Below are 461373 nucleotides of genomic sequence, written 5' to 3'. Positions count from 1 at the left end.
TCTGTTCGGTCAGGATGCGGTCGCGGAGGTTAACGCGTTTATGGGCAGCGAGGACTTTGCCTTCATGCTCGAGAAAAATCCAAACGGATGCTATTTCACCCTTGGCGCCGGGGATGAGCCTGACCGCTGCATGGTACATAACCCGGGCTACGACTTTAACGACACGATTCTCCTTACCGGCGCGGCGCTTTGGGCCGCACTGACCGAACGCTATCTGCGCTGATTCGCACCTTCCCGGGAGGGCTGCATTATGAGTACCGTTTCCCTGACAGGCACACCCGCCTACGCCGGTAACGATCGGCTGCTGGCGGGTATCGTCATGAGCGTTCTGACATTCTGGCTGTTTGCCCAGTCGGTTATCAACGTTGTTCCGGCCATGCAGAATAGCCTCGATATTGCCCTCGAAACCCTTACGCTGGCCGTCAGCCTGAGCGCGCTGTTCAGCGGCTGTTTTGTCGTGGCCTGCGGTGGGTTTGCCGATAAGTTTGGCCGCATGCGCCTGACCGTGATTGGCCTGATCCTGAGCATTATTGGGAGCGGCCTGCTGTTCATTTCCTGGGAGCCCGTCCTGTTTCTGCTGGGAAGGGCGATTCAGGGCCTGTCAGCGGCCTGCATCATGCCCGCCACGCTGGCGCTAATTAAGACCTGGTATGAAGGTAAAGCACGCCAGCGCGCCATCAGCTTCTGGGTTATCGGTTCATGGGGCGGGAGCGGCCTGAGCTCGTTTGTCGGAGGCGCCATCGCCACCACGCTGGGCTGGCGCTGGATTTTTATTTTATCGATGGCGGTAGCCCTGGCCGCGCTATTGCTTATCCGCGCCACCCCGGAAAGCCGCAGCCCTGATGCAGGTCAACACAAGCTGGATATCAGCGGCCTGGCGAGTTTTGTCCTTATGCTGGTGCTATTCAATCTGTTTATAAGCAAAGGACACGCCTGGGGCTGGAGCAGTAGCTTATCGCTTCTCGTGCTGTGTGGAGCCGTGACTGCGTTGATGTGCTTTGTCATTACCGGACGACGCAAAGGCGATGCGGCGCTGATCGACTTTGCCCTGTTTAAAAACCGGGCCTACAGCGCCTCGGTATTCTCAAATTTCCTGCTCAACGGCTGCATTGGCACCATGATGATCGCCAGCATCTGGCTGCAGCACGGCCATCATCTGTCACCGCTACAGACCGGCATGATGACGCTGGGTTATCTGGTAACCGTGCTGGCGATGATCCGGGTGGGTGAAAAACTGCTTCAGCGCTATGGCGCCAGGCTGCCGATGATGACCGGACCGCTGCTGACCGCAACGGGTATTACGCTGATTTCATGTACCTTCTTAAGCAAGGAGGTCTACATTGTCACCGTTTTTCTGAGCAATATTTTATTCGGGCTGGGGCTCGGGTGTTACGCCACGCCCTCAACGGACACGGCAGTGATGAATGCCCCTGAAAACAAGGTAGGTGTGGCTTCTGGGATCTATAAGATGGGCAGTTCCCTGGGCGGAGCGATGGGGATCGCGGTCACCGCATCACTGTACGCGCTATGGCTGCCGGTGGGAACGGCCAGCGCCGCGCAGTATGCCTTACTGTTCAACAGTGCGATTTGCCTTGTGTCGGCCGTAGTGACCTGGGCCTTACTGCCACCATCAAAAGCCCCGCGATAGGCGGGGCCAGGCAGTATCAGGCAATGTTCAGATATTTGTGCGTCTGCATCGACAGCCGCCAGTTGCGGGCGATGCAGGTTTCAATGCACAGGCGGGTTGCATCGTCTTTCTGGCTGATCGGCTGTAAAGCGATAACCCGCTGCTTTTCGTCCTTCAGCGTCGCCAGCAGTTCATCCAGCGCTTCGATATCGCGCACGCGCCCCACGGGATGCTTAATCTCATCAGCACGCTCCAGCGCCTGAGACAGCACGTCATAGCCGCCGCGCATGTTCACCTTTGGCGAGACCGTTACCCAGGTTGAGTGGGAGCAGCGCACTTCATGGGTGCCGCTGGTTTCGATCTGGCAGCTATAGCCGTTTTTTTCGAGCAGGTCGGTAAGCGGCATCAGATCGTGAATGCACGGTTCACCACCGGTGATCACCACGTGACGCGCCGTCCAGCCCTGGCGACCAATAATGGCAAGCAGATCTTCTGCACTGCCCGCGCCCCACTTATCGCTCTCTTTGGTTTTCGCCAGGATACTAAACAGCGACACTTCCCGATCGGCGAGTTTATCCCACGTATGTTTGGTGTCACACCAGGCACAGCCAACCGGGCATCCCTGCAGGCGAATGAAAATAGCGGGAACGCCGGTAAAGTAACCCTCGCCTTGCAGGGTCTGGAACATCTCGTTAATCGGGTACTGCATAGTCATCTCAGTTAAGGGGATAAACGATAAGTATCGCAGATCCCTGCCGGATGGTCATGCTCCATCGGTGCTTTGCGCGCCTATCGCCGCCATAAAACGCCCGGTGATTTGCTGTGGCCGGGTGATCGCGCCCCCGACAACGACCGTATGCGCCCCAAGCGCCAGGCATCTTGCCGCACGCTCGGGGGTGTCCACGTTGCCTTCGGCAATCACCGGAACCGAAACGGCTGCCAGCACCGCTTTCAGGAACGCGCAGTCATTCTCAGGAAGCGAATGGCCCGCCGTTTCCGCCGTATAGCCGTAAAGCGTGGTCCCGATGCAGTCAAACCCAAGCGCCTGCGCGGTCACGGCCTCCTGCACGGAGGAAATATCTGCCATCAGCAGCAGCGAAGGGTAACGGGCGCGAACCTGCGCAATCAGCGCTTCCAGAGACTCCCCGCCGGGACGCCTGCGGGCGGTGGCATCCAGCGCGATGAGCTCCGGCGCGACCGCCATCAGCTCATCCACCTCCTTCATCGTCGCGGTGATAAACACCTCGCTCCCCGGGTAGTCCCGCTTGATAATGCCGATGACCGGCAGCGAGACCAGCCCTTTGATGGCCTCGATGTCCACCACGCTGTTGGCGCGGATCCCGGCGGCACCGCCCTGCGCCGCCGCCAGCGCCATTCGGGACATAATAAACGGGCTGTGTAAGGGTTCGTTTTCCAGCGCCTGACAGGAGACGACCAGCTTTCCCTTCAGGGTATCCAGTACGGTTTTCATTACGATAAAATCTCTTCCACTTCGTTTTTGATAATTGTGACGTGCGGGCCATAAATGACCTGAACCCCGTTACCGCGCACGATGACGCCGCGCGCGCCGGTCGCCTTCAGTGCCGCTTCACTGACTTTGCTACCATCCCTTACCGTGACGCGAAGGCGCGTGGCGCAGCAATCAACGTCATCCAGGTTTTCTCTGCCGCCAAGCCCGGCGATCACCGCCGCGGCGCGCTCGCTTTGCGGCAAGGTATTCGCGTCAGCCACCGCCTCCTTTTCACGGCCCGGCGTGGCGAAATCAAAGCGGTTAATCAGATAGCGGAAGGTGAAGTAGTAAAGGAAGAACCACGGCACGCCCACCAGCGGGACGAACATCCAGTTGGTTTTAGCCTCCCCCTGAAGAATGCCGAACAGCACGAAGTCAATGAAGCCGCCGGAGAACGTCTGTCCGATGGTGATGTGCAGCACGTGCGCGAGCATAAATGCCAGCCCGTCAAACAGCGCATGAATGACGTAAAGCCCCGGCGCGATAAACAGGAATGAGAACTCGATGGGTTCGGTAATGCCCGTCAGGAAAGAGGTTAACGCCGCTGAAAGCAGCAGCCCCGCTACGCGCTTTTTATTCTCTGGTTTTGCCGTGTGGTACATCGCAAGGCAGGCGCCGAGCAGGCCAAACATCATCGTAATAAAGCGCCCGGACATGAAGCGCGACGTGCCCTCATAGAAGTGCTGCGTGCTCGGGTCGGCGAGCTGGGCGAAGAAGATCCGCTGCGTGCCCTCTACCAGATGACCGTTGACGATTTCACTGCCGCCGAGCGCGGTGGTCCAGAACGGCAAATAAAAGATGTGGTGCAGGCCAAACGGGCCAAGCATGCGCAGGATGAAGCCGTACAGCAGGGTGCCCAGATAGCCCGTGGCATCTACCAGCCCGCCGAGGCCAAAGATCAGCTTCTGGAAATGCGGCCAGACGACGGTCATGAGGGCCCCGACGAGTATCGCCGCCAGCGAGCTGATAATCGGCACAAAGCGCGAGCCGCCAAAGAAGCCCAAAAATTGCGGAAGCGCGATTTTGTTAAACCGATGGTGCAGCGCGCAGGTCACAAGGCCAATCACCACGCCGCCAAACACGCCGGTTTCCAGCGTCTGAATGCCCAGCGTCATCCCCTGCCCCACGGCTCCCGGATTTTCCGAGGCCAGCTTTCCGGTCAGGATCAGCAGGGCGTTGATGGTGGCGTTCATTACCAGAAACGCGAGCAGAGCCGCCAGACCCGCCGTGCCTTTATCATTTTTAGCTAACCCGACGGCAACCCCAACGGCGAACAGCACGGAAAGGTTCGCAAACACAATCGACCCCGCACTGCTCATGATGGTGAAGATGGCCTGAAGCCAGCCAACGTTTAAGAAGGGATAGGCCGTAAGGGTATTGGGATTTGACAACGCTCCGCCAATTCCCAGTAAAAGCCCCGCCGCCGGCAAAACGGCGATGGGCAACATAAAGGATTTGCCGAAGCGCTGCGCTTTTTCAAACCATCCGCCGGAAGAAGCTCCGCTGAACATTTGCATCATTTTTTTCATCCCCTGGTGTAATGATGAAAATTTTTACCATATAAATAATAGAAAGTGAAAATTATCATCAAAAAACAGGGGGAGGATCATACTTTTTCGAAATCACTGGCATCCCTCCCCTGCTTTCCGCCACACTAGTCGGCAGAGAAACGCATTAAGGATCTAGCATGTCAGACCATGAAAACCTGCTGCTGAAGTTACGCCAGGAGGCTTCCGGGTATAGCCCTACGCAACAGAAACTGGGGGAGTTTGTTCTCAGCGATCCTGCCCGTGTGCTGTACCTGACGATCACCGAGCTGGCGCGCGAAAGTCAGACCAGCGAGGCCAGCGTGACGCGCCTGTGCCGGACGCTCGGCTGTAAGGGATATAACGAATTTAAAATGGCGCTGGCGCTGGATATTCAGCAGGGCCAGCCCGCTCGTCAGGCCGGGGATGAAATTGATAACGTAGTGGATGAGTCGGTGCAGGCCCTGCAGGATACGGCCCGGCTGCTCGACAGAGCGCTGCTGGAAAAGGCCGCGCAGGCGCTGCATCAGGCGCGGTCGGTACAGATTTACGGGGTGGCCGCCAGCGCGATCCTTGGTGAGTATCTGCATTACAAGCTGTTGCGGCTGGGCAAACCCGCGCAGCTGTTCAGCGATATGCATCGCGCGGCCATGAATGCGGCAACGCTCTCAGACGAGACGCTGGTGGTCGCTATCTCAAGTTCGGGCTCAACCCGCGATTTACTCCACGTCGTGAAGCTTGCCCGCAAGCGCGGCGTGCAGGTGCTGGCGCTCAGCAATACGCCGCGCAGCCCGCTGGCTTCCCTGAGCGATATGCAGCTGGTTGCGGCAAAACCAGAGGGGCCGCTGAGCGCGGGCGCGCTCAATGCCAAAGTTGGGGTCATGCTGCTGATCGAGCTGCTTACCACCTCCCTTATTGCCATTGACGGCCGTTACGGCGAGGTGAGTCAGCAAACGGCCAGCGCGACGCTGCCGCTTCTGTTATAGAAAACAAAAAACCCGCCGAAGCGGGTTTTTTTATTGAAACGAAAGCTCAGGCTTATGCCTGACCTTTGATCTCTTTACGACCGTTGTATGGTGCTTTTTCGCCCAGCGCTTCTTCGATACGAATCAGCTGGTTGTATTTAGCAACGCGGTCAGAACGGCTCATAGAACCAGTTTTGATCTGGCCTGCTGCGGTACCTACAGCCAGGTCAGCGATGGTTGCATCTTCAGTTTCGCCAGAACGGTGAGAGATAACAGCGGTGTAGCCAGCGTCTTTCGCCATTTTGATCGCAGCCAGGGTTTCGGTCAGAGAACCGATCTGGTTGAATTTGATCAGGATGGAGTTAACGATGCCTTTCTCGATGCCTTCTTTCAGGATCTTGGTGTTGGTTACGAACAGATCGTCACCAACCAGCTGGATTTTGTCGCCCAGTACTTTGGTCTGGTATGCGAAACCATCCCAGTCAGACTCGTCCAGACCGTCTTCGATAGAAACGATTGGGTACTGTTTGGTCAGGTCTTCCAGGAAGTGAGTGAACTCTTCGGAGGTGAACGCTTTGTTGCCTTCGCCAGCCAGAACGTATTTACCGTCTTTGTAGAATTCAGATGCTGCGCAGTCCATCGCCAGAGTGATGTCTTTGCCCAGCTCGTAGCCTGCTGCTTTAACCGCTTCAGCGATAACAGCCAGTGCTTCTGCGTTAGAACCCAGGTTTGGCGCGTAGCCACCTTCGTCACCAACGGCAGTGTTCATGCCTTTAGCTTTCAGAACTTTAGCCAGGTTGTGGAACACTTCAGAACCCATACGTACTGCTTCTTTCAGGGTTTTCGCGCCAACTGGCTGAATCATGAATTCCTGAATATCAACGTTGTTGTCTGCGTGCTCACCACCGTTGATGATGTTCATCATTGGTACAGGCATGGAGTATTTGCCTGGGGTGCCGTTCAGTTCAGCGATGTGCTCGAACAGTGGCATACCTTTAGCAGCCGCTGCTGCTTTGGCGTTCGCCAGGGAAACCGCCAGGATTGCGTTCGCACCGAAGTTAGATTTGTTTTCAGTACCGTCCAGATCGATCATGATCTTGTCGATGCCAGCCTGATCTTTGGCATCTTTGCCAACGATAGCCTGAGCAATAGGACCGTTAACAGCGCCAACCGCTTTCAGTACGCCTTTGCCCATGAAACGGGATTTGTCGCCGTCACGCAGTTCCAGCGCTTCGCGGGAACCAGTAGAAGCACCTGATGGAGCAGCTGCCATACCGACGAAACCACCTTCCAGATGAACTTCGGCTTCAACGGTCGGGTTACCACGGGAGTCGATGATTTCACGACCGATGACTTTAACGATTTTGGACATTAGATTTTCCTCAGTACAAGTTAAACTAAAACTCCAGACAAACAACGCGTACCAGGGGTACGCGTTGCCGTTCTAACTTTTTTTACTTCGCCTGGCGCTTCTGGTACTCGCTGGCGGCTTTCACGAAGCCTGCAAACAGCGGATGTCCGTCACGCGGCGTTGAAGTAAATTCCGGGTGGAATTGGCAGGCAACGAACCACGGATGGTTAGGCACCTCGATGATCTCGACTAACTGATCGTCCCCGGAGCGGCCAGCAACACGCAGACCCGCCGCTTCAATTTGTTTCAACAACATGTTGTTGACTTCATAGCGGTGACGATGGCGCTCGGTGATGACCGGCTCGCCGTAAAGCTTGCGAACCACGCTATCGTCGGACAGCTGGCAGGCCTGTGCGCCAAGACGCATGGTGCCACCCAGATCGCTCTTCTCGGTACGGACTTCGACGTTACCGTCTTCGTCGCGCCATTCCGTAATCAGCGCCACTACAGGGTACTTACAGTCTGGCACAAATTCCGTAGAGTTCGCGTTTTCCATTCCCGCTACGTTGCGCGCAAATTCAATCAGCGCAACCTGCATACCCAGGCAGATGCCGAGGTATGGAATATTGTTTTCACGCGCATAGCGTGCAGTGGCGATCTTGCCTTCAACACCACGGTAGCCGAAGCCGCCAGGGATGAGAATAGCGTCCAGATCTTTCAGAATTTCGACGCCGCGCGTTTCAACATCCTGCGAATCAATCAGCTTGATGTTAACGGAGACGCGATTCTTCAGACCACCGTGCTTCAGCGCTTCGATAACTGACTTATAGGCGTCCGGCAGTTCAATGTACTTACCGACCATACCGATAGTCACTTCACCGCCCGGATTGGCTTCTTCGTAAATCACCTGTTCCCATTCAGACAGGTTAGCTTCCGGACAGTTCAAGCTGAATCGTTTACAAATATAATCGTCCAGACCCTGTGATTTCAACAGGCCCGGGATTTTATAAATGGAATCGACATCTTTCATTGAAATAACGGCTTTTTCAGGCACGTTACAGAACAATGCAATTTTCGCACGTTCGTTCGCTGGAATCGCGCGATCGGAACGGCAAACCAGAATGTCAGGCTGAATACCGATGGAAAGCAGCTCTTTAACAGAGTGCTGGGTCGGTTTGGTTTTCACTTCACCCGCTGCCGCCATGTAAGGCACCAGCGTCAGGTGCATGAACAGCGCGTGCTCACGACCAATATCTACCGCCAGCTGACGAATCGCTTCGAGGAACGGCAGGGATTCGATATCCCCAACGGTACCGCCGATTTCAACCAGCACAACGTCATGCCCTTCGCCACCGGCAAGAACACGTTCTTTAATGGCGTTGGTGATGTGGGGGATAACCTGCACGGTTGCGCCCAGGTAGTCACCACGGCGCTCTTTACGCAGAACGTCAGAGTAGATACGGCCAGTCGTAAAGTTGTTACGACGGGTCATTTTGGTACGGATGAAACGCTCGTAGTGGCCAAGATCCAGATCGGTTTCAGCGCCGTCTTCAGTAACGAACACTTCCCCGTGTTGGGTTGGGCTCATGGTGCCAGGATCGACGTTAATATACGGATCCAGTTTCATCATGGTCACATTGAGGCCACGGGCTTCAAGAATGGCTGCGAGGGAGGCTGCGGCAATGCCTTTACCCAGAGAGGATACGACCCCGCCGGTCACAAAAATATAGTTCGTTGTCATGCTGAACCTGAGAAGTTAGGGTGAAACGATGGAATAACCAGGACGGGAAAGTAGTATACCCGAACACGGCGAGCGCCACAAACTTTCATTCTCCGTCTCCTTCCCAGGCCATGACAAACATAAGGAGTGAGAAAATAGCCCCTTTTGGGTAAATGTTTTTGACGCAAATCAAGCGCTTGTCATTTAAAAAATCACACAAATTGCGCTTGATCGCAAAATTCCGTTAGAGATCATGTTCCTGGCGTTTTACTTCCTGCCACACCTCTTCCATTGCATCGAGGTCAATCCCGCTCATTTCGAGGCCGCGCGAGGCCACAATCCGCTCCACTTCACGGAAGCGTCGTTCGAATTTCACGTTCGCTTTTTGCAGCGCGGTTTCCGCTTTTACACCGAGGTGGCGCGAAAGGTTGACGGTCGCAAACAGCAGATCGCCCATCTCCTCTTCCAGTTTTGCTTCATCCACCACGGCCTGCTGCGCTTCGTGCATCACTTCGTCGATCTCTTCATGCACTTTTTCCAGCACCGGGCCGAGGGAGGTCCAGTCAAACCCTACCGCCGAACAGCGCTTTTGAATTTTATGCGCGCGCATCAGCGCGGGCAGGTTCAGGGGAATATCGTCCAGCGCCGAGTGCTGGGATTTTTCCGCGCGCTCGGCGCTTTTGATCTGCTCCCAGCGCGCCAGCACTTCGGTACTGTTGCCAGCGGTGGCATCGCCAAAGATATGCGGGTGACGTCGTTCCAGCTTGTCGCTGATGGCGGCGCAGATATCGTCAAAGTTAAAGCGGCCCTCTTCCTGCGCCATCTGCGCGTAGAACACTACCTGGAACAGCAGATCGCCCAGCTCCCCGCGCAGGTCGTCGAAATCTTCGCGGGAAATCGCGTCCAGCACCTCATAGGTCTCTTCAAGGGTATACGGGGCGATGGTGGCAAAAGTTTGCTCTTTGTCCCACGGGCAGCCGTTTTCCGGATCCCGAAGACGTTTCATGATGCCAAGCAGGCGGTCGATTTGGGTCATAGTTCTGTCCTGATAAAAAAAATGCCGGGCGGCGGCCTCGCCTTACCCGGCCTACAGAAACGAAGGATTAACCGCCGTGCAGACGGCGCGCGTCAATCACATCCGGCACCTGGTTCAGCTTGCCGAGCACGCGGCCCAGCACCTGCAGGTTATAGATTTCGATGGTCATATCGATGGTGGCAAGCTGCTCGCGGGTATCGCTGCGGCTGGCTACGCCCAGCACGTTGACCTTCTCGTTGGCGAGAATGGTCGTGATGTCGCGCAGCAGACCGCTGCGGTCGTTGGCAGTAACGCGGACCACCAGCGAGTAGCCGGCAGAGTAGCTCTCCCCCCAGACCGCTTCCACGATGCGTTCCGGCGCGTGCGACTGCAGTTCGGCAAGCTGATCGCAGTCGGAGCGGTGTATTGAGATCCCGCGCCCCTGAGTGATAAAGCCGACAATATCGTCACCCGGAATCGGCTGGCAGCAGCGGGCGATATGGTGCATCAGGTTCCCGACCCCTTCGACCACCACGCGGCCATTGTCCTTGCTGCGCTGCTGTGGGGCGTAGGTTTTTTGCTGCAGCTGCTTCAGCGCGGCCGCGTCCTGCTCTGCCGCGCTTGGCTTGTTGAACTGCGCCTGCAGGAAGTTCACCATCTGATTCAGCCGGATATCACCACCGCCAATCGCCGCCAACAGCTCGTCCAGCTCGTTGAAGTTGTAGCGCGGCAGCAGGAATTTCTCCGCCTCTTTCAGGCTGATCCCGATATGCTCCAGCTCGTCGTCCAGGATCTGGCGACCGGCGAGGATATTTTTGTCACGATCCTGCTTACGGAACCAGGCGTGAATTTTGGAGCGCCCGCGGCTGGTGGTGACATAGCCCAGGTTCGGGTTAAGCCAGTCGCGGCTTGGGTTCGGCTGCTTCTGGGTGATGATTTCAATCTGGTCGCCCATCTGCAGCTGGTAAGTGAACGGGACGATGCGCCCGCCAATTTTCGCGCCGATGCAGCGGTGCCCCACGTCGCTGTGGATGTGGTAAGCAAAATCAAGCGGCGTGGAGCCAGCCGGCAGGTCAACCACGTCCCCTTTCGGAGTAAAGACGTAGACGCGATCGTCGAAGACCTGGCTGCGCACTTCGTCAAGCATTTCGCCGGAGTCGGCCATCTCTTCCTGCCACGCAATCAGCTTACGCAGCCAGGCGATACGATCCTCGTGACCAGAGCGAGCGCCGCCGGAGGTGCCCTCTTTATACTTCCAGTGCGCGGCCACGCCCAGCTCGGCGTCTTCGTGCATCTGCCTGGTACGGATCTGAATTTCCACCGTTTTGCCGCCAGGGCCGAGCACCACGGTATGAATAGACTGGTAGCCGTTCGGTTTCGGGTTGGCGACATAGTCATCAAACTCGTCCGGCAAATGGCGGAAATGGGTGTGTACGATCCCCAGCGCGGCGTAGCAGTCCTGCAAACGTTCCGCCACGATACGCACGGCGCGCACGTCGAACAGCTCGTCAAAGGCGAGATGTTTCTTCTGCATTTTGCGCCAGATGCTGTAGATGTGCTTAGGACGACCGTAAACCTCGGCGCGCACATTCTCCTCCTTCATCGCCTGGCGCAGCCCGCCGACAAACTCGTCAATATAGTGCTCGCGGTCGATGCGGCGTTCGTGCAGCAGTTTTGCAATGCGCTTGTATTCCGCCGGATGCAGGTAGCGGAAGCAGTAATCTTCCAGCTCCCACTTCAGCTGGCCGATACCCAGGCGGTTCGCCAGCGGCGCATAGATGTTGGTACACTCTTTGGCGGCCAGAACGCGCTCGTCTTCCGGCGCATCCTTCACTTCGCGCAGGTGGGCAATACGTTCCGCCAGCTTGATAACCACGCAGCGGAAATCATCCACCATCGCCAGCAGCATGCGGCGAACGTTATCGACCTGCTCGGAAGAGACGGAATCCGTTTGTGCGGCCTTCAGCTGGCGGATGGCGGCCATGTCACGTACGCCGTGGATAAGCGCCACGACGGGCTGGCCGACGCTCTCACGCAGCACGTCTTCGGTTACCACGTCGGCGTCCGCAAGCGGGAACAGCAGCGCGGCCTGCAGCGTTTCGATATCCATGTTCAGCATGGATAAAATTTCTACCATCTCCACGCCGCGCCACAGCAGCAGTTCAGCGTCCGGATGTCCCTGCGTAGTCCGTAAACAATAGGCCCAGGTTTCGGTTAAGCGTTCACACGACTGCTGGCTGGAAATCCCCAGACTTGCGATCCATTTTTGAGGGTCAAACTCACCAGCTTTATTTAAATGTGCACTTCTTACCGCAACCATCGTCCTCTCCTTTAGGGACAAGGGCCTGTCGAAGTCGACAAGCCATACTCATTAGATGTGCTCAAACAACACCATCGATTCCAGATGTCCAGTGTGCGGGAACATGTCCAGCATTGCCAGACGCCGAATCTGGTAACCCCCGCTCAATAATGCTTCACTGTCCCGGGCAAGCGTCGCCGGATTACAGGAAACATAGACCACGCGTTCAGGCGCGAGTTTAATTATATGTTGCATCACGCCCGGCGCACCCGCGCGCGCCGGATCGAGCAGGATCTTATCGAAGCCCTGCTTAGCCCACGGTTGCTGCGTGACATCTTCCTCCAGATTTTGATGAAAGAATGTCACATTTTGCAACCCGTTCTGTTGGGCGTTCTCCTGGCCTTTCGCCACCAGCGCCTCAACGCCCTCCACCCCGACCACGCTCTCTGCTCTGCGGGCCAGCGGCAGGGTGAAGTTCCCCATACCGCAGAACAGATCGAGCACCCGATCGGTTGGCTGTACGTCAAGCCACGCCAGCGCGTTTGCTACCATCTGCTGGTTTACGCCGTCGTTAACCTGGATAAAATCCCGCGGGCTGAACGTTAAGCGTAGCCCGTCTGACGCATACCAGGGGGCTTCTCCCGTTACCTGCTCAAGTATCTCGCTCTGCGGCGCGAGGAAAAGCGCAAGCTCGTGAGAATGCGAAAAGCGTTCCAGTTTTTCGCGATCTTTCTTCGACAGCGGCGCGGTATGGCGCAGCACCATCAGCGGACCGTTGTTTGCCAGCACCAGTTCGACATGGCCCAGCGAACGCACGCCATCCAGCGATGCAAGACAGTGGTGCACGTCCGGAAGCAATGCCTCAAGATGGGGCACCAAAACAGGGCAGCGCGCGATATTGACGATATCGCTGGAGCCGGCTTTACGAAAACCCATCTCCAGCCGCCCGGTTTTTGGATGATAGCTGAGGCTCAGGCGAGCGCGGCGGCGGTAGCCCCACGGCTGGTCAGCAACAACGTCACTGACGTCGTGTTTTAGCAGGCGAGCCAGCGCGCTGCTTTTACTTTTTTGCTGTAATTCTGTGCTGGCATGCTGTTGCTGACAGCCGCCGCAGACGCCAAAATGGGGGCAGCGAGGCGTTACGCGATCCGGGCTATCACCAAGACGGCGCTTGACCTGGCCGCGCGCGTACTGGCGTTTGTCTTCCGTCAGCGTAATTTCTGCTCGTTCACCCGGCAGCAAACCTGTGATAAACAGGGTCTTACCATTGTGACGCGCCACCCCGTGTCCGAAAGGATCGAGGTCCGTGGCTTCAACAGTTATGATCTGACGCGTCGTCACGCGTCGTTTTGCAGAGTAGAATTGCGCCATCGCCGAGATTTTTCTCAAATAAACATAATTAGCCTGATTGTCCCATAACGGAACTCCATGACCAACTACAGCCTGCGCGCGCGCATGATGATTTTGATCCTCGCTCCTACCGTTCTCATCGGTTTGCTGCTGAGCATCTTCTTTGTGGTGCACCGCTATAACGATCTGCAGAGGCAGCTTGAAGATGCCGGTGCCAGCATTATCGAACCGCTGGCCGTCTCCAGCGAGTACGGCATGAACCTGCAAAACCGCGAATCCATTGGTCAGTTAATCAGCGTGCTGCACCGCCGGCATTCAGAGATTGTCCGCGCCATTTCCGTTTACGATGAGCATAACCGGCTGTTCGTGACCTCGAATTTTCATCTCGATCCCACGTCGCTGAAAATCCCGGAAGGTACCCCCTTCCCGCGCCATCTCACAGTCCTGCGGCGCGGCGATATCATGATCCTGCGTACGCCGATCGTCTCGGAAAGCTATTCACCTGATGAATCCGCCCAGTCCGATGCCAAGTCCAGCAACAATATGCTGGGATATGTGGCGCTGGAGCTGGATCTCAAGTCGGTGCGCCTCCAGCAGTACAAAGAAATATTCATTTCCGGCGTGATGATGCTCTTTTGTATCGGTATCGCGCTGATCTTCGGCTGGCGACTGATGCGCGACGTCACGGGGCCTATCCGCAACATGGTGAATACCGTTGACCGGATCCGCCGCGGCCAGCTCGACAGCCGCGTAGAAGGCTTTATGCTCGGCGAACTGGATATGCTGAAAAACGGCATCAACTCAATGGCAATGTCGCTGGCGGCCTATCACGAAGAGATGCAGCACAACGTTGACCAGGCCACGTCGGACCTGCGTGAAACGCTGGAGCAGATGGAGATCCAGAACGTGGAGCTGGATCTGGCGAAAAAACGCGCGCAGGAGGCGGCGCGCATTAAGTCTGAGTTCCTGGCGAACATGTCGCACGAGCTGCGTACGCCGCTTAACGGGGTGATTGGCTTTACCCGCCTGACGCTCAAAAGCGAGCTGAATCCGACCCAGCGTGACCACCTGCATACTATTGAACGCTCGGCCAATAACCTGCTGACCATTATTAACGACGTGCTGGACTTCTCGAAGCTGGAAGCGGGCAAGCTGATTCTGGAAAGCATCCCGTTCCCGCTGCGCAGCACGCTGGATGACGTGGTCACGCTGCTTGCCCACTCCTCGCACGATAAAGGGCTGGAGCTGACGCTCAATATCAAAAACGACGTGCCGGATAACGTCATTGGCGACCCGCTGCGCCTGCAGCAGGTTATTACCAATCTGGTGGGCAACGCGATTAAGTTCACCGAGAGCGGCAATATTGACATCCTGGTCGAAAAACGGGCGCTCAGTAATAATAAGGTTCAGATAGAAGTGCAGATCCGCGATACCGGTATTGGCATACCGGAGCGCGATCAGTCGCGTCTGTTCCAGGCTTTCCGACAGGCCGATGCGAGCATTTCCCGTCGCCACGGCGGAACGGGCCTGGGGCTGGTGATCACCCAAAAACTGGTGAAAGAGATGGGGGGCGATATCTCCTTCCACAGCCAGCCTAACCGGGGCTCGACCTTCTGGTTCCATATCAATCTCGATCTTAACCCGAACGTGCAGACCGACGGACCGGTCACCGACTGCCTGAAAGGGATGCGTCTGGCCTATGTGGAACCTAACGCCGCCGCGGCGCAGTGCACGCTGGACGTGTTGAGCACTACGCCGCTGGAGGTGGTCTACAGCCCGACCTTCTCCGCGCTGGCGAGCGATCATTACGATATCCTGCTGATGGGTATTCCGGTGACGTTTACCGGCGAGCTGACCATGCAGCAGGAGCGCCTGGCGAAGGCGGCTTCCATGACGGACTACCTGTTGCTGGCCCTGCCGTGTCACGCGCAAATCAACGCCGAAGAGCTGAAAAACGACGGGGCGGCGGCGTGTCTGCTGAAACCGCTCACCGCAACCCGGCTGCTGCCTGCGTTGACCGAGTATTGTCGCCTGACGCACCAGCCCCTTCTGCCGGCGAACGATGAGCACAAGCTCCCGATGACGGTGATGGCAGTAGACGACAACCCGGCAAACCTGAAGCTGATTGGCGTGCTGCTTGAGGATCAGGTTCAGCACGTGGAGCTGTGTACCAACGGTGCCGAAGCCGTTGAACAGGCCAAACAGATGCAGTTCGACCTGATCCTGATGGATATTCAGATGCCGGGAATGGACGGCATCCGCGCCTGTGAGCTGATCCGCCAGCTTCCGCACCAGCAGCAGACGCCGGTGATTGCCGTGACGGCGCACGCGATGGCCGGGCAGAAGGAGAAGCTGCTGGGTGCGGGCATGAACGATTATCTGGCGAAACCGATCGACGAAGAGAAGCTGCACAGCCTGCTGCTGCGCTACAAGCCGGGACATATTGGCGGGACATACACCGTTTCAGCTGAATCGCCGGAGATCGGCGTGAACCAGAATGCCACGTTCGACTGGCAGCTGGCGCTGCGCCAGGCGGCGGGCAAAGCCGATCTGGCAAGGGATATGCTGCAAATGCTGGTGGACTTCCTGCCGGAAATACGGAACAAGGTTGAAGAGCAGCTGGTGGGAGAAAACCCTGACGGGCTGCTGGAAGCCATTCATAAGCTGCACGGTAGCTGCGGCTACAGCGGCGTACCGCGGCTGAAAAATCTCTGCCAGCTGCTTGAGCAGCAGCTACGCGCGGGAACGCCAGAGTCAGAGCTTGAACCGGAGTTCCTGGAGCTGCTGGACGAGATGGACAATGTGACGCGGGAAGCGATGAAGGTGTTAGGGAACTAGCGCTGGTGAGGCCTCAGGGCAAAGGATAAAGGCCGCACCAACACTCCCCTCGCCCCGTTGGGGAGAGGGTCAGGGTGAGGGGAAACTACATCCCCTGCCCCATTTTCAGCACCGCCGCAATATTTCGTGCGGCCATCTGCACGTTCCGTTGCGCATTTTCCAGCGCATCTTCCAGGGAACAGATGGTGTATATCACACTGAATACGGCATCCAGCCCGTGCTCATGCACCACGCCAACGTCCGCCGTCAGGCTGCCAGCAATGCCGATAACCGGTTTGTTATAGCGTTTCGCGACTCGCGCCACGCCAACGGGCACCTTGCCGTGGATCGTCTGGCTGTCGATGCGGCCTTCACCGGTGATCACCAGATCGGCGTTCGCCACCTGTTCATCAAGATGCAGCGCATCAGTGACAATCTCAATGCCCTGACGCAGCTGCGCGCCGCAAAATGCATACAGCGCGGCGCCCATTCCGCCCGCCGCGCCGCCGCCCGCGAGGTTTAAGACGTCAATATCCAGATCCCGGGCGATGATCTGTGCGTAATGGGCAAGGGCGTTATCCAGCGTCCCGATCATTTCCGGCGTCGCCCCTTTCTGCGGGCCAAATACCGCTGAGGCGCCGGCTTCACCGATCAGGGGATTGGTCACATCACAGGCCACTTCAATTCGACACGCGGCCAGCCGCTTATCCAGCCCGCCCACGTCAATATGCGTAAGGCTTGCCAGTTCGCCGCCGCCCGGCCCTACCGGCTGCCCGCTGGCATCCAGCAGTTTTACGCCAAGCGCCTGCACCATGCCCGCGCCGCCGTCGTTGGTCGCGCTGCCGCCAATGCCAATAATGATATGCTTAACGCCTGCGTCAAGCGCATGGCGGATGAGCTCGCCGGTCCCCCACGAGGTGGTGACCAGCGGGTTACGCCTGGCGGGAGGCACCAGCTCCAGACCGCTCGCCGCCGCCATCTCGATAAACGCGCTTTTACCGTCTCCGGATAAGCCGAAGAACCCCTCGACACGTTCACCCAGGGGGCCGGTGACGGGAACATGGACAATGCGCCCATGAGTGGCTGCCACCATGGCGTCTACCGTCCCTTCGCCACCGTCGGCAACCGGCAATTTGACATAGTCAACTGACGGGAAAATTTCGCGAAAACCGTCCTCTATCGCTGTCGCCACCTCAAGCGCGCTCAAGCTTTCCTTATACGAGTCCGGAGCGATTACAATTTTCATAAGCCATCCTTACGCATGTTAGTTACGTTAAGCATACACCACGTAAGGGACCGCTTGTGGGAGCGGTCCCAATGCGCTTATCGTACCATGCACGGACGTTTATTGTCGAATGTCCACTCAGGGATCAGGTACTGCATTGCCAGCGCATCGTCACGCGCGCCCAGCCCGTGTTTCTGATACAGCTCATGTGCTTTCATCACCTGATCCATATCCAGCTCAACGCCCAGACCCGGCGTGGAAGGAACCTGCACCATGCCGCCTTTGATTTCAAACGGCCGTTTGGTCAGGCGCTGGTTGCCCTCCTGCCAGATCCAGTGGGTATCAATTGCGGTGATCTTGCCCGGCGCAGCGGCCGCCACGTGGGTGAACATCGCCAGCGAGATGTCGAAGTGGTTGTTGGAGTGCGAACCCCAGGTCAGGCCAAACTCGTGGCACATCTGCGCCACCCGAACCGAGCCCTGCATCGTCCAGAAGTGCGGATCTGCCAGCGGGATATCCACCGACTGCAGGGAGAGCGTATGCCCCATCTGACGCCAGTCGGTCGCGATCATGTTGGTAGCGGTTGGCAGTCCGGTGGCGCGACGGAACTCCGCCATAACCTCACGCCCGGAGTAACCCTGCTCTGCGCCGCACGGATCTTCCGCGTAGGCCAGCACGCCTTTTAGCTGCTTACCTATTTTGATGGCTTCATCAAGGGACCAGGCACCGTTCGGATCCAGCGTCACGCGCGCCTGCGGGAAGCGCTTCGCCAGCGCGGCGATTGCCTCCGCTTCTTCCTCACCGGCCAGCACGCCGCCTTTCAGCTTGAAGTCATTAAAACCGTATTTTTCATACGCGGCTTCTGCCAGGCGCACCACCGCGTCCGGGGTCATCGCTTCATCGTGGCGTACACGGTACCAGTCGCATTTTTCGTCCGGCTGGCTCTGGTACGGCAGCGGGGTCAGCTTGCGGTTGCCGATAAAGAACAGGTAACCGAGCATCTCCACTTCATTGCGCTGCTGGCCGTCACCCAGCAGGGATGCGACGTTGACGCCCAGATGCTGGCCTAACAGATCCAGCATTGCGGCTTCGATGCCCGTCACCACGTGAATGGTGGTACGCAGGTCAAACGTTTGCAGACCACGACCGCCCGCATCGCGATCGGCAAAGGTGTTACGCACGCTGTTCAGAACGTTTTTGTATTCCCCCAGCGTTTTGCCCACCACCAGCGGAACGGCGTCTTCCAGCGTTTTACGGATCTTCTCCCCGCCCGGGATTTCACCCACACCGGTGTGCCCGGATTTGTCCTTGATCACCACAATATTGCGGGTGAAGAACGGCGCGTGAGCGCCGCTCAGGTTCATCAACATGCTGTCATGTCCCGCGACGGGGATAATCTGCATGGAGGTGACTACAGGGGTAGAAAAAGTGCTCATCGTTCGATCCTTTTATCAGTGACGTCCAAAAACAGGGCGCTTACGGTCAAATGTCCAGCCGGGGATAAGGTACTGCATCGGGCCCGCGTCGTTGCGCGCGCCGCCCGGCAGTTTTTTATACGCTTCATGCGCCTGGTGGATCCGATCCCAGTCAGGCTCCACGCCCAGCCCCGGCGCATCCGGTACGGCGATGCTGCCGTTTTTGATTTCAAGCGGATTCCTGGTCAGGCGCGCTTCGCCTTCCTGCCAGATCCAGTGCGTATCAATGGCGGTCGGGTTGCCCGGTGCCGCCGCGCCAACGTGGGTAAACATCGCCAGCGAAATGTCGAAATGGTTATTGGAGTGGCAGCCCCAGGTGAGCCCCCAGTCATCGCACAGCTGCGCCACGCGCACCGCGCCGGAAAGGGTCCAGAAGTGCGGGTCCGCCAGCGGAATGTCCACCGCATTCAGCATCACCGCATGGCCCATTTCGCGCCAGTTGGTGGCGATCATATTGGTCGCGACCGGCAGCCCGGTGGCGCGTCGGAACTCCGCCATCACTTCGCGGCCGGAGAAGCCCTGCTCCGCGCCGCACGGGTCTTCCGCGTAGGTCAGCACGTCGCCCAGCCCTTTACACAGCGCGATGGCTTCATCCAGCAGCCATGCGCCGTTCGGATCGACGGTGATGCGCGCCTCCGGAAAACGCTTTTTCAACGCGCGCACGCTGTCAATCTCCTGCTCGCCCGGCAGCACGCCGCCTTTCAGCTTGAAGTCCTTAAAGCCGTAGCGATCCTGCGCCGCTTCCGCCAGGCGCACTACCGCGTCGGCGGAAAGCGCCTCCTGATGACGCAGGTGATACCACTCGTGGCTGCCCGGCGAGCGCTCCAGATACGGCAGATCGGTTTTCGTCCGGTCGCCAACATAGAACAGATAGCCCAGCACCGTTACCGCATCACGCTGTTTGCCAGGCCCCAGCAGCTCGCAGACCGGCACGTTCAGCGCCTTGCCGAGTAAATCGAGGAGAGCCGCCTCCAGGGCCGCCACCGCGTTAACGCGCAGCTCAAACGTCCAGGCGCCTTTTCCGAAGGTGTCAAAATCCGCCGACTGGTTACCCTTGTGCACTCGCTGAACCACCTTATTCAGGCGGGCGACCTCCTGCCCAACCACCTGCGGGACGGCATCGACCAGCGTCTGGTAAATCACCTCTCCGCCCGGCGCTTCACCCACGCCGGTATTGCCTGCGCTGTCGGTCAGCACCACGATATTACGGGTAAACCAGGCGTTATGCGCGCCCCCAATGTTGAGCAGCATGCTGTCCTGCCCCGCCACCGGGATAACCTTCATCCCGGTGACGACCGGACTTGATTGCGTTGTCATCATCCGCGCTCCACGACAGGTTTGAGTTCGATACGCTTGATGTCGCCCACCAGTACCAGGTAGCTGAGCACCGCTACCAGCGCATGGACACCAACGTAAATCAGCGCGCCATTGAAGGAGCCGGTTGTGCCGACGATGTAGCCGATCGCGATTGGGGTGACAATGCCGGAAATGTTGCCAAACATGTTGAACAGGCCGCCGCTCAGGCCGCTGATCTCTTTCGGCGCGGTATCTGCCATCACCGCCCAGCCCAGCGCGCCAATGCCTTTACCGAAGAAGGCCATCGCCATAAAGCCGATGATCATCCACTCCGCGCTGACGTAGTTGCAGAACACCATGGTCATGGAGAGCAGCATGCCGAGCACGATTGGCGTTTTACGCGCAATATTCAGCGAACCGGTACGGCGCATCAGCCAGTCGGAAATGACCCCGCCGAGCACTCCGCCCACGAAGCCGCAGATGGCCGGAACGGAGGCGACGAAGCCCGCCTTCAGAATCGACATGCCGCGCGCCTGCACCAGGTAAACCGGGAACCAGGTGATGAAGAAGTAGGTCAAGGCGTTGATGCAGTACTGGCCGAGATAGATACCGATCATCATGCGTGTGCCGACGAGCTGTTTGATCTGCGCCCATTTCTGGCTGAACGGAACTTTGGCTTTTTGGGTTTTCTGATCCATGTTGATCAGCGCCCCACCTTCAGCAATGTAGTCCAGCTCCTTCTTGTTTACGCCCGGGTGCTGGTTCGGTTCGTGGATCACTTTCAGCCAGACAAAGCTGATAACGATCCCCAGTCCACCCATGAAGAAGAAGACGTGTGACCAGCCCACCTCGTGCGTCAGCCAGCCCATGATTGGCGCGAAAATAACCGTCGCGAAGTATTGCGCAGAGTTGAAGATGGCTACCGCCGTTCCCCTCTCCTGCGCCGGGAACCAGGCTGCCACAATACGGCTGTTACCGGGGAAGGATGGCGCTTCCGCTAAGCCCACCAGGAAGCGGAGGGTAAACAGCGCAATGATAATGCCGAAGCCGCTAAAGATATCGACGAAGCCCTGCAGCAGGGTAAACATCGACCAGATAAAGATGGACCAGAAGTAGACCCGCTTGGAGCCGAAGCGGTCCAGCAGCCAGCCGCCAGGAATTTGGCCGATAACATAGGCCCATGAAAACGCGGAGAAAACATAACCCATACCAACCGGATCGAGCCCGATATCTTTTGCCATTTCAGAACCGGCAATCGACAGCGTCGCGCGGTCGCCGTAGTTAAAGGATGTGACGATAAACAGCATCACCACTATCCAGTAGCGAGCATTGGTGCGCTTTTCAGCGCTGCTCGCCGCCTGGCTTAATGTACTCATAGTTGCACTCCTGAATCATAGCTTTCGCCTGGTTCATTCTGTACGGCACCTGTAGGGTAATCAGAATGAGAGAGTTGTATTGGATCGTTTTGGTACGGCCTTGAGCCGTTTTATAGTGACGGGAAAAGTATATGAAGGAGTGACGCGTTCTCTCACCGTGCAAAAACACAGTATTAAAGGGTGTGTGAGAGGTTGTTTATGGCATAAGCCCAAGGAAGTGGAAGGTGGTTCACGGAATTGGGGTTTGGGGCGGGCGGTATGGCCGGGTGGCGGCTACGCCTTACCCGGCCTGCGTGTCGTATCGTCAGGGTTATTTCAGCAGGGTTGCCCAGCGTTCAACCCACGGATTTGACTCGCTTTCTGGTTCAGGATGCTCACCGGCATCAATCAGCAACATTTCGCCGACGCGCTGAGCGCTCTGTTCCTGCAACAGCGCGTCGAACTGCTTGCCGCCGCCGCAGAAGTTAGCATAGGAGCTGTCACCCAGCGCGATGATGCCGTAACGCACGTCTGGCTGGTAGCCAAGCCGATCTTTTATCCCCTGGAAAAGCGGCATGATGCTGTCCGGCAGATCGCCCTGCCCCGTGGTAGACGTCACGATGAGGATGTAGTTGTCTTTGTATTTTTCCCAGTCCTCCAGCTGCGGATCTTCATAGACCGTCGCCTTATGGCCCTGATTTGCGAGGATCGCTTCCGCTTCCTCCGCCACCAGCAGCGAGTTGCCGTACATCGTGCCGACAAAAATGCCTACTTCAGCCATGCTTTGCTCCCGTAATTATTGCGCCTGCCGTTCATCCTGAACGTTGCCTGCGGCAAACTCAACCCTTTCATTTTCGGGGAGTTGTCCCAGCCAGCCAAACTGTGACAGCGCCTGCATCCAGACATCGTCCAGCCCCGCGCGGAGAGTCAGCGGTTCGCCGGTGAACGGGTGCGTCAGGCACAGCTCGCTGGCGTGCAGCATCAGCCGGTTACAGCCGAAGTGCTCTGCCGCGCTGCGGTTCTGGCGCAGATCGCCGTGCTTGCTGTCGCCGATGATTGGATGGCGCAGGTGCGCAAGGTGACGACGAAGCTGGTGCTTGCGCCCGGTTTTGGGCAAAAGCTCAACCAGGCTGTAGCGCGTGGTGGGAAATTTACCGGTCGCCACCGGCAGCTCGACGGTCGCCATTCCGCGATAATCGGTCACCGCTGGCTGCGGGCCTTTATCATCACGGGCAAACTTATCGGCGATTTTATCCAGTTCCTCCACCAGCGGATAATCAAGCGTGGCGGCGTCCGTCAGCCAGCCGCGCGCAATGGCGTGGTAGCGTTTCTGGATCTGGTGCTGTTCGAACTGCTGCGCCAGCAGGCGCCCGGCCTCACTGGACAGCCCCATCAGCAGCACGCCGGAGGTTGGCCGGTCCAGACGATGGGCGGTAAAGACGTGCTGACCGATCTGATCGCGCACGGTCTGCATGACCACGACCTTCTCATCGCGATCGAGCCAGCTTCTGTGCACCAGCCAGCCGGACGGCTTATTCACCGCCACGAGCCACTCATCCTGAAACAGGATCTCAAGCGTCATGCATCGTCACCGGCGAAAAGCGCATCCAGCTTTTCCAGCTCCGCCAGCATCACTGCGCGCGCCGGGTGGGTCGCTTCCAGCGCCATTTCGTAATAAGGGGAGACGGCAAACGACTGTGGCAACGCGTGGCCACCTTCCAGCAGCGCGTGCATGCGCGGAAGTAATACCCACTGGAGCCACTCGAACGGGGCCAGGGTATCCAGACAAAACGGCTGGGTGCTGGCGAACGCTTCCGGCTGCGGCGCGTTATCCTGCCACAGCTGATGCTGGCGCATAAGGGCTTCGATGGCGTGCAGCTGTGCACGAACGCTATCGTGATGCGTCATAGTAACCTCAACTGAAAAACGGAATGGCGCGAAGCATAGCATTGCGGAAGTCAGAAATAAAAAAAGGGAGCACTGTAAAAACAGTGCTCCCGGTTCGTTTCGCAGCAATCCAGCTACAATACGTGCTCCCTGCTCATCCGTGACAACTTTTCCTGATGCCCGAAGGCCTGGTCATCCGTTTACCTTTTGCATCCTGCACACATCATCCTGACGTGTATGTTTCATCCTGAAACGTCCTGGCCATCCTGACCCACCGATCATCCTGACCGGCTCTCGTTCTCCTTCCTGGAGGTGTCCCTTACGCATCCTGCGTGCTCCACTTCGCTTCATCCTGAAGCCTTCCTGCGGCGTCATCCTGACGTGTTCCTGTTAAGAAACGCCATCATCCTGATGTTCGTTTCTCGTGTCGGCGTCCTGTCGACAGAGATAGAATCCGCTATTCTGCTTCGTCTTACAACCCACCCTGTAAGCAATGTAAGCCAGACGAAACGGGGGATATCGGTTAAGAAAAGCGCTAACCTGTTGAAACCGAAGTTAATATTATTCTGAAATCCCTAAGACAATACTAATTGTTTCGGCGATGTCTCACAGAGCGTGTAAGAGATCTCTCACACACACAGTAGCATCATGGATTACAGAAGCGGCTCAAGTCGGTTAAGGAAATCCGCAAGGGAAGGCGCGAGAACATCGCGATTGCGGGTGCCGAGCGTCTCTTTAATGACCTCGCCAGACAGATTGCAGACGGAAATAACGTCCAGTTCACTGTCGAGCGTCGCAATAAAAAGAGTCGGAGAGAGCTTAAGGCGTTTTTGCGTGACCAGGTGACCGATGAGGTTTTCCTGAACGCGCTGGAGATCGTCCTCGCTCCAGGTTTGCAGCAGCGTCAGCGGCTGCTCAGCAAAGCATGCGCTCATATCCCCGGCAAGCTGCGTGGTATAAAACGCATGAAGCGCAGGTTGTATCACAATGTCCATGGCGCGTTCAACCGCCTTTACGTTCTGCTCGCCGGTAAACGGTTTCGGCTGCCAGATAACATAATCATCCTGTGAAGAGATAATGCACGGTGACGGCACGCCATGCAGTTCGTTACTTTGCGGCCACGTCCCCTGCTTTTCATGCCAGGCATCGCAATAGCGGGTCGTGAAGGTTGTCAGGGCATTTGCAGTTTCGATATCCACCGATTTCTCTCTTCTTGTAAGACAGGATAAACTCAGCCCTTAAGTGTACCTGTAAAGTGGCTATGAAACATGTCTTACGAAAATCATCAGGCGTTAACGGGCTTAACGCTGGGTAAATCGACCGATTACCGCGACACCTACGACGCAAGCCTGCTTCAGGGCGTGCCGCGCAGCCTGAACCGCGATCCGCTCGGACTGCACGCGGACGCGCTGCCGTTTGTCGGCGGCGACATCTGGACGCTGTATGAACTCTCCTGGCTGAACGCGCGCGGTCTGCCGCAGGTCGCCGTGGGCCACGTTGAGCTGGACTACGCCAGCGTGAACCTGGTCGAGTCGAAAAGCTTTAAGCTCTATCTCAACAGCTTCAACCAGACCCGATTCAACAGCTGGGACGACGTTCAGCAGACCCTTGAGCGGGATTTACGCGCCTGCGCGCAGGGGGACGTGTCCGTCTCGTTATACCGTCTGCATGAACTGGAGGGGCAGCCCATCGCCCATTTCCACGGTACCTGCATCGACGACCAGGATATTGAGATTGAGAGCTACGAATTCAGCGCCGACTACCTCGAAAACGCGGCGAGCGGAAAGATCGTGGAAGAGACGCTGGTCAGCCATCTGCTGAAGTCCAACTGCCTTATCACCCACCAGCCGGACTGGGGCTCCGTTCAGATTCAGTATCGCGGCCCGAAAATTGACCGGGAAAAGCTGCTGCGTTACCTGGTGTCGTTCCGCCATCACAACGAGTTTCACGAGCAGTGCGTGGAGCGTATCTTTAACGATATTCAGCGTTTCTGCCGGCCAGAAAAGCTCAGCGTGTACGCCCGCTATACCCGCCGCGGCGGTCTGGATATTAACCCGTGGCGCACCAATACCGATTTTGTGCCTGCTACCGGACGGCTGGTGCGTCAGTAAGATAAATATTTTCACAATATGCGGGCGGTATTCCGCCCGAAGTGTTGTGAAACGTCATAAGCCAGGGCTATTGTAATCAACAGGGAAAGACGATAATCGTCCCATAAGGAGCTCACTTGATTACACATATTAGCCCGCTTGGCTCTATGGATATGTTGTCGCAGCTGGAAGTGGACATGCTTAAACGCACCGCCAGTAGCGACCTTTATCAACTGTTTCGCAACTGTTCACTTGCCGTACTGAACTCCGGAAGCCTGACCGACAACAGTAAAGAGCTGCTGTCCCGCTTCGAAAGTTTTGATATCAACGTGCTGCGCCGCGAGCGCGGCGTGAAGCTTGAGGTCATTAACCCGCCGGAAGAGGCGTTTGTTGACGGGCGTATTATTCGCTCCCTTCAGGCCAACCTGTTTGCCGTGCTGCGCGACATCCTGTTTGTTAACGGGCAGATCAGCAACGCCGGTCGTTTCCAGCATCTCGACCTGGAAAGCTCCGTTCATATCACCAACCTGGTCTTCTCCATTCTGCGTAACGCCCGCGCCCTGCACGTTGGCGAAGCGCCGAACATGGTCGTCTGCTGGGGTGGTCACTCCATTAACGAAACCGAATACCTGTACGCCCGCCGCGTGGGTAATCAGCTCGGCCTGCGCGAGCTGAACATCTGTACCGGCTGCGGTCCGGGAGCGATGGAAGCCCCCATGAAAGGTGCCGCGGTAGGCCATGCTCAGCAGCGCTATAAAGAGGGGCGTTTTATCGGCATGACCGAACCGTCCATCATCGCAGCGGAGCCACCTAACCCGCTGGTTAACGAACTGATTATCATGCCGGATATCGAAAAACGCCTTGAGGCGTTTGTCCGTATCGCTCACGGCATCATCATCTTCCCGGGCGGCGTCGGTACGGCGGAAGAGCTGCTTTACCTGCTGGGGATCCTGATGAACCCGGCCAATAAGGATCAGGTTCTGCCGCTGATCCTGACCGGGCCGAAAGAGAGCGCCGACTACTTCCGCGTGCTGGACGAGTTTATCGTTCATACGCTGGGGGAAGACGCGCGCCGTCACTATCGCATTATCATCGACGATGCCGCAGAAGTGGCGCGCCAGATGAAAAAAGCGATGCCGCTGGTGAAAGAAAACCGTCGTGATACCGGGGATGCCTACAGCTTTAACTGGTCCATCCGTATCGCACCGGACCTGCAAATCCCCTTCGAGCCGTCGCATGAGAACATGGCGAACCTGAAGCTCTACCCGGATCAGCCGGTAGAAGTACTGGCTGCCGACCTGCGTCGCGCCTTCTCGGGCATCGTGGCGGGCAACGTTAAAGAGGTTGGGATCCGCGCGATTGAGGAGTTCGGGCCGTATAAGATCCACGGTGACCCGGAGATGATGCGCCGCATGGATGACATGCTGCAGGGCTTTGTGGCTCAGCACCGCATGAAGCTTCCGGGCTCTGCCTATATTCCGTGTTACGAAATCATCAAGTAACCCGTTTGCACCTTCCCCTCAGGCCGGATTGTTATCCGGCTTTTTTATTAGTGATGCAATTCATATACATCTTTAATGCTATTAACAAATCTACCGCCAACGCAAACGATTACGTGGTTTTTGAAACCATAAATAATTAGCCTTAATCAAAATTACCTGCCAGAAAATCCTAAAAACCCATTTCTTTTCAGCGAAAGACACCTATCTCGCGGGACAGCCTTTTCGAAAACATGTCGTTAATGGTAGCCTTCGCGCCCGTAAATCCTCTTTGACGTTTTTTTAACAGATAAATGGACTAAATATGCCCACTTCATAAGTGGATTATTGCATTTGGGATCGCGATCACTGATAGATTCATAACTAGAATGTATCTTTCCGCCCGCCAATAGTTACGGGCAAAAATTATTAAAAAACCGTCACTGAACGAATTTCATATTACCGTCAGGCACTTTTTCATCGGATTTGACTAAAAACCTGACAATTTGCTTCCTCCAGGAGATACAGATGGAAACCACTCAAACCAGCACCGTTGCTTCGATTGAATCCCGAAGCGGTTGGCGCAAAACGGATACCATGTGGATGCTTGGCCTTTACGGCACGGCAATCGGCGCTGGTGTACTGTTCCTTCCTATCAACGCGGGTGTCGGCGGTCTGATTCCGCTGATCATCATGGCCATCATCGCCTTCCCGATGACCTTCTTTGCACACCGCGGTCTGACCCGCTTCGTGCTGTCCGGTAAAAACCCGGGCGAAGACATCACTGAAGTCGTTGAAGAACACTTCGGCGTTGGCGCAGGTAAGCTGATTACCCTGCTCTACTTCTTCGCGATTTACCCCATTCTGCTGGTTTATAGCGTGGCTATTACCAACACCGTTGAAAGCTTCATGATGCACCAGCTGCAGATGACCCCGCCGCCGCGCGCGATCCTGTCCCTGATCCTGATTGTCGGTATGATGACCATCGTCCGCTTCGGCGAGCAGATGATCGTGAAAGCGATGAGCGTGCTGGTGTTCCCGTTTGTTGCTGCCCTGATGCTGCTGGCGCTGTACCTGATCCCACAGTGGAACGGCGCGGCGCTGGAAACGCTGTCCCTGAGCAGCGCATCCGCGACCGGTAACGGCCTGCTGCTGACCCTGTGGCTGGCAATCCCGGTAATGGTGTTCTCCTTCAACCACTCGCCAATCATCTCCTCCTTCGCGGTTGCGAAGCGTGAAGAGTACGGCAATGGCGCAGAGAAGAAGTGCTCCAGCATCCTGGCTCGCGCCCACATTATGATGGTACTGACCGTGATGTTCTTCGTGTTCAGCTGCGTGCTGAGCCTCTCCCCGGCAGACCTGGCGGCGGCGAAAGAGCAGAACATCTCTATTCTGTCTTACCTGGCAAACCACTTTAACGCACCGCTGATTGCGTGGATGGCGCCTATTATCGCGATTATCGCTATCACCAAATCCTTCCTGGGCCACTATCTGGGCGCACGTGAAGGCTTCAACGGTATGGTGATTAAATCTCTGCGCGGTAAAGGCAAGAGCATTGAAATCAACCGACTGAACAAAATCACTGCGCTGTTCATGCTGGTGACCACCTGGGCAGTAGCCACCCTGAACCCAAGCATTCTGGGTATGATTGAAACCTTGGGCGGCCCGATTATCGCGATGATTCTGTTCCTGATGCCGATGTACGCGATTCAGAAAGTGCCTGCGATGCGTAAATATAGCGGCCATATCAGCAACGTGTTCGTTGTTGTGATGGGTCTGATTGCCATCTCCGCCATTTTCTACTCGCTGTTCAGCTAAGACCTCCTGCGCCGTCCTCGGGCGGCGCACTCCTCCCCTCTGACTGAAGCAATGGACGCATCATGATTAGCGTATTCGATATCTTCAAAATCGGTATTGGTCCTTCCAGCTCTCACACCGTCGGGCCAATGAAAGCCGGTAAACAATTCACGGATGACTTGATTGCACGCGGCATTTTGCACGACATTACCCGCGTGGTTGTCGATGTATACGGTTCCCTTTCCCTGACCGGTAAAGGCCACCATACCGATATTGCCATTATCATGGGGCTGGCGGGAAACCTGCCGGATACCGTTGATATAGATGCAATACCTGGCTTTATCCAGGACGTGAACACCCACGGTCGTTTGCTGCTGGCGAACGGCGAACACGAGGTTGAATTCCCGGTTGACCACTGCATGAATTTCCATGCGGACAACCTGTCGCTGCACGAAAACGGTATGCGTATTACCGCGCTGGTCGGCGATAAAGCGGTTTACAGCCAGACGTATTACTCCATCGGCGGCGGCTTTATCGTTGACGAAGACCATTTTGGTCAAACCAACAGTTCCGCCGTCGACGTGCCGTACCCGTACAAAAACGCGGCCGATTTACAGCGTCACTGCCGGGAGACGGGCCTTTCCCTCTCCGGCCTGATGATGAAAAACGAGCTGGCCCTGCACAGCAAAGAGGAGCTGGAACAGCACTTCGCTAACGTCTGGGAGGTGATGCGCAGCGGTATCGAACGCGGGATCACCACCGAAGGCGTGCTGCCGGGCAAGCTGCGCGTACCGCGTCGAGCGGCCGCGCTGCGCCGCATGCTGGTCAGCACCGACAAAACCACCACCGACCCGATGGCCGTCGTTGACTGGATCAACATGTTTGCGCTGGCGGTGAACGAAGAGAACGCCGCGGGTGGCCGCGTGGTCACCGCGCCAACCAACGGCGCGTGCGGTATCGTTCCGGCGGTGCTGGCGTATTACGACAAGTTCATTCGTGAAGTAAACGCAAACTCACTGGCGCGCTATATGCTGGTGGCCAGTGCGATTGGCTCACTGTACAAGATGAACGCCTCCATTTCCGGCGCGGAAGTGGGCTGTCAGGGTGAAGTGGGCGTAGCCTGCTCTATGGCGGCGGCGGGGCTGGCAGAACTGCTGGGCGCAAGCCCTGCGCAGGTGTGCATTGCGGCGGAAATCGGCATGGAACATAACCTGGGGCTGACCTGTGACCCGGTCGGCGGACAGGTACAGGTGCCGTGCATCGAGCGTAACGCTATCGCCTCTGTGAAAGCGGTCAACGCGGCCCGTATGGCGCTGCGCCGCACCAGCGAGCCGCGCGTCTGCCTCGACAAGGTTATCGAAACCATGTACGAAACCGGTAAGGACATGAACGCCAAATACCGCGAAACCTCCCGCGGCGGCCTGGCGATGAAGATCGTTACCTGCGACTAAGCCGCTCTGGAAGCCTCGTTTTGCGAGGCTTCTTCCTCTTTTCCCCGCTGCGAATAGTTTCCCTCTCCTGACAATGTTACCCTTCACCCATTAGACAGAAGGGAGATTATCTGTGGCCGTTCATTTGCTTATCGTCGATGCACTTAACCTGATTCGCCGCATCCATGCGGTCCAGGGCACCCCCTGCAAGGACACCTGTTTACACGCGCTGGAACAGCTTATCCGCCATAGCGAACCCACCCATGCCGTTGCCGTATTCGACGACGAGGCCCGCAATACCGGCTGGCGGCACCAGCGCCTGCCGGACTACAAGGCCGGACGCGCCCCCATGCCGGGCGATCTCCACGCTGAAATGCCCGTTATTCGCGCGGCCTTTGAGCAGCGCGGCGTGCCGTGCTGGGGCGCGCACGGCAACGAAGCTGACGATTTAGCCGCAACGCTGGCGGTCAAAATCGCGAGCGCCGGGCATCAGGCCACTATCGTTTCAACCGATAAAGGCTACTGCCAGCTGCTCTCTCCGACAATCCGCATCCGCGACTACTTTCAGAAGCGCTGGCTGGACGCGCCGTTTATTGCCGGTGAGTTTGGCGTCTCGCCTGAGCAGCTGCCGGATTACTGGGGGCTAGCAGGCATCAGCAGCTCTAAGGTTCCGGGTGTTGCCGGTATTGGGCCAAAGAGCGCCGCGCAGCTGCTGACGGATTTTCAGAGTCTGGAAGGGATTTACGCCAGGCTGGATGAGGTGCCGGAAAAATGGCGCAAGAAGCTGGAGGCGCATAAAGAGATGGCGTTTACCTGCCGGGATGTGGCGACGCTGCAGACGGATTTACGGCTGGACGGGAATTTGCAGCAGTTAAGGTTAGAGCGGTAATGTACTACCTCTCCCCAAAGGGGTGAGGAGGAAGAGACTGCACCAAGGAATCCCCTCTCCCCTTTGGGGAGAGGGTTAGGGTGAGGGGTGAGCTGAAGCTATCGCTCGTCGCGACGCCCACCCACAGCGGCCCACCAGCGACGAATGTGTACCGTCACCTCTTCGCGGTCGTGATAAAGCTGACGCGCCTGGATCTCGACGTTAATGCCGTGCTCATCCATCTGCTCCTGGATGTAGGCCAGGTTCTGGGAAACCTCTTCGTAGCGCTTTTTCATTGGCAGCTTGAGGTTGAAAATCGTCTCACGACACCAGCCGTTTACCAGCCAGGAGGCCATCAGCGCCGCCACTTTCGCCGGTTTCTCTACCATGTCGCACACCATCCAGGAGATGTTGTTGCGGTTCGGGCGATAGCGGAAACCGTCCTCACGCAGCCAGGTCACCTGTCCGGTATCCATCAGGCTTTGCGCCATCGGGCCGTTGTCCACGGACGACACCCACATGTTGCGTTTTACCAGCTGATAGGTCCAGCCGCCGGGGCACGCTCCCAGATCGACCGCGTACATGCCGTTTGCCAGGCGCTCGTCCCACTCATCCGCCGGGATAAAGACGTGGAACGCCTCTTCCAGCTTCAGGGTTGAACGGCTCGGCGCATCCGCCGGGAAGCGCAAACGCGGGATCCCCATAAAGAACGGCGAGTTATTGGTGGTATAGGAGTAACCGGCATAGCAGCAGCCTGGTGCAATAAAGAATATATGCACAACCGGACGCTTTGGCGTTTCGTAGTTCGTCAGCACGCCCGCATCACGCAGCGCTGCGCGCAGCGGCACGGTGAACTTACGGCAGAACTTCATCAGCTCTTTGCTTTCGTTGGTGTCGGCCACCTCAACGCGCAAATCGCCGCCCTTCTCCACCACGCCCTGTAACATGCCCACAATCGGCGTGATGCGGTCTTCCGGCGGAAGATCCTTCAGCAGCTCGCCGGCAACGAACATCTGGCGGGCGAAGATCAGCGAGCTGAACGGCAGCTCACGCGCCAGCCTGTCGGCATCATCAGGCTGATAGCATTCAAATACCACGTAGCCCGCGTTCTCTTTGACGCGAGCAAATCCGAAGACTTCACGCTTCGCCGCTTTATCGGTGATTTCCGCGGCGCACTCTTTCTCAAACCCCGGGCGACAATATAAAACAACCTTATTCATGAACAACGCCCTTGCGTTTCAGACGGATGGCTCCGATAAACATTAATACCCAACCCGCCAGGAAGCTAAAGCCGCCGACGGGTGTAACAAACGCCCACAGGCGTAAATGCGACAGCGCCAGACAGTAGAGGCTGCCGCTGAACAGTACGGTACCCAGCGCCAGGAAGACGCTGCTCCAGTAAAACCAGATGCTGATGCGGCGCTGCATCGCCACCGCCAGCCCAAAAATCGCCAGCGTGTGGAACGCCTGATACTCAAGGCCGGTCTGGATCCAGCCCATCTCCACAACGCCCAAAGACTTGCTTAACACATGCGCGCCAAACGCGCCCAGAGCTACAAAAATAAAGCCACTCACCGCGGCGAAAATCAGCATGAATCGGCTGGTCATGTTTATGTCCTGAAGTGATGCGTGCCCGGCACACAAAAGTTATTGTTCATACCTGAAGCGGAATTTTTCTTGCTCGCTTGCCGCTTTCGCCAGTATCCACTGCCGGAAAGCGGCTATTTTACCCAGTTCTGCCTGACTGTCATGACAAACCAGATAAAACGCATTCTTGCTGACCAGAACATCATTAAATGGGCAAACCAGTCGGCCTGCCTCAATTTCGGACTGCGCCATGACGTTATTGGCCAGCGCCACGCCCTGCCCGTGAATGGCAGCCTGTAACACCATCGCACTGTGGCTAAAGATGGGCCCCTGCTGCACGTTTATATGGTTAAGACCTAATTGGCGGGTATAAGTTTGCCAGTCACGGCGCGAAGCATCGTGCAAAAGCGTATGTTGCGCCAGATCGGCGGGCGTTTTAAGCGCTTTATCGCCCGTCAGCAGCAGCGGCGAGCAGACCGGCAGCAGATATTCTGCGTATAATTTCTCCACGCGCAAGCCCGGCCAGTTACCGCGACCGTAAAAAATTGCCACGTCTACATCATCCGCCAGCTTGTCTTCCTGACGGTCGACAGCCTGGATCCTTACGTCGATTCCCGGATAAGTTGAGTTAAAGCTTGAGAGCCTCGGCACCAGCCACTGAATGGCAAAACTGGGCAATAAACTGACGGTCAGCGCCCCTTTTGCACTTCGGGCCTGCAGTTTGCGAGTGGCTTCCGTAAGCTGGGAAAAAATCTCTTTAATATCCTGAAAATAGCTCTGTCCCTCTTCGGTCAACAGCAACGATCGGTTGCGGCGACGGAACAGCTTCAGGCCCAGAAAATCCTCCAGAGACTTGATTTGATGACTTACTGCGGCCTGCGTCACAAAAAGCTCATCGGCTGCGCGGGTGAAGCTAAGGTGACGTGCTGCTGCATCAAAAACACGTAATGCATTAAGGGGTGGCAATCGCTTGGACATGGTTATCTGGCTTAGATGTTAACGAGATTTAACATATAGGAAACAACGTTTAACCTATTAGTTTTTTTTATCTGAGCCATTATAATTTGTCCGTTGAGGAACTACCAGCAAATACCTATAGTGGCGGCACTTCCTGAGCCGGAACGAAAAGTTTTTTTGGAATGCGTGTTCTGAAGGGCTTTTGGCTTACGGTTGTGATGTTGTGTTGTTGTGTTTGCAATTGGTCTGCGATTCAGACCACGGTAGCAACGCTACCAATTTTTCACTTCCTGTACATTTACCCTGTCTGTCCATAGTGATTAATGTAGCACCGCCAACTTGCGGTGCTTTTTTTTGCCTGAGATCTGTTAATGCTCGATCTCTTTCATCTCTTTCACGTCCGTGCGGTTAATCTGCTGCTTGTTCCCGTTAGCATCTTTGTATGAAATCATACCGGTATCATTATCGGTTGTCGGTTTCCCTTCAGAGACGATAGATCGACCATCGTTGGTATGCATTACGTAGTTATTACCAGAACAGGCGCTCAGGGCAAAGGTCAACGCACAGGCAGAAATGATTGCAGCTGTCTTTTTCATGATTATTCTCCTTTAGCAATTAATGCTATTCAAACCTCGATTTATAACAGGCTAAAACATCCGCCTAACACTATTTAGCATAACCTGCTTTTTCAGACTCGCCAGGATAAGCAGACAAATCTGATAGATATCAACTTCCTTGCCCTGCCGCTGAAATTGCGCGACGATCGCAGGATCGATATGAGGAATGCCATGAACGCTTTCAGTCCCGCGCAGTTTCGCGCACAGTTTCCCGCGCTGGCCGATGCCGGCATTTACCTTGATAGCGCCGCCACGGCCCTTAAACCGCAGGCGGTGATTGAGGCAACCCGCCAGTTTTACAGCCTGAGCGCCGGGAGCGTGCACCGCAGCCAGTATGCCGAAGCCCGCCGCTTAACGGCGCAATACGAAGCCGCACGCGACCAGGTCGCGCGCCTGATCAATGCCGACAGCGGTAAGAACATCGTCTGGACGCGGGGCACTACCGAAGCCATTAACATGGTGGCGCAATGCTACGCGCGTCCGCTGCTGCAGGCTGGAGATGAAATTATCGTCAGCGAGGCGGAACATCACGCCAACCTGGTGCCGTGGCTTATGGTGGCTGAACAAACGGGAGCGCGGGTGGTAAAGCTCCCGCTGGGTGCAGACCTTGTGCCGGACGTAGCGCGTCTGCCTGAGCTGATCACCCCGCGCAGCCGTATTCTGGCGCTGGGGCAGATGTCCAACGTCACCGGCGGCTGCCCCGATCTGGCTCGCGCCATCGAGATTGCCCACGCCAGCGGCGTGGTGGTGATGGTCGACGGCGCGCAGGGGATAGTGCATTTCCCGGCTGACGTGCAGGCGCTGGATATCGACTTCTACGCCTTCTCGGGGCACAAACTGTACGGCCCAACCGGGATCGGCGCGCTGTACGGCAAACCCGAGCTGCTGGCCCGGATGACGCCGTGGCTCGGTGGCGGCAAGATGATAACCGAAGTATCCTTCGACGGGTTTAAAACCCAGGAGGTGCCTTACCGCCTGGAAGCCGGTACGCCGAACGTGGCCGGAGTCATCGGCCTGAGCGCCGCGCTCGAATGGCTGGCGGAAACCGACGTGGTTCAGGCAGAAAGCTGGAGCCGTGGCCTGGCGACGCTGGCAGAGGAGGAGCTTAAAAAACGGCCCGGCTTTCGTTCGTTCCGCGTGCAGGATTCCAGCCTGCTCGCCTTCGATTTCGCGGGGGTGCACCATAGCGATATGGTGACGCTGCTTGCCGGATACGGCATAGCCCTGCGTGCCGGACAGCACTGCGCACAGCCGCTGCTGGCGGCTCTGGGCGTGAGCGGTACGCTGCGCGCCTCTTTTGCCCCCTACAACACTAAAAGTGACGTCGACGCGCTGGTTGCCGCCGTTGACCGCGCCCTTGAATTACTGGTGGATTAATGACGAGTTCAGCTTTAGCCGGACACCCATTCGGCTCCGTTATTACCGAAGAGACGCTAAAACAGACCTTCGCCCCGCTCACGCAGTGGGAAGATAAATACCGTCAGCTGATCCTGCTGGGTAAACAGTTGCCCGCGCTTTCAGACGATCTGAAATCGCAGGCGAAAGAGATCGCAGGCTGCGAGAACCGCGTCTGGCTTGGGTTTAGCGTATCCGGTGAGAAACTGCATTTCTTTGGCGACAGCGAAGGACGCATCGTTCGCGGCCTGCTGGCGGTACTGTTGACGGCGGTCGAAGGAAAAAGCGCCGCGGAGCTGCTGGCGCAGTCACCGCTGGCGCTATTTGATGAGCTGGGACTGCGCGCGCAGCTTAGCGCCTCGCGCGGACAGGGGTTAATCGCGCTCAGCGACGCGGTGCAGGACGCCGCGCGTCAGGTTCAGGCCTGACGCTCCGCCTTCGCCATCATCTTCTTCAGGGCGTGAGAGACCGCCACAAACCCGAAGGTGGCAGTCACCATCGTGGCTGCCCCAAAACCTGAGGCGCAATCCATCCGCTTCGGTCCTTCCGCCGTGCTTTTCATCGCACAGACCGAGCCGTCCGCCTGCGGATACACCAGCGCTTCGGTGGAGAATACGCAGTCCACGCCCAGCTTGCCCTTGCTGTTTTTCACGACGTTGAAGTCGCTTTTTAGGCGTTCACGCAGCTTAGCGGCCAGCGGATCCTGAATGGTTTTCGCCAGATCCGCCACCTGGATCTGCGTCGGATCGATTTGTCCGCCCGCCCCGCCGGTGGTCACCAGCGGCACCTTATAGCGACGGCAGTAAGCGATCAGCGCCGCTTTCGGGCGCACGCTGTCGATGGCGTCAATAACGTAGCTGTAGCCTTTGCTCATGTACTCCGCGACGTTATCCGCCGTCACGAAGTCGTCAATCACCGTCACGCGGCACTCCGGGTTGATCAGACGAATACGCTCCGCCATCACCTCAGACTTCGCCAGGCCGACGCTATCACGCAGGGCGTGAATCTGACGGTTAGTGTTAGTGACGCAAACATCATCCATATCAATCAACGTGATTGCGCCAATGCCGGTTCTCGCCAGCGCTTCTGCCGCCCAGGAGCCGACGCCGCCAATGCCCACCACGCACACGTGCGCATCCGCGAACAGCTGCAGGGCTTTTTCACCGTATAACCGTGCCGTGCCGCCGAATCGCTGGCGCCAGGCATCGCTGATTACCACAGACATAAAACCTCAGATGTAAAAAGGGTGAGGTTTTCCTCACCCTGAACCCTAATCCGTATTGCGCTCAGAATACCACAATCAGCCGCTGAATACGTTTCCGGTGCCCGGCGCGGTCTTCAGCACCCATACGCGTCCGTAGTGGTTATACCAGCCTGCGCGATGGCCGGCATCCGGGCCAATGCCCTGATAGATATCAAAGTGCTGCCCTTTGATCGCCCCGCCAACGTCCAGCGCCACCATCAGACGCAGCTCGTACTTGCCGTTGAACTTGCCGTTGTTATCGAGCAGAGGAACTTCCGCCAGCAGCGTGGTGCCCGCAGGAATGATAGAACGATCCGACGCTACCGACGCACGGCCAATCAGCGGTACGGCGCTCGCCCCCTTCACCGGCGCAAAGTTCTGCGGTTTGAAGAAAACAAACGATGGGTTCTGCTCAAGCAGTTCACGCACTTCGGCTTCGCTGTGCTTTTCGCCCCACTCGCGGATCGCCTGCATCGACATATCTTCTCTCTTCACTTCGCCACGGTCGATGAGCACCTTACCGATGCTGCGGTAGGCGTGGCCGTTCTTGCCGGCATAGCTAAAGAAGTTAAGCGGCGAACCGTCGCCAAAATCGATATAGCCGCTGCCCTGCACGTCCATGATGAAGTTATCCATCAGGGAGTTGCTGTAGGCCAGGACATAGTTTTCACTTAGCGCACCGGCGTAGATCTCGGCGCGTGACGGCAGACGACCGCGTTTTGGCGGCATGCGGTAAATCGGATACTGGAATTCACCCTGACGCGTGTGTCGCGCCTGGACAACCGGGGTGTAGTAACCGGTAAACTGAACGTTACCGTAGTTATCCGCCCCCTCCATCTGCCACGCGTCAATACCAAACTGGCGCATATTGCGGGTATCTCCGCCCGCGCGCAGCCAGTCCTGGACGGCGCTATAAACGTTGCTTTGCGAACTGTATAAACGCGGAGACGCTTTGCGGATCTGGTAGACCTGCTCGGAGAAATCCCCGGCATTGATCGGTGCACCCACGGCATCTGGCTGGTTAACTAACGAGAAAGGCTGGGATAACTTCCCGTCTTTATACTGTTGACCGCGATCGGTCGGTTTGGAGGAGCAGGCCGCAAGAATAGCTACCATTGCGCCTGTCATCAGATACTTCGCCCAACGTCCTTTCATTATATCTCGTCTTTTAGTTGCCCAATTCCGCGTGATGAAGATAACAAACCCACCGTGCTAATGAAATGCAATCGCCTTCCCTTTGGCAAATTCTGGACAAAAAATAGTCCAAAGTGGCTATTACCGTTCATTTTGCATACAAAATAATGAATTATGTGAAAAAGGGGTTGCATCACAAACCTATCCGAGTATAGTGCGCTTCCACGGACGCGGGGTGGAGCAGCCTGGTAGCTCGTCGGGCTCATAACCCGAAGGTCGTCGGTTCAAATCCGGCCCCCGCAACCAATTAAAATTTGATGAAGTATCTTCTACGACTGTAGAAAGACGGACGCGGGGTGGAGCAGCCTGGTAGCTCGTCGGGCTCATAACCCGAAGGTCGTCGGTTCAAATCCGGCCCCCGCAACCAATCAAAATTTGAGAAGTATCTTCTACGACTGTAGAAAGACGGACGCGGGGTGGAGCAGCCTGGTAGCTCGTCGGGCTCATAACCCGAAGGTCGTCGGTTCAAATCCGGCCCCCGCAACCAATACTTCTAAAACATTAAACACCCTTCCGGGTGTTTTTTTGTATCTGTAGCTTATAAAAATGCCGGGCAACATACCCGGCCTGATGATTTATCCTCGCCGCGCCAGCGTTTCTCCGTCGGAGAAATAGGCCCTGATCCCCGCCAGAATTGACTCCGCCACTTCCTGCTGGAATTTAGCCGTCTTGAGTTTACGTTCCTCTTCCACGTTACTGATAAACGCGGTTTCGACCAGAATGGACGGGATATCCGGCGCCTTCAGTACCGCAAATCCGGCCTGCTCGACGCTGTTCTTGTGCAGCTTATTGACGCGGCCCAGCTTACCCAGCACCGCTTTACCGAACTTCAGGCTGTCGGTAATGGTCAGCGACTGCACCATATCGAACATCGTATGGTCGACATAGCGGTCACCGCTTTTGCTTACGCCGCCGATTAAATCCGAGGCGTTCTGCGTGTCCGCCAGGTACCTTGCGGCGGTACTGGTCGCCCCTTTCGTTGACAGGGCAAATACGGAAGATCCGCTCGGCTGACGGCTGGTAAAGGCATCCGCGTGGATAGAGACAAACAGATCCGCGCGCTGCTTCTGCGCTTTCGCCACGCGGACCTTCAGCGGGATGAACACGTCTTCGTTGCGCGTCATATAGGCGCGCATGTTGCCTTCTTTGTCGATTAACGCCTTCAGACGACGGGCAATTTGCAACACCACATCCTTTTCGCGGGTGTGGTATTTCCCCACCGCGCCGGAGTCTTCGCCCCCGTGGCCGGGATCGAGCATGATCACAATCGGGCGATCGCGTCCCGCCTTGCCCGGCTGCGGCCCGCTTTGCGCAGGCGGTACCTGCCGCTGGAGATCGCCTTTGTTGTAATCCTCCAGCAGGGCGAGGAGCGGATCCTGAATATCCGTCGCATTCGAGGGATAGAGATCCATCACCAGTCGCTCCTTGAACGTCGCAACCGGTGCGAGTGCAAAGAGCTGCGGTTTTACGTTCTGCTTCAGCTCAAACACCATGCGCACGGTTTGCGGATCGAACTGCCCGACGCGCGCCGATTTAATAAACGGATCGTCGCCGCGGATCTGCGCCGCCATGCCCTTAAGCACGGAGTTGAGATTTACACCTTCGAGATCAACCACCACACGTTCAGGATTGCTGAGGGCAAATTGCTTGTATTTCAGCACGCGGTTGGACTCGACCGTCACGCGCGTATAGGTCGACGACGGCCAGACGCGCACCGCGACTACCTGGCTTGTGGCGGCAAGACCCACCTGGCTGACGCTAAGCAACCACATCGCCCCGGCCCCTTTTAACAGGCGGCGGCGGCTTATTGCTGAATTGGATCCCGACATGCTTCTCCCGAGCAAGAAATCTGATTAATGAACAAAACGCCCAAATTGACCGAAAACTTTAACGAATGACGCATAAGCTGTCATCTATAAAAGGGTAAACATTCAAACGTTAACGCACGGATTACTTATTATTTTCTGTGGGTCGCAGAAAATTTAGGCTTGCACACGCGGCCACAATCGAATAAAAATACAGAAATTACGAATAAACATTCATTAAGGGTTGTGTCATGGTGAAGGAACGTAGAACCGAACTGGTCCAGGGATTCCGCCATTCTGTTCCCTATATCAACACCCATCGCGGAAAAACGTTTGTCATTATGCTGGGTGGCGAAGCCATTGAGCACGAAAACTTTTCCAGCATCGTCAATGACATCGGCCTGTTGCATAGCCTGGGCATCCGGCTGGTCGTGGTGTATGGCGCACGCCCGCAGATCGAAGCTAACCTCGCGGCCCATCACCATGAGCCGATTTACCATAAACATACCCGCGTAACGGATGCGAAAACCCTCGAGCTGGTCAAACAGGCGGCCGGTTTGCTGCAGCTGGATATCACCGCCCGCCTGTCGATGAGCCTGAATAATACGCCGTTGCAGGGCGCGCATATCAACGTGGTGAGCGGCAACTTTATCATTGCCCAGCCGCTCGGCGTGGACGATGGCGTGGATTACTGCCACAGCGGCCGCATTCGTCGTATCGATGAAGAGGCCATTCACCGCCAGTTAGACAACGGCGCGATCGTTCTGATGGGGCCGGTTGCCGTCTCCGTCACGGGAGAAAGCTTTAATCTGACGTCAGAAGAGATTGCCACCCAGCTGGCCATCAAGCTGAAAGCGGAAAAGATGATCGGCTTTTGCTCCTCGCAGGGTGTTGTGAATGATGAAGGCGTTATCGTCCCCGAGCTCTTCCCGAATGAAGCCCAGGCGCGCGTCGAAGCGCTGGAAGCACAGGGCGATTACTACTCCGGAACCGTGCGTTTTCTGCGCGGTGCCGTTAAAGCGTGCCGCAGCGGCGTGCGTCGTAGCCACCTGATCAGCTATCAGGAAGACGGCGCGCTGCTGCAGGAACTGTTCTCCCGGGACGGTATCGGTACGCAGATCGTAATGGAGAGCGCCGAGCAGATCCGCCGCGCGACGATCAACGATATCGGCGGCATTCTGGAGCTGATCCGTCCGCTGGAGCAACAGGGCATTCTGGTTCGCCGCTCCCGCGAGCAGCTGGAGATGGAGATCGACAAGTTCACCATTATTCAGCGCGATAACCTGACCATTGCCTGTGCGGCGCTTTACCCGTTCCCGGAGGAGCAGATTGGGGAAATGGCGTGCGTCGCCGTGCACCCCGATTACCGCAGCTCCTCGCGGGGCGAGCTGCTGCTCGAACGCGTGGCGGCGCAGGCGCGCCAGATGGGGCTGAGCAAGCTGTTTGTGCTCACCACGCGCAGCATTCACTGGTTCCAGGAGCGCGGCTTTACGCCGGTAGACATTGATTCGCTGCCGGAAAGCAAGAAAGAGATGTACAACTATCAGCGCCGCTCGAAGGTGCTGATGGCCGACCTGGGATGACGGACTACCCTCTCCTCCCGGAGAGGGCGCTCGCTCAGACAGATTCAAATATCGCGCTCAGTCCGCTTCTGCGCTCGGTACGGGTGGCAATCGCCTGTACCAGCACGCGTTCATCCGCGTACAGCGAGAGGCGCTGGCGCGCGCGGGTAATGGCGGTATAGACCAGCTCACGGGTCACCACCGGCGAAAGCTGTGTCGGCAGGATCAGCGCCGCGTGGTTGAACTCGGAGCCCTGCGATTTGTGTACCGTCATTGCCCACGCCGTTTCATGTTCTGGCAGGCGGCTCGGCTGTACTGACTTCACGCTGCCATCCGGCAGCTGAAACCAGACGCGCAGCCCGTTACCGCGATCGAGCGCAATCCCGATATCCCCGTTGAACAGGCCCAGCGCGCTGTCGTTGCGCGAAATCATCACTGGCCGGCCTTCATACCACCGCGAATGCTGCTGTCGGTGAATTTTTCGTTTCTGCACAAGCAGCTGCTCCAGCCTGTCGTTCAGGCCCGCAACGCCAAACGGCCCTTCCCGCAAGGCGCACAGAAGCTGGTACTCACCAAATGCGGCAATGACCTGCTCAGGATCGCTGCGCTGCTGCACGCGGCTCAGGAAATGCTGATATCCCTGAAGAGCGTCCTCAAGCATGGCCTGATACTCTTCCCCGCTTTGCAGCGATTTCTTTTCAATATCGGTGAAGGTGCCGTCAAACACCGTGCGCGTGGTATGCCGATCCCCACGGTTGACTGCCGCTGCCAGCTGGCCAATGCCGGAGTCGCTACCGAAACGGTAGCTTTTTTGCAGCAGGCACAGGCTGTCGCGCAGCGCACCCGCAACCGGCGTAGTGTCCGGCTCAAGGGAACAACCTGTCAGACGAGCCAGCTCCTGCGCCCGCGCGGGGGTATAACCGTAGCTGGCGTAGGTGCAGATATCCCCCAGCACCGCCCCGGCCTCAACGGAGGCGAGCTGGTCACGGTCGCCCAGGAAAATCACGCGCGCATGCGGCGGCAGGGCGTCGATCAGGCGCGACATCATGGTCAGGTCAATCATGGAGGCTTCATCCACCACCAGCACGTCCAGATGCAGGGGGTTCCCGGCATGGTAGCGCAGCCGCTGGCTACCCGGCTGTGCGCCGAGCAGCCGGTGTAAGGTGCTTGCTTCACCCGGGAACAGCGCGAGCTGCTCCTGCGTCAGCGGCAGCCGCTGCAGCGCACCGCCCAGCGATTCGGTCAGACGCGCCGCCGCCTTCCCGGTGGGCGCAGCGAGACGAATACGGCACCGCTGCTCGCCAGAGAGCTGGATCAGCGCTGCCAGCAGCTTTGCCACGGTCGTGGTTTTGCCGGTCCCCGGCCCGCCGGAAATCACCGAGATCCGCCGCGTCAGGGCAACGGCCGCCGCCACTTTCTGCCAGTCTGTTGCTTCGCCAGAGTTGAACAGCACGTCCAGCGTCTGGCGAAGCTGCGCTTCGTCACAGGGGAGCGGCGCATTGGTCTCGCTAAAGAAGCGGGCAACGGTCAGCTCGTTTCGCCACAGGCGGTTCAGATACAAGCGCTCTCCCGTCAGGATCAGCGGCGCCTGGTTTTCTCCCGGCCCGACGGCCGACGATTCGCGCAAAATATTTTGCCAGTCCACCGCCTCTCCCAGCAGCGCAAAGCAGGACTGGAGGACAGGCGGCATTTTCTCGTCACTCTTCAGGCGCGAGAGCGGCAGGCAGACGTGGCCCTCCCCGGCGTCTTTACTCAACAGCGCAGCGGCAAGCATCACGGCGGGCTGGTCAGCGGCAATCATCATGGCAAACTGCACATCCAGCTGACGCAGCACGCGTTGCTCTACCGCCTCCAGCAATAGTTCCTGCATCGTCATGCCATCTCCTCCGCGTTTGCTGCAAACAGGCTGTCCATTTTATCGATCAGGTTGGCATCCGGGCGGGTGCTGAAGATGCCCGAATGCGGATCGGCTGCGTCCACCCCGCGCAGGAACAGGTAGATAACGCCACCAAAATGGTCGTCATAGCGGTAATCAGCAATGCGGTGGCGCAGGTAGCGGTGGAGAGCCAGGGTATAGAGTTGATACTGGAGATCGTAGCGATGCATTTGCATGGCCGCCGCCATCGCCTGTTGGGTATAGGCCTCACTGTTTTCGCCCAGCCAGTTTGATTTGTAATCCAGCAGGTAATAGCGCCCTTCGTGACGGAAGACCAGGTCGATAAACCCTTTCAGCATGCCCTGCACCTGACGGAAGTTCAGCGGCGGACAGCCGGCTGACAGCGGATCGTACTGGCGGATCAACGCGTCAAGCGCGTCGGCCCTAAGCGGCCCCGCGACGGGCAGATAAAACTCCATCTCAACCTGCTTATTTCTGGCCGTTAACTGGCTAAGAGAGATGCCCTGCTCTGTCAGCGGCACCTGCAAAATGGCGTTGATCCACTCAGTCAGGACGGGCTGCCAGTGCGCGTCATAGCCTCCGCTCTGCAACATCTTTAACACCCACTCCTCGCTGACGGGCTGGGTGAAATCAAGCTCTTCAAACAGGCTGTGCAAAAAGGTTCCCGGCGACGCGCCGCGCGGAAACTGATGCGGGGTTAACGTCGGCTCAGCCGGAACATCACCCACCCCTGCGGCATCCACGTCGAGCTTCGGCATCAGATCCTGCGCGATGCTTTGCCCGTGCTGCTGAAGGCCGGAATAGCTGGTAACTCGCCAGTCGTCGGCAAGCACCCGCGTGATCTGGCGCGCGTTAAGATCGGACTCTGGCTCTTCCGCCATCTGCCAGCGGCTATTGTCTGGCAACGCGGGAATATGCAGCGCGATATCGTCGCCGCAAAGGGATTCAATACACAGACGCAGTCCCGGCGCGTCTTTCGGCTCGCCACGCTGGATAAGCCGCCCTAACGCGCTTAAGTGGAAATCACTCTCCCCTGCTTTCTCACCGCGACGGCGGAAAACCGGCGCCACGCCGAGGCTGCAATGCCAGACGGAACGGGTCAGCGCTACGTAAAGCAGACGCAAATCCTCCGCCAGACGCTCCGCTTCCGCCAGCTCAACGCTGCTTTCCGCTTTGCTGAGGTCGAGCACCGCGTCGAAAGATTCGCGATCGTGGTAAAAGGCCTGGTCCTGTACGCGGTAGTTAGCGATAAAGGGCAGCCAGACCAGCGGGTACTCCAGCCCTTTCGATTTGTGAATGGTCACGATTTGCACCAGGTGCTTATCGCTTTCAAGGCGCATCTGCTGGCTTGAGGAATTGCTGTTGGGATCGGCTATTTGCTGCGCCAGCCAGCGCACGAGCGCATGCTCACTTTCAAGCTGGGTACCGGCTTCCTGCAGCAGTTCGCTGATGTGTAAAATATCGGTAAGACGACGCTCGCCGCCGGATGTCGCAAGCATATTCTCGGCAATCTGACGGCGAGTCATCAGCTCGCGCAGCATCGCCATGACGCCGCGCTTTTGCCAGCGCTCGCGGTAATGGACAAACTCTTCCACCACCGTATCCCATGCATTCTCATCATGGTTGAGCACATCGATATCCCGCGCGTTCAGCCCCAGCATGGAGCTGGCCAGCGCGCTTCGAAGCGTACTTTCACGCTCCGGTGCCAGCACAGCCTGAAGCAGCCAGAGCATTTCCTGAGCTTCCAGCGTATCAAACACGCTGTCGCGGTTAGAGAGATAAACGGACGGAATATCGAGCAGCGTGAGCGCATCGCGGATCAATGCCGCTTCCTGACGACTACGCACCAGCACGGTGATATCGGAGGCCTTAACAGGGTTTGCCTGCTCCCCCTTCCATAACAGCGCCTCGCCGCGCGCGCCCGCGCTCAGCCAGTCCCGGATTTGGGCGGCGCAGTGCTGGGCCATCGCCGCCTGATACTCTGCCACGCCAAAGCCTTCCCCCTCCAGCAGCCAGAAGTTCATGGCGGGCTGCGTCGCGCCCCCCACTTCAAAGCGTAAGGTCGCGTTTTTCGCGGCGGATTTCACCGGCAGGAAAGGGATTTCACTGAACATAAACGCCGTCTCCATGCGGCTGAACAGCGTATTAACGCTCTCAACCATGCCCGGGGCAGAGCGCCAGTTAGTGTCTAGCGTGTAGTGCGCGACAACCTCGCTGCGGGCTTTCATGTAGGTAAAGATGTCTGCCCCACGGAAGGCATAAATCGCCTGCTTGGGGTCGCCAATCAGCAGCAGGGCCGTGTCTGGCTGCTGTCGCCAGATGCGGCGAAAAATGCGGTACTGCTGGGGGTCGGTGTCCTGAAATTCGTCGATCATCGCCACCGGGAATCGGGTACGAATTGCGCTGGCAAGCGCGTCGCCGTTCTCGCTGGACAGAGCCTCGTCCAGGCGGCTCAGCATGTCATCAAACCCCAGCTCGCCCCGGCGACGTTTTTCACGCGCTACGGCGTCGCGGATCTCCTTCATGGCGCGGGCGATCATCAGGTCGTTGAGCGTTAAGGGCTCGGCAAGCAGCGCTTCAATTGCAACAAACAGGGGATGCTCCGGCACGATGCCGTCGGCTTTGGTCCGCTCGGTCAAAAACCGCTGGGAAAATTTCTCCAGCGCGTCCGGAAGCTGGTAACCTCGCGTCTCCTCCTGGGCCCAGGCGCTGATCTTTTCGATCCACTTCCCCTGGTTTCCGCGGTTGAACTTGCGCCTGTCGATACCGGAATTTTCGATAATCCCTTCAATTTCACCGACCGCCTCATTCCACTTCTGCTTAAGCGCGGCAATTTTGCTGACGATCTTTTCATGACGCGAGGCCAGCGTTTCATCTGCAGGCGGCGGGGATTTAATGACCGGCGCTTCGCCCTGCAGATAGCGGTCGATGGCGCGCAGGAGCTCTTCGGGGCCTTTCCACAGGGCGTGAACCGCTTCGGCAATATCGCGCGGCAGCGGGTAGCAGTGGCGACGCCAGAAGTCCGCGCAGGCCTGATACCGAAGCTCGGATTCATCTTCGATAAGCTGCTGCTCAAACAGCATGCCGGATTCAAACGCGTTCAGGCTCAGCATGCGCTGACAAAAGCCGTGAATGGTGAAGACCGAGGCTTCGTCCATTTGCCGTTCGGCCAGCAGCAGCCATTGCGCAGCCTGCTGCTTATCCGCGATTTCGTCCAGCAGGCTTGCGTAGAGGGGGTTATCCGTGGTCTGGCGCAGACAGGCGATGCGCAGTTCATGAATATTGCTGCGGATACGGCCGCGCAGCTCGGCAGTAGCCGCTTCGGTGAACGTCACCACCAGCAGCTCTTCCACGCTTAGCGGGCGTGAAAAAGCCGCGTTACCGCCCAGCCCTAACAGCAGGCGCAGGTATAGCGCGGCGATAGTGTAGGTTTTTCCCGTTCCCGCTGAGGCTTCAATCAGTCGCTCACCCTGTAGTGGTAATCTGAGGGGATCAAGCGGCTCAGCGGTATGGGTCATTCTTTCTTACTCCAGGGCATAGTTTGTTGCAGTGCGCTAACGCTCTTCCAGAGGGTCCACTCCTTCGACTTCACGTAGTCCGCTTTCCCGCTCTGGCTACCAGAGACCTGGGAAAGGATGGCCATACCCTGCGGTTTTACCACCGCCTGATGGAAGAAATCGGCAACCTTTTGTGGCGTTAGCTGTTTTATTTCGGCCACGATTTTATCACGCGAATCGAATTTCATATTACCGCGATCAAAATCTTTGCTCAGCTGCGACGCCTCTTCACCCAGCGTCTGCGGTGGCTGCATTACCTGGGCAATGACCGCCTGCTGGATCTGGGCAAACTCTTCCGGCTTCATGGCGCGAAGCTTTGCTTCCGCCTGCGGGAAGAAGGCCTGATAGCGCTGCCACAGATAAGCCGGTTGCCTGTCGCTGCTTTGCAGAAGGAAGCCCAGCCCCCACTGACGGCCCACGTTCATGGAGAAGGCGAACACGGCGTAGCCCAGCTGTTCTTCGGTGCGCAGCTGGTTGTAGAACCACGGCTGAATAATTTGTCCGAGCACGGCGCTCTGCGCCGAGCTGGTATATTCATCATAACCGGTAGGGACAAACACGGCGGCCAGCGCGGAGTCGGTGCTGCTCCCCGCCTTCTCGAAGAGAACGTTCTGCTTTTTCTCCACCAGCACGTCCTGATTTCGGCACCACTCATCGCCCTTCGAGCCCAGCTGCTTACGCACGTTTTGCGCCAGCGTTTTTGCCTGCTCTTCGCTCATGTTCCCCACCACCAGGAACTCTGGACGGGTATTGCTTTTCAGCGCATCGCGGTAAGCCAGCACCTCTTTTAAGGTGATTGAGGGCAGTAACGCGCGGCGATCTTCGCGCTGGAAGTAAGGAATTTGCGACAGCATCTGGGCGGGCATAATAGCCTGATCGAAGGCTTTGCCCTTCTCCGCAGAGTCCATCATCTGCGCATACCAGGATTTGGCCTGCTCCAGCTGCTCTTCCGTTGGGGTGTAGCTGAAATAGCCGTCCAGCAGCGCCTCGAACAGCTGCGGCAAACGCTGGGTGTAGCCGTTGGCGTTAACCATCAGGCCGTTATTGGCGTTGGTCGAGAAGCTGATACCGCCAACGGCGGCCTGGTTGCTGAGCTGATCGAGGGCAATACCGGCCAGATAATCGTTGAGCGCAAACATCACCTGATTTCTGGCGCTGTCCATCGCCTTTGGATTACGCAGCACCACGCTGACGTCGGCTTTGGGCTCGTCGGCAAAATAGCGGCTTGGGGTGTAAACCACGCGCAGCGTCGGCTCATCAACAATCAGCGTCGGGTGCGGATAAGCTTTGGCGGTTTTGATTAGCGAGAAGTCATCCGGGATGTAGGGGTTAAGCTCCGGCAGCTTCAGCGCAATCTCACCGGCCTTTTTCTGCCAGCCAGCGAAGGTTTGTTCGCTAATTTTTTCTACCTGATACGGGGCATCGACGAAATAGGCCGTTTTGTTATGCGGTTCGTTCGGGCTGATATACCAGACCCTGGCGTTCTGCGGCGTCATCATCGCCAGACGTGCGTTAAGCGCTGCGGCGTCATACTGGTCGGCAATATTTACCGCATCCAGCGTATGCTCCACCGGCACGCGGATCATGGTATCTGCCAGCCACTCAACGTAATCCATGTCACGCGTAATTGACGGGTAGCGGAAGTCGAGATCCAGCACGTGGGCCAGCTCGTCAAAATAGCGTTTATCGACGCCTTTCTCCCGCAGCAGAGCGAGATAGCTGAAAATGGCCGCAACGACCTCGTCACGGTGCGCCAGCCCTTTATCCGTCAGCGTGGCGGAGATGGCCAGCACGCCGCTGTTACCGTTCACCACCGGATCGGAGTCAGCGCGAATGCCTTCCACCAGCCCCTGCTGTTGCAGCCAGTCGGAGAGCGTGCCCGGGCTGCGGTTGCCGATAAGATAGGTCACCAGCTCGTCGGTTTTGCTGCGGAACTGCGCCGTGTTGTTATCAATACGAAACTCAACGCGTAACACCTTGCGCGGCAGTGCCGGCACGTAGTGGATAAGGATGCCTTTTTGCGCGTCGGTGACAACCGGCACGTTAATCTTCGGCAGATCGATATTTTTATTTGGCACCCGACCATAGGTCTTCGCCGCCATGGCCGCCAGCTCCGGCAACGGTTTGTTGCTGTAGATGACCGCCTTCATCAGGTTGGCGGAATAGTATTTATCGCGAAACGCATGCAGCGCGTCGAGCACCGGGCTGCCCGGTTTATCGCTCAGCGTTTCAAGGTTGCCGCCGGAGAAGCGCGAGCCCGGGTGAGCAGGGTTGATGGTTTCAGCGCTAACCTGCGCCATGCGCATACCGTCTCGGGTACGCGCCATCGTCAGCTCAGCGTTCACGGCGTTGCGTTCACGGTCGGCGTATTTTTTATCCAGCAGCGGTGCGGCAATGGCATCCGCCAGTCGGTCCACCGCTCCGTCAAGCGCATCATTTTCCACTTCAAGGTAAAACGCGGTGCGATACGGTGCGGTGCTGGCGTTATGGCTGCCGCCGTGCATCTTCAGAAATTCGGACAGGCTATCCGGCTGCGGGTATTTTTTAGAGCCCATCAGCGTCATATGTTCGAGATAGTGCGCCAGCCCAGGATGGGCGTCAGGATCTTCCAGCGATCCAACCGGCACAACCAGTGCGGAGAGCGACTTTACCGCCTGCGCATCGGAAACCAGCAGCACGGTCATCCCGTTATCAAGACGAATAGCCTGATACTGGCGGGTATCCTTCTCGCTCTTACGGATTGTTTCCTGAACGGGTTGCCAACCGGAAGCTGCCTGAGTGACGGGAGCCCAAAGGGCGATAAACAAAACAAACGCTTTGAACAAGGTGCTGCCTGGCATTACGACCTCTTTATCACGGCTACATCATTAACAACGTGCGTGCTGGACGTGCCAGCATCTCTTTCTTTAGGTACATCAGTCCGTGATAAGAGGTGCATCATAAATGAACACCTCATACTGCGCAATTTTTATACAGCACTCAGGACTGATTAAATTTAAACAACGGTAACAGGTAGCGTTGTGCCTCTTCCGTGATAATGTCGAAGTATTCTGGCTCAAGCGTGCGCCATAAGCGCTGATACCAGACATCTTCACCTTCGCCACGCACCATCATATTCCCTTCGTAGGCCTGCAAAAACTTGCTGCGCGCTTTTTGCAGCGAAGCATCATCCGTTAACATGGCATCATTCTGCGCGTCGTAACAGGCTTTTATCCACGCCCCCCCACTTTCAGGCAGCAAAAGCAGAGGTTTGTTCATTCCCTGCCGGTAACCTTCAATATAAAGCGACAGATACGACAGCGCCTGCTCAGGCTTCATCGGTGGGAAGCGCCACTCGCCGTCCTTACGCACAAACAGCCGGCTTTCGCCTTCGTTACCACCCGTACTGTAGACAAGATGTTCGAGCCAGAGTTGCAGGCCATGTGAAACGCTGAGCAGGGACGGACGCCAGCGCAGCAGCCCGTCAGACTGCACGTGGGTGAGCCAGCCGCTGAGGTGCACACCGTTACAATCGAGATCGATTTCAATGCTGCTTCCAGGCTGCCGACATGCGATAACGCGGTCAGCAAGGGCTCGCATCTCCTCGCACTGGGCATCCCAGACGATTTCTCCAAAAGCCCCGTACGGTAATAGCCCGGATGCCCGGTAACGACGGAACAACTTGCTGGCATCTTCCTCATCGACCAGCGCATTCAGAAGCTGGGAATTGAGCTTAAAGCGCTCCAGCCCATCCAGAATAAACGGTTCGGCATCCGGGATTTCGCTCTCTTCGGAGCGGAAGTTCACCTGCAGGCGTTGCTGGAAAAAGGCCCGAACCGGGTGCGCCCAAAAGCGCTGCAGCTGCTCAAAGGTCAAAGCGTCAATGACGCGCGGCTCAAGCTCCTGAATAAAATCGGTTTGCGGCGTCCCCGCTTTCTTCGCGGCGGGAAGCCACTCCCGGGCGTAGCTCTGCTGTTCATCAGGAACATAGTTGACAGGATCAAACGGCATACGTGAATGGTGACAGGTGATATGCGCTTTCACCCGACGCTCGCTTTCGTCGCAGTTAAGGGCTTCATCCCCAGGCAGGTAGTGACTTTGCCCGATGTAGTCCACCAGCTCCTGCACCAGCACGGACGGGAAACGCTCGCTGTTGTCCTGAATTGACCGCCCGATATAGCTGATATACAGCCTGCTCTGCGCAGAAATCAGCGCTTCCAGGAACAGATAACGGTCATCATCGCGGCGGCTGCGGTCGCCCCGCTTCGGCTGCGAGCTCATGAGATCGAAGCCCAACGGCGGCAGCGCGCGCGGATAAATGCCGTCGTTCATGCCGAGCAGACACACCACCCTGAACGGAATGGAACGCATGGGCATCAGGGTACAGATATTCACCGGCCCCGCAAGGAAGCGCTGGCTGATACGCTCCTGATCGAGACGCTGCGTCAGCTCATCGCGCAGAAGCGAAAGGGGAACCGCCTCGTGATAGTGTGAATTTACGCCCTCATCAACGATGGCCTGCCACTGCTTCTCGATAAGCGCCATGGCGGCTTCCGTTTCGCTGTCAGGCAGGAAGAAATCGTTCAGCATTTCGCGGCAAATTGGCAGCCACTCTTCAAGCGGACGAGGCTGCATCAGCGAACGACGCCAGCGATTGAGCTGCATCAGCAGCGAGGCTAAATGGCCGACCAGCTCCGCGATTAACCCACTGGATTCGTCATAGGGCAGCACGTCATTCCATTCGCCCTGGCTGCTCTCCATCGCATACCCCAGCAGCATGCGCGTCAGGCCAAACTGCCAGGTGTGCTGGCCTGTCGGAGGAAGCTCGAACTCCTGGACGTTATCATCGTCAATTCCCCAGCGGACGCCGGATTCGTTGACCCACTGGCGCAGGTAGCGCAGCCCTTCTTCATTGATATCGAAACGTGCCGCCAGCACCGGCACATCCAGCAAGGCCAGTACGTCCTCAGAAATAAACCGGCTATCAGGCAGCGAAAGCAGGCTGATAAAGGCCTGCAGCGCCGGATGAGACTGGCGGGCGCGGCGGTCTGAGATCGCGTACGGCAGGTAGCGATCGCCCGTTGCGCTGCCAAATACCGCCTGGATAAACGGGCTGTAGCTGTCGATATCCGCCACCATCACCACGATATCGCGCGGCGTCAGGGTTGGGTCGTCGTGCAACATAGCCAGCAGGCGATCGTGCAGAATTTCAACTTCACGCTGGGGGCTGTGGCATACGTGGATCGCGATACTGCGATCGTCGGGATTGAGCCTGCGCTTCTTATCGCTACGGGCAAATTCCTCGGCGGTGATCCCGGCAACGGCACGGTTTTCTAAATCCAGGATATCGAGCTGAATGTTGTGCAGCAGGCTGTCCGGCGTTATGTCCGCAAACGCATCCACATCGCCTTCACCGGAGGAGGTGATTTCCGAAAGCAGATAGATATAGTCGCGCCCAAGCTTGCCCCACGAGGCCAGCAGCGGGTTCGGCAGGTTCTGGATCCCCTCTTCATCAAACAGCTGCGCCGCGTTTTCGCTGTCTTTAAACAGGGGCACGGCGCGTTCTTCAAAGAGGCGCTTTCTCTGGCGGGTGACCAGTCGTGAAAGCCAGCGCGGATCCTGAATATCCCCCCAATAGTGACGACACGGGTTGGTAAAGAGAATATGGATATCAGTATGGTTACCCAGCGCTTTTAGCGCGTTCAGGTAGACCGGCGGCAGCGCGGAGATACCGCAAATGAACACGCGTGACGGCAGGCGAGCGGGCCGTTCCGGGGTGTTCTCAAGAATTGAGATAAACCGATCGTATAAATTAGCGCGGTGCCACTTAGGCTGACCAAGTTTTTCGGTATGCTCAACCAGCGCTTTCCAGAGCGGAGCCTGCCAGATTTGCGCTTCCGGCAAGCCATCCACCAGTTCACCGGCTTCCCAGCGAATCAGCCACTCCGCGCGGTAAACCAGATACTGGTCATAGAGGTCGGCGGTGCGTGAGGCCAGCTGGAAAAGCTTGCGCTTGTCGGTGTCGTCATTCAGATAGTGGCGCAGCATGGCAAACTCATCCTGCTCCAGCATGTCCGGGAGCAGCGTCATCAGCTTCCAGGCCATGCTCTGTTTGTTGAAAGCGCTCTGCTCAGGGATATCCGGCAGCACGCGTACAAACATCTCCCAGATAAAGCTCGCGGGCAACGGAAAGTCGATATTCGCCGCAATGCCAAATTTCTGCGAAAGGGACATTTGCAGCCACTGCGCCATACCGGTGCTCTGCACCAGCACCATTTCTGGCTCAAACGGATCGTCAAGACGCTCTTGCTCGACGATATACTCCATCAGTGCTTCCAGCACATCCAGACGATTTGAGTGGTAAACCCTTAGCATAAACGCTCCCGACTACCGGCTAACCGGGCAATGCAGACGCGTTAACGCGCCCTGCCGCCCCAGAGGAGAAATAAGTGTGACCGTGATGCTGACACATCCGGACTGCGTTGTCTGCCCCCGACTGACCTGCCAGCCGGGCGGAAGCGGCAACGTTGAGAGCTGCGACTGATTCCAGGCATGCTGCCATAGTTCGCGATACTGGCTCAGCGCCGTAAACCGCGTTGCCAGCGCGCGATAATACCCGGTCAATGCCGTGACAACCACAACCAGCAGCATCATTGCCAGCAAAGCCTCCACGATGCTAAATCCTTGTTGCTTACTCAGGGTAACTGACATAGCGCACTCTCCTTAAGCGGGCAGAAATCGCTCCAGCCGTGGGTAGAAAACCGTATCTGCCCTTCCGCCACCTCTCCTCCTCGCCACAGCAGCAGGTCGTCATTGCCGGCGATGAGCAAAACGCGCTCGTCAAACCGCCGTAAGCAAACCCGCACACGCTGCACCTGCCTGCACTGCACCTCCGGCTGCAAAGCCCAGCGCTGAACCCGTCCCCACTCCAGGGCAGATTGCACGGCAGCCTGCTGGCGGACAAAATGGCTCTCGCCACTTACCAGCATGCTGTAGGTTTGCAGCTGCTGGTTTAATCCGGTGAGGATCAGCGTGCCGAGCATCAGCATAAGCAGAACCAGCGCCAGCGCCAGCGACGCCATTCCCCTCTGGCGACTCACAGGTTAAACCCCGTAACGCTATAGCGGACCGAAAAGGGCGCGGTCAGTGCACCTTTGCTGCGGCCGCTCAACTCAAGCGTCATTACCGGTGCAAAGCCAGGATGGTCGGATTTGCTGACCCAGAACTGCTCGATGAAGATCTGCTCAGGGTCGGTGAGTTTATCCCAGCCCTTACCCTCACAGGATGTCGCGCCCCGCAGCGTTTCAAGCGAACCGGCCTCAAGCCGATACCCCGTGCTGTCATTTTCTGACGCGGTGGCATCCCACTGGCCGTTGCTGTTGGCATCCCATCGCACAATAAGACACTGCCCTTGCCTGCCGAGAGCCATTCCCTGCCCCTGGCAATGCCCGGCACAGTAGCCTGCTCTCTGGAGCTGTTTACCGATCGCGAGCAGACGCTGCCAGACCTCACCTTCCAGCTCAAGCTGCCCGGATTGCAGCAAAACGCTCCGCTGAAGCCCCGGCAGCAAACGCGACGTGCTGAGTAACAGAATGCTGCCTATTGCCATTGCAATCAGCACCTCCGTGAGCGAGAACCCTTTTTGATTTACTGACATCCAGCTTCTCCTGCGGCATTGCACAGCCGGATACGTCCGCCGTTTGAGACAATCACCCACCACGTACCGGCACGGCTCTCCACCCGTATATGTCCGGCCCACGCGGTGTCCCTTAAGCCGTAAAATCCCAGCGATGGCGTGATGTCGCCCATCGCGATCCCGGGCCACAGCGGCTTCATCGCAAAGGGGCTGGCGCTATCACACCCCGAAGCCGCAGAGCTGACCAGGCAGGCGTTTTCCCCGTCACTCTGAAGCGCGATCGTATGTTCGCGGTTGTGACGGTTAGCGTCATTACGCAGGAACACCAGGAAATCCCGCACCTGACAGGCGGTTTGCCAGAGCCGCTGCCGCTGCTGCCAGCGGTCCCAGCCGGAAAGCCCTGTGGCGCTGAGGATCACCACCAGCGAGATGGCAATAAGGGTTTCTGTCAGCGTAAAGCCATGTTCTTTTTTCATGGCGGGAGTGTGGCGGAATGCCCGTTTAGGCGCGAGCGGCAAACCATAGCGTTACGAGGCGCATTCCGGAGAATTTAGCCTGTTGCAGCGCGTTGCATATTCTCTGGAAACAGGCTCGAAGAACGCAACGGACGCAAAAAAAAACCGGCGCCAGGGAGCGCCGGTTGTGTCAGAATTTGCCGTATCAGATGGCGACAGGTGCCTTGATGCCGGGATGCGGGTCGTAGCCCTCAATCTCGAAATCATCAAAACGATAGTCAAAGATCGAGTCCGGTTTACGTTTGATCACCAGCTTCGGCAGCGCGCGCGGTTCGCGCGTCAGCTGGAGATGCGTCTGTTCCATATGATTGCTGTAGAGGTGAGTATCCCCGCCCGTCCAGACAAAATCGCCCACTTCAAGATCGCACTGCTGGGCCATCATGTGCACTAACAGCGCGTAGCTGGCGATGTTAAACGGCAGGCCGAGGAACACGTCGCAGGAACGCTGATAAAGCTGGCAGGAGAGCTTGCCGTCCGCCACGTAGAACTGGAAGAAGGCGTGGCACGGGGCCAGCGCCATTTTATCCAGCTCACCGACGTTCCAGGCCGAAACGATGATACGGCGCGAGTCCGGGTCATTTTTCAGCTGGTTCATTACCGTGGTGATCTGGTCGATATGGCGACCGTCTGGCGTAGGCCACGCGCGCCATTGCTTGCCGTAAACCGGCCCCAGGTCGCCGTTCTCATCTGCCCATTCGTCCCAGATTGAGACATTATTTTCATGCAGATAAGCAACGTTGGTATCGCCTTGCAGGAACCAGAGCAGTTCATGAATGATCGAGCGCAGGTGGCAGCGCTTCGTCGTCACCAGAGGAAAGCCTTCCTGCAGATTGAAGCGCATCTGGTGGCCAAAAATGGAGAGCGTCCCGGTGCCGGTGCGGTCGTTTTTCGGCGTGCCCTCGTCGAGCACTTTTTTCATCAATTCAAGATACTGTTTCATGATTCCTCAGGAAAGTTGTTGCTGTGGACGACGGCGATACGCCCAAATCATCATAATGGCACCCGCGACAATCATCGGAATGGAGAGGATTTGCCCCATGCTGATGTACTGTACCCATTCGCCGGTAAACTGTGCATCCGGCTGGCGGAAGAACTCGACGATGATACGAAACGCGCCGTAGCCAATCAGGAACAGACCGGAGACGGCCCCCATTGGGCGCGGTTTGCGGATATACAGATTCAGGATGATAAACAGCACCACGCCTTCCAGCGCCAGCTCGTAAAGCTGGGACATGTGGCGCGGCAGAACGCCGTAGGTATCGAAAATGGACTGCCACTCAGGATGCGAAGGCAGCAGCGCGATATCCTCTGCGCGGGAGCCCGGGAACAGCATGGTAAACGGCACGCTCGGATCGACGCGACCCCACAGTTCCCCGTTGATGAAGTTGCCCAGACGCCCTGCGCCCAGGCCAAACGGGATTAACGGCGCAATAAAATCAGCCACCTGGAAGAAGTTACGTTTGGTGCGTTTGGCGAAGATCACCATCACCAGGATCACACCAATCAGCCCGCCGTGGAAGGACATGCCGCCGTCCCAGACGCGGAACAGATAGAGCGGATCGTTCAGGAATACCGGGAAGTTATAGAACAGGACATAGCCGATGCGCCCGCCCAGGAACACGCCGAGGAAGCCAGCATAAAGCAGGTTTTCCACTTCGTTCTTCGTCCAGCCGCTGCCCGGACGACTGGCGCGACGGCCAGCAAGCCACATGGCAAAGACAAAGCCCACCAGGTACATCAGACCGTACCAGTGAAGCGCTACGGGACCAATTGAGAAAATAACCGGATCGAATTCCGGAAAATGCAGATAACCACTGTTCATCTGTCACCACAAGATGTTGTTATTCCGCTGAAAGTGGACAGCGGCTGAATTGCATTCCCGCCACTGGCAGGTGCTCCAAAGTTGCGAATAATAGCATAAGGCAGGCGCGGAGGATGCGCCTGAGATGTAAAAGATGTGTATATGGAATGGTGCATACTGATGCCCTCCCCCGTCTCTCTTATTCAACAGGAGGGATAAAGAGGGTTTAGCGGCCGCCGCGGATCAACCCGCCCATGCCGCGTCGTTCCATAAACGCAGCCACCTGATGGCGCACCTCGGCGGCAAGCTGTGCTTCCAGGCTACGCGCGGCCAGCTCGCGCGCATCGTCATGTGCGATATGACGCAGCAGGTATTTCACGCGCGCAACGGAACGCCCGTTCATGGACAGGTGACGGAAGCCAAGGCCAATCAGGATCGCCACGCACATCGGATCGCCGGCCATTTCACCGCACAGGCGCAAATCGATATTATGCTGCTCGGCTTCACGGGCTATCATCGCAAGGGCACGAAGCATCGCCGGATGCAGGCTGTCGTAAATGCTGGCGACGCGGGTGTTGTTGCGATCTACCGCCAGAATGTATTGCGTTAAGTCGTTGGTGCCGACGGAGATAAAATCAACGCGGGTCGCCAGCTGCGGCAGCATAAAGACCATCGAGGGCACTTCAAGCATCACGCCGATACGTGGTTTGGGGATCGCATAGCCGATCATCTCTTCCACTTCGCGTCCTGCTCGTTCAATCAGCCGCCGCGCCTCGTCGATTTCGTCAATGCTGGTGACCATCGGCAGCAAAATGCTGAGGTTCCCGGTGGCCGCATTGGCGCGCATCATTGCCCGGACCTGAATCAGGAAGATTTCCGGCTGGTCGAGCGTAATGCGGATCCCGCGCCAGCCAAGGCAGGGGTTCTCTTCGCTGATGGGCATGTAGGGCAGCTGTTTATCCGCGCCGACGTCCAGGGTACGCAGCGTAACGGGCTTATCGTTAAACATCTGCAGCATGCCCTGATACTGCGCGACCTGCTCCTCTTCCGACGGGAAGCCGCTTTGCAGCATGAAGGGTATTTCGGTACGGTACAGACCAATGCCATCGATGCGGCTGCCGAGCTTCTCTTCGTGCTCGGGGCTTAAGCCCGCATTGAGCATCACCTTTACCCGCTCACCGCTTTTCAGCTGCGCGGGCAGGTTGACGTCATCTTCCGCCAGCTTGCTTAATTCATTCTCTTCGCTAATGAGACGCTGGTACTCCTGGAGGAGAACCGGCTCAGGATCCACCAGCAATTCACCGCGATATCCGTCCACCACCAGCGTGCGCCGGTGCAGCACGGAGGGCTGAATGTCCGCGCCCATCACGGTCGGGATACCGAGCGCGCGCACCATAATGGCGGCATGGGAGTTAGCGGCACCATCGCGCACCACTACGCCCGCCAGCCTGTCCTGCGGTAATTCTGCCAGCGTCGTCGCCGAGAGCTCGTCCGCCACCAGCACAAACCGGTTCGGCCAGGCGTTTGCACCCTGAATGGTATCATCGAGGTGGAACAACAGACGCTGCCCAAGCGCGCGCAGATCGCCGGCGCGCTCTTTCAGGTAACCATCCGTCAGGACCGCAAACTGCTCGGCAAATTTTTCAATGACCTTTTTAACCGCCCACTCAGCCACCGCGCCTTTATCGACCTCGGCGAACAGCTCCCGTCGTAAGCGCGCATCGGACAGCAGGTGCGAATAAAGATCGAAAATGGCCGCCGTCTCTTTTTGCGCGCCTGCGGCAAAGCGTTTGCTGTAGCGACGAAACTCATTCGCCGCCTCTTCCAGCGCGGCGGTAAGCCGTTCGCGCTCGAGCGCTTCATCAAGCGTCGAGGCTTCGTATACCTGCTCCATCAGCGGCAGCGTGGCGTCCATCCAGCCTTCGGCAATGGCGACGCCCGGCGAGGCCGGAAGCGCGCGGATACGCGTATGACGATACTGGCCAAATAGCGCGGCGAGCTGAGACTGAGAGAGGATTGCGGCCATCTGCGTTGCCAGCGTGACGAGGAAGGATTCTTCGCTTTCATCATACTGACGCAGCTCGCGCTGCTGGACAACGAGCACGCCAAGCAGCTGGCGGCGCTGAATAATCGGCACCCCGAGGAAAGCGCGGAAGCGCTCTTCTTTTACGGAGGGGATATATTTAAAGCTGGGGTGTTTTTGCGCGTCAGCAAGGTTGATTGGCTCGGCCAGTCGCCCGACCAGCCCAACAATACCTTCATCAAACGCAAGCGTGACGGTGCGGCCCCGCGGTTTTTTTAATCCCCGGGTCGCCATCAGGTAGTAGCACCGTCGGTCATGGTCGGCCAGATAGACCGAACAGACCTCGGTTTCCATCGCAAGACAGATGTCCGTTACCAGAATGTTTAGCGCCTCGTTGAGGCGAGGCGCGCTGGCAACCTTTTCAACTATTTCTCGCAAGCGGGTGAGCATGATTTGCGTAGCTTAACCTCTTTTACGTCGCCAGGCAGGTGCGCTCTGCGGCTTAGGAGGCGTCTCCTGAAGCTGCATAACAGCACTTGCGAACTCTTTCATCACCCTACGGTAAACATCGCGCTTAAATGACACGACCTGACGAACAGGATACCAGTAGCTTACCCAGCGCCAGCCATCGAACTCCGGCGTGCTGCTGGTTTGCATATTGATATCTGAATCGTTGCCCACCAACTGCAAAAGAAACCACTTCTGTTTCTGGCCGATACAAACCGGCTTTGTGTCCCAACGCACCAAACGTTTCGGTAACTTGTAACGCAACCAGTTGCGGGTCGACGCCAGGATGCGAACATCTTTCCGGCTTAAACCAACCTCTTCAAACAGCTCCCGGTACATCGCTTGTTCTGGGGACTCTCCTGGGTTGATCCCGCCTTGCGGGAACTGCCAGGAGTGCTGACCATATCGCCGGGCCCACATCACCTGGCCCTGACGATTACAAATTACTATTCCTACGTTTGGGCGGTAGCCATCGTCATCAATCACCGGACTACCCCAAACTAAATCTGATATATGAATGATTGTTTCACACTACAGGGAGGCGGTAAACCACTCTCTTACAGGCCTGCAGCCTAATAACAATTGAATAACTCACAATTTTGTGGGGAGTTATAAACAGATAGAGGCGATCGAGACCATTTTTATTCACCTTTTCTGTGGATATAGTTGTGAAGAAGTACGGAATTACCGATGAACAACCTTTCAGACCACCTTATCCCCTCCGCCAGCCATTTTTAAAAATCCGTTTAATTTCATAATATTGATAGCATACAAAAGGGAGAAAAGGTGATTAACGTGACGATCGTCACATCAAAGATCCCCGTACTGATGAAAGATCGAACAGCGTCGGTTTTATCCACAGATTGTGCCAATAAGTTAGGCACAATTTGTGTGAAAATTCGATTTTCATCGCACGTCAAGGCTGTAAATTGAAACAGTAGTGAGGGTTATTCCCAGTTATCCCATTTTTCTGTGGATAACATGGTGTAAGATCCTGTTTATTGTCAGTGACCAGAATTGAACAACCCATTTTTTAGCCGTATCCTGACGCTTTCAGCGCTGAAAATTATTATTAAAATCATCCACATGGAATATTTACTCAGAAAAAGGTAAACTCTATCCACAAGGGATAAAATATCAGCTCATTTTTTAATCAAAAAGGTTGTTAACATGCATTCGCTCGCCCCATTGCCCAGTGCCCCCGTCAGTGAAGCCCAGCTGCTCCAGCAGGCGCAGCGTCTGGCTGGCTATACGCTGGGCGAGCTGGCGGTGATGGCGGGGCTGACGATACCTAACGACCTGAAGCGCGATAAGGGCTGGATCGGCGTGCTGCTGGAACGCTGGCTGGGCGCAAGCGCGGGCAGTAAGCCCGAGCAAGATTTTGCGGCGCTGGGCGTTGAACTGAAAACTATCCCCATCGACGCCCAGGGCAGGCCGCTGGAAACCACCTTCGTCTGCGTTGCGCCGCTAACGGGTAACAGCGGGGTGACATGGGAAACCAGCCACGTCAGGCATAAGCTGAAGCGGGTTCTGTGGGTACCCGTTGAGGGCGACAGGCAGATCCCGCTGGCAGAGCGTCGCGTTGGCGCTCCGCTGCTCTGGAGCCCTGACGAAGAAGAAGAGAGGCAGCTTTCCCAGGACTGGGAGGAGCTGATGGACATGATCGTGCTGGGACAGGTGGAGCGGATCACCGCCCGGCATGGTGAGGTGCTGCAACTGCGCCCGAAGGCCGCCAACAGCAAAGCGCTCACTGAAGCGGTTGGCGCACGTGGCGAGCCGATCCTGACGCTGCCGCGCGGCTTCTATCTTAAAAAGAACTTCACCGGAGCACTGCTGGCACGCCATTTCCTGTTGAAAACATAGTTTTTTACCAATTATGCGCTCCGGCTAACATAATCTCCCGCTTTTTAAGATTTCCCCCCTTTCACCTGTCGTAATATCAGGTTATTACTACACTATGATTTGATACGAGCCAGGTGAGGACGAGAACGATGAAAAAATGGGCAGTAATTATCTCAGCAGTCGGTTTAGCGTTTGCGGTATCGGGTTGTAGCAGCGACTATGTCATGTCAACCAAGGATGGCCGCATGATCCTGACCGATGGCAAACCCGAAGTCGACGACGATACCGGCCTTGTGAGTTACCGCGATCGGGAAGGCAATCAAATGCAAATCAATCGCGACGAAGTATCCCAGATTATCGAACGATAAACCGTTAAAGGTCAGTACCTTGCTGGCCTTTTTGATTTTTTCCTTCCCCTTTTGCCTTCCCTCTGCCATGTTTATATTCCTTTGTCGGGAGGTTCCTGACGCGGTCTGTATATCTTTAAAGGAAACCGGCTATGCATTATCACCGTATCCCCCACAGCGCTCTGGAGATCAGCCAACTGGGGCTGGGCACGATGACATTTGGTGAACAAAACAGCGAAGCCGATGCCCATGCACAACTTGATTACGCGGTCAGCCAGGGCATTAACCTGATTGACGTGGCGGAGATGTACCCTGTTCCTCCTCGCCCGGAAACGCAGGGCCTTACCGAAACGTACGTTGGCAACTGGCTGGCGAAACGCGGCAATCGCGAAAAGCTGGTTATCGCCTCCAAGGTCAGCGGCCCTTCCCGCAATAACGATGCCGGGATCCGCCCTAACCAGATCCTCGATCGCAAGAATATCCGTGACGCGCTGGATGCCAGCCTTAAGCGCCTGCAAACCGACTATCTCGATCTGTATCAGGTGCACTGGCCGCAGCGTCCGACGAACTGCTTCGGCAAGCTCGGCTACGCGTGGAACGAAAGTGCTCCGGCCGTGACCCTGCTGGAAACGCTGGAGGCGCTCGCGGAGTGCCAGCGCGCGGGTAAGATCCGCTACATCGGGGTTTCCAACGAAACGGCGTTTGGCGTGATGCGCTACCTGCATCTGGCCGATAAGCACGACCTGCCGCGTATCGTCACCATTCAGAATCCTTATAGCCTGCTGAACCGCAGCTATGAAGTGGGCCTGGCGGAAGTGACGCAGTACGAAGAGGTGGAACTGCTGGCCTATTCCTGCCTGGGCTTCGGTACCCTGACGGGGAAATACCTGAACGGCGCGAAGCCCGCCGGCGCGCGAAACACGCTTTTCAGCCGCTTCACCCGTTACAGCGGCGAGCAGACGCAAAAAGCCGTTGCGGCCTATGTGGATATCGCGAAGCGCCACGGGCTCGATCCGGCGCAGATGGCGCTGGCCTTCGTGCGTCGTCAGCCGTTTGTCGCCAGCACCCTGCTGGGCGCGACGACCATGGAGCAGCTGAAAACCAATATTGAGAGTTTCCACCTGACCCTCAGCGAGGAGGTGTTGGCGGAGATTGAAGCGGTGCATCAGGTTTATACCTACCCGGCACCGTAATAAAAGCATCGGCAACGCGCGTTGCCGTTTGTTGTGTTTTCACCCTCTCCCGGCGGGAGAGGGTCTGGTCGAGGGCATCAGACCGCACAGATCAGCGGCGGCGCTGCCAGACCCACAGCCCCGCGATCGCCAGCGCAAACAGCGCGCCAAACCCCACGCCAATGGCCACTACCGGTGCGCCCGCTTTTACCGCCAGCGAGTAAACGCCGAGCATCAGCAGCATCGCCATGTTTTCCCCGAGGTTTTGCACCGCAATGGCGTTGCCCGCCCCAACGGTCTGCTTGCCGCGCTCCTGCAAGAGCGCATTCAGCGGCACCACAAAGAAGCCGCCCAGGATGCCGATCAGTAACAGCAGGGCATAGCCAGGCAACAGGGCATGTTGCAGGGAGAAGAAGAGAACGCCAGCGCCGATGAGGATCCCCGCAGGCATGCAGCGCGCGACGGTTTCAAGGGTGACCAGCTTCGCCGCTGCCCCTGCCCCGACAACAATCCCGACGGCGACCATGGCATTCAGGTAAGTTGGCGTGGCGTTATCGGTAATGCCCAGCGCAACCGGGACCCACAGCACCAGCAGGAAACGCAGCGTGACGCCGGCCCCCCAGAACATGCTGGTGCCCATCAGCGAGAAGCGCGTTTCACCGTTACGCCACAGCACGCGGCAGGCAGTGAAGAAGCTGCCGGTCATAGGCCCGAAGCGCCAGGATTGCCCGGGACGCGCCACCGCCAGCCTGGGGATAAACAGGTTGGCGATCACCGCGCCACCGTACATCAGGGCACAGATGCCCAGCGCGGCAAGTACATGCCAGTCTGCCAGCACGCCTCCCGCCACCGATCCCAGCAGAATCGCCGCAATGGTGGAGGACTCCATCAGGCCGTTGGCCTTCACCAGCTTATCGCCGGTGGTCAGCTCACCCAGAATGCCGTATTTCGCCGGCGAGTAGGCCGCCGCGCCAATGCCCACCAGCGTGTAGCCGACAAACGGGTTGATACCGAAGCAGATACTTGCCGCCCCCAGCAGCTTTAGGCTGTTGGCAAACATCATTACCCGGCCTTTCGGGAAGCTATCCGCCACCTGACCGACAAACGGCGCAAATACGATGTAAGCACCCACAAACACCATCTGCAGGATCGGCTGGCTCCAGTCGGGATAAAACTCAGCCTTCAGCAGCGCCAGCGTGGCAAACAGCAGCGCGTTGTCGCCGAACGCGGACAGGAACTGGGCGGCAATAACCGCCATCATGCCTTTCGACCAGATAGAAGTGTTAGTGTGTACTGACTCACGCATTTTGCTGTTCCGCCTCTTCAACCATGCCCTTAAGGGTCACGAAATCGGGTTTACCGCTGCCCAGCACCGGAAGCTGTTTGAGGTAACGAATATCGCGCGGTACCGCCAGTTCGGGAATACCGTGTTCGCGGGCGTACTTAAGCAGTGCGTCACGCTTCAGCTCGCCGTCGGTGGTAAAGAGCACCAGCGCCTCGCCCTTGCTGGCATCGCTCTTCACCACGGTCGCGTGCATTTTTTCGGCAGAGACCGCGGTCGCCAGCGTTTCCACCATTTCAAGAGAGACCATTTCACCGGCAATCTTGGCGAAGCGTTTTGCGCGCCCCTGGATCTGTACAAAGCCCTGTTCGTCGAAGCGAACAATATCACCCGTGTCGTACCAGCCCGTTTCAGTCTCGCCATTGACGTTCTCAGCCGTCGGCGCTTCGAGCACGCCCGGGTTTTCCACACGCAGATAGCCGTTCATGACGTTCGGCCCTTTAAGCTGCAGGCGACCGCCGTCCTCAATGCCCGGCACCGCCAGCAGGCGCGCGTCCAGCCCCGGCAGAATGCGGCCTACCGTACCCGGTTTTGCCGCCATCGGTACGTTGATCGATACCACCGGCGCACATTCGGTTACGCCATAGCCTTCCAGAATGCGCAGGCCAAACTTGTCCTGCCAGATCTGACGGGTGCTGTCCTGCAATTTTTCCGCCCCAGCTACCACGTAGCGCACCCGGAAGAAATCATACGGGTTGGCGAAGCGCGCGTAGTTACCGAGGAAGGTGGACGTACCGAACAGCACGGTACAGTTACGGTCATAGACCAGCTCCGGCACGATGCGGTAGTGCAGCGGGCTTGGGTAGAGAAACACTTCGGCACCGGTCAGCAGCGGCGTGAAGAGACCGACGGTCAGACCAAACGAGTGGAACAGCGGCAGCGCCGACATAAAGCGATCGCTGGCGGTAAAGTCGGCAATGGTTTTAATCTGTTCGACGTTAGCCAGAATGCTTTTGTGGCTGTGAACCACGCCTTTCGGGTTACCTTCCGAGCCTGAGGTAAAGAGGATGATGGCATCATCTTCCGGCTGCTGTTTCACCTGCGCCAGACGCGGCATCAGCAGGTGCGCAAAAATCCACAGCTTATCGGCGGTGGTAACGTCTGCTTTAAGATCTTCCAGGAACACCCAGCGCACCTGCGTAAGCTGCTCCGGCAGGTGCCACAGTTTGCCCTTATCCAGGAACTGGCGGGAGGTAAAGACGGTGTTGATCTGTGCTGCGGTAATCGCGCTGGAGAGCCCTTTCACGCCCGCCGTGTAGTTCATCATCGCCGGAATACGGCCCCGGGAGACGGCGCCGAAAATCACCGCCGCGCTGATGGCGGCATTCGGCAGCATCAGGCCAATCTTTTCACCCTGCTGGCTGTACTTCTCAAGAATACGCCCGACGAACAGCGTTTTGGTCAGCAGCTTGCGGTAGGTATCCGGCGTGAAGTTGATATCTTCAATGCAGTTTTTCTTTGCGCCATAGCGGTACTGGGCCGACAACAACGATTCATACAGCGTTTCGCGCGGGCGAACGGCCATGCGCGCTTCCATCATAATCTGGTGCAGCATTTCACCGGCGATTTTACGACGGTCGCGCGCGCGCGGTGCCTCGGGCATCGGCAGTGAGGTTGGCGGCAAAATATGCAGCGTAATTTTTGGGAACAGGCGCTGCTTCACCAGCCCTTTCAGACGGCTGAACCTGGTCAACTCGGCACCATCAATGCGCATCGGCACGACGGTGGCCCGGGACTTCGCCGCGACAAAACCGGCTCCGTCGTAAATTTTCATCAGCGAGCCCGTCACTGAAATCCGTCCCTCAGGAAAAATGACCACTGGACGCCCCTGCTCAACCAGACGCACCAGATGTTTAATCATCATCGGTTTGGTGGGATCCAGCGGCACAAAGTCAATGAGCGGCTTCAGCCAACGCATGTACCATTTTTCACTGATGGAGCTGTATACCGCGAAAACGGGCCGTACGGGCAAAAACAGCGCCAGCAGTACGCCATCAAGAAACGAAACGTGATTCGGCGTGATGAGAACACGCTCGCCATAGAGTGCCTGCGCGTCGCCCGTTACGCGGATGCGAAACAGGACACGAAACAGCGTACGGAAGAACCCAAAAAGCATTTCAACTCCCTTTGCCAGCCAGTGTGAAAGGTATAAATGGTGGCAGATTACACGAGAAGTAGTAAGGGAGCGATAGCAAAAGCAGAGACGAAAAAAAACCTGCGCATCCGCGCAGGTTGGTGCAAGAGAAGAGTACGAAAACGTACTAAGAATTCTCACCAATCAATACCTCTGGGATCTTGATTGTGGCTCCAGGCGGCGGGCTTCGCCAGCGGGAAAACGCAAGGGAATGAGCCGAAGTGCAACCAGGTGTGAATATTCTCTTTTGCTGTTACAGGTTGAACTTACAGGCAAAAAAAAACCTGCGTAGAACGCAGGCTGGTGTAAATCGTGTTAATCAACCGAAGCTGATTCCACCTATCAATACCTCTGGGATCTCGACTCTATCAATTCGCGGTGCTTCGGCGCTAACGGACAATCGCAACAGCCTGAGGCAAAGTGTAACTAAAGGTTCAGACTGTCATTATTCAGACATGACTGGCCGTGTAACGATTACACGGTGAGGGATGTTCTGCATCACGTTTGTGGACTGCGCTAGACCGCTCCCCTTGAATGCGCGCCGCTTTTCCGCAACACTAGGTAGTGTGTAAACGCTTACCCCAATAAGAAGGTGTTAAATGGCGACAATTAAGGATGTGGCTCGTCTGGCCGGCGTGTCCGTCGCGACCGTCTCCCGCGTGATCAACAACTCTCCTAAAGCCAGTGACGCATCGCGCCAGGCCGTTCAGGACGCCATGGAAAACCTGAATTATCACCCTAACGCCAACGCGCGCGCCCTCGCCCAGCAGTCAACGGAAACCATCGGGCTGGTGGTGGGCGACGTGTCCGACCCTTTTTTTGGCGCGATGGTCAAAGCCGTGGAGCAAGTCTCGTATCACACCGGTAATTTTCTGCTGATTGGCAATGGCTACCACAACGAACAAAAAGAGCGCCAGGCCATCGAGCAGCTGATCCGCCACCGCTGCGCAGCGCTGGTGGTTCATGCCAAAATGATCCCCGATGCCGAGCTGATTCACCTGATGAAACAAATGCCGGGAATGGTGATTATCAACCGTATTATTCCCGGTTTTGAAACGCGCTGCGTGGCGCTCGACGACCGTTACGGCGCATGGCTCGCCACCCGCCATCTTATCCAGCAGGGCCATACCCGAATCGGCTATCTGTGCTCGAACCACCCGATCTCCGATGCGGAAGATCGCCTTCAGGGCTATTACGACGCGCTGCGCGAGGCCGGTTTGCCGTGCAACGATCGTCTTGTGGCCTACGGTGAACCCGATGAGAGCGGCGGCGAGCAGGCGATGACGGAGCTGCTGGGCCGCGGGCGAAATTTCACCGCCGTTGCCAGCTATAACGATTCCATGGCCGCAGGCGCGATGGGCGTGCTAAATGATAACGGGATAGACGTTCCGGCAGAAATTTCGCTGATTGGCTTTGATGATGTGCTGGTGTCCCGCTACGTTCGCCCTCGCCTGACCACCGTTCGCTATCCGATTGTGACCATGGCAACGCAGGCGGCGGAGCTGGCGTTAGCGCTGGCCGAGCATCGCCCGCCACCGGACATTACGCATCTGTTCAGCCCGACCCTGGTGCGCCGTCACTCGGTGGTGCCGCCCGCGGACGCATCGAGCGAATAGCGATAGAGATAGACGGTTTTATCCGGGTATTCCAGCGCATCGCCGACGTAGCGCCAGCCGTAACGTTCGTAGAAGTCGCGGCAGGCGGACCAGAGATGAAGCTCCTGATACCCGGCGCATCGGGCATAGCCAATGACGTGTTCCTGAAGCTTTCCCGCCAGCCCTTTTCCCCGGGCGGCCTCATCGACATACAGCGCGGCCAGCCACGGGTAAAGATCCTGCCGGGAGATCAAATCGCAACGCCACAGCCCAACGGTGCCAAGCAGGCGGTTGTTTTCAACCGCAATAAAGGTGAGAGGTAGCGCGCCCGGCGTCCTGCTGTGTTCAACAATGCTCCGGAAAAACCCTCGCGGCAGCCCCTCGCCAAAGGCGGCCCATATCCAGTCGATAACCTGCTCCGTGAACTGCGGCGCAGCGTAAAGCGGCAGAATAGTCACACCAGCTTCCCCTGGAAAATGGGTACCGATTCGAAGAGAAAGCCGTCAAAATCCGGCGCGTCTTCGTCCGACAGCTCAAGCAGGCTCTTTTTGACGTTTTCAAGATGCTGGAACATCGCCTGCCAGGCGCCCATCACGTCGCGACGGCGGAGCGCGGCAAGGATGGTTTGCCTGTCGCCGAGCCACTTCAGGCGCCAGGCGCGGCTGGCGATGTGTCCGTTAAACTGCTGCCACAGCGGGCTGCTGTCCATGTGGTGCCAGACGCTCTCCACGGTCGCCAGCAGCATCTGGTTTTGCGTGGCTCCCGCCAGCACCAGGTGAAACATCTTGTTGTTGTCCTGGCTGCGGTCGTCGGTGGCAATCGCCCGCTGCTCCTGCTCGATGATGCGGCGCAGGTTATCAATGTCGGCGCGCGTCGCCATTTTTGCGGCAAAGGCAGCAATGTTGCTTTCGAGCAGCTGGCGTGCCTGGAGAATTTCAAACGGACCGACGTCGCTGTTCAGAAAACGCTCTTCCTCGTTTTCGTGCTCCTCCGGGATGCGCATCACGTAAACGCCAGACCCCTGGCGAATATCTACCGTCCCCTGAAGCTCTAGCATCAGCAGCGCCTCTCGCACGATGGTGCGGCTGACGCCATAGGTTTCGGCAATATTGCGCTCCGGCGGCAGGCGCGATCCAACGGGATAGTGCCCCTGGATAATTTGCGCCCGCAGATCCTCGCCAATTTCCTGGTACTGTTTTTTTTCCGGCAGGATGACAGCCTTATCCACGTTTTCACCTGTGTTTTTCAGTTAATGCGCGGGCCGGGCGTCCTCCCGGCCAGTTTGTGCGCTATTTTACCAGAAGGCTTACTTCCATTCATCGTCAACCCTGAGCGTAAGCACGCGCTCATCGCGCAGCTGACGGAACCAGGACGCCGATTTTTTTGCCCGCCGGGCGCGATGGTTATCAAGGTCTATCTCAATCAGCCCGTAGCGGTTTTTAAACGCGTTCATCGGCGAGACGTTATCCGTGAAGGCCCAGAGCATATAGCCGCGACAGTTCGCCCCCTCCTCCCGCGCCAGCAGCGCGTAGTAGAGATGTTCGCCGATAAACGCGATGCGGTAGCCGTCATCAATAACGCCGTCGCGATTGCGGAACTGCGCTTCGTTCTCCACGCCCATTCCGCTTTCCGCCACAAACCAGTCGATGTTGCGATAGTCGTTTTTGATCCGCATCGCCATGTCGTAAATGATGCGCGGATAGATCTCCCAGCCGCGGGAGGCGTTCATCCGCCGTCCGGGCAGCTCGAACGGCTCGTAGTAGTACGCCGGGTGGAACGGCGTCTCCGGATGCCAGGCGCGGGACGGCGCTTTAACGCGGTGCGGGTAATAAAGGTTGATGCCCAGCTCGTCGACGGTGTTGTTGGCAATCAGCGCCAGCTCGTCGGCGGTATAGTCCCACGGCACCTGGTGCTGCTCCAGCAGGGTAAAAAGCTCTGCGGGATAGCGCCCGTGCACCAGCGGATCGAGAAAGACCCGGTTGTAGAACAGATCGTACCTTTCCGCCGCCCGAACGTCATGCGGCGCGCGGGAGCGCGGATAGGTCACCTCGGGGTTGAGGATACAGCCCACCGAGCCGCCATACCCCTTCTCGCGAAACAGCTTCACGACTTTGGCCGTCGCCAGCACCTTATGGTGATTCCACTGCATCCAGGTACTCGTATTCTGCTCGTACGGCCAGCGCAGCGCGTCGAGGTAGACCCGCGTCTGGACGACAATCGGCTCGTTGAAGGTAAACCAGCGGGTGACTTTCCGGTGATAGCGCTCCAGCACCTTTTCCGCATAGCGGACAAACAGGTCGACGACGTGCTTTGACGCCCAGCCGCCGTAGCTCTCCAGCAGCACGCCAGGCAGTTCGTAGTGCTCCAGGCAGATCATTGGCTCAATGCCCTGGCGGTGCATTTCATCGAACAGCGCGTCGTAATACGCGGCGTACTCTTCGTCTACCGTCGCGTTCTCGTAGTCGGTCAAAAAGCGCGACCAGTTAATTGAGGTCCGGTAGTGCGTCAGCCCCGCCTGCTTCATCAGCGCCACGTCTTCGCGAAAGCGGTTGATAAAATCGGTTGCCACCGCCGGACCGTAGCCGTTGTGCCAGACGTGACGATCGTTTTTGTACCAGAGATCGATCCACGAATCCTGCCCCGGCTTTTTGCCGCTCCAGCCCTCGGTCTGCCAGGCCGATGCCGCCGCGCCCAGCATAAAATCCTGCGGTATAGCTATCTGTTTTGTACTCATCACATCCTCATGCGTTATCGGTAGCTTGTTGCAGCGCGGCCTGCTCTGCCCGGCGTGAGGCGATCTTCACAAACGGCAGATAGATAAGGACCGCGGTCACGATGCAGATAAGCTGGGTGACTACCGCGCCCATGGAGCCCGCGGTGGACAGCCAGGCGTTGATCAGCGGCGGCGTGGTCCAGGGCACCATCACCACGGCTTTCCCGGCGAATCCGGTCACGGTGGCAAAGTAACCGATAGACCCCGTCACCAGCGGCGTGATGATGAACGGAATGGCGAGGATCGGGTTGAGCATGATTGGCATACCGAAGATCACCGGCTCGTTGATGTTAAAAATCCCTGGGCCGATGGACAGCTTGGCGATCTCCTTCATCTCCTTACGTTTGGTGGCAATCATGACCGCAATCAGCAGGCCGATGGTGAGGCCGGAGCCGCCGATGCTCATATAGACGTCCCAGAACGGCATGGTGATGATGTTCGGCACCTCTTTGCCCTGCTCGAACGCGCTCATGTTAACGGTAATGGCTCCCAGCAGCAGCGGCTCGCGGATCGGCTTGATCATCTGGTTGCCGTGAATGCCGATCACCCAGAACAGCTGGGCGACAAACATCAGCAGCAGGATCCCCGGCAGGCTCTGCACCACGCGCTCCAGCGGCTGTTGCACCACCTGGTACTCCGCGTCGTAGAGGTACATACCGGTAATTTGATGGAACACGAAGCCGAAGGTGGCAATGGCGGTGGTGGTGATAATCGCCGGGATCAGGGCCGAGAACGATGCGGCGACGTTCGGCGGCACGGTGTCCGGCATCCTGATCTTCAGGCCGTTACGGTTTTCCAGCCAGCAGTAGATCTCCACCGACAGGATGGCGATAAACATGCCGAGGAACAGGCTGCGGGTATCCGAGAACTGGCGCAGCAGCACGTCTTTCACCACGTGCATCTCGCCGTCCACCAGCATTTCTACCGTCGTTGGCGTCACGCAGATAAAGCAGATCACCGCCAGCAGGCCGGGAAACAGAGACTTAATGCCGTTGATGCGCCCAAGCTCAATGCCAATTAAAAACACCGCGCCGATGTTGAGGAAGTTCAGGGTAGCGTAGTTGAGCGCGCTGGTGATCGGCTTTAGCGCCGCGAGAAACGACAGGAATTCGAAGCTCGCCAGGCCGTTTTTCGGATCCAGCACCATATTGGAGATCAGTACCGAGAACGCCCCCACAATGATGACCGGCATTAAGGTAATAAACGCAGACTTGATCGCCATGATGTAGCGATAGCTGTTGAACGTGGTGGCAAAACTGCCCAGAGCGTCGATCAGTTTTTCCTGAAATGCCATAGGGTGATACCTCAGTAAAAGGGCTTTTATTGGATAAGGAGTACAGCCGGATACTATTGGTATGCCAAAAATAGCTTCCGTAGGCGCTTTGTTCTGTGATTAAGCTCCCAACGACGCCACAGGTATCCCAGATAGTGATTTATCACCATTTTGGTATACCACTTGCAGACGTTTATCCCGCAGGCGCGGATCGTTACCGAAAAGCGTGATCGTTATGGGGTTTTGCCTGCCCCGCGTCGCTTATGCGCCGGATGGTCTGTGTTAAACTGCACACCATTACGTGGAAGCAGGAATTTCGAATGGCAACAATGCTGCATGTCTCACTGCGTGCGGGCGTGTCGAAGGCCACCGTTTCGCGCGTGCTGAACGGCACGGGTCAGGTTAAAGAGAGTACGCGTCAGCAGGTATTCCGTGCGATGGAGGAGCTGGGCTATCGTCCGAACTTTCTCGCCCGCTCGCTGGCTAACCAGACCAGCAACAGCATTGGTCTGGTGGTCTCGACCTTTGACGGTTTTTACTTTGGCCGGCTGCTTCAGCAGGCGTCGCGGCAGACCGAAACGCACGGAAAACAGCTGATCGTCACCGACGGCCACGATGCGCCAGAACAGGAAGAACAGGCGGTGCAGATGCTCGCCGACCGCAAGTGCGACGCCATCGTGCTGTACACCCGCTACATGAGTGAAAAGACGATCCTGAAGCTGATCGACAGCGTGCAGACGCCGCTGGTGATCATCAACCGTGAAGTGAGCCAGGCGGCAGACCGCTGCGTCTTCTTCGAACAGCAGGATGCGGCCTTCAAGGCGGTGGATTACCTGATAGGCCAGGGCCACCGGGAGATCGCCTGTATCACCGTTCCGATCCACACCCCGACGGGCAAGGCGCGGCTGATGGGCTACCGGAAGGCGCTGGAGAAGCACGGCATTCGCCTGGACGAGCGGCGGATTAAATACGGCGATGCAGGAATGACGCGGGGCTACGAGCTGTGCAAAGAGCTGATTGCAGAGAAGACGCCGTTCAGCGCCCTGTTTGCCTGTAACGATGATATGGCGCTTGGCGCCTCCAAAGCATTACACCAGGCCGGGCTTAAGATCCCGCAGGATATTTCGCTGTTTGGCTTTGACGACGCCCCCAGCGCGAAGTGGCTGGAGCCGGCGCTGTCGTCGGTGTATTTGCCGATCGACAGCATGATCGTCACGGCCATCGACCAGGCGATCCGGCTGGCAAAAAACCAGCCGGTAGAGGCCATCCCGCCGTTCACCGGCACGCTGGTGTTGCGTGACTCCGTGACAACGGGCCCCTGGTTTAATCAGACCAGCTCTAAGGCCAGCAGCTCCTGAATGGTCTGGCGACGGCGAATCAGCCGCGCCGCGCCGTTATCAAACAGCACTTCCGGCAGCAGCGGGCGGCTGTTGTAGTTTGACGACATGGACGCGCCGTACGCGCCGGTATCGTGCAGCACCAGGTAATCTCCCGGCTTCACCTCGGGCAGCGAACGGGTCTCCACTTTGCCGCCCTCCTGCTGGGTAAAGACGTCACCGGATTCACACAGCGGGCCGGCAACCACGGTCTCGATGCGCGGCGCGTTGACCAGATCGCGGCCATCGGCGGCCAGCGCCGTAATATGGTGATAGCTGCCGTACATGGACGGACGCATCAGGTCGTTGAAGCCTGCATCAATTAATACAAAGTGACGGCTTCCCATCTCCTTCACGCTACGCACCTGCGCCACCAGCACCCCGGCTTCGGCAACCAGGAATCGACCCGGCTCAATTTCCAGCTTCACCGGATGGCCCAGATGGGCGGCGATGCTGTCGCGCGCGGCGCTCCACAGCCCGTAATAGTGATCCGTGTCGATCGCCTCTTCCCCTTCGCGGTAGGGGATCGAGAGACCGCCACCGGCGGAGATCGCCTCCAGATCCTGACCAAAGTCGATAACCTGGCGCACCATCGCGCCGCAGACCTGCTCAAGATGTGCGTAATCAACGCCGGAACCGATGTGCATGTGGATCCCCACCAGCTTCAGGTTATAGCGCTGCAATACCTCAAGGGCGGCGGGCATATCGGCATACCAGATCCCGTGCTTGCTGTTTTCGCCCCCGGTGTTGGTTTTCTGGCTGTGACCGTGACCAAAGCCCGGATTAATGCGCAGCCAGACGCGATGGCCAGGGGAAACCTGACCAAGCTGTTCCAGCATATCCACCGAGCCGGCGTTGACCGGAATCTGCAGCTCGTGCACGCGCGCCAGCGTGGCGTCGTCAATCAGGTCGGCGGTAAAGACGATCGCGTCGCTGTCGGCCAGTGGATCAAACCCGGCCGCCAGCGCGCGCTCGATTTCACCCAGCGATACGGAATCAACCTTAACGCCCTGCTCGCGCATCAGGCGCAGGATGTGAATATTGGAGCAGGCCTTCTGCGCAAAGCGCACCACGTCAAACTGATGCAGCGCGGCGATCTTCTCGCGGACAATCTGCGCGTCGTAGACCCACACCGGGCAGCCAAATTCGGCAGGCAGGCGCAGCAGGTTATCGGCGTTTAAATCGGTATCGGTCTGGTTGAGCGGGCGCGGCATGGTAGTCTCCGTAAATCCGTAAAGCTGTGTTTTTGTCATTACGCCACAGCCTGAAGAGAATAAAAAATATCGTTTTATCGTGAGTCTATGCAAAAATGATATGGATAACGCTCAGCCATCAGGTGCCCTATGCCCGCCGTTAACCTACGTCATATCGAGATTTTCCATGCGGTGATGACCACCGGCAACCTCACCGAAGCCGCGCAGATGCTGCATACCTCGCAGCCGACGGTCAGCCGCGAGCTGGCCCGCTTTGAGAAAGTGCTGGGCCTGAAGCTGTTTGAGCGCGCGCGCGGCAGGCTGCATCCGACGGTTCAGGGGCTGCGTCTGTTTGAGGAGGTACAGCGCTCCTGGTACGGGCTGGACAGGATCGTGAGCGCGGCGGAAAGCCTGAGGGAGTTCCGCCAGGGCGAACTGTCCATCGTCTGCCTGCCGGTCTTTTCCCAGTCGTTTCTGCCGGTGCTGTTAGCGCCGTTTCTGGCCCGCTACCCGCAGGTCAGTCTTACCATCGTGCCGCAGGAGTCGCCTCTGCTGGAAGAGTGGCTATCAGCCCAGCGCCACGATTTAGGTCTGACCGAAACCCTCGTCACGCCAGCGGGTACGGAACGCACGGAGCTGCTGTCGCTGGATGAGGTCTGCGTACTGCCCGCCAGCCACCCGCTTGCCCGCAAAGCGGTGCTGACCCCGGCGGATTTTCACGGTGAGAACTACATCAGCCTGTCGCAGACCGACAGCTACCGGCAGCTGCTGGACGGCCTGTTTGCCGAACATCAGGTGAAGCGGCGGATGGTGGTGGAGACGCACAGCGCCGCCTCGATTTGCGCGATGGTGCGCGCGGGCGTTGGTATTTCAGTGGTAAACCCGCTTACGGCTATGGATTACGCCAGCAGCGGGGTTGTCCTGCGCCGGTTTAGCGTTTCCGTTCCGTTTACCGTGAGCCTGATCCGCCCGCTGCACCGTCCGGCATCTGCGCTGGTAGAGGCGTTTACCGACCATTTAATTGCCCATGCCCGCCAGGTGGCGCTTCGCTTACCTGACCTGCAAAACGTCCTCTGACAGCATAAACTCCACCGCATCGGCGGCATGGATGGCGGCGGTATCGAATACCGGGATCGGGCTTTGCGCGGCCGGCACCAGCAGGCCGATTTCGGTACAGCCGAAGATCGCCCCTTCCGCCCCCTGCTGCGCCAGCTTTTCGATGACGCTGACATAATAGGCGCGGGAGCGTTCGCTGAAGGTGCCCAGGCAGAGCTCGTCAAAAATAATCTGGTTAATGCGCGCCCGGTCAGCCTCGTCCGGGATCAGGCTTTCAATGCCGAACTGACTGCTCAGCCGCCCGCGATAAAAATCCTGCTCCATGGTATAGCGCGTGCCCAGCAGCGCCACGCGCGTCATGCCGGCGGCTACAATGGCACGCCCGGTGGCATCCGCGATATGTAAAAACGGCAGCGAGCAGCGGTTTTCAATGTGCGACGCCACCTTGTGCATGGTGTTGGTACACAGCAAAATCCCCTGTGCCCCCGCCCGCTCCAGCCCGAGCGCGGCATTGGCCAGCATTCCTCCGGCCTTGTCCCACTCCCCGCTGGACTGGCAGGCTTCTATATCGTGGAAATCCACGCTGTGCAGCAGCAGGCTGGCAGAATGCAGCCCGCCCAGACGCCGCTTAACGCCCTCATTAATCAGGCGGTAGTACGGGATGGTTGATTCCCAGCTCATTCCCCCTAACAGACCGATCGTTTTCATTTTTCCTCCCGTTCGTTTCACCCAGTGAAGCAAACTTGTGATCGCCTTTCCAGTTATTTGGCTAGCCGTTTCCTTTTATCCACGGCTGAGATAAGTTAAATGAAACAATGTTTCATTACTTAACGGGGCAAAGAGATGTTTATATTCCATAAAGAGACCACGCTTGAGGATCTGGGGAATGGCGTGACGCGTCGTATTCTGGCGCACGACGGCAAGATGATGGCCGTGGAGGTGAATTTTGAGCAGGGGGCGATTGGCCCGATGCACAACCATCCTCATGAGCAGCTCACCTACGTTCTCTCGGGCGAGTTTGAGTTTACGATTGGCGAAGAGAAGCACGTGGTGACGGCGGGCGACACGCTCTATAAAGAACCGCACGTAATGCACGGCTGCGTCTGCCTGAAGCCCGGCACGCTGCTGGATACCTTTACGCCGGTGCGCGAAGATTTCCTGAAATAAAAAAAGGCGCCCGGTGAGCGCCTTTTTTGGCCGTTATTCCGTTACCGCCTCAGAAAGCGGCGCCGGCAGCGGAGTGCGGGCGCTCATTGCCTCGCGCAGCAGCACGCTGCCGCAGGCAAACAGTCCACCCAGCATACCCGCCAGAAGGACGATCAGGACTTTGCCCGGGCCATCTTTTTTCACCGGCATTGATGGAGAGAGCTGATACTTGAATGGCTCAACGCTCACATCCTTGAAGGACAGCTTTTGCAGCTGTGCCAGGTAGTATTCACGGTTCTGGAAATCGGCATTCAGCTCGGAAACGTCCTTCAGATTTTTCTCGATCTGTAGCTTCTGGGCAATCCCGTCCGCGCCGAGGGCGACGGAGTAATCCGGATCGTCTTTTACCGCCTGTCCGTTGCTGTACACCGGCTTTTTGATCCCCGCCGCGTTCGCTACCTCCAGCGAGTAGTTCAGGCGCTGCAGGTTCGTATTGTGGATATTGGTCAACCGCACGCGATCCAGCTCCAGCTGCTGCTCCACCGTTCGGGTTTTCAGAAGCAGCTGATCGCGGATGTTCTGCATGGTCTCCTGCTCAACGATGCCGGATATGTAGTGAATGTACCCGTCCAGAACCTTCTGCGCGTCTTCCGCCGTTGGGGCGGTAAAGCTCAACGTCCAGGAGAGGTACGGCGCTTTATCGGCATTTTTTTCCAGGGTGTTATCGGTTGCCTTCATTTTTTCGGAGATGCTGACCACCGCACGGTGCAGCTCCAGCGGGTCAACCTGGGCGCCATCGAGCTGAGCCATCACGTACGGTGAGCTCTTCATATACTCTTCGAGCAGGGACTGCGACTGAAACTTTTTGATAAACTGATTAAACACGTCCGAGCGAGAGACCTTCACGTCCACGTCAAGCACCTGTAGCGCAACCATCATCTGGCGCAGCGAGCTCCACTGCGTCTGTTCCGCCGGGGTGATCACCGCTTTACTGGTCCATTTTTGCGGCATCAGAAAGGCGATAGCGAGACCGACCAGCGCAAATGCGAACGCGATGGTGATGATTCGTTTTTTTGCCGCCAGCAGAACGTCCAGCAGGCCCAGAAGATCTATTTCTTTAGCGGTTACCGCCGGGGGAGCGTATTGAGGAAAATCGAGATCCGTATGTTTTTTGAAATCCATTGCTGACATAACTGTTCTTCTTCTAATGATGCAGTGAAATTCTGCCTGACAGGTTCCGGTTTACCGAATCATACAAGAAAGTAAGAATTATCTGAATGCCGAAATGGTACATCTGTAGACCTGCTATCAGATTTGGTAGTTAGCCACCTACCGTGACTATAGCCATGTTTGGCTTCACTTAAGCGCCGTTCCCCCTCTCTCCATCGTCTGCGGCAACCGCGCGGAAAAACGTCAAAAATGCCACCCACCTCACTATATTGAAACACCGTTTCGACACCGATCACATTTCCATCATTAAGCGAATGACGCGGAAACAAATCGCAATAATATAAAATAAAACGACGTTTTAATATTCAAGAACACCGGTTCGCCTCTTTTGAAACCCGAGGCGTCCGAAGCAAGCATCACACCAAAAAAGCGTTAAAAAACAAAATCTCATTACGTTATTGCCAGAAGCAGCACCCTGAATTTCAGCCCCTATGCCTCACAAATAAGGCCTGGGGAGATGTAACAGAGCAGATTCCGTTTTAAACCATTGATTGCCAGGTAGGTATATATGAATGAAAACAAGCTGCTGGGGCTCGCGTGGATATCACCCTACATTATCGGGTTGATACTCTTTACGGCATTCCCCTTTGTCTCTTCGTTTTTCCTCAGCTTTACGGATTACGATTTGATGAGCCCGCCGGTGTTTAACGGCATTGAAAACTATCGCTACATGTTTACCGAGGACACGCTCTTCTGGAAATCCATGGGTGTGACCTTTGCCTACGTATTTTTAACTATTCCGCTAAAGCTCGCGTTTGCATTAGGTATTGCCTTTGTTCTGAACTTTAAATTACGCGGCATCGGCTTTTTCCGAACCGCCTACTATATTCCGTCGATCCTCGGCAGCTCCGTCGCCATTGCCGTATTGTGGCGCGCCTTATTTGCGATAGACGGTCTGCTGAACAGCTTTATTGGCGTATTTGGTTTCGACCCGGTGAACTGGCTGGGCGAACCGTCGCTGGCGCTGATGTCCGTTACCCTGCTGCGCGTCTGGCAGTTTGGCTCCGCGATGGTCATCTTCCTGGCCGCGCTGCAAAACGTACCGCAGTCCCAGTATGAAGCGGCAATGATCGACGGTGCCTCAAAATGGCAAATGTTCATGAAGGTGACCGTGCCGCTGATTACGCCGGTGATCTTCTTCAACTTCATCATGCAGACCACGCAGGCGTTCCAGGAATTTACCGGGCCATACGTCATCACCGGCGGCGGACCGACCTACTCAACCTACCTGTTCTCGCTCTATATCTACGATACCGCGTTTAAGTATTTCGATATGGGTTACGGCGCGGCGCTGGCGTGGGTCCTGTTCCTGGTGGTAGCCGTCTTTGCCGGTATCGCCTTTAAGTCGTCGAAATACTGGGTGTTCTACTCCGCCGATAAAGGAGGCAAAAATGGCTGATATTCAACAACTCTCCACGGCACGCGGCGTTGCCGAACGCGAAGTGGCCCGCACGCTGCGCAGAGAGAAAATCAACGCCAGTATTCGCTATGCGATCCTGCTGTTTGTCGGCCTGCTGATGCTCTACCCGCTGGTGTGGATGTTCTCGGCGTCGTTCAAGCCGAACCACGAGATCTTTACCACCCTCAGCCTGTGGCCCGCGCACGCCACCTGGGATGGCTTTGTGAACGGCTGGAAAACCGGAACCGAGTACAACTTCGGCCATTACATGCTGAACACCTTTAAGTACGTGATCCCGAAGGTGATCCTGACCATTATCTCCTCCACTATCGTGGCGTATGGCTTTGCGCGCTTTGAGATCCCGTGGAAGAAATTCTGGTTCGCCACGCTCATCACCACCATGCTGCTGCCCAGCACCGTGCTGCTTATCCCGCAGTACCTGATGTTCCGTGAAATGGGCATGCTGAACAGCTATATGCCGCTGTACCTGCCGCTGGCCTTCGCCACGCAGGGGTTCTTCGTCTTCATGCTGATCCAGTTCCTGCGCGGCGTGCCGCGCGACATGGAAGAAGCCGCACAGATTGACGGCTGCAACTCTATTCAGGTGCTGTGGTACGTGGTGGTGCCGATCCTGAAACCGGCCATTATCTCCGTCGCCCTGTTCCAGTTCATGTGGTCCATGAACGACTTTATCGGGCCGCTGATTTACGTCTACAGCGTGGATAAATACCCGATCGCGCTGGCGCTGAAAATGTCTATCGACGTCACCGAAGGCGCGCCGTGGAACGAAATTCTGGCAATGGCGAGCATCTCCATTTTGCCATCCATCATTGTCTTCTTCCTGGCACAGCGCTACTTCGTACAGGGCGTCACCAGCAGCGGAATTAAAGGTTAAGAGGAAAAAATCATGGCTGAAGTTATTTTCAACAAGCTGGAAAAGGTCTACTCCAACGGTTTTAAAGCGGTGCACGCTATCGATCTTAAGATCGCTGAAGGGGAATTCATGGTGATCGTGGGGCCATCCGGCTGCGCCAAATCCACCACCCTGCGCATGCTGGCGGGGCTGGAAACCATCAGCGGCGGCGAAGTGCGAATCGGCGACAGGATTGTAAACAACCTCGCCCCGAAAGAGCGCGGGATTGCGATGGTGTTCCAGAACTATGCGCTCTACCCGCACATGACGGTGCGCGAGAATCTGGCCTTTGGCCTCAAGCTGAGCAAGCTGCCGAAAGATCGGATCGAGGCCCAGGTGAATGAGGCCGCCAAAATTCTGGAGCTGGAAGAGCTGCTGGACCGCCTGCCGCGCCAGCTCTCCGGCGGCCAGGCGCAGCGCGTGGCGGTCGGCCGCGCGATTGTGAAAAAGCCGGACGTTTTCCTGTTCGACGAGCCGCTCTCTAACCTCGACGCCAAGCTGCGCGCCTCAATGCGTATCCGCATCTCCGACCTGCACAAGCAGCTGAAGAAATCCGGCAAACCGGCGACCACCGTGTACGTCACCCACGACCAGACCGAAGCGATGACCATGGGCGACCGCATCTGCGTGATGAAGCTCGGCCACATCATGCAGGTGGATACGCCGGACAACCTTTACCACAAGCCGAAGAACATGTTCGTGGCGGGCTTCATCGGCGCGCCGGAGATGAACATTCGCAAAAGCCAGCTGGTGGAAAAAGCGGGACAGCTGCACATCGCCATCGGCGATGAAACCATGCCGCTAAGCGCGGAACAGCAGGAGAAGGTCTCAGATTACGTCGGCCAGGAGATCTTCTACGGCGTGCGCCCGGAGTTTGTGTCGCTCTCCGACGCGCCGTTCCCGGACGGCGGCTGCAGCGGCGAGATGGTGCGCGTTGAGAATATGGGCCACGAATTTTTTGTCTACCTGAAGGTCGCGGATTACGAACTGACCGCCCGAATCCCTTCCGATGAAGCTAAGCCAATGATTGATAAAGGCCTTCACCGTCAGGTGTATTTCACGTTTGATATGAACAAATGTCATATTTTTGACGCTAAAACCGAACAGAACCTCTCTCTCTGATGGAGTGATAAAAATGAAAAAAGTGCTTTTAAGCGCAGCAATCTCCGCCACCCTGGGCCTTACCGCTTTGCCATCGATGGCGCAGAACGTGGACCTTCGGATGTCCTGGTGGGGCGGCAATGGCCGTCACCAGGTCACCCTGAAAGCGCTGGAAGAGTTCCATAAGCAGAACCCGGACATTAACGTGAAGGCCGAGTATACCGGCTGGGACGGCCATCTCTCCCGCCTGACGACCCAGATTGCGGGCGGCACCGAGCCGGACGTGATGCAGACTAACTGGAACTGGCTGCCGATCTTCTCCAAAACCGGTGACGGCTTCTACGATCTGAACAAGATGAAGGACGTTATCGACCTGTCGCAGTTCGATCCGAAAGAGCTGCAAACCACCACCGTTAACGGCAAACTCAACGGCATTCCGATTTCGGTTACCGCGCGCGTGTTCTACTTCAACGACGAGACCTGGAAAAAAGCGGGCATTGCCTACCCGAAAACCTGGGACGAGCTGATGGCTGCCGGTAAGACCTTCGAAAGCAAGCTCGGCAAGCAGTACTACCCGGTCATTCTGGAGCACCAGGATACGCTGGCGCTGCTGAACTCGTACATGATCCAGAAGTACAACATCCCCGCCGTGGACGAGAAAACCAAAAAGTTCAGCTACACCAAAGCGCAGTGGGTGGAGTTCTTCCAGACCTACAAAAAGCTGATCGACAGCCACGTGATGCCGGACACCAAATACTATGCCTCGTTCGGCAAGAGCAACATGTATGAGATGAAGCCGTGGATCCAGGGCGAATGGGGCGGCACCTACATGTGGAACTCCACGATTAACAAATATTCCGACAACCTGAAGCCACCGGCGAAGCTGGTGCTGGGCAGCTACCCCATGCTGCCGGGCGCCACCGACGCGGGCCTGTTCTTCAAACCGGCGCAGATGCTGTCGATCGGGAAATCAACCAAAAACCCGGAAGCGGCAGCGAAGCTGATTAACTTCCTGCTGAACAGCAAGGAGGGAGTGGATACGCTGGGTCTGGAGCGCGGCGTACCGCTGAGCAAGGTGGCGGTGCAGTATCTGACCGAAGACGGCACCATCAAAGAGGACGATCCTTCCGTGGCGGGCCTGCGTCTGGCGCAGTCGCTGCCTGCAAAACTCACCGTCTCACCTTACTTTGACGACCCGCAGATTGTGGCGCAGTTCGGCACCTCGTTGCAGTATATCGACTATGGACAGAAAACCGTGGAAGAGACTGCCGCGGACTTCCAGCGTCAGGCAGAGCGTATTTTGAGACGCGCGATGCGCTAAGGCCGTCTACCGCACCGGACAGTTCCCTCTCCACTTGGGGCCGAGGGATCCCCAGTAATTTTTTTATGCAGAAGCAATAATGTTGTTTTCTGAATGACTGAGGGCTGTCAGCGATGCCCTGGTCCGGCTGTAAATCGCTGAGGCGTTTCCTGCAGGCCGGGGCGAGGCGCAGGGATGCGCCGAGAGGGCGGAATTTACAGGGACGTTGCCTCCGCCCGTACCCGATAAGCCGGAAGGAATAAGCCGAGGGCACCGCGAAGCGGCGATTTACCGCCGGGAGCCCGGGTCGCCAGGGTGGTGGCGACTGAGCCACCCTGGCACGTTCACCGGTCATGTCGTTACAGAGTAGCAAGGAACATAACGTGAACGGAATTACCTCAACAGCCATATGTTCCCCCTCACCCCAGCCCTCTCCCTTGTACGGTCCGGGGACATCGTGAACACTTGTTCGGGGACATGGTAGACACTTACAACTAAGGCATAAGAACCCGCTTATGGAGTCGCTTATGCCCTGGGATGCGAGAGATACCATGTCATTACGTACCGAGTTTGTTTTGTTCGCCTCGCAGGACGGGGCGAACATCCGTTCCCTCTGCCGTCACTTTGGCATTTCACCTGCCACCGGCTACAAGTGGCTTCGCCGCTGGGGAGAGGAAGGTGCCTCCGGCCTTCAGGACCGCCCGCGCATACCGCACCATTCCCCGAACCGCTCATCTGACGACATCACTGCCCTGCTGCGTATGGCCATGACCGCCATCAACGCTGGGGCGCGCGCAAGATAAAGCACTGGCTCGAAGACCAGGGGCACACTATGCCCGCCTTCAGCACCGTCCATAACCTTATGGCCCGCCATGGTCTGCTGCCGGGCACTTCACCGGGCATTCCCGCCACGGGGCGGTTCGAACATGACGCGCCGAACCGCCTCTGGCAGATGGATTTTAAGGGCCACTTTCCCTTTGGCGGTGGCCGCTGCCATCCGCTCACCCTGCTGGACGACCACTCCCGTTTTTCCCTGTGCCTGGCGCACTGTACCGATGAACGGCGCGAGACCGTGCAGCAGCTGCTGGTCAGCGTGTTTGAACGCTACGGCCTGCCGGACCGGATGACAATGGACAACGGCGCCCCGTGGGGAGATACCACCGGCACCTGGACGGCGCTGGAGCTGTGGCTGATGCGCCATGGTATCCGGGTGGGGCACTCCCGGCCGTATCATCCGCAGACGCAGGGCAAGCTGGAGCGTTTTCACCGCAGCCTGAAGACGGAGGTGCTGCAGGGGAAGTGGTTCGCGAACGAGGGCGAACTGCAGCGCGCCTTCGACCACTGGCGGACGGTCTATAACCTTGAACGCCCGCATGAGGCGCTGGATATGGCGGTACCGGGCTCGCGGTATAAGCCGTCTGCACGGCAGTACAGCGGCAACACACCGCCCCCGGAATACGACGAGGGCGTGATGGTCAGGAAAGTGGATATCAGCGGAAAGCTGAGCGTGAAAGGGGTAAGTCTGAGCGCAGGCAAGGCGTTCAGGGGAGAACGGGTCGGGCTGAAGGAGATGCAGGAAGACGGCCGCTACGAGGTGTGGTGGTACAGCACGAAAGTGGGGGTGATCGACCTGAAGAAAAAGTCGATCACCATGGGTAAAGGATGTTAAAAAGTGTTCACCATGTCCCCGAACACCTGTCTACCATGTCCCCGGACCGTACACCCTCAAGGGAGAGGGGGTCCTCCGTGCAGGCATTGTTTTGTGGGGAACCCTCAACCCATTGGGGAGAGGGTCACGGTGAGGGGGATAAATCACAAGCCGATATTACGCAGTTTCTCCCCGCTCATCAGCCTGCGTTCAATATGCTCCAGCGTCACGCCTTTGGTTTCCGGGATCAGCCAGAAGGTCACCCCGATAAACGCCACGTTCAGCACCGTATAGAGCCAGAAGGTGCCCGCCGCGCCAATCGCATCCAGCAGCGTCAGGAAGGTCGCACCGATGATCATGTTCGACACCCAGTTGGTGGTGGTGGAACAGGTAATGCCAAAGTCGCGGCATTTCAGCGGCTGAATTTCAGAGCACAGGATCCACACCACCGGCGCTGCGCTCATTGCATAACCGGCAATGCACATCATGGTCATGCCAACGGAGAGCCAGGAGAGGCCGCTGGACGCCGTGCCGTTATCGAACTGCATCAGGCAGTAGCCTAAGATCAGCGTGCCGAGCGCCATCACGCTAAAGCCAATTTTCAGCGCCGGTTTGCGTCCGGCCTTATCAACGGTGAACACCGCGATGAAGGTTGCGAACATAAAGGTCAGCCCCACCACCAGCGTGGCGATCATCTGCTGCTCGGTCGTGGTGAAACCGGCCATTTTGAAGATGCGCGGCGCGTAGTACATGATGATGTTCATACCGGTGAACTGCTGCATCGCCTGCAGCAGCATGCCGAGGAACACCGCGCGGCGCACGTTGCGGTTAGCCCGGAAGAGCGACCAGCCGCCCTGCTTCAGCTTCAGGCTTTCGCGGATCTCGTTCAGCTCTTCACGCGCTTTTTCGGACGTGTCGCGCAGCATGCGCAGCACCTCTTCCGCCTCCACGTGACGCCCCTTTTGCGCCAGCCAGCGCGGGCTGTTCGGCAGGAAAATAACTAACACAATCAGCACCAGCGCAGGCAGCGCCAGTACGCCAAGCATTGCCCGCCAGTTGCCGCTGTAGCTGAAGTAAGTGTCCGACAGGAACGCCAGCACGATCCCGAGCGTCACCATCAGCTGGTACATGCTGATCATTTTACCACGCACGTTCTCGCTCGCCATTTCGGAGAGGTACAGCGGCGCAGTGTAGGACGCGATGCCCACCGCCACGCCCAGCAGCACGCGGGAGAGCAGCAGCACTTCAACGTTGGTGGCAAACGCCGAGCCGATGGAGCCGGCAACGAACAGGATCGCCCCGACCATCAGGCTGTATTTACGCCCGAGACGGAACGAGAGCCAGCCGTTAAACAGCGCGCCGATGGCTGCGCCCAGCATCATGCTGCTCACCACCCACTCCTGAAGGCGGTTACTCAGCGTGAAGTGGTCGGTAATAAAGGGCAGTGCGCCGGCGATAACGCCGATATCCAGTCCGAACAGTAAGCCGGCTACGGCAGCCGCAACAGAAACAAACTGGTTGATGCGTCGGGTATCGCGCAGCGCAGCGGGCATAAGGGTAGAGTCATTTATAGATGTCATAGTTTCCTGCCTCAACAGCGAAATTCGTTAACTGAAATTACGAGATACCGGCAGAAAGTGTCAGGTCGGAACTGGTGAAGATATGGATTTTTTCGCTACGACACATGGAACTGTGATGGACATTACAATTTCAAATCAGGGTAATTAAACCTGCTTTTTTATTAATCAGTTCATTTTTAAGCAATTAATGTGTGATGCGCGTCATTTATTCTTTTTTGATATGGATTTTTCATCTTTCAGGATATGGATAATGGCTATTTTGGCGCAAAAAAAACCTCCGCCCGGGGGCAGAGGTTCTTTATTCAGGCTGAATTAACGCGCCAGCCAGCCGCCGTCGACGGCAATGGTGTAGCCGTTAACGTAATCCGATGCCGGGGAAGCCAGGAACACAATCGGCCCCATCAGATCGCTCGGCAGGCCCCAGCGCCCCGCCGGAATACGCTCGAGGATCGCCGCGCTGCGTTCTTCATCCGCGCGCAGCTGCTGGGTATTGTTAGTGGCCATGTAGCCCGGCGCAATCGCGTTAACGTTAATGTTGTGCTGCGCCCACTCGTTTGCCAGCAGGCGGGTCACGCCCATCACGGCGCTTTTCGACGCGGTGTAAGACGGTACGCGGATGCCGCCCTGGAAGGAGAGCATGGAGGCAATATTGACGATCTTGCCGCCTTTCCCCTGCGCGATGAAGTGCTTCGCCGCCGCCTGAGACATGAAGAACACGCTCTTGATGTTCAGGTTCATGACGTCGTCCCAGTCCGTCTCGCTGAAGTTAATCGCGTCTTCACGACGGATCAGACCGGCGTTGTTAACCAGAATATCAATATGACCGAACTCCGCCACGGCGCGATCCAGCAGCTCGGGGATGGCGTCGATTTTGCGCAGATCGGCGGTCAGGCTCAGAAAACGGCGGCCCAGCGCGGTTACGCGCTCGATGGTTTCAGTCGGCTCAACGATGTTAATCCCGACGATGTCGCAGCCCGCTTCCGCCAGACCTAACGCCATGCCCTGGCCCAGGCCGGTGTCACAACCGGACACCACGGCCACTTTACCCTGCAGAGAAAATGCATCCAGAATCATGTTTTTTCCTTAATCATTCAGCGCCTGTCACCAACAGGCAGAGTTATGCTTAACTGCCTGCGGCTAGCGCAGATCCTTAACAGCGACGTGGTCCATGTCATCAAAGACCTGGTTTTCACCGACCATACCCCAGATGAAGGTATAGGCTTTCGTCCCCACGCCGGAGTGAATAGACCAGCTCGGGGAGATAACAGCCTGCTCGTTGTGCATCACGATATGGCGCGTCTCCTGCGGCTGTCCCATCATGTGGAACACGCAGGCATCTTCATCCATGTTGAAGTAGAAGTAGACTTCCATGCGGCGCTCGTGGGTATGGCACGGCATGGTGTTCCACAGGTTGCCCGGCGCAAGCTCGGTCAGCCCCATGCTGAGCTGGCAGGTCTCCAGCACGTCCGGAACGAAGTATTTGTTGATGGTGCGGCGGTTGCTGGTGAGGTTATCGCCAAGCGTGACCGGGGCAACGTCCGCAGGCGTTACTTTTTTGGTCGGGTAGGTAGTGTGGGCCGGGGCGCAGTTATAGTAAAACTTCGCCGGCTTGCCGGCGTCGACGCTGGCAAACACCACTTCTTTCGCCCCTTTGCCGACGTACAGCGCGTCGCGGTGGCCAATCTCGTAGCACTGGCCGTCAACCGTAATGGTGCCCGGCCCGCCGATGTTAATCACGCCCAGCTCGCGGCGCTCGAGGAAGTAGCTCACGCCCAGCTGCTTGCCCACTTCGCCGCCCACGGAGACGGTGCTCGCCACGGGCATAATTCCGCCCACGATAATGCGGTCAATATGGCTGTAGACCATGGTGTATTTGTCGGCTTCGAACACCTGCTCAACTAAAAACTCGCCGCGCAGCCCCTGAGTATCCAGCGTTTTTGCATGCGCACTGTGGATGCTTTGTCTGACTTCCACATCAACCTCCAGAATGGATCGTGCCCGAAGGCAAAGTTAATTAACGAAACAACGTTCCGTTTTCGTGATGAGCACATATTATCCCCTGATAAATGGCTTTTCAATTACATTTAAAACAACGTTTCATTTTTTCTGCGTGTTTCTTCCAGAAATGGCGTTTCGATCACGATAAATCTATCCCGACGCAATCCTCAGCCCTGAAACTGATAAATTGCGCTGTCAATCACACATAATGAAACGATGTTTTGATAATTTAACACCCAGTTTTCAACCCATTCTTCGCGTTCAAAGGAGTGCATTATGGCTAAAGGCATGCGGGTCAAGCTGAACTATGAGGTCAGCCGCGATCCGGACACGGGCGTGGAAGTCACCCGCCTGACCCCACCGGAAGTAACCTGTCATCGCAACTACTTTTACCAGAAGTGCTTCTTTAACGACGGCAGCCATCTGCTGTTCGCCGGGGAGTTCGACGGTCACTGGAACTATTACCTGCTGGATCTGAACAATGCCGAAGCGGTGCAGCTCACCGAAGGCCCGGGCGATAACACCTTTGGCGGGTTCCTCTCCCCGGACGATAAATCCTTCTACTATGTGAAAAACGATCGCACCCTGCTGGAGGTGGATTTACAGACGCTGGCGGAGCGCGAGGTGTACCGCGTCCCGGAAGAGTGGGTGGGCTACGGTACCTGGGTCGCGAACAGCGACTGCACCAAACTGGTGGGCATTGAGATTGCCAGACGTGACTGGACGCCGCTCAACGACTGGAAAATTTTCCACGACTTCTTCCATAAGGGGCCGCACTGCCGCCTGCTGCGCGTTGACCTGAAAACGGGCGAAAGCGCCACCGTTCACGACGAGAAGATCTGGCTGGGGCATCCGATTTATCGCCCGTTCGACGACAATACCGTGGCCTTCTGCCATGAAGGACCGCACGATCTGGTTGACGCACGCATGTGGCTGGTCAATGAAGACGGCAGCAACGTGCGAAAGGTCAAAACGCACGCGGAAGGTGAAAGCTGCACGCATGAATTTTGGGTGCCGGACGGCTCCGCGCTGGTCTATGTCTCTTACCTGAAGGGCCAGCAGGGGCGCACCATCTCCCGCTACAGCCCGGATACCGGCATTAATGAAGCGGTGATGAGCATGCCTGCCTGTTCGCACCTGATGAGCAACTTTGACGGCACCATGCTCGTTGGCGACGGTTCCGGCACGCCTGTCGACGTAAAAGACACCGGCGGCTACACCATCGATAACGATCCTTACCTGTATGCCTTTGACGTGGCGAAGAAAGCCTGTTTCCGCATCGCCCGTCACGACACCTCCTGGGCCACGGTAGCGAACAGCCGCCAGGTGACCCACCCGCATCCGTCCTTCACTCCGGATGAGAAAGCGGTTCTGTACAGTTCCGATAAAGACGGCAAGCCGGCGCTCTATATCGCGAAACTCCCCGAGCAACCTGAAATGTTGCATGCCTGACTTGAGTTAGTGTTTCTGTAACTGGCCTTGCCCTCCGTTTCGGGGGGCTTTTTTTGCGTAATGCGTTTTCCCCCGGCACAAAAAAACCGGCTCAAGCGAGCCGGCCTTTTCCCGGAGGTACTGCCTGTTTTAGAAAGAGTACGCCACGCCTAAACGGAAGCGGGTCTGACGTTCGTCAGTCTCTTTAACGCCCACGTTCCCTACCTCAACATACGGCGCCCAGTTTTTATCCCATTTATAGGCCAGCTTGGCGTTATATTCGTTGGAGTAATCTTTATTATTATTTCGGGCCATGCCTTCTGCGCTTTTCGCATAAACATAGTTCAGCTCGGTACGCCAGTCGCCTAATACCCAACCGATCCAGGCATCGCCACGGTTAACCTTGTCATCGTCTTTATTTTCGCTTGACGGATAACGGGTATATTCATAGCGGTAACGCGCGGCCACGTAGAAGCCATTATCGAAGCTATATTGTAAATGCAAATTCGGTTTATAAATGGTGCGGCTGTCGGTGCTTTCAATCGTAAACGCTGGCGTCAGGGCAATATTGTCCGTCGCTTTCCAGCGCCAGCTGATCTGATCTTCATGACCGTTACCTACCACATCGGCAAACGGCCGATCGGCTTTGTCACCGCCCGACTTCCACTTCGCTTCTACCGAAAAACCAAGACCATTATCAAAGCGATGCGAGACGGCAACGCGGTCGGCGTTCGAGCCGCTGTCGATGTATTCGTGACGCAGATCGACGGTAACGGCATGAGACATAAAAGAGGCACTAATAAGAGAGGCAAGGACCAGAGATTTCTTAAGCATGAAAAAACCCTCAATTAAAATGATGTTTCGTTTTTATGAAACTTGAGTTTATTTTTTATGCACCTGTATTTTAGTGACAAAGATCGAAATTATTTGTTTCATTTTTTTTGGCAAAGATCGGCGTGAACCCCATCAACAAAAAAGGGGATTTAACCGTAAATTTCAGGAGAGAGATCACACTGAGAAGATCGCAACGCGAATTATTATCCGCGCAAGGATCGCCGAAAGTTTAAGAAAGAGCTTATAAAGGTAAAAAAGGTTTAGGGAGGCAAAAAAAAACCTCCCGTTGGGAGGCTTTTACGCGCGGAGGGGGAGATTACCGTTCGATAGCCAGCGCCACCCCCTGCCCTCCGCCAATGCACAGCGTCGCAATCCCTTTGCGGGCGTTACGCTTTTTCATTTCATGGACTAACGAGACCAGAATACGGCAGCCAGAGGCTCCGATAGGATGGCCAAGCGCGATGGCGCCGCCGTTTACGTTAACCCGCAGCGGATCCCACTCCAGCATTTTTCCGACCGAGATCGCCTGCGCGGCGAAAGCTTCGTTGACTTCAATCAGATCCACTTCGCTCAGCTGCCAGCCCGCCCGCTCCAGGCAGCGGCGCGTGGCGTAAACCGGGGCAATCCCCATGAGTGCCGGATCAACGCCGACGCTGGCAAAGGCTTTGATCCGCGCCAGCACCGGCAGCGCCAGCTCCTGGGCTTTGCTTTCGCTCATCATCATCACCGCCGCGGCGCCGTCGTTGATGGAAGAGGCGTTGCCCGCCGTCACCGACCCCTGCGTTTCGAAGGCCGGATTGAGCTTTGCCAGCCCTTCTGCGCTGGTATCGGTACGCGGCTGCTCATCGGTATCGACGATGAACGCATCTCCGTTCTGGCGCCGGGTACTGACCGGGACGATTTCATCGCGAAAGCGCCCGGAATCGATCGCGGCACGCGCCTTTTGCTGCGAGCTGAGGGCATACGCGTCCTGAAGCTCGCGGCTGATGCCGTATTCCCGCGCCAGGTTCTCCGCCGTCACGCCCATATGGTAATCGTTGAAGGCGTCCCACAGCCCGTCGTGAACCAGGCTGTCGAGCAGCTGGCTGTTTCCGAGCTGCGCGCCGGTCCGGCTGTCGGTCAGCACGTGCGGGGCGCGGCTCATATTCTCCTGCCCGCCGGCAATCACGACATCCGCTTCGCCGCACTGGATGGCCTGCGTCGCCAGATGCAGCGCTTTCAGGCCTGAGCCACAGACGTCGTTGATGGTGATAGCCGAAACGGTGTTAGGCAGGCCGCCCTTCAGCGCCGCCTGGCGCGCAGGGTTTTGTCCCGCGCCAGCGGTCAGCACCTGGCCCAGGATCACCTCATCAACTTCATGTGCGGCGATCCCGCTACGCTCCACCAGCGCCTTCACCACCACGCTGCCGAGATCAACCGCAGAGTGACGCGCGAGCGCTCCCTGAAAACAGCCGATAGCCGTACGTAACGCACCCACTATAACGACATCTTTCATCACGACCTCTGTACAAAATGACATGACGATAGTAGAGGATTGTTATCAACAATTGACGCAAATGTTTAAAATTAGTGAGTTTAGTCACAGGTTTATCGCGCGTCCTGAAGGTACTGGCGCAGCCAGCTTCCGGCGACGCCGGGCGGGGATCGTTTGTTCCACAGCAGATCGATAGCAATCGACCTCGGCCAGCCCGGCACGTTCAGCTGCACCAGCGATTTCGACGCGGCAAATTCGTCAACCAGCGCGCAGGGCAATGCGCACCAGCCAAAGCCCTGCACCGCCATACTCAACAGCAGCAGGTAGTTCGGCGCGGACCAGACCGGCCCGCGTGCAAGGGTGGCCTCACGTTCAAGATAGGTACTCAGCCGCAGCTCGCGCCAGCCGTGAAGCTCGTCCGCGTGGGTCTCGTGCTGGCCCGCCAGCGGATGCCCGGCAGAGACGTAGATGGCCATTCGCGTCTGCATAGGCAGCCTTGTCGCGCCGATATCCGTCGGATAGCCGTCCCGCGCTTCCGTCAGGCCAATCTGCGCCCGCTCCTTTTGCAGCAGATCGATAACGTCTTCCTCTTCCCCAATCAGGCACTCAAATTCCGTGTGCGGAAAACGCTGGTCGAACTGGCTCATCATCGCTTCCAGCACGGCCGGGTTTAGCGTATCGGAGAGCACGAAGGTAAAACGCGCCTCCGTTTGCGCCGTTAAGGATACCGCCAGCTCGTCCAGCCGCGCGCTGGCGGCCAGAATCGACTGCACATAGCCCAGCACCTGTTCCCCCTGCGCGGTTAACACCGGCTGGCGCGCCGAGCGGTCGAAAAGCTCAAACCCAAGGTCAGCTTCAAGGTTGGCGATGGAGGTGCTGATGGTGGACTGGCTCTTCCGCAGCCGCCGGGCGGCGGCGGAAAACGATCCGGCGGCGACGGTTTCGACGAACGCGGTCAGTGCTTCGGGAGAATAGCGCATGATGTATCTACTTTATCGATGGATACCATCTTTTATATATCACCTTAAGCGATAAGAATAGGCCGCATCGACGCCCATACTGGCGTAACCATGAGGTGAATATGCAACATCAGGATGCACTCCAGCGTAAATTACCGGAGCGAATCTTCCATGCCGTCTGCTTTGAGGGCATCGCCACGGCGATCCTCGCCCCCACCGCCGCGTGGCTAATGCAGCGCTCGGTTCTAGAAATGGGTGGCCTGACCATCATTCTGGCGACCACGGCAATGCTCTGGAACATTATCTACAACTTCGGTTTCGACCGTTTCTGGCCGGTGCAGCGGGTCAAGCGCACGGCGAAAGTACGCGCCCTGCATGCGCTGGGTTTTGAATGCGGCTTTATTGTTATTGGCGTAACCATCGTCGCCGCGGTGCTGGGCGTGACGCTGCTTCAGGCATTCACGCTGGAAATCGGCTTCTTCCTGTTCTTCCTGCCGTACACCATGCTCTACAACTGGGCGTACGATACGCTGCGCGAGAAAATTATCAGGCGCCGCCAGCAGCGACGCGCCCTGGCAGGCTAATTCCCTTCTGGCCGGAGACCCTCTCCGGCCCCTTCCCTGCGAAGCAACTGCGATCTCAACGCATAATTATGGTAAATTGCACTCCTTTTTGTTCGTTTTATAGTTGATACGTTGCTCTAATGTCGAAAATTTGGTCAAAAGAAGAGACTCTCTGGAGTTTCGCCCTCTACGGCACTGCCGTGGGCGCAGGAACCCTGTTCTTGCCCATTCAGCTCGGCTCTGCTGGCGCGATTGTCCTGCTGATCACCGCCCTTGTGGCGTATCCCTTAACCTACTGGCCGCATAAGGCGCTGGCGCAATTTATCCTGTCGTCGAAAACGAAAGGCAGCGAGGGGATCACCGGCGCCGTTTCCCATTACTACGGTAAAAAGATCGGTAACCTGATCACCACGCTCTATTTCGTGGCCTTCTTTGTGGTGGTGCTGATTTACGCGGTGGCGATTACCAACTCGCTGACTGAACAGCTGGCGAAACGGATGACGGTGGATACCGGCGTGCGGATGCTGGTGAGCTTTGGCGTGGTGCTGATCCTGAATCTGATCTTCCTGATGGGGCGGCACATTACCATTAAGGTAATGGGATTCCTGGTGTTTCCGCTGATCGCCTATTTCCTGTTTGTCTCGCTGTATCTGACGGGAAGCTGGCAGCCGTCGCTGCTGACCAGCCAGATGGCCTTCGACCAGCATACGCTGCACCAGGTGTGGATTTCGATCCCGGTGATGGTTTTCGCCTTTAGCCATACCCCTATCATCTCGACCTTCGCCGTAGACCGTCGCGAAAAATACGGCGACGAGGCCATGGGTAAATGCAAAAAAATCATGAAGGTGGCGTACCTGATCATCTGCCTCAGCGTGCTGTTCTTTGTGTTCAGCTGCCTGCTTTCGATTCCACCGTCCTATATCGTGGCGGCAAAAGAGGAAGGGGTGACAATCCTGTCCGCGCTGTCGATGATGCCTTCGTCGCCGGCATGGCTGGGTATTTCCGGCATCATCGTGGCGATTATTGCGATGTCGAAATCGTTCCTCGGCACCTATTTTGGGGTGATTGAAGGGGCAACCGAGATCGTGAAGTCGTCGCTGAATCAGGTCGGGGTGAAGAAAAGCCGCGCCTTTAACCGCGCCGTTTCGATCCTTGGGGTGTCGCTGATTACCTTTGCGGTCTGCTGCATCAATCCGAATGCTATCTCAATGATTTACGCTATTAGCGGTCCGCTTATCGCCATGATCCTGTTCATCATGCCGACGCTGTCGACCTACCTGATCCCGTCACTGAAACCGTACCGCTCTGTCGGTAACCTGCTGACGCTGATTGTGGGCGTGCTGTGCGTGTCGGTGATGTTTGTCGGTTGAGTGCGCTGCCCGGCGCAATGCCGGGCATCGGCTTCACGCCCGGATATCGTCATACTCCCGCGTGTTATCAAACTCATGCTTCGCAAACGGGCACAGGGGGATAATTTTACGGTTCTCACCGCGCATCTTCTCCACCACTTTTGCCACCAGCTGTTTACCCACGCCCTGGCCCTTCAGGCTCGGATCCACATCGGTGTGCTCGATAATGCTCAGATGCTCGCCGGTCGGGACAAATACGATCTCCGCCACCTGATTACCTTCGGCATCGTTAACGTAAAACTTGTTATGGCCTTCAAGAATATCCATGGTTCCTCGCTTATTTTTGGCGGTACTTCAGCGCACCGCTCGGGCAGGTATCAATTACGCGTACGACAGTTTCTTCATCCACTTCATCGGGGGCTATCCACGGCTTACGCTTCAGGTCGAACAGTTTTGCGCTGCCGCGCACGCAGTTCCCCGAGTGTTTGCAGATCCCGGTGTTGAAGTAGACATCAATTTTCTCGCCGGTGTAGGCCCGGTACCCCGCATCCAGTAGCTCCTGATCCATGACATTGCCTCTGTAATTATTGTGGTGACGAATGCAGCATACCCTCACCCGTCACGGCTGACCACGTCAAAAATGACGATCGGACGCGTTGTTTACGGCTCGTTATTTCGCCGCTCGCTTAAGAATATTCTGAATACAAAGACGCGCGCCGGTACGATATATTTTTGCGCTACGTCAATTCATGTAATAATTCCCGCCGCGTTCATATTAAGATTATTAGCTAAGCGGAATCCTAACCGCCCGCGTTATTTATCCCTAAGCAATGGATTTACCGTGGATTTTCAAAATCCATAACGAAGCGGTATTTTCCCCTCCCCGCTGAAAATACCGTGAAACGAGCGCGGCGATAAATTTGACTCTTCTCACATAACGACTAATGTTAATTCCTGAACGACAAGTGATACGGTTTTCTTATCGTATCTCCTGACATAAACGCAACATGAGGGTTGATATATGGCAGAACAACATCGTGGTGGTTCCGGTAATTTCGCTGAAGACCGTGAAAAAGCATCAGAAGCTGGACGTAAAGGCGGCCAGCACAGCGGCGGTAATTTCAAAAACGATCCGCAACGCGCATCTGAAGCGGGTAAGAAAGGGGGACAGAACAGTCACGGCGGAGGCCGTAAATCTGATAACTCCTGATCTTATTTAAAGCTCTTATAAATATATCGAGAGCATGCTGCGGGCCTTACGGCTCGCAGTAATTCCCCCTTATTTTACCGGAGCGAATATATGAATATGAAAAGTGTTGAAGACGTATTTATTCACCTCTTATCCGACACCTACAGCGCTGAGAAGCAGCTGACCCGCGCGCTAAGCAAACTGGCCCGCGCCGCCTCCAGCGAGAAGCTGAGCGCCGCGTTCACGGCTCACCTTGAGGAGACGCAGGGACAGATCGAGCGTATCGATCAGATCATCGAGCAGGAGTCCGGCCTCAAGCTGAAGCGTATGAAGTGCGTGGCGATGGAAGGCTTAATTGAAGAAGCCAACGAAGTCATTGAGAGTACGGAAAAAAATGAAGTACGTGACGCTGCGTTAATTGCGGCAGCGCAGAAAGTAGAACACTACGAAATTGCCAGCTACGGTACCCTTGCCACCCTGGCTGAACAATTAGGCTATAAGAAAGCCGTTAAACTTCTTGCCGAAACTCTGGAAGAAGAAAAAGAAACCGATCTCAAATTAACCGATCTGGCTGTCGGCAATATTAATCAAAAAGCCCAGAAAGGATAAATTAAAAGTTTGATGAGCATCAGCACCGAAAATTAACCAGAATATAAATCACAGGAGTTAATTATGAATCATGTAGAACACTACCATGATTGGCTACGCGATGCCCATGCGATGGAAAAGCAAGCCGAATCAATGCTGGAATCAATGGCTGGCCGTATTGATAATTACCCGGACCTGCGTGCCCGAATTGAACAACACGTTAACGAGACTAAACGCCAAATTACATTGCTGGAGGAAATTCTTGACCGCAATGATATTTCGCGTTCAGTCATTAAAGATTCCATGAGCAAAATGGCGGCGCTCGGCCAGTCCATTGGCGGCATGTTCCCGTCTGATGAAATCGTTAAAGGCTCCATCAGCGGCTACGTATTTGAGCAGTTCGAAATTGCCTGTTACACCTCCCTGCTGGCAGCGGCCAAAAAAGCGGGCGATACCGCCTCTATTCCCGCCATCGAGACGATTCTGGCGGAAGAGCGCGAAATGGCTGACTGGCTGCTTCGTCACATCCCGCAGACAACGGAACAGTTCCTGCTGCGCTCCGACGCGGACGGCGTAGAAGCGAAAAAATAACGGAAGAGGGAGAATCTATGTTTCGACACGTAAAACAGCTGCAATACACGGTTCGCGTTGCCGAACCGAATCCGGGCCTGGCTAACCTTCTGCTTGAGCAGTTTGGCGGACCACAGGGCGAACTTGCCGCGGCATGTCGTTACTTTACGCAGGGACTGAGCGACGACGATCCCGGTCGTAAAGATATGCTGATGGATATCGCGACCGAGGAGCTAAGTCACCTGGAAATCATCGGTACCCTGGTGGGTATGCTGAACAAGGGTGCAAAAGGTGAACTGGCGGAAGGCGTTGAGAATGAAGCGGAGCTGTACCGGTCCATGACCGAGAACGGCAACGACAGCCACATCACCTCCCTGCTCTACGGTGGCGGTACTCCGCTTACCAACTCCGCAGGCGTGCCCTGGACGGCAGCCTACGTAGATACCATTGGCGAACCTACGGCTGACCTGCGCTCTAACATAGCGGCAGAGGCGCGCGCTAAGATTATCTACGAGCGGCTGATTAACGTAACGGACGATCCGGGCGTTAAGGATGCGCTGGCATTTTTAATGACGCGTGAAGCAGCGCACCAGCTCTCGTTCGAAAAGGCGCTTCAGTCGATCCGCAACAATTTCCCACCGGGTAAATTGCCGCCGATCGAAGAGTACACCAACAAGTACTACAATATGTCTGAGGGCGGAGAAGTTCGCGGAAGCTGGAACAGCGATAAGCACTTCGATTACGTGGAATCCCCTCAGCCAGCGGTTGATGGTGGTGACGGTAGCGCAAGCGTAACGCTCACGACGGAGCAGGCCACACTGGTCAAAGCAATGTCTGCGCGCACGAAATCCGATCCAACGGCCGATCCGTTAACCGGCGCCGAGCTTGGCGCGGGTAAGAAAAAACCGTAACCGGTTTTGCCAGGCAGCCTGACGCTGTCTGGCAACTCCCTTGCGCTATCAGTTCCAGAGGTACGGAGCATGTTCGAGCTTGATGCGTTTCATCTTGCCAGGATCCAGTTCGCCTTTACCGTCTCCTTTCATATTCTCTTTCCGGCGATCACCATCGGGCTTGCAAGCTATCTGGTGGTACTCGAAGGAATGTGGCTTCGCACTAAAAACGATGTCTGGCGCTCGCTATACCATTTCTGGCTGAAAATTTTCGCCGTTAACTTTGGTATGGGCGTGGTCTCCGGGCTGGTGATGGCCTACCAGTTTGGCACCAACTGGAGCGGCTTTTCCCAGTTCGCGGGCAGTATTACCGGCCCCCTGCTCACCTATGAAGTGTTAACCGCCTTCTTCCTGGAAGCCGGTTTTTTAGGCGTGATGCTGTTCGGCTGGAACAAGGTCGGCCCGGGCCTGCACTTCTTTGCTACCTGCATGGTGGCGCTGGGCACCCTGATGTCCACCTTCTGGATCCTCGCCTCCAACAGCTGGATGCACACCCCGCAGGGCTTCAGTATTCAGAACGGCCAGGTCATTCCCGAAGACTGGCTGGCTATCATCTTTAACCCCTCGTTCCCCTATCGCCTGATCCACATGTCCATCGCCGCCTTCCTGTGCAGCGCGCTGTTCGTGGGCGCCTCCGGGGCGTGGCATCTGCTGCGCGGCAACGATACGCCAGCCGTGCGCAAAATGTTCTCCATGGCGATGTGGATGGCGCTGCTGGTCGCGCCCATTCAGGCGGTAGTCGGAGATATGCACGGCCTGAATACGCTGGAGCATCAGCCTGCCAAGATTGCCGCGATTGAAGGCCACTGGGAGAACCCGCCCGGCGAGGCGACCCCGCTGCTGCTGTTTGGCGTACCGGATATGGAAGAGGAGCGCACCAAATACGGGCTTGAAATACCCGCGCTCGGCAGCCTGATCCTGACGCACAGCCTGGATAAACAGGTTCCGGCCCTGAAAGATTTTCCGAAAGAGGATCGCCCGAACTCGCTCATCGTCTTCTGGTCCTTCCGCATTATGGTCGGCATGGGGCTGCTGATGATTACGCTCGGCGTGCTCAGCGTGTGGCTGCGCTATCGCCGTCGGCTCTATCATTCGCGGCCTTTCCACTGGTTTGCCCTGTGCATGGGGCCCGCCGGACTGCTCGCGCTGCTCGCCGGCTGGGTCACTACCGAAGTGGGCCGCCAGCCGTGGGTCGTCTACGGCTATCTGCGCACGATTGACGCGGTTTCTCTGCACAGCACGCTGCAGATGAGCATCAGCCTGCTGGCCTTTATCGTGGTCTATTGTTCGGTGTTCGGCGTGGGCTACGTCTATCTCGCCCGGTTGATTAAGAAAGGGCCGCAGCCCGTCGGCACGCTAACGTCTAATACGTCGGGCACGCCTGCCCGTCCGCTGTCCGCCGCCGAGTCTGTTCCGGAAGAGGAGAAGATCTGATGGGCGTCGATATCCCGGTCATCTGGTTTGCCATTATTGTCTTCGCCACGCTGATGTACATCATCATGGACGGCTTCGATCTCGGTATCGGCATGCTGTTCAGCTTCGTGGGGGATGCCAAAGAGCGCGACGTGATGGTAAACAGCGTCGCCCCGGTGTGGGACGGAAATGAAACCTGGCTGGTTCTCGGCGGCGCGGGGCTGTTCGGCGCGTTTCCGCTGGCCTATGCGGTGATTATCGATGCGCTCACCATCCCGCTCACCGCCATGCTGATCGGCCTTATTTTCCGCGGCGTGGCGTTTGAGTTTCGCTTCAAGGCCACCCCTTCGCACCGCAAGTTCTGGGATTACGCCTTTGCCGGCGGCTCCCTGCTCGCGACCTTCAGCCAGGGGATCGTGGTCGGGGCGATGATTAACGGCTTCGACGTGGAAGGACGGCGCTTTGTCGGTTCGTCGCTGGACTGGTTTACGCCGTTTAACCTGTTCTGCGGGCTGGGGTTAATCGTCGCCTATACCCTGCTCGCCACCACGTGGCTGATCATGAAAAGCGAAGGCGCGCTGCAGCGCCGCATGCGCGAGCTGACCCGCCACGTGCTGCTGGCGCTGATCGCCGTCATTGCGGTGGTGAGCATCTGGACCCCGCTCGGCTGGCAGTTTGTCGCCGAACGCTGGTTCACCCTGCCCAACTTCTTCTGGTTCCTGCCGGTGCCGTTGCTGGTCGCGGTATTTAGCCTGTGGATCTGGCGGCTGACGCGCAACCCCGACAGCCATGCCCGCCCGTTCCTGCTCACTCTGGGCTTAATCTTCCTCGGCTTTAGCGGGCTGGGCATCAGCCTGTGGCCGCATATTATCCCGCCGCGCATTACCCTGTGGGAAGCCGCCGCGCCGCCTGCCAGCCAGCTGTTTATGCTGATCGGCACGCTGCTCATCATCCCGGTGATCCTGGTGTATACCGCCTGGAGCTACTACGTCTTCCGGGGAAAAGTCTCTGATACCGAAGGTTATCACTAAGGATTGCTATGGCAGGCTGGCATACACGCGCCATTATTTATCAGATTGATACCGCCCTGTTTTACGACCTGAACGGCGATGGCTGTGGCGACATCGCCGGGATAACCGCCAAGCTGCGCTACATCCGCCGGATGGGCGCGACGGTTATCTGGATCACCCCGTTTTATCTCACGCCCTTTCTTGATGAAGGCTACGACGTGAGCGACCATTTGCAGGTCGATCCCCGCTTCGGAAAGCTCAACGATATAATCGCCTTTATTGAACACGCGCGGGAGCTGGGGATGCAGGTCATTATTGAGCTGCTGATCCAGCATACCTCGAACGCGCATCCCTGGTTTCAGCAGGCCCGCCGCAGCCCGCACTCCCCTTACCGTGACTACTACCTGTGGTCCGACACGGACGACGACGATACGCCCCCCATGTTTCCGGGCGTAGAGAAAAGCGTCTGGACGTGGGACGACGAGGCGGGGCAATACTATCGGCATATGTTTTACCACCACGAGCCGGATCTCAATCTGGCCTGCCCCGCCGTGCTGAAGGAGGTGGAGAACATCATCATCTTCTGGCTAAAGCTCGGGGTGTCCGGCTTTCGCCTGGACGCGGCGTCGCACCTGACAAAACAAGCCGGACGCGGGGATGAAAAGAGAGGGCTGTGGATCCTCGAGCACATGCGCCGCCTCATCGAACAGCATAACCCGGACGCAATCCTGCTCGGCGAAGTCGACGTGGAGGTTGAAGCCTACAAAGATTATTTTGGGAAGAACGACCGTCTGAACCTGGTGCTGAATTTCTGGCTAAACAAGTTCTTCTACGTCAGCCTTGCGGAGAAAAGCGCGCGGCCGCTGCGCAACGCGGTGAAGAAAATGATCGTGCCGCCGGACTCCTGCTGTTTCGCCAACTGGCTGCGCAATCATGACGAGCTGGATCTGGACGGGATCGGTAAAAAAGCGAAGCAGACCGTGCTGGACGCGTTCGCGCCCGACGAAGAGATGAGCGTCTACCAGCGCGGGATCCGCCGTCGTCTTGCGCCGATGCTCAACGGCGACCAAAAGCGGCTGGCCTTTTGCCATGCGGTTCTCTTTTCTCTGCCGGGCGTACCGGTCATGCGCTACGGGGATGAGATTGGCATGGGTGATGATTTAGCGCTGGAAGAGCGTTACGCGGTGCGCACGCCGATGCAGTGGGCTCCATCGCAGGGCGGCGGCTTCTCGGATGCCGACCCGGAGACCTTTATTGCCCCGATGATTGACCACGGCCCGTTCCGCTATCAGAAAATCAACGTGGCGGATTCGCTATTACACCGCAGCTCGCTCCTGCACCGCATTATCGACATTGCCAATACGCGCTCGGAGTTTCCTGAAATCGGCATCGCGCCGTTTCGTCTTATCACGATCGACAACGACGCGGTGCTGGGGATCTATTACGAAACCGATACGCGCAGCATTCTCACCTTCGTTAACTTCAGCGATAAGCCCGTCACGTTTACCGCCCGAGGGATACGCCATGCCACCTGGACCGCCTGCCTGGCGGACAAACGCTACAGCGACGCCCTGGAGTGCGGCAAAACCGCTGAACTCAGCCTCAGCGGTTACGGCTACCGCTGGTTCTGGACCAATCGTACCGCGCTGCGCTGATCACCTTTTGCGCGAGAGCAGCAGGCGGGCCACGATGGCCCCCGTCACGGCAAGGGAGCCGAGCAGCACCTTTCCCGGCACGCCCGAGCTTATGCTGGCGGCGCGATCTTTCGCTTCGTCGGTGAAGCGCCCGTGGATCCTGTGCGGCTCATTCACCGGCCGATCCAGATAATCCTGGCGATCGTCCGCATTCAGCGTGGTGGTCATTTGCCCTTCCCAGGCCTTTTTGACCATCAGCCGATCCAGGAAACCGGGGAACAAAAATTGCCCGACAATCGACTGGATGGTGCTGCTGCCCACCCACAGTTCCCGCACTGGATTTTGCGCCACCCTGAAAATAGCGCTGGCGGCCACTTCGGGCTGAAAGACGGGAGGTACCGGGCGCATCGCCCAGGCAAACTTGTTTCTCGCCCACTCAAACTGCGGCGTATTGAGCCCCGGCATCTGCACCATCGCGAGCAGCACCCGGCTGTTTTCATGCATCAGTTCGGTGCGCACGGCGTCGGTAAAGCCGCGAATGGCGGCCTTCGCCCCGCAGTAGGCGGACTGCAGCGGAATGGAGCGGTAGGCCAGCGCGGAGCCAACCTGAATAATCGTCCCGCGATCGCGAGGCGTCATTAGCTCCAGCGCGGCGCGGGTGCCGTTAACATAGCCAAAATAGGTCACCTCGGTGACGCGGCGAAATTCCTCAGGCGTCATGGTGCGAAACGGCGCCAGCACCGCGCCCATCGCGTTATTCACCCACACGTCAATGGCGCCAAGGCGGGACTCAATGTCGCTGGCGGCAGCGGTGACCGCCTCGCTGTCCGCCACGTCGGCCTGAACGGCATACGCGTTGATGCCGAAACGGCGCAGCTCCTCTTCCGTGGAGCGCAGGCTCTGCTCGTCGCGGGCAATAATGCCCACGTCATAGCCCGCTTTGGCAAAATGCAGCGCCGTGGCTTTCCCCACGCCCGCCGTACCGCCGGTGATGACGATGACAGCCATAGACTTCCCCCTTGCTTTAGCCGTTATCCCAGCCGGATAGCTTCTCAATCAGTTCAGACAGCGAATAACGCACCGCTTTTTCGACAACGTCCTGACACTCGCCGGAAAACAGCACGGTGCTGGTTTCCGTCTGCCCGCGAAAGCTCCAGCCAAAGCAGACCGTCCCGGCCGCCGTGCCGTCGTCTCCGCCTTCCGGACCGGCATAGCCGCTGATGGCGACGCCGATATCCGCCCCGGCTATGTCGCAGATGTTGGCTGCCATCTCGGTAACGGTTTCTTCGCTGACGGCGGTGAAGCGCTCCAGGGTTTCGGGCCGCACGCCGAGGATCTTCTGCTTCGCCGCATCGCTGAACACCACCATGCCCACGTCATAAAATTCGGCCGTATTTTCCTCCGCGCAAAGGGCGACCGCCAGGTTACCGCCGGTACACGACTCCGCGGTGGTCAAACGCAAACCTCTGTCGGTAAGCGTGCTGGCGAGCTTTTTCGTCAGCTCGCCGATTGTGGTGTTGTTATCGTGAATAAGGTTGCTCATGCCGTTGCCCCTTAACTCTTTTCAGGAATAATGGAAATATGACCATTACGTTCAAGAATAGCGTACTTAATATCTTTAAACTCGGTTATGCCGTGATTCTGGCGTGCAGAAACCAATATATCATCGCAGGATACATCGACTTTCTTCAGCTTATCCGCAATGGGAATACCGTTCTCAACCAATATTACCGGCGTGCCATCAAGAACATTCTCAACCGAGGAGGAATATTTTTTTATCAGGCCGAAAATTATATCTACCACCACCAGCGTTGTTATTGTAATCATCGCCCCGGTGACGGAAAAATCCTCGCCAAGCAGCGCCTGCTGCGTAGCCTCGCTGATAATTAACAGCAGGATAAGATCGAAGCTGGTCATTTGCAGCAGGGCCCGTCTCCCGGCAACTTTAAACACGATAACCAGAAACAGGTAAATTGCCAGGGCACGAAAAACCATGTCCATATTCGACTCCTACGGATAAATAAACTGCCAGAAGCGAATATCTGGCTCGCTGTTTACGCGGATGCTGTTTGTCCACTTCCCAGCTTTTGTCGGCGTGATGAATAACAAAACGGTAAATTTATCGTTTTGCTGTAAGCGATCGTAAACGAGATACAGGGTATTTCCCCGGCTGTACATGCTGTCCGGCTGCGGCCAGACGCTGCCAGGCTCATACACGTCGCTGCCTTCGCTGGTCAGGCTGAGGGTGTATTGACCGGCGGACGTTACCGGGAAGGAGAGCGCCATCCGCGACTCGGTTTGCCGACGCCCGAAGCGTTCATACTCCAGCGTCAGGGATTTGGCCGCGTTTGTTTTTTCAACGTCGCTTACCGCACCGCTGGAAAACAGACCGGCAATCGCCGCCACGATAATAGCTAACAGCACAATAAAACCGACCTGACGAAATGCATACTCAAACGTCAGTAAACGATTACTTTCCTTTATCCCGGGCACTTTTTCATTTTTTGGTTCCATGGCTGTGGTCACCGTTTCGCTTAATTGCCGAAATTTATGATTTTACTGCGCAAATGCTTTTAAGACTTATCACATTTGCCACATAAAGGAATAGCAACAATACTTAATAAGTCAAGACATGCAAAATGAAGGATATCAGATGAAATTATCAGCCATTTCAGCTTTGTTAATATTAATAATCCCTTCTGCATGGGCAGATAATAACGGCGGGTTACAAAAGGGAGAAGCGCCTCCACCGCCGCACGCGCTGGACAGCGGTTATCGCGGCACCGACGACGCGCGCATTATGACCATAACGCAGGCGAAAGAGATGCACGATGGTGCTTCTATTTCACTGCGCGGTAATCTTATTGACGGGAAGGACGATAAATACGTATTCCAGGATAAAACCGGAAAAATAGACGTTATTATCCCGAAAGCGGTATTTGACGACAGAACCGTAGAGCCTGACAACATGATCAGCATTAGCGGCTCGCTCGATAAGAAATCAACACCGCCCGTTGTGCGAGTAGATCGCCTGCAAAAATAATTCAGCGAAGCGTTAACGCTGTAACTATCCATCAAATCTCACCCCTAACAAGGAGTTAGCTATGAGTGATAATGAACAACGTACGAACGCTTACCCAACGCCTCCTTTCCCGGAACAGCCGCAGACGCCACCGGGTCTGGCCTCTGAAATGGAACCTGTTCCCGATCACGGCGAAACAAGCTACAAAGGGCATGGACGGCTTAACGGTAAAAAAGCGCTCATCACCGGGGGCGATTCCGGCATCGGACGCGCGGTGGCTATCGCCTATGCCCGCGAAGGGGCAGACGTCGCCATCAACTATCTGCCTGAAGAGGAAGAAGATGCGGCTGAAGTCATCGCCCTGATTAAAGCCGAAGGGCGCAATGCCGTCGCGCTGCCGGGCGACGTGCGGGACGAAACCTTCTGTCAGAACCTCGTGGAGCAGGCCGTCAGCAAGCTGGGCGGACTCGACATTCTGGTGAATAACGCAGGTCGCCAGCAGTATCGCGAGTCGCTGGAAGAGCTGACCACCGAAGATTTTGACGCCACGTTCAAGACCAACGTTTACGCGCCTTTCTGGATCACCAAAGCGGCGCTGCGCCACCTGAAAGCACCTGCGTCCATTATTAATACGTCTTCTGTTCAGGCGGTACAGCCTAGCGCCGTGCTGCTCGATTATGCTCAGACAAAAGCCTGTCTGGCGGTATTTACCAAGGCGTTAGCAAAACAGCTGGGTCCGAAAGGGATCCGCGTCAATGCGGTCGCGCCAGGGCCATACTGGACCGTGCTGCAGCCGAGCGGCGGTCAGCCGCAGGAAAAAGTGAAGCATTTCGGCGAGAGTACGCCCCTGGGGCGTCCCGGCCAGCCGGTTGAAATCGCGCCGCTGTACGTGACGTTAGCCTCTGACGAATGTTCGTATACCTCCGGGCAGGTGTGGTGCTCGGACGGGGGCGATGGGACTATCTAAAGCAAAAGGCTGCGAAAGCAGCCTTTTTTACGTTTAAGGGGTGACGACAGGAAACCAGAAACTGAAGCTCCCCATGCAGCGCAGCATTTCATCCACCTTTGCGGCATTGCCGGCGATCGTCACCTCACCTGCCTGCTGCGCCTTTTTCAGCGTGGTCTCCCTGAGGATGATCCTGTTCAGCGTCTCGCGGCTGAGGGTTATGGTCGCGTCCGGATCTTTCGCCAGCGCGTTGGCGCTATGATTTAGCACGCCGTTCTCCAGCTCCAGCCTGTACGTTCCGCCTTCACGGCCTAAATCCACGTTAAAGACCCCTTTCGCATTCGCCGCCCTGACGCCGTTAAGGTGAACGCCGAAGTAATCAAAAATCATCTCCGTCGACATGGCGCGGACCGCATCCGGGCTGGCGGTTTTGGGCGTCGGCATTTTCTTTACGCCGTAACGCAGCTCCTGCGCGCCGGATAAATAGGCGTTACGCCACGGCCCTGACTCGGCCTGATATCCCAGCTGTTCGAGCGCGTCCGCTTCCAGCTCGCGCGCTGCCTTATTATTCGGATCGGCAAAGACGACCTTACTCATCACCTGCGCCACCCAGCGGTAATTGCCCCGGGCATAATCAATACGGGCTTTTTCAAGGATCGCGCTGGCTCCGCCCATGTAGTCGACATACTTTTTCGCCGCGTCCACCGGCGGCAGTTCATCGAGCGACGCCGGGTTGCCGTCGAACCAGCCGAGGTAGTAGACATAGGTGGCTTTGACGTTGTTGCTCACCGAACCGTAATAGCCGCGGCCTGCCCAGGATTTCGCCAGACCGTAGGGCAGCGCGAAGTTAGCGGCGATCTCATCCCGCGTCAGCCCTTTATTGGCCAGCCTCAGCGTCTGGTCGTTGATGTAACGGTAAATATCCCGCTGGCTTTTCATCAGCTTCACCACGTTTTTATTACCCCACGTGGGCCAGTGGTGCTGCGCCATGATGATTTCCGCTTTATCTCCCCACCGGTCAATGGCGCTATTGATGTACTTCGACCACGCCAGCGGATCGTGAATTTTGGCTCCGCGCAGGGAGTAGGTATTGTGCAGCGTGTGGGTAACGTTCTCTGCGGCTTCAATGAGCTTTTTCTCTTCCAGATACCAGAGCATTTCTGACGGCGCTTCCGAACCCGGCGCCAGCATAAAGTCATAGGTCAGGCCGTCGATAACCGCTTTCTGGCCGTCTTCGGTAATATAGTCGGTGGGGGCGATCAGCGTCACCGTACCGGCAGAGGTGGTGGTTCCGAGACCGGCCCCCACCTGGCCTTTCGCGCCGGGCTGTAGCAGGTTGCCGTGGATATAGCTGGCGCGGCGGCTCATCGCATTCCCGGCCATGATATTTTCCGATACCGCTTCTTCCATAAAACCAGCGGGGGCGTAGACCTTCACTTTGCCAGACGCGACGTCGGCTTCATCGACTACGCCACGCACGCCGCCATAATGATCGACGTGGCTATGGGTGTAGATCACCGCCACCACCGGACGCTGACCACGGTATTTAGCGTAAAGTGCCATGCCCGCTTTGGCCGTTTGGGCAGAGACCAGCGGATCGACTACGGCGATCCCTTCTTTCCCCTCGATGATGGTCATGTTCGACAGATCGAGGTTACGGATCTGGTACACGCCCTCCGTCACCTCAAACAGGCCGCCGATATTGTTCAGCTGGGCCTGACGCCAGAGGCTAGGGTTGACGGTACCCGGAGCTTTTTGCCCTTCTTTGATAAAAGCGTATTGCCGTGGATCCCAGATAACGGTGCCTTTTTCGCTCTTAATCACCGCCTGTGGCAGCGGGGCAACAAAGCCTTTATGTGCATTCCGGAAATCGGTTTTATCAAAGAAGGGCAGCTGGCCATACAGCGCATCGTTGTTTGCTTTCGTATGGGCAGTGGCTTCCTTCGCCTCCTTTTTTGCCAGAACAGGCAAGGTGGCCAGCGAGGCCGATAGCAGACCAGCAACGACCATTCCACTAACGAGAGTTTTAAGCTTCATATATCCTCGAGATGTCATATTCACGCTGGTGGCGTATGGGGGAAAGGAGGCTATCACCTGGCTTTTTTTTTGCCTAAAGAAAGAACGTTTATAAATAAACAACATTATTCTTCAGCTGCTACCGCCGTCAGGGATAATAATGCGTCATTTTATTTCCCGGAGTTATTCGATGAAGAGCCTGCCTCTCTTTTTGGCTATATTTAGCCTGAGCACATTATCAGGATGTAGTTCTCCCCCGCCGGACAAGGTGGAACAGATTAACCATCTGCAAATCCCGCTGGTGCTGCCGGGAGAAAAACCGGCTGCGACAGATATTTCTCATATTGCGTCGCTGTATCAGGATAATAAGCAGCAGATTGATACATTAACGCACGCGCTGAAATCAGAATATCTTCAGAACACGAGCGCAAAAGAAATTTTTGTTTCGGACAGTGCCGTTCAGCGCGTTTATGCCTCGCTGACCAAACTGGAACAATTAGATATGGTTAATCAGCAGTACCTGAAGGATAAAAACATAACGGGGCTGCAGAATATTCATATCGTACTTAAGCCGCTTATGGCCGGCTGAACGTAAAAAACCCGGCATTCTGGCAGCCGGGTTTTTATTCGGGGACCTGTCACGCGCTTCAGTCGTACTGACCGAAGCGATAGCTTAGCCCTGCGGTGACGGAGCTCAGGTCGCTGCTTACGCCAATCTGGTTAGCGTTACCCACATTGCTGACCCACTGGTCCTCGAGACGGCCAGCCCAGCTCTTGTTGAACGCGTATTCAGTACCGACGGCGGCAAGCGGGCGCACGCCTGTTTCAAAACGATTGTGACCACTTACATCGGATTCAGCACGATAGCCCATCGCACCGGCACGACCGTAGATATCCCAGTCGCTGCTCAGCGCGTAGCTGGCCTTCAGGGACATTTGCAGGCCCTGCGCCTTCATCTGCGCTCCCGCACCGTGCTGGCCTTTTATCTGCATATTGCCTAAATAATCATAACCGCCTTCTACCGCAAGCCACGGGGTAATCTGGTAACCCGTATAAACTCCGCCACCAACATTATCATGGTCATAATCAAAGTGGTCGGAATGAGTATTATCCTGCGCTTTTGAACCCGTACTGGTATCAAAATAGTGGGACCAGCCGAATTTCGCTCCGCCATACCATGTGCCCGCATCTGCGGCGGCAAACGCGGAAGTAGCGGAGAATGCGCTAACCATAACCAAAGCGATAACTGTCTTTTTCATAAATATACCGTTTACTTGATAAAGATAAACTTCAGGAAGCAAACGATATAGAAAAATAACGGCAGCGTTAATTTGATTTCTGTTTAATTTTAAATTCCCGCTAGAATGACTCGGGCAAATGCCGGACTTCAAGCAGATATCCACCGCGCTTAAAGGCGATATACTCTCCCTGCTTAAGAGCGGACAATACGTTGAGAATACTGCTGCGTGAAAGCAAAGTACGATCCTGAATGTATTCCAGAATAGTGGTGCGCATACGCGCCTCTTCAGGGAGCAAAATCATCTCCTGAAGATGGTTACGAATAACGGAATAGGTACGCTGCTGTAGTACCTGGGCATCGCGGAATATTAAATATGCCGTGTGGTATGAAAGCAGCGCCGCGACATCTTCCCAGACGCCCCTGGCGCGAAACAGCGCTGCCGCCTCGTCCGCGTCGATACGCAAAATGGTCGACTCCCTCTCCGCACGCAAAAAATGCCCCTGCGTGGGCTGGATCATCTCCGCAATGCCAAACAGATGCGGCTCGTAGACGGTTACCACCACCAGCCCATCGGAGGCGCGCAGCAGCGACAGCTCCCCTTCGAGAAAGAGATACATCTGCTGCTTCCCTTTCCGTAACCAGGTGAGGCGCTTGCGGGGGACCACTTTCACCTTCTCCGCTATCGGCTCAAGGATAGCGGTCAGTCTTTCGATAGAGCGTTCTGGCCGAACGGGCGGTAAAATATGCATGGCGCAACCTTCCGACATTAAGTACCTGCCATTATAGACCATATATTTTAAGCGGTTAGCAGATCAAAACTGATAGCTATAGTTAACGCTGGCAAACCAAAGATAAGGATGGTCGTAGCTTCCGGCAAAGATATCCGGCGATTTTACGCGCGATGACTGCATGTGAAGATACGAGACGGCAACACCAATATTGCTGGCCGGGGTGATCTGATACTGCGCCCCCGCACCGAACCGCCACTCATCGCCGGTAGGTAAGGTTAAGGCCACATCGCTTTGGGTTTCATACGGCGAGCTGTCAAACGCCACGCCGGCGTTGAGTCGCCACTGGGCGGTTGGGCGATACTGTACGCCCGCCGCGCCGTGCCAGGTATCCTTCATCCGGCTGACATTATTCAGCCGCTGGTCACCCACGACGATTTGCGGTGCACCGAACTGGCTCCAGTCCTGCCAGCCAAGATCGCCCATCATCGACCACTGAGCGTTTATATCGTGAACGAGGCTGAGCATAATTTGCTGCGGCGCTCGGACCTGTGCCGATACCGGCAGATCGTATGCACCGCCTTGCAGCCGAGCTTTACCGTCAATATTGAAGCGATAGTCCGTCTCGCTGTTCCATGTAATACCGGCCCGCGTCTGGTCAGTCAGCTGCATCAGCAGCCCGAGCCGATAGCTCATGGCCCAGTCCTCGTCATGCTGCCGATAGTCGTTATCGTTGACGTTGCGGGTCAGCGAGAAGTATCCGTAATTGACGTTGGCAGAAGCCCCCAGCGAGAGGCGGTCGTTGAGCTTATAGGCCAGGGACGGGCTGAGCGTCATCGCCACCATGGTACTCTTTTTGATCAGCCTGTCGCCCGCCCAGCTGCCGTAATCGATCCCCAGGCCATAGTTGCCGTAAAGCCCGATCCCGGCATACAGTCTATCGGTCATTTTCTGGCTATAGAAGGCGCTGGCATTCGGAATGGTTTTCATCACGTCGCCGGGGCTTTGATGGGCATCGTTATCAAGCTGGTTATCGATGGACCCATCCATCACCTGTAACCCACCGGTCACCATATGCTCCGGTAACCGCGTCATGCCGGCAGGGTTGGTCATGATGGTGGAGGCATCCTGCGCGCGAGCCGCCTGCCCCGCGCCGGCAAGCGCGGTATCTTCGGTGCCAGCTTCATAAAAATAAAGAGCGCTGGCATGAGCACTGGAGGAGGCTAACAGGCCAGCGCACAGGAGGAGTCGTGTTTTCATCTGCGATCCGGGAAATAAAGAATTTGCCGACAGATATAACAGGGGGAAAAGCGTCCGTAAAAAGAAAGGGGGTTTAATTTTAAATTATCGGAGACAGAAGCCGGGCGGATTCAAAACCTCGCAGCCCAGCGCGCGACGAAAGCCATTCTCAAGAAGAGCATTGAGAAACGAGGTGAATAGCCCGTAAATTCTGGTAATTAGCTCAGAACGTGCTGCTGGCTGCGAAGATAGGCTTCAATCGCCATCCACTCCGTCAGTCGCTTATAGAGCAGCAACAGCCTGCCCGGCAGGACAGTGACCAGCTGCTGTTCCGCATCACCCTGCATCGCGCCGTGAGAGTGCCTGTGGCCGATTTCGCGACAGAGCATGTTGGTTAAAGACAGGAGCTGATAATAATCCCTGCGCAACACCCGTGGCATATCATGCAGGGTTATGTGGCACAAGCACTCGCTATAAATACGCTCCTGTCGCGCTTTAATCTCCGCATCCTCTGCAAGAATCAAGAGCGCGGCCTCCAGCCTTTTTTGTACGGCAATCATTTTATCCATTTAATGAGCCCCTTGCGGCTTATACGCTGTGGTCGAATTTTTTATAAAGCCCGGTCAAATTTGTGACCGCGAATTTTCGATAAATATTGCGCCGATGGTGGCTGACGGTTTTGCCCGTCAGATCCAGGTAGCGCGTAATCTCTTTATTCTTTTTCCCTGACACAATATAAGGCAGCAGCATCGTTTCCATTCGCGTCAGGCGTTTTTCTTTTTCAAGGTGGTGCCAGCGGCTATTTTTGACAATCGTCACCTGCTGATCCTCAAGCGCAAAATGGGCAAGACAGGCGCTAATTTTACGTACGGCGATTTTACAGTCGATGGTGCAATCCGCAATGGTATTAATAAGAATATTTTCTATCGTGCTGTCATAGCAGACGTCGCGGGTAACAAGAATAAAATAGCTGTTCTCGTAGCGATTTTTAATTTCCAGCAAACTGTTCAGCACGCTGATATCCGACTGGCCATAATCCACCAGGACAGCTTTAGCGCGCAAAAGCTCCTCTTTTTTTACATGTTTAATATCATCTATATACAGCACCTTTTTGAATGAAGGTGCCTCAATCCTCATGCTTTCTGCCAGCGCGGCAAAGCCCTGCCTGAAATATCTACAGGATGTCACAACTATAATCATCGCCATTACCCTATCATCACTGTGGATATAAATATAATCAGTGAGAATCTATTTAATTTCAATTACTACTTTTCGCGAGATTATAAGAATATTCCTAAGCAATAAGAGGCAATTCGTGCGCTTCCTCGCAAATTACCGCAATTAGTTAAATTATTCACATGCAATTACAGCGGGATATATTTGCTGATGAGACTTTTCCAATAATGAGTAGACCAATCTGACCTTAAGCCATATTCCCGTGTGTTATGCTACAAAATGTAACGAAGGATTAATTCGTGTATACGTTTTTATATTTGCGTAAGCGAAATAAACGGCGTAGCGCTATATAGAGGGAATTAAAATGACGGAATCATTTCAACTGACGAAAGTCGCCGCAAGTATGAGCATGATATTAGGTGGCAGCCTGATGCTGGCACCATCGTTTGCCAACACCTGCACTACCTTTTCAGCCGCCGGAACCTGCGGATTGACCGAATACCAGATGACCTCGAAGGAGTATCCCGTGCCGACGGCCTGGTATTTTACCCAGCCAACCCAGGATGCAGCGATTAACGGTCAGGCCAAAAAACAGAATATCTATTTCGCCAGCGGCAGCTCTTCCCGTCAGGCAAGCGACGTGCAGCAGCTTAGGGTGGACGGCGCGGATCTCAGCGGGTATTACATCAACGCCAGTAAAAACGGCTCGGCCGCGATAACCCTGGCCAACAACGCTAAGGTAGACTGGCTTGAAGCCGGGGGCGCAACGACCCACACCAAAATCATTATCGATGACTCTACCCTGAACGGCGCCAGCGCCCAGGTGGATTACGATAAGACCGCCAGAACGCCGACGTTCTCGAAAAATTATGCTAGAGGCTACGCCATTTACCTCTCCGCCGGCGACAATGGCAACACCGATATTGATATCCAGAACGGCAGCGTTATTAACGGCAAGATCCTGGCCGGCGGGGCGGGAACACACGATATTACCCTGCGCGACAGCCGCATTCAGGGCGGCAGCATTCTGCTGAGCTCAACCAAAAACGACAACACTATCTCCGTTATAAACAGCAGCATCGACACCACCGGTGCCGTGACCGCCACGGACAACGCCATCAATATCACCAACGGCTCAACCCCCGATAAAACGCACGCGGTGACGATTGATAACAGCCGCATCACAGGGTCGGTCAATATTGCCAGCACCGGCAGCACCAACGCGCTGAGCGTTAAAGACTCCACCATTAGCAAAACGATCCAGGCCGACGGTAACGCCGTGACGATGAAGAACGGCGCGACCACCCTGCTGACCCTGGACAACAGCGAGGTGAGCGGCCATGCCCTGCTGTCCGGTACAGGAAGCATCACCGCCTCGCTGGCCCAGGCGCGCCTTCACGGCAATCTTACCGCCAGCAAGGCGGCACAGGTTGCGCTGGAGATAACCGCCTCGACGCTGGACGGCATCCTCGACGCCAGCGCGGGCAGCGACGCCGCCCTTAACGTCACCGACTCCACCCTCGGCAATTCCGACCAGGCCGACGGCACTGCCCTGAGCCTGAAGGGGGAGAAAACCGCCGTTCTGACGCTGAGCAAAAGCGGCGTGAACGGCCATACCCTGCTGGAGGGCAGCGAAAGCGTCTCTGCCACGCTGGATAACGCGCAAATCAGCGGCAACCTTGTCGCCAGCGGCGCGGCCAGGACGACGCTGGATATCACCCGTTCGACCGTGAAGGGCAACATCGAAGCAGGCCAGGGCAGCGTGGATCTGCACCTGACCAACAGCACCCTCGGCGGCGACGTTAACCTCGCCAGCGACGACCAGACGGCAAGCGACGTCTGGCTGGACAATAGCCGCGTGGCGGGCCACCTGTACGGCGGCGGCGCGGCCAGCACCCTGCATCTGGCCGCTATGCCTACCTTTGAGGGAGCCCAGTTCAGCCGCTTCGGTACCCTGGAGGTGACCGGCGATACCGTTCTGAACGGCGGCTTTACCAATAATAACGTCGGATCGGCCCTGACCGTAAAAGGGAACACCGTCACCGCTCCGGTGCGGCTGAGCAGCGGCAAGCTCACCTTCAGCCACACCCGGCTGGTTGCCGATACGCTGGCGCTCAGCAGCGGAGCCTCGCTTGATCTGACCAACCACAGCCAGCTGCAAACCCGCGCCGACCAGCTGTTCAACGCCGCGGCCAGCTCCACCGAACCGGTGAAATACAACGATACCGGAGCGCGCACCCACCTTACCGACAGCACCCTGATCCTGACCGATGCCGCCTATCAGCTGGATTACGTAAAAGGGGTAAACGGCCTGCTGGGCCAGAGCCAGGGGAACGCGCTGGTGATGCTCGGTACCCTGCAAAACCCCGAGAACGCCAGCGGTACCGCCAGCGTGATCGACGCCGCCATCACCGGCGCGGTGCTGGCCAATACCCAGGTCACCTCTGCTAAAAACCAGCTCTACATCGGCGCGGAGAGTGCCCCGTCCGACCAGGCCATCGCCGTGCCTACGGGCTTTGGTGCCTCGCAGCTGCGCTTTGAAGGAGAAGGCAAGACGTCGGTGACCATCGGCAACGCTCAGACGCTAACCCTGACCGGTGCGGCGGGCGCCCTGATCGAGGTCGCCGGCGCGCCGCAAACCCCGGTTGCCGTAGCGGTTAATAACGGCACGCTGAATCTCGGCGTGGCGGCCATGCAGGACGTAACCGCGCACCTGACCGGCACCGTCACCATCGCTCCGCAGGGCACCATGAACGTCGTTGCGGGCGACCATACCCTCACCTCCGGCGGCACGGCAGCGGGGATCGTCAGCAGCGGCCTGCTCAACGTGGCCCATCAGGCCACCCTGCACGCCGACGTGGCGCTACAGGATCAGGGGCAGCTGACCGTAACCGGCGCGCTGCTTGCAGGCCAGCTTACCGCCGCCGAAGCGTCGCAGATCGCGGTTGGTGACAGCACCGCCGCCGGGTCGCTGATGGCAGAGCGTCTTGATCTTCAGGGTGCCCGGCTGTTTATCGACCCGGCCTGGACATCGGGCGGCACCCTGGCGGATGCCTCCCGGGTGGCAAGCGGCGGCAGCGAGGTTAACGGCCGCGTAACCGTGGGGCAAAACGCCCTGCTGGTGCTGGGGGATACCTCCACCGCCGTGGCCGAAGCGCGCTTTGCGGACAGCGGACTACGCTGGGGTGAAAACGCCATCACGGCGGCGGTCTCCATACAGGCGCCGCAGTATCTCAACGCCGCCCAGGGCGGGCTGCGGGTTGACGGCGCTCTGACCGGCAGTTCAGCCGACCGTGACGCCGCCTTTAACAGCGTCGATTTTGCCGATCGCTCTCTCCTGATGCTCAGCACCAAAGAGATGACCAACGGCCAGGCCGCGCTGAATGCCACCGACGGCAGCCTGAGCGTGGCGGACAGCGCCGCGCTTTATGTCGCAGATGCGAAGGCCAACCAGACCTATGCGGTTGCCAGAGGCTTTAGCGACGTCAGCATCGCCGGAAACGGCTGGCAGAATGAGAACCTGCTGCTGAACAAACTGCTTACGGCCACGACGCAGGAGCGTGATGGCGAGGTGCTGGTCACCACCCGGGCACGCGCCGCACAGGACGTCCTGCCGGGGGTGGTCACCGCACACGCGCTGGATCGGCTTATCGCCAGCGGGGAAAACTCACGCACGGCCACCCAGGCAGGCGCACGTTATCTGTCCGTTGCCATTGATACCCCGCAGGCGAGCGTGGAGGACGTGGTGAGAACCGTTAACAGCGCGGCGCAAATCGCGACGGCGGGAGGCGTGCAGCATAATACCTGGGCGGCGGGCAGCGCGGCGGTGGATGCCGTGATGGAGCGTAACTCCGTCGCTAACGCGGCGCTGCAGCCTGCAGACACCGACGCCAGCGTCTGGGTTCACGCTCTTTACGGCAACCCGCGCAGCAGCGACCTGCGCGCCGGGAACCTGAGCTACGGGCAGGACAGCAGCTTCTACGGCTTAATGATGGGGGGAGACAAGGCCTGGCAGACCGATCGCGGTACGCTGCGCAGCGGCGCGGCGTTTCATGCCGGTAACGGCGACAGCGATTCACGCGGTGACGTCAGCGCTACCCATAATGATTTCAGCTTCTGGGGCATAACCCTGTACCAGAACTGGAATCAGGATCGCTGGAACCTGACGGGCGACGTCAGCCTGACCCAGACCAGCAGCAACGTTGACCAGAAACAGCCGGGCTGGATGGAGGCGGGCAGCAAGCTGAAGGCAAACGTGGACGGAATGCTGTTCAGCGCGGGCGTTCGGGCCGAGTACCTGATCGAAACCAACGTGCTGGATATCATCCCCCATGCAGGCGTGCGCTATAACCAGCTCACAACCGATGCCTTTGATACCAAAAACAGCCAGGATGAACGCGTCTTCCATACCGATAAAGGCACGCAGACAATCTGGCAGTTCCCGGTAGGTGTGAAAGTGGCGAAAGCCTTCTCGCTGGATTCAGGCTGGACGCTGAGCCCGCAGGCCGATGCTACTGTGGTCGCCGTCAGCGGCGACAGGGAGAGTCAGAACACCCTGCATACCGTTGGCATTAGCGCCAGCGATACCATTCGCGCTGAGATTATGGACGACACCGCCTTTAACGGCCAGCTGGGAATAAAAATGCAGAAACGCAACATGACGTTCGGCGTGGGATATAACGTTAATGCCTCTCAGCACGACACCAGTCAGACCGTGAGCGCTACCTGGTCGCTCGCCTTCTAAACATAAAAAGCCACATACTCAGGTATGTGGCTTTTTGATGTATCTCTTTCAGAACGCCTATGTTTAGTCACGTTATGGCGCTGGCATACGTACGCGCACAAGAATACAAACCCATATTTACCGCATAAAAATTCAGTGCTAGCATGAGAGATCTTACTCTTGTGTTATCTGGAGCTGGCTATGCTGGACATAACTCATTTCGGGCTTTTTGCCCTGTCTGTACTCCTGCTTTCCGTTACCCCTGGGCCTGATATAGCCTACGTGGTCGGTCAAAGCGTGGCGAATGGTAGACGGGCGGGAATTATCTCTGCCGCCGGGGTTGCATTAGGTAGCTGTACGCATGCGGTTGCAAGCGCCGTAGGGTTAACCGCACTGATCGCAGCGTCGCCGATGATGTTTACCGTTATTAAGTATCTCGGTGCAGCTTATCTGGTGTATCTCGGCAGTAAGATGATTTTGGGAACCCTGACGAAGCAAACCTCGGATCGCAGCGAAGCAGACGCCGTTAAAACAAAAGCGACCCATGCGAGTCTGCTCACTAAAGGTTTCATAACCACCTTAACCAACCCGAAGGTGCTGCTGTTCTTCATCTCTTTTTTCCCTCAATTCGTTTCACCCGGTGGCGAGCACAATGCGGCTTCTTTTCTGGTCCTGGGGATGACCTACGCGCTGATCGCTTTTATGACTGATTTAACGTTCGCCGTGCTTGCTGGTAGTGCCGCTGGCGCCGTTTCACGAAACAGAAAGCTGCAGAAATTGCTGGATCGAATTGTTGGCGTAACATTTATTGGGTTAGGTCTACGACTGGCGATGACTCGCCGTTGAGAATAAGGGCGAACAGACCTTTACTCCTGGGGCTATGAAAATTATGCCACAAACCAACCCCGCAGCTGATGCGGGCGTAGAACAACAGATCGTTTCAGCAGTACTTGCTAAAGCAGGGCGACATTACTCACTGATGAATGAAAAGTGGATATACCTGGAGAATGGAGCGGGCGAAGGGAATCGAACCCTCGTATAGAGCTTGGGAAGCTCTCGTTCTACCATTGAACTACGCCCGCTTTGAGGTGCGTAAGGCATTATAGACCTTACGCTTCTTCATACAAGCCTCTGCGTCACTAAGTGGCGATTAAATAATCACTTAGCACTTCGGTTTACTGCCCTGCGCAGGAAGATAACGTTGCGGATCGATGGCCGTCGCCTTGTAGCGGATCTGGAAGTGCAGCTTCACCGTATCTGTGCCGGTGCTGCCCATGGTCGCAATCTTCTGCCCTGCCTTCACGTTCTGGCCGTTGTTGACCAGCATCGTGTCGTTATGCGCATAGGCCGTAATATAGTCCTCACCGTGCTTAATCATGATCAGGTTGCCGTACCCGCGCAGCTGGTTGCCGACATAAACCACCTTCCCGGCGCCGGAGGCATAAACCGGTGTGCCGCGCGCGGCAGCGATATCAATGCCTTTGTTGCCGCCTTCAGAGAGTGAGTAAGGGGCCACGACTTTTCCGCTCGCAGGCCAGATCCAGCAGCGCTGTCCGACCGGCGGCCACGATGATTTTGGAACCTGGTAGGATGGCGTTACCTTAGCCGTTTTGCGCGTTGAGGACTTTTTACCTGAGGATGAACCGCCGTTAACCTTGAGTTTCTGCCCTATCTCAATGGTATACGGTGGGGAGATGTTATTCAGGCGTGCCAGCTCCTTCACGCTGGTTCCCGTAGCGCGTGAGATACGGTAGAGCGTATCCCCGCGCTTAACGGTATACACTGCACCAGAATAACTGCCCATATCCGAAGATTTACTCCCCGAGCATCCCGCCAGAAACAGCGTCAGCGTCAGGCAGAAAACGGCAATGATGGGATTTCTCGTCAGGCTTCCTGCAAACAAAACAGCTCCTCGGTCAGCGTGAATGGCGCACTATGATAGCAGCCCAAACTGATGCGGGTCATGCCCTTTTCCGCTCTGCGGGTCAAACCGTTCGCATAAGAATGCAGTATAATAAACCCGCTGATGGTGCTAAACCATTTGGCATTTTGGCACTGGAGCATCAATGAGTATTCAAGAACACGTTATATTGGTAAATGACCAGGGAAAGGTGATTGGCACTCAGGAGAAATACGCCGCGCATACGTCACACACCCCGCTACACCTGGCCTTCTCTTCGTGGCTGTTTAACGCTAACGGGCAATGCCTGATTACCCGGCGCGCCTTAAGTAAAAAAGCCTGGCCCGGCGTATGGACCAACTCTGTCTGCGGCCATCCGCAGTCGGAAGAACAGACAGAGCAGGCGATAATCCGCCGCTGCCGCTTCGAAGTCGGCGCCGAAATCACGGACATCACCCCCATCGCACCGGAGTTCCGCTACCGGGAAACCGACCCGTCCGGGATCGTTGAAAACGAGCTTTGCCCGGTCTATGCGGCACGCGTCACCGGTCCCCTCACCATCAACAGCGACGAAGTGATGGAGTACCAGTGGGTAGATCTGGACGCGCTGTTCCTTGCCCTGGACGCCACGCCGTGGGCGTTCAGCCCGTGGATGGTACAGGAAGCGAGCACCGCGCGCGAAAAGCTCAGGGCCTTCGCGGCGCAATAAAAAAGCCCCGGCGGGAACGCGCGGGGCTTTTTTTACGTCTTAATGGCTTATTTCACCGGACGCATCGCCGGGAACAGGATCACGTCGCGGATGGTATGGCTGTTGGTAAACAGCATAACCATACGGTCGATACCAATACCCAGGCCAGCCGTCGGCGGCAGGCCGTGTTCCAGCGCGGTTACGTAGTCTTCGTCGAAGAACATCGCTTCGTCGTCGCCCGCCGCCTTCGCGTTAACCTGATCCTGGAAGCGCTGCGCCTGATCTTCTGCATCGTTCAGCTCGCTAAAGCCGTTGCCGATTTCGCGGCCACCGATGAAGAATTCGAAGCGATCGGTGATTTCCGGGTTCTCGTCATTGCGACGCGCCAGCGGAGACACTTCAGCCGGATATTCGGTAATGAAGGTCGGCTGAATCAGGTGCGCTTCGGCAACTTCTTCGAAGATCTCGGTTACGATACGGCCCAGACCCCAGCTCTTCTCTACCTTGATACCGATGCTTTCGGCAATGGCTTTTGCAGAGTCGAAGTTATCCAGATCCGCCATGTTGGTTTCCGGACGGTATTTCTTGATCGCTTCGCGCATGGTCAGCTTTTCGAACGGCTTGCCGAAGTCGAACACTTCTTCGCCGTAAGGCACTTTGGTCGTGCCCAGAATGTCCTGCGCCAGCGTACGGAACAGAGATTCGGTCAGCTCGATCAGATCTTTGTAATCCGCATACGCCATATAGAGTTCCATCATGGTGAACTCTGGGTTATGACGCACGGAGATACCTTCGTTACGGAAGTTACGGTTGATTTCAAACACGCGGTCGAAACCACCGACCACCAGACGCTTCAGGTACAGTTCCGGCGCGATACGCAGGTACATGTCCAGGTCCAGGGCGTTGTGATGGGTGATGAACGGACGGGCAGAGGCACCGCCAGGGATCACCTGCATCATCGGGGTTTCCACTTCCATAAAGTCGCGTTTAACCATGAACTGGCGGATACCGGCCATGATCTGGGAGCGAATCTTGAAGGTCTTGCGGGATTCATCGTTAGAGATGAGATCCAGGTAGCGCTGACGATAGCGCGCTTCCTGATCCTGCAGGCCGTGGAACTTGTCCGGCAGCGGGCGCAGGGCTTTGGTCAGCAGACGCAGCTCGGTGCAGTGGATAGACAGTTCACCGGTTTTGGTTTTGAACAGCTTGCCTTTCGCGCCCAGGATATCGCCCAGGTCCCACTTCTTGAACTGCTCGTTGTAGATGCCTTCCGGCAGATCGTCACGGGAGACGTACAGCTGAATACGGCCGCCAACGTCCTGTAAGGTCACAAAGGACGCTTTCCCCATGATACGACGGGTCATCATACGGCCAGCCACGGACACTTCAACGTTCAGCGCTTCCAGCTCTTCGTTCTCTTTACCGTCGAAGTCTGCGTGCAGTTGGTCTGAGGTGTGGTCACGACGAAAATCGTTCGGGAACGGCACGCCCTGCTCGCGCAGCGCTGCCAGCTTCTCGCGGCGGGTTTTCAGTTCGTTGTTAAGATCGACTACCGCGTCAGCGCCCTGTGCTTGTTGTTCAGACATGTTGGTTCCTCATAACCCTGCTTTCAAACTTGCTTCGATAAATTGGTCCAGGCTGCCGTCCAGCACCGCCTGCGTGTTGCGGGTTTCAACCCCGGTACGCAGGTCTTTGATGCGGGAGTCATCAAGGACGTAAGAACGGATCTGGCTGCCCCAGCCGATGTCGGACTTGTTGTCTTCCATCGCCTGTTTCTCAGCATTTTTCTTCTGCATTTCCAGCTCATAAAGCTTCGCTTTCATCTGCTTCATGGCCTGGTCTTTGTTCTTATGCTGGGAACGGTCGTTCTGGCACTGTGTTACCAGCCCGGTTGGAATGTGGGTAATACGCACCGCGGATTCCGTACGGTTAACGTGCTGACCGCCCGCGCCGGATGCGCGGTACACGTCGATGCGCAGATCCGCCGGATTGATGTCGATATCGATATCTTCATCCACTTCCGGGTAGACAAACGCGGAGCTGAAGGAGGTGTGGCGACGGCCGCCGGAGTCGAACGGGCTCTTACGCACCAGGCGGTGAACGCCGGTTTCAGTACGCAGCCAGCCGTAGGCGTAATCGCCAATAATCTTGATGGTGACGGACTTGATGCCTGCCACTTCACCTTCAGACTCTTCGATAATTTCGGTTTTAAAACCGCGCGCTTCTGCCCAGCGCAGATACATACGCATCAGCATGCTGGCCCAGTCCTGCGCTTCGGTACCGCCAGAACCTGCCTGAATATCGAGATAGCAGTCAGCGCTGTCGTATTCGCCGGAGAACATGCGACGGAATTCCAGCTGCGCCAGCTTCTCTTCCAGCACGTCGAGCTCTGCCACGGCTTCGTTAAAGGTTTCTTCGTCGTCAGCTTCGACGGCCAGCTCCAGCAGCCCAGAAACATCTTCCAGACCCTGCGCCATTTGATCCAGCGTATCTACGATGGCTTCGAGGGAGGAACGCTCTTTACCCAGCGCCTGCGCGCGTTCAGGTTCGTTCCAGACGTCCGGCTGTTCCAGCTCGGCGTTTACTTCTTCGAGACGCTCTTTCTTGGCATCGTAGTCAAAGATACCCCCTAAGAACGTCGGAGCGCTCCGTGAGGTCCTGGATGCGGTTTTTTACCGGATTAATTTCAAACATGGTCTGTTTTCTTTTATGAGCTTGTCAAAATGCGGTGATAAGAGCGGGATTGTACCGAATCCACGCCCTTTTTTATAGAGATTACTGACGCTAAATTGGCCAGATATTGTCGATGATGATCTGAAGGGAGCGGTTACCGCGAAACTCGTTAATATCCAGCTTGTAGGCCAGCTCAACCTCACGCACGCCGTTGTCCGGCCAGATGGAGGTATCAACGTTGAAGGCTATACCGTCGAGCAGCGGACCGCCGCCGACCGGTTCCACCATCACCTTGAGGTGGCGTTCGCCCACGATGCGCTGTTGCAGCAGGCGGAAGCGCCCATCGAAAAGCGGCTCCGGGAACATCTGCCCCCACGGGCCCGCATCGCGCAACATCTGCGCCACTTCCATGGTCATGTCTGCCGGGGAAAGCGCGCCGTCTGAAACCACTTCCCCCTGCAACAGCGCCGGATCGATCCACTCGGTGACCAGCTCGCCAAACAGGCGCTGGAAGTCGTCGAACTTTGACTCTTCCAGCGACAGGCCCGCGGCCATCGCGTGGCCGCCGAACTTAATCATCAGGTTCGGGTGCAGCGTGTCGAGACGCTCCAGCGCATCGCGCATGTGCAGCCCCTGAATCGAACGGCCAGAGCCTTTCAGCGTGCCGTCTCCAGCAGGCGCAAACGCAATCACCGGACGGTGGAAGCGCTCTTTAATGCGCGATGCCAGAATGCCCACCACGCCCTGGTGCCACTCGGGGTGATACATCGCCAGCCCGCCCGGCAGGGTATCGCCGCTGCGCTCCAGCTTTTCGCACAGGGTTAGCGCTTCGGCCTGCATCCCCTGCTCAATCTCTTTACGCGTCTGGTTTAGCGCGTCCAGCTCGCTGGCCAGCACGCGGGCCTCGCCGATGTTGTCGCACAGCAGCAGCGCCACGCCGACGGACATATCGTCCAGCCTTCCGGCAGCGTTCAGCCGCGGCCCGAGGGCAAAGCCCAAATCGCTTGCCGCAAGCTTCAGCGGATCGCGGTTGGAGATTTCCAGCAGCGCCTTGATCCCCGGACGGCATTTGCCCGCCCGAATGCGGCTCAAGCCCTGCCAGGTGAGAATACGGTTATTGGTATCCAGCGGCACAACGTCCGCTACCGTTCCCAGCGCCACCAGATCGAGATACTCCGCGAGGTTCGGTACGGCAATCCCGCGCGATTCAAACCAGCCCTTGTCGCGCAGCAGCGTGCGTAACGCCAGCATCAGATAAAACGCCACCCCTACCCCGGCAAGCGATTTCGACGGGAAATCGCAGTCGCGCAGGTTCGGGTTAATAATCGCTTCGGCGGCAGGCAGGGTGTCCCCCGGCAGATGGTGATCGGTGACCAGTACCGGGATCCCCAACCGATGGGCGTGATCGACCCCGGCATGAGACGAGATCCCATTATCCACGGTCATGATCATCTGCGCGCCACGGGCGTGGGCCTGATCGACCACTTCCGGGCTGAGGCCGTAGCCATCTTCGAAGCGGTTCGGTACCAGATAGGTCACGTTATCGCAGCCCAGCGCACGCAGGCTGAGCACGCTCAGCGCGGTGCTGGTTGCGCCGTCCGCATCAAAATCGCCCACCACCACAATGCGCGTCCCTTCACGGAACGCGTTGTAGAGCATTTCGGCGGCGTTTTCGATGCCGGACAGCTGCTGCCAGGGCAGCATGCCTTTGACGCTGCGCTCAAGATCGCTTGCCGTACGCACGCCGCGGCTGGCATACAGCCGCTTTAACAGCAGCGGAAGATCGTCAGGTAAATGAGCGGTGTCACCCGCATCACGGCGGCGCAGTTTTATCGGGGCTTTCACGCGAATTATTTACCACCCATCTGTTTCTGGTGCTCGTCGAGGAACGCTTTCATCTCTTTTGGCCCCTGATAGCCCGGCACCACGTAGCCATTGCTCAGTACGATTGCAGGGGTACCGGTTACGCCAAACTGCACGCCCAGCGCGTAGTGGTTAGCGATGTCGATGTCGCAGGACGCAGGCTTCACGCCTTTGCCGTTCATCGCATCATCAAAGGCCTTGTTGCGGTCTTTCGCACACCAGATCGCCTTCATATCCTGCTCCGGCTGGCTCTGTACGCCGGCGCGCGGGAAGGCCAGGTAACGCACGGTAATGCCCAGCGCGTTGTAGTCTTTCATCTCTTCATGCAGCTTGTGGCAGTAGCCGCAGGTGATGTCGGTGAAGACGGTAATAACGTGCTTTTCCTGCGCCGCTTTGTAGACAATCATCTCTTTTTCGAGCGCGTTCAGGTTTTTCATCAGCAGCTGGTTAGTGACGTTCACCGGCTGCGCGCCGCTCACGTCGTACATCGGCCCCTGAATGATGTGCTTACCGTCTTCGGTCACGTACAGCACGCCGCTGTTGGTCAGGACGGTTTTCATACCGGCCACCGGTGCAGGCTGAATATCGCTGCTGGTAACGCCGAGCTTGGTCAGCGACTGTTTGATGGCGGCATCATCCGCATGGGCCAAACCGGTAACCGAAGCTGCCAGCAGGGTGAACAGCGCAAAAGTCTTTTTCATATATGATCCTGTAACAATTCGTCGGCACTCACGCGCGAGGGTGGTGCTGTTGGTGTAGCTGCCGCAGGCGTTCCGTCGCGACATGGGTGTAAATCTGCGTCGTTGAAAGATCGCTGTGTCCAAGGAGCATCTGCACCACGCGTAAATCAGCGCCGTGGTTTAGCAGATGCGTCGCGAAGGCGTGACGCAAAACGTGCGGCGACAGCTTCTCGCTGTCTATACCCGCCAGTGTGGCGTAATGTTTTATACGATGCCAGAAGGTTTGTCGCGTCATCTGCTGCGCGCGCTGGCTCGGGAACAATACATCGATGGAGACGCCGTTCAGCAGCCACGGACGCCCGTGCTCCAGATACGTCTCCAGCCAGTAGACCGCCTCTTCGCCGAGCGGCACCAGCCGTTCTTTATTTCCTTTACCGATGACGCGCACCACGCCCTGACGCAGGCTGATATCGCTCATCGTCAGGCCCACCAGCTCAGAAACGCGCAAGCCCGTGGCATACAATAGTTCAAGCATGGCTTTATCGCGTAACTCCAGCGGAAGGTCAACCGCGGGCGACTGTAATAATCTCTCAACTTGTGCTTCGCTGAGATCTTTTGGCAACCGCTGCGGCAGCTTGGGCGAGGCCAGCAGCGCGCTCGGGTCGTCCGCGCGGATTTTCTCGCGGTAAAGGTGCTGGAACAGGCGGCGCATGGCGCTCAGCAGACGCGCGGAGCTGGTGGCTTTATAGCCCCCTTCCATGCGCTCGGCCAGTAACCCTTGCAGGTCATCGCTTTGCGCGCTTTCAAGCGTCAGCCCCCGATGCGCCAGCCACTCCACCAGCAGGGTAAGATCCCGCCGATAGGCGCTGAGCGTATTTTCAGCGAGGTTTTTCTCCAGCCACAGCGCGTCGAGAAACTGTTCGATGAGTGCGAGATCCTTTTCCACATCAGCCCCTTTGAGTCTGCAATCCGGCCATTATGCCTGATTGCCATCGGTTTCTGGTACACTACGCGCAAAGTCATAGCAAGAATTGAGATTGTTACGCGATGAATATTGGTCTGTTCTATGGTTCCAGCACCTGCTACACCGAAATGGCGGCGGAGAAAATTCGCGACATCATTGGCCCGGAACTGGTGACGTTGCATAACCTGAAAGATGACGCGGTCGCGCTGATGGAACAGTACGATGTGCTGATCCTTGGCATCCCCACCTGGGACTTCGGAGAGTTACAGGAAGACTGGGAAGCTATCTGGGATCGGCTCGATTCCGTCAATTTTGACGGCAAAATCATCGCGATGTACGGCATGGGCGACCAGCTGGGCTACGGTGAATGGTTCCTCGACGCGCTCGGCATGCTGCATGACAAGCTGGCGCCCAAAGGCGCGACGTTTATCGGCTACTGGCCAACAGAAGGCTACGAGTTCACCAGTAAAAAACCGATAATTGCCGACGGCCAGCTGTTTGTCGGGCTCGCGCTGGATGAGACCAACCAGTACGACCTCAGCGACGAACGCCTGCAAGCCTGGTGCGAACAGATTCTGGGCGAGATGGCCGAGCAGTTCAGCTAACGCGCTTACTCCTGCGTCGGCTGCTGCATCATCAGCCGGCGCAGATCGCGCCACTCCGCGGCATCCATACTGTCTGCCGCCAGCCACAGGTGCTGACGACGACCGCCCTCAACCCGGCGCAACCGCAGCATCATCCCGGCGTTAAGCATCCATGGCGCACCGATAATCTCCCACTCTTTTCCCTGCCAGCGCAGGCGAGAATCCATCAGCAGCTTAATTTCACCCTGGCGGGCATTAATCCGACGCTGGCTGCGCACGCTGTCAAACACCACAAACGACAGCAACAGCAACCACAAAGGGGTGTAGCTAAGCGGCCACGGCATTAATAACACCAGCGCCGCGACCAGACCGTGGAGCAGTAACGACATCCACTGTGAGCGCCACGAGACGCGAAGATCAGATTGCCACAGGACCACGTTCCCGATTCCGTGTTTGAATTAATTGCACCATCCGTTGCAACTCGGTGTCGGCGGGCTTGCCGTGATTCATAAGCCAGTTGAATAAATCCGGATCGTCAGACTCAAGCAGGCGGACAAACAGGCGCTTATCGTCATCGCTTAAGCTGTCATACTCATACTCGAAGAAGGGCATGATGGAGATATCAAGTTCACGCATGCCGCGACGGCACGCCCAGTGAATACGGGCCTTGTTGTTAATATCCATGTTCTGTTTCCTGCATTACGTTTGGCACAGTTGGTATCCCGTTCGGTATTCATTATTGCTCTTCGGGAACACCTGCTAGTGTAACGCGTTTTTGACCGTTACTTTACTGGAATATTGCGAACCTCGTACAGGCTTCCAGAATAATCCCTCTAAAGACAGCGGATTACACTATTTTGCGTAGCGCCACGCATAACCAGGTAATGGCACGAATGGCCTGCTGAAAGCGCTTGCAATGAATACAGTCTCTTTTACCATTAGGTATTATCAAAGCGTTAAGCAATTCAGGACAACACTATGGCATTTACACCATTTTCTCCTCGCCAGCCCGCCGCCTCTGCGCGTCTGCCGCTGATGCTGATTACTCTTGATGACTGGGCACTGGCAACGCTGAGCGGTGCGGACGGTGAAAAATACCTGCAAGGCCAGGTCACGGCAGACGTGGCGCAGCTGACTGAACACCAGCACCTGCTTGCCGCACACTGCGATCCAAAAGGCAAAATGTGGAGCAACCTCCGTCTGTTCCGCCGCCAGGACGGGTTCGCCTTTATTGAGCGCCGCAGCCTGCGTGACGCTCAGCTTAAGGAGCTGAAAAAATACGCCGTCTTTTCTAAGGTCAGCATCGAGCCGGACGATGAACACGTTCTGCTGGGCGTCGCGGGCTTCCAGGCGCGCGCAGCGCTGAAAAACCTGTTTGCCGAGCTGCCGGATGCGCAAAAACAGCTGGTTAGCGAAGGGGCAACCTCCATTTTGTGGTTCGAACACCCGGCGGAGCGCTTCCTGCTGGTAACGGACGTGGCTACCGCAGAACGCATCACCGACGCCCTGCGCGGCGAAGCACAGCTCAACAACAGCCAGCAGTGGCTGGCGCTGAACATCGAAGCGGGTCTGCCGGTGATTGACGCGGCAAACAGCGCACAGTTTATTCCGCAGGCAACCAACATTCAGGCGCTGGGCGGCATCAGCTTTAAGAAAGGCTGCTACACCGGTCAGGAAATGGTGGCGCGTGCGAAATTCCGCGGAGCGAACAAACGCGCCCTGTGGACCCTGGCGGGGCACGCCAGCCGCGTGCCGGAAGCGGGCGAAGATCTCGAAATGAAAATGGGCGAAAACTGGCGCCGTACCGGCACCGTGCTAGCCGCCGTGCAGCTGGACGACGGGCGCCTGCTGGTTCAGGTTGTTATGAATAATGATATGGAGCCCGACACCGTGTTCCGCGTGCGGGATGATGCGAACACGCTCAGCATCCAGCCGCTGCCGTATTCACTGGAAGATTAAGCATTTTTGCCGGGTAGCGGCTTCGCCCTACCCGGCCTGCGGTTCTGGAATACCCCCTCTCCCACCGGGAGAGGGCCGGGTTCAGGGCATCAGACCGCACCTTACTAAAAACTACACCTGCCCCACATACAGATAAATGGCCAGGAAGTGGCACACGCTGCCCCCCAGCACAAAGCCGTGCCAGATGGCATGATTGTAAGGGATGCGCTTGCAGACGTAGAAAATGACGCCCAGCGAGTAGACCACGCCGCCCACCGCCAGAAGGGTTACCCCTCCCACCGCAAGCTTAATAGCCAACTGATACACCACAATCAGCGACAGCCAGCCCATCGTCAGATAGGTGACCAGCGACAGCACCTTAAACCGGTGGGCGATGGTCAGCTTAAACAGGATCCCCAGCAGCGCCAGGCTCCAGATCACAATCATCAGGCCACGCGACAGCGGTGAGTTTAACCCCACCAGCAAAAACGGCGTGTAGGTCCCTGCAATAAGAAGATAGATAGCGCAGTGGTCAAATTTTTTGAGCCATGTCTTCGCCCGTTGATGCGGAATAGCGTGATACAGCGTCGAGGCCAGGAAAAGCAGGATCATACTCCCGCCATACAGGCTGTAGCTGGCGATCGCCATCGCGCTGGCGTTGGTGTCCGCTGCCTGTACCAGCAGCAGCACCAGGCCGACAATCCCAAAAACCAGGCCAATGCCGTGGCTAATACTGTTGGCTACTTCCTCAGCCAGTGAATATCCCTGTGCGATTAATGGTTTGCTCACCATACTTAACTCCGGGAAAACTAAAGATGATTATTCATCGCCAGTCTATGCTAACTGAGAATGATTCCAGTGAACACCTGTTAGCTAAAATAAATACGCGTTAATAATTTAACGCTATAAATCATAGACATAAAAAAAGAATCCGCCGCACAGATGTATATGTTTTTATTAATATCAGCGTAATCAAGGAGATAAAACCATCTTCCCGCTTCAGGGGGCATGGTATGATTGATCAATAGTGTCCGACAGCGAGTGTAGCCATTGTGAGCATCTTCTCCCATTCCGCCATTGCCAGCCTCAATAACCTGGAAATGCTGGTCTACAACTACGTCATTAAGAACCGCGACAAGGTGATGTACATGACCATCCGTGAGCTGGCGGATGCGGCTGGCGTCTCCACCACCACCGTCCTGCGCTTCTGTCGTAAGCTCAACTGCGAAGGCTATTCGGAATTTCGGGTGCGCTTTAAGCTCTATCTGGAGCAGAACGAGCCGCAGCAGGCAAATTTTGGCGCCAGCGAAATTATCAGTTTCTTTAAAAGCGTGAATAACGAAGAGTTCGATGCCCTGCTAGATGAGGCTGTTGATATTATCTTATCATCTGAGCGAATTATCTTTGTCGGCGCGGGCACATCCGGCTCGCTGGCAAAATATGGCGCACGTTTCTTTTCTAATATCGGGAAATTCAGCAACCATATCGACGATCCTTATTTCCCGGTCACCAACGACATGGCTAAAAATGCGCTGGCGATTGTGCTCTCCGTCTCCGGCGAAACCGAGGAGATCCTGCGCTTTGCCAGCCAGTTCAGCCTTCACCGCTGCAAGGTGCTCTCCATTACCAGCCACGAACATTCCCGTCTCGCGAAGCTGGCAGACTTTAATCTCTCCTGGCACGTGCCGCAAACGCGAATTGGCGGCGTCTACGATATCACCACGCAAATTCCCGTCATCTATATTCTGGAATCATTAGGGCGGAAACTGGCGAAGAAATTAACGGAATAAAACACCCTGTTTTTTTGATGTGACAAATTACAATTTGCGCGAATTGTTATATCGTGACATTTAATTCCGCTTTGCTAGACTCGAAATCAATAAGTCCTTAATTGAGAATAGCAAAGATGAAAAAACTGACCTTACCAAAAGATTTTTTATGGGGCGGCGCGGTGGCGGCGCACCAGGTTGAAGGCGGCTGGAATAAAGGCGGCAAAGGGCCAAGCATCTGCGACGTGCTCACCGGCGGGGCCCACGGCGTCCCGCGTGAAATCACTCAGGACGTGATTGAAGGCAAATATTACCCGAACCACGAGGCCGTGGACTTTTACGGCCATTACAAAGAAGACATTAAGCTGTTTGCCGAGATGGGCTTCAAATGCTTCCGTACCTCCATTGCCTGGACGCGCATCTTCCCGAAAGGAGATGAAGCTCAGCCAAACGAAGAGGGGCTGAAGTTTTACGACGACATGTTCGATGAACTGCTGAAGTACAACATCGAGCCGGTGATCACCCTCTCCCATTTTGAAATGCCGCTGCATCTCGTTCAGGAATACGGCGGATGGACCAACCGTAAGGTGGTCGATTTCTTCGTGCGCTTCTCGGAAGTGGTGTTTGAGCGCTACAAAAATAAGGTCAAATACTGGATGACCTTCAACGAAATCAATAACCAGCGCAACTGGCGCGCGCCGCTGTTCGGCTACTGCTGCTCCGGCGTGGTGTATACCGAACACGACAACCCCGAAGAGACCATGTACCAGGTGCTGCACCACCAGTTCGTGGCCAGCGCGCTGGCGGTGAAGGCCGCACGCCGCATCAACCCGGAGATGAAGGTTGGCTGCATGCTGGCGATGGTGGCGCTCTATCCTTACTCCTGCAAGCCAGAAGACGTCATGTTTGCTCAGGAATCCATGCGCGAGCGCTACGTCTTTACCGACGTGCAGCTGCGCGGCTACTACCCGTCTTACGTGCTGAACGAGTGGGAGCGCCGTGGGTTCTCCATCAAAATGGAAGCGGGGGATGAACAGATCCTGCGTGAAGGCACCTGCGACTACTTAGGTTTCAGCTACTACATGACCAACGCGGTGAAAGCGGAAGGCGGCACCGGTGACGCCATTTCCGGCTTCGAAGGCAGCGTGCCGAATCCGCACGTGAAGGCATCCGACTGGGGCTGGCAGATTGACCCGGTGGGCCTGCGCTATTCGCTGTGCGAACTGTACGAGCGTTACCAGAAGCCGCTGTTTATCGTCGAAAATGGTTTCGGTGCCTACGACAACGTGGAAGAGGACGGCAGCATCAACGATGACTACCGCATCGACTACCTGCGCGCCCACGTGGAAGAGATGATGAAGGCCGTGACCTGGGACGGCGTGGATCTGATGGGCTATACCCCGTGGGGCTGCATTGACTGCGTCTCCTTCACCACCGGCCAGTACAGCAAGCGCTACGGCTTTATCTACGTGAACAAGCACGACGACGGCACCGGCGACATGTCCCGCTCCCGTAAGAAAAGCTTTGAGTGGTACAAAACCGTGATTGCCAGCAACGGCGAAACGCTGTAACGGCTCGCCCTCTCTGCCAGCGGAGAGGGCAAACCGCTTATCATCCAGACACTTCTTTACAGCTTTAGCGTTGCCAAAATATGTTCGCCCGATAATATAGGCGTCCTGAATATTAGAGGCGAACATGATCAAGCGACAACGCAACGCTATCCTGCTGGTAGCCCTGGCCTGTCTGGTAGTGCTGATATGCACCGCCCAGCGGATGGCCGGGATGCACGCGCTCGTCATGAATGTCACCGCCTCAGCTCAGACTGTTCAGCAGGGCCAGGAGGGCGTCGACGCGCCGGTTACGCCGTGTGAGCTCAGCGCCAAGTCGCTGATGGCGGTCCCGCCAATCTTGTTTGAAGGTGCCCTGTTTGCCGTTACCCTGCTGCTGGCGTTGCTGGCAGCGAACCCGCCGCGCCGCGAGCGGCTGTGGCCTCCCCGCGTTATTTCCCCGCCCCGATTACGGGTGCATCTGCGATTATGCGTCTTCCGTGAGTGAGGATCGGCCTGTCATTTCAGGTTAATTCATCATTTACGGAGATAATTTATGTTTACTGTATTCAGGCGACTGCTGGTCTGCCTGCTCTGGCTATGGCTGCCCCTCAGCCAGGCCGCCGACAGCGGCTGGCTGCGCGCCGCCGATAATCAGCACGCCAGCGTCAGGCTGCGTGCGCAATCCGAAAGCGCTGGCGAAACCCGTCTGCTGCTGGACGTCGCCCTGCAAAAAGGCTGGAAGACCTACTGGCGCTCGCCGGGAGAAGGCGGCGTCGCACCCGCGATCGCCTGGCATCAGCCTGTGGACGCAGCCTGGCGCTGGCCCACCCCGCAGCGTTTCGACGTAGCGGGTATAACCACGCAGGGCTATCACGGCGACGTGAGCTTTCCCATCACCCTGCGCGGCGAGATCCCCCAAACCTTAAGCGGCGTGCTGACGCTATCTACCTGTAGCAATGTCTGCATTCTGACTGACTACCCGTTTTCGCTGGACATGACCGCGCCCGCAGGAGCCGGTTTTGATTACGACTTCAGCCGGGCAATGGGCACCCTTCCGCTCAGCGGCGGGTTGACCTCAGCGCTCAGCGCCAGCTACGCCCCCGGCAAACTGACCGTAACGGCACAACGTGACGCAGGCTGGCAGGAGCCGTCGCTGTTTATCGACGGCATGGACGATGTGGATTTCGGCAAGCCGACCCTCACCGTGCGCGGTCATTCGCTGGTGGCCACCGTGCCCGTGACGGATAGCTGGGGCGAGGACGCGCCCAGCCTCAGCGGTAAAACCCTGTCGCTGGTTCTCGCCGATAGCGGGCAGGCGCAGGAGTCCAGCCTGAGCATTCAGCCGGGCAACGCCGCGCCGGCGTTCTCGCTGGGCTGGGTGCTGCTGATGGCGCTGGCCGGCGGTCTGATCCTCAACGTCATGCCCTGCGTATTGCCCGTGCTGGCCATGAAGCTGGGCACGCTGATGCAAACCGAGCAGCGGGCCCGCGTTCAGGTGCGCCGCCAGTTTCTTGCCTCAGTCGCCGGGATCGTTATCTCGTTCCTCGCGCTGGCGCTGATGATGACGGTATTACGGCTGGGCAATCAGGCGCTTGGCTGGGGGATCCAGTTCCAGAACCCGTGGTTTATTGCCGCAATGGCGCTGGTGATGGTGCTGTTCAGCGCCAGCCTGCTGGGATTATTTGAAATTCGTCTCCCTTCCGGCACCAGCACGTTCCTCGCCACGCGCGGCGGGAACGGTCTGGCAGGCCATTTCTGGCAAGGCGCGTTCGCTACGCTGCTGGCGACGCCCTGCACCGCGCCGTTCCTCGGCACTGCGGTATCGGTCGCGCTGGCGGCGCCGCTTCCCCTGCTGTGGGGGATCTTCCTGGCAATGGGGATCGGCATGAGCCTGCCGTGGCTGCTGGTTGCCGCCTGGCCGGGGCTGGCCCGGAAGCTGCCGCGACCGGGACGCTGGATGAACGTCGTGCGAGTGGCGCTCGGCCTGATGATGCTTGGCTCATCGCTGTGGCTGCTGAGCCTGCTGACGGTGCACATTGGCACCGTGCCCGTTATCACGCTGGGGGTACTCCTGATCCTCGCTCTGCTGCTGGTCACCGCCTGGCGCTACCGCTGGCAAACGGCCCTGCGCGCCGGGGCATTCGCCATCGCGGTGGCTGGAGCGGTCGCGTTTGTTTCCGGCTCCGGCAGCGAGGGTTCCCGCCGCGATCGTATTAACTGGCAGCCGCTCAGCGAGCAGGCCATAGCCCGCGCGCTGGCGGAGAATAAGCGGGTATTTATTGACGTCACCGCCGACTGGTGCGTGACCTGTAAAGCCAATAAATACAACGTGCTGCTGCGCGACGACGTGCAGGATGCGCTATCCGCCCCGGACGTTGTCGCCCTGCGCGGCGACTGGAGCCGCCCCTCCGACACCATCAGCCAGTTCTTAACCACGCGCGGCAGCGCCGCCGTGCCGTTTAATCAGATTTACGGACCAGGGCTGCCGCAGGGCCACGTGCTGCCTCCGCTGTTAAGCCGCGAAGCGGTGCTTACCACCCTGTCCGATGCGAAAGGAAAATAACATGCGCACATTTATCGCCTTACTGCTGCTCTCTTTATCGACGTTCAGTTTTGCCGCGCCGACTGAGGGTTCTTCCGATGACCAGCTGGCGGCGCTGCTGTTCAGCGATCCGGCCAGCCCGCGAACGGGTGCAACATCGCCGAAGCTCACCATCGTCTCCTTCACGGACTACAACTGCCCTTACTGCAAGCAGTTCGACCCGATGCTGGAGAAAATCGTGCACGAGAATCCCGACGTGCAGCTCATCATCAAACTGCTGCCGTTCAAGGGGCAAAGCTCGGTGAATGCCGCTAAAGCGGCGCTTTCGACGTGGCAGCAGGCGCCGGATAAATTCTGGGCGCTGCACCAGCGGCTGATGATGAAAAAAGGTTACCACGATGACGCCAGCATCGCCGCCGCGCGGGCTAAAACCGGAACGGACGGCATTAAAACGGATGATAAAACCATGGACAGCTTAAAGATGAACCTGATCCTGTCTCAGGTGCTGAATATTCAGGGCACCCCGGCAACCATCATCGGTGACCAGATGGTCGCGGGCGCCATTCCTTATGACGATCTGGAGGGGCTGGTCAAAGAACAGCTGGCAAAAGCCCGTGGCGGGTAAATTCCCGCGCCTGGTGCGCGAGCTGGCGATGTGGTTGCTGATTGGCGTAGCCGTGAGCCTGGCGGTGGACTATTTCCGCCAGCCCGCGCTGCCGCAGAATTTCGCGTCAACCACGCTGCAAACCCTCGACGGTCAGCCTGTCGATCTTATCGCCATGAGCGAGGAGCGTCCGCTGCTGGTTTACGTCTGGGCGACGTGGTGCGGCGTCTGCCGCTACACCACGCCGTCGGTAGCGGCGCTTGCCGCAGACGGGGGCAACGTGATATCGGTTGCGCTGCGCTCGGGCGATAACGCTACGCTCGAACGGTGGCTGAGGAAGAAGAAGCTGGCGATGCCCACGGTTAACGACGCCAGCGGGGAACTGGCGCGCCAGTGGGACGTTCAGGTAACGCCCACGCTGGTGACGATCTCTCACGGGGAGGTGAAGTCGATCACCACCGGCTGGACCAGCGGCTGGGGAATGCGCCTGCGGCTGTGGCTGGCGTCGTAGCCTTATTTGCCGCCAGCCAGCTCGAGGAAGCTGCCGGTGACATAGGAGGCGCTGTCGCTCAGCAGCCAGACGATGGCCTGGGCGACCTCCTCCGGCTGACCGCCGCGCTGCATGGGCAGCAGTGACTTCACCCGATCCACACGCCCCGGCTCGCCGCCGGAGGCGTGAATATCGGTGTAAATCAGGCCAGGCCGCACGCAGTTAACGCGAATGCCCTGCGCCGCCACCTCCAGCGCCAGGCCGGTCGTCAGGGAGTCTACCGCCCCCTTGGAGGCGGCATAATCCACATATTCACCCGGCGCGCCCAGCCTGGACGCCGCCGACGAGACGTTCACAATCGCCCCTCCCTGGCCGCCGTGCTTATGCGACATGCGCTTTACCGCCTCGCGACAGCAGAGAAAATAGCCGGTGACGTTAGTGGCCAGCACGCGGTTAATACGTTCAGCGGTGAGGTTTTCAACGGTGGACTGTTCAAACAAAATCCCGGCGTTATTCACCAGCGCGGCAAGCGGCTCACCTTCGCGGTCGATGCTGTCGAACATCGCCATCACCTGCGCTTCGTCGCTGATGTCCGCGCGCACGGCAAAGGCCTTTCCGCCCGCCTCCACGATGTGATTAATCACCTCAGTCGCGGCCCTGATGTTGTGGTGAAAATTCACCGCGACGGTGTAGCCTTCGCGCGCCAGCTGTAGCGCGGTGGCTTTACCAATGCCCCGGCTGGCGCCGGTGACCAGTGCAATTGCCATTCTCTTCTCCCAATAAAAAAGCCGGGCGGCGGCATCGCCTTGCCCGGCCTGGAGTACTACACCATTCAGGTTACTGGTATTCGCTCATCGGCACGCAGGAGCAGAACAGGTTACGGTCGCCGTACACGTCATCAAGACGCTTCACGGTCGGCCAGTATTTGTTTGCCACGCCCGCCGGGAAGACGGCCAGTTCGCGGGTGTAGCCGTGACTCCACTCTGCCACCAGTTCGTTCTGGGTATGCGGCGCGTTAACCAGCGGGTTATCTTCCAGCGTCCACTCCCCGCCCTTCACGCGGTCGATTTCGCTGCGGATCGCCAGCATCGCGTCGATGAAGCGGTCCAGCTCCACCTTGCTTTCAGACTCGGTCGGCTCAACCATCAGCGTACCCGCAACCGGGAAGGACATGGTTGGCGCGTGGAAGCCGTAGTCGATGAGACGCTTGGCAATATCCAGCTCGCTGATGCCCGTCTCTTCTTTCAGAGGACGAATATCAAGGATGCATTCGTGCGCCACGCGACCGTCGCGGCCGGTGTAGAGCACCGGATAAGCGTCCTTCAGACGCGTTGCGATGTAGTTGGCGTTGAGGATCGCCACCTGGCTGGCCTGCTTCAGCCCTTCCGCGCCCATCATGCGGATGTACATCCAGCTGATTGGCAGAATAGAGGCGCTGCCGAACGGTGCCGCAGAGACCGCGCCCTGACGAGTCAGCATGCCTTCGATCTGCACCACGCTGTGGCCCGGCACAAACGGAGCCAGGTGCGCTTTCACGCCGATTGGCCCCATACCCGGGCCGCCGCCGCCGTGCGGAATACAGAACGTTTTATGCAGGTTCAGGTGCGACACGTCTGCGCCGATAAAGCCCGGCGAGGTGATGCCCACCTGGGCGTTCATGTTCGCGCCGTCGAGGTAAACCTGGCCGCCGAACTGATGCACTACTTCGCACACTTCACGAATGGTCTCTTCGTACACGCCGTGGGTGGACGGATAGGTGACCATGATGCAGGAGAGCTTCTCACCCGCCTGCTCCGCTTTCGCGCGCAGGTCGGCGAGATCGATGTTGCCGTTTTTATCGCAGGCCACGACCACCACTTCCATTCCCGCCATCTGCGCAGAGGCCGGGTTGGTGCCGTGGGCGGAGCTTGGGATCAGGCAGATATCGCGGTGGCCCTCGTTGCGGCTTTCGTGATAGTGACGGATCGCCAGCAGGCCCGCATATTCACCCTGCGCGCCGGAGTTCGGCTGCATGCAGAGGGCGTCGTAGCCGGTCAGCTTCACCAGCCAGTCGGACAGCTGGTTGATCATCATGTGATAACCTTCCGCCTGCTCGGCCGGGCAGAACGGGTGCAGCTCGGAGAATTCAGGCCAGGTAATGGGGATCATCTCCGCCGCGGCGTTCAGCTTCATGGTGCAGGATCCCAGCGGGATCATCGCCTGGTTCAGCGCCAGATCCTTGCGCTCCAGAGAGTGCATATAGCGCATCATCTCGGTTTCGCTGTGGTAGCGGTTGAACACCGGGTGGGTCAGGATCGCGTCAACACGCAGCATGCTCTCCTGAATGGAGCGGCTGTCGTGCGCCACCTCTTTGTCCAGCGCGTCGATGTCCAGACCGTGCGCGTCGCCCAGCAGTACGTCAAACAGCGTCGCGATATCGTCGCGAGTCGTGGATTCATCAAGGGTGATCCCCACCGCATGATGGATGTCGCTGCGCAGGTTGATTCGCGCTGCATCAGCGCGCGCCAGCACGGCCGCCTTGTCCGCCACGTCAACGCACAGGGTGTCGAAGTAGTGCTCATGACGCAGCTTAAGGCCTTTCTGCTTCAGGCCGCAGGCCAGAATATCGGCCAGACGGTGGATGCGGCCGGCAATGCGTTTCAGCCCTGCCGGACCGTGGAACACCGCGTACAGGCTGGCGATGTTTGCCAGCAGCACCTGCGAGGTACAGATATTGGAGTTCGCTTTCTCGCGGCGGATATGCTGCTCGCGGGTCTGCATCGCCATGCGCAGCGCGGTGTTACCGGCAGCATCTTTCGATACGCCGATAATGCGCCCCGGCATGGAGCGTTTAAATTCATCTTTTGCGCCAAAGAAGGCCGCGTGCGGGCCGCCGTAGCCCATCGGCACGCCGAAGCGCTGCGCAGAGCCGAAGACGATATCTGCGCCCTGCTTGCCCGGTGCCGTCAGCAGCACCAGCGCCATAAAGTCAGCGGCGACGCTCACCACCACCTTGCGGGTTTTCAGCTCGGCAATCAGCGCGCTGTAGTCATGCACTTCACCGGTCGTGCCCACCTGCTGTAACAGCACGCCGAAGACGTCCTGGTGATCCAGCACTTTGTCAGCGTCGTCGACGATCACGTCAAAACCGAAGGTTTCCGCACGGGTACGCACCACGTCCAGCGTTTGCGGATGCACGTCCGCCGCCACGAAGAAGCGGTTGGCGTTTTTCAGCTTGCTCACGCGCTTCGCCATCGCCATCGCTTCGGCGGCGGCGGTCGCTTCATCCAGCAGAGAGGCAGAGGCGATATCCATACCGGTCAGATCCAGCGTCACCTGCTGGAAGTTCAGCAGCGCCTCCAGGCGGCCCTGGGACACTTCTGGCTGATACGGGGTATAAGCGGTGTACCAGCCCGGATTTTCCAGCATGTTACGCAGGATCACCGGCGGTAACTGCACGTTGGTGTAGCCCATGCCAATATAAGACTTATAGCGCTTGTTAAGGCCGGCAATGGCCTTCAGCTCCGCCAGCGCGGCGAACTCCGTGGTGGACTCGCCCACCTGCGGCGGCGTGGCAAGCTGGATGTCTTTTGGCACGATCTGGCCGATCAGTGCGTTTAATGAATCCGCGCCAACTGTCTTCAGCATCTCCTGCTGTTGCTGAGCATCCGGCCCAATGTGACGTTCAATGAAGGCGCCACGGTTTTCAAGCTGGCTTAAAGTCTGTGTCATGAGCGATGGTTCCTGAAACGTGCAGTGAATTTAAGTTCCCTCTCCCGGAGGGAGAGGGTTAGGGTGAGGGGAAGATGGGCGCCCTCACCCCTGCCCTCTCCCGAAGGGAGAGGGATAATGGCTTACTCGTCTTCTAACAGGGCTTCGTACGCGGTCGCATCCAGCAGCGCGGCAACCTGCGCTTCGTCGCTGGCTTTGATCTTAAAGATCCAGCCGCCTTCATACGGCTCGCTGTTCACCAGCTCCGGGGAGTCGCTCAGCGCGTCGTTTACGGCAACAATTTCACCGCTGACGGGAGCATAGATGTCAGAGGCCGCTTTAACGGACTCAGCCACCGCGCAGTCGTCGCCTGCGCTCACGGTTGCGCCCACTTCCGGCAGGTCAACAAACACCATATCGCCCAGCAGCTCCTGCGCGTGCTCGGTGATCCCAACGGTGTAGGTGCCGTCCGCCTCTTTGCGCAGCCACTCGTGTTCTTTGCTGTATTTCAGTTCTGCTGGCACATTGCTCATTGAAGTTCTCCTGATAAAAATAGTTAGGCGACCGGCTTACCGGCGCGAACAAAAATCGGTTTGGTCACGTTGACCGGCATTTCACGGTTGCGGATCTGCACCACCGCCGTTTCACCAATACCCGCCGGCACGCGTGCCAGGGCAATACTGTAGCCGAGCGTCGGGGAGAAGGTTCCGCTGGTGATCGTGCCTTCGCGATGGTTACCGTCGGCATCGGTGAAGCGCACCGGCAGTTCGCCGCGCAGCACGCCTTTTTCCTTCATCACCAGGCCAACCAGCTGTTCAGTGCCCTTTTCACGCTGCATCTCCAGCGCTTCCCGGCCAATAAAGTCACGGTCAGCCGGCTCCCACGCGATGGTCCAGCCCATGTTGGCCGCCAGCGGAGAGACGCCCTCGTCCATCTCCTGACCGTAGAGGTTCATACCCGCTTCCAGACGCAGCGTATCGCGCGCGCCCAGGCCAGCTGGCTTGACGCCCGCCTCCACCAGCGCGCGCCAGAAATCAGCGGCTTTTTCATTTGGTATGGCAATTTCATAGCCCGCTTCACCGGTGTAGCCAGTGGTGGCAATAAACAGATCGCCCGCCTGCACGCCGAAGAACGGCTTCATGCCTTCGGTGGCCTTACGCTGCTCGTCGTTAAACAGGGAGGCGGCTTTCGCCTGGGCGTTCGGGCCCTGCACGGCAATCAGCGACAGGTCATCACGAACGGTGATGTCGATGGCGTAAGGTTCAGCGTGTTGGGCGATCCAGGAGAGGTCTTTTTCGCGGGTGGCGGAGTTGACAACGAGGCGGAAGAAATCTTCAGTGAAGTAATAGACGATGAGGTCATCAATCACGCCGCCCGAGGCATTGAGCATGCCGGTATAAAGCGCTTTGCCCGGCGTCTTCAGTTTGGCGACGTCGTTTGCCAGCAGATAACGCAAAAACTCCCGGGTGCGGCTTCCGCGCAGGTCGACAATCGTCATGTGGGACACGTCGAACATACCGGCATCGGTGCGCACCGCGTGATGCTCATCAATTTGCGAGCCGTAGTGCAGCGGCATCATCCAGCCGTGGAAGTCCACCATGCGGGCGCCGCATAACACGTGCTGTTCGTACAAAGGAGTCTGTTGAGCCATCTTTTCCTCGTTGAAAAATTCACCGTGAAACCCGGTGTCGGCCTCGCCATCCGGAGCCGACGCAAACGTTCTCTTTTACCTGAACTTACCACCGAAACCGGCGGTTAACCATAAGGTAAAGCGGGTCATCACATTAGCTTATGACCAAAAAACGCAGGAAAGCCTACAGAGTTATCGACTGGCAAAATGCGACTAAACCCGCATAAAATTAACATTCTTCTTACAGGATTTAGCAGATGGTGATATTTCGTGCGGAAAAACGGCCAGAATTTCCGTAACATAAAAATAGTAAGATTAGATTTTCTAATGCGAAAAATGAGGTGAAATTAGATTATTTCAAACGAGGATATTCACCCGGCGCGGAGGCCGGGAAAATAAAGTGTGACGGGGGTCAATACTATCGTAGCCAGTCGGGCAGATCGTTAAGGCCCATTGCCTGACGAAGAAGCTGTGGCTTGACGCCCGGAAGGGTATCAGCAAGTTTCAGACCGATATCCCGCAGCAGTTTTTTCGCCGGGTTCGCGCCGGCAAACAGCTCGCGGAAGCCCTGCATGCCCGCCAGCATCATCGCCGCGCTGTGCTTGCGGCTGCGCTCGTAGCGGCGCAGATAAAGATGCTGACCAATGTCTTTGCCTTCACGATGCAGACGACGCAGCTCCTCAACCAGCTCAGCCGCGTCCATGAAGCCGAGGTTAACCCCCTGCCCGGCCAGCGGGTGAATGGTATGCGCCGCATCGCCCACCAGGGCCAGACGGTGCGCCGCAAACTGACGCGCGTAGCGGCCGGTTAACGGGAACACCTGACGCTCGCTTTCAAGCGTGCACAGGCCCAGACGGTTATCAAAGGCCATGCACAGCGCCTGGCTGAACGCCTCCGGCGTCGCCTCCTGCATCTGCTGCGCTTTTTCCGGCACCAGAGACCAGACGATGGAGCACAGATGCGGATCGGCAAGCGGCAGGAAGGCCAGAATACCGTCGTTGTGGAAAATCTGGCGTGCGATGCCGCCGTGCGGCTCTTCGGTGCGGATCGTGGCAACCATCGCGTGATGGCGGTAATCCCAGAAGGTCAGCGGAATGTCCGCTTTGTTACGCAGCCAGGAATTTGCGCCGTCGGCCCCCACCACCAGACGCGCGGTCAGCATGTCGCCGCTTTCCAGCGTCAGAAACGCGTCGTTTTCGCCCCATGCCACCTGCTGAAGCGTGGCGGGAGCGATAAGGGTGACGTCGCTGCACTGCTGCGCTTTGCGCCACAGCGCGTGGTGGATCACCGCGTTCTCAACGATGTGCCCAAGGTGGCTATAGCCCATGCTTTCATCGTCAAACGCGATGCGGCCAAAGCTGTCTTTGTCCCACACTTCCATGCCGTGATAGCAGCTGGCGCGCTGCGCCACGATCTCAGACCAGACGCCGAGGTGCGTCAGTAACTTTTCGCTGGCCGCATTGATCGCCGAGACGCGCAGCTCCGGCGGTGCATCCTGCGCCACGGGCTGCGGCGCTTTCTGCTCAAGCACGGCCACGCGCAGGCCGCTGCCCTGTAAGCCACAGGCCAGCGCCAGTCCTACCATTCCGCCGCCAACAATGGCGACATCAACATTTTGCACGGTGATTACTCCTTAACGCGCGACCCAACCCAGGGTCCGCTGCGCCAGCACGTCACGTGCCGGAATGAACAGTTCCATCGCCATCAGCCCGAGGTTGCGACCCGCAACTAACGGCGCCCAGCGATTGGCAAACAGGTGGACCAGGCCGTCGGTGACGCCAACGGTCGCCGCTCTGTCCCCCTCACGTCGTTTCTGGTAATGGCTCAGCACTGAGTATGCGCCACAATCCTGTTGTTCGCCCCACGCCTGCGCCAGCAGCTCAGCCAGGCTCATTACGTCGCGCAGGCCAAGGTTGAAGCCTTGCCCGGCGATGGGGTGCAGCGTCTGCGCGGCATTGCCGACAAGGGCGACGCGATGAGAAACCGTCTGCGATGCGGTCGTCAGCGAAAGCGGATAAACCACCCGCTTGCCCGCGTGGGTGATACGCCCAAGCCGCCAGCCAAAGGCTTTTTGCAGCTCGGCACAAAAACGTTCGTCGGACCAGGAGAGCACCTCATCGGCCTTATCCTGCGCATGGCACCACACCAGCGAACAGCGTCCGTTCGACATCGGCAGCATGGCCAGCGGGCCGTGCTGCGTAAAGCGCTCAAATGCCCTGCCGTTATGCGCGCCCGCCGTAGAGACGTTAGCGATGACCGCCACCTGGCCATAAGGCTGAGTGTGCCATTCAACGCCGCACTGCGTGGCGAGCGCAGAGCGTGAGCCATCCGCCGCCACCAGCAGTTGCCCCTCAAGCGTGGTACCGTTGTCCAGCGTCACGCTGACGGCCTCGTCACGGCGGCTAAATCCGGCAACGCGCGCCGGACAGTGCAGCGTAACGCCCGGCGCGTCCTGTAACAGACGGAACAGCCTCAGCCCCACGTCATGCAGCTCCACGACCTGCCCCAGCGCCGCTATCCGGTAGTCGTGCGCGTCCAGCGTCACGAACCCGGCATGACCGCGATCGCTGACGTGTACGGTGCGGATCGCCGTTGCGCAATCCGCTATCGCCTGCCAGATCCCGATGCGCGACAGCTGCTGGCAGGTTCCCTGCGCCAGCGCGATGGCGCGAGCATCGAAACCAGGATGGTCGCTCGCCTGCGGCGCAACCGCCTCGACGAGATGCACCGGAAGCTGGCCTTTGGTTAAGTGCGAAATGGCCAGCGCCAGGGTAGCGCCGGTCATGCCTCCGCCAACGATGATCACGCTCATACGCGTGCCGCCGCCATCAGCGCCTCGATCTCCTCGGCTTTTTTTACAACGGTCGCGGTCAGGTTTTCGTTACCGGTTTCGGTGATGACGATGTCGTCTTCGATACGAATGCCAATCCCGCGATACGGTTCCGGCACGTCGGCATCCGGCGCGATGTACAGCCCCGGCTCGACGGTCAGCACCATGCCAGGCTCCAGCACGCGCGAACGGTCCTGACCGTATGCACCCACGTCATGCACGTCAAGCCCCAGCCAGTGGCTCAGGCCGTGCATAAAGTAAGGGCGATGGGCGTTTTCAGCGATGAGGGCATCCACATCGCCTTGCAGAATGCCGAGCTTAACCAGCCCGGTAATCATGATGCGCACCACCTCACCCGTGACGTCCTGGATAGAGGTGCCCGGACGGAACAGCGTCAGCGCGGTCTCCAGAGACTCCAGCACGATGTCATAGATTTCGCGCTGCGCGGGCGTGAATTTGCCGTTTACCGGGAAGGTGCGGGTGATGTCCCCTGCATAACCCTGATATTCGCAACCGGCGTCAATCAGCACCAGATCGCCGTCGCGCAGCTCACTTTCGTTTTCGGTGTAGTGCAGGATGCAGCCGTTTTCCCCGCCGCCAACGATGGTGTTGTAGGACGGGAAGCGCGCGCCGTGGCGGTTAAATTCATGGTGAATTTCGCCTTCAAGCTGGTACTCGAACATGCCGGGACGGCACTTTTCCATGGCGCGAGTATGCGCCAGCGCGCTGATTTCGCCCGCGCGGCGCATCACGTTGAGTTCTTCTTCTGACTTGAACAGGCGCATCTCGTGCACCACCGGCCGCCAGTCGATGAGCGTAGCGGGCGCCGAGAGATTCTGCCTCGAGCCTTTACGCAGCTTGTCCAGCGCGGTGAAAACAATCTCATCCGCATAGGCATATTCGCCCTGCGCGTGGTAGAGCACGTCGAGCCCGTTGAGCAGCTGATAGAGCTGCTGGTTGATTTCACTGAAGGCCAGCGCGCGGTCAACGCCCAGCTTTTCCGGTGCCGCCTCTTGCCCCAGGCGACGGCCAAACCAGATTTCAGCCGTTAAATCGCGGACGCGGTTAAAAATCACGCTGTGGTTATGGGTGTCATTGCTCTTAATCAGCACCAGTACCGCTTCCGGCTCGTTGAAACCCGTGAAGTACCAGAAATCGCTGCTTTGGCGATAGGGGTATTCGCTGTCGGCGCTTCGCGTCACTTCCGGCGCGGCAAAAATCAGGGCAGCGCTTCCCGGCTGCATTGTGGCCAGCAGCGCCTGACGACGGCGAGAATATTCTTGACTGGAGATAACCATGACACCCTCCTGTGCGTTATTGTTCTTAATGTAATGTTGGCTTGCGAACTTCCGGCGCGGTCGGCTGCGAGCGCGTAAAGTTGTCGTGGCACAGCAGAGACGCCACGCGAACATACTCGATGATCTCTTCGAGAGACATCTCCAGCTCTTCCTGATCTTCGTCCTCGTCGTAGCCGAGCTGGGCGATATTACGCAGATCGTCAATCGCCTCACCCGCTTCGCCGGTCACTTTATCAAGTTTAGGCTGGGTTACGCCGAGGCCAAGCAGATAGTGGTTTACCCAGCCCGCGAGCGCATCGGCGCGATCGAACACGCTGACGTCATCGCCTTCAGGCAGATAAAGCTGAAAAAGAAAGCCATCGTCTTCCAGGGAGTCGCTGGTTGCGGCGTGCATTTTACGCAGCGCTTCCGCCAGTTCGTGGCCAAACGCCAGCCCTTCGTTCGTGAGGTCGTGGATCAGCGGCTGCCATGAGCTGTCGCTGTTTCCGCCGCACAGTATGCCGCTGATCAGACCGTGCATTTCGGCAGGGGTTAAACCGACTCCCTGCTGGTTCAGTAACTGGCTTAAATCCTTGTAACCAGGCATTTCGTTCTGTATAGACATACGCATTCGTCATCAAAGGGAGGATATTCATGATATGCTACCACTTTGGACCCTGGTGATACCAGAAAAGGGCTTGTATCTTCACATCAGGGTAGCTATAGTGTCGCCCCTTCGCAGCCCACGGGGCAGTAAGCGAAGGCAGCGCAGTCAATCAGCAGGAAGGTGGCATGTCTGCACAACCCGTCGATCTCCAGATTTTTGGCCGTTCACTGCGAGTGAATTGTCCGCCTGAACAAAGGGATGCTTTGAATCAGGCTGCGGACGATTTGAATCAGCGGTTGCAAGATCTAAAAGAACGCACTAGAGTCACAAATACTGAGCAGCTGGTTTTCATCGCCGCGTTGAACATCAGCTATGAACTGACTCAGGAAAAAGCGAAGACCCGCGACTACGCGGCCAGCATGGAGCAGCGCATTAAAATGCTCCAGCAGACCATAGAACAGGCATTGCTTGATCAAGGTCGCAATCCCGAAAGACCGGGACCAAAGTTTGAATAACACTTCGCAGTTGACTATGGTAGAGTAACTGTGAAGACAAAATTTCTCTGAGATGTTCGCAAGCGGGCCAGTCCCCTGAGCCGATATTTCATACCACAAGAATGTGGCGCTCCATGGTTGGTGAGCATGCTCGGTTCGTCCGAGAAGCCTTAAAACTATGACGACACATTCACCTTGAACCAAGGGTTCAAGGGTTACAGCCTGCGGCGGCATCTCGGAGATTCCCTCTCTTTTCTTCTACCGACTACCATGACTCAATTCCCTGAAGTTTCTGCTTCACGCCAGGACATTCGTCAGCTTATTCGTCAACGCCGCCGCGCGTTAACTCCCGATCGGCAAGCGCATTTTGCCCAGCAGGCCGCCGCCCGTATGATGGCCTATCCGCCCGTGGTGATGGCAAACACGGTCGCGCTGTTTCTTTCGTTTGACGGCGAGCTGGATACCCAACCGCTTATCGACCAGCTCTGGCGCGCAGGAAAGCGGGTGTATCTGCCGGTGCTGCATCCGTTCAGTAAAGGCCATCTCCTGTTTTTGCACTACCATCCGCACAGCGAGCTGGTGGTAAATCGTCTGAAAATTACCGAACCCAGACTCGACGTGCGCGACGTGCTGCCGCTGGCTGAGCTGGACGTGCTGGTCGTGCCGCTGGTGGCGTTTGATGATCAGGGTCAGCGATTAGGCATGGGCGGCGGGTTCTATGACAGAACGCTGCAAAACTGGCAGCAGTATGGCCTGCAGCCGGTGGGTTATGCTCACGACTGCCAGGCTGTAGAAGCCTTGCCCGTCGAGAAGTGGGATATTCCGCTCCCGGCGGTGGTGACGCCGTCGAAGCTGTGGGAGTGGAGGTAAAAGCAAAACGGTAACGCCAGTTACCGTTTTTGATATTTTCGCCCTCTCCCTGTGGGAGAGGGATGGGGTGAGGGCATCAAACCTCACATATCAGTAAAGCAGACGCGCGCGAATCGTTCCCGGAATGGTCTTCATGCTCTGCAGCGCTTTTTCCGCGATGTCTTCATCCGCTTCAATATCAATCACCACGTAGCCCATCTGCGAGTTGGTTTGCAGATACTGTGCGGCAATGTTTACGCCCTGCTCGGCAAAGATCTGGTTGATGGCGGTCAGCACGCCCGGACGGTTCTCGTGGATGTGCAGCAGGCGGCGACCGCCGTGCAGCGGCAGAGACACCTCCGGGAAGTTCACCGCAGAGAGCGTTGAACCGTTATCGGAGTATTTGCTCAGCTTACCCGCCACTTCCAGGCCGATATTCTCCTGCGCTTCCTGAGTTGACCCACCGATGTGCGGCGTCAGAATCACGTTGTCGAACTCGCACAGCGGAGAGGTGAACGGATCGCTGTTGGTGGCAGGCTCCGTCGGGAATACGTCGATAGCCGCCCCCGCCAGATGCTTACGCTTCAGCGCATCGCACAGCGCAGGAATATCGACCACCGTGCCGCGCGCGGCGTTGATCAGCAGCGAGCCCGGCTTCATCAGCGCCAGCTCTTCCGCGCCCATCATGTTTTTGGTGGAGGCGTTTTCCGGCACGTGCAGGCTGACCACGTCGCTCATGTTCAGCAGGTCAGACAGATGCTGCACCTGCGTCGCGTTACCCAGCGGCAGCTTGCTTTCGATATCGTAGAAAAACACGTGCATACCGAGAGATTCCGCCAGAATACCGAGCTGCGTACCAATGTGGCCGTAACCGATAATTCCCAGCTTTTTACCACGCGCTTCGTAGGAGCCAGACGCCAGCTTGTTCCACACGCCGCGGTGTGCCTTGGCGTTAGCCTCCGGAATGCCGCGCAGCAGCAGCAGCAGCTCGCCAATGACCAGCTCCGCCACGGAACGGGTGTTGGAGAACGGGGCGTTAAAGACCGGGATACCGCGTTTTGCGGCAGCATTCAGGTCAACCTGGTTGGTGCCGATGCAGAAACAGCCGATCGCCACCAGCTTTTCCGCCGCGGCAATAACGTCTTCAGTCAGTTGGGTTCGGGATCGCAGGCCAATGAAATGGGCATCACGGATGGACGCTTTCAGCTCTTCCGAGTCCAGCGCGCCTTTGTGAAATTCGATGTTGGTATAACCCGCCGCACGAAGGCTATCGAGCGCTTTCTGATGCACGCCCTCGACCAGCAGGAATTTAATCTTGTCTTTCTCCAGTGATACCTTTGCCATTTACCCGACCCTGTTTTTATCTGAACTGATGTTGTGCTGGATATAAATCCCGTGCAGCCAACATATCAAAAAAAACTATTGCAGCAATATGAACGTTTGCGTCGGCACTCTGAAGAAAAGTCATACAGAGCAAAATGACAGAGGAAAATGCTGTGGAAATTTATGAACGCGGCAGGATCGGCAAAAGAGGCGGAAAAACGTGACACAAGTCACCGAATTTAGCGTTTCAAAATTTTTTAGCGGGGGGAGAGCTCCCCCCGTCAGATCATTTTACGATGGTTTTCACGCCGTCAGCCGTGCCGATCAGCGCCACGTCCGCGCCACGGTTGGCAAATAGCCCTACGGTTACGACGCCCGGGATGCCGTTAATCGCATTCTCCAGCGCGATCGCGTCGAGGATCTCGAGACCGTGAACGTCGAGGATCACGTTGCCGTTATCGGTCACCACGCCCTGGCGGTATTCCGGACGGCCGCCCAGCTTCACCAGCGCGCGCGCCACGGCGCTGCGCGCCATAGGGATCACTTCGACCGGCAGCGGGAAATTACCCAGAATGTCGACCTGCTTGGAGGCGTCTGCGATGCAGATAAATTTGTCCGCTACGGAGGCGATGATCTTTTCACGGGTCAGCGCCGCGCCGCCGCCTTTGATCATTTGCATGTGGCCGTTGATTTCATCCGCGCCATCAACGTAAATCCCCAGACGATCCACTTCGTTGAGATCGAAAACGGTAATGCCGAGGCTTTTCAGCTTTTCCGTGGAAGCATCGGAGCTGGAAACCGCGCCCTCGATCTGCCCCTTCATCGTGCCGAGTGCATCGATAAAGTGTGCCGCCGTCGACCCCGTACCAACACCGACAATGGTACCCGGCTGTACATACTGGAGAGCGGCCCATCCTACTGCTTTTTTCAGTTCATCCTGCGTCATGATCGTTATGCCTGTGGTGTGAAAACTCAGGGCGCATTATAGAACACGTCGAATGGATTTCGTCTGCCACGAAGGGAAAATTGTGTCATAGTGCAGATTAAGCAAAATTAAGGAGTCAGCCAGAGCAATGAAACGTCCGGACTACAGAACACTACAGGCACTTGATGCAGTTATTCGTGAACGCGGTTTTGAGCGCGCGGCGCAGAAGCTGTGCATCACCCAGTCCGCCGTATCACAGCGTATCAAACAGCTTGAAAACATGTTCGGACAGCCGCTGCTGGTGCGTACCGTGCCGCCGCGTCCAACGGAGCAAGGGCAAAAGCTCCTCGCCCTGCTGCGCCAGGTTGAACTGCTGGAAGACGAGTGGCTGGGCGATGAGCAGACCGGCTCCACGCCGCTGCTGCTGTCGCTGGCGGTGAACGCTGACAGCCTGGCAACCTGGCTGCTGCCGGCTCTTGCGCCGGTGCTGGCCGACTCCCCGATCCGCCTGAATCTCCAGGTTGAAGATGAAACCCGCACCCAGGAGCGGCTGCGTCGCGGTGAAGTGGTTGGGGCCGTCAGTATCCAGCCTCAGGCGCTGCCAAGCTGCCTGGTCGATCAGCTCGGCGCGCTGGACTATCTTTTCGTGGGCTCTAAAGCCTTTGCCGAGCGCTACTTCCCGAACGGCGTGACCCGTGCCGCGCTGCTAAAAGCCCCTGCCGTCGCGTTTGACCATCTGGACGATATGCACCAGGCCTTCCTGCAGCAAAACTTCGACCTGCCGCCGGGCAGCGTGCCATGCCATATCGTGAATTCGTCCGAGGCCTTCGTGCAGCTGGCGCGTCAGGGAACCACCTGCTGCATGATCCCGCATTTGCAGATAGAGAAAGAGTTAAAAAGCGGTGAGCTGATTGACTTAACGCCGGGGCTGTATCAGCGCCGGATGCTGTACTGGCACCGTTTTGCGCCAGAAAGCCGCATGATGCGCAACGTCACCGACGCGCTGCTGGCGTTTGGGCATAAGGTGTTGAGGCAGGATTAATCGCCTGAATTCCCTCTCCCTGTGGGAGAGGGTTTAGGTGAGGGCAAATTATTGCGCCTTAGCCGCCTCAGTTTGCTGAGGTTGAGTTGGCTCCAGCTGGAACACTACATCCACCTGATCGTCGAACTGAATGGTCGGCTGCTCATAGGTCTCCTGAGCGGATACCGGCGCGGCGTCAGCCTTCATCATCCGAACCATCGGGCTTGGCTGGTAGTTAGAGACGTGGTAACGCACGCTGTAAACCGGACCGAGCTTGCTCTTGAAGCCGGCTGCCAGCTGTTCCGCCTGATGAATCGCGTCGTTAATCGCCGCTTTACGCGCTTCGTCTTTGTATTTTTCCGGTTGCGCAACGCCCAGCGAGACGGAACGAATTTCGTTCAGCCCTGCCTTCAGCGCGCCGTCCAGCAGTGAGTTGAGCTTATCAAGCTGGCGCAGGGTAACTTCCACCGTACGCACGGCACGGTAGCCTTTCAGAATGCTTTTGCCGTTCTGGTAGTCGTAATCCGGCTGGGTACGCAGGTTGGCAGAGCTGATATCTTTTTTAGCGATACCGTTCTGTTCCAGGAATGAGAGGTATTGCGCAACACGATCGTCTGCCTGTTTCTTGGCGGAAGCCGCATCTTTCGCAGCGACGTTCACTTCAATTGCCAGGGTTGCAACATCCGGTACCGCATCCACGCTTGCGGTGCCTGAAGTGACGATGTGCGGGCCGTTCGGCAGTTCATTCGCCTGCACCGACACCGAACCTAAACTTACTAATGCCGCCAGGGCCATCACCTTAAACTTCACTGTCATTCCTCCATGTTGCGAAGAGTGCCCCAACAACAGGGCTCATGCCAGCAAGCTTAGCGGGTCTTGTTCAGATGTCCATAAGACAAACGCTTAGTTGAACAATCCCTGAACATGATGAATGCCCTCTTTCGCCAGCTGGAAAGCAATAAACCACATCACCAGCCCTACCAGCGTATTAATGATGCGCTGCGCTTTGGCGGTACGCAGCCGCGGCGCCAGCCACGCCGCCAGGATCGCCAGGCCGAAGAACCAGAGAAAAGAGGCGCTGACCGTGCCGAGCGCAAACCAGCGCTTCGGCTCAACGTCCAGCTGGCCGCCCAGGCTGCCCAGCACCACAAACGTATCTAGATAAACGTGCGGGTTAAGCCAGGTCACGGCGAGCATGGTGGCGATAATCTTCCAGCGCCCCTGCTTCATCACCTCGGCGCTCGCCAGTTCAATACTGCTGCTCATGGCGGTTTTCAGGGCACCAAATCCGTACCAGAGCAGAAACGCCACGCCGCCCCAGGTGACCAGCGCCAGCAGCCACGGCGACTGCATCAGCAGAGCGCTGCCGCCAAAAATCCCGGCGCAAATCAGCAGCAGATCGCTCACCGCGCACAGCAGAGCAATCATCAGATGGTACTGGCGGCGAATGCCCTGATTCAACACGAACGCGTTTTGTGGGCCGAGAGGAAGGATCATGGCCGCGCCTAACGCAAGCCCCTGAAAATAATAAGATAACATGACATCGTTCTCGCAGAGTTGTTCCGGAAGCAGACTATACTGCGCGAACGTCATTAGAGGAAATTGATAATATTAATTGGGTATTAGGGGAACTAATTAAAAAAAAGCCCGGTGGCGCTAACGCTACCGGGCCTGAGGGAATGCGGATTACTCGGCTGCTTTTTCGCGCTTGAGGTTTACATCCATCTGCGGGTACGGGAAGCTGATGCCGTTAGCGTCGAAGTCACGCTTGATGCGCTCCAGCACGTCCCAGTAAACGTTTTGCAGATCGCTGCTTTTGCTCCAGATGCGCACCACGAAGTTGATGGATGACGCGCCCAGCTCGTTCAGACGAACGGTCTGCTCGCGATCCTTCAGAATGCGATCGTCAGAAGCAATGATGTTGGTAATCAGCGACTTTACCTGCTCGATATCTGAATCGTATGCCACACCGATGATCAGCTCATTGCGGCGCACCGGTTCGCGGGAAAAGTTAATAATGTTGCCCGCGATGATTTTCCCGTTCGGGATCACCACAATACGACCATCGACGGTACGCAGGGTGGTAGAGAAAATCTGCACCTGCAACACGGTGCCGGCAATACCGCCCAGATCGACATATTCACCGGAGCGGAACGGACGGAAGGTCACCAGCAGTACGCCTGCCGCCAGGTTCGAAAGCGACCCCTGCAACGCCAGACCGATGGCCAGACCGGCCGCACCGAGCACTGCGATAACGGATGCAGTCTGCACGCCCACGCGGCCTAACGCCGCAATCAGCGTAAAGGCAATGATGCCGTAACGCACCAGCGCGGAGAGGAAGTCGGCCACCGTCGCATCAATATGACGAGCGAGCATGACACGATTAATTGCATTGGACACGACGCGCGCCACAATCATACCCACGATAACGATCGCGATTGCCGCGACGATATTTACCGCATAACTCAGCAGCAGCGCCTGGTTGCGCACCAGCCAGGTTCCCGCGTTGTTAATGCCATCTACTACACCGAGATCTTCCATTCATTTATCCTTATGCTAAACCAAACCACAAAATCCATCCCACATGGAGACAGGCAGGTCAGTAAAGGGTAAACAAAAAGCCAGGTATTGCCAAACAGATCACAAAACCAGGTGTTGCAGGATATTGAAAAAGCATAAAAAAAAGGCCCGCAGTTGCGGGCCTTCTGATGTGCTGTTAGCAGCTCAAATTACAGAACGTCGATGGCGTTCAGTTCTTTGAATGCCTGCTCCAGACGGGTCACCATGGACGTCTGCGCAGCGCGCAGCCATACGCGTGGATCGTAGTATTTCTTGTTCGGCTGGTCTTCGCCTTTCGGGTTGCCCAGCTGGCCCTGCAGGTAAGCTTCGTTGGTTTTGTAGTATTGCAGGATACCGTCCCAGGTCGCCCATTGGGTGTCGGTATCGATGTTCATTTTCACTACGCCGTAGCTTACGGAATCTTTGATTTCCTGAGCAGAAGAACCGGAACCGCCGTGGAAGACGAAGTTCAGGCTGTTGTGCGGCAGGTTGTGTTTTTTGGAAACGTATTCCTGAGAATCGCGCAGGATAGTTGGGGTCAGAACCACGTTACCTGGTTTGTAAACGCCGTGCACGTTACCGAAGGACGCTGCGATGGTGAAGCGCGGGCTGATTTTGCTCAGTTCGGTGTAAGCGTAATCAACGTCTTCTGGCTGGGTGTACAGAGCGGAAGCGTCCATGTGGCTGTTGTCCACGCCGTCTTCTTCACCGCCGGTGCAGCCCAGTTCGATTTCCAGGGTCATGCCCATTTTGGACATACGCGCCAGGTACTTAGAGCAGATCTCGATGTTCTCTTCCAGAGACTCTTCAGACAGGTCGATCATGTGAGAAGAGAACAGCGGCTTACCGGTTGCAGCGAAGTGTTTTTCACCCGCGTCCAGCAGACCGTCGATCCACGGCAGCAGTTTCTTCGCGCAGTGGTCAGTGTGCAGGATAACCGGAACACCGTAGTGCTCAGCCATCTGGTGTACGTGGTGCGCACCAGAGATAGCGCCCAGGATTGCAGCACCCTGAGGAACGTCAGTTTTCACGCCTTTACCTGCAATGAACGCAGCGCCGCCGTTAGAGAACTGAACGATAACCGGTGCTTTCACTTTCGCAGCGGTTTCCAGTACGGCGTTGATGGAGTCGGTACCTACGCAGTTTACTGCTGGCAGAGCGAAGTTGTTTTCTTTAGCTACCTGGAACACTTTCTGTACGTCATCACCAGTGATAACGCCAGGTTTTACGAAATCAAAAATTTTAGACATGTTGCTTAGTCCTGTATCTTCGGCCGTTAGAAAAGGTGCGAGCTCTTATAAGCGCGCTGAAAATTGGGCAGGTTTCCCTGCCCCTGAATGGCTTACTTCTTAGCGCGCTCTTCGAGCATTGCTACTGCTGGCAGTACTTTACCTTCCACGAATTCGAGGAATGCGCCGCCACCAGTGGAGATGTAGGAGATCTTGTCAGCGATACCGAACAGGTCGATAGCTGCCAGGGTGTCACCACCGCCTGCGATAGAGAACGCTTCGCTGTCTGCGATAGCGTTAGCAACGATTTCAGTCCCTTTGCGGAAGTTCGGGAATTCGAACACGCCAACTGGACCGTTCCACAGGATAGTTTTTGCGTTTTTCAGGATTTCAGCCAGTTTCTGTGCAGAAACGTCGCCCAGGTCCAGGATCTGCTCTTCATCTTTGATGTCGTTTACAGATTTCAGGGTCGCGGTAGCGGTTTCGGAGAACTCGGTCGCAACGCGAACGTCAGTTGGAACCGGGATATCACAGGTACCCAGCAGACGTTTTGCTTCGTCAACCAGGTCAGCTTCGTACAGGGATTTACCCACGTTGTGGCCTTGAGCAGCAACGAAGGTGTTCGCGATACCACCGCCAACGATCAGCTGGTCAGCGATTTTGGACAGGGAATCCAGAACGGTCAGTTTGGTAGAAACTTTAGAACCGCCAACAATTGCGACCATTGGACGAGCAGGCTCTTTCAGCGCTTTGCCCAGTGCTTCCAGTTCGTCAGCCAGCAGAGGACCAGCACAAGCTACGTCAGCGAATTTACCGATACCGTGGGTAGACGCCTGAGCACGGTGAGCCGTACCGAATGCATCCATTACAAATACGTCACACAGTGCAGCGTATTTCCTGGACAGGGTTTCGTCGTCTTTCTTTTCGCCTTTGTTGAAGCGAACGTTTTCCAGAACAACCAGCTCGCCTTCGGCAACTTCAACGCCGTCCAGGTAATCTTTCACCAGGCGAACCGGGTTGGACAGTTTGTCTTTCAGGTAATTAACAACCGGCAGCAGAGAGAACTCTTCGTTGTACTCGCCTTCAGTTGGACGGCCCAGGTGGGAGGTGACCATCACTTTAGCGCCCTGCTTCAGAGCCAGTTCAATGGTTGGCAGAGATGCACGAATACGCGCGTCGCTGGTCACTTTGCCATCTTTAACCGGTACGTTCAGATCGGCACGGATGAAAACGCGTTTACCTGCCAGATCCAGATCGGTCATCTTAATTACAGACATGGTGAATCCTCTCGTTGATTCTTAAAGTTTTGCAAGCGCAAGGTGCGCTCTACCTGAAACCTTTTGCGGCCATTGCTAACGTGGTGTCGAGCATTCGGTTAGCAAAGCCCCATTCGTTATCACACCAGACCAGCGTCTTGATGAGGTGTGCACCACTGACTCGCGTCTGCGTGCCATCCACGATGGCGCTGTGCGGGTCGTGGTTAAAATCTACTGAGACCAACGGTAATTCCGTATAGTCAACTATACCATGAAATGCACCCTGTGCCGCTTTTTGCAGCAACAGGTTGACTTCACAGGCTTTTACCGGTTTTTTCACCGTCACGCTAAGATCGATTGCGGTGACGTTTATCGTCGGAACACGCACGGCAATCGCTTCAAAACGGTCGTTAAACTGCGGGAAAATACGGGTGATCCCGGCTGCCAGCTTCGTATCCACCGGTATGATTGACTGGCTCGCCGCGCGAGTGCGTCGTAAATCCGGGTGGTAGGCGTCGATAACCTGCTGATCGTGCATGGCGGAGTGAATCGTGGTCACCGTGCCGGATTCAATGCCATACGCATCGTCTAACAGTTTAATGACCGGAATGATGCAGTTGGTAGTGCAGGAGGCGTTGGAGACAATGCGGTGTTCGGCTTGCAGCTCGTGCTGGTTAACGCCAAACACGACGGTGGCGTCGAGGTCGTTACTGCCGGGATGAGAGAACAGGACTTTTTTTGCGCCAGCATTAAGATGCGCTTCGCCATGTTCGCGGTTACCGTACACGCCGGTACAGTCCAGCACCACGTCCACGCCCAGCTCTCGCCAGGGTAGCCCGTCAATATCGCGCTCGTGCAGCACGCGGATGGCATCGTCACCGACAAACAGCTGGTCTCTTTCCTGGCGAACGTCCCAGGCAAAGCGTCCGTGGCTGGTGTCATATTTCAACAAATGCGCCATGCCCGCAGCATCCGCCAGTTCATTGATTGCCACCACGGTTATTTCCGCACGACGCCCGGATTCATATAAAGCACGAACCACGTTGCGCCCGATGCGACCGAAGCCATTAATCGCTACGCGTACGGTCATAGATCTCCTGCAAAGCTATCCCTGAGTTTGAGGTGGCTGAAAGAGTAATCCAGCTACGCCCGAAGGGGAATCTTTGCTATTACAAACTGCGATTGATTGGTCAATTGTCGAACATTTAATCGACTGAAACGCTTCAGCAAGAATAAGCGAATCGGGGAATAAAAGGAATGGCTGTCCAGAGCAATAAGCCAGCTATATGACTTGCGTCACATTTTAGATGGAATAATTTACGGCGACGTAAACGCAAAACGGTAACCCGAGGGTTACCGTTTTTAGCGTTTGCACCCTCTCCTACAGGGAGAGGGTCGGGGTGAGGGCATCAGCCCGCACCGTACAAACCATTACAGCAGTTCTTTCGCTTTCGCGACGACGTTCTCAACGGTGAAGCCGAACTCTTCGAACAGCAGTTCAGCCGGAGCAGACTCACCGAAGGTGGTCATGCCGACGATTGCACCGTTCAGGCCAACGTATTTGAACCAGTAGTCAGCGATGCCCGCTTCCACTGCCACACGAGCGGTAACCGCTTTCGGCAGTACGGATTCACGGTAAGCCGCATCCTGTTTATCGAACGCGTCGGTAGACGGCATGGAGACCACGCGCGCCTTAACGCCTTCGGCAGTCAGTTTTTCCCATGCTGCAACCGCCAGTTCAACTTCAGAACCGGTCGCGATGAAGATCAGCTCAGGCTGGCCTGCGCAATCCTTCAGCACGTAACCACCGCGGGCGATGTTCGCCAGCTGCTCTGGCGTACGTTCCTGCTGCGCCAGGTTCTGACGGGAGAGGATCAGCGCGGTCGGGCCGTCCTGACGCTCAACGCCGTATTTCCACGCCACCGCGGATTCAACCTGGTCACATGGACGCCACGTGCTCATGTTCGGGGTCACGCGCAGGGAGGCAACCTGCTCTACCGGCTGGTGAGTTGGGCCATCTTCGCCCAGACCGATGGAGTCGTGGGTGTAGACCATCACCTGACGCTGTTTCATCAGCGCGGCCATACGCACGGCGTTACGTGCATATTCCACGAACATCAGGAAGGTAGAGGTGTACGGCAGGAAACCACCGTGCAGGGAGATACCGTTGGCAATCGCGGTCATACCGAACTCACGTACACCGTAATGGATGTAGTTACCGGCAGTATCTTCGTTGATTGGCTTAGAGCCAGACCACAGGGTCAGGTTAGATGGCGCCAGGTCAGCGGAGCCGCCGAGGAATTCAGGCAGCAGAGGACCGAAGGCTTCAATCGCATTCTGAGACGCTTTACGGCTGGCGATCTTAGACGGGTTCGCCTGCAGCTTCGCGATGAACTCGTTCGCTTTCGCGTCGAAGTCAGACGGCATATCGCCTTTCATACGACGGGTGAATTCAGCCGCTTCCTGAGGGAAGGCTTTCGCGTAAGCCGCGAACTTCTCGTTCCAGGCCGCTTCTTTCGCCTGGCCCACTTCTTTCGCATCCCACTGAGCGTAGATTTCAGACGGGATTTCGAAGGCAGGGTATTTCCAGCCAAGCTGCTCACGGGTCAGCGCGATTTCCGCGTCGCCCAGCGGTGCACCGTGGGAGTCGTGAGTGCCCGCTTTGTTCGGAGAACCAAAGCCGATGATGGTTTTGCACATCAGCAGGGACGGCTTGTCGGTCACGGCGCGCGCTTCTTCAACCGCACGTTTAATCGAGTCAGCATCGTGGCCATCAACGCCACGCACAACGTGCCAGCCGTAAGCTTCGAAACGTGCTGCGGTGTCGTCAGTGAACCAGCCTTCAACGTGACCGTCGATGGAGATACCGTTGTCGTCGTAGAACGCCACCAGTTTGCCCAGCTTCAGGGTGCCTGCCAGGGAGCACACTTCGTGAGAAATGCCTTCCATCATGCAGCCGTCGCCCATGAACGCGTAGGTGAAGTGGTCAACGATGTCGTGACCAGGACGGTTGAACTGTGCCGCCAGGGTCTTCTCAGCAATCGCCATACCCACGGCATTCGCGATGCCCTGGCCCAGCGGGCCGGTGGTGGTTTCAACGCCAGCGGTGTAGCCTACTTCCGGGTGACCTGGAGTTTTGGAGTGCAGCTGACGGAAGTTTTTCAGCTCTTCGATTGGCAGATCGTAGCCGGTGAGGTGCAGCAGGCTATAGATCAGCATAGAGCCGTGGCCGTTGGACAGCACGAAACGGTCGCGGTCAGCCCATGCCGGGTTCTGCGGGTTATGGTTCAGGAAATCACGCCACAGGACTTCGGCGATGTCAGCCATGCCCATAGGGGCGCCCGGGTGGCCGGATTTGGCTTTCTGTACTGCGTCCATGCTCAGCGCACGAATAGCATTAGCAAGCTCTTTACGTGAGGACATTTTAACTCCAGATCGGACTGTTAAAGGCCATGCCCTTGACGACAGCGCGTTTTGGGCTACGCCGGAAAAAAGTGCCAACAATGTAACCCAAGCCGCAGGGCATGTACATGGAGCATTCTTTTGCTGCTTAAGAAATCTCTGGATCATGCTCGCATGTTGCGCAATCTGCTCGCCCGCCGCTGTAGATATTCCTTATACTTAGCCCGACACCGGCTTCGCTGGCGGTGCAATTTTCGGAATTAATTCAGATTAACAAGTACGGAAGCCACATCATGAAAATGCGTGCAATAGGGCTGGCTGTGGGAACAACGCTCCTGCTAAGCGGCTGTCAGAATATGGATTCTAACGGCCTGATGACCTCAGGCGCAGAAGCTTTTCAGGCCTACTCCCTGAGCGATGCGCAGGTCAAAGCGCTGAGCGATCAGGCCTGTAAGGATATGGACGGAAAAGCTACGCTTGCCCCGGCTAACAGCACCTATACGCAGCGTCTGAATAAGATTGCTTCCGCACTGGGCGACAACATTAACGGCCAGCCGGTGAACTACAAGGTGTACATGGCGAAAGACGTGAACGCTTTCGCAATGGCCAACGGCTGTATCCGCGTGTACAGCGGCCTGATGGACATGATGACCGACAACGAAGTTGAGGCGGTGATCGGCCATGAAATGGGTCACGTAGCCCTGGGTCACGTGAAGAAGGGAATGCAGGTTGCGCTGGGCACCAACGCCGTTCGTGCAGCGGCAGCCTCTGCGGGCGGTATTGTCGGCAGCCTGTCCCAGTCGCAGCTTGGCGACGTGGGCGAGAAACTGGTGAATTCTCAGTTCTCCCAGCGTCAGGAGTCGGAAGCGGATGACTACTCTTACGATCTGTTGCGCAAACGCGGCATTAATCCATCGGGTTTAGCCACCAGCTTCGAAAAGCTGGCCAAGCTGGAAGAAGGCCGTCAGAGCTCCATGTTTGACGATCACCCGGCCTCCGTTGAACGTGCGCAGCATATTCGCGACCGCATGGCGGCAGACGGTATTAAATAACGGCACATCTGCCCGGTGCGCGCCGCGCCACCGGGCTTCCCGGATCAGTACAGCGTTTTTTGCGGCGGCCCGGCAAACTTCAGGGCGCCAATTTGCCCCATCCGCACTTCCACCACCGACGGCCCCGGCATGGCCAGCGCCTCCGTCATCACCGCGTCAAAGTCCTCCGCCCGCTCAACGCTCCAGGCCTGTAAACCTATCGCCTGCGCCAGCAGGGTAAAGTCCGGCGTATGCAGCTCGTTGAAGTACTGACGCCCGCCAAAATACTTATCCTGAATACCGCGCATAACGCCGTAGCCTCCGTCATTCATGATGAGCAGCGTCACGTTGGCCTTCTCCTGCGCCAGCGTCGCCAGCTCGCCTAAATTCAGGCTCAGGCCGCCGTCGCCCACCAGCCCCACCACCTTACGCTGCGGGTTGGCAATCGCGGTGCCGATCGCCATCGGCAGGCCCATGCCAATCGCCCCGGCCAGAGAGTGTATGTTCATCAGCGGACCGTTGGCGCGGAACAGGCGGCTGCCCCACAGGCTGCCGGAAACGGTGATATCGCGCACCAGCAGGCCGTCTTTCGGCAGGGCTTTTTCTATGGCATCGTTTAGCTTCGCATAGGCGCCGCACTGCTCGCGCAGGCCCTGTTCAGCCAGCGAGACCGCCTGCTGCACCTGCGCGTCCCACTGGGCGTTGCCCCACTCACGGCCCTGAACCTTGTCGGCCAGCGCGCCAAGCAGCGCTGAACAGTCGGCTACCAGCGTGTTATCCATCAGGTAGTTACGGCTCGCCGCCGCCGGATCGATATCAACCTGCACGCGTGGAGACGGTAGCTCCAGCGTCCAGGAACGAGTCTCGTTGCTGCGCAGGCGTGAACCAGCGACCAGCGTAAAATCACACTGCGAAATAAGCGCCTCAACCGACGGCGAGTTGTGGAACGCCCGCAGGCTGGCGCGATGGCTGTCCGGCAGCACGCCCCGCGCGTGGGTACTGGAAATCACGGTGATGCCCGCATCCGCCAGCGTTTTCACCGCGTCCGCGCAGCCCAGCGCTCCGCCCCCCAGCCACAGCAGCGGCTGTTTCGCCTGCTTCAGCTGCGCCCACAGCGCATCGACAACGGCAGCATCAGCGTTTGCCCCCGACGCCGGTTTAAGCGGTGCCGTCACCAGAGACAGCGGAATTTTCGCGCCCTGAATATCGATCGGAATTTCCACGGAGACCGGCCCGCACGGCGGCGTCTGCGCCTCCTGAATCGCCTTATGCAGAATGGCTATCGCCTGGCTGGCGTTGCTGATGCGGTACGCCCGCTTTGAGCTGGCCTTCAGGAAGGTCAGCTGATCGCGGGTTTCGTGAATAAACCCGGTGTCGGCGTCCAGCCAGGCTTTCTCTACCTGACCGGTTAAATGCAGCAGCGGCGTGCAGGCATTCATCGCCTCCACCAGCGCGCCTACCGCGTTACCCGCCCCCGCGCCGGTGCTGGTCAGCGCCACGCCGAGGCCGGAAAAACGCCCGTGGGCGTCGGCCATGGTGACGGAGCCCGCTTCGCCGCGCGCGGGCACGAAGCGGATCTTGCCGCGCTGCCCGACCGCATCGGCGATCGGCAGGTTGTGAATGGAGATGACGCCGTAGATGGCCTCAACCTGATACTGCTCCAGCGTTCTGGCGATGGCGTCGCCGACGGTTATCATTTCGCTCATTGCTCACCCTTTCTCAGTCGCACCAGTGGTTGACGCTGTTACCCGTCGCCAGATAAATGCTCTTTTGCTGCATCCAGGCCTTCAGCCCCTGAATGCCCTTCTCGCGGCCCAGGCCGCTCTCTTTAAAGCCCCCGAACGGGGTCGAAATCGCAAACACTTTGTAGGTGTTGATCCACACCGTGCCCGCCTCAAGCTGCTCGCTTAAGCGCAGCGCGCGTCCGGTATCGCGCGTCCAGATCCCCGCCGCCAGGCCGTAAACCGAGTCGTTCGCCTCGCGGGTGAGCGCCGCCTCATCGCGAAACGGCATCGCCACCAGCACCGGGCCGAAGATCTCCTCCCGGCACGCGCGGGCGCTGTTGCTTAGCCCTTCGATAATCGTTGGCAGGAAGAAGCTGCCGCCTGCGAGCGCGGGATCGGCCGGGATCTCCCCGCCGCACAGCACGCGCCCCCCTTCACGCTTCGCCAGCTCGACGTACGCCTGCACGCTCTGGCGATGCCCGTCGTTGATGAGCGGCCCAACGTGGACGCCGTCGGTAAACGGATGCCCGACGCGCAGCCCGCGGGTTAATTCCAGCAGCCGCGCCATCAGCGGGGCGTAAAGGCTTTCGTGGATAAACAGCCGCGAACCGGCGATGCACGCCTGCCCCGCCGAGCTGAAAATGCCGTAGCAGATCCCCCGCGCGGCCTGCTCGATATCCGCATCCTCCAGCACGATGGTCGGCGATTTCCCGCCCAGCTCCAGCGATGCCGGGATCAGCTTTTCCGCCGCGACGTGCGCCAGGTGGCGGCCCGTCGCGGTGCCGCCGGTAAAGGAGATTTTCCGCACGCGAGGGTGGCGCGCCAGCGCGTCGCCAATCACCGAGCCTTTGCCCGGCAGCACGCTCAGCAGCCCGGCGGGCAGCCCGGCCTGTTCGAAAATACGCGCCAGCTCCAGCGCCATCAGCGGCGTGGCTTCGGCAGGCTTGAGGATCACCGCGTTGCCGGCGGCAATCGCCGGCGCGACTTTCTGCATCTCGCTGGCAATCGGCGAGTTCCACGGCGTGATGGCCGCCACCACGCCGAGCGGCTCATAGCGGCTCAGCGTCAGCAAATCCGGCTGGCGCGGCGTCGGGAGTTCACCTTCCAGCAGCTCGCAGGCGGCGGCAAAGTAGCGCGCCGTTCCCGCCGCGCTCATTACCAGCCCGCGCGCTTCCGCCAGCGGCTTGCCGTTATCGCGGCTCTGCATCTGCGCCAGCTCGTCGACGCGGGATTCAATGAGATCCGCCACCTTGTGCAGGATCTTTGCCCGTATATGCGGCAGGCTGTGGCGCCACGCGGGATCGCGCCACGCCCGCTCGCCGGCCTCGATCGCGTCATGCAGATCGTCAAGGCTTGCCGCGTTCAGCGTGGCGTTGATCGACCCGTCTGCCGGGAAGTGACTCTGCATCGGGCTGCCGCTGCCGTGTCGCCACTGGCCGCCGATAAAAATCTTCAGATCGTCCATCGTCGCTCCTCAGCTCAGGGCCAGCTCGCGGCAGGCGCGGACCGCGCTCAGTGCCGCCAGGGTGGAGGTTTTGGGATTAGAGGCAAGCGGCAGGCCGCTCAGCTCCAGATGGAATTCGCCAAACGCGCCTTCGACGTGCAGCGTGTGGGTGTTGCGCGTCGTTGCCGGATCGACCATCAGCTGCACGCGAGTGTCGTCCATTCCCACGCCGCCGAGCGCCACGGTGGCCGCCACGTTGGCGTTGGCCGGGAACAGTCGCGCCGCCTCCCGGGCGCTGCCTTCAAAAAAGACCTGCGCAGCTGATACTGAATTGAGATCGATAAGCTGCTCGGCGTAGCTGCCGCGCCAGCTGGCCGGGCTTTTGCGCGACCGGTAGGTCACGCGCTCCAGCCCGCCCTCCTTCGCCGCCGCCAGCCCGTCGATGCCGGCTACCGCGCCGGAGAGCAGGGTCAGCCTGCCGCCCGCGGCGAGCAGGCGCTGCTCCAGCGCGCTGTCCGCCAGCGCGCCGGTGGAAATCACCGCCAGATGCCAGCCGCGGCGCAGAATCTCTTCGCCGTACTGGGCCACCGCCTGCTGGCTGGCGCACTCCAGCACCAGGTCGGGCGTTTGCGCGCAATCCATCGGCGAGGCCAGCGCCGTTACCGCCTCGCCGAACCGCGCGCGAATGGCCGCGTGATGCGCTTCACGCGCCACAATCCAGCCGATAGCCACGCCCGCGGGCAGGCGTTCGATCACCGCCTGCGCCATGGCGCCAAACCCGATTAACATGATCTTTTTCATGATGCGTCCTTACAGATGGCGACAGAAGCCGCCGGAAACGTCCAGCGCGGCACCGGTGGTAAACGAGGCCAGCGGCGAGGCGAGGAACAGCAGCGCCTGCGCGGGCTCCTGCGGCCTGCCGAGGCGCGCCATCGGAATGCCTCGCCTGCGCGCGATGTCCGCCGTCCACTCCGGCCAGCTCTGGCTTTTGTCCGTCCGGTTCTCAAAGCGGCGCTGCCACTGCCCCGACTCCACCATGCCGAGCAGAATGGAGTTGACGCGGATGCCCTTGCCCACCAGCTCTTTCGAGAGCGTCAGCGTCATGTTCAGCAGCGCGGCGCGGGCTGCTGACGTGGCAATCATGTGCTCCTCCGGCTGCAGCGCCAGCAGCGAGTTCACGCAGGTAATAGAGGCGATGTCGGACCGCTCCAGCAGCGGCTGAAACGCCTGCACCGGGTTAATGACGCCAAACAGCTTGAGTTCGGCCTCGTGCAGCCACGCCTCGCGCGGGGTGTCGTGGAAGTGCGCCACGTAGCCCTGCCCGGCGTTGTTGATCAGCATGTCCGCCGCGCCAAAGCGCGCCTGAACCGCATCCGCGAAGGCCTGCACCTCGTCGGCGTTCAGCACGTCGCAGCGGTAAGAGAAAACCTCCCCGTCGGGGTATTCGTTTTGCAGCGTCGCGTGGGCGCTGGCGAGGCGATCCGGGTCGCGGCCGCAGAAGGCCACTCTGGCCCCCTCGCCCAGCAGCAGGCGCAGCGTTTCAAAGCCAATGCCGGAAGATCCGCCGGTGACGACCGCCACGCGCCCGTCAATTTGTGCATTCATCGCGCACCTCTTCGTTAATGCGTAAAAGCTGTTGGTTAAAAAACGCGTCGTTATCGAGATAGCTGGCGTGTCCGGCCTGCGGAATGGGGATAAAAGGCATGCCGTAGCGCAGCGCCAGCCCCTGCACCAGCTCGGGCTGCGTGATCGCGTCCTGCTCGCCGCACCACACTTCAAAGCTGCCTGAACAGCCCTTCAGCCAGGCGTGGATGTCGTCATGCGCCAGCATCCACGCGGCGGCAAGGTAGCCTTCGGCGCGAAGCGTGCGCATGCCCGCCGCGACGGTGGCGATATCTTCCGCGCGCGCGCCGGGGCGCAGCAGCATCGCGGCGCGGGTCTGGGCGAGGATGTCGCCGCCAGGCGCCATCTGCTGCTCGCGGCTGCGCCAGACCTGCTCGCGCTGCTCCGGTGCGGCATTGCCGTACCCCTGCGCGGCGTCCGCCAGCACCAGATGGATAACGCGCTCCGGGAATTTCGCGGCAAAGGCGCTGGCAACCAGCGCCCCCAGCGAATGACCCACCAGCACCGCCCGCCAGATGCCCGCGCGGTCGAGCATCAATGCCAGCGCGTCGGCGTAATCCCCCGCGTTCGCGCGCTCCACCGCCAGCATTGGGCTTTCGCCATAACCGGGCATGTCCCACGCCAGCACGCGAAAGCCGTTCAGCGCCATCTGCTTGTGCCAGGAGGCCGCGCCAGAGCTGATCCCGTGCAGCAGCACCAGCGGAACGCCGCTTCCCTGTTCACGAAAACCCGTCATCATTCCCCCTTAGTTCCGCTTCACTTTGGAAAGCGGATGGTCGGCCGGATAGGTCGGGATTTCCGGCCTGTTGGTCCCCAGCATGACGCACATCAGCGCCTCTTCTTCACCATGGTTGAACAGCCCGCGATAGATCCCCGGCGGAACGGAGATGAGATCGCGCTCGCGCAGCACGGTTTCGGTGTAGTTCTCGCCGTCCTGGATCATCAGCGTGATCTGCCCCTTAAGCATGAAGAACACCTCTTCCACGTCGTCGTGCAGGTGCAGCGGCCCTTCGCACTTCGACGGCAGCACCATGGTGGAGAAGGTAAAATGGTCCGCCTGCACGGTGTTGGTGTCGTTCGCCACGCCCGTTGCCCCGGTGCCGATGTAGCGCATCTGCGCCCGGCGGTATTTCGGGTCAAAATCGGCCTGGAACTTCAGGGCGTTCCAGTCGTATTTGCGGCCCTCGAAGCGCGCGATGCGCGACTCGACCCACTCTTCCATCGTCAGGTGGTCAGGTTTGATGCCTGAAGTGTTGGTTACGGTTGAATCAGTCATGACACTCTCCTCAGTAACGTCTCAGCAGCGGCAGTAACAGGACGCAGCCCACCGCCGCCATCACCGCCAGAAAAATCAGCCCGGAATCCATGCTGTGGGTGAAGGCGATAAGCGCGCCCATCACCGCCGGCGACAGCGCGCCCGCAAAGTTTCCCAGCCCGTTGAAAATCCCCCCCGCCGTGGCGCTCACCCGGGGATGGGTGGCCTTCGCCAGCAGGGCGAAAATGTTGGGTGCGCCGGTGCCCCACATAAAGGTGCTGAAGCTCATCGCCGCGATGATGGCCAGCGGGGTGTCGAGGTGCATCACCGCCGCCAGCCCGACGGCCGCCCCCGCCATCGAGATAAAGCAGGCCGCCGCGCGCTTATCGACCCGGTCAGAGAGCCATGCGCCAATCACTTCGCCCGCCAGCATGGCGATGAACGGCATCGACGACAGCCAGCCCGCGTGCTCCAGGTGAATGCCTTTGCCCTTGATCAGATAGCCCGGCAGCCAGCCGTTAATGCCCCACAGGTAGGTCAGGAAGGCGATGTTAAAGATGCAGATGATCCAGAAGTGCGGGCTGACGAACAGCTCGCGCCGCGCCGCTCGCCGCTCCTCCCGGGACGCCTGCGACGTGCCGGGTTTTGCCTCCAGCCGGATCCCGCGCAGGCCAACGCGCACGAAGATCAGCACCGGCAGGGTAAGCATCGCCATCACGAAGAAGGTGCTCTGCCAGCCGAAGGTGTTCAGCAGCCAGAGAGAAAGCGGGAAGCCTATCGCCGCGCCAACCGGCGTGCCAAGCAGCCACAGCATGGTGGCGCGCGCCTGCAGATGCTGCGGGAAGTTGTGGCGCACGATGGCGAAGGCCAGCGGGAACAGCGGCCCTTCCGCCACCCCCAGCAGGATGCGCAGGACAATCATCAGCGTGTAGTTATGGGTAAAGCCCATCGCCACCATCAGCACGCACCACACCACCATCATTCCGGTAAGCAGGCGCAGCGGGGCGATTTTGTCCCCCAGCCCGCTGAGGAAGACCGACGAAAAGCCGTAGCTCAACAGGAAGGCGCTCATCAGAATGCCGAGGCGCGTGGTGTCAAAATCGATGCCCATCGCCTGCTGGAAATGGCCGTCGGAAAACAGCGCCGCGATGCTGATTTTGTCGAAAAACGCCAGCAGCACGCAGGCCAGCAGCGACAGCGGGATGGCCCAGCGCACCGCTTTTTCGGGCGTGCGGGCTCCCTCACCGCTCGCCTCAGCGGGCGCGGTGTTGGTCTCTAATGTGGTCATGTCTCCCCCTACGGGTGCGGGTTAGCTATCGCAGTGACATCAGTGAAAAAGCCGGGTCGGCGAGCGGCACGTCGGACAGATCGCGCCCCGCCGCCATCCAGCGCTTCGCCAGCTTGACGGTGCGCGCGTCGTTAAACGCCACCAGCTGCGTCAGCCGCCCGTTTTCGTCCAGCGAGAAGAACAGCGCGTCTTCGCGCACCAGCGTTTTCCCGCCCGGCTGCGGAATGCCGAGGATCTGGATATTGTGCTGGTATTGATCCGACCACAGCCACGGCGCATCGTCGTAGCCTGGCGCATCGGGGTTCAGCATCGCCTTCGCCGTCGCCACCGCCTGGTTCTGGGCGAAGGCCCAGGACTGGATGCACAGGCCGTAGCGGTGATGCTGCGCCACGTCCCCGGCGGCAAAGATGTGCGGATCCGAGGTGTGCCCCTGGGCATCCACCACTATCCCGCGCCCGGTTTGCAGCCCGGCGTCGCGCGCCAGCTCCAGGTTAAGATCGACGCCGATGCCTACCACCGCCGCGTCAAAGGTTTCGCGCCTGCCGTCGCAGTGGATGACCGGCAGACCGTTGTCGTCCTCCAGCTCCAGCGCGCCGCAGCCGGTACGGATATCCACGCCCTGCTCGCGGTGAAGGGCCTCTAAGCGCTGCGACACCTCGGCGCTCACCGAGCGCATGCACAGGGCGGGCTGCTGCTCGAACAGCGTGACCGCCACGCCGCTTTTGCGCGCGGAAGCGGCAATCTCAAGACCGATCCAGCCGCCGCCAACGATAGCCAGGGTGCGGCTCTCCGCCAGACGGCTTTTCAGACGCTGCGCGTCCTGCCAGTGGCGCAGGGTATAGACCTGCGGATGCGCAGCCCACGCCTCGCCCGGCAGGCGCGCCCGTCCCCCGGTGGCAATTAAAAGGATGTTGTAACTAAGATGCTCACCGCTGCTCAAGCGCACCGTTTTCGCCTCGCGGTCGATCTGCTCCGCTCGCAGCGGCCGGTACCAGGTCAGGTTCAGCGCCCGCTGCGCCTCGTCGGTAAACAGCCGCGGGAGCGCCGCGTCCGGCTCCAGCAGAGTCGCTTTCGACAGGGGCGGACGCTCGTAGAAATCCCATTCCTCTTCCGCCACCACGCAAATCTCGCCGTCGAAGCCCTCGTCGCGCAGGGTTTTCGCCGCCCAGCCGCCCGCCTGGCCGCCGCCGATAATGACAATGCGCGACGTCATACCGCCTCCGGCTTTTTCTGCTGGCGGCGCGTGTCGTGGTCAATGCCGCCCTCCACCGCCCACTCGGTAAAGGAGACCAGCGAATGCTCCAGCTCGCGCGGCTGCCAGTTTTCCGTCAGGTAATCGTCGTTGGTGTAATACTCAAACGCCCCGCCGGTCGGGCTGTTGACGTACCAGAAGTAGGCTGAGGACACCGGATGGCGGCCCGGCCCGATGAAGGTGCTCCATTCATTTTTGTTCATCGCAATCCCGCCGCCGATCACCTCGTGGATGTCGCGCACGGTGAAGGCCACGTGGTTCAGGCCACGCTTGCGGTGTGGAAGCTGTAGCAAAAAGAGGTTGTGATGCCCGCCGCGCGCGCCGCAGCGCAGGAACACGGCGCGGTTGATGTAGCGGTCCGAGACCTGGAAGCCGAGCACCTCGCGGTAAAATTTCTCCACCGCCGCCAGCTCCTCCACGAAGAACACCACGTGACCGACGTTGATCGGCTGGGCGCGATCGTAAACCGGGCTGGGGGTGTCGATACGGCGAGCGTCGCCCCACTGGTTGATCGGCTCAACGTTCAGCTCCACGTCGGTCTGCTGGCTGACCTGGACGCGCAGCGTCATGCCGTTCGGGTCAAGACACTCCAGGGCGTCGCCCACTTCGCGAAAGCCGGGCTGCTGCGCAAGCTTCGGGCGCAGCGCGTCGAGATCTGACCGGGCGGCAACCGCCCAGGTCATGCGGCGCAGGGTGTTACCCGCCTCAAACGCGGGAGGCAGGTCGGGGCTGTCGATCGGGTTAAGCTCCACGCGCGCGCCGCTCAGGGTGGTAAAACGCTGGCCGCTGGCATCGCCCGTCAGGCCAAAATCACGCATAAATTTGGCGCAGTGCGTCAGGTCTTCCACGCCAAATTCCAGCTTTTCAATTCCGGTTACACTCATCGTTCGTTGCCTCATCTGGCCCAAATTGGGCGTAAAACATGCCCGACGCAGCGAAGCGCCTGACGTTAACTCACTGATTTAACTGGCCTGTGACAGGTAGCCTAAGAAGCCAGAAATTTTATCCGCCGCAAGGCGAACCTCGTTTTGCAGCCGCTCGCGGTCGGCCTGCGGGATCTCCTCCGACGGCACCAGAATGCTGACGACCGCCGTCACGCGATGGCTCCGGTCATACACCGGGTAGACGATGGAGGAGATGCCGTGGCGGAAGAAGGATTCGCCAATCACGTACCCGCGGGCTTTGTCCTGCTGCACCATCTGCCACAGGGCTTCGCGGTCGTGAAGCTGCCCCGGCACGTTGCCCGGCAGGCGCTCGTGCGGGAACAGCTGTTCGAAATCGGCGCGGGAAAGATCGGTCAGCAGCATGCGGCCGAGCGAGGTGCAGTGCACCGGCAGGCGGGTGCCAATGCTGACCTGGTTGATGCGCGACCCGGCGGCGCTGACGCGGGCGATGTAGATGATGTCGCGCCCGTCGCGGATCGCCAGATGGCTGCTGCACTGGCTCACGTCCCGAAGCTGCTCGATCACCGGCTGACCCACCTGCGCCACGTCCAGCGAGGCAATGTACTCAAAGCCCAGACGCAGCACGTTCATGCCCAGCGAAAAGGTATTGGTGCGCGCGTTGCGCTCCAGAAAGCCCATATACTCCAGGGTCTGCACCACGCGGTAGGCGGTGGCCTTCGGCATATCCACCAACCGGTGCAGCTCGGCAAAGGTCAAATCGCGATGCTGCTCGCCAAAGGCCAGCAGCAGCTGTAAACCGCGCTCCAGCCCCGGCACCAGATACTTCACTTCCCGATCGTCTGCCATCGTCGCCCTACCTTAGTTAAAGACAAAACCGCCGTTGACCGGGATCAGCTGTCCGGTGATGAACCGCGACAGATCGCTTAACAGCCAGACCACGCTGCCGGTCACGTCTTCCGGCTGCTGCGCGCCCGCTAGCGCCCGGCCGTTTTCGTAGAGCTGATGGCGTTCAGCGGGCACATATTCGGTGGCCTCGACGCGGGTCAGCCCCGGCGCGATAGCGTTGATTCGGATGCGCTTTTCACCCAGCTCGCGCGCCATTGAGCGGGTCATGGCAATCACGGCGCCTTTGCTGGCGACGTAGGCCATCAGGCGCGGCGCGCCCCACAGCGCGGTATCGGACGCCACGTTCACAATGGCTGCCCCTTCGTGCAGCAGCGGCACGGCGGCGCGCGTCACCAGCCAGGTGCCTTTGACGTTCACGCTCATCACGCGGTCCCACAGGTCAGGATCGTAATCAAGCATATTTTTACCGCCCACGCCCGTCGCCATCGCCGCGTTGTTCACCAGGCCGTCGATGTGCCCCTGCTCGCCAACGGTGCTGAACACCCGTTCAATGGAGCGCGGATCGGCCAGATCGATAACGTGCGATTCGATCGCATAACCCTGCCCGCTCAGCCGGTGGGCGCTTTCAGCCAGTTCGCCTTCCAGGATGTCGCACATCACCACCGCGGCGCCCTGCTCCGCGCAGGCTCTGGCAAAGTGATAGCCCAGCCCGCGCGCGGCGCCGGTCACGACGATGCGCTTGCCGCTCAGCAGCCCGTTCATCAGGCGGCTCCCTGCTGTTCTTCGCGCATCGCCAGCTGCTCTTTGGCGGCCTTTTGCATCATGCGGCGCAGGCGAGAGAGGCCGACGTCGTGCTGGTAAAGGTATTCATGGTCGCGGGCGTTTGGCGCCAGGCTTTCCAGCACCACGCGGTCCTGCTCCAGCACCTCCCAGTGCAGCTTTTCCAGGCGATTGCGGTACATGAAGCGCCACATGTCGCGCTGCCAGCCCTGCACGCGGCGGATGCGCCAGAAGAAGACGCGGCAGTTGTCGCTATCTTCCGGCACCACCATGCCGACGATAAAGAAGTGACCGCCCGGTCCGAAGCGCTTCTTATAGGGAATGGAGAGCCGCATCCAGCAGGCGCCGCTGTTCCCCAGCTCCACCCAGTCAAAGTTGATGCCGCTCTGCCCTTTCTTCTCGAAAATAAAGCCGGTTTTCGTCGGCTGGAGCACCATGTCGGCCTTGCGATCCCCTTCCGCCATCGAGTGCGAGGAGGAGTGCAGATAGGTCCCGTGCATCGGGTCCATCACGTTTTCCAGCGCGTACTGGTAATTGCATTTCCACGCGGCGGTGCAGAGGAAGTTGCTGAAGCTGTCCGTATCGGCAAGCTCATCCGGGAAGATCAGCTCGTCCGGCTGCTGGTCAGCGGTGACGCCGAACCACAGGAAAATGGCGCCGTGCGCCTCCTGCACGTTATAGCTGCGCACGCACTGCTGGCCGACCAGCGGACATTTGTCCACGGCGGGCACGTCCTTCACCTCGCCGTTGCCCGCCACCTCCACGCCGTGATACCAGCAGGCGATGCGGTCACCGAGGTTCCAGCCCATCGACAGGCGCGCGCCGCGGTGCGGACAGCGGTCCTCCAGCGCCTGCACCTGACCGTCCTTATTGCGCCAGACCACAATCTGCTCGCCCAGGCGGGTAATGCCCACCGGCGCAGACTGTACTTCCCAGCTCGCCAGCACCGGATACCAGAGGCCGCGCAGGCCTTTATCGAGATAGTTTTGTACGGTAGTCGTCATCGCGTTGCCCTCAGTAGCCGTTAACCTGTAAGAATGCCTGGAAGCTGGCGTCGCTCCACGGCTCGCCCTGCTGGTCGTGCATGCGCACCGCGTTCAGCCCGTTGACCAGCTCCGGTAAGGTTTCAACGCCCTGCTCGAAGAGATCTTCCAGCGTCGCAATCAGGTTCATCTCCCAGCTTTCCGGCTCGCGGCTGCGGGTCTGCCAGATCAGATTCGAGTAATCACCCGGCTTATGAATGGCACCGTTACCGCCCTCTGCCGGTGGGGTAAACTGACGGCTTTCCGGCAGCGCGGGGTTGTAGTTCAGGGTGTCGCTCATGCCACGGTCTCCTCGACGAAGGTAATCTGAATCTGGTTTTCAAAGACCCGAACCGGGTAGCGGTTAAGGTTGCGGCCGCCGGGGCCGTGAAGGCACTGGCCGGTTTTCACGTCGAACACCGCTTCATGCAGCGGGCATTCCACCTTGCCGTCTTCCACAAAGCCCTGGCTCAGCAGGGCATAAGCGTGCGGACATACGTCTTCCAGCGCGTAATATTCACCGTCAATCAAATAAACGCCGATCTCTTTACCGTCGACGTTGCCGCTAAAAGGGAAATCTTCCTGCACTTGTTCTGCGTCACATACGCCTATCCAGCTCATCACGATCCTCCAGGCTTTTGTTTCATATATGAAACTCTGTTTCTTATTTAATACGGTCAATATAAAAGCGGTGAATGTTTCGTCAAGCGCCAATGTGAAGAATTTGTTAATCAAACGGAAATTAATTAACTAAGTGTGCAAAGGATCACGAAAAAATGCAGCGATATGAAATTTTCATTATTTCTGCGTGAAAGGATACGATTAATCGATGGATGTAATTTTAAAGAAAGAGATATTGACTTCTTTTCTTTTTGCTCCTTAAAAATAAAAAGGCTGAAGCGATAACGGTTTCACCTGTGAAACTTAAAATAACTTTATTGTTTATAAACAATGAGTTTCACTGGTGAACCATTTTATCTCCGTGACAGTCACGCTGTTAAAAATATAAACCTAAGCACGCATAAGGCAGACATCATGACGGCAAGATGGCAAGGCACAATTGCACTGTTATTTCTCATTATTATTTCCTACATCGACAGGGTAAATATCTCGGTAATGATTTTAAACCCTGAATTTGCCGAACACTTTCAGCTAAATGAAAACAGAATGTTACAGGGAATGCTGATGACCTGCTTTCTGCTGGGTTATGGCTTTTCGGCTTTATTATTAACGCCAGTTATAGAAAGCAAATTTCATTATCGGCAGGGATTATTAAGCAGCATTGTGATTTGGGCCCTGGTCTGCGCCATTTCTCCGCTGCTGGGCTCGCTGATGGGGATGCTTATCGCCCGCATCATCTTAGGTATTGCCGAAGGACCGCTCTTTTCAATGAAGACGCGCTTTATCAGCGACAACTTTCCCGCGCAGGAGATAGGCAAGCCCAACGCCGTAACCGCGCTGGGCGTCTCGCTCGGGCTGGCCGTGGGCTTTCCGCTGGTTACCTGGCTGATGACGCATCTGGGCTGGGCCGGATCGTTTTATGCGCTGGCGGCGATCAATCTGGCGCTCGGCGGTGGCCTGATCTGGCGTTTTCTTCCGACGCCACAAAGCCCGCTGAAGTTGAAAAAACGGGGAATGCTGGAGACGTTTACGCTCGCCTGGCAAACGCCGCTGCTGGGCTGGATCCTGCTGGTTGAAATCGCCACGCTGAGCTATCTCTGGGGAAGCAGCGCGTGGCTGCCCGCGTGGCTGCGCGACGAGCACCGCTTTTCGCTGCACGCCACGGGCATGCTCGCAGCGGTGCCTTTCCTGCTGAGCCTCGGCTCTAAGTTCCTCGGCGGCGTACTGCTCGATAAAATGCGCCCGGAACAGGCGCCGGTGCTGTTTGTGGCGGGCGGGGCGCTGACGGCGCTGTCCGTAGTCGGGCTGATGCTCAGCCATCAGCCCGCCTGGCTGGCGCTGTTTATGCTGTCGGCTAACGTCTTCTGGGGGCTTCAGGGCGCGGCCATTCCGGCGACGATCCAGCACCACGCCGCGCGGGACGCGGTGGGCAGCGCCTACGGCATCATTAACGGGATCGGCAATATCTGCGCGGCCTTTATTCCGCTGCTGATGGGAATGGTGATGAGCTCGGTGGGGTCGGTCAGTTCTGGCTTTTCGGTGCTGGTGGCGTCGCAGGTTGTTACCCTGCTGGCCGGGGGAATGTTGCTGCTGCGCATGCGTCGCGCAGCAGCACTCAGCGCGTAGGCTTATTCGCCTTTTTTCGCCGCCTGGATGTAGAGCATTTCCAGCGCCAGGGTCGCCGCGGCCAGCGCGGTGATCTCGGACTGGTCATAGGCCGGAGCCACTTCTACCACATCCATACCGACGATGTTCAGATCCTTCAGGCCGCGCACCAGCTTGATGGCGCGATCTGAGGTCAGGCCGCCGATTACCGGCGTACCGGTGCCCGGCGCAAAGGCCGGATCCAGGCAGTCGATGTCAAAGGTCAGATAAACGGGCATATCGCCGACGATCTGCTTCACCTGCGCGATGATGTCATCGACGCCGCGATCGTTCACCTGGCAGGCGTCCAGCACGGTGAAGCCGTTGTCTTTGTCGAATTCGGTGCGGATGCCGATCTGCACGGAGTGGTTCGGATCGATCAGGCCTTCTTTCGGCGCGGTGAAGAACATGGTGCCGTGGTCGAACTCGCAGCCGTTCGCGTAGGTGTCGGTATGCGCGTCAAAGTGCACCAGCGCCATTTTGCCGAAGTGCTTCGCGTGGGCGCGCAGCAGCGGCAGCGTGACGAAGTGGTCGCCACCGAAGGAGAGCATGCGCTTGCCGGCAGCCAGCAGCTTCTCGGCGTGGGCCTGCAGCTTTTCGCTCATTTCACGCGCGTCGCCGAAGGCGTACACCAGGTCACCGCAGTCCACCACGTTCAGGCGCTCGCGCATGTCGAAGTTCCACGGGAAGCGGTTGTGCTCCCAGGCCAGGTTAGTGGAAACCTGACGGATAGCCGCCGGACCGTGGCGTCCACCCGCGCGGCCGGACGTTGCCATGTCGAACGGTACGCCGGTGATCACCCAGTCAGCGTCGCTGTCGTACGGCTGGAAGTTCATCGGAAGGCGTAAAAAACCAAACGCGTTAGATACCAGAGAGTTATCGTACTGATGACCTAAAGTGCTCATGTCCTGACCTCTTTTAAAGTCGATGCATTAAAAACAGATGAAAAAAAATCCCCTCCGCGTCGTTAAACCCGACGAGGAAGGGATTGATTTGTAAATCGCATAGTGGGGCGAATTATCGCCGTTAATTCATACGGGTTCAAGTGAGTATAGGGCATTGTGCGGCTTATGCCCCTCACCCTAACCCTCTCCCCAGAGGGGAGAGGGAATAAAAAGCTTATTCGTCTTCCAGGTAGGTGTAACCGTACAGACCCGCTTCAAACTCTTCCAGAAACTGCTGCTGCAGCGCATCGTCCAGACCGGTGTTTTTCACCTGGTCGCGGAACTGGGTGAGCAGTTTTTTCGGATCCAGCTGCACGTATTCGAGCATGTCCGCCACGGTATCCCCTTCGTCGGACAGCTCAACCTCCACGCTGCCGTCAGGGAAGACAAACACGTCAACCGCTTCGGTATCGCCGAACAGGTTGTGCATGTTGCCGAGGATCTCCTGATACGCGCCAACCATAAAGAAGCCCAGCATTGGCGGATTCTCAGGATCGTATTCCGGCATCGGCATGGTGGTCGCGATACCGTCGCCATCCACGTAGTGATCGATAGCGCCATCGGAATCACAGGTGATGTCCAGCAGCACGGCACGGCGTTCCGGCGCGTGGTTCAGCCCTTCCAGCGGCAGAACCGGGAACAGCTGGTCGATACCCCAGGCATCCGGCATCGACTGGAACAGGGAGAAGTTGACGTACATCTTATCCGCCATACGCTCCTGCAGTTCGTCGATGATCGGACGGTGCGCGCGGTTGCTCGGGTCGAGCTGTTTCTGCACTTCATGGCACATGTTCAGATAGAGCTGCTCCGCCCACGCGCGCTCCTGCAGGCTGAAGGTGCCTGAAGAGTAGCCGACGTGAATGTCGTGCAAATCCATCTGGCTGTCGTGCAGCCACTCGCGCAGGGAACGGCGCGTGCCCGGCTCGTGCATCTCCAGCCAGGTTTCCCACATGCTCTGCAGGGAACGCGGGGCATCGTCCTGCGGAGGCGTCGCTTCGGTGATTTCGCTACGCTCAACGCCGATGATGTTCGAAACCAGCACCGTATGGTGCGCGGTGACCGCACGGCCGGATTCGGTGATTACCGTTGGATGCGGCAGGCCGTGCTCTTCACAGGCATCGCCAATCGCCCAGATGATGTTGTTGGCGTATTCGTTCAGTCCATAGTTTACGGAGCAGTCAGACTGCGAGCGGGTACCTTCATAGTCCACGCCCAGGCCGCCGCCCACGTCGAAGCACTGAATATTCACGCCGAGCTTGTGCAGCTCAACGTAGAAACGCGCTGACTCACGCACGCCGGTGGCGATATCGCGGATGTTGGCCATCTGCGAGCCGAGGTGGAAGTGCAGCAGCTGAATGCTGTCCAGACGACCGCGCTCGCGCAGGATTTCCACCAGCTGTAGCACCTGGTTCGCCGCGAGGCCGAACTTGGATTTTTCGCCGCCGGAGGACTGCCATTTACCGGAGCCCTGGGACGCCAGACGCGCACGCACGCCAAGGCGCGGCACCACGTTCAGACGCTCGGCTTCTTCCAATACGATGGCGATTTCGGTCATCTTTTCGATCACCAGATAGACCTTGTGGCCCATCTTCTCGCCGATCAGCGCCAGACGAATGTATTCACGGTCTTTATAGCCGTTACAGACGATCACCGACCGGGTCATGCCCGCGTGGGCCAGGACCGCCATCAGCTCCGCTTTAGAACCCGCTTCGAGGCCCAGCGGTTCGCCGGAGTGGATCAGGGATTCAATCACGCGGCGGTGCTGGTTCACCTTGATCGGGTAAACGAGGAAATAGTCGCCGTTATAGCCATACGATTCGCGCGCGCGTTTGAACGCGGCGTTGATGGAACGCAGGCGGTGTTGCAGGATCTGCGGGAAGCAGAACAGTGCAGGCAGGCGCTGGCCCTGCGCTTCACGGGCTTTCACCAGCTTAGCGAGATCCACGCGCGCTTCCGGGACGTCCGGGTCCGGGCAGACGGTGATGTGGCCCAGCTCGTTGACGTCGTAGTAGTTATTGCCCCACCAGGCAATATTGTAAGTGCGCAGCATCTTGCTGGCTTCCTGGGAGCTCATCGCAACCTCCTGCATAGAACGTAGTACACCCTGTTCGCCTGCTGACGAAGGCGAAAGCGAAGACATGTCGTCAGACATAGCGAACCTCAACTCTTTGTATTAAGTGTAAAACAGTTGACTACTATCGCAGCGTTATACGGCGATAACAACCCATTAACGGCTCCATTTCCCAGCAGAGTATGCTGAAATCCAGACCGTGCGACCGGTTTCTTATTCATATCATTGTAAAACACGTATCCGAACTCTGTATGACAAGGTTCGGCGAAACCACGAGAAAACTCTTGTATTAACAAGAGCGCCCTTGTTCAGTTTTCACAAAGCGTGACCGGCTCTGGAATCCTGAGAAGCGCCGAGATGGGTATAACATCGGCAGGTTTGCAGACTAGAAATGCGGGTTGCGGGAATCAAATGCGCGCCAGAACGGCTGCGCTGAATTAGCGGAAAACGATGGTTCATTATCTCGTATCACCTCCACGGCCGCCTCTGCTGAAACGGACCACAAGCCAAAGCTAAAAGTTCACTGCTTAACCCGGCTGGAAGTGGCGACACGATGAGTTCATCGAGCGCTTTTTTGGTATGAGCCGCGCGCCGCGTTTTATACCGAGAACAGGGGTAAAAAGCAAAAGATAAATACGTGGGTTGCCAGGAGCGTCAGGAAAAATTTCCAGTAATGAATTCAACTCAGTGAGAGCGTTGTCAAAAAAAACTGGAAATCGGGCGAAGAAGTGACCTAAAATAGCCGTCCAGATGTTAATCCATCCATACTGATTAACACTCAGACTGCCAGTGTCAAAATCCTGCAGGCCTTGGTAGAATTATCTCCTTTGGCTATTCCACACAGCAGCTTGAGCTAACCAAATTCCTCTTAGGTGAAATATAACATGGCAAAACACCTGTTTACGTCCGAGTCTGTATCAGAAGGACATCCTGATAAAATTGCTGACCAAATCTCCGATGCGGTGCTGGACGCGATCCTCGCGCAGGATCCTAAAGCGCGCGTAGCGTGTGAAACCTATGTCAAAACCGGCATGGTTCTGGTCGGCGGTGAGATCACCACCAGCGCATGGGTTGATATCGAAGAGATCACCCGTAACACGGTGCGTGAGATCGGCTATGTGCATTCTGATATGGGCTTTGATGCCAACTCCTGCGCGGTACTGAGCGCGATTGGCAAACAGTCTCCGGACATCAACCAGGGCGTTGACCGTGCCGATCCGCTGGAACAGGGCGCGGGCGACCAGGGCCTGATGTTCGGCTACGCAACCAACGAAACCGACGTGCTGATGCCGGCACCTGTGACCTACGCACACCGTCTGGTGCAGCGTCAGGCTGAAGTACGTAAAAACGGCACCCTGCCGTGGCTGCGTCCGGATGCGAAAAGCCAGGTGACCTTCCAGTATGACGACGGCAAAATCGTCGGTATCGATGCCGTGGTGCTCTCCACTCAGCATGCCGAAGATATTGACCAGAAATCCCTGCAGGAAGCGGTGATGGAAGAGATCATCAAGCCGGTTCTGCCGACCGAATGGCTGAGCTCTGCGACCAAATTCTTCATCAACCCAACCGGACGCTTTGTTATCGGCGGCCCAATGGGCGACTGCGGCCTGACCGGCCGTAAGATCATCGTAGATACCTACGGCGGCATGGCGCGTCACGGTGGCGGTGCCTTCTCCGGTAAAGATCCGTCTAAGGTTGACCGTTCTGCCGCGTACGCTGCACGTTATGTTGCGAAAAACATTGTTGCTGCGGGCCTGGCTGACCGCTGTGAAATTCAGGTTTCCTACGCTATCGGCGTGGCTGAGCCAACCTCCATCATGGTTGAAACCTTCGGCACGGAAAAAGTGCCTTCTGAACAGCTGACCCTGCTGGTGCGCGAGTTCTTCGACCTGCGTCCATACGGCCTGATTCAGATGCTGGATCTGCTGCACCCAATCTACCAGGAAACCGCCGCGTACGGTCACTTTGGTCGCGAACATTTCCCATGGGAAAAAACCGACAAAGCCGCTCTGCTGCGTGAGGCTGCCGGTCTGAAGTAATCGATCGCTAAATGCGTTAAACAGGCCAGCCTTTGCGCTGGCCTTTTTTATGTCATATGGCGGCGCAAAGCCGCATAACATGGAACCGATTACACCTCATACTTCGCGCTCCGCTTTCAGAATAATCTCTTTGCACAATCGCCTTTCTTCTGCTGTTACATTTCCTTTCAGTTAAGTCTGAAATTCATGCAAACGCGATGCACATCAATTAATTTACCTCTATATTTTCAAAGCTTTAATTATTTTTACGGTTACAGGTTAGTGTAACCGATTACACCATTGTGATTTGTCTCACATATTTTTATGGGTCGCTCACCTACCCTTAACATTGATAAAACTGATAACCAAACTGGAGGGCATAATGCCTGACAATAATAAACAGGGGCGTACGTCCAATAAGGCAATGACGTTCTTCGTCTGCTTCCTTGCCGCTCTGGCTGGATTACTCTTTGGCCTGGATATTGGCGTAATTGCCGGTGCATTACCTTTCATCACCGAAGAGTTCCAGATTAGCGCACACACTCAGGAATGGGTGGTTAGCTCGATGATGTTCGGTGCCGCCGTCGGCGCGGTCGGCAGCGGCTGGCTCTCCTTTAAGCTCGGGCGTAAAAAGAGCCTGATGATCGGCGCGATCCTGTTCGTTGCCGGCTCGCTGTTCTCTGCTGCGGCGCCTAACGTTGAGGTCCTAATCCTCTCCCGCGTGCTGCTGGGTCTGGCGGTGGGCGTCGCGTCTTATACCGCTCCGCTTTACCTGTCTGAAATCGCGCCGGAAAAAATTCGCGGCAGCATGATCTCCATGTACCAGCTGATGATCACCATCGGTATTCTGGGCGCTTATCTTTCCGATACCGCGTTCAGCTACAGCGGCGCATGGCGCTGGATGCTGGGTGTGATCATCATTCCTGCCATCCTGCTTCTGATCGGCGTCTTCTTCCTGCCGGACAGCCCGCGCTGGTTTGCCGCCAAGCGCCGCTTCCACGATGCGGAACGGGTGCTCTTACGCCTGCGCGATACCAGCGCAGAGGCGAAAAACGAGCTGGAAGAGATCCGCGAAAGCCTGAAGATTAAACAGTCCGGCTGGGCGCTGTTCAAAGAGAACAGCAACTTCCGCCGCGCGGTGTTCCTTGGCGTGCTGTTACAGGTAATGCAGCAGTTCACCGGGATGAACGTCATCATGTATTACGCGCCAAAAATCTTCGAGCTGGCGGGTTACACCAACACCACCGAGCAGATGTGGGGCACCGTTATCGTCGGTCTGACCAACGTGCTGGCGACCTTCATTGCCATCGGCCTGGTTGACCGCTGGGGACGTAAGCCAACCCTGACGCTGGGCTTCCTGGTGATGGCTATCGGTATGGGCGTGCTGGGCACCATGATGCACATGGGCATTCACTCCCCAACCGCGCAGTACTTCGCCGTGGCGATGCTGCTGATGTTTATCGTTGGTTTTGCGATGAGTGCCGGTCCGCTGATTTGGGTGCTGTGCTCTGAGATCCAGCCGCTGAAAGGGCGTGACTTTGGTATCACCTGCTCTACCGCGACCAACTGGATTGCCAACATGATCGTCGGCGCAACGTTCCTGACCATGCTCAACACCCTGGGTAACGCCAACACCTTCTGGGTCTACGCCGGTCTGAACCTGTTCTTTATTGTTCTTACCGTCTGGCTGGTTCCTGAAACCAAGCACGTTTCACTGGAACACATCGAACGTAACCTGATGAAAGGTCGTCCTCTGCGCGAAATCGGCGCACACGACTAATCCTCCTGCGGGAGGCGCCTCTTGCGCCTCCCCGCTTCCCGCTTTATGCTCTGCCCCTATGAAAGCTCCCCGTCTCCCCATCGCCATTCAGCAAGCCGTTATGCGCAGCCTGCGGGAAAAACTCGCCCAGGCCAACCTGAAGCTCGGCCGCAATTATCCTGAACCTAAGCTGGTCTATCAGCAGCGGGGAACCGCGGCGGGTACCGCCTGGCTGGAATCCTATGAGATCCGCCTGAACCCGGTTCTGATGATGGAAAACCAGCAGGCGTTCATAGAGGAGGTGGTACCGCACGAGCTGGCCCATCTTCTGGTGTGGAAACACTTTGGCCGCGTCGCACCGCACGGCAAAGAGTGGAAGTGGATGATGGAGGCGGTGCTTGGCGTTCCGGCGCGCCGCACGCATCAGTTCGAGCTGGAATCGGTACGCCGCAATACGTTTCCCTACCGCTGCCGGTGCCAGCAGCATCAGCTCACCGTCCGGCGTCACAACCGGGTGGTGCGCGGCGAGGCCACCTACCGCTGCGTGAAGTGCGGCGAACCGCTGGTTGCAGAGTAATCAATTGAACAATCAGGAACTTTCATGATCTGCCTGATTGCATACGGGAACAACATTCGTTACGTTGCGGGCTTGTTTTGACACGGAGTGTAAGATGTCCCGTAATGTTTCTCTCGCGGTCGCGTTTCTGGCGACGGCGCTCTCCGGCCATGCTCTGGCCGACGGTATTCACAGTTTCTCTCAGGCAAAAACCGCAGGCGTAAAGATTAACGCCGACGTGCCGGGTGATTTCTACTGCGGGTGCAAAATTAACTGGCAGGGAAAAAAAGGGGTCGTTGACCTTGAGTCCTGCGGCTATAAGGTACGCAAGAACGAGAACCGCGCCAGCCGAATCGAATGGGAACACGTTGTTCCGGCCTGGCAGTTTGGCCACCAGCGCCAGTGCTGGCAGGATGGCGGACGCAAAAACTGCGCGAAAGATCCAGTATACCGCCAGATGGAAAGCGATATGCATAACCTGCAGCCCGCCGTGGGTGAGGTAAACGGCGATCGCGGTAACTTCATGTACAGCCAGTGGAACGGTGGCGAAGGCCAGTACGGCCAGTGCGCCATGAAGGTGGACTTCAAGGAGAAAGTCGCTGAACCCCCTGCCCGCGCGCGCGGCAGCATCGCCCGTACCTATTTCTATATGCGCGATCGCTACGATCTCAACCTTTCCCGCCAGCAGACGCAGCTGTTCAACGCATGGGATAAGCAGTATCCGGTTACGGACTGGGAATGCCAGCGCGACGAACGTATCGCCAAAGTCCAGGGGAATCATAACCCTTACGTCCAGCGGGCTTGCCAGGCGCAAAAGAGCTAACCTACACTACGGCAATTCGCTTATATCGCATGACACATGGAATTTCTGACTATGCGCATCCCCCGCATTTACCATCCTGAACTGATTACCGCCGGCGGCGAAATCACCCTGTCTGACGACGCAGCACACCACGTAGGCCGCGTGCTGCGCATGGGTGCCGGCCAGGCGCTCCAGCTGTTCGACGGCTCAAATCAGGTTTTCGACGCTGAAATTACGCGCGCCGACAAAAAAAGCGTGCACGTCAAGGTGCTGCGTGGCGAAGTGGACGACCGTGAATCCCCCCTTCATATTCATCTGGGTCAGGTGATGTCGCGCGGGGAAAAGATGGAGTTCACCATTCAGAAATCCATTGAACTGGGTGTAAGCCTCATTACGCCACTTTTTTCTGAGCGCTGCGGCGTTAAACTGGATGCGGAACGTCTGAATAAGAAGATCCAGCAGTGGCAGAAAATTGCCATTGCGGCCTGCGAACAGAGCGGCCGCAACCGTATCCCGGAGATCCGCCCGGCGATGGATCTGGAGGACTGGTGTGCAGAAGAGGAACGCGGGCTTAAGCTTAATCTTCACCCGCGCGCCAGCGCCAGCATCAACACGCTGCCGCTGCCCGTTGAGCACGTACGCCTGCTGATTGGCCCGGAAGGCGGCCTGTCGGCTGACGAAATTGCCATGACGGGGCGTTACCAGTTTACTGATATTCTGTTGGGACCTCGCGTTCTGCGCACTGAGACAACGGCACTCACAGCCATTACCGCGCTACAGGTACGGTTTGGCGATCTGGGTTGACCCATTAACGGAGAAGAAGATGATCAAGCTCGGCATCGTGATGGACCCCATCGCAAACATTAACATCAAGAAAGATTCCAGCTTCGCCATGCTGCTGGAAGCGCAGCGTCGCGGCTATGAACTCCACTATATGGAGATGAACGATCTTTATCTGATCAACGGTGAAGCCCGCGCGCGCGCGCGCATCGTTAACGTCGAGCAGAACTACGACAAGTGGTACGAGTTTGGCACCGAGCAGGATATTGCCCTTGCCGATCTCAACGTCATCCTGATGCGTAAAGATCCGCCGTTCGACACGGAATACATTTACTCCACCTATATCCTTGAGCGCGCCGAGGAGAAAGGGACGCTGATCGTCAACAAGCCGCAAAGCCTGCGCGACTGTAACGAGAAGCTCTACACCGCCTGGTTCTCTGACCTGACGCCGGAAACGCTGGTGACCCGCAGCAAGGCGCAGCTGAAAGAGTTCTGGCAGAAGCACGGCGATATCATCATGAAGCCGCTGGACGGCATGGGCGGCGCGTCTATCTTCCGCGTGAAGGAAGGCGATCCGAACATCGGCGTCATTGCCGAAACGCTGACCGAGCTGGGTACCCGCTACTGCATGGCGCAGAACTATCTGCCGGCCATTAAAGACGGTGACAAACGCGTGCTGGTGGTAGATGGCGAGCCGGTGCCTTACTGCCTGGCGCGTATCCCGCAGGGCGGCGAAACCCGCGGCAACCTGGCGGCCGGCGGTCGCGGCGAACCGCGTCCGTTGAGCGAAAGCGACTGGGAAATTGCCCGCCGCGTCGGCCCTACGCTGAAAGCTAAAGGCCTGATCTTCGTTGGCCTCGATATCATCGGCGATCGCCTGACCGAAGTGAACGTCACCAGCCCGACCTGCATTCGTGAAATCGAAGCGGAATTCCCGATCTCGATCACCGGAATGCTGATGGACGCTATCGAAAAACGTTTACAGAAATAACCTGTGACAGCGCCTGTGTTTATCCCCATACTGGGCGCTGTCGCTTTTTAAACCAGGAAACAGTACCTCTGACAATGAATTTACAGCATCACTTTCTTATTGCCATGCCTGCTCTCCAGGATCCGATTTTCCGCCGCGCCGTTGTTTATATTTGTGAATACAATGAAGACGGCGCGATGGGGATTATCATCAATAAACCGCTGGAAAACCTGCAGGTTGAGGGGATCCTGGACAAGCTGAAAATCACCGCTGAAGATCGTCTGCCGGAAATCCGTCTCGATAAACCGGTGATGCTGGGCGGCCCGCTTGCAGAAGATCGTGGCTTTATCCTTCACACTCCGCCGGTTTTCTCATCCAGCATTCGTATCTCCGATAACACCGTTGTCACCACCTCCCGCGACGTGCTCGAAACGCTGGGTACCGCAAAGCAGCCTTCTGAAGTGCTGGTCGCGCTCGGCTATGCCTCCTGGGAAAAGGGCCAGCTGGAACAAGAGATTCTGGACAACGCCTGGCTGACGGCCCCTGCGGATATGAACATCCTGTTTAAAACCCCTATCGCCGATCGCTGGCGTGACGCGGCAAAGCTGATTGGCATTGATATTCTGACCATGCCTGGCGTTGCGGGGCACGCGTAATGAGCGGCACCCTTCTTGCTTTCGACTTCGGAACCAAAAGCATTGGCGTCGCCGTTGGTCAACGCATCACCGGTACGGCTCGCCCGCTCGCGGCGCTGAAGGCCAACGACGGCACGCCGGACTGGAACCTCATTGAGCGCCTGCTCAAGGAGTGGCAGCCGGACGACGTGATTGTTGGGCTACCGCTGAACATGGACGGCACCGAGCAGCCGCTCACCGCGCGCGCGCGCAAGTTCGCGAATAAAATTCATGGCCGCTTCGGCGTCTCCGTAAAGCTGCACGACGAACGCCTGAGCACCGTCGAAGCGCGTGCTGGCCTGTTCGAGCACGGCGGTTTCCGGGCGCTGAACAAAGGCAGCGTTGATTCGGCCTCTGCCGTCATCATCCTCGAAAGCTATTTCGAACAGGGTTACTGAGCGCCGGGGCCTACAGCCGCCCCTGCGCCCGTCGCTCCGCCAGGCTCTGCTCAAAGTTCTGCATACCCGCCTGCTGTCCGGTTTGAATAATGCCCGGCAGTTGCCACGTTTTGCCTTCGCGGATCAGGTTTGCCGCCGCCGGGGTATTCACCAGAAGCTCATACAGCGCCACGCGCCCGCCCTGAACGTCCTGACGCAGCTTCTGAGCCAGCACCGCACGCAGGCTTCCCGCCAGCTGATTACGCACCGGATCTTTCTCCTGCGCCGGGAAGATATCCACCAGGCGCTCAATTGCCTGCGCCGCACCGCGCGTATGCAGCGTGGCTAACACCAGATGCCCGGTCTCAGCCGCCGTCAGCGCCAGGCGGATAGTTTCGCTGTCGCGCAGCTCGCCAAGCAAAATGACATCAGGATCTTCACGCAGCGCGCTGCGCAGCGCCTCGGCAAAGGACGGGCTGTGCTGGCCTATCTCCCGCTGCTGGATCAAACAGCGTTCGCTCTGGTACCTGAACTCCACCGGATCTTCCAGGGTAAGAATATGGCCGTCCGTATGGTGATTGAGAAAATCGACCATCGCTGCAAGCGTCGTTGACTTCCCGCTGCCGGTTGCGCCGGTGACCAGAATCAGACCATCGTCATTGCACAGTAACGCCGGGATCGCTCGCGGCACGCCTAACGTGCAGAGCTGCGGGCACGCCAGCGGCAACAGCCGCAGCGCGATCGAAACGCCCTGCATATGCCTGAACGCGCTGCCGCGCAGACGCTGATTGCCCGCAACGGTAACGGCAAAATCCACCTGCCCACTCGCCCACCATGCGCCCTGCTGCTCGTCGTTGAGCCACGCTTTCAATAACGCCTCCACGTCCGGGGGCGGAAACGGCGCGGGTTCAAGGCGCCCCGCTCTGCGCCAGCGCGGCGGCGAATCACTGCACAGGTGTAGATCGGAGACGTTATGCTTTACACTAAGGGCCACAATTTCTTCCACATCCATAGACTACTCCTCGGAAAATGAACGACATTGCGCATAACCTGGCACAGGTCCGGGACAAAATCTCAGCCGCTGCAACGCGTTGCGGCCGTGCTTCAGAAGAAATTACCTTGCTTGCAGTCAGCAAAACCAAGCCTGCGAGCGCCATCGCAGAAGCGATTGCCGCCGGCCATCGCGCGTTTGGCGAAAACTACGTGCAGGAAGGCGTGGATAAAATTCGCTATTTCCGGGAACAGGGTAATACGGACCTGCAATGGCACTTTATCGGTCCGCTACAGTCGAACAAAAGCCGTCTGGTGGCAGAGCACTTCGACTGGTGCCACACCCTCGATCGTCTGCGCATTGCTACCCGTCTGAACGACCAGCGTCCGGCGGAGCTGCCCGCGCTTAACGTGCTGATTCAAATCAATATCAGTGATGAAAACAGCAAGTCCGGCATTGCGCTGAGCGAGCTGAATGCGCTGGCGGCTGAGGTGGCGGCGCTGCCGCGCCTGACCCTGCGCGGGCTGATGGCAATTCCGGCGCCAGAGTCAAGTTATGAAAGGCAGTTTGCCGTGGCACAGCAAATGGCTGTAGCATTTGAGGCGCTTAAAGCGCGCTATGACACGGTAGACACGCTTTCTCTGGGCATGTCGGACGATATGGAAGCCGCCATCGCGGCAGGCAGTACCATGGTGCGCATCGGCACGGCAATTTTCGGTGCGCGCGATTACACCCAATAATAAGGAAAACTGAGGAACGCCATGAAGACGTTGACTTTCCTGCTCTCAACGGTGATTGAGCTGTACACGATGGCGCTGTTACTGCGCGTCTGGATGCAGTGGGCCCGCTGTGATTTTTACAACCCGTTCTCACAATTTATCGTGAAAATTACGCAGCCTGTTGTGGGGCCGCTTCGCCGCGTTATTCCGGCAATGGGGCCGATTGACAGCTCATCTCTGCTGATGGCGTTTATTCTGAGCGTTATCAAAGCGATCGTGCTGTTTATGGTCATTACCTTCCAGCCGATTATCTGGATTTCTGCCGTCCTGATCCTCGTGAAAACCGTCGGCCTGCTGATCTTCTGGGTCCTGCTGGTCATGGCAATCATGAGCTGGGTGAGCCGGGGCCGCAGCCCTGTGGAATACGCGCTGATTCAGCTCACTGAACCGCTGCTGCGTCCGATTCGTAGTCTGCTGCCGGCGATGGGCGGTATCGACTTCTCGCCGATGCTTCTCGTGCTGCTGCTGTACGTGCTCAATATGGGCATTGCGGAGCTGCTGCAGGCAACGGGCAATATGCTGCTGCCGGGGCTGTGGATGGCGTTATGAGTGCGGTAAGCACCTGCACAGACGGGCTGGTCTTACGGCTGTACATTCAGCCGAAAGCCAGCCGCGACAGCATTGTGGGGCTGCATGGCGACGAGTTAAAGGTCGCCATCACCGCCCCGCCGGTAGACGGTCAGGCGAATGCGCATCTGACCAAATATCTGGCTAAACAGTTTCGCGTTGCTAAAAGCCAGGTCATCATTGAAAAAGGTGAACTTGGGCGGCATAAACAGGTAAAAATCCTCAATCCGCAATCTATCCCGACGGAAGTCGCGGCTCTGACAGAACAGGACTAAACCATGCAGAAAGTTGTTCTCGCCACCGGTAACGCCGGTAAAGTGCGCGAGCTGGCCTCGCTATTAAATGATTTTGGGCTGGACGTGGTGGCTCAGACCGAGCTGGGCGTCGATTCCGCCGAAGAGACGGGCCTGACGTTTATCGAAAACGCCATTCTGAAAGCGCGCCACGCCGCGCAAATCACGGGGCTGCCTGCCATTGCCGATGACTCCGGCCTGGCCGTGGATTTTCTGGGCGGTGCGCCGGGCATTTACTCCGCCCGCTACTCCGGCGTGGACGCCACCGATCGGCAAAACCTGGAAAAGCTGCTCGTTGCCCTGAAGGACGTGCCTGACGAACAGCGTACCGCGCAGTTCCACTGCGTGCTGGTCTACATGCGTCACGCGGAAGATCCAACGCCGATCGTCTGTCACGGCAGCTGGCCGGGCGTGATCACCCGTGAGGCGGCAGGCAGCGGCGGCTTTGGCTACGACCCGATTTTCTTTGTCCCCACAGAGGGCAAAACCGCTGCGGAACTGACCCGCGAAGAGAAAAGCGCGATTTCCCACCGTGGACGCGCCCTGAAACTGTTACTGGAAGCACTGCGTAATGGCTAATTTGCCGCCTCTGAGTCTCTATATTCATATCCCGTGGTGCGTGCAGAAATGTCCTTACTGCGATTTCAACTCGCACGCGCTGAAGGGCGAAGTGCCGCATGATGACTACGTTGCCCATCTGCTGGCCGACCTGGATGCCGATGTACCGTACGCGCAGGGACGTGAAGTAAAGACCATTTTTATTGGTGGCGGTACGCCGAGCCTGCTTTCAGGCCCGGCGATGCAGACGCTGCTGGACGGCGTGCGGTCGCGCCTGAATCTGGCAGCGGATGCTGAAATTACGATGGAAGCCAACCCCGGCACCGTTGAGGCCGACCGTTTTGTCGAGTATCAGCGCGCTGGCGTGAACCGTATCTCCATCGGCGTGCAGAGCTTTAGCGAGCCAAAGCTGAAGCGCCTGGGGCGCATTCACGGCCCGGAAGAGGCGAAGCGCGCGGCAAACCTGGCGACAGGGCTTGGCCTGCGCAGCTTTAACCTCGATCTGATGCACGGCCTGCCAGATCAGTCGCTGGAAGAGGCGCTGGACGATTTGCGCCAGGCGATTGCGCTGGCGCCGCCGCATCTGTCGTGGTATCAGCTGACCATTGAGCCGAACACCCTGTTTGGTTCCCGTCCTCCGGTGCTGCCGGACGACGACGCGCTGTGGGATATCTTCGAGCAGGGCCACCGGCTGTTAACCGCTGCGGGCTATGAGCAATATGAAACGTCTGCCTATGCGAAGCCGGGATATCAGTGTCAGCACAACCTGAACTACTGGCGATTTGGCGACTATCTGGGGATTGGCTGCGGCGCGCACGGCAAAGTGACCTTCCCGGACGGGCGAATACTGCGCACCGCCAAAACGCGCCATCCGCGCGGGTATATGGAAGGTCGTTATCTCGAACGTCAGCACGACGTCGAGGCGGCGGACAAGCCGTTTGAGTTCTTTATGAACCGCTTCCGCCTGCTGGAAGCCGCACCGCGGAAAGAGTTTGCGCGCTATACCGGACTGCCGGAATCGGTGATTCGCCCGCAGATTGACGAGGCGCTGGCGCAGGGGTATCTCACGGAATGTGAGGAATACTGGCAGATCACCGAGCACGGCAAGCTGTTCTTAAACTCCCTTCTTGAGCTGTTCCTCGCCGAAGAATCTGAAGGCTGATTCAGGATTTTGCATCCCGTTCTGTCGGCTGAGGGAAAGGCTGGCAGAGTGTGGGGATGGAAATTATACGTTCATACGCAAAGCAGCTCAGACGCGAGCTCACACAGGAAGAAAGACGGCTTTGGTATTTACTGCGCAGCCGCCGTTTCGAAAATTATAAATTTCGCCGACAACATCCGGCAGGCAACTATATTCTCGATTTCGCCTGCTGCGCGGCTCGTCTGGCTATTGAACTGGACGGCGGACAGCATGATGAAAATCAGGAATACGATCGTCAAAGGACGTTGTGGTTAAACCAAAAGGGCTGGCACGTCATTCGATTCTGGAACAATGAACTTTGGAATAATGAAGAGGCGGTGCTAGAAAAGATCCTTGAAACGCTGCAGGCGCTGCAACCCTCACCCCGGCCCTCTCCCTGAAAGGGAGAGGGAGCAAACTATTCCCTCGCCCCTTTGGGGAGAGGGTTAGGGTGAGGGGTTAAGTTAATTACTTCAGCGTCCCCACCAGCGCCTTTCTGCTATCTTCCAGCGACACCACGCGTTTACACACGTCTTTGCCGAACTGCTGGAAATCGGCTTCCTGATTCTTCCACTCGTTCTGAATCGAGGTTTGCAGTCCGCCCAGGCTGCCCAGCACGCCCTGCAAAGGGTTACCGCCGCCTTTCAGCACCGCTTTGGCGCCCATCTCGTTAATGCTGTCCTGGAGAATGCCGCCCATCGCCTGGTTCACCAGCTGCTGGCCGTCGGCGCGCACCTGGTCGATTGCCTTATAGTGGAACGTCAGGCCGTCGGAGCGGGTCTCGATAATTCGGTTCATCTGCTCTTTCAGCTGCTTATCCAGCTTCGTCAGGCGGGTGCGCATATTGCTGCTTTCTCCCACCTCTTTGGTGATGATTTTATCCAGCGCCACGCGCCCCTTCTCAACGCGGGTCAGCGCGCCGTCGTTGATCCACGGCAGCGCGGTACGCAGCTCGGCCTGATAATCCTTCGCCTGTTCACGCTGGGCGGCCGTCAGGTTTTGCGGCTTGCCGTTAAAGGTGACGTTACCCTCCGGCGTAATCACCAGATTGCCGTTCTCGCCTTTAACCTGCACGGTTTGCGGGCTTAACACCACGTCGTCACGCGGGGTGACGCTACATTTATACTCCGCATGGGCGGTGGAACCGATTGCCAGTAAAGCAACAGCCAGCAACGTTTTGCGCATCTTTAACACTCCCTCAGACAAAATGGGCCAGCTAATGCTGGCCCCTGACTTCTTTATTAGTCCCACCAAACGTCGAAAAGTTCGCTGACGCGAACATCTTCCAGCTTGTGGTCTTCAAGCCATTTGCGTACCAGCGCCTGATGTTCTTCGGTGCATTTCCCCACTTCCTGGGTGCAGATCAGACCTTCCCACGCCAGATAGCCGCTACCGTCGAAGGCCAGCTTGTTTGGCTCGATCACCTCGTTGATGAACGCATCAACGTCCTGGTCGATCTGTTCGACGCTGGTGCCTTCCGGGAAGCGCCAGGCAACGGAGAAACCTACTTCCTGGAATTCTTCGATGTGCATCTTTTTACGCAGACGACGGCTACGATTCTTTGCCATTATTTCACCCTCTCGAACATTAAGTCCCATACGCCGTGACCAAGACGATGGCCACGCTGTTCAAATTTTGTCACCGGACGTGAATCCGGACGCGGTACGTAGTCGTTGCTTTCAGACTGGTTTTTATACCCGTCCAGAGACGACATCACTTCCAGCATATGTTCCGCATAAGGTTCCCAGTCGGTCGCCATGTGGAAGACGCCGCCCAGCTTCAGCTTACTTTTCACCAGCTCGGCAAACGGTGCCTGAACGATACGGCGTTTATTATGACGCGCTTTGTGCCACGGGTCAGGGAAAAAGAGCTGAACCATGTTCAAAGAATTGTCAGGAATCATTTTGTGCAGCACTTCCACCGCGTCGTGACACATTACGCGCAGGTTCTCAACGCCCTCTTCATGGGCCGTAGCCAGACAGGCGCCGACGCCCGGCGAGTGCACCTCAATGCCGAGGAAGTTCTGTTCCGGGCGCGCTTTCGCCATGGTCACCAGCGACGTGCCCATGCCAAAACCGATCTCCAGGGTGACGGGCGCATCGCGGCCAAACAGTTCGGTAAAGTCGAGAGGCTGCTCGCTGAACTCAACGCCCATCACCGGCCAGTAGTTGTCCAGCGCGTGTTGCTGCCCTTTAGTCAGGCGGCCCTGACGGCGGACAAAGCTGCGAATACGGCGCAGCGGGCGACCGTTTTCATCAAATTCCGGTGAAATGACGTCGTTTTTCATAAAAGAGTTGTCTGCTTGTGAGAGTGTTCGGGAAACGGGCATTATCCAAAGTTAAGGCTTCTATGCAAGCATGGGAAAGATCCGGTTTACAGCAGATTGACGCTGTGCTGCAATCTGCGTCCCTGATTATGCGAATCGATGACCATGCAAGCCTCTCAATTTTCAGCCCAGGTGCTGGACTGGTACGACAAATACGGGCGTAAAACCCTGCCCTGGCAAATTGAAAAAACGCCTTACAAAGTATGGCTCTCCGAGGTGATGTTGCAACAAACGCAGGTCACCACCGTGATCCCTTACTTCGAGCGTTTTATGGCGCGCTTCCCGACGGTGACCGACCTGGCAAACGCCCCTCTGGACGAAGTGCTGCACCTGTGGACCGGGCTCGGCTACTATGCCCGCGCGCGTAATCTGCACAAAGCCGCCCAGCAGGTGGCCACGCGGCACAACGGTAAATTTCCGGAGACCTTTGACGAGGTGGCGGATTTACCCGGCGTTGGGCGCTCAACCGCGGGCGCTATTCTCTCGCTATCGTTAGGCAAGCATTTCCCGATCCTCGACGGCAACGTGAAGCGCGTGCTCGCCCGCTGTTACGCCGTTGACGGCTGGCCGGGCAAGAAGGACGTTGAAAAGCGCCTGTGGGAGATCGCTGAAGCGGTCACCCCGGCGAAAGGCGTGGAGCGTTTTAACCAGGCGATGATGGATCTGGGCGCGATGGTCTGCACCCGTTCAAAACCGAAGTGCGAACTCTGTCCGGTAAATAACCTCTGCGTCGCCTACGCCAACCAGTCATGGGCGCAGTATCCGGGGAAAAAACCGAAGCAGACGCTGCCGGAGCGCACCGGGTATATGCTGCTGATGCAGCACGGCGATGAGGTGTTCCTTGCGCAGCGTCCACCGAGTGGCCTGTGGGGTGGTCTATACTGCTTCCCACAGTTTGAGGATGAAGCCTCGCTTCGGGAATGGCTTAAGCAACGCGGCATTGCCGCCGATACGCTGACGCAGCTGAACGCGTTCCGCCATACCTTTAGCCATTTCCATCTGGATATTGTGCCTATGTGGCTTCCCGTGTCCTCATTCACCTCGTGCATGGATGAAGGCACCGCTCTCTGGTATAACTTAGCGCAACCGCCATCAGTCGGGCTGGCGGCTCCCGTGGAGCGCCTGTTACAGCAATTACGTGTCGGTGCAATAGTTTAGCATCGGCAACACAAAGAGGAATGAGTATGGCCAGAACCATTTTTTGTACTTTCCTGCAGCGCGACGCTGAGGGCCAGGATTTCCAGCTCTACCCGGGCGTCCTGGGTAAGCGCATCTATAACGAGATCTCTAAAGAAGCCTGGGGACAGTGGCAGCAAAAACAGACCATGCTGATCAACGAGAAAAAGCTCAGCATGATGAACCCGGAGCACCGCAAGCTGCTGGAGCAGGAGATGGTGAACTTCCTGTTCGAAGGTAAAGACGTACACATCGAAGGCTATACGCCGCCGGAAAAATAACAGCGTGCGGGGTTACCCCCGCCGTTACAGCAAACACAACACGCACTCCCGGAATGATGAAAAAACTTTTAGCGCTAGCACTTGTTGCGCCGTTGCTTGTGTCTTGTTCTTCCAAAAAGGGCGATAGCTATAACGAAGCCTGGGTTAAGGACACTAACGGTTTTGACATTTTGATGGGGCAGTTTGCCCACAACATCGAAAATATATGGGGATTTAACGAAGTTCTTATCGCCGGACCGAAGGACTACGTTAAGTACACCGACGCCTATCAGACCCGTAGCCACATCAACTTCGATGACGGTACGATCACGGTTGAAACCATCGCGGGGACCGAACCTGCGGCGCATTTACGGCAGGCCATCATCAAGACCCTGCTGATGGGCGACGATCCGGGATCTATCGACCTCTACTCTGATGCCGATGACATTACCATTTCCAAAGAGCCGTTCCTGTACGGTCAGGTCGTGGACCAGACCGGTCAGCCTATCCGCTGGGAAGGCCGCGCCACGAAATTTGCCGACTACCTGCTGCAAACGCGCCTGAAAAGCCGCACCAACGGCCTGAAGGTAATCTACAGCGTCACGATTAACCTGGTGCCAAACCACCTCGACAAGCGTGCGCATAAGTATCTGGGCATGGTGCGTCAGGCATCGCGCAAGTACGGCGTGGACGAGTCGCTGATCCTGGCGATTATGCAGACCGAATCGTCATTTAACCCCTACGCCGTGAGCCGTTCCGACGCGCTGGGGCTGATGCAGGTTGTTCAGCACAGCGCCGGTAAAGACGTGTTCCGCTCGCAGGGGAAATCCGGCACGCCAAGCCGCAGCTACCTGTTCGACCCGCAAAGCAACATTGATACCGGAACGGCCTATCTGGCCATGCTGAACAATGTCTATCTTGGCGGGATTGATAACCCGACTTCACGTCGCTATGCGGTTATTACCGCCTATAACGGCGGCGCGGGCAGCGTGCTCCGCGTCTTCTCGAACGACAAGGTGCAGGCCGCGAACATCATCAACAGCATGGCGCCGGGGGACGTGTACACCACCCTCACCACCCGCCACCCGTCAGCGGAATCCCGCCGCTATCTGTATAAGGTGAATACGGCGCAGAAGAACTACCGTCGCCGCTAGAAAATAACACCCCCTCACCCTAACCCTCTCCCCAAAGGGGAGAGGGAACTTGAACACCCTCTCCCCTTTGGGGAGAGGGTAGGGTGAGGGGAACAAACCGCACCCAACCCCCACCCATACAAAAATGCTATTTGCATCACAATCCAGACTGCAAATTAATATGGATTGCATTTTTTTGCGGGAGGTAACAAAACCTGCCCCCGTCAGCTGATAGAATTGCATCAAATTACAACCCTGAATGTTCCTATAACAACATATCTCCCGCTCACTTGTGAGGAAAGTAACATGAACCTTAAGCTGCAGCTTAAAATCTTGTCGTTTCTGCAGTTCTGCCTGTGGGGAAGCTGGCTGACTACACTCGGCTCCTATATGTTTGTGACGCTCAAGTTCGATGGTGCGTCAATCGGTGCCGTCTACAGCTCGCTGGGCATCGCGGCTGTTTTCATGCCAACGCTGCTCGGTATCGTGGCGGATAAGTGGTTAAGCGCGAAGTGGCTGTACATGCTTTGCCATCTGGTGGGCGCGGGGACGCTGTTCATGGCGGCCGAAGTGACGACGCCGGGGGCGATGTTTATGGTGATCCTGCTTAACTCGCTGGCGTACATGCCAACGCTTGGGCTGATCAACACCATCTCCTACTACCGCCTGAAGTCTGCCGGTCTGGATATCGTTACCGACTTCCCGCCAATCCGTATCTGGGGCACCATCGGCTTTATCATGGCAATGTGGGGCGTGAGCTTCGCAGGCTTCGAGCTGAGCCATATGCAGCTGTATATCGGTGCGGCGCTCTCCGTACTGCTGGCGCTGTTTACCCTGACGCTGCCGCATATTCCGGTGTCTAACCAGCAGAAAAACCAGAGCTGGAGCACCATGCTCGGCCTGGACGCGTTCGCGCTATTCAAAAACAAGCGCATGGCGATCTTCTTTATCTTCTCCATGCTGCTGGGCGCGGAGCTGCAAATCACCAACATGTTCGGCAACACCTTCCTGCACAGCTTCGATAACGATCCGCTGTTTGCCGGAAGCTTTATCGTTGAACACGCTTCGGTGATGATGTCTATCTCGCAGATCTCCGAAACGCTGTTCATCCTGACCATCCCGTTCTTCCTGAGCCGTTACGGCATCAAGAACGTTATGCTGATCAGTATCGCCGCGTGGATGCTGCGCTTCGGCCTGTTCGCCTACGGCGACCCTAGCGCGTTCGGCACCGTGCTGCTGGTTCTGTCGATGATTGTTTACGGCTGCGCCTTCGACTTCTTCAACATCTCCGGTTCGGTGTTTGTGGAAAAAGAGGTGAAGCCTGAAATCCGCGCCAGCGCGCAGGGCATGTTCCTGATGATGACCAACGGCTTCGGCTGTATTCTGGGCGGCGTGGTGAGCGGTAAAGTGGTTGAGATGTACACCACGAACGGCATCACCAACTGGCAGCCCGTGTGGCTCATCTTCGCGGCGTACTCGCTGGTGCTGTTCTTCGCGTTTATCGTGCTGTTCCAGTACAAGCATGTACGCGAACCGCACGGCGCACAGCCAGTCGCGCATTAATTGTTGTGCCGGGCAGGCGAAGCCGCCGCCCGGCTATTTTATTGCAGCAAGTACCCACCCCACTGACAGCAAATCCGCGCTGCCTCCAGGGCTTAAATTCCGTTCGATTAATGCATTATCCATTCTACGCAACGCCTCGCGGTCCCAGCCGTTAGCCAGCAGCTCCCGTGCGTAAGCCTGCACGTAGCCCAGCCCTCAATGCCGCCGCGCGACACCAGGTTGCTGTCCTGATTTATTGCCATCAGTCGTAACAGCAGGCCGTGAAGCGACCGTCCGTTCCACCGCGCCAGCGCGTTGCGCACCGTCGCAAACCCGCTCTCCGCCTCGCCGCGCGCGCCGGTCAAGCCGTACCGCTGGTACTGCCGCTCCCCCGCCGTCGCCTGCCCGCTGCGCCGGGCCAGCTCCCGCGAAACCAGCCCACGACAGACGTTACTTACCTCAAGGCAGAGGCTATCGGCGCAGGCCTCCTTCACGCGTCCGGCAGCGAAGCACAGCAGCCCGAGGGCAAAAATGCCGCCTTTGTGGGTGTTTATCCCGCCGGTTGCGGCATACATGGCCTGCTCGCACGCCATCCCCATCGGGCGGAGGATCCGCAGCTGTTCGCCAGCGGGCTTATCTGCATGGGTGTTACCCAGCTCCGCAAAACGCATAAACCACGGCGCTATCGCCGCAATGCTGCGGACAAACAGCGCGTGATCCATATCGCGATGGGAGCCGTTATTGAGCCTGTCCACCAGCCCCGGCTTGGGCGTCAGCTCCAGCTCCTGCCACAGCGCCGCTTCGGCAAGCGCGGGAACGTCCGCCGGGCGCGGCTTAGTCGCGAGCAAACCAGTCATCAATCATCTTCTCCACGCGGGCAACCACCCGCTCCACAGGGTGATTCCGCGAGCGGGAGCAGGCGTGGGCTGGTTCATCGCAAATCAGGCAGCGGCGCAGGTGCGCGCCCAGAGACTGACGCCCGACGTGGCCGTTTTCCGGGCAGATGACGTCCAAATCCCACAGCCTGCCGAGCGGGTGCGTCTGCTCCAGCGCTGCACAGTGCGCTTTAATCTCCGCCGCGGGATGGGCCACGCACCACAGGGCTTCCGGCCCGGTCGGCAGCCACAGCACCTGGCGATCCAGCACCTGCCAGCGGTTTTCCCACAGCAGCTGGTCGCACATCTGCAGCGCCACGCCCATGGTGTTGCGGTAGCGCAGGCTGTCTTTGATTGCGCCCGGCGTGACCAGCGTGAGGGAGATCGCCGGCTGTTGATAGCGCGCAAGCCAGTCAGCCTGGCGTGCCGCGCGGCGCTCCTTCGCCGCCAGCAGTTCGCCCAGGCCGACACCCGCCCGCACGGGCGTCGCTGAAATCATAGATCCTCCTTCACCTGCCGTACGGTGTCGATGATGCTGCCGTCGCGGTAGCGGATCACCCCGACGATCTTATCGGTAAATTCAATCGGTTTCGGTACGCCCGTCAGCGAGATCGCCCGCTCGTACAGCGCGTTGATATCCACAACCTTCAGCCCGGCCGCCAGCAGGCGCTCGCGGATCTCCGGGCGCGCCGGGTTGACCGCAATGCCGTGATCGGTGACCAGCACGTCAATGCTCTCCCCCGGCGTGAGGCGCGTTGTGACGCGCTTCACCACTGTCGGGATGCGGCTGCGCAGCAGCGGCGCAACGACGATGGTCAGGTTCGCCGCGGCGGCCACGTCGCAGTGCCCGCCGGACGCGCCGCGCATCACGCCGTCGGAGCCGGTAATGACGTTAACGTTGAAATCGACGTCAATTTCCAGCGCGCTGAGGATCACCACGTCGAGCTGATCGCAGCTTGCCGCCTTGCTGCCGGGGTTGGCGTAGACGTTAGTGGAGATCTCCACGTGGTTCGGGTTGCGCGCCAGCGAGGCCGCCGCCTGGCCGTCAAAGCACTGGGTGTCCAGCAGCTTTTCGATCAGCCCCTTCTCGTGCAGATCCACCAGGCTGCCGGTGATGCCGCCGAGCGCAAAGCGCGCCTTCACGCCGCTGCGCTCCATTTTCTCTTCCATAAAGCGGGTGCAGGCGGTGGCCGCCGCGCCGGAGCCGGTCTGCATCGAGAAGCCCGGTCTGAAATAGCCCGAGTGTTCAATCACGTCCGCCGCATAGCGGGCGATCGTCAGCTCGCGCGGGTTGCTGGTGACGCGCGCCGCGCCGACGCTGATTTTCGCCGGGTCGCCTACGCTCTCCACCTGCACGATGTAGTCCACCCGATCCTGCGCCAGGCTGGCGGGCATGTTCGGGAACGGCACCAGCTCTTCGGTCAGCAGCACCACCTTACGGGCAAAGTGGGCGTCCACCATCGCGTAGCCCAGCGAGCCGCAGCACGACTTGCCGCGCGTGCCGTTGGCGTTGCCAAACGCATCGCTGCACGGCACGCCGAGAAACGCCACGTCGATATTCAGCTCGCCGTCCTGGAGCAGCTTCACGCGCCCGCCGTGGGAGTGGATTTGTACCGGCTCGTCCATCAGCCCGCGGGAGATGGCCTCCGCCAGCCTGCCGCGCATCCCGGAGGTATAAATCCGGGTGATAACGCCGCTTTCGATATGCTCGATCAGCGCGTCGTTGCAGGTCATCAGCGAGCTGGATGCCAGCGTCAGGTTTTTAAAGCCCATCCGCGCCAGCAGCCCCACGACGGTGTTGATCACCCGGTCGCCTTCGCGAAACGCGTGGTGGAAAGAGATGGTCATCCCGTCCCGCAGGCCGCTGCGCACCACCGCCTCTTCAATGGAGGCGCAGAGTTTACGATTGTGCTTTGCGTCACCGTCCGCCAGCCACGGCGTGGCGCTGTGGGCGGTATCAAACGGTTTTAACTCCCGCAGATGGGGAAAATTCACGTGAAGAAGTTCTGTCTGATTCATGTTGTCATCCTTACCGACGCACGCCGGAGGCCGCCGCGCGTTCAAGCACCACCTGCGCGTGGTTAATAATCGGTGCATCCACCATTTTGCCGTTGAGCGACACCACGCCGAGTCCGTTACGCTCGCCCTCTTCTGCCGCTTCAATCACCCTTTTGGCGTGATCCACCTCTTCCTGCGTCGGGGCGTAGGCGTTGTGCAGCAGGTCGATCTGGCGCGGGTTGATGAGGGATTTGCCGTTAAAGCCCATCCTGCGGATCAGGTCGACCTCGCGCAGAAATCCGGCCTCGTCGTTAACGTCTGACCAGACCACGTCGAAGGCGTCAATGCCCGCGGCGCGGGCGGCGTGCAGCACGGCGCAGCGGGCGTAGAACAGCTCGGTGCCGTCGCCGCGCTCGGTCTGCATGTCCATCACGTAGTCAAAGGCGGCCAGCGCGATGCCGATCAGGCGCGGGGAGCTGCGGGCAATCGCCACGGCGTTTATTACGCCAATGGCCGATTCAATCGCCGCCATCACGCGGGTGGAGCCGACCTCGCGGCCGCACTCGCGCTCGATGCGCGCCAGGTGGCCTTCCAGCTCGTCAATATCCTCCGGAGTGTCGGTCTTCGGCAGGCGGATCGCGTCCACGCCCGCCCGCACGGCGGCTTCCAGATCCAGCAGGCCAAACGGCGTGCTGAGCGGGTTAATGCGCACCACGGTTTCGATATCCTGATACATCGGGTGCTGCAGCGCGTGGAACACCAGCATGCGCGCGGTATCCTTCTCGCGCAGGGCGACGGCATCCTCCAGGTCGAACATGATGGAGTCAGGACGGTAGATAAACGCGGTGGAAAGCATGGCGGCGTTGGCGCCCGGCAGGAACAGCATGCTGCGGCGGAGCTTGCTCATTTCAGCGCCTCCCAGTTAACGGCCTGTTCATCGGCGGCACGCAGAAGCGCGCTTTGCAGGCGGGCGCGGATCACACAGTCCAGCGCCCCTTTGTCTTCAATAATGATTAATCCCTGGCGTACGTTCATGGCGCGCAATGTTTCATTGACCACCTGGCGAATCTGCTCGCCAAACTGCTTAATCACTTCACTGTGGATGACAATCTCCAGCTCGCCGTGAGCGGGAGCGATTTTTACCATCAGGTCGCTGGACTCCTGCGTTCCGGCCAGCGCCTCCCTTACAATTTTCATGATAAATTCCTGATAGTTATGCGACTTCCGCACGCGCACGGTAATGCGTTTCGAGGTGCGCGAAGGTGGAATCCGGGACGATCTCCCGGATACGCGAAAACTGCTGCGTCTTGAGCAAGCGGCGCACTTCAGAGGCTGAAATGGCGTTCCCGGCGGCCTTGATGCGCGGCAACTCCACCACCTCAATATGCGAAGCCAGCAGGTCGTGCAGCGTCTGGTTGTACTGGCGGGTGATGTCGCAGAACGGCTCTGAACCGATAAAACGATGGGTAATGCCCAGCGCCGGCGCGATGAAGTCCCGGAAGATCAGCACGTCGATCTCGCTCCACGCCTGCTGCACTTTGCCGGTCTCCTTCAGAAAATAGGCCGGAAAGGTGGCGCGGGAGATGATGTACTGCGAGCCTTCATGCACCACCACGTTCGGCAGATGCGCCACGCCCGCGCGCACCATCTCAAGGCGGGCGCTGAACGGAAAGAACGACGCGTCTTCACGCACCACGAACAGATGCAGCGCATCGCACCGCGTCGCCGCCTGCTCCACCAGATGACGGTGGCCGAGGGTGAACGGATTGGCGTTCATCACTATCGCGCCAATGTTCTCCCCGCACCTGCGCTTCGCGCGCAGGGAACGGCAGTAGCGCTCGATCCCCTGCGGGGTGTTCTCCATCAGCACGGCGTTGTTTCCGCTCCGGGCAATCGGCCAGAAGCCGCTGCGGGCAAAACGCTCGCCGTTGCACGGTCGGGTGCAGAGAAAGAGGTGAAAATGGCCGCGCTCCAGCGCCGCGTTTTCCACCTCTGCCAGCAGCCGCGCGCTGAGGTTTTCCCCGCGCAGCTGCTCGTTGACCGCCACGCATTTGATGACGTTGGCGGCAAGCCCTGCGCAGCCCACCAGCTGCGGGCCGGACCAGGCTTCGACAAACAGGGTAATGTCGTTGTCCAGGCCAAGGCCGCTGTCTGCCAGCAGATAACGGATCTGGCTTAAGCGCTCCGGGTGTTTCGCCACCAGCGTGTGGCGAAAATCGATGGGTTGCGAGTGCATGCTGCCGCCTTACTTAATGTGCTGCCGCAAGCCCGACGGCCGGCGCTTCCACAATCACGTTGCTCAGGTGACCGATATGCTCAATCTCTACCTCGATGCGATCCCCCTCCTTCATAAACAGCGGCGGGTTGCGCTTTTTACCCACGCCGCCGGGGGAGCCGGTGATGATCACGTCGCCCGGGCTGAGGCGGGTGAAGGTGCTGATGTACTCGATGAGCTCAGCAACCTTGTGGATCATGCTGCTGGTGTTGTCTTCCTGCACCATGCGGCCGTTCAGCCAGGTGCGGATTGCCAGCTGGTGCGGGTCCGGGATCTCATCCGCCGTCGCCATCCACGGGCCAAACGCCCCGGTCTGGCGCCAGTTTTTACCGGCCGTAAACCAGGTGTGCTGCCAGTCGCGGGCGGAGCCGTCCATGTAGCAGCTATAGCCCGCCACGTGGCGCAGGGCGTCGTCGCGGCTGATGTTCTCCCCGCCCTTGCCGATGATCACCGCCAGTTCGCCTTCGTAGTCGAACTCGCTGGAGTGGCGCGGCTTCAGCACCGGCTCGTTATGGCCGGTCTGGGAATCCGGGAAGCGGACAAACAGCGTCGGGGCCGGGTTATGCTGGTCAAACTCCTTGCGCTTGTCGGCGTAGTTCATGCCCACGCAGAGGATTTTTTCCGGCTGCACGATCACCGGCAAGAAGGTGATGGCGCTCATCGGCACGTCCACCGCGTCGTTCAGATAACGGGTGGCCTGCGCCAGCCCGTTGCCCTGCAGCAGCGCCTTGAGGTCGCCGTAGCGGTCGCCGAGACGGCGGCCTAAATCAATCACGCCGTCGGCCTGAACGATGCCGTAGCTGCGTTTTCCCTGATATAAAAAGCTTGCGAGTTTCATTGTTATTTCCTGAATACTTAAACGAGGAAGTTGCCCAGAATCAGCAGCGAGACAGAGACGTTAATCGCGCCGCCGATACGGGTAGCAATCTGGGCGAAGGGCATCAGGCTCATGCGGTTGCCTGCGGTCAGGATCGCCACGTCGCCGGTACCGCCCTGCCCGCTCTGACAGCAGGAGACGATGGCGACGTCAATCGGGTGCATGCCGATCTTTTTGCCGACGAAGAAGCCTGTCGCCACCAGCGCGGAAACGGTGCTGATAATCACCAGCAGGTTGCTGACGGTGAACGCCGCGACCAGCTCATGCCACGGGGTGATGGCCACGCCGACGGCAAAGAGGATTGGGTAGGTCACGGATGTCTGGAAGAATTTGTAGACCACCTGGGAGCCTTCGAGCAGGCGCGGCGAGGCGCCGTTGCAGAGCTTCACCAGCACCGCCATAAACAGCATCCCAACCGGCGCGGGCAGGCCAATCAGCTTGTGGCCGAGCATGCCGAGCATATACAGCAGCACCGCCAGCAGCGCACCGGAGGCGATAGTGGTGACGTCCGCTTTACCGGAAAACGCAGGTTGAGAAACGGTGGCATCCGCGTTCGCGCGGTTCGGCATCAGCTGGCCTTCGCCGGTCAGGTGCGGGTAGCGTTTCCCGAGCTGGTTCAGGCAGCCGGAGATAATGATTGCCGTCAGGCCGCCGAGCATCACCATCGGCAGCACCCGGCCGAGCGCCACGCCCTGATCCATGTGCAGCAGGGTGGCATAGCCGATGGAGAGCGGGATCGCCCCTTCGCCGACGCCGCCCGCCATGATCGGCAGGATGATGAAGAAGAAGATCTGGAACGGCTCTAGGCCCAGCGCCAGGCCGACGCCCATCCCTACCACCATGCCCACAATTTCGCCGCACAGCATCGGGAAGAAGATGCGCAGGAAGCCCTGAATGAGCACCGTACGGTTCATGCTCATGATGCTGCCGACAATAATGCAGCAGATGTAGAGATAGAGAATGTTGGTGGATTTGTAGAACTTAGTGGTGGACTCGACCACCACGTCCGGCAGCAGGCCGTAATAGACCAGTGCGGAAGGGATAAAGGTGGCGCAAATCGCCGCCGCGCCGAGCTTGCCGACAATCGGCAGGCGCTTGCCGAACTCGCCGCAGGCAAAGCCGAAGAAGGCGAGCGTTGCGACCATCACCACAATATCGCTCGGCAGTTTTCCGCCCAGGCAATCAATCGCAATCAGCGCGCCCGCCAGCACGAACAGCGGCAGAGGAATAATCCCGACTTTCCAGGTATCCATAATATGCCACCAGCGCTCTTTAAGCGTTGGCCGCTGAATATCAATCGGGTCGTGGGTAACAGAGAATGAATCGTCAGTTGTGCTCATAATAAGCCCCTTAGTTATTTTGTGCGTTCAGCTTAGAGTCACAAAGGCTTACTTTATGTGAGGAATGGCATATTAAAAGCGAAGTTTTAATGGCAGCTATGGTTTTAATGGTTTCTTTTATTTAATGTGATTTACGCCTTATTTATTGCCGTGGTTTTTATGGTTTCTTTTCTTAAATGCACAAACAAATAACATTTATTCATTTTGCCTTAAGCGGTTCACCTTTTTAGGAAAATTCTTGTACGGGCCGTGCTGTGCAAGGGATCACAAGTTTTCGGCAAAGCGGGCGCCCTCGCCTTAAAAGGTGATATATTGGGCCGACCTGTTGATACCTCGCGTGATAGTTATGAAAGTATCGTTTCAGATCAAGCTGTTTATTTCGCTGGTCGTCTTTTTCTCAGTGCTGTTTGCGTTGCTGGGCGGATATTATTATGTCGATGTCGGCAGGCAGCTTTATCAGGAAATGAGTGCGCGCGCAAAAATACAGGCAGAAGAAATTGCGCTTATTCCTACGCTGCGAAAAGAGGTTGAGCAAAAGGATATCCAGGGCATCCGGAATTTTATGCAGAAAATAGCGGCCCACAGCGATGCCAGTTTTATTGTGATAGGTGACAATAAAGGGCTGCATCTTTTTCACTCCGTCTTTGCCGACCGCGTAGGCACCACCCTGGTGGGTGGGGATAACGACGAGGTGTTGCACGGCAAAAGCACCACCACCATCCGCAAGGGCGGTTTAGGCATTTCACTGCGCAGCAAAGCCCCTATTTTCAACGATGCCGGACAGGTGGTGGGCATTGTTTCGGTGGGGTATCTCACGAGCTATCTCGACACCATCACCGTCAACAAGGTGGTCAATATTCTGATTGCCGCCGTCCTGCTGCTTATCGCTCTGTTTGTCTTCTCCTGGTTCTTCACCCGCAGTATCAAAAAGCAGATCTTCTCCCTTGAGCCACGCGAAATCGGCCTGCTGGTGCGCCAGCAAAAGGCGATGATGGAATCCATTTATGAAGGGGTGATTGCCATAGATGACGATCTGCGCATTGAAGTGATCAACCAGGCGGCGCGCAAGCTGTTAGGCCTAAGCCAGCCCGCGCGCGAGCTGCGCGGCCAGCCCATCGGCCGGGTGATCGCGCCCGTACCGTTCTTCAACCCGCAGACCATGCTCGCGAAAGACACCCACGATGAGATCTGCCGCTTTAACGATCTCACGGTCATTGCCAGCCGGGTGCGGATCATGCTGGAGGATGCTTTGCAGGGCTGGGTGATCACCTTCCGCGATCGCAACGAGATCGACTCCCTCAGCGCCCAGCTCAGCCAGGTAAAACGCTACGTCGATAACCTGCGCATCATGCGTCACGAGCAGCTGAACCGCATGACCACGCTTTCTGGCCTGCTGCACATGGGCCGTTATGAAGAGGCGATTCGCTACATTCAGGCGCAGTCGGAGCATGCCCAGGAGCTTCTGGACTTTATCTCGTCCCGCTTTAGCTCCCCAACGCTGTGCGGGCTGCTGCTCGGCAAGGCCGCCCGCGCCCGCGAGAAGGGCGTTGAGCTGAGTTTCGATCCGGCCTGCCGGATGGATAAGCCGTTCCTGCCGCTGCCGGAATCGGAGCTTATCTCGATCATCGGTAACCTGCTGGATAATGCCATCGAGGCAACCCAGCGGGCCCCGCTTCCCCATGCGCCGGTTGAAGTGCTGATAAAGCTCAGCGCGCAGGAATTGATTATCGAAGTCGCCGACCAGGGCGTCGGCATCAGACCGGAGATCCGCGACAGGATATTTGAGCGCGGCATCACCACCAAAACGCGCGGCGATCACGGTATTGGCCTGTATCTGATTGAAAGCTATGTCACGCAGGCTGGCGGCGCAATCGAAGTTGCCGATAACACCCCACGCGGTGCCATTTTCTCACTGTTTATTCCCGCCACGGGAACGGCCCGGCACCCCGCACAGGAACTGGAAGATACCGACTATGCAACATGAACTTATCGACGTACTGATTGTTGAAGACGAGAACGAACTGGCGCAACTGCACGCGGAGCTGATCGGTAAACACCCTCGCCTGAGGCTGGTGGGGATTGCCTCGTCGCTGGCCGACGCGCAGGTTCAGCTGGAGAGCAAACGGCCGCAGTTGATGCTGCTGGATAACTACCTGCCCGACGGTAAGGGCATCACGCTAGTTAGCGACCCCATGCTGGCGCGCGCCAACTGCTCGGTGATTTTCATCACCGCCGCCAGCGATATGGGGACCTGTAGCCAGGCTATTCGTAACGGCGCGTTCGACTATATCCTCAAGCCGGTTTCCTGGAAGCGTCTTAGCCAGTCGCTGGAGCGCTTCGTACAGTTTGCCGAACAGCAGCGCGTGTGGAAAATTGTCGATCAGCAGAACGTGGATTCACTCTATCAGTTACAGGCGAAAAACTACCGCCTGGACAACGGCAGCAAAGGGATTGAGGAGAATACGCTGGCGCGGGTGCAGACGCTGTTTAACAACAAGGCGGCGCACTGCTTTACGGTGGATGAGGTGGTGAGCGAGACGGGACTGAGTAAAACCACTACCCGACGCTATCTGGAGCACTGCGTGGAGGTGGGCTTTCTGAGCGTGGAGATGCTGTACGGGAAGATTGGGCATCCGAGAAGGATGTATAAACGTAGTGCGGTTTGAAGAAAAGTTCCCTCTCCCTGTGGGAGAGGGTTAGGGTGAGGGCAACAGCCCGCACTATCTCAACACATACCCATACAGCCGCTTAATCCCGTCGGCGTCCTTCTCGCTGTACACGCCCTGCAGCTCCGGCGAGAAGCCCGGCAGCATATTAATGCCCTCCTCCAGCGCCAGGAAATAGCGCTGCACCGCGCCACCCCAGACTTCGCCCGGCACCACGCACAGCACGCCCGGCGGATACGGCAGCGCGCCTTCGGCGGCGATGCGCCCTTCCGCGTCGCGAATGCGCACCAGCTCCACGTTTCCGCGAATGTACTCCTGGTTGGCGTCCTGCGGGTTCATCACCGCGGCGGGCAGGCTCTCCCGGCGGAACATCGCCTTCTGCAAATCCTTCACGTTAAAGCTGACGTAGAGATCGTGCATCTCCTGGCAAAGCTGCCGGATAGTGTAGTCGCGGTAACGCACCGGGTATTTCTGGTAGATGGTCGGCAGCACGTCCGCGAGCGGCGTGTCGTCTTCAATATGCTGTTCAAACTGCCCCAGCATCGCCACCAGCTGCGCCATCTTCCCGGCGCTCTCCGCCGGCGTCAGCAGGAACAGGATCGAGTTGAGGTCGCATTTCTCCGGCACGATGCCGTTTTCACGCAGATAGTGCGCCAGAATGGTCGCCGGGATACCGAAATTCGCGTATGCCCCCGTTTCCGCATCAATGCCCGGCGTGGTCAGCAACAGCTTGCACGGATCGACGAAGTACTGCTCGCGGGCATAGCCCTCAAACCCGTGCCATTTTGCGCCCGGCTCAAAGCTAAAGAAGCGACGCTCGCTGGCGATGGCGTGAGTCGGATGATCCTGCCACGGACGCCCCGCCACCGTCGGCGGAATAAACGGTTTGATCATATGGCAGTTCGCCACGATCGCCTTGCGCGCTTCGATGCCCAGCTCCACGCACTCCGCCCACAGCCTGCGCCCGCTTTCGCCTTCGTGGATCTTGGCGTTCACGTCCAGCGCGGCGAACAGGGGATAAAACGGGCTGGTGGAGGCGTGCAGCATAAACGCGTTGTTCAGCCGCTTGTGCGGGCAGAAGCGCGCCTGACCGCGAATGTGGTTATCCTTTTTATGGATCTGCGAGGTTTGCGAGAACCCGGCCTGCTGCTTGTGCACCGACTGGGTCACGAAAATGCCCGGATCGTTCTCATTCAGCTCCAATAACAGCGGGGAGGTTTCCGCCATCATCGGAATAAATTGCTCGTAGCCAACCCAGGCGGAGTCAAAGAGGATGTAATCGCAAAGATGGCCGATCTTGTCGATCACCTGACGGGCGTTGTAGATCGTGCCGTCGTAGGTGCCGAGCTGGATAATGGCCAGGCGAAACGGGCGGGTCTCGCCTGCCTTCTCCGGCGCAACGTCGCGGATCAGATTGCGCAGGTAAGCGTCGTCAAAGCAGTGTTCGTCAATCCCGCCGATAAAGCCAAACGGGTTACGCGCCGCCTCAAGATAGACTGGCGTTGCCCCGGCCTGGATCAGCGCGCCGTGATGGTTGGACTTGTGGTTGTTACGATCGAACAGCACCAGATCGCCGCGGGTCAGCAGCGCGTTGGTCACCACCTTGTTGGCAGCGGAGGTGCCGTTGAGCACGAAGTAGGTTTTATCCGCATTAAAGACTTTCGCCGCGAACTTCTGCGCGTGCTTGGCAGACCCTTCGTGAATCAGCAAATCCCCGAGCCTGACGTCGGCGTTGCACATATCGGCGCGAAACACGTTCTCACCGAAGAAATCATAAAACTGCCGCCCGGCGGGATGCTTTTTGAAAAACGCGCCGTGCTGGTGTCCCGGACAGGCAAAGGTGCTGTTGCCCATCGCGACATACTGGCTCAGGGTGTCAAAAAAAGGCGGCAGCAGGTTCTCTTCATACCGGCAGGCGGCAGATTCTACTTCCAGGAATTCCTGTGCTTTACCCGAGATAACCGCCGTGACGCCATCAGGCACCTCTCCGGGCTCCGGCGAGAACATAAACACCGGTAGCTGAAAACCGGTTCGCTTCAGCAGCGCAAGAATGCCGCTCCCGCTTTCCGCGACCGTCATGACGACTGCCGCCACATCGGTAAAATCGGTGTTATCCAGCGTCACCTTTTCGCGGTGGGTAGATACTGTGGATACCAGCTCGCGGCTGACGGCAATTTTCATGGTTTTCATAAGCGCAAGTACCCTCACCGAACGGTGAGACAGGGAGGAGAAAATTCGCGCAATCATGTCACCTTTTATTTTCAGGTGCAACAAGGAATCAGTATGCATTTCGCCTCCCAAAGCTAAGCGTAATCAGGCACAGACATGCCATAATCATGCAATGACAATGCTTAAATAACAGGAGTTAAACGTGGTTATTGGACCCTTTATCAACGCGGGAGCCGTACTGCTGGGCGGCGTACTCGGAGCGGTGCTCAGTCAGCGATTGCCGGAGCGTATTCGGGTCTCTATGCCCTCTATTTTTGGACTGGCATCTTTGGGGATCGGCATCCTGTTAGTGATTAAATGCGCCAACCTGCCGGTGATGGTGCTGGCAACGCTGCTTGGCGCCCTGATAGGCGAGTTTTGCTATCTGGAAAAAGGCATCAACAGCGCGGTAGGCAAGGCCAAAAACCTGATTGCCCGGCCGGGCAAGGCGAAACACGGCACCCATGAATCGTTTATTCAGAACTACGTCGCGATAATTATTCTGTTCTGCGCCAGCGGGACGGGAATTTTCGGTTCGATGCAGGAAGGGATGACCGGTGACCCCAGCATCCTGATTGCGAAGGCATTTCTGGATTTCTTCACCGCCACGATTTTTGCCACCACGCTCGGCATCGCCGTCGCCGCGATTAGTGTGCCGATGCTGCTTATTCAGCTGGCGCTTGCCGCCTGCGCCGCGCTGATCCTGCCGCTGACGACGCCCGCGATGATGGCGGACTTTACCGCCGTTGGTGGCCTGCTGCTGCTGGCGACGGGGCTGCGCATCTGCGGGATCAAAATGTTCGCGGTGGTGAATATGCTCCCTGCCCTGCTGCTCGCAATGCCCCTTTCCGCGCTCTGGACGCACTTTTTCGCTTAAGTTTGCGGCGAAATGGTGAGAGAGTGTGCAGTCTGCAACGAAAACAACAAATTTCGTTGACGACGGAGGATGAATCGGGTTTAATGCGCCCCGTTGCCCGGATAGCTCAGTCGGTAGAGCAGGGGATTGAAAATCCCCGTGTCCTTGGTTCGATTCCGAGTCCGGGCACCACTATTTAAAGAACCCGCCCTCGTGGCGGGTTTTTGCTTTCTAAGCCCGCCAATCCTTCCGTAATGCCTTAACTTGCCCCCGCTCAATCAACGTAATCCCGCAGCCACGTTTTTATCCATTCCCCCCGACCACTGCGTCAGCAGCGCATGCAGTTTAGCCGGCTCGAGAGGCTTGCGGAGCACCAGGTACCCCTCCTGCTCCGCCTCCAGCAGAACCGGTGAATTAAATTCGCCGCTGACTATCGCGCCGCTCATATCCGGCAGACGTTCAAAAAGCGCTTTCAGGATGTCGAAGCCGCTTTCGCCGGATCGCAGACGCTGGTCGCACAGCACGGCGAACGGCGTAAAGCCGTCGTCGATTATGGCAAACGCCTCTTCAGCGGAGGCCGCACAGCGCACGTTGATTCCCCAGACGCTCATCAGGCTCTCCCAGGCAGACGTCACCAGCGGGTCGTCATCGACGACCAGGCAGGAGCCGTGCAGCGGCGCATAGCGTACCGGCGTGGCGGTGTTGTCACTGGCGGGCGGGATATCCGGCGCGATGTCTTCGCCAGCATATTGGGTGAAGCGCATCCAGAAGCGTGAGCCTTTACCTTCAATGGATTGCATCCCGTACTTCACCTTCATCAGCTTGGCACAGCGGGCGACTACGGCCAGCCCCAGCCCGTGTCCGGCGCTGTCGATCTTCCATGCCAGCTCGGGGCGGTAGTAAGGTGAAAAGATTTTGCCTTTCTCATCATCGGCGATACCGACCCCCGTGTCCCACACCTCCACCATACACTCCTCGCCGCGCGGTCGGATGGCGACCAGCACGCCGCCCTTGAGCGTGTAGCGGAGGGCGTTTTGAATCAGGTTAATCAGGGACTGTCGCACCAGAAGCGGATCGCCTGTCACGCAGATGCGGCGTTTGGGCCGCCGGGTGCACAGCCTAAGTGCGCGGCTGTTGGCCTCTTCGCGAAACAGCGTGATGACCGAGTCGAGCAGAGCGCCGATATCCACTTTGGTAGGGGCAGAGAGTACATTCCCGGATTCTATTTTGCTGAGATCGAGCAGAGAATTGAGCATCAAATGTACCGAGCGAACGCTCTGCTGCAGGTCAAGGAGTTGCGGCGTCAGGCTGTCGTCCCGGTTTCGGTGGAGGATGGCTTCGATCAGAAAGCCCATAGCGTGCACGGGCTGGCGCAGATCGTGGCTGGCGGTTGTCAGAAACTGATTTTTATCCAGCAGCGCCTGCTCCGCGTCCTCTTTGGCCTGACGAAACTGCTCCGCCAGGCGTGAGCTTTTTTCCTCAAGCAGCGCCTGCTGAATAAAGAACGCATGTGACGTTAACGCATGGCGGTAAATCGCGAAGCCGTAAAGCAGGTTCAGCATAAGCACAATGAACATCAGCTCATCCAGCCGCCAGATAATACCGAGGTTCAGCACGCCCCACGAGGCGAAGAAAAAACGCGTAAAGGTGCTGATGACCGGCGTCAGATGCGTTGCGTTGGCGGCAACGATGGCGGCAATGCTGATATTAAGCAGCAGGAAAAAGTCAAAGTTCTGCGTCTGTGGCGTAATTAAATAGAGTGATGAAATGCCCAGCCCGTGAATAAAGGCGATATTATTAATACGCGGAAGCCAGCGCCGCAGGACGTCCTTTTCAACATTTTCTTTCGCTTCGCGCTGATAGCGCCGGTGCAATATTCGTATCGCCACAGCACATAGCAGATAAATGATTATCCAGGTAATGGTTGGGCCGAGGCTGTCCCCAAGCATATAAATCCATATGGCGAAAGGAATACCGACAAAGGGTACCGCGCTAAAGCTGAATACCAGCCGTAGAAATGTATTGTTTAGCAAACGGATCTGCGCCGGAGCAGAGATAACATCGTTTTGTAAACGCTGGAAAAACCTCATTCCGATGATTCCTGTTTGCCATGCAAAAGCGTGATGGCTTCGACCCGGCTGTTAACGCCTATCTTTTTCAAAATATTGCTGATGTGTTCTTTTACCGTAGGCTCAGAAATTGAAAGCTGTGCGGCGATTCGTTTATTTGGCAGGCCGCGCATAATCATATTTAACACGTCAATTTGTCGCGGCGTTAAGTTAAATTTACTTAACTTCTCATTGGTCGACTTAACGGGAATTTCGTTTCCCTCAGGAAACCAGGTTAAATTATCAGCGAGTGCGAAAACGGCCCGTGAGAACATTTCAGGCGGCTCGCTTTTCAATACAAAACCGTGCCCACCGGCGGCATGCACTTTCCGCCAGAGATCATTATTGTCATCCCCGCTGACCACCAGGAGTCGTACCTGTGGGTAAAGTTGTTTTATTTCTTTGAGTAATTTCAGGGCCGTTCCGGACGAGAGCCAAAAATCGATTACCAGCAAGCGTGGCGGGCCGGTATCCCTAATTTGACGGTAGCAATCTTCCTCATTCGTCACCACGCACGCCTGCTTAAACTGGCAATGTGTAATCAGAAAATTGGCGATGCCGCTTGCTACCAATGGATGGTCATCAACGACCAGCGCATAATTCTGTCCCAAAGGGTCCTCCTTTGACCTTCGCATATCTGAGAGTTCGGATGAATTATTATCTACCCACCCTACTTTAGGAGGGTTTTTTCGATTAGGAAAGAGAAATATATTATTCGCTGATTTGGGTAATTGAGAACTTAAATACAATCAGTGAAATTAACTGATTGGATATAAAGGATAATTTATGAAAAAATCGCTGCTCTTTTTAACCATTACGTTGATGCTAGCCGGTTGTTCCACGCTAAAAACCGATCAGGCTATTCCACTCCTGCAGGCGGAGACCGCTAAAATGCTGGGGCTGGGCTCATCGGATGAAATAACCGTGACCAACGTTAATGGCGCCCAGCCGGACGCGCTGGGAGGACAAAAACTCTCTTATCGCGCGACGACGGAAAAAGGGCGTATTTTCGATTGCTCATCGATGATGATGCCGGGAATTTTAGGATCCGCACCGACGCTGAGCGCGCCAACCTGCACACCTGTTGTCACACATAAATAATTAACGCCACAGCAAAAGGCGTACATAAATAACGCCTTTTACGTTATCTGACGTATCTGAGTTTTCATATAAAAACGATTTTCCCGACATCACGCTAATGAGTACGGAGATAGCCCGTGAATAACTCTACATCGCATTCTTTAGCGGTTAAGACGCCGCTTTCCAGACTTTACCTCGCCCTATTTTCCGCGCCGCTGTTATTGCTTTTACCTGCCGACGTCGCGCGTGCAGCCGATGCATTTTTTGACGGCGACTCGCGTATTACCGAAACGCTGGGTTACACCGGCGACGTTTACGTTGGACGTACTCAACGCGGAAACCTGCTGATCGATAATGGCAAAATCACCGCCTATAACATCAATATCGGTCGGCTGTTCGACGGCCAGATTTATGAAAGCGTGGTCACGGTCCGTGGGCCAAACGCGGAGCTTAACGCGGTGAACGATCGATACGTCCTGCGCGGCGACCTGAATCTCGGGCTCGGCACCCTGCGAGTCGAAGAGGGCGCGCTGGCGAGCGCAAAGGAGATCGTTGTCGGCACCACCCGGGGCTACGACAGCCACCTTATCGCCACGGGTGCCGGCTCACGCGTGACCAGTAATTTTCTGAGCGTAGGCCCCGATCTGGGCGCACGCTCCACGCTGGCAATTGAGGACGGTGCGGCGCTCAATACCGCCTACGATGCGCGCATCGGTAATGGTACCGGGCCGGATGAAGCCGACACGCTGAGCCCGAAAGCCACCGTCACCGGAAGCGGCTCACAGTGGAACGTTGGCCGTACGTTGACGCTTAATGGCGACCTGGACGTGCTGGACGGCGGAGCGGTTAACGTTGGCGGCGTGCAGGTGGCGGGCGTCTCCGGGGCGGGGAAAACCGCTGAGCTGGTGATTGCGGGCAAAGACTCGCGCTTTACCAGCGACAGCAGCGTTAGCGTGGGTGATTATGGCAATGGCGTGCTGTCGGTTATTGACGGCGGTTCATTTTCCGCAGGCAGCAATGCGCTGATCGTGGGGACATCGGGTTCCGGCTCGAACCGGGGTGCGCTCATCATCGGCAGCCGCGGCAACATGGATACCGGCACGGGTATAACGGAGCCAACGCTTGGTACGGCGGGCGGCGCGGGAACCCTTGATGCGAAGACGGCAATCAGCCTGCGCGGCGGGCTGTTCGGCAGCTATGTTTACTTCAACCATACCGACGATGATTACGTCTTCAGCAACACGATGAGCGGCGAAGGTGAGGTGATAAATACCTCCGGGCAGACGACGCTGAACGGCGATCTTTCAGCCCTTCAGGCGAACGTGACCGCGCGGGGCGGTAAAGTCATCATTGCCAGCAATATTAACACCCGGGCAGAAGACGATATTTTTGAGATTCAGACCCTTAGCGCCGAGAACGGCGGTACGCTGATCCTCAACGCAACGGCGGGATCCGACGTTAACAACGGACAAGGTTACAGTAGCGCCGCGTCAATCAAGGCCGGCGGCACGCTGGGCGGTAACGGCACGCTGGGCCAGACCGAGATCCTGTCCGGCGGGCATATCTCGCCCGGCGACGGCAATATCGGCACGTTGACGCTGAAACGCTATCTGAACTTTATCGGCGAATCTTTCTATGACGTAGATATCGCGGGTGATGGCCGCAGCGACCAGCTGCTGGTGTCGGGCAAAACCACCATCAGCAATCAGGCTAAGGTACAGGTCACCGCACTGGACCCGCAAACCAGCTACAAAACGGGCCAAAGCTACCGCATTTTGACGTCGAACGGCGGGATTGACGGCGAGTTTGCGTCGGCGATATCTAAATCCGCCTTCCTGGACGTGGCGCTCAGGCAGAGCACCAACGCCGTCGATCTGACCATCGCGCAGAAAGAGACCGGCGGTGAGGATCCTGGAGGCGAAAACCCTGGCGGTGAAAATCCAGGAGGAGAGAACCCCGGAGGCGAAAACCCAGGTGGTGAGAATCCGGGTGGCGAAAATCCGGGCGGTGAGAATCCTGGCGGTGAAAACCCGGGCAGCGGCAAGCCGGGGATTTTCCAGACCGTGGCAAAGAGCAGCAACCAGTGGAATACCGCCGGTTCGCTCTCCACGCTGACGCAAAGCGGCCCGTCGCTGGCGCTGTATAACTCGCTGCTGGTGCTGAGCGCGCCGGAAGCGCGCGAGGCGTTCAACCAGCTGTCCGGTGAAGTTTATCCGTCCGTGCAGTCCAGTCTTATCGCCGGGAGCACGCAGGTGGTTAACGTCTTAAACAAGCGTATGCAGCGCGCGTTTGATAACGACAGCCTGCCGATACCACCGCTAGCGATGTCGCTGGTGCAGCAGCCGGAGCCGCAAAACAGTGGCGTCTGGGGCCAGACCTTTAGCTCCTGGAGCCGAAACAGCGGCGACGGTAACGTGGGCAAGCTGGACGGCAACACCACCGGCTTCCTGCTGGGGGCAGATCGCAAGCTGGCGGACCATAACGTGCGCGTCGGTGGCTACTTCGGCTACAGCCGCGGTGATTACGACGTCGACAGCCGTCGTTCCTCAACGGATACCGACAACTATCACCTTGGCCTGTATGCGGCTGGTCAACAGGATGCGTTCTCCCTTCGCGGCGCGCTGGGTTACACCTGGCACAAGATCGAAGGCGAGCGCAACGTTGATTTCAGCGGCTTCTCGGATCGGCTGAAGTCGGATTACGACGCCAACTCGCTGCTGGCGTTCACCGAAGCGGGCTACCGTTTCGGCCAGCCTGATATGAATCTCGAGCCGTTCGTCAATTTATCGTACATTCGGCTGCATACCGACAGCTTCAGGGAGGACGGCGGTGCCGCCGCGCTGAGCGTACGTAACGAAACGATGAACACCTTCTATTCCACCCTCGGGGTGCGCGGTATGACCGAACTGCCGAAGAACGTTAACCTCTACGGTTCGCTGGGATGGCAGCACGCGTATGGCGATAAGAATACCTCTTCGCGCATGGCGTTTGCGGGCAGCGACGCGTTCATTACTCAGGGGCAGGCCGTAGATGAGGACGTGATGGTGGGTGATATCGGCGTGAGCGTACAGCTGTCGCGTGTCGCGACGCTGGATGTGGGTTATCAGGGACAATATGGTGCGGACACCCGCGTCAACTCGGTTAACGCTAATCTGCGCTGGTCGTTCTGAAGGATTTCACTTTAACGAACCCGCCCTCGTGGCGGGTTTTTGCTTTTGGCTTCTGACAAAGCTAGGGATCGTTCCCAACCGCGTCCAGCAGTTTGTTTTTAAAGATAAATAAACACGCTTCGTTGAAGTTCCCCGCCCCTAGCCGCTCCGACAGCATCGTTCGCTTGCGGTACAGGCTTTTGACCGACATATTCAGCTTCTCTGCAATCTCTTCCATCGACCTCCCTGCCTTCAGCAACCGCAGCATTATCGCTTCGTGTCTGCTCAGCCGTAAGTTAAGCAGCCATTTGGTTGTCAGACGCCTGCCTTTCATATCGAGCACCAGATTGAATAACGACGCCATATCCGGAGCCGTAAGCGACGTGTTCATAAACAGCTTCATACTGAGCAGATCCTCATCCCGATGGCCCATATCCAGCATAACGCAGCAGATCGTTTTTCTCGTTCTGGCCGGATGGCGTATCAGGTAATCATATAAACGGAGCGGCGTACGGCTATCAATCAGTACAGTATATTCATCTGCACCGGTATCAAATATGTTTCTGTCAATCGAACTGAGGCAAATTATATCCGGGAAAAATAGCCGCATCCCCCTGACAAGGAAACAATCCTGAGTCACTAACACTATTGAAGTCGCCACTAACCATCCCTTTTAGATTATAGCAAGCCCGCCTCTTAAGAAAGAAGAACGCTTTCGTTTATAGCGCTTTACATTAACGGCAAATGTATTCTGGCTTTGATCATCCCTCAATATGCGCATTGGTGAGCCAGACTTTTTGCAGACTATCACTCAATGGCTTGCGTTAATTATAAATAAAAAAGAATTTCAGAAAAGTCACTTCCCTGAACATTAAGAATTTTTGTCATGAAACTTCCCAAACATGCACCGGAAAGTTCTTTAATTAACTGCACAGAACTTCATTTCGAATATAGCCAAAAGGAAAAGCAAGAAAGAAAAATCAAATACTATCAGTAACTTAAAAACAAACGCCTTGTATTTAATTATCTAAAAAACCGCTTGCTTCCAGAATTATCTCAAAACCTCCACCCCGCTTTTCAGCTTATTTATCCCCCAACACATCAGGTGTACATTACCCCCAACCGAACCACTGTGCGGAGGGCTCATAATTACCTTTAGGTAAGTACCCCATAACGTAACATCATTCAGATTTAATGTTTTCCTTTATGGCCTTTAACGCTGAGTTAAAAGGCGGCCGTGTTATGCAATGGATTCATGATAAACAAATGGCAAATAGATATGGAAAGATCGCTTCGCTTCACTACGTTATTCTTTTATCGCACCACAATATTATTGTTCCTGGTATTACTCTTTCCTGTTCTGGTTCAGGCTGATGAATCCGTTTATGAGCATCAGATTCAACAGGCACGTAACGGTAATTACGCTCTGTTTCTTGATTATGTACAGCGCTACGAGCAGCAGCATGCTTTAACGCCCGAACGGGTTGCGGACTGGTTACAGGTAGCCTCCTGGGCAGGCCGCGATGACGAGGTGATTCAGATCTGGCAGCGTTATGGCATCTATATGCCGCTGCCCGCTCGCGCCATCGCTGCCGTCGCGCAGTCAAGAAGAAACCAAAAAGCCTGGCCTTCCGCCTTAACGCTGTGGAAAGAGGCGCGCAGCCTTGCGCCGGATAACGACGATTACCGCATCGGCTACGTTAAGACCCTGGCCGACGCCCGCATGGATCGCCTCGCGCTTCGGGAAGCCCGGCAGATGGTTAAGGACGATCCATCTCCCGCGCACCTTGAGACGCTCTCCTATGTCTGGATGCGTCAGGGAAAAAGCTGGGATCGGCTGCTGGCGGACATGCGCGCGCTGAACGCCGCACCGGGGAATACGGCCCTTCTTCGCGAGACGATCGATGCGCTAGCGGATAACCGGGTAAGCACGCCCGCGCTCTGGCTGTCACGAAGCGCGGCGCTGTCTCCCGCGGAGCGTCGCCGCCTTGAGCGTAACGCCGCTGCCGAAATGGTACGCCTGGCGGATGTGCCCGGCAGAACGGAGAAAGAGCGCCTGCGGCTGGCGCAAAACGCGTTAGATCGTTACCACGCCCTGCTTTCCCGCTGGCAAAGCGAACCGCAGGCGGCTGAAGACGTCATCCTTGCCCATATCGATCGGCTTGGCGCGCTGTACGCGCGCGGTGATTACCGGCAGGTCATTAGCGAATATCAGGCGCTGACAGCCGCACGGCATCCGGTGCCGGAGTGGGCCATCGGCTGGGCGATCTCCGCCTATTTGCAGGAGAAAAACACCGCCGCCGCCTTCTCGCTTCTGCAGCGCTATCCACGGTACGCCTCCGATCCGCAGGACGAGGAGCACGCGCTTTTCTACGCCTGGCTGGATACGGGGCAGTACCAGGCCGCCCGCCGCTACGTTGAGCGCCAGACCCGCAGCGTCCCCTGGATCCGCTACGATTTCGGGTCCCCGACCGCTCAGCCGAACGATCGGTGGCTTACCGGGCAGTCGCTCACATTTAACTATTTGCTGGCGACCAACGCCCTGCCGGAGGCCGAAAGGCTGGCGCATCGTCTGGCGTCAACGGCGCCGGGCAATCAGGGGTTACAGATTGACTATGCCGCCCTGCTTCAGGCCAGGGGCCAGCCGCGCGCGGCCGAGCAAAAGCTTAAGCGAGCGGAGGCGCTAGAACCTTCGAATCTGGAGCTTGAGAAACAGCAGGCTTACGTCGCAATGGACCTTCAGGAGTGGCGACAGATGGATTTACTGGCTGAGGACGTGATAGCCCGCGCGCCCGACGATCGCAGCGCCCGCCGTCTGGACAGGCTCAGAGCGGTCCACCACATGTCTGAACTGCGTCTGAACGCGGGTAAAGGATTGCACTCGGACAATCCCGTCAGCGGCAGCCACGACATGAGCTGGGACGCCACGCTCTATGGCCCGCCCGTGGCGGATAGCTGGCGGCTGTTTGCCGGCGCCCGCTATGCGCAGGGCAATTTTGACGAAGGTAAAGGCATCAGCCGCCACCTGCTGGGCGGCGTTGAGTGGCGGCCCCGCGACCTCACGCTCGAGGCCGAGCTCTCCAGCAACCGATATCACGGTAAAAGCACGCCGGGTGCCCGGCTCTCAACGACTTACAGCCTCAACGATAGCTGGCAGGTCAGCGGTAGCCTCGAACGGTTGTCCCGCACCACGCCCTTACGGGTGCTCCGCAATGGGATCGGCGCGAACCGGGGCGAAGGCGGAGTGCGCTGGTACCAGAACGAGCGCCGGGAGTATCGGCTCAGCGCCGCCGTTAGCCGCTTCTCAGACCATAACCGCCGTCAGGAATACGCCCTCACGGGGAAAGAGCGTCTCTGGCAAAGCCCCTCCCTGACGCTGGATCTCGAACCGGGGATCGCCGCCAGCAAAAACAGCCTGCGGGATACGCTCTATTACAACCCCGAGCGGGATCTCTCCGTCACGGCAGCCCTGTCCGTTGACCATGAGATGTACCGCCACTACGACACCCTCTGGAGCCAGCAGATTGTGGCCGGCGGCGGCGGATACTGGCAGAAAAATCAGTCGCCTGGCGCCGTTACCCTGCTGGGCTACGGGCAGCGCGTTCAGTGGAATAACGTCATTGATACCGGGGTGATGCTGAACTGGGATAAACGCCCTTACGACGGCAAACGCGAAAGCAATCTTTCCGTCTCGTTTGATGCGACTTTACGCTTTTAAGGATGAATATGCTGAACACACGTTTTTCCGTGAGACTGTTACTCATCGCCTGCCTCTGCCTCAGCGCGAGCGTTTGCGCGCAGGCGATCTCGTTTATTGCGCCCAAAGCGAGGCCGCAGCAGGAGGCGAGCAAGCCCTGGCCGAAAAACCAGTTTCTGGTTCTCGCCTATCACGACGTAGAGGATGATGCCGCCGACCAGCGCTACCTCTCCGTTCGCACCAGCGCGCTAAACGAGCAGATCGGCTGGCTTTTGCATAACGGCTATCGCGCCATCAGCGTGCAGGACATTCTTGATGCCCATGACGGAAATAAAACGCTGCCGCCGAAAGCCTTTTTGCTCAGCTTTGACGACGGCTACAGCAGCTTTTATACCCGCGTCTGGCCGCTGCTTCAGGCATGGAACGTTCCTGCGCTGTGGGCGCCGGTGGGCAGCTGGGTGGATACGCCGGAAAATCAAAAGGTTAACTTCGGAGGGCTGATGACGCCCCGCGATCGGTTCGCGACGTGGGACATGGTGCGCGAGTTAAGCCGCTCCCCGCTGGTTGAAATCGGCTCGCATACCTGGGCCTCACATTACGGCATCCCGGCCAACCCGCAGGGCAGCCGCGAACCGGCCATCGCCAGCCGCTTTTACGATAAGGCGACGGGGCGCTATGAAACTGACGCGCAGTTCAGCCAGCGGATCGGCGATGACGTCCGCAAGGTGACGGATAAAATCACCCGGGTAACCGGAAAAGCGCCGCGCGCCTGGGTCTGGCCGTACGGTGCTGCCAACGGCACGTCACTCTCCATTGCCGAAAAACAGGGCTACCGGCTGGCCTTTACCCTGGAGGACGGGCTGGGGGACGTGCGCAATCTCAGCAGCATTCCCCGCCTGCTGATTGCCGGAAATCCCTCGCTCAAAACCTTTGCCAGTACGGTCAGCCAGATCCAGGAGCACGATCCCGTGCGCGTCATGCACGTCGATCTCGACTACGTTTACGATCCCGACCCGGCCCAGCAGACCCGGAATATCAACAAGCTGGTCCAGCGGGTCTACGACATGAAAATAAGCCATGTTTTCCTCCAGGCGTTTGCCGACCCGCAGGGCGACGGCAAAATCAAAGCGCTCTATTTCCCCAACCGCCGGCTGCCGGTTCGGGCCGATCTCTTTAATTTTGTCTCCTGGCAGCTCCAGACCCGGGCAGGCGTAAAAGTCTTCGCGTGGATGCCGGTGCTCTCGTTCGATCTCGATCCTTCCCTGCCGCGCGTTCAGCGTCGGGACCGTCAGGCAGGAATATTGCACGACGCCACCGACCCCTACATCAGGCTTTCGCCATGGAGCCCGCAGGTTCGCCAGCAGGTGACGGAAATCTATGAAGATTTAGCCCGGCATGCCAGCTTCAACGGGATTGTGTTCCATGACGACGCGGTGCTGACGGACGTTGACGATACCGGGCAGAATACCGCGCGCCAGAGGAGCCAGCTGCTTATTGGGTTTACCCAGGCCTTAAGCCAGGCGGTAAAGGACATCCGCGGCCCGCAAACCAAAACCGCGCGCAATATGTTCGTCCTGCCCATTCTGCAACCCGAAAGCGAAGCGTGGTTTGCGCAGAATCTTGACGATTTTCTGGCGGCCTATGACTGGACGGTGCCGATGGCAATGCCCCTGATGGAGTCCGTCCCGGCAGAGGAGAGCAATGCATGGCTGACGCGCCTGGTTAAGGCCGTCGCCGCGCGGCCCGGCGCGCTCAATAAAACCATTTTCGAACTACAGGCGAGAGACTGGTCGCAAAAACCGCAGCGCCCCGTTTCCGACGAGCGTCTGGTGGAGTGGATGCGCGTGCTCCAGCTGAACGGCGTCAAAAACTACGGCTACTACCCCGACGATTTCATTAACAACCAGCCTGCTATGTCCCGCATCAGGCCTGAATTATCTTCCTACTGGTATCCTGACAATGACTGATCGCATTATCGCATTCTCTATTTTATGCCTGGTGTTCGGGCTGCCATTAGGCGTTGCCGCCCTGTTTACCGGCGAGCTGATCCTGGACTTTGTGTTCTTCTGGCCGCTGTTCATGTCCGTGCTGTGGATAACCGGCGGTCTCTACTTCTGGTTTCAGCTCGAACGACGCTGGCCGTGGGGCAAAGAAACGCCAGCCCCGACGCTCGCCGGTGAGCCGTTAATTTCTATCCTTATTCCCTGCTTCAACGAGGAAAGGAATGCCAGAGAGACCATCGGCGCCGCGCTGGCTCAGCGGTACGAAAATATTGAAGTTATCGCCATTAACGACGGGTCTTCCGATAACACCGCCCGGGTGCTGCACCAGCTCGCGCTGGAGCAGCCGCGCCTGCGGGTGATTAACCTCGCGGAGAACCAGGGGAAGGCCGTAGCGCTCAAGGCCGGGGCGGCGGCGGCCCGTGGCGATCTGCTGGTCTGCATTGACGGCGATGCCCTGCTCGACCGCGACACGGCGGCGTATCTGGTGGCGCCGCTGATCCAGTATCCCCACGTTGGGGCCGTCACCGGCAACCCGCGGATCCGCACGCGCTCGACGCTGATAGGCCGTATTCAGGTGGGCGAGTTCTCATCCATCATTGGGCTTATCAAGCGGACGCAGCGGATCTATGGCCGGGTCTTTACCGTCTCGGGCGTTATCGCCGCCTTTCGCCGCCAGGCGCTGGCGGACGTCGGGTACTGGAGTCCGGACATGATCACCGAAGACATCGACATCAGCTGGAAGCTCCAGCTGCGCCACTGGGATATCTTTTTCGAGCCGCGGGCGCTGTGCTGGATCCTGATGCCGGAGACGCTCAGGGGCCTGTGGAAACAGCGCCTGCGCTGGGCGCAGGGCGGCGCGGAGGTATTTCTGGTCAACCTTCGCCGGATCGTGCGCTGGGAACACCATCGCATGTGGCCCCTGTTTTTGGAGTACGCGCTGTCAACGCTGTGGGCGTTTGCCTACGCGGTGACGGTACTGTTATTCATCATCAGCCATGTCGCGCCGGTGCCCGCCAACCTGACCGTCGAAACCCTCTTTCCACCGGCGTTTACCGGGCTGCTGCTGGGCGTGATGTGCCTGATGCAGTTCCTTGTCAGCCTGTACATCGAGCGGCGGTACGAGCGAAAAGTGGCAGGCTCGCTTTTCTGGGTGATTTGGTTCCCGATGGTCTACTGGATGATCGGCCTGTTCACCACCCTCGTTGCATTTCCAAAAGTCATGCTTAAGCGCCAGCGCGCCCGCGCGCGCTGGATCAGCCCGGACCGGGGAAAAGGACGTCTTCAATGAACGAAAATACCTTAATTTTGACCGAACACCGGCTACTGCCGCGCCTTTTCGATACCGCGCTAACCCTGCTGGCGTGGGGTGGATTTCTGTTTTTTCTGTATGCCAGGCTGTGGATGCAGTTAACCGAGGAGAGCGAGTACCGGTGGGGAGACATCATTGCTTCCTTTAACACGGTGCTGATCTATCTGCTGCTCGCCGCGCTCAACGGCTGGCTGCTGATTTTGTGGTATCAGTACAATCGTCGACGTACCCACGTGAGGCGCCGCCGTGCGGGCTATTTGCACCATGACGAGCTTGCCAGAAGCTTTGACGTTTCACCGCAGCTTATCTCGGAGATGAGCCAGTACAACCTGCTGACGGTCTATCATGACCAGATCGGCCGCATCATCGATCTGAAGATTAGCGAGCAGGAGGACGAGGAAGAACAGTAAGAAAAAGCCCCCGCCGGGTAACCGCCGGGGGCTTTCTTATCGCTGGTATGAATTAGTTATCCTTCACCACGATCAGCGGTTCAATATCGCTCTCTTTCTTCACCACCAGCGATTCATCGCCGCGCAGGCAGGTCCCACCGTAGTTTCCGCCCACGGTAAAGGTACAGACCTGAATGTACTTGCCGTCGACCTTCGGCAGGCACCACAGCTGCTGATAGATATTTTTACGATCGACAAACCTGCCGCTGGATTTGTCCAGCAGTTCGTCCCGAGCGCTGATGAGATCAATATTGCTGCCGCAGCGTCCGGCGATCGGCTTAACGGCATAGCCGGTCTGCTTCAGCAGGTCGTTAACCTCAAAATCGGTGTCGAGCAAATAGCGATGGTTCGGGAACAGCTGCCACAGCACCGGCAGGATCGCCTTGTTGCCGGGGATCACCGTCCACAGCGGTTCAAAGACCAGCACCTCCGGGCGCAGCAGGACGTCAATCAGGCGCACTTCCCCCTGCGGGTGCCCGGTGCGGATCGGCACGGCGGCGTATTCGGTTTCGCTCACCTCGCGGATCTGCTCTATCGCCGTTTCCCACGCCCAGGTCTTCCACACGCAGTTAACGTGACGGCCTTCGTCATCAATCAGCTGTCCGGCAGCGTCCCAGCCCAGCGCGCCCAGCCCATGCAGGATTTTGGTTTCAAACCCGGCCTGTATCAGCGAGCGCTGAATAAAGAGCGCGTGGTAATCCTCTTCGATATCGTTGTCCTGCATGATGTGCACGAACGGCCGCGCGTGGCTGTGCTTCCAGGCGCCGGTCAGCTCCTCCAGCAGCCCTTCCGCCGGGTTATGGCCGTTGCCGCGATAGCCGTTTTTCACCCACTCTTCGAGGATCAGGCCACCCTCGGTATGGCAGGACGCGGAGTCCGCGTTGTACTCGTAAACCTTAATGCCGCGCTCGTCCATGCAGAAATCCATACGGCCGGTGATCATATGGTGACGACGCCACTGCCAGGAGAGGCGCAGGCGCGGCCAGAGTATTTTCGGGATGTCGAAAAGCGCCAGCAGGCTGTCGTCCTTCAGCACTTTGTCGGTTGCGTGGAGGTACATCAGATGCAGCTCATTGGTGGCTTTGATTAGCTCCTGCTCGGCGCTCCCGGTGATGGTGAAGTAGTGGCACGGATCGCTGTTGATCACATGACCGTTCGCGCGTACGTACGCCTGCTGCAGCGCGTCGTTTTCGTTGAGCCACTTTCCGTCGAACTGGCGGTTGTTCTTCAGCCGCGCGCCGCAGATCTTCAGCAGCTCGCCGTCGATCTCCGGCTGAGGAATGCTGTGTTCAGTATCCGCCGTCTGGATCATCCAGCCGAGGATCTCGGTATCGTTGAAGGTGTCGTGAAGGGTGTAGCAGCCGTTCTCTACGGTAAGGCGCAGCTCGCGCGTCCACTGCTGCCCCATCGGCAGCGGAGAATGGATCACGTTCTGCTCGGCAATGCGCACCCTGTCGTCCAGCCGCTGGGTAATGACGGCAACGTGGCCGGTCTCGTGGAACTCCCCGCCCTTTTGCCAGATGAGCAGCGCGCCGGCCTGCGGCGGACGCTTTGAACCATTGGCAAAGGCCTGGAGCGGCAGGATGTTATCGTTCACCACCTCGCGTAAAAAACGCAGGGAGAAGATCTCCCACGCCATGCCGACGTCGGTAAAGACAAAACCGTGGTTGAGGAAGAGGAAGCGGCGCGCAAATTCAACGCACTGCCATTTATGGCCCATGTATTCATTGCCAATATAGCTGCGGAACTCCGCGTCTTCCGGGTAGTTACGCGGATCGAGGCTGCCGTAATTCGAAGAGTAAATCGCCACGCCACCCGGCGCGTAGCCTAATAACGTCCCGAAGGGTGCATCACTGCTTAACGTTCCTTTACGCATGTGTCCAACCTAAAACAGGCAGGCGGCAATTTTTTGTGGGATTTGTCGTCGTCTGCACGTTGTAATTAACTAACAGAGGTGGCGTTATCATACACCCGCCCCGACCATTACGCTCACATCGTTAAACGCCCCTCCCATCTCCTGCTACACTGCCTCAACACAACACCAAAAAGGCAGGCCAACATGTCAGAGAACACCTATCAGCCACCAAAAGTGTGGGAATGGAAAAAGAATAACGGCGGCGCGTTCGCCAATATCAACCGCCCCGTTTCAGGCGCCACGCACGAGAAAGCGCTGCCCGTGGGCGCGCACCCGCTCCAGCTGTATTCGCTGGGCACGCCGAACGGACAGAAAGTGACCATCATGCTGGAAGAGCTGCTGGCGCTGGGCGTGACGGGCGCGGAGTACGACGCATGGTTAATCCGCATCGGCGAGGGCGATCAGTTCTCCAGCGGCTTTGTGGACGTGAACCCGAACTCAAAAATTCCGGCGCTGCGCGATCACTCAACCACCCCGCCGACGCGCGTCTTTGAGTCCGGCAGTATCCTGCTGTATCTGGCCGAGAAGTTTGGCCACTTCCTGCCGAAAGATCCGGCGGGACGCACGGAGACCCTAAACTGGCTGTTCTGGCTCCAGGGCGCGGCACCGTTCCTGGGCGGCGGTTTCGGCCACTTCTACAGCTATGCGCCGGTGAAGATTGAGTACGCCATCGATCGCTTCACCATGGAGGCCAAGCGCCTGTTCGACGTGCTGGACAAGCAGCTGGCGCGCGGGCGCTACGTGGCAGGCGAAGAGTACACCATCGCCGACATGGCAATCTGGCCGTGGTTTGGCTGCGTGGCGCTGGGCAGCGTGTATAACGCCGCCGAGTTCCTTGATGCCGGGAAGTACGCCAACGTGCAGCGCTGGGCTAAAGACGTGGCGAATCGTCCGGCCGTGAAGCGCGGACGCATCGTTAACCGCACCAGCGGCGAGCTGAACGAGCAGCTGCATGAACGCCATTCAGCAAGCGACTTTGATACCCAGACGGAAGATAAACGTCAGGCCTGATAAGTGGCCGGGCGCCCGAGCGGGTGAAGCAACACGCGATAAACCACGATCGAAACCAGCCTGCGCGCTGGTTTTTTTTGCGTGATGTTGCGGTTTACGGCCTGAAAAATTCATACTCCTGCTTATTCCGTTTCCTCCACAAGGATCTTTTATGTCAGACCAGACGCTCAGGCAGACCCGACAGCAGGACATCCTCAACCTGATGAGTAAAAGCGACTGGCTGACCACGGAGGCGCTGGCGGATAAGCTTTCCGTCAGCAAAGAGACGATCCGCCGGGATCTGCAGGCCCTGCAGCAGCAGGGCAAGATCCTGCGCCAGCATGGACGCGCGCGCCTGATTCGTCTGGACAGCCGCGACAGCGGAGAGCCTTTTGGCGCGAGGCTGAAAAGCCATTATGCCGACAAAGCCGATATTGCCCGCCACGCGCTGGGCTGGATCGACGAAGGGATGACCATCGCCCTTGACGCCAGCTCGACCTGCTTTCATCTGGCGCGCCAGCTACCGGATATCGAACTCACCGTTTTTACCAACAGCCTGCCCATCTGCCAGGAGATGGCGAAGCGCAAGCGAACCACGTTAATCTGCTCCGGCGGAACCCTTGAGCGCAAGTATCGCTGCTATGTTAATCCGGCGCTGGTGACGCAGATTAAAGGGCTGGAGATAGACCTGTTTATCTTCTCCTGCGAGGGCGTCGACGAGCAGGGCGTGCTTTGGGATCCCTCCGGGCACAACGCGGCCTATAAAGCGCTGCTGTTAAGCCGCGCCAGCCAGTCGCTGCTGCTCATCGACAAAAGTAAATTTAAGCGGTCGAGCGAGGTGAAGGTCGGCCAGCTGTCGCAGGTCACGGAGGTTATTCAGAGCGAGGGCGGGAAGCGATAAGGGCGTCAGGCCGGGCATTCCGGCCTGACGCACGGACGTTACGCGGTAAGGCGGAACTTCTGCACCGAGCGCTGGAGCTCTTCTGTCTGGCGTTCCAGCGCGGCGGCGGCGGCGGAAACCTGCTCCACCAGCGAGGCGTTCTGCTGGGTTACGCCGTCCATCTGCGTGATGGCAACGCCTACCTGGGAAATCCCTTTGCTCTGCTCCTCCGACGCGGTGGCGATCTGCTTCATGATGACGGTCACTTCGGTCACGTCGCGCAGGATAGCTTCCATGGTGGTGCCGGTATCGTTCACAAGCCGCGCTCCCTGCTCCACGCGGGCAACGGAATCGGCAATCAGCCCTTCGATCTCTTTCGCGGCGTTCGCGCTGCGGCTGGCAAGGTTACGCACCTCCCCTGCAACCACCGCAAAACCGCGCCCCTGCTCTCCCGCACGGGCGGCCTCCACCGCGGCGTTAAGCGCCAGGATGTTGGTCTGGAAGGCGATGCTGTTAATCACGGTGGTAATTTCCGCAATTTTCTTCGAGCTGTCCGAGATGCCGCTCATGGTCGTCACCACGTCCTCCACCAGCGAGCCGCCACGGCTGGCCGTACCGGAGGCCACGTCAGCCAGCTGGCTGGCCTGACGCGCGCTTTCGGCGTTCAGCTTCACCGTTGCGGTGAGCTGCTCCATGCTGGCAGCGGTCTCTTCCAGGGCGGCGGCCTGCTCTTCGGTACGCGAAGAGAGATCGTTATTACCGCTGGAGATCTCCGTTGCGCCACGCCAGATATTTTCGCTGCCGGAACGGATAGTGCTGACCGCCTCCCGCAGGCTGTCCTGCATGGCGCTCAGCAGCGGCACCAGTTGACCCACGCAGTTGCGGCCAAAGGGCTCAATCGGCTGGCTGAGATCGCCCTGCGCAATCTGACGAAACTGCTGGCGGATGCGCTCCAGCGGTTTTACCAGCATTGCCACCAGGTAGCGGTCAGTGAAGAGCAGGATCAGCAGACCCGCGATCGTGGCGGTGATAATCACCGTCCGGGTCATGCTGGTAAGGCCGTCGACGATAACGCGCGTGCTGTCGAGCGCCTTCGCGGCGGTATCGTTGAAGTTCTCAGCCGCTGCCCCGAATGCACGGCTCAGGGGTGGCGTGACGCTGTTAGCGTGCTGACGATAGCCTTCGAGCGTCGCCTGCTTCGCCTGCGCCATCTGCGGCGTTACGCCCTGGTCAAGCAGCGCCTGCCAGGTGGAAATCACCTGCGCAGAGACTTTTTCATCCATCGGCCCCGGGGAGATAGCCTTCATCTCCGCCAGCTTTTTCCCCATGTTATCCAGCGCCTGCTGGGCGGAGGACAGGTCCGGCGTGCCGCCTGCCGCTTTGACCTCCATCGCACGGCTCAGGCGGGTGACGAAGCGGAAGTACTGATCGTTACCCTGGCTCAGCACCGTCATCTGCCTGACCAGCTGGCGGTCGATCTCATTACCATCAGAAACACGGGACAGCGACCAGGTGCTGTAAAGCCCCACGCCTGCCCACATGACGCAAAAGATCCCCAGTATCGCCAACAGGACGAAACGGATGGTGAAATTACGAAGCATATTCATTAAGTATTCCTTGCCGTGAGGGTGAATTCGCCCAGAGGCGAGTACTTTCCTCGTTATCGGCAGGAAAAGACGAAGTTATAATCTTTCGCGCGTAATTTTATAAAATTTTTTACTGGGCGGGTTTACGAGCGATAACGATAATCGTCGGCGCGGATATCTTTTCCGGAAAAATGTGTGTTTTTACATTACGGCTGATAAGAAAATGTAAAACAGTTACACATAAAATTAACCTTAAAATTCGGAAGGCTTACCTCACTCACAGATAAGATCGATAGATAGCGCCAGCTTTAGTAAGAAACCCCTTAATTTGCGTGCTAATCATTCAGCCAGATTTATACAATAAATATGTTTTAAATTATTTATCACACAAATCTATTTGTCCGGCCTCTTAAGCCTGTTCTGAAATTTAAAATTTCATTACATCCCGCCCGCTTAAGAAAGTTCTGAATTTGCATGAAGTGGTTTAAAAAAAAAGCCGACTTTTTTATTCAGAGAAATTCAAATGCGCAAATTAACGAACCTGACCCTGCTTTCGCAGAGTATTGTAATGGCATTGGCCTCATTCAGCGCCCATGCGTCCATCATGCCTGCCACGGAATGCGATGGTAGCTCGACATCGCAAACCTGCGGTTTAAAGAAATATGACGATGGAAATTTCTATCAGGATTCAAAGGTGGCCAATGCCGTTATGGCGAACGCTACGGCAACCAATATTTATATGGATGGCCATCGTAAAGAGGGTGATACCCAAACGCTGACCGTCTCCGGCACGGATATGTCTGGTCATTATATTCAGGGCAGCAACGGCGGCACGGTGAATATCAACCTGAACAACGGCGCAACCGTGGATATGATTGAGACCGGTTCAGAATTTAAAACAACCAATACGACGATAACGGTCGATAGTTCGACGCTGAACGGTGAAAACAGCGCGGGTGATTACGACAGAGATAAAGCGTATATGATGGGCTCCGCCATTTATCTTGATCCGATGGATAAAGGCTACCATAACGTGAATATCCAGAACGGTAGCGTTCTGCACGGCAGTATTGTGAGCGCGGGCGCGGGTGTGCAAAACATTAACATCAGCAACAGCACGATGGATAAAGGTGGCATATACGCGGGTAGCGATAAATCTGATACCACCATTACCCTGACCAACGCCACGGTGGACGGCTCTCAAAGCGAGATTGCCCAAAATATCGATACGCTGGCGGAAAAACTTAGCGAATATCAGCCCTTCAGCGATTTGAATCTGGATGCGTTTGGCGACGTCGCCGTTGCCATGTACGGCACAAAAGCCGATTCGCTGGCACTCAATAACAGCACCGTGACGGGTGATATCGGCGTGATTAACGAAAAAGGCACAACCACCCTTTCGCTGAATAACCGTAGCGTGGTGAACGGCAATATTACGCTGGGCGGAAATTCAGCCAATTCAGTTCTGGTGGATAACAGCACAATCAACGGCGCAGTGAATACCAGCCAGAACAGCGGTAACACTACCATCACCCTGCAAAATAACGCCACGGTGAATGGCGATATTACCACCGGCGCGGGTGATGACACGGTTGTGCTCACCAATAACTCCCACGTTAACGGCGACGTTGACGGCGGTGACGGTAGCGATACGCTTTCAATGGACGCCGGCAGCGCTATTTCCGGCGAAATAAGCCAGTTCGAGACGGTAAATACCACCAGCGATAACAGCATCGCCATTGATAAAATTCACGATGCGACCAGCTGGAGTTTGCAAAACGGCTCCACGCTCATTGCCACCACTACCGGCAGCAATGCGATGGTTACGATGAGTACCGACAGCTTTGTGAACTTCGGCACTATTACCGGGGCCAATAATGCGGTCATCGTAAACAGCATTACCCCGTCCGCGATGAATCAGCAGGGCGTCATCCTCGGCACCTTCACCACAGCAGGCAGCAGCGCACCGCAAAATTATGCCGCCGCAACCTTCACCAACGGCAAGCAGGAGGTTGAAAACCGCAGCGGTGCCTATAACTACGATAACAGCCTGAATATTGTTGCTGCCGACGCGGCACCGCAGACGATGCTGGCAGCCGATAATAGCCAGAGCTGGAATATTGAATTTAACAGCCAGAAGGGAAGCCTCGCCAGCGACGTCCAGGGGCTGGTTGCGGGTCTGGATGCCGCAGAGCAGGCCGGGCATCAGGTTGCGGATGACATTAGCAACCATATGAACCAGGTTCATCTCGCGAATATGCTGGGCGACGAGCAGGACGGCGCGCAGGTGTGGGGCGATTTCCTCTACCAGAACGGCAACTTCAGCAACGACGTGGACTATAAAAGCATTACCCAGGGCGCGCAGGGCGGCGTTGACTGGACGGCTCACCTGAGCAACGGCGACAGCGTTACCGGCGGTATTGCCCTGGCCTGGACGCGCAGCCGCGTGCAGGACACCAGCGACGGCGCAGATAGCTTCAATGACAGCGTTTACGGTAACTACTACAGCCTTTACGGCGGCTGGCAGCAGGCGCTGAACGGCAGAACCTGGGGCCTGTTCGCTGACGGCAGCTTCAGCTATGGCGATATGCGTTACTCCCTCTCCGCCAGCAACGTCACCGGCGATACCAGCGGCATGACCGAGGCGCTGAGCGGATCGACGGACGGTAGCCTGTATCTGGCGCAGGCCCGCACCGGTGTTAACGTACTGCTGCCTGGTGAGACCCTGCTGCAACCTTACGCCACCTTAGGCTGGGATCAGACAAAAGCAAACGGGTTCTCCGACCGCGAAGTGACCTTTGCCGACAGTCAGGTCTCTTCCTGGAACGGCGGCGCCGGGGTACGTCTGACCACCATGCTTACCGATCTGAACAAAAACGTGACGGTAATGCCGTGGGTGGATGCCCGCTTCCAGAAAGAGTTCAGCGATGATACGGACATTAAGGCAGCGGATTACCACAACACCGCCGGTCACAACAACAGCATGGGGATCTTTGGGGCAGGCATTAACGCCAGCATCGCGCATAACTTCACGCTCAATACCGGCGTGTATGTTGGCACGGGAGACGTGGATAACGATGCCAGCGTGCAGGCGGGTATGAGCTACAGCTTCTAAGCTCGGACGGATTGCCGGGCGGCAGTTCCCCCTGCCCGGCAATCCGCTGGCCCGACGCAGAGCGTTAGCTCAAGTATTTCTCAAACCACCCCAGCGTGCGTTTCCAGGCGAGCCCGGCTGCGGGCTCGTCGTATCGCGGGGTGGAGTCGTTATGAAAGCCGTGGTTAACGCCGGGGTAGATGTAGGCTTCATACACCTTATTATTGGCCTTAAGGGCCGCCTCGTACGCAGGCCATCCTTCATTAATATTTTTATCGAACTCCGCATAGTGCAGCAGAAGCGGCGCGTTGATTTTCGGCACATCGGCGGCCGGCGGCTGTCGGCCATAAAACGGCACCGCGCACGCCAGCTCCGGGTAAGCGACTGCTGCGGCATTGGATACGCCGCCGCCATAGCAGAAGCCGGTTATCCCCACTTTGCCGGTCGCATCTGGACGATCCTTCATGAACCCGACGGCGGCAAAGAAGTCATTCATCAGCTTTGTCGGATCCACCTTCTGCTGTAGCGCCTTCCCCTCTTCGTCGTTGCCTGGATAACCGCCCACCGAACTGAGGCCATCCGGCGCCAGGGCCAGATAACCGGCTTTTGCCACGCGGCGTGCCACATCTTCGATATACGGGTTCAGGCCGCGGTTCTCATGCACCACCACCACGGCAGGTATTTTTCCGCGGGCCTTAGCGGGTCTCACCAGGTAACCGCGTACCTCGCCATGCCCCTCAGGTGAGGGATAGGAGATATATTCCGGGAGAATATCCGGGTCGGTAAATTTGACCTGCTCTGCGAGGGCGTAATTGGGTTTAAGCATATTGAACAGCGCCAGCGCCGTCACGCCGCCAGCGGCATAGCGTGCCGCGAGGTTAAGGAATTCTCGTTTGCTGATTTTACCGTGGGCGTAGTAGTCGTAGTAATCGAGCAGCTCTTGTGGAAAATCTTTGGCAGTCAGGCGCGTCATCGCTTATCTCCACGATTTATGGTTTGATAAGCATAGAATGAAAACGCTGTTTCGAAAATTCATCGACACGAAAGGAGACATCATGTCCTGGCACCCTTACACCGGCCGATACGAGAATATGCAGTACCGTTACTGCGGTAAAAGTGGCCTGCGCCTGCCGGCGCTGTCGCTGGGCCTGTGGCACAGCTTTGGCCACGTACAGGCGCTCGATTCCCAGCGCGCGCTGCTGCGTAAAGCCTTCGATCTCGGCATTACCCATTTTGACCTTGCCAATAACTACGGCCCCCCTGCGGGCAGCGCTGAGGAGAACTTTGGTCGGCTGCTGCGGGAAGATTTTGCCGGCTATCGCGACGAGCTGATCGTCTCCACCAAAGCGGGTTATGACATGTGGCCAGGCCCGTATGGTTCAGGCGGCTCTCGTAAATACCTGCTCGCCAGCCTCGACCAGAGCCTGAAACGCATGGGCCTGGACTATGTGGATATTTTCTATTCTCACCGCGTGGACGAAAACACGCCGATGGAGGAGACCGCCTCCGCGCTGGCACACGCGGTGCAGAGCGGAAAAGCGCTGTATGTGGGTATTTCGTCCTACTCCACGGAACGCACGAAGGTGATGGCCGAATTGCTGCGCGAGTGGAAAATCCCGCTTTTGATCCATCAGCCGTCTTACAACCTGCTGAACCGCTGGGTCGACAAGACCGGCCTGCTGGATGCGCTGGAGGAAAACGGGACGGGCTGTATCGCCTTCACCCCGCTGGCTCAGGGCCTGCTGACCGGAAAATACCTGAACGGTATTCCTGACGGTTCACGCATGCAGCGCGAAGGCAAGAAAGTGCGCGGCCTGACGGAGAACATGCTGACAGAAGCCAACCTGAGCAGCCTTCGTCTGCTGAATGAGATGGCGCACGCGCGCGGGCAGACGATGGCGCAGATGGCGCTGAGCTGGCTGCTGAAGGATGAGCGAGTAACGTCAGTGCTGATTGGCGCGAGTCGCCCGGAACAGCTGGAGGAGAACGTTCAGGCGCTGTCTAACCTGCGCTTTACCGAAGATGAACTGACGCGGATTGACCAGCACGTTGCGGATGGCGAACTGAACCTGTGGCAGGCGTCGTCGGATAAATAGTGCGGCCTGTTTCCCTGACCCCTCACCCTGTCCCTCTCCCCAAAGGGGAGAGGGTAAAAGGCCGCACCGGACAGTCCCCTCTCCCCTCCGGGGAGAGGGTTAGGGTGAGGGGCGCGGTAAAATCACTTCTTGCTGATCTTATCCAGATACCCCATCACAAACGCCGACAGCACGAACGTCAGGTGGATAATCACATACCACATCAGCTTGTTATCCGGGACGTTCTTCGCGTCCATGAATACGCGTAACAGGTGGATAGACGAAATCGCCACAATCGACGCCGCAACCTTATTCTTCAGCGATGACGCGTCCATCTTACCGAGCCAGCTGAGCTTTTCCTTGTGCTCGGCGATATCCAGCTGAGAAACGAAATTCTCATAGCCGGAGAACATCACCATCACCAGTAATCCGCCCACCAGCGTCATATCCACCAGCGACAGCAGCACCAGAATTAAGTCTGCTTCCGCCACCGAGAAAATGTTTGGCAGGACGTGGAAAATCTCCTGGAAGAACTTGATCGTCAGGGCGACCAGCGCCAGGGAGAGACCAAAATAGACGGGTGCGAGCAGCCAGCGAGAGGCATACATTGCGTTTTCAAAGAAGCGTTCCATAAAATCCTGTCTGCAAACGAAACCAGCGTCCAGTATATCTCAACGTCGCTGGCTGTTTGCAACAACTAACCAGGAGGTCGCTTACACCTCATCAGGATCTACTTGCGGGCGCGCGTACTCCGGCCAGACCAGCCCCACCAGCTCCGGGTAGGCCTCCAGGCTAAACTCGCGAAAACACTGGCGCAGGTTTAATACGTCTAAATCGGAATATGAGACCTTCTCGCCATTCAGACAGCGCTTTTTGATATTGTCATAATATTTATAAACGGCCGAATTAAGGTCGCTACAGCGGCGCTGCGCGTCGAACAACCCCGGCGTATCATTAATGTCGGACATTTTCATGCGCTTTATTGTCGCATGAAGAAAATCGATATATTCGTGATTGACCCGCCAGTACCAGACCGGCGTCACGGCGTTCATCAACAGGGAGAAATGATCTTCGCCCTCTTCTTTGGACATCAATTCTGGCTGCGGTGCTTCACCGGCATCTTTCGACACTTTCGGCTTATTAAACTCTCGCATCAATAAAAGCACGCCAGCGGTCAGTAACAGTAACGTTATAACCGTAAAGAAAATGCTGTTCATGGGTAGGCTCCATTTTTTTTGATTTTAAAATTGCCTCATGTTATTGTCAACGAATCTCACCCTTTTTCCATTCCCACCTTTTTGAAATTAAAGGAAATTAAAATGCTGCCCGACAATCTTGTCCCGGCAAAGTACCACATTACGCCTGTGGAACAGCCTACGACGGAAGCAGATAAAGAGGCGAATTTCACTCAAGGAAAAAGAAAACTCTCCGACTATGAAGCCGACATATTAATTGGCGTTTCGCGTACCGGTAAATCCCGTAATATGGTGCTGGAAGAGCACGACCGCCATTTAAAAGACCGCTTATTTCGGGCCATCAAGATCGAAGCGTTTGTTCATCTGCTAAATGATTTGCAGGCCGAAGGGGAAATAGATGCCCAGGCTCTAAGTCAAATAATGGCCGAAAAAACCCAGCAAATAAACGAAGCCGGAAATGAAATTTGGCTTAATTTAATCACCCGAGAAAAAAACGGTCCCATTTTTTATAACCTGGGGGAAGAATAGCGTGAATAATGAGAGCGATAATAACGTTTATTTGACTTTAGATGATAAAAAAAGCGATGAATTTATCTTAAAGCAGAATCTCGACGCGCTAAAAAAGATAAAAAACGACGAGATGACGCGAATCACCCAGGATCTGATTTCGATCCCGGCCGCGCTGGTGCGCCTGAAATGGCACAATCGTCGGGAGATCTATCCCTTGCAGATCAAAGAGGAGATTTATGGCGCGGTGATGAACGCCCTTATCGAGCAGCGTCCTGAGCTTAAGGAGAAGCTCCTCGGCCGGCTGGAGGCGAACTATCAATACCTGCTGGCCCGCGAGACCGCTACCCTGCGCCTGACCCGCAGGCTTTCAGAAGGCCGTTACCGCACATCAAACGTCACCTGCGTGGCGCTCAATGAAGAGGCACCGGCGGTATCCCCGGACGCTCACGCTTAACCGCAAAAAAAAGCTGGCTTTCGCCAGCTCTTCGTTTTATTTCGCGGCCGCTTTCTCTTCGCCGACCAGACCAATCTTCAGGTACCCCGCCTGATGCAGCGTGTCCATAACCTTCATCATGGTTTCATAGTCGACGGTTTTATCCGCGCGGAAGAAGACGGTGGTGTCTTTCTTGCCGCCGGTCAGCTGGTCCAGCGCCGGAATAACGGAGGCATCCGTCACCGGATCGTTGCCGAGGAACATGGATTTATCCGCCTTCACCGACAGGTAGATAGGCTTTTCCGGACGCGGCTGCGGCTGGCTGGAGGACGCGGGCAGATTCACCTTCACGTCCACCGTCGCCAGCGGCGCGGCAACCATAAAGATAATCAGCAGAACCAGCATAACGTCGATGAACGGCGTCACGTTGATTTCATGCATTTCGCCGTTATCGTCCAGATTTTCATTAAGACGCATTGCCATACAATCAACCTACGCGCAGTTTGGACGCCGCATGCACCGGCTTAACGGCGCTGGCGTTCAGGTCCAGATCGCGGCTTTGCAGCAGCAGAACCTGCGCGGCAACGTCGCCCAGGGTGGCTTTGTAACTGCCAATCATGCGGGCAAAGATGTTATAGATAACGACCGCCGGGATAGCGGCGACCAGGCCGATAGCCGTTGCCAGCAGCGCTTCTGCGATACCCGGCGCAACCACCGCCAGGTTAGTGGTCTGCGTCTGGGCGATGCCGATAAAGCTGTTCATGATGCCCCAGACGGTACCGAACAGGCCGACGAACGGGGAGATAGCGCCGATAGTCGCCAGATAGCCGTTACCGCGGCCCATATGACGGCCAACGGCAGCAACGCGACGTTCCAGACGGAAGCCGGTACGCTCTTTAATGCCTTCGTTATCTTCACTGCCTGCGGAGAGTTCCAACTCGTTCTGAGCTTCGTTCACTAACAGGGTGGTCAGGCTTTTCGCATGGAAGGACGAGGTTATATCAGAAGCCTGATCCAGAGAGCGGGCTTCTGCCAGCTGCTTCTGCTCACGCTTGAGGCGGCGCTTTTGTGAAAGAAGTTCGGCGCTCTTGCTGAAGAAGATAGCCCAGGTGATCACGGACGCCAGAATCAGGCCGATCATCACAATCTTAACTACGATGTCAGCATGTTGATACATGCCCCAAACGGAGAGATCCGTCTGCATCAAATTATTACCCACTCTGTATCTCCAGGACGCAAATCACAAAATCTGAACGTAATAATATCAAAACGTCGTCGAATTGATAGTAGTTCTCATTAGTATTTACATAGTGCCGTAATTTTCGCTCACTTTCCTTGCGCTTACGCAGTAAAAATTTTTTATGCGTATTTTTAATAATATTTTCTGCTTATTCGATAAGCATGCGGATGCACATTTTTGCAATCGTGGTAGTCTGGACGTCCAGACGTATAAAAATAGGGTTGGCGAACATGACTAAGAAGCAGCTTGAGACCACGCTGGTGCAGGCAGGACGCAGCAAAAAATACACCCAGGGCTCGGTCAACAGCGTGATACAGCGCGCCTCGTCGCTGGTGTTTGATACCGTTGAGGATAAAAAAATCGCCACGCGCAATCGCGCGAAGGGCGGGCTGTTTTACGGTCGTCGCGGCACGCTAACCCACTTCTCGCTGCAGGAGGCCATGTGCGAACTGGAGGGCGGCGCGGGCTGCGCGCTGTTCCCGTGCGGCGCGGCGGCGGTTGCCAATACCATCCTGGCGTTTGTGGAACAGGGCGACCATGTCCTGATGACCAATACCGCCTACGAGCCAAGCCAGGACTTCTGCACCAAAATCCTCAGCAAGCTCGGCGTCACCACCAGCTGGTTCGATCCGCTGATTGGGGCCGGCATTGCCGACCATATTCAGCCCAACACGCGCGTGGTGTTTCTGGAATCTCCCGGCTCCATCACCATGGAAGTCCATGACGTCCCGGCCATCGTGAAGGCGGTGCGCAGTAAAGCACCGGAAGCGATCGTGATGATCGACAACACCTGGGCGGCGGGCGTGCTGTTTAAAGCGCTGGAGTTTGACGTTGATATCTCCATTCAGGCGGCCACCAAATACCTGATTGGTCACTCCGACGCCATGATTGGCACGGCGGTTTCCAACGCCCGCTGCTGGGACCAGCTGCGTGAAAATGCCTACCTGATGGGGCAGATGGTGGACGCCGATACCGCCTACATGACCAGCCGCGGTATCCGCACGCTCGGCGTGCGCCTGCGCCAGCATCATGAGAGCAGCCTGCAAATCGCGCAGTGGCTGGCCCTGCACCCGCAGGTGGAGCGCGTTAACCATCCGGCGCTGGCAGGCAGCAAAGGACACGAATACTGGCAACGTGACTTTACGGGCAGCAGCGGGCTGTTCTCTTTCGTTCTTAAAAAGCGGCTCAATGACGCCGAGCTGGCACGCTATCTGGATAACTTTACCCTCTTCAGCATGGCCTATTCATGGGGTGGATTCGAATCCCTGATCCTGCCTAACCAGCCGGAACAGATTGCGGCACTGCGCCCGGGCGGCGAAGTGGACTTCGAAGGAACCCTGATCCGCCTGCATATCGGGCTGGAAAATGTGGACGATTTAATTGCGGATTTATCGGCAGGATTTGAGCGCATCGTGTAAAGTGCTGGCTGAAATGTACGCCCCGGACGCCATTCTGAACACCGCAAGCGGAAAAGTCTGTATGAGATGCGCCTGCGATCAACCCCGACAGGCCAATTTGGGAGTACAATAGCGTTATATCTGCTGTTCCACAGGAAAGTCCATGGCTGTTATTCAAAATATCATCACGGCGCTCTGGCAACACGATTTTGCCGCGCTGGCGGACCCGCACGTCGTCGGGATTGTCTATTTCGTGATGTTCGCGACGCTGTTTCTGGAGAATGGACTACTGCCAGCCTCATTTTTACCCGGCGACAGCCTGCTTCTGCTCGCTGGGGCGTTGATCGGCAAGGGGGTGATGGACTTCGCCCCGACAATGGTGATCCTCACCTCGGCGGCCAGCCTCGGCTGCTGGCTGAGCTACCTTCAGGGGCGCTGGCTTGGAAACACCCGCGTGGTGAAAGGCTGGCTGGCACAGCTGCCGCATAAATATCACCAGCGCGCCACCTGCATGTTTGACCGCCACGGCCTGCTGGCGCTGCTCGCCGGGCGTTTTCTGGCGTTTGTTCGCACCCTGTTGCCTACGATGGCGGGCATATCGGGCCTGTCCAACCGCCGCTTCCAGTTCTTCAACTGGCTGAGCGCCCTGCTCTGGGTGGGCGTGGTAACCACGCTCGGCTACGCGCTGAACATGATCCCGTTTGTTAAGCGCCATGAAGACCAGGTGATGACGTTCCTGATGGTGCTGCCGATCTTCCTGCTGGTTGCGGGCCTGGTCGGCACAATCGCGGTGGTGATTAAGAAGAAGTATTGCAGCGCCTGATTCCCCATCCTGATTCTCTCCCCGTGGGGAGAGAATCAAAAGCCTAAGCGCCCTGCATCGTTCTGATGCGCGACGCATCCTCCCCCGGCGTAACGCCGAAGTAGCGCTTAAATTCCCGACTGAACTGCGAGGCGCTTTCATACCCAACCCGCATCGCCGCCGCGCTGGCCTTCATGCCGTCGTGGATCATCAGCATGCGCGCCTTATGCAGACGGTAGGTTTTGAGATACTGCAACGGCGACGTGCTGGTAACGGATTTAAAGTTATGGTGAAACGCCGAGACGCTCATGTTGGCTTCCGCCGCCAGCTGGTCAACGCTGAGGTTTTCCGTGTACTGGCTCTCGATGCGCTTCAGCACGCGGCTAATCAGGCTAAAGTGCGTCTGGCGGCTTACCAGCGCCAGCAGCGCCCCGCCGCCCGGCCCGAGCAGCACGTGGTAAAGAATTTCGCGGATAATCTGCTTCCCGAGAATACGCGCATCCAGCGGCCTGTCCATTACGTCCAGCAGACGCTCGATGGCACAGAGGATGTCATCCGACAGCGTTGCCGAGTTGATGCCGCTTGCCGCCATCGACGGCCGAAAAAGCTCATCTTCCCCGATATCCATCAGCAGCTCCTGCAGCTGGAGAATGTCGACGTTGACGCGGATGCCTGCCAGGGGCACCTCCTCCGTCGCGAAAGTTTCACATTCGAAGGGTAAAGGTACCGTAAGAAGCAGATATTCATTGGTGTCGTAACGGAACACGCGCTCGTTGATATAGCCAATCTTATGGCCTGAAAAGAGAAAAACGATGCCTGGCTGATACATCACCGGGGTGCGCGTCCCGGGCTGAGTGCCGTAGAGCAGCCGGATATCCGGCAGCAGTTCGGCTGCGTTATTTCCATTATCTATCAGTCTCTTAATCTGAGACGTTAGCTGACGGCAGATAGCATCACGGTCCATTTTTAATTACTCCGGGTACGGTTTCCGACGCTATTAGTGTGCGCATTTTCGTTCCGTTTCTCCAGCGCGCTGTAGAAATGGGCAAGACATCGGCAGGAATGTGCATTGAGAGGATAGCGCCTGCCCGCCACAATGTGCAGCATCAGGTTGCCTTCTGCGCCACCACGATTTTTCACCCACTAAAGGGAACGAGCAATGAACAACTTTAACCTTCACACCCCAACCCGCATTCTGTTTGGTAAAAACGCTATCGCTGAGCTGCGCGCGCAGATCCCGACGGATGCCCGCGTGCTGATCACCTACGGCGGCGGCAGCGTGAAAAAAACCGGCGTGCTGGATCAGGTTTACAGCGCCCTGGAGGGTCTGGACGTGCGCGAGTTCGGCGGTATCGAGCCAAACCCGTCTTACGAAACGCTGATGAACGCGGTGAAAATCGCCCGCGACGAGCAGATCACCTTCCTGCTGGCGGTGGGCGGCGGCTCCGTCCTGGACGGCACCAAATTTATCGCGGCGGCGGCGCATTACGCTGACGGCGTCGATCCGTGGCACATTCTGGAAACGGGCGGCAGCGACATTACCCGCGCAATCCCGATGGGTTCAGTGCTGACCCTGCCGGCCACCGGTTCAGAGTCCAACAAAGGCGCGGTGATCTCCCGTAAAACCACCGGCGACAAGCAGGCCTTTATGAACGAACACGTTCAGCCCGTGTTCGCCATCCTGGATCCGGTTTACACCTACACCCTGCCCGCGCGCCAGGTGGCGAACGGCGTGGTCGACGCTTTTGTGCATACCGTTGAGCAATACGTCACGTACCCGGTCAATGCCAAAATTCAGGATCGTTTCGCGGAAGGCATTTTGCTGACCCTGATTGAAGAAGGTCCGAAAGCGCTCAAAGAGCCTGAAAACTACGACGTGCGCGCCAACGTGATGTGGGCTGCCACGCAGGCGCTGAACGGCCTGATCGGTGCCGGCGTGCCGCAGGACTGGGCAACCCACATGCTCGGCCACGAGCTGACGGCGATGCATGGTCTGGATCACGCCCAGACGCTGGCGGTAGTTCTGCCTGCACTGTGGAACGAAAAACGTGACGCCAAACGCGCCAAGCTGCTGCAATACGCCGAGCGCGTATGGAACATCACTGAAGGTGATGACGATGCACGCATCGATGCCGCAATTGAAGCAACCCGTCACTTCTTTGAAAGCCTGGGCGTGCCAACCCGTCTCTCAGACTACGGCCTGGACGGTAGCTCCATCCCTGCCCTGCTGGCGAAGCTGGAAGCCCACGGCATGACCCAGATCGGCGAGCACGGCGATATCACCCTTGACGTTAGCCGTCGCATTTACGAAGCGGCACGCTAGGCGTTTTTAGGATCCTGACTTTCGTTTTTTGACATTTCGTCCAGACTTAATGCACACCACATCGTCGGAGGTTCCCTCCGGCGATGAGCACCTGAAGGAGGAAAAATGGCAAACCAAACCGTAATCAAGCTGCAGGATGGCAACGTGATGCCCCAGTTGGGGCTAGGTGTATGGAAAGCCGGTAACGACGAGGTCGTCTCCGCCATTCATAAAGCCCTGGAAGTCGGCTATCGGTCCATTGATACCGCTGCCGCCTACAAAAACGAGGACGGCGTAGGTGCGGCACTCGCCAGCGCCGGCGTTCCCCGCGAAGAGTTATTCATTACCACCAAACTGTGGAACGACGATCAAAAGCGCCCCCGCGAAGCCCTGCACGAAAGCCTGGAGAAGCTCCAGCTCGATTTCGTCGATCTTTATCTGATGCACTGGCCGGTTCCGGCTATCGACCATTACGTTGACGCCTGGAAAGGGATGATTGAGCTGCAAAAAGAGGGGCTGATAAAAAGCATCGGCGTCTGTAACTTCCAGGTTCATCACCTCCAGCGCCTGATAGATGAAACGGGCGTCGCACCGGTGATTAACCAGATTGAGCTGCACCCGCTGATGCAGCAGCGCCAGCTTCACTCCTGGAACGCCACGCACAAGATCCAGACCGAATCCTGGAGCCCGCTGGCGCAGGGCGGCGAAGGGGTGTTCGACCAGAAAATCATCCGCGAACTGGCGGATAAGTACGGCAAAACCCCGGCACAGATTGTTATTCGCTGGCATCTGGACAGCGGCCTGGTGGTGATCCCGAAATCAGTAACGCCGTCGCGCATCGCCGAGAACTTCGACGTCTGGGATTTCCGCCTGGATAAAGACGAGCTGGGAGAAATTGCGAAGCTGGATCAGGGTAAGCGTTTAGGGCCGGATCCGGATCAGTTTGGCGGGTAGGTTTTTCCCCTCACCCTGCCCTCCCCCACGGGGAGAGGGTGTTCAAGTTCCCTCTCGAGGGTTAGGGTGAGGGGGTCATCGTTATCCGATCTTACGTTTTCCCGCTTTTTTCGTCCCCGCCCCACCGTTCGAACGCTGATGCACAATCGGCGTGTGCTTGGTCAGCGCCGGGCGCGTATTGCGGTTCTGGCGGCGCGCTTCGCGCATCTCTTCAAGCGTAGGCGCCGGCACCAGGCAGTCGCGGCGTGAGCCAATCAGGTGCTTTTTGCCCATCTCCTCCAGCGCCTGGCGGATCAGCGGCCAGTTTTTCGGGTCGTGATAACGCAGCAGCGCTTTATGCAGACGGCGCTGCTTATCCCCTTTCGGCACCACCACGTCTTCGCTCTTGTAGCCGATCTTACTCAGCGGGTTCTTGCCGGTGTAATACATGGTCGTCGAGTTGGCGAGCGGTGACGGATAGAAGTTCTGCACCTGGTCCAGACGGAATCGACGCTGCTTCAGCCACAGCGCCAGGTTTACCATGTCCTCATCACGCGTGCCGGGGTGCGCGGAGATGAAGTAGGGGATCAGATACTGCTCTTTGCCCGCCTGTTTTGAGTAGGTGTCGAACAGCTGCTTAAAGCGATCGTAGCTGCCCATGCCCGGCTTCATCATTTTGGACAGCGGGCCTTCCTCGGTGTGCTCCGGGGCGATCTTCAGATAGCCGCCAACGTGGTGCGTGGCCAGCTCTTTGATGTAGCGCGGATCTTCCACGGCGATGTCGTAACGCACGCCCGATGCGATCAGGATCTTTTTGATGCCTTTGAGATCGCGCGCGCGACGGTAGAGGCTGATCGTCGGCTCGTGGTTGGTGTCCATATGCTCGCAAATGCTCGGATAGACGCAGGAGAGACGACGGCAGGTCTGCTCCGCGCGCGGCGACTTGCAGCGCAGCATATACATGTTCGCGGTTGGACCACCCAGGTCGGAGATCACGCCGGTAAAACCGGGCACCGTGTCGCGAATCGCTTCGATCTCGTTTACGATCGACTCTTCGGAGCGGCTCTGGATGATGCGGCCTTCGTGCTCGGTGATCGAGCAGAAGGAGCATCCGCCGAAGCAGCCGCGCATGATGTTAACCGAGAAGCGGATCATCTCGTACGCCGGAATGCGGCTGTTGCCGTAGGATGGATGCGGAACGCGCTTGTACGGCAGGGCAAAGACGCTGTCCATCTCTTCGGTAGAGAGCGGGATCGCCGGCGGGTTAACCCAGATATAGCGCTCGCCGTGCTTTTGCATCAGCGCGCGCGCGCAGCCCGGGTTGGTTTCGTGATGCAAAATGCGCGACGCGTGGGCGTAGAGCACCTTATCGCTTTTCACTTTCTCGTAAGACGGCAGCAGCACGTAGGTTTTTTCCCACGGCTTCGGACGCGGCGGCTGCACCACCACGGCCTTCGCTTCGGCTTTCTTTGGCTCAACCGGTTTGTTATCCGCACACGGCAGATCGTCACCGTACGGATGCGGGATCGGGTCAATTTTGCCCGGCATATCGATGATGCGGGAGTCCACCCCGCTCCAGCCCGGCAGGGCCTCTTTCACCATGATCGCGGTGTTACGCACGTCGCGGATCTCGCTGACGGGCTCACCCTGGGCCAGACGGTGCGCCACCTCCACCAGCGGACGCTCGCCGTTGCCGAAGATCAGCATGTCGGCTTTCGAATCCACCAGCACCGAACGACGCACGGTATCGGACCAGTAGTCGTAGTGCGCGGTACGGCGCAGGCTCGCCTCAATGCCGCCCAGGATCACCGGCACGTCTTTCCATGCTTCTTTGCATCGCTGGGTGTAGACGAGGGTCGCGCGATCGGGACGTTTACCGGCCACGTTATCTGCGGTATAGGCATCGTCATGGCGCAGCTTACGGTCGGCGGTGTAGCGGTTGATCATGGAGTCCATGTTGCCTGCGGTCACGCCGAAGAACAGGTTCGGCTTGCCCAGACGCATAAAGTCGTCTTTGCTGTTCCAGTCAGGCTGGGAGATGATCCCCACGCGGAAGCCCTGGGCCTCAAGCATACGGCCGCAGATCGCCATGCCAAAGCTCGGGTGATCGACGTACGCATCGCCCGTCACCAGAATAATATCGCAGCTGTCCCAGCCCAGCTGGTCCATCTCTTCACGGGACATCGGCAGGAAAGGCGCCGGTCCAAAGCAGGCTGCCCAGTACTGGGGCCAGGAGAAGAGGTCGCGATCCGGCTGGATCAGGGAAATTGCGCTCATAATGCTTCCGAAGAAAAAATAGACAAAAGGAGCGGGATTATACGCTGGATCGTTGGGGGAATTGAAGGGGTATTGTGCGGGCTGTTGCCCCCTCACCCTAACCCTCTCCCCAAAGGGGAGAGGGGATGCCCGGAGCGGTCTTTCACCCTCGCCCCTATGGGGAGAGGGCCGGGGTGAGGGGTAAAATTTACGGCGCCGGATTAACCAGCATCTGCCCTACCGATCCCCTGTCCATCATTTCCAGCGTCTGGCTGTGGAACAGGAACGGGAAGTGCGGCCATGACGGCTGACCGTAGTAAACAAGCAGCTCAACCTGCCCATCCACCCAGACGGTGTCTTTCCAGCCCCTGTCTTCCGGGAACGGCATGGCGCCGTTCACGTTGCGGATCAGGAATGCCACACCTTCAATATGGAACGACTGGGGCATGTCCGAGCGGACGGTCCAGCGCTCCCAGGTTCCCTGCTGAGCGGTAATATCAATGCGGTTAACGTCCCACAGCGCGCCGTTGATGCCCGGATCGTCGCCCAGGCTGATATCGCGGCTGCGCACCGCCGGTCCGGTTACGATCTCCTGCGGCAGCAGGCGCATCGGCAGGCTGTCGGTGACCAGCGGCAACAGGCCGGTCGGCCGCAGCGTCAGCACCAGCGTCGAGACCAGAATGCTCGACGGCTCAAAGAAGCCGCGAATACGGTCGACAATGCTTGCCGCTTCACCGCAGGTTACGGAGACTTCATCCCCGTTGGTCATATCCACCAGGATTTCGCGACGCTCGCCCGGGGCCAGCGACAGCTGTTTAACCGACACCGGCGCAGGCAGCAGCCCCTGATCGCCCGAAATAACGTGCAGGGCACGGCCGTCGCTCATCTGGAGCTGATAGCGGCGCGAGTTGGAGGCATTCAGCAGACGCAGACGCACCCAGCCGCGCGACACTTCGACATACGGGCTTTGCGCGCCGTTAACCAGCAGCGTATCGCCCACAAAGCCGCCGCTGCCCGGCTCGCTGTACTCCGGGGTACCAAAGTTATCCAGGCGCTTGTCCTGAATAATCACCGGGAAATCATCGACGCCGTAGTGATTCGGGATCGGCAGCGTTTTGCTGACCTCATCTTCAATCAGCCACATCCCGGCCAGGCCGTTATACACCTGCTGGGCGGTACGGTTCGGCGTATTGGCGTGATACCACAGGGTCGCGGCGCTCTGACGGATAGGCAGAACAGGCGCCCAGTCAGCATTCGGCGACATCATGCGCGCCGCGCCGCCAATCAGCGGCCCCGGCACCTGTAGCCCGCTGACGGTCATGGCAACATTTTCAGTCGTACGGTTGCTGTAAATCAGCTTAACGTCATCGCCAGTCCACACGCGAATGGTCGGTCCAAGGTAGCGCCCGTTAATGCCCCATACCGGCGCGCGCGTTCCCTGGGTAAAGGACCAGTGGCTACGCTGAAGCGTGAGGAACAGCGGCTGTCCGCGACGGGATTCAATCAACGGCGGAATGGGCAGCGGCTGCTGCTGCCCGGCGGCGCTGGCTGTCCGCGGCATCGCACCCGCACAAAGGGCGATACCCGAAGCCTGAATAAACTGACGCCGACTGAGTGACATATAAGCTCCATCTGAAACGACTAACAACGCGGGAATTCGTTTTCCCTTCTACAACGCCGGGTTAAATCTTACCGGCGGCTTCTCGCTCTGCAACTTCTTTGTCGAGCTGCGCAATATGCTGAGCCATCAGCTCGCGGCAGTGCGTGGCCAGCTCGCGCACCTGGTCTTTACCGTATTTGGTGGTATCCACCGGCGGCAGCATTTCGACAATCACCAGTCCGTTCTTCAGGCGGTTAAGATTAATCTTATTCGATGTATTGGAAACGCACACGGGAATAATTGGAACGCCCGCCGCAATTGCCGCATGAAACGCACCGGTCTTGAACGGCAGCAGGCCGCGCCCGCGGCTGCGCGTCCCTTCCGGGAACATCCAGATTGAGATCCGACGCTTTTTAAACTGATCCACGACTTCCGCAATAGTGCCATGCGCTTTTGCGCGGTTATTACGGTCGATCAGCAGGTTACCGGTTAACCAGTACAGCTGGCCAAAAAACGGGATCCACAGCAGGCTCTTTTTCCCGACGGTCACGGTCGGCGGGAGAACAATATTTGAGGCCGTCACCATATCGTAGTTGTTCTGATGGTTAGCGATATAGATGGCGTTACCGAAATTTTCCGCCCCTTCAGGCAGACGCTTTTCAACCTTCAGGCCAAACAGCGGGGCCAGGCGACCAAACATGTGGCCAAACGTCGCGACATGCTTTGGATTACGCGGGCTGAACAGGCAGTAAATAGATCCGAAAATGCAGACCAGAATGCAGTAGATAACGGTAAGAATGAGACGAACAATGTATAGCATAGCGACCTCTGAAGCCCTGACAGCTGACAATTATACTTCACCTGTGGCCAGGTAAGGACTTTATTACGAGCGCGTATTGTTAATCGCAACGCACGAATTAACAACGTTTTTACGGGAAATTTTATGGAAATGCCCCCTCCGGAACAGAGGGGGAGAAAACAGGTTACTCTTCGCTGTCACCCGCCGTGCTGCGCGCCGGTGAGTCGATCTCCACGCGGTCGATTCGCTGCAGGCCGCGCATCAGCGAGCCGCGTCGTCCGCGCTCGCCAACCACCTTCTGCAGCTCTTCCGGACGCAGTTTGATCTTACGCTTGCCGACATGAATGGTCAGCGTGCTCTGCGGCGGCAGCAGGAAGAGATGCGCCAGGCCATCTTCGCCTTTTGCCGCTTCCGCTGAAGGGATGCTGATTATCTTGTTGCCCTTCCCTTTCGACAGCTCCGGCAGATCGCTGACCGGGAACATCAGCATACGTCCGGCTGCGGTGATCGCCAGCAGCATGTCGCTTTCGTCCTCGATGATCAGCGGCGGCATAACGTGCGCGTTATCCGGCAGGCTGATCAGCGCTTTACCGGCCCGGTTGCGCGACACCAGATCGTTAAAGGTACAGATAAAGCCATAGCCCGCGTCAGAAGCCATCAACAGTTTTTGCTCGTCGGCCTCCATCAGCATATGGTCAACGGTGGCGCCCGGCGGCAGCGTCAGCTTGCCGGTCAGCGGTTCGCCCTGGCCGCGCGCGGACGGCAGCGTGATCGGATCGATGGCGTAGCTGCGGCCCGTGGAGTCGATAAACGCCACCGGCTGGTTGCTCTTGCCCTTCACCGCCGCCTTGAAGCTGTCGCCGGATTTATAGCTCAGGCCCGGCGCGTCGATATCGTGGCCCTTGGCGCTACGCACCCAGCCGCTCTGGGAAAGAACAATGGTCACCGGCTCGGACGGCAGCATGTCGTGCTCGTTCATCGCCTTCGCCTCTTCGCGCTCGTGCAGCGGAGAGCGACGGTCGTCGCCAAAGGCGTCGGCATCGGCCTGCAGCTCTTTCTTCAGCAGGGTGTTCATCTTGCGCTCGGACGCGAGGATCGCCTGCAGCTGATCGCGCTCTTTTTCCAGCTCGTTCTGCTCGCCGCGGATCTTCATCTCTTCCAGCTTAGCGAGATGGCGCAGCTTCAGTTCGAGGATCGCTTCGGCCTGGGTTTCGCTGATACCAAAGCGCGACATCAGCGCGGGCTTCGGCTCGTCCTCGGTACGGATGATTTCGATCACTTCATCGATATTGAGGAACGCCACCAGCAAACCTTCGAGGATATGCAGGCGCTTCAGCACCTTCTCCAGACGATGGTTCAGACGACGGCGCACCGTATCGCGGCGGAAGGCCAGCCATTCGGTGAGGATCTCCAGCAGGTTTTTCACCGCCGGACGACCGTCCAGACCAATCATATTCAGGTTGATGCGGTAGCTTTTTTCCAGATCGGTGGTGGCGAACAGGTGGTTCATCACCTGCTCCATGTCCACGCGGTTGGAGCGCGGCACAATCACCAGACGGGTCGGGTTCTCGTGGTCCGATTCGTCGCGCAGGTCGTCCACCATCGGCAGCTTTTTATTGCGCATCTGGGAGGCAATCTGCTCCAGCACCTTCGCACCGGAGACCTGGTGCGGCAGCGCGGTGATCACCACGGCGCCGTCCTCTTTGGTCCACACCGCGCGCATGCGCACGGAGCCGCGACCGTTCTGGTAGATTTTGCGGATTTCAGCGCGCGAGGTGATGATCTCGGCTTCGGTCGGGTAGTCCGGCCCCTGCACGATATCCAGCAGCTCGTCCAGCGAGGTTTTCGGCTGTTCAATCAGGGTGATGGCGGCTTTCGCCACTTCACGCAGGTTGTGCGGCGGGATGTCCGTCGCCATGCCGACGGCAATACCGGTCGTCCCGTTCAGCAGGATGTTCGGCAGACGCGCAGGCAGCATTTTCGGCTCCTGCAGGGTGCCGTCAAAGTTAGGTACCCAGTCGACCGTGCCCTGCCCCAGCTCGCCCAGCAGCACTTCGGCATATTTAGACAGACGGGATTCGGTATAACGCATCGCCGCGAAGGATTTCGGATCGTCCGGTGCCCCCCAGTTCCCCTGACCGTCCACCAGCGGATAACGGTAAGAGAACGGCTGCGCCATCAGCACCATCGCTTCGTAGCAGGCGCTGTCGCCGTGCGGATGGTATTTACCCAGCACGTCACCGACGGTACGGGCAGACTTCTTAAACTTGGCGGTGGCGTTCAGCCCCAGCTCGGACATCGCATAGACGATGCGGCGCTGAACGGGCTTCAGGCCATCCCCGATAAACGGCAACGCCCTGTCCATGATGACGTACATGGAGTAGTTCAGGTAAGCGTTTTCCGTGAATTCATGTAGCGCGAGGCGCTCTGCCATATCGCTCATTACGTGTGATTCCTCAACTCAGAAACCGATGGGTTTCAGGCAATATTGCCGCAGATACTACCTCATCTGGCGAGTTGAGTCACAAAGAAAAAGGGCCGCATCGGCGGCCCTTTATGGGTTATTTGTTCAGCTTGATAACCTGCTTCACGTCGATTTCAAACTCGTTCCAGTCTTTGTCGATTTTACCCTGGAGTTCAACCTTATCCTGTGGCGTTACGGTCACGCCGTTCCAGTTCTTGTGGTCAATCTCAACCACCACCGTACCGCTTTCATCGCGGAAGGTGTAACGGTCATCGGACAGGCGCTCGGTAATGTTACCGCGCAGCTTCACCCAGCTGTCGTCCTTCATATCCTTAACTTTAGCCGCGGTAGTAAGGTTGGCGTTGTTATCGACAAAGCCACCCTGCTGGGTTTGCGTCTGGTTCTGTGTCGCAGATGGGCCACTAAAGCCACCCTGTGCAGCAAATACAGGGGCAGTGGTCATCATCATGATAGCGGCAAGTGCAGCGTATTTTTTCATATTAATATCTCCCTTTAATGTCGTTTCACAATCCATTAAACAGGGTAAACCTTAACAACTTCTTAAGGGAAAAATTTATTTATTTTTACTGTACAGCGCGTGCCTGCGGAGGGTTTACTGACGGCATCAGGGAGGGAATATGCGCATTTTACTGGTAGAAGACGACAGGCTAATTGGCGACGGCATTAAAGCAGGCTTAAGCAAAATGGGCTTTAGCGTGGACTGGTTCAGCGACGGTAAAACCGGACAAGCAGCCCTGTATAGCGCGCCGTATGATGCGGTGGTGCTGGATCTGACGCTGCCGGAAATCGACGGGCTTGCCGTCCTGCGCGCCTGGCGCGAAAGCGGGCGCAGCGAACCGGTCCTGATCCTGACGGCGCGGGACGCGCTGAACCAGCGGGTCGAAGGTTTACGCCTGGGGGCGGACGATTACCTGTGTAAGCCGTTCGCGCTGATTGAGGTGGCGGCCCGGCTCGAGGCGCTGGTTCGCCGCAGCCACGGCCAGACGCGCAGCGAGCTGCGTCACGGCAGGGTTACGCTCGATCCGACAAGCCTCGTCGCCAGGCTGGATGGCGAAACGCTGGTGCTTAAGCCGAAAGAGTTCGCCCTGCTGGAGCTGCTGATGCGCAACGCGGGCCGCGTGCTGCCGCGCAGGGCCATCGAAGAGAAGCTCTACAGCTGGGACGATGAGGTCTCCAGCAACGCCGTCGAAGTCCACGTACATCATTTACGCCGCAAGCTCGGCAGCGAGTTTATCCGCACCGTGCACGGCATCGGTTATACCCTGGGTGACGCATGAAACTGACCGAACGCCTGAGCCTGAAGCTGCGCCTGACGCTCCTCTTTTTGCTGCTTTCCCTGGCGGCATGGTTTGCTGCGAGCGTGGTGGCCTGGCATCAAACCGCTGAAAAGCTGGATAAGCTGTTTGATACCCAGCAGATGCTGTTTGCCAAACGGCTGCTGACGATGGATGTGGACGAGCTCCGCGCGCCGGAACGCATGCGCGAGGTGCCGAAAAAAGCCCGACACGGCCATCTCGACGACGATGCGCTGGCCTTTGCGATCTTCACCGCCGACGGCCACATGGTGCTTAACGACGGTGAGAACGGGCGCGACATTCCTTATCACTACCGCCGCGATGGATTTGATGACGGCCGGCTGCAGGATGATAACGACACGTGGCGTTTTCTGTGGCTCACCTCACCGGACGGAAAATACCGCGTGGTGGTCGGCCAGGAGTGGGAGTACCGGCAGGATATGGCGCTGGACGTGGTCAGCTCGCAGCTGACGCCATGGCTGGTGGCGCTGCCCGTCATGCTGCTGTTGCTGATTGTCCTGCTGAGCCGGGAGCTGAAGCCGCTGAAAAACCTGGCGCAAACCCTGCGCTCGCGTTCGCCGGATGCCACCGATACGCTGCCCACGCGCGGCGTGCCGACGGAGGTTCGCCCGCTGCTCGATGCGCTTAACCATCTGTTTGCCCGTACGCAGGAGATGATGGCCCGCGAGCGCCGCTTCACCTCGGATGCCGCCCACGAACTGCGCAGCCCGCTGGCCGCGCTGAAGGTGCAAACCGACGTGGCGCAGCTTTCTCTCGACGATCCCGAGGCGCAGTCGAAAGCGCTGGGGCAGCTGCATGCGGGCATCGACCGCGCCTCCCGGCTGGTGGATCAGCTTCTCACCCTGTCGCGCCTGGATTCGCTGGATAACCTGGATGACGCAGAGCCCGTTGTGATGGCTGATTTACTGCAATCCGCGGTGCTGGATATCTGGCATCCGGCGCAGCAGGCGGGTATTGATATTCGGCTTAACGTCAACGCGCCGGACGTTATGCGCCACGGGCAGCCGCTGCTGCTGAGCCTGCTGGTGCGCAACCTGCTGGACAACGCCGTGCGTTACAGCCCGCGCGGCAGCGTGGTGGACGTAACGCTGAATACCCAGGGCTTTACCGTGCGCGACAACGGGGCGGGAATTTCTCCTGATGCGCTGGCGCGCATCGGCGAACGTTTTTATCGCCCGCCGGGTCAGGACGCCACCGGTAGCGGGCTGGGGTTATCCATCGTTAAGCGCATCGCGGCGTTACACGGGATGCGCGTTTCGCTGGGCAATGCCCCGGAAGGCGGCTTTGAGGTGGCCGTCAGCTGGTAGGGATTATTGCGCTTATCGCAAAAGACTTTGCACATTTTGCTCATTTTTCCGCTCCGTCCTCGCGCGTAGAATACCCGGCATACTCTCAGCATCGAGGACAAATAATGAGCAACATTCTGATTATCAACGGCGCAAAAGAATTTGCGCACTCTAAAGGCCAGCTGAATGACACCCTGACCGAGGTCGCGGACGGTTTCCTGCGCGACGCCGGGCATGATGTTAAGGTCGTGCGCGCGGACAGCGACTACGACGTGAAGGCCGAAGTGCAGAACTTCCTGTGGGCCGACGTGGTGATCTGGCAGATGCCGGGCTGGTGGATGGGCGCACCGTGGACCGTGAAAAAATACATGGACGATGTGTTTACCGAAGGTCACGGTTCGCTGTATGCCAGCGATGGCCGCACCCGCTCCGACGCGTCTAAAAAATACGGCTCGGGCGGCCTGATTCAGGGCAAAAAATATATGCTCTCCCTCACCTGGAACGCCCCTCTGGAAGCGTTCACCCAGAACGATCAGTTCTTCGAAGGCGTGGGCGTAGACGGCGCGTACCTGCCGTTCCACAAGGCTAACCAGTTCCTGGGCATGGACCCGCTGCCGACCTTCATCGTCAACGACGTGATTAAAATGCCGGACGTCCCGCGCTATATCGCAGAATATCGCAAGCATCTCGCGGAAATTTTTGCTTAACTGGTAGCCTGGAATTAGAAGGAGTTAATTATGCTTACCGTTATTGCTGAAATCCGTACGCGTCCTGGCCAACATCACCGCCAGGCGGTGCTGGATCAATTCGCGAAGATTATCCCGACCGTTCTGAAGGAAGAAGGCTGCCACGGCTACGCGCCGATGGTGGATGCCGCGACTGACGCAAGCTTCCAGGCGACCGCGCCAGACTCAATCATCATGGTTGAGCAGTGGGAAACCGTCGCGCACCTTGAAGCCCATTTGCAGACCGCGCACATGAAAGCGTGGAGCGACGCGGTGAAGGGTGACGTGCTGGACACCCACATCCGTATTCTGGAGCAAGGGGTGTAAAACCTGCCTTCCCTCTCCTTTCGGAGAGGGAAATCTCTCTGACCTGCTATGCTTATTCTGACTTCATGATTAACAGGAGGATGGAATGGGACTTTTTAACTTCGTAAAAGAAGCAGGCGAAAAGCTGTGGGATAACCTGACCGATCATAAAGGCCAGAGCGATAAAATCACCGAGCACCTCAAGAAACTCAACATTCCCGGTTCAGATAAGGTTCAGGTTAACGTCACCGACGGCAAAGCCAGCGTGACGGGCGACGGGCTGACCCAGGAGCAGAAAGAAAAAATCCAGGTCGCCGTCGGCAACATCGCAGGCGTCAGCGAGGTGGAGAACAACATCACCGCCACGGATGCCAAAGATGAAGCTACCTACTACACGGTGAAATCCGGCGATACCCTGAGCGCCATCTCCAAAACCGTGTACGGCGATGCCAACCAGTACAACAAGATTTTCGAGGCTAACCGCCCGATGCTCTCCAGCCCGGATAAAATCTATCCCGGCCAGACGCTGCGTATTCCTAAGGCGTAACGTCTGAGGCTACGGGTTCACGTCGCGCAGGGGAACAGAATGAAAATAGCCTGTCTTGGCTGGGGTTCGTTAATCTGGAAAAGCGGCGCGTTACCGATTGCCGGTGAGTGGCACACCGACGGGCCGTCGCTGCCCGTCGAGTTTTGCCGCGTAGGCGATGGCGGCGAACTGGCGACCGCCATCTGCATGAATGCTCCCGCCGTACCGGTGCTTTGGGTATGGCTGGACGCCACAACGCTGAGCGTGGCCTCTGATGCCCTGCGCGAGCGGGAGGGCATTCCTGACGATCGCTGCGATGGTATCGGCTCGCTGCTGATAACCGAATGCAGCGCGGGTGTGCTGTCGTCATGGGCGAGGGAGCGAGGAATAGAGGCGCTCATCTGGACCGGCCTGCCGCCGAGAAGCGCCGCACAGGAAGGCCGCATTCCTGCCGTGGAAGAGGCTATCGCTTATCTCGACAGCCTCAGCGGACAGACGCGCAGCCATGCGAAGGACTACATGCGCCGCGTACCGGCACAGCTCGACACCCCCTACCGGCGCGTCATTAAAGAGGTCATGGGGTGGTGACGCCCCGGCCTGTTACCAGTACAGCTTCCAGCTCTGGGTGAAACGCACCAGCGCCTCAACGTAGAAGTAATCTCCCCAGCTTGCGCACTCATCCACGCCTTTGTTGCTCGCCAGATGATAGACCGAGTGCTTCAACAGCCCGTTGCCCTTCTCCTCTTTGCCCATCAGGTAGTGCTTCGTCAGCGATGACATAATGCCTTTGGCCCACTCCAGATAATGCTCCCGGTCCGGATCCGTAACCGGCAGGTGCTTTACCAGCTCCAGCAGTCCGCACACCGCAATCGCCGCCGAGGAGGCGTCGCGCAGCGCATCGGTGCCCACCAGCGCCAGATCCCAGTGGCAGACGTAATCTTCCGGCAGGCGGTTGAGGAAGTAGTTCGCCAGCCGTTTGGACAGGGCAATCATCGTCTCGTCGCCGGTATAGATATAGCTCAGCAGGAAGCCGTAAATTCCCCACGCCTGCCCGCGCGACCAGCAGGAATCGTCCGCATACCCCTGCTGGGTGTTGCCGTAGCGCGGCGCGCCGGTCGATACGTCCATATAGTACGTGTGGAACGTGGACGCATCGTCACGAATGAGGTACGTCGCCGCCTGCATCACGTGCGCTTTTGCCGCCGCGGCGAAGCGCGGATCGCCCGTCTGCTCCGTCGCCCAGTAGAGCAGCGGCAGGTTCATGTTGCAGTCGATGATCATCCTCCCGGCCTGTTCCGGATCCGAGAGATCGCCCCACGCCTGGATGATCTTCGCCTTCTCATGGAAGCGCTCCAGCAGCGCTTCGGCCGCCAGCAGCGAGAAGCCGCGCGCCTCGCGGCTACCGGTCAGCCGCCAGGCTGCCACGCAGGAGAGCGTGTACAGGAAGCCTAAATCGTGGGTGTTAGTGTCGTTGCGCCCGGCGATGCGCAGGCCAAACGAGCGGACGTGTTTTTCCGCCATCTCGCGGAATCTTGTATCGCCGCTCATCTCCCACGCCAGCCACAGCTGGCCGGTCCAGAAGCTGGTGGTCCACTCCACGTTGTCCGTCAGCGGATAAAAGCCTTGCTGGCAGGTTTCTGCCGGAAACCGCTCACCGAACGCCGTTAAATGACGGCTAATCAGTTCGAGGACATGGCCGCGCGCCGAATGCAGTTCATCGCGGAATGCGCGGGCGTCAACGGGCGCGGCGATAACGGACAGACGTTCCTCTTTGATACGACTTAACATATTTCGGTTCCTTCTTTGACGGCGTAATTATCGGGTTGACGTTTCTGCTACGTTCAGCGCGCGGGCTCCGCGCCACTTGCTCTGGCAGGCGGATAGCGTAAAGGCAGAAATAAGGGTAAAGGTCAGCGCCGTAGCGCCCATAATGATATAGGTGTGCTCAAAGCCAATGCGGTCGTACATATAGCCGGCCGGGGAAGAGACCACCACGTTACCGACGTACAGCATCGCCTGATAGCCGAGTAAATACATGGTCGCATTTACGCGCTTGTCGAAATGCTCGGCGATATATTTAAATACCGACACCAGCAGCAGGCATATTTCCAGGCCGTACAGCGGCTTGAGTACTGAAATCAGCAGGTGCGAATCACACATGCCGGAAATAATCAGGCGCGCTCCGACAACCAGCCCGACAATTAACAGCCCGCGCTTGGCGCCAATAAAGTTCACAAACAGCGGGACCACCATATACATGACAAATTCCATGCCCGACTGAACGGTACCGAGATAGCCAAATACCGCGTTGCCCTCATGAATATCGTCGAAGAAGGTGACGAAATAGCGCGAGAACTGCTGCTCGGCGATAAACATCATCCACGCCACGCCCGCCACGTACAGGCAGAAGGCCCAGAATTTACGGTTACGCAGCAGGGCATACACGTCCGCAGGAGCGATTTTCTCTTTCGTCAGCACGTCGCCCGCGTGAGCGGAGTTAGTGTTCACTTTCAGGCTCAGCAGGACAATCAGCATTACTACCGACGCCACGCTGCCCAGAATAAAGTTATACGCCGGTGAGAGGTTAAACAGCAGGCCGGAGAAGGACGAAGCTACCGCCCAGCCGAGCGACCCCCACATGCGAATTTGCCCGAACTCCATGCCGTTCAGGCGGCTGAAACGGTCGGAATAGGATTCACACGCCGCCACGCCCGCATACCAGGCAAAGCTTAAATAGAGCGCGCCGATAATAATCCCCAGCATGGTGTTAGACATTAACAGCGGCTGGTATACGTAAATAAAGAACGGCGCCATCAGGGCCGACATGATAACCACAAAATAGAGCAGGTATTTGCTCATGCCGATTTTATCGAGAATATAGCCGTAGATCGGTTTGAGAATAACGGAGAATATCCCGTTCACCGCAAAGACGGTTCCAATCACCGACCCGCTAAGATTGGCTTTTTGGCCGAGCCAGATCGCCAGCAGGCCAATACTGGCAGACCAGGTAAAGAAATAGAGAAAGATAAAGCTGCTTATTTTGTAATATTCAGTTCTGCTTGTTGTCGATGTACTTTTCATAACATCCTCGCCGACGTGTAGGGGTCAGATTTTTATAATGTGAACGACAGCTTACGTTCGCTTCCGGGCTCGCAAATGACGACCTGGTTGTGGGCTATGTCCAGCTGCGGCGCGGCCGCAGATGACGGTTTTTCGCAGGCCAGTACGGCGCAACAGAGCCAGCTCTCGCCTGGTGGAATGTCGGTTTTTAAGAGCGGAATGGAGGCGCACGCCGGGAACATCACGCTGCTGTTCGGCGGCGTGACGATGCTGTCCGGCTGGCGCGATATGGCGGGAGAGAGATCGACAATCACGCTGCTGCCGTTTTCTGCACTCAGATAACATCCCCGCTCGCGCAGCTGGTGGTCCGTTTTCATCACCGCAAAGCCGCCCTCCACGGTTTGCAGCGTGCGGGCGCTGCTGATACGGTGCAGACGCAGGTGCCACTCTCCGAACGGAATTTGCCAGGTGGCAATCTGCACGTCGCGCCACGGCGACCAGCGCGAGAAAATGTAATTTTCATCCACCCGGACCGCCTCGCACTCGCGACGGCCGCGGAAATAGTTATCTCCCTCTGACAGCAGCAGCATGGAATCGCAGGCGGCATGCTTCAGGCCAAAACGCCCGCGCTCGATGGTGAATCCAAAGCGGCTGGAGTAGGCAAACTTGGTGTATTTCGCTTCGGTATTAACGTAGTTGTTCAGCTCCAGCTGGCCGGCGGTGAGCATGGTGACGTGCCGGGAGCCCTTCGAGTGCATCATTATCTGCTGCGCGTGCGGGATCGCGCGCTTTTCGGCCAGCACGGGCAGCGGCTGCTCGTCGGCCTGCCAGAACGGATGCGTCTCCGGCAGCGCCAGGATCAGGTACGTTTTCAGCGCCCAGTACGGCGAGCCGGGGGAGTTATAGTCCTCGCACATCGCCAGGTTCGGACAGGCAAATCCCAGGGTCAGAATGCCGTCACGATCGGTAATCGGCTGCTGCTGCCACCAGCGCAGATGGCGCAGCACAATGCCCTTCACGATACCCGGCGTGAAGACGTCCAGCTGAGAAAAGGCGACCGCGCTCCAGAAGGCGACCATCGCGAAGCGGTAGGTCAGGCTGCGGCCAAACGGCACCGAGGCCCCATCGGCGGCGGACCAGTAGATAAAGCCTGCCGCGAACAGACGCGAGCGCTCGCGCAGCACCTCGGCCCTCGCCTCGTCGTCGCTCAGGGTGGCGTAGATCAGGCCGTAGAAGTGGAAGGCCATGGAGATGTAATAGTCTTTCGGGCGGCCCGGGCCGTCGGAATACCAGCCGTCGCCGAGGTAGTAGGCGTCCATCAGCGCAAAGCGGCGATCGATGGCGGCCTGGTCATAGGGCAGCCCGGCGCGCCGGAAGCCGAGCTGGACCATAATGGCAAAATAGTTCCAGTTGCTGTCCGGCATCTGCGCGTCGGTAATTTGGTTAAGCCACGCGTGCAGGTTCATGACTTCGCGCCCGGTAAAGCGGGCGGTGAGCTTATCCCCCAGCAGAGCAAGCCCCAGACCGTAGGCCGCCATCTCGACCAGACGCTGGTCGTACGGGCCGGTTTCCCCCCAGTAGTCCGCGCTCTGCGGGTCGGTGCCGAGCTTAATGGCGGTTAGGTACTTTTCGCAAAACGGCGTGCCTTCCCCGGACGCCATCAGCGGAAACAACCCCCACAGGGCACGGGAAAGCCCCTCCATCTGCGCAACGTCCGTTGCGTAGTGGGCACAGGTATCGCCCAGCGAGAATCGTGATCGGTTTGCCGGAAATTGTTTATCCAGCGCTTCCAGAAGCACATTCAACGACGCCACCACATCCCGGCGGGAAGACAACGGATTTGATTTTTCTTTGTTTGCCGCGCACATAGCCATGCCCTCGTAATCAACTGCGGCCAAGCATAGTGAATCCGTACGGGGCAGAAATGTTAGCCATGTCACAGGCAGGAACGATGAATAAACCTCCAGTTGAGAAAATTTAAAAAGGTGGTTTATAAAGACGGTCAGACGGGAAAAAGTTGAGTTTTATTGCACTATGCGCGACACGCCGACATCCGATCTTCTGGAACCGATCACCCTGAACGATACCGTGGCCTCGTTCAGCCGCCTGTTTGCCAATACCGTACGCTACCATCACTGGCATCAGTGTCTGGAGATCCTCTACGTGGAGGAGGGCTTTGGCGTGGCGATTGTTGATAATCGCCATTACACCATGCGCCCCGGACGGCTGTTTTTCTTCCCGCCGTTTACGCTGCATAAGGTCATGGTGGACGAACGGGCGGAGGCGATTTACCGACGCACGATCGTGCATCTCGATCGGCACGCGGTGCTGAAAGTGCTGCGGGATTTTCCCCAGACCCGGCAGCGGCTGGAGCGGCTTTCACGCCGCGGCGCCGAGGCGTGGGTCGCCGATTTAGCCCACTGCCATCACCATATCGATCATCTGTTTGGCTGCTACAGCCCGCCGATGAACAGCGAGAGTATTGCCAGCCTGCTGATTAGCCTGTTTGCGATGCTTCCTGACGATAGCGAGGGCGAGCCGGGCAACGGCCAGGGGATCGCCAGCCGGGTGATGTTCTGGCTCGACGAGCATTATCAGGAGAAATTTCGTCTGGATGCGCTGGCCGGGGAGCTGGGAAAATCACGCAGCTACGTGTCGCGAAAGTTCCATGCGGAAACGGGCGAAAAGATCCACGACTACCTGAATACGCTGCGGCTGCGTAAGGCGTGCGAGTGGCTGCTGCACAGCGAGGCGAGCGTGCGCGAGATTGCATCCCGGGCGGGGTTTTCTGACGTGACGTGGTTTATCAGCGCGTTTAAGAAGGGGATTGGCGAGACGCCGTTGCAGTACCGGAAAAAGCGTTCATCTTGCTGAGCTGCTTTTTTGGCCCGGCAGGCGTCGCGCCGCCGGGCACAAAAACAGATCCGCAAAACGATTTATCAGGCTTCAATATCCGCCATGTCGCCTTTCTCCTGAAGCCAGTTACGTCGGTCTTCCGAACGTTTCTTGGCCAGCAGCATATCCATTACGGCGTTGGTCTGCTGTTCATCTTCATCGCTGATGGTCAGCTGTACCAGGCGGCGGGTATTCGGATCCAGCGTCGTTTCGCGCAGCTGCATCGGGTTCATCTCGCCCAGCCCTTTAAAGCGCTGAACGTTCGGTTTGCCCTTCTTGCGCTTAAGCTGCTCCAGCACGCCCGCTTTCTCTTCTTCCGTCAGCGCGTAGTAAACCTCTTTGCCGAGGTCGATACGGTACAGCGGCGGCAGCGCCACGTGGACGTGACCGTTTTTCACCAGGGTGCGGAAGTGCTTCACGAACAGCGCGCAGAGCAGCGTGGCGATGTGCAGACCATCGGAGTCCGCATCCGCGAGGATGCAGATCTTGCCGTAGCGCAGCTGGCTCAGATCCTCGCTGTCCGGATCGATGCCGATCGCAACGGAGATATCGTGTACCTCCTGCGAGGCCAGCACTTCATCAGACGAGACTTCCCAGGTGTTAAGGATCTTACCCTTGAGCGGCATGATCGCCTGATATTCACGATCCCGCGCCTGCTTGGCCGATCCGCCCGCCGAGTCCCCTTCCACCAGGAACAGCTCGGTGCGGTTGAGATCCTGCGCGGTACAGTCCGCCAGCTTGCCCGGCAGCGCGGGGCCGCTGGTGAGCTTTTTACGCACCACTTTTTTCGCGGCACGCAGACGGCGCTGGGCGCTGGAGATGGCCATTTCAGCCAGCATTTCTGCCGCCTGAACGTTCTGGTTCAGCCACAGGGTAAACGCATCTTTCACCACGCCGGAGACGAACGCCGCGCACTGGCGCGACGAGAGGCGCTCTTTGGTCTGACCGGCAAACTGCGGATCCTGCATCTTCACGGAAAGCACGTAGGCGCAGCGGTCCCAGATATCTTCTGCGGACAGCTTCACGCCGCGCGGCAGAATGTTGCGGTATTCGCAAAACTCGCGCATGGCATCCAGCAGCCCCTGACGCAGGCCGTTCACGTGCGTACCGCCGAGCATGGTCGGGATCAGGTTGACGTAGCTTTCCGTCAGCAGCTCGCCGCCTTCAGGCAGCCACAGCAGCGCCCAGTCCACCGCTTCGGTGTCGCCTTCGAAATTCCCGACGAACGGTTTTTCCGGCAGGGTCGGCAGGCCGTTTACCGCTTCACACAGATAGTCGTTCAGACCCTTCTCGTAGCGCCAGCTCTGCTCGGTGTTGTTAACGTGATCTTTAAAGGTGATTTCCACGCCCGGGCACAGCACCGCTTTGGCTTTCAGCAGGTGCGTCAGGCGAGAAACGGAAAAGCGCGGGCTGTCGAAGAAGCTTTCGTCAGGCCAGAAGTGGACGCTGGTGCCGGTGTTGCGTTTGCCGCACGTCCCGACAACCTGCAACTCCTGCACCTTTTCGCCGTTTTCGAACGCGATGTTATACACCTGGCCGTCGCGGCGGACGTTGACTTCCACGCGTTTCGACAGGGCGTTAACCACGGAGATCCCCACGCCGTGCAAACCACCGGAGAACTGGTAGTTTTTGTTGGAGAACTTACCGCCCGCGTGCAGACGGCAGAGGATCAGCTCAACGGCGGGTACACCCTCTTCCGGGTGGATATCCACGGGCATGCCGCGGCCGTCGTCGATGACCTCCAGCGACTGATCGGCGTGCAGGATAACGTCGACGCGTTTGGCATGGCCTGCCAGCGCTTCGTCCACGCTGTTATCAATTACTTCCTGGCCCAGGTGGTTTGGGCGCGTCGTATCGGTGTACATCCCCGGGCGGCGGCGAACCGGCTCAAGCCCGGTGAGTACCTCAATGGCATCAGCGTTATAGGTTTGCGTCATGATTTAAGCTAGCAATTCGCATTGATTGTCAGTGGCTGTGCAGTCCAAGAAAATCGACAATCTGGGTGAAATGATCTTCAAAGCCCGTGAAAGCATGGTTTCCGCCCTCTTCTACAGTCTGGCGGCAGGATGCGTAATACGCCACTGCCTGGCGGTAATCCAGCACTTCATCTCCCGTCTGTTGCAGCAGCCAGATAAGATCGGGCGCTTCAAGCGGGTCGACCTGCATAACTTTGAGATCGTAAATATGGCGTGACTCTAGCACATATTGTTGGCCGGTGTAGGGGTTCTCGTTTTCGCCAAGAAAGTCCCTTAACAGCTCAAATGGCCGGACCGCCGGGTTGACGACGACAGCAGGCAACATAAAGCATTGCGACAGCCAGGTGGCGTAGTAGCCGCCGAGGGACGACCCGACAACGCCAAACGATTCGCCGCCGTGTTCAAGCACAATCGATTCCAGCATTTCTGCCGCGTCCGCCGGATAAGGAGGCAGCTGCGGAATAATCATCTCCACGTCGGGATGATGCGCATGCAGCCACTCGCGAAGCTGCGTCGCTTTCGCCGAGCGCGGAGAGCTGTTGAACCCGTGCAGATAGAGAAGCGTCGACATCAATAGCCTTCTGAAGCGGTATCCGGGCGGAACTGCGCGCCGGCCAGACGGCACACTTCGGTAGTCAGCGTGCCGTCGGCATGCAGCTCCAGCCAGCGCCAGCCCGGTGCGATGGTGTCCAGCGTGAAGTTAGCGCAGTGGGGCTTAAACTGCACGCAGGTGGACGGCGTCGCGAGCAGGCGGCGACCGTTCCAGTCGAGATCCTGTTCCTGATGAATGTGCCCGCACAGCAGATTTTTCACGCGCGGAAATTTCATCAGTACGCTGTCCAGCGCCGCAGAGTTGCGCAAGCTGTGCTGATCGAGCCAGCTACAGCCCGCCGGTAGCGGATGATGGTGCAGTAACAGCAGCGTATTGCGATCCGGTTCGGCGGCCAGTTTTGTCTCCAGCCAGTCGAGCTGATAGTCGCTCAACTCACCGTGCGGAACGCCAAACACCTGACTGTCGAGGAGCAGGATTTGCCACTGCTCACCTACAAAGACACATTTAGCCGGTGAAATCCCCGCGTCCTGAAGCGAGCTGTACATCGCAGGTTGAAAATCGTGATTGCCCGGTAGCCAGACGCAAGGCACGCTAAAGCTCGCAATCCCCTCAGCGAAATGCTGATAGGCTGCGGAGGATTGATCCTGCGCCAGATCGCCCGTTGCGACGATCAAATCGCATGGCCGATTTTCAGCATGGATCGCGTCCAGAACCGCCTGATAACTCTCCCAGGTGTTCACGCCCAGAAGCGTCTCATGCTTTTCGGCAAAAAGGTGGGTGTCGGTGATTTGTAATATCCTGACTGGCGCCCCACCAGCAACAGTCAGGTTCAACAGGCTTTCCAAATGGTGTCCTTAGGTAGGTTTATGATGCTAACAAACCGGAATCGCCATTGCTCCATGTGCTAAACAATACCTTAGCCAGTCGGCTAAAAACTGGTTAATTTGATGCTTTTCGTCGCGTTGATGCAACTTTTTATTCGGATAATCATACCGCGCTTTAAAGCGAAAGATCTGCTGACTTGAACACACTTCAGCGACCATCGCATCGTGATAAAGACGCACCGTCATGGACGGCAGGCTCCAGTAGCTAATGCTCGGCGCCGTTTGCTCAATCTCTACCAGCGTAGTGTAGCGCGTTGATTCTGTTATCGTTAACCGATACCGGGCGTTGCTCACCTGATAGCTCACCGTTTCGCCGGGTGCGTCATTTCGCGGCAGCAGGCGGCGCAACTGTGCGAAATTGGTTTCACACAGGCGCATCATTTCTGGGAAGTCAGGTGTATAACGCTTCATTTTTTCCACTCGTGTCGTAAAGTCTGATAGTGCAGCTGTAGCCATTGCAGGGCGATGACAGACGCTGCGTTGTCGATTTTCCCCTCTTCTACCCACCGGTAAGCCTGCTCCCGACTTACCACATGAACCCGAATATCTTCGTTTTCATCTGCCAGACCGTGGATCCCTTCCGCTGTCGTGGCGTCCACTTCGCCCACCATAATAGATGTGCGTTCCGTTGTCCCGCCCGGGCTTGCCAGATAGCTCAGCACCGGTTTCGTGCGGCCAACCACCAGGCCCGCCTCTTCCAGCGCCTCGCGGCGGGCGACGTCTTCGACCGACTCGCCTTCCTCGATCATCCCGGCCACCATCTCCAGCAACCACGGGGTTTCGCTGGTATCATACGCCGCAATACGGACCTGCTCGACCAGCACGACTTCATCACGCACTGGGTCAAAGGGTAGCAAGACTGCCGCATGCCCGCGCTCAAATATTTCGCGTTTGATTTCACCGCTCATTTCACCGTTAAACAGGCGATGCCTGAAACGGTAAAGTTCCATTGAAAAAAAACCGCTATAAAGCGTTTCTCGTGCAATAATTTCTACATCGTTTTTGGCGAAGGTGACAGGCACGTTTTCTGGTTTTTGCATCGGTCGAGTCCTGGTAGCAATGGTGATGAAATTGTGAATTTCAAGGCTGTTTGGCTGCCGTTTGTATGGCTATATGGTAGATTGGAGCAAATTACCGCCAGATGGCACGTTACGCCAACCTTTTGGTGTGGATGATTCTGTTAGAATCGGCAATTATTTTTAATTAGATCAGCGCTAATACTGCTTCACAACAAGGAATGCAAATGAAGAAATTGCTCCCCATCCTTATCGGCCTGAGCCTGACGGGCTTCAGTGCAATGAGCCAGGCAGAGAACCTGTTACAGGTCTACCAGCAGGCACGTCTGGGCAACCCTGATTTACGTAAATCAGCGGCCGATCGTGATGCTGCGTTTGAAAAAATTAACGAAGCACGTAGTCCACTGCTGCCGCAGCTGGGCTTAGGTGCAGATTATACCTACACTAACGGTTTTCGCGATAATAACGGCATCAACTCGAACGCCACCAGCGCCTCTTTACAGTTAACGCAAACCCTGTTCGACATGTCCAAATGGCGTGAGCTGAGCTTGCAGGAAAAGAGCGCGGGCATCCAGGATGTGACCTATCAGACCGATCAGCAGACGCTGATCCTGAATACCGCGACCGCCTACTTCAACGTACTGAGCGCGATTGACGCCCTCTCCTACACCGAAGCGCAGAAACAGGCGATTTATCGTCAGTTAGATCAAACCACCCAGCGCTTCAACGTGGGCCTGGTCGCCATCACTGACGTACAGAACGCCCGTTCACAGTACGATACCGTACTGGCAAACGAAGTGACCGCACGTAACAACCTCGACAACGCGCTGGAATCACTGCGTCAGGTCACCGGTAACTACTATCCTGAACTGGCCTCTCTGAACGTGGACAGCTTCAAAACGGACAAGCCGCAGGCGGTTAACGCCCTGCTGAAAGAGGCGGAAAACCGCAACCTGACCTTGCTGCAGGCACGCCTGAGCCAGGACCTGGCGCGCGAGCAGATCCGTCTTGCACAGGACGGTCACCTGCCAACCCTGAGCCTGAGCGCCTCTACCGGCGTATCGGATACCAGCTACAGCGGTTCTAAAACCAACACAGCCCAGTATGACGACAACAACATGGGCCAGAACAAAGTTGGCCTGAGCTTCTCTCTGCCGCTGTACCAGGGCGGGATGGTTAACTCTCAGGTTAAGCAGGCACAGTACAACTTCGTAGGCGCGAGCGAGCAGCTTGAAAGCGCGCACCGCAACGTGGTCCAGACCGTGCGTTCTTCCTTCAACAACGTGAACGCGTCCATCAGCAGCATCAACGCCTACAAACAGGCCGTTGTCTCTGCGCAAAGCTCTCTGGACGCGATGGAAGCGGGTTACTCCGTCGGTACGCGTACTATCGTTGATGTGTTAGACGCAACGACCACGCTGTACAACGCGAAACAGCAGCTCTCCAGCGCGCGTTACCAGTACCTGATTAACCAGCTGAACATCAAGCAGGCGCTGGGTACGCTGAACGAGCAGGATCTGCAAATGCTGAACAGCACGCTGGGCAAACCGGTTTCCACGTCGCCTGAAAGCGTCGCGCCGGAAAATCCGCAGCAGGATGCCGCCGTTGATAATTTCACCGCTAACAGCAGCGCGCCAGTTGCGCAGCCGGCGGCAGCGCGCAGCACCGCACCTGCCAGCAGCGGTAGCAATCCGTTCCGTAACTAAGAGTGTCATCAGGCCCACTGCGGCCTGATGCCCTCACCCCTGCCCTCTCCCTGTGGGAGAGGGAGCACATAAATCCCCTCCGAACGTAAGCCAACGTAAAGATCTCCCTGTTTCCGCCCCTCTTCGCTTCATTTTCAACCAGTCATCCTCTATCCTGAGCGTTATTACCACTGGGTCCTGGAAGACAATTATGAAACGGACAAAAACGATGAATCACGCGTCGTTCCGCAAAAGCTGGAACGCACGCCACCTGACGCCTGTCGCGCTGGCGGTCACCGCCGTCTTTATGCTGGCAGGCTGTGAGCAAAGCGACGAAACGGTTTCGCTGTATCAAAACGCCGACGACTGCGCGAGCGCAACCGGTAAAGCCGCCGAATGTACAACGGCCTACAACAACGCCCTGAAAGAAGCGGAACGCACCGCGCCAAAATACGCCTCACGCGAAGACTGTGTAGCTGAATTCGGTGAAGGCCAGTGCCAGCAGGCACCGGCTCAGGCGGGTATGGCGCCGGAAAACCAGGCGCAGGCGCAGTCCAGCGGCAGCTTCTGGATGCCGCTGATGGCGGGCTATATGATGGGCCGCCTGATGAGCGGCGGCGCGGGCTACCAGCAGCAGCCGCTGTTCAGCTCCAAAAACCCGAACAGCCCGGCGTACGGTAAATATACCGATGCCACCGGCAAGGGTTACGGTGCCGCAACGCCTGGCCGTACCATGACCGTACCGAAAACCGCCATGGCGCCGAAACCTGCAACCACCAGCACCATTACCCGCGGCGGCTTCGGCGAGTCTGTTGCCAAACAAACCACCATGCAGCGTAGCGCGACCGGCTCTTCGACTCGCTCAATGGGCGGGTGATCATGGAACGAGTCAGTATTGTCGAGCGCCCGGACTGGCGCGAAAAGGCTACCGAATACGGCTTTAACTTCCACACCATGTACGGCGAGCCGTACTGGTGTGAAGATGCTTACTACAGGCTCACGCTTGCTCAGGTTGAAAAGCTTGAAGACGTGACCGCTGAGCTGCACCAGATGTGCCTGAAGGTGGTTGAGAAAGTCATCGACAGCGATGCGCTGATGACCAAATTCCGCATTCCGAAGCACACCTGGAGCTTTGTCCGTCAGTCGTGGAAAACGAATCAGCCTTCGCTCTACTCTCGCCTCGATCTGGCCTGGGATGGCGTGGGTGAACCGAAGCTTCTCGAGAACAACGCGGATACGCCAACCTCCCTGTACGAAGCCGCGTTTTTCCAGTGGATCTGGCTGGAAGATCAGGCGAACGCCGGAAACCTGCCGGAAGGCAGCGACCAGTTCAACAGCCTGCAGGAAAAGCTGATTGAGCGTTTCGCCGAACTGCGCGAACAGCACGGTTTTAACCTGCTGCACCTCGCCTGCTGCCGCGATACCGAAGAAGATCGCGGTACGGTTCAGTATTTGCAGGACTGCGCGGCCGAAGCGGAAGTGGCGACGGAATTCCTCTATATCGAAGATATCGGTTTAGGTGAAAAAGGCCAGTTTACGGACATGCAGGATCAGGTGATCAGCAACCTGTTCAAGCTGTATCCGTGGGAATATATGCTGCGCGAGATGTTCTCCACCAAGCTGGAAGACGCTGGCGTCCGCTGGCTGGAGCCGGCATGGAAGAGCATTATCTCCAACAAGGCCCTGCTGCCGATGCTGTGGGAGATGTTCCCGAACCACCCGAACCTGCTGCCTGCGTACTTTGCCGAAGATGATTTCCCGCCGATGGAGAAATACGTCGTTAAGCCGATCTTCTCCCGCGAAGGGGCGAACGTATCGATTATCGAAAACGGTAAAACGCTGGAAGCGGTTGAAGGGCCGTACGGTGAAGAGGGGATGATCGTCCAGGCGTTTTATCAGCTGCCGAAGTTTGGCGACAGCTATACGCTGATCGGCAGCTGGCTGATTAACGATAAGCCTGCCGGGATTGGCATTCGCGAAGATCGCGCCTTGATTACGCAGGACCTGTCACGGTTCTATCCGCATATTTTTGTGGAGTAGCGTGCAGCCTGTTGCCCTCTCCCACGGGAGAGGGAGCAAACGCTAAAAACGGCAACCTCAGGTTGCCGTTTTACTTTTTTTACCCCACCTGCACCGACAGCATGCTCAAACTTCCCATCTCTATTCCGTCGATCGGGATCGTAACCGGCTCCTGACCATCCCACGCGCCCAGCACGTACAGCAGCGGCAGGAAGTGTTCCGGCGTTGGGTTAGCGAGCGAACCGCCTTCGTGATCCAGATAGTTCACCAGCGGGTGCCGCTCGTCCGGCCCCTGCCAGGTCAGGTTGTCTTTTACGTAGTTATTAAAGGATGTCGCCCACGGATACGGGGTATTTTCACCGTGCCAGCGTACCGTGCGCAGGTTGTGTACCACGTTACCGCTGGCAACCAGCATGACGCCCTCATCACGAAGCGAAGCCAGCTTACGGCCCATCTCCATATGCCAGGCAGCCGGCCTGGTGCTGTCGAGACTCAGCTGCACCATCGGGATATCGGCATCCGGATACATTTTTATCAGCACGCCCCACGAGCCGTGGTCAAAGCCCCAGGCTTCCTTATCCAGCGCTACCGGAACAGGCGCCAGCAGATCGACCATCTGTTGCGCCAGCTCAGGAGAGCCGGGAGCCGGGTAATGCATGTCATACAGCGCCTGCGGGAAGCCGCCAAAATCATGGATAGTTTTCGGCGCTTCCATGGCCGTCACGCCGGTGCCGCGGGTAAACCAGTGAGCGGACACCACCACAATCGCCTTCGGACGCGGCAACGTCTCACCCAGATGACGCCAGGCGCGGGTATAGACGTTATCTTCCAGAACGTTCATTGGGCTGCCGTGGCCTAAAAACAGTGCTGGCATACGAGAAGAAGACATGGTGATATCCTTAGAGGAGGTGTCAGTTTGATGGTTCTACATTACGCGCATTCAGGTGAAGATGAACGCAGATAACCGTGAAGATCATCATCAGGAAATTTGAATGTCAGAAACAGCTTAAGGAGAGTGCATGTCAGTACCCTTGATTTTGACCATACTCGCGGGCGCCGCGACCTTTATCGGGGCGTTCCTCGGCGTGCTCGGGCAAAAACCGTCTAATCGCGTGCTGGCCTTCTCGCTGGGCTTCGCCGCCGGGATCATGCTGCTTATTTCGCTGATGGAGATGCTGCCCGCCGCACTTCACACCGAGGGAATGTCCCCGGTGCTGGGCTACGGCATGTTCATTGCCGGGCTGCTGGGCTATTTTGCGCTCGACCGCATGCTGCCGCACGCGCACCCTCAGGATTTGATGCAGAAAAGCGTTGCCCCAATACCCGGCAATATCAAACGCACCGCTATTCTGCTGACGCTGGGCATCAGCCTGCATAACTTCCCGGAAGGCGTCGCCACGTATGTTACGGCCAGCAGCAATCTGGAGATGGGTTTTGGCGTCGCGCTGGCCGTTGCCTTGCACAATATTCCTGAAGGACTTGCCGTAGCCGGGCCGGTTTATGCCGCGACCGGCTCAAAGCGTACGGCCGTCTTCTGGGCGGGTATCTCCGGGATGGCGGAAATACTCGGCGGCGTGCTGGCGTGGCTGATCCTCGGTAGCCTCGTATCCCCGGTCGTGATGGCGGCAATTATGGCGGCCGTGGCGGGGATCATGGTCGCCCTGTCGGTAGATGAACTGATGCCGCTGGCAAAAGAGATCGACCCCAACAACAACCCGAGCTACGGGGTGCTGTGCGGCATGTCGGTGATGGGTTTAAGCCTGGTGTTGCTGCAAACGGCAGGTCTTGGCTGAACAATGGCGCTCCCTTTTTGAGGGAGCGCCATTTTTATAGCGTATGGTGCTCTCCGGCTATCATTATTAATAATATAAAGCACGACGCGGACCCACTATTATAAGAGTGAGCTAACGCGCAAAACTGCTAAAGGCGTTACTGTCGGGTTATTCAGAAAAGATATTATTAGCGACGTTAACCATATATAAACGATCAAAAAGCAGACCAACCGCGTCTGATGCTTCGGTTACTTATCCCCTCGCCTTTCTCTTGTTACTCATAAGCTATTCACTTCAATAATTAATAAATAAAAACTTAATTAGGCTTTAAATTTTTATTAATCACGGATTGTTACAATTAGTCTTAGAATGCGCCCGCCTCGACCATAAATACTTCACCAACCTTATTCAGAAAAAGGATATTTCATGCCAAATATTTCAAAAGCACTCCTGGCGGTTGCGTTAACCACTTTTATCGCCGGCACCGCGCAGGCAAGCGATCAGGGCTCCGGTAAAATCACCTTTAAGGGCGTTATTATTGACGCACCATGCAATATTGCACCAGACAGTATTGATAAAGAGATCGAGCTCGGCCAGGTCACAACGGCGATGATGAATGCGAATAAAAAATCTTCGGCGGTACCGGTTGATATCAATCTGGAAAACTGCCAGCTTGACGCTGGAGACGAAACGGCAACACCCGTCTCCAAAGTGGAAGTGACCTTCAGCAGCACCGCAACCGACGGCACCGATACTAGCCTGATGAGCAACACCTATGCAGGGGGCGCGCAGAACGTCGGCGTTCGTTTACTGGATAACGCGGAGTCACCAATCACTCTGGGCTCCGCAAACAGCGTCGACCTCTCGGCAGGTTCCTCCACTCAGACGCTGCACTTTAAAGCACAGATGGAAACGGTCAGCGGTAAAACGGCAACGGCCGGTCAGGTTGAATCAACCGCGAATTATGTATTGCTGTACAAATAAGCAAATATCGTTAGTTCTATTTCGGCTGGCAATATATTTGCCAGCCATTGACGTTATTTTATTTGAGAGCTGAATGATGAAATACAGTTCACCCGGAATGATCATCGCAGGCTTTCTTATCTCCTCCCCTCTGCTCGCCATTGAGTTTAACATTAACGCAATCGATAAAGACCAGCGCGGTAATATTGATATTTCACAGTTTAAAGATAAGAACCACGTCGCACCGGGAAACTATTTTGTTACTGTTTCGGTAAATAACACGCCCCTTGCGAACGGCTGGCAATTAGCCTGGAGGCGTAAAGGCGAAACCACGGAAGCATGTATTCCGGCAGCGCTGGCAGATACCTTCGGCCTGGACGACAAGATCCGCAGTACGCTACCTGATAAAGCAGGCTGCATCGATTTTAGCGGCTTATCACAGGTTCACTTCGCGTTTATCCAGGCAACCCAAACGCTGGAGATAACCCTGCCTCAGGCCTGGCTACAGTATCGCGCCACCAACTGGATGCCGCCAGCCACCTGGGACAACGGCGTCTCCGGCGTGCTGCTGGATTACAATCTTTTTGCCAGCCGCTACCAGCCTGACGAGGGTACGGCCAGCGATAGCCTCAACACCTACGGTACTGCCGGGGCTAACCTGGGCGCCTGGCGCCTGCGCGGGGATTACCAGTACGCGTTCAATAGAACGGATGATGGTTCGCAGAGCGAGGGGCGCTTATCCCGCGCTTACCTTTTTCGTCCGGTACCCACGCTCGGGTCAAAGCTGACGCTGGGTGAATCTGATTTCCAGTCCGATATTTTCGACAGTTTTTCCTATACGGGCGCCTCGCTTATCAGCGATGAACGTATGCTGCCCTGGTCGCTGCGCGGCTATGCGCCGCAGGTATCCGGTATCGCGCAAACCAACGCGACCGTGACGATCAGCCAGGCTGGCAGGATCATCTACCAGACCAGGGTCCCACCCGGCCCGTTCGTTATCCAGGATATTAACCAATCGGTGCAGGGCACCCTCGACGTCAACGTCACTGAAGAAGACGGCCGCTTTAGCACCTTTGAGGTTTCAGCCGCTTCGGTCCCTTTCCTGACGCGTAAAGGCCAGGTTCGCTATAAGGTGGCGGGCGGGAAAGCCCGTCAGGACAGCTCGCACAGCGTAGAAAGCGAAGCTTTTTTAAGCAGCGAATTCTCCTGGGGTATGCTTTCCCGGACGTCTCTTTACGGCGGCTTACTCAACAGCGGCAGTGACTATCGCGCGCTGGCGGCGGGTATAGGGCAAAACATGGACTGGCTTGGGGCGCTGTCGTTAGATGTCACCCAGGCCACCAGCCGGCGGCTCGGGGAGGATAAGCGGACCGGATACAGTTACCGAATAAACTACAGCAAACGCTTCGATACCACCGGCAGCCAGCTTACGCTTGCCAGCTACCGCTATTCCGACAGCCGCTATCTCAGCTACGCCCGCTATCTTGAACAAGACCAGGACGACGCAGAAACGGAGAAGCAGACCTTCAGCATCACCGCCAGCCAGTATATTCCTGCCCTGTCGCTTAACCTCTACCTCGGCATGCTGCGCCAGACCTGGTGGGACAGAGAAGCGTCCACGACGGGCACCCTGACGGCAGGCTATAACTTCGATCTTGGCCGCTGGAAAAACCTTGGCGTAACGGCCTCGTGGAGTAAAACGCACTATCCGGATCAAAGCGATGATACGCAGATCTACGTTTCGCTCAGCGTTCCTCTCGATTCGGATCATCGTCTTAATTACGACGTGCGGCACAGCGACAGCATGCGCCAGACCCTCTCCTGGTATGACTCCTCTGACAGGAACAATACCTGGGGAATTTCCGCAGGAACAGAGAGTGAAGCACCCGATGCCGGTGCGCAAGTGAGCGCTAACTACCAGCATTATGCCGGAACGGGTGACCTGAACCTTTCAGGCAGCTATAAGGCCAGTGAATACCGTTCGGTCAGTGCGAGCTGGAACGGTTCGTTCACCGCAACCGCTCAGGGAGCGGCCTTTCACCGACGAAGCGATGGCAACGAGCCCCGCGTGATGGTCAGTACGGAAGGTATCGGCAACATCCCGCTAAACCAGTCACGCGATACCACAAATGCGTTTGGCATCGGCGTACTGCCCGCCTTTTCCAGCTATATGCCCGCCAGCGTGCAGGTCAATCTGAACAGCCTGCCGGAGGGCGTAGACGTTGATAACCGCGTGATCCGCTCTGCCTGGACCGAGGGGGCAATAGGCTATCGATTGATTGCCACCCGCCAGGGGCAGGACGTGGTTGGGGTATTGCACACTGCTACCGGCGCGCCGCCGCTTGGTGCGCTGGTTCGTCAACGTGATTCCGGGCAGGAGATGGGGATTGTCGCGCAGGACGGACATATCTGGCTGGGCGCGGTAAAAGCCGGACAACACTTTACGGTCACGTGGGGAGATAGCCAGCGGTGCCATTTCTCCCTGCCGGCCACCCTGGAAAACGTTACGCAGCTCATCCTGCCCTGCCAGTAAGTTATCACTATGAAATCAAAAACGTTATTTGCAGCACTTTGTATTTGCAGCCTCGGCTTCTCGCACGCCGCCGTTAACCTCGATCGGACGCGCATTGTTTTCCCGGAAAGCGATAAGGCCAGCAGTGTGACCATCGAGAACCAGAGCAAATCGCTCCCCTACCTTGCCCTCGCCTGGGTGGAGGATGCGGACGGACGCAAAGAAGACAGCCGTTTTATGGCCCTGCCGCCCATCCAGCGCCTTGAGCCCGGTACGTCGTCACAGGTGCGGATCGTCAGGCAGCCCGCGACGCAGCAGCTTCCCGGCGATCGCGAGACGCTGTTCTTTTTCAACCTGCGTGAGGTTCCGCCAAAAAGCGCAAGCCCGAAAGAAGCGCGCAGCGTCATGCAGGTGGCCATGCAGAGCCGCATCAAGCTGTTCTGGCGACCGGAAGCCATCCGCAAGAAGGCGGGAGACGATGCGGAAATGCGGCTGGCGGTGACTGTGGCGGGCAAAACCATGACGCTGAAAAACCCCACGCCCTATTTCATCACCCTGGCCTGGCTGAGCAACAACGGAAAAACCATGCTCCCGGGATTCGATAGCCTGATGATTAGCCCATTCGACACCCGCACCCTCACGCTAAGTGAACCGGAAGAGAGCGGCTACAGCATTGGTTACATTGATGATTACGGTGCGCTACGCAAGGTCGATCTGACCTGTTCACGGTCAACCCAGTGCGCGCTGACGCCGCGCAAGGCAGGGCAACATGCGACATCCCGTTAAGCTTTTCTTTCTGCTGCTGGTGATGTTGCCGCTTAAGCATGCCCTGGCCCTGAACTGTTACCTGGGCACGCAAAACGGTCCGGTCGAGCAAACCAAAACGGTGTCGGAATTTTCGATCCCCAGCAACGCTAAGGTCGGGCAAAAAATCTGGGAATCCAGCGACATAAAGATCCCGGTTTACTGCGACAGGAATACCGCCTCAAATCATGAGAACGAAAACGTGTTCGCCTGGGTGAACCCTTACCCGTCGGTATCAGATCCTTACTATGAGCTGGGCGTCACCTACGAGGGGGCAGATTACGATGCGACCGGACACACCTTCGGCGTGGATACCGGCCAGTGTCTGGATAACAATAGCCTGAGCAAATACTCAGCTGAACAGCTTAAGGCGATGGGCTGGGAGAAGAACATCTGTTCAGGAAACGCGTCGGACGTCCATACCTCACGCACCTTTGCAGCGCGCTTCAGGCTCTACGTTAAGCTCAAAGCGATACCGCCTCAGGGTTACGTCAGCACGCTCGGGGATTATATCGTCGTGCAGTTTGACGGCAAAGGCGGCGTAAATGCCCTTTGGGATGCGAAAAACCTCAAATACCACATCAACGGGCTGGAAAATATCAAGGTTCTGGACTGCGGGGCAACGTTCAGCATTTACCCTGAAAATCAGGAGATTGATTTTGGCACCTTCAGCGCGCGCGACATTGTGAACAAGGGAACGCGTACGCGAACGTTCACGGTTAAAACCAGCAAAATGCAGGACGCGCAGTGTTCAGACGGCTTTAAGATCGACTCGTCGTTCTATACCGATAACGAACTCACGGCCAACGATACCGCGCTGCTGATCGGCAACGGCTTAAAGCTGCGTATTCTCAACGGCACGCAGCCCTACGCCTTTAACCAGTATGACGAATATGCCGATTTCACCGGCTCAGTGCTGCATTTTGAGACGCACTACACCGCTGAGCTTTCTCATGCCGAAGGCTCGCGCATTGAATCAGGCCCGTTTGAAACCGTCGTGCTGTTCAAAATTAACTACCACTAAAAACAAAAAAGCCGGGTCTCCCCGGCTTTTTTACATCAGCAATTTCAGCTGGCTTTGCGCTCGTGCGCCTGGCGATACTCCACCAGATCTTCAATCGTCACCACCGGCATATTGTGCAGACGCGCAAAGGTGATGCACTCCGGCGCGCGCGCCATGGTGCCATCATCGTTGGTCAGCTCGCACAGCACGCCCGCCGGCTTGAAGCCAGCCAGCGTCACCAGATCGATGGTCGCTTCAGTATGGCCACCACGGGTAAGTACGCCGCCCGGCTGCGCGCGCAGCGGGAAGACGTGGCCCGGGCGGTGCAGGTCGGAGGGTTTCGCCCCATCGGCGATCGCTGCACGTACGGTAGTCAGACGGTCAGCCGCCGACACGCCGGTGGTCACGCCGTGCGCGGCTTCAATGGTCACGGTAAAGCCGGTACCAAAGGCGCTGGTGTTGTTTTCAACCATCATCGGCAGATCGAGCTGCTGGCGACGGTCTTCGGTAATACACAGGCATACGATGCCGCTACCGTGACGGATGGTCAGCGCCATCTGCTCAACGGTCATGTTTTCGGCGGCAAAAATCATGTCGCCTTCGTTTTCACGGTGTTCATCGTCAAGCACCATCACACCGCGGCCTTCGCGCAGTGCATCCAGTGCGTGTTCAACACGTTCAGTTGAAGTGCCAAAAGAGGAAAGTAGCGTCTGATTCATGGTAAAAAAACCTCATTAACAATATGGTTACCAGAATCAGGGCAGTCTTAGGAGCGCCGTACAAGCGGCAAAAAAATAACGTGAGCGGGCCATGCCCGACTGGATCGTTACTCTCTCCCATCCGGACTTTAACCGTCGGCCCCGGAATTACACCGGATCTGCTGACCTTTGAGTGTTCACCCAAAGCGCTCGCGGGCTTTCAGCGTCACGCTGATTTACCGCCGGTGGGGAATTTCGCCCCGCCCTGAGAATAAGCGAGATAACTATAACGCTATTGATTAACCTGGGCAATGCATAAGCTTCAAACAATTTTGTTTACCCCGGGCAGGACGCGCTACAATGTTCATCAACACCGACTTATCAAGGGAAGCCATTATGATTGACCCAAAGAAAATTGAGCAGATCGCGCGTCAGGTTCATGAGTCCATGCCGAAAGGCATTCGTGAATTTGGTGATGACGTTGAGAAGAAAATCCGCCAGACGCTGCAGGCGCAGCTGGTTCGCCTTGATTTAGTCAGCCGTGAAGAGTTTGACGTGCAGACCCAGGTTCTGCTGCGCACCCGTGAGAAGCTGGCGCTGCTGGAACAGCGTCTGAGCGAGCTGGAAAACCGCAATTCGCCGGAAGAAGTGAAGCCGGCACCGGCCATTCCACCGGTGGATGACCAGGAGTAAGTGCGGCCTGATGCCCTCACCCCAGCCCTCTCCCACGGGGAGAGGGTGAAAAAAAACGGGCCAACCGGCCCGTTTTTTACTGGCTGTCTTTCTGGATCTTTTTGATGATGTTGGTGGTTGAACACCCGTCCTCAAAGTTGAGCACCATCACCTCACCGCCGTTTGCCCAGACCTCTTCGCTCCCCGCGATTTGCTCTGGTTTGTAATCCCCACCTTTTACCAGCAGGTCTGGCAGGATCCCGGCAATCAGGCGCTGCGGCGTGTCTTCTTCAAACGGCACAACCCAGTCCACCGCTTCCAGCGCGCCAAGCACAATCATGCGCTGCTCCAGCGGGTTCACCGGACGCGTTTCGCCTTTCAGACGTTTGGTTGAGGCATCGCTGTTAACCGCCACGATCAGGCGATCGCCCAGCTTGCGCGCGTTCGCCAGATAAGAGACGTGGCCCGCGTGCAGAATGTCGAATACGCCGTTGGTCATCACCACTTTTTCACCGCGTTTACGCGCGGCGGCAACGGCCACCTTCAGCTCTTCTTCGGTCATGACGCCAAAGCCGGTATCGGCACGGCCGCGCACCGCGTTTTCCAGCTCGATTGGCGAAACGGTAGAGGTCCCGAGCTTGCCAACCACCACGCCCGCCGCCGCGTTCGCGAAGTAGCACGCTTCTTCCAGAGCGTTACCCGCGGCCAGCGTCGCCGCCAGCACGCCGATCACCGTGTCACCGGCACCGGTCACGTCGTACACTTCCTGCGCCTGGGTTGGCATATGCAGCGGCGCTTTGCCCGGCTGGAGCAGCGTCATGCCCTGCTCGGAGCGGGTCACCAGCAGCGCGGACAGCTCAAAGTCAGCGATAATCTTCATCCCGCGCTCAACCAGCTCTTCCTCGGTTTTGCACTTGCCCGCCACCGCTTCAAACTCGGAGAGGTTTGGCGTCAGCAGCGTTGCGCCGCGATAGCGCTCAAAGTCGGTGCCTTTAGGGTCGATCAGTACGGGTACGCCGGCTTTACGCGCCAGCTGGATCATCGTCTGCACGCTGGCCAGCGCGCCTTTGGCATAGTCTGACAGCACCAGCGCACCGATATGGCCCAGCGCCTGGCTGATGCGCTCGTGCAGCGGCTCAGGATCGACGCCCTCGAAACCTTCTTCGAAGTCGAGGCGGATCAGCTGCTGGTTACGCGACAGCACGCGCAGCTTGGTGATAGTCGGGTGCGTCGGAACCGAAACGAAGTCGCACTTCACGTTCACGTCCGCCAGCGACTGGCTCAGCGCGCGCGCCGCATCGTCGATGCCGGTCAGGCCCACCAGACGCGACTGCGCGCCCAGAGAGGCAATGTTCATCGCCACGTTTGCCGCGCCGCCCGGACGCTCTTCAATGGTATCGACCTTAACCACCGGCACCGGCGCTTCCGGTGAGATACGGCTGGTCGGCCCATACCAGTAGCGATCCAGCATCACATCACCGACAACCATAACCCCAGCACGTTCAAACTCTGGCAGTGTTACTTTCATTCCTGACTCCAGAAAGATTCACAATTTGCGCGCGATAATATCACACTTGTTTTGTTACGCACGGTTCCACCAGCCACTTCTGCCAGCTGGCGGTCACCTGCGCGCGTTCTTCGGCGAAACAGTCCAGCGCCACATGGCCCGGCTGCTCCTGCAGCGCCAGGTGGTGCAGCTCGTCGCGCAGGGTGGTATAGGCACGGGTTAAGGCCTGCGCCTCCTGCTCGTCCATGATGTCGTTTTGCGCCAGCAGTTCCAGAATGCGCACGTTATCCGACCAGCGGGTCAGCTTCGGCTTATCGTGCGCGTGCAGCAGCACCAGGTACTGCGTGATAAATTCAATATCGGTAATACCGCCTTCATCGGCTTTGATATCAAAGCGATCGCGATGTTTGTTGCCAAGGTGCGCGCGCATCTTCTCACGCATCTCCCGCACTTCGGTTTGCAGCGTGCTGCCCTCGCGCGGGGTCGTCATGACCGTCTTGCGAATTGCATCAAACTGCGTTTTGAGCTGCGGATCGCCGTACACCACGCGGGCGCGCACCAGCGCCTGATGCTCCCACGTCCACGCTTCGTTCTTCTGATAGTCGGCAAAAGCGTCCGTCGAGGTGACCAGCATGCCTGCCGCGCCGGACGGGCGCAGGCGCGCATCCACTTCATACAGAATGCCGGACGAGGTGCGGGTGCTGAACAGGTGCATAATGCGCTGGGCCAGGCGCAGGTAGAACTGCCGCCCGTCGATTTCGCGCTCGCCGTCGGTCATCACGTCTGCCGGACAGTCGTGCAGGAAAATCAAATCCAGATCGGAGCTGTAGCCCAGCTCCCATCCGCCCAGCTTTCCGTAACCCACCACCGCAAAACCGCGCCCCTCGCGGTCTGCAAGGTGCTTCGGCTGGCCGTAGCGGGCCACCATCTGCACCCACGCCTGGTGAACCACCGCGTCTATGATCGCCTCCGCCAGCCAGGTTAAGTGATCGCTCACTTTCATCACCGGCAGCGTACCGGCAATATCTGCCGCCGCCACGCGCAGCATCTGCGCCTGCTTGAACTGACGCAGCGCCTCAAGCTGCTGCTCTTCGTCCTCCTCCGGCACGCGCAGCAGATACTGGCGCAGCTCGTCGCGGTAGGCGTCCGTCGCCGTCGGCTGATACAGCGTATTTGGATCGAGCAGCTCGTCCAGCAGCAGCGGATATCGCGCCAGCTTGTTGGCCACCATCGGCGAGGCGGCGCAGAGGGAAATCAGGTGCTTGAGCGCGGCGGGAAACTCGCTCAGCAGCTCAAGGTAGGTGGTACGCGTGACGATCCCGCTCAGGAGCGGCATCATGCGCGACAGCGGCACCGGCGCATCCTCGCGGGAGCAGACGTCGCTCAGCAGATGCGGCATCAGGTGATCCAGCACCTGACGACCGCGCGGGCCAATGGCGCGCTTGTTCAGTTCGAGGCGGAAGTCGGCGATTAACGCCACCACGCGATGGCGGGCATCGTCGCTTAGGTGCGCCAGCACCGGCGTGGTGTCATCTTCCTGGAGCGCGTCCTGCCACAGCTCGCGCCAGTGTTCGGAGAGCGCGTCGTCCTGCGATTCGCTTTCGTCATCGCCGATCAGATCGTTAAAGATACGGCGCACGCCCGCCATGTGAGCGTCCAGCTTTTCGATCAGCGTTGCCCAGTCCTCCACGCGCATGCCCCAGGCCAGACGCGCCCGGTTCAGCTCATCGCCCGGTAACGTCTGGGTCTGTTCGTCGTTGATGCTTTGCAGCAGATTTTCCAGACGACGCAGGAACAGGTAAGACTCACGAAGCGTTTGCGCGTCGCCTTCCGGCAGCAGATGCAGCCGGTCGATAGCGCTCAGCGTCGGCAGCAGCGAGCGGGACTGCAAAGAGGGCTCACGCCCGCCGCGTATCAGCTGGAAGACCTGCACGATAAATTCGATTTCACGAATACCGCCTGCGCCGAGCTTGATGTTGTCCTTCAGGCCACGGCGGCGCACCTCGCGGGCAATCATTCCTTTCATGTTTCGCAGGGACTGGATCACGCTGAAGTCGATGTAGCGGCGGAATACGAACGGGCGAAGCATGGCGCGCAGCTCGTTGGCGTAAGCGTCATCGCTGTCGCCCATGATCCGCGCTTTCACCATCGCGTAGCGCTCCCAGTCGCGGCCCTGCTCCTGGTAATAATCCTCCAGCGCGGCAAAGCTCAGCACCAGCGGACCGCTGTCGCCAAACGGGCGCAGGCGCATGTCCACGCGGTAGACAAAGCCGTCCTGCGTGGGCTGATCCAGCGCCTTAATCAGCCGTTGCCCCAGCCGGGTGAAGAACTGGGCGTTGTCCAGCTCGCGGCGACCGCCGCGCGTGGAGCCGTTCTCCGGCCAGGCAAAAATCAGGTCGATATCCGAAGAGAAGTTCAGCTCGCAGCCGCCCAGCTTCCCCATCCCCAGAATCAACAGCGGCTGCGGAACCCCTTCTTCGCTGCACGGCGTGCCCCACTCTTTACAGCAGGCGGCGTAGAGCCAGTCCCGCGCGGCGATAATCAGCGTCTGCGCCAGCTCGCTCAACTGCTGCAAGGTGCTCTCTTCGCTCACCAGCTCCAGCGCCTGCGCCCAGGCAATGCGCACCATCACCCGGCGGCGGAACTGACGCAGAACGCGCATCAGCGTGGCTTCATCCGCCACCTCTGCCAGCGCGGCTTGCAGCCAGCCAGCATAATGCCGCCACTCGTCAGCCTGCGGCGGCGCGCTTTCCAGCTCTGCCAGCCAGTCCGGGTTGGCGCTGACGCTCTCCTGCACAAAATCACTGAACGTGAGCACGCTTTTCGCCTGCTCGCTTAACGATGACGCGGGTAACGACTCGGGCAGGCGTTCGCAAACGGTCTGCCAGTGCTGCTGTAACTGCGAAGAAAGCGGCATATCAGGGGTTCCTTGCCAGAATTAACGTTTTCCGCTGTGCAGCCAGTACGGATCCTGCGAAATGGCCTCGTTGCGGAAATGCTCGATCTCAATCTGCTGACGGGTCTCGATGGCATGCTTCAGCCCCTGCCAGTTCTCCAGCCAGGCCTGCGCTTTTACGCCCTCATACGCGCCGGACAACAGCAGCATGCTGTCGATGTTGCGCGCAAGGCGGGGAAGCTGGTCGCCATACTGGTCGCCCAGCGGATGCGCGAAGGTCGTTCTCAGCTCGGCGGCGTGGCGGGAAAGATGGATATCCGCAAAGCGTTTGAAGTTTTCCGCGATTTTGGTCTGCCCTTTCGCATCAAGGAAAGTGCGCCAGCCGCGGGTCACCAGAAACTCGGTCAGCGCCAGTTTTGCGCTGGCGTTTTGCGGGCTGTAGATCGCCGTTTGTGCCGATACGTCGGAAAGCATCAGCGTTTCGGTCTGGGTCAGCAAATCACGCAAATGAGCGCTGGCTTTACGCGGCACGATACCGCCGAACAGCGTCAGGGTATGACGCACCAGGCCGATGGCGGCCAGCACCTGTTTTTTGGCATTTTTCACGTTACGCGCCCACAGCTCCTCGTGGTACTGCCACTGGGAGAGCGCCAGCTCCAGCGCCGCTTCCATGCCCTGCTCAACGGAGGCTTTCGGCACAACGCGCAGAATGGGGGTTTCTCGCAGCACGCGGGGTGCATTCCCGGCAGCGAGATGATAGCCGCGCGCCGCTTTGCTCAGGCTGCCCTGGCGTAAGCCCGGCTGGTTCACCAGCTTACGCGCCAGCTTCAGCACGTCGCTCGCCTCACCCTCCAGCAGTTCAAGCTCCAGCTCGCAGATGGGCTCCTGCTCTTCGCCAGCCTTAACCTCACCCCGGTCAAACGCGATTTCAATGCGGCTTTTGCCTTCCGTCACCAGCCATTTCTCGCGCCAGAAATCGGTGCTGAACAGCGGTTTTACCTCTGCCGACAGCGTTGCGGGCAGCGTGCCTTCCGGCCAGACTTCCGCCGGAAAACGTTCCAGCTCAAGTTCTGGCTTACTGATATCGATATTGTATTCCGGGCGCTGGTGCAAACCGCCCACCACGCGACCGGCAATTTTCATCGTCATCTCGTAGCGCCCGTTCGCGCCGCGGATGCGCAGGCCCATATCGTGGTTACGCAGCCAGCTGTCCGGCGTTTCGTAATAGATGTTGAGCAGCTGTACGGGTTCATGGTGCTCGCCGGACAGCGTATTCAGATGCTGGCGAAGCGCGTCAGCGCTCTCTTTTTCGACGATAAACTTTAATTCGATCTCTTGTGCCATAGCCTTGTACTTTTGCGTGCGTCACAGACGCGTCGATGAGGGCGAACTTCCTCGCCATTTGTTTGTCAGTACATAGTATTTTGCGCCAAATTGCCACGCAATGAGCAATTTGACGGGCGTAAAAGTTAAAAGCGGTGGAAATCATGACACAGATGATTCCGATTGATGATGAATCCTTTGCGTAGCGACACTGATACCACTACTATCGTTCCACTTTTTATGAAAATAACGACTGATATGCTTAAATTACGCCTGATTGGACTTACTTTACTCGCTTTTAGCGCCGCAACCGCGGTCCACGCTGAAGAGAAACGTTACGTTTCTGATGAACTGAACACCTGGGTACGCAGCGGCCCCGGAGACAATTATCGCCTCGTGGGTACGGTAAATGCCGGCGAGGAAGTAACTCTGCTGCAAACGAATGCAGACACCAATTACGGTCAGGTTCGTGACAGCTCTGGCCGCACCTCCTGGATCCCGCTGAAGGAGCTGAGCACGGTACCAAGCCTGCGCACCCGCGTGCCGGATCTGGAAAATCAGGTGAAAACCCTGACCGATAAGCTGAACAACATTGACGGCACCTGGAACCAGCGCACCGCGGAGATGCAGCAGAAGGTGGCGCAAAGCGACAGCGTGATCGCCGGTCTGAAGGACGAAAACCAGAAGCTGAAAAACGAACTGATTGTCGCGCAGAAGAAAGTCAACGCCGCCAATCTTCAGCTTGATGACAAACAGCGTACCATCATCATGCAGTGGTTTATGTATGGCGGCGGCGTGCTGGGCGTAGGCCTGGTGCTGGGTCTGGTGCTTCCTCACCTCATCCCAAGCCGCAAGCGTAAAGACCGCTGGATGAACTAACTCGTCTTCTCTGCCACACTTACGTATTATCTTGCGACAAGAAAAAACGGGAGAGTGGTGCGTGAAGAGTTATCTGGTCGGTGGTGCGGTACGTGATGCGTTGTTAGGTCTGCCGGTCAAAGATAAAGACTGGGTGGTGGTCGGTGCCACGCCCGAAGCGATGATTGACGCGGGCTACCAGCAGGTAGGCCGCGATTTTCCCGTGTTTCTGCACCCGAAAAGCCGGGAAGAGTACGCCCTGGCGCGTACTGAACGAAAATCGGGCTCCGGCTATACCGGCTTCACCTGTTACGCCGCCCCGGACGTGACGCTGGAGCAGGATTTACTGCGCCGCGATCTCACCATTAACGCCCTGGCTCAGGACGAAAACGGCCATATCATCGACGCCTACGGCGGCCAGAACGATCTGCGCGATCGTCTTTTACGCCATATTTCCCCTGCCTTTTCGGAAGATCCGCTTCGCGTGCTGCGCGTCGCGCGTTTCGCCGCCCGTTATGCCCATCTCAGCTTCCGCATCGCCGACGAGACGATGGCGCTGATGACGGCCATGACCGAAGCCGGCGAGCTGGCACACCTGACGCCGGAGCGCGTCTGGAAAGAGACGGAAAATGCCCTGACCACCCGCAATCCACAGGTCTTTTTCCAGGTGCTGCGCGACTGCGGGGCGCTGAAGGTGCTGTTCCCGGAAATAGACGCGCTGTTTGGCGTTCCGGCGCCGGCGAAATGGCACCCGGAAATTGATACCGGTATTCATACCCTGATGACGCTCAGCATGGCCGCTATGCTCAGTCCTGAGGTGGACGTGCGCTTCTCCACCCTCTGTCACGATCTCGGCAAAGGGTTAACGCCAAAGGCGCTCTGGCCGCGCCACCACGGGCATGGCCCGGCAGGCGTGAAGCTGGTCGAAGGGCTATGCCAGCGCCTGCGCGTGCCGAATGACATCCGCGACCTGGCGAAGCTGGTCGCCGAGTTCCACGACCTGATCCACACCTTCCCGATCCTGAAGCCTGCCACCATTGTGAAGCTGTTCGATAACATCGACGCCTGGCGCAAGCCGCAGCGCGTGGAGCAGATTGCGCTCACCAGCGAAGCGGACGTGCGTGGCCGTACCGGGTTTGAAGCGTCCGATTATCCGCAGGGGCGTTTGCTGCGCGAGGCGTGGGAAGTGGCTAAGGCGGTGCCAACGAAAGCGGTGGTAGAAGCAGGGTTTAAGGGCCCGGAAATTCGCGCAGAGCTGACGAAGCGGCGGATTGACGCGGTTGCGGCGTGGAAGGAAAAACGTTGCCCTCAGCCGAAAGACTGAGGGCGGTTGGTCATCAGAAGAAGACCACGTACACGGCAGCCGCGACGATAAAGCGGTAGATCGCGAACGGAATGAACGAGATACGCTTAATCAGCTGCAGGAAGGTTTTGATGGCAATCAGCGCCACGATAAAGGCGGTGATAAAGCCCACGGCGAACATCGGAATGTCGCCCACGGTCAGGAAGCCAATGCTTTTATAGAGGTCCAGCGCGGTGGCGCCCATCATCATCGGCACCGCCAGCAGGAACGAGAACTCAGATGCCGCGTAACGGCTTACGCCCATCAGCATCCCGCCGGAAATCGTTGCGCCTGAACGGGAGAAGCCCGGCCACAGCGCCAGACACTGGAAGCAGCCAATGATAAAGGCCTGGCGATAGGTCATATCGTCCAGACCTTCCGCACGCGGGATTTTTGGCTTCAGCATTTCTGCGGCAATCAGCAGGAAGCCGCCGACCACCAGCGCGTACATGACGTTAATCGGGTTAAACAGCGATTTAATGGTATCGTGGAACACCAGCCCCAGCACCACCGCCGGGATCATCCCAAGCAGAATATGAATCAGCGTCAGGCGGCCTTTGCTCTCTCCTTCACGCTGCGGCAGACGCCCGAAGTGGATGCCGATCAGGCCAAACAGACGACGCCAGAACATTACGACCACCGCCAGGATAGAGCCCAGCTGAATCACCACCTCAAACGTCTTTGCGGTTTCACCCTCAAAGCCCAGCAGATGGCCAACGATAATCATATGGCCCGTGCTGGAAACCGGCAAAAATTCCGTCAATCCTTCGACCACACCCAGTATTGCCGCCACCAGCAGCGAGTGCATATCGCTCATCTATAAACCCCTAAAAAGATATTAAAAAACGCTCGCCACAGCGGCTAACGTGAAAGACACGGTTTTAAGACCGGTATAATCTAAAATGGTTTAGCTATTATGACGTTAAATCTTCCCTTTCAGATTTGTGCCACGCTCAATGATGACGCCCACGTTGGCCGCGCGCGCCACCGCGCCCGGCTTGCTCAGCTTAATGCGTACCCACGGCGAATTGAATTTGGTCAGCAGCAGTTCGGCCACCTCTTCCGCCACTCGTTCTACCAGCGCAAAACGTTGCCCTTCAACGTGCGCGATAACCGCTTCACTGATGTCGGCGTAGCTCAGACAGTCGTTCACATCATCGCTTTTTGCTGACCTGCGGTTATCCCAGCCCATTTCGATATCGAACACCAGCTTCTGCTCGATGGTCTGTTCCCAGTCGTAAACACCAATTGTGGTGATTACCGAAAGTTGCTCTATAAATACAATATCCATCACGACCTGCCTGCTTTTTGGCTAAACCGGATACCACTTCCGGCGAATTATGCGTATTATCCACAGATGCTGAGAATACAGATACATTTTCAAAACGGAACAGCGTTATGAGTGCAATCGCGCCTGGAATGATTCTCCTCGCCTACCTTTGCGGCTCAATCTCCAGCGCCATTCTGGTCTGCCGCATCGCCGGGTTACCTGACCCGCGTGAAAGTGGTTCCGGGAATCCGGGGGCGACCAATGTACTACGAATTGGCGGCAAGGGAGCAGCCGTAGCGGTTTTGATTTTTGATGTTCTGAAAGGGATGCTTCCCGTCTGGGGGGCGTATGCGCTGGGCGTCACGCCGTTCTGGCTGGGGCTGATTGCCATCGCCGCCTGCGTTGGCCATATCTGGCCTGTTTTCTTTGGTTTTAAGGGCGGGAAAGGCGTGGCTACCGCGTTTGGTGCCATTGCGCCTATCGGCTGGGACCTCACCGGCGTGATGGCGGGTACCTGGCTGCTGACCATCCTTCTGAGCGGCTATTCGTCGCTGGGCGCCATCGTCAGCGCGCTGATTGCCCCGTTCTACGTCTGGTGGTTCAAGCCGCAGTTTACCTTCCCGGTGTCGATGCTCTCGTGTCTTATCCTGCTGCGCCATCACGATAATATTCAGCGTCTGTGGCGACGTCAGGAGACGAAAATCTGGGCGCGGTTAAAGCGGAAGAAGAGAGAGACGCGGTAGGGTTTTATTTACTTTTAGTGGAATTGTTCCGTTCACTTTATGACCAACAGAATATGACGTTCCGGAACCCGTGAACGTGATAAGGGTTCCGGAACCCGTGAACGTGATAAGGGGGCCACCGCGGCCCCCTTATCAATCCCCGCGGCCCCGCGACGAAATCGGTGCTTCGCACTGCGCTCACCTCACGACCCGCTGCCTGCGGTCGGCTCAACTCGACATCCTGTCTCGATTCGCCTCTGGCCGCCATCCCTGGCGTCCAGCCCTTGTCATCCGGTCTCCGGTTCGCCGATTTCAGCGGGGACTCAACACCCGTGCCACATTCACGCTGCTGAGAAGGTTGAGTAAACGCCTGATCCGGCTGAAAATCGCTGAGGCGTTGACCGCAGGCCGGGGCGAGGTGCATGGATGCGCCAAGAGGGCGTGACCTACATGGATGTAGGATCGCGCCCGACCCGATAGCCGGAGGGAATAAGCCGAAGGGACCGCGCAGCGGCGATTTTCTTTGCCGGGAGCCGGGATTGTTAAGGGGGCCGCGGTGGCCCCCTTAACACGTTCACCGCAGCGGGATACCCATAAAGCAGAAAAGCCATAGTGAACGGAACCCTTCCACCGCAGCCCCAAAATACAGGCCCCATCCATAAGCGACTCATATGACAGCCTTCATTTCCGCCAGGGCATACTGAAACGTATCTCCCGGGCGCGCGAATGGAAGCACCATGTTAGCAACTCAGGTCACTGATAGTTCGTACAAAGGCTGGCAGGCCTCGCTTGACCTGCGGTTTTGCCACACGCCTGAGAAAACCCTCCTCCATGCCGCGCACCACGTCGGGCCGCTCACGGTTCAGCGTCCGTTCTACCCCGAAGGGGAAACCTGCCATCTCTATCTGCTGCACCCGCCGGGCGGCGTGGTGGGCGGTGACAGGCTGGATATCACCGCGCGCCTGGACGCCAAAAGCCATGCGCTTATCACCATGCCCGGCGCCAGCAAGTTCTATCGCAGCAGCGGCCCGCAGGCTCGCCTGAACCAGCATTTTTACCTGGACGAAGACGCCACGCTGGAGTGGCTGCCGCAGGATACCATTATCTTTCCCGGCGCACATGCCGCGCTGCGTTCCGTCTTTCACCTGCGCGCTACCAGCACGCTGCTGGCCTGGGAGCTGTACTGCCTGGGCCGCCCGGTGATTAACGAAACCTTTAGCCACGGCACGCTGGAGAGCCGTCTTGAAGTGTGGATTGATGACGAGCCGCGGCTGATTGAGCGCCAGCATCTCAGCGGCGGCGATCTCTCCCCGGTCGCCGGTCATCCGTGGGTCGGCACGCTGCTGTGCTATCCGGCCGGGGAAGACCATCTCGACGCGGTGCGCGAACGGCTTACGCCTCTGGAACATTTTGTGGGCGCAACGCTCACCGACGATCTGCTGTCGGTGCGTTTTCTCTCCCACGACAACCTGATTTGCCAGCGGGTGATGCGCGATATCTGGCAGTCGCTTCGCCCGCTTCTCACCGCCAGAACCGCCTGTTCACCGCGCATCTGGCAGACATAAGAGAAACGTTATGGAACTAACACCCAGAGAAAAAGACAAGCTGTTGCTGTTTACCGCCGCGCTGGTTGCCGAACGCCGCCTGGCGCGCGGGGTAAAGCTCAACTATCCGGAATCGGTCGCGCTGATCAGCGCCTTCATTATGGAAGGCGCGCGCGATGGCGAAACCGTCGCCTCGCTGATGGAGGCGGGCCGCCACGTCCTGACGCGCGATCAGGTGATGGAGGGCGTGCCGGAGATGATCCCGGATATTCAGGTAGAAGCAACCTTCCCGGACGGATCCAAGCTCGTCACCGTCCACAACCCGATCGTTTAAGGAGCGCGTGATGATCCCAGGCGAATACCAGATCCAGCCCGGCACTATTGCGATCAACGTCGGGCGAGACACCCAAAGCGTGATTGTCGAAAACCACGGCGACAGGCCGATTCAGGTCGGATCGCACTACCACTTTTACGAGGTCAACCCGGCGCTGAAGTTCGATCGCGAAGCCACCCGGGGCTACCGGCTGAACATTCCGGCAGGCACCGCCGTGCGCTTCGAGCCCGGCCAGAAGCGGGAGGTAACGCTGGTACAGATTGCCGGGGCGCAGCGCATTTTCGGCTTTCGCGGTGAGGTGATGGGCGAGGTGAAGCATGGCTGAGATTTCACGCCGGGCTTACGCCGATATGTTCGGCCCCACCGTCGGGGATAAGGTCCGGCTGGCGGACAGCGAGCTGTGGATCGAAGTGGAAGACGACCTGACGGTCTACGGCGAAGAGGTCAAATTCGGCGGCGGGAAGGTGATCCGCGACGGCATGGGCCAGGGGCAGATGTCCGCGCAAGACTGCGTGGATCTGGTGCTGACCAACGCGCTGATTGTCGATCACTGGGGGATCGTGAAGGCCGATATCGGCGTGAAGAACGGGCGAATCTTTGCCGTCGGCAAAGCCGGGAACCCGGACATTCAGCCCGGCGTAACGATCCCGATCGGTGCCGCAACGGAAGTGATTGCCGCCGAAGGTAAGATCGTGACCGCAGGCGGGATCGACACCCACATCCACTGGATCTGCCCGCAGCAGGCGGAAGAGGCGCTGGTCTCCGGCGTTACCACCATGATCGGCGGCGGTACCGGCCCGGCGGCGGGCACCAACGCCACCACCTGCACGCCGGGTCCGTGGTATATCTCCCGGATGCTACAGGCTGCCGATGCCCTGCCGGTGAATATCGGCCTGCTCGGCAAGGGTAACGGCTCCAGCCCGGACGCCCTGCGCGAGCAGATCGCGGCGGGGGCTATCGGGCTTAAGATCCACGAAGACTGGGGCGCCACGCCTGCGGCCATCAACTGCTCGCTGGAGGTGGCTGAAGAGATGGATATACAGGTGGCGCTGCACAGCGACACCCTGAACGAATCCGGTTTTGTGGAAGATACGCTGGCGGCCATCGGCGGGCGCACCATCCACACCTTCCACACCGAAGGCGCGGGCGGCGGCCACGCGCCGGATATCATCACCGCCTGCGCGCACCCCAATATCCTGCCCTCCTCCACCAACCCGACGCTGCCCTACACGGTGAACACCATCGACGAGCACCTCGATATGCTGATGGTTTGCCACCACCTCGACCCGGATATCGCCGAGGACGTGGCGTTTGCCGAGTCGCGCATTCGGCGGGAAACCATTGCTGCCGAAGATGTGCTGCACGATATCGGCGCGTTCTCGCTCACCTCGTCAGATTCACAGGCCATGGGCCGCGTGGGGGAAGTGATTATCCGCACCTGGCAGGTGGCGCACCGCATGAAGATCCAGCGCGGCGCGCTGGCGGAAGAGACCGGCGATAACGACAACTTTCGCGTTAAGCGCTATGTCGCCAAATACACCATCAACCCGGCGCTGACCCACGGCATTGCCCACGAGGTGGGGTCGGTTGAGGCGGGCAAGCTTGCGGATCTGGTGGTCTGGTCCCCGGCGTTCTTCGGCGTAAAACCCGCCACCATCGTCAAGGGCGGGATGATCGCCTGCGCGCCGATGGGCGATATCAACGCCTCTATCCCGACGCCGCAGCCGGTGCATTACCGCCCGATGTTTGGCTCGCTGGGCGCCGCACGCCACGCCACGCGCCTGACGTTTATCTCACAGGCCGCCCAGGCCAGCGGCATTGCGCAGCAGCTCAACCTGCAAAGCGCCACGGCGGTGGTGAAAGGCTGCCGGACGGTGAAAAAGGCCCACATGATCCACAACGATTTACAGCCGAACATTACCGTCGATTCGCAAACCTACGAGGTACGCGTCGACGGCGAACTGATGACCAGCGAACCGGCAGAGGTTCTGCCGATGGCGCAACGCTATTTCCTGTTTTGAGGAGTAATGATGATCTTTTTAACCCAACGCCTCGATCGTGCCCGCCCCGTCACCGCCAGCGTCACGCTGCCGATTGACGTGCGGGTAAAAAGCCGCGCCCGCGTGGCGCTGAACGACGGCCGCGAAGCCGGGCTGATGCTGCCGCGCGGCCTGCTGCTGCGCGGCGGGGATCTGCTGACCACCGACGACGGCAGCGACGTGGTTGAAGTGCTCGCCGCCCCGGAGTCCGTCTCCGTGGTGCGCTGCGCCGATCCGTTCCTCCTCGCCCGCGCCTGCTATCACCTGGGCAACCGCCACGTGCCGCTGCAGGTTATGCCCGGCGAATTGCGTTACCACCACGACCACGTGCTTGACGACATGCTGCGCCAGTTCGGGCTGGTGGTGACCTTCGCCAGCCTGCCGTTTGAACCGGAAGCGGGCGCTTACGCCAGCGATGCCCACGGCCATAGCCACGCTCACGCCCACTCACATTAAGGACTTATCATGCGCACGTTTCTTCCCCTGTTACTGCTGGCCTTTTCCGTTCCGGCGTTCGCCCATCCCGGACACGGTACCGACAGCTTCCAGGCCGGCTTTCTTCACCCGCTGACCGGGCTCGATCACCTGCTGATGCTCACCGGAGCGGGCGTGCTCTCGGCGCTGAGCGGCCGCAAGCTCCTGCTGCCGCTGGCTACCCTTGGGATGATGCTCGTCGGCGCCATTGCGGGCAGCCTGCTCGGCGGCTTTAGCGGCATGGAGATGCTGATTATCGCCTCGCTGGCGTTCAGCGGCGTGATGATGTTTAAAACCGAAAATCGCCTGCTGCTGGCGGTGCCGGCCCTGGCAATGTTCCACGGCTGGGCGCACGGCGTGGAGATGTCCGGACACAGCTTCTGGCTGTTTACCGGCGGCTTTATGGTGGCCAGCGCTACGGTGCTGTGCGCCAGCTTCGCGGCGGGACTGCTGCTGCGACGCCACGACGGCCTGCGTAAAACCTTCGGCGGCGGGCTGATCGTCTCTGCCCTGCTGGCGCTGATGAGCTGATGGAATACGCCCGCCAGCGGCTGCGCCTGATGCAGCTCTCCAGCAGCAGCCTGCCGGTCGGGTCGTTTACCTGGTCACAGGGGCTGGAGTGGGCCGTTGAGGCAGGCTGGGTCACCGACGTCGAGGCCTTCAGGCGCTGGCAAATCCAGCAGATGGAGAAGGGCTTTTTCTGCGTCGATCTGCCGCTCTTTATTCGCCTGTACCGTGCCTGCGAGCAGCAGGATCGGCTGGCAGCAAAACGCTGGACGGCGTACCTGCTCGCCTGTCGGGAAACACGCGAGCTGCGCGATGAAGAACGCAATCGTGGCGCGGCGTTTACGCGCCTCATTAAAAGCTGGGAGCCAGACTGCCCGGCAGAGTGGCTCCCGCTGTTTATGCAGAGCCAGCTCTGCGGCATGGCGTGGCTTGGCGTGCGCTGGCGCATTGACGCGCGCGAGCTGGCGCTGAGCCTCGGCTATAGCTGGATTGAGAGCGCGGTGATGGCGGGCGTCAAGCTGGTTCCCTTCGGGCAGCAGGCGGCGCAGCAGCTGATTATCGAACTCAGCAACCATTTTGCCGCCGGGTTTGAACAGGCCTTTTTACGTGACGACGACGCGCTGGGGGCTGCCACGCCGCTCTCCGCCATCGCCTCTGCACGCCACGAAACACAATACTCACGGTTATTCCGTTCCTGAGGAGTCAACATGGCTGATTACAAACATCCCCTGCGCGTTGGCGTAGGTGGCCCGGTGGGGTCGGGCAAAACCGCCCTGCTGGAAGCGCTCTGCAAGGCGATGCGCGACACGTACCATCTGGCGGTGGTGACGAACGATATTTACACCAAAGAGGATCAGCGCATCCTCACCGAGGCGGGTGCCCTGGAGCCGGAGCGCATTGTGGGCGTGGAGACGGGCGGCTGCCCGCACACGGCCATTCGCGAAGATGCCTCGATGAACCTGGCGGCCGTGGAAGCGCTCAGCGAGAAGTTCGGCAACCTGGATCTGATCTTCGTCGAAAGCGGCGGCGACAACCTGAGCGCGACCTTCAGCCCGGAGCTGGCGGATCTGACCATCTACGTGATTGACGTCGCCGAAGGGGAAAAGATCCCCCGCAAGGGCGGGCCGGGGATCACCAAATCCGATTTTCTGGTGATCAATAAAACCGATCTCGCGCCGTACGTGGGAGCCTCGCTGGAGGTGATGGAGCGCGATACCAACCGCATGCGCGGCGAGCGTCCGTGGACCTTTACCAACCTGAAGGCGGGCGACGGTCTGGGAACGATTATTGCGTTTCTGGAAGAGAAAGGGATGCTGCGGATCTGAAATAGGCCTGGCATAACGCCAGGCCGTGAGGGTTATTTACAGCCGTTGTTGGACGATCCCTGTTCGCGCCACGCGCCCCACTTGCCGCCAGTTCCCGGCGTTTCCTGGCCCGGGTTGACGTACCACTGGTTAAGCCAAACCTTACCGTTGTAAGACACTTTGGTGCATTTGGTCGGGTAGGCGATTTTGGCGTTGTAGGCCGGTGCCGCAGGTTTAACCGGCGTATCGTCATTTGCTGGCGTATCGTCCTTAGCCGGAGTGTCATCCTTCGCTGGCGTATCGTCCGTAGCCGGGGTGTCATCCTTCGCGGGTACCGCAGGCTTAGTGACTTTGATGGTCATGCTGTCCGTCGCGGTCCGGCCATCCGCGCCGGTCGTGGTCAGCGTGAAGACCGCTTCCCCCTCGCTGTTGGCTGGAATAACGGCATAGGCATGCGCGCTGTCCACGCTCTTCACCAGCGTACCGTTCAGTTTTGCCTCCAGGGAGAAGGTTTCCGCCCCTTTCGTCACGCTCCAGTTATAGGATGCCGCATTCAGGCTCTTGCTGCCGTCCAGCGGGTAGGTGCTCACGCCCAACGTCGGGGAAACCATGGTGTAATCCGCGCCTGCCGCAGCCGTTGGGGCCGGAGCGGCAGGCGTGCTGCCGTCCTTCAGCGCCATAATACGGGCTACCGCACGCGCCATGTCAGGCTGAGTGCCCACCTTTGCCGAATCCCCGTTCGCCAGCGGCGTACCGGTTTCCGCCAGAATCTGACGCATCTGACGCGGAGTCACGGTAATACCGTTGGCTTTGGCGATGCCGGACAGGCTTGCTACCACACCCGCAATAATCGGGTTAGCAGAAGAGGTTCCGGCAAACGTTGCGGTATACGAATCGTTAACGCCGGCATTTTTATACAGATCGCCATAGCCTGTGGTCACCACGTCCCAGCAGCCCCATGCGGAGCTGGTAACGCGGGTGCCATAGGTGCTGAACGACGCTTTTTTACCGTCTTTCGCGCAAAACGCCCCCGCTAAAATAGCCCCGGAGTCCTGAACATGCACGTCAAACCGCCCCTGGAAGCCAGGGCTGTCCAGGTTGATATTTCCGTTACCCGCCGCCTCAATAACGTGAACACCCTTATCCGTCAGCGCCTTAATAATATCGTAGTAGGCGGTCTGGGATTCCATTGCGACCCAGCAATCCTTCTGACAACCCGCTGGATATCCGCCCGCGACGTGAATGCCGATCTGCACCACGTCGCCCGCTTTTAGCTGGGGGATCAAATTATAGAGGTTATTACTCGCAGAGGCCGCATACCCCATCCGGCTTTTCCAGGCTAAACCGCGAATACCGGTGCCCATATCTTTCGCCGCCATAATCCCCACTGAAGCTGTGTCGTGATCGTGGTTTGCAACATACGTTGTCTTGCCAGAGCTGAGGCTCATCGGCGGCAAGTTCACATGGCTGGTATTCCATGCATCAATCTCCGTTGAAATAAGCGTCACCCCTTCCCCCGCGCTGCCTGCATAGCCATCTACGCTATCGCGGTTAACGCCGCCCATATAATAACCGGCACGCTTAACGTCCGGCGCTTTAAGATAATCCTGCTTATTACGGAAATCCGGAACGGCGGCAGAGGTTAAATTATCATTTAATGATGACTTTAACTGTGGCGTAAGGGCAATTTCATCCAGCGATACCGGTTCGGCCTCCGGATAAACAAACTCTACGTTCTGATTCTGCTCAAGCTCGGTAATAATATGGTTAATATACGCTTTATCCTGACTTTTATCTTTCGGTAACTCGATGCGCAGATAACGGTCAAAGCCATAGCGTTTATTAAGTTCCGTCAACTCGGAAGATGAGGCTGAGCTCCGCAAATTAGTCGGACGGAACATATTTGTTGCCGTCAGGGAAGCATCGCTCAGGGTAATTTTATTGTTTGTCGCCTTCAACAAACCTGTAGCGGGTTTTAGCTTCAGAACTATAGCTGTGTAGGTGGCACTATCCTGTGCAAATTCATTTTGCACCAGATTTTCAGCCGCAGCAGAAAATGAAATTGCTGCGCAAATAAAAAGGGATAAGACGCTTTTTTTCATGACGATCACGGTTCCTGTGTGAATTGAAATTTCTCCTTTTTCAGTATCACAGACGAACGAACCGCGAAGAATAAGAGCAGCCTAACCTGAGTGAAAGACATTTCTTTTATTAGATAAGAAAAGTCCACATCCTGTTAATTTATATTTAGCAAGCAAAGGATACACCTGGATACAAAAACCGTAAAGATTACGCATAATGAAATAATCAAGATCCGCCTACGCTAAAAATATTCTCATCGCTGCTGCTACTTTTCCGAAAACTGGATTTTAATAACGTTATATCTTGCGAGGTGTTCCAACCGCCGTTGGCCCCGCCGCTATCATGAAAGGGGTAATACGACGCATCATTATGGACATTAAAATTGTTATCGCTGAAGAATCTTCATTGATTCGTCGCGGCCTATCCTCAATGATGCAAGCGCTGTCGTTACCCGCCTTCGGCATGAACCAGCAGTGCGTTCTGTCCGGCGAGGCGGCCTCTTCCGCTGAGCTTCAGTCGCTTCTTGGCCAGCATCACCCGGATATCGCTATTCTGGGCTATTCTCTGACAACCAGCCTTAGCCGTGCTCCGCTTGCGGCCATGGATGGTCTGAAGCTGTTGAGATGGCTTAATCAGACCTATCCTGCGCTCAACGTTATCCTGCTCTCGCCCTATGCAAACGCCACGCTTATTCGTCAGGCGCTAAAGGAAGGAGCCCGATCGTATCTGTCGCGCGATATCAACGAGAAAACCTTAAGCCAGGCGATTGCAACCGTCCTGAAAGGCGAGATCTATATCGAAAGCCAGCTGGTTAATATGCTTTTTCGTCATGAAAAGACGGACGTGGAGAAACTCTCGCCGCGGGAAATTGACGTGCTGCGCCTGATTTGCAACGGTTTAAATTTGAAGGAAATTGCACACCATATGCACTTGAGCATTAAAACGGTCAGCGCGCATAAGGTGCGGGCGATGGAAAAGCTGGATGTGAAAAATGACTGCCAGCTCTACTCTCTCATCATCAAGAACCAGATGTTTGACATCAGGATGTAGCACTCCCCCGCCGCCGCTACGGCGGGAGAGACAATCACGCCTCCGGCAGTTCCGCCAGCGGCCAGCGTGGACGGACGGACACGCTCAAATCGGACGTTGCGCCGGCGTTCAGGCGTACCATACCGGCATAGGCGATCATCGCCCCGTTATCGGTACAGAATTCCGGACGCGCATAGAACACTTCCCCATGACGCTTTTGCATCATCCCGGCGAGCTTCGCGCGTAGCGTACGGTTAGCGCTAACGCCACCTGCCATCACCAGACGCTTAAAGCCGGTCTGATCCAGCGCGCGTTTGCACTTGATCATCAGCGTATCAACCACCGCATCTTCAAACGCACGGGCGATATCCGCACGGGTCTGCTCGCTGTCGTCATTGTTGCGGATCGTATTGGCCGCGAAGGTCTTCAGGCCAGAGAAGCTGAAATCCAGCCCCGGGCGATCGGTCATCGGACGTGGGAAGACAAAGCGACCTTCCGTTCCCTGCGAGGCCATTTTGGACAGCATCGGGCCGCCAGGGTAATCCAGACCCAGCAGCTTGGCGGTTTTGTCGAAGGCTTCTCCGGCCGCGTCGTCAATCGACTCGCCCAGCAGCTCGTACTTGCCGATGCCCGTCACGCTAATCAGCTGGGTATGGCCGCCAGAGACCAGCAGCGCCACAAACGGAAACTCGGGCGGATTCTCTTCCAGCATGGGCGCCAGAAGATGCCCCTCCATATGGTGAACCGGAATGGCCGGGACATCCCACGCGAAGGCCAGCGAACGCCCCACCGTGGCACCGACCAGCAGCGCGCCGACCAGGCCCGGGCCTGCCGTGTAGGCTACGGCATCAATATCTTTTGAGTTCAGTCCGGCCTCTTTCAGCGCCGCCTGAATCAGGGGAACCGTTTTACGCACGTGGTCACGAGAGGCCAGTTCAGGCACGACGCCGCCGTAGTCAGCGTGCAATTTCACCTGACTATACAGTTGGTTGGCCAGAAGGCCTTTTTCGTCGTCGTAAATGGCGATGCCGGTTTCATCGCAGGATGTTTCAATACCCAGTACACGCATGACTTGTTTTACCTCGTTTCAGTACCGCGCAGTGTAGAGCCTGGGCGGGTTGATGTAAAACTTTGTTCGCCCCGGGACATACGCTCGTGTATACTCTTCCCCCTTATAAAAGTCCCTTTCAAAATCGCATCGGTGCTTTACAAAGCAGCAGCATTTGCAGTAAAATTCCGCACCATTTTGAAATAAGCTGGCGTTGATGCCAGCGGCAAACCGAATTTATTAAAGGTGAGAGTTACATGCCGGTAATTAAAGTACGTGAAAACGAGCCGTTCGACGTAGCACTGCGTCGCTTCAAACGTTCATGCGAGAAAGCAGGTGTTCTGGCTGAAGTTCGTCGTCGTGAGTTTTATGAAAAACCAACGACCGAACGTAAGCGCGCTAAAGCTTCCGCTGTGAAACGTCACGCGAAGAAACTGGCTCGCGAAAACGCACGCCGTACTCGTCTGTACTAATCTGTTGAGGGCTAAAGCCCTCAATTGACAGACAGAGTTGTAGTCGTAAGGCCGTGCTTCCGGAAGGAATGCGCGGCTTGTTTTCGTTTATAAGTCGCTTAAATTTTTGGGGCATATGGCCGGAAGAATCCCACGCGTTTTCATCAATGACCTGCTTGCCAGAACCGACATCGTCGATCTCATCGACGCGCGGGTAAAGCTAAAAAAGCAGGGCAAGAACTACCATGCGTGCTGTCCGTTCCATAACGAAAAAACCCCCTCTTTCACCGTTAACGGTGAAAAGCAGTTCTACCATTGCTTTGGCTGTGGCGCACACGGTAATGCCGTCGATTTTTTGATGAACTACGACAAACTCGAGTTCGTTGAAACCGTCGAAGAGCTGGCGGCGATGCATAACCTTGAAGTGCCGTATGAAGCGGGCAGTGGGCCAAGTCAGATCGAGCGCCATCAGCGGCAAACGCTGTATCAACTGATGGATGGCCTGAATTCGTTTTACCAACAGTCTCTAAAGCACTCTGCGGCTGAGCCTGCGCGTCAGTATCTGAACAAGCGCGGACTGAGCGACGATGTGATTGCGCGTTTCGCTATTGGTTACGCCCCGCCCGGCTGGGACAACGTGTTAAAGCGTTTTGGCGGCAATAGCGAAGATCGTAAATCCCTCATCGACGCAGGCATGCTGGTCACTAACGACCAGGGACGAAGCTACGACCGCTTCCGTGAACGGGTGATGTTCCCGATCCGCGACAAGCGTGGCCGGGTAATTGGTTTTGGTGGTCGCGTGCTGGGTGATGCCCTGCCGAAATACCTCAACTCCCCGGAAACCGATATTTTCCATAAGGGCCGCCAGCTCTACGGTCTTTATGAGGCGCAGCAGGATAATGCGGAACCTCCGCGGCTTCTGGTCGTCGAAGGTTATATGGACGTCGTTGCGCTGGCGCAGTACGACATTAACTACGCCGTTGCGTCACTGGGTACGTCCACCACGGCGGACCATATCCAGCTGCTGTTTCGCGTCACTAACAACGTGATTTGCTGTTACGACGGCGACCGCGCCGGACGCGACGCCGCGTGGCGCGCGCTGGAAACCGCGCTGCCGTACATGACCGACGGACGTCAGCTGCGCTTTATGTTCCTGCCCGACGGTGAAGACCCGGATACGCTGGTGCGTAAAGAGGGCAAAGCGGCATTTGAAGCGCGGATGGAGCAGGCTCAGCCGCTCTCCACGTTTCTGTTTAACAGCCTGATGCCGCAGGTCGACCTAAGTACCCCTGACGGGCGCGCGCAGCTCAGTACGCTGGCGCTGCCGTTAATCAGCCAGGTGCCCGGCGAAACGCTGCGCATCTATCTGCGTCAGGAGTTGGGCAATAAGCTCGGTATTCTGGACGACAGCCAGCTTGAGCGGTTAATGCCGAAACAGGCTGAAAACGGCACGGTTCGCCCCGCGCCTCAGCTAAAACGCACAACCATGCGTATACTGATAGGGTTACTGGTGCAGAACCCCGAACTTGCTCCGCAAGTGCCGTCACTGGCGGGTTTGAACCACGAAAAATTGCCGGGACTTGGCTTATTTTCAGAATTGGTCAACACTTGTTTGTCTCAGCCAGGTCTGACCACCGGACAACTTTTAGAACACTATCGCGGCACAAAAGAGGCCGCTACCCTTGAAAAACTGTCGATGTGGGACGATATAGCAGATAAGGATATCGCAGAAAAAACGTTCACCGACTCACTCAACCATATGTTTGATTCGATGCTTGAGTTGCGCCAGGAAGAGTTGATTGCTCGCGAGCGCACCCATGGCTTAAGCAGCGAAGAGCGCCGGGAACTCTGGATGATTAACCAGGAACTGGCGAAGAAATAAATCCTTTACGTTGTCAGACAACGTGAAGGATGACGTATTTAACGGCTTAAGTGCCGAATATCGATCGGGAAGCCCCCGGCAGCCGCACTGAGAGGCAGCGGCAAAAATATAAGTACGCCCTCGCTTTAAAGGTTGGCAGCCCTATCGCCGACACCAATCAAACGAATTAAGTGTGGATACCGTCTTATGGAGCAAAACCCGCAGTCACAGCTGAAACTTCTTGTCCAACGCGGTAAGGAGCAAGGCTATCTGACCTATGCCGAGGTCAATGACCATCTGCCGGAAGATATCGTCGATTCAGATCAGATCGAAGATATCATCCAAATGATCAATGACATGGGCATTCAGGTGATGGAAGAAGCACCGGATGCCGATGATCTGTTGCTGGCTGAAACCTCCAACAACACTGACGAAGATGCGGAAGAAGCTGCTGCACAGGTACTGTCCAGCGTGGAATCTGAAATCGGGCGTACCACTGACCCGGTCCGCATGTACATGCGCGAAATGGGTACCGTTGAACTGTTGACCCGCGAAGGCGAAATTGACATCGCAAAACGCATCGAAGACGGGATCAACCAGGTTCAGTGCTCTGTTGCCGAATACCCGGAAGCGATTACCTATCTGCTGGAGCAGTACGATCGCGTTGAAGCGGAAGAAGCGCGTCTGTCCGATCTGATCACCGGCTTTGTCGACCCGAACGCTGAAGAAGATATGGCGCCTACCGCCACTCACGTCGGTTCTGAGCTGTCTCAGGAAGAGATGGATGACGACGAAGACGAAGATGAAGAAGAAGACGACGACAGCAGCGATGACGACAACAGCATCGATCCCGAGCTGGCGCGTGAGAAATTTGCCGAGCTGCGTACCCAGTACGAAGTGACGCGTGACACCATCAAAGCGAAAGGCCGCAGCCATGCCGCCGCTCAGGAAGAGATCCTGAAACTGTCTGAAGTGTTCAAACAGTTCCGCCTGGTGCCAAAACAGTTCGACTACCTGGTAAACAGCATGCGCGTGATGATGGATCGCGTACGTACCCAGGAACGCATCATCATGAAGCTGTGCGTTGAGCAGTGCAAAATGCCGAAGAAGAACTTCATCACCCTCTTCACCGGCAACGAAACCAGCGAAACCTGGTTCAACGCCGCTATCGCGATGAACAAGCCGTGGTCTGAAAAACTGCACGATGTGAAAGAAGACGTGCAGCGCGGCCTGCAGAAACTGCACCAGATTGAAGAAGAGACCGGCCTGACCATCGAGCAGGTGAAAGACATCAACCGTCGTATGTCCATCGGTGAAGCGAAGGCCCGCCGTGCGAAGAAAGAGATGGTTGAAGCGAACTTACGTCTGGTTATCTCTATCGCCAAGAAATACACCAACCGTGGCCTGCAGTTCCTGGATCTGATTCAGGAAGGCAACATCGGTCTGATGAAAGCGGTAGATAAGTTTGAATACCGTCGTGGTTACAAGTTCTCCACCTATGCTACCTGGTGGATCCGTCAGGCGATCACCCGCTCTATCGCAGACCAGGCGCGCACCATCCGTATTCCGGTGCATATGATTGAGACGATCAACAAGCTCAACCGTATTTCCCGCCAGATGCTGCAGGAGATGGGCCGCGAGCCGACGCCGGAAGAGCTGGCCGAGCGCATGCTGATGCCGGAAGACAAGATCCGTAAAGTGCTGAAGATCGCCAAAGAGCCTATCTCCATGGAAACACCAATCGGTGATGATGAAGATTCGCATCTGGGGGATTTCATCGAGGATACCACCCTCGAGCTGCCGCTGGACTCTGCCACCACCGAGAGCCTGCGTGCCGCCACGCACGACGTTCTGGCTGGCCTGACCGCGCGTGAAGCAAAAGTGCTGCGTATGCGTTTCGGTATCGATATGAATACCGACCACACGCTGGAAGAAGTGGGTAAACAGTTCGACGTGACCCGCGAACGTATCCGTCAGATCGAAGCGAAGGCGCTGCGTAAGCTGCGCCACCCGAGCCGCTCTGAAGTGCTGCGTAGCTTCCTGGACGACTAATCCAGATAAATAGCAAAAAGCTCCCAATCGGGAGCTTTTTTTTGTTCATTCCCTCTCCCTGTGGGAGAGGGTCAGGGTGAGGGCATCATACCGCAGAGGATCCTAAAGCCCCCGCACCATCAGCGCCTCGTCGAGTTCCCGATACGCCTCAACCAGCTTATCCAGCGTTGCCCTGTTCAGCCCGCTCGGATTCGGCAACACCCAGACCTGCGTCACCCCAATGGTGATATTCTGCTTACCCCACTTTGCGCCGCGCTGGCTGAACGCCTGCTCGTAGGCCTGCTTGCCGAGGATCGCCAGCGCAGCGGGCTGGTAGTCCTCAATTTTCTTGACCAGCTCGCGCCCACCGGTGCGCAGCTCGTGCAGGTTAACCTCGCTCGCCTGCACGGTGGGCCGCTCCACCAGCATGGTGATCCCGCAGCGCGTATCCAGCAGATGCTGCTCCTCTTCAGGCTTAAGTAACCGGTCGGTAAACCCGGCCTGATAGATAACCTTCCAGAAGCGATTCCCCGGATGGGCAAAGTGAAAACCGGTGTGTGCCGAAGACTTGCCCGGATTAATACCGCAGAACACCACCCGCAGCCCAGGGGCCAGAATATCGTTGATCATCTCTACTCCTGTCTATGCATCATAAGAGAAGTATAAAGGATTGATTATGCATTGTTTATAAAAACAGCAGGCAGGTGTGAATGGCTGGATTGCTGAGGGGAGTTACTTTATAATTCACCGCCACGGCCCCTTAGCTCAGTGGTTAGAGCAGGCGACTCATAATCGCTTGGTCGCTGGTTCAAGTCCAGCAGGGGCCACCAAATTTTAGATTTAGAATCATCCATTTAAGCCACTCTCGCGAGTGGCTTTTTTGTTGCCTGAATTTACCGTGGCGATGAAATGGCGGTACTGAGGGCTTCTCATAGCAATAAAAAAACCGCACAAGGCGGTTTTTTAGTGAAGCGGCTAACGCTACCTGCCGTTCGCCGATGGCCCCCGGGCGCGTTCTGGCATTCCTGGGGCAGCAATTAGGCGTTCGACGGACTCCATAGTGACAAACGTACAGCTGCAATCGACATTGGTGCACTGATGATAACGCTCTTTGGTATTTTCACTTAAATAGCGGCTGGTGCGAGCATGTGCCGAGTGTTTGCATTTAGGACAATGAAACATAAAGCCTCCGTAAAATTCACATAATGTGAATTTATAATACCCTAAAAGGGATTAATTGAAAGCTTATTGCTCACCATCGATAGAAAATTTTTCGTCAGAGATGTCAGGTTCAAGCTGCAGCTCGGTCGTAAAGCCTCTCTCGTTAAGGTTATGTATAACCCGGCTGACGATCCATGCCTGCTCGTCAATGGCACGCTTGAAGCCCTTCACCAGGACAGGGGTTTCGGGAAAGAGATCGGCTTTCCCCAGCGCCAGCTGGATTGAAAATTTCACGACCCCGCGCTGGAGCGCGCGCCACTTCGCCTCAGCCGCCCTGAGCGCCTGCTCTTCTGAGGCAAAAATCGTGGTCAGCTCAAAGACGTTGTCTGCGGCACCAACCAGCTTCTCCTGCGGCGCCTGCGCAGTGCTGTCGGGCGTCACGGCGGCGTCGGGATGGGGTAACGCGCCTGACACTGCTGCCGGCGGCAGGCGATTAATACTGACTGTGGGGTGTTGCTTTTTGGGGTCGCTCGTTTGCAGCCATTTGGCCGTCACGCCGGAATACGCTTCGCGATCGGCGATGGAAAAACTGTGCCTGTCTCCATCGGCGCGTTCAATCACCTTTAACGATACAGGCCTGCCGCTGGCCGTTACGGCACTGCCCGCCTTCATGAAAAGCACCTTCCCTTCCTTAACGGCTACAAACGCGCCATTACGTTCAGCCAGGCGGGAGAGGAACGCGGCATCGGTCTCCTGAGACTGGTCGATATGGGCAATGGCTACGGACGAAAACTCCGCCGCCACGCTGGCGCTAAGCTGGTTACGCTGTGCGACGGCATCAACTATCGCGCCAATAGTGGTGTCATGCCATGACTGCTCGCGGCGAACGTTGAGCTTGCCACGAAAATCGGCGCTGCGCCCGCGAATGGTTAACCGGTCCGGCGCCCCCCGAAATTCAATATCATCGACCGTAAAACTCCCTTTTAGCTCCAGTGGAATACCCTGCCAGCCCAGCCATAGCGTAATAAACGCGCCGCGAGCCGGCAGGTCTAACAGACCGTCGGAATCATCCAGCTCGATGTCCACCCGATCGGCTTCCAGTCCGCGGTTGTCGGTCATGGTCAGGCGGATAAGGCGGTTGCTAAAATTTTGCGTAATATCACGGCCATCAAGCTTGAGCATAAAATCGGGGGCTATTTTCCCTCCAGCCTGGATATTCATTTCCGCGATCATCCCAGCAGCCCTCCGATTTCGTTACGCGCGCTTGTCACCAGCTCTTCAGCCTGCGTTCTCAGGTCGCCAAACATCGCCATCAGCGATTCGTCCACCCGCTTCAGAGAAAGCGTAAAATCGATTTTCCGCGCCGTACCATCGCTGTAAAAATCCGTATGGACATGAGTCACCTTTTCGATAACAAACATGCCATGGATAATGCCCGTCCCGTCGATCAGCGGCCAGGCTCGACCCTCATTCGCCATCAGCTCAATAGCTTTCAGGGACAATCGCCCTCCGGTGATTTCAGGATAAAGCGTCCCGGAGAGCGTATGGGATGTGTCACCCTCCCCCAGATACTGCCAGGCTTTCGGCTTTCCGATGCGATCGTTAGAGGCCCAGCGGTAATCCTTTGAAAACTGCATTGACTGATACGGTAAGGTTCGTCGTTCGAAGACAAACAGCCCCAGCACCATTAACATTTTCTCTCTCCCTAACCATACATAAAGCTGGATCGCCGATCCGCCGCTCTCTGATTTTCTCTGCTATCCAGGGCATCCTGAATTTGCCGGCTGAGACTCGCGCCGGATGCCATGTCACCCTGCAGCGTGAAGTGATATTCGTTCTTGCTCTGATCGACATAAGAGCGACCGCCCGTGGCGATGGCTGGCTGATATTTCTGGTAGCCACCATAGATCGATGTCGGCGGAATATAAGAACTCCCCGACGCAGAGGACGCTGACTCTGCCTTCGCCGCAGCGGGCTCAATATTGTCCGACTCTTTTTTAATAAGACCGAGTTTATCCAGCAGCCAGGTCGCCTTGCCGCTCAGGCTGTTAAACAGATTAAGCGGCGCCATCAACGCATCCCCCAGCGCCTGGCCGAACGCCACACCCGCGTTTTTACAGCTGTCGAGGGTTTGCTGGGCTGCTTTGACAGGCGTAATCAGGTCGGTGAACCACTGCCAGATCCCGCTCAGTTTTTCCGAGATGTAATCAAACGCCTTCAGAAGCGGAGAAAACAGCTCCCCCAGTGGCGCGAAGACCACGGAAAGGCCTTCGACCACCCCGGCAAAGAAGGCGCTGACGGGTTCCCAGTATTTAAAAATCAGTAATGCACCCGCAGCAATCGCCGCACCAATGGCAATGATGGGCCAGCTGAGGGCACCGAGGATCGTCATAATGCTGCCGCCGACCACGCTAAAGGTGGTGCCTAACATTCCCGCGGCGGTTATGACCAGGTTCAGGCCCGTCAGAATCGGTGCGACGACCATAACTAACCCGCCCACTATGCCGGCAAACGCCTGCGCGCCGACAACAACGCCGACCAGGCCTTGCGTCAGCTCAGGGTTAGCGTTCACCCAAAGCGAGAGCGTACTGAGCCATCCGGTCGCGGTGGTGGTCAGGGTGCGCAACGCGCCATCCGCCTTATCAAAGACGTCAATCTTCAGGCCGCTCCACGCCGGCTGGAGCTTGTTAACATCGCCGTCGAGGTTATCAGTCCGAATGGACGCCAGCCGCGCGGAACTGCCATCAGCCCCCTGAAGCTGCTGGCTTTTCTCAGCGAGCGTTCCGTTGCCCGCAGCCGAAACCAGTATTCCTGCTTCCCGCGCGTTAGCCTGACCGAAGATGGCCTTCAGGTACGCCGTCTGCTGCGCCGTGCCGAGCTTGCTCTTTTCGAAAGAGTCGGAGATAGCCTTAAGGATATTTTCCGCCGGTAGCAGATTGCCTTGCCCGTCATGGGTCTGCACGTTGAGTTCACCAAGCGCCGCAGAGCGCTGGCTGTTCGGCAGCTGAAGCTGGCTCAGCACAGCGCTGACCCCGGCGCCGGCAGCGGTCCCTTTCACCCCCTTTTCCATCAGAATGCCCAGCAGTGCCGTGGTCTCTTCAAGGCTGACGCCTGCGCTGCTGGCGGCTGGCGCGGCAGAGGCAACGGCAGTCCCCAGCTCGGTGAGGCTGGTACCAGACGTGGTAAATCCGCGGGTGAGAACGTCTGCGATACGCCCGGCATCGGTGCTCGCCAGATTAAACGCGGTCTGTGCATCGCTGATGATGTCGGCCGCTTTTGCTGCATCAACATCTCCCGCAAGGCTGAGGTTGACCGCGGGAGCCGTAGCCGCAAGCACCCCATCGGCGTCATATCCTGAGCGCACCAGCTCGCGCTGCGCCAGAACGATAGTATCCGTTGAGGTTCCCGTACTGACGCTGACGTCCTTCGCCTGCTGGCGTATGGCCTCAAGCCTGGCGTCGCCCTTCTCCAGCCCCAGATTTGCCTGAATGGCAGACATCTGCTTTTCAAGGCTGATACCCGGCGCCATAAAACGGGACGTCTGGTCGAACCCCGCTTTTGCCATACCCACGCCCGCGCCGGCAAGCTGATGCACGCGCGAGACAACACGTTTGCCGGACTCGTAGCGGCTCTGAACGGCATTGAGCCGCGCCTGCTGCTGACTGACCCGGGCAAGCGCCTCTCTCTGCTCGTTGAGGTGCAGCGTTTTTTCGCTGATGCTCTTTCTTAAACGACGTTCATCTGATGCCAGGGTGCGCGTGTTAATCCCCGCCTGTGCAAGTTCGCCTCGCTGACGCTGCATGGACTGGCGCAACGTGTTGTACTCAAGCTTCAGGCCGGCTACGGATTGTCGTGCTCCCGCCAGCGCCTCGCTCTGCTCGCGGGTCGGGTTTTGCGTGTTTCGTAGTTCGAGCGCCAGCGCCGCCGTCTGTTGTTTCGCCTGGGCAAGCGCCTGCCCCGTGACGGCAAGCTGGCTGCCTGTTTTTCTGAACCCATCAACGCGGGCCGCCTGCTCGTCGAGCGCGCGCAGAGCCGCCTGCGAATCACGGATCGCGCTCTCAAGAGAGAGGCCGGCATTCTGGATAGCCTTAAGCGGTCGGCTTGCCCGGTCGACTGCATTCAGCAGCTCCTGAAGTCTGACATTATTACTCATGGTGGTTTCCGCTTCGCTGTAGCGCCTTTTCGCGCCATATGAGGAGCTCGGTCACGCTCAGGGAGTACAGCTCTGACGGCGGCCAGTGAAAAATCACCGCGATATCCGCCATCAGATCGTCGACCGACAGGTTTTCGGGAAATCTCAGCGAGCCGAAGTCGGTGACAAAAAACCGACCACCTTACCGGCAAACGAGAGCAGGTCGGAGGCATCCAGACGCGCAATCTCATGTTCGGTCAGCGCCGGAGAGGTCATTCGCGGCAGCACCTTAATCAGGGCATCCACGTCGGATTGCGCCAGCGACGCCAGCGAAACGCCACGCAGGGTGCCCGCATTCGGTTTTGCGACGGTCACTTTTTCGATTTTTTGCTCGCCGCGCAGAACGGGGCTATCAAGCGTGACGGTGTTTGGATTTTCGCTTTCGTTGATAACGGTCTCGTTGATATTTTCCATTTCGTTACTCTCAAAAAGGGGAAGTAACCGGCCAGCAGCTGCGGCCGGTTAAGGGTTACAGGCCGATGGCCTTACGGTGTTCCGCCAGACGATCGACGCCGTCGACCTTCAGCACCATGTTGATGATGTCAATCTCGATGACCTCTTTGCCATCGATAGTGAGCTGGTAGTAGGCACACTCGGTGGACATCTTGGTGGTGCCGCTTTCGCCCTGCTTGTTCTCGCCGCCATCGAACTCTTTATGACGGCCGCGCATCACGATCTCCACCGCAGAGATTTCGCCGGTATCGTCACGCTGGAAGGATCCGGTAAAACGCAGCGGCACGCTGTCCGCGCCCGGAGAGGCATACTGTGCCCACAGCGCGACGTCCGGCAGACCACCAATGGTCCACTCCAGCGCCAGGGCGTCATCGTCCAGGCCGAGGTCGACGGAGACCGAGCCCGGCATACCGCCGCCGCGATATTTCTCCAGCTTGCGGGTGAGCTTCGGTAAGGTGACAGACTCAACAACGCCCATATAGCTCAGGCCATCGTTGAACATATTCAGATATTTAAGTTTGCGTGGTAACGCCATGCTTCAGCTCCTTAGCTGTTAACCGAATCTGACAGGTCTGCCAGATAGGTATCCGTGATGCGCTGGCGCAGGGTCAGATTCTCCAGCGGCGGAACAGGGGTGTAGTCGTAGTCGATATACAGTTTCCCGGCTTTGAGGGTCGACACGTCATTCGATTCCGGGTCATACCAGCAGGAGCCGTCAACGATATAGCCATTGGTTTTCAGCTCACGGAATTTGGCGTTGATACCGGAAATGATGTCGCGGATAAGCGTTGGGGTAATGGGTTTATCCATCGCCCATGCGTGCGCTTCCGCCATGGTGTCGGCCAGTACCTGTGCGGTACGGGTGTAGTTTTCAAACAGGAATAACGGATCGTCAGAGCAGGTACGGTTGCCCCAGAATTTGAAACCGTCATTGCGAATCAGCGTGGTCACGCCCGCCTGGTTCAGCAGGTTGGCATCGGTAGCCTGTTCCTGCAGATCCCAGGAGACAGAGGCGCTCACGCCGGTGACGCCGTTGACGCCCACGTTGGACAGGGTTTTATGCCAGCCGGTGGTCTGGTCGATCTTGGCGCGCAGGCCAAGCGCGCGCGCGGTCGCCCAGGCCGTTTTGGTGACGTTCGTCGCGGTATCCCACGCCAGGAAATCCGGGTGAATCACCATCAGCTCGCGCTGGCTGAAGTTTGTGCGGTAGCTGATCGCCTCAGGAATGGTTTTACAGCCCCATGCGCTGACATAGCCAAACGCGCGCAGGCTCTGGCACGTCGCTGCCAGCGCGGTCGCCACTTCCTGCGAATCCAGCCCCGGTACGCCGAGAATGCGTGGCTTAACGCCGGTCACCGTTTTGGCGGTGAGAAGCGCCTTCAGGCCGGTATATTTGCCGTTTTCGTCGGTGGTACCGATGATGTTAGAGATAGTCTGCTTCTGTGCTGCATCAGGATCTTCCGGGTTGTCGATACCTTCGGCAACGCGCACAACCACAACGACCGGCTTGCACTGGTCAGCGATAGCCTGCAGGGAGGCAGAGAGCGTCCCCTGTTTGCCGGCTTTCGCAATGGCGGATTGTACATTGGTAATGAGCACTGGCTCGTTAAGAGGAAATGTCTGTTCGTCAGCATCGCTGGCCGTACAGACCATACCGATGATTGCCGTCGAGACGGTAGAAATGGTGCGCGTGCCATCGTTGATTTCGATGACTTCCACGCCGTGGTGATAGTCGCCCATCCGTTTAACTCCGTGGTTTAGTGGTGAGGCTATTTTCACTTGAGTAGAGAACGCTTGAAACGTAATGCCGTTGGAGGGAGGGCAGCACAACGCACAGTGGCCGGTTGAGCAGAGTTAAAACGAGAATTAATTAGTTTTAGCGATCGATTGAGAAGAAATAATCGCCATTGAATGTATTCACTGGATAGCTAAGCGAATATCGACGCTATCCTCAATAATGAGGAGAGGTGTTCAGGTAAAATCAGGAGTAATGACGATTTGGCAGCGAGAGGATGGGTGTACTGTTAAAAAAAATGCACCTTACTCTCTGGAGTATCCAAAGATTGGGGTGCAGCAGAGAATCAGGGTTTATTTACTCGCTGAGCGGTGTCTCAGGCCATTCAATATCCGGTGCATTGTTGACGTCAACACGGCTAAGTAGTACACGATACTTCTTCCACTCAGTCAGTAACGTGCTCTCTTTTTCTGTAGCCATTTCTAAATCAACAGCATCCTGCAGCGGCAAAATTGCCTGAGTAGCAACAGACATCAATCGAGCTTTCAGTGAATCAGCATTGTCAACGGACTCTTCTTTCGAGGGTGGGGCAATATCGACCCATTCCATGCAGTTACGATTCACATTGAAACGAGGTGTTTTTCTGTCCGGAGAAACCATGAATTCTTCATATTCTGAGTCGGTTATTTTCACGAGATCTGAGGGGACGGGAATACTTTGTGCTTCGTATACCCGAACCGTTTCCTCAAGGTAAAAACTACTTTCTTCATTGCTAAAATATTTATTCATATCAATAACCCGAGACAATTAATGAAAATGCGCCGTTACAGTTATGGGTTTCAATTTTTACCTGATTTTTACCCACCGGAGTGCAAAGATAAAACGAGTCAGAGTTATTACCCCCAGATCCCCAATAACTGGCGCCTATTCCCAAAATACCATTAGGGAAGGAGGTAGGCAGAGTCACGGTGACAGCAGTGTTATTGCCTACTGAAATCCCCCTAACCGCCTGCATGAAAACAGCGCCATTGCCGTGCGTATAGTAGGCGTTATTGTTGCCGGTCGTTGTTTTACCCACCCCGTAACGTGCATCCGATTCAGCTTTGGTATAGGCCTGTCCTGCGGGAGTATAGTTTCCTTTAGGCTGATATCGTCCGTCACTCTCCGCTTTAGTATAAGCCTGGCCAGCAGGGATGTAATTACCTTTAGGCTGGAATCTCGAATCACTTTCCGTTTTGGTGTAATAGCGCCCATCAAAATTGGAATAATTGGTTGGTATTATTTGCCCAGTAAATGAAAAGGTTGTGGTATTCCAGTACCCCATGACTTTGGAATTAGCCCACAAGTCAACCTGACCATCAACTGTATTGCGCAGGCCTGAATCGTTATCACCAATATTTAAAACAGCAGACCCAACCGAACCAACTTGAATCGTATTTTTTACCGTGAGATTACCATTTAGCACCCCGCCTGCAAGTTGCAGATAGCGAGCATCAAAGTTTGCGTAATTTCCCGGTATCCATTGTCCGCTGGTCTGAGCCGTTCCGGCATCAGTGAACGTTAAACGATACTTGTAATCCTGTCCATTCAGGGTGCCGTCAGTATGTATGTCAATATAGAAATTTCCTGCCGCCCCCTTTAAATGCCCAATTTCCAGAGGCGCTCCGTCAGTTCTGGTGAATATCTGACTGCAATATTTTAATGCGGTGACTCTATCAACACTGCCATCAGAATTAAGTGGAACGGCACCTACATCCCCTGCGGAAGGTTTATTCGCAGCATCATACTGTTTTACCCAGCCAGACCACGTCGCACTATATAGCGTCCGAATGTATGAGCGGGAATTATTATAAATACGGTAAATCTGTGTAATACCTGCGTGTTTATAAACTTCAAGCGAGCCTGCATTGGCCTCGGGATAATTTTTACCTGTCTGTGCCTGCGCGTTAGCTGGTTGGTAATACAGTCCTGGCGTGGTAAAGGAATTTAGATCCGCAGCATTGCCAATCCCTACCGCCTGACCATTAAAAATATCCTGAGCAGTTACATTAATGTCACCTGTCAAAGCACGGCCATTAACCTTACGCCCGGACGGTACTCGTCCGTTGGCATTATCATTGGCTGCCTTCACCGCTTTCGGCGTTGCCGCCAGCACTTCAGACACGCTGTCAACCGCGCTGCTGAGCTGAACAATCCCCTTACGCGCCGTGGTCGCGTCCGCCGCCGTATATTTGCCGTTAGCCAGATCGTACGCCGCCTTCACCGCCTTCGGCGTTGCCGCCAGCACCTCAGACACGCTGTCGATTGCGCTACTCAGCTGAACAATCCCCTTACGCGCAGTAGTGGCGTCCGCTGCGGTATATTTCCCGTTCGCCAGGTCATACGCCGCTTTTACCGCCTTCGGCGTTGCAGCAAGCACCTCCGAGGTGCTGTCGACTGCACTGCTAAGCTGCGTAAAGCCCTTTGCCGTGAGCGTGGCGTCCGGATGACGGCGAGACTGCTCATGCTCCGTAAGCTTCCCGTCGACGTAGTCCTGCGTGGCCAACACCGTTGAGGTGTCAATTGTGAGCTCAACGGAGGCGATGTCGCTCACCATAATAACCATTCGCACGGTCTGCGCGCGGCCTGACCCCTCCGCCAGGGCGGGCTTATAGCTTTCAGCCATATTCCCGATCGCAATCAGCGTCCCGGTATCGTCATAAAGCCCCATCTCGCGCATCCAGAAACCGCCGACCTCAGGCGGGATCAGCAGCTCCGCCACAACGTAGTTTTTGTTCTTCTTGTCCTGGCTGATTTTGTTCAGCGCGTGGCGCCAGACTTCGTTCACCAGCTTTGTCTTGCTGGCATCAGGAACGGGCAGCGCACCGCCGCCGTCGCCGACCGCCATTGCGGTAAAGTTAACTTTCTTCGCGTTCGGGACGGTTGCTGCCGCCAGTTTTTCTGCACCGGCTTTGGTGATAACCGTTTTATATTTCACTGTCATTGTGCTCTCGCTTATCCGGGGTAAACCGTGATGATGTCGCCGTCATAGCTCAGGGCTCCGGTATAGAGGTAACCCGGAATGTCCTGGATGATATTCAGGCCGATAAGGTGGCGGCTGGCAGGCTTTGCGTCAGCGATAAGCCTCTCCATCTCGTAATACATTTCTTCGCTGATACCGGTATCTAATACCCCGATATCAAGGCGGAAGGTGCCGGGCGGATCGTTGGTTTGCCACCACTCGGTGACGTTAATCAGATAGCCGAGCGGCTCCACCACGCGGCGAACGGCGCCAATCGTTCCCTTGTGGGCATGGATAAACCACGCCGCGCGGATCACGTCCCGCTTGGTGGCTTCCGGCCAGCGCTCATCCCAGCGATCGACCGACAACGCCCACGCCAGCCACGGCAGTAGATTTGCCGGGCAGGTATCCGCACTCCAGAGATGGCGCAGCGGTACCGGCGTTTTTTCTATCTCCGCACAGGCGCGGGCAGCCGCCACCTCAAGAGGCGACGAGCCAACCGGCAAAAGACGGGCGTCACTCATCGCTCCCTCCCACGGTTACGCTGTACTGGCTGCACCATGAGGCCTGAGTTGCATCGAGCACGATATCGGCTGCGGGGGCGGTCAGCTCCACGCGCTGCACCCCTTCAACGTGAAGTGCCGCGTAAATGGCAGACTTGCGGATATCGCGCCCCAGCCGGTGCTGCGCCGTAATATAGGCCTGCAGCCGGGCTCTGGCCGCGTTGAGCACCGGTTCACTTTCAGGCCCCGGGAACAGGTACAGCGAGGCCACAATGGTGTAGTCGACAATCCTGGCTGACTGCACGGTCACCCGGTCGGCGACGGGCCTGACGTCCTCATCGTTCAGCGCGTTACGCACAATGGTGAGCAACTCTTCAGACGCCACGCCGTTATTCTCCCGGGAGAGTACGGAAACCGTGACGTTCGCGGGCTGGGGGCTAATAACGGAAATGTCCGCCACCCGCCCGTCCGCGCTGCGGCCATGGAACTGATAGGCCCCTGTCGAACCGGCCACGCTCAGCCCTTCCGGTGCCTGCTGGATGCGCAGACGAAAATCGGTATCGGACTCCATAACGGCCGGCGTGGGCGGGAACGTAGTGTCGTCGGCAGGGGTAATCACCAGACGTTCAAGATTAGCGTTTGCCCCAATCTGGTCGAGATCGCTGCCCGCGGCGTAGGCCAGCATGACCGCTCGTGCGGCCTCGTTAACGCGCTGGCGCCAGATAACTTCCCGATACGCGTTTTCCTGAAGCAGCTTCACAATCGGCTCTGACTCTAAGGTCAGCGTGCGCGCGATCGCCTCTTGCTCCGCCTCAGGATACAGCGAGACAAAGGTGGCCTTTCGTTCTGCCAGCAGCGTCTCATAGTCCACCTCTTCCACGACATCAGGCGCGGCGAGCTGGCTCAGATCAACAATAGCCATAGCGTTTAACTCAGTGAAATGGTGATAGAAAAGGAGCTGTCGGAAGCCGATCGCGTGCCGGTGATATCGACATACAACGTCCCGTCATTCTCCGACCGTTCGAAAGCGATAGCCGTCAGGCTAATCCGCGGTTCCCATTTCTGGATCGCGGAGTAGCATGCGGCCATAATTTGCAGGCGCAGCGCCGGGCTCTGGGGCCTGTCGATCATCGCCGCCAGCAGGGAGCCATACTCCCGGCGCATAACCCGCGTGCCAACTGGCGTAACCAGAATGTCGCGCACGCTTTGCCTGATGTGTTCAGCCTCTGTAATGCTGAGCCCGGTCTGTCTGTTCATTCCCGTGTAGCGCACCGTCATTGCGTCCCCTTAGTCCAGCTTCCGCCGCTTTGCACACTGCCGTGAGCATGGTTATCCACCTGTACCCCATTTGAGGTGAACGTACCGCCGGCGTGTTCGATATTCCCGGCCATCACCCCGCCCTTCTGCACCTCCAGAGAGGCGGTAATCAACCTGTTGGTACACACCACCTCAGGCGCATCAAGGGTGATGCGGGTTTCTGATTTGACCAGTACCACCGGAACGGTCGCGATCAGTGAATCAGACGCGGTGATGGCTGCCGTTTTGATGCCGGTTGCCGTCAGCGCACCGCTGCCGGGCTCGTATTCGATAACCGCCCCATCAGGAAACGAAACGTGGAGGGCGTCAGGCGACTCAGACGGTGCCGGATGGTCGTCAGAGAAAATGCCTGGCAACACGAAGGCGGTATCCAGTTCACCGCCGATAGCCAGCAGCAAAACCTGTTCACCCTCGGACGGTGCCCACCAGACGCGCGAGCGGCCTGCGCGGCAGGTCAGCCAGTTCAGCCAGGTGGTTTTCATCCCCCCGGACTGGACGCGGCAGAGCCCTCGTTTGAGGTCGACATCGGTCACAACGCCGATACGGATAAGATTGCGGATCGCGCGAGCGATGCCGTGCATGGAAGTTAGCGTATTCATAAGAAGAGAATGCCGCTCGGGGCGAGCGGCAGCAACGAGGCGGGGTTTTATGCGGGATGAAACAACAAGCGGTATTGCCGAATGGCCAGCCGACGGGGCTGCGGGCTGGCCATCAGCGCGGTAAGGTTACGCCTCCCAGCGGCTTACCAGCTCACCGTTGACGTATAGCTCCATCGGACGCGTGACGGGTTCCGGCAGCGGCGGCTCCGGGGAATAGGTGGCGAGCAGGGTACCCTCATTCTGGGAAACCAGGATCCGCTCGGTCAATTGCAGGCTAAAGCTGATATCCGCCGTTTCATCGTCATTTAAGACAATCTGAAAGAGATACCCATTTTTTCGCCCCTCATCGAGGGTAAAAATATCCGGCTGGTTTTCCCGAAGCCAGGCCAGCACCGGGACGAAAATCCCCTCGCTGTACCCGGAAAAACCGCTGACCTTTGCCTTCAGCTCATATTGCTTTTCGAACGAGAGCGAGGACGCGAGGCGCGCGTCGATATTGCCGCTCCCGACGGACATCTGTAAGCGCTCCGGGTTTGCGCGCAGCTGTGGAACAGCGTCAATTAATGCCTGACGCAGGCTCTTGAGTTTGTGCATCGAGTTTATCCTGACAGTCTTTAATGGTTTCAACCTGCAACGCGCAGGCGATAAGGGCATGCTCAAGCCTGCGAATATCGGCGCTCAGATCGCCGTTGGTAACAGGCTTACTTGCCGGCATCGGGCAGAGGCTCACCTTCGGGCAAGCGTGGTAAACAGCGTGCGGCGGAGGCGCAGGCGGCGCGGACGTGCAGCCTGCGGACAGCATCAGGCAGCTGAGCGTGATACCAGCGGCGTAACTCTTCATTTTCATTTACCAGTTTCCCGATAGCCGCTTCGCGCCTTGCCATCTCCTCACCGGCAGCGGCAAGCGCATCGCGGAGCCTGACCTGCGCATTTTCATTTTCTCTGGCCATCCGCTGCGTTACGGTAAGCTGATGGTTCAGCGCGTTAATGGTGTTTTTTTGTTCACCGGCGATCTGGCTGGCTTTAGCAAAGGAGCGGGACAGGTTGAGATTCTCATGACGAAACCACAGGGTAATGGCCGCCAGCGCGGCCAGCATCAGCAGGAGAGCTCTCATTCTGCCCCCTTCATGCACCAGGCCTTTTCGCGGGCCCGACGGTTTTCAAGCCCGGCGTTCTTCTTCCCGTTGACGTACACCCAGCGGGTCAGCTGATCGCAGGCCTGCGGCCACTGCTTGTGATTGATAAACGACACCAGCGTCGAACGGCAGGCGGCACCGGTTCCCACGTTAAAGGCAAAACTGACCAGCGCGTCATAGACGCGGGGCGGCATCTCCACCGGCGCGCATGCGGCAAGCCGTTTCTCAACCTTCAGGACGTCGGCAATCAGGTTCGCCGCCGCGTCGCGCTCGGTGATCTCCTTCGTCGGCACGACGCCTGCCGTGTGGCCAATGCCTGACGTCCATACGCCCGCGCTGCACCGGTAGGGCGACAGACGGCAGCCTTCCAGATCGGCGATTAACGCCAGCCCCTCGGGCGAGGTTTGCAGTAATCGAAAGTCAGGCAAGAGCACCGCCAGGGCGAGCACGCTGGCGATGCTGCAACGCTTAATGATTGAGTTCACGAATACTCTTCTTGTCGAGGCCCAACGATTTGAGATAGCGCCAGGTTTTTCGCTTAAACCAGTAATTCGTCAGCGCGGTAAAGATGGCGCAGAGGCTTCCCACGTACAGCGCCACTTTTTCAGGAGACATCGCCCCGAACCAGGCCAGCGCCACGGCCAGCCAGTAGGCAATAAACGTGGTGACCTTCTCCAGACTCAGTCCCATAGGTTCACGGATTCTTTTCCGGGCGCGCTATCCACCTCGGGCATGTCCACTGCCGTACCGTGAGGTAAGACAACGCCCCACCCGGCAAGGCCAGGATTGGCTTTCAGAACGGTTTCAACTACGCCTGCCGTGCGCCCGTAATAACGGGCACAGATGGCATCAAGCGTATCCCCCTGCATTGCATAGATCTTCATCAGACGCTCCAACATCCGGATTTCCAGGTACTGTAGAGTTTCCAGAGCCGGCGCCCTTTCCGCTACCGCTGGCGGATGGACGATCGAGGACACAACAGGCTGACCGCGAGCAACGAGGCGCGGACTGGCTGGAGCAATAATCAGAATAAAGCGCGTAATGCCGGAAAACGATGCAGGGCTAGCGCCAGCTCTCGTCTTCCCAGACTTCCCGAAGAATATTATCTAACGCCTCGCGTTCGGCCTCGCCGTTAACGCCAAGCAGCTCGACGCCGGTCATGGATCCCTCCTTCACCGTCACCCGCGTAGAGGGAAACAGGGGCCTGATCCTGCGAGTAAGCTCGCACTGAAATGCTTCCACGACGGACGGACCAATGTGCTGATCCTTGTCCAGCGTAATGTTGACCCGCACGGTGCCTTCTTTTTTGATTCGTTCTGGAACGGGCGATGCGGAAAAAACAACGGTAAACGCGCTGTTTTTGATTAAGTTCCCTCTCGCAATCTCAGCAATCAAATTCAGGGCAATTTCACGATCTCTCTCCTGACACGTTCCTTCCGTCGTCAGCCGCGCGATCATTTCGACTCGTTCAATCATGACCTGCTCGTTCAACTCTCTGTCCACACAACCTCCACCACGAGATACTGTATAAACATACAGTAGCACGTAATCATAAAAAGAGTGAAGCAAAAAATCAGAACCGCGTGCGGTATGTGCATGATATCGATGGAGATTAGCGTGCACGCTGGGTGAGCAGCTCCGTTAAATGCCCAATACGTTCAAGGATTTTCCGCGCCTTTTCCTGATAAGAACGCGCCGCCGGAAAGAGCGATCCGTCAGCTGCGCCCCGGCACCATTTGTCGTTAAAACGGCTCACGCCGCCCGCCATCAGATGCAGGGCCTCACCACGGCCGATCGCAATGCCCGTAGCGAGCCGTATTTCGTCAATCACCCTCTCCGGGACTCCGTTCTGCGGATCCCTCTCATAGACAAAGGGTGCCGATGCGCCGGGCCGGATGCGTTTGATGCGTTCGGTTAATGCCCGTCGCGCACGCCGGTTAAGAGGTTGAGAGAGATCGCTCACCGTACAGTTAATGACAGAACTCCGAGGAGGCGCAGGTGCATCCTTCAGCTCAACGGCACGCTTCGGCACAATTTTCCACTGCGTAAGCCGGGTTAATACCGGGCTGCCCGCACCGACGGCGGAATCGTACACGCCGCGGATGCAAACGGTCTCCTCGCCGTACTGGTTGAATCCGGCGCGCGGCGCATACAGCGTGCGCACCTGTAAATCATCGCGACGCACAAAAGGCCCGCCCTGCGCGGTGACGTAGCCCGCCCAGTCACCGGCGTCCGCAGCATCATGGACGGCGGCAAACTCGACGCTCAACCCGCGCGCGGCCTCGGTGTCCGCCAGTCGGCGCAACTCGCGGTAGACCGTTACCGGCGCGCCGCCGATAAACTGAAACTGGCGAATGTGCCAGCGCCCTGCCCAGGCCGACACGGCGCACGCCGTCTCCTTCAGCAGCCCGCCGCTTTCATTATCGGTCTCGCCATCAAGCGCATAGCCGTCGATATTCTTTGAGATGTATTTGGCGATATAGCCGGTAGCACTGCCTTTTTGCGGATCGATCGCTTCCGCGTGAAAGCGCGCCTGTCTGGCACTTTCGTTCTGCAGCTCAGCGGCATCCTCCTCCCGCGCGTAGTCCCCTATAATCTGGCGTACGCATTCGACGTCTTCCGGCAGCATAAACATCAGCATGTGCCAGTGGGGCGTACCGTCATGATGGGGTTCCGCAACGCGGATACCAAAAATGCGCCGCCCCTCCCGGTGCAGCTTTGCGCGAATGCGCGCCCACAGCCGGGTGAAGTAGCGTTGCGTATCCGCCGGGCTGGCCCCGTTCCACTTCGCGTTGGGGTAGCCCGATTTCACGGTCGCGTGATACCGCGCGGGGGCGGTTAAGGTATAGAACTCGCCCACGTAGCCCAGCGCCTGGCAGATATTTTCAAACCCGCGAATGCGGGTCATCAGTTCACAGCGACGTATCGCCGGATTGGCCACCGAGCTGTCGTATTTATCAATCAGGCTGATGCGGTTGCCCTCTTCATCTTCCAGCTCCATGCCCTTGAGAAATTCACGGGTGCGGCGCTTCTGCTCGCGCCATTCCGTGACGCAGCGCTTGCTCGCATACGCCGTTCTCTTTTTGCTGACGTTGCCGAGGGCAATCTGCACATGCTCGCGCCAGGCGGCCGCGATCCGACGCAATCGTCCGCGCCACCACGCCTCGGAAAACAGGCGGATCACCGCCGCGGCAACATCATCTTTGTTGAAAAACGTCTTCGACACCCGCTCCCAGTGCGGAGGCGACACGTTGAACTGCCGGGCGATCACTCCGGCGCGCTGATACCAGACGTACAGCGTCTGGTATTCGCCCATGTCAGCATCGTTAATATTCGCCAGCTCGCCGCGAATAAAGCTGGCGATATCGGCGGCCAGCAGGTCGACATCGGCGCGGGACATATCGGGAAGACGGTTATAGCGGGCAACCAGTTCCACCATGCGCGAGGCAAGGTACTGCAGAAGCCGGGTGTCGAAATGGCCGTCAAACACGGCCCTGGAGACCGCGTCGTGCAGGCCCGCGCAGGCATAGCGTTCAGAGACGCGCTGCAGGCGGGGTAATATCCTGTCGCAGAAGCGGATCAAAAAAGCATTGGCCTGCGGGCTGCCGTGACGCTGTTCGAGGGCGTCAACCGTGCGCCAGACGTCGACACGCACGCAGTCAGGCTGTCGGGAGAGGGCATTTCTTGCCTGCTGTAGCGCCGCGAAAAGGCGATCGCGACGCTGCAGCTGGGCATGGGTAAGGTAAGGGCTGGCAATGGCCGACCGCGGAGCGTTCCACGGATACGCAAATGACGTAGCCAACTCATCCTCCCCGGACGTGTTTATTTTTCATCTCCGCGATCTCCTGGCAGGTGACGCACAGGGCCACGCCGGGCACCGCCATACGACGCGCCTCCGGTATCGGGGCCTCGCAGTCCTCGCAGAGGAAACGCGAAGGCAATGCGGGCCTTCTGCGGGCGTGATGTATGTGCCGCTCTCTGTCTTCCTGCTCGCGCGCCTGCGCAAGATCGATATAATCGGCCATCAGTGCATCTCCTGGGCTTCGCGCTCGTAGCGGGCCGCCTCGTGGCACAGAAGTTCGGCAACATCTTCTCCGCTCATACCGGTTTTAAAGATATGGCTCGCCAGCGCCTCCAGGCGCAGGGAGACCGCGCGGGCTCGCGCGCATCGTTCCTCAGTTTTTGCCTCCATCAGCAGGCGTTTCAGTTCTTCACTTCCGGTTGAATAAAAGCGGTTTTCACTGTTTCGCATCACGCGTCTCCTTGATTTCAGGCAACAGAATGCCCGGCGGGTTTACGCCATTTGGTTTTTGGTTGGGTTACACCGGCATGGTCAGCCGTTCAGGAAATAAACTCACAACAGCACGAAAATGGTTCATGGCGGTAATCAGCGCCCTTTTCTCTTCAGTCGTCAGCTCGCTGATATCGCACTCATGGCGGGCGACGGGCAACCTCGCCAGGAAAAAGATGGCGGCCAGCGCCCTGCTGTTCTCCTCAAAACAGGGATCGCGCTTATCGCGCAGTTCGGCCATAAACCGCGCCAGCTCTTTTCCGCTATCGCTCCCGTATCGGGCGCGCAGTTCAGCAACGTGGTTAAGCCCGCGAAGACGCGCTCCCACGCTAAGTGGAACCCTTGCACGGGCAGCTTCTATCGCCATATCTCCCCTCGCGTAAATTCACCCATACTTTTGCGCTGAAAACGGGCAGAGCACGGCTTTTTCAGCCGTTTGATGATTGCGATTTCAGAAGCCATGCTGCATGATTCCCATTTTGATACTGTCTGCAATCATTAGCCTCTGTTTGCCAACGCCTGCCGCTGATTGCCCGAATTTGTAATGATATTAATACCCAAATGAGTATTAGTAAACACCCAAAGGAATATATTTTGATCTTGGATTCTCAAGTGAATAATGAAGAGTTACTCGATAGAATCTGTCAGGTATATGGTTTCACGCAGAAAATCCAGCTTGCCCGGCACTTTAATATCGCTGCCAGCTCGCTTCAGAACCGCTACGCGCGCGGCACAGTCTCTTACGATTTTGCGGTTCAGTGCGCGCTGGATACCGGCGCCAGCCTTCGCTGGCTGATGACCGGGCAAGGCGCACAGTTTGAAGGTCAGCCAACCGAGGGGGATCCCTTATCGGTTGCGCTATTCACTCTTAGTGATGGTCGACTGGAAGAAAATACCACTTTGAGTATCGACTCCCATTTCTTCAGCAAGCCGCTCACTCGGGGCGTCGCCGTCCGGGCGGAGGGAAAACTTCACTTCGTTGAAAAAGACGCGTCGTTAACCGACGGGCTGTGGCTGGTCGAGATTGAAGGCACCACCAGCATCCGCGATTTGACGCTGCTGCCGGGGAAAAAACTCCACGTTGCGGGTGGAAAGATTCCATTTGAGTGCATGATTGGCGAGATCAAAACGGTAGGTCGCGTGGTGGGTGTTTACAGCGAGGTTAACTGATGGCGAGCAGGTACCTGCTCGCCATAAAAAAGCCAACCCCGCATTTCTACGGCGTTGGCCCTGTTTTACCGCACCCGGTTAAAACACGTAACGCACACCCAGCGTAAATTCGTCAGAGACAATATGCGCTTTCATCTGCTCATCTTTTAAGCCTCGCGCGTTTGTAAAATTGTTATATCCGCTCTCGATTTTCCCCATATCGATATAGCGATAGCCCAGATCGACATACAGACGCTCAACCGGCGTGTAGCTTATCCCCGCTCCTAACGCGTAGGTCAGGTTGCTTTGGGTGGTTGAGCCGTATTCACGGCCAGGGTTGCCCTGCCAGCCGCCCGCTTTAATCTTGCTCACGCCAAGCCCTGCGGTACCGTAAACAGAGACGCCGTAGCCCAGTTCATAATCGCGATAAACGTTGAGCATCAGACGCTCGGCTTCCGTTTGCAGATGGTTGTAGCTGTTCGCGAACGTGCTGGAGCCGCTGGTGTACTCCGTCTTTTGCTTAAAGGTGTATTCACCTTCTGCACGCCAGCCGTTACCGAACTGATAGCCTGCGGCAATCGCCGCGCCATCAAGGTGCTCTTTCTCTTTACCGCCCACAAACTGGCCGACGCCCGGACGCGCGCTGGTATCCATCTCCTTTGCACGCTGTTCAGTTTGGAGGTATTTTGCCGAACCGTAATACCCTTCCTCAGCGTTTGCCGCCAGAACGGTTGCCGGAAGCATCGCAACCGGCAGGGCGACCAGGATAGCTTTCATATTCATCTACGCTCCGTTGAAAAATATTCCGCTCGTCGAACCCTCGTTCGCCGATGCGAGGAAAAACAGTCAGTGAGACGAATCATAAGCAGTCCCGAAAGGGCAAACTATTGGGATGAATACGTGCATGACCTGGTAGTTTTACGTAGAGATTTGACTCGTTCCTGATGTCATTCAGCTTTATTTGAATGCATAACAGGCTGAGGGAAACGCAGCAGAACGATCGCGCCATCGGTCGGGACTGATTCCAGCTCCGTCACATCCGGCGCGGTATTTTCCGGCAGGCTCAGGCTATCGACCGTAATCCGGTTTACCCGCCATGGCGTCAGGTAGCTCACCAGAAGTTCGCCGCTGGCATTGGTTGTTGAGCCAAACTGGTTATAGAAGCCAATTCCCGGCGTGTCCGGCACGTCCACCAGCGCTGCGGTGCTGCCGAGCTGCTGCCCCAGCGTTACGCCGTCAGCGTGTACCAGAATGCTGCCGCTGGCGTCGGCATGATAATCACGGCGCGTTCCTCCGCGCACCATGCTGAGATTCAGCTCGCCCGCGTTGTACTGATAGCCCAGGCTCGCAGAGAGTTCGTCATTGCGGTGTACGGTATGCGTCGCCTGGAGATCGTAACGCAGGCTGTAATCACTCAGCGCCGACCCGTATACGTTCACCCCATGGCTATCTTCCCCCCGGCTGGCGAGCTCGGTGATATAGCCGACATTGCTCGTCGCGCCCCAGAGGGATAAAGGCACGCTGATGTTGATCCCTACGGTGGCTTCATCCGGGTTTTTGCCGTAGCGCTCATAGCCGCCGTATACGCTGAAATCCACGTTGCGCAAGGTTGCGTCCAGACTCAGCGTCACTCCCGCGCTGCCCGCATCAGGCTCGCGTGACTTTAGCCAGTGCCACGACAGGCTCAGGCTCGCGTCCTCGCCAAAATTCTGATTGAGCTCCAGCTGCCCGCGAAGCGCCCGCCGGGTGAGGTCATCGTCCCAGCCGTACCGGAGCAGTTCAGCCCGCGCGATTTTTTCTTCCAGCGAACGGTACTGCCCGCCGCGCGGATACCACTGGAGCTGAGCGGTGAGGCTGGTTTCGGTCGTGAAAAAGGCTTTGGCATAGCGCAGGCGCCAGACCCTGCCGCGCAGGGTAGATTCATTTTGCGTATAGCGAGCCGCGGTGACATCGCCGGAAAAGGCGCCCCACAGCCCCAAGTTTCCGCCAAAGCCTGCGACATGGCTGAAGTAGTGCTCTCCCTGCTGTAGCCCGGCAAACGCGGTGACATGCGGGGCAATCCCCCACGAGAGTGTGCTCTGCCAGAAGCAGTCCTTATCCCTGTCGATACCGTGAAAAGGCCTGTAGCGGCCGGCGGCCAGCTCGTAGCTAAAGAGCCCGTGATGCACCAGATTGGGCATGCTCGAATAGGGCAGCAGGCGGGTGCGCTCCGTTCCGTCGCTCTCCTGAATCGTCATTTCCAGGTTGCCGTCCGGGTCCGGTGGATAAAAATCACGAATGGTAAACGGCCCGGGCGGAACGTGAATACGGTAAACGCGTACGCCGTTCTGATGGATGGTCACTTCAGCCTCCGTGCGGGCATAGCCGTTGATCCAGGGCGAATAGGGTCGCCAGCTGTCGGGGTACATCGCCTCGTCGCTGGCGAGTGACGCACCGCGAAACGGCAGGCTGTCGAAGAGGGTTGAAGAGGTATTGCCGTCGCCAAAGGTCAACCGCGAACGCAGCGGCGTAATGCTGCGCCAGAGCGACATCGCGTTGCTGTACGAGCCGTGGTGGCCCCCTTTTTCACGCCAGAAGGTGTTTTGATAACGCAGCCGCCAGGGCCCCACGTTAAGGCCGTTGTCCAGGCTCAGCGTGGCGTCAGTGCCGGAACGCTCCCAGTCGTACTGCGCCAGGCTATTGTCCGCATCCAGACGATAGTTGATAAACAGCGCGTTGATGCCGTCATCCCAGCGGCTGGTGCTGACGCCATTCTGCTGAGGGCTGATGGCCTCGTCCGGGAACAGGAGCGTCAGGAGCTGCGCCTGCGGGCGGTACCAGTATTTGAGGTTAAACTGCTCCGCAGACTGCGGCGTCAGACAACCTCTGGCATCCCAGCCCAGACGCGCAAGCACCGCGTTACGCACGCCCCACTCCTCCAGCAGCGGCTGGCTGAGGCAAGGGCCGGAGGCTGCAACATCAAGCGAAATCGCGCCCTTATAGAGGTTATTGAGGATCACCCACGTCTTTTGGCTGCCCGCGCGACTTTCTGCCATCGCGAACAGCAGCATAAAGCAGAAAAGACGGAGTAACGTCATGGTGGCAGGCAGCGCAAAAAGGTGAAGAGGCAGAAGCCTCCTCACCTTTTCAGATAAAAACGTTATTTCTGAAGGGATGCAAGCGCGGCGCGTGCGCGGTTCAGCTCCTGCTGAATGTTGCTCAGATCGCTCTGTTTTTCTGCCAGCTTGCGCTGATATTTCGCCACTTTCTTGCTGTCACCTTTGGCTTTCGCCTCACGCAGGTCAGCCTGAACCTCGGCAATATCTTCACGCTTCTCGGCCAGCTTTTTCTCCAGCTTCTTCACGTCCTTCTGCGCGTCAGCCAGCACGCTTGCCGGGGTACAGTGCGCTTTAACTTCAGCCAGCGCCTTTTTCAGGCCGTTAACCTTGTAGGTATTACCGTACTGCTGGGCAATACGGATCTCTTTTTCCAGCGCGGCGGCTTTCGCGGAGCAGCTTTCTGCCGCCTGTGCGGAGGTGAACATGCCAACAGAGGCAATAACGGCCAGCGCGGATACGAGTTTTTTCATTGGGATATCTCCTTTATGCGTGAATGTCCTCGAATCAAAGCGTACCCCGGCGGGCGGGGCGCTTACGCTGTACGCCCGTCCTCATTCTGCTGTAGGACGGTCTTGCCCGGCTGTAGTCCCGTCTCGCGCCAGTGCTGTAATGCGCCCTTCAGGGCCTGAATATCCTCCTCAAGCTGACGAATACCGTCACGGCTAACGGCCTGCTCCTGCTCAAGGCAGCGAGCTTCCAGCGCCGGCATTCCGAGCAGTTGAATACCGCCCCGCAGCCGGTGCAGCGTTTCGGTCAATGGCGTGCCGGGATCGTCTCGCCACAGCGCGATATCGCGCAGCGTCTCCTCCAGCACGGTTATCTGAAGATCCAGAAACGTCGTCAGATGCTTGCCGTCCAGCAGCGCCGCGGGCAGCGTCAGGGAGGGATGAACAACCGCAGGGGAATTCCCGGACGGGATCAGGGAGGCGAGCAGGTTTTCCAGCGCCGCGAGCGTGACCGGTTTAAAGATACAGTCGCGCATTCCTGCTTCCCGGGCCTCATCCCGGACGGACTCGCGCGCGTCCGCCGTCATGCCAAACACCGCGACGTCCGGGTAACGTTCACTGATGATGCGCGACAGGGCATAGCCGCTCATTTCCGGCATATTGCAGTCCACGATCGCCGCGTCCGGCCGTCGGGTTGCCAGGCTCTCGATCAGCATTTTCGGGCTGTCGAACTGGGTGACGCCATGCCCCAGCCACTCAAGCTGCTGGGCAAGCAGCATCCGCCCAGCCGGATTGTCGTCTACCACCATAACGGTCAACGCAGCGCGCTTGCCGGGCGGGACAGAAGCCTTAGCCTCTTTCTCCGGCAATGCGGCCATGACGGGCAGCCTGAGCGTTACCGTGACCGCAGTCCCCTCGCCCGGCACGCTGTTCAGCGTGAGATCCCCTTCCATCATGTCCGCGAGCTGGCGGCAAATATAGAGCCCCAGCCCGCTGCCCTGAGCCCTGTTGCGGCTCTCTCCCTGGATAAAAGGCCGGAACAGGCGCCGTTGCGTCTCGTCGTCCATGCCCTCGCCGGTGTCTGCTATCGTCAGCTCCAGCAGCATAAACTCGCCGTTCTGCCATTGCGGCTGCGCGCGCAGCATCACCTGACCGCAGTCGGTGAATTTTATGGCGTTACCCAGCAGGTTGGTGACGATCTGGCGAAAACGCATCACGTCTGTCAATACGTCCCCTTTCAGGGCCGCATCTATTTCCAGCAGCAGCTTCAATGATTTCCGGGCGGCCAGCCCCTCAAACTGCGACACGGTGCCTTCTATCAGATTTCGAAGCGAAGCGCGCTCCGGGCGGAGCACCAGACGGCCGGACTCAATCCGCTCCACATCAAGGATATTCCCGATAAGCAGCAACAGCGACTGCGCCGCGTCCCAGGCAACCCGTATCGACTGCGGGTTTTGCGGGGCATTGTCGGGGCGTTTCATCACCAGCTCCAGCATGCCGATGATGGCGCTGACCGGCGTGCGGATTTCATGGCTCATGGTGGCCAGAAAGGCGCTTTTTCCGCGACGGGCACGCTCTGCGCGATGCTTCGCCGCGCGCAGCGTCTGAATAAGCTTCCGGATGCGCGCCTGCCGGATGCGCCGCCGACGGTAAATCCACCCTGCCGCCAGCGCCAGCAGCGCCGTGCCTGCGAGGATGAACGTCACCGCCCACGCCTTGGACAGCGCGGACGCCGACACAGAGGCAAACACATTGCCCGTACTGCCGCCACGCGTCAGGGCATGGAGATCCTCGGGCGGGATGTTGATCAGCGCTTTATTCAGAATGCCGATCAGCGGCCAGGCCTCCCGCGACGCGCCAAACGCAAAGCGCAGCGGCTCGGCATCAATGCTGGCTAATATTTTCAGTGAGGCAAATTCTTTACGGCTGAGCTGGGCATTTGCAATGATAAGCGGCACAACCATCATGTCGTTTTTATCATTCAGCACGCTGTTAAACCCCTGCCACCAGGTATCGACCTTCGCCGTCTGCCCGCTGTTTTGCCTGCCAAGCCAGCCGTCCGGCGCCTCACCGCGCAGGCTCACCACGCGTGGCTGAAGCACCTCCTTTCCGGGAAGCGCGCGCCCAACCATAACCCAGGAGTTATACAGCCAGGTTCGGGTAGTCAGGAGATCCGCCTGCCAGATCCCCTCCTGAGTCACGCCGGCAATCAGCTCGGCCTCACCCCGGTTAACCGCCCTGAAGGCGGCTTCCTGGCTGGGATAACGGCGGATTTCAAAAGTAAACCCGGTGCGCAGGCGCAGCGCGGTCAGAAGATCCGCCAGGATGCCGCGCAGCTGCCCGCGCTCGTTGAAAAAGGCTATCGGGGCATTATCCTGCGCCACCGCGACGCGGATCCGGGAATGTTCTTTGATCCATTTATGTTCGAGCGAGGTATAGGGCGGTGGCTCCTCGCTGAGTGAGAGCGGGATCCCTCCGCTCCAGCGACGGTGGATCTCCACGCCCGCGTTCTCCGGCAGCGCCATCAGCATCTTGTCGAGAATCGCGATCCAGACCGCCATCTTCGGCATCGCGGCGAAAGAGAAACCCGAGGCATCGAACGTGTCCGCCACCGGGCGAATGCTGAGATTGCTTAAAGCAGACTGGCTCGCCAGGTAGCGCGCGGTGATGGCATCGCTGAAGAACAGATCGATTTTGCGAAAGGCCAGCGCCTCCAGCGCATGCCGGGTGGAGGAGAATTTAACGATGCTGGCGCCCGGATAGCGGGCCAGCACCTCGCTGCTGCTGTAGACAGGGGAAACGGCGATCCTTTTCACCGGCTCATCGGGCGAGGCATCGGTGTTAATCACTTCAACCGCAATGTTGTCGCTGTAGGGCACGCTCAGCATCAGCCCCTGTTTCTGCTGTTGCCTCCCGGCCTGGGGCATAAAATCCGCCTTGCCTGCCCGCAGCGCGGCCAGGGCATCGTCATAGGTCGGATAGCGCACAACGTCAATCTCGATACCGAGGTTTTCCGCCACCAGCCCGGTGAAATCCGCATTGATACCGCCGTAATCGTTCAGCCCGGTGGTGATGTCGTAAGGGGGCATCATCGGCTCCCAGACCGCCATACGGATTTTGCGATGCTCGCGCACCCAGCGCCATTCGCTGCCGCTGAGTCCCGGCTCGATCACCTTTTCATGGCTACGCGCCAGCAGGCGAAGAGTTGCTTCCTGCTGCGCGGCGCACGCGGTGAATGCAAGGCAAAAAAGCAGGATAAAGGTAACGGCTCTCACGTCTCTGACCCTGGGGTATCAAGAAGATCGAAAAGTTGTTCAAAATGGGCAACGCCGCTTTTTTTCATCATTCGCGCCTTATAGGTGCTGATGGTTTTATTGCTGAGCGCCAGCCGGTCGGCAATCTCCTTGTTGCTACTCCCCTGCTTCAGATAGTTCAGCACCGCAATTTCACGATCGGAGAAACGCGACAGCAGCGCCCGGGCGTCAGGTTTTACCTCAGTAGCCTCTGCGGCTTTCGCGAACGTCTCTTCCGGGAAACAGTGATAGCCGTCCAGCAGCAGCTGACAGGCAGGCTCGACGCGCTCCAGCGCCAGGCTTTTATTGATAAACCCGCTCGCCCCGGCCCTCAGCGTACGCAGCGCGTAGACCCCCGCTGGCTGGTTGGTGTAAACCAGCACCCTGAGCGCAGGAAAGTGGTGCTTGATGCGCGGAAGAAGATCCAGCCCGTCGGCATTTTTGAGCTCCAGGTCGAGGATCAACAGCGACGGCTGCTCCCGGTGCAGCAGCGCCAGCAGGTTCTCGCCGGAGGATGTCGTCACGGTAAAATCCGGATTTTTTTCCAGCAGCACCCTGAGGGCAAAGCAGATTGCCGGATGGTCATCCACGAGCAGTATTTTCGTCATTGTTGTTTATTCTTTCCTTAGGCATTAACGGCTCCATAACGCGGTGTATACCATAGCCTATCATGTGATGAATCCGGAGAAGGTTTGTCTGGTTTGAGAATAATTCAGAAAATCCGAGGAAGAGGTAAGCTACCGATACGGCGAAAGGTGGGATGATGCAGTATTGCAGTCTCAACTAATACAAAATCGTTATCAATTGCGCATTATTCATAATAATCTTAGCAATGCGCTAAAAATTAAAAAACCTGATATAAACGGGCTGTTTTTAATGCGAAAAACCACTAAACCTGTCCCGTAGTAAAAAAGGTTCTGGACACATGAGCCACAAAATCGAAATCCCCCGTCAGGTCACGAGGACTATTCCAGGAGACTGGCGAAGCAAAGCTTATTTTCCTTTCAAAACAGGCACTTTGAATGCTTTTAATTTTTGTTTCATCGTCCTTACCATCAATTAAGGAGAGCAGAAAATGCTTACCATCAGAATGTATGCTGAGCGTTTTTTGATTAACAACGTCTTCAATATTGATGCTTCCAGTATTTGTCCTGAGCTGGTGAAGCGCATCGCATACATCTGTCCATAAAGGAGAATCCTTTTTACTGTAACCCGTATCTTCGCAAAAAAAGGAAAGCTTCATATTCATCGTTTGTCCTTTAACAATGTTGTTTGCTACGTATTTTAACATGGAAGATGAATAATCCTGAGCAGGATAAAGTGATGTCGCTGGCAAATTACACATTTTAGGAATTTTATGGCAAAAGGGCGTAGCGGGCTGGGTAAGCTGAAAGACACCTGCGGACAACGCGGCAACGGGTAATGAGAGTAGGTGTAACAGCTAATTAAGAAATTTCAGCACGTACGCAGGAACATTCATTCAATGATATTTTTCGAAGCCACTTCGCCATTCCCATAATTATTTTTTAGAACCAGGTGGCTCGCAAATGCACGTTCGATCAACGGGATACCTTGAAGTCATGAGCGTGATGATATCAATAAAAAATAAAGTGGCACGGTGTTAAAAACTTTTCAGGAGCGCTGAGTGATTTGAGAAATGCACCGGTGATTAAGAAGGAATAAATGACGTTTAAGAGATAACATCCCGGCGTTAAAACCGGGATGTTTTTTAATACAGATGCTACTTTTTCAGCAAGCGCGGGAGTTGGTTATTTAGCTCAAGGATACACGCATCCATATATTTCTGGGTTTCAACAGTCACCTTCTTATAATTCTCGCTTTCCCATTCTGAAAGCCTCGCTTCCACAGGAACTGGAGAACATTCAGCTACAGTATACGCAGAAAACATACTTCCACCCTCAGGTTTCTTATAGAAAATTACCTTATATTTCAGCTGATAAACGGGATTTGCTGCTGTGGCATCTTTAAAAATCAATGCCCAGGTAGCATGGCCAATATAAAGTTGTTCTTTATAAACATACCCGCTAGATTGGGAGTCCATCCACTTACTGATACTTTTCTTTGCACCTTGCATGAGATAGGTATCAGTAGGGTTTTTGAGCGACTCGATTGTTTCCCCTTTATAATTTTCATTATCAAAACTGCTGGGGTTTATATTTCCGGTTAACACAGATAAAACGGCCAACCCTTTTCCAACAGCGTTATGATTCGGAGTAACTACGCGCAGTGAATTATCTGCAATACGGTTATTGTTAAGATCTGCCTGTGCTGATACAGCCATAATCTCAATTGAACTACCATTGGAAGAGGTTACTGTTTCAGGTTTTATTTTGCTGGCACAACCCGTTAGCGCTACAACGAATAGTAAAGTAGTTACTGTGAATGTTGTTACTTTCATTTTCTTTCCTTGAGATAAAATAATGAAGGAGAATATCCTTCTACTTGCTTACGCTTACCGCTCTTTCATACTTAGTTCAGGCCTAATTTGGCGTTTCCCTGCATTCTGCATTATCCACGGCCGTTAAATGTCAACAATCTGTCAGTGATCCAGCGCAGATACGGAAATTTCGATTAAAGCCTGACAGAACGATCCCGGCCCGGTGGCCGGGATCTCAATTTACTTCAACAAGTTAAGTAGTTCACCCATGATATGGGTCGCATCTTGCTTGTAACCAGATTCCCACTGTTTTTTCCAGTCCGAAGGATACCCTTCGGTTTCCCATTGAGATAAAGCAAGTGCGTTAATGATTTCTAACTCGAACCATATTTGTTCGTAAACTTCTTTATCCTTATTATTTTCAAACAATTCCTCTAGTTGGGAGAGATCTTCCGCATAGCTGACAAACCTTGCGAAACTAGCTATGTCGCCTAGCGAATTCAGTGCATATTCACAGATGATATCTTTCTTATTTGTTTCCATATTTAACCGTCACCACCCTTCCAGTTTCATTTGTTACCACTGATATTTTACTCTCAGGATCAAAATGTACTGTCGTGCCACCTCGACTAGGCGTTGATTGTCCATTTTTAATCGTATTTTCGACAACAGAAGGCGTAACCCCTCGATCCTGCATTCGGTCTAAAGCATGACCAGAATATTCCCTGTTACTGATCGTTGCTGGCTGGTTTCTGACTGGTTGATAAGACGGATTACTCGGCTGATTCATGGGATTACGTTTACTTCCCATAGGAAGCGTCGTATAAACTTCATCACTGGCTTTATTTATCAGCTTAGACGCTGTTTCAACATCCCCGGCCTTCAGCGCCTTTTCCGCTGCCTTGATCGTCTTTCCTGCGGCATCTCCCGCACCCGGTATCAACCCGATCGCTGCAGCAAGATAATCCAGCGCCGTTTCAGCCTCGTGGAAGCCTTTGATATCACCGACTACTGGCACAAAATCCAGCCCCAAACTTGCCGCCTCATTCACTGCCTGGCGACACGCTTGCGGGTCTTGCTTACAAATGGCTTCTCTGGCGGCCTGGTATTTCGCTATCGTACCCGGTTTTTCTTTCTCCGCTGCTGCCAGAACATGCGCCAGCGAATTATTCTCAGCCGCATTCTTCCCTGCCTGCCCCCCGGCCACCGCCGAACCCGTACTGTCTCCAGCAAGCCCTCCAGCCATCCCGGCCGATATCGTCGCCAGCGCACTGACCGTCTGCTTCTGATCTTCGCTCAGCGTCGACAAATCTTTGACGTCAGGGTACAGCATACCCGCTATCGCCTTCGCCGCAAGTTCACCGGTCGCTGCTCCGGCCGCACCCGCTGCCGCGCTATTCCCCTGCAGCGCCGCAACCGCGCCGCCCAGGATGGCATGCGCCACCGCCGCAGCCTCATCGCTCAGCCCGGAACCATGTCCGATATAGTTTGCCAGCTCCGGCGCCGAGGCCCCCGCCAGCGCCGCCGTCAGGTCGCTGCCCGCCAGCCCCTGAAGCGCGGCCGTCGCCGCCTGGATACCCCGCTGCAGGTCGCTGCCCGAGCCGTATTTCGCCGTCGTGGTCTTATACGCACCGGTCGCGCGAAGGGCATTCTGAAATGCGGCTTTAGCCTCGTCGCTGGCATCCGCCCCCGGCTCGGTTATCCCTTTATCTGCAAGCTCTTTTCTGCCTGCATTCAGCCCGTTTATCTCCCCCTGCGTGTTCGCAATATCCACCGCCTGCGAGCCTATCTCACCAATCAATTGCACTTCCTGCAGGCGCTGCTGCTCCTTCTCCTTGTCAAATATCGGGCTGATGCTGCCGTTCGCATGTTCCGCATCGCGGCTCAGGCCAGCCACATCCTGCTTCTGGTTCTCCTTATCGCGGATGATGAGCGTCCCCTCGCTTACCGCCGCCTGCGTCGTACCTTCCGCATGGCCACTGTTACCGCCTCCGGCCAACAGAGCGTTCGCCATGTTCCCGGCAAACTGCTCGCCGATGCTGCCGCCCGAACTGATGCCTGCGCCCTGGTGCTCCGTCTTAAAGTCCGCCTGGTTATGGATATCGCTGAAGCCCAGCGTCCCCGTTTCGAGGCGATTTTTATCCGCCGTCGCCGTGGAGGCAATCACCCCGCCGTCGAGCTGCGTATGGTTGCCTACCGTCACATCAAAACCGCCGCTGCCTGCAAACAGCCCGCTCTGCTCCTGCACCGAGTCAAAGTCGCTGGTCATTTTGTCGCGGCTGACATTGATGCTGCCGGATGCCGTGCCTGCACCAAAGGTGTACCCCACGCCGCCGCTGACGCTGTTCTGCTTGCTGTTGTAGTGGTCGCTGTCCTGGGTGCTGGCAATGGTCAGATCGCGCCCGATATCTGCCACCACGGCTTCGCCGCTCACCTGCGCACCGGCAATCGTCGCGTCGCGCCCGCTGTTAATGGTCACGCGGTTACCCGCATCCACCGTGGTCTCGTTCTGCCAGACGCCGTTACCCTTCTCGTGCCCCTTGCTGCTGTTGGCGTTCGCCGAGATGCTGATGCCCGCCCCACCGGAGCCGACACCCACCCCGACCCCCAGGCTGCCACCGCTGCTGCTGTTTTTACCCGTTGTCTGCTGCGTATCCTGCGAGGCTATCAGGTTGACGTCCCGCGCTGCATCAAGCCGTACGTCCTTCCCGGCCTTAATCTGGCTGCCCGCCACGGTGATGTCGCTTCCGGTAGCCTTTATCGTGACGTTATTGCCCGCGCTCAGGGTGCTGCCTGTCGTCGTCTCGCTCTCCATATGCGATGAGGATTTGGACGACTGTGATCCAATCGACGCGCTGACGCCGATGGTGTTGTTATTGCGTTTGTCAGAGTCGCCCTTCGCCTGGTCCAGCGCCACGGCCTGACCGGCCTGTACGCCGGACAGCGCCGCTTGCGTACCCTGCAGTGCCGCCAGACGTGAGTCGCTGCTCTGCTTCGCGCTCTGTGCCGTGGTGACCGCATTATTCACCGCGCTCCCCGCCGCCCCGGACAGCGCTACCGTCAGCCCGCTACTCTTCTGCTCAAATTTCTCATCGCGGGTGCGTTTGTCATGCCCCGGCTCAATCACCACGCTGTCACCGGTCAGGCTGATATCCTTCTGTGCGATGATATCCGCCCCGCCGATATGCGCCTGTTTGCCTGCCGAAATGCTGACGCTGCCGCCCGTCGAGCCGACGGTGCTGAAGTTCTCGCTCTGGGTGGTGCCCTGCTCTCGAAGGTCGTGGGTGGACTTGCTGCTGCCGATGGTGAAGCCGATGCCGCCCGTGCCCATCAGGCCGGACTTTTTGGTCTCCTTAAAGCGCCATGACGTGTCGGTGTTGGTGGCCGCCACGATGTCCACGTTGTTGCCTGCGGACAGCGCCACGTCGCCGTCTCCGGCGACCGCCGAGCCTGACACCCGCAGGTTGTTGCCCGCCGACACCGTCACGTTGTCGCCGCTCAGCAGCGATCCCTTCTCCCGCGTCGCGCTGTCTTCCTCGATGGTGTGGGTGGTCTTTTTGCTGAGGAACCCTTTTTTGGTCTTCGTCTGCTCCTGGAAGTGGTAATCGCTTTCCGTTGCCGTCGTCAGGTTCACGTCGCGGCCTGCCGCCACGCCGATATCGCCCTGCGCCGTCACGCCAGCCGCCTGCGCGGACACGTCACGCCCTGCAAGGATCGTGGTGTTGCCGCCGCTGGCAATCTCCGTTCCCTGCTGGCGTACGGATTCGTCGATAACGGTTTTTTTCTTCTCACGGCGGCTCGCGCTCTGCGAGCTGGCTTCCGCCAGCAGGTTCACGTCCCGGCCGGCCTGAATCCCCACATCGCCTTCCGCCGCCATCGCCGCCGCCCGGGCATTCACGTCGTTGCCCGCCTGCAACGTCAGGTCATCGCCAGCGCTCAGGGCGCTGCCCTGATGCGTAACGGACGCCGTCTCCGTTGTCGCGCGGTTGCGCCCGGCTCGTCCCTCGCTCGTCGCAATCTCGTTGGCGGTGATGTTGATATCATTCCCCGCCGCCATGGCCAGGCTGCCGCCCGCCGACACGTTTGCGCCGGTCACGTTGATATCCTGTCCGGCGCGCATCGTCAGCCCGTCGGTGGCGGTGATGGAGGCCGTCTTGCCGACATCGGTGCCACTGAAACGCACATTGCCCGCATCGACGTTCCACTGCTGCGCGCGGGTGATGTTGTTAATGCTGCCCGCGACGCTCTCCAGCCCTACCGTTTTGCCGCTGATGGTGGATCCGATGTTATTGATATCCCCCAGCGCGCTCAGGTTCAGCCCGCCGCCTGCGCTCAGCAGTCCGGCGTTGAGGTTGCTCAGGCTGTTGCTGCTGTCAATGGACAGGCCATTCTGCGCCACGATCGTACTGCCGCTGTTGATGACGTTGCCGCCCGCCAGCTGGACGTTATTGCCGCTGATGACGCTGCCGCTGTGAACGGTGACATCCTTCGGCGACAGGTAGACTTTCGGGATCATCACCGTCTGGCCGTTGATGGTTGCCGCTTCCCACCACAGCAGGCTGTGGTCAAGCGCGGCAACCTGGGCCGCCGTGAGCGCCACGCCAAATTTCAGCCCCAGCGTTTTCTGTTGCTCTGCGGCGCTGTCCATCAGGTAGCGCATCTGATCGAGATCGGAGCCGATGCCGTTGATATAGCGGCTGCCGGTCTGGTTCAGAATCGCGTTGCTGACGTAGCGGGTATCAAACACCGCGTCGCCGAGGAAGCGGTAGTCGCGATCCGGGTTCAGGCCGAGCCTGTCGAGGAAATAGGCCGAGCCGAGGAACTGGTTCCGATCGGTGTACGCTCTGTTGGTTTCACGCGGTGCATCGCCGGGCTTGATGCCGAGCAGGCCATACAGTCCGTCAAACAGGCTGTCGTCCATATTGCCGAGGTCATCAAGCTTCGGGTTTACCGTAATCAGATACGGGCTGTCGGGATCGGTGGACGGCACGAAATAGCCGCTATTGCCGGACGGTAGCGGGTAGTTACCGCTGCTGCCGTTTTGATCGGAAAGTGATGAACCGCCGGAGATGTCTTTCAGGGCGTCAGTGATATTGCCCAGCAGCTCAGGGAGACGAATGTCCGTACTGCCAGCTTGTGCCAGTGATTCACTGCTAAGGCCTTTACCAATAGCTTCAGGCGAGAATGAATTCAGCGTTGGGGCATCAATCGTATTACTGAACTCACCCGCATTTGCGGTGACGTTAGTATTGCTGATATCACTCGTAAAGCTTGCACTGACGCTACCACCAGCACTGATAACTGACCGGTATACACCGCCATCGGCCACAAATTCTGTCGTGCGTTCACCGAGAATGTAAGGCACCCAGCCATACCAGCCGTAGTCCTCATCAAACCAGCCCCAACTTCCATCTGCATATTGCGTCAGAGGTTTCCATTTACTGTCATTGCAGTCCCGGTAAAACCACTCACAACGGTATTCAGCCTGAATGTACGTAACGCGGCGTCCACCTTCAGCAGAAAGGTTATTCAGTGTTTCCCCCGCAAGCACGGCATTACGCCCAGCAAGAATATGACTGGCACGGTTGTCCAGCGTGCCTGCATTAATCGTAATATCACGCCCGGCAGCCATTCGGGCGGAACTGCCGGTGGCCGATACGGACACAACAGATTCACTCAGCAGGAATTGCCGAATATCTTCCCCTGTGAGGCGATAATCCACTCTGTCACCACACTGCCCGCTACCATTTGCGCCACTTCCGGCGCAATGCTCATACCAGTCATACACAACCTGACCGCCATCGTTTTTCCAGTCTTCAAGAAGGAGAACAAAATCCGAACGTCTGCCGTTGAGGTCATAACTAAAGTAGTGTTCATCTGCGGCAGGAATGGCATCCGGGTATTCCCGTTCAGACTGGCTGACAGTCAGGCCATCGGCTTCATTGATTAAATGGCCGGTATTAACGGTGATATCACCGCGTGTGGTCTCAATCGTACCGGAGCGGTTAATAACTTCAGCGTTTGCCTCCCCGACAGCATTCTTCTGCATCCAGAGGCTGTTATCCGCAAGAATATCGCCGTATATGTTGTGGATACGTGCAGCAAACAGAGAGAGATTATTGCCCGCATAAATCAGCGCCGTGTTCAGCAGCGTACCGGCGGCAGTCATCGTCAGACTGCCCGCCGTGCCGGTGAAGCCGTTAACGGTGATATTTTCACGTGAGGTAAACTGCACATCTCCGCCCGCCTGAAGCGAGCCGGACGCGTTGAGCAACAGGCTCTGCGCGCTGAAGGTACTGCTGCCGTTTCCGGCGGTGAGCGTACCGCTGTTCGTGAACGCGCCGCCCGCACTGAGGGCAATAGCATTGCCCTGCATTACGCCGCTGTTCGTCATGGCATTCTGCGATGAGACAGACAGCGTTTTACCTGCTGCCAGGGTGCCGGTGTTAGCGAACGCGTTAATCAGTTTCAGCGTGGCGTCGCCCAGGGAAACCACAGCACCACTGCCGCTGTAATTACGCACGTCCAGCAGCAAATTATCCCCGCTGTAGAGCTTACCGCTTCCGGTATTATCAAGGGCGTCACCGTTTACCGTAAGCGAAGTGGCGCCAAATACCGTTCCGCTGTTGGTAACGTTTTGGTAATTTGCCTGTAAACCCGCACCCTGAAGCGTGCCGCTGTTATCAAGCGTGCTGCCGCGCAGTTCGGCGTTTCCGGTTGCAAGGATATTTCCGCCATTCACCGCATTCACCACATCCAGCAGCAGCCTCACTGCCTGAACCAGCCCGCTGCTGCCGTTCGTAAGCTCCGGCGCGGTCAGCGTGAGGCTGCCGCCAGAAAGTACCTTACCGTCGTTCTGCACGCGGGTGGTGGCTTTCACCGCGGACTCCCCGCCGCCCTGTATCGTCCCCTGATTATTCAGCGTGGCAGCCGACACCTTCAGCGCCTTCTCACTCAGCAGCACGCCGCCGGCGGTATTGCTCAGCGTCCCGGCGGCGTTCAGGGTCAGGCCTTCCCCCTGAAGCCGCCCGCTGTTGATAAGTTGCCCGGCCGTAACGGCGGTCGCTTTCCCCTGGATTTGCCCGGCGTTGGTCGTACTGCCCGCATCAAGCGTCAGCGCGCCTGCGCTCAGCAGTTTTCCACCGGCCAGATTGTTCAGATCCTGTTTCATGGCGACAGACAGCGCATCGACACCGGTAATTTCGCCGCCGTTGGTCAGCGAACCGGCCGTCAGCGTGAGGTGCTTCGCAATCCACTGTCCGCTGTTTGCCAGCGTCAGCGCTGAGAGCGCCAGTTCGCCATTGGAGGTAATTTTGCTCCCGACCGTGCCGGTAAGGGTGCCGCTGATGTGCGCATCCAGTAAATCTGCCGCCTGGATCGCACCGCCGTTCGTAAGCGTCTGCGCATCAATAAATACCCGTTTCCCCTGCCATTGCCCCGCGTTGCGCAGATCGCCGCCGGTCACGGACACGTCGCCCGCTGACAGCAACGATCCCGACGCGTCATTGACCAGCGACAGCAGCGGCGCCGCCATCTCCAGGCGGGCTGCCAGCGTCAGGGCGGCAATCCCGGTAATCGTTCCGCTATTCGCGATGCTGTCCTGATGAGCGGATACCCGATTTCCCTGAACCGTACCGCTGTTGCGCAGCGTATTCCCCGCGAGCGAGAGATCGCCCGCCGACAGCAGGCTGCCGTTATTCACGGTATTGACGGCATTCAGCGTGGTGGCGCCCTGGCTCATCAGATCGCCGGTATTGCTGAGCGTTCCGCTGGCCGAGACGTCAAGCGAGCCGGTGGCGAGTGTACTTCCGCTGTTATTCCAGTCGCGACCACGGAGGCTGATGTTCTCTCCCTGCAGCTGGCCTGCGGTGGTGAGCGTGGTGCCTGAAAGGCTGAGATCCCCGGCCGCGAGCGTGCGGGAGCCTGCCAGTAAATCCATCTCTTCGGCAGTCAGGGACAGGCCGCTATCGCCCTGTAACAGACCGGCACTTTCGAGGCGCCCGGCATTCACGGCCAGCGTGCTGCCCACGATGCTGCCCGCGCTGGACACAGACCGCGCGGTGATGCGGTTTGCCCCCTGAGCCAGCAGCAGACCACCCGCGGCGTTATTCAGCGCGTCGTAGTCAACGAGGAGTGAAGCGCCGCTCAGCTCGCCGCTGTTGGTCAGGGCTGCACCGGACAGGGAAAGCGCGGCGTCGCTGGTGATAATGCCGGCGTTTTTCAGTTCTGGGAGCGAAAGCGACAGCGCCGCCGGGCTGTACAGCACCCCGCTGCTGCGGTTATCCAGCAGGCGGGTGACCAGTGAAAGCGTTTTTTCGGCGTGGATCAGACCGCCGTTAATGACGTCAGCGCCGTCGATTGTAAGGGAGGAGGCCGTCAGGGTTCCGCTGTTGCTAAGATGTCCGACGTCAGCCTTAAGCCCTGACGCCGACGATTTCCCCGCGTGGCTGAGGCTGCCAGTAGCCCTGAGGACGAGGTTATCTTTCGCGGCCTGAGTCCCCTCAAGCTGCGCGCGCTGTACGTCCACGCTGACGTTCCTGCCCTGCGTCTGCGCGGTGGCGGCGGTTTTCAGGCTGTCACCCAGCACGGTTACGGTGCCGCCAGCGCTGGTTTCACCGGCAAGCGCGGTATCGGTATTGTTCAGCGTCAGATCCCCATCGCTGTGGGTAACCGACCGTTCGCTGGCGGTGAATGTTCCTGCTGAGGCGCTGAGCCCCCGGGCGCCGGAGAGCGTGCCGCGGTTGACGATCTGCGCCGCCTTCAGCGTAAGCGCGTCGTCGCTGAGAAGGTTGCCGCCGTTGTCCAGCTTACCGCTCGCGGTCACGGTAGTTTTGCCCTTCGCGCCGGTGTCCCCGGAAAGGGTGATATTGCGGGCCGTAATGTCCAGCGTGGAGGCGCTGCTCAGCGTGCCGGTACTGGCGATATCGGTGCCTGAAACCGTCAGGCCGTTACCCTGAACGGTGCCGGTATTGCTGAACGTGCCGGTGTTAATCCGGTTATCCGCAACGGCTGCAAGCGTGCCGTGGTTGGCGAGGCTGCCCGCGCTGACGGCGAGGGATCGTCCGGCGGCATTGCTGCCGTTCAGCTGGCTATGGCCGGACGTGGTAAGCGTGATATTTCCGCTGGCGCTGGTTGTGCTGCTGATCTCTTGCGTCAGCGTTTTACCGCTGAGCGCAATCTCTGAGGCACTGAGATTTCCGCGCTGCACCAGCTCGCCGCCCTTAACCGACAGCCGCTGGCCTGCGGCGGCAGAGCCGTTAAGCACCGCGTTTTCAGCACTGTTCACGGCAAGGTGACGGCCGGCGCCCGCCTGAGCATCTGCGCTCTGGGTAAGGTTTTTTGCCGCAAGCGTCGCGTCGCCTGCCGCCATGAACGACCCGCCGTTCTGCGCCAGCGTGCCGCTGGTGGTTAACTGGAGGTTTTTATCGGCGGCAAGACGGGCCTGAGCGAGCGTCACGGCCTGCTGGCCGGAAACATTGATGTCGCCACCCGCTTTATGGTCGCCGCTTAACGTCACCTCCGACGCGGTAACCGTGGTGCTGCCGCTGGCAAGGGTGTTTTTAAGCACCACTTTTCCGGCGCTGCTGAGCGCAATATCGCCCTGACGCGCGTTCAGGTTGCCAAGGTTAACGCCCAGCCCCTTTTCGCTTGAGACAAGACGAATGCGGTTGGCGTACATACCGCCCAGCGCACCGGTGTCTACGGCGACCCTTGGCGCTTCACCTTCACCTTTCAGCCCGCTCACGCTGCCATCCGCCGCCACGCGGTTTGCCCCGGCGATAACCGTTAACGCTTTCGCATGCAGCCGGGCATTAATCTCGGTGGCGCGAGAAATGATTGATACCGCATCGCTCTGGCTGCCGTCCAGCCCGGCACCCTCGATGGTGACGGCGCCTTTGGTCACGTCAAGCGATTGCAGCTTACCGCCGGCATCGAGCACCGGTTTACCCGTGGTGAGCGTTACATTCGGCGTGTTGATAAACCCGCAGCCGTTACAGGTAATGCCGTAGGGGTTCGCCACAATGACGTTGGCCGCCTTGCCCGCCACTTCGGTATAGCCCTGCAAATTCGAGCGGTTAGTCCCGGTGACTTCGTTGATGATGCCTTTGGCTTCCTGCCCGACTTTCAGGTTGGGGTTATTCTGAATGATTCCGCCAAGCTGGGTCTGGTTGAGCTGCCCGGTGGCGTTATTGAGGATCAGCCCCTCTTTCCCGACGTTGTAATCGTTGTACTTGTTATGGGAAATACCGGACTGATTCGGCGTGGCAATATTCACCACCGGCACGCCGTTGGCCGCCCTGTCCATCTGCGTATTGCCGGACGGGGTGATGGTTGCGGCCATCGCGGGCAGCAGCGGCTGCGTCGCCAGCAGCACGCTCAGTAACGCGCTCAGCGCGCGCTGCGAAAAACGAACCTGATCCTGTTTCATCATCCCTGTCCCTTAGAAAGCCACTGATACGCGGTAATAGATCGTGAGGCGATCCGGTGCCAGCCAGTCCGGATAATCCACGGGGGTACCCACGCTAAACTGGCTGGTAAACCATCGGTTAGCCGTGGTGATGCCCAGCGCGGTCCCCCAAAGGGTGCCGGAGGCATAGCGGTCAAAACCGTCCTTCTTCAGCCAGCCGCCGTCGAGCGCGGCCAGCACGCCAACGTCGCCCACCCACGGCAGCGTAAAGAGCGAATAATTAAGCTCGTTTCGCCAGTAGCCGCCGTTATCGCCGGAAATATACTGCTCCTTAAAGCCGCGCACGGAGGCTTCGCCGCCCAGCGTCAGCCGCTCGCTGCCGTACAGCCGGTCCGGCGACCACTGGAAGTAGACGCTGGTCAGCCACCACAGCCTGTCCGCCACGGGGCGCTGGAAGCTGCCGTTCACGCTCCATTTACGAAATTCGGCTTTCGGGACATCGCCATGCTTGTCGTTATCGTCTTCTGCGCCAAACCACGGTACCCCCTGAGTGAAGGTCGGGTTCAGGGTCGCCACGCCCGAGGCGATTTTTTGCGTGTGGTTAAGACCCAGTGAGAAGCTGGAGAGCTTGCGGCTGCTGGTGGCCAGCAGAACATCGTCGAGGTAGTTATGGTTGATGCGGTGCGTGATGCCCGCCGACACGCCGGTTTTGATATCGCCATTGCGGAACAGCACCCAGGAGCCGTTCAGCCGGTGGGTTTCGGTATCCCCCGTCGAACGCCAGAGATAGCCGTTATTATCGATTTTGCTGAGGTAGTTGCTCCAGCTGTAGCTGTAGTCCAGCAGCCCGTAGCCGTAGGGCACGCTGATACCGGCTGCAAAATTTTGCGCATCGTGGCTGTTCGAAAAATCACTGCTGCGCCCGCCGCTGACAAACCACTTATCCGCCAGACCCAGCAGGTTATTGCCGTACAGCGCGCCGCTGAGCTGACCGGTACCGGTGCTCTTTTGCCCGCTGTTATCGAAGCTGGCCGATCCGCTTAGCGGGAACTCTGGCGAAGCCGTCAAATTGACGACAGAGTAGCCCTGCCTGTCGCCGGGCAAAATTTCAATTTCAACCGGCCTCTGGCGCACCCGGTTGAGCTGCTCCATGCCCTGCTCGATATCGCGCAGGTTGAGGATCTTGCCTTCAAGGCCGGGGAAGGTCATCGTCAGGGTGCGCGCCGGAACGCCTTCAAGGCGTATTTGCTGGAGCTTTCCTTCCAGAACCGCAAGCCGGAGAACGCCGCCGGAGAGATCCTGCTCCGTCAGAAACGCGCGGCTGGTGATATAGCCCCGGCTGATGTACCAGTCCGACACGGCGTTAGTCAGGGTATTAAGGCGGGCAATATCAAGGCACTGATTCAGCCACGGCGCGACAAGCCGCTTTTTAGCAGAAGGCGAAAGCAGGGTTGCGCCAGACAGCTCAATGCGGCTGATGAAGAAGCACGGCCCCTTTGACGCAGAGGTATCGTCTGGCCTGACGGGACGCGGTAATACCACGCTGCGCTCCAGCGCTTCGCGCTGACGCTGGTTCTCGTCCAGCAGCTGCTGCTGTTGCTGCTGAATGGTATTGCGGTCGGCCGGTGACAGCAGGGCGGCGAGTGCGATGCCTGGCGCCAGCAGCAGGATGGCAGCCAGCAGGGTGCGTGCTGATGTTTTCCCTAACACTATTTACTCTCCGCTCAAAGTCCGGTTTCAAACTTGACTGTTAAAAAACGAGCAACTTATTTCAAAAAGTAAATAGTGTAAATATCAATAAAGAGAATAAGGATATTTCTGGCGCATTTTCAGAATTTTGCAGGGTTAAATCTGGGGCACTATTAAAGAAATCCCCCGTCGCGCCGATCATCATCCATGTGTATTATTTCCCGTAGCGTTTACAACAATTAACCTTATCTCAACTACTTAAGCGCCATAGCGAAAGGCATCATGAGCACACCGATTAAACGGCTAGAAATCATTAAAAATGCCATTGAGCTGGAAGATGACGACATCATCCTTAGCCAGCTGAAACGCCTTAAAGACGAAGCGTTTGACGAAGATCTGCTGGCCATCGTCGTGGCGCTTGAGCAAAAAAATTACACCGCGGCCCTGCGCGCCATCACCGACTGGCTGCAACGCCAGCGCGCCGTGACGCAGTGGCGCGACCCGCAGCTGGCGGCCAGCAAGCTGGAACTCAAAGCCCTGGAAGAGCGCCTGCGCGATCTGATTGACCGGCGTAACGCCCGGGTGCAGCAGCTTGATGAGTTTAACGACCTCTATTTCTCCCGCCTCGGGCCGCTGATGCAGCAGATCCTCGCCCTGCGCAAAACGCTCGCGGAGCTGAACCTGCGGCGTCAGCAGGCGGAGGCGCGTCGCAGGGCAGAAGATTACCGCCGCTGCCAGCGCTACATGGCGCAGGCCGTGGAGGTACTGTCGACGCTCACCCAGCGCTGGCGCGAGCTACCGGCGGATTCCGTTCAGGCGGCGGAGGCACGCAAGCAGCTTCAGCAGCAAAATCATCTGATTGCCACCCTGCTGGCCGAAGCGCTGGAGCTGGAGAGCGGCTTAACGCGCGAGGAAGAGCCGGCGCGTCAGGCGCGCGACGAGGCCAGCGACGAGTATGAGAAGTATCGCGAGCAGCACCACGATGCCGAAGTGCGGCTGCGCAAAGGCAAAAATCTTTCAGAAGAAGATCGGAGCGAGCTTAAGCGCCTGTGGCGCCAGGCGAGCAAGCTTTGCCACCCGGACCTGGTTGCGGACGATTTAAAAGAAGAAGCCAACGCGATGATGGTCCAGCTCAACCAGGCCAAACAGCGCGGCGACGTCAAAGCCATTCGCTCGCTGGTCGCCCGTCTGCAGCAGGGCTTTGAGCCGCTGATGGCGAGCGACAGGCTGAACGACCTGGAGCGCATCCGCAAAAAGATGACGCAGGTGCGTGAGCAAATCGACACCTTAGTGAACGAGCTGGCCGAGCTTGAGAAGGAGGAATCCTGGCTGCTGGTTTCGTCGCTCAGCAATATGGAAGCCTATTTTGCCCAGCAGGAGAAAGCGCTGCACGACGTCCGCGCCTCGCTCGAACTTCAGGTGAGCGAAGCGCGGCTGGATCCCGCAGCCTGATTATTTGGCGTGCCAGTACGCGCTGGCACGCACCAGCTGCGGATCAATCGCGTTGGTTTCAAACTGGCTGCTCAGGCGTTTTACCACCTTTCCTTCCCCGGTCAGCCAGATAAAGTAGTCCTCTTCCGGCACGGTCAGCGCGGCCAGATGCTCCGCCACCGCCTGCTCGTCGTGGCCGATCGCCCAGGTGATGTTGAACCCGCTCAGGTGTGCCAGATAGTCCCTGAATGACGCATCGCCCACGGTAACGACGGCGTGGATCTCCGGGCGCACCGGCAGCTTTGCGATGCCTTCCAGGCGGCGACGCAGCGCGGGCATGCCGGACTCGTCGCACACGTACAGTTGCCAGGCATAATCTTCCGGTACCACCAGCGATCCGCGCGGACCGCCGATGGTCAGCTTATCGCCAGGCTTCGCCTCCAGCGCCCAGCGGCTGGCGATACCGCCATCATGAATGAAGAAATCGAGCGCCAGCTCGTGATTTTCAGCATCGTACAGCGGCGTATAGTCGCGGGCCTGCGGGCGCACTCCGTCGCCCCAGTCGATGCCTTCATCCGTAACGACAGGCGGCACGAAGGCCGTGCCCGGTGCCGGGAAAAAGACTTTGGTATGGTCGTCGAAGCCGCGAGAGCTAAAGCCCTCCAGCGCCTCGCCGCCTAAAACAATGCGCTGGAACCCTGCGCCGATTCGTTCAGCGCGGAGCACGTTCAGCTCGCGAAAGCGCAGGTCGTTGCGCACGCGTTGAGGGTAACGGGTAGATGCCATGTTGATGCCCTTCTCAGGTGAATACGATATATCTAAATCAGCTTTTAATGATAATGATTGCTATTCACCCAGAAAGCAAGATCTTTTAGATTGCATCTGAATATATCTAAGATATAGTTTAGATATATCAAATTGAGGAAAAAGCATGCGACACGAGCACGAAGGGGGCGGACGTCGGCCACGATTTTTTGGTCATGGCGATTTGCGGCTGGTCATTCTGGATATTCTGACGCACGGCGCGAGCCACGGCTACGAGCTGATTAAGGCGATCGAGAACCTGACGCAGGGCCATTACACGCCAAGCCCTGGCGTGATCTACCCGACGCTGGACTATTTACAGGATCAGGCGCTTATCACCATTACCGAAGAAGAGGGTGGCCGGAAGCGGATCGCGATTAACGCCGCCGGGCAGCAGTGGCTGGATGAAAACCGGGAACAGCTGGCGCAGATCCAGGCGCGAATCAAGGCCCGCTCGGTGGGTTTCCAGCTGCGCAAAAACCCGCAGATGAAGCGGGCGCTGGATAACTTCAAAGCGGTACTGGATCTGAAGGTAAACCAGGGAGAGCTCAGCGACGCGCAGCTTAAGCAGATAATCGGCGTGATTGACCGCGCGGCGCTGGAGATCTCCCAGCTGGATTAAGCCGGCGCGTGCTCGCTCACGCGGAAGACGCGTACCAGCTCCTTCAGGTGCATCGCCTGCTCGTTCAGCGATGCCGCCGCCGCAACGGACTCCTCCACCAGCGCCGAGTTCTGCTGAGTGGTGGAGTCTATCAGGCCAATCGCGCTGTTGATCTGCGAGATGCCTTCCGTCTGTTCATGGCTGGCCTGGCGAATTTCGCGCAGAATAACGTCCATCTCCTCCACGTTGCCCACCATCCCGTTGATAAGCCCGCTGGCCTTCTCAACCAGGTTCATGCCGTCCTGCGTCTGGCTTGTCGAGCTTTCGATCAGCTGGCGGATTTCGCTCGCGGATGTCGCGCTTTTCTGCGCCAGCTGGCGCACTTCGCCCGCCACCACCGCAAAGCCACGGCCGTGTTCGCCCGCACGCGCCGCTTCCACCGCCGCGTTCAGCGCCAGAATATTGGTCTGGAAGGCAATGGCGTCGATCAGGTCGATAATGTCGGACATCCGGTTCGACGTTTCGTTTATCAGGCGCATTTTGCTGGTGACCTGCTTCATCATCTCGCCGTTGTTTTTCACCACCGCGGCAGCGTCTGCCGAAAGGGTGGTCGCTTCCCCGGTGTGCGACGCGGTGTTCTTCACCGTGGCGGTGATTTGCTCCATCGAGGCGGCCGTCTGTTCAACGGAACTGGCCTGCTCCTCCGTGCGCGCGGCCAGATCCTGGTTGCCGGCGACAATCTGCGCGGCGGCGCTGGAAATGTTTTCCGAGCCGGTCTGCACCTGCTGCACAATTTCCAGCAGGCGCGTTTTCATCTCCATCAGCGCCGCGAGCAGCAGGCCGGTTTCGTCTTTACCGTGCGAGGTAATGCTGCCCGTGAGATCGCCATCGGCAATGGCTTCCGCAAAATGCACCGCATCGTTCAGCGGGCGGGTAATGGATCGCACAATGAACCAGCCAATCAGGCTGGCCGCCGCGACGCTGAAAAGGGTAATCAGGATCAGCAGCAGGCGGTTGGTGTGGAAATCCGCTTCCACCTGCGCCCCCGCGCCCTGCATTTCACGGTCCTGGATTGCGATCAGCGCCTGCACTTTCGCTTTGTAGGACTGCTGCAGGCTCAGGGTGCTGGTCATCATCTCGTGAATTGCGCCCGCGCGATCGTTATTCTGCACGGCCTGTAAGATGCGGTAGCGCGAGTCCAGGTACTGCTGGCGTACGTTGTGAATTTCCTCCAGCACCTGTCGGGATTGCTTATCCGTAAGAGCGCCGTCAAGTTCGCTCAGGATCGCGGTGATGCGCTCGCTGATGGCCTTAAGGCGCTGCTGCGATTGCGCCGTATACGCCCCCTGCTCGTCCAGCAGCATGAGCTGTTGTGTACCTATAAATTCCTGGAAATTGTCGATTAGCTGGTTGGCTTTTACGGTGGTGGGATAGTCGCTCGAAATGATGGCCTGCATTCCGTTGTTTGCCCGATTCAGGCTCAGCAGAGACAAACTTGCGCTAACAACCATCAGGACAATAAATAACCCAAACGCCAGAAATAATTTCGTGCCGATCTTTACGTCATGTATAAACATATTTACTCCATCGATGTGATTATTTCTCAGACGATCGCTGTTATCGGTAAAGAACCACCTAACTTTATGACTTTGATCGTTTTTTTATTTTTACCAGCCGTAAAGCCTGGACGATGAAATAAAAAAAGAATGGAGATTTTTTTAGTTATTTAATATTTTCTTAACAACTCTGCTTTTCAGAAATGAAAAAAGCCGCGTATTCCCGGAGGAATAAACGGCTTTATCGACGGATAAATTGACTTAATGCAGCACGGTGACCGCATCTTCCAGGCGTCCGGCCCGGTGTTTCACCATCGCGGAGATATGGGCGCTCTCTTCGACCAGGTCTGCGTTTTTCTGGGTAATGCTGTCCAGCTCGGCCACGGCGCGGGTCAGCTCTGACAGCCCTGTAGCCTGCTCGGACGTAGAGTGGCTGATCTGCGCGATAAGCTTCGTGACGTTTTTCACCTGCTCGACGATATCGTCCATGGTGCGCCCCGCGGCGTGCACCTGATCGGCCCCCGACTGCACCTTGCTGGCGCTGGCGTCGATCAGCTTGCGGATATCGTTAGCCGCGTTTGCGCTGCGGCTGGCAAGATGACGCACCTCCCCGGCAACCACCGCAAAGCCTTTGCCCTGCTCGCCCGCGCGTGCCGCCTCAACCGCGGCGTTCAGCGCCAGAATATTGGTCTGGAAGGCGATGTCGTTGATAAGGGAGGTTATAGAGCCAATGCGCTGGGTGCTGTCGGCAATGTCATCCATGGTTTTCACCACGGTCTGCATCACGGTGCCGCCCTGCGTGGCCGCGCTGCTGGCGGCTACTGACAGCTTATCGACTTCGGCCGCGGTCTCAGAGTTACTCTGCACCGACGCCGCCATCTGGTTCATCGTTGCCACGGTCTGCTGCACGTTAGCCACGGTCTGACGCGTGCGGTCGTTGAGATCTTCATTGCCCTGCGCCAGCCTGTCGCTGCCGTCACGCACGCTCACTACCTGGCTGGACACGTCGTTGATCAGCCAGCGGCACATCAGCCCCAGCTGCCCGACGGCACGCAGCGTCAGGCCCAGCTCGTCGCTACGGTTAAGGTGCTGAACGCTGTTTTGCTCTCCGGTAGCGACCTTCAGCGCCTGTCGCGCCACGTTTTCCACCGGACGGACAATCTGTTGCTCAAACAGCACGGTGCCAAGCAGCATCACCACGGCAGCAGCCCCCAGCGAAGCCCAGCCCGCAGCGCTGGCAGCCAGGGTCCCGGCCATCACCGCAAAAAGCGCCGCCATTACGCTTCGCACGCGCCAGCGCAGCGGCATTGACGGCACCTTGCCGAGCCAGCCCCTGCGCACCACCAGCCCTTTATGAATGCGTTTTTTACAGCGCCCTTCGTTGAGCGCCTTATAAAGCGGCTCCACGGCCGCAATCTCGTCCTCCGTGGCGCGGGTACGAATCGACATGTAGCCCGTCATCTGGCCGTTACGCACCATCGGTACCGCATTCGCGCGGACCCAGTAATGATCGCCATTTTTACGCCGGTTTTTGACGATCCCGCTCCAGGGTTCGCCCTTTTGCAGCGTATACCACATGTCGGCAAAGGCCGCTTTGGGCATATCCGGGTGGCGCACGATGTTGTGCGGCTGCCCGAGCAGCTCCTGGAGCGTAAAGCCGCTCACCTGCACAAAGGTATCGTTGGTGTGGGTCATGTAGCTGTGGAGGTCGGTCGTCGACATAAGCGTGGTGTCGTCGTCCAGCGGGTATTCATTCTGGGTGACATAGTCAGGAGAGGACATAGTGAGCATCCCTTGCAGGTTATTTGAATGTTAATTTTGTGGCTTATGTTTTTTCGGCGATAAAAAATTTATCTTTAGTTGTTAAATATGATTGAGATCGCAAATCTCGGTTAAACCGCACTTTTCGTACGCTTTTCTAATTAATTGATTTAAAATACTTTCGCGTTGAAACTACTCCTAAAGCATGATCCCGTAGCGCACCCTTAAGTCGCATCCTCAGCCCCACGCCGGTGCAATTGACGAAACGCAGCCCCTGCCCCGTCTCCGGCTCGCTATCCCTTATCCCGTCCGGCGCGCAATGACATGATTAAATTTTGCGCAACATTAATTTAACCTGGCGTTTATCCCGATTTTTGTTAAGGCATCTGAGGTGGCGTAATCCCTGCAATACTTAACTCAGTATCATGTGATACGCGATCCCCGGGAGCATATTTTGAACAGGTTACCTTCCAGCGCCTCGGCTCTTGCCTGTACCGCGCACGCACTGAATCTCATTGAGAAGCAAACGCTCGATCATGAGGAGATGAAACAACTTAACCGAGAGGTCATTGATTACTTTAAGGAGCACGTCAATCCTGGTTTTCTTGAGTATCGCAAATCTGTTACCGCCGGCGGGGATTACGGAGCCGTAGAGTGGCAAGCGGGAAGTCTGAACACGCTTGTCGACACCCAGGGACAGGAATTTATCGATTGCCTGGGTGGTTTCGGTATTTTCAACGTGGGGCACCGTAATCCAGCAGTGGTTTCCGCCGTACAGAATCAACTTGCGAAACAACCTCTTCACAGCCAGGAGCTGCTCGACCCGCTTCGCGCCATGCTCGCGAAAACGCTGGCGGCGCTCACGCCCGGCAAGCTGAAATACAGCTTCTTCTGCAACAGCGGCACCGAGTCGGTTGAGGCCGCGCTCAAGCTCGCCAAAGCGTACCAGTCGCCGCGCGGGAAGTTCACCTTTATCGCCACCAGCGGCGCGTTCCACGGGAAATCCCTGGGCGCGCTGTCGGCGACCGCCAAATCCACCTTCCGCAAACCGTTTATGCCGCTGCTGCCGGGCTTCCGCCACGTGCCGTTTGGCGACATTAACGCCATGCGCACGGTGCTGAGCGAATGCCGTAAAACCGGCGACGACGTGGCGGCGGTGATCCTGGAGCCGATTCAGGGTGAAGGCGGCGTGATCCTGCCGCCGCAGGGCTATCTGCCCGCCGTGCGTCAGCTGTGCGACGAGTTCGGCGCGCTGCTGATCTTCGACGAAGTGCAGACCGGCATGGGGCGCACCGGCAGGATGTTCGCCTGCGAGCACGAGAACGTGCAGCCGGACATTCTGTGCCTGGCGAAAGCGCTGGGCGGCGGCGTGATGCCGATTGGCGCGACGGTTGCGACAGAAGAGGTGTTCTCGGTGCTGTTCGACAACCCCTTCCTGCATACCACCACCTTTGGCGGTAACCCGCTGGCCTGTGCGGCCGCGCTGGCGACCATCAACGTGCTGCTGGAGCAAAACCTGCCCGCGCAGGCGGAGCAGAAAGGCGACATGCTGCTGGACGGCTTCCGCCAGCTGGGCCGGGAGTACCCGGACCTGGTACAGGAGGCGCGCGGTAAGGGAATGCTGATGGCCATTGAGTTTGTTGATAACGAAATCGGCTACAGCTTCGCGAGCGAGATGTTCCGCCAGCGCGTGCTGGTGGCCGGCACGCTCAACAACTCAAAAACCATCCGCATTGAGCCGCCGCTAACGCTGACCGTTGAGCAGTGCGAGCAGGTGCTGAAGGCGGCACGTAAAGCGCTGGCGGCGCTGCGCGTGAGCGTGGAAGAGGCGTAAAAAACGCCGGGTGGCTAACGCTTACCCGGCGTACAAAATCAATACAACCGCCCGGTGAGCGCAGCGCCACCGGGCAAAGCGCTACGCCGGCAACAGCCCGATAAAGCTGCGTTTTTTGCGCGGCTCCGACATCAGGTCTTCAAGCTTATCCACGCAGGCCAGATAGTGCGGGGTTTGCTTATGCGCCAGCACCGCCTCTTCGTCCTTATAGGCTTCGTAGATAAAAAAACGGGTTTTCACCCTCGGATCCTGCAATACGTCAAAACGCAGGTTTCCCGGCTCCCGGATCGCCCCCTCGTGGTTGGCGCGAAACGCCTCGAGAAACTCGTCCACCCGTTCGGGCTTGATGTTGATCTCCACTAACGTCACGTTCATTTCGCTTCTCCCTGTTTCTCTTCCTGCCAGAACTGGAACGCCTCCCGGGCGTTCATGTTCTCGTGAACCACTTTCTTCACCGCCTTCAGCATGGCGAGCGGCGCGCTGGACTGGAAGATGTTGCGCCCCATGTCCACGCCGGATGCCCCCTGGTCAATCGCGCGCCAGCACATCTCCAGCGCCTCGTGCTCCGGCAGCTTTTTGCCGCCCGCGATAACAATCGGCACCGGACAGCTGGCGGTCACCTTTTCGAACCCCTCGTCCACGTAGTAGGTTTTGACGATCTGCGCCCCCATTTCGGCGGCGATGCGGCTGGCGAGCGAGAAATAGCGCGCGTCGCGCGCCATCTCCTTGCCCACGCCCGTCACCGCCAGCGTCGGCATACCGTAGCGCGCGCCCGCATCGACCAGCTTGATGATGTTGCCGATCGACTGATGCTCAAACTCGCTTCCGATGTAGACCTGCGCCGCGACCGCGCAGACGTTCAGGCGCAGCGCGTCCTCCATCGCCACAGCTACGCACTCGTTCGACAGCTCGCCCAGAATCGAGTTACCGCCGGAGGCGCGCAGCACCACCGGCTTATTGGCGGCGGCGGGTACCTGGCTCCTGAGGATGCCGCGGGTACACATCAGCACGTCGGTTTCGCCAAACAGCGGGGCGATAGAGAGATCGATACGCTCAAGCCCGGTGGTCGGCCCCTGAAAGTAGCCGTGGTCAAAGGCCAGCATTACCGTGCGGTTGCTTTGCGGGTTAAAGATGCGCGCCAGCCGGGACTGCATGCCCCAGTCCAGCGAGCCGCAGCCCTTCAGGGTGTACGGCGCGTTCACCTGCGGCGTGCCGATGCCAAAATCCTTGCCGTCTTTGATGTCGTCTAAATCAGCCATGTGCTCCCCCGTCAGAAATCGTATTTGCTGATGTTCTCTTTAGTGAACACCACCCGCTCCGGCAGCAGCACGATGCCGTTGCCCTTCGCCTCATACTGATAGCCCTGCACGCTGTTCGGCTCGACCTTCAGCGTGCCTATATCCTTGACCTCCACGCTGTCGCCGACGTTAAGATCGCCTTTTTTCAGCAGGCGATCGGCGACATTGACCGCAATTTTGCCCTGCTGCACCACGTCCCACAGGCCGAAGGCTTTCACCGTGCCGCGCTCGACGTACGGGCGCATCACGTTCGGCGTGCTGAAGCCAACGATCGCCACCCCTTCCCGCTTCAGGTTCTCCGCCGCCTGCGCGGCGGCTGGCAGCGCGTTGGCGTCCGGCGCGATGATGGCATCCAGATCCGGGTAGGCTTTTAAGATCCCCTCGGCGGTTTGCAGGGATTTTGTGGCGTCGTTATAGCCAAACTGCGTGGTGACGACCTGCCACTGGGGATGATCTTTTTCGATTTTGGCCTTCGCCTCCTTCACCCACTGGTTCTGGTCGGTAACGGTGGGGCTGGAGTAGAAAAAGGCCACTTTGGCATTCGGTTTGGTGACCTGCCTGCCCGCCATCTCCACCAGCAGGCCACCCAGCTGTTCCGGCGTGCCCTGGTTGATGTAAATGCTGCGGCACTCCGGTTTGGTGTCGGAATCCCAGGTCAGGACCTTGACGCCGCGCTGCATCGCGCGCTTCAGCGCCGGGCAGAGCCCGTCCGGCGACACGGCGGAGACGATAATGGCGTTATAGCCCTGGTTGACGAAGTTATTGATGAGCTGCACCTGGCCGGAGACGCTCGGCTCGGTCGGGCCGTCGTAGGTCACGTCCACGCCAAGATCTTTCCCCGCCTCTTTCGCGCCGTTGCCGCCGCTGGTAAAGAAGCCCACGCCCACCAGCTTCGGGATAAAGGCAATGCGGTCCGCCGCCTGCGCCGAGGCGAAGCTGAGGGCCATTGCCAGGACGAACAGTTTTGTTTTCATCTTACGCTCCGGATAGTTTTCTAAAGAGAGATCGCACCCATTCGCGGTGCAGGCTCAGCGAACGTCCCATCACCACCACAACCAGCAGCGCCCCTGACAGCGCGCTCGACACCTGGTTGGGGATGCCGACCATCTGTAAACCCTGTTGCAGGTACCCCACCAGCAGCGCCGCCAGCGCCGTACCGATAACCGAACCGGACCCGCCGTAGATATTCGCCCCGCCGAGCACGGCGGCGGTAAGCGCGGGCATCAGCAGATCGCGCCCCAGATCCGAGCGCGCGGAGCCGAAATAGGAGACCATCACCAGCGCGGCAATGGCAGAGGCCACGCCCACCAGGCCGTACAGGGCGTAGGGCATGCCGTTGACCGACAGCCCCGCGTAGCGCGCCGCGCGCGGATTCTGGCCCATTAAAAACAGATGCCGGCCAAAGCGCCCGCGGTGGGTTATCAGCCAGAAAAAGAGAGCGATCGCCGCGAACAGCACCAGCGGGATCGGCAGCCCCAGCACCGTGAGGTTAGCGAAGGCGGTGAAGCCGTCCGGGAAGCCGCCGATGCCCTCGTAGCCCGTCGCGCCCGCCATGCCGGAGAGCAGCAGCGCCCCGCCGCCGTAGAGGTAAAGCGTGCCGAGGGTAATCACCAGAGGGCTGATGCCGGTGTAGTGGATCAGCGCCGCATTCACCAGCCCGCACAGCAGGCCGAGCAGCAGCGTCAGTGGAACGGCGAGCGCCATCGGCCACCCCGCCTGCATCATCACCCCCAGCGCGATGGCGCACAGGCCAATGGTTGAGCCCAGCGAAATGTCGATCCCGCCGCTGATAATCACCAGCGTCAGCGGCAGCGCCACGATGCCGATGCAGATGAAATCGCTGGTGCTGAACAGCAGCATGTTGACGTCGAGCATCCGCGGGTTGATGGCCCCAAAGAGCAGGATCTCCAGCACCAGCAAAACCAGCAGCGCGCTTTCCCAGCTAAGCTTCATTTATGCCACCTCTTTTTTGCGTACGGGAAACGGAGCGACGTGCTTTCCCCCTTTATTACCCGGCTGGAAGCGGCCGTACTTCAGCCCCCGCTGGTGTCTTGAGAGCGCCTGGCGCAGCCGCCCGTCGAGCACCAGCACGCCCAGCAGCACCAGCCCGGCGATAAAGTCATTCCACCAGGCCGGCAGCCGGAACAGCACCAGCACGGTGTCGATTTGGGTGAGGAAGAACGCGCCGAGGAAGGCGCCGATCAGCGTGCCGGTGCCGCCCAGCAGCGAGATGCCCCCGAGCACGCAGGCGGCGATGGCCTTCATCTCCAGCCCGCTGCCGGTCTGGTTGGGAACAAAGCCAATCTGCGCGGCAAACACAATCCCGGCGCAGGCCGCCAGCATGCCGTTGAGGGTAAAGGCGAGCATCCGCGTGCGGTTGACCGCCACGCCCAGCTGCCGCGCGGCGGCGAGATTGTCGCCCACGGCGTAGAAATCACGCCCGAAGGCGGTACGCGAAAGCGTCCATACGCCGGTGGCCACAATAAGCATCACCGCAATACCGAGCGGTGAAACGCCGATGACGGCTGGCTCAGAGAGGGATTTCAGCCCCGGCGGCAGCCCTTCAATCCACTTTCCGCCGGTCCAGAGGAGCATCGCCCCGCGGTACAGCCCCAGCGTGCCGAGGGTGGCGACTATGGCCGGAATACGCAGCCCCACCACCAGAAAGCCGTTGAACGCCCCCGCCAGCGCGCCAATCGACAGCGCGAAGAGAATGGAAACGGGCAGGCTGTAGCCGCTGTTCAGCGCCACGCCAACGGCGATGGCGGAGAGCCCGACGATCGAGCCAACTGACACGTCAATATTGCGGGTCAGCATCACCAGCGCGGCACCGGTTGCCAGCAGGATCAGGATCTGCGAGCTGGCGAAGATCATCCCCAGCGTTTGCAGGCTGAAGTAGGACGGATTAAGCGCCACCAGCACGGCAAACAGCGCAAGGATGGCGAGAAAGGCGCTCAGCTCGCGGTTCTTCAGTAAGATCTTCATGACTGCCCTCCAAACGCCAGCGCCATCATCCGGTCGAGGCTGACGGCGTGGCGCGGTAGTTCACCGCTGAGTACGCCCTGATGCATCACCAGCACGCGGTCCGCGAGGCCGGGGAATTCATCAAGATCGCTTGAGATCATTAATACCGCCACGTTCTGCGCCGCCACGCTTTTGAGCAGCTGGTAGATATCGGCGCGCGCCGAGACGTCCACGCCGCGCGTGGGTTCATCGACGATCAGCAACAGAGGATTGGCCTCCAGGCAGCGCGCCAGCAGCACCTTCTGCTGATTGCCGCCGGAGAGCGTGCGCACGGGCTGATCCGCGTGATTGAGCCTGATCCCCAGCGCCCGGTGATAGCGCTCCACCACCGCAGACTCCCGCCCGCGCTGCTGCCAGATCGATGGCTCGTTCAGCGCCACGGTGTTCCAGCGGACGGGCGCGTCGAGGAACAGGCCGGACACCTGTCTGTCTTCCGGCAGGTAGACCAGCCCTTTGGCCAGCCGCGCCGAAACGGCATCATGGCTGATATCCTGATTTTCCAGCCAGACGCGGCCCCCGCGCGCGGGGCGCAGGCCGTAAAGCGTTTCCGCAAACTCGGTACGCCCGGATCCCACCAGCCCGGCGAGACCGACGATCTCCCCGGCGTAGATCTCAAGGCTGAGATCGATAAACCCTTCCCCGGTGAGATCCTCAACCCGCAGCACCGGGAAATCCTGCGGCTGGGTGCGGCGGTTGCCCGGCAGCGCCAGCCACAGCTTTTGCGTATCGCTCAGGGCTTTATCGCGCCCCACCGGCGTCATGGCGGCGATCAGGGCGTTATCGTCAAACTGCGCGGTTTCGCCGCTGAGCACCACCGCGCCGTCGCGCATTACCGAGACGTGGCTCGACAGCATGCGGATTTCCGGCAGCTTGTGCGAGATGAAGACAATGCCAACGCCTTGCTCCTGCAGGGCGCGGATCTGGGAGAAGAGCCGTTCGGTTTCACCGGGCGTGAGGGAGGCCGTAGGCTCGTCGAGGATCAGGATCGTCGCGTTGCGCATCAGCCCGCGCAGGATCTCCACCATCTGCTGATCCGCCACCTCCAGGGTGCTGGCAGCGGCGTCGAGGTTAAGCTGGCACCGCAGCTGTTCCAGCTTCGCGGCGAGGCGTTTATCCCGATCGCGCCCGCGCGGCAGGCGGAACAGGATGTTTTCCCGCACCGTCAGGTTGGGGAACAGCAGCGGCTCCTGCGGCACCAGGTAAATGCCGAGCCCGTGCGCCTGCGCGGGCGTAAGCCGTGCAAAAGACTCACCGGCGACCGACAGTTCACCCCGATCCGGCGTTTCGACCCCGGCGACGATCTTCATTAGCGTCGATTTTCCCGCGCCGTTACCGCCCATCAGCGCGTGCACCTGCCCCGCAAGCAGCGTGAAATCAATGCCTTTCAGGACCGGCACGCCTGAGAACTGCTTGCTGATATTCCGCGCCTCGAGAAGTGGTGTCATCATCGCTCCGCTATTGAACAAATGATTTTTAGATTTAATAATGTTCAAAAGCGTAGACGGTGAACTATATTTACAACCGTGCAGGGATCACAGTTTTATCGATTAAGATCCAGATAAAACAGAAACCATCTTAAAGATCCGTTTTGTCGCGTGGCTCACATTTTCACGTCGCGCCATTACGAACATATGATCTAAATTTTTATAAGAGTTCAACTATGAGCGATAAACGCACTGCGGAAGAAGGACGGTTTGCCGGGCTGGCGCTGGCGGAAGAGGAGCTGGTGGCGCGCGTGGCCTGGTGTTACTACCACGACGGGCTGACCCAGAACGATATTGGCGAACGGCTCGGGCTGCCGCGCCTGAAGATCTCCCGCCTGCTGGAGAAGGGCCGTCAGTCCGGGGTGATCCGCGTGCAGATCAACTCCCGCTACGAGGGGTGCCTGGCGCTGGAAACCGAGCTCCAGCAGCGCTTTGGCCTGAAGCTGGTGCGCGTGATGCCCGCCCTTAATACCCCGCCGATGAACGTGCGGCTCGGCATTGGCGCCGCGCAGTCGCTGATGGGCGTGCTGGAGCCCGGCCAGCTGTTAGCGGTGGGGTTTGGTGAAACCACCATGAGCAGCCTGCAGCACCTGAGCGGCTTTATCAGCTCGCAGCAGATCCGCCTGGTGACGCTCTCCGGCGGCGTTGGGCCCTATATGACCGGTATCGGCCAGCTGGACGCGGCCTGCAGCGTCAGCATGATCCCCGCCCCGCTTCGCGTCTCATCCGCAGAAGTGGCCGGGATCTTAAAGCGCGAAACCAGCGTGCGGGACGTGATCCTCGCCGCCACCGCGGCCGACGTGGCGGTGGTCGGGATTGGTTCGGTGAACCAGCGCCGTGACGCAACGATACTGCGCTCCGGCTATATCAGCGAAGGTGAACAGCTGATGTACGCCCGCAAGGGCGCGGTCGGCGACATCCTCGGCTATTTCCTCAATGCCGATGGCGAATGCGTCGGGGAGCTGGAGATCCACAAAGAATTACTCGGCGTCACGCTCGATGAACTGGCGCAGCTGCCCACCATCGTTGGCGTGGCCGGAGGAGAAGAGAAAGCCGATGCGATTTACGCCGCACTGAAGGGTCGCCGTATCAATGGCCTGGTGACGGAAGAGACGACAGCCCGCGCGGTGCTGGCCCTGACGTAACGGGGGATGCCCTGCGCTAACAGCGAGGCAAGCTCATGAGTTACCTTTTAGCGTTAGATGCAGGGACAGGCAGCGTTCGCGCCGTTATTTTCGATTTACAGGGCAGCCAGGTTGCCGTCGGCCAGGCCGAGTGGAAGCACCTGAGCGTGGAGAACGTGCCGGGGTCGATGGAGTTCGACCTCGACACCAACTGGCGGCTGGCCTGCCGGTGCATTCATCAGGCGCTGGAGCGCGCGCGCCTGAGCGCGGCGGATATTCAGTCCGTCGCCTGCTGCTCGATGCGCGAAGGGATCGTGCTGTATGACCGCAACGGCGAGGCCATCTGGGCCTGCGCCAACGTCGACGCCCGCGCCAGCCGCGAGGTGGCCGAACTCAAGGAGATCCACGACGACCGCTTTGAATCCGAGGTGTATGAGGTTTCCGGGCAAACCCTTGCCCTGAGCGCAATGCCGCGCCTGCTGTGGCTGGCGCACCATCGGCCGGATATCTACCGCAAGGCCGCCACCATCACCATGATCAGCGACTGGCTGGCGGCGAAGCTTTCCGGCGAGCTGGCGGTTGACCCGTCGAACGCGGGCACCACCGGCATGCTGGATCTCTTCTCCCGCGACTGGCGGCCGGCGCTGCTGGACATGGCCGGGCTGCGCGCCGATATCCTCTCCCCGGTGAAGGAGACGGGGACGGTGCTGGGTGCCATCACCCGGGAGGCCGCACAGCAGAGTGGCCTGCGCGAGGGCACGCCGGTGGTGATGGGCGGCGGCGACGTGCAGCTGGGCTGTCTGGGGCTGGGCGTGGTCCGCGCCGGGCAAACGGCGGTGCTGGGCGGTACCTTCTGGCAGCAGGTGGTCAACCTGCCGCAGGTACGCACCGACCCCGACATGAACATCCGCGTGAACCCGCACGTTATCCCCGGCATGGCGCAGGCGGAGTCGATCAGCTTCTTTACCGGGCTGACCATGCGCTGGTTCCGCGACGCGTTCTGCGCCGAAGAGAAGCTGATTGCCGACCGGATGGGGATGGACACCTATTCCCTGCTCGAAGAGATGGCGAGCCGCGTGCCCGCTGGCTCCCACGGCGTGATGCCCATCTTCTCCGACGCGATGCATTTTAAGCAGTGGTACCACGCGGCACCGTCGTTTATTAACCTCTCCATTGACCCGGAAAAGTGCAACAAAGCGACGCTGTTCCGCGCGCTGGAGGAGAACGCGGCGATAGTCTCTGCCTGTAACCTGGCGCAGATTTCGCGCTTCTCCGGCGTAAAGTTTGAGAGCCTGGTGTTTGCGGGCGGCGGTTCGAAAGGCGCCCTGTGGAGCCAGATTTTAAGCGACGTCACCGGCCTGCCGGTGCGCGTCCCGGAGGTGAAGGAGGCCACGGCGCTGGGCTGCGCGATTGCGGCCGGAACGGGCGCGGGGCTGTTCGCGGATATGGCCTCGACGGGCGAGCGGCTGGTGCAGTGGAGCCGGGAGTTCACGCCGAACCCGGCGCACCGGGAGCTGTACGACGGCATGATGCAGAAGTGGCAGGCGGTGTATGCGGACCAGCTCGGGCTGGTGGACAGCGGGCTGACGACGTCGATGTGGGAGGCACCGGGGTTAGTAAAAACCCACACCCCTCACCCTGCCCCTCTCCCCAAAGGGGAGAGGGAAAAGACCAGATCGAGCTAACTCTTTAAGATCGCACCGGCTAGTCCCCTCTCCCCTTCGGGGAGAGGGTTAGGGTGAGGGGCATTATTTGAATCCCATCACATTCACCGCATTCCCCTTTTCCCTTTTACTCCCCGCTGGCTAAATTAGTAACTCATCCGACCACATAACAATAATTTTACACTGGAAGAGACTATGAGCCGCTACCCGTCGTTATTCGCCCCTCTCGATCTGGGGTTCACCACCCTCAAAAACCGCGTGCTGATGGGCTCGATGCATACCGGGCTGGAGGAGCGCCCGGACGGGGCCGAGCGTCTGGCGGCGTTCTATGCCGAGCGCGCGCGTCACGGGGTGGCGCTGATCGTCACCGGCGGCGTATCGCCCGCGCCCACGGGCGTGACGATGGAGGGCGGCGCGGTGCTAAATAACGCGAGCCAGCTGCCGCACCACCGCATTGTGACCGACGCGGTTCACCGCGAGGGCGGCAAAATCGCCCTGCAAATCCTGCACACCGGGCGCTACAGCTATCAGCCAAATCTGGTCGCGCCGTCGGCCATCCAGGCCCCCATCAACCGCTTCAGGCCGCATGCCCTCAGCCACGACGAGATCCTGGCGCTGATTGAGGACTTCGCCCGCTGCGCCGCGCTGGCGCGTGAAGCGGGCTATGACGGCGTGGAGGTGATGGGCTCCGAGGGCTATCTGATCAACGAATTTCTCGCCGCGCGCACCAACCAGCGCGAGGATGAATGGGGCGGCGACTATGCCCGCCGCATGCGCTTTGCGGTGGAGGTGGTGCGCGCGGTGCGCGAGCGCGCGGGTGCAGATTTTATCATCATCTTCCGCCTGTCGATGCTCGACCTGGTGGAGGGCGGCGGGACGTTCGATGAAGCCGTGCAGCTGGCGAAGGCGGTTGAAGCCGCGGGCGCCACCATCATCAACACCGGCATCGGCTGGCACGAGGCGCGCATTCCAACTATCGCCACGCCGGTGCCGCGCGCGGCGTTCAGCTGGGTAACGCGCAGGCTGAAGGGAAAAGTGTCTGTTCCGCTGGTCACCACTAACCGTATTAACGATCCGCAGGTGGCGGACGACGTGATATCACGCGGCGATGCCGATATGGTGTCAATGGCGCGCCCGTTCCTCGCGGATGCAGAACTGTTGTCCAAAGCGCAAAGCGGACGCGCGGATGAGATCAACACCTGCATCGGCTGTAACCAGGCCTGCCTGGATCGGATCTTCGTCGGCAAGGTTACCTCTTGTCTCGTGAATCCGCGCGCCTGCCATGAAACCACAATGCCTGTCGTTCCCGCGGTCAATAAAAAACGCCTGGCCGTCGTGGGCGCTGGACCAGCGGGCCTGGCGTTCGCGGTGAACGCCGCCTCGCGCGGGCACAGCGTGACGCTGTTTGATGCCGCCGGTGAGATTGGCGGGCAGTTTAATATCGCCAAACAGATCCCCGGCAAAGAGGAATTCTATGAAACCCTGCGCTACTACCGGCGGATGATCGAGTTGACGGGCGTAGATCTGCGGCTTAACCAGCGGGTGACGGCGGCCGATCTGCTGGCGTTCGACGAGGCGATCCTGGCAAGCGGGATCGCCCCGCGCACGCCTGCGATCGAGGGTATCGATCATCCGAAGGTGTTGAGCTATCTGGACGTACTGCGCGATAAAGCGCCCGTGGGGGAGAAGGTGGCCATTATCGGCTGCGGCGGTATCGGCTTTGATACCGCCATGTACCTGAGCCAGCCGGGCGAGGCCACCAGCCAGAATATCGCCGAATTTTGCGTGGAATGGGGAATTGATACCAGCCTGAGTCAGCCCGGCGGCCTGCGGCCTGAAGGGCCACTGCTGCCGAAAAGCCCGCGTCAGATCGTCATGCTACAGCGCAAAGCCAGCAAGCCGGGCGAAGGGCTGGGCAAAACCACGGGCTGGATCCACCGCGCCACCCTGCTGTCGCGCGGGGTGAAGATGATCCCGGCGGTGAGCTATCAGAAGATCGACGACGAGGGCCTGCACGTCACGATCGGCGGCGAACCGCAGCTGCTGCGCGTGGATCATGTGATTTTGTGTGCCGGACAGGAGCCAAAGCGGGATCTGGCGGATCTGCTGCGTGAGGCAGGTAAAACGGTGCATTTGATCGGCGGGTGCGACGTGGCGATGGAGCTGGATGCGCGGCGGGCCATTGCGCAGGGCACCCAGCTTGCACTGATTATTTAGCGACGACGTCCCAGCTTCACCGCTTTCAGCACCACGAACTTGTTGTTGGTGGCAACGGTGACGCAGTTGCCGAAAATCTTCTTCAGCTTGTGGAAGTAGTCAAGGTGGCGGTTCGCCACGATGTACAGCTCGCCGTTGATCTTCAGGCAGCGGCGCGCGTGGTGGAACATCTCCCAGGCGACGTTATCCGTCAGGGCGTGCTTCTGGTGGAACGGCGGGTTGCAGAACACGGCGTTGAAGCGGAATGGCTCCACGCCGGACAGCGCGTTGTTGATCATGAACTCGCAGCGGTCCAGCGCCTCCGGCATGTTGGTTTCCACATTCAGACGGCTCGACGCCACCGCCATCGGCGATTCGTCGCTGAACACCACGCTGGCGTCCGGGTTCTTCGCCAGCAGCGTCAGGCCAATCACGCCGTTGCCGCAGCCCAGGTCGACGATTTCCCCTTCCAGATTTTCCGGCAGGTATTCCATAAAGAAACGCGCGCCGATGTCCAGACCGGTGCGGGAGAAGACGTTCGCGTGGTTATGGATGGTCCAGTCTGTGCCTTCCAGCTTCCAGCTCAGGGTTTCTGGCGCGTCGGCCAGTTCCGGCGCGCTGAAGGTACAGTTGATCAGGCGCGCTTTTTTCCAGGCGAGCGTAGTGGTGGTCGGGCCCAGCACCTTCTCGAACAGCTCCAGCGTCGAGGTGTGAATGTCGCGCGCTTTGGCACCCGCAATGATGCGGGTTTCTGGCGTCACGACCTTGCGCAGCGCGCGCAGCTGCTGCTCCAGCAGCGCCATGGTTTTTGGCACCTTAATCAGCACCACGCCCGGCGCCTGCGGGTAGTCCGCGGTGCTGTCGAGGAACTTCACGCTGGACTCTTCGATATCGTTGTGACGCAGGTTTTCACGCGTCGCCAGCTCGCTCAGGTAAGAATCGCCGATGCTGTAAGGCGTGTGTGCCGCCAGGGCGCAGGCCAGCGCGCCAAACGCGTCATTCAGGATCAGCACCGGGCCGCTGATTTCAGCGTCATCCAACTGTTGCAGCAGATATTCATCCGCCGCTTCCCACGCCTGAAGCGGGTTAACGTCGTCCGTTTCCGGGAAACGTTTAAGGTTGAGTGAACGGAAACCGTTGTCTAAGTGGCTCATCGGCCCTCCTGAATGGTAAAATTTCGGCGTTATCCCTGAAAAGGGTGCGTGAGTATACCCGTTTTCAACTTATTTTGGGGTTTTGATGAACCAGCTGACTTATCTCCAGGGCTACCCGGAGCATCTGCTTTCCCAGGTCCGGACGTTAATTGCCGAACAAAAGCTGGGCGCGGTGCTGGAAAAACGCTATCCCGGCACGCACGATTTCGCGACCGATAAGGCGCTCTGGCAGTATACGCAGGATCTGAAAAACCGGTATCTGAAGAGCGCGCCGCCGGTCAACAAGGTGATGTACGACAGCAAGATCCACGTGCTGAAAAACGCGCTCGGCCTGCACACCGCCGTCTCTCGCGTGCAGGGCGGCAGGCTGAAGGCCAAAGCGGAGATCCGCGTGGCGACCGTATTTCGTAACGCGCCCGAAGCGTTTCTGCGGATGATTGTGGTGCACGAGCTTGCCCACCTCAAGGAGAAGGAGCACGACAAAGCGTTTTATGCCCTTTGCTGCCATATGGAGCCGCAGTACCACCAGCTGGAGTTTGATACCCGTTTGTGGCTGACGCATTTATCGTTAAAGAGTAATGCGCAGTAGCGCACGCGAAATGTCATGATGACGTGCTACAGTGGCTACAGGTTCCCTGCTACGGAGTACGTAAACGTTTATGATACGTTTCGCAGTCATCGGTACGAACTGGATCACGCGCCAGTTCGTCGACGCCGCCCACGAAACCGGCAAATATAAGCTCACCGCAGTCTATTCCCGCAGCCTTGAGCAGGCGCAGAGCTTCGCGAACGATTACCTGGTCGAACACCTGTTCACCTCGCTCGACGAGATGGCGCAAAGCGACGCCATTGACGCGGTTTATATCGCCAGCCCGAACTCCCTGCACTTCCCGCAAACGGCGCTGTTCCTCGGCCACAAAAAGCATGTGATCTGCGAGAAGCCGCTGGCCTCGAATAGTCAGGAAGTGGAAGCCGCCATTGCGCTTGCCCGCGAAAACCAGGTGGTACTGTTCGAAGCGTTTAAAACCGCCAGCCTGCCCAACTTCCTACTGTTGCAGCAGTCCCTGCCGAAAATTGGCAAAGTGCGTAAAGCCTTTATCAACTACTGCCAGTATTCGTCGCGCTATCAGCGCTATCTGGACGGCGAAAACCCGAATACCTTTAACCCGGCCTTCTCGAACGGCTCGATTATGGATATCGGTTTTTACTGTCTGGCCTCTGCGGTTGCGCTGTGGGGGGAACCACACGGCGTGACGGCCACCGCCAGCCTGCTGGACAGCGGCGTGGACGCTCACGGTATCGTGGTGCTCGACTACGGTGATTTCAGCGTGACGTTGCAGCACTCGAAGGTCAGCGACTCCGTGCTGCCAAGCGAAATTCAGGGCGAAGACGGCTCGCTGGTGATCGAAAAAATCTCCGAATGCCAGAAGCTGAGCATCGTCCCGCGCGGCGGAAAAGCGCAGGAGCTGACGCAGCCTCAGCATATTAACACTATGCTCTATGAGGCAGAGGTCTTCGCCCGTCTGGTAGAAGACAATGAAGTGAACCACCCCGGGCTTGCGATAAGCCGCACCACGGCGAAGCTGCAAACGGAGATCCGCCGACAGACCGGCGTGGTCTTCCCCGCAGACGGCATGAATGCGGAAGCTATCGCGTAAAGCTGTGTAATGAAACCGTGCAGAGCATTGACGAAATCAATGTTCTGACATATTTTGTTACCTGCAAAGGGGAGTAACTTCTTCGCCGGTGGATCGTCATTACGATGCGTGCAAAACCGCATCCGGTCGCCGGGCAACCTTCATGGTTGTAAGTGAGACCTTGCCGGAAGGCGAGGTCTATGCATAAAAAGCTAACGGCTATCGTCTTCTGACCATAGCCGTTTTTGTTTTTTTATGTGTAAGGAAAATAGTATGCATTCTGTCGGCACTCCAATGCTGTGGGGCGGATTCGCGGTTGTCGTGCTCATCATGCTGGCGATCGACCTCTTTTTGCAGGGCCGCCGCGGCGAGCACGGCATGAGCGTTAAGCAAGCCGCCGTCTGGTCGCTGGTGTGGGTATCCCTCTCACTCCTTTTCTGCGCCGCCTTCTGGTGGTATCTGGCCTCGACCGAAGGCCGCGCGGTGGCCGATCCTCAGGCTCTCGCCTTCCTCACCGGTTATCTGATTGAAAAAGCGCTGGCGGTAGATAACGTCTTCGTCTGGCTGATGCTGTTTAGCTATTTTGCCGTGCCTGCGGCTCTGCAGCGCCGCGTGCTGGTGTACGGCGTGCTCGGTGCCATCATCTTGCGTACCATCATGATCTTCGCCGGCAGCTGGCTGATTACCCAGTTTGAATGGCTGCTGTACGTGTTCGGCGCATTCCTGCTGTTCACCGGCGTCAAAATGGCGCTGGCAAAAGAAGACGATACCGGTATCGGTGATAAGCCGCTGGTGAAGTGGATCCGCGGTCATCTGCGCATGACGGACAAGATCGAAAGCGAGCATTTCTTCGTGCGCAAGAACGGCCTGCTGTTTGCCACCCCGCTGCTGCTGGTGCTGATTCTGGTCGAGCTGAGCGACGTGATTTTCGCGGTAGACAGTATCCCGGCTATCTTCGCGGTCACCACCGACCCGTTCATCGTGCTGACCTCTAACCTGTTCGCGATCCTCGGCCTGCGCGCGATGTACTTCCTGCTGGCGGGCGCGGCGGAGCGTTTCTCGATGCTGAAATACGGCCTGTCGGTGATTCTGGTCTTCATCGGTATCAAGATGCTGATCGTCGATTTCTACCATATCCCGATCGCCATTTCGCTCAGCGTGGTGTTTGGCATTCTGCTGGTGACGCTGGTTATTAATACCTGGGTTAACCGCCAGCACGATAAAAAGCAGCAGGCGGAGTAATCCCCTCTCCCCGGCCCTCTCCCTACAGGGGAGAGGGTGAACACACTTTTGTAACGCAATAGTTAAAAAATATGACGCAACACGTAAAATCCAGCATTTTACGCTTCCGCCTTTCCCCGCTTTCCGTGATACTCAACCAGGCAAACAAATATTTACATCCTGAAATAAATGTGACTTAGAGCACATCCAGGATGGAACGCAATTTCACTTAGGAATTTAGTATGAGCACACAATCTAAAGGCCTGCTGGCGCGTATCACGCAGGGCAGCCTGGTTAAACAAATCCTGGTAGGGCTGGTTCTGGGGATCCTGCTGGCGCTGGTGTCAAAACCTGCCGCGGAAGCGACAGGGTTACTCGGCACCCTGTTCGTGGGCGCGCTGAAGGCCGTTGCGCCGGTGCTGGTTCTGATGCTGGTCATGGCTTCCATCGCCAATCACCAGCACGGACAAAAAACCAACATTCGTCCGATTCTCTTTTTATATCTGCTGGGCACGTTTTCTGCTGCGCTGACCGCGGTGGTCTTTAGCTTCCTCTTCCCGTCCACGCTGCATCTGACCTCTGCGGCGGGCGACATCACGCCGCCTTCCGGCATCGTGGAGGTTCTGCGTGGCCTGCTGATGAGCATGGTGACAAACCCGATTGATGCCCTGCTGAATGCAAACTACATTGGCATCCTGGTCTGGGCGATCGGGCTTGGCTTCGCCCTGCGTCACGGCAACGAAACGACAAAAAACCTGGTCAACGATATGTCCAACGCCGTGACCTTTATCGTGAAGGTCGTCATTCGCTTTGCGCCGGTCGGTATCTTTGGTCTGGTGTCGTCTACGCTTGCGACAACCGGCTTTGACGCGCTTTGGGGTTATGCACAGCTGCTGTTTGTGCTGGTAGGCTGCATGCTGCTGGTGGCGCTGGTGATCAACCCGCTGCTGGTGTTCTGGCAGATCCGCCGCAACCCGTATCCGCTGGTATTGACCTGCCTGCGCGAAAGCGGCGTATATGCCTTCTTTACCCGCAGCTCGGCGGCGAACATTCCGGTTAACATGGCGCTGGCGGAGAAGCTGAACCTGGATCGCGACACCTACTCGGTTTCCATTCCGCTGGGTGCGACCGTCAACATGGCGGGTGCAGCGATTACCATCACCGTGCTGACGCTGGCGGCCGTGCATACGCTGGGTATTCCGGTCGATCTGCCAACGGCGCTGCTGCTGAGCGTGGTGGCGTCGCTGTGCGCCTGCGGCGCATCCGGCGTGGCGGGCGGTTCACTGCTGCTGATCCCGCTGGCCTGTAATATGTTTGGCATTCCGAACGAAATTGCCATGCAGGTTGTTGCGGTCGGCTTCATTATCGGCGTCCTGCAGGACTCCTGCGAAACCGCGCTGAACTCCTCAACGGACGTGCTGTTCACCGCGGCGGCCTGCCAGGCAGAAGACGCGCGTTTAGCGAAGAACGCCCTGCGCGGATAAAGCAAAACGGCAACCCTGAGGTTGCCGTTTTAGTATTTGCCCCCTCTCCCCGTGGTGTATGGTCCGGGGACATAGTGAACACTTGTTCGGGGACATGGTAGACACTTACAACTAAGGCATAAGAACCCGCTTATGGAGTCGCTTATGCCCTGGGATGCGAGAGATACCATGTCATTACGTACCGAGTTTGTTTTGTTCGCCTCGCAGGACGGGGCGAACATCCGTTCCCTCTGCCGTCACTTTGGCATTTCACCTGCCACCGGCTACAAGTGGCTTCGCCGCTGGGGAGAGGAAGGTGCCTCCGGCCTTCAGGACCGCCCGCGCATACCGCACCATTCCCCGAACCGCTCATCTGACGACATCACTGCCCTGCTGCGTATGGCCCATGACCGCCATCAACGCTGGGGCGCGCGCAAGATAAAGCACTGGCTCGAAGACCAGGGGCACACTATGCCCGCCTTCAGCACCGTCCATAACCTTATGGCCCGCCATGGTCTGCTGCCGGGCACTTCACCGGGCATTCCCGTCACGGGACGGTTCGAACATGACGCGCCGAACTGCCTCTGGCAGATGGATTTTAAGGGCCACTTTCCCTTTGGCGGTGGCCGCTGCCATCCGCTCACCCTGCTGGACGACCACTCCCGTTTTTCCCTGTGCCTGGCGCACTGTACCGATGAACGGCGCGAGACCGTGCAGCAGCAGCTGGTCAGCGTGTTTGAACGCTACGGCCTGCCGGACCGGATGACAATGGACAACGGCGCCCCGTGGGGAGATACCACCGGCACCTGGACGGCGCTGGAGCTGTGGCTGATGCGCCATGGTATCCGGGTGGGGCACTCCCGGCCGTATCATCCGCAGACGCAGGGCAAGCTGGAGCGTTTTCACCGCAGCCTGAAGACGGAGGTGCTGCAGGGGAAGTGGTTCGCGAACGAGGGCGAACTGCAGCGCGCCTTCGACCACTGGCGGACGGTCTATAACCTTGAACGCCCGCATGAGGCGCTGGATATGGCGGTACCGGGCTCGCGGTATAAGCCGTCTGCACGGCAGTACAGCGGCAACACACCGCCCCCGGAATACGACGAGGGCGTGATGGTCAGGAAAGTGGATATCAGCGGAAAGCTGAGCGTGAAAGGGGTAAGTCTGAGCGCAGGCAAGGCGTTCAGGGGAGAACGGGTCGGGCTGAAGGAGATGCAGGAAGACGGCCGCTACGAGGTGTGGTGGTACAGCACGAAAGTGGGGGTGATCGACCTGAAGAAAAAGTCGATCACCATGGGTAAAGGATGTTAAAAAGTGTTCACCATGTCCCCGAACACCTGTCTACCATGTCCCCGGACCGTACAGTGGAGAGGGTTGGGGTGAGGGCACCAGCCCGCACCCAGCTTACAGCGTCACACCACTCTTAAAAATCGCCAGCTCGCGGAAGTCGTTCTTCTCGTTACAGGTCTGCCTGCCGCTGGCGAACTCTGCGATAGCGTCCACGAACTCGGTCAGCAGCTGCGGCATCGCTTTGCCGTGGATCAGCTGTCCTGCGTCGAAATCGATCCAGTGCTTTTTCTTTGCCGCCAGCTCGCTGTTGGTGGCAATTTTAACCGTCGGCACAAACCCGCCGTACGGCGTACCGCGGCCGGTACTGAACAGCACCATGTGGCAGCCCGCCCCCGCCAGCGCGCTGGTGGCGACCGCATCGTTACCCGGCGCGCTCAGCAGGTTCAGGCCGTGGGTTTTCAGGCGTTCGCCGTAGCGCAGAACGTCCACCACCTGGCTGGCGCCCGCCTTCTGGGTGCAGCCGAGGGATTTCTCTTCCAGCGTGGTGATCCCCCCCGCTTTGTTACCCGGCGACGGGTTCTCATAAATCGGCTGGTTGTGGGCGATAAAGTACTGTTTGAAGTCGTTCACCATGGTGACGGTCTTTTCAAACGTCTCTTCGTCGCGGCAGTGGCTCATCAGAATACGCTCCGCGCCGAACATCTCCGGCACTTCGGTCAGCACCGTGGTGCCGCCATTGGCAATCACGTAATCCGAGAAGCGGCCCAGCATCGGGTTGGCGGTAATGCCGGAAAGCCCGTCAGATCCGCCGCACTCCAGGCCAAACTTCAGTTCGCTCAGCTTGCCCGGCTCGCGCCTGTCGTGACGCATCACCTCATACAGCTGATGCAGCTGTTCAACGCCCGCCTCCACTTCGTCATCCTGATGCTGACACACCATAAAGCGCACTCGCCCGGGATCGAAGTCGCCCAGCGTTTCGCGAAAGGCATCCACCTGGTTGTTTTCACAGCCGAGGCCAATCACCAGCACCGCGCCCGCATTCGGATGACGCACCATGTTTTGCAGCATGGTGCGGGTGTTGATGTGGTCGTCACCCAGCTGGGAGCAGCCGTAGGTGTGGCTGAACAGGTGCACCCCGTCGGTGCCTTCGGCACCGCTGGTCTCTTTCAGGAAGCGCGCCTGGATTTGACGCGCAATCCCGTTCACGCAGCCGACGGTCGGGAGGATCCACAGTTCATTGCGGATCCCCACCTCGCCGCTGGCTCGGCGGTAGATCTGCACCTCACGATCGGCCGCCTGGGCTTCTTCCGTCTGAAAATCAGGTTGATAGCTGTACTCGTCCAGATCGCTGAGGTTGGTGCGGGTATTGTGGGAATGAATGTATTCACCCGGCGCAATATCCGCCAGCGCGTGACCGATAGGCAAACCGTACTTCACCACGTTCTCCCCTTTCCCAATGGGGATCAGGGCAAACTTATGGCCACGCCCAATGGCCTGGCGCAACGTCACCGACTGGTCGTCGAAGGTCACTTCCGTCCCTTCGGCTAAATCTGCCAGCGCGACGGCAACGTTATCCAGCGAATGGATTTTGATGTATTGCATATCAACCTCAAGCGGCCTTAGTTCAGTTCAATGGCGAAGTAGTCACGCGCATTGTTAAAGCAGATGTTTTTCACCATTTCGCCCAGCAGCTGGATATCCGCTGGCGCTTCGCCCGCGTGCACCCAGCGGCCAATCATCTGGCACAGAATGCGGCGGAAATATTCATGACGGGTATAGGACAGGAAGCTGCGGCTGTCGGTCAGCATGCCGACAAAGCGGCTTAACAGGCCAAGCTGCGCCAGCTGCGTCATCTGACGCTCCATGCCGTCTTTCTGGTCGTTAAACCACCAGCCGGAGCCAAACTGCATCTTGCCCGGCATCCCTTCCCCCTGGAAGTTGCCGATCATGGTGCCCAGCACTTCGTTATCGCGCGGGTTCAGGCAGTAGAGGATGGTTTTTGGCAGCAGGTTTTGCTCGTTCTGTTTGCTCAGCAGCTTAGACAGCTCTTCCGCCAGCGGACGGTCGTTAATGGAGTCAAAGCCGACGTCCGCGCCCAGCAGCATAAACTGGCGCTGGTTGTTATTACGCAGCGCGCCGATGTGATACTGCTGAACCCAGCCGCGACGGGCATATTCCGCACCAAGGAACACCAGCACCGCGGTTTTGAACTGGGCGACTTCATGCTCGCTTAACTGTTCGCCGGAGAGACGACGCGCCAGAATGCTGTCCAGCTCGGCTTCGTTAGATTCCGCGAACAGCACCACGTCCAGCGCGTGGTCAGAGACCTTACAGCCGTGCGCGGCGAAGTGATCCAGACGTTTGGTGAGCGCCGTTTGCAGATCGGCGAAACGACGGATGTCGGTATCGGAGACTTCCGCCAGCTTCGCCATGTAGTCGTTAAAGGTTGCCTGCTCGATGTTGAAGGCTTTATCCGGGCGCCAGCTTGGCAGCACCTTGATGTCAAACGCGGCGTCTTTGGCGACCACCGCGTGGTGCTCCAGAGAGTCGATCGGATCGTCGGTCGTCCCCACCATCTTCACGTTCATCTGCTTCATGATGCCGCGCGCGGAGAAGTTGTCCTGCGCCAGCAGGTCGTTGCACTGGTTCCAGATTTCATCCGCGGTGGCTGGAGACAGCAGCTTGCCGGTGATGCCAAACGGACGACGCAGCTCAAGGTGCGTCCAGTGGTATAGCGGATTACCGATGGTGTGCGGAACGGTAGCGGCCCAGGCGTCAAACTTCTCGCGGTCGGTGGCGTCGCCGGTACACAGGCGCTCGGCCACGCCGTTGGTGCGCATCGCTCGCCATTTATAGTGGTCACCCTTCAGCCAGATATCATACAGGTTTTTGAAGCGGTAATTTTCGGCAACCTGCTGCGGCGGTAAATGGCAGTGGTAGTCGAAAATCGGCTGGTCTTTTGCGTAGTCGTGGTACAGGCGGCGGGCAAATTCGGTATCTAACAGAAAATCGTCGGTCATAAACGGCGTCATTATCGTCTTCCTCATTACGGGAGCGGCAGAAAGCTTATGTTCAGATGCTGCAAAGTTATCACACCAATTTCCAGAGGCCGACGTTTTTTTCGTGAGTTAGATCAATAAACGTCGACAAATAAATTACCCTCAAAGGGGTAAACCCTCTCACAGACCGCGCCAGCACTGGCTTCATCCACGCCGCGGAATATCCCTACAAAGATTCACACTTTTGTGATGTCACTCACCTTTTAAAGTTGTATGACAAGTTATCGTTTCGCCGTCGCAAACACTATGCCGACGGAATGCATTACCGGTGCTTCACACCGGATTTAACGGTACGGAAACCGACTTAAGCACGATTACTTATGGCAAGGTTCGGGCCGTTCCGGGACACGCTCCCGGTTACGCCCCTCCCGTTACAGAACAGCTCCCGATAACGGTTGAGCTGTTGCCGTGTCCCGACACGGAAATAACATAACGATGAGGTTTTACATGCGTAAAATTAAAGGGTTACGTTGGTACATGATTGCACTGGTGACGCTCGGCACCGTGCTGGGCTACCTGACGCGTAACACCGTGGCAGCCGCGGCGCCAACGTTGATGGAAGAGTTACATATCTCCACGCAGCAATACTCTTACATCATCGCGGCGTACTCTGCCGCTTACACCGTAATGCAGCCTGTTGCAGGTTATGTTCTTGATATTCTGGGTACAAAAATTGGTTACGCCTTCTTCGCCGTTGCCTGGGCCGTCTTCTGCGGCGCGACCGCACTGGCAGGAAGCTGGGGCGGGCTGGCGCTGGCGCGTGGTGCGGTTGGTGCCGCCGAAGCGGCGATGATCCCGGCGGGGCTGAAGGCCAGCTCCGAGTGGTTCCCGGCAAAAGAGCGCTCCATTGCGGTAGGCTACTTCAACGTGGGCTCGTCCATCGGGGCGATGATTGCGCCGCCGCTGGTGGTATGGGCCATCGTGATGCACAGCTGGCAGATGGCGTTCATCATCTCGGGCGTACTGAGCTTTGCCTGGGCGATGGCGTGGCTGATTTTCTATAAACACCCGCGCGATCAGAAAAAGCTGTCTACCGAAGAACGCGACTACATTATTAATGGTCAGGAATCGCAGCATCAGACCGATAACGGCAAAAAGATGTCCGTCTGGCAGATCCTCGGCACCCGTCAGTTCTGGGGTATCGCCCTGCCACGCTTCCTGGCAGAACCGGCCTGGGGCACGTTCAACGCCTGGATCCCGCTGTTCATGTTCAAAGTTTACGGCTTTAACCTGAAAGAGATCGCGATGTTCGCCTGGATGCCAATGCTGTTCGCGGACCTGGGCTGTATCGTGGGCGGCTACCTGCCACCGCTGTTCCAGCGCTGGTTTGGCGTGAACCTGATTGTTTCCCGTAAGATGGTGGTCACCCTGGGCGCGCTGCTGATGATCGGCCCGGGCATGATCGGTCTGTTCACCAGCCCTTACGTTGCTATCGCGCTGCTGTGTATCGGTGGTTTTGCTCACCAGTCGCTGTCCGGCGCGCTGATTACGCTCTCTTCCGACGTGTTTGGCCGTAACGAAGTTGCCACCGCCAACGGCCTGACCGGCATGGCCGCCTGGACAGCAAGCACCATGTTCGCCCTGGTGGTCGGCGCGCTGGCAGACACCATCGGCTTCAGCCCGCTGTTCGCGGTACTGGCAATCTTCGACCTGCTGGGCGCGGTGGTGATCTGGACGGTGCTGAAAAGTAAATCCGCCGACGAACTGGCGAAAGAGTCCCTCGGGGGACCGGCGACGCAGAGTTAGCGCTGCGCCACCACCCGGCAAAATCTTCGCAGAAGCCGCCTCCGGGCGGCTTTTTTGATGGCAAAATCTGGAGACTGGCACGCAAAAGTGGTATAACAAATCATTCGCGGTACCCTGCCTGGAGCGTATATGGAAATCACCGAATCACGTCGTTTATATCAACAACTTGCTGCCGAGCTGAAAGATCGCATCGAGCAAGGTGTCTATCTTGTCGGTGATAAACTTCCCGCCGAGCGTTTTATCGCGGACGAGAAAAGCGTCAGCCGCACGGTGGTGCGCGAAGCCATCATCATGCTGGAAGTGGAAGGCTACGTTGAGGTGCGTAAAGGCTCCGGCATTCACGTGATTTCCAACCAGGCAAAGCACTCTCCGGCCCCGGACGAAAGCCTGGAGTTTGCCAGCTACGGTCCGTTCGAGCTTCTCCAGGCTCGCCAGCTGATCGAAAGCAATATCGCGGAATTTGCGGCGACTCAGGTGACCAAGCAGGACATCATGAAGCTGATGGAAATTCAGGATCACGCGCGTAAGGAGAAATGTTTCCGCGATTCCGAATGGGACCTGCAGTTCCACGTCCAGGTCGCCCTTGCAACCCAGAATACGGCGCTGGCGGCAATCGTAGAAAAAATGTGGACTCAGCGCGTTCACAACCCGTACTGGAAGAAACTGCACGATCACATCGATTCCCGCACGGTGGATAACTGGTGCGACGACCACGATCAGATTCTTAAGGCGCTGATTCGTAAAGACCCGCACGCGGCGAAGCTGGCGATGTGGCAGCATCTGGAAAACACCAAACAGATGCTCTTTAATGAAACCAGTGATGACTTTGAATTTAACGCAGACCGCTATCTTTTTGCCGATAATCCGGTCGTTCATCTCGATACTGCGGCCAATCTCGCAAAATAAGCCCCTGGGCTGCTGGCAGGCGCACCGCTGCGCCTTCCGGCGATGCAGGGTAAGAAAACCTCTATAGTGTCAGCCTTTGTAAAAAGTCTCGCTCCCCTTCATGGCTTACGCCAAAATCACGTTTCCCCTCAAATTCTGTGACGCAGAACGTCGGGCTTTGTTACAATTGGATTCACTTCGTTATTTTGTAAGTTAGTGCTTGCTAACCAGCCAATTAACAGGGAACAGTGTTGGCCACGCATCAATGTGTCCGCGAGCGACCATAATGAAATCACTACAATGTCGCCGTGCTGTTTTTCCCGAATGACAGGCGTGACGTTAACCGATTTCCAGGAACACTGAATGGAACTTTTGACCCAACTACTGAACGCCCTCTGGGCTCAGGATTTCGAAACGCTGGCCAACCCGTCCATGATTGGCATGCTCTATTTTGTCTTATTTATGATCCTGTTCCTTGAGAACGGTTTGTTGCCTGCCGCCTTTTTACCGGGCGACAGTCTGCTGGTGCTGGTCGGGGTACTTTGTGCAAAAGGGGCGATGGCCTTCCCGCAAACGGTATTGCTGTTAACCATTGCCGCCAGCCTGGGCTGCTGGGTGAGCTATATTCAGGGGCGCTGGCTGGGCAACACGCGTATCGTCCAGAACTGGCTTTCGCATCTTCCGGCACATTACCACCAGCGGGCGCACCACCTTTTCCACAAGCACGGGCTTTCCGCGCTGCTGATTGGCCGCTTCATCGCGTTTGTTCGCACCCTGCTGCCCACCATTGCGGGCCTGTCTGGCCTGAGCAGCGCGCGCTTCCAGTTCTTTAACTGGATGAGCGGCTTGCTGTGGGTTCTGATCCTGACCACGCTCGGCTACGCGCTCGGCAAAACGCCGGTATTTATGAAGTATGAAGATCAGCTCATGTCCTGCCTGATGCTGCTGCCGGTCGTCCTGCTGGTGTTTGGTCTGGTAGGTTCACTGGTTGTGCTGTGGAAGAAGAAATACGGAGCCAGGGGTTAACGATGGTTATCTCCCCGCTCGCCCTCCGCCGCTTCTCTTATGCCATCGTCGCGCTGATGATGTTAAGCACGCTCATCCTGCTGTGGTCTGCGCTACAGCATCAGGAGTCGACGCTGGCTATCCGCCCTGTGAGTCAGGGAGCCAGCGTGCCGGATGGTTTTTCCATCTGGCATCATCTGGACGCAAACGGGATCCGCTTTAAAAGCATTACGCCGCAAGACGATGTGCTGCTGATAAAATTTGACTCCAGTGCGCAAAGCGCCGCGGCAAAAGCCGTGCTGGACCGAACGCTGCCTCATGGTTATATCATCGCGCAGCAGGACGATGACAGCCACGTGGCCTCCTGGATGTCACGGTTACGCGACACGTCGCATCGATTTGGTTAACGACTACTATTCCGAATATTTTCACCTACTTTGGTGAAACTCCCGTTTACTTACTATGCTTAAGTACGCGGAGCACCCCTCAGATGTTCTCCGCATAGTTCTGGAACACGGCTTACGCCGTAACACAATGGAAGGTTTCTATAATGAAATACCGCATCACCCTGGCTCTGGCCCTTTTTTCGTTAAGCACAACTTCCTTCGCAATGTCTCTTTGTCAGGAGAAAGAACAGGATATCCAGCGCGAAATCAGCTATGCCGAAAAGCATAACAACCAGCACCGGATCGACGGTCTGAAAAAAGCGCTGAGCGAAGTGAAAGCCAACTGTTCCGACAGCAAGCTGCGTGCCGAACATCAGGAAAAAATCGCTGAACAGAAGGACGAGATAGCCGAGCGCCGTCAAGACCTGCAGGAAGCGAAAGAGAAAGGGGATGCGGAAAAGATTGCCAAGCGCGAGAGGAAGTTACAAGAGGCGCAGGACGAACTGAAAGCGCTGGAAGCTCGCGATTATTGAGTTAACGGAAATCTCAACAGGAGAGAATCATGTCAAAAGATACAACTTCAGAAAATCTGCGCGCTGAGCTGAAATCCCTGGCGGACACTCTGGAAGAGGTGCTGAACTCCTCTGCCGATAAATCGAAAGAAGAAGTGAGCAAGCTGCGCAGTAAAGCGGAGCAGGCGCTGAAAGAGAGCCGTTATCGTCTGGGTGAAACCGGTGATGCGCTGGCGAAACAGACCCGCGAAGCAGCAGCACGCGCAGACGAATATGTACGTGATAATCCATGGACTGGCGTAGGGATTGGTGCCGCAGTAGGTGTGGTGCTGGGCGTTCTGCTGACGCGTCGTTGATTATGGAAGATCCTCGTCACGCACAAGGGCCTGCTAAAAACGTCCTCGGCATCGGCCAGCGTATTCTTACGACGCTGGTCGGGATTGCCGAAACGCGCGTCCGGCTGGCGGTAGTGGAGCTGGAAGAGGAGAAAGCCAATCTCTTCCAGATGCTGCTCATGCTTGGGCTTACGATGCTCTTTGCCGCGTTCGGGCTGATGAGCCTGATGGTGTTAATCATCTGGGCTATTGACCCGCAGTATCGTCTGAACGCGATGATTGCGACCACGGTGGTTCTGCTGGTTGCCGCGCTGATAGGCGGTATCTGGACTCTGCGTAAAGCGCGTACGTCGACCTTCCTGCGCCATACGCGTCAGGAGCTGGCCAACGATCGCGCCCTGCTGGAGGATGACAAGCCGTGAGCGACAAAGCCGAACGTCAGAAGCGAAAAGCGTATCTGCTGAGCCAGATCCAACAGCAGCGGCTGGACCTGTCCGCCAGCCGTCGCGACTGGCTGGAGCTGACCCAGCGTTATGACCGCGGCTGGAATACCATCCTGAGCTTGCGTTCGTGGGCGCTGGTTGGCAGCAGCGTGATGGCTATCTGGACGATTCGTCATCCAAATATGCTGATTCGCTGGGCGCGCCGCGGCTTCGGCGTCTGGAGCGCATGGCGTCTGGTGAAGGCCACGATTCGTCAGCAGCAGCTGCGGTAAAAAGCAAAACGGTAACTCAGGTTACCGTTTTTTGTTTTTGCGCCCTCTCTCTTCAGGACAGTGCTGGCGTGAGGGCACCAGCGCGCATTCCCTTACTCAATATCTTTGAAGAAGATTGACAGTTTTCCTTGCTAACAATTGCTACCCGCCCCGTTTACACTCCTCTCCATCGACAGCAAAGACGCGGTATCTACCCGAATTTGCACATAAATAAAGTTAAGCCGCTGATGTGGTTCCCTGGAGAGTAAAATGAAAAAATTAGAAGATGTTGGTGTACTGGTAGCACGTATCCTGATGCCTGTTCTGTTTATCGTGGCAGGCTGGGGCAAAATCACCGGCTATGCTGGCACACAGCAGTATATGGAAGCCATGGGCGTGCCGGGGTTCCTGCTGCCGCTGACCATCCTGCTTGAGTTTGGCGGCGGCCTGGCGGTACTGTTCGGTTTCCTGACCCGCACCACGGCGCTGTTCACCGCCGGCTTCACCCTGCTGACCGCGTTCCTGTTCCACAGCAACTTTGCGGAAGGCGTGAACTCCCTGATGTTCATGAAAAACATGACCATCGCAGGCGGCTTCCTGCTGCTGGCCATCACTGGCCCGGGCGCATACAGCATCGACCGCCTTCTGAATAAGAAGTGGTAAGCACGCTATACTGACTGAACTGAAAGCGAGGAGATCTCTCCTCGCTTTTGCTATCTGACGGAGGAGAAAAGAATGGGACAACTCGTAGACGGCGTCTGGCAGGATGTCTGGTATGACACCAAATCCACCGGCGGACGCTTTAAGCGCTCTGTTTCGGCCTTCCGTAACTGGCTGACCGCCGACGGTGCCCCCGGCCCGAGTGGCGAAGGCGGTTTTGCGGCGGAGAAAGACCGTTATCATCTGTACGTTTCTCTCGCCTGTCCGTGGGCGCACCGCACGCTGATTGTGCGCAAACTTAAAGGTCTCGAATCGTTAATTCCGGTTTCGGTGGTGAACCCGCTGATGCTGGAGAACGGCTGGACGTTCGACAGTGATTTCCCTGCCGCGACCGGCGACGATCTTTACCACCACGATTTCCTTTACCAGCTCTACCTGCGCGCCGATCCGCACTACACCGGGCGCGTGACCGTGCCGGTGCTGTGGGACAAGAAAAACCAGACGATCGTCAGCAATGAGTCTGCGGAAATCATCCGCATGTTCAATACCGCGTTTGACGCGCACGGTGCCCGCGCCGGGGATTATTATCCGGTTGAGCTGCGCGAAAAAATTGACGAGCTGAACGGCTGGATCTACGACAGCGTGAACAACGGCGTCTATAAAGCCGGCTTCGCCACCAGCCAGGAAGCCTACGACGAAGCGGTCGGCAGCGTCTTTGCCTCTCTGGAGCGCCTGGAGCAGATCCTCGGCCAGCACCGCTATTTAACGGGCGATCGCCTGACGGAAGCGGACATCCGCCTGTGGACTACGCTGATCCGCTTCGATCCGGTTTACGTTACACACTTCAAGTGCGATAAACACCGCATCAGCGACTACCTGAACCTGCACGGTTTCCTGCGCGATATCTACCAGACGCCGGGGATCGCGGAAACGGTCGATTTCGATCATATTCGCACCCACTATTTCCGCAGCCATAAAACCATCAACCCAACGGGCATTATCTCTGTTGGCCCCTGGCAGGATCTGGATGAACCGCACGGGCGCGACGTTCGTTTTGGATAATTATTTAGGGAATCAATAGATTCCCTTTTTTAATTCACGCCATGCATCTATCCTTACCTCGATCGCTTAGAAAACAAGTGATTGACTGATTAAAGAGGCAAGGAAAATGGACTGGTATTTAAAAGTACTGCGCAATTATTTTGGTTTTGGTGGCCGCGCCCGCCGCAAAGAGTACTGGATGTTCATTCTGGTGAACGCTGTACTTATGATGGTGCTGGGCATTATGGATAAGATTCTCGGCTGGGATGATTCTGACGGAAAAGGGATCCTTACTGCAATTTATAGCGTGCTGGTTTTGATACCGTCATGGGCCGTGATGTTCCGACGCCTGCACGACACGGATCGTTCAGCCTGGTGGCTGCTGCTGCTGCTGATTCCGATTATCGGCTGGCTCGTGATTTTGGTTTTCCACTGTCAGAGCGGGACGCCGGGCGAAAACCGCTTTGGTCCGGATCCTAAGGTCGGCGCGTAAATTACTGCCCGGTAGCGCTTACGCTTACCGGGCCTGCCCGCTTATTTGTTGTGATGCGCAAAGAGCTTTGGAATTTCACGCAAACACCACGATTTGGCTTCGCCCATGCTGTCGCGACGCCACGCCATTATGATATCCACTTCGCTGGTGTACTCCGGGCTGACGACCCGCAGCCGCCCCTCCGCAATATCGTTTTCCACAAACGGGTACGGCATGGTTGCCACGCCCAGCCCCGCCAGCAGCGCCTGCCGTTTGTCCTCCAGCGAGGTCACCGTCAGACGAGGCTGTTTATCGAGCAGCTGAACCGTCAGTACCGGACGCTCGCGGGCGGTGTCCGCGACCGCCACGCCGCGGTACTTCACGCGCGTGACCTCGGAGAGCGGCTCCGGCTCCTGATGGATAGGATGATCCGGGGCGGCAACGTAGACGTTCATGACGCTATAGAGCTTGCGGGAGTTGATTTCCGACGAGGAGCGGAAGTGCATGTCCGGCGCAATGACGATATCCGCCCTGCCCGTCTCCAGACGCTCCCACGCTCCTGCCAGCACCTCGGTGATGATCGACAGCTGGGTATTGGCTTTTGCGGCCAGCCTGTCCACCAGCGGGAACAGCGCCTCGGTGGGCACCAGCGCTTCGGTAACTAACGTCAGATGGGTTTCCCAGCCGCGGGCCAGCGCTTCAGCATCCGTCGTCAGCTTGTCCGCCGCTTCCAGCAGCACACGCCCGCGCTCCAGCAGCATCCGGCCAACGTTGGTGAATTTAGTTCGATGACCGGAGCGATCGAAGAGCACCACGTCCAGCTCTTCCTCCAGCTTCTGCATGGTGTAGCTCAGCGCAGACGGAACGCGCCCCAGTTCATCTGCCGCCGCGGCAAAGCTGCCACGCCTGTCAATTGCGTCCATGACGCGAAGCGCCTCAAGCGTCAATGCTCTCTCTTTAGCCATCTCGTTCTCATTCAGGAAATTTGAACATACCGGGCAGAATATCTGGCTAACAATGCAGCGTCCATACCTTTACCATTGATTTAGTGTAAAGAGAGGTCAAGTTTATGATTACGACAAGAACAGCTAAACAGTGCGGACAAGCCGATTTCGGTTGGCTGCAGGCCCGCTACACCTTTTCCTTTGGACACTACTTTGACCCTAAACTCCTCGGTTACGCTTCACTGCGCGTATTGAACCAGGAAGTGCTCGCCCCGGGCGCGTCCTTCCAGCCGCGCACGTACCCGAAAGTCGATATCCTGAACCTGATCCTGGAAGGCGAGGCAGAATACCGCGATAGCGAGGGCAATCATGTCCAGGCAAAGGCTGGCGAGGCGCTGTTAATTTCCACGCAGCCGGGCATTAGCTACAGCGAGCATAACCTCAGCAAAGACAAAACGCTGACCCGCATGCAGCTGTGGCTGGACGCCTGCCCCGAGCGGGAAAACCCGCTGGTGCAAAAGATCGATCTGAAGGGCGATAAACAGCAGCTGATTGCGTCGCCTGACGGCAGCAAAGGCAGCCTGCAGCTGCGTCAGCAGGTGTGGCTGCACCATATTGAGCTGAAGAAAGGCGAACAGGCGAGCTTCCAGCTGCACGGCCCGCGCGCCTACTTACAGTCCATTCACGGTACGGTGCACGCGGTAACGCACGCGGAAGAGAAAGAAGCGCTCACCTGCGGCGACGGGGCGTTTATTCGCGATGAGGCGAATATTACCCTGGAGGCGGATACGCCGCTGCGCGCGCTGCTGATTGATTTGCCGGTTTAAAGAACACACTCGCCCCTCACCCTAGCCCTCTCCCCATAGGGGAGAGGGAACGATCGAGCCCCTCGCCCCTATGGGGAGAGGGGTTGGGGTGAGGGGAAATTTTTACACCTTACTCGCCATAATCTCAATAATCTGCCGATCCGTTGCCTGCATTGAGCGGCAGGCTAACGCACACAGGTTCGAGATCGACTGCTCCACGTCGTGCGCCACAATGCCTTCATTGCCCGTTACGGCAGTATCGTCCAGCGCCATCATCACGGCCTTCCAGGCGCTCCCCACGCTGGTCGACACTTTCATCGCGCAGCTGTTGGACGCCCCATCGCAGATCATCCCGCTGACGTCGCCGATCATACTGCCGATCGCCATCGCTATCGTTCGGTAGTTTCCGCCCATCAGCCATGCCATCCCTGCGGCTGCACCCATTGCCGCCGTCGTCGCCGCGCACAGTGCGGACAGGCGCGGAAGCTGATAATGGATATAAATTGCCGACAGATGCGAGAGCATCAGCGCCCTCGCCAGCCGTTCGTCATCAGCCTGAACGTGCTCAGCCACGACCACCACCGGCATGGTGGCGGTGATGCCCTGGTTCCCGGAACCCGAGTTGCTCATGGCCGGCAGCGTGGCGCCGCCCATACGGGCATCCGAGGCCGCGCTGGTGCGGATAACAATGTCTGAGCCCAGATCCTGCGCCACCCATCCGCGCGTGCGCTGCCTGTTGAGGGTCGCGCCAACGCGCAGCCCCCAACGGCCACGTAAACCTTCCCGGGAGAGCGCATCGTTCAGGCGCCCTGCATCAAGGATGAAGCGGATCGCGTTGTACGGCACCTGCTCCACAAACTCCAGGATTTGCGACAGCGTGGTGTTTGCGAGCACCGCCAGCGGGTCATCCTTAGCCTGGCTCTGACGATCGTCAAGCGTGAAGCGGGTTTCCCCCTGGCAAACCACCTCTACCACCCGGGTATGGCCGCCCGCGATGGTTACCATGGCCGAGGACTCTCCGGCATAAACGCAGGCGCGTGAATAGAGGATCTCATCGCAGGGTTCCTGCAATTTAATCTGCACCAGGCCCGCTTTCAGCATCGCTTTGGCGCGCGCCAGCGCATCAGCCGATACGTCTTTCAGCACCTCCAGCCCGGCCCGTGCATTTCCGCCGAGCGCGCCAAGCGCCGCCGCGATGGGCAACCCGACCATGCCGGTGCCGGGCACCGTTACGCCAAGCCCGTTTTTCATCAGGTTTGGCGATACCCACGCCTCAATTCGCGTCACCTCACCGGACAGCTGCCCGGCAGCCATCGCGCAGGCCAGCGCCAGCGAGACGGGTTCCGTACATCCCAGCGCGGGCTTTACCTCTTCCTGCACGGCGCGAATAAAATGGTTCCATAAAGGATTAATTTGCTCAGACATCGTTACGACCTTATTTAACCTCATGAGAAGGCGAGGAAAGGAGAAACACAAAGCAGCAGCCCGGTAATCACAATAATGACCAGCGAAACGCCTTTATATTTGTGAAGTGCGGGCACTTTGTAGACCAGCCACGCCGGAATTAAGCAGCCCACCATCCCGAAAATAGGGCTACAGATGGAGGTGAAGCTCAGCACCGGCGCGTTTAAGACAATGGCGCTCCAGGCGAGCAGAATGGCAAACAGCATAATGCCGCGCTGGACGGTGCGTTCATTGATGCTTTCAGCCGGCATTTTGCGGCGCAGGATATTCATGACAATCCCCTGCGTCGCCTCGCGAAAGCCCAGATAAACGCCGAAGAAAGCGGTCATCACCGCAAAAATATTCAGGATAACGCTGACGATTTTGACCCAGCCCGCCCCCTCGCCGCTGATAAACTGTGCGGCAATCGCCAGGGCGGAAATATTCTGCTCATAGGCTTTTACCGCCTCGTCGTGGCCCATCGCGAGGGTAAAGGAGACGGCATAGAAGAAGACCGTTACAAACAGCACGCCAAAGGCAATGTTCATCGCCCGCAGCGCCTTATGTCGCGCGACCTCAACGGATTTTTCCCGCGAGCGATAAGAGATCACCATCGGGCTTAATGTCTGAATAAACAGAATGGAGGTTAAGGTAAAAGGCAGCGTGATGATGGCATTTTTAATCAGCAGCCCCATCGGCGGAAGCATACCCACGTTTGCTAAATGCCAGAGGCCAATCATCGACAGCCCCAGCGCGGCCACTACAAACAGTTTTGTGAGCACCATCAGGCTGGAGACTTTAAACAGCAGCTTTTCGCCGCGTGAAGAAATGGCGACCAGAATGCAGATCAGGAATAAACCGTAGAACGGGTTTTCCGACAGCAAACCGTCCGTTACGCCAAAGGTGTGTAAATAGGATGCGCTGTCGTTGGTGATAGCCGTGGAATAAACAAACATCCAGATCACCAGCATCACGAAATAAAGCGCGCCTAATAAGATGCCCCAGTTTTTACCCAGGTAACCGCTAATCACGCTCGGGTAGTCTTTGCATTCCGGGGATTCCGCCAGCGTATTAATAAACAGGCGCTGGAACATATACATTGCCGGATAGCCAATTATCGACGAGAGCAGAAAGACCCACAGCCCCATTAATCCCACCTGCACCGGGAGAAAAACAATTCCCGCGCCGATGGCCATTCCAATACTCATGATGACCCAGCCCGTGTCGCTGCTGTCGAATTTAATCGCCTCTCGCCATTCGCTTTCGCTCATTCCCGCCCGCCTTGCCGCAGGGGAATCACTCACAATCACACTGCTTTTTGTTGCCGTATCCATTGGGCACTCGCTTAATTTGTAGGGTAAGTGATTATTTTTTATATGTTTCTGTTCGCCAGCGATGGCGAGTCAGAGGGTGCAGGTGCGTGTTGTTAGCGTGAGAAAATCATAGCCGGAGAGAGGGAGAAAAAAGTCACAAAATAAATAGGGTTTTTCTTATGCTGGAGGAAGATTTGCTTTTGAAGTACTCAATAAGGAGGATATTTTCTAAACGTGATGCTATTCACGAAATTAAAAGCCTCCCCAAAAGGGGGAGGCTCAGCCTTAGCCTGAATTACATCGCCTGCGTAAACGTCCTTGAAATCACGTCCTGCTGCTGCTCCCGCGTCAGGGCATTAAAGCGCACGGCGTAGCCTGAAACGCGGATCGTCAGGTTCGGGTAATTTTCCGGGTGCTCAATGGCATCCAGCAGCATCTCCCGGTTCATGACGTTAACGTTCAGGTGCTGCCCGCCCTCAATTGCCGCCTCATGGTGGAAGTACCCGTCCAGCAGCCCCACAAGGTTGGTTTTGCGCACCCGCTCATCTTTGCCCAGCGCCTGCGGCACGATAGAGAAGGTATAGGAGATCCCATCTTTGGCGTAAGTGAACGGCAGCTTAGCGACCGACGTTAACGAGGCGACCGCCCCTTTCCTGTCGCGTCCGTGCATCGGGTTGGCGCCCGGCGCAAACGGCGTGCCGCCGCGGCGTCCGTCCGGCGTGTTACCGGTCTTCTGGCCGTACACTACGTTGGAGGTGATGGTCAGGATCGACTGGGTCGGCACCGCGTTGCGGTAGGTTGGCAGCGCCTGAATTTTCTTCATGAAGCGCTCCACCAGATCGCAGGCAATACCGTCCACGCGGTCGTCGTTGTTGCCGTACTGCGGATAGTCGCCTTCAATCACAAAATCGACCGCCAGGCCGGTGTGGTCGCGCACCGGTTTCACCGTGGCGTATTTAATGGCGGAGAGAGAATCCGCTGCCACCGACAGCCCGGCAATGCCGCAGGCCATGGTGCGATAAACGTCCCGGTCATGGAGCGCCATCAGCGAGGCTTCGTAGCTGTACTTATCGTGCATGTAGTGAATGAGGTTCAGCGCGCTGATGTACTGCACCGCCAGCCAGTCCATAAAGTGATCGAGGCTCGCCATCACGGTGTCGTAGTCCAGCACCTCATCCAGCAGCGGCTCGGTTTTCGGGCCAACCTGAATCTTCAGCTTCTCATCCACCCCGCCGTTGATCGCGTAGAGCAGCGTTTTAGCGAGGTTGGCGCGGGCACCGAAGAACTGCATCTGCTTGCCGATCACCATCGGGCTGACGCAGCAGGCAATGGCGTAGTCGTCGCTGTTGAAGTCGGCGCGCATCAGATCGTCGTTCTCATACTGCAGCGACGATGTAACGATCGACACCTGCGCGGCGTATTTTTTGAACGCGATCGGCAACCGTTCTGACCAGAGGATCGTCAGGTTAGGCTCCGGTGCGGGCCCCATGGTATGCAGGGTATGCAGATAGCGGAAGCTGTTTTTGGTTACCAGCGTACGGCCGTCCAGCCCCATGCCGCCGATCACCTCCGTCGCCCAGATCGGATCGCCGGAGAAGAGGGTGTCGAACTCCGGCGTGCGCAGGAAGCGCACCATGCGGATCTTCATGATGAAGTGGTCGATCAGCTCCTGCGCCTGAACTTCATTCAGCCGCCCGGCCTGCATGTCGCGCTCAATGTAGATATCCAGGAACGACGCCGTGCGCCCCAGCGACATCGCCCCGCCGTTCTGGGATTTTACAGCGGCAAGATAGGCGAAGTAGACCCACTGCACCGCTTCCCGCGCGTCGATCGCCGGGCGTGAAATATCGAAGCCGTAGTTCGCCGCCATCTGCTGGATCTGGAGCAGCGCGCGCCGGTGCTCCGCCAGCTCCTCGCGCAGGCGGATCGTCGCCTCGAGATCTTCTCCACGCTCCAGCCTGCCCTGCAGATCGGCAAACTGCAGTTCACGCTCGCGCACCAGGTAGCTGATGCCGTAGAGCGCCACGCGGCGATAGTCGCCGATTATGCGCCCGCGCCCGTAGCCGTCCGGCAGGCCGGTGAGCACGCCGGATTTGCGGCACCGCATCATCTCCGGGGAGTAGACGTCAAATACGCCCTGGTTGTGGGTTTTGCGCAGGTCTGTGAAGAGATATTCAAACTGCGGATCCATCTCGCGACCGTAGGCTTCAAAGGAGCTGCGGATCATGTTGATCCCGCCATACGGATGCAGCGCGCGCTTGAGCGGCTTGTCGGTTTGCAGGCCGACGATCGTCTCAAGCTCCCGGTCGATATAGCCCGGTCCGTGCGCGGTAATGGTAGTAGCAATATTGGTGTCAAAATCCACCGGGGCGTGAGTGGCGTTCTCCTGGCGGATGCCGACCATCACCTTCTGCCACAGCGCCGTCGTTGCTGGCGTCGCCTGTGCGAGGAAGGCTTCATCGCCTTCATAAGGGGTGTAGTTATGCTGAATAAAATCGCGCACGTTAACGGCGTGTTTCCACTCTTCACCGCGAAACCCGGCCCATGCCTCGCTGTAAGGCGCGACGCTCGTATCGATTGTTACTTTCATCAGTTTCTCGCTTTATCAGGCGTAAGCCGCTGCCGGGGTAACCTTTCCAAGACGGAGGGCGTCCAGCGCGATCATTTTTTCTTCGTTGGTAGGGATCACCGCGCAGGCCACGCGGGACGATACGGTGGATATCACGCGCTCACCCGCGCTACCCGGCAGGGCATTTTTTGCCTCGTCGAGCGCGATGCCAAAGACGCTCAGGCGTTCCGCTACCAGCGCGCGGATAAGCGTTGAGTTTTCGCCAATGCCGCCGGTAAAGATCACCCCATCCAGACGGTGCAGGGATGCGGCGTGACCGGCAATATGCCGCGCAATGCGGTGAACAAAGGTGTGTATCGCCAGCTGCGCCCGCTCGTTGCCCTCGTGCCAGGCTTTCTCCAGCACACGCAGATCTGAGGAGATACCGGAGATCCCCAGCAGTCCTGACTCTTTGTTGACCACCCGCTCCAGATCGTCAAATGACTGGCCGGTCTGCCGGGCGATCCACGCCATCGCGCCAAAATCCACGTCGCCGCAGCGCGTGCCCATCATTAGCCCTTCCAGCGGCGTCATGCCCATGGACGTATCAACGCTTTCGCCGTTGCGCACCGCGCAGATGGACGCCCCGTTGCCAAGATGGGCAATCACCAGACCGCTGTCATCGGGGGACAGCCCGAGAAGCGCGTGCGCCTGCCCGGCGACGTAGCGGTGAGAGGTGCCGTGGAAACCGTAACGCCGCACGCCCAGCGTTTCGAAATAGCGGTACGGCAGACCGTACAGATAGGCCTGCGGGGGCAGCGTCTGGTGGAAGCTGGTATCAAACACCGCCACCTGCTGCACGCCAGGGAACAGGCGCTCCGCCGCTTCCACGCCGCTCAGGTTGGCGTAGTTGTGCAGCGGCGCCAGCGGCGACACCTGGCGGATCTGCTCAATCACCTGTTCCGTGATCGGGGTCGACTCGCTGAAGAGATCGCCACCGTGAGCAATGCGGTGGCCAATGAAGGCCACGCTGCTCATCAGGTCGCGCTTCTCCAGCTCCAGGGCGATGGCGGCCAGCGCCCCTTCGTAGTCCTGGTGAGCCAGCCTGACCGGCTCACCCCCGTTCACGGAAATAAAGGCTTTTTCAGTGTTGATGCCGTCTGCAATGCCCGTCATCAGGGCATCGCAGCCTGCCGCGTCCAGCACTGAAAACTTAACGGAGGACGATCCGCAGTTAATAACCAGTACTACCGGATACTCAATCATGCTATGGCTCCGCTCTTCCTGAGCTGTGGTTTAAAACAGTTTGTAGACGATGTTCAGAATGGTCAGCAGACCGACCACGGTAACGAAGACGTTCTCGGTCCGGCCTTTGTATTTCGCCAGCGCCGGTGTCTTGCGGATGGCGTACATCGGCAGCAGGCATAGCAGAGAGGCGATGATTGGCGCCCCCATGGCTTCAATAAGATCAAGAATGTTCGGGTTCGCGTAGGCCACCACCCAGGTGGAGCCCATGATGAAGACCATGCTGATGGTGTTCAGCTTGCCCACGGAGACTTTCGTCTTATCGCCCTTGTAGCCAAACTTGACGATCAGGCCGTTCAGCCCCTCCAGCGTGCCCAGGTAGTGGCCGAAGAAGGATTTGAAGATAGCGACCAGCGCGATGATCGACGCGCCATACTCCAGCACCGTGGCAAACGTGGTTTTACTGCCTGACATCGACGCGAAGTGGTTCGCCAGGTACGAGAGCACCGGTATGTTCTGCGCTTTGGCGTCCGCCATGTTCTGCGGAGAGAGCGTAAACAGGCAGCTAAAGGCGAAGAACATCACCACGGCGACCATCAGCATGCTGGCGCGGCCGATGATTTTGGAACATTTCTGCTCGGTGAAATCTTTACCGAACTCCGGCTCGTACTCTTCGCGCTTGGAGACCACGAATGAAGAGACGATCGGCGAGAAGTTAAAGGAGAAGACCATGATGGAGATCCCCAGCCACACCGTGACCAGAATGCCGTCATGTCCGGTAAAGGCGATATCGCTCAGGTTAACCTGGTCGATCACCGCCGAGTTCCAGTACGGGATCAGCGACAGGGAAATGAGGACCAGGCTGGCGATGAACGGGAACACCAGGTAGCTCATCACCTTCACCATCAGGTCTTTACCGAACCAGATCACAAAGGCCATCAGCAGCAGCAGGAACAGCGCCACCACGCCGCGGTTGAGCGCGGGCATCTGGAGCTGGTTTTCCCAGAAGGTCATGAAGGTGTTGGTAATGGTGACGCCGTAAATCCACAGCAGCGGGCAAATGGCAAAGAAGTAGAGGAAGGTGATCACCACCCCGCCGGTTTTACCGAAGTGCTCTTCCACCGTTTCGGTGATGTTGCCGGAGACGTTGCTGCCGGACAAACACAGGCGCGCCAGCGCCCGGTGGCAGTAAAAGGCAATCGGGAACGCAAGAACCAGCATCAGCAGGATAGGGATCAGGCCACCAAACCCCGCACGGATTGGGAAGAACAGCACGCCTGCGCCAATGGCGGTACCAAACAGGCCCAGCGTCCAGGTGGTGTCCGATTTACGCCAGGTGGACGTTTTTGACTGGCCAACGATAATGCTTTCTGTGTTGCTCATAAGTCATCCTTTATGCGTCAACGAAGCCGGTAATTTGGGAAACACGGGAGAGATCGATATTGCCGCCGGATATAATGCAGACGGTTTTTCGGCCCTGAATATAGTGGTCAAGCTTGCCGCTTAATAACGCCGCGCAGGCCAGCGCGCCTGCGCCTTCCGTCACCACTTTATTTCGCTGAATAAGGGCAATCATGCTGTTGCGAATATCGTCTTCGCTGACCAGCACAATGTCGTCGACCAGCTCACGAACGATTTCGAAGGTTAATTTACCCGGGCGAGAAACGTCGCAGCCGTCAGCTAACGTGCCGGTGACGCGATGGTTTATAATTTCACCCGCCTGATACGATGCCGCCATCCCGTGAACGTTTTCAGACTGCACGCCGATAATATTAATGGTCGGGTTAATAGACTTAATGGCCGTTGCAATACCGGCAATTAATCCGCCGCCGCCGATGGGGACAATGACGTTATCCACGTCGTATAAATCTTCGAGTATTTCGAGGCCGATGGTGCCCTGGCCGGCAATGACTTTCGGATCGTCGTAAGGCGGGATAAAAATACGGCCTTCCATCTCGACGATTTCGCTCACTTTGGCGATGGTGTCGTTGAAGTTCTCACCGTGCAGCACCACTTCCGCCGAGTAGTCGCGCGTGGCGGCGACTTTGGATTTCGGTGCCCCCATCGGCATCACCACCTTGCCGTCGATACCGAGCATGGCGCAGGAGAGCGACACGCCCTGCGCATGGTTTCCTGCGGAGCAGGCTACCACGCCTTTACGTTTTTCAGCGTCCGTTAACGAGCTTAACTTATTAAACGCCCCGCGTATTTTAAACGAACCGGTACGCTGCATATTTTCAAACTTCAGGAATATCTCGCCCTTACAGCGTTCGCTCAGGTAATTTGAGCGCGGCATACCGGTTTTATATATTTTTCCCGCCAGTCGTTTTCTGGCATCCTGAATATCGTCAATCGTCACCGGGAGATCGTAGGTAATGTGCATAATATCCTCGTTATAATAATTCATTGTTTTCAGGCAAAGTCAGGGTATCAGAGCGTTAAAAAGCGTCGCTCCGGGTGTTTTAAAACGTCATTATTTTTATCGTCGCCTTTCGATATTCATCGACGAATATTGTTTGGCCAGTTCAACCAGAACCGACGCCGATTTTTTAATACTGTAATTTTTCGACCACACGGCGGCATAACGCGCCACGGGTAATTCATCCTCAACCGGCAGAACGATAAACTGATCCGAACCGAATGGCGCAATCATGTCACGCGGGATCACCGTCAGATAATCGGCGTTAAGGACAAGGTTATAGATGGTGACGACGGAATCGGTCTGGACGATGTTTTCGATGCTGATGTGGTTGTCTTGCAGGGTATTCAGGAGTTCTTTGTAGTAGCCCATATCGGTTTGCGGCATCACCCACTGCTCATGCGTGAGCGATGCCAGCCTTGTCGGGCCGGTGCACGTTCGTGATTTACTCGCCACCAGCACAAACTCGGATTCAAACAGCGGCTCGACGTGAAGGTCCTGAAGCAGCATGCCGTCGCTCAGCGTCCCAATGGCGAAATCCAGGCGGCCGTCGCGAATGGCGGGCAGGAACGACGAGAGCTGCGCTTCATACATCGAGACGCGCGCTTTCGGGAACACTTCCCTGAATTTCTTGATCATCTCAGACAAGAAGGTGAAGCCAATCAGCGACGGATAGCCAAAGGAGACGTCCATGACGGTGCTGAAGCTGAGGCTGTTGATTTCGCTCACCATGTTTTTCATTTCGCGGGTGATTGACTCAGCGTAGGACAGCAGCACCTGGCCTGCGGCAGTGAGCTTGACGCCAGTATTTTTGCGCACCATCACTTCCACCCCGAAGTAGGATTCGATATCGCTGATGATTTTGCTGACCGCGGGTTGCGTCAGGCCCAGTTGTCTTGCAGCAGAACCTATCGAGCCACTTTTAATGACTTCCTGAAATACTACGAGGTGCTGAGTTTTCGGTAGAATAATAGTATTCATAATATTCTGCGCTTATTTCCCTGTGACGCTGAGAATTCTACCCAATATTGTTTCAGGGGGTATGTGCTGTTACTCACAATTTGCCAGAACGCCTTTCTTTCTGACTCCTGAAAACGCATTTATCATCATATAAATCAATATCTTAACCTTATGCAAATACGCTATTCCGCTGATATCGATCAACAAAAAAAGGCCGAATAAATTTATTTTATGGCAATAACCTTGAAGACGTTTTTCGCATTATAAATATTAATAAAGACTATCTTTCAGACAATTAAAGGTTAATAAAGCATCATTATTTCTTTAAAACATTTTTGTGGTTTATCAACTTCGGCAGGAATATTTAGTGTATCCTGGATGAAAGAGAGGGGCATGTCACATATTCACTAGGAAAATGTTTTTGGATTCAATATCTGATTATCAAATGCGAAAAGACTATTTATCACACCGACAACAACCGCAACATACCATCAACACTGAAATTTTCGAATTTTATAGCGTTAAATTTTGTGATTGAGATCGTCTGCGGAAGATGAATAAAAGAAGATGCCTGATTAATAGTGAAATGTGCTTAGCGTCGCAAAACCGGGAATTGATGTCGCCCAGCGCCTGCAAGGCCAGCAGGTGGCGGAAAGCAAAAACCCCGCCGAAGCGGGGTTTCTTAAGAAGTTGAAGCTGACCGATAAGCCGGGTTCTGTCGTGGACAGTCATTCATCTAGGCCAGCAATCGCTCACTGGCTCAAGCAGCCTACCCGGGTTCAGTACGGGCCGTACCATGTGAACCCCTATTTGGCCTTGCTCCGGGTGGAGTTTACCGTGCCACGGACTGTTACCAGCCGCGCGGTGCGCTCTTACCGCACCCTTTCACCCTTACCTGATCCCGCTTGCGCGGGCCATCGGCGGTTTGCTCTCTGTTGCACTGGTCGTGGGTTTCCCCCCCAGGCGTTACCTGGCACCCTGCCCTGTGGAGCCCGGACTTTCCTCCCCTCCGCCCGTCTCCCCCGAAAGGGACGACGACGAAGCGGCGACTGTCTGGTCAGCTTCGGCGCGCAGTATAGAGGGTTTGCGCCCCGCTGTCACCCCTGGCTGCGCATGCCCACCTGCAATGTCGCGGCGATATTGCGCGAGGCGCGATAAATATTGTCATACGCGCCGCGAAACGCCTCATCCAGTGAGCCGATGCTGGTCAGCACGCTGAACACGGCGTCAATGCCGTGCTGGTGTACCACGCCCACGTCCTGCGTCAGGCTTCCGGCGATGCCAATCACCGGCTTGTGGTATTTTTTGGCAACGCTCGCCACGCCAACGGGCACTTTGCCGTTAACGCTCTGGCTGTCGATGCGCCCTTCGCCCGTCAACACCCAGGTGCAGTCGTGAATATGTTCCTCGAGGTTGAGCGCCTGGGTGACGATCTCAATCCCGCTTTTCAGCTCGGCCCCCAGAAAGGCCATCAGCGCCGCGCCCATCCCGCCTGCCGCCCCCGCGCCCGGCACCTGGTTAACGTCGATGCGCAGCGATTTCCCTATAACGTCGGCATAGTGGCTAAGGCTGGCGTCGAGTTCGAGGATCATCGCCTCCGTGGCCCCTTTTTGCGGGCCAAAGATACGCGACGCGCCGCTTTCGCCCACCAGCGGATTTGTCACGTCACACGCAACGCGGATCGCGCATCCCTGTAGCCGCGGATCGAGCCCCGAAATATCAATGCTATTAAGCGCCATCAGGCTACCGCCGCCGTAGCCGATCTCCGTTCCATTGGCATCCGTAAACCGCGCGCCCAGCGCCTGCATCATGCCAGCGCCCCCGTCGTTGGTTGCGCTCCCGCCGATACCGATAATGATATTGCGCGCGCCTTTATCCAGCGCACGGAGGATCAGCTCCCCCGTGCCGCGCGTTGTAGTGACAAGGGGATTACGCTGCGCAGGAGGAACGAGCACCAGACCGCTGGCGGCGGCCATCTCGATAAAGGCGGTTGTGCCATCCCCGGAGATCCCCCAGCAGGCGTTAACCTTCTCACCCAACGGGCCGGTGACGACTGCCTGCTGCCGGGTACCCTGCGTGGCGGCGATCATCGCTTCAACCGTCCCCTCCCCGCCATCGGCAACAGGGACAGAAACGTAGTGGGCATCGGGGAAGATTTCCCGAAATCCTTTTTCTATCGCCTGCGCAACCTCGGTAGCAGACAGGCTTTCTTTATATGAGTCTGGCGCGATTACGATTTTCATAGTGGTATGCCTGGACCGTAGGCCCGGTAAGCGCAGCGCCACCGGGCAGGACGTCATTAACGAGCAATTTCAACCTTCGCCAGTTTTTCGTAATAGCACGCTAACGCGCTGTGATCGGCGGTGCCCAGGCCATCCGCACGCAGCGCCTGCATCATCTCCATGACGGCAGCGGTCAGCGGCAGCTGCGCGCCCACGCCATGGGAGGTATCCAGCGCGTTCGCCAGATCTTTAATGTGCAGGTCGATGCGAAAACCCGGTTTGAAGTTACGATCCATCACCATCGGCGCCTTGGCATCCAGCACGGTGCTGCCCGCCAGACCGCCGCGAATAGCCTGATAGACCAGGTCCGGGTTAACGCCCGCTTTGGTTGCCAGCGTCAGCGCCTCCGACATGGCCGCAATGTTCAGCGCCACAATCACCTGGTTTGCCAGCTTGGTGACGTTACCCGCGCCAATTTCGCCGGTATGCACCACGGAGCCGGCCATCGCCTTCATCAGGTCGTAGTATTTGTCGAACACGGCCTTATCGCCGCCCACCATCACCGACAGCGTGCCGTCGATGGCTTTTGGCTCACCGCCGCTGACCGGCGCATCCAGCATGTCCACGCCCTTCGCCTTCAGCGCCTCGCTGATTTCACGGCTCGCCAGCGGTGCGATAGAGCTCATGTCGATCACCACCAGGCCCGGCTTCGCGCCGTCGATGATGCCGTTCTCGCCCAGCGCGACCTCTTTTACGTGCGGGGAGTTCGGCAGCATGGTGATGATGACATCACACTGTTCGGCAATCGCTTTTGCGGTTGACGCCGCTTCCGCGCCAGCCGCAATTACCTCTGCCACCGCGTCTGAATTACGATCTAAAACCACCAGCGAGTAACCTGCTTTAATAAGGTTTTTGCTCATTGGTTTGCCCATGATACCCAGGCCAATAAAACCTACTTTCAGCGTCATAATCTGTTTCCTCAATGATGGTTATTTTTAAAAGCGTCCGCTAATCTCTGCGTCGCCGCGCGGAATACGCCAAGGTCACTGCCCACGGCAACGAACGTTGCGCCCCACTCCAGGTAGCGGCGGGCATCGGCTTCCACCGGCGCCAGAATGCCGCACGGTTTACCGTGCGCTTTCGCGCGGGCAAAGATATGCTGGATTGCGCGCTGCACGTCCGGGTGGCCAGCATTGCCCAGGTGGCCAAAGGCGGCAGCCAGATCGCTCGGGCCGACGAAAATACCGTCCACGCCTTCGGTTGCGGCAATGGCGTCGACGTTATCGACCCCCTGCTGGCTCTCGATCTGAACCAGAATGGTGATGTTCTTGTTGGACCGGGCGAAATAGTCCGGCACGGTGCCAAACATGTTGGCGCGGTGCGAGACGGACACGCCGCGGATCCCTTCCGGCGGATAGCGGGTAGCAGCCACGGCCAGCGCCGCTTCTTCTTGCGTTTCAACAAACGGGATCAGGAAGTTGTAGAAACCGATATCCAGCAGACGCTTGAGTATCACCGGATCGTTAGTCGGCACGCGCACCACCGGCGCGCTGTGGCTGCCTTTCAGCGCCATCAGCTGCGGAATAAACGTGCTGATATCGTTTGGCGCATGTTCGCCGTCCAGCACCAGCCAGTCGAACCCGGCCAGGCCCAGCACTTCGGTGCTGATGGGGTTTGCCAGCGCGGACCAGCAGCCAATCTGAATCTGGTGCGCCGCGAGGGCCGCTTTAAACTTATTCGGGAAGATATCGTTATTCATTTCTTATACCTTTTTAATTCCGCAGCTTTAGCCAGTATCTTTTTATTTATTCCGACGCAGCGTCAGCGTTATATTTATTTTTCTGACTGAATTCCGGCGTTATAAAATCGTCATTCAGTATAATCGTCACCTCACGCCAGCACATTGTTTTATTGCTCAATTATCAGGCATTGCATGAACACTATTTTGAGCATTTGCACAAAGCAGTGGGCGCTGATGCACAGAATCAAGGATTAGTGATTCGGGAGCGATCGCGATCACATTCTCACTTTTCCTCTCCTGACATGCTTTATTTCTCAGATAAGAAACTATTAACCATCTGGCTATATTTAGAATCAGATATTTTGCTGGAGAACCGTGAACAATGGCCGATATTGAAATTCGACAGGCACCGCCGACGGCGTTCTATATTAAAGTGCACGACACCGATAACGTGGCGATTATCGTCAACGACAATGGCTTAACAGCAGGAACCCGGTTCCCGGACGGGCTGGAGCTGATTGAGCACATTCCGCAGGGGCATAAGGTGGCATTGGTCGATATCCCGGCGCACGGCGAAATCGTGCGTTACGGCGAAGTCATCGGCTATGCGGTGCGCCCTATCCCGCAGGGCAGCTGGATTGATGAGTCGCTGGTTGAGCTGCCCACAGCCCCGCCGCTGGAGACGCTGCCGCTGGCGACCCGGGTGCCCGAGCCGCTGCCTCCGCTGGAGGGATATACCTTCGAAGGCTACCGCAACGCGGACGGGAGCGTGGGAACTAAAAACCTGCTCGGCATCACCACCAGCGTGCACTGCGTGGCGGGAGTGGTGGATTACGTGGTGAAAATCATCGAGCGCGATCTGCTGCCGAAATACCCCAACGTGGACGGCGTGGTGGGCCTGAACCACCTGTACGGCTGCGGCGTGGCGATCAACGCGCCGGCGGCGGTCGTACCGATCCGCACCATCCACAATATCGCCCTCAACCCGAACTTTGGCGGTGAGGTAATGGTGATTGGCCTCGGTTGTGAAAAATTACAGCCAGAACGCCTGCTGCAGGGTACTGAGGATGTGAAAGCCATTCCGGTTGACGATGCCAGCATCGTTCGTCTGCAGGACGAGCATCACGTTGGTTTTCGTTCAATGGTCGACGATATTCTTCAGGTGGCAGAGCGCCATCTCGACAAGCTGAACAGACGCCAGCGTGAAACCTGCGCGGCCTCTGAGCTGGTGGTGGGAACACAGTGCGGCGGCAGCGATGCGTTTTCCGGGGTCACCGCCAACCCGGCGGTGGGTTACGCGTCGGATTTGTTCGTGCGCTGCGGCGCCACGGTGATGTTCTCCGAGGTGACCGAAGTGCGCGATGCTATCCACCTGCTCACGCCGCGCGCGGTCAACGAGGAGGTGGGCAAACGCCTGCTGGAGGAGATGGCCTGGTACGATAACTATCTTGATATGGGCAAAACCGACCGCAGCGCCAACCCGTCACCGGGCAACAAGAAGGGCGGCCTGGCCAACGTGGTGGAAAAAGCCCTCGGTTCAATCGCCAAATCCGGCCAGAGCGCGATTGTAGAAGTGCTCTCTCCGGGCCAGCGGCCAACCAGACGCGGCCTGATCTACGCGGCAACGCCCGCCAGCGATTTCGTTTGCGGCACCCAGCAGGTGGCATCCGGCATTACGGTACAGGTCTTTACCACCGGGCGCGGCACGCCGTACGGCCTGATGGCGGTACCGGTGATCAAAATGGCAACCCGCACCGAGCTGGCAAACCGCTGGTATGACTTAATGGATATCAACGCGGGCACTATCGCCACCGGGGAAGAGAGCATTGAGGACGTGGGCTGGAAGCTGTTCCACTTCATTCTTGATGTCGCCAGTGGCCGGAAGAAAACCTTCTCGGACCAGTGGGGGCTGCATAATCAGCTGGCGGTGTTTAACCCGGCGCCGGTGACGTGATGCACCTACCCAACCGCACCGAACGGTTCCCTCTCCCCTGTGGGGAGAGGGTTAGGTGAGGGGATGAACGTTACCCCTTCACCAGCACCACATCGATCCCGCTTTTGCGCAACCCGTCCAGGCTCTCCGCCGGAATGCCTTCGTCAACGATAATCATATCAATCCGCTGCGTATCAATGATTTTATGCAGGCTTGAGCGGTTAAACTTGCTGGAGTCGGTCACAACAACAATACGTTCTGCAACTTCACACATCCGGCGGTTGAGGCGGGCTTCGTCCTCGTTATGCGTACTCACGCCGCGATCGAGATCGATGGCGTCAACGCCGAGGAACAGCAGGTCAAAGTGATAATTCTGTAACGACTGCTCCGCCTGGTCGCCATAGAAGGACTGTGACTGGCGGCGCAGGTGCCCGCCGGTCATCAGGAGTTCTACCCCTTCCGCTTCCAGCAACGCATTCGCGACGTTCATTCCATTGGTCATGGCAATCACATCCGTGTGCTGGCGCAGCATGCGGGCAATTTCAAACGTCGTGGTGCCGGAGTCCAGAATTATGCGGTGTCCGGGCTTCACCAGCGCGGCAGCGGCCTGCGCAATGCTGCGCTTCACCGCCGTATTAAGCGAGCTTTTGTCTTCTACTGAAGGCTCAGCGCCCGGTGCACTGCCCTCACAGATTAGCGCGCCACCGTAAGCGCGCACGGCAATGCCCTGCTTTTCAAGAAAGGCCAGATCGTTGCGGATCGTGACCGTTGATACGCCATATAACTGAGAAAGATGGTTAACCTGTACACTTCCCTGCGCCCGGAGCCGCTGAATGATCTGCTCTCGCCTTTCACTGGTGCCGGTGATGCGCTTTTCTGCGGATGGATCGGTGCTGCTCATGCGAGCTCCTTAGTAAATTCACTTTCGTTTTATTTCGTTTTACCTATTAACGCCTTTCTTTTGGGGGAATGCAAGCCCTGAAAGGCTGCCATTCACTCGCTTACGCTGCGCTGAAAACTTTCATTATGTTTCTTTTGTGAAACAGATCGGAAAACTATTATCTTTCGTTTTATTTTTAAATCACCATGATGCAGGATTAAATGAAACAAAACGAAAGATAAGCATCATTACCATCCGACATGGAGAGGAAAGTGAAATATCTGACAGAAATGGTGGAGCAACATAAACAAGGTAAGATGAACGGAATTTATGCCGTCTGTTCCGCACACCCGCTGGTACTTGAAGCCGCAATTCGTTACGCCAATACGCAACAGACGCCTCTGCTGATTGAGGCCACCTCTAACCAGGTCGATCAGTTTGGCGGCTACACCGGCATGACGCCCGCCGACTTTCACGGGTTCGTCTGCAGGCTGGCAAATTCCCTCGGATTCCCGGCGTCAGGGCTTATCCTCGGCGGCGATCACTTAGGGCCAAACCGCTGGCAACACCTGCCCGCGCAGGAAGCGATGGCCAGGGCCGACGATCTCATTAAATGCTATGTCGCGGCCGGATTCAAAAAGATCCACCTCGACTGTAGCATGCCCTGCGAGGACGATCCGGTTCCTCTGACCGACGCGATCGTCGCCGAACGCGCCGCACGTCTGGCGAAAATTGCCGAAACAACCTGCCTGAAACAGTATGGTGAATCCGATCTGGTCTACGTTATCGGCACGGAGGTTCCGGTTCCGGGTGGCGCGCACGACACGCTCACCGAGCTTGAGGTGACCACGCCAGACGCGGCGCGCGCAACGCTTGAAGCGCATCGCCACGCGTTCGAAAAGGAAGGATTAAGCGACATCTGGCCGCGCATTATTGGCCTGGTGGTTCAGCCCGGCGTAGAGTTTGACCACGCGCACGTCTGTGACTACCAGCCGCAAAAAGCCATCGCCCTGAGCGAAATGGTAGAAGCTTACGATACGCTGGTTTTTGAAGCTCACTCCACCGACTACCAGACGCCACAGGCGCTTCGCCAGCTGGTAAACGATCACTTCGCCATCTTAAAAGTCGGCCCGGCCCTCACCTTCGCCCTGCGCGAGGCACTCTTTGCGCTGGCTGCCATTGAGGAGGAACTACTGCCAGCAAAAGCCAGCTCGGGTCTGCGTCACGTGCTGGAAAACGTGATGCTCGATCGGCCGGAATACTGGCAAAGCCACTACCATGGCGACCGCAACGCGCGTCGCCTGGCGCGCGGCTACAGCTACTCTGACCGCGTTCGCTATTACTGGCCGGACAGCCAGATTGACGATGCCTTTGAACGTATGGTGCGCAATCTGGCAGACGAACCCATCCCGCTGCCGCTGATCAGCCAGTACCTGCCGGTGCAGTACAGCAAAGTTCGCGAGGGCGCTCTCAAGCCGACACCGCGAGAACTCATCATTAACCACATTCAGGACATACTCCAGCAATACGACGCCGCCTGCGAAGGTGTAACGACTCAACATGCATAATTAAAAAGAGGAAAAAGGCTATGCCAAATATTGTCTTATGCCGCATTGATGAACGCCTGATCCACGGCCAGGTGGGCGTGCAATGGGTGGGGTTCGCGGGGGCTAACCTGGTGCTGGTCGCGAATGACGAGGTGGCAGAAGATCCGGTTCAACAGAACCTGATGGAAATGGTGCTCGCGGAGGGGATCGCCGTGCGTTTCTGGTCGTTACAAAAGGTGATCGACAACATTCACCGCGCCGCCGACCGCCAGAAAATTCTGCTGGTCTGTAAATCTCCCGCCGATTTTCTGAAGCTGGTTGAAGGCGGCGTGCCCATCACCCGTATTAACGTAGGAAACATGCACTACGCCAGCGGCAAACAGCAAATTGCCAAAACGGTATCCGTAGACGCTGACGACATCGCCGCGTTTAACGGCCTGAAATCGGCCGGGGTGGAATGCTTCGTTCAGGGCGTTCCGACAGAGGCTGCTTTGGATCTCTTTAAACTGCTCTGAGGGTTTCAAAATGGAAATCAGTCTGTTGCAGGCATTCGCGCTGGGACTTCTCGCCTTCATCGCGGGTCTGGATATGTTTAACGGGTTAACGCACATGCACCGCCCGGTCGTTCTCGGTCCGCTGGTTGGCCTGATTCTCGGCGATCTGCACACCGGGATTTTGACCGGCGGGACGTTAGAACTGGTCTGGATGGGTCTGGCACCGCTCGCGGGCGCACAGCCGCCAAACGTGATTATCGGCACCATCGTCGGAACCACGTTTGCCATCACCACGGGCGTCAAGCCGGATGTCGCCGTCGGGGTCGCCGTGCCGTTTGCTGTCGCCGTACAGATGGGGATTACCTTCCTGTTCTCCGTGATGTCCGGCGTGATGTCCCGCTGCGACCGCATGGCGGCCAATGCTGATACCAGCGGTATAGAAAGGGTTAACTATCTGGCCATGCTGGCGCTCGGCATCTTCTACTTCTTGTGCGCCTTTCTGCCCATCTATTTCGGTGCGGAACACGCGAAAACGGCCATTGATGTACTGCCGGCGCGTCTGATTGACGGCCTCGGCGTCGCGGGCGGCATCATGCCAGCTATCGGCTTTGCCGTGCTGCTGAAGATCATGATGAAAAACGTCTACATCCCTTACTTCATTATCGGCTTTGTCGCGGCGGCCTGGCTCAAGCTTCCGGTACTCGCGATTGCGGCCGCCGCGCTGGCAATGGCGCTGATCGACCTGATGCGTAAATCACCTGAACCGACGGCTCCGGCGGCCCAGAAAGAGGAATTCGAAGATGGCATCTAATCAAACCACGTTACCGGGCGTGTCTGAAGCTGAAGAGACCCTGCTGACCGGCCTCAACGAGAACGTTTACGAAGACCAGAGCATCGGTGTCGAGCTGACGAAAAAGGATATTAACCGCGTCGCCTGGCGTTCGATGCTGCTACAGGCCTCGTTCAACTATGAACGTATGCAGGCCTCCGGCTGGCTGTACGGGTTGCTGCCCGCGCTGAAAAAGATCCACACCAACAAGCGGGACCTGGCACGAGCAATGAAAGGCCATATGGGCTTCTTTAATACTCACCCGTTCCTGGTGACCTTTGTTATCGGCATCATTCTGGCGATGGAGCGCTCAAAACAGGACGTGAACAGCATCCAGAGCACCAAAATTGCCGTCGGTGCGCCGCTTGGTGGAATTGGTGACGCCATGTTCTGGCTTACCCTCCTGCCTATCTGCGGCGGTATTGGTGCCAGCCTGGCGCTGCAGGGATCGATTTTGGGGGCCGTGGTCTTTTTCGTGCTGTTTAACGTGGTGCACCTCGGCCTGCGTTTTGGTCTGGCGCACTACGCCTACCGGATGGGCGTTGCGGCCATTCCGCTGATCAAGGCCAACACCAGAAAGGTCGGCCATGCGGCCTCCATCGTCGGGATGACGGTGATCGGCGCGCTGGTGGCAACCTATGTCCGTCTCAATACCACGCTTGAAATCAAAGCCGGCGATGCGGTCGTTAAGCTACAGGCCGACGTCATCGATAAGCTGATGCCCGCGTTTCTGCCGCTGGTCTACACCCTGACAATGTTCTGGCTGGTGCGTCGTGGCTGGAGCCCGCTGCGGCTGATTGGTATCACCGTGGTGCTGGGCGTTGTCGGTAAATTCTGTCATTTCCTGTAAAAGCAAAGAGGTTGCGATGTTAGGCATTATTTTGACGGGTCACGGCGGGTTTGCCAGCGGGCTTGAGCAGGCAATGAAGCAGATCCTCGGCGAGCAGCCGCAGTTTATCGCCATCGATTTTCCTGAAACGTCCACCACGGCGCGGCTGACCGCTCAGCTTGAGCAGGCGGTGAGCGAACTCGACGCACAGCAGGATATTGTGTTTCTCACCGATCTGCTGGGCGGCACGCCGTTTCGCGTCGCGTCTACGCTCGCCATGAAAAGACCGGGCAGCGAGGTGATTACCGGCACTAACCTGCAACTGCTGCTGGAGATGGTGCTCGAACGTGAAGGTCTGAGCAGCGAAGCGTTTCGTCTGCAGGCGCTGGAGTGTGGCCACCGCGGCCTGACGAGCCTGGTGGACGAGCTTGGCCGCTGTCGTGAGGAAGCGCCCGCAGAGGAAGGGATATGAGCCAGCTGCTGCGCGCGCGTCGGGTGCTCACCGAACAGGGCTGGCTGGATGACCACCAGCTTCGTATCGAGAACGGCGTTATCGCGGCGATTGAGCCTGTCCCTGCGGGCGTTGTCGCCCGTGATGCCGGGCTACTTTGCCCGGCGTTCATCGATATTCACGTTCATGGCGGCATGGGTGTGGATGTGATGGATGAGGCCCCCGATACGCTGGACGTTTTAGCCATTCATAAAGCACGTGAAGGGGTGGGGGCATTTTTGCCCACCACCGTCACCGCGCCGCTGGAGGCGATTCACGGGGCACTCACGCGGATCGCCCAACGCTGTCGGTCGGGCGGCCCCGGCGCGCAGATCCTTGGCAGCTATCTGGAGGGCCCGTACTTTACCCCGCAGAACAAAGGGGCTCATCCGCCAGCGCTGTTTCGGGAACTGGATCTCACCGAGCTGGACGCGTTAATTACGCTCTCGCAAAACACGCTGAGGGTGGTGGCGCTGGCGCCGGAAAAACCCGGTGCGCTACGGGCCATTCGCCACCTGAAGCAGCGAGGTATACGTGTGATGCTGGGCCACAGTGCCGCCACGTACGAGCAAACCCTTGCCGCCTTTGACGCCGGCGCGGACGGGCTGGTGCACTGCTATAACGGCATGACGGGGCTGCATCACCGGGGGCCGGGAATGGTCGGCGCGGGGCTTACGGACAAACGGGCGTGGCTTGAGCTCATTGCCGACGGCCACCACGTCCATCCGGGAGCCATGCGTGTATGCTGCTGCGCCAGGGACCGCGTGGTGCTGATTACCGATGCCATGCAGGCGGCAGGCATGCCGGACGGGCGGTATACGCTATGTGGCGAAGAGGTCACGATGCACCACGGCGTGGTAAAAACCGCCTCCGGCGGGCTGGCAGGAAGCACGCTGTCGCTGGATGCCGCCGTCAGGAATATGGTAGAGCACGCAGGCGTGACGGCCGAAGAGGCTATTCATATGGCCTCGCTGCACCCTGCCCGCCTGCTGGGGGTCGATCGTCAGCTCGGATCCTTAGCAGCAGGTAAACGCGCCAATATCATTGCGCTGGATGGCGGCCTGCACCTTCAGCAGATCTGGATTCAGGGCCAGGCTCTCCCCCTTTAGCCCTTTCATTGCGTCACCTTGTGGCCTTACGGCCTCAACCGTAAGGCCTTTCTTTTCCTTTCCTTAAATCTGCCCTTTCCTTTCACGATCACACTTTTCGTTTTATTTCTTTTCTATCATTGAACTTTCGATTTCTTTTCTATAGATTTTATTTAACTGTTTAAGTGAACAAGTGAAACGAAACGAAAGATAGCGACACGTTTGCCAGCGTCTGATGTGGAATTCACACGACTAAGGACTGAGTTATGCCACAAATCACTCCCGCCGCCACAACCGGCACCTGGACCGAAGAAGAGATCCGCCAGCAGCCTGCCAGCTGGATCCGCTCGCTCACCAATATCGATAATCTGCGCTCCTCGATTGACGGTTTCCTGACGCCGCTGCTGCGCAAGCCCAATCTGCGGATCGTGCTGACCGGCGCGGGCACCTCCGCGTTTATAGGCGATATCATTGCGCCATGGCTTGCGAGCCACACCGGGAAAAACGTTTCCGCCATACCGACAACCGATCTGGTCACGAACCCGATGGATTACTTCAGCCCGGCACATCCGCTGCTGCTGGTTTCGTTTGCCCGTTCCGGTAACAGCCCGGAGAGCGTGGCGGCGGTAGAGTTGGCCAATCAGTTCGTGCCGGAGTGCTATCACCTGTCTATCACCTGTAACGAGGCGGGCAGCCTGTACCAGAATGCCGTCAACAGCGATAACGCTTATGCCCTTCTGATGCCTGCCGAAACGCACGATCGCGGCTTCGCGATGACCAGCAGTATTACCACCATGATGGCAAGCTGCCTGGCGGTATTCGCGCCAGACGCGATCGGCAGCCGCAGCTTCCGCGACGTGGCCGATCGCTGTCAGGCGATCCTCACCTCTCTCGGCGATTTTCGTCAGGGCGTATTTGGTAACGAACCGTGGAAAAGGATCGTCTACCTGGGAAGCGGCGGCCTGCAGGGCGCGGCGCGCGAAGCGGCGCTGAAGGTGCTGGAACTGACGGCGGGCAAGCTGGCGGCATTCTACGATTCCCCAACGGGCTTCCGTCACGGGCCCAAATCGCTGGTGGATAACGAAACGCTGGTGGTGGTGTTTGTCTCCAGCCATCCGTATACCCGTCAGTACGATCTCGATCTGCTGGCCGAACTGCGCCGCGATCGTCAGGCTCTTCGCGTTGTCGCCGTCGCCGCCGAAAACAATCCGGTGATTGAAGCGGGTCCGCACATCCTGCTGCCGCCTTCCCGCCCGTTTATTGATATGGAACAGGCGTTCTGCTTCCTGATGTACGCCCAGGTCTTTGCGCTTTCCCAGTCCCTCAGCGTGGGAAATACGCCCGATACGCCATCTGCCAGCGGAACGGTAAACCGCGTGGTGCAGGGCGTTGTTATTCATCCGTGGCAGGCTTAAGAGGATCGCACCATGAGCATTATTTCAACGAAGTATCTCCTCCAGGACGCGCAGGCAAAAGGCTACGCCGTGCCGGCGTTCAACATCCACAACGCGGAGACGATCCAGGCGATCCTCGAAGTCTGTAGCGAAATGCGATCGCCGGTGATCCTCGCGGGCACGCCGGGCACGTTTAAGCACATTGCCCTGGAAGAGATCTACGCCCTGTGCAGCGCGTACTCGTTAACCTACGACATGCCGCTGGCGCTGCATCTCGATCACCACGAGTCCCTCGACGATATTCGTCGTAAGGTCAACGCAGGCGTGCGCAGCGCGATGATCGACGGCAGCCACTATCCGTTTGAACAAAACGTGAAGCTGGTGAAGTCGGTGGTTGATTTTTGCCACCTTAACGACTGTAGCGTCGAGGCCGAGCTGGGCCGACTGGGCGGCGTGGAAGATGACATGAGCGTCGACGACGAAAGCGCGTTTCTCACCGACCCGCAGGAAGCGAAACGCTTTGTCGAACTGACCGGCGTCGACAGCCTCGCCGTCGCCATCGGCACCGCGCACGGCCTGTATACCAGGCGTCCCAAAATCGACTTCCAGCGGCTGGCCGAGATCCGCAAAGTGGTCACCGTGCCGCTGGTGCTGCACGGCGCGAGCGACGTGCCGGATGAAGATGTTCGTCGCACCATTGAGCTGGGTGTGTGCAAAGTCAACGTGGCTACCGAGCTGAAAATCGCCTTTTCTGACGCGGTTAAAGCCTGGTTTGCCCAAAACCCGCAGGGTAACGATCCGCGCTTCTATATGCGGGTCGGTATGGACGCCATGAAAGAGGTGGTCAGAAGCAAAATTACCGTTTGCGGTTCGGCTAACCGCCTGCTGCTTCCGGCAGAAGCCTGATCAAAAAGGAACTTACGCTGATGAAAAAAATCCTCACACTCTCCATGCTTGCCCTGTGCGTTTCCCATAGCGCGGCGGCAGCGAACTACACGCTCAATAACGACAATATTGCCCTGTCGTTTGATGATGCAAACTCGACGGTAGTGGTTAAAGACACCAGAACTCAACGTCCGCTCCAGCCGCAGGAGCTGTTTTTTCTGACGCTGCCGGACGAGAGTAAGATCCACACGGCGGATTTTAAAATCAGGCATGTCGAAAAGCAGGACAGCGGGATCGTCATCGATTTCACCCATCCGCAATTCAACGTGACGGTGAAGCTGAACCTGGTGAAGGGCAAATACGCCAGCATCGACTACACCATCGCCGCCGTTGGGCAGCCGCGGGATGTAGCGAAAATTACCTTCTTCCCGACCAAAAAGCAGTCTCAGGCACCTTATGTAGACGGGGCAATTAATAGCTCGCCGATCGTCGCAGACTCGTTCTTTATCCTGCCGAATAAACCCATCGTTAACACCTATGCCTATGAGGCGACGACCAACCTCAACGTGGAGCTGAAAACCCCTGTTCAGCCAGACGCCCCGGTCAGCTACACCACGTACTTTGGCACCTTCCCGGAGACCAGCCAGCTGCGCCGCAGCGTAAACCAGTTTATTAATGCCGTCCGTCCGCGTCCGTATAAGCCTTATTTACACTACAACAGCTGGATGGATATTGGCTTCTTTACCCCCTACTCCGAGCAGGATGTGCTGGGGCGCATGGATGAATGGAATAAGGAATTTATTACCGGGCGCGGCGTGGCGCTGGATGCTTTCCTGCTGGACGATGGCTGGGATGATTTGACCGGGCGCTGGCTGTTTGGCCCGGCTTTCAGCAACGGTTTTGGCAAGGTACGGGAGAAAGCGGACAGCCTGCACAGCTCCGTCGGCCTGTGGCTCTCGCCGTGGGGCGGATATAACAAACCGCGCGACACGCGCGTCTCGCATGCAAAAGAGTACGGTTTCGAAACGGTAGACGGGAAGCTGGCGCTGTCGGGCCCGAACTATTTTAAAAACTTTAATGAGCAGATCGTTAAGCTTATCAAAAACGAGCACATAACCTCGTTCAAGCTCGACGGGATGGGCAATGCCAATTCGCATATTAAGGGCAGCCCGTTCGCCTCGGATTTTGACGCCTCTATCGCTCTGCTGCATAACATGCGCAGCGCCAATCCGAATCTGTTTATTAACCTGACGACCGGTACCAACGCCAGCCCCTCCTGGCTGTTCTACGCCGATTCCATCTGGCGTCAGGGAGATGATATCAACCTGTACGGTCCCGGCACGCCGGTTCAGCAGTGGATGACCTACCGCGATGCGGAAACGTATCGCTCCATCGTGCGTAAAGGTCCGCTTTTCCCGCTGAACTCCCTGATGTATCACGGGATCGTCAGCGCGGAGAACGCGTATTACGGCCTGGAGAAGGTGCAAACGGACAGCGACTTTGCCGACCAGGTATGGAGCTATTTCGCTACCGGCACCCAGTTGCAGGAGCTGTACATCACTCCATCCATGCTCAACAAGGCGAAGTGGGATGTCCTGGCGCAGGCCGCGAAGTGGTCCCGGGATAACGCCAGCGTGCTGGTCGATACCCACTGGATCGGCGGAGATCCGACGGCGCTTGAGGTTTACGGCTGGGCGTCGTGGAGCAAGGACAAAGCGATTATCGGCTTGCGTAACCCGTCGGACAAGCCGCAAAGCTACTATCTGGATCTTGCCAGAGACTTTGAGGTCCCGATGAACGGCACGACGCAATTTGGTTTAAAAGCGGTGTACGGCAGTAACGATAGCGTACCGGAGGAGTATAAAAACGCGGTAGTGATTACCCTGAAGCCGCTGGAAACGCTGGTGTTTGAAGCATTACCAGGAAAATAATAGCGTTCAGCTGGCAGGTTAAGCCATGACCTGCCAGCTTCCTCCTTTCCTTGCCCCGAGGCGTTTTAATCTACCTTTTGTTTGCAAAGAACGGAGATAACGTTCCGCGGTGCGGGAAGTTACGCCCAATACAGATGCCAGCATCACCGCTGTCATTTGCGGTTGGACGGTAAGAAGTTCAAGGATAGCATTTTCCTTTTCCGACATTTCTTCCGACATTTCTTCCGACATTACAGACGACATCCCTATGCCTTCCCGCAAAGCTTCGGCCATATTTTGCAGCATAAACTCCACGAATGCCGTGCAATCACTGGCCCGATCGCATTGTCCTAAAATCTGGTAATAGCGCGCTTGCTGGAAATGAATGAGCGTCTCAACGGGCAACCATGCCAGTTCTGCACGCCACTGGCTTAAGATCAACGTTTGCCACAGCCGCCCCATGCGGCCATTTCCATCTGAAAAGGGATGAATAAACTCAAACTCGTAATGAAATACCGAGCTGGCAATCAGAGGGTGAAGATCGGTTTGCTTAAGCGAGGAAAGAAGATCGTCGATAAGACGGTTCATCTGAGAGGCTGGCGGAGCCATATGGACTAACAGATTCCCACGGTAGATCCCTACATCCCCATTCCTGAGCTTGCCAGGATTATCGACCAGCCCAGTCATTAATAACCGGTGTGCACTAAGCAAGTCTTTAAGCTTCCAGGGTTTCCATTCGGGCAATTTCTCATAAGCAAGAATCGCGTTACGCACTTCCTGAATGTCTTTTTCAGGCGCGAGCACGCGCTTACCCTCCATAATTGCCGTTACTTGCCCGGTCGTCAGAGAGTTATGCTCAATGGCCAGAGAAGCCTGGATTGTGCGGATTCGGTTCTCTTTGCGCAGTAGCGGAGAGGTTCTCCCTGAATGTGCCGCCCAGTGCCCTAATAGCTCACCGATCTCAACAACCTGATTGAGAATCGAGGGTGTGATGGTAAAAGGAGGCTGATAGCGGCTCATCTGGCTTACTCCCCCTGCTGCTCCAGCGCATACTTATACAGCGCATTTTTCTTCACGCCGTGGATTTCCGCCGCCAGTGCCGCCGCTTTCTTAAGCGGCAGTTCGGCCTGTAGCAGGGCCAGGGTGCGCAGCGCGTCGGCAGGGAGCGCGTCTTCCTGCGCCTTATGGCCTTCGACAATCAGCACCATTTCACCCTTGCGGCGGTTTTCATCTTCCTTCACCCACGCCAGCAGTTCGCCTACAGGCGCGCCGTGGATGGTTTCCCAGGTTTTGGTCAGTTCACGCGCCAGCACCACGTAGCGACCTTCTCCCCAGACGGTGACCATATCTTCCAGGCTTTCCAGCAGGCGGTGAGTGGATTCGTAGAAAATCAGGGTACGCGGCTCAGCTTCAAGATCCTTTAATACGTCACGGCGGCCTTTGGATTTGGCGGGCAGGAAACCTTCATAGCAGAAACGGTCGGACGGCAGGCCCGCGGCGCTCAGCGCAGCAATCGCGGCGCACGGCCCCGGCAGCGGCACAACGCGGATCCCGGCTTCACGGCAGGTGCGCACCAGATGGTAGCCGGGGTCGTTAATCAGCGGCGTGCCCGCATCGGAGACCAGCGCGATGTTCTGCCCCTCTTTAAGCTTCACCACCAGCGTTTCGGCCTTTTGTTGCTCATTGTGATCGTGCAGGGCAAACAAACGGGCGTTAATCGCGAAATGTTGCAGCAGTAAACCGGTATGGCGCGTGTCTTCAGCAGCAATTAAATCAACAGCTTGCAATACAGTGAGTGCACGTTGGGTAATATCAGACAAATTCCCGATAGGAGTAGGTACAATATAAAGCTGGCCTTGAGAATTATCTGCCGTTTCGTGTTGTTTCATTGTTTCGTCCGTATTGCCGATTTAATATTGAGCATTGCGTAAAAAAAATCACTGGATACAGTATGGTACCGTTAACGTTTCTTCGAAAAAAAGCCACGCGCGGCGTGCCGCTTCTGCTCGCAGCCCTGATCTTCGCAGGCTGTGGCACCCAGGCACCCGACCAGAGCACTGCTCATATGCAGGGATCCGCTCAGGCTGATTCTGGCTTTTATCTGCAACAAATGTCGCAGAGCTCAAATGATACCAAGACCAACTGGCAATTACTCGCCATTCGTGCTCTGCTGAAAGAAGGGAAAACCCAGCAGGCCGCCGAACTGTTCAGCCAGCTGCCGCAGTCGCTCAACGACGAGCAGCGTCGTGAGCAGACGCTGCTGTCGGCAGAGCTGAAAGTGGCGCAGAAAGATTACGACGGGGCGAAGAAGATCCTCGGCAATATCGATCTGAGCGCGCTGGATAAAAACCAGCAGGCCCGTTTCTGGCAGGCCGGCATCACCGCTGAGCAGGGCCGCCCTTCCCTGACGCTGCTCCGGGCGCTGATTGCTCAGGAGCCTCTGCTCGCGGGTGCGGACAAGCAGAAAAATATTGATGCGACCTGGCAGGCGCTCGCCTCCATGACCCAGGAGCAGGCACGGGCGCTGGTCATTAACGCCGATGAAAACGTCCTGCAGGGCTGGCTTGATCTTCAGCAGATGTGGTTCAACAACCGCAGCGATCCGAACATGCTGAAAGCCGGCATTACCGACTGGCAAAAGCGCTACCCGCAAAACCCGGGAGCAAAAATGCTGCCAACGCAGCTGGTGAACGTGCAAAACTTTAAGCCCGCCTCCACCAGCAAAATCGCCCTGCTGCTGCCGTTAAACGGCCAGGCGGCGGTGTTTGGCCGCGCCATTCAGCAGGGTTTTGAAGCGGCGAAAAACGGCACCACCGCCGTTACCGGCAGCGCGGTGCCTGCACAAGCGGCGCAGGCGGCAAACGTGAACGACGTTGTCAGCCCGTCGGCTGCTGAAACCGACGACCTGACCACCGCGCAAACCCCTGCGCAGGGTACGCTGCAGAATCCGGTCACTGCGCCAGCCACGCAGCCAGCCGCCACGCCAGCGCCCGTAGCGACGCAGGCACCGGCTGAAACCCCGGCTCCCGTCACGGCCGAACAGCCTCAGCCGCAAACAGTACAGCCGGAACAGCAGCCCGCAGCGCAGCAGCAGGCGGTGGCAACCACCAGCGCTAACCCGGGCGCAGAGCTGAAAATCTACGACACCAGCGCTCAGCCGCTCGACCAGGTGCTGGCGCAGGTTCAGCAGGACGGCGCCAGCATCGTTGTCGGCCCGCTGTTGAAAAACAACGTGGAAACGCTGATGAAGAGCAATACCACGCTGAACGTGCTGGCGCTTAACCAGCCTGAGCAGGTTCAGAACCGCGCCAATATCTGTTACTTCGCCCTTTCACCGGAAGATGAAGCCCGCGATGCGGCGCGTCATATTCACGAGCAGGGCAAGCAGGCGCCGCTGCTGCTGATCCCGCGCAGCACGCTGGGAGACCGCGTAGCCAACGCGTTTGCTGAAGAGTGGCAGTCCCTCGGCGGTGGCGTAGTATTGCAGCAGAAATTTGGCTCCGCTTCCGAACTGAGAGCGGGCGTGAACGGCGGTGCCGGTATTGCCCTCAACGGTAGCCCGGTGTCCGCCAGCCTGCCGCAGCAGCAGAGCGTTACCATCGGCGGCCTGACGATCCCGGCACCGCCAACCGACGCGCAAATCAGCGGCGGCGGTAAAGTGGATTCGGCCTACATCGTCGCCACGCCTGAAGAGATCGCCTTTATCAAACCCATGATCGCCATGCGTAACGGTAGCCAGAGCGGCGCAACCCTTTACGCCAGCTCGCGCAGCGCCCAGGGTACCGCTGGCCCGGACTTCCGTCTGGAGATGGAAGGACTGCAATACAGCGAGATCCCCATGCTGGCAGGCAGCAACCCGCAGTTGATGCAGCAGGCGCTGGGCGCGGTGCGCAATGATTACTCCCTGGCGCGCCTGTACGCGATGGGCGTCGATGCCTGGGCGCTGGCGAACCACTTCACCCAGATGCGTCAGGTACCGGGCTTTGAGCTTAACGGTAATACCGGCGATCTGACCGCCAACCAGGATTGTGTGATTAACAGGAAGTTATCATGGCTCAAATACCAGCAGGGGCAGATTGTCCCGGCCAGTTAAGCCGCAAACAGACCGGCGACGCGTGGGAGTTAAAGGCGCGCCGCTGGCTTGAAGGCAAAGGACTGCGCTTTGTCGCCGCCAACGTTCGCGGGCGCGGCGGCGAGATTGATCTGATCATGAAAGACGGTCAGACCACCGTGTTTGTTGAAGTACGCTACCGACAGTCGTCCCGTTTTGGCGGTGCTGCCGCCAGCGTGACGCTCGCCAAACAACATAAATTATTACAGACTGCCCACTTGTGGCTTGCCCGCCATAATGGGAGTTTTGATACTGTGGATTGCCGTTTCGATGTGGTAGCCTTCACCGGAAATGCGATCGAATGGCTTAAAAACGCGTTTGGCGAAGACGCTTAAATAAGATTTTAAAGGGATACCGTGCTCGAAAGAATTAAAGTGTGCTTCACAGAAAGCATTCAAACGCAGATCGCCGCGGCGGAAGCCCTTCCGGACGCGATCTCCCGCGCGGCGATGACGCTGGTTCAGTCGCTGCTCAACGGCAACAAAATCCTCTGTTGTGGCAACGGCACGTCCGCCGCCAACGCACAGCATTTTGCTGCCAGCATGATCAACCGCTTCGAAACCGAGCGCCCGAGTTTACCGGCCATTGCACTTAACACCGATAACGTGGTCTTAACTGCGATTGCCAACGATCGTCTGCATGACGAAATTTACGCCAAGCAGGTGCGCGCCTTAGGCCATGCCGGAGACGTGCTGCTGGCGATCTCCACGCGCGGCAACAGCCGGGATATCGTTAAGGCGGTTGAAGCGGCAGTGACCCGGGACATGACGATTGTCGCCCTGACCGGTTACGACGGCGGTGAACTGGCTGGCCTGCTGGGGCCGCAGGATGTGGAGATCCGCATTCCTTCGCACCGTAGCGCCCGCATCCAGGAGATGCATATGCTCACGGTGAACTGCTTATGCGATCTGATCGATAACACGCTTTTCCCTCACCAGGATGACTAAGGAGTTCTCATGAAGGTTTTATCGGCCCTTGCAGTCGTGATGTCTGCATTACTGCTTCAGGGATGCATCGCCGCCGCTGTAGTTGGTACCGCAGCGGTCGGCACCAAAGCAGCGACCGATCCGCGTACCGTTGGAACGCAGGTGGATGACGGTACGCTTGAGCTGCGCGTGAACAGCGCGCTGTCGAAAGACGAACAGATCAAGAAGGAAGCACGCATCAACGTGACGGCCTATCAGGGCAAAGTGCTGCTGGCAGGCCAGGCGCCAAATCCTGAACTGGCGTCACGCGCCAAACAGATCGCGATGGGCGTAGAAGGCACGGCGGAAGTGTTTAACGAGATCCGCCAGGGCCAGCCGATTGGCCTCGGCACCGCGTCATCTGATACCTGGATCACCACCAAGGTGCGTTCCCAGTTGCTGGGTACTGACCAGGTAAAATCCTCAAACGTGAAGGTGACCACGGAGAACGGCGAAGTGTTCCTGCTGGGCCTGGTGACCGAGCGTGAAGGGAAAGCGGCAGCGGATATCGCCAGCCGGGTGAGCGGCGTGAAGCACGTCACCACCGCCTTTACCTACATCAAGTAAGCTGAACCTGACGGTAAGCCCGGTAGCGTAGCGCCACCGGGCTTTTTTTATACCAGCGCCATACTCCCCACGATTACCCCGCTCAACGCCACCAGCCCCGCCGTCAGCCACAGCGCTTTTGCCGGGAATGACTTACGCAGCATGATAAGCGACGGCAGGCTCACCGCCGGCAGCGTGATGAGCAATGCCAGCGCCGGTGCGGTACCCATCCCGGCCATCATCATGGTCTGAATAATCGGGATTTCCGCCGCGGTTGGGATCACAAACAGGCACCCGGCCACCGCCATCGCAATCACCCACATCAGCGTGTTGTCGATAGCACCATCCGCATGCGGGAACAGCCAGACGCGCGCCGCCCCCAGCGCCAGTACGGCCAGGATATAAACCGGAATGGTGCTCCAGAACAGCTGCCACAGCGCTTTGCCCCAGCGAGCAAAGAAACTGCCCTGCGGCTCGCTGACGTCCAGCTCAACGGAGGCAGGCCCGGCCTCGTTGTCTTTCACCAGGTGCTGTACCAGCGTAGCGACAAGCACCACCGTCAGCAGGCCAGCCGCCAGCCGGATAAACGCAAAATGCCAGCCGAGCACGAAGCCCATAAACACCAGCGTCGCCGGGTTCAGCAGGGGGTTACCCATCCAGAAGGCGAGCGCGCCGCCCATCGACACGCGCTGACGGCGCATGCCCGCAGCCACCGGTGCGGCGCAGCAGGAGCACATCATGCCCGGCAGGGAGAAAATCGTTCCCAGCAGCGTCCCCTGCAAGCGCGGCTGGCCTAAGGTTTTCACCAGCCAGTTACGCGGGATAAGTACCTGAATCAACGACCCCAGCAGCACGCCCAACACCGCGGCTTTCCACACCGCGAGAAAATAGACCATAGCGTAATCCCACGCCGCCTTTAGCGGGCTGGAATCTGGCTGAGCGAGAATAGAGTTGCCAATGCTGTGGGTGTCGGCGGCGGTGAAGGCTTTACCGTAGTACGGCTGCCATTTCACATACCAGAGGCCAATGATGACCACGAGAAAGAAAAGTGCGGGCTTCCACCACTGAACGGGTGTTGCCGCCTGAGATGAAGACTGACCAGTCATACCATTCCCCGGAAGGTGTTATTTAATAAGCCGGGGAAGTTTACGCCTCGCCCTGCGCGATTTCACGCAGTTTTGCCGACGGGATAATATTTACGCCCTCCTGCGACGGTGCCAGCGCCTCTTTCAACATGGCCTGTGCGACGTCCCGCGCCTCGATGGACTTCCAGTTACCCGGCAGGATGCGAAAAAGCGGAGCGAAAAAAGACTCGTTAAAACGCCGCTCATCACGGTGGCCCATCAGCATGGAAGGCCGCACGATGGTCAGGCGCTCCCACTTCTGCGCAATCAGCGCCTCTTCCATTTTGCCCTTCACCCTGTTGTAAAAAAACGGCGAGCCGGCGCTGGCGCCGTGGGAACTGACCACCAGGAAATGCTTTGCCCCCAGCTTTTTCGCCGTCAGGGCGGTATCCACCACCAGCGTGTAATCCGCATGGATAAACGCCTCTTTACTGCCCGCTTCCCGTCGGGTGGTGCCCAGGCAGCAAAAGGCGATATCGACAGGATCCTGCACCTGCGCCAGGGCGTCGGTGAGCTGTGGATCGTGCGGGTTAAAGACGCCGGTGACGTCCAGCAGCGGCCGACGCGTCGGCGCGGCGATGTAGTTGATATGACGATCCTGGATCAGCAGCCGCAGCAGGTGTCCACCCACCAGCCCGGTAGCACCGGTAATCAGTACCTGACTCATCTTTTCCCCTTTACAGAATTGTCCGTTTGCGATCTGGGCCTGCTCTACCACACTTAAAAGTCTGTTACCGGTAAGTATTTACCACAAACGGGAAAAAAACAGTCTGAAGCGAAAACAACGGAGGAAGCATGGGTAAAAAAATCGCAGTCTTGATTACCGACGAGTTTGAAGATTCAGAATTTACGTCGCCAGCAGAGGCATTCCGCAAGGCGGGCCACGAGGTGGTCACCATCGAGAAAGAAGCGGGTAAAACCGTGAAGGGCCACAAGGGCGAAGCCAGCGTGACCATTGACGAATCCATTGATAACGTCAGCCCGTCTGATTTCGACGCCCTGCTGCTACCGGGCGGCCATTCACCGGATTCCCTGCGCGGAGACGAGCGTTTCGTCACCTTCACCCGTGACTTCGTCCGCACCGGTAAGCCGGTCTTTGCCATCTGTCACGGTCCGCAGCTGCTGATCAGCGCGGAGGTGGTGCGCGGGCGCAAGCTGACCGCGGTGAAACCGATCGTCATTGACCTGAAAAACGCCGGCGCCGAGTTTTACGACCAGGAAGTGGTTAACGACAACGACCAGCTGATCACCAGCCGTACGCCGGACGATCTCCCGGCGTTTAACCGCGAAGCGTTACGCCTGCTCGGCGCGTAACCAGTGCAGCTTCTTGCCAAAGCCCAGCGTGTTGTCGGTAAATTTCAGCTCATCGAGGCGGATTTCCCACACTGGGGCTTTTAGCGCAGCGGCAACCGGGAAGCGGCGAGTGTAGCGTTTACGCTGCGCGTCGCTTTCCTCTCCTTCCAGACGACGGATTTTGCCCGTGAACTGAACCCCGCGGATCAGCGCAACGGTTTTAGGCTGACCGTTTACCGTGCCCGCCACGCTTGCCTGCGGGCCCGACATCTGCGCATGCCGCGTTTTATCTTCACTCATCACGTAAAAGGCGACGCGCTCGGGGTCGTAGTAATAAAACGCGTTCGCGCACCACATCTCCCCGTCTTTACAGACGCACCAGGTGACGACGTGCTGCTTTGCCAGCCAGCGGCTGATGGCGGCCAGTGTTTCCATTTTCGCTCTCTCTCATGCTATGGTGCGCTCACCTTAACATACTGAATCTGCTTACCGTGTGCTGGTTTCTTTATCTTGTTCGAACCGCCGATAACGCGCTCTACACCGGGATCACCACCGATGTGGAACGGCGTTTTTTACAACATCAAACGGGAAAAGGGGCAAAAGCGCTGCGGGGGAAAGGTGAGCTTAAGCTGGCTTTTTCAGCCGCCGTGGGCGACAGATCGCTGGCGCTCAGGCTGGAGTACCGCATCAAACAGCTGACGAAGCGCCAGAAAGAGCGTCTCGTCAACGGGGACGGCTCTTTTGAGGCGCTACGCGACAGCCTGCTTAAAAGCGATTGAAACGATCGTGATACTCAACCAGGCCGCTAACGCCATCGAGCGCGTCGCCCGCCAGAGGATGGACCAGGAAGGACGCTTCCGTATCCGGCCAGCGGCAGTGCAGATCGTGTTTGGCCGCCGGCTCAAAACCCAGACGTTCGTAAAATGCCGGTTCGCCCAGTACCACGACGGCGGCATAGCCAAATTCATTCAGTGAATCCAGCCCTTCATAAACCAGCTGACGTGCCAGGCCCTGGCCGCGGTAGTTTTCATCCACCGCCAGCGGCGCCATGCCAACCCACTGTAACTCTTCGCCCTGAACAATTACCGGACTGAACGCCACGTAGCCGACCACCTGCCCTTCATCATCGGTGGCAACCAGGCCCAGGGTAATCAGGCCATCTTCGCGAAGATCGTGAACCAGCTGCGCTTCGCCGTCCCCCGCAAAAGAGCGGCGTAACAACGCGTCGATGCCCGGCGCATCAATCCCAATTTCGACTCGAATCAGCATGGCTCACCTACTGAAGTGTGTTTACTGTCCGGCGGGGTTTTCAGCCCGGCCTCAACGAAATCTGCCATTTGCATTAGCATCACGCGCAGCGCCTTCGGCATCTGCTCAAGCTCAATGGCATCCATTAAATTTTTGACGTACAGGCCAAGCTCCGTATCGCCCTCAATCACCAGACGACGCTGGAAGAACAGCGTATCGGGATCCTGCTTGCGCGCGGCAATCATCAGCAGATCGCTGGCGTCGGCGCTAAAGCTTACATCCGCCTCGGCGGACTCACGAACGATCAGCCGATCGTTCTCAACGGAAGTAAACCAGCGCAGCCCGATATCGCGCACTTCGATGCTTAACCAGCGGCCTTCCAGAAACTCCAGCTCACCGTCCTGCAGCGCCTGACGGAACTGCCAGGTCAATACCTGTTCCAGCACCTGGCGCTTAAGCGCGAACGGCGCCAGCTTTACCGGCACGCTCAGCATTGATGGACCAAATTGTACGAGACGTGAACGCAGTTTATCCAGCACGAGCTTTACTCCCTGATAGCTATAATCCTGCTATTTTGCCATATCCCGACAAGAAGATAGCGGCGTAAATCAACAAACCGTAGTCCGGTGCTCCTCATTATTGGTGCCATCAATACGCCATTAGCTGCCTTAAATCAAAAATTGTCGCGTATGGGTTAATTAAAATCCCAGCTCGTTAACATTTTTTACGATCCCTGCGATCGACAACATCGGGATAAATTATGGAGCTGCTCTGCCCTGCCGGAAACCTTCCGGCGCTTAAGGCGGCCATTGAAAATGGGGCCGACGCGGTCTATATCGGGCTGAAAGATGATACTAACGCCCGCCATTTTGCTGGCCTTAACTTTACGGAGAAGAAGCTCCAGGAGGCCGTTAACTTCGTTCACCAGCACCGCCGCAAGCTGCATATCGCCATCAACACCTTCGCCCATCCTGATGGCTATTCCCGCTGGCAGCGCGCCGTGGATATGGCCGCCCAGCTGGGCGCCGATGCGCTGATCCTGGCCGACCTTGCCATGCTTGAGTATGCGGCAGAACGCTACCCGCACATTGAGCGCCACGTCTCGGTTCAGGCATCCGCGACGAACGAAGAGGCGGTGCGTTTTTACCATCGACATTTTGACGTGGCTCGCGTGGTGCTGCCGCGCGTGCTCTCTATTCATCAGGTTAAGCAACTGGCGCGCGTCACGCCAGTACCGCTGGAAGTTTTTGCCTTCGGTAGCCTGTGCATCATGGCCGAAGGCCGCTGCTATCTCTCCTCCTATTTAACCGGGGAATCGCCTAATACCGTGGGCGCCTGCTCGCCTGCCCGCTTCGTTCGCTGGCAGCAAACGCCGCAGGGGCTGGAGTCGCGCCTGAACGAAGTGTTAATCGACCGCTATCAGGACGGGGAAAACGCGGGCTACCCGACGCTGTGCAAAGGCCGCTATCTGGTGGACGGCGAGCGCTACCACGCGCTGGAGGAGCCCACCAGCCTCAACACGCTGGAGCTGCTACCGGAACTGCTGGCCGCCAATATTGCCTCGGTGAAAATCGAAGGCCGCCAGCGCAGCCCGGCCTACGTGAGCCAGGTCGCGAAGGTGTGGCGTCAGGCCATCGACCGCTGCATGGCGGACCCGCAGAATTACGCCGCGCAGCCGGCGTGGATGGAGACCCTCGGCGCAATGTCCGAAGGCACGCAAACCACGCTCGGCGCGTATCACCGTAAATGGCAGTGAGATAACCATGAAATATTCATTAGGGCCGGTGCTCTACTACTGGCCAAAAGAGACGCTGGAAGATTTTTATCAACAGGCGGCGACCAGCAGCGCCGACGTGATTTACCTCGGCGAAGCGGTATGCAGCAAGCGCCGCGCCACGAAAGTGGGCGACTGGCTGGAGATGGCAAAAAGCCTGGCAGGCAGCGGCAAGCAGGTGGTGCTCTCCACGCTGGCGCTGGTGCAGGCGTCTTCGGAACTGGGCGAGCTGAAGCGCTACGTGGAAAACGGCGAGTTTCTGCTGGAGGCGAGCGATCTCGGCGTGGTGAACATGTGTGCCGAGCGTAAGCTACCGTTTGTCGCGGGCCATGCCCTGAACTGCTATAACGCGGTGACCCTGCGCCTGCTGCTCAAACAGGGGATGACGCGCTGGTGTATGCCGGTAGAACTCTCCCGCGACTGGCTGGCAAACCTGCTCGCCCAGTGTGAAGAGCTTGGCATTCGCAATCAATTTGAAGTGGAAGTGCTGAGCTATGGCCATCTCCCGCTGGCCTATTCTGCCCGCTGCTTCACCGCGCGTTCTGAAGATCGCCCCAAAGACGAGTGTGAAACCTGCTGCATTAAGTACCCTAACGGGCGCAGCATGCTGTCGCAGGAGAACCAGCAGGTGTTTGTCCTCAACGGCATTCAGACCATGAGCGGCTACGTCTACAACCTCGGTAACGAGCTGGCGTCGATGGACGGGCTGGTGGATATAGTGCGTCTTTCGCCGCTGGATACCAGCGTGTTCGCGATGCTGGACGACTTCCGCGCCAATGAAAACGGCGCGTCGCCGCTGCCGCTTACGGCAAACAGCGACTGTAACGGTTACTGGAAACGTCTGGCCGGGCTGGAACTTCAGGCCTAAAAAAGGCTCACTTTGTTAACAACGGTTAGTAAACTTTAATGCAGTATTAAAGATTCACCGTCGACAAAGTGAGCTGTTATGACTGATAAAACCATTCCGTTTTCGGTGCTGGATCTGGCGCCGATCCCACAAGGCTCCTCGGCAAGAGAAGCCTTCACGCACTCTCTCGACCTCGCTCAGCTTGCCGAAAAGCGTGGCTATCACCGCTACTGGCTGGCGGAGCACCACAACATGGTCGGCATCGCCAGCGCCGCCACCTCGGTGCTGATTGGCTATCTGGCGGCGAATACCACCACCCTGCACCTTGGCTCTGGCGGCGTCATGCTGCCGAACCACGCTCCGCTGGTAATTGCCGAGCAGTTTGGGACCCTGAATACCCTTTATCCGGGCCGAATCGATCTGGGGCTTGGCCGTGCGCCTGGCAGCGATCAGCCGACCATGCGCGCCCTGCGCCGCCACATGAACGGCGATATCGATAACTTCCCGCGCGACGTGGCGGAGCTGGTGGACTGGTTCGACGCGCGGGATCCGAACCCGCACGTGCGCCCGGTTCCGGGCTACGGCGAGCAGATCCCGGTGTGGCTGCTAGGCTCAAGCCTCTACAGCGCGCAGCTCGCCGCTCAGCTGGGCCTGCCGTTTGCGTTTGCCTCCCACTTCGCACCGGATATGCTGCACCAGGCGCTGCATCTCTACCGCACGAACTTTAAACCGTCTGCACGTCTGGAGAAACCGTATGCGATGGTGTGCATCAACATCATTGCAGCCGACAGCAATCGCGATGCGGAATTCCTGTTTACCTCCATGCAGCAGGCGTTCGTGAAGCTGCGTCGTGGCGAGACGGGCCAGCTGCCGCCACCGGTGGAGAATATGCATCAGCTGTGGTCCGCCTCCGAGCAGTATGGCGTGCAGCAGGCGCTGAGCATGTCGCTGGTAGGCGATAAGACGAAAATTCGTCACGGGCTGGAAGCGGTACTGCGCGAAACGCAGGCGGATGAGATTATGGTTAACGGCCAGATTTTCGATCACCAGGCGCGTTTGCATTCCTTTGATCTGGCGATGCAGGTGAAAGAAGAGTTGGTGGGATAGTTTTTTTGCCGGATGGCGGCTTCACCTTATCCGGCCTACGGTTTTCTCCCTCTCCCTTCGGGCTGAGGGATCCCCAGTAATTTTTTTACCGAAAGCGACGAATGTTGTTTCAGGAAAATAAATGAATTACAGCGACGCCCTGGTCCGGCTGTAAATCGCTGAGGCGTTTCCTGCAGGCCGGGGCGAGGCGCAGGGATGCGCCGAGAGGGCGGCTTTACAGGGACGTTACATCCGCCCGTCCCCGATAAGCCGGAAGGAATAAGCCGAAGGCACCGCGAAGCGGCGATTTACCGCCGGGAGCCCGGGTTGCCAGGGCGGCGGCGACTGAGCCGCCATGGCACGTTCACAAGTCATGCCGTTACAGAGTAGCAAGGAATTTAAAGTGAACGGAATTACCTCAACAGCCATATGTTCCCCCTCACCCCAGCCCTCTCCCTCAAGGGAGAGGGGGTCCTCCGTGCAGGCATTATTTTGTGGGGAACCCTCAGCCCACCGGGAGAGGGCGAAAAGAGGCGGTTACTGATACACCGGCAGTAGATTAAAGCTCGACAGCACGTGGACCAGCGCGTTTCCCACACCAAACACCAGGATCAGCGCAATCATCGGCTTGCCGCCCCAGACGCGGAACGTCGGGCTGCCGAAGCGTTTACGTGATTTACGTGCCAGCAGCGCCGGCACAATTGCCGCCCAGATGGTTGCCGCCAGTCCCGCATAGCCGATGGCATACAGGAAGCCGTTCGGCCACAGCAGGCCGCCCACAACCGGCGGCAGGAAGGTCAGTAGCGCGGTTTTGAAGCGGCCCGCCGCCGAGTCATCGAAGCCAAACAGGTCCGCCAGATAGTCAAACAGGCCCAGCGTCACGCCGAGGAAAGAGCTCGCCACGGCAAAGTTGGAGAAGATGACCAGCAGCAGATCCAGGCTGCGGCTGTTCAGCACGCCGCTCAGCGCCTGAACCAGCACGTCGATATTACCGCCCTTCTGCGCAATGCCGATAAATTCCGGACGCGGGATATTGCCCATCGTCCCGAGCAGCCAAATCACGTACAGCCCCAGCGCCAGCAGCGTGCCGTAAACAAGGCATTTCACAATGGTGCGCGGATCTTTGCCGTAGTACTTCATCAGGCTCGGCACGTTACCGTGGTAGCCGAACGACGCCAGGCAGAACGGCAGGGTCATCAGCAGGTACGGCGTGTAGGAGGTGTTCACTTCCGCGACGTTAAACAGGGTGGCGGGCGTGACGTGCCCGAGCAGGCTGCCGAAGGTCAGGAAGAAGGTAATGACCTTTGCGCCCAGCACGATTGCCGTCATGCGGCTCACCGCTTTGGTACTCATCCAGACGATAAACGCCACGCCCAGCGCAAAGCACAATCCTGCCAGACGCGCGGGCACGTTCAGCGACATCTCCGCGAAGGTATGATGCAGAATCGAGCCGCTCGCCGAAATGTAGGCGTAGGTCAGGATGTACAGCACAAACGCAATGGAGAGACCGTTGACCAGGTTCCAGCCTTTGCCCAGCAGATCCCTGGTGATGGTGTCGAAGCTGGAGCCAATGCGGTAGTTGAGGTTGGCTTCAAGGATCATCAGCCCGGAATGCAGCATACAGAACCAGGTGAAGACCAGCGCCGCCAGCGACCAGAAGAACCACGCACCGGACATAACCACTGGCAGGGAGAACATCCCGGCACCAATAATGGTTCCGCCGATGATCACCACGCCGCCAAGCAGCGAAGGTGACGTTTGGGTGGTGGTTAGTGTCGCCATACAGCCTTATCTCCAGTCAAAAATGTGGTTTGCATTTTAATGCGATGCACTGTACCAGTACAAGAGTACAAAAGGAATAAAAAAAGCCCCGATAGCGACTATCGGGGCTGTATATTTTACTTTACGTCAGAAGCGAAAGGCTTACGCGTCACCGAAACGACGACGGCTGGTGCCTTCTTCACGGCGTGGGCCACGGTTTTCACGACGCTCGCCGGAGAAACGACGAGGTTCGCCAGTGCGACCTTCGCTGCGACCGCCTTCACGACGTTCGCCACCGAAACCGCGACCGCCGCCACGACGTTCGCCGCCGCGGTCAGGACGTGGCTGTGCATCGCCCAGCAGCTGCATGTTCATCGGCTTGTTCAGGATGCGGGTGCGGGTAAAGTGTTGCAGTACTTCGCCCGGCATACCTTTCGGCAGCTCGATGGTAGAGTGCGAGCCAAACAGCTTGATGTTACCGATGTAACGGCTGCTGATGTCGCCTTCGTTAGCGATCGCGCCAACGATGTGACGAACTTCAACACCATCATCACGGCCCACTTCAATGCGATACAGCTCCATTTCGCCAGCGTCACGACGCTCGCGACGTGGACGGTCTTCACCACCACGCTCTGGACGGTCACCGCGTGGACCACGATCGTTACGGTCGCCACGACGTTCGAAACGATCGTCACGGTCACGGAACTCACGCTTAGGACGCATCGGTGCATCTGGTGGCACGATCAGGCTACGTTCGCCCTGCGCCATTTTCAGCAGTGCTGCGGCCAGGGTTTCCATATCCAGCTCTTCGCCTTCAGCGGTTGGCTGAATTTGTGACAGCAGCGCACGGTACTGATCCAGATCGCTGCTTTCCAGCTGCTGCTGTACTTTCGCGGCGAATTTTTCCAGACGGCGTTTGCCCAGCAGTTCTGCATTTGGCAGCTCAGCTTCTGGAATAGTCAGCTTCATGGTGCGTTCGATGTTACGCAGCAGACGACGCTCGCGGTTCTCAACGAACAGCAGCGCGCGGCCCGCACGACCTGCACGACCGGTACGGCCGATACGGTGAACGTAAGACTCGGAGTCCATCGGGATGTCGTAGTTTACCACCAGGCTGATACGCTCAACGTCCAGACCACGTGCTGCCACGTCGGTTGCAATCAGGATATCCAGACGACCGTCTTTCAGACGCTCAAGCGTCTGCTCGCGCAGCGCCTGGTTCATGTCGCCGTTCAGCGCTGCGCTGTTGTAGCCGCTACGCTCCAGCGCTTCAGCCACTTCCAGGGTCGCGTTTTTGGTACGTACGAAGATAATCGCCGCATCAAAATCTTCCGCTTCCAGGAAACGCACCAGCGCTTCGTTTTTACGCATGCCGTATACAGACCAGTAGCTCTGGCTGATGTCCGGGCGAGTGGTCACGCTGGACTGAATACGCACTTCCTGCGGCTCTTTCATGAAGCGGCGGGTAATGCGACGGATCGCTTCTGGCATGGTTGCAGAGAACAGAGCGGTCTGATGACCTTCCGGGATCTGCGCCATGATGGTTTCAACGTCTTCGATGAAGCCCATACGCAGCATTTCATCTGCTTCATCCAGTACCAGGCCGCTCAGCTTAGAGAGGTCCAGGGTACCGCGCTTCAGATGATCCAGCAGACGGCCCGGCGTACCGACAACAATCTGTGGGCCCTGGCGCAGGGCGCGTAACTGCACGTCATAACGCTGGCCGCCGTACAGGGCTACCACGTTTACGCCGCGCATATGTTTAGAGAATTCCGTCATTGCTTCAGCAACCTGAACAGCCAGTTCACGGGTTGGAGCCAGGACGAGGATCTGCGGTGCACGCAGGTCCGGATCGATGTTGTTCAGCAGCGGCAGCGAGAATGCTGCAGTTTTACCGCTACCGGTCTGGGCCATGCCCAGCACGTCACGACCAGAAAGCAGGTGTGGGATACACTCAGCCTGGATCGGAGATGGTTTTTCGTAACCCAGATCGTTAAGGGCTTCAAGGATAGGAGCCTTCAGGCCCAGATCTGCAAAAGTGGTTTCGAATTCAGCCATGTAGTACAAGTGCCTCGATATTAATGGCGGCCAGTCTACTTAGCTCATCGTGAAAATGATTAGCAATTTTCATTGAAAAGTGTGAACCGGCTCAAATTAGGTGTATTGACGAACAACAACGCCCTCACCAGTGAAGGTGATGGCAATCAAAAAGATTACGGGCTGATGTTTATGTCGTCAGCTATTGCTGGTCCGATTCTGCCAGGTCGTCTTGCTCCTGGCCCAAGAGCGATAATTCCAACAATGCATAACGGTGCTCAACGAAGTTATGTACGTTGTTAGCAACCGCTAATTTGAACAGTGCCGTAGCGCTGTCCATATCCCCCAGACTTAGGTAGTACTTACCTAAATAGAAGTTGGTTTCACTGAGATGCTCAGCGAGCGAGGTGTTATCCGTTGCGTCCGCCTTGAGGCGTTCCATCAGCGTTGCTTCGCTAATGTTGCCCAGGTAGAACTCGACAATGTTCCATCCCCACTGTTCCTTATCCGATTTTTCGAAGCGCTGTTGTAGTGCTTCTTTGGCCTGCTTCTCATCGAGCTTCTGCTCAACGATGTAAAGCCACAGGCTGCGGAAAGGATCATTAGGATCGTCTTGATAAAACGCCAGCAGATCATCTTGCGCTAACTTATCACGACCGCCGTAATACAATGCGATACCGCGATTCAAGTGCGCGTAGTTGTAAGTTGGATCAAGCTCAAGTACAGAATCAAACGCTTCATAGGCAGCATCAAAATTGCCTGCCTGCGTTAAGTAAATGCCTAAGTAATTGAATACTTCAGGCATATCAGGTCGGATTGCCAGCGCTTGTGAAAAATCATTTCGCGCTAATGCCCTCAGACCGAGACTATCATACAACACTCCGCGCTCATATAAAAGCTGTGCGCGTTCGTCATCGGTTAAAGCCCGACTGGCAAGAATTTGTTCCATGCGTGCCAGAATCACTTCCTGCTGCAAAGTCGGTTGCAGTGGCACTGCGAGGACTTCGCTCTTACGCCAGGCAGAGTTGCTGCATCCTGCCAGCGTTAAAGCTGTCGCAACGAAACACCAGCGCAAAAAAGGCTTCATTTCCCACTCCCGAAGACAACTATTGGATGAACGTCCTGTCCCCCGGCGGCTTAACAAGGCGTCCTGCCTGATAATAAGCCCTCCGCTATCGCGGAGGGCAAACGGCAACCTTACTCGCCTTGCTGTTCAGCAGCCGGAGCTTCCGGTGCCGCAGCAGGCTGAGACTGCTCGGTTGCTTCTTTGATGCTCAGACGGATACGGCCCTGGCGATCGACTTCCAGAACTTTCACCGGTACTTCCTGACCCATCTGCAGGTAATCGGTCACTTTCTCAACGCGCTTGTCAGCGATCTGAGAGATGTGTACCAGACCTTCTTTACCGCCACCGATGGCAACGAACGCGCCAAAGTCAACGATACGGGTTACTTTACCCGCATAGATACGGCCCACTTCGATTTCTGCGGTGATCTCTTCAATGCGACGGATAGCGAATTTCGCCTTCTCGCCGTCGGTTGCTGCGATCTTCACAGTACCGTCATCTTCGATTTCAATGGTAGTGCCAGTTTCTTCGGTCAGCGCACGAATTACGGAACCGCCCTTACCGATAACATCCTTGATCTTGTCTGGATTGATCTTGATGGTGTGGATACGTGGTGCGAACTGAGAAATGTCGCCACGCGGCGCGTTAATCGCCTGTTCCATCACGCCCAGGATGTGCAGACGCGCACCTTTAGCCTGGTTCAGAGCAACCTGCATGATCTCTTTGGTGATACCTTCAATTTTGATATCCATCTGCAGGGCAGAGATACCGTCGCGGGAACCCGCCACTTTGAAGTCCATATCACCCAGGTGGTCTTCATCGCCCAGAATGTCAGACAGCACAACGTAGTTGTCGCCTTCTTTCACCAGACCCATTGCGATACCCGCAACGGCGGCTTTGATTGGCACGCCTGCATCCATCAGCGCCAGAGAGGCACCACACACGGAAGCCATGGAAGAAGAACCGTTGGATTCGGTGATTTCAGACACAACACGTACGGTGTACGGGAATTTGTCTGCTTCTGGCATAACTGCCAGCACGCCGCGCTTCGCCAGACGACCGTGACCAATTTCACGACGCTTCGGTGAGCCAACCATACCGGTTTCGCCCACAGAGTACGGAGGGAAGTTGTAGTGGAACAGGAAGCTGTCAGTGCGCTCGCCCATCAGTTCGTCGATGATCTGTGCGTCACGTGCAGTACCCAGGGTCGCGGTAACCAGCGCCTGCGTTTCACCACGGGTGAACAGCGCAGAGCCGTGGGTACGTGGCAGAACGCCAGTACGCACGTCCAGGCCACGAATCATGTCTTTTTCACGGCCATCGATACGCGGCTCGCCTGCCAGCACGCGGCTACGAACAACGTTTTTCTCGATAGCGTGCAGGATTTCGCTCAGCTCGTTAGCGTCCAGCGCTTCATCTTCAGCAACCAGCGTCGCGATGGTTTCAGATTTGATCGCGTCAACCTGAGCGTAACGCTCCTGTTTGTCAGTGATGCGGTAAGCATCGCTCAGACGAGATTCTGCCAGTGCAGCAACGCGTGCGTTCAGCGCGTCGTTTGCCGCTTCTGGCTGCCAGTCCCAGCGTGGTTTACCGGCTTCTTTCACCAGGTCGTTGATGTTCTGGATAACAACCTGCTGCTGGTCGTGGCCAAATACCACAGCGCCCAGCATCTGGTCTTCGCTCAGCAGTTCCGCTTCAGATTCAACCATCAGAACCGCGGCTTCAGTACCGGCAACAACCAGGTCCAGCTTACTCTCTTTCAGCTCTTCCTGAGTTGGGTTCAGCACGTACTGGTCGTTGATGTAACCGACGCGGGCAGCACCGATTGGGCCATTGAATGGAATACCAGACAGTGACAGGGCTGCGGATGCACCGATCATCGCTACGATGTCCGGGTTAACCTGTGGGTTAACGGAAACAACGGTCGCGATAACCTGCACTTCGTTTACGAAGCCTTCCGGGAACAGCGGACGAACCGGGCGGTCAATCAGACGCGCGATCAGGGTTTCGCCTTCGCTTGGACGGCCTTCACGACGGAAGAAGCCACCCGGGATTTTACCGGCAGCGTAGGTACGCTCCTGGTAGTTAACGGTCAGCGGGAAGAAGTCCTGACCTGGTTTAGCTTTTTTCTGGCCAACTACGGTAACGAATACAGCAGTGTCATCCATGCTTACCATAACGGCAGCAGTAGCCTGACGTGCCATCATGCCGGTTTCCAGCGTGACGGTGTGCTGACCATACTGGAATTTACGAACGATCGGATTCAGCAAAATTCTGTCCTTTCTCAAATGATTGTCAGCACACCACAGGTGTGCTGACGATTTAACCCGACCTTCTTCGCATCCTCGCGACTAATGACAACCGACACCCCCATGGGTGAAGCCTCTCATTAGCCGCGCGAACCTCTGCAATGAAGATCATTTATAGCAACAATACAATAGTTTCCATTGAATTGCTGCCGTCTGGTTGAAAAAAGGGGCCATCAGGCCCCCTTTTCTGAAACTCGCAAGACTTAGCGACGCAGACCCAGACGCTCGATCAGCGCGGTGTAGCGTGCAACATCTTTACGCTTCAGGTAGTCGAGCAGTTTACGACGCTGAGAAACCATACGCAGCAGACCACGACGGCTGTGGTGATCCTTTTTGTGCTCTGCAAAGTGACCCTGCAGGTGGTTAATCTGTGCAGTCAGCAGTGCAACCTGAACTTCGGTAGAACCGCTGTCGTTAGTACCACGACCAAACTCAGAAACGATTTTAGCTTTAGCTTCAACGCTTAGAGACATTTTCAAACTCCAAAGTATAAAGAATGTAAGGATGCCGATCTCTAATTCAGCTATCCCATGTACGCCCCGCAGATTGTTAAACAATTTACCAGGCGTTAAGCGGCGATATTCTACTCGTCTCCCCTGCTTATCGCAAGGTGAGGCGTAATCACCGTCAAGCGTCGACCGGATATTCGACGACCAGACGACGCGGCGCTACGCGCCCTTCACCGTCCATTTCGCCCATACCGATAAACTTGCCTTCCTCACCTTCCGTCACGCGCACCAGGCCCTCAAGCGGTCCCCCCGCTGTGCGTACCGGGTTTCCGTTCTTAAAGTAAACGGACGATGTTAAAGGAAGATTAACAACCGGGAAGTCCGCCGCCGGGCTGTCCATCGGCATCAGCAGCGGATCCAGCAACTCTGCTGACGCGATTCCCTGCGCTTCTGCCTGTTCAACCAGCGCGCGCAGATGCTCAAGCGTCACCATGCGTTCGACCGGGTACGTGCTAACCGCCAGACGACGCAGATAGATCACGTGCGCGCCGCAGCCCAGCTTTTCGCCGAGGTCATCGATAATGGTACGAATGTAGGTCCCTTTCGAACAGTGGACCTCAAGCTCCAGCTCATCACCTTCATGGCGAATAAACAGTAGCTCATACACGGTAATCGGACGGGCTTCGCGCGGAACCTCAATGCCCTGACGCGCATATTCGTAGAGCTTCTTGCCCTGGTACTTCAGTGCCGAATACATCGACGGCACCTGTAGCGTATCGCCACGGAAGCTTTCCAGCGCCGCATCAAGCTGCTCTGCGCTGAAGGTCAACGGACGCTCTTCCACCACCTGACCATCCGCATCGGAGGTATCCGTGCGCTGGCCAAGCCGGGCAATCACGCGGTAGCGCTTGTCTGAATCCAGCAGATACTGGGAAAACTTTGTCGCTTCACCCAGGCAAATCGGGAGCATGCCGGTAGCCAGCGGATCCAGCGCGCCGGTGTGGCCCGCGCGGTTGGCGTTATAAATACGCTTTACTTTTTGCAGCACGTCGTTGCTGGATGCACCCTGCGGTTTATCCAGCAGCAGCACGCCATGCACGTCACGACCGCGACGACGAGGACGACTCATCAGTCCTCCTTGCTGTCGTCCGCCGGGTTAACACGACGCTCATCGTCATGTTTCACCACGCTGGTCACCAGGTTGGACATGCGCATACCTTCGACCAGCGAGTTGTCGTAGAAGAAGGTCAGCTCCGGCACGATACGCAGGCGCATCGCTTTGCCAAGCAGAGAGCGGATGAAACCAGAGGCTTCCTGCAGCGCTTTAATACCGTTCTTAACCGCGTCTTCATCCTGGTCGTTCAGGAACGTCACGAACACCTTGGCGTACGCCAGGTCGCGGGACATTTCCACGCCAGACACGGTGGTCATCATACCCACGCGTGGATCTTTGATTTCACGTTGCAGAATGAGTGCGATCTCTTTCTGCATCTCCTGCGCGACGCGCTGAGGGCGACCAAATTCTTTCGCCATAATAAATTCTCCAGACAAAAAAGGGGCTAAAGCCCCTTTTAAAATTATTGCCGGGTGGCGCGAGGCGATCCCGGCTTACGTCAGTCAATCTTCCGTTGACGAAGATTAAGCGATGGTACGCTGAATTTCGATGATCTCGAACACTTCGATCATATCGCCAACGCGAACGTCGTTGTAGTTCTTCACGCCGATACCACATTCCATGCCGTTACGGACTTCGTTAACGTCATCTTTGAAGCGGCGCAGGGATTCCAGCTCGCCTTCATAGATAACCACGTTATCACGCAGTACGCGGATTGGGTTGTGACGCTTGATGGTCCCTTCGGTAACCATACAGCCCGCGATCGCACCGAATTTCGGTGATTTGAACACGTCACGTACTTCAGCCAGACCGATGATCTGCTGTTTCAGCTCAGGAGACAGCATGCCGCTCATCGCCGCTTTCACTTCGTCGATCAGGTTATAGATGACGGAGTAGTAACGCAGATCCAGACTTTCAGCATCGATAACCTTACGCGCAGAAGCGTCAGCACGAACGTTGAAGCCAACCAGGATAGCGTTGGACGCTGCTGCCAGCGTGGCGTCGGTTTCGGTGATACCACCTACGCCAGAACCGATGATCTTCACTTTCACTTCGTCGGTAGACAGTTTCAGCAAGGAGTCGGAGATCGCTTCCACAGAACCCTGAACGTCCGCTTTCAGAACGATGTTCACTTCGTGAACTTCGCCTTCGGTCATGTTGGCGAACATGTTCTCGAGTTTAGATTTCTGCTGACGAGCCAGCTTAACTTCACGGAATTTACCCTGACGATACAGAGCCACTTCACGCGCTTTCTTCTCGTCACGAACGACGGTCACTTCGTCACCCGCAGCCGGCACGCCGGACAGACCGAGGATTTCCACTGGAATGGACGGACCGGCTTCCAGCACTTCCTGACCCAGTTCGTTACGCATCGCACGAACGCGACCGTATTCGAAACCACACAGAACGATGTCGCCCTTGTGCAGAGTACCTTCGCGAACCAGAACGGTTGCAACCGGACCACGACCTTTATCCAGGAAGGATTCGATCACCGCGCCGCTAGCCATACCTTTACGAACCGCTTTCAGCTCCAGAACTTCAGCCTGAAGCAGGATAGCGTTCAGCAGGTCGTCGATACCGGTACCCGCTTTTGCAGATACAGGGATGAACTGCGCTTCACCGCCCCACTCTTCCGGCATAACGCCGTACTGGGACAGTTCATTCTTCACGCGATCCATATCGGCTTCTGGCTTATCGATTTTGTTGACCGCAACAACCAGAGGTACCTGCGCCGCTTTCGCGTGCTGGATAGCTTCAATGGTCTGTGGCATCACGCCATCGTCGGCAGCAACAACCAGTACAACGATATCCGTTGCCTGAGCACCACGAGCACGCATTGAGGTAAACGCTGCGTGGCCCGGGGTATCCAGGAAGGTGATCATGCCGTTTTCAGTTTCTACGTGGTAAGCACCGATGTGCTGGGTAATACCACCCGCTTCGCCGGAGGCAACCTTAGTAGAACGAATGTAGTCAAGCAGAGAGGTTTTACCGTGGTCAACGTGACCCATGATGGTTACAACCGGTGCACGCGGTTCAGCCGCTGCGCCTGTGTCACGGTCGCTCATTACTGCTTCTTCCAGCTCGTTTTCACGACGCAGGATAACTTTGTGGCCCATCTCCTCGGCAACCAGCTGTGCGGTTTCCTGGTCGATGACCTGGTTGATGGTGGCCATTGCGCCCAGCTTCATCATCGCTTTGATGACCTGAGAGCCTTTAACCGCCATCTTGTTAGCCAGTTCGCCAACGGTGATGGTTTCGCCGATCACAACGTCACGGTTAACGGCCTGAGCTGGCTTCTGGAAGCCCTGCTGCAGAGCGGAACCTTTACGCTTACCGCCTTTACCACCGCGAACCGCTGCGCGAGCTTCTTCACGGTCAGCTTTAGATTCAGCGTGCTTGTTACCTTTTTTCGCAGGACGCGCCGCTTTTGTACTGCGAGTACGGCCACGACCACCTTCAACTTCACGGTCGTTATCGTCTTCTGCCTGGCGCGCATGCTGAGAAGTGGTTACGTGATAATCGCTGTTGTCTTCAGTTGGTTCAGCGGTATTCACACCGTTCTTCTCGTTTTCTTCTGCCATGCGACGCGCTTCTTCGGCGACGCGGCGAGCTTCTTCTTCAAGCTTGCGGCGGGCTTCTTCTTCCGCTTTACGCTTCAGCTCGGCAGCTTCATTTTCACGGCGGGCTTTTTCAGCCTGGGCAGTTTTGGTCATTTCGTCGGTCTGTTGATTGCTCACTTTGTCTTTTTCCGCAGCGTCACGCTTCGCTTTTTCACCGGCGTCGCGTTTCGCTTTTTCTGCGGCCTCACGTTCAGCTTTTAATTCTGCTTCACGTTTGGCAGTGGCTTCTGCCTCACGCTGAGCTTGTTCTTCCGCTTCACGCTGTGCCTGCTCTTCCGCAGCAAGGCGTTCTGCCTCTTGCGGATCACGTTTTACAAAGGTGCGCGTCTTGCGGACTTCAATTTGTACCGATTTGCTTTTGCCACCGGTACCAGGGATGTTCAACGTGCTACGCGTTTTGCGCTGCAGCGTTAACTTGTCAGGCGTAGAGCCGTGTTCACGGTTCAGGTGCGCTAACAAGGTTTGTTTTTCTTGCGCGGTCACCGAGTCATCAGCGGCCTTCGGGATCCCTGCATCAGCAAATTGCTGTACCAGGCGGTCCACGGAGGTCTGAATCTCAGCAGCCAGCGATTTTACAGTTACATCAGTCATGCTGTTCCTTCCTGCTACAGTTTATTACGCTTCGTCGCCGAACCAGCAAATATTACGTGCGGCCATGATGAGTTCGCCGGCTTTCTCGTCGGTTAAACCTTCGATATCGGCCAGGTCATCAACGCCTTGCTCAGCGAGATCTTCCAGCGTACAAACACCACGGGCAGCCAGCTTGAACGCAATCGCACGATCAAGACCTTCCAGATTCAGCAGGTCATCAGCCGGCTTCTTATCGCCAAGGCTTTCTTCCTGAGCCAGTGCCAGGGTGGTCAGTGCGTTTTTAGCGCGTTCACGCAGGGCTTCAACGGTTGGTTCATCCAGACCGTCAATTTCCAGCAGCTCTTTCATTGGCACGTAGGCCAGTTCTTCCAGCGTAGAGAAACCTTCTTCAACCAGCACAGTGGCGAAGTCTTCGTCAATGTCCAGGTATTTGGTGAAGGTATCGATCGCCGCGTGGGCTTCAGCCTGATGCTTGGCCTGCAGGTCATCAACGGTCATCACGTTGAGTTCCCAGCCGCTCAGCTGTGACGCCAGACGTACGTTCTGACCGTTACGGCCAATCGCCTGCGCCAGGTTGCCCGCTTCTACAGCGATATCCATGGTGTGTTTGTCTTCGTCAACCACGATAGACGCCACATCAGCCGGTGCCATTGCGTTGATCACGAACTGTGCCGGGTTGTCGTCCCACAGAACGATATCAATGCGCTCGCCGCCCAGTTCGGTAGAAACCGCCTGAACACGTGCACCACGCATACCGACGCAAGCACCGACCGGGTCGATACGCTTGTCGTTGGTTTTCACCGCAATTTTCGCACGGGAACCCGGATCGCGGGCCGCCGCTTTGATTTCGATAACTTCTTCGCCGATTTCCGGCACTTCAATACGGAACAGTTCAACCAGCATTTCTGGTTTAGAACGGGTCACGAACAGCTGTGCGCCACGCGCTTCAGGGCGTACGGCATACAGCACACCACGGATACGGTCGCCTGGGCGGAAGTTTTCACGCGGCAGCATGTCTTCGCGCAGGATCACGGCTTCTGCGTTCCCCGGCATCCCTTCGGATTTGATCTCCAGAGAGATGTTGTCGCGGTTCACTTTCTTCACCACGCCGGTGATGATTTCGCCTTCCTGATCGCGGAACTGATCGACAACCAGCGCGCGCTCGGCTTCGCGAACTTTCTGCACGATAACCTGCTTCGCGGTCTGGGTGGTGATACGGTCGAAGGTGACAGATTCAATCTGATCTTCAACGTAGTCACCCACGTTCAGACTTTCGTCTTCAAAACGTGCCGCTTCCAGGGTGATCTCTTTGGTCGGCTGGGTCACTTCTTCAACGATTACCCAACGACGGAATGTATCGAAGTCACCGCTTTTACGATCGATTTCTACGCGAACATCGATCTCTTGTTCGTATTTTTTCTTGGTTGCTGTAGCCAGTGCACTTTCCAGCGCTTCGAAAATCTTCTCACGCGGCAGTGATTTCTCGTTGGAGACGGCTTCAACAACAGCCAAAATTTCTTTGTTCATCGCGGGCTTTTCACCTCAATCCAGACTGTTAAAAGTGGGGAACCAGGTTCGCCTTCTGGATATTACTCAGCGCGAACACTTCATCTTTGCCTTCGACTGTAACCGTGATCATTTCACCATCAACGGCTTTGATAATTCCCTGCCATTTACGGCGGTTCTGTACGGCCATACGCAGAACGAGAGCCACTTCTTCACCGGTAAAGCGCACATAGTGCTCGGCCGTGAACATCGGGCGATCGAGGCCAGGTGAGGAAACTTCCAGGTTGTACGCAACGGTAATTGGGTCTTCAACGTCAAGAACCGCACTCACCTGGTGGCTAACATCAGCGCAATCATCAACATTGATGCCATCTTCACTATCAATATAGATGCGCAGCGTCGATGTGCGGCCGCGAACGAATTCGATGCCGACCAGTTCGTAGCCCAGTGCTTCGACCGGTGCAGTAATCATCTCTGTTAATTTTTGCTCTAATGTGGACAAGCCCACCCCCAAGACATAAAAAAAGGGCGTAAAGCCCAGTTATTCTGTAGTCAGATAACAAAAAACCCCGATAAATCGGGGCTTTAGATAACTGAACCCTATAGCCACAACTGTGGCCTGGAGCACTCTCCGAAAGAATTTTTTCAAATCCAGCTACGAAGGCTCTAAGTCTTCACAGTATATTTGAAAAAGAACTTTATGGGAAAGTGGTTGCGGGGGCCGGATTTGAACCGACGACCTTCGGGTTATGAGCCCGACGAGCTACCAGGCTGCTCCACCCCGCGCCTGAAACGTGGCAAATTCTACGCGTTTTGGACAGAATTTGCAAATAATGCTGGGATTTGGTACCGAAGACGGGACGTAAAATCGGCGTTCAGTATATTGATAGTTGACCCCACCTGTCAACCCAACATCTGCCAGGGCAATCAAAGGGAAATTTTGACAAAAAACGCACGCGTCTCTTTCGGTCATCGATAAAAGATGATTAAATGAATACTCACTTATTTTGCATAAACATGCATCGAGAGCGAAAGCGGTCTCTTATCAGTCAATCAAGCAGGGTTTTATTATATGACGACGATTCTCAAGCATCTCCCGGTAGGACAACGTATTGGCATCGCTTTTTCTGGCGGCCTGGATACCAGCGCTGCACTGCTGTGGATGCGCCAGAAGGGAGCGGTTCCTTATGCATATACAGCGAACCTGGGTCAGCCGGACGAGGAAGATTATGACGCGATCCCTCGTCGTGCCATGGAATATGGCGCAGAGAACGCACGTCTGATTGACTGCCGTAAGCAGTTGGTTGCAGAAGGTATCGCCGCTATCCAGTGCGGTGCATTCCATAACACGACCGGCGGCCTGACCTATTTCAACACCACCCCGCTGGGCCGGGCAGTCACCGGTACCATGCTGGTTGCCGCCATGAAAGAAGATGGCGTGAACATCTGGGGTGACGGTAGTACCTATAAAGGCAACGATATTGAACGCTTCTATCGTTATGGCCTGCTGACCAACGCCGAGCTGCAGATTTACAAGCCGTGGCTGGATACCGACTTCATCGACGAGCTGGGCGGCCGTCATGAAATGTCCGAATTTATGATTGCCTGTGGTTTTGACTACAAGATGTCCGTTGAAAAAGCCTATTCAACCGACTCCAACATGCTGGGCGCAACGCACGAAGCGAAGGATCTGGAATTCCTGAACTCCAGCGTAAAAATTGTTAACCCGATCATGGGCGTGAAGTTCTGGGACGAGAGCGTGAAGATCCCGGCAGAAGAAGTGACCGTGCGTTTCGAACGCGGTCATCCGGTTGCCCTGAACGGCAAAACCTTCTCTGACGATGTTGAGCTGATGCTTGAAGCAAACCGCATCGGCGGTCGTCACGGTCTGGGTATGAGCGATCAGATTGAAAACCGTATCATCGAAGCGAAAAGCCGTGGCATTTACGAAGCTCCGGGGATGGCGCTGCTGCACATCGCTTATGAGCGTCTGCTGACCGGCATTCACAACGAAGACACCATTGAACAGTATCACTCTCACGGTCGTCAGCTGGGCAAACTGCTGTATCAGGGCCGCTGGTTCGATCCGCAGGCGCTGATGCTGCGTGATGCCCTGCAGCGCTGGGTGGCCAGCGCGATTACCGGCGAAGTGACGCTGGAACTGCGTCGCGGTAACGATTATTCCATCCTGAATACCGTGTCTGACAACCTGACCTATAAAGCAGAGCGTCTGACCATGGAGAAAGGTGATTCTGTATTCTCCCCGGACGATCGTATTGGTCAGCTGACCATGCGTAACCTGGACATCACCGATACCCGTGAGAAGCTGTTCAACTACGTTGAGAACGGACTACTCTCTGCAAGCTCGGGTAACGGTCTGCCGCAGGTTGAGAACCTGGAACATAGCGATAAGAAGTAACGCTCACAAAAAATGCAGAAGGCGCCTGATGGCGCCTTTTTTATTGGGGCTTGCACAGGTCCGGTAAGCGCGGCGCCACCAGGCGAACAAATACCAGACACGATCTACAGACGAAAAAAAAGACGTCTTGCGACGTCTTTCTTCTGGAATATTGGTACCGAGGATGGGACTCGAACCCACAAGCCCGTTAGGGCACTACCACCTCAAGGTAGCGTGTCTACCAATTCCACCACCTCGGTACGGAATACTTACTGCGGGATATCGCTGGTCGGCTTAGCCGGTGCAGCTGGCTGAGTTTGCTCAGTTTTCGCTGGCGCGCTCAGGTTTTCCCACTCGCTTCCTTTACTGGTCTTGTTGCTGTTGATATTGCCCAGCACCAGACTGATGATGAAGAACAGCGTAGCCAGAATCGCCGTCGTGCGGGTCATGAAGTTCGCAGAACCACTTGAACCGAACAGCGTACCGGAAGCGCCTGCTCCGAAGGAGGCTCCCATATCAGCGCCTTTACCTTGCTGCAGCATAATCAGCGCTACGAGAGCGATGGCTACAATAAGGAAAATAACTAAAAGAGCTTCGTACATAATCAACCTGTTCCTTGCGGATTTGCCGCATACCAATGCTTCGACCAATTAGCAGGATTTTGTTTCCCACTGAAGCGGGTGTGAATACTAACCAAAGCGAATCACCTTCGCAAGGGCATTTTCGACGCATTGTATCAACTGCGGAAAAAAACAGCAAAAAGCCATTTATTGCTTAAAACGAAGGCGGCAAACGCCGCCTTTTTAAACACTTATTCTGAAAAATTATGCAGCTTTAACGGCGTCCGCAATGCGGTGAGCAAATTCAGTCACCTGCGCTTCGTCTTCACCTTCCACCATCACGCGGATCAGCGGCTCAGTACCGGACTTACGCAGCAGGACACGACCACGGTTACCGAGGGCAGCCTCAACGTCTGCCATCACTGCTTTGACGTTATCATTTTCCAGCGGATCGCCTTTACCCGCGGTGAAACGCACGTTCACCAGGATCTGCGGGAACATTTTCATGCCGCTGCAAAGATCGTGCAGGCTCATATGGTTACGCGCCATCGCGGCAACAACCTGAAGCGCCGCCACAATGCCGTCGCCGGTGGTGGTTTTGTCGAGCAGGATCACGTGACCGGAGTTTTCCGCGCCGATACGCCAGCCTTTCTCCTGGAGTTTTTCCAGCACGTAGCGGTCACCCACTTTCGCGCGCACGAACGGGATCCCCAGCTGCTTCAGCGCCAGCTCCAGACCCATGTTGCTCATCAGCGTGCCAACCGCACCGCCGCGCAGCTGACCCTGACGCAGGCCTTCACGGGCAATAATGTAGAGGATCTGATCGCCATCGACCTTGTTGCCTTCATGGTCAACCATGATCACGCGGTCGCCGTCGCCGTCCAGGGCAATACCCAGATCGGCTTTTTCGGCCAGCACGCGCGCCTGCAGGGCACGAACGTCGGTTGCCCCGACTTCTTCGTTAATGTTCAGGCCATCCGGCTCGCAGCCGATGGTAATCACTTTTGCGCCCAGCTCGCGGAAAACATTCGGCGCAATGTGATAAGTCGCACCGTTTGCACAGTCCACGACAATTTTAAGGTCTGCCAGGCTCAGTTCGTTCGGGAAGGTGCCTTTGCAAAACTCGATGTAGCGGCCCGCAGCATCAACAATGCGATTGGCTTTACCCAGCTCAGCGGAGTCAACGCAGGTGATCTCTTTTTCCATTTCCGCTTCAATCGCCTCTTCCACGTCATCCGGCAGCTTGGTGCCGTCGATGGAGAAGAATTTGATACCGTTGTCGTAGAACGGGTTATGAGAAGCCGAAATAACGATACCGGCCTCGGCACGGAAGGCGCGGGTCAGATACGCAACAGCAGGGGTAGGCATTGGCCCCGTAAAGGAAGCTGAAAGCCCCGCCGCTGCCAGCCCGGCTTCCAGCGCAGACTCCAGCATATAGCCTGAAATACGGGTATCTTTACCAATAATGATTTTACGGGAGCCATGACGCGCCAGTACTTTACCTGCAGCCCAGCCCAGTTTCAGGACAAAATCAGGTGTGATTGGCGCGTCGCCTACGCGCCCGCGGATGCCATCGGTGCCAAAATATTTACGATTACTCATAGCGTTTATTTCCCTTCGCTGCCAGTGTGGCTTCCACCACGCGCATGGCCTCTACTGTTTCTTTTACGTCATGGACACGAATTATATGCGCGCCCTGCATTGCGGCTATCACCGCGCAGGCCAGACTGCCGCTCAGGCGTTCGCCCGGCCCGACATTCAACAACTGCCCAATCATCGATTTTCTCGACATCCCTACCAGCAGCGGCAGGCCGAACTGATGAAACTCTGACAGGCGCGCAAGCAACGCGTAATTGTGAGAGAGATTTTTACCGAAACCGAAGCCCGGGTCGAGTAGCAATTTCTCTTTTGCGATACCCGCACGTTCACAGCGTGCGATGTGTTCAGTAAAGAAGCGGCTGACGTCGGCAAACACATCTTCATATTTTGGCGCTTCCTGCATCGTCTTAGGCTGTCCCTGCATATGCATCAGACACACCGGCAGCCCGGTTTCCGCAGCGGCTTCGAGAGCGCCAGGCTCGGTCAGAGAGCGGATATCATTGATAATGTGAGCGCCCACTCTCGCAACTTCGCGGATCACCTCAGGCTTGGAGGTATCTACCGAGATCCACACTTCGAAGCGCTGAGCGATAGCTTCTACCACCGGCACCACGCGCGCCAGCTCCTCTTCCACCGAAACATCCGCCGCGCCAGGACGCGTTGATTCACCGCCAACGTCAATGATGGTGGCCCCCGCGTTGATCATCAAATTCGCGTGCTTAACCGCGTCGATGAGCGAGTTGTGCGTGCCGCCGTCAGAGAAGGAATCAGGCGTGACGTTCAGGATCCCCATCACATGGGGATGTGAAAGGTCGAGATGCGAGTCCTGGGCGAATAGTTTCATGACGAAATCCCTGGTATAGATATGGTTTAACAGATAAGAAAAACCCCGGAGCAAGCTCCAGGGTTTGAGGTACAGACAAACGCTTCAACAGTCGTGCTTACTTGTCGCCCAACTGCTCTGACATGGTGTTACCCGGGTTCGGCGTACGCGGTTCATCGACCGGACGCGGCGCACGCGGGGTGCCGTTGTTGTCAGAATTATTGGAAGCACCTGGGTCTTCCCAGCCTGCTGGCGGACGCACTTCGCGGCGAGCCATCAGGTCGTCAATCTGCGGTGCATCGATGGTCTCATATTTCATGAGCGCATCTTTCATCGAGTGCAGGATGTCCATATTGTCGTTCAGGATCTGACGAGCGCGAGCGTAGTTACGTTCAATCAGCGCTTTCACTTCCTGGTCGATGATACGAGCCGTCTCATCGGACATATGCTTCGCTTTCGCCACAGAACGGCCCAGGAATACTTCACCCTCTTCCTCTGCATACAGCAGCGGACCGAGTTTGTCGGAGAAGCCCCACTGCGTCACCATGTTACGCGCCAGGTTCGTCGCCACCTTAATATCGTTCGACGCACCGGTGGAAACATGTTCCGCACCGTAGATAATCTCTTCTGCCAGACGACCACCGTACAGGGTTGAAATCTGGCTTTCCAGCTTCTGACGGCTGGCGCTGATCGCGTCGCCTTCAGGCAGGAAGAAGGTCACACCCAGCGCACGACCACGTGGAATAATCGTTACCTTGTGTACCGGATCGTGTTCCGGCACCAGGCGACCGATAATGGCGTGGCCTGCTTCGTGGTATGCCGTGGACTCTTTCTGCGCTTCCGTCATCACCATGGAGCGACGTTCCGCACCCATCATGATTTTGTCTTTCGCTTTCTCGAATTCCACCATTGATACCACACGCTTGTTGCCGCGAGCGGCGAACAGTGCGGCTTCGTTGACCAGGTTAGCCAGATCGGCACCGGAGAAGCCCGGCGTACCACGCGCAATGATTGCCGCGTCGATGTCTGGCGCCAGCGGTACGCGACGCATGTGCACTTTCAGAATCTGTTCACGACCACGAACGTCCGGCAGACCGACCACAACCTGACGGTCGAAACGGCCTGGACGCAGCAGCGCAGGGTCGAGTACGTCCGGACGGTTAGTTGCCGCGATAACGATAATACCTTCGTTACCTTCGAAGCCGTCCATCTCAACCAGCATCTGGTTCAGGGTCTGCTCACGTTCATCGTGACCACCGCCCAGGCCTGCGCCACGCTGGCGGCCAACGGCGTCGATTTCATCGATAAAGATGATGCACGGCGCTGCCTTCTTGGCCTGTTCGAACATGTCACGCACACGAGATGCACCGACACCGACAAACATTTCAACGAAGTCAGAACCTGAAATAGTAAAGAACGGCACCTTCGCTTCACCCGCGATGGCTTTCGCCAGCAGGGTTTTACCGGTACCCGGAGGGCCAACCATCAGCACGCCTTTCGGGATCTTACCGCCCAGCTTCTGGAAACGGCTCGGCTCGCGCAGGTATTCAACCAGCTCACCTACCTCTTCTTTTGCTTCGTCACAGCCTGCAACGTCAGCAAAGGTGGTCTTGATCTGATCTTCCGTCAGCATACGCGCCTTGCTCTTACCGAACGACATGGCACCTTTGCCACCGCCGCCCTGCATCTGGCGCATAAAGAAGATCCAGACGCCGATAAGAAGCAGCATCGGGAACCAGGAAATGAAGATAGAAGCCAACAGGCTTGGTTCTTCTGGCGGCTCGCCTACCACTTTGACGTTTTTGGTCAGAAGGTTATCAAGCAGCTTAGGATCGTTCACCGGGATGTAAGTCGTGTAACGGTTACTATCTTTCTTGGTAACGTTGATCTCACGTCCGTTGATACGCGCTTCGCGAACCTGGTCCTGATTGACCTCCTGCAGGAAGGTAGAATAATCCACCTTGCGGCCATTCGACTCGCTGGGCCCAAAGCTCTGGAATACTGACATCAGCACAACGGCAATGACCAGCCAGAGTATTAGGTTTTTCGCCATGTCACTCAAGGGATTAACCTCATATTACAACTGTGTTAAAAACAGCGTCAGGATACTCTATATCCAGTTTCATTCAAACTTTCGCCTGAAATCTACCGGTTATCATTTTCGCCCGGTCGCTACAATATACACTTCTCGGGAACGGGCCCGGGAAGAGTCCGGCTTACGAACTTTGACCTTCGCAAACAGGGAGCGAATTTCCTTAAGATACTCCTCGAAACCTTCGCCCTGAAACACCTTCACAACAAAACTACCACCAGGCGCTAGTACATCACGACACATTTCTAACGCTAGCTCCACCAGATACATGGCGCGGGGGATATCCACCGCCGGTGTTCCGCACATATTTGGTGCCATATCCGACATGACAACCTGGACCTTACTGTCACCTACACGATCAAGTAACGCTTTAAGCACTAATTCATCACGAAAGTCGCCCTGAAGGAAGTCGACACCGACAATGGGATCCATTGGTAAAAGATCGCATGCGATGATTCGGCCCGTTCCGCCGATCTGCGTTACCGCATACTGGGACCATCCGCCAGGTGCCGCACCGAGGTCGACCACGGTCATTCCCGGTTTAAAAAGTTTGTCACTTTGCTGTATTTCATCAAGTTTAAACCAGGCGCGGGAACGCAACCCTTTTTTCTGCGCCTGTTGAACATATTTATCGCTAAAGTGTTCCTGAAGCCAGCGGCTGGAACTGGCAGAACGCTTTTTACCTGTCATTTAACATTTCCGTCCTGGTTCATCGTTGCTTGCCTGTGACGTAAATTTCTACGCAGCTATTTGGCGATAGAAGGGAGATGGCGGTAGAATGAACCGTTTTCAATCCCAACGTAAGCAAAAATATACGATGAATCTGAGTACTAAACAAAAACAGCACCTTAAAGGTCTGGCACATCCGCTCAAGCCTGTAGTGATGCTTGGCAACAATGGTTTGACCGAAGGGGTGCTTGCCGAGATTGAACAAGCGCTGGAACACCACGAGCTGATCAAGGTGAAAATCGCCTCTGAAGACAGAGACACTAAAAACCTGATCGTGGAAGCCATCGTGCGCGAAACCGGCGCCTGTAATGTACAGGTCATCGGTAAAACGCTGGTGCTCTATCGCCCATCTAAAGAGCGTAAAATCTCGCTGCCACGCTAAGGATATCCTGAATCGAACACATTTTGTGTGTGAAACGAGGGATTTCTTTCAGCAGGCGAGCAAAATGCCATGCTCCTTGAGTTGATAAAAGGCCGCTATGCGGCCTTTTTCTTTTCTTTACAATGTATCAACATCTTAGTAGAGAAGCGAATTACAGGTATTCTACCTTAATAATTTCGTATTCCACTTCACCGCCGGGCGTGCGGATGGTGACCACATCGTCCTGTTCTTTGCCAATCAGGCCGCGAGCAATCGGTGAATTCACTGAAATCAGATTCTGTTTGAAGTCTGCTTCATCATCCCCCACGATGCGATAGGTCTGCTCTTCGTCGTTATCGAGATTCAGGACGCTAACGGTAGAACCAAAGATCACGCGGCCATTGTTTGGCATTTTAGTGATATCGATTACCTGTGCATTGGACAGTTTCGCTTCGATATCCTTAATGCGCCCTTCACAGAAACCCTGCTGCTCACGCGCCGCGTGGTATTCAGCATTTTCTTTCAGGTCGCCATGTTCACGCGCTTCCGCGATAGCGGCGATGATTTCAGGGCGACGTACGGACTTCAGAAAATCCAGCTCTTCGCGCAGTTTTTCGGCACCACGTAAGGTCATCGGAATAGCTTGCATTTGTTATACCTCTTAAACATTCCTGTTGGGAGCAGTGTTCCCTGCTCCAGCCCACCTGAACAGGCCAGAAGCAAAAAGAAAACCGACCCGGGAGCAACGCCCCAGGTCAGCAGCAATTTTTCAATTTGATACGTATTTTACCGCGAAGTTCACTATGGGTCATCGTTTACTTTACGGTGCCATGCACCGTAGTATGACGGTTTGTTTTCGGGTTGTTAGCGCGAGATTATGCGATTTTCCAGTTTTATCATCGGATTGACTACCAGTATAACGTTCACCGTTCAGGCCGCGAATGTTGAAGAGTACATTAATCAGCTGCCCGCTGGCGCGAACCTTGCCCTGATGGTGCAGAAGGTTGGCGCGCAGGCTCCCGCAATTGACTATCACAGTCAACAGATGGCGCTGCCTGCCAGTACCCAGAAGGTGATCACCGCCCTCGCCGCCCTGCTCCAGCTCGGGCCAGACTTCCGTTTTATCACCACCCTTGAAACCAAAGGTAACGTCGAGGACGGTGAACTGAAAGGCGATCTTATCGCCCGTTTTGGTGGCGATCCCACCTTTAAGCGCCAGGATGTCCGCAACATGGTGGCGGCGCTGAAAAAATCCGGCGTGACAAAAATCGATGGCAACGTGCTGATCGACACCTCTATTTTCGCCAGCCACGATAAAGCGCCGGGCTGGCCGTGGAACGACATGACGCAGTGCTTTAGCGCCCCGCCAGCCGCCGCGATCGTCGACCGTAACTGCTTCTCCGTCTCGCTTTACAGTGCGCCAAAACCGAACGATTTAGCCTTCATCCGCGTTGCGTCCTACTATCCGGTCACGATGTTCAGCCAGGTTCGTACGCTGGCGAAAGGCTCACCGGAGGCACAATATTGCGAGCTGGACGTGGTACCGGGCGATCTTAACCGCTATACGCTAACGGGATGCCTTTCCCAGCGCGCTGACCCCCTGCCGCTGGCCTTCGCCATTCAGGACGGCGCAGGGTATGCCGGCGCGATTTTCAAAGACGAACTCAAGCAGGCGGGCATAACCTACACCGGAACGCTGCTGCGCCAGACGCAGGTGAACGAGCCAGGTACGGTGATCGCCAGCAAGCAGTCCGCGCCACTGCATGATTTGCTTAAGATTATGCTGAAAAAGTCGGATAACATGATTGCCGACACGGTGTTCCGCATGATTGGACACGCACGCTTTGGCGTGCCGGGTACCTGGCGTGCGGGTTCTGATGCCGTGCGCCAGATCCTGCGCCAGCAGGCGGGTATCGATCTGGGCAATACGATCGCCGTCGATGGGTCCGGCTTATCGCGCCATAACCTGATTTCTCCGGCCACCATGATGCAGGTGCTGCAGTACATTGCGCAGCACGACGCTGAGCTAAACTTTATTACGATGCTGCCGCTTGCGGGGCACGATGGCTCCCTTCAGTACCGCGCGGGGCTTCACGCTGCGGGCGTGGATGGCAAAGTGTCAGCCAAAACCGGCTCCCTGCAAGGGGTATACAACCTTGCTGGTTTTATTACGACAGCCAGCGGGCAACGCATGGCATTTGTGCAGTATCTTTCCGGCTATGCCGTCGAACCGGCCGACCAGCGCAATCGTCGTATTCCACTGGTACGCTTCGAAAGCAGGCTCTATAAGGATATCTACCAGAATAACTAGCGATGAAACTACTTATAGTTGAAGACGATCTGTTATTGCAGGAAGGGTTAGCGCTGGCGCTGGGGAACGAAGGCTACGCCCTGGATTGTGCCGCCACGGCTGCTGAAGCGGATGCCCTGATCCAGAGCGGCGAATACAGCCTGGTGATCCTGGATTTGGGCCTGCCGGATAAAGACGGGGCGACGCTGCTGAGCCAGTGGCGTCGTCGCGGAGTGGATAACCCCGTACTGATCCTCACGGCCCGCGATGCCATAGAGGACAGAATCAACGGGCTGGATTCTGGCGCTGACGATTATCTGGTAAAACCCTTTGCCCTTGCCGAGCTACAGGCCCGCGTGCGGGCGCTGATCCGCCGCTATCAGGGCCACAGTGACAACCTGCTTACGGACGGGGATATTACCCTTAATCTACAAACCCAGCAGGTGCTGCGCCAGTCCCAGCCGGTGGAAGTGACGCCAAAAGAGTTTGCCCTGCTTACGCGCCTGATCATGCGCAGCGGGCAGACGGTGCACCGTGAAACGCTGCAGCAGGACATTTACTCCTGGCAGGACGATCCGGGATCAAACACGCTTGAAGTCCATATCCATAATCTGCGGCGCAAGCTCGGTAAAGATCGCATTAAAACCGTCCGCGGCGTGGGCTACCGTCTGGAGAGCCAGAAATGAACAGTATGCGCCGGCGGTTGATGGTGTTGCTGGCGGTTATTCTGTTATTTTTCCAGTTGATTAGCGTGATCTGGCTGTGGCATGAGAGCCGCGAGCAAATCGGTTTTCTGGTGAACGAAACGTTGTCCGCAAAATCGCGCAACAACCATGTCGAAAAAGAGATCCGCGAAGCCATTGCCTCCCTGCTGGTTCCTTCTCTGGTGATGGTCGGTTTTACCCTGTTCTTCTCATTCTGGGCGGTAACCTGGATCACCCGCCCCCTCAATAAGCTGCGGGCCAGCCTTGCGAACCGCTCGGCGGATAATCTCACTCCCCTGCCGATGTATTCCGACATGGAAGAGATTGGCGCGGTGACTACCTCGTTGAATCAGCTTCTCGCCCGGCTGGATCATACTATTCAACAGGAGCGCCTGTTTACCGCCGACGCGGCGCACGAGCTGCGAACGCCGCTTGCGGGTATCAGGCTCCATCTTGAACTGATGGCTCAGTCCGGATCGCCGCAGGCCGCCCCGCTGGTAAGCCGCATCGATCAGCTTATGCATACGGTGGAACAGCTGCTGATGCTGGCGCGTGCCGGACAGGCGATGGCAAGCGGTCACTACGAAACCGTTAACTGGGCGGAGACGATCATTGCACCGCTCGGCCTGGAGCATGAAACCAGAGAGCATACGGTGATATGGCCTGCTCACAGCCCGCTGACGGTACAGGGCGATGCCGTCCTGCTGCGTCTGATGTTAAGGAATCTGCTGGAGAACGCCGCCCGTTACAGCCCGGCAGGGACGACGATTGAAGTGACGTTAGCAGAGACGGAGGACGGTACCCGGGTCAGCGTTATAGACCAGGGTCCGGGTATTGACGATGCGCACCGACAGTCGATCACCGAACCTTTCCGACGCCTCGATCAGCGCTACGGTGGTAGCGGCCTTGGGCTGAGCATCGTACAGCGCATCGTGCAGCTCCATCATGGCCGTTTAACGCTGGAGAACGGCGCCGAGGGCGGCCTAATCGCCAGCTGCTGGCTACCCGCGAAGATAGGATAAAAAAAAGCCCCGTTAAGGGGCTTTATGCGGGATTTAGTGCTTGTAGATGAACTCGACGCCTTCTTCGTCGTCTTCATCCCAGTCGTCGTCCCAGTCTTCATCATCTTCTTCCGCTTCCAGCTCTTCGAGCTGCTGGCGGTGGTAGTCATCCCACATGAATTCGACTTTTTCCGGCTGTTTCGCTTCTTCCGCCTGAACCACCGGGTTTTCGATGATAAAGGTCATCACATCCCAGCAGAGATCCTTCACGCCAACCTGGCTCGCGGCAGAGATCAGATAGTACTTATCTTCCCAGCCCATCGCTTCAGCGATCGCTTTAGCTTTCGCTTCGGCTTCCGCTTTGTCCATCAGGTCGATCTTGTTGAAGACCAGCCAGCGTGGTTTATCCGCCAGCTTCTCACTGTATTTTTCCAGCTCGCCGATGATGATCCGGGCGTTTTCAACCGGATCGGAGCCGTCGATTGGATCGATATCAATGAGGTGCAGCAGGACGCGGCAGCGCTCAAGGTGCTTCAGGAAGCGAATACCCAGGCCAGCGCCTTCTGCTGCGCCTTCAATCAGACCCGGGATGTCAGCCACCACGAAGCTCTTCTCGTTATCCATACGGACAACGCCGAGGCTCGGCACCAGCGTCGTAAACGGATAGTCCGCCACTTTTGGTTTCGCAGCAGAGACAGCGCGGATAAACGTCGACTTACCGGCATTTGGCATACCCAGCATGCCCACGTCTGCCAGCAGCATCAGTTCCAGCTGCAGGTCGCGCTTATCGCCCGGTGTACCCATTGTTTTCTGACGCGGCGTACGGTTGACGGAAGATTTGAAACGGCTGTTGCCCAGACCGTGCCAGCCGCCTTTCGCCACCATCAGGCGTTGACCGTGTTTGGTCATATCACCCATGGTTTCGCCCGTGCCCTGGTCGATCACACGTGTACCCACCGGCACTTTGATCGTCACGTCTTTACCGCGTTTACCGGTACAGTCGCGGCTCTGGCCGTTCTGGCCACGCTCGGCGCGGAAAGATTTTTCGAAACGGTAGTCGATCAGCGTGTTGAGGTTCTCATCCGCCTCCAGCCACACGTCACCACCGTCTCCGCCGTCACCGCCGTCAGGGCCGCCACGAGGAATATATTTTTCACGGCGGAAGCTTACACAACCGTTACCGCCATCACCTGCCACGACCAGAATCGTCGCTTCATCAACAAACTTCATTTTACTCTCCGTAACTCATTCGCCTGAGCGGGGACCGCTTCATTTTTGCGCCAACGTCCCCAGAGACGATGACCAATGGCGGAATACATCGCGCCCGCAACCACGACAAACGCACCGAGATAGCCCAACAGGTTGAGCATCGGCTTGACGAAGACATCGGGCCAGGCCATTGATAACAAATCTGAAAATAACAGCGTAAACAGCGGGGTAAGCGTGATTAAGGCGCTCACCTGTGCTGCCTGCCAGCGCGCCATTGCTTCGGCCAGCGCGCCATAACCGACCAGCGTGTTAAGCCCACAAAAAATGAGACACGCCAGCTGCCAGTCGCTGAGCTGGGCGATAACACCCGGCTTCGCTAACGGCAATAATGCCAGTGTACACAAAGTGTACAGCAAAAAGAGGATCTGCTGTGAGGCAAGACGGCGCAATAACACCTTTTGCGCGACGCCATAACTCACCCAGACCGTTGCTGCGCCCACCCCAAAAATCACACCCCAGGTGTAATCCGTCAGGCGGGTGAATATCTCGATCAGGCTGGTGTTAAAGAACATCACCAGACCGCAAAGCAGCATGCTTGCCCCGATAATCTGCGTCCCGCGCATCTTCTCCTTAAGGATGAATACGCTGGCGACCATCATGCCGACCGGTGAAAGCTGACCAATCACCTGTGACGCCGTGGGGCTAAGATATTGCAGGGAAGAGCTGAACAGGATGAAGTTACCGAACAGACCGCCCGTCGCGATAGCCAGTAACACCAGCCAGCGCGGCTTACGGAAGATGCGCAGCGGTGGCAGCTTACCTTTGACAGCCAGAATGGCGCCCAGGCCGATGCTTGCCATCAGGAAGCGATAAAACACCACCGTAGGCGGCTCCATCACTTCCAGTACCTGCTTCATTGCAATTGGCAGTGCACCCCAGCACATTGCGGTGGTGAGCGCCAAAAGAATACCAATGCCGGCCTGCTGCTTCATGCCCGTTTTCCCTACAGAAAATTTTCCGGGTTTCCAATGTAAAAAGCCCCGCAACACGTTGCGGGGCTTTAATCCGTTACCGGACCGAGAAAACCTTACTCAGCAACGATGCTGATGTATTTACGGTTGTTCGGGCCTTTAACTTCAAATTTCACTTTACCGTCTGCTTTAGCAAACAGAGTGTGGTCACGACCGCAACCTACGTTGGTACCCGCGTGGAACTTGGTGCCACGCTGACGAACGATGATGCTACCCGCCAGAACGGATTCGCCACCGAAACGCTTAACGCCCAGGCGTTTAGCTTCTGAATCGCGACCGTTACGTGTGGAGCCGCCAGCCTTTTTATGTGCCATTTAAATCTCTCCTCAGGTCTTAGGCGCTGATGCCAGTAATTTTCACATCAGTGAACCACTGACGGTGGCCCTGCTGCTTACGATAGTGTTTACGACGACGAAACTTAACGATTTTAACTTTCTCGCCACGACCGTGAGCAACAACTTCAGCTTTGATAACGCCGCCATCAACGAAAGGAACGCCGATTTTGACTTCTTCACCGTTTGCGATCATCAGAACTTCAGCGAACTCAACAGATTCGCCAGTTGCGATGTCCAGCTTTTCCAGGCGAACGGTCTGACCTTCGCTTACTCGGTGTTGTTTACCACCACTTTGGAAAACCGCGTACATATAAACTCCGCTTCCGCGCACATCCTCGTATGATTCAGAGTGCGCTATAAATATTCACAATAGGGCGCGAATATTACGCAAAACGCGAGCCTTTGACAAGTGCTAGCATCAATACATGAAGAAAAAAAACACAACACGTACGGTAACGTTTATCTGCGCCGTTTTTTCAGTACAATCAGCAATACTATTTATAAACCGAAACCCTTTGTGAACCCATATCGTGTGGGATAAACAGGATAAAAAGCCCGGCTTTTGCGATGAATTTAGAAAAAATCAATGAGTTAACCGCGCAAGATATGGCGGGTGTAAATGCAGCAATCCTGGAGCAACTCAACTCTGACGTTCAGCTGATCAATCAGTTGGGCTATTACATCGTCAGCGGCGGCGGCAAACGCATTCGTCCGATGATTGCCATTCTGGCCGCTCGCGCGGTTGGCTATCAGGGAAATGCTCACGTCACGATCGCAGCGCTGATCGAATTTATCCACACCGCCACCCTGCTTCACGACGACGTTGTGGATGAGTCGGACATGCGCCGCGGTAAAGCCACCGCCAACGCGGCGTTTGGCAATGCGGCAAGCGTCCTGGTGGGGGATTTTATCTATACCCGCGCCTTCCAGATGATGACCAGCCTGGGCTCGCTGAAGGTGCTGGAAGTGATGTCAGAGGCCGTCAACGTTATTGCTGAGGGTGAAGTCCTGCAGCTGATGAACGTCAACGACCCGGACATCACCGAAGAAAACTACATGCGCGTGATTTACAGCAAAACCGCGCGCCTGTTTGAAGCGGCCGCGCAGTGCTCTGGCATTCTGGCAGGCTGTAGCGAAGCGGAGGAAAAAGGCCTTCAGGACTACGGCCGTTACCTCGGCACGGCGTTCCAGCTGATCGATGATCTGCTGGACTACAGCGCAGACGGCGAAACGCTCGGCAAAAACGTCGGTGATGACCTGAACGAAGGCAAACCAACGCTGCCGCTGCTCCACGCCATGCGCAATGGCACGCCGGAACAGGCGCAGATGATCCGTGAAGCAATCGAGCAGGGAAATGGTCGCCATCTTCTGGAACCAGTACTGGAAACAATGGCAATCTGCGGCTCGCTGGAATGGACGCGTCAGCGTGCTGAAGAAGAAGCGGATAAAGCCATCGCCGCGATTCAGGTGATCCCTGACAGCCCGTGGCGTGATGCGCTTATAGGCCTTGCTCACATCGCCGTTCAGCGCGATCGTTAATTCCTCCCTCCTCTCCCTGCGCCCCGCAGGGAGATTTTAGTATGCTCCAGTAAATTCCATATTCGTGTAAATTCATCCGGTTACAGGCCGCATGCATAAAGCCGTGCCTTATTCTGAATATTGCTTCTCGTAACATGAACTTTTTAAATCGCATGTTCGAAGTGGGTATAGTAATGCTGTCTTTTCACACGAAAAGGCGTGGACGATAACGAACACAAGGACAGCATTATGGATACAAAATTCATCGACTGGCATTCTGCTGACATTATTGCGGCGCTGCGTAAAAAAGGGACATCGCTGGCTGCCGAATCACGTCGTAATGGGTTGAGCTCGTCGACGCTGGCAAACGCGCTGACCCGCCCATGGCCGAAGGGGGAGCTGATTATCGCAACGGCGCTGGAAACGCATCCATGGATAATCTGGCCGTCACGCTACCACGATCCCGTTACCCATGAATTTATCGACAGAACGCGCATGATGCGCCAGAGCAAAGTGAAGAAAGCACATCAGGACTGATGCACCCGGACTGACAGGAACAGCAATCCCCCGGCCTGGTCTGGCAGGGGGTGCCGGAAAGATTACTCGCCCTTCACACGCTCGATATTTGCACCCAGCGCGCGCAGTTTGTCTTCGATACGCTCGTAACCACGATCGATGTGGTAGATACGATCGACAACGGTAGTGCCTTCCGCAATGCAGCCTGCCAGTACCAGACTCGCAGACGCGCGCAGATCGGTCGCCATGACCTGCGCACCGGACAGTTTTTCAACGCCGTGACAGATTACCGTGTTGCTTTCGATTTCAGCATGCGCACCCATACGGATCAGTTCCGGTACGTGCATGAAACGGTTTTCGAAGATGGTTTCCGTGATAAAGCCCGTGCCTTCAGCTACCAGGTTCAGCAGGGTAAACTGCGCCTGCATGTCCGTCGGGAATGCCGGGTGTGGCGCAGTGCGCACATTAACGGCTTTAGGACGCTGGCCATGCATGTCCAGGCTGATCCAGTCTTCACCGATTTCAATATCCGCACCCGCATCGCGCAGCTTCGCCAGAACAGCATCCAGCGTATCAGGCTGGGCATTGCGGCAGACAATTTTACCGCCAGAAATAGCCGCGGCCACCAGGAAGGTACCGGTTTCGATACGGTCTGGCAGTACGCGATACACGCCGCCACCCAGACGCTCAACGCCTTCGATGGTAATGCGGTCAGTACCCTGTCCGCTAATTTTCGCACCCAGCGCCACCAGGAAGTTCGCGGTATCAACGATTTCCGGCTCGCGTGCGGCGTTTTCGATGATGGTGGTACCTTCCGCCAGCGTAGCAGCCGACATGATGGTGACCGTTGCGCCCACGCTCACCTTGTCCATGACGATGTGCGCGCCTTTCAGACGGCCATTCACGGACGCCTTAACGTAACCCTCTTCCAGCTTGATCTCTGCGCCCAGCTTTTCCAGGCCGAAGATATGCAGATCGACCGGACGCGCGCCGATAGCACAACCGCCCGGCAAAGAAACCTGTCCCTGACCGAAACGTGCCACCAGCGGGCCAAGCGCCCAGATGGATGCGCGCATGGTTTTCACCAGCTCATACGGTGCTGAGAAGTTGTTCACGTTGCTGGCATCGATCCAGACGGAACCGTTACGCTCCACTTTGGTGCCCAACTGGCCGAGCAACTTCATGGTCGTGTCGATATCTTTCAGCTTCGGTACGTTCTGGATCTCTACCGGCTCTTCTGCGAGCAGCGCAGCGAAAAGAATGGGCAGCGCGGCGTTTTTAGCGCCAGAAATTGTGACTTCGCCCTGGAGACGCGTTGGCCCCTGTACACGAAATTTATCCATCGTTTGCTCTCTTATAAATTCAACCGTGCTGCGGGCGTTTCGCCCTCAGCTCAAAAACCGTTTAGTTTGCGATCGCGGGCCCACTCCTGTGGGGTGAACGCTTTAATCGACAGGGCGTGGATGCGGTTATCCGCAATATATTCCATCAGCGGCGCGTACACAGCCTGCTGTTTCTTCACGCGACTCATTCCGTCGAACATCTCACCCACAGCAATAACCTGGAAGTGACTGCCATCGCCAGAGACGTGGGCTTCCTGAAGGGAGAGTGCATTCATCAGCACAGTCTGGATTTCATTATTTTCCATGGGGTCTACATCATCTGATAGTGAAAACAAGCCCAACATCTTAGAGCAAAGTGACGCGGTCTTAAACAAGCAAAAAGCCCCGACGAGTAAACTGACGGGGCTTTCGGAAGTAACGTACTGAAAAAGTTAGCGAGGTAATACGTCCTCAGGCAAATTGTAAAGCTTTGCAAGGGTAACGACGTTATCGCTTACCCCCGCCAGGGTAACGTTGCTCCCCTGCTTCTTACCCGTGGCAACCAGATGCGCCAGCAGGGCAATACCGGCGGTATCCACCCGCGTGACGCCATGTAAGTCAATCCGCGTCACGCCCTGCATCGCGTTATGGCGAGCGTCCCACAGCGGGTTAAGCAGATCCTGATCCAGCTCCCCCATCAGCGCCAGCGTCTCGCCGTCGCGCGCCCAGCTAAGTTGCTGCGACATTACTTCTTCTCGTCCAGAGTAATTTTCTGACGAGAGATAGACTGAAGCTGTGCAGTCAGGCCATCAATGCCTTTGGTGCGCAGCAGATCGCTCCACTCGTTCTGTTTAGTGGTGATCATGCTGACGCCTTCGGCGATCATGTCGTACGCCTGCCAGTTTCCGGTCTGGCTGTTCTTACGCCACTGGAAGTCCAGACGAACCGGTGGGCGACCGTTTGGATCAACGATCGTCACACGGATAGGAATGATGGTGGCATCGCCCAGCGGCTGTTCAGGGGCAATCTGATAGGTCTGGCCATGGTACATCGCCAGCGCCTGGCCGTAAGCCTGCTTCAGGTATTCACGGAACGCGGCAAAGTAAGCCTCACGCTGTGCCGGGGTCGCATCTTTGTAGTAACGGCCCAGCACCAGCGCGCCCGCATATTTGATCTGCACGTACGGCAGCAGCTCCTGGTCTACCACATCGCGCAGATAGTCAGGGTTAGAGCGGATTTTAGGCTGTTCATTTTTAAGACGGTCGAAGGTTTTCTTCGCGGCCTCATTCATCAGCTTGTACGGATTGCTCTGATCCGCAGCGTGCGCCGCGGTAAGAGGGGCAATGACCAGCATGGCAACCATTAACAGTCGTTTAAACATGGACTTCTCCTGAAATTAATTCGTCGCGCCTGGCGTCGGTTCGACGTTGGTGTGGTCTTCACTCTGCGCAGGGGCATCGTCAGACTTTTTATCATCCCCTTTACTGTTGTAAAGGAACTGACCAATCATATCTTCCAGCACCATCGCTGACTTGGTATCCTGGATTACGCTACCGTCTTTAAGGATAGTCGTTCCCAGCTCAGGATCTTCAAAACCAACGTTAAGGGCCAGGTATTGCTCCCCCAGCAGGCCGGAAGTGCGGATGGAAAGCGAGCTGGTGTCCGGAATGTGGTTGTAGCGCTCTTCAATATCCATCGCGACGCGCGGCAGATAGGTTTTCTCATCCAGCGTAATGTCTGAGACCCGGCCGATAACGACGCCACCAATACGAACCGGTGAGCGCGCCTTGAGGCCGCCGATGTTATCGAAGGTCGCGTAGATGCGGTACGTCGGCTCGGTGCGGACAGAGGTAATGTCCGCCGCACGCAGGCAGATAAACAGCGCGGCCAGCAGTGCCAGAAGCAGAAACACGCCGACCCAAATTTCATTTTTTCTCGTTTGCATGAACTCAATTCCCAAACATCAGTGCGGTGAGCACAAAATCCAGACCCAAAACGGCCAGCGACGAATGTACGACAGTACGTGTCGTTGCACGGCTAATGCCCGCCGACGTTGGAATGGCATCATAACCGTTAAACAACGCAATCCAGGTAACCGTCACAGCGAAAACCACGCTCTTGATCAGACAGTTAATCAGGTCCATCCGCAGGTCGATAGCGTCCTGCATTGCAGACCAGAAGAATCCGGCGTCAATCCCTTTCCAGTTAACGCCAACCAGCGCACCTCCCCAGATACCTACCGCCACAAAGAGGATAGTCAGTAACGGTAAGGAGATTACCCCGGCCCAGAAGCGCGGAGAGATGACCCGGCGCAGCGGATCGACCGCCATCATCTCCATGCTGGAGAGCTGCTCGGTTGCGCGCATCAGGCCGATTTCCGCCGTCAGCGCCGACCCGGCACGACCGGCGAACAGCAGCGCGGCCACGACCGGCCCAAGCTCACGCAGCAGCGAGAGCGCCACCAGCATGCCAAGGCTGGTTTCCGCGCTGTAGGTAGTCAGCACCAGATACCCCTGCAACCCCAGCACCATGCCGATAAACAGGCCCGACACGATGATGATAAGCATCGACAAAACGCCGACGTTATAAAGCTGCCGCACCAGCAACGGCGCGTGCTTGCGGAACTCCGGCTTGCCCACCAGCGCGTTGAACAACATTAATCCGGCACGCCCGAACGTACTGATGGTTTTTAGGCCACGGTGTCCAAGACCAGCCAACGCATTTAACAGCATGAGTGGCTTAACTCCCTATTCCCAGTAAATCGTCATGATAGTCACCCGCCGGATAGCGGAAAGGCACAGGCCCGTCCGCGATGCCGTCCAGGAACTGCCGCACGCGCGGATCGCCATTCTCCTGCAACGCCTGGGCGCTGCCGTGGGCGACGATCTTTTTATCAGCCACAATGTAGGCGTAATCAGCAATGCTCAGCACTTCCGGCACGTCGTGAGAAACCACCACGCAGGTGACTCCAAGGGCGCTGTTCAGCTCTGAAATTAACTTCACCAGCACGCCCATGGTGATAGGGTCCTGCCCGACGAACGGTTCGTCGAACATGATGAGATCGGGTTCCAGTGCAATAGCGCGCGCCAGCGCGGCGCGGCGCGCCATCCCACCCGAGAGTTCAGACGGCATAAGCTTCGCTGCTCCCCGTAGCCCCACGGCTTCAAGCTTCATCATCACCGTGCTTTGCAGCAGCGCAGGCGGAAGATGGGTGTGCTCGCGCAATGGATAGGCCACGTTGTCAAAAACGTTCATGTCAGTGAACAGCGCGCCCGACTGAAAGAGCATGCTCATCCGTTTGCGAACCGTGTAGAGGCGCGAGCGAGACATCTCCGGGACGTTTTCGCCGTCGAAGAGGATTTCGCCGCTATCAGGGGGGATTTGCCCACCGATAAGACGCAGCAACGTCGTTTTACCGATCCCTGACGGCCCCATGATGGCGGTGATTTTACCACGCGGCACGGTCAGCGAAATATCATCAAATATTAACCGGTTGCCGCGAGAAAAACTGACGCCCCGGACATCGACTATATTCGCCATCGTTTGGCTCATTTATGGTTCCTTTCTTACCTTGCTTCACGGCTGGCATGAAGCGTAAATCAGCCCTAAACCCCGCATTTTTACAGAATATTCGCTATTGGGGTTAGCTAAAGCTGGCATTTGTTTTACTTTTCCGGCGCATAAAGTCAAAATTAGGAATTCGTTACGTCTCAGACTTCATCTGGCGCCAATATTCGTGCGCAGTGGACCAGCGAGTATACCTGAAGAAAGGACTTTTGATGCTTTTAGCAACAGCACTGTTAATAATTGGTTTACTGTTGGTGGTCTACAGTGCTGACCGTTTGGTCTTTGCCGCATCAATTCTCTGTCGACTCATCGGCATGCCGCCCATCATTATTGGGATGACGGTGGTTAGTGTAGGCACTTCGCTTCCTGAAATCATCGTTTCTGTTTCAGCATCGCTGCATGGCCAGGTCGACCTCGCTATTGGTACCGCGATTGGCTCTAACATCGTCAATATATTACTGATTTTAGGCTTAGCCGCATTACTCCATCCATTTCGCGTGCATTCTGATGTTTTGCGCCGCGAATTGCCGCTAATGTTGGTCGTCAGTCTGCTGGCAGGCTGCGTGCTTTACGACGGGGTACTGAGCGTCGGAGACGGTATATTCCTTCTCGCCCTGGCCGGGATCTGGTTACTTTATAGCGTTAAAATCGCTCGCCTGGCGGAAAAACAGGGCAACGATAGCCTCACGCGTGAGCATCTCGCCGAGCTGCCCCAGGAGGGCACCTTACCCGTCGCCCTGCTGTGGCTGGGCGTGGCGCTGATCATCATGCCAATGGCCACGCGGATGGTCGTCGACAACGCGACGGTGCTGGCGAACGCGTTTGCGATGAGCGAACTGACAATCGGTCTGACGGTGATTGCCATCGGCACCAGCCTGCCCGAGCTGGCCACCGCCATCGCCGGAGCGCGTAAAGGGGAAGATGATATCGCCATCGGCAATATTATCGGCTCGAATATTTTCAATATCGCGATCGTGACGGGGCTGCCGGCGCTAATCTCGCCGGGGCCGTTTAACCCGATGGTCTTCACGCGCGATTACGGTGTGATGCTGCTGGTCAGCGTAATTTTCGCCCTGCTCTGCTGGCGGCGAAAAGAGCAGATTGGCAAGGGCGCAGGCGCGCTGCTGACGGGTGGATTTATCGTATGGATGGCGATGCTTTACTGGCTCTCGCCTCTTCTCTCTGGGTAAACGGAAACGCATTATGTCGCAAATAGAATTGCAGCCGGGTTTTGACTTTCAGAAAGCAGGCAAAGACGTTCTGGAGATTGAACGTGAAGGTCTGGCGCAGTTAGATCAGTACATTAATCAGGATTTTAGTCTGGCCTGTGAGAAGATGTTCTACTGTGCCGGTAAAGTCGTGGTGATGGGGATGGGTAAGTCCGGCCATATTGGGCGCAAGATGGCGGCGACGTTTGCCAGTACCGGCACCTCGTCATTCTTCGTGCACCCGGGTGAGGCGGCGCACGGTGACCTCGGCATGGTTACGCCGCAGGACGTGGTTATCGCCCTGTCCAACTCCGGGGAATCGAATGAAATCCTGGCGCTGATCCCGGTGCTCAAGCGCCTTCAGGTGCCGCTGATTTGCATGACCAGCCGCCCGGAAAGCAGCATGGCCCGCGCGGCGGATATCCACCTTTGCGTGAAGGTGCCTAAAGAAGCGTGTCCGCTGGGGCTGGCGCCTACCTCCAGTACGACCGCCGCGCTGGTGATGGGCGATGCCCTTGCCGTTGCGCTGCTGGAAGCCCGGGGCTTCACGCCAGAAGATTTCGCCCTTTCTCACCCTGGCGGCGCGCTCGGGCGCAAACTGCTGCTGCGGGTTAACGATATTATGCACACCGGCGATGAAATCCCGCACGTCAGCAAAGAGGCCTCTCTGCGCGATGCGTTACTGGAGATCACCCGTAAAAATCTGGGCATGACGGTAATCTGCGACGATCTGATGAAGATTCAGGGCATCTTCACCGACGGTGACCTGCGCCGGGTGTTCGATATGGGAGTGGATGTCCGCACGCTGGGCATCGCTGATGTGATGACGCCTGGCGGGATCCGCGTCCGTCCGGGCACGCTGGCGGTAGATGTGCTGAACCTGATGCAGTCCCGCCATATTACCTCAGTGATGGTTGCCGATGGCGACCAACTGCTGGGTGTGGTACATATGCATGATCTGCTGCGCGCAGGCGTAGTGTAATGAAGGATAAGACAATGAGTAATGCGGGTGCATCCCTTGCAACCTGTTATGGCCCGGTGAGCGCCCACATGATGGCAAAGGCGGAAAATATCCGTCTGCTGATCCTTGATGTGGACGGCGTGCTCTCCGACGGTCTGATTTATATGGGCAATAACGGCGAAGAGCTGAAAGCCTTTAACGTTCGTGACGGTTACGGTATCCGCTGTGCGCTCACCTCCGGCATTGACGTGGCGATCATCACCGGGCGGAAGGCTAAACTGGTAGAGGATCGGTGTGAAACGCTGGGCATTACTCATCTCTATCAGGGGCAATCTGATAAGATGGTTGCCTTCCGGGACCTGCTGGGAAAACTGGCTATTGCGCCAGAGAATGTGGCGTACGTCGGGGATGATTTGATTGACTGGCCGGTAATGGCGGAGGTCGGTCTGAGCATCGCCGTGGCTGACGCGCACCCGTTGCTGATCCCGCGTGCTGATTATGTTACCCATATTCAGGGTGGCCGTGGTGCCGTCCGTGAAGTCTGCGATCTGCTTCTGCTGGCGCAGGGCAAGCTTGATGAGGCGAAAGGGCAATCGATATGAGTAAAACCAGACGTTGGGTTATCATTCTGCTTTCGCTTGCCGTCCTGATACTGATTGGCGTGAACCTCGCCGACCGCGATGATGCGCAAACGGACGTGGTCAACACGAGTGACCCTACCTACAAAAGCGATCACAGCGATACCGTGGTCTATAGCCCCGAAGGCGCGCTGAACTATCGCCTGATTGCTCAGCATGTAGAATATTTTTCAGATGACGGCACCTCGTGGTTTACCCAGCCGGTCCTGACCACCTTTGATACGGACAAAGTGCCGACGTGGTCAATCAAGTCTGACCGGGCAAAACTGACGAATGACCGTATGCTCTATCTGTATGGTCACGTTGAAGTCAACGCCCTGACTGCGGACGCTCAGTTGCGCAAAATTACGACGGATAACGCCCAGATCAACCTGGTCACCCAGGATGTCACGTCGCAGGATTTAGTCACCCTGTATGGCACAACATTTAATTCCAGCGGTCTAAGAATGCGCGGGAACTTACGCAGCAAAAACGCCGAGCTGATTGAAAAGGTTAGAACCTCCTATGAAATTCAAAACAAACAAACTCAGCCTTAAAGTTGTTATCGCCAGCGCGCTGCTGGCGGCCAGTCTTCCCGCGCTTGCTGTGACTGGCGACACCGAACAGCCGATTCATATTGAATCTGATACGCAGTCTCTGGATATGCAGGGTAACGTCGTCACCTTCACCGGCAACGTCGTTGTGACCCAGGGCACCATTAAAATCAATGCCGACAAAGTTGTCGTGACCCGTCCGGGCGGCGAGCAGGGCAAAGAAATTATTGATGGTTATGGTAATCCGGCCACCTTCTACCAGATGCAGGATAACGGCAAGCCGGTAAAAGGCCATGCCTCGCATATGCACTATGAGCTGGCGAAGGATCTGGTCATCCTCACCGGTAATGCTTACCTGGAACAGCTGGACAGCAATATCAAAGGCGACAAGATCACCTATCTGGTGAAAGAGCAGAAAATGCAGGCCTCCAGCGAGAAAGGCAAACGCGTCACCACCGTGCTTGTTCCTTCGCAGTTGCAGGACAAAAACAACGGTCAGGCTCCGGCACAGAAAAAGAGTAACTAATTCGCTATGGCAACATTAACTGCAAAAAACCTCGCGAAAGCGTATAAGGGCCGCCGCGTCGTCGAAGATGTCAGTCTGACCGTCAACTCCGGCGAAATTGTGGGTTTGCTTGGCCCTAACGGTGCGGGCAAGACCACCACCTTCTACATGGTGGTAGGCATTGTTCCGCGTGACGCCGGCAACATCATCATCGATGATGAAGACATCAGCCTGCTGCCGCTGCATGCCCGCGCGCGCCGCGGCATCGGCTATCTTCCTCAGGAAGCATCCATTTTCCGCCGCTTAAGCGTCTTCGATAACCTGATGGCCGTGTTGCAGATCCGTGACGATCTGACAAACGAGCAGCGCACTGACCGTGCGAACGAGCTGATGGAAGAGTTCCATATCGAACACCTGCGCGACAGCCTTGGTCAGGCGCTGTCTGGCGGTGAACGCCGTCGCGTCGAGATTGCGCGCGCCCTGGCAGCAAACCCGAAATTCATCCTGCTGGATGAACCTTTTGCGGGCGTTGACCCCATCTCCGTTATTGATATCAAACGCATCATTGAGCATCTGCGCGACAGCGGGCTTGGCGTACTGATCACGGACCACAACGTTCGTGAAACGCTGGCCGTCTGTGAACGCGCCTACATCGTGAGCCAGGGCCATCTGATTGCCCACGGTACGCCGCAGCAAATCCTCGAAGATGAGCATGTTAAGCGCGTGTACCTTGGGGAAGACTTCAGACTCTGATAGGGTAGAGGTTAAATCACGCCGAACCGGAGAAAAACGCGCTGAACATGAAGCAAGGTTTGCAATTAAGGCTCAGCCAGCAACTGGCAATGACGCCGCAGCTACAGCAGGCGATCCGTCTGTTGCAGTTGTCCACGTTAGAACTCCAGCAGGAGCTCCAGCAAGCGCTGGACAGCAATCCGCTGCTGGAGCAAACCGATCTTCATGACGAGGTAGATACCCAGCAAACGCAGGACACTGAAACGCTCGATACCGTCGACGCGCTCGAACAAAAAGAGATGCCGGACGAGCTGCCGCTGGACGCCAGCTGGGATGAAATCTACACCGCAGGCACTCCTTCCGGTACGCGTGCAGACTATCAGGACGATGAACTTCCGGTCTATCAGGGCGAAACCACCCAGTCACTTCAGGACTACCTGATGTGGCAGGTAGAGCTGACCCCTTTCTCCGATACCGATCGCGCGATTGCCACCTCGATTGTCGATGCCGTTGACGACACGGGCTATTTGACCGTGACGCTGGACGACATTCTGGAAAGCATCGGCGACGACGAGATTGAACTGGAAGAGATCGAAGCCGTTCTGAAACGCGTTCAGCGTTTCGACCCGATTGGCGTCGCCGCAAAAGATCTGCGCGACTGCCTTCTGATCCAGCTCTCGCAGTTTGCCAAAGAGACGCCGTGGATTGACGAAGCGCGGCTCATTATCAGCGATCATCTGGATCTGCTGGCGAATCACGACTTCCGCACGCTGATGCGCGTCACGCGCCTGAAAGAAGAGGTGCTGAAGGAAGCGGTGAACCTGATCCAGTCGCTCGATCCGCGTCCGGGGCAGTCGATTCAGACCAGCGAGCCGGAGTATGTCATTCCTGATGTGCTGGTGAGAAAACACAACGGCCGCTGGGTCGTTGAACTGAACTCCGACAGTATTCCTCGCCTGCAAATCAACCAGCAGTACGCCTCCATGTGCACCAGCGCGCGTAACGATGCCGATAATCAGTACATCCGCAGCAACCTGCAGGAAGCACGCTGGCTGATCAAGAGTCTGGAGAGCCGTAACGACACGCTGCTGCGCGTCAGCCGCTGTATTGTTGAACAACAGCAGGCCTTCTTTGAACAGGGCGAAGAGTTTATGAAACCGATGGTGCTGGCAGACATTGCCCAGGCCGTCGAGATGCATGAATCAACCATTTCCCGCGTGACCACGCAAAAGTATCTGCACAGTCCACGCGGCATTTTTGAGCTTAAGTATTTCTTCTCCAGCCACGTAAGTACCGAAGGCGGCGGCGAAGCCTCGTCAACGGCCATTCGCGCACTGGTGAAGAAGTTGATCGCCGCGGAGAACCCCGCGAAGCCACTAAGTGACAGTAAGTTAACCACCATGCTGTCCGATCAGGGTATCATGGTGGCACGTCGTACTGTCGCGAAGTATCGAGAGTCTTTATCCATTCCGCCGTCTAACCAGCGTAAACAACTGGTTTGACACAACCGATAAGGAAGACACTATGCAGCTCAATATCACCGGACACAACGTCGAGATTACTGAGGCTTTACGCGATTTTGTGAACGCGAAGTTCGCGAAACTTGAGCAGTATTTCGAGAGAATCAATCAGGTCTACGTTGTGTTGAAAGTGGAGAAAGTGACTCATATCTCGGATGCGACCCTGCACGTCAACGGAGGGGAACTCCATGCCAGTGCGGAAGGGCAAGACATGTACGCGGCTATCGACGGCTTGATTGATAAGCTTGCGCGACAGCTCAATAAACATAAAGATAAACTGAAACAACACTAATTGTCCGGGCAGTTAACGGGTGCAGGACGGCCTGTTGTGAAACACAACAGGCCATTTGTACGGTTAGCGCTTAGGTGAAATTATGATAAACAACGATTCCGCTCTTCAACTGAGCAACGTCCTTAACCAGGAATGTACCCGCAGTGGCGTTCACTGCCAGAGCAAAAAACGTGCGCTGGAAATTATCAGTGAACTGGCCGCAAAACAGCTGGGTCTGCCGCCGCAGATCGTCTTTGAAGCCATTCTGACCCGCGAAAAAATGGGCAGTACCGGCATCGGCAACGGCATTGCGATCCCGCATGGCAAGCTGGAAGAAGATACGCTGCGTGCCGTGGGCGTGTTTGTGCAACTGGAAACGCCGATTGCCTTCGACGCTATCGATAACCAGCCTGTCGATCTGCTCTTCGCGCTACTGGTTCCTGCCGATCAGACCAAAACCCACCTGCACACGCTGTCGCTGGTTGCCAAACGTCTGGCGGATAAAACCATTTGTCGCCGTCTGCGCTCCGCGCAAAGTGATGAGGAGCTCTATCAAATTATCACTGAAGCAGAAGGCAATCAGGATGAGGCATAATCGGGAGATGGCTTTCAGAACTGCTGCCCTGAGGAGAAACGGAATATGGTGCTGATGATCGTCAGCGGTCGTTCGGGGTCCGGAAAGTCCGTGGCCCTGCGCGCGCTGGAAGACATGGGTTTTTACTGCGTAGATAACCTACCGGTAGTGTTGTTACCTGACCTGGCGCGAACGCTTGCGGACAGACAAATCTCTGCCGCCGTCAGTATCGACGTTCGTAACATGCCGGAATCACCGGAGATCTTCGAGCAGGCGATGAACAACCTGCCGGATTATTTCTCGCCTCAGCTACTGTTCCTTGATGCTGACCGCAATACGTTGATCCGCCGCTACAGCGATACGCGTCGCTTGCACCCGCTTTCGAGTAAAAATCTGTCGCTGGAAAGCGCCATTGATAAAGAGAGCGACCTGCTGGAGCCGCTGCGCTCCCGCGCCGATTTGATTGTCGACACCTCTGAAATGTCCGTCCATGAACTGGCGGAAATGCTGCGTACCCGTTTACTCGGCAAGCGCGAGCGCGAACTGACGATGGTGTTTGAATCCTTCGGCTTTAAGCACGGTATTCCTATCGATGCGGATTACGTTTTCGACGTGCGTTTCCTGCCGAACCCACACTGGGATCCAAAACTGCGTCCAATGACCGGTCTGGATAAACCCGTGGCGGCGTTCCTTGACCGACACACAGAAGTACACAATTTTATCTACCAGACGCGAAGCTACCTTGAGCTATGGTTACCTATGCTGGAAACAA

The 461373-nt window shown here is 57.3% G+C and carries 424 protein-coding genes, 8 tRNA genes, 2 other RNA genes, 4 pseudogenes and 1 riboswitch (2 of these 439 cut by a window edge); of the genes and pseudogenes, 187 read left to right on the top strand and 251 right to left on the bottom strand.

The annotated features are described in order from the left end of the window. On the top strand, nt 1-223 hold the 3' end of the coding sequence (locus MOQ06_RS03515; protein ID WP_242171075.1) for a M20 aminoacylase family protein. Its footprint begins 947 nt before the window's first position; the window shows 223 of its 1170 coding nt (coding positions 948-1170); its start codon lies off the left edge, out of view; its stop codon occupies nt 221-223. Between the two features lie 27 nt (nt 224-250). Beyond that, nucleotides 251-1648, top strand: coding sequence for an MFS transporter (locus MOQ06_RS03510; protein WP_242171072.1), 1398 nt, complete (start codon nt 251-253; stop codon nt 1646-1648). A 16-nt stretch (nt 1649-1664) separates the two neighbouring features. Here MOQ06_RS03510 and queE read toward each other — a convergent pair whose 3' ends face one another. Genes queE through MOQ06_RS03495 form a run of 3 tightly spaced genes read right to left on the bottom strand, consistent with a single transcriptional unit; the run spans nt 1665 to nt 4657 of the window. Continuing rightward, nucleotides 1665-2336 carry a 7-carboxy-7-deazaguanine synthase QueE gene (gene queE, locus MOQ06_RS03505; protein WP_148421203.1) on the bottom strand — a complete coding sequence of 224 codons (672 nt, stop codon included), beginning with the start codon at nt 2334-2336 and terminating at the stop codon, nt 1665-1667. Between the two features lie 54 nt (nt 2337-2390). Next, nucleotides 2391-3098, bottom strand: a complete 708-nt coding sequence (locus MOQ06_RS03500; protein ID WP_242171063.1) for an N-acetylmannosamine-6-phosphate 2-epimerase — start codon at nt 3096-3098, stop codon at nt 2391-2393. After that, on the bottom strand, nt 3098-4657 hold the full coding sequence (locus tag MOQ06_RS03495; RefSeq protein ID WP_242171053.1) for a maltose/glucose-specific PTS transporter subunit IIC: 1560 nt from the start codon (nt 4655-4657) through the stop codon (nt 3098-3100). Before MOQ06_RS03495 ends, MOQ06_RS03500 begins: the two co-directional genes overlap by 1 nt. A 167-nt stretch (nt 4658-4824) precedes the next feature. Between MOQ06_RS03495 and MOQ06_RS03490 the strand changes: the two genes are divergently transcribed. Beyond that, complete coding sequence (locus MOQ06_RS03490; protein ID WP_148421197.1) at nt 4825-5649, top strand: MurR/RpiR family transcriptional regulator; 825 nt, start codon at nt 4825-4827, stop codon at nt 5647-5649. 52 nt (nt 5650-5701) lie between these two features. Here MOQ06_RS03490 and eno read toward each other — a convergent pair whose 3' ends face one another. The 5 genes from eno to rlmD all read right to left on the bottom strand — a co-directional run bounded on the left by eno (nt 5702) and on the right by rlmD (nt 13384). Beyond that, complete coding sequence (eno, locus tag MOQ06_RS03485) at nt 5702-7000, bottom strand: phosphopyruvate hydratase (RefSeq protein ID WP_006811784.1); 1299 nt, start codon at nt 6998-7000, stop codon at nt 5702-5704. An 82-nt stretch (nt 7001-7082) separates the two neighbouring features. Next, nucleotides 7083-8720, bottom strand: a complete 1638-nt coding sequence (gene pyrG, locus MOQ06_RS03480) for a CTP synthase (glutamine hydrolyzing) (protein ID WP_003862718.1) — start codon at nt 8718-8720, stop codon at nt 7083-7085. A 223-nt stretch (nt 8721-8943) separates the two neighbouring features. Beyond that, nucleotides 8944-9735 carry a nucleoside triphosphate pyrophosphohydrolase gene (mazG, locus tag MOQ06_RS03475; protein ID WP_193356099.1) on the bottom strand — a complete coding sequence of 264 codons (792 nt, stop codon included), beginning with the start codon at nt 9733-9735 and terminating at the stop codon, nt 8944-8946. 67 nt (nt 9736-9802) lie between these two features. After that, nucleotides 9803-12034 (bottom strand): GTP diphosphokinase, encoded by a 2232-nt coding sequence (relA, locus tag MOQ06_RS03470; RefSeq protein WP_193356100.1) that lies wholly within the window; start codon nt 12032-12034, stop codon nt 9803-9805. 51 nt (nt 12035-12085) lie between these two features. Continuing rightward, entirely contained in the window at nt 12086-13384 is a 1299-nt protein-coding gene (rlmD, locus tag MOQ06_RS03465; RefSeq protein WP_242171050.1) for a 23S rRNA (uracil(1939)-C(5))-methyltransferase RlmD, read from the bottom strand. A 57-nt stretch (nt 13385-13441) separates the two neighbouring features. Here rlmD and barA point away from each other — a divergent pair, with 57 nt between their 5' ends. After that, a complete protein-coding gene (gene barA, locus MOQ06_RS03460) occupies nt 13442-16201 on the top strand; it encodes a two-component sensor histidine kinase BarA (protein WP_148421187.1) in 2760 nt (919 codons plus the stop codon). Nucleotides 16202-16286: 85 nt separating this feature from the next. Here the strand turns inward: barA and MOQ06_RS03455 are convergent, their stop codons facing one another. From MOQ06_RS03455 to syd, 8 genes are all read right to left on the bottom strand, one after another. After that, the gene (locus tag MOQ06_RS03455; protein ID WP_242171048.1) at nt 16287-17426 is read right to left on the bottom strand and encodes a glycerate kinase; all 1140 of its coding nucleotides are present in this window, start codon (nt 17424-17426) and stop codon (nt 16287-16289) included. 77 nt (nt 17427-17503) lie between these two features. Next, nucleotides 17504-18841 (bottom strand): glucarate dehydratase, encoded by a 1338-nt coding sequence (gene gudD, locus MOQ06_RS03450; protein WP_242171046.1) that lies wholly within the window; start codon nt 18839-18841, stop codon nt 17504-17506. 15 nt (nt 18842-18856) lie between these two features. Further along, nucleotides 18857-20197 carry a glucarate dehydratase family protein gene (locus tag MOQ06_RS03445; protein WP_242173204.1) on the bottom strand — a complete coding sequence of 447 codons (1341 nt, stop codon included), beginning with the start codon at nt 20195-20197 and terminating at the stop codon, nt 18857-18859. Beyond that, nucleotides 20197-21552 carry a galactarate/glucarate/glycerate transporter GudP gene (gudP, locus tag MOQ06_RS03440; protein ID WP_148421181.1) on the bottom strand — a complete coding sequence of 452 codons (1356 nt, stop codon included), beginning with the start codon at nt 21550-21552 and terminating at the stop codon, nt 20197-20199. Before gudP ends, MOQ06_RS03445 begins: the two co-directional genes overlap by 1 nt. Nucleotides 21553-21862: 310 nt before the next feature. Then, nucleotides 21863-22312 (bottom strand): flavodoxin, encoded by a 450-nt coding sequence (locus MOQ06_RS03435; protein ID WP_148421179.1) that lies wholly within the window; start codon nt 22310-22312, stop codon nt 21863-21865. Between the two features lie 15 nt (nt 22313-22327). Next, complete coding sequence (gene truC, locus MOQ06_RS03430; RefSeq protein ID WP_242171044.1) at nt 22328-23113, bottom strand: tRNA pseudouridine(65) synthase TruC; 786 nt, start codon at nt 23111-23113, stop codon at nt 22328-22330. Beyond that, nucleotides 23110-23439 (bottom strand): YqcC family protein, encoded by a 330-nt coding sequence (locus tag MOQ06_RS03425; RefSeq protein WP_148421175.1) that lies wholly within the window; start codon nt 23437-23439, stop codon nt 23110-23112. Before MOQ06_RS03425 ends, truC begins: the two co-directional genes overlap by 4 nt. A gap of 632 nt (nt 23440-24071) precedes the next feature. Continuing rightward, complete coding sequence (gene syd, locus MOQ06_RS03420) at nt 24072-24617, bottom strand: SecY-interacting protein (RefSeq protein WP_242171032.1); 546 nt, start codon at nt 24615-24617, stop codon at nt 24072-24074. A 69-nt stretch (nt 24618-24686) separates the two neighbouring features. Here syd and queF point away from each other — a divergent pair, with 69 nt between their 5' ends. The 5 genes from queF (at nt 24687) to xni (ending at nt 31102) form a co-directional block, all read left to right on the top strand. Beyond that, a complete protein-coding gene (gene queF / locus MOQ06_RS03415; RefSeq protein ID WP_242171029.1) occupies nt 24687-25529 on the top strand; it encodes an NADPH-dependent 7-cyano-7-deazaguanine reductase QueF in 843 nt (280 codons plus the stop codon). Nucleotides 25530-25645: 116 nt separating this feature from the next. Then, nucleotides 25646-27010 carry a nucleotide 5'-monophosphate nucleosidase PpnN gene (gene ppnN, locus MOQ06_RS03410; protein ID WP_148421169.1) on the top strand — a complete coding sequence of 455 codons (1365 nt, stop codon included), beginning with the start codon at nt 25646-25648 and terminating at the stop codon, nt 27008-27010. A 504-nt stretch (nt 27011-27514) separates the two neighbouring features. Continuing rightward, the gene (locus MOQ06_RS03405) at nt 27515-28804 is read left to right on the top strand and encodes an HAAAP family serine/threonine permease (protein ID WP_148421167.1); all 1290 of its coding nucleotides are present in this window, start codon (nt 27515-27517) and stop codon (nt 28802-28804) included. 62 nt (nt 28805-28866) lie between these two features. Then, nucleotides 28867-30234 carry an L-serine ammonia-lyase gene (locus tag MOQ06_RS03400; protein WP_148421165.1) on the top strand — a complete coding sequence of 456 codons (1368 nt, stop codon included), beginning with the start codon at nt 28867-28869 and terminating at the stop codon, nt 30232-30234. A gap of 112 nt (nt 30235-30346) precedes the next feature. Further along, nucleotides 30347-31102, top strand: a complete 756-nt coding sequence (gene xni / locus MOQ06_RS03395; protein WP_242171025.1) for a flap endonuclease Xni — start codon at nt 30347-30349, stop codon at nt 31100-31102. A 98-nt stretch (nt 31103-31200) separates the two neighbouring features. On the opposite strand, the gene rlmM is transcribed toward xni, so the two are convergent. The 4 genes from rlmM to MOQ06_RS03375 all read right to left on the bottom strand — a co-directional run bounded on the left by rlmM (nt 31201) and on the right by MOQ06_RS03375 (nt 34221). Then, the gene (gene rlmM / locus MOQ06_RS03390) at nt 31201-32301 is read right to left on the bottom strand and encodes a 23S rRNA (cytidine(2498)-2'-O)-methyltransferase RlmM (RefSeq protein WP_176609588.1); all 1101 of its coding nucleotides are present in this window, start codon (nt 32299-32301) and stop codon (nt 31201-31203) included. Further along, nucleotides 32294-32689, bottom strand: coding sequence for a DUF423 domain-containing protein (locus MOQ06_RS03385; protein ID WP_148421159.1), 396 nt, complete (start codon nt 32687-32689; stop codon nt 32294-32296). Before MOQ06_RS03385 ends, rlmM begins: the two co-directional genes overlap by 8 nt. 39 nt (nt 32690-32728) lie before the next feature. Further along, entirely contained in the window at nt 32729-33646 is a 918-nt protein-coding gene (gcvA, locus tag MOQ06_RS03380) for a glycine cleavage system transcriptional regulator GcvA (RefSeq protein WP_003862758.1), read from the bottom strand. Nucleotides 33647-33993: 347 nt separating this feature from the next. Then, on the bottom strand, nt 33994-34221 hold the full coding sequence (locus MOQ06_RS03375; RefSeq protein ID WP_003862759.1) for a YgdI/YgdR family lipoprotein: 228 nt from the start codon (nt 34219-34221) through the stop codon (nt 33994-33996). A 192-nt stretch (nt 34222-34413) separates the two neighbouring features. Here MOQ06_RS03375 and csdA point away from each other — a divergent pair, with 192 nt between their 5' ends. Then, nucleotides 34414-35619, top strand: coding sequence for a cysteine desulfurase CsdA (gene csdA / locus MOQ06_RS03370; protein WP_242171022.1), 1206 nt, complete (start codon nt 34414-34416; stop codon nt 35617-35619). Beyond that, nucleotides 35619-36065 (top strand): cysteine desulfurase sulfur acceptor subunit CsdE, encoded by a 447-nt coding sequence (gene csdE, locus MOQ06_RS03365; protein ID WP_242171019.1) that lies wholly within the window; start codon nt 35619-35621, stop codon nt 36063-36065. The genes csdA and csdE overlap by 1 nt, the downstream gene beginning before the upstream one ends. Here csdE and tcdA read toward each other — a convergent pair. Both tcdA and mltA read right to left on the bottom strand, forming a co-directional pair. Next, nucleotides 36056-36862: a tRNA cyclic N6-threonylcarbamoyladenosine(37) synthase TcdA gene (tcdA, locus tag MOQ06_RS03360; RefSeq protein WP_176609585.1), complete on the bottom strand. Its 807-nt coding sequence runs from the start codon at nt 36860-36862 to the stop codon at nt 36056-36058. The genes csdE and tcdA overlap by 10 nt on opposite strands. Before the next feature lie 75 nt (nt 36863-36937). After that, entirely contained in the window at nt 36938-38035 is a 1098-nt protein-coding gene (mltA, locus tag MOQ06_RS03355) for a murein transglycosylase A (protein ID WP_176609584.1), read from the bottom strand. 208 nt (nt 38036-38243) lie between these two features. On the opposite strand from mltA, the gene MOQ06_RS03350 reads away from it, so the two are divergent. From MOQ06_RS03350 to MOQ06_RS03340, 3 genes are all read left to right on the top strand, one after another. Beyond that, nucleotides 38244-38320: transfer RNA gene (locus tag MOQ06_RS03350), tRNA-Met, on the top strand. A 44-nt stretch (nt 38321-38364) separates the two neighbouring features. After that, nucleotides 38365-38441 (top strand) — tRNA-Met (locus MOQ06_RS03345). A gap of 43 nt (nt 38442-38484) precedes the next feature. Continuing rightward, nucleotides 38485-38561 (top strand) — tRNA-Met (locus MOQ06_RS03340). Nucleotides 38562-38649: 88 nt separating this feature from the next. On the opposite strand, the gene amiC is transcribed toward MOQ06_RS03340, so the two are convergent. Continuing rightward, nucleotides 38650-39903 (bottom strand): N-acetylmuramoyl-L-alanine amidase AmiC, encoded by a 1254-nt coding sequence (gene amiC / locus MOQ06_RS03335; RefSeq protein ID WP_242171016.1) that lies wholly within the window; start codon nt 39901-39903, stop codon nt 38650-38652. Between the two features lie 227 nt (nt 39904-40130). Between amiC and argA the strand changes: the two genes are divergently transcribed. Then, complete coding sequence (gene argA, locus MOQ06_RS03330) at nt 40131-41462, top strand: amino-acid N-acetyltransferase (RefSeq protein ID WP_006811807.1); 1332 nt, start codon at nt 40131-40133, stop codon at nt 41460-41462. Between the two features lie 34 nt (nt 41463-41496). On the opposite strand, the gene recD is transcribed toward argA, so the two are convergent. From recD to rppH, 12 genes are all read right to left on the bottom strand, one after another. Beyond that, complete coding sequence (gene recD, locus MOQ06_RS03325; RefSeq protein ID WP_242171000.1) at nt 41497-43317, bottom strand: exodeoxyribonuclease V subunit alpha; 1821 nt, start codon at nt 43315-43317, stop codon at nt 41497-41499. After that, nucleotides 43314-46856 (bottom strand): exodeoxyribonuclease V subunit beta, encoded by a 3543-nt coding sequence (gene recB / locus MOQ06_RS03320; protein WP_242170997.1) that lies wholly within the window; start codon nt 46854-46856, stop codon nt 43314-43316. The genes recD and recB overlap by 4 nt, the downstream gene beginning before the upstream one ends. Next, complete coding sequence (gene ptrA / locus MOQ06_RS03315) at nt 46853-49735, bottom strand: pitrilysin (protein ID WP_242170980.1); 2883 nt, start codon at nt 49733-49735, stop codon at nt 46853-46855. The genes recB and ptrA overlap by 4 nt, the downstream gene beginning before the upstream one ends. Nucleotides 49736-49874: 139 nt before the next feature. Continuing rightward, complete coding sequence (recC, locus tag MOQ06_RS03310; RefSeq protein WP_242170977.1) at nt 49875-53249, bottom strand: exodeoxyribonuclease V subunit gamma; 3375 nt, start codon at nt 53247-53249, stop codon at nt 49875-49877. Nucleotides 53250-53261: 12 nt separating this feature from the next. Further along, complete coding sequence (locus MOQ06_RS03305; protein WP_176609579.1) at nt 53262-53585, bottom strand: prepilin-type N-terminal cleavage/methylation domain-containing protein; 324 nt, start codon at nt 53583-53585, stop codon at nt 53262-53264. Further along, nucleotides 53570-53974, bottom strand: coding sequence for a DUF2509 family protein (locus MOQ06_RS03300; RefSeq protein WP_242170960.1), 405 nt, complete (start codon nt 53972-53974; stop codon nt 53570-53572). Before MOQ06_RS03300 ends, MOQ06_RS03305 begins: the two co-directional genes overlap by 16 nt. Further along, entirely contained in the window at nt 53971-54531 is a 561-nt protein-coding gene (locus MOQ06_RS03295) for a prepilin peptidase-dependent protein (protein ID WP_176609577.1), read from the bottom strand. Before MOQ06_RS03295 ends, MOQ06_RS03300 begins: the two co-directional genes overlap by 4 nt. Then, nucleotides 54522-54986, bottom strand: coding sequence for a prepilin peptidase-dependent protein (locus MOQ06_RS03290; RefSeq protein WP_148421134.1), 465 nt, complete (start codon nt 54984-54986; stop codon nt 54522-54524). The genes MOQ06_RS03295 and MOQ06_RS03290 overlap by 10 nt, the downstream gene beginning before the upstream one ends. Nucleotides 54987-55170: 184 nt before the next feature. Beyond that, nucleotides 55171-55965, bottom strand: coding sequence for a thymidylate synthase (thyA, locus tag MOQ06_RS03285; RefSeq protein ID WP_006811817.1), 795 nt, complete (start codon nt 55963-55965; stop codon nt 55171-55173). Nucleotides 55966-55971: 6 nt separating this feature from the next. Then, entirely contained in the window at nt 55972-56847 is an 876-nt protein-coding gene (gene lgt, locus MOQ06_RS03280; protein ID WP_022649236.1) for a prolipoprotein diacylglyceryl transferase, read from the bottom strand. A gap of 205 nt (nt 56848-57052) precedes the next feature. Next, nucleotides 57053-59299: a phosphoenolpyruvate--protein phosphotransferase gene (ptsP, locus tag MOQ06_RS03275; protein ID WP_148421130.1), complete on the bottom strand. Its 2247-nt coding sequence runs from the start codon at nt 59297-59299 to the stop codon at nt 57053-57055. Between the two features lie 12 nt (nt 59300-59311). Then, on the bottom strand, nt 59312-59842 hold the full coding sequence (rppH, locus tag MOQ06_RS03270; protein ID WP_063451936.1) for an RNA pyrophosphohydrolase: 531 nt from the start codon (nt 59840-59842) through the stop codon (nt 59312-59314). Nucleotides 59843-60526: 684 nt separating this feature from the next. On the opposite strand from rppH, the gene mutH reads away from it, so the two are divergent. The 3 genes from mutH to MOQ06_RS03255 all read left to right on the top strand — a co-directional run bounded on the left by mutH (nt 60527) and on the right by MOQ06_RS03255 (nt 62738). Further along, complete coding sequence (gene mutH / locus MOQ06_RS03265; RefSeq protein WP_148421128.1) at nt 60527-61219, top strand: DNA mismatch repair endonuclease MutH; 693 nt, start codon at nt 60527-60529, stop codon at nt 61217-61219. Between the two features lie 128 nt (nt 61220-61347). Then, nucleotides 61348-61566: a YgdI/YgdR family lipoprotein gene (locus tag MOQ06_RS03260; protein WP_003862794.1), complete on the top strand. Its 219-nt coding sequence runs from the start codon at nt 61348-61350 to the stop codon at nt 61564-61566. A gap of 131 nt (nt 61567-61697) precedes the next feature. Then, nucleotides 61698-62738, top strand: coding sequence for an NADP(H)-dependent aldo-keto reductase (locus MOQ06_RS03255; RefSeq protein WP_193354907.1), 1041 nt, complete (start codon nt 61698-61700; stop codon nt 62736-62738). 91 nt (nt 62739-62829) lie between these two features. On the opposite strand, the gene lplT is transcribed toward MOQ06_RS03255, so the two are convergent. Further along, entirely contained in the window at nt 62830-64023 is a 1194-nt protein-coding gene (gene lplT, locus MOQ06_RS03250) for a lysophospholipid transporter LplT (protein WP_176609572.1), read from the bottom strand. Next, nucleotides 64016-66175 carry a bifunctional acyl-ACP--phospholipid O-acyltransferase/long-chain-fatty-acid--ACP ligase gene (gene aas, locus MOQ06_RS03245; RefSeq protein WP_176609571.1) on the bottom strand — a complete coding sequence of 720 codons (2160 nt, stop codon included), beginning with the start codon at nt 66173-66175 and terminating at the stop codon, nt 64016-64018. The genes lplT and aas overlap by 8 nt, the downstream gene beginning before the upstream one ends. 617 nt (nt 66176-66792) lie before the next feature. Here aas and galR point away from each other — a divergent pair. Beyond that, entirely contained in the window at nt 66793-67809 is a 1017-nt protein-coding gene (galR, locus tag MOQ06_RS03240) for an HTH-type transcriptional regulator GalR (protein WP_148418625.1), read from the top strand. Here the strand turns inward: galR and MOQ06_RS03235 are convergent. From MOQ06_RS03235 to MOQ06_RS03220, 4 genes are all read right to left on the bottom strand, one after another. Beyond that, nucleotides 67770-68246, bottom strand: a complete 477-nt coding sequence (locus MOQ06_RS03235) for a GNAT family N-acetyltransferase (protein ID WP_242170943.1) — start codon at nt 68244-68246, stop codon at nt 67770-67772. The two genes, galR and MOQ06_RS03235, sit on opposite strands and share 40 nt — an antisense overlap. Continuing rightward, complete coding sequence (locus MOQ06_RS03230) at nt 68243-69016, bottom strand: FCD domain-containing protein (protein ID WP_148418621.1); 774 nt, start codon at nt 69014-69016, stop codon at nt 68243-68245. Before MOQ06_RS03230 ends, MOQ06_RS03235 begins: the two co-directional genes overlap by 4 nt. 78 nt (nt 69017-69094) lie before the next feature. Next, nucleotides 69095-70522, bottom strand: a complete 1428-nt coding sequence (locus MOQ06_RS03225; RefSeq protein ID WP_242170940.1) for a glycoside hydrolase family 1 protein — start codon at nt 70520-70522, stop codon at nt 69095-69097. A 7-nt stretch (nt 70523-70529) separates the two neighbouring features. Next, complete coding sequence (locus MOQ06_RS03220) at nt 70530-71855, bottom strand: PTS transporter subunit EIIC (protein ID WP_242170937.1); 1326 nt, start codon at nt 71853-71855, stop codon at nt 70530-70532. Nucleotides 71856-72154: 299 nt separating this feature from the next. On the opposite strand from MOQ06_RS03220, the gene MOQ06_RS03215 reads away from it, so the two are divergent. Beyond that, complete coding sequence (locus MOQ06_RS03215) at nt 72155-73192, top strand: LacI family DNA-binding transcriptional regulator (RefSeq protein ID WP_242170934.1); 1038 nt, start codon at nt 72155-72157, stop codon at nt 73190-73192. Here the strand turns inward: MOQ06_RS03215 and lysA are convergent. Beyond that, nucleotides 73162-74424: a diaminopimelate decarboxylase gene (lysA, locus tag MOQ06_RS03210; protein ID WP_242173202.1), complete on the bottom strand. Its 1263-nt coding sequence runs from the start codon at nt 74422-74424 to the stop codon at nt 73162-73164. The genes MOQ06_RS03215 and lysA overlap by 31 nt on opposite strands. A 129-nt stretch (nt 74425-74553) precedes the next feature. Here lysA and MOQ06_RS03205 point away from each other — a divergent pair, with 129 nt between their 5' ends. Next, nucleotides 74554-75480: a LysR family transcriptional regulator gene (locus MOQ06_RS03205; protein WP_148418613.1), complete on the top strand. Its 927-nt coding sequence runs from the start codon at nt 74554-74556 to the stop codon at nt 75478-75480. Here MOQ06_RS03205 and MOQ06_RS03200 read toward each other — a convergent pair. Further along, complete coding sequence (locus tag MOQ06_RS03200) at nt 75454-76167, bottom strand: aspartate/glutamate racemase (RefSeq protein ID WP_242170931.1); 714 nt, start codon at nt 76165-76167, stop codon at nt 75454-75456. The genes MOQ06_RS03205 and MOQ06_RS03200 overlap by 27 nt on opposite strands. 135 nt (nt 76168-76302) lie before the next feature. Between MOQ06_RS03200 and MOQ06_RS03195 the strand changes: the two genes are divergently transcribed. Further along, nucleotides 76303-76626 carry a cupin domain-containing protein gene (locus MOQ06_RS03195; protein WP_154126085.1) on the top strand — a complete coding sequence of 108 codons (324 nt, stop codon included), beginning with the start codon at nt 76303-76305 and terminating at the stop codon, nt 76624-76626. A gap of 33 nt (nt 76627-76659) precedes the next feature. Here the strand turns inward: MOQ06_RS03195 and wzz(fepE) are convergent, their stop codons facing one another. Beyond that, nucleotides 76660-77796 carry an LPS O-antigen length regulator Wzz(fepE) gene (gene wzz(fepE) / locus MOQ06_RS03190; RefSeq protein ID WP_242170915.1) on the bottom strand — a complete coding sequence of 379 codons (1137 nt, stop codon included), beginning with the start codon at nt 77794-77796 and terminating at the stop codon, nt 76660-76662. A gap of 547 nt (nt 77797-78343) precedes the next feature. Between wzz(fepE) and MOQ06_RS03185 the strand changes: the two genes are divergently transcribed. From MOQ06_RS03185 to MOQ06_RS03165, 5 genes and pseudogenes are all read left to right on the top strand, one after another. Further along, nucleotides 78344-79234 carry a sugar ABC transporter permease gene (locus MOQ06_RS03185; protein ID WP_006811834.1) on the top strand — a complete coding sequence of 297 codons (891 nt, stop codon included), beginning with the start codon at nt 78344-78346 and terminating at the stop codon, nt 79232-79234. Further along, nucleotides 79227-80129, top strand: coding sequence for a carbohydrate ABC transporter permease (locus MOQ06_RS03180; protein ID WP_148418606.1), 903 nt, complete (start codon nt 79227-79229; stop codon nt 80127-80129). Before MOQ06_RS03185 ends, MOQ06_RS03180 begins: the two co-directional genes overlap by 8 nt. A gap of 12 nt (nt 80130-80141) precedes the next feature. After that, on the top strand, nt 80142-81269 hold the full coding sequence (locus tag MOQ06_RS03175) for an ABC transporter ATP-binding protein (RefSeq protein ID WP_176609563.1): 1128 nt from the start codon (nt 80142-80144) through the stop codon (nt 81267-81269). A 13-nt stretch (nt 81270-81282) separates the two neighbouring features. Then, complete coding sequence (locus MOQ06_RS03170) at nt 81283-82569, top strand: ABC transporter substrate-binding protein (RefSeq protein WP_176609562.1); 1287 nt, start codon at nt 81283-81285, stop codon at nt 82567-82569. Between the two features lie 494 nt (nt 82570-83063). Next, nucleotides 83064-84214, top strand: a pseudogene (locus tag MOQ06_RS03165) (IS481 family transposase); the annotation flags it as partial. A gap of 146 nt (nt 84215-84360) precedes the next feature. Here the strand turns inward: MOQ06_RS03165 and MOQ06_RS03160 are convergent. The 3 genes from MOQ06_RS03160 to kduI form a co-directional block, all read right to left on the bottom strand. Next, the gene (locus tag MOQ06_RS03160; protein WP_242170911.1) at nt 84361-85776 is read right to left on the bottom strand and encodes a sugar porter family MFS transporter; all 1416 of its coding nucleotides are present in this window, start codon (nt 85774-85776) and stop codon (nt 84361-84363) included. Nucleotides 85777-86088: 312 nt separating this feature from the next. Further along, nucleotides 86089-86850 (bottom strand): 2-dehydro-3-deoxy-D-gluconate 5-dehydrogenase KduD, encoded by a 762-nt coding sequence (gene kduD / locus MOQ06_RS03155; protein ID WP_148418598.1) that lies wholly within the window; start codon nt 86848-86850, stop codon nt 86089-86091. A 63-nt stretch (nt 86851-86913) separates the two neighbouring features. After that, complete coding sequence (gene kduI / locus MOQ06_RS03150) at nt 86914-87750, bottom strand: 5-dehydro-4-deoxy-D-glucuronate isomerase (protein ID WP_148418596.1); 837 nt, start codon at nt 87748-87750, stop codon at nt 86914-86916. A gap of 300 nt (nt 87751-88050) precedes the next feature. On the opposite strand from kduI, the gene MOQ06_RS03145 reads away from it, so the two are divergent. Further along, complete coding sequence (locus tag MOQ06_RS03145; protein WP_242170908.1) at nt 88051-89226, top strand: oligogalacturonate lyase family protein; 1176 nt, start codon at nt 88051-88053, stop codon at nt 89224-89226. 129 nt (nt 89227-89355) lie between these two features. Here the strand turns inward: MOQ06_RS03145 and MOQ06_RS03140 are convergent, their stop codons facing one another. The 3 genes from MOQ06_RS03140 to MOQ06_RS03130 form a co-directional block, all read right to left on the bottom strand. Then, nucleotides 89356-90039, bottom strand: coding sequence for an oligogalacturonate-specific porin KdgM family protein (locus MOQ06_RS03140; RefSeq protein ID WP_176609559.1), 684 nt, complete (start codon nt 90037-90039; stop codon nt 89356-89358). Nucleotides 90040-90355: 316 nt separating this feature from the next. Beyond that, a complete protein-coding gene (locus MOQ06_RS03135; RefSeq protein ID WP_148418590.1) occupies nt 90356-91534 on the bottom strand; it encodes an acetyl-CoA C-acetyltransferase in 1179 nt (392 codons plus the stop codon). Between the two features lie 92 nt (nt 91535-91626). Further along, entirely contained in the window at nt 91627-92493 is an 867-nt protein-coding gene (locus tag MOQ06_RS03130) for a LysR family transcriptional regulator (protein ID WP_148418589.1), read from the bottom strand. Between the two features lie 101 nt (nt 92494-92594). On the opposite strand from MOQ06_RS03130, the gene MOQ06_RS03125 reads away from it, so the two are divergent. Next, nucleotides 92595-93056: a multidrug/biocide efflux PACE transporter gene (locus tag MOQ06_RS03125; RefSeq protein ID WP_242170894.1), complete on the top strand. Its 462-nt coding sequence runs from the start codon at nt 92595-92597 to the stop codon at nt 93054-93056. 119 nt (nt 93057-93175) lie between these two features. Continuing rightward, nucleotides 93176-94405 carry an amino acid permease gene (locus tag MOQ06_RS03120; RefSeq protein WP_176609558.1) on the top strand — a complete coding sequence of 410 codons (1230 nt, stop codon included), beginning with the start codon at nt 93176-93178 and terminating at the stop codon, nt 94403-94405. Between the two features lie 33 nt (nt 94406-94438). Here MOQ06_RS03120 and MOQ06_RS03115 read toward each other — a convergent pair whose 3' ends face one another. Together MOQ06_RS03115 and yjdI are read right to left on the bottom strand one after the other, a co-directional pair. After that, entirely contained in the window at nt 94439-94711 is a 273-nt protein-coding gene (locus MOQ06_RS03115) for a GNAT family N-acetyltransferase (protein ID WP_006811846.1), read from the bottom strand. Nucleotides 94712-94721: 10 nt separating this feature from the next. Continuing rightward, on the bottom strand, nt 94722-94952 hold the full coding sequence (gene yjdI / locus MOQ06_RS03110; RefSeq protein ID WP_148418583.1) for a 4Fe-4S mono-cluster protein YjdI: 231 nt from the start codon (nt 94950-94952) through the stop codon (nt 94722-94724). Between the two features lie 453 nt (nt 94953-95405). Between yjdI and MOQ06_RS03105 the strand changes: the two genes are divergently transcribed. From MOQ06_RS03105 to MOQ06_RS03075, 7 genes are all read left to right on the top strand, one after another. Further along, nucleotides 95406-95594: a general stress protein gene (locus tag MOQ06_RS03105; RefSeq protein ID WP_022651794.1), complete on the top strand. Its 189-nt coding sequence runs from the start codon at nt 95406-95408 to the stop codon at nt 95592-95594. Nucleotides 95595-95684: 90 nt separating this feature from the next. Continuing rightward, on the top strand, nt 95685-96182 hold the full coding sequence (locus tag MOQ06_RS03100) for a ferritin-like domain-containing protein (RefSeq protein WP_063451964.1): 498 nt from the start codon (nt 95685-95687) through the stop codon (nt 96180-96182). Nucleotides 96183-96245: 63 nt separating this feature from the next. Next, the gene (locus MOQ06_RS03095; protein WP_148418581.1) at nt 96246-96752 is read left to right on the top strand and encodes a ferritin-like domain-containing protein; all 507 of its coding nucleotides are present in this window, start codon (nt 96246-96248) and stop codon (nt 96750-96752) included. A gap of 17 nt (nt 96753-96769) precedes the next feature. Beyond that, on the top strand, nt 96770-97642 hold the full coding sequence (locus MOQ06_RS03090; RefSeq protein WP_148418579.1) for a manganese catalase family protein: 873 nt from the start codon (nt 96770-96772) through the stop codon (nt 97640-97642). 69 nt (nt 97643-97711) lie between these two features. After that, nucleotides 97712-99115, top strand: coding sequence for a cytochrome ubiquinol oxidase subunit I (locus MOQ06_RS03085; RefSeq protein WP_148418577.1), 1404 nt, complete (start codon nt 97712-97714; stop codon nt 99113-99115). Next, complete coding sequence (gene cydB / locus MOQ06_RS03080; RefSeq protein ID WP_148418575.1) at nt 99115-100125, top strand: cytochrome d ubiquinol oxidase subunit II; 1011 nt, start codon at nt 99115-99117, stop codon at nt 100123-100125. Before MOQ06_RS03085 ends, cydB begins: the two co-directional genes overlap by 1 nt. Nucleotides 100126-100133: 8 nt before the next feature. Further along, nucleotides 100134-101759, top strand: a complete 1626-nt coding sequence (locus tag MOQ06_RS03075) for an alpha-amylase family protein (protein WP_193354921.1) — start codon at nt 100134-100136, stop codon at nt 101757-101759. Here the strand turns inward: MOQ06_RS03075 and MOQ06_RS03070 are convergent, their stop codons facing one another. Genes MOQ06_RS03070 through MOQ06_RS03055 form a run of 4 tightly spaced genes read right to left on the bottom strand, consistent with a single transcriptional unit; the run spans nt 101760 to nt 104252 of the window. After that, entirely contained in the window at nt 101760-102746 is a 987-nt protein-coding gene (locus MOQ06_RS03070) for an SDR family oxidoreductase (RefSeq protein WP_242170891.1), read from the bottom strand. A 16-nt stretch (nt 102747-102762) separates the two neighbouring features. Then, a complete protein-coding gene (locus MOQ06_RS03065; protein ID WP_148418572.1) occupies nt 102763-103281 on the bottom strand; it encodes a 2-oxo-tetronate isomerase in 519 nt (172 codons plus the stop codon). A gap of 11 nt (nt 103282-103292) precedes the next feature. Next, nucleotides 103293-103739 (bottom strand): YetF domain-containing protein, encoded by a 447-nt coding sequence (locus MOQ06_RS03060; protein WP_148418571.1) that lies wholly within the window; start codon nt 103737-103739, stop codon nt 103293-103295. Nucleotides 103740-103748: 9 nt separating this feature from the next. Next, entirely contained in the window at nt 103749-104252 is a 504-nt protein-coding gene (locus tag MOQ06_RS03055) for a hypothetical protein (RefSeq protein WP_242170877.1), read from the bottom strand. A gap of 139 nt (nt 104253-104391) precedes the next feature. Between MOQ06_RS03055 and MOQ06_RS03050 the strand changes: the two genes are divergently transcribed. Both MOQ06_RS03050 and MOQ06_RS03045 read left to right on the top strand, forming a co-directional pair. Next, nucleotides 104392-104781, top strand: coding sequence for a YdeI family stress tolerance OB fold protein (locus MOQ06_RS03050; RefSeq protein WP_148418569.1), 390 nt, complete (start codon nt 104392-104394; stop codon nt 104779-104781). A 61-nt stretch (nt 104782-104842) separates the two neighbouring features. Then, the gene (locus MOQ06_RS03045; RefSeq protein WP_242170858.1) at nt 104843-105727 is read left to right on the top strand and encodes an SDR family oxidoreductase; all 885 of its coding nucleotides are present in this window, start codon (nt 104843-104845) and stop codon (nt 105725-105727) included. 33 nt (nt 105728-105760) lie between these two features. Here the strand turns inward: MOQ06_RS03045 and MOQ06_RS03040 are convergent, their stop codons facing one another. Beyond that, nucleotides 105761-107743: an alkyl sulfatase dimerization domain-containing protein gene (locus MOQ06_RS03040; protein WP_242170828.1), complete on the bottom strand. Its 1983-nt coding sequence runs from the start codon at nt 107741-107743 to the stop codon at nt 105761-105763. 169 nt (nt 107744-107912) lie between these two features. On the opposite strand from MOQ06_RS03040, the gene MOQ06_RS03035 reads away from it, so the two are divergent. Further along, the gene (locus tag MOQ06_RS03035) at nt 107913-108311 is read left to right on the top strand and encodes a hypothetical protein (RefSeq protein ID WP_242170825.1); all 399 of its coding nucleotides are present in this window, start codon (nt 107913-107915) and stop codon (nt 108309-108311) included. 58 nt (nt 108312-108369) lie between these two features. On the opposite strand, the gene MOQ06_RS03030 is transcribed toward MOQ06_RS03035, so the two are convergent. The 5 genes from MOQ06_RS03030 to MOQ06_RS03010 form a co-directional block, all read right to left on the bottom strand. Continuing rightward, the gene (locus MOQ06_RS03030) at nt 108370-108981 is read right to left on the bottom strand and encodes an outer membrane beta-barrel protein (protein ID WP_242170822.1); all 612 of its coding nucleotides are present in this window, start codon (nt 108979-108981) and stop codon (nt 108370-108372) included. A gap of 100 nt (nt 108982-109081) precedes the next feature. After that, complete coding sequence (locus tag MOQ06_RS03025) at nt 109082-109711, bottom strand: winged helix-turn-helix transcriptional regulator (RefSeq protein WP_148418565.1); 630 nt, start codon at nt 109709-109711, stop codon at nt 109082-109084. 63 nt (nt 109712-109774) lie between these two features. Continuing rightward, nucleotides 109775-110950 carry an outer membrane protein transport protein gene (locus tag MOQ06_RS03020; RefSeq protein ID WP_242170819.1) on the bottom strand — a complete coding sequence of 392 codons (1176 nt, stop codon included), beginning with the start codon at nt 110948-110950 and terminating at the stop codon, nt 109775-109777. 197 nt (nt 110951-111147) lie between these two features. Beyond that, nucleotides 111148-111498 (bottom strand): hypothetical protein, encoded by a 351-nt coding sequence (locus MOQ06_RS03015; protein WP_242170816.1) that lies wholly within the window; start codon nt 111496-111498, stop codon nt 111148-111150. Nucleotides 111499-111517: 19 nt separating this feature from the next. Further along, a complete protein-coding gene (locus MOQ06_RS03010) occupies nt 111518-112135 on the bottom strand; it encodes a LuxR C-terminal-related transcriptional regulator (RefSeq protein WP_242170788.1) in 618 nt (205 codons plus the stop codon). Between the two features lie 334 nt (nt 112136-112469). Here MOQ06_RS03010 and MOQ06_RS03005 point away from each other — a divergent pair, with 334 nt between their 5' ends. Together MOQ06_RS03005 and MOQ06_RS03000 are read left to right on the top strand one after the other, a co-directional pair. Next, entirely contained in the window at nt 112470-116849 is a 4380-nt protein-coding gene (locus tag MOQ06_RS03005) for an autotransporter outer membrane beta-barrel domain-containing protein (RefSeq protein WP_242170783.1), read from the top strand. Between the two features lie 180 nt (nt 116850-117029). Then, nucleotides 117030-117674 (top strand): LysE family translocator, encoded by a 645-nt coding sequence (locus tag MOQ06_RS03000; RefSeq protein ID WP_242170767.1) that lies wholly within the window; start codon nt 117030-117032, stop codon nt 117672-117674. 162 nt (nt 117675-117836) lie between these two features. Here MOQ06_RS03000 and MOQ06_RS02995 read toward each other — a convergent pair. Both MOQ06_RS02995 and actS read right to left on the bottom strand, forming a co-directional pair. Further along, nucleotides 117837-117910: transfer RNA gene (locus tag MOQ06_RS02995), tRNA-Gly, on the bottom strand. Nucleotides 117911-117990: 80 nt separating this feature from the next. Beyond that, a complete protein-coding gene (actS, locus tag MOQ06_RS02990) occupies nt 117991-118731 on the bottom strand; it encodes an amidase activator ActS (protein ID WP_242170764.1) in 741 nt (246 codons plus the stop codon). 163 nt (nt 118732-118894) lie between these two features. Here actS and idi point away from each other — a divergent pair, with 163 nt between their 5' ends. Further along, entirely contained in the window at nt 118895-119437 is a 543-nt protein-coding gene (gene idi / locus MOQ06_RS02985) for an isopentenyl-diphosphate Delta-isomerase (protein WP_176609544.1), read from the top strand. A gap of 47 nt (nt 119438-119484) precedes the next feature. Here the strand turns inward: idi and lysS are convergent, their stop codons facing one another. The 5 genes from lysS to xerD form a co-directional block, all read right to left on the bottom strand. After that, nucleotides 119485-121002 carry a lysine--tRNA ligase gene (gene lysS / locus MOQ06_RS02980; protein ID WP_176609543.1) on the bottom strand — a complete coding sequence of 506 codons (1518 nt, stop codon included), beginning with the start codon at nt 121000-121002 and terminating at the stop codon, nt 119485-119487. A gap of 9 nt (nt 121003-121011) precedes the next feature. Further along, a protein-coding gene (prfB, locus tag MOQ06_RS02975; protein ID WP_096147815.1) for a peptide chain release factor 2 occupies nt 121012-122110 on the bottom strand; the annotation gives its coding sequence in 2 pieces (ribosomal slippage) (nt 121012-122034 and nt 122036-122110; 1098 coding nt in all). A gap of 90 nt (nt 122111-122200) precedes the next feature. After that, complete coding sequence (gene recJ, locus MOQ06_RS02970; RefSeq protein ID WP_242170761.1) at nt 122201-123934, bottom strand: single-stranded-DNA-specific exonuclease RecJ; 1734 nt, start codon at nt 123932-123934, stop codon at nt 122201-122203. A gap of 5 nt (nt 123935-123939) precedes the next feature. Continuing rightward, nucleotides 123940-124653 (bottom strand): bifunctional protein-disulfide isomerase/oxidoreductase DsbC, encoded by a 714-nt coding sequence (gene dsbC / locus MOQ06_RS02965; protein WP_193354929.1) that lies wholly within the window; start codon nt 124651-124653, stop codon nt 123940-123942. Between the two features lie 28 nt (nt 124654-124681). Beyond that, nucleotides 124682-125578, bottom strand: coding sequence for a site-specific tyrosine recombinase XerD (gene xerD / locus MOQ06_RS02960; protein ID WP_003863442.1), 897 nt, complete (start codon nt 125576-125578; stop codon nt 124682-124684). A 101-nt stretch (nt 125579-125679) separates the two neighbouring features. On the opposite strand from xerD, the gene fldB reads away from it, so the two are divergent. Further along, on the top strand, nt 125680-126201 hold the full coding sequence (fldB, locus tag MOQ06_RS02955) for a flavodoxin FldB (protein WP_242170758.1): 522 nt from the start codon (nt 125680-125682) through the stop codon (nt 126199-126201). Nucleotides 126202-126206: 5 nt separating this feature from the next. On the opposite strand, the gene MOQ06_RS02950 is transcribed toward fldB, so the two are convergent. Both MOQ06_RS02950 and sdhE read right to left on the bottom strand, forming a co-directional pair. Further along, nucleotides 126207-126617: a protein YgfX gene (locus MOQ06_RS02950; RefSeq protein WP_148418554.1), complete on the bottom strand. Its 411-nt coding sequence runs from the start codon at nt 126615-126617 to the stop codon at nt 126207-126209. Then, on the bottom strand, nt 126598-126864 hold the full coding sequence (sdhE, locus tag MOQ06_RS02945) for an FAD assembly factor SdhE (protein WP_010435322.1): 267 nt from the start codon (nt 126862-126864) through the stop codon (nt 126598-126600). The genes MOQ06_RS02950 and sdhE overlap by 20 nt, the downstream gene beginning before the upstream one ends. Nucleotides 126865-127158: 294 nt before the next feature. Here sdhE and ygfZ point away from each other — a divergent pair, with 294 nt between their 5' ends. Further along, a complete protein-coding gene (gene ygfZ / locus MOQ06_RS02940) occupies nt 127159-128139 on the top strand; it encodes a tRNA-modifying protein YgfZ (protein ID WP_242170742.1) in 981 nt (326 codons plus the stop codon). A 111-nt stretch (nt 128140-128250) separates the two neighbouring features. On the opposite strand, the gene MOQ06_RS02935 is transcribed toward ygfZ, so the two are convergent. Then, on the bottom strand, nt 128251-128910 hold the full coding sequence (locus MOQ06_RS02935; RefSeq protein ID WP_148418552.1) for a hemolysin III family protein: 660 nt from the start codon (nt 128908-128910) through the stop codon (nt 128251-128253). Between the two features lie 266 nt (nt 128911-129176). On the opposite strand from MOQ06_RS02935, the gene MOQ06_RS02930 reads away from it, so the two are divergent. The 6 genes from MOQ06_RS02930 (at nt 129177) to MOQ06_RS02905 (ending at nt 135094) form a co-directional block, all read left to right on the top strand. Beyond that, nucleotides 129177-129908 (top strand): MurR/RpiR family transcriptional regulator, encoded by a 732-nt coding sequence (locus tag MOQ06_RS02930; protein WP_148418661.1) that lies wholly within the window; start codon nt 129177-129179, stop codon nt 129906-129908. Nucleotides 129909-130024: 116 nt separating this feature from the next. Then, complete coding sequence (gene bglA / locus MOQ06_RS02925; protein ID WP_176609540.1) at nt 130025-131458, top strand: 6-phospho-beta-glucosidase BglA; 1434 nt, start codon at nt 130025-130027, stop codon at nt 131456-131458. A 124-nt stretch (nt 131459-131582) separates the two neighbouring features. Continuing rightward, on the top strand, nt 131583-131942 hold the full coding sequence (locus tag MOQ06_RS02920; RefSeq protein ID WP_148418550.1) for a copper resistance protein: 360 nt from the start codon (nt 131583-131585) through the stop codon (nt 131940-131942). A gap of 48 nt (nt 131943-131990) precedes the next feature. Then, nucleotides 131991-134000, top strand: coding sequence for a protein-disulfide reductase DsbD domain-containing protein (locus MOQ06_RS02915; protein WP_242170739.1), 2010 nt, complete (start codon nt 131991-131993; stop codon nt 133998-134000). Nucleotide 134001: 1 nt separating this feature from the next. Further along, entirely contained in the window at nt 134002-134604 is a 603-nt protein-coding gene (locus MOQ06_RS02910) for a DsbA family protein (RefSeq protein WP_148418548.1), read from the top strand. Then, entirely contained in the window at nt 134594-135094 is a 501-nt protein-coding gene (locus MOQ06_RS02905) for a protein disulfide oxidoreductase (RefSeq protein WP_242173200.1), read from the top strand. Before MOQ06_RS02910 ends, MOQ06_RS02905 begins: the two co-directional genes overlap by 11 nt. Nucleotides 135095-135096: 2 nt before the next feature. Here MOQ06_RS02905 and MOQ06_RS02900 read toward each other — a convergent pair whose 3' ends face one another. From MOQ06_RS02900 to MOQ06_RS02865, 8 genes are all read right to left on the bottom strand, one after another. After that, nucleotides 135097-135840, bottom strand: coding sequence for an SDR family oxidoreductase (locus MOQ06_RS02900; RefSeq protein WP_148418547.1), 744 nt, complete (start codon nt 135838-135840; stop codon nt 135097-135099). A 70-nt stretch (nt 135841-135910) separates the two neighbouring features. Then, the gene (gene gcvP / locus MOQ06_RS02895; protein WP_242170736.1) at nt 135911-138784 is read right to left on the bottom strand and encodes an aminomethyl-transferring glycine dehydrogenase; all 2874 of its coding nucleotides are present in this window, start codon (nt 138782-138784) and stop codon (nt 135911-135913) included. 122 nt (nt 138785-138906) lie between these two features. Next, nucleotides 138907-139296, bottom strand: coding sequence for a glycine cleavage system protein GcvH (gene gcvH / locus MOQ06_RS02890; protein ID WP_006811885.1), 390 nt, complete (start codon nt 139294-139296; stop codon nt 138907-138909). 23 nt (nt 139297-139319) lie between these two features. Next, the gene (gene gcvT / locus MOQ06_RS02885) at nt 139320-140414 is read right to left on the bottom strand and encodes a glycine cleavage system aminomethyltransferase GcvT (RefSeq protein WP_242170732.1); all 1095 of its coding nucleotides are present in this window, start codon (nt 140412-140414) and stop codon (nt 139320-139322) included. Nucleotides 140415-140811: 397 nt separating this feature from the next. After that, complete coding sequence (gene ubiI, locus MOQ06_RS02880; protein ID WP_242170713.1) at nt 140812-142014, bottom strand: FAD-dependent 2-octaprenylphenol hydroxylase; 1203 nt, start codon at nt 142012-142014, stop codon at nt 140812-140814. 12 nt (nt 142015-142026) lie between these two features. Beyond that, the gene (gene ubiH / locus MOQ06_RS02875; protein WP_242170710.1) at nt 142027-143205 is read right to left on the bottom strand and encodes a 2-octaprenyl-6-methoxyphenyl hydroxylase; all 1179 of its coding nucleotides are present in this window, start codon (nt 143203-143205) and stop codon (nt 142027-142029) included. After that, nucleotides 143202-144515, bottom strand: coding sequence for a Xaa-Pro aminopeptidase (pepP, locus tag MOQ06_RS02870; protein WP_148418656.1), 1314 nt, complete (start codon nt 144513-144515; stop codon nt 143202-143204). Before pepP ends, ubiH begins: the two co-directional genes overlap by 4 nt. A 31-nt stretch (nt 144516-144546) precedes the next feature. After that, complete coding sequence (locus MOQ06_RS02865; protein ID WP_148418542.1) at nt 144547-145125, bottom strand: YecA family protein; 579 nt, start codon at nt 145123-145125, stop codon at nt 144547-144549. 167 nt (nt 145126-145292) lie between these two features. On the opposite strand from MOQ06_RS02865, the gene zapA reads away from it, so the two are divergent. The 3 genes from zapA (at nt 145293) to MOQ06_RS02850 (ending at nt 146471) form a co-directional block, all read left to right on the top strand. Further along, on the top strand, nt 145293-145622 hold the full coding sequence (gene zapA / locus MOQ06_RS02860; protein ID WP_006811891.1) for a cell division protein ZapA: 330 nt from the start codon (nt 145293-145295) through the stop codon (nt 145620-145622). Nucleotides 145623-145663: 41 nt separating this feature from the next. Further along, nucleotides 145664-145847: non-coding RNA, 6S RNA (gene ssrS, locus MOQ06_RS02855), on the top strand. A 24-nt stretch (nt 145848-145871) separates the two neighbouring features. Beyond that, on the top strand, nt 145872-146471 hold the full coding sequence (locus MOQ06_RS02850) for a 5-formyltetrahydrofolate cyclo-ligase (protein WP_242170707.1): 600 nt from the start codon (nt 145872-145874) through the stop codon (nt 146469-146471). A 90-nt stretch (nt 146472-146561) separates the two neighbouring features. On the opposite strand, the gene serA is transcribed toward MOQ06_RS02850, so the two are convergent. Together serA and rpiA are read right to left on the bottom strand one after the other, a co-directional pair. Further along, on the bottom strand, nt 146562-147794 hold the full coding sequence (gene serA / locus MOQ06_RS02845; RefSeq protein WP_148418540.1) for a phosphoglycerate dehydrogenase: 1233 nt from the start codon (nt 147792-147794) through the stop codon (nt 146562-146564). 265 nt (nt 147795-148059) lie between these two features. Further along, nucleotides 148060-148719, bottom strand: a complete 660-nt coding sequence (rpiA, locus tag MOQ06_RS02840; protein ID WP_148418538.1) for a ribose-5-phosphate isomerase RpiA — start codon at nt 148717-148719, stop codon at nt 148060-148062. A 127-nt stretch (nt 148720-148846) separates the two neighbouring features. Between rpiA and argP the strand changes: the two genes are divergently transcribed. Continuing rightward, nucleotides 148847-149740 carry a DNA-binding transcriptional regulator ArgP gene (gene argP / locus MOQ06_RS02835; protein ID WP_003860089.1) on the top strand — a complete coding sequence of 298 codons (894 nt, stop codon included), beginning with the start codon at nt 148847-148849 and terminating at the stop codon, nt 149738-149740. Nucleotides 149741-149788: 48 nt separating this feature from the next. Here argP and MOQ06_RS02830 read toward each other — a convergent pair whose 3' ends face one another. The 7 genes from MOQ06_RS02830 to tkt all read right to left on the bottom strand — a co-directional run bounded on the left by MOQ06_RS02830 (nt 149789) and on the right by tkt (nt 158186). Further along, complete coding sequence (locus MOQ06_RS02830) at nt 149789-150529, bottom strand: oxidative stress defense protein (RefSeq protein WP_148418654.1); 741 nt, start codon at nt 150527-150529, stop codon at nt 149789-149791. A gap of 93 nt (nt 150530-150622) precedes the next feature. Further along, nucleotides 150623-151258 carry an arginine exporter ArgO gene (argO, locus tag MOQ06_RS02825; protein WP_242170691.1) on the bottom strand — a complete coding sequence of 212 codons (636 nt, stop codon included), beginning with the start codon at nt 151256-151258 and terminating at the stop codon, nt 150623-150625. Between the two features lie 147 nt (nt 151259-151405). Beyond that, a complete protein-coding gene (locus MOQ06_RS02820; protein WP_148418536.1) occupies nt 151406-152260 on the bottom strand; it encodes a small-conductance mechanosensitive channel MscS in 855 nt (284 codons plus the stop codon). Nucleotides 152261-152448: 188 nt separating this feature from the next. After that, nucleotides 152449-153528, bottom strand: coding sequence for a class II fructose-bisphosphate aldolase (fbaA, locus tag MOQ06_RS02815; RefSeq protein ID WP_063867865.1), 1080 nt, complete (start codon nt 153526-153528; stop codon nt 152449-152451). A gap of 92 nt (nt 153529-153620) precedes the next feature. Then, a complete protein-coding gene (pgk, locus tag MOQ06_RS02810; RefSeq protein WP_176609531.1) occupies nt 153621-154784 on the bottom strand; it encodes a phosphoglycerate kinase in 1164 nt (387 codons plus the stop codon). Between the two features lie 49 nt (nt 154785-154833). Beyond that, nucleotides 154834-155853 carry an erythrose-4-phosphate dehydrogenase gene (epd, locus tag MOQ06_RS02805; RefSeq protein ID WP_193354939.1) on the bottom strand — a complete coding sequence of 340 codons (1020 nt, stop codon included), beginning with the start codon at nt 155851-155853 and terminating at the stop codon, nt 154834-154836. 341 nt (nt 155854-156194) lie between these two features. Beyond that, entirely contained in the window at nt 156195-158186 is a 1992-nt protein-coding gene (tkt, locus tag MOQ06_RS02800) for a transketolase (RefSeq protein ID WP_148418534.1), read from the bottom strand. A 272-nt stretch (nt 158187-158458) separates the two neighbouring features. Here tkt and MOQ06_RS02795 point away from each other — a divergent pair, with 272 nt between their 5' ends. Continuing rightward, nucleotides 158459-159217, top strand: coding sequence for a M48 family metallopeptidase (locus MOQ06_RS02795; protein ID WP_047355194.1), 759 nt, complete (start codon nt 158459-158461; stop codon nt 159215-159217). A 44-nt stretch (nt 159218-159261) separates the two neighbouring features. On the opposite strand, the gene MOQ06_RS02790 is transcribed toward MOQ06_RS02795, so the two are convergent. The 14 genes from MOQ06_RS02790 to MOQ06_RS02725 form a co-directional block, all read right to left on the bottom strand. After that, nucleotides 159262-160902, bottom strand: a complete 1641-nt coding sequence (locus tag MOQ06_RS02790) for a thiamine pyrophosphate-binding protein (protein WP_242170688.1) — start codon at nt 160900-160902, stop codon at nt 159262-159264. A 13-nt stretch (nt 160903-160915) separates the two neighbouring features. Next, on the bottom strand, nt 160916-162385 hold the full coding sequence (locus tag MOQ06_RS02785; RefSeq protein ID WP_242170686.1) for an aldehyde dehydrogenase: 1470 nt from the start codon (nt 162383-162385) through the stop codon (nt 160916-160918). Between the two features lie 9 nt (nt 162386-162394). Beyond that, complete coding sequence (locus tag MOQ06_RS02780) at nt 162395-163165, bottom strand: aspartate dehydrogenase (RefSeq protein WP_176609526.1); 771 nt, start codon at nt 163163-163165, stop codon at nt 162395-162397. 9 nt (nt 163166-163174) lie between these two features. Beyond that, the gene (locus MOQ06_RS02775) at nt 163175-163969 is read right to left on the bottom strand and encodes an SDR family oxidoreductase (protein ID WP_148418530.1); all 795 of its coding nucleotides are present in this window, start codon (nt 163967-163969) and stop codon (nt 163175-163177) included. After that, nucleotides 163953-164723, bottom strand: coding sequence for an alpha/beta hydrolase (locus MOQ06_RS02770; RefSeq protein WP_242170684.1), 771 nt, complete (start codon nt 164721-164723; stop codon nt 163953-163955). Before MOQ06_RS02770 ends, MOQ06_RS02775 begins: the two co-directional genes overlap by 17 nt. Before the next feature lie 9 nt (nt 164724-164732). Beyond that, nucleotides 164733-165263 carry a cupin domain-containing protein gene (locus MOQ06_RS02765; RefSeq protein WP_148418529.1) on the bottom strand — a complete coding sequence of 177 codons (531 nt, stop codon included), beginning with the start codon at nt 165261-165263 and terminating at the stop codon, nt 164733-164735. Between the two features lie 10 nt (nt 165264-165273). Then, complete coding sequence (locus MOQ06_RS02760; protein ID WP_148418528.1) at nt 165274-166530, bottom strand: MFS transporter; 1257 nt, start codon at nt 166528-166530, stop codon at nt 165274-165276. A 25-nt stretch (nt 166531-166555) separates the two neighbouring features. Next, nucleotides 166556-167743, bottom strand: a complete 1188-nt coding sequence (locus tag MOQ06_RS02755) for an FAD-dependent oxidoreductase (RefSeq protein WP_242170670.1) — start codon at nt 167741-167743, stop codon at nt 166556-166558. Beyond that, nucleotides 167740-168666 carry a VOC family protein gene (locus tag MOQ06_RS02750; RefSeq protein WP_176609523.1) on the bottom strand — a complete coding sequence of 309 codons (927 nt, stop codon included), beginning with the start codon at nt 168664-168666 and terminating at the stop codon, nt 167740-167742. Before MOQ06_RS02750 ends, MOQ06_RS02755 begins: the two co-directional genes overlap by 4 nt. A 78-nt stretch (nt 168667-168744) precedes the next feature. Further along, nucleotides 168745-169533 (bottom strand): IclR family transcriptional regulator, encoded by a 789-nt coding sequence (locus MOQ06_RS02745; RefSeq protein ID WP_176609522.1) that lies wholly within the window; start codon nt 169531-169533, stop codon nt 168745-168747. 12 nt (nt 169534-169545) lie between these two features. Next, complete coding sequence (locus MOQ06_RS02740; protein WP_242170658.1) at nt 169546-170295, bottom strand: SDR family oxidoreductase; 750 nt, start codon at nt 170293-170295, stop codon at nt 169546-169548. Continuing rightward, entirely contained in the window at nt 170295-171317 is a 1023-nt protein-coding gene (locus MOQ06_RS02735; RefSeq protein WP_242170655.1) for an aromatic ring-hydroxylating dioxygenase subunit alpha, read from the bottom strand. The genes MOQ06_RS02740 and MOQ06_RS02735 overlap by 1 nt, the downstream gene beginning before the upstream one ends. 10 nt (nt 171318-171327) lie before the next feature. Next, the gene (locus MOQ06_RS02730) at nt 171328-171636 is read right to left on the bottom strand and encodes a recombinase-like helix-turn-helix domain-containing protein (RefSeq protein ID WP_148418524.1); all 309 of its coding nucleotides are present in this window, start codon (nt 171634-171636) and stop codon (nt 171328-171330) included. Then, nucleotides 171633-171956 (bottom strand): non-heme iron oxygenase ferredoxin subunit, encoded by a 324-nt coding sequence (locus MOQ06_RS02725; RefSeq protein WP_003860044.1) that lies wholly within the window; start codon nt 171954-171956, stop codon nt 171633-171635. The genes MOQ06_RS02730 and MOQ06_RS02725 overlap by 4 nt, the downstream gene beginning before the upstream one ends. Before the next feature lie 414 nt (nt 171957-172370). Between MOQ06_RS02725 and MOQ06_RS02720 the strand changes: the two genes are divergently transcribed. Then, nucleotides 172371-173582, top strand: coding sequence for an MFS transporter (locus tag MOQ06_RS02720; protein ID WP_242170652.1), 1212 nt, complete (start codon nt 172371-172373; stop codon nt 173580-173582). Nucleotides 173583-173584: 2 nt separating this feature from the next. Here the strand turns inward: MOQ06_RS02720 and speB are convergent, their stop codons facing one another. From speB to MOQ06_RS22510, 4 genes and pseudogenes are all read right to left on the bottom strand, one after another. Continuing rightward, a complete protein-coding gene (speB, locus tag MOQ06_RS02715) occupies nt 173585-174505 on the bottom strand; it encodes an agmatinase (protein WP_058608614.1) in 921 nt (306 codons plus the stop codon). A gap of 214 nt (nt 174506-174719) precedes the next feature. Further along, complete coding sequence (gene speA, locus MOQ06_RS02710) at nt 174720-176696, bottom strand: biosynthetic arginine decarboxylase (protein WP_242170649.1); 1977 nt, start codon at nt 176694-176696, stop codon at nt 174720-174722. An 8-nt stretch (nt 176697-176704) separates the two neighbouring features. Then, nucleotides 176705-176836, bottom strand: coding sequence for an acid stress response protein YqgB (gene yqgB, locus MOQ06_RS02705; protein WP_057979949.1), 132 nt, complete (start codon nt 176834-176836; stop codon nt 176705-176707). A 94-nt stretch (nt 176837-176930) separates the two neighbouring features. Continuing rightward, nucleotides 176931-177020 (bottom strand): annotated as a pseudogene (locus MOQ06_RS22510) (hypothetical protein); the annotation flags it as partial. Nucleotides 177021-177499: 479 nt separating this feature from the next. Here MOQ06_RS22510 and metK point away from each other — a divergent pair. From metK to ruvX, 8 genes are all read left to right on the top strand, one after another. Next, the gene (metK, locus tag MOQ06_RS02700) at nt 177500-178654 is read left to right on the top strand and encodes a methionine adenosyltransferase (RefSeq protein WP_061097111.1); all 1155 of its coding nucleotides are present in this window, start codon (nt 177500-177502) and stop codon (nt 178652-178654) included. A gap of 361 nt (nt 178655-179015) precedes the next feature. Further along, nucleotides 179016-180413, top strand: coding sequence for a galactose/proton symporter (galP, locus tag MOQ06_RS02695; protein WP_148418520.1), 1398 nt, complete (start codon nt 179016-179018; stop codon nt 180411-180413). Between the two features lie 58 nt (nt 180414-180471). Continuing rightward, nucleotides 180472-180969 (top strand): SprT family zinc-dependent metalloprotease, encoded by a 498-nt coding sequence (locus MOQ06_RS02690; protein ID WP_061097110.1) that lies wholly within the window; start codon nt 180472-180474, stop codon nt 180967-180969. 94 nt (nt 180970-181063) lie between these two features. Beyond that, nucleotides 181064-181771, top strand: coding sequence for a deoxyribonuclease I (gene endA, locus MOQ06_RS02685; protein ID WP_148418519.1), 708 nt, complete (start codon nt 181064-181066; stop codon nt 181769-181771). A gap of 51 nt (nt 181772-181822) precedes the next feature. Next, nucleotides 181823-182554 (top strand): 16S rRNA (uracil(1498)-N(3))-methyltransferase, encoded by a 732-nt coding sequence (gene rsmE / locus MOQ06_RS02680; protein ID WP_242173198.1) that lies wholly within the window; start codon nt 181823-181825, stop codon nt 182552-182554. 19 nt (nt 182555-182573) lie between these two features. Beyond that, complete coding sequence (gene gshB, locus MOQ06_RS02675; RefSeq protein ID WP_242170619.1) at nt 182574-183521, top strand: glutathione synthase; 948 nt, start codon at nt 182574-182576, stop codon at nt 183519-183521. Nucleotides 183522-183595: 74 nt separating this feature from the next. Then, complete coding sequence (locus MOQ06_RS02670; protein ID WP_148418516.1) at nt 183596-184156, top strand: YqgE/AlgH family protein; 561 nt, start codon at nt 183596-183598, stop codon at nt 184154-184156. Next, complete coding sequence (ruvX, locus tag MOQ06_RS02665; RefSeq protein ID WP_114979901.1) at nt 184156-184572, top strand: Holliday junction resolvase RuvX; 417 nt, start codon at nt 184156-184158, stop codon at nt 184570-184572. The genes MOQ06_RS02670 and ruvX overlap by 1 nt, the downstream gene beginning before the upstream one ends. Nucleotides 184573-184582: 10 nt before the next feature. Here the strand turns inward: ruvX and MOQ06_RS02660 are convergent, their stop codons facing one another. Next, the gene (locus MOQ06_RS02660; RefSeq protein WP_242170616.1) at nt 184583-185563 is read right to left on the bottom strand and encodes a type IV pilus twitching motility protein PilT; all 981 of its coding nucleotides are present in this window, start codon (nt 185561-185563) and stop codon (nt 184583-184585) included. Between the two features lie 17 nt (nt 185564-185580). On the opposite strand from MOQ06_RS02660, the gene MOQ06_RS02655 reads away from it, so the two are divergent. The 6 genes from MOQ06_RS02655 to MOQ06_RS02630 are packed head-to-tail and all read left to right on the top strand — an operon-like array spanning nt 185581 to nt 189320. Then, nucleotides 185581-186282 (top strand): YggS family pyridoxal phosphate-dependent enzyme, encoded by a 702-nt coding sequence (locus MOQ06_RS02655; protein ID WP_242170613.1) that lies wholly within the window; start codon nt 185581-185583, stop codon nt 186280-186282. A gap of 21 nt (nt 186283-186303) precedes the next feature. Continuing rightward, nucleotides 186304-186870, top strand: a complete 567-nt coding sequence (locus MOQ06_RS02650; protein ID WP_148418513.1) for a YggT family protein — start codon at nt 186304-186306, stop codon at nt 186868-186870. Next, a complete protein-coding gene (yggU, locus tag MOQ06_RS02645; protein ID WP_047364545.1) occupies nt 186867-187163 on the top strand; it encodes a DUF167 family protein YggU in 297 nt (98 codons plus the stop codon). Before MOQ06_RS02650 ends, yggU begins: the two co-directional genes overlap by 4 nt. A gap of 3 nt (nt 187164-187166) precedes the next feature. Next, nucleotides 187167-187760: an XTP/dITP diphosphatase gene (locus MOQ06_RS02640; protein WP_148418512.1), complete on the top strand. Its 594-nt coding sequence runs from the start codon at nt 187167-187169 to the stop codon at nt 187758-187760. Beyond that, nucleotides 187753-188901, top strand: coding sequence for a radical SAM family heme chaperone HemW (gene hemW, locus MOQ06_RS02635; protein WP_148418511.1), 1149 nt, complete (start codon nt 187753-187755; stop codon nt 188899-188901). The genes MOQ06_RS02640 and hemW overlap by 8 nt, the downstream gene beginning before the upstream one ends. Nucleotides 188902-188957: 56 nt before the next feature. Further along, entirely contained in the window at nt 188958-189320 is a 363-nt protein-coding gene (locus tag MOQ06_RS02630; RefSeq protein ID WP_193354955.1) for an endonuclease domain-containing protein, read from the top strand. A gap of 67 nt (nt 189321-189387) precedes the next feature. On the opposite strand, the gene MOQ06_RS02625 is transcribed toward MOQ06_RS02630, so the two are convergent. Genes MOQ06_RS02625 through trmB form a run of 3 tightly spaced genes read right to left on the bottom strand, consistent with a single transcriptional unit; the run spans nt 189388 to nt 191206 of the window. Further along, entirely contained in the window at nt 189388-190104 is a 717-nt protein-coding gene (locus MOQ06_RS02625; RefSeq protein WP_148418509.1) for a DUF2884 domain-containing protein, read from the bottom strand. A gap of 56 nt (nt 190105-190160) precedes the next feature. Further along, nucleotides 190161-190487 (bottom strand): YggL family protein, encoded by a 327-nt coding sequence (locus MOQ06_RS02620; RefSeq protein ID WP_003862421.1) that lies wholly within the window; start codon nt 190485-190487, stop codon nt 190161-190163. Beyond that, a complete protein-coding gene (trmB, locus tag MOQ06_RS02615; RefSeq protein WP_022649361.1) occupies nt 190487-191206 on the bottom strand; it encodes a tRNA (guanosine(46)-N7)-methyltransferase TrmB in 720 nt (239 codons plus the stop codon). Before trmB ends, MOQ06_RS02620 begins: the two co-directional genes overlap by 1 nt. A gap of 144 nt (nt 191207-191350) precedes the next feature. Between trmB and mutY the strand changes: the two genes are divergently transcribed. From mutY to MOQ06_RS02595, 4 genes are all read left to right on the top strand, one after another. Further along, nucleotides 191351-192403, top strand: coding sequence for an A/G-specific adenine glycosylase (gene mutY / locus MOQ06_RS02610; protein ID WP_242170609.1), 1053 nt, complete (start codon nt 191351-191353; stop codon nt 192401-192403). Between the two features lie 26 nt (nt 192404-192429). Further along, a complete protein-coding gene (locus MOQ06_RS02605) occupies nt 192430-192702 on the top strand; it encodes an oxidative damage protection protein (RefSeq protein ID WP_242170592.1) in 273 nt (90 codons plus the stop codon). 56 nt (nt 192703-192758) lie between these two features. Continuing rightward, nucleotides 192759-193835, top strand: coding sequence for a membrane-bound lytic murein transglycosylase MltC (mltC, locus tag MOQ06_RS02600; protein ID WP_148418648.1), 1077 nt, complete (start codon nt 192759-192761; stop codon nt 193833-193835). A 285-nt stretch (nt 193836-194120) separates the two neighbouring features. Further along, entirely contained in the window at nt 194121-195377 is a 1257-nt protein-coding gene (locus MOQ06_RS02595) for a nucleoside permease (protein WP_148418505.1), read from the top strand. A 33-nt stretch (nt 195378-195410) separates the two neighbouring features. Here MOQ06_RS02595 and citG read toward each other — a convergent pair. The 8 genes and pseudogenes from citG to MOQ06_RS02555 form a co-directional block, all read right to left on the bottom strand. Continuing rightward, nucleotides 195411-196213 (bottom strand): annotated as a pseudogene (gene citG / locus MOQ06_RS02590) (triphosphoribosyl-dephospho-CoA synthase CitG). Next, on the bottom strand, nt 196191-196730 hold the full coding sequence (gene citX, locus MOQ06_RS02585) for a citrate lyase holo-[acyl-carrier protein] synthase (protein WP_242170576.1): 540 nt from the start codon (nt 196728-196730) through the stop codon (nt 196191-196193). Before citX ends, citG begins: the two are co-directional and overlap by 23 nt. After that, entirely contained in the window at nt 196727-198250 is a 1524-nt protein-coding gene (citF, locus tag MOQ06_RS02580; protein ID WP_242170573.1) for a citrate lyase subunit alpha, read from the bottom strand. Before citF ends, citX begins: the two co-directional genes overlap by 4 nt. A gap of 10 nt (nt 198251-198260) precedes the next feature. Next, on the bottom strand, nt 198261-199136 hold the full coding sequence (citE, locus tag MOQ06_RS02575) for a citrate (pro-3S)-lyase subunit beta (RefSeq protein ID WP_242170570.1): 876 nt from the start codon (nt 199134-199136) through the stop codon (nt 198261-198263). Next, complete coding sequence (citD, locus tag MOQ06_RS02570; protein WP_148418501.1) at nt 199133-199426, bottom strand: citrate lyase acyl carrier protein; 294 nt, start codon at nt 199424-199426, stop codon at nt 199133-199135. Before citD ends, citE begins: the two co-directional genes overlap by 4 nt. Before the next feature lie 16 nt (nt 199427-199442). Continuing rightward, a complete protein-coding gene (gene citC / locus MOQ06_RS02565) occupies nt 199443-200465 on the bottom strand; it encodes a [citrate (pro-3S)-lyase] ligase (protein WP_242170560.1) in 1023 nt (340 codons plus the stop codon). Nucleotides 200466-200478: 13 nt separating this feature from the next. Next, entirely contained in the window at nt 200479-201342 is an 864-nt protein-coding gene (locus MOQ06_RS02560) for a fumarylacetoacetate hydrolase family protein (RefSeq protein ID WP_148418499.1), read from the bottom strand. Between the two features lie 17 nt (nt 201343-201359). Next, the gene (locus MOQ06_RS02555; protein WP_176609503.1) at nt 201360-202721 is read right to left on the bottom strand and encodes a 2-hydroxycarboxylate transporter family protein; all 1362 of its coding nucleotides are present in this window, start codon (nt 202719-202721) and stop codon (nt 201360-201362) included. A gap of 346 nt (nt 202722-203067) precedes the next feature. On the opposite strand from MOQ06_RS02555, the gene MOQ06_RS02550 reads away from it, so the two are divergent. Further along, a complete protein-coding gene (locus MOQ06_RS02550; protein ID WP_242170550.1) occupies nt 203068-204705 on the top strand; it encodes a sensor histidine kinase in 1638 nt (545 codons plus the stop codon). Then, nucleotides 204695-205387, top strand: coding sequence for a response regulator (locus tag MOQ06_RS02545; RefSeq protein ID WP_242170547.1), 693 nt, complete (start codon nt 204695-204697; stop codon nt 205385-205387). The genes MOQ06_RS02550 and MOQ06_RS02545 overlap by 11 nt, the downstream gene beginning before the upstream one ends. Before the next feature lie 54 nt (nt 205388-205441). On the opposite strand, the gene MOQ06_RS02540 is transcribed toward MOQ06_RS02545, so the two are convergent. Then, the gene (locus MOQ06_RS02540; RefSeq protein WP_242170533.1) at nt 205442-207577 is read right to left on the bottom strand and encodes an ornithine decarboxylase; all 2136 of its coding nucleotides are present in this window, start codon (nt 207575-207577) and stop codon (nt 205442-205444) included. A 181-nt stretch (nt 207578-207758) separates the two neighbouring features. Between MOQ06_RS02540 and MOQ06_RS02535 the strand changes: the two genes are divergently transcribed. Continuing rightward, a complete protein-coding gene (locus MOQ06_RS02535) occupies nt 207759-208472 on the top strand; it encodes a DUF554 domain-containing protein (RefSeq protein WP_148418494.1) in 714 nt (237 codons plus the stop codon). A gap of 95 nt (nt 208473-208567) precedes the next feature. Beyond that, nucleotides 208568-208643, top strand: a tRNA-Phe gene (locus MOQ06_RS02530). An 86-nt stretch (nt 208644-208729) separates the two neighbouring features. On the opposite strand, the gene MOQ06_RS02525 is transcribed toward MOQ06_RS02530, so the two are convergent. After that, the gene (locus MOQ06_RS02525; RefSeq protein WP_242170532.1) at nt 208730-210541 is read right to left on the bottom strand and encodes a hybrid sensor histidine kinase/response regulator; all 1812 of its coding nucleotides are present in this window, start codon (nt 210539-210541) and stop codon (nt 208730-208732) included. Then, nucleotides 210538-211170, bottom strand: coding sequence for a response regulator transcription factor (locus tag MOQ06_RS02520; protein ID WP_242170530.1), 633 nt, complete (start codon nt 211168-211170; stop codon nt 210538-210540). The genes MOQ06_RS02525 and MOQ06_RS02520 overlap by 4 nt, the downstream gene beginning before the upstream one ends. A gap of 175 nt (nt 211171-211345) precedes the next feature. On the opposite strand from MOQ06_RS02520, the gene MOQ06_RS02515 reads away from it, so the two are divergent. Then, nucleotides 211346-211660 carry a lipoprotein gene (locus tag MOQ06_RS02515; protein WP_148418491.1) on the top strand — a complete coding sequence of 105 codons (315 nt, stop codon included), beginning with the start codon at nt 211346-211348 and terminating at the stop codon, nt 211658-211660. A 116-nt stretch (nt 211661-211776) separates the two neighbouring features. Next, on the top strand, nt 211777-214809 hold the full coding sequence (locus tag MOQ06_RS02510) for an autotransporter outer membrane beta-barrel domain-containing protein (protein ID WP_242170528.1): 3033 nt from the start codon (nt 211777-211779) through the stop codon (nt 214807-214809). Nucleotides 214810-214870: 61 nt separating this feature from the next. Here the strand turns inward: MOQ06_RS02510 and MOQ06_RS02505 are convergent, their stop codons facing one another. Then, nucleotides 214871-215398 (bottom strand): LuxR C-terminal-related transcriptional regulator, encoded by a 528-nt coding sequence (locus tag MOQ06_RS02505; RefSeq protein ID WP_148418646.1) that lies wholly within the window; start codon nt 215396-215398, stop codon nt 214871-214873. 669 nt (nt 215399-216067) lie between these two features. Here MOQ06_RS02505 and pgaA point away from each other — a divergent pair. Genes pgaA through pgaD form a run of 4 tightly spaced genes read left to right on the top strand, consistent with a single transcriptional unit; the run spans nt 216068 to nt 222207 of the window. Further along, complete coding sequence (pgaA, locus tag MOQ06_RS02500; RefSeq protein ID WP_242170525.1) at nt 216068-218506, top strand: poly-beta-1,6 N-acetyl-D-glucosamine export porin PgaA; 2439 nt, start codon at nt 216068-216070, stop codon at nt 218504-218506. A gap of 8 nt (nt 218507-218514) precedes the next feature. After that, a complete protein-coding gene (gene pgaB, locus MOQ06_RS02495) occupies nt 218515-220452 on the top strand; it encodes a poly-beta-1,6-N-acetyl-D-glucosamine N-deacetylase PgaB (RefSeq protein ID WP_242170523.1) in 1938 nt (645 codons plus the stop codon). Beyond that, complete coding sequence (gene pgaC, locus MOQ06_RS02490) at nt 220445-221776, top strand: poly-beta-1,6-N-acetyl-D-glucosamine synthase (protein WP_193354971.1); 1332 nt, start codon at nt 220445-220447, stop codon at nt 221774-221776. Before pgaB ends, pgaC begins: the two co-directional genes overlap by 8 nt. Then, nucleotides 221773-222207 (top strand): poly-beta-1,6-N-acetyl-D-glucosamine biosynthesis protein PgaD, encoded by a 435-nt coding sequence (gene pgaD, locus MOQ06_RS02485; RefSeq protein WP_193354972.1) that lies wholly within the window; start codon nt 221773-221775, stop codon nt 222205-222207. The genes pgaC and pgaD overlap by 4 nt, the downstream gene beginning before the upstream one ends. Nucleotides 222208-222259: 52 nt before the next feature. Here the strand turns inward: pgaD and gss are convergent, their stop codons facing one another. Next, on the bottom strand, nt 222260-224122 hold the full coding sequence (gene gss / locus MOQ06_RS02480; RefSeq protein ID WP_242170521.1) for a bifunctional glutathionylspermidine amidase/synthase: 1863 nt from the start codon (nt 224120-224122) through the stop codon (nt 222260-222262). 183 nt (nt 224123-224305) lie between these two features. Between gss and yghU the strand changes: the two genes are divergently transcribed. Together yghU and fucR are read left to right on the top strand one after the other, a co-directional pair. Continuing rightward, nucleotides 224306-225172, top strand: a complete 867-nt coding sequence (yghU, locus tag MOQ06_RS02475; RefSeq protein WP_242170520.1) for a glutathione-dependent disulfide-bond oxidoreductase — start codon at nt 224306-224308, stop codon at nt 225170-225172. A 151-nt stretch (nt 225173-225323) separates the two neighbouring features. Further along, nucleotides 225324-226052: an L-fucose operon activator gene (gene fucR, locus MOQ06_RS02470; RefSeq protein WP_242170518.1), complete on the top strand. Its 729-nt coding sequence runs from the start codon at nt 225324-225326 to the stop codon at nt 226050-226052. A gap of 38 nt (nt 226053-226090) precedes the next feature. Here fucR and MOQ06_RS02465 read toward each other — a convergent pair whose 3' ends face one another. Further along, nucleotides 226091-227638, bottom strand: a complete 1548-nt coding sequence (locus tag MOQ06_RS02465; protein ID WP_242170516.1) for a methyl-accepting chemotaxis protein — start codon at nt 227636-227638, stop codon at nt 226091-226093. A 502-nt stretch (nt 227639-228140) separates the two neighbouring features. On the opposite strand from MOQ06_RS02465, the gene MOQ06_RS02460 reads away from it, so the two are divergent. Then, entirely contained in the window at nt 228141-230732 is a 2592-nt protein-coding gene (locus MOQ06_RS02460; RefSeq protein WP_242170514.1) for an autotransporter outer membrane beta-barrel domain-containing protein, read from the top strand. 64 nt (nt 230733-230796) lie between these two features. Here MOQ06_RS02460 and yghX read toward each other — a convergent pair whose 3' ends face one another. Next, nucleotides 230797-231684, bottom strand: coding sequence for a YghX family hydrolase (gene yghX / locus MOQ06_RS02455; protein ID WP_242170513.1), 888 nt, complete (start codon nt 231682-231684; stop codon nt 230797-230799). Nucleotides 231685-231766: 82 nt separating this feature from the next. On the opposite strand from yghX, the gene MOQ06_RS02450 reads away from it, so the two are divergent. Continuing rightward, complete coding sequence (locus tag MOQ06_RS02450; RefSeq protein WP_176609489.1) at nt 231767-232807, top strand: aldo/keto reductase; 1041 nt, start codon at nt 231767-231769, stop codon at nt 232805-232807. A 122-nt stretch (nt 232808-232929) separates the two neighbouring features. Here the strand turns inward: MOQ06_RS02450 and MOQ06_RS02445 are convergent, their stop codons facing one another. Together MOQ06_RS02445 and MOQ06_RS02440 are read right to left on the bottom strand one after the other, a co-directional pair. Beyond that, nucleotides 232930-233418 (bottom strand): TIGR00645 family protein, encoded by a 489-nt coding sequence (locus tag MOQ06_RS02445; protein WP_003862473.1) that lies wholly within the window; start codon nt 233416-233418, stop codon nt 232930-232932. An 81-nt stretch (nt 233419-233499) separates the two neighbouring features. Beyond that, the gene (locus MOQ06_RS02440; protein ID WP_148418479.1) at nt 233500-234003 is read right to left on the bottom strand and encodes an RNA helicase; all 504 of its coding nucleotides are present in this window, start codon (nt 234001-234003) and stop codon (nt 233500-233502) included. Between the two features lie 102 nt (nt 234004-234105). Between MOQ06_RS02440 and MOQ06_RS02435 the strand changes: the two genes are divergently transcribed. Together MOQ06_RS02435 and MOQ06_RS02430 are read left to right on the top strand one after the other, a co-directional pair. Next, nucleotides 234106-234510 (top strand): hypothetical protein, encoded by a 405-nt coding sequence (locus tag MOQ06_RS02435; RefSeq protein ID WP_148418478.1) that lies wholly within the window; start codon nt 234106-234108, stop codon nt 234508-234510. 1 nt (nt 234511) lies between these two features. After that, entirely contained in the window at nt 234512-234946 is a 435-nt protein-coding gene (locus tag MOQ06_RS02430; protein WP_242170512.1) for a cytoplasmic protein, read from the top strand. Nucleotides 234947-234982: 36 nt separating this feature from the next. On the opposite strand, the gene exbD is transcribed toward MOQ06_RS02430, so the two are convergent. Together exbD and exbB are read right to left on the bottom strand one after the other, a co-directional pair. After that, entirely contained in the window at nt 234983-235408 is a 426-nt protein-coding gene (exbD, locus tag MOQ06_RS02425) for a TonB system transport protein ExbD (RefSeq protein ID WP_001251472.1), read from the bottom strand. Between the two features lie 4 nt (nt 235409-235412). Further along, nucleotides 235413-236144 (bottom strand): tol-pal system-associated acyl-CoA thioesterase, encoded by a 732-nt coding sequence (gene exbB / locus MOQ06_RS02420; protein ID WP_003862482.1) that lies wholly within the window; start codon nt 236142-236144, stop codon nt 235413-235415. Nucleotides 236145-236395: 251 nt separating this feature from the next. On the opposite strand from exbB, the gene metC reads away from it, so the two are divergent. After that, nucleotides 236396-237583: a cystathionine beta-lyase gene (gene metC, locus MOQ06_RS02415; RefSeq protein WP_176609487.1), complete on the top strand. Its 1188-nt coding sequence runs from the start codon at nt 236396-236398 to the stop codon at nt 237581-237583. A gap of 142 nt (nt 237584-237725) precedes the next feature. After that, entirely contained in the window at nt 237726-238385 is a 660-nt protein-coding gene (yghB, locus tag MOQ06_RS02410) for a DedA family general envelope maintenance protein YghB (protein ID WP_023323743.1), read from the top strand. 43 nt (nt 238386-238428) lie between these two features. On the opposite strand, the gene MOQ06_RS02405 is transcribed toward yghB, so the two are convergent. Continuing rightward, complete coding sequence (locus tag MOQ06_RS02405; RefSeq protein WP_242170509.1) at nt 238429-239328, bottom strand: AraC family transcriptional regulator; 900 nt, start codon at nt 239326-239328, stop codon at nt 238429-238431. A gap of 195 nt (nt 239329-239523) precedes the next feature. Here MOQ06_RS02405 and yqhD point away from each other — a divergent pair, with 195 nt between their 5' ends. Both yqhD and dkgA read left to right on the top strand, forming a co-directional pair. Further along, on the top strand, nt 239524-240687 hold the full coding sequence (gene yqhD / locus MOQ06_RS02400; RefSeq protein WP_148418473.1) for an alcohol dehydrogenase: 1164 nt from the start codon (nt 239524-239526) through the stop codon (nt 240685-240687). A 105-nt stretch (nt 240688-240792) separates the two neighbouring features. Next, nucleotides 240793-241620: a 2,5-didehydrogluconate reductase DkgA gene (gene dkgA, locus MOQ06_RS02395; RefSeq protein WP_148418472.1), complete on the top strand. Its 828-nt coding sequence runs from the start codon at nt 240793-240795 to the stop codon at nt 241618-241620. A gap of 81 nt (nt 241621-241701) precedes the next feature. Here the strand turns inward: dkgA and MOQ06_RS02390 are convergent, their stop codons facing one another. The 5 genes from MOQ06_RS02390 to MOQ06_RS02370 all read right to left on the bottom strand — a co-directional run bounded on the left by MOQ06_RS02390 (nt 241702) and on the right by MOQ06_RS02370 (nt 249217). Beyond that, nucleotides 241702-243876, bottom strand: coding sequence for a YgiQ family radical SAM protein (locus MOQ06_RS02390; RefSeq protein WP_227009554.1), 2175 nt, complete (start codon nt 243874-243876; stop codon nt 241702-241704). Between the two features lie 187 nt (nt 243877-244063). Further along, the gene (ftsP, locus tag MOQ06_RS02385; RefSeq protein WP_148418470.1) at nt 244064-245476 is read right to left on the bottom strand and encodes a cell division protein FtsP; all 1413 of its coding nucleotides are present in this window, start codon (nt 245474-245476) and stop codon (nt 244064-244066) included. Nucleotides 245477-245537: 61 nt separating this feature from the next. Further along, nucleotides 245538-246275: a 1-acylglycerol-3-phosphate O-acyltransferase gene (plsC, locus tag MOQ06_RS02380; protein ID WP_148418469.1), complete on the bottom strand. Its 738-nt coding sequence runs from the start codon at nt 246273-246275 to the stop codon at nt 245538-245540. Nucleotides 246276-246438: 163 nt separating this feature from the next. Further along, a complete protein-coding gene (gene parC, locus MOQ06_RS02375; protein WP_242170507.1) occupies nt 246439-248697 on the bottom strand; it encodes a DNA topoisomerase IV subunit A in 2259 nt (752 codons plus the stop codon). A gap of 118 nt (nt 248698-248815) precedes the next feature. After that, nucleotides 248816-249217 (bottom strand): NirD/YgiW/YdeI family stress tolerance protein, encoded by a 402-nt coding sequence (locus MOQ06_RS02370; protein ID WP_148418467.1) that lies wholly within the window; start codon nt 249215-249217, stop codon nt 248816-248818. Nucleotides 249218-249356: 139 nt separating this feature from the next. Here MOQ06_RS02370 and qseB point away from each other — a divergent pair, with 139 nt between their 5' ends. From qseB to MOQ06_RS02340, 6 genes are all read left to right on the top strand, one after another. After that, nucleotides 249357-250016 carry a quorum sensing response regulator transcription factor QseB gene (gene qseB / locus MOQ06_RS02365; protein ID WP_148418466.1) on the top strand — a complete coding sequence of 220 codons (660 nt, stop codon included), beginning with the start codon at nt 249357-249359 and terminating at the stop codon, nt 250014-250016. Beyond that, nucleotides 250013-251362: a quorum sensing histidine kinase QseC gene (gene qseC, locus MOQ06_RS02360; RefSeq protein ID WP_193354984.1), complete on the top strand. Its 1350-nt coding sequence runs from the start codon at nt 250013-250015 to the stop codon at nt 251360-251362. The genes qseB and qseC overlap by 4 nt, the downstream gene beginning before the upstream one ends. Before the next feature lie 104 nt (nt 251363-251466). Further along, complete coding sequence (locus tag MOQ06_RS02355) at nt 251467-252048, top strand: NAD(P)H-dependent oxidoreductase (protein WP_242170504.1); 582 nt, start codon at nt 251467-251469, stop codon at nt 252046-252048. 30 nt (nt 252049-252078) lie between these two features. Beyond that, entirely contained in the window at nt 252079-252393 is a 315-nt protein-coding gene (locus tag MOQ06_RS02350) for a putative quinol monooxygenase (RefSeq protein WP_014885248.1), read from the top strand. Nucleotides 252394-252478: 85 nt separating this feature from the next. After that, on the top strand, nt 252479-252919 hold the full coding sequence (gene lysM / locus MOQ06_RS02345) for a peptidoglycan-binding protein LysM (RefSeq protein WP_003862507.1): 441 nt from the start codon (nt 252479-252481) through the stop codon (nt 252917-252919). A 39-nt stretch (nt 252920-252958) separates the two neighbouring features. Continuing rightward, nucleotides 252959-253486 carry a hypothetical protein gene (locus tag MOQ06_RS02340; RefSeq protein WP_242170501.1) on the top strand — a complete coding sequence of 176 codons (528 nt, stop codon included), beginning with the start codon at nt 252959-252961 and terminating at the stop codon, nt 253484-253486. A 12-nt stretch (nt 253487-253498) separates the two neighbouring features. Here the strand turns inward: MOQ06_RS02340 and MOQ06_RS02335 are convergent, their stop codons facing one another. The 3 genes from MOQ06_RS02335 to MOQ06_RS02325 are packed head-to-tail and all read right to left on the bottom strand — an operon-like array spanning nt 253499 to nt 257826. Continuing rightward, on the bottom strand, nt 253499-254686 hold the full coding sequence (locus tag MOQ06_RS02335) for a glycoside hydrolase family 88 protein (RefSeq protein ID WP_242170500.1): 1188 nt from the start codon (nt 254684-254686) through the stop codon (nt 253499-253501). Between the two features lie 27 nt (nt 254687-254713). After that, a complete protein-coding gene (locus MOQ06_RS02330) occupies nt 254714-255979 on the bottom strand; it encodes an oligosaccharide MFS transporter (RefSeq protein ID WP_148418461.1) in 1266 nt (421 codons plus the stop codon). A gap of 32 nt (nt 255980-256011) precedes the next feature. Next, a complete protein-coding gene (locus MOQ06_RS02325) occupies nt 256012-257826 on the bottom strand; it encodes a DUF2264 domain-containing protein (protein WP_242173195.1) in 1815 nt (604 codons plus the stop codon). A 166-nt stretch (nt 257827-257992) separates the two neighbouring features. On the opposite strand from MOQ06_RS02325, the gene MOQ06_RS02320 reads away from it, so the two are divergent. Then, nucleotides 257993-258832, top strand: a complete 840-nt coding sequence (locus MOQ06_RS02320) for an AraC family transcriptional regulator (protein ID WP_148418460.1) — start codon at nt 257993-257995, stop codon at nt 258830-258832. Between the two features lie 65 nt (nt 258833-258897). On the opposite strand, the gene parE is transcribed toward MOQ06_RS02320, so the two are convergent. Genes parE through nudF form a run of 5 tightly spaced genes read right to left on the bottom strand, consistent with a single transcriptional unit; the run spans nt 258898 to nt 263306 of the window. Beyond that, nucleotides 258898-260790: a DNA topoisomerase IV subunit B gene (parE, locus tag MOQ06_RS02315; protein ID WP_148418459.1), complete on the bottom strand. Its 1893-nt coding sequence runs from the start codon at nt 260788-260790 to the stop codon at nt 258898-258900. A 28-nt stretch (nt 260791-260818) separates the two neighbouring features. Then, nucleotides 260819-261400 carry an esterase YqiA gene (gene yqiA, locus MOQ06_RS02310; protein ID WP_148418458.1) on the bottom strand — a complete coding sequence of 194 codons (582 nt, stop codon included), beginning with the start codon at nt 261398-261400 and terminating at the stop codon, nt 260819-260821. After that, on the bottom strand, nt 261400-262227 hold the full coding sequence (gene cpdA, locus MOQ06_RS02305) for a 3',5'-cyclic-AMP phosphodiesterase (protein ID WP_242170497.1): 828 nt from the start codon (nt 262225-262227) through the stop codon (nt 261400-261402). Before cpdA ends, yqiA begins: the two co-directional genes overlap by 1 nt. Nucleotides 262228-262254: 27 nt before the next feature. Next, nucleotides 262255-262677, bottom strand: a complete 423-nt coding sequence (locus MOQ06_RS02300; RefSeq protein WP_148418456.1) for a DUF1249 family protein — start codon at nt 262675-262677, stop codon at nt 262255-262257. Then, a complete protein-coding gene (nudF, locus tag MOQ06_RS02295; RefSeq protein WP_176609472.1) occupies nt 262674-263306 on the bottom strand; it encodes an ADP-ribose diphosphatase in 633 nt (210 codons plus the stop codon). Before nudF ends, MOQ06_RS02300 begins: the two co-directional genes overlap by 4 nt. 203 nt (nt 263307-263509) lie before the next feature. On the opposite strand from nudF, the gene tolC reads away from it, so the two are divergent. From tolC to MOQ06_RS02280, 3 genes are all read left to right on the top strand, one after another. Continuing rightward, nucleotides 263510-264988, top strand: a complete 1479-nt coding sequence (tolC, locus tag MOQ06_RS02290) for an outer membrane channel protein TolC (protein WP_148418454.1) — start codon at nt 263510-263512, stop codon at nt 264986-264988. Nucleotides 264989-265178: 190 nt separating this feature from the next. After that, entirely contained in the window at nt 265179-265844 is a 666-nt protein-coding gene (locus MOQ06_RS02285; protein WP_006811983.1) for a DUF1190 family protein, read from the top strand. A gap of 2 nt (nt 265845-265846) precedes the next feature. After that, complete coding sequence (locus tag MOQ06_RS02280; RefSeq protein ID WP_148418453.1) at nt 265847-267007, top strand: glutathionylspermidine synthase family protein; 1161 nt, start codon at nt 265847-265849, stop codon at nt 267005-267007. Between the two features lie 79 nt (nt 267008-267086). Here MOQ06_RS02280 and ygiD read toward each other — a convergent pair whose 3' ends face one another. Next, nucleotides 267087-267875 carry a 4,5-DOPA dioxygenase extradiol gene (gene ygiD / locus MOQ06_RS02275; RefSeq protein ID WP_242170493.1) on the bottom strand — a complete coding sequence of 263 codons (789 nt, stop codon included), beginning with the start codon at nt 267873-267875 and terminating at the stop codon, nt 267087-267089. A gap of 130 nt (nt 267876-268005) precedes the next feature. On the opposite strand from ygiD, the gene zupT reads away from it, so the two are divergent. The 5 genes from zupT (at nt 268006) to MOQ06_RS02250 (ending at nt 274061) form a co-directional block, all read left to right on the top strand. Then, nucleotides 268006-268779 (top strand): zinc transporter ZupT, encoded by a 774-nt coding sequence (gene zupT, locus MOQ06_RS02270; protein WP_148418451.1) that lies wholly within the window; start codon nt 268006-268008, stop codon nt 268777-268779. 405 nt (nt 268780-269184) lie between these two features. Beyond that, on the top strand, nt 269185-269742 hold the full coding sequence (locus MOQ06_RS02265) for a fimbrial protein (protein ID WP_242170491.1): 558 nt from the start codon (nt 269185-269187) through the stop codon (nt 269740-269742). Between the two features lie 73 nt (nt 269743-269815). Continuing rightward, the gene (locus MOQ06_RS02260) at nt 269816-272254 is read left to right on the top strand and encodes a fimbria/pilus outer membrane usher protein (RefSeq protein ID WP_242170488.1); all 2439 of its coding nucleotides are present in this window, start codon (nt 269816-269818) and stop codon (nt 272252-272254) included. A 9-nt stretch (nt 272255-272263) separates the two neighbouring features. Next, nucleotides 272264-273019: a molecular chaperone gene (locus MOQ06_RS02255; protein ID WP_242170485.1), complete on the top strand. Its 756-nt coding sequence runs from the start codon at nt 272264-272266 to the stop codon at nt 273017-273019. After that, nucleotides 273003-274061, top strand: coding sequence for a type 1 fimbrial protein (locus MOQ06_RS02250; protein ID WP_242170482.1), 1059 nt, complete (start codon nt 273003-273005; stop codon nt 274059-274061). Before MOQ06_RS02255 ends, MOQ06_RS02250 begins: the two co-directional genes overlap by 17 nt. Before the next feature lie 44 nt (nt 274062-274105). Here the strand turns inward: MOQ06_RS02250 and ribB are convergent, their stop codons facing one another. Beyond that, nucleotides 274106-274759, bottom strand: a complete 654-nt coding sequence (gene ribB, locus MOQ06_RS02245) for a 3,4-dihydroxy-2-butanone-4-phosphate synthase (RefSeq protein ID WP_148418446.1) — start codon at nt 274757-274759, stop codon at nt 274106-274108. A gap of 105 nt (nt 274760-274864) precedes the next feature. Then, a riboswitch (FMN riboswitch) is annotated at nt 274865-275015 on the bottom strand. Between the two features lie 119 nt (nt 275016-275134). Here ribB and ubiK point away from each other — a divergent pair. Next, the gene (gene ubiK, locus MOQ06_RS02240; protein ID WP_148418445.1) at nt 275135-275431 is read left to right on the top strand and encodes a ubiquinone biosynthesis accessory factor UbiK; all 297 of its coding nucleotides are present in this window, start codon (nt 275135-275137) and stop codon (nt 275429-275431) included. A gap of 76 nt (nt 275432-275507) precedes the next feature. On the opposite strand, the gene hldE is transcribed toward ubiK, so the two are convergent. Genes hldE through MOQ06_RS02225 form a run of 3 tightly spaced genes read right to left on the bottom strand, consistent with a single transcriptional unit; the run spans nt 275508 to nt 281157 of the window. Continuing rightward, nucleotides 275508-276938, bottom strand: a complete 1431-nt coding sequence (hldE, locus tag MOQ06_RS02235) for a bifunctional D-glycero-beta-D-manno-heptose-7-phosphate kinase/D-glycero-beta-D-manno-heptose 1-phosphate adenylyltransferase HldE (protein WP_148418444.1) — start codon at nt 276936-276938, stop codon at nt 275508-275510. Between the two features lie 40 nt (nt 276939-276978). Further along, a complete protein-coding gene (gene glnE, locus MOQ06_RS02230) occupies nt 276979-279834 on the bottom strand; it encodes a bifunctional [glutamate--ammonia ligase]-adenylyl-L-tyrosine phosphorylase/[glutamate--ammonia-ligase] adenylyltransferase (protein WP_242170479.1) in 2856 nt (951 codons plus the stop codon). A 21-nt stretch (nt 279835-279855) separates the two neighbouring features. Next, nucleotides 279856-281157, bottom strand: a complete 1302-nt coding sequence (locus MOQ06_RS02225; protein ID WP_176609465.1) for an inorganic triphosphatase — start codon at nt 281155-281157, stop codon at nt 279856-279858. A 237-nt stretch (nt 281158-281394) separates the two neighbouring features. Here MOQ06_RS02225 and MOQ06_RS02220 point away from each other — a divergent pair, with 237 nt between their 5' ends. Both MOQ06_RS02220 and MOQ06_RS02215 read left to right on the top strand, forming a co-directional pair. Further along, nucleotides 281395-282015 (top strand): TIGR04211 family SH3 domain-containing protein, encoded by a 621-nt coding sequence (locus MOQ06_RS02220; protein ID WP_001303390.1) that lies wholly within the window; start codon nt 281395-281397, stop codon nt 282013-282015. 61 nt (nt 282016-282076) lie between these two features. Continuing rightward, complete coding sequence (locus tag MOQ06_RS02215; RefSeq protein ID WP_193355001.1) at nt 282077-283318, top strand: multifunctional CCA addition/repair protein; 1242 nt, start codon at nt 282077-282079, stop codon at nt 283316-283318. Between the two features lie 13 nt (nt 283319-283331). On the opposite strand, the gene bacA is transcribed toward MOQ06_RS02215, so the two are convergent. Together bacA and folB are read right to left on the bottom strand one after the other, a co-directional pair. Further along, the gene (gene bacA, locus MOQ06_RS02210; RefSeq protein WP_148418440.1) at nt 283332-284153 is read right to left on the bottom strand and encodes an undecaprenyl-diphosphate phosphatase; all 822 of its coding nucleotides are present in this window, start codon (nt 284151-284153) and stop codon (nt 283332-283334) included. Nucleotides 284154-284258: 105 nt separating this feature from the next. Next, nucleotides 284259-284627 carry a bifunctional dihydroneopterin aldolase/7,8-dihydroneopterin epimerase gene (folB, locus tag MOQ06_RS02205; RefSeq protein WP_193355002.1) on the bottom strand — a complete coding sequence of 123 codons (369 nt, stop codon included), beginning with the start codon at nt 284625-284627 and terminating at the stop codon, nt 284259-284261. 107 nt (nt 284628-284734) lie between these two features. Between folB and plsY the strand changes: the two genes are divergently transcribed. From plsY to ureG, 9 genes are all read left to right on the top strand, one after another. Next, a complete protein-coding gene (gene plsY, locus MOQ06_RS02200) occupies nt 284735-285349 on the top strand; it encodes a glycerol-3-phosphate 1-O-acyltransferase PlsY (protein WP_013098765.1) in 615 nt (204 codons plus the stop codon). Nucleotides 285350-286065: 716 nt separating this feature from the next. Continuing rightward, the gene (locus tag MOQ06_RS02195; RefSeq protein WP_242170476.1) at nt 286066-286893 is read left to right on the top strand and encodes an urease accessory protein UreD; all 828 of its coding nucleotides are present in this window, start codon (nt 286066-286068) and stop codon (nt 286891-286893) included. Nucleotides 286894-286903: 10 nt separating this feature from the next. Next, nucleotides 286904-287206 (top strand): urease subunit gamma, encoded by a 303-nt coding sequence (locus tag MOQ06_RS02190; protein ID WP_003862556.1) that lies wholly within the window; start codon nt 286904-286906, stop codon nt 287204-287206. Between the two features lie 10 nt (nt 287207-287216). After that, a complete protein-coding gene (locus MOQ06_RS02185) occupies nt 287217-287531 on the top strand; it encodes an urease subunit beta (protein WP_148418437.1) in 315 nt (104 codons plus the stop codon). Next, the gene (gene ureC / locus MOQ06_RS02180; protein WP_242170473.1) at nt 287524-289227 is read left to right on the top strand and encodes an urease subunit alpha; all 1704 of its coding nucleotides are present in this window, start codon (nt 287524-287526) and stop codon (nt 289225-289227) included. The genes MOQ06_RS02185 and ureC overlap by 8 nt, the downstream gene beginning before the upstream one ends. Nucleotides 289228-289236: 9 nt before the next feature. Next, nucleotides 289237-289701, top strand: coding sequence for an urease accessory protein UreE (ureE, locus tag MOQ06_RS02175; RefSeq protein ID WP_242173193.1), 465 nt, complete (start codon nt 289237-289239; stop codon nt 289699-289701). A gap of 9 nt (nt 289702-289710) precedes the next feature. Further along, nucleotides 289711-290250, top strand: coding sequence for a HupE/UreJ family protein (locus MOQ06_RS02170; RefSeq protein ID WP_193355007.1), 540 nt, complete (start codon nt 289711-289713; stop codon nt 290248-290250). Further along, nucleotides 290250-290924, top strand: coding sequence for an urease accessory protein UreF (locus tag MOQ06_RS02165; protein WP_242170470.1), 675 nt, complete (start codon nt 290250-290252; stop codon nt 290922-290924). The genes MOQ06_RS02170 and MOQ06_RS02165 overlap by 1 nt, the downstream gene beginning before the upstream one ends. Before the next feature lie 9 nt (nt 290925-290933). Continuing rightward, nucleotides 290934-291551 (top strand): urease accessory protein UreG, encoded by a 618-nt coding sequence (gene ureG, locus MOQ06_RS02160; RefSeq protein ID WP_242170467.1) that lies wholly within the window; start codon nt 290934-290936, stop codon nt 291549-291551. A 32-nt stretch (nt 291552-291583) separates the two neighbouring features. Here the strand turns inward: ureG and MOQ06_RS02155 are convergent, their stop codons facing one another. Next, entirely contained in the window at nt 291584-293386 is a 1803-nt protein-coding gene (locus MOQ06_RS02155; RefSeq protein ID WP_242170464.1) for a serine protease, read from the bottom strand. Nucleotides 293387-293981: 595 nt separating this feature from the next. Between MOQ06_RS02155 and MOQ06_RS02150 the strand changes: the two genes are divergently transcribed. Further along, the gene (locus MOQ06_RS02150) at nt 293982-294662 is read left to right on the top strand and encodes a response regulator transcription factor (protein ID WP_242170462.1); all 681 of its coding nucleotides are present in this window, start codon (nt 293982-293984) and stop codon (nt 294660-294662) included. A 34-nt stretch (nt 294663-294696) separates the two neighbouring features. On the opposite strand, the gene tsaD is transcribed toward MOQ06_RS02150, so the two are convergent. Then, nucleotides 294697-295710, bottom strand: a complete 1014-nt coding sequence (gene tsaD, locus MOQ06_RS02145) for a tRNA (adenosine(37)-N6)-threonylcarbamoyltransferase complex transferase subunit TsaD (RefSeq protein WP_176609455.1) — start codon at nt 295708-295710, stop codon at nt 294697-294699. A gap of 236 nt (nt 295711-295946) precedes the next feature. On the opposite strand from tsaD, the gene rpsU reads away from it, so the two are divergent. The 3 genes from rpsU to rpoD all read left to right on the top strand — a co-directional run bounded on the left by rpsU (nt 295947) and on the right by rpoD (nt 300054). After that, complete coding sequence (rpsU, locus tag MOQ06_RS02140) at nt 295947-296162, top strand: 30S ribosomal protein S21 (RefSeq protein WP_001144069.1); 216 nt, start codon at nt 295947-295949, stop codon at nt 296160-296162. 115 nt (nt 296163-296277) lie between these two features. Then, entirely contained in the window at nt 296278-298023 is a 1746-nt protein-coding gene (gene dnaG / locus MOQ06_RS02135) for a DNA primase (RefSeq protein ID WP_003862574.1), read from the top strand. Between the two features lie 186 nt (nt 298024-298209). Beyond that, nucleotides 298210-300054: an RNA polymerase sigma factor RpoD gene (gene rpoD / locus MOQ06_RS02130; protein WP_006812010.1), complete on the top strand. Its 1845-nt coding sequence runs from the start codon at nt 298210-298212 to the stop codon at nt 300052-300054. 102 nt (nt 300055-300156) lie between these two features. Here the strand turns inward: rpoD and mug are convergent, their stop codons facing one another. Beyond that, the gene (mug, locus tag MOQ06_RS02125; protein WP_193355012.1) at nt 300157-300663 is read right to left on the bottom strand and encodes a G/U mismatch-specific DNA glycosylase; all 507 of its coding nucleotides are present in this window, start codon (nt 300661-300663) and stop codon (nt 300157-300159) included. Between the two features lie 124 nt (nt 300664-300787). Between mug and MOQ06_RS02120 the strand changes: the two genes are divergently transcribed. Continuing rightward, nucleotides 300788-300863 (top strand) — tRNA-Ile (locus MOQ06_RS02120). A 151-nt stretch (nt 300864-301014) separates the two neighbouring features. On the opposite strand, the gene MOQ06_RS02115 is transcribed toward MOQ06_RS02120, so the two are convergent. The 25 genes from MOQ06_RS02115 to MOQ06_RS01995 all read right to left on the bottom strand — a co-directional run bounded on the left by MOQ06_RS02115 (nt 301015) and on the right by MOQ06_RS01995 (nt 318788). Then, on the bottom strand, nt 301015-301215 hold the full coding sequence (locus tag MOQ06_RS02115; RefSeq protein WP_148418430.1) for an ogr/Delta-like zinc finger family protein: 201 nt from the start codon (nt 301213-301215) through the stop codon (nt 301015-301017). Nucleotides 301216-301278: 63 nt separating this feature from the next. Next, on the bottom strand, nt 301279-302427 hold the full coding sequence (locus MOQ06_RS02110) for a phage late control D family protein (RefSeq protein WP_242170459.1): 1149 nt from the start codon (nt 302425-302427) through the stop codon (nt 301279-301281). Beyond that, entirely contained in the window at nt 302424-302888 is a 465-nt protein-coding gene (locus MOQ06_RS02105) for a phage tail protein (RefSeq protein WP_148418428.1), read from the bottom strand. Before MOQ06_RS02105 ends, MOQ06_RS02110 begins: the two co-directional genes overlap by 4 nt. 11 nt (nt 302889-302899) lie before the next feature. Continuing rightward, nucleotides 302900-305347, bottom strand: a complete 2448-nt coding sequence (locus MOQ06_RS02100) for a phage tail tape measure protein (RefSeq protein ID WP_242170457.1) — start codon at nt 305345-305347, stop codon at nt 302900-302902. After that, nucleotides 305340-305495, bottom strand: a complete 156-nt coding sequence (locus tag MOQ06_RS02095; RefSeq protein ID WP_322091054.1) for a GpE family phage tail protein — start codon at nt 305493-305495, stop codon at nt 305340-305342. The genes MOQ06_RS02100 and MOQ06_RS02095 overlap by 8 nt, the downstream gene beginning before the upstream one ends. Beyond that, nucleotides 305492-305800 (bottom strand): phage tail assembly protein, encoded by a 309-nt coding sequence (locus MOQ06_RS02090; protein ID WP_038420626.1) that lies wholly within the window; start codon nt 305798-305800, stop codon nt 305492-305494. Before MOQ06_RS02090 ends, MOQ06_RS02095 begins: the two co-directional genes overlap by 4 nt. 55 nt (nt 305801-305855) lie before the next feature. Further along, nucleotides 305856-306374 carry a phage major tail tube protein gene (locus MOQ06_RS02085; protein WP_014833332.1) on the bottom strand — a complete coding sequence of 173 codons (519 nt, stop codon included), beginning with the start codon at nt 306372-306374 and terminating at the stop codon, nt 305856-305858. Between the two features lie 11 nt (nt 306375-306385). Then, the gene (locus MOQ06_RS02080) at nt 306386-307579 is read right to left on the bottom strand and encodes a phage tail sheath protein (RefSeq protein WP_242170454.1); all 1194 of its coding nucleotides are present in this window, start codon (nt 307577-307579) and stop codon (nt 306386-306388) included. Nucleotides 307580-307931: 352 nt separating this feature from the next. Beyond that, on the bottom strand, nt 307932-308363 hold the full coding sequence (locus tag MOQ06_RS02075) for a tail fiber assembly protein (protein ID WP_242170451.1): 432 nt from the start codon (nt 308361-308363) through the stop codon (nt 307932-307934). A gap of 1 nt (nt 308364) precedes the next feature. Next, entirely contained in the window at nt 308365-310557 is a 2193-nt protein-coding gene (locus MOQ06_RS02070; protein ID WP_242170448.1) for a phage tail protein, read from the bottom strand. An 11-nt stretch (nt 310558-310568) separates the two neighbouring features. Next, nucleotides 310569-311099 carry a phage tail protein I gene (locus MOQ06_RS02065; protein WP_242170445.1) on the bottom strand — a complete coding sequence of 177 codons (531 nt, stop codon included), beginning with the start codon at nt 311097-311099 and terminating at the stop codon, nt 310569-310571. Beyond that, nucleotides 311092-312000: a baseplate assembly protein gene (locus tag MOQ06_RS02060; protein WP_176609450.1), complete on the bottom strand. Its 909-nt coding sequence runs from the start codon at nt 311998-312000 to the stop codon at nt 311092-311094. The genes MOQ06_RS02065 and MOQ06_RS02060 overlap by 8 nt, the downstream gene beginning before the upstream one ends. Nucleotides 312001-312005: 5 nt before the next feature. Next, nucleotides 312006-312356 carry a GPW/gp25 family protein gene (locus tag MOQ06_RS02055; protein WP_193355017.1) on the bottom strand — a complete coding sequence of 117 codons (351 nt, stop codon included), beginning with the start codon at nt 312354-312356 and terminating at the stop codon, nt 312006-312008. Then, on the bottom strand, nt 312353-312994 hold the full coding sequence (locus MOQ06_RS02050) for a phage baseplate assembly protein V (protein WP_176609449.1): 642 nt from the start codon (nt 312992-312994) through the stop codon (nt 312353-312355). The genes MOQ06_RS02055 and MOQ06_RS02050 overlap by 4 nt, the downstream gene beginning before the upstream one ends. A gap of 126 nt (nt 312995-313120) precedes the next feature. Next, nucleotides 313121-313588, bottom strand: coding sequence for a phage tail protein (locus MOQ06_RS02045; protein ID WP_193355019.1), 468 nt, complete (start codon nt 313586-313588; stop codon nt 313121-313123). Further along, the gene (gene lysC / locus MOQ06_RS02040; protein WP_176609447.1) at nt 313551-313796 is read right to left on the bottom strand and encodes an Rz1-like lysis system protein LysC; all 246 of its coding nucleotides are present in this window, start codon (nt 313794-313796) and stop codon (nt 313551-313553) included. Before lysC ends, MOQ06_RS02045 begins: the two co-directional genes overlap by 38 nt. Continuing rightward, a complete protein-coding gene (gene lysB, locus MOQ06_RS02035; RefSeq protein ID WP_148418416.1) occupies nt 313696-314109 on the bottom strand; it encodes an Rz-like lysis system protein LysB in 414 nt (137 codons plus the stop codon). Before lysB ends, lysC begins: the two co-directional genes overlap by 101 nt. Next, a complete protein-coding gene (locus tag MOQ06_RS02030; protein WP_148418415.1) occupies nt 314106-314615 on the bottom strand; it encodes a lysozyme in 510 nt (169 codons plus the stop codon). The genes lysB and MOQ06_RS02030 overlap by 4 nt, the downstream gene beginning before the upstream one ends. Beyond that, nucleotides 314599-314820 carry an HP1 family phage holin gene (locus tag MOQ06_RS02025; protein ID WP_020689436.1) on the bottom strand — a complete coding sequence of 74 codons (222 nt, stop codon included), beginning with the start codon at nt 314818-314820 and terminating at the stop codon, nt 314599-314601. The genes MOQ06_RS02030 and MOQ06_RS02025 overlap by 17 nt, the downstream gene beginning before the upstream one ends. After that, on the bottom strand, nt 314811-315014 hold the full coding sequence (locus MOQ06_RS02020; protein WP_176611170.1) for a tail protein X: 204 nt from the start codon (nt 315012-315014) through the stop codon (nt 314811-314813). The genes MOQ06_RS02025 and MOQ06_RS02020 overlap by 10 nt, the downstream gene beginning before the upstream one ends. A 178-nt stretch (nt 315015-315192) precedes the next feature. Then, nucleotides 315193-315633 (bottom strand): DinI-like family protein, encoded by a 441-nt coding sequence (locus MOQ06_RS02015; RefSeq protein WP_148418413.1) that lies wholly within the window; start codon nt 315631-315633, stop codon nt 315193-315195. A gap of 109 nt (nt 315634-315742) precedes the next feature. Continuing rightward, the gene (locus MOQ06_RS02010; RefSeq protein ID WP_242170427.1) at nt 315743-317932 is read right to left on the bottom strand and encodes a replication endonuclease; all 2190 of its coding nucleotides are present in this window, start codon (nt 317930-317932) and stop codon (nt 315743-315745) included. Between the two features lies 1 nt (nt 317933). Beyond that, a complete protein-coding gene (locus MOQ06_RS02005; RefSeq protein WP_242170424.1) occupies nt 317934-318155 on the bottom strand; it encodes a TraR/DksA family transcriptional regulator in 222 nt (73 codons plus the stop codon). Continuing rightward, the gene (locus MOQ06_RS02000) at nt 318155-318382 is read right to left on the bottom strand and encodes a DUF2732 family protein (protein WP_148418410.1); all 228 of its coding nucleotides are present in this window, start codon (nt 318380-318382) and stop codon (nt 318155-318157) included. The genes MOQ06_RS02005 and MOQ06_RS02000 overlap by 1 nt, the downstream gene beginning before the upstream one ends. A gap of 67 nt (nt 318383-318449) precedes the next feature. Further along, nucleotides 318450-318788: a DUF5347 domain-containing protein gene (locus MOQ06_RS01995; RefSeq protein ID WP_148418409.1), complete on the bottom strand. Its 339-nt coding sequence runs from the start codon at nt 318786-318788 to the stop codon at nt 318450-318452. A 227-nt stretch (nt 318789-319015) separates the two neighbouring features. Here MOQ06_RS01995 and MOQ06_RS01990 point away from each other — a divergent pair, with 227 nt between their 5' ends. Next, nucleotides 319016-319591 carry a phage repressor protein CI gene (locus MOQ06_RS01990; RefSeq protein ID WP_242170421.1) on the top strand — a complete coding sequence of 192 codons (576 nt, stop codon included), beginning with the start codon at nt 319016-319018 and terminating at the stop codon, nt 319589-319591. Between the two features lie 78 nt (nt 319592-319669). On the opposite strand, the gene MOQ06_RS01985 is transcribed toward MOQ06_RS01990, so the two are convergent. The 10 genes from MOQ06_RS01985 to MOQ06_RS01940 all read right to left on the bottom strand — a co-directional run bounded on the left by MOQ06_RS01985 (nt 319670) and on the right by MOQ06_RS01940 (nt 340923). Then, nucleotides 319670-320353: an outer membrane beta-barrel protein gene (locus tag MOQ06_RS01985; RefSeq protein ID WP_242170418.1), complete on the bottom strand. Its 684-nt coding sequence runs from the start codon at nt 320351-320353 to the stop codon at nt 319670-319672. Nucleotides 320354-320517: 164 nt separating this feature from the next. After that, nucleotides 320518-322647 carry a fimbria/pilus outer membrane usher protein gene (locus MOQ06_RS01980; RefSeq protein WP_242170416.1) on the bottom strand — a complete coding sequence of 710 codons (2130 nt, stop codon included), beginning with the start codon at nt 322645-322647 and terminating at the stop codon, nt 320518-320520. Between the two features lie 62 nt (nt 322648-322709). Further along, nucleotides 322710-323138 (bottom strand): DUF1090 domain-containing protein, encoded by a 429-nt coding sequence (locus tag MOQ06_RS01975; RefSeq protein WP_148418406.1) that lies wholly within the window; start codon nt 323136-323138, stop codon nt 322710-322712. Nucleotides 323139-323200: 62 nt separating this feature from the next. Beyond that, nucleotides 323201-326389 carry a transporter substrate-binding domain-containing protein gene (locus tag MOQ06_RS01970; protein ID WP_242170413.1) on the bottom strand — a complete coding sequence of 1063 codons (3189 nt, stop codon included), beginning with the start codon at nt 326387-326389 and terminating at the stop codon, nt 323201-323203. After that, on the bottom strand, nt 326386-327015 hold the full coding sequence (locus MOQ06_RS01965) for a response regulator transcription factor (RefSeq protein ID WP_176609439.1): 630 nt from the start codon (nt 327013-327015) through the stop codon (nt 326386-326388). The genes MOQ06_RS01970 and MOQ06_RS01965 overlap by 4 nt, the downstream gene beginning before the upstream one ends. A gap of 281 nt (nt 327016-327296) precedes the next feature. Then, nucleotides 327297-327698, bottom strand: coding sequence for a hypothetical protein (locus MOQ06_RS01960; RefSeq protein ID WP_242170411.1), 402 nt, complete (start codon nt 327696-327698; stop codon nt 327297-327299). Between the two features lie 450 nt (nt 327699-328148). Then, a complete protein-coding gene (locus tag MOQ06_RS01955) occupies nt 328149-328826 on the bottom strand; it encodes a hypothetical protein (protein ID WP_242170408.1) in 678 nt (225 codons plus the stop codon). 219 nt (nt 328827-329045) lie between these two features. Then, a complete protein-coding gene (locus MOQ06_RS01950; RefSeq protein WP_242170405.1) occupies nt 329046-329348 on the bottom strand; it encodes a hypothetical protein in 303 nt (100 codons plus the stop codon). After that, nucleotides 329335-339237, bottom strand: coding sequence for a hemagglutinin repeat-containing protein (locus tag MOQ06_RS01945; RefSeq protein ID WP_242170403.1), 9903 nt, complete (start codon nt 339235-339237; stop codon nt 329335-329337). The genes MOQ06_RS01950 and MOQ06_RS01945 overlap by 14 nt, the downstream gene beginning before the upstream one ends. A 9-nt stretch (nt 339238-339246) precedes the next feature. After that, on the bottom strand, nt 339247-340923 hold the full coding sequence (locus MOQ06_RS01940) for a ShlB/FhaC/HecB family hemolysin secretion/activation protein (RefSeq protein ID WP_242170401.1): 1677 nt from the start codon (nt 340921-340923) through the stop codon (nt 339247-339249). Nucleotides 340924-341184: 261 nt separating this feature from the next. Between MOQ06_RS01940 and MOQ06_RS01935 the strand changes: the two genes are divergently transcribed. Then, a complete protein-coding gene (locus tag MOQ06_RS01935) occupies nt 341185-342354 on the top strand; it encodes a DNA repair protein (protein ID WP_176609433.1) in 1170 nt (389 codons plus the stop codon). Here the strand turns inward: MOQ06_RS01935 and MOQ06_RS01930 are convergent, their stop codons facing one another. Continuing rightward, on the bottom strand, nt 342355-343119 hold the full coding sequence (locus MOQ06_RS01930) for a siderophore-interacting protein (RefSeq protein WP_193355032.1): 765 nt from the start codon (nt 343117-343119) through the stop codon (nt 342355-342357). Nucleotides 343120-343264: 145 nt separating this feature from the next. Here MOQ06_RS01930 and MOQ06_RS01925 point away from each other — a divergent pair, with 145 nt between their 5' ends. Continuing rightward, nucleotides 343265-343759, top strand: a complete 495-nt coding sequence (locus MOQ06_RS01925) for a PadR family transcriptional regulator (protein ID WP_148418396.1) — start codon at nt 343265-343267, stop codon at nt 343757-343759. Here MOQ06_RS01925 and MOQ06_RS01920 read toward each other — a convergent pair. Both MOQ06_RS01920 and MOQ06_RS01915 read right to left on the bottom strand, forming a co-directional pair. Then, nucleotides 343756-345315, bottom strand: coding sequence for a methyl-accepting chemotaxis protein (locus MOQ06_RS01920; RefSeq protein ID WP_242170398.1), 1560 nt, complete (start codon nt 345313-345315; stop codon nt 343756-343758). The genes MOQ06_RS01925 and MOQ06_RS01920 overlap by 4 nt on opposite strands. A 240-nt stretch (nt 345316-345555) precedes the next feature. Beyond that, nucleotides 345556-347076 carry a PAS domain-containing methyl-accepting chemotaxis protein gene (locus MOQ06_RS01915; protein WP_242170393.1) on the bottom strand — a complete coding sequence of 507 codons (1521 nt, stop codon included), beginning with the start codon at nt 347074-347076 and terminating at the stop codon, nt 345556-345558. A gap of 433 nt (nt 347077-347509) precedes the next feature. On the opposite strand from MOQ06_RS01915, the gene ygjG reads away from it, so the two are divergent. Beyond that, nucleotides 347510-348889, top strand: a complete 1380-nt coding sequence (gene ygjG / locus MOQ06_RS01910) for a putrescine aminotransferase (RefSeq protein WP_242170390.1) — start codon at nt 347510-347512, stop codon at nt 348887-348889. 81 nt (nt 348890-348970) lie between these two features. Here the strand turns inward: ygjG and lsrG are convergent, their stop codons facing one another. Genes lsrG through lsrA form a run of 6 tightly spaced genes read right to left on the bottom strand, consistent with a single transcriptional unit; the run spans nt 348971 to nt 354656 of the window. Next, nucleotides 348971-349264 (bottom strand): (4S)-4-hydroxy-5-phosphonooxypentane-2,3-dione isomerase, encoded by a 294-nt coding sequence (gene lsrG / locus MOQ06_RS01905; RefSeq protein ID WP_193355036.1) that lies wholly within the window; start codon nt 349262-349264, stop codon nt 348971-348973. Beyond that, nucleotides 349261-350148 (bottom strand): 3-hydroxy-5-phosphonooxypentane-2,4-dione thiolase, encoded by an 888-nt coding sequence (gene lsrF / locus MOQ06_RS01900; RefSeq protein WP_176609427.1) that lies wholly within the window; start codon nt 350146-350148, stop codon nt 349261-349263. The genes lsrG and lsrF overlap by 4 nt, the downstream gene beginning before the upstream one ends. A gap of 11 nt (nt 350149-350159) precedes the next feature. Next, nucleotides 350160-351161 carry an autoinducer 2 ABC transporter substrate-binding protein LsrB gene (gene lsrB / locus MOQ06_RS01895; RefSeq protein WP_242170387.1) on the bottom strand — a complete coding sequence of 334 codons (1002 nt, stop codon included), beginning with the start codon at nt 351159-351161 and terminating at the stop codon, nt 350160-350162. Nucleotide 351162: 1 nt separating this feature from the next. Continuing rightward, the gene (gene lsrD, locus MOQ06_RS01890) at nt 351163-352140 is read right to left on the bottom strand and encodes an autoinducer 2 ABC transporter permease LsrD (RefSeq protein ID WP_193355039.1); all 978 of its coding nucleotides are present in this window, start codon (nt 352138-352140) and stop codon (nt 351163-351165) included. After that, nucleotides 352141-353172 (bottom strand): autoinducer 2 ABC transporter permease LsrC, encoded by a 1032-nt coding sequence (gene lsrC, locus MOQ06_RS01885; protein WP_242170384.1) that lies wholly within the window; start codon nt 353170-353172, stop codon nt 352141-352143. Beyond that, complete coding sequence (lsrA, locus tag MOQ06_RS01880; RefSeq protein WP_242173191.1) at nt 353169-354656, bottom strand: autoinducer 2 ABC transporter ATP-binding protein LsrA; 1488 nt, start codon at nt 354654-354656, stop codon at nt 353169-353171. Before lsrA ends, lsrC begins: the two co-directional genes overlap by 4 nt. A gap of 215 nt (nt 354657-354871) precedes the next feature. Between lsrA and lsrR the strand changes: the two genes are divergently transcribed. The 3 genes from lsrR to MOQ06_RS01865 all read left to right on the top strand — a co-directional run bounded on the left by lsrR (nt 354872) and on the right by MOQ06_RS01865 (nt 359700). Then, nucleotides 354872-355840, top strand: a complete 969-nt coding sequence (lsrR, locus tag MOQ06_RS01875; RefSeq protein ID WP_148418387.1) for a transcriptional regulator LsrR — start codon at nt 354872-354874, stop codon at nt 355838-355840. A 35-nt stretch (nt 355841-355875) separates the two neighbouring features. Then, nucleotides 355876-357504, top strand: coding sequence for an autoinducer-2 kinase (lsrK, locus tag MOQ06_RS01870; RefSeq protein ID WP_242170381.1), 1629 nt, complete (start codon nt 355876-355878; stop codon nt 357502-357504). A gap of 174 nt (nt 357505-357678) precedes the next feature. Then, nucleotides 357679-359700 carry an NADPH-dependent 2,4-dienoyl-CoA reductase gene (locus tag MOQ06_RS01865; RefSeq protein ID WP_242170378.1) on the top strand — a complete coding sequence of 674 codons (2022 nt, stop codon included), beginning with the start codon at nt 357679-357681 and terminating at the stop codon, nt 359698-359700. Here MOQ06_RS01865 and rlmG read toward each other — a convergent pair. Then, a complete protein-coding gene (rlmG, locus tag MOQ06_RS01860) occupies nt 359697-360833 on the bottom strand; it encodes a 23S rRNA (guanine(1835)-N(2))-methyltransferase RlmG (RefSeq protein ID WP_242170374.1) in 1137 nt (378 codons plus the stop codon). The two genes, MOQ06_RS01865 and rlmG, sit on opposite strands and share 4 nt — an antisense overlap. A gap of 85 nt (nt 360834-360918) precedes the next feature. Between rlmG and MOQ06_RS01855 the strand changes: the two genes are divergently transcribed. The 5 genes and pseudogenes from MOQ06_RS01855 to MOQ06_RS01835 all read left to right on the top strand — a co-directional run. Further along, nucleotides 360919-361422, top strand: a complete 504-nt coding sequence (locus tag MOQ06_RS01855; RefSeq protein ID WP_242170371.1) for a M48 family metallopeptidase — start codon at nt 360919-360921, stop codon at nt 361420-361422. Between the two features lie 70 nt (nt 361423-361492). Further along, the gene (locus MOQ06_RS01850) at nt 361493-362491 is read left to right on the top strand and encodes a Gfo/Idh/MocA family oxidoreductase (RefSeq protein ID WP_242170369.1); all 999 of its coding nucleotides are present in this window, start codon (nt 361493-361495) and stop codon (nt 362489-362491) included. 252 nt (nt 362492-362743) lie between these two features. Next, nucleotides 362744-363712: a TerC family protein gene (locus MOQ06_RS01845; protein ID WP_176609419.1), complete on the top strand. Its 969-nt coding sequence runs from the start codon at nt 362744-362746 to the stop codon at nt 363710-363712. Nucleotides 363713-363933: 221 nt separating this feature from the next. Further along, nucleotides 363934-365175 (top strand): serine/threonine transporter SstT, encoded by a 1242-nt coding sequence (gene sstT / locus MOQ06_RS01840; RefSeq protein ID WP_148418380.1) that lies wholly within the window; start codon nt 363934-363936, stop codon nt 365173-365175. A gap of 132 nt (nt 365176-365307) precedes the next feature. Continuing rightward, a pseudogene (locus tag MOQ06_RS01835) lies at nt 365308-366459 on the top strand (IS481 family transposase); the annotation flags it as partial. Between the two features lie 96 nt (nt 366460-366555). Here MOQ06_RS01835 and MOQ06_RS01830 read toward each other — a convergent pair. Next, nucleotides 366556-368043: an altronate dehydratase family protein gene (locus MOQ06_RS01830; RefSeq protein WP_148418379.1), complete on the bottom strand. Its 1488-nt coding sequence runs from the start codon at nt 368041-368043 to the stop codon at nt 366556-366558. Between the two features lie 17 nt (nt 368044-368060). After that, nucleotides 368061-369473 carry a glucuronate isomerase gene (gene uxaC, locus MOQ06_RS01825; RefSeq protein ID WP_242170366.1) on the bottom strand — a complete coding sequence of 471 codons (1413 nt, stop codon included), beginning with the start codon at nt 369471-369473 and terminating at the stop codon, nt 368061-368063. Nucleotides 369474-369947: 474 nt separating this feature from the next. Between uxaC and MOQ06_RS01820 the strand changes: the two genes are divergently transcribed. The 11 genes from MOQ06_RS01820 to MOQ06_RS01770 all read left to right on the top strand — a co-directional run bounded on the left by MOQ06_RS01820 (nt 369948) and on the right by MOQ06_RS01770 (nt 377257). Further along, nucleotides 369948-371246 (top strand): MFS transporter, encoded by a 1299-nt coding sequence (locus tag MOQ06_RS01820; RefSeq protein WP_148418377.1) that lies wholly within the window; start codon nt 369948-369950, stop codon nt 371244-371246. Between the two features lie 129 nt (nt 371247-371375). Next, nucleotides 371376-372152 (top strand): transcriptional regulator ExuR, encoded by a 777-nt coding sequence (gene exuR / locus MOQ06_RS01815; RefSeq protein ID WP_242170363.1) that lies wholly within the window; start codon nt 371376-371378, stop codon nt 372150-372152. Between the two features lie 342 nt (nt 372153-372494). Beyond that, nucleotides 372495-373157 (top strand): DedA family general envelope maintenance protein YqjA, encoded by a 663-nt coding sequence (gene yqjA, locus MOQ06_RS01810; RefSeq protein WP_022649475.1) that lies wholly within the window; start codon nt 372495-372497, stop codon nt 373155-373157. Between the two features lie 2 nt (nt 373158-373159). Then, entirely contained in the window at nt 373160-373543 is a 384-nt protein-coding gene (gene mzrA / locus MOQ06_RS01805; protein WP_148418375.1) for an EnvZ/OmpR regulon moderator MzrA, read from the top strand. Between the two features lie 143 nt (nt 373544-373686). Further along, nucleotides 373687-374055: a DUF1090 domain-containing protein gene (locus MOQ06_RS01800; RefSeq protein ID WP_148418374.1), complete on the top strand. Its 369-nt coding sequence runs from the start codon at nt 373687-373689 to the stop codon at nt 374053-374055. A 29-nt stretch (nt 374056-374084) separates the two neighbouring features. After that, complete coding sequence (locus MOQ06_RS01795) at nt 374085-374390, top strand: YqjD family protein (protein ID WP_003862645.1); 306 nt, start codon at nt 374085-374087, stop codon at nt 374388-374390. Nucleotides 374391-374392: 2 nt separating this feature from the next. Next, the gene (locus MOQ06_RS01790) at nt 374393-374791 is read left to right on the top strand and encodes a phage holin family protein (protein ID WP_148418373.1); all 399 of its coding nucleotides are present in this window, start codon (nt 374393-374395) and stop codon (nt 374789-374791) included. Beyond that, complete coding sequence (locus MOQ06_RS01785; RefSeq protein ID WP_148418372.1) at nt 374788-375084, top strand: YqjK-like family protein; 297 nt, start codon at nt 374788-374790, stop codon at nt 375082-375084. Before MOQ06_RS01790 ends, MOQ06_RS01785 begins: the two co-directional genes overlap by 4 nt. Nucleotides 375085-375333: 249 nt before the next feature. Continuing rightward, nucleotides 375334-375726 carry a DoxX family protein gene (locus MOQ06_RS01780; protein ID WP_148418371.1) on the top strand — a complete coding sequence of 131 codons (393 nt, stop codon included), beginning with the start codon at nt 375334-375336 and terminating at the stop codon, nt 375724-375726. Nucleotides 375727-375798: 72 nt separating this feature from the next. After that, nucleotides 375799-376785 carry a glutathione S-transferase family protein gene (locus MOQ06_RS01775; protein ID WP_242170360.1) on the top strand — a complete coding sequence of 329 codons (987 nt, stop codon included), beginning with the start codon at nt 375799-375801 and terminating at the stop codon, nt 376783-376785. 106 nt (nt 376786-376891) lie between these two features. After that, entirely contained in the window at nt 376892-377257 is a 366-nt protein-coding gene (locus MOQ06_RS01770) for a DUF805 domain-containing protein (protein ID WP_148418369.1), read from the top strand. Nucleotides 377258-377298: 41 nt separating this feature from the next. Here MOQ06_RS01770 and yhaJ read toward each other — a convergent pair whose 3' ends face one another. Then, nucleotides 377299-378201, bottom strand: a complete 903-nt coding sequence (gene yhaJ, locus MOQ06_RS01765) for a DNA-binding transcriptional regulator YhaJ (protein ID WP_148418368.1) — start codon at nt 378199-378201, stop codon at nt 377299-377301. A 104-nt stretch (nt 378202-378305) separates the two neighbouring features. On the opposite strand from yhaJ, the gene MOQ06_RS01760 reads away from it, so the two are divergent. Then, nucleotides 378306-379007: a pirin family protein gene (locus tag MOQ06_RS01760; protein ID WP_242170357.1), complete on the top strand. Its 702-nt coding sequence runs from the start codon at nt 378306-378308 to the stop codon at nt 379005-379007. 102 nt (nt 379008-379109) lie between these two features. On the opposite strand, the gene MOQ06_RS01755 is transcribed toward MOQ06_RS01760, so the two are convergent. The 11 genes from MOQ06_RS01755 to garL form a co-directional block, all read right to left on the bottom strand. Beyond that, nucleotides 379110-380411, bottom strand: a complete 1302-nt coding sequence (locus MOQ06_RS01755) for a serine dehydratase subunit alpha family protein (protein ID WP_242170354.1) — start codon at nt 380409-380411, stop codon at nt 379110-379112. 20 nt (nt 380412-380431) lie between these two features. Then, nucleotides 380432-381763: an amino acid permease gene (locus tag MOQ06_RS01750; protein WP_176609411.1), complete on the bottom strand. Its 1332-nt coding sequence runs from the start codon at nt 381761-381763 to the stop codon at nt 380432-380434. Between the two features lie 274 nt (nt 381764-382037). Beyond that, nucleotides 382038-384332 (bottom strand): formate C-acetyltransferase, encoded by a 2295-nt coding sequence (pflB, locus tag MOQ06_RS01745; RefSeq protein ID WP_242170337.1) that lies wholly within the window; start codon nt 384330-384332, stop codon nt 382038-382040. Nucleotides 384333-384347: 15 nt separating this feature from the next. Beyond that, the gene (gene tdcD / locus MOQ06_RS01740; RefSeq protein ID WP_242170326.1) at nt 384348-385556 is read right to left on the bottom strand and encodes a propionate kinase; all 1209 of its coding nucleotides are present in this window, start codon (nt 385554-385556) and stop codon (nt 384348-384350) included. A 30-nt stretch (nt 385557-385586) separates the two neighbouring features. Next, nucleotides 385587-386918, bottom strand: a complete 1332-nt coding sequence (tdcC, locus tag MOQ06_RS01735) for a threonine/serine transporter TdcC (RefSeq protein ID WP_242170323.1) — start codon at nt 386916-386918, stop codon at nt 385587-385589. Nucleotides 386919-386928: 10 nt separating this feature from the next. Next, the gene (gene tdcB, locus MOQ06_RS01730) at nt 386929-387918 is read right to left on the bottom strand and encodes a bifunctional threonine ammonia-lyase/L-serine ammonia-lyase TdcB (RefSeq protein ID WP_148418359.1); all 990 of its coding nucleotides are present in this window, start codon (nt 387916-387918) and stop codon (nt 386929-386931) included. Between the two features lie 96 nt (nt 387919-388014). Continuing rightward, nucleotides 388015-388935, bottom strand: a complete 921-nt coding sequence (tdcA, locus tag MOQ06_RS01725) for a transcriptional regulator TdcA (RefSeq protein ID WP_148418358.1) — start codon at nt 388933-388935, stop codon at nt 388015-388017. Between the two features lie 667 nt (nt 388936-389602). Next, nucleotides 389603-389979, bottom strand: an RNA gene (gene rnpB / locus MOQ06_RS01720) — RNase P RNA component class A. A gap of 32 nt (nt 389980-390011) precedes the next feature. After that, entirely contained in the window at nt 390012-391157 is a 1146-nt protein-coding gene (gene garK, locus MOQ06_RS01715) for a glycerate 2-kinase (RefSeq protein ID WP_242170320.1), read from the bottom strand. 56 nt (nt 391158-391213) lie between these two features. After that, nucleotides 391214-392104: a 2-hydroxy-3-oxopropionate reductase gene (gene garR / locus MOQ06_RS01710; protein WP_148418356.1), complete on the bottom strand. Its 891-nt coding sequence runs from the start codon at nt 392102-392104 to the stop codon at nt 391214-391216. A gap of 11 nt (nt 392105-392115) precedes the next feature. After that, nucleotides 392116-392895, bottom strand: a complete 780-nt coding sequence (gene garL / locus MOQ06_RS01705) for a 2-dehydro-3-deoxyglucarate aldolase (RefSeq protein ID WP_242170317.1) — start codon at nt 392893-392895, stop codon at nt 392116-392118. 364 nt (nt 392896-393259) lie between these two features. Between garL and garD the strand changes: the two genes are divergently transcribed. After that, the gene (gene garD / locus MOQ06_RS01700; RefSeq protein WP_242170314.1) at nt 393260-394831 is read left to right on the top strand and encodes a galactarate dehydratase; all 1572 of its coding nucleotides are present in this window, start codon (nt 393260-393262) and stop codon (nt 394829-394831) included. 70 nt (nt 394832-394901) lie between these two features. On the opposite strand, the gene MOQ06_RS01695 is transcribed toward garD, so the two are convergent. Further along, nucleotides 394902-395711 carry a DeoR family transcriptional regulator gene (locus tag MOQ06_RS01695; protein ID WP_242170298.1) on the bottom strand — a complete coding sequence of 270 codons (810 nt, stop codon included), beginning with the start codon at nt 395709-395711 and terminating at the stop codon, nt 394902-394904. Between the two features lie 239 nt (nt 395712-395950). Here MOQ06_RS01695 and kbaZ point away from each other — a divergent pair, with 239 nt between their 5' ends. The 9 genes from kbaZ (at nt 395951) to MOQ06_RS01650 (ending at nt 405177) form a co-directional block, all read left to right on the top strand. Beyond that, complete coding sequence (gene kbaZ / locus MOQ06_RS01690) at nt 395951-397258, top strand: tagatose-bisphosphate aldolase subunit KbaZ (RefSeq protein ID WP_242170294.1); 1308 nt, start codon at nt 395951-395953, stop codon at nt 397256-397258. A gap of 20 nt (nt 397259-397278) precedes the next feature. Next, on the top strand, nt 397279-397752 hold the full coding sequence (gene agaV, locus MOQ06_RS01685; RefSeq protein WP_148418351.1) for a PTS N-acetylgalactosamine transporter subunit IIB: 474 nt from the start codon (nt 397279-397281) through the stop codon (nt 397750-397752). Nucleotides 397753-397762: 10 nt separating this feature from the next. Continuing rightward, a complete protein-coding gene (agaW, locus tag MOQ06_RS01680) occupies nt 397763-398542 on the top strand; it encodes a PTS N-acetylgalactosamine transporter subunit IIC (RefSeq protein WP_242170292.1) in 780 nt (259 codons plus the stop codon). Further along, the gene (agaE, locus tag MOQ06_RS01675) at nt 398532-399410 is read left to right on the top strand and encodes a PTS N-acetylgalactosamine transporter subunit IID (protein ID WP_242170287.1); all 879 of its coding nucleotides are present in this window, start codon (nt 398532-398534) and stop codon (nt 399408-399410) included. The genes agaW and agaE overlap by 11 nt, the downstream gene beginning before the upstream one ends. 16 nt (nt 399411-399426) lie before the next feature. Next, entirely contained in the window at nt 399427-399861 is a 435-nt protein-coding gene (gene agaF / locus MOQ06_RS01670) for a PTS galactosamine/N-acetylgalactosamine transporter subunit IIA (protein WP_148418348.1), read from the top strand. Beyond that, the gene (gene nagA / locus MOQ06_RS01665) at nt 399858-400988 is read left to right on the top strand and encodes an N-acetylglucosamine-6-phosphate deacetylase (RefSeq protein WP_242170284.1); all 1131 of its coding nucleotides are present in this window, start codon (nt 399858-399860) and stop codon (nt 400986-400988) included. Before agaF ends, nagA begins: the two co-directional genes overlap by 4 nt. A 245-nt stretch (nt 400989-401233) precedes the next feature. Further along, entirely contained in the window at nt 401234-402382 is a 1149-nt protein-coding gene (locus MOQ06_RS01660) for an SIS domain-containing protein (RefSeq protein ID WP_242170265.1), read from the top strand. Nucleotides 402383-402394: 12 nt separating this feature from the next. After that, nucleotides 402395-403267 (top strand): tagatose-bisphosphate aldolase subunit KbaY, encoded by an 873-nt coding sequence (kbaY, locus tag MOQ06_RS01655; RefSeq protein WP_242170246.1) that lies wholly within the window; start codon nt 402395-402397, stop codon nt 403265-403267. Between the two features lie 20 nt (nt 403268-403287). Continuing rightward, nucleotides 403288-405177 carry an enterotoxin gene (locus MOQ06_RS01650; protein WP_242170243.1) on the top strand — a complete coding sequence of 630 codons (1890 nt, stop codon included), beginning with the start codon at nt 403288-403290 and terminating at the stop codon, nt 405175-405177. An 18-nt stretch (nt 405178-405195) separates the two neighbouring features. On the opposite strand, the gene MOQ06_RS01645 is transcribed toward MOQ06_RS01650, so the two are convergent. Next, entirely contained in the window at nt 405196-406176 is a 981-nt protein-coding gene (locus MOQ06_RS01645) for a Fic family protein (RefSeq protein ID WP_242170240.1), read from the bottom strand. Nucleotides 406177-406181: 5 nt separating this feature from the next. Next, nucleotides 406182-407045 carry a 16S rRNA (cytidine(1402)-2'-O)-methyltransferase gene (rsmI, locus tag MOQ06_RS01640; protein WP_242170220.1) on the bottom strand — a complete coding sequence of 288 codons (864 nt, stop codon included), beginning with the start codon at nt 407043-407045 and terminating at the stop codon, nt 406182-406184. A gap of 62 nt (nt 407046-407107) precedes the next feature. Here rsmI and MOQ06_RS01635 point away from each other — a divergent pair, with 62 nt between their 5' ends. Genes MOQ06_RS01635 through dolP form a run of 4 tightly spaced genes read left to right on the top strand, consistent with a single transcriptional unit; the run spans nt 407108 to nt 410799 of the window. Then, entirely contained in the window at nt 407108-409249 is a 2142-nt protein-coding gene (locus tag MOQ06_RS01635; RefSeq protein ID WP_242170217.1) for a penicillin-binding protein activator, read from the top strand. After that, nucleotides 409207-409602 (top strand): YraN family protein, encoded by a 396-nt coding sequence (locus MOQ06_RS01630; protein ID WP_148418341.1) that lies wholly within the window; start codon nt 409207-409209, stop codon nt 409600-409602. The genes MOQ06_RS01635 and MOQ06_RS01630 overlap by 43 nt, the downstream gene beginning before the upstream one ends. Before the next feature lie 21 nt (nt 409603-409623). Beyond that, nucleotides 409624-410214, top strand: a complete 591-nt coding sequence (gene diaA / locus MOQ06_RS01625) for a DnaA initiator-associating protein DiaA (protein WP_003861754.1) — start codon at nt 409624-409626, stop codon at nt 410212-410214. 9 nt (nt 410215-410223) lie between these two features. Continuing rightward, entirely contained in the window at nt 410224-410799 is a 576-nt protein-coding gene (gene dolP / locus MOQ06_RS01620; RefSeq protein ID WP_006812102.1) for a division/outer membrane stress-associated lipid-binding lipoprotein, read from the top strand. A gap of 47 nt (nt 410800-410846) precedes the next feature. Here dolP and MOQ06_RS01615 read toward each other — a convergent pair whose 3' ends face one another. Together MOQ06_RS01615 and MOQ06_RS01610 are read right to left on the bottom strand one after the other, a co-directional pair. Beyond that, complete coding sequence (locus MOQ06_RS01615; protein ID WP_148418340.1) at nt 410847-411884, bottom strand: permease; 1038 nt, start codon at nt 411882-411884, stop codon at nt 410847-410849. A gap of 40 nt (nt 411885-411924) precedes the next feature. Then, nucleotides 411925-412569, bottom strand: coding sequence for an NAD(P)H-binding protein (locus MOQ06_RS01610; RefSeq protein WP_176609395.1), 645 nt, complete (start codon nt 412567-412569; stop codon nt 411925-411927). 128 nt (nt 412570-412697) lie between these two features. Here MOQ06_RS01610 and MOQ06_RS01605 point away from each other — a divergent pair, with 128 nt between their 5' ends. Then, on the top strand, nt 412698-413216 hold the full coding sequence (locus MOQ06_RS01605; RefSeq protein ID WP_242170214.1) for a type 1 glutamine amidotransferase domain-containing protein: 519 nt from the start codon (nt 412698-412700) through the stop codon (nt 413214-413216). Here the strand turns inward: MOQ06_RS01605 and MOQ06_RS01600 are convergent. Then, nucleotides 413196-413630 carry a YhbP family protein gene (locus MOQ06_RS01600; protein WP_242170211.1) on the bottom strand — a complete coding sequence of 145 codons (435 nt, stop codon included), beginning with the start codon at nt 413628-413630 and terminating at the stop codon, nt 413196-413198. The genes MOQ06_RS01605 and MOQ06_RS01600 overlap by 21 nt on opposite strands. Before the next feature lie 14 nt (nt 413631-413644). Here MOQ06_RS01600 and MOQ06_RS01595 point away from each other — a divergent pair, with 14 nt between their 5' ends. After that, the gene (locus MOQ06_RS01595) at nt 413645-413974 is read left to right on the top strand and encodes a GIY-YIG nuclease family protein (protein ID WP_242170208.1); all 330 of its coding nucleotides are present in this window, start codon (nt 413645-413647) and stop codon (nt 413972-413974) included. On the opposite strand, the gene MOQ06_RS01590 is transcribed toward MOQ06_RS01595, so the two are convergent. Together MOQ06_RS01590 and MOQ06_RS01585 are read right to left on the bottom strand one after the other, a co-directional pair. Continuing rightward, nucleotides 413961-414464 (bottom strand): N-acetyltransferase, encoded by a 504-nt coding sequence (locus MOQ06_RS01590; RefSeq protein WP_242170206.1) that lies wholly within the window; start codon nt 414462-414464, stop codon nt 413961-413963. The genes MOQ06_RS01595 and MOQ06_RS01590 overlap by 14 nt on opposite strands. Continuing rightward, a complete protein-coding gene (locus MOQ06_RS01585; RefSeq protein WP_148418336.1) occupies nt 414458-414982 on the bottom strand; it encodes an SCP2 domain-containing protein in 525 nt (174 codons plus the stop codon). The genes MOQ06_RS01590 and MOQ06_RS01585 overlap by 7 nt, the downstream gene beginning before the upstream one ends. A 221-nt stretch (nt 414983-415203) precedes the next feature. Between MOQ06_RS01585 and MOQ06_RS01580 the strand changes: the two genes are divergently transcribed. The 3 genes from MOQ06_RS01580 (at nt 415204) to MOQ06_RS01570 (ending at nt 418171) form a co-directional block, all read left to right on the top strand. Continuing rightward, the gene (locus MOQ06_RS01580; RefSeq protein WP_242170203.1) at nt 415204-416199 is read left to right on the top strand and encodes a peptidase U32 family protein; all 996 of its coding nucleotides are present in this window, start codon (nt 415204-415206) and stop codon (nt 416197-416199) included. A 7-nt stretch (nt 416200-416206) separates the two neighbouring features. Further along, on the top strand, nt 416207-417085 hold the full coding sequence (locus MOQ06_RS01575; protein ID WP_242170200.1) for a U32 family peptidase: 879 nt from the start codon (nt 416207-416209) through the stop codon (nt 417083-417085). Nucleotides 417086-417163: 78 nt separating this feature from the next. Further along, a complete protein-coding gene (locus tag MOQ06_RS01570) occupies nt 417164-418171 on the top strand; it encodes a luciferase-like monooxygenase (RefSeq protein ID WP_148418333.1) in 1008 nt (335 codons plus the stop codon). Between the two features lie 516 nt (nt 418172-418687). Here the strand turns inward: MOQ06_RS01570 and mtr are convergent. The 12 genes from mtr to MOQ06_RS01510 form a co-directional block, all read right to left on the bottom strand. After that, entirely contained in the window at nt 418688-419932 is a 1245-nt protein-coding gene (gene mtr, locus MOQ06_RS01565; RefSeq protein WP_242170197.1) for a tryptophan permease, read from the bottom strand. A 141-nt stretch (nt 419933-420073) separates the two neighbouring features. Then, the gene (locus MOQ06_RS01560; RefSeq protein WP_242170195.1) at nt 420074-421969 is read right to left on the bottom strand and encodes a DEAD/DEAH family ATP-dependent RNA helicase; all 1896 of its coding nucleotides are present in this window, start codon (nt 421967-421969) and stop codon (nt 420074-420076) included. Beyond that, complete coding sequence (gene yrbN / locus MOQ06_RS01555) at nt 421962-422042, bottom strand: protein YrbN (RefSeq protein WP_097397692.1); 81 nt, start codon at nt 422040-422042, stop codon at nt 421962-421964. Before yrbN ends, MOQ06_RS01560 begins: the two co-directional genes overlap by 8 nt. 108 nt (nt 422043-422150) lie before the next feature. Then, nucleotides 422151-423035, bottom strand: a complete 885-nt coding sequence (nlpI, locus tag MOQ06_RS01550; protein ID WP_063451051.1) for a lipoprotein NlpI — start codon at nt 423033-423035, stop codon at nt 422151-422153. A gap of 110 nt (nt 423036-423145) precedes the next feature. Continuing rightward, entirely contained in the window at nt 423146-425284 is a 2139-nt protein-coding gene (pnp, locus tag MOQ06_RS01545; protein ID WP_176609389.1) for a polyribonucleotide nucleotidyltransferase, read from the bottom strand. 242 nt (nt 425285-425526) lie between these two features. Next, nucleotides 425527-425796, bottom strand: a complete 270-nt coding sequence (gene rpsO / locus MOQ06_RS01540) for a 30S ribosomal protein S15 (protein ID WP_003861789.1) — start codon at nt 425794-425796, stop codon at nt 425527-425529. Nucleotides 425797-425950: 154 nt separating this feature from the next. After that, entirely contained in the window at nt 425951-426901 is a 951-nt protein-coding gene (gene truB, locus MOQ06_RS01535; RefSeq protein WP_242170192.1) for a tRNA pseudouridine(55) synthase TruB, read from the bottom strand. Beyond that, a complete protein-coding gene (rbfA, locus tag MOQ06_RS01530; RefSeq protein WP_003861793.1) occupies nt 426901-427305 on the bottom strand; it encodes a 30S ribosome-binding factor RbfA in 405 nt (134 codons plus the stop codon). The genes truB and rbfA overlap by 1 nt, the downstream gene beginning before the upstream one ends. Nucleotides 427306-427410: 105 nt before the next feature. Further along, nucleotides 427411-430098 (bottom strand): translation initiation factor IF-2, encoded by a 2688-nt coding sequence (infB, locus tag MOQ06_RS01525; RefSeq protein WP_022649517.1) that lies wholly within the window; start codon nt 430096-430098, stop codon nt 427411-427413. Nucleotides 430099-430122: 24 nt separating this feature from the next. Further along, the gene (gene nusA / locus MOQ06_RS01520) at nt 430123-431625 is read right to left on the bottom strand and encodes a transcription termination factor NusA (protein WP_014885374.1); all 1503 of its coding nucleotides are present in this window, start codon (nt 431623-431625) and stop codon (nt 430123-430125) included. 28 nt (nt 431626-431653) lie between these two features. Then, nucleotides 431654-432106, bottom strand: coding sequence for a ribosome maturation factor RimP (gene rimP / locus MOQ06_RS01515; protein WP_014833432.1), 453 nt, complete (start codon nt 432104-432106; stop codon nt 431654-431656). Nucleotides 432107-432313: 207 nt separating this feature from the next. Then, nucleotides 432314-432390 (bottom strand) — tRNA-Met (locus tag MOQ06_RS01510). 286 nt (nt 432391-432676) lie between these two features. On the opposite strand from MOQ06_RS01510, the gene argG reads away from it, so the two are divergent. Then, nucleotides 432677-434023, top strand: a complete 1347-nt coding sequence (gene argG, locus MOQ06_RS01505; protein ID WP_193355882.1) for an argininosuccinate synthase — start codon at nt 432677-432679, stop codon at nt 434021-434023. A gap of 152 nt (nt 434024-434175) precedes the next feature. Here the strand turns inward: argG and MOQ06_RS01500 are convergent. From MOQ06_RS01500 to rlmE, 6 genes are all read right to left on the bottom strand, one after another. Continuing rightward, nucleotides 434176-434262 (bottom strand) — tRNA-Leu (locus MOQ06_RS01500). A 9-nt stretch (nt 434263-434271) separates the two neighbouring features. Then, a complete protein-coding gene (secG, locus tag MOQ06_RS01495; RefSeq protein ID WP_003861803.1) occupies nt 434272-434604 on the bottom strand; it encodes a preprotein translocase subunit SecG in 333 nt (110 codons plus the stop codon). 222 nt (nt 434605-434826) lie between these two features. Next, nucleotides 434827-436164: a phosphoglucosamine mutase gene (glmM, locus tag MOQ06_RS01490; protein ID WP_148418327.1), complete on the bottom strand. Its 1338-nt coding sequence runs from the start codon at nt 436162-436164 to the stop codon at nt 434827-434829. Beyond that, complete coding sequence (gene folP, locus MOQ06_RS01485; protein ID WP_193355881.1) at nt 436157-437005, bottom strand: dihydropteroate synthase; 849 nt, start codon at nt 437003-437005, stop codon at nt 436157-436159. Before folP ends, glmM begins: the two co-directional genes overlap by 8 nt. Nucleotides 437006-437102: 97 nt before the next feature. Continuing rightward, on the bottom strand, nt 437103-439037 hold the full coding sequence (ftsH, locus tag MOQ06_RS01480) for an ATP-dependent zinc metalloprotease FtsH (protein WP_003861810.1): 1935 nt from the start codon (nt 439035-439037) through the stop codon (nt 437103-437105). A 102-nt stretch (nt 439038-439139) separates the two neighbouring features. After that, complete coding sequence (rlmE, locus tag MOQ06_RS01475; protein WP_003861812.1) at nt 439140-439766, bottom strand: 23S rRNA (uridine(2552)-2'-O)-methyltransferase RlmE; 627 nt, start codon at nt 439764-439766, stop codon at nt 439140-439142. 127 nt (nt 439767-439893) lie between these two features. Here rlmE and yhbY point away from each other — a divergent pair, with 127 nt between their 5' ends. Continuing rightward, the gene (gene yhbY, locus MOQ06_RS01470) at nt 439894-440187 is read left to right on the top strand and encodes a ribosome assembly RNA-binding protein YhbY (protein ID WP_003861814.1); all 294 of its coding nucleotides are present in this window, start codon (nt 439894-439896) and stop codon (nt 440185-440187) included. 151 nt (nt 440188-440338) lie between these two features. Here the strand turns inward: yhbY and greA are convergent, their stop codons facing one another. Then, nucleotides 440339-440815, bottom strand: a complete 477-nt coding sequence (gene greA / locus MOQ06_RS01465; RefSeq protein ID WP_006812122.1) for a transcription elongation factor GreA — start codon at nt 440813-440815, stop codon at nt 440339-440341. 228 nt (nt 440816-441043) lie between these two features. Between greA and dacB the strand changes: the two genes are divergently transcribed. From dacB to pmrB, 3 genes are read left to right on the top strand one after another with little or no spacing between them, the layout of a single operon-like run. Next, nucleotides 441044-442477, top strand: coding sequence for a serine-type D-Ala-D-Ala carboxypeptidase (gene dacB, locus MOQ06_RS01460; protein ID WP_242170186.1), 1434 nt, complete (start codon nt 441044-441046; stop codon nt 442475-442477). A 2-nt stretch (nt 442478-442479) separates the two neighbouring features. Further along, complete coding sequence (gene pmrA / locus MOQ06_RS01455) at nt 442480-443142, top strand: two-component system response regulator PmrA (RefSeq protein WP_148418324.1); 663 nt, start codon at nt 442480-442482, stop codon at nt 443140-443142. After that, nucleotides 443139-444182, top strand: a complete 1044-nt coding sequence (gene pmrB / locus MOQ06_RS01450) for a two-component system sensor histidine kinase PmrB (RefSeq protein WP_242170183.1) — start codon at nt 443139-443141, stop codon at nt 444180-444182. Before pmrA ends, pmrB begins: the two co-directional genes overlap by 4 nt. 33 nt (nt 444183-444215) lie before the next feature. Here pmrB and cgtA read toward each other — a convergent pair whose 3' ends face one another. The 4 genes from cgtA to rplU form a co-directional block, all read right to left on the bottom strand. Further along, nucleotides 444216-445391 (bottom strand): Obg family GTPase CgtA, encoded by a 1176-nt coding sequence (gene cgtA, locus MOQ06_RS01445; protein WP_148418322.1) that lies wholly within the window; start codon nt 445389-445391, stop codon nt 444216-444218. Next, nucleotides 445388-446362 carry a DMT family transporter gene (locus MOQ06_RS01440; RefSeq protein ID WP_148418321.1) on the bottom strand — a complete coding sequence of 325 codons (975 nt, stop codon included), beginning with the start codon at nt 446360-446362 and terminating at the stop codon, nt 445388-445390. Before MOQ06_RS01440 ends, cgtA begins: the two co-directional genes overlap by 4 nt. A 95-nt stretch (nt 446363-446457) precedes the next feature. Then, entirely contained in the window at nt 446458-446715 is a 258-nt protein-coding gene (rpmA, locus tag MOQ06_RS01435; RefSeq protein ID WP_003861831.1) for a 50S ribosomal protein L27, read from the bottom strand. A gap of 19 nt (nt 446716-446734) precedes the next feature. Beyond that, nucleotides 446735-447046, bottom strand: a complete 312-nt coding sequence (rplU, locus tag MOQ06_RS01430; RefSeq protein ID WP_003025032.1) for a 50S ribosomal protein L21 — start codon at nt 447044-447046, stop codon at nt 446735-446737. A 257-nt stretch (nt 447047-447303) separates the two neighbouring features. On the opposite strand from rplU, the gene ispB reads away from it, so the two are divergent. Both ispB and sfsB read left to right on the top strand, forming a co-directional pair. Continuing rightward, complete coding sequence (gene ispB / locus MOQ06_RS01425; RefSeq protein ID WP_148418320.1) at nt 447304-448275, top strand: octaprenyl diphosphate synthase; 972 nt, start codon at nt 447304-447306, stop codon at nt 448273-448275. A 228-nt stretch (nt 448276-448503) separates the two neighbouring features. Beyond that, entirely contained in the window at nt 448504-448791 is a 288-nt protein-coding gene (gene sfsB, locus MOQ06_RS01420) for a DNA-binding transcriptional regulator SfsB (protein WP_148418319.1), read from the top strand. Nucleotides 448792-448853: 62 nt separating this feature from the next. Here sfsB and murA read toward each other — a convergent pair whose 3' ends face one another. The 7 genes from murA to mlaF form a co-directional block, all read right to left on the bottom strand. After that, nucleotides 448854-450113, bottom strand: coding sequence for a UDP-N-acetylglucosamine 1-carboxyvinyltransferase (gene murA, locus MOQ06_RS01415; RefSeq protein ID WP_006812128.1), 1260 nt, complete (start codon nt 450111-450113; stop codon nt 448854-448856). 50 nt (nt 450114-450163) lie between these two features. Continuing rightward, nucleotides 450164-450418: a BolA family iron metabolism protein IbaG gene (ibaG, locus tag MOQ06_RS01410; RefSeq protein ID WP_003861840.1), complete on the bottom strand. Its 255-nt coding sequence runs from the start codon at nt 450416-450418 to the stop codon at nt 450164-450166. Nucleotides 450419-450544: 126 nt separating this feature from the next. Then, the gene (gene mlaB / locus MOQ06_RS01405; protein WP_148418318.1) at nt 450545-450838 is read right to left on the bottom strand and encodes a lipid asymmetry maintenance protein MlaB; all 294 of its coding nucleotides are present in this window, start codon (nt 450836-450838) and stop codon (nt 450545-450547) included. Further along, entirely contained in the window at nt 450838-451473 is a 636-nt protein-coding gene (gene mlaC / locus MOQ06_RS01400) for a phospholipid-binding protein MlaC (protein ID WP_148418317.1), read from the bottom strand. The genes mlaB and mlaC overlap by 1 nt, the downstream gene beginning before the upstream one ends. 15 nt (nt 451474-451488) lie before the next feature. Continuing rightward, a complete protein-coding gene (mlaD, locus tag MOQ06_RS01395) occupies nt 451489-452037 on the bottom strand; it encodes an outer membrane lipid asymmetry maintenance protein MlaD (protein WP_148418316.1) in 549 nt (182 codons plus the stop codon). A 4-nt stretch (nt 452038-452041) separates the two neighbouring features. Further along, complete coding sequence (gene mlaE / locus MOQ06_RS01390; protein WP_148418315.1) at nt 452042-452824, bottom strand: lipid asymmetry maintenance ABC transporter permease subunit MlaE; 783 nt, start codon at nt 452822-452824, stop codon at nt 452042-452044. Nucleotides 452825-452831: 7 nt separating this feature from the next. Then, nucleotides 452832-453644 carry a phospholipid ABC transporter ATP-binding protein MlaF gene (gene mlaF, locus MOQ06_RS01385; protein ID WP_148418314.1) on the bottom strand — a complete coding sequence of 271 codons (813 nt, stop codon included), beginning with the start codon at nt 453642-453644 and terminating at the stop codon, nt 452832-452834. Between the two features lie 227 nt (nt 453645-453871). Here mlaF and MOQ06_RS01380 point away from each other — a divergent pair, with 227 nt between their 5' ends. The 10 genes from MOQ06_RS01380 to rapZ form a co-directional block, all read left to right on the top strand. Beyond that, entirely contained in the window at nt 453872-454849 is a 978-nt protein-coding gene (locus MOQ06_RS01380; protein ID WP_242170164.1) for a calcium/sodium antiporter, read from the top strand. Between the two features lie 13 nt (nt 454850-454862). Continuing rightward, entirely contained in the window at nt 454863-455849 is a 987-nt protein-coding gene (kdsD, locus tag MOQ06_RS01375) for an arabinose-5-phosphate isomerase KdsD (RefSeq protein ID WP_148418312.1), read from the top strand. Nucleotides 455850-455863: 14 nt separating this feature from the next. Then, a complete protein-coding gene (gene kdsC, locus MOQ06_RS01370) occupies nt 455864-456430 on the top strand; it encodes a 3-deoxy-manno-octulosonate-8-phosphatase KdsC (protein WP_148418630.1) in 567 nt (188 codons plus the stop codon). Beyond that, nucleotides 456427-457002, top strand: coding sequence for an LPS export ABC transporter periplasmic protein LptC (gene lptC, locus MOQ06_RS01365; RefSeq protein ID WP_148418311.1), 576 nt, complete (start codon nt 456427-456429; stop codon nt 457000-457002). The genes kdsC and lptC overlap by 4 nt, the downstream gene beginning before the upstream one ends. Beyond that, complete coding sequence (gene lptA / locus MOQ06_RS01360) at nt 456971-457525, top strand: lipopolysaccharide ABC transporter substrate-binding protein LptA (RefSeq protein ID WP_063451030.1); 555 nt, start codon at nt 456971-456973, stop codon at nt 457523-457525. Before lptC ends, lptA begins: the two co-directional genes overlap by 32 nt. Before the next feature lie 6 nt (nt 457526-457531). Then, nucleotides 457532-458257 (top strand): LPS export ABC transporter ATP-binding protein, encoded by a 726-nt coding sequence (gene lptB, locus MOQ06_RS01355; protein ID WP_148418310.1) that lies wholly within the window; start codon nt 457532-457534, stop codon nt 458255-458257. Between the two features lie 47 nt (nt 458258-458304). After that, nucleotides 458305-459738: an RNA polymerase factor sigma-54 gene (rpoN, locus tag MOQ06_RS01350; protein WP_148418309.1), complete on the top strand. Its 1434-nt coding sequence runs from the start codon at nt 458305-458307 to the stop codon at nt 459736-459738. Nucleotides 459739-459760: 22 nt separating this feature from the next. Beyond that, on the top strand, nt 459761-460048 hold the full coding sequence (gene hpf, locus MOQ06_RS01345) for a ribosome hibernation promoting factor (protein ID WP_014171818.1): 288 nt from the start codon (nt 459761-459763) through the stop codon (nt 460046-460048). An 82-nt stretch (nt 460049-460130) separates the two neighbouring features. Beyond that, nucleotides 460131-460622 (top strand): PTS IIA-like nitrogen regulatory protein PtsN, encoded by a 492-nt coding sequence (gene ptsN, locus MOQ06_RS01340; protein ID WP_148418308.1) that lies wholly within the window; start codon nt 460131-460133, stop codon nt 460620-460622. A 45-nt stretch (nt 460623-460667) separates the two neighbouring features. After that, nucleotides 460668-461373: the 5' portion of an RNase adapter RapZ gene (gene rapZ / locus MOQ06_RS01335; RefSeq protein ID WP_148418307.1), read on the top strand. It continues 149 nt past the right edge of the window; only the first 706 of its 855 coding nucleotides appear in the window; it begins with the start codon at nt 460668-460670; the stop codon falls past the right edge of the window.

Source organism: Enterobacter sp. I4 (genome assembly GCF_022669095.1).
GTDB classification, from domain to species: Bacteria; Pseudomonadota; Gammaproteobacteria; order Enterobacterales; family Enterobacteriaceae; genus Enterobacter; species Enterobacter pasteurii.
This window is presented reverse-complemented; position numbering and strand designations above follow the sequence as displayed.

Bases quoted from the DNA above. Each gene is read 5' to 3' on its own strand.
- MOQ06_RS03510 (WP_242171072.1), top strand. From the start codon at position 251: ATGAGTACCGTTTCCCTGACAGGCACACCCGCCTACGCCGGTAACGAT.
- queE (WP_148421203.1), bottom strand. From the start codon at position 2,336: ATGCAGTACCCGATTAACGAGATGTTCCAGACCCTGCAAGGCGAGGGT.
- MOQ06_RS03500 (WP_242171063.1), bottom strand. From the start codon at position 3,098: ATGAAAACCGTACTGGATACCCTGAAGGGAAAGCTGGTCGTCTCCTGT.
- MOQ06_RS03495 (WP_242171053.1), bottom strand. From the start codon at position 4,657: ATGATGCAAATGTTCAGCGGAGCTTCTTCCGGCGGATGGTTTGAAAAA.
- MOQ06_RS03490 (WP_148421197.1), top strand. From the start codon at position 4,825: ATGTCAGACCATGAAAACCTGCTGCTGAAGTTACGCCAGGAGGCTTCC.
- eno (WP_006811784.1), bottom strand. From the start codon at position 7,000: ATGTCCAAAATCGTTAAAGTCATCGGTCGTGAAATCATCGACTCCCGT.
- pyrG (WP_003862718.1), bottom strand. From the start codon at position 8,720: ATGACAACGAACTATATTTTTGTGACCGGCGGGGTCGTATCCTCTCTG.
- mazG (WP_193356099.1), bottom strand. From the start codon at position 9,735: ATGACCCAAATCGACCGCCTGCTTGGCATCATGAAACGTCTTCGGGAT.
- relA (WP_193356100.1), bottom strand. From the start codon at position 12,034: ATGGTTGCGGTAAGAAGTGCACATTTAAATAAAGCTGGTGAGTTTGAC.
- rlmD (WP_242171050.1), bottom strand. From the start codon at position 13,384: ATGGCGCAATTCTACTCTGCAAAACGACGCGTGACGACGCGTCAGATC.
- barA (WP_148421187.1), top strand. From the start codon at position 13,442: ATGACCAACTACAGCCTGCGCGCGCGCATGATGATTTTGATCCTCGCT.
- MOQ06_RS03455 (WP_242171048.1), bottom strand. From the start codon at position 17,426: ATGAAAATTGTAATCGCTCCGGACTCGTATAAGGAAAGCTTGAGCGCG.
- gudD (WP_242171046.1), bottom strand. From the start codon at position 18,841: ATGAGCACTTTTTCTACCCCTGTAGTCACCTCCATGCAGATTATCCCC.
- MOQ06_RS03445 (WP_242173204.1), bottom strand. From the start codon at position 20,197: ATGACAACGCAATCAAGTCCGGTCGTCACCGGGATGAAGGTTATCCCG.
- gudP (WP_148421181.1), bottom strand. From the start codon at position 21,552: ATGAGTACATTAAGCCAGGCGGCGAGCAGCGCTGAAAAGCGCACCAAT.
- MOQ06_RS03435 (WP_148421179.1), bottom strand. From the start codon at position 22,312: ATGGCTGAAGTAGGCATTTTTGTCGGCACGATGTACGGCAACTCGCTG.
- truC (WP_242171044.1), bottom strand. From the start codon at position 23,113: ATGACGCTTGAGATCCTGTTTCAGGATGAGTGGCTCGTGGCGGTGAAT.
- MOQ06_RS03425 (WP_148421175.1), bottom strand. From the start codon at position 23,439: ATGACGCATCACGATAGCGTTCGTGCACAGCTGCACGCCATCGAAGCC.
- queF (WP_242171029.1), top strand. From the start codon at position 24,687: ATGTCTTACGAAAATCATCAGGCGTTAACGGGCTTAACGCTGGGTAAA.
- MOQ06_RS03405 (WP_148421167.1), top strand. From the start codon at position 27,515: ATGGAAACCACTCAAACCAGCACCGTTGCTTCGATTGAATCCCGAAGC.
- MOQ06_RS03400 (WP_148421165.1), top strand. From the start codon at position 28,867: ATGATTAGCGTATTCGATATCTTCAAAATCGGTATTGGTCCTTCCAGC.
- rlmM (WP_176609588.1), bottom strand. From the start codon at position 32,301: ATGAATAAGGTTGTTTTATATTGTCGCCCGGGGTTTGAGAAAGAGTGC.
- MOQ06_RS03385 (WP_148421159.1), bottom strand. From the start codon at position 32,689: ATGACCAGCCGATTCATGCTGATTTTCGCCGCGGTGAGTGGCTTTATT.
- gcvA (WP_003862758.1), bottom strand. From the start codon at position 33,646: ATGTCCAAGCGATTGCCACCCCTTAATGCATTACGTGTTTTTGATGCA.
- MOQ06_RS03375 (WP_003862759.1), bottom strand. From the start codon at position 34,221: ATGAAAAAGACAGCTGCAATCATTTCTGCCTGTGCGTTGACCTTTGCC.
- csdA (WP_242171022.1), top strand. From the start codon at position 34,414: ATGAACGCTTTCAGTCCCGCGCAGTTTCGCGCACAGTTTCCCGCGCTG.
- csdE (WP_242171019.1), top strand. From the start codon at position 35,619: ATGACGAGTTCAGCTTTAGCCGGACACCCATTCGGCTCCGTTATTACC.
- tcdA (WP_176609585.1), bottom strand. From the start codon at position 36,862: ATGTCTGTGGTAATCAGCGATGCCTGGCGCCAGCGATTCGGCGGCACG.
- mltA (WP_176609584.1), bottom strand. From the start codon at position 38,035: ATGAAAGGACGTTGGGCGAAGTATCTGATGACAGGCGCAATGGTAGCT.
- amiC (WP_242171016.1), bottom strand. From the start codon at position 39,903: ATGTCGGGATCCAATTCAGCAATAAGCCGCCGCCGCCTGTTAAAAGGG.
- argA (WP_006811807.1), top strand. From the start codon at position 40,131: ATGGTGAAGGAACGTAGAACCGAACTGGTCCAGGGATTCCGCCATTCT.
- recD (WP_242171000.1), bottom strand. From the start codon at position 43,317: ATGACGATGCAGGAACTATTGCTGGAGGCGGTAGAGCAACGCGTGCTG.
- recB (WP_242170997.1), bottom strand. From the start codon at position 46,856: ATGACCCATACCGCTGAGCCGCTTGATCCCCTCAGATTACCACTACAG.
- ptrA (WP_242170980.1), bottom strand. From the start codon at position 49,735: ATGCCAGGCAGCACCTTGTTCAAAGCGTTTGTTTTGTTTATCGCCCTT.
- recC (WP_242170977.1), bottom strand. From the start codon at position 53,249: ATGCTAAGGGTTTACCACTCAAATCGTCTGGATGTGCTGGAAGCACTG.
- MOQ06_RS03305 (WP_176609579.1), bottom strand. From the start codon at position 53,585: ATGTCAGTTACCCTGAGTAAGCAACAAGGATTTAGCATCGTGGAGGCT.
- MOQ06_RS03295 (WP_176609577.1), bottom strand. From the start codon at position 54,531: ATGTCAGTAAATCAAAAAGGGTTCTCGCTCACGGAGGTGCTGATTGCA.
- MOQ06_RS03290 (WP_148421134.1), bottom strand. From the start codon at position 54,986: ATGAAAAAAGAACATGGCTTTACGCTGACAGAAACCCTTATTGCCATC.
- thyA (WP_006811817.1), bottom strand. From the start codon at position 55,965: ATGAAACAGTATCTTGAATTGATGAAAAAAGTGCTCGACGAGGGCACG.
- lgt (WP_022649236.1), bottom strand. From the start codon at position 56,847: ATGAACAGTGGTTATCTGCATTTTCCGGAATTCGATCCGGTTATTTTC.
- ptsP (WP_148421130.1), bottom strand. From the start codon at position 59,299: ATGCTCACCCGCTTGCGAGAAATAGTTGAAAAGGTTGCCAGCGCGCCT.
- mutH (WP_148421128.1), top strand. From the start codon at position 60,527: ATGCATTCGCTCGCCCCATTGCCCAGTGCCCCCGTCAGTGAAGCCCAG.
- MOQ06_RS03260 (WP_003862794.1), top strand. From the start codon at position 61,348: ATGAAAAAATGGGCAGTAATTATCTCAGCAGTCGGTTTAGCGTTTGCG.
- MOQ06_RS03255 (WP_193354907.1), top strand. From the start codon at position 61,698: ATGCATTATCACCGTATCCCCCACAGCGCTCTGGAGATCAGCCAACTG.
- lplT (WP_176609572.1), bottom strand. From the start codon at position 64,023: ATGCGTGAGTCAGTACACACTAACACTTCTATCTGGTCGAAAGGCATG.
- aas (WP_176609571.1), bottom strand. From the start codon at position 66,175: ATGCTTTTTGGGTTCTTCCGTACGCTGTTTCGTGTCCTGTTTCGCATC.
- galR (WP_148418625.1), top strand. From the start codon at position 66,793: ATGGCGACAATTAAGGATGTGGCTCGTCTGGCCGGCGTGTCCGTCGCG.
- MOQ06_RS03225 (WP_242170940.1), bottom strand. From the start codon at position 70,522: ATGAGTACAAAACAGATAGCTATACCGCAGGATTTTATGCTGGGCGCG.
- MOQ06_RS03220 (WP_242170937.1), bottom strand. From the start codon at position 71,855: ATGGCATTTCAGGAAAAACTGATCGACGCTCTGGGCAGTTTTGCCACC.
- MOQ06_RS03215 (WP_242170934.1), top strand. From the start codon at position 72,155: ATGGCAACAATGCTGCATGTCTCACTGCGTGCGGGCGTGTCGAAGGCC.
- lysA (WP_242173202.1), bottom strand. From the start codon at position 74,424: ATGCCGCGCCCGCTCAACCAGACCGATACCGATTTAAACGCCGATAAC.
- MOQ06_RS03205 (WP_148418613.1), top strand. From the start codon at position 74,554: ATGCCCGCCGTTAACCTACGTCATATCGAGATTTTCCATGCGGTGATG.
- MOQ06_RS03200 (WP_242170931.1), bottom strand. From the start codon at position 76,167: ATGAAAACGATCGGTCTGTTAGGGGGAATGAGCTGGGAATCAACCATC.
- MOQ06_RS03195 (WP_154126085.1), top strand. From the start codon at position 76,303: ATGTTTATATTCCATAAAGAGACCACGCTTGAGGATCTGGGGAATGGC.
- MOQ06_RS03185 (WP_006811834.1), top strand. From the start codon at position 78,344: ATGAATGAAAACAAGCTGCTGGGGCTCGCGTGGATATCACCCTACATT.
- MOQ06_RS03180 (WP_148418606.1), top strand. From the start codon at position 79,227: ATGGCTGATATTCAACAACTCTCCACGGCACGCGGCGTTGCCGAACGC.
- MOQ06_RS03175 (WP_176609563.1), top strand. From the start codon at position 80,142: ATGGCTGAAGTTATTTTCAACAAGCTGGAAAAGGTCTACTCCAACGGT.
- MOQ06_RS03170 (WP_176609562.1), top strand. From the start codon at position 81,283: ATGAAAAAAGTGCTTTTAAGCGCAGCAATCTCCGCCACCCTGGGCCTT.
- MOQ06_RS03160 (WP_242170911.1), bottom strand. From the start codon at position 85,776: ATGACATCTATAAATGACTCTACCCTTATGCCCGCTGCGCTGCGCGAT.
- kduD (WP_148418598.1), bottom strand. From the start codon at position 86,850: ATGATTCTGGATGCATTTTCTCTGCAGGGTAAAGTGGCCGTGGTGTCC.
- MOQ06_RS03145 (WP_242170908.1), top strand. From the start codon at position 88,051: ATGGCTAAAGGCATGCGGGTCAAGCTGAACTATGAGGTCAGCCGCGAT.
- MOQ06_RS03140 (WP_176609559.1), bottom strand. From the start codon at position 90,039: ATGCTTAAGAAATCTCTGGTCCTTGCCTCTCTTATTAGTGCCTCTTTT.
- MOQ06_RS03135 (WP_148418590.1), bottom strand. From the start codon at position 91,534: ATGAAAGATGTCGTTATAGTGGGTGCGTTACGTACGGCTATCGGCTGT.
- MOQ06_RS03130 (WP_148418589.1), bottom strand. From the start codon at position 92,493: ATGCGCTATTCTCCCGAAGCACTGACCGCGTTCGTCGAAACCGTCGCC.
- MOQ06_RS03125 (WP_242170894.1), top strand. From the start codon at position 92,595: ATGCAACATCAGGATGCACTCCAGCGTAAATTACCGGAGCGAATCTTC.
- MOQ06_RS03120 (WP_176609558.1), top strand. From the start codon at position 93,176: ATGTCGAAAATTTGGTCAAAAGAAGAGACTCTCTGGAGTTTCGCCCTC.
- MOQ06_RS03115 (WP_006811846.1), bottom strand. From the start codon at position 94,711: ATGGATATTCTTGAAGGCCATAACAAGTTTTACGTTAACGATGCCGAA.
- yjdI (WP_148418583.1), bottom strand. From the start codon at position 94,952: ATGGATCAGGAGCTACTGGATGCGGGGTACCGGGCCTACACCGGCGAG.
- MOQ06_RS03105 (WP_022651794.1), top strand. From the start codon at position 95,406: ATGGCAGAACAACATCGTGGTGGTTCCGGTAATTTCGCTGAAGACCGT.
- MOQ06_RS03100 (WP_063451964.1), top strand. From the start codon at position 95,685: ATGAATATGAAAAGTGTTGAAGACGTATTTATTCACCTCTTATCCGAC.
- MOQ06_RS03095 (WP_148418581.1), top strand. From the start codon at position 96,246: ATGAATCATGTAGAACACTACCATGATTGGCTACGCGATGCCCATGCG.
- MOQ06_RS03090 (WP_148418579.1), top strand. From the start codon at position 96,770: ATGTTTCGACACGTAAAACAGCTGCAATACACGGTTCGCGTTGCCGAA.
- MOQ06_RS03085 (WP_148418577.1), top strand. From the start codon at position 97,712: ATGTTCGAGCTTGATGCGTTTCATCTTGCCAGGATCCAGTTCGCCTTT.
- cydB (WP_148418575.1), top strand. From the start codon at position 99,115: ATGGGCGTCGATATCCCGGTCATCTGGTTTGCCATTATTGTCTTCGCC.
- MOQ06_RS03075 (WP_193354921.1), top strand. From the start codon at position 100,134: ATGGCAGGCTGGCATACACGCGCCATTATTTATCAGATTGATACCGCC.
- MOQ06_RS03070 (WP_242170891.1), bottom strand. From the start codon at position 102,746: ATGGCTGTCATCGTCATCACCGGCGGTACGGCGGGCGTGGGGAAAGCC.
- MOQ06_RS03065 (WP_148418572.1), bottom strand. From the start codon at position 103,281: ATGAGCAACCTTATTCACGATAACAACACCACAATCGGCGAGCTGACG.
- MOQ06_RS03060 (WP_148418571.1), bottom strand. From the start codon at position 103,739: ATGGACATGGTTTTTCGTGCCCTGGCAATTTACCTGTTTCTGGTTATC.
- MOQ06_RS03055 (WP_242170877.1), bottom strand. From the start codon at position 104,252: ATGGAACCAAAAAATGAAAAAGTGCCCGGGATAAAGGAAAGTAATCGT.
- MOQ06_RS03050 (WP_148418569.1), top strand. From the start codon at position 104,392: ATGAAATTATCAGCCATTTCAGCTTTGTTAATATTAATAATCCCTTCT.
- MOQ06_RS03045 (WP_242170858.1), top strand. From the start codon at position 104,843: ATGAGTGATAATGAACAACGTACGAACGCTTACCCAACGCCTCCTTTC.
- MOQ06_RS03040 (WP_242170828.1), bottom strand. From the start codon at position 107,743: ATGAAGCTTAAAACTCTCGTTAGTGGAATGGTCGTTGCTGGTCTGCTA.
- MOQ06_RS03035 (WP_242170825.1), top strand. From the start codon at position 107,913: ATGAAGAGCCTGCCTCTCTTTTTGGCTATATTTAGCCTGAGCACATTA.
- MOQ06_RS03030 (WP_242170822.1), bottom strand. From the start codon at position 108,981: ATGAAAAAGACAGTTATCGCTTTGGTTATGGTTAGCGCATTCTCCGCT.
- MOQ06_RS03025 (WP_148418565.1), bottom strand. From the start codon at position 109,711: ATGCATATTTTACCGCCCGTTCGGCCAGAACGCTCTATCGAAAGACTG.
- MOQ06_RS03020 (WP_242170819.1), bottom strand. From the start codon at position 110,950: ATGAAAACACGACTCCTCCTGTGCGCTGGCCTGTTAGCCTCCTCCAGT.
- MOQ06_RS03015 (WP_242170816.1), bottom strand. From the start codon at position 111,498: ATGGATAAAATGATTGCCGTACAAAAAAGGCTGGAGGCCGCGCTCTTG.
- MOQ06_RS03010 (WP_242170788.1), bottom strand. From the start codon at position 112,135: ATGGCGATGATTATAGTTGTGACATCCTGTAGATATTTCAGGCAGGGC.
- MOQ06_RS03005 (WP_242170783.1), top strand. From the start codon at position 112,470: ATGACGGAATCATTTCAACTGACGAAAGTCGCCGCAAGTATGAGCATG.
- MOQ06_RS03000 (WP_242170767.1), top strand. From the start codon at position 117,030: ATGCTGGACATAACTCATTTCGGGCTTTTTGCCCTGTCTGTACTCCTG.
- idi (WP_176609544.1), top strand. From the start codon at position 118,895: ATGAGTATTCAAGAACACGTTATATTGGTAAATGACCAGGGAAAGGTG.
- lysS (WP_176609543.1), bottom strand. From the start codon at position 121,002: ATGTCTGAACAACAAGCACAGGGCGCTGACGCGGTAGTCGATCTTAAC.
- dsbC (WP_193354929.1), bottom strand. From the start codon at position 124,653: ATGAAAAAGACTTTTGCGCTGTTCACCCTGCTGGCAGCTTCGGTTACC.
- fldB (WP_242170758.1), top strand. From the start codon at position 125,680: ATGAATATTGGTCTGTTCTATGGTTCCAGCACCTGCTACACCGAAATG.
- sdhE (WP_010435322.1), bottom strand. From the start codon at position 126,864: ATGGATATTAACAACAAGGCCCGTATTCACTGGGCGTGCCGTCGCGGC.
- ygfZ (WP_242170742.1), top strand. From the start codon at position 127,159: ATGGCATTTACACCATTTTCTCCTCGCCAGCCCGCCGCCTCTGCGCGT.
- MOQ06_RS02935 (WP_148418552.1), bottom strand. From the start codon at position 128,910: ATGGTGAGCAAACCATTAATCGCACAGGGATATTCACTGGCTGAGGAA.
- bglA (WP_176609540.1), top strand. From the start codon at position 130,025: ATGAAAAAACTGACCTTACCAAAAGATTTTTTATGGGGCGGCGCGGTG.
- MOQ06_RS02920 (WP_148418550.1), top strand. From the start codon at position 131,583: ATGATCAAGCGACAACGCAACGCTATCCTGCTGGTAGCCCTGGCCTGT.
- MOQ06_RS02915 (WP_242170739.1), top strand. From the start codon at position 131,991: ATGTTTACTGTATTCAGGCGACTGCTGGTCTGCCTGCTCTGGCTATGG.
- MOQ06_RS02910 (WP_148418548.1), top strand. From the start codon at position 134,002: ATGCGCACATTTATCGCCTTACTGCTGCTCTCTTTATCGACGTTCAGT.
- MOQ06_RS02900 (WP_148418547.1), bottom strand. From the start codon at position 135,840: ATGGCAATTGCACTGGTCACCGGCGCCAGCCGGGGCATTGGTAAAGCC.
- gcvP (WP_242170736.1), bottom strand. From the start codon at position 138,784: ATGACACAGACTTTAAGCCAGCTTGAAAACCGTGGCGCCTTCATTGAA.
- gcvH (WP_006811885.1), bottom strand. From the start codon at position 139,296: ATGAGCAATGTGCCAGCAGAACTGAAATACAGCAAAGAACACGAGTGG.
- gcvT (WP_242170732.1), bottom strand. From the start codon at position 140,414: ATGGCTCAACAGACTCCTTTGTACGAACAGCACGTGTTATGCGGCGCC.
- ubiH (WP_242170710.1), bottom strand. From the start codon at position 143,205: ATGAGCGTGATCATCGTTGGCGGAGGCATGACCGGCGCTACCCTGGCG.
- MOQ06_RS02865 (WP_148418542.1), bottom strand. From the start codon at position 145,125: ATGTCTATACAGAACGAAATGCCTGGTTACAAGGATTTAAGCCAGTTA.
- zapA (WP_006811891.1), top strand. From the start codon at position 145,293: ATGTCTGCACAACCCGTCGATCTCCAGATTTTTGGCCGTTCACTGCGA.
- MOQ06_RS02850 (WP_242170707.1), top strand. From the start codon at position 145,872: ATGACTCAATTCCCTGAAGTTTCTGCTTCACGCCAGGACATTCGTCAG.
- serA (WP_148418540.1), bottom strand. From the start codon at position 147,794: ATGGCAAAGGTATCACTGGAGAAAGACAAGATTAAATTCCTGCTGGTC.
- rpiA (WP_148418538.1), bottom strand. From the start codon at position 148,719: ATGACGCAGGATGAACTGAAAAAAGCAGTAGGATGGGCCGCTCTCCAG.
- argP (WP_003860089.1), top strand. From the start codon at position 148,847: ATGAAACGTCCGGACTACAGAACACTACAGGCACTTGATGCAGTTATT.
- argO (WP_242170691.1), bottom strand. From the start codon at position 151,258: ATGTTATCTTATTATTTTCAGGGGCTTGCGTTAGGCGCGGCCATGATC.
- MOQ06_RS02820 (WP_148418536.1), bottom strand. From the start codon at position 152,260: ATGGAAGATCTCGGTGTAGTAGATGGCATTAACAACGCGGGAACCTGG.
- fbaA (WP_063867865.1), bottom strand. From the start codon at position 153,528: ATGTCTAAAATTTTTGATTTCGTAAAACCTGGCGTTATCACTGGTGAT.
- pgk (WP_176609531.1), bottom strand. From the start codon at position 154,784: ATGTCTGTAATTAAGATGACCGATCTGGATCTGGCAGGTAAACGCGTT.
- epd (WP_193354939.1), bottom strand. From the start codon at position 155,853: ATGACCGTACGCGTAGCGATTAATGGCTTCGGTCGCATCGGGCGCAAC.
- tkt (WP_148418534.1), bottom strand. From the start codon at position 158,186: ATGTCCTCACGTAAAGAGCTTGCTAATGCTATTCGTGCGCTGAGCATG.
- MOQ06_RS02795 (WP_047355194.1), top strand. From the start codon at position 158,459: ATGAAAATGCGTGCAATAGGGCTGGCTGTGGGAACAACGCTCCTGCTA.
- MOQ06_RS02790 (WP_242170688.1), bottom strand. From the start codon at position 160,902: ATGAGCGAAATGATAACCGTCGGCGACGCCATCGCCAGAACGCTGGAG.
- MOQ06_RS02785 (WP_242170686.1), bottom strand. From the start codon at position 162,385: ATGGACGATCTGAAGATTTTTATCGGCGGCCAGTGGCGACACGGCAGC.
- MOQ06_RS02780 (WP_176609526.1), bottom strand. From the start codon at position 163,165: ATGAAAAAGATCATGTTAATCGGGTTTGGCGCCATGGCGCAGGCGGTG.
- MOQ06_RS02775 (WP_148418530.1), bottom strand. From the start codon at position 163,969: ATGAATGCACAAATTGACGGGCGCGTGGCGGTCGTCACCGGCGGATCT.
- MOQ06_RS02770 (WP_242170684.1), bottom strand. From the start codon at position 164,723: ATGACGGGTTTTCGTGAACAGGGAAGCGGCGTTCCGCTGGTGCTGCTG.
- MOQ06_RS02765 (WP_148418529.1), bottom strand. From the start codon at position 165,263: ATGACTGATTCAACCGTAACCAACACTTCAGGCATCAAACCTGACCAC.
- MOQ06_RS02760 (WP_148418528.1), bottom strand. From the start codon at position 166,530: ATGACCACATTAGAGACCAACACCGCGCCCGCTGAGGCGAGCGGTGAG.
- MOQ06_RS02755 (WP_242170670.1), bottom strand. From the start codon at position 167,743: ATGACGTCGCGCATTGTCATTATCGGCGGCGGCCAGGCGGGCGGCTGG.
- MOQ06_RS02750 (WP_176609523.1), bottom strand. From the start codon at position 168,666: ATGAGTGTAACCGGAATTGAAAAGCTGGAATTTGGCGTGGAAGACCTG.
- MOQ06_RS02745 (WP_176609522.1), bottom strand. From the start codon at position 169,533: ATGGCAGACGATCGGGAAGTGAAGTATCTGGTGCCGGGGCTGGAGCGC.
- MOQ06_RS02740 (WP_242170658.1), bottom strand. From the start codon at position 170,295: ATGAACGGGCTGCTGAGCGGCAAGCGCATCGTCGTGACCGGCGCCGCG.
- MOQ06_RS02735 (WP_242170655.1), bottom strand. From the start codon at position 171,317: ATGACGACTACCGTACAAAACTATCTCGATAAAGGCCTGCGCGGCCTC.
- MOQ06_RS02730 (WP_148418524.1), bottom strand. From the start codon at position 171,636: ATGAGCGACACCCTGAACTACAACCCCGCGCTGCCGGAAAGCCGTCAG.
- MOQ06_RS02725 (WP_003860044.1), bottom strand. From the start codon at position 171,956: ATGAGCTGGATAGGCGTATGTGACGCAGAACAAGTGCAGGAAGATTTC.
- MOQ06_RS02720 (WP_242170652.1), top strand. From the start codon at position 172,371: ATGACGGCAAGATGGCAAGGCACAATTGCACTGTTATTTCTCATTATT.
- speB (WP_058608614.1), bottom strand. From the start codon at position 174,505: ATGAGCACTTTAGGTCATCAGTACGATAACTCTCTGGTATCTAACGCG.
- speA (WP_242170649.1), bottom strand. From the start codon at position 176,696: ATGTCTGACGACATGTCTTCGCTTTCGCCTTCGTCAGCAGGCGAACAG.
- yqgB (WP_057979949.1), bottom strand. From the start codon at position 176,836: ATGAATAAGAAACCGGTCGCACGGTCTGGATTTCAGCATACTCTGCTG.
- metK (WP_061097111.1), top strand. From the start codon at position 177,500: ATGGCAAAACACCTGTTTACGTCCGAGTCTGTATCAGAAGGACATCCT.
- galP (WP_148418520.1), top strand. From the start codon at position 179,016: ATGCCTGACAATAATAAACAGGGGCGTACGTCCAATAAGGCAATGACG.
- MOQ06_RS02690 (WP_061097110.1), top strand. From the start codon at position 180,472: ATGAAAGCTCCCCGTCTCCCCATCGCCATTCAGCAAGCCGTTATGCGC.
- endA (WP_148418519.1), top strand. From the start codon at position 181,064: ATGTCCCGTAATGTTTCTCTCGCGGTCGCGTTTCTGGCGACGGCGCTC.
- rsmE (WP_242173198.1), top strand. From the start codon at position 181,823: ATGCGCATCCCCCGCATTTACCATCCTGAACTGATTACCGCCGGCGGC.
- gshB (WP_242170619.1), top strand. From the start codon at position 182,574: ATGATCAAGCTCGGCATCGTGATGGACCCCATCGCAAACATTAACATC.
- MOQ06_RS02670 (WP_148418516.1), top strand. From the start codon at position 183,596: ATGAATTTACAGCATCACTTTCTTATTGCCATGCCTGCTCTCCAGGAT.
- ruvX (WP_114979901.1), top strand. From the start codon at position 184,156: ATGAGCGGCACCCTTCTTGCTTTCGACTTCGGAACCAAAAGCATTGGC.
- MOQ06_RS02660 (WP_242170616.1), bottom strand. From the start codon at position 185,563: ATGGATGTGGAAGAAATTGTGGCCCTTAGTGTAAAGCATAACGTCTCC.
- MOQ06_RS02655 (WP_242170613.1), top strand. From the start codon at position 185,581: ATGAACGACATTGCGCATAACCTGGCACAGGTCCGGGACAAAATCTCA.
- MOQ06_RS02650 (WP_148418513.1), top strand. From the start codon at position 186,304: ATGAAGACGTTGACTTTCCTGCTCTCAACGGTGATTGAGCTGTACACG.
- yggU (WP_047364545.1), top strand. From the start codon at position 186,867: ATGAGTGCGGTAAGCACCTGCACAGACGGGCTGGTCTTACGGCTGTAC.
- MOQ06_RS02640 (WP_148418512.1), top strand. From the start codon at position 187,167: ATGCAGAAAGTTGTTCTCGCCACCGGTAACGCCGGTAAAGTGCGCGAG.
- hemW (WP_148418511.1), top strand. From the start codon at position 187,753: ATGGCTAATTTGCCGCCTCTGAGTCTCTATATTCATATCCCGTGGTGC.
- MOQ06_RS02630 (WP_193354955.1), top strand. From the start codon at position 188,958: ATGGAAATTATACGTTCATACGCAAAGCAGCTCAGACGCGAGCTCACA.
- MOQ06_RS02625 (WP_148418509.1), bottom strand. From the start codon at position 190,104: ATGCGCAAAACGTTGCTGGCTGTTGCTTTACTGGCAATCGGTTCCACC.
- MOQ06_RS02620 (WP_003862421.1), bottom strand. From the start codon at position 190,487: ATGGCAAAGAATCGTAGCCGTCGTCTGCGTAAAAAGATGCACATCGAA.
- trmB (WP_022649361.1), bottom strand. From the start codon at position 191,206: ATGAAAAACGACGTCATTTCACCGGAATTTGATGAAAACGGTCGCCCG.
- mutY (WP_242170609.1), top strand. From the start codon at position 191,351: ATGCAAGCCTCTCAATTTTCAGCCCAGGTGCTGGACTGGTACGACAAA.
- MOQ06_RS02605 (WP_242170592.1), top strand. From the start codon at position 192,430: ATGGCCAGAACCATTTTTTGTACTTTCCTGCAGCGCGACGCTGAGGGC.
- mltC (WP_148418648.1), top strand. From the start codon at position 192,759: ATGAAAAAACTTTTAGCGCTAGCACTTGTTGCGCCGTTGCTTGTGTCT.
- MOQ06_RS02595 (WP_148418505.1), top strand. From the start codon at position 194,121: ATGAACCTTAAGCTGCAGCTTAAAATCTTGTCGTTTCTGCAGTTCTGC.
- citX (WP_242170576.1), bottom strand. From the start codon at position 196,730: ATGATTTCAGCGACGCCCGTGCGGGCGGGTGTCGGCCTGGGCGAACTG.
- citF (WP_242170573.1), bottom strand. From the start codon at position 198,250: ATGAATCAGACAGAACTTCTTCACGTGAATTTTCCCCATCTGCGGGAG.
- citE (WP_242170570.1), bottom strand. From the start codon at position 199,136: ATGAGCAAGCTCCGCCGCAGCATGCTGTTCCTGCCGGGCGCCAACGCC.
- citD (WP_148418501.1), bottom strand. From the start codon at position 199,426: ATGAAAATTGTAAGGGAGGCGCTGGCCGGAACGCAGGAGTCCAGCGAC.
- citC (WP_242170560.1), bottom strand. From the start codon at position 200,465: ATGCACTCGCAACCCATCGATTTTCGCCACACGCTGGTGGCGAAACAC.
- MOQ06_RS02560 (WP_148418499.1), bottom strand. From the start codon at position 201,342: ATGAAACTCGCAAGCTTTTTATATCAGGGAAAACGCAGCTACGGCATC.
- MOQ06_RS02555 (WP_176609503.1), bottom strand. From the start codon at position 202,721: ATGAGCACAACTGACGATTCATTCTCTGTTACCCACGACCCGATTGAT.
- MOQ06_RS02550 (WP_242170550.1), top strand. From the start codon at position 203,068: ATGAAAGTATCGTTTCAGATCAAGCTGTTTATTTCGCTGGTCGTCTTT.
- MOQ06_RS02545 (WP_242170547.1), top strand. From the start codon at position 204,695: ATGCAACATGAACTTATCGACGTACTGATTGTTGAAGACGAGAACGAA.
- MOQ06_RS02540 (WP_242170533.1), bottom strand. From the start codon at position 207,577: ATGAAAACCATGAAAATTGCCGTCAGCCGCGAGCTGGTATCCACAGTA.
- MOQ06_RS02525 (WP_242170532.1), bottom strand. From the start codon at position 210,541: ATGAGGTTTTTCCAGCGTTTACAAAACGATGTTATCTCTGCTCCGGCG.
- MOQ06_RS02515 (WP_148418491.1), top strand. From the start codon at position 211,346: ATGAAAAAATCGCTGCTCTTTTTAACCATTACGTTGATGCTAGCCGGT.
- MOQ06_RS02505 (WP_148418646.1), bottom strand. From the start codon at position 215,398: ATGCGGCTATTTTTCCCGGATATAATTTGCCTCAGTTCGATTGACAGA.
- pgaA (WP_242170525.1), top strand. From the start codon at position 216,068: ATGGAAAGATCGCTTCGCTTCACTACGTTATTCTTTTATCGCACCACA.
- pgaB (WP_242170523.1), top strand. From the start codon at position 218,515: ATGCTGAACACACGTTTTTCCGTGAGACTGTTACTCATCGCCTGCCTC.
- pgaC (WP_193354971.1), top strand. From the start codon at position 220,445: ATGACTGATCGCATTATCGCATTCTCTATTTTATGCCTGGTGTTCGGG.
- pgaD (WP_193354972.1), top strand. From the start codon at position 221,773: ATGAACGAAAATACCTTAATTTTGACCGAACACCGGCTACTGCCGCGC.
- gss (WP_242170521.1), bottom strand. From the start codon at position 224,122: ATGCGTAAAGGAACGTTAAGCAGTGATGCACCCTTCGGGACGTTATTA.
- yghU (WP_242170520.1), top strand. From the start codon at position 224,306: ATGTCAGAGAACACCTATCAGCCACCAAAAGTGTGGGAATGGAAAAAG.
- fucR (WP_242170518.1), top strand. From the start codon at position 225,324: ATGTCAGACCAGACGCTCAGGCAGACCCGACAGCAGGACATCCTCAAC.
- MOQ06_RS02465 (WP_242170516.1), bottom strand. From the start codon at position 227,638: ATGAATATGCTTCGTAATTTCACCATCCGTTTCGTCCTGTTGGCGATA.
- MOQ06_RS02460 (WP_242170514.1), top strand. From the start codon at position 228,141: ATGCGCAAATTAACGAACCTGACCCTGCTTTCGCAGAGTATTGTAATG.
- yghX (WP_242170513.1), bottom strand. From the start codon at position 231,684: ATGACGCGCCTGACTGCCAAAGATTTTCCACAAGAGCTGCTCGATTAC.
- MOQ06_RS02450 (WP_176609489.1), top strand. From the start codon at position 231,767: ATGTCCTGGCACCCTTACACCGGCCGATACGAGAATATGCAGTACCGT.
- MOQ06_RS02445 (WP_003862473.1), bottom strand. From the start codon at position 233,418: ATGGAACGCTTCTTTGAAAACGCAATGTATGCCTCTCGCTGGCTGCTC.
- MOQ06_RS02440 (WP_148418479.1), bottom strand. From the start codon at position 234,003: ATGAACAGCATTTTCTTTACGGTTATAACGTTACTGTTACTGACCGCT.
- MOQ06_RS02435 (WP_148418478.1), top strand. From the start codon at position 234,106: ATGCTGCCCGACAATCTTGTCCCGGCAAAGTACCACATTACGCCTGTG.
- exbD (WP_001251472.1), bottom strand. From the start codon at position 235,408: ATGGCAATGCGTCTTAATGAAAATCTGGACGATAACGGCGAAATGCAT.
- metC (WP_176609487.1), top strand. From the start codon at position 236,396: ATGACTAAGAAGCAGCTTGAGACCACGCTGGTGCAGGCAGGACGCAGC.
- yghB (WP_023323743.1), top strand. From the start codon at position 237,726: ATGGCTGTTATTCAAAATATCATCACGGCGCTCTGGCAACACGATTTT.
- MOQ06_RS02405 (WP_242170509.1), bottom strand. From the start codon at position 239,328: ATGGACCGTGATGCTATCTGCCGTCAGCTAACGTCTCAGATTAAGAGA.
- yqhD (WP_148418473.1), top strand. From the start codon at position 239,524: ATGAACAACTTTAACCTTCACACCCCAACCCGCATTCTGTTTGGTAAA.
- dkgA (WP_148418472.1), top strand. From the start codon at position 240,793: ATGGCAAACCAAACCGTAATCAAGCTGCAGGATGGCAACGTGATGCCC.
- MOQ06_RS02390 (WP_227009554.1), bottom strand. From the start codon at position 243,876: ATGAGCGCAATTTCCCTGATCCAGCCGGATCGCGACCTCTTCTCCTGG.
- ftsP (WP_148418470.1), bottom strand. From the start codon at position 245,476: ATGTCACTCAGTCGGCGTCAGTTTATTCAGGCTTCGGGTATCGCCCTT.
- plsC (WP_148418469.1), bottom strand. From the start codon at position 246,275: ATGCTATACATTGTTCGTCTCATTCTTACCGTTATCTACTGCATTCTG.
- parC (WP_242170507.1), bottom strand. From the start codon at position 248,697: ATGAGCGATATGGCAGAGCGCCTCGCGCTACATGAATTCACGGAAAAC.
- MOQ06_RS02370 (WP_148418467.1), bottom strand. From the start codon at position 249,217: ATGAAAAAATACGCTGCACTTGCCGCTATCATGATGATGACCACTGCC.
- qseB (WP_148418466.1), top strand. From the start codon at position 249,357: ATGCGCATTTTACTGGTAGAAGACGACAGGCTAATTGGCGACGGCATT.
- qseC (WP_193354984.1), top strand. From the start codon at position 250,013: ATGAAACTGACCGAACGCCTGAGCCTGAAGCTGCGCCTGACGCTCCTC.
- MOQ06_RS02355 (WP_242170504.1), top strand. From the start codon at position 251,467: ATGAGCAACATTCTGATTATCAACGGCGCAAAAGAATTTGCGCACTCT.
- MOQ06_RS02350 (WP_014885248.1), top strand. From the start codon at position 252,079: ATGCTTACCGTTATTGCTGAAATCCGTACGCGTCCTGGCCAACATCAC.
- lysM (WP_003862507.1), top strand. From the start codon at position 252,479: ATGGGACTTTTTAACTTCGTAAAAGAAGCAGGCGAAAAGCTGTGGGAT.
- MOQ06_RS02340 (WP_242170501.1), top strand. From the start codon at position 252,959: ATGAAAATAGCCTGTCTTGGCTGGGGTTCGTTAATCTGGAAAAGCGGC.
- MOQ06_RS02335 (WP_242170500.1), bottom strand. From the start codon at position 254,686: ATGTTAAGTCGTATCAAAGAGGAACGTCTGTCCGTTATCGCCGCGCCC.
- MOQ06_RS02330 (WP_148418461.1), bottom strand. From the start codon at position 255,979: ATGAAAAGTACATCGACAACAAGCAGAACTGAATATTACAAAATAAGC.
- MOQ06_RS02325 (WP_242173195.1), bottom strand. From the start codon at position 257,826: ATGTGCGCGGCAAACAAAGAAAAATCAAATCCGTTGTCTTCCCGCCGG.
- MOQ06_RS02320 (WP_148418460.1), top strand. From the start codon at position 257,993: ATGCGCGACACGCCGACATCCGATCTTCTGGAACCGATCACCCTGAAC.
- parE (WP_148418459.1), bottom strand. From the start codon at position 260,790: ATGACGCAAACCTATAACGCTGATGCCATTGAGGTACTCACCGGGCTT.
- yqiA (WP_148418458.1), bottom strand. From the start codon at position 261,400: ATGTCGACGCTTCTCTATCTGCACGGGTTCAACAGCTCTCCGCGCTCG.
- MOQ06_RS02300 (WP_148418456.1), bottom strand. From the start codon at position 262,677: ATGAAGCGTTATACACCTGACTTCCCAGAAATGATGCGCCTGTGTGAA.
- nudF (WP_176609472.1), bottom strand. From the start codon at position 263,306: ATGCAAAAACCAGAAAACGTGCCTGTCACCTTCGCCAAAAACGATGTA.
- tolC (WP_148418454.1), top strand. From the start codon at position 263,510: ATGAAGAAATTGCTCCCCATCCTTATCGGCCTGAGCCTGACGGGCTTC.
- MOQ06_RS02285 (WP_006811983.1), top strand. From the start codon at position 265,179: ATGAAACGGACAAAAACGATGAATCACGCGTCGTTCCGCAAAAGCTGG.
- MOQ06_RS02280 (WP_148418453.1), top strand. From the start codon at position 265,847: ATGGAACGAGTCAGTATTGTCGAGCGCCCGGACTGGCGCGAAAAGGCT.
- ygiD (WP_242170493.1), bottom strand. From the start codon at position 267,875: ATGTCTTCTTCTCGTATGCCAGCACTGTTTTTAGGCCACGGCAGCCCA.
- zupT (WP_148418451.1), top strand. From the start codon at position 268,006: ATGTCAGTACCCTTGATTTTGACCATACTCGCGGGCGCCGCGACCTTT.
- MOQ06_RS02265 (WP_242170491.1), top strand. From the start codon at position 269,185: ATGCCAAATATTTCAAAAGCACTCCTGGCGGTTGCGTTAACCACTTTT.
- MOQ06_RS02260 (WP_242170488.1), top strand. From the start codon at position 269,816: ATGATGAAATACAGTTCACCCGGAATGATCATCGCAGGCTTTCTTATC.
- MOQ06_RS02255 (WP_242170485.1), top strand. From the start codon at position 272,264: ATGAAATCAAAAACGTTATTTGCAGCACTTTGTATTTGCAGCCTCGGC.
- MOQ06_RS02250 (WP_242170482.1), top strand. From the start codon at position 273,003: ATGCGACATCCCGTTAAGCTTTTCTTTCTGCTGCTGGTGATGTTGCCG.
- ribB (WP_148418446.1), bottom strand. From the start codon at position 274,759: ATGAATCAGACGCTACTTTCCTCTTTTGGCACTTCAACTGAACGTGTT.
- ubiK (WP_148418445.1), top strand. From the start codon at position 275,135: ATGATTGACCCAAAGAAAATTGAGCAGATCGCGCGTCAGGTTCATGAG.
- hldE (WP_148418444.1), bottom strand. From the start codon at position 276,938: ATGAAAGTAACACTGCCAGAGTTTGAACGTGCTGGGGTTATGGTTGTC.
- glnE (WP_242170479.1), bottom strand. From the start codon at position 279,834: ATGCCGCTTTCTTCGCAGTTACAGCAGCACTGGCAGACCGTTTGCGAA.
- MOQ06_RS02225 (WP_176609465.1), bottom strand. From the start codon at position 281,157: ATGGCACAAGAGATCGAATTAAAGTTTATCGTCGAAAAAGAGAGCGCT.
- MOQ06_RS02220 (WP_001303390.1), top strand. From the start codon at position 281,395: ATGCTTAAATTACGCCTGATTGGACTTACTTTACTCGCTTTTAGCGCC.
- bacA (WP_148418440.1), bottom strand. From the start codon at position 284,153: ATGAGCGATATGCACTCGCTGCTGGTGGCGGCAATACTGGGTGTGGTC.
- folB (WP_193355002.1), bottom strand. From the start codon at position 284,627: ATGGATATTGTATTTATAGAGCAACTTTCGGTAATCACCACAATTGGT.
- plsY (WP_013098765.1), top strand. From the start codon at position 284,735: ATGAGTGCAATCGCGCCTGGAATGATTCTCCTCGCCTACCTTTGCGGC.
- MOQ06_RS02195 (WP_242170476.1), top strand. From the start codon at position 286,066: ATGTTAGCAACTCAGGTCACTGATAGTTCGTACAAAGGCTGGCAGGCC.
- MOQ06_RS02190 (WP_003862556.1), top strand. From the start codon at position 286,904: ATGGAACTAACACCCAGAGAAAAAGACAAGCTGTTGCTGTTTACCGCC.
- MOQ06_RS02185 (WP_148418437.1), top strand. From the start codon at position 287,217: ATGATCCCAGGCGAATACCAGATCCAGCCCGGCACTATTGCGATCAAC.
- ureC (WP_242170473.1), top strand. From the start codon at position 287,524: ATGGCTGAGATTTCACGCCGGGCTTACGCCGATATGTTCGGCCCCACC.
- ureE (WP_242173193.1), top strand. From the start codon at position 289,237: ATGATCTTTTTAACCCAACGCCTCGATCGTGCCCGCCCCGTCACCGCC.
- MOQ06_RS02170 (WP_193355007.1), top strand. From the start codon at position 289,711: ATGCGCACGTTTCTTCCCCTGTTACTGCTGGCCTTTTCCGTTCCGGCG.
- MOQ06_RS02165 (WP_242170470.1), top strand. From the start codon at position 290,250: ATGGAATACGCCCGCCAGCGGCTGCGCCTGATGCAGCTCTCCAGCAGC.
- ureG (WP_242170467.1), top strand. From the start codon at position 290,934: ATGGCTGATTACAAACATCCCCTGCGCGTTGGCGTAGGTGGCCCGGTG.
- MOQ06_RS02150 (WP_242170462.1), top strand. From the start codon at position 293,982: ATGGACATTAAAATTGTTATCGCTGAAGAATCTTCATTGATTCGTCGC.
- tsaD (WP_176609455.1), bottom strand. From the start codon at position 295,710: ATGCGTGTACTGGGTATTGAAACATCCTGCGATGAAACCGGCATCGCC.
- rpsU (WP_001144069.1), top strand. From the start codon at position 295,947: ATGCCGGTAATTAAAGTACGTGAAAACGAGCCGTTCGACGTAGCACTG.
- dnaG (WP_003862574.1), top strand. From the start codon at position 296,278: ATGGCCGGAAGAATCCCACGCGTTTTCATCAATGACCTGCTTGCCAGA.
- rpoD (WP_006812010.1), top strand. From the start codon at position 298,210: ATGGAGCAAAACCCGCAGTCACAGCTGAAACTTCTTGTCCAACGCGGT.
- mug (WP_193355012.1), bottom strand. From the start codon at position 300,663: ATGATCAACGATATTCTGGCCCCTGGGCTGCGGGTGGTGTTCTGCGGT.
- MOQ06_RS02115 (WP_148418430.1), bottom strand. From the start codon at position 301,215: ATGTTTCATTGTCCTAAATGCAAACACTCGGCACATGCTCGCACCAGC.
- MOQ06_RS02110 (WP_242170459.1), bottom strand. From the start codon at position 302,427: ATGATCGCGGAAATGAATATCCAGGCTGGAGGGAAAATAGCCCCCGAT.
- MOQ06_RS02105 (WP_148418428.1), bottom strand. From the start codon at position 302,888: ATGTTAATGGTGCTGGGGCTGTTTGTCTTCGAACGACGAACCTTACCG.
- MOQ06_RS02100 (WP_242170457.1), bottom strand. From the start codon at position 305,347: ATGAGTAATAATGTCAGACTTCAGGAGCTGCTGAATGCAGTCGACCGG.
- MOQ06_RS02090 (WP_038420626.1), bottom strand. From the start codon at position 305,800: ATGGAAAATATCAACGAGACCGTTATCAACGAAAGCGAAAATCCAAAC.
- MOQ06_RS02085 (WP_014833332.1), bottom strand. From the start codon at position 306,374: ATGGCGTTACCACGCAAACTTAAATATCTGAATATGTTCAACGATGGC.
- MOQ06_RS02080 (WP_242170454.1), bottom strand. From the start codon at position 307,579: ATGGGCGACTATCACCACGGCGTGGAAGTCATCGAAATCAACGATGGC.
- MOQ06_RS02075 (WP_242170451.1), bottom strand. From the start codon at position 308,363: ATGAATAAATATTTTAGCAATGAAGAAAGTAGTTTTTACCTTGAGGAA.
- MOQ06_RS02070 (WP_242170448.1), bottom strand. From the start codon at position 310,557: ATGACAGTGAAATATAAAACGGTTATCACCAAAGCCGGTGCAGAAAAA.
- MOQ06_RS02065 (WP_242170445.1), bottom strand. From the start codon at position 311,099: ATGAGTGACGCCCGTCTTTTGCCGGTTGGCTCGTCGCCTCTTGAGGTG.
- MOQ06_RS02060 (WP_176609450.1), bottom strand. From the start codon at position 312,000: ATGGCTATTGTTGATCTGAGCCAGCTCGCCGCGCCTGATGTCGTGGAA.
- MOQ06_RS02055 (WP_193355017.1), bottom strand. From the start codon at position 312,356: ATGACGGTGCGCTACACGGGAATGAACAGACAGACCGGGCTCAGCATT.
- MOQ06_RS02050 (WP_176609449.1), bottom strand. From the start codon at position 312,994: ATGAATACGCTAACTTCCATGCACGGCATCGCTCGCGCGATCCGCAAT.
- MOQ06_RS02045 (WP_193355019.1), bottom strand. From the start codon at position 313,588: ATGCACAAACTCAAGAGCCTGCGTCAGGCATTAATTGACGCTGTTCCA.
- lysC (WP_176609447.1), bottom strand. From the start codon at position 313,796: ATGCTGTCCGCAGGCTGCACGTCCGCGCCGCCTGCGCCTCCGCCGCAC.
- lysB (WP_148418416.1), bottom strand. From the start codon at position 314,109: ATGAGAGCTCTCCTGCTGATGCTGGCCGCGCTGGCGGCCATTACCCTG.
- MOQ06_RS02025 (WP_020689436.1), bottom strand. From the start codon at position 314,820: ATGGGACTGAGTCTGGAGAAGGTCACCACGTTTATTGCCTACTGGCTG.
- MOQ06_RS02020 (WP_176611170.1), bottom strand. From the start codon at position 315,014: ATGAAGATCTATGCAATGCAGGGGGATACGCTTGATGCCATCTGTGCC.
- MOQ06_RS02005 (WP_242170424.1), bottom strand. From the start codon at position 318,155: ATGGCCGATTATATCGATCTTGCGCAGGCGCGCGAGCAGGAAGACAGA.
- MOQ06_RS02000 (WP_148418410.1), bottom strand. From the start codon at position 318,382: ATGCGAAACAGTGAAAACCGCTTTTATTCAACCGGAAGTGAAGAACTG.
- MOQ06_RS01995 (WP_148418409.1), bottom strand. From the start codon at position 318,788: ATGGCGATAGAAGCTGCCCGTGCAAGGGTTCCACTTAGCGTGGGAGCG.
- MOQ06_RS01985 (WP_242170418.1), bottom strand. From the start codon at position 320,353: ATGAATATGAAAGCTATCCTGGTCGCCCTGCCGGTTGCGATGCTTCCG.
- MOQ06_RS01980 (WP_242170416.1), bottom strand. From the start codon at position 322,647: ATGACGTTACTCCGTCTTTTCTGCTTTATGCTGCTGTTCGCGATGGCA.
- MOQ06_RS01975 (WP_148418406.1), bottom strand. From the start codon at position 323,138: ATGAAAAAACTCGTATCCGCGCTGGCCGTTATTGCCTCTGTTGGCATG.
- MOQ06_RS01965 (WP_176609439.1), bottom strand. From the start codon at position 327,015: ATGACGAAAATACTGCTCGTGGATGACCATCCGGCAATCTGCTTTGCC.
- MOQ06_RS01960 (WP_242170411.1), bottom strand. From the start codon at position 327,698: ATGTTAAAATACGTAGCAAACAACATTGTTAAAGGACAAACGATGAAT.
- MOQ06_RS01955 (WP_242170408.1), bottom strand. From the start codon at position 328,826: ATGAAAGTAACAACATTCACAGTAACTACTTTACTATTCGTTGTAGCG.
- MOQ06_RS01950 (WP_242170405.1), bottom strand. From the start codon at position 329,348: ATGGAAACAAATAAGAAAGATATCATCTGTGAATATGCACTGAATTCG.
- MOQ06_RS01945 (WP_242170403.1), bottom strand. From the start codon at position 339,237: ATGATGAAACAGGATCAGGTTCGTTTTTCGCAGCGCGCGCTGAGCGCG.
- MOQ06_RS01935 (WP_176609433.1), top strand. From the start codon at position 341,185: ATGAGCACACCGATTAAACGGCTAGAAATCATTAAAAATGCCATTGAG.
- MOQ06_RS01930 (WP_193355032.1), bottom strand. From the start codon at position 343,119: ATGGCATCTACCCGTTACCCTCAACGCGTGCGCAACGACCTGCGCTTT.
- MOQ06_RS01925 (WP_148418396.1), top strand. From the start codon at position 343,265: ATGCGACACGAGCACGAAGGGGGCGGACGTCGGCCACGATTTTTTGGT.
- MOQ06_RS01920 (WP_242170398.1), bottom strand. From the start codon at position 345,315: ATGTTTATACATGACGTAAAGATCGGCACGAAATTATTTCTGGCGTTT.
- MOQ06_RS01915 (WP_242170393.1), bottom strand. From the start codon at position 347,076: ATGTCCTCTCCTGACTATGTCACCCAGAATGAATACCCGCTGGACGAC.
- lsrG (WP_193355036.1), bottom strand. From the start codon at position 349,264: ATGAACGTGACGTTAGTGGAGATCAACATCAAGCCCGAACGGGTGGAC.
- lsrF (WP_176609427.1), bottom strand. From the start codon at position 350,148: ATGGCTGATTTAGACGACATCAAAGACGGCAAGGATTTTGGCATCGGC.
- lsrB (WP_242170387.1), bottom strand. From the start codon at position 351,161: ATGAAAACAAAACTGTTCGTCCTGGCAATGGCCCTCAGCTTCGCCTCG.
- lsrD (WP_193355039.1), bottom strand. From the start codon at position 352,140: ATGAAGCTTAGCTGGGAAAGCGCGCTGCTGGTTTTGCTGGTGCTGGAG.
- lsrC (WP_242170384.1), bottom strand. From the start codon at position 353,172: ATGAAGATCTTACTGAAGAACCGCGAGCTGAGCGCCTTTCTCGCCATC.
- lsrA (WP_242173191.1), bottom strand. From the start codon at position 354,656: ATGACACCACTTCTCGAGGCGCGGAATATCAGCAAGCAGTTCTCAGGC.
- lsrR (WP_148418387.1), top strand. From the start codon at position 354,872: ATGAGCGATAAACGCACTGCGGAAGAAGGACGGTTTGCCGGGCTGGCG.
- lsrK (WP_242170381.1), top strand. From the start codon at position 355,876: ATGAGTTACCTTTTAGCGTTAGATGCAGGGACAGGCAGCGTTCGCGCC.
- MOQ06_RS01865 (WP_242170378.1), top strand. From the start codon at position 357,679: ATGAGCCGCTACCCGTCGTTATTCGCCCCTCTCGATCTGGGGTTCACC.
- rlmG (WP_242170374.1), bottom strand. From the start codon at position 360,833: ATGAGCCACTTAGACAACGGTTTCCGTTCACTCAACCTTAAACGTTTC.
- MOQ06_RS01855 (WP_242170371.1), top strand. From the start codon at position 360,919: ATGAACCAGCTGACTTATCTCCAGGGCTACCCGGAGCATCTGCTTTCC.
- MOQ06_RS01850 (WP_242170369.1), top strand. From the start codon at position 361,493: ATGATACGTTTCGCAGTCATCGGTACGAACTGGATCACGCGCCAGTTC.
- MOQ06_RS01845 (WP_176609419.1), top strand. From the start codon at position 362,744: ATGCATTCTGTCGGCACTCCAATGCTGTGGGGCGGATTCGCGGTTGTC.
- sstT (WP_148418380.1), top strand. From the start codon at position 363,934: ATGAGCACACAATCTAAAGGCCTGCTGGCGCGTATCACGCAGGGCAGC.
- MOQ06_RS01830 (WP_148418379.1), bottom strand. From the start codon at position 368,043: ATGCAATACATCAAAATCCATTCGCTGGATAACGTTGCCGTCGCGCTG.
- uxaC (WP_242170366.1), bottom strand. From the start codon at position 369,473: ATGACGCCGTTTATGACCGACGATTTTCTGTTAGATACCGAATTTGCC.
- MOQ06_RS01820 (WP_148418377.1), top strand. From the start codon at position 369,948: ATGCGTAAAATTAAAGGGTTACGTTGGTACATGATTGCACTGGTGACG.
- exuR (WP_242170363.1), top strand. From the start codon at position 371,376: ATGGAAATCACCGAATCACGTCGTTTATATCAACAACTTGCTGCCGAG.
- yqjA (WP_022649475.1), top strand. From the start codon at position 372,495: ATGGAACTTTTGACCCAACTACTGAACGCCCTCTGGGCTCAGGATTTC.
- mzrA (WP_148418375.1), top strand. From the start codon at position 373,160: ATGGTTATCTCCCCGCTCGCCCTCCGCCGCTTCTCTTATGCCATCGTC.
- MOQ06_RS01800 (WP_148418374.1), top strand. From the start codon at position 373,687: ATGAAATACCGCATCACCCTGGCTCTGGCCCTTTTTTCGTTAAGCACA.
- MOQ06_RS01795 (WP_003862645.1), top strand. From the start codon at position 374,085: ATGTCAAAAGATACAACTTCAGAAAATCTGCGCGCTGAGCTGAAATCC.
- MOQ06_RS01790 (WP_148418373.1), top strand. From the start codon at position 374,393: ATGGAAGATCCTCGTCACGCACAAGGGCCTGCTAAAAACGTCCTCGGC.
- MOQ06_RS01780 (WP_148418371.1), top strand. From the start codon at position 375,334: ATGAAAAAATTAGAAGATGTTGGTGTACTGGTAGCACGTATCCTGATG.
- MOQ06_RS01775 (WP_242170360.1), top strand. From the start codon at position 375,799: ATGGGACAACTCGTAGACGGCGTCTGGCAGGATGTCTGGTATGACACC.
- MOQ06_RS01770 (WP_148418369.1), top strand. From the start codon at position 376,892: ATGGACTGGTATTTAAAAGTACTGCGCAATTATTTTGGTTTTGGTGGC.
- yhaJ (WP_148418368.1), bottom strand. From the start codon at position 378,201: ATGGCTAAAGAGAGAGCATTGACGCTTGAGGCGCTTCGCGTCATGGAC.
- MOQ06_RS01760 (WP_242170357.1), top strand. From the start codon at position 378,306: ATGATTACGACAAGAACAGCTAAACAGTGCGGACAAGCCGATTTCGGT.
- MOQ06_RS01755 (WP_242170354.1), bottom strand. From the start codon at position 380,411: ATGTCTGAGCAAATTAATCCTTTATGGAACCATTTTATTCGCGCCGTG.
- MOQ06_RS01750 (WP_176609411.1), bottom strand. From the start codon at position 381,763: ATGGATACGGCAACAAAAAGCAGTGTGATTGTGAGTGATTCCCCTGCG.
- pflB (WP_242170337.1), bottom strand. From the start codon at position 384,332: ATGAAAGTAACAATCGATACGAGCGTCGCGCCTTACAGCGAGGCATGG.
- tdcD (WP_242170326.1), bottom strand. From the start codon at position 385,556: ATGATTGAGTATCCGGTAGTACTGGTTATTAACTGCGGATCGTCCTCC.
- tdcC (WP_242170323.1), bottom strand. From the start codon at position 386,918: ATGAGCAACACAGAAAGCATTATCGTTGGCCAGTCAAAAACGTCCACC.
- tdcB (WP_148418359.1), bottom strand. From the start codon at position 387,918: ATGCACATTACCTACGATCTCCCGGTGACGATTGACGATATTCAGGAT.
- tdcA (WP_148418358.1), bottom strand. From the start codon at position 388,935: ATGAATACTATTATTCTACCGAAAACTCAGCACCTCGTAGTATTTCAG.
- garK (WP_242170320.1), bottom strand. From the start codon at position 391,157: ATGAAAATCGTAATCGCGCCAGACTCATATAAAGAAAGCCTGTCTGCT.
- garR (WP_148418356.1), bottom strand. From the start codon at position 392,104: ATGACGCTGAAAGTAGGTTTTATTGGCCTGGGTATCATGGGCAAACCA.
- garL (WP_242170317.1), bottom strand. From the start codon at position 392,895: ATGAATAACGATATCTTCCCGAATAAGTTTAAAGCGGCCCTCGCGGCG.
- garD (WP_242170314.1), top strand. From the start codon at position 393,260: ATGGCCGATATTGAAATTCGACAGGCACCGCCGACGGCGTTCTATATT.
- MOQ06_RS01695 (WP_242170298.1), bottom strand. From the start codon at position 395,711: ATGAGCAGCACCGATCCATCCGCAGAAAAGCGCATCACCGGCACCAGT.
- kbaZ (WP_242170294.1), top strand. From the start codon at position 395,951: ATGGAGAGGAAAGTGAAATATCTGACAGAAATGGTGGAGCAACATAAA.
- agaV (WP_148418351.1), top strand. From the start codon at position 397,279: ATGCCAAATATTGTCTTATGCCGCATTGATGAACGCCTGATCCACGGC.
- agaW (WP_242170292.1), top strand. From the start codon at position 397,763: ATGGAAATCAGTCTGTTGCAGGCATTCGCGCTGGGACTTCTCGCCTTC.
- agaE (WP_242170287.1), top strand. From the start codon at position 398,532: ATGGCATCTAATCAAACCACGTTACCGGGCGTGTCTGAAGCTGAAGAG.
- agaF (WP_148418348.1), top strand. From the start codon at position 399,427: ATGTTAGGCATTATTTTGACGGGTCACGGCGGGTTTGCCAGCGGGCTT.
- nagA (WP_242170284.1), top strand. From the start codon at position 399,858: ATGAGCCAGCTGCTGCGCGCGCGTCGGGTGCTCACCGAACAGGGCTGG.
- MOQ06_RS01660 (WP_242170265.1), top strand. From the start codon at position 401,234: ATGCCACAAATCACTCCCGCCGCCACAACCGGCACCTGGACCGAAGAA.
- kbaY (WP_242170246.1), top strand. From the start codon at position 402,395: ATGAGCATTATTTCAACGAAGTATCTCCTCCAGGACGCGCAGGCAAAA.
- MOQ06_RS01650 (WP_242170243.1), top strand. From the start codon at position 403,288: ATGAAAAAAATCCTCACACTCTCCATGCTTGCCCTGTGCGTTTCCCAT.
- MOQ06_RS01645 (WP_242170240.1), bottom strand. From the start codon at position 406,176: ATGAGCCGCTATCAGCCTCCTTTTACCATCACACCCTCGATTCTCAAT.
- rsmI (WP_242170220.1), bottom strand. From the start codon at position 407,045: ATGAAACAACACGAAACGGCAGATAATTCTCAAGGCCAGCTTTATATT.
- MOQ06_RS01635 (WP_242170217.1), top strand. From the start codon at position 407,108: ATGGTACCGTTAACGTTTCTTCGAAAAAAAGCCACGCGCGGCGTGCCG.
- MOQ06_RS01630 (WP_148418341.1), top strand. From the start codon at position 409,207: ATGGCTCAAATACCAGCAGGGGCAGATTGTCCCGGCCAGTTAAGCCGC.
- dolP (WP_006812102.1), top strand. From the start codon at position 410,224: ATGAAGGTTTTATCGGCCCTTGCAGTCGTGATGTCTGCATTACTGCTT.
- MOQ06_RS01615 (WP_148418340.1), bottom strand. From the start codon at position 411,884: ATGACTGGTCAGTCTTCATCTCAGGCGGCAACACCCGTTCAGTGGTGG.
- MOQ06_RS01610 (WP_176609395.1), bottom strand. From the start codon at position 412,569: ATGAGTCAGGTACTGATTACCGGTGCTACCGGGCTGGTGGGTGGACAC.
- MOQ06_RS01605 (WP_242170214.1), top strand. From the start codon at position 412,698: ATGGGTAAAAAAATCGCAGTCTTGATTACCGACGAGTTTGAAGATTCA.
- MOQ06_RS01600 (WP_242170211.1), bottom strand. From the start codon at position 413,630: ATGGAAACACTGGCCGCCATCAGCCGCTGGCTGGCAAAGCAGCACGTC.
- MOQ06_RS01595 (WP_242170208.1), top strand. From the start codon at position 413,645: ATGCTATGGTGCGCTCACCTTAACATACTGAATCTGCTTACCGTGTGC.
- MOQ06_RS01590 (WP_242170206.1), bottom strand. From the start codon at position 414,464: ATGCTGATTCGAGTCGAAATTGGGATTGATGCGCCGGGCATCGACGCG.
- MOQ06_RS01580 (WP_242170203.1), top strand. From the start codon at position 415,204: ATGGAGCTGCTCTGCCCTGCCGGAAACCTTCCGGCGCTTAAGGCGGCC.
- MOQ06_RS01575 (WP_242170200.1), top strand. From the start codon at position 416,207: ATGAAATATTCATTAGGGCCGGTGCTCTACTACTGGCCAAAAGAGACG.
- MOQ06_RS01570 (WP_148418333.1), top strand. From the start codon at position 417,164: ATGACTGATAAAACCATTCCGTTTTCGGTGCTGGATCTGGCGCCGATC.
- mtr (WP_242170197.1), bottom strand. From the start codon at position 419,932: ATGGCGACACTAACCACCACCCAAACGTCACCTTCGCTGCTTGGCGGC.
- MOQ06_RS01560 (WP_242170195.1), bottom strand. From the start codon at position 421,969: ATGGCTGAATTCGAAACCACTTTTGCAGATCTGGGCCTGAAGGCTCCT.
- yrbN (WP_097397692.1), bottom strand. From the start codon at position 422,042: ATGAAAATTGCTAATCATTTTCACGATGAGCTAAGTAGACTGGCCGCC.
- nlpI (WP_063451051.1), bottom strand. From the start codon at position 423,035: ATGAAGCCTTTTTTGCGCTGGTGTTTCGTTGCGACAGCTTTAACGCTG.
- rpsO (WP_003861789.1), bottom strand. From the start codon at position 425,796: ATGTCTCTAAGCGTTGAAGCTAAAGCTAAAATCGTTTCTGAGTTTGGT.
- truB (WP_242170192.1), bottom strand. From the start codon at position 426,901: ATGAGTCGTCCTCGTCGTCGCGGTCGTGACGTGCATGGCGTGCTGCTG.
- rbfA (WP_003861793.1), bottom strand. From the start codon at position 427,305: ATGGCGAAAGAATTTGGTCGCCCTCAGCGCGTCGCGCAGGAGATGCAG.
- infB (WP_022649517.1), bottom strand. From the start codon at position 430,098: ATGACTGATGTAACTGTAAAATCGCTGGCTGCTGAGATTCAGACCTCC.
- nusA (WP_014885374.1), bottom strand. From the start codon at position 431,625: ATGAACAAAGAAATTTTGGCTGTTGTTGAAGCCGTCTCCAACGAGAAA.
- argG (WP_193355882.1), top strand. From the start codon at position 432,677: ATGACGACGATTCTCAAGCATCTCCCGGTAGGACAACGTATTGGCATC.
- secG (WP_003861803.1), bottom strand. From the start codon at position 434,604: ATGTACGAAGCTCTTTTAGTTATTTTCCTTATTGTAGCCATCGCTCTC.
- glmM (WP_148418327.1), bottom strand. From the start codon at position 436,164: ATGAGTAATCGTAAATATTTTGGCACCGATGGCATCCGCGGGCGCGTA.
- folP (WP_193355881.1), bottom strand. From the start codon at position 437,005: ATGAAACTATTCGCCCAGGACTCGCATCTCGACCTTTCACATCCCCAT.
- ftsH (WP_003861810.1), bottom strand. From the start codon at position 439,037: ATGGCGAAAAACCTAATACTCTGGCTGGTCATTGCCGTTGTGCTGATG.
- rlmE (WP_003861812.1), bottom strand. From the start codon at position 439,766: ATGACAGGTAAAAAGCGTTCTGCCAGTTCCAGCCGCTGGCTTCAGGAA.
- yhbY (WP_003861814.1), top strand. From the start codon at position 439,894: ATGAATCTGAGTACTAAACAAAAACAGCACCTTAAAGGTCTGGCACAT.
- greA (WP_006812122.1), bottom strand. From the start codon at position 440,815: ATGCAAGCTATTCCGATGACCTTACGTGGTGCCGAAAAACTGCGCGAA.
- dacB (WP_242170186.1), top strand. From the start codon at position 441,044: ATGCGATTTTCCAGTTTTATCATCGGATTGACTACCAGTATAACGTTC.
- pmrA (WP_148418324.1), top strand. From the start codon at position 442,480: ATGAAACTACTTATAGTTGAAGACGATCTGTTATTGCAGGAAGGGTTA.
- pmrB (WP_242170183.1), top strand. From the start codon at position 443,139: ATGAACAGTATGCGCCGGCGGTTGATGGTGTTGCTGGCGGTTATTCTG.
- cgtA (WP_148418322.1), bottom strand. From the start codon at position 445,391: ATGAAGTTTGTTGATGAAGCGACGATTCTGGTCGTGGCAGGTGATGGC.
- MOQ06_RS01440 (WP_148418321.1), bottom strand. From the start codon at position 446,362: ATGAAGCAGCAGGCCGGCATTGGTATTCTTTTGGCGCTCACCACCGCA.
- rpmA (WP_003861831.1), bottom strand. From the start codon at position 446,715: ATGGCACATAAAAAGGCTGGCGGCTCCACACGTAACGGTCGCGATTCA.
- rplU (WP_003025032.1), bottom strand. From the start codon at position 447,046: ATGTACGCGGTTTTCCAAAGTGGTGGTAAACAACACCGAGTAAGCGAA.
- ispB (WP_148418320.1), top strand. From the start codon at position 447,304: ATGAATTTAGAAAAAATCAATGAGTTAACCGCGCAAGATATGGCGGGT.
- sfsB (WP_148418319.1), top strand. From the start codon at position 448,504: ATGGATACAAAATTCATCGACTGGCATTCTGCTGACATTATTGCGGCG.
- murA (WP_006812128.1), bottom strand. From the start codon at position 450,113: ATGGATAAATTTCGTGTACAGGGGCCAACGCGTCTCCAGGGCGAAGTC.
- ibaG (WP_003861840.1), bottom strand. From the start codon at position 450,418: ATGGAAAATAATGAAATCCAGACTGTGCTGATGAATGCACTCTCCCTT.
- mlaB (WP_148418318.1), bottom strand. From the start codon at position 450,838: ATGTCGCAGCAACTTAGCTGGGCGCGCGACGGCGAGACGCTGGCGCTG.
- mlaC (WP_148418317.1), bottom strand. From the start codon at position 451,473: ATGTTTAAACGACTGTTAATGGTTGCCATGCTGGTCATTGCCCCTCTT.
- mlaD (WP_148418316.1), bottom strand. From the start codon at position 452,037: ATGCAAACGAGAAAAAATGAAATTTGGGTCGGCGTGTTTCTGCTTCTG.
- mlaE (WP_148418315.1), bottom strand. From the start codon at position 452,824: ATGCTGTTAAATGCGTTGGCTGGTCTTGGACACCGTGGCCTAAAAACC.
- mlaF (WP_148418314.1), bottom strand. From the start codon at position 453,644: ATGAGCCAAACGATGGCGAATATAGTCGATGTCCGGGGCGTCAGTTTT.
- MOQ06_RS01380 (WP_242170164.1), top strand. From the start codon at position 453,872: ATGCTTTTAGCAACAGCACTGTTAATAATTGGTTTACTGTTGGTGGTC.
- kdsD (WP_148418312.1), top strand. From the start codon at position 454,863: ATGTCGCAAATAGAATTGCAGCCGGGTTTTGACTTTCAGAAAGCAGGC.
- kdsC (WP_148418630.1), top strand. From the start codon at position 455,864: ATGAGTAATGCGGGTGCATCCCTTGCAACCTGTTATGGCCCGGTGAGC.
- lptC (WP_148418311.1), top strand. From the start codon at position 456,427: ATGAGTAAAACCAGACGTTGGGTTATCATTCTGCTTTCGCTTGCCGTC.
- lptA (WP_063451030.1), top strand. From the start codon at position 456,971: ATGAAATTCAAAACAAACAAACTCAGCCTTAAAGTTGTTATCGCCAGC.
- lptB (WP_148418310.1), top strand. From the start codon at position 457,532: ATGGCAACATTAACTGCAAAAAACCTCGCGAAAGCGTATAAGGGCCGC.
- rpoN (WP_148418309.1), top strand. From the start codon at position 458,305: ATGAAGCAAGGTTTGCAATTAAGGCTCAGCCAGCAACTGGCAATGACG.
- hpf (WP_014171818.1), top strand. From the start codon at position 459,761: ATGCAGCTCAATATCACCGGACACAACGTCGAGATTACTGAGGCTTTA.
- ptsN (WP_148418308.1), top strand. From the start codon at position 460,131: ATGATAAACAACGATTCCGCTCTTCAACTGAGCAACGTCCTTAACCAG.